Origin of the sequence: Pseudomonas oligotrophica, assembly GCF_021726475.1 — a bacterium.
Classification (GTDB): Bacteria; Pseudomonadota; Gammaproteobacteria; order Pseudomonadales; family Pseudomonadaceae; genus Stutzerimonas; species Stutzerimonas oligotrophica.
On the sequence record NZ_JAKJRU010000002.1, the window covers coordinates 110,246 to 556,083 of the forward strand.

416 protein-coding genes, 6 tRNA genes and 3 pseudogenes (2 of these 425 running past the window's edge) are annotated in these 445,838 nt (G+C 68.2%); 242 read left to right on the plus strand and 183 right to left on the minus strand.

Annotated features, from left to right (window positions below; genetic code table 11):
* Window positions 1–380 carry the 3' portion of a dienelactone hydrolase family protein gene (locus tag L3N39_RS04410; protein WP_237256077.1) on the plus strand. It extends 274 nt beyond the left edge of the window, so only the last 380 of its 654 coding nucleotides appear in the window; its start codon lies off the left edge, out of view; it ends in the stop codon at window positions 378–380.
* Window positions 381–416: 36 nt separating this feature from the next.
* Here the strand turns inward: L3N39_RS04410 and gloA are convergent, their stop codons facing one another.
* Together gloA and L3N39_RS04420 are read right to left on the minus strand one after the other, a co-directional pair.
* Complete coding sequence (gene gloA / locus L3N39_RS04415) at window positions 417–947, minus strand: lactoylglutathione lyase (RefSeq protein ID WP_237256078.1); 531 nt, start codon at window positions 945–947, stop codon at window positions 417–419.
* Between the two features lie 96 nt (window positions 948–1,043).
* Entirely contained in the window at window positions 1,044–1,373 is a 330-nt protein-coding gene (locus L3N39_RS04420; protein WP_237256079.1) for a ribbon-helix-helix domain-containing protein, read from the minus strand.
* Window positions 1,374–1,599: 226 nt separating this feature from the next.
* Between L3N39_RS04420 and L3N39_RS04425 the strand changes: the two genes are divergently transcribed.
* From L3N39_RS04425 to L3N39_RS04475, 11 genes are all read left to right on the plus strand, one after another.
* Window positions 1,600–2,160 carry a tat (twin-arginine translocation) pathway signal sequence gene (locus tag L3N39_RS04425; RefSeq protein WP_237256080.1) on the plus strand — a complete coding sequence of 187 codons (561 nt, stop codon included), beginning with the start codon at window positions 1,600–1,602 and terminating at the stop codon, window positions 2,158–2,160.
* An 11-nt stretch (window positions 2,161–2,171) separates the two neighbouring features.
* A complete protein-coding gene (locus L3N39_RS04430; protein ID WP_237256081.1) occupies window positions 2,172–3,740 on the plus strand; it encodes a GMC family oxidoreductase in 1,569 nt (522 codons plus the stop codon).
* A gap of 169 nt (window positions 3,741–3,909) precedes the next feature.
* On the plus strand, window positions 3,910–4,398 hold the full coding sequence (locus L3N39_RS04435; protein ID WP_237256082.1) for a Na+/H+ antiporter subunit E: 489 nt from the start codon (window positions 3,910–3,912) through the stop codon (window positions 4,396–4,398).
* Complete coding sequence (locus L3N39_RS04440) at window positions 4,395–4,646, plus strand: MrpF/PhaF family protein (protein WP_237256083.1); 252 nt, start codon at window positions 4,395–4,397, stop codon at window positions 4,644–4,646. The genes L3N39_RS04435 and L3N39_RS04440 overlap by 4 nt, the downstream gene beginning before the upstream one ends.
* On the plus strand, window positions 4,639–4,929 hold the full coding sequence (locus tag L3N39_RS04445) for a cation:proton antiporter (protein WP_237256084.1): 291 nt from the start codon (window positions 4,639–4,641) through the stop codon (window positions 4,927–4,929). The genes L3N39_RS04440 and L3N39_RS04445 overlap by 8 nt, the downstream gene beginning before the upstream one ends.
* Complete coding sequence (locus L3N39_RS04450; protein WP_237256085.1) at window positions 4,922–5,830, plus strand: hydrogenase subunit MbhD domain-containing protein; 909 nt, start codon at window positions 4,922–4,924, stop codon at window positions 5,828–5,830. The genes L3N39_RS04445 and L3N39_RS04450 overlap by 8 nt, the downstream gene beginning before the upstream one ends.
* On the plus strand, window positions 5,827–6,105 hold the full coding sequence (locus L3N39_RS04455; protein WP_237256086.1) for an NADH-quinone oxidoreductase subunit K: 279 nt from the start codon (window positions 5,827–5,829) through the stop codon (window positions 6,103–6,105). Before L3N39_RS04450 ends, L3N39_RS04455 begins: the two co-directional genes overlap by 4 nt.
* A complete protein-coding gene (locus L3N39_RS04460; RefSeq protein WP_237256087.1) occupies window positions 6,102–7,526 on the plus strand; it encodes a proton-conducting transporter transmembrane domain-containing protein in 1,425 nt (474 codons plus the stop codon). The genes L3N39_RS04455 and L3N39_RS04460 overlap by 4 nt, the downstream gene beginning before the upstream one ends.
* Window positions 7,523–9,019 (plus strand): complex I subunit 5 family protein, encoded by a 1,497-nt coding sequence (locus tag L3N39_RS04465; RefSeq protein ID WP_237256088.1) that lies wholly within the window; start codon window positions 7,523–7,525, stop codon window positions 9,017–9,019. The genes L3N39_RS04460 and L3N39_RS04465 overlap by 4 nt, the downstream gene beginning before the upstream one ends.
* The gene (locus tag L3N39_RS04470; protein ID WP_237256089.1) at window positions 9,016–10,668 is read left to right on the plus strand and encodes a proton-conducting transporter transmembrane domain-containing protein; all 1,653 of its coding nucleotides are present in this window, start codon (window positions 9,016–9,018) and stop codon (window positions 10,666–10,668) included. The genes L3N39_RS04465 and L3N39_RS04470 overlap by 4 nt, the downstream gene beginning before the upstream one ends.
* Window positions 10,669–10,818: 150 nt before the next feature.
* On the plus strand, window positions 10,819–11,970 hold the full coding sequence (locus tag L3N39_RS04475; protein ID WP_237256090.1) for an acyltransferase family protein: 1,152 nt from the start codon (window positions 10,819–10,821) through the stop codon (window positions 11,968–11,970).
* A gap of 41 nt (window positions 11,971–12,011) precedes the next feature.
* On the opposite strand, the gene L3N39_RS04480 is transcribed toward L3N39_RS04475, so the two are convergent.
* Both L3N39_RS04480 and L3N39_RS04485 read right to left on the minus strand, forming a co-directional pair.
* Window positions 12,012–12,479: a curlin gene (locus L3N39_RS04480; protein ID WP_237256091.1), complete on the minus strand. Its 468-nt coding sequence runs from the start codon at window positions 12,477–12,479 to the stop codon at window positions 12,012–12,014.
* 116 nt (window positions 12,480–12,595) lie between these two features.
* Window positions 12,596–13,261 carry a helix-turn-helix transcriptional regulator gene (locus tag L3N39_RS04485; RefSeq protein ID WP_237256092.1) on the minus strand — a complete coding sequence of 222 codons (666 nt, stop codon included), beginning with the start codon at window positions 13,259–13,261 and terminating at the stop codon, window positions 12,596–12,598.
* A 158-nt stretch (window positions 13,262–13,419) separates the two neighbouring features.
* Here L3N39_RS04485 and L3N39_RS04490 point away from each other — a divergent pair, with 158 nt between their 5' ends.
* Complete coding sequence (locus tag L3N39_RS04490; RefSeq protein WP_237256093.1) at window positions 13,420–15,114, plus strand: OPT/YSL family transporter; 1,695 nt, start codon at window positions 13,420–13,422, stop codon at window positions 15,112–15,114.
* Between the two features lie 64 nt (window positions 15,115–15,178).
* On the plus strand, window positions 15,179–15,499 hold the full coding sequence (locus tag L3N39_RS04495; protein ID WP_237256094.1) for a hypothetical protein: 321 nt from the start codon (window positions 15,179–15,181) through the stop codon (window positions 15,497–15,499).
* 58 nt (window positions 15,500–15,557) lie between these two features.
* Here the strand turns inward: L3N39_RS04495 and serA are convergent, their stop codons facing one another.
* The gene (gene serA, locus L3N39_RS04500; RefSeq protein WP_237256095.1) at window positions 15,558–16,787 is read right to left on the minus strand and encodes a phosphoglycerate dehydrogenase; all 1,230 of its coding nucleotides are present in this window, start codon (window positions 16,785–16,787) and stop codon (window positions 15,558–15,560) included.
* 198 nt (window positions 16,788–16,985) lie between these two features.
* Between serA and L3N39_RS04505 the strand changes: the two genes are divergently transcribed.
* The 3 genes from L3N39_RS04505 (at window position 16,986) to L3N39_RS04515 (ending at window position 20,160) form a co-directional block, all read left to right on the plus strand.
* A complete protein-coding gene (locus L3N39_RS04505; RefSeq protein ID WP_237256096.1) occupies window positions 16,986–18,380 on the plus strand; it encodes an FAD-binding oxidoreductase in 1,395 nt (464 codons plus the stop codon).
* 89 nt (window positions 18,381–18,469) lie between these two features.
* Entirely contained in the window at window positions 18,470–19,135 is a 666-nt protein-coding gene (locus L3N39_RS04510) for a fumarylacetoacetate hydrolase family protein (RefSeq protein ID WP_237256097.1), read from the plus strand.
* A gap of 101 nt (window positions 19,136–19,236) precedes the next feature.
* Window positions 19,237–20,160, plus strand: a complete 924-nt coding sequence (locus L3N39_RS04515) for an SdiA-regulated domain-containing protein (RefSeq protein WP_237256098.1) — start codon at window positions 19,237–19,239, stop codon at window positions 20,158–20,160.
* A gap of 13 nt (window positions 20,161–20,173) precedes the next feature.
* Here the strand turns inward: L3N39_RS04515 and L3N39_RS04520 are convergent, their stop codons facing one another.
* Together L3N39_RS04520 and rpiA are read right to left on the minus strand one after the other, a co-directional pair.
* Window positions 20,174–20,521 carry a YegP family protein gene (locus L3N39_RS04520; protein ID WP_237256099.1) on the minus strand — a complete coding sequence of 116 codons (348 nt, stop codon included), beginning with the start codon at window positions 20,519–20,521 and terminating at the stop codon, window positions 20,174–20,176.
* 65 nt (window positions 20,522–20,586) lie between these two features.
* Window positions 20,587–21,258, minus strand: coding sequence for a ribose-5-phosphate isomerase RpiA (gene rpiA, locus L3N39_RS04525; RefSeq protein WP_237256100.1), 672 nt, complete (start codon window positions 21,256–21,258; stop codon window positions 20,587–20,589).
* Between the two features lie 160 nt (window positions 21,259–21,418).
* Between rpiA and ilvA the strand changes: the two genes are divergently transcribed.
* Window positions 21,419–22,933: a threonine ammonia-lyase, biosynthetic gene (gene ilvA / locus L3N39_RS04530; RefSeq protein WP_237256101.1), complete on the plus strand. Its 1,515-nt coding sequence runs from the start codon at window positions 21,419–21,421 to the stop codon at window positions 22,931–22,933.
* Window positions 22,934–22,952: 19 nt separating this feature from the next.
* Entirely contained in the window at window positions 22,953–23,393 is a 441-nt protein-coding gene (locus tag L3N39_RS04535) for a DUF2269 family protein (protein ID WP_237256102.1), read from the plus strand.
* A gap of 6 nt (window positions 23,394–23,399) precedes the next feature.
* Here L3N39_RS04535 and L3N39_RS04540 read toward each other — a convergent pair whose 3' ends face one another.
* Window positions 23,400–24,053, minus strand: a complete 654-nt coding sequence (locus L3N39_RS04540) for a histidinol-phosphatase (protein ID WP_237256103.1) — start codon at window positions 24,051–24,053, stop codon at window positions 23,400–23,402.
* Window positions 24,054–24,243: 190 nt separating this feature from the next.
* Here L3N39_RS04540 and L3N39_RS04545 point away from each other — a divergent pair, with 190 nt between their 5' ends.
* Both L3N39_RS04545 and ptsP (L3N39_RS04550) read left to right on the plus strand, forming a co-directional pair.
* Entirely contained in the window at window positions 24,244–24,723 is a 480-nt protein-coding gene (locus L3N39_RS04545; protein WP_237256104.1) for an RNA pyrophosphohydrolase, read from the plus strand.
* Between the two features lie 22 nt (window positions 24,724–24,745).
* Window positions 24,746–27,019, plus strand: coding sequence for a phosphoenolpyruvate--protein phosphotransferase (ptsP, locus tag L3N39_RS04550; protein ID WP_237256565.1), 2,274 nt, complete (start codon window positions 24,746–24,748; stop codon window positions 27,017–27,019).
* Here the strand turns inward: ptsP (L3N39_RS04550) and L3N39_RS04555 are convergent.
* Window positions 27,016–27,777 carry an NRDE family protein gene (locus L3N39_RS04555; protein WP_237256105.1) on the minus strand — a complete coding sequence of 254 codons (762 nt, stop codon included), beginning with the start codon at window positions 27,775–27,777 and terminating at the stop codon, window positions 27,016–27,018. The genes ptsP (L3N39_RS04550) and L3N39_RS04555 overlap by 4 nt on opposite strands.
* A gap of 134 nt (window positions 27,778–27,911) precedes the next feature.
* On the opposite strand from L3N39_RS04555, the gene L3N39_RS04560 reads away from it, so the two are divergent.
* From L3N39_RS04560 to L3N39_RS04570, 3 genes are all read left to right on the plus strand, one after another.
* Complete coding sequence (locus L3N39_RS04560; protein WP_237256106.1) at window positions 27,912–28,694, plus strand: sulfite exporter TauE/SafE family protein; 783 nt, start codon at window positions 27,912–27,914, stop codon at window positions 28,692–28,694.
* A gap of 12 nt (window positions 28,695–28,706) precedes the next feature.
* Window positions 28,707–29,507 (plus strand): prolipoprotein diacylglyceryl transferase, encoded by an 801-nt coding sequence (gene lgt, locus L3N39_RS04565; RefSeq protein ID WP_237256107.1) that lies wholly within the window; start codon window positions 28,707–28,709, stop codon window positions 29,505–29,507.
* A 147-nt stretch (window positions 29,508–29,654) separates the two neighbouring features.
* The gene (locus L3N39_RS04570) at window positions 29,655–30,449 is read left to right on the plus strand and encodes a thymidylate synthase (protein ID WP_237256108.1); all 795 of its coding nucleotides are present in this window, start codon (window positions 29,655–29,657) and stop codon (window positions 30,447–30,449) included.
* 39 nt (window positions 30,450–30,488) lie between these two features.
* On the opposite strand, the gene L3N39_RS04575 is transcribed toward L3N39_RS04570, so the two are convergent.
* Genes L3N39_RS04575 through L3N39_RS04595 form a run of 5 tightly spaced genes read right to left on the minus strand, consistent with a single transcriptional unit; the run spans window position 30,489 to window position 35,088 of the window.
* Window positions 30,489–31,478, minus strand: coding sequence for a branched-chain amino acid ABC transporter permease (locus L3N39_RS04575; RefSeq protein ID WP_237256109.1), 990 nt, complete (start codon window positions 31,476–31,478; stop codon window positions 30,489–30,491).
* Window positions 31,478–32,365, minus strand: coding sequence for a branched-chain amino acid ABC transporter permease (locus tag L3N39_RS04580; RefSeq protein WP_237256110.1), 888 nt, complete (start codon window positions 32,363–32,365; stop codon window positions 31,478–31,480). The genes L3N39_RS04575 and L3N39_RS04580 overlap by 1 nt, the downstream gene beginning before the upstream one ends.
* Window positions 32,365–33,069, minus strand: coding sequence for an ABC transporter ATP-binding protein (locus tag L3N39_RS04585; RefSeq protein ID WP_237256111.1), 705 nt, complete (start codon window positions 33,067–33,069; stop codon window positions 32,365–32,367). The genes L3N39_RS04580 and L3N39_RS04585 overlap by 1 nt, the downstream gene beginning before the upstream one ends.
* The gene (locus L3N39_RS04590; RefSeq protein ID WP_237256112.1) at window positions 33,062–33,883 is read right to left on the minus strand and encodes an ABC transporter ATP-binding protein; all 822 of its coding nucleotides are present in this window, start codon (window positions 33,881–33,883) and stop codon (window positions 33,062–33,064) included. The genes L3N39_RS04585 and L3N39_RS04590 overlap by 8 nt, the downstream gene beginning before the upstream one ends.
* Complete coding sequence (locus tag L3N39_RS04595; RefSeq protein ID WP_237256113.1) at window positions 33,880–35,088, minus strand: ABC transporter substrate-binding protein; 1,209 nt, start codon at window positions 35,086–35,088, stop codon at window positions 33,880–33,882. The genes L3N39_RS04590 and L3N39_RS04595 overlap by 4 nt, the downstream gene beginning before the upstream one ends.
* Before the next feature lie 444 nt (window positions 35,089–35,532).
* Here L3N39_RS04595 and L3N39_RS04600 point away from each other — a divergent pair, with 444 nt between their 5' ends.
* On the plus strand, window positions 35,533–36,303 hold the full coding sequence (locus L3N39_RS04600) for a ParA family protein (protein WP_237256114.1): 771 nt from the start codon (window positions 35,533–35,535) through the stop codon (window positions 36,301–36,303).
* Between the two features lie 15 nt (window positions 36,304–36,318).
* On the opposite strand, the gene L3N39_RS04605 is transcribed toward L3N39_RS04600, so the two are convergent.
* Window positions 36,319–37,107: a universal stress protein gene (locus tag L3N39_RS04605; protein WP_237256115.1), complete on the minus strand. Its 789-nt coding sequence runs from the start codon at window positions 37,105–37,107 to the stop codon at window positions 36,319–36,321.
* Between the two features lie 142 nt (window positions 37,108–37,249).
* Here L3N39_RS04605 and L3N39_RS04610 point away from each other — a divergent pair, with 142 nt between their 5' ends.
* The gene (locus L3N39_RS04610; RefSeq protein WP_237256116.1) at window positions 37,250–38,152 is read left to right on the plus strand and encodes a response regulator; all 903 of its coding nucleotides are present in this window, start codon (window positions 37,250–37,252) and stop codon (window positions 38,150–38,152) included.
* 179 nt (window positions 38,153–38,331) lie between these two features.
* Window positions 38,332–39,228 carry a peptidoglycan DD-metalloendopeptidase family protein gene (locus L3N39_RS04615; protein WP_237256117.1) on the plus strand — a complete coding sequence of 299 codons (897 nt, stop codon included), beginning with the start codon at window positions 38,332–38,334 and terminating at the stop codon, window positions 39,226–39,228.
* A gap of 42 nt (window positions 39,229–39,270) precedes the next feature.
* On the opposite strand, the gene L3N39_RS04620 is transcribed toward L3N39_RS04615, so the two are convergent.
* From L3N39_RS04620 to L3N39_RS04640, 5 genes are all read right to left on the minus strand, one after another.
* Window positions 39,271–40,611 (minus strand): hemolysin family protein, encoded by a 1,341-nt coding sequence (locus tag L3N39_RS04620; RefSeq protein WP_237256118.1) that lies wholly within the window; start codon window positions 40,609–40,611, stop codon window positions 39,271–39,273.
* 97 nt (window positions 40,612–40,708) lie between these two features.
* Window positions 40,709–42,010, minus strand: coding sequence for a phosphate regulon sensor histidine kinase PhoR (gene phoR / locus L3N39_RS04625; protein ID WP_237256119.1), 1,302 nt, complete (start codon window positions 42,008–42,010; stop codon window positions 40,709–40,711).
* Window positions 42,011–42,091: 81 nt separating this feature from the next.
* Window positions 42,092–42,781 (minus strand): phosphate regulon transcriptional regulator PhoB, encoded by a 690-nt coding sequence (phoB, locus tag L3N39_RS04630; protein WP_237256120.1) that lies wholly within the window; start codon window positions 42,779–42,781, stop codon window positions 42,092–42,094.
* Window positions 42,782–42,914: 133 nt separating this feature from the next.
* Complete coding sequence (gene ubiA, locus L3N39_RS04635; protein ID WP_237256121.1) at window positions 42,915–43,805, minus strand: 4-hydroxybenzoate octaprenyltransferase; 891 nt, start codon at window positions 43,803–43,805, stop codon at window positions 42,915–42,917.
* A 46-nt stretch (window positions 43,806–43,851) separates the two neighbouring features.
* Window positions 43,852–44,391 carry a chorismate--pyruvate lyase family protein gene (locus L3N39_RS04640; RefSeq protein WP_431977998.1) on the minus strand — a complete coding sequence of 180 codons (540 nt, stop codon included), beginning with the start codon at window positions 44,389–44,391 and terminating at the stop codon, window positions 43,852–43,854.
* Between the two features lie 154 nt (window positions 44,392–44,545).
* Between L3N39_RS04640 and L3N39_RS04645 the strand changes: the two genes are divergently transcribed.
* Window positions 44,546–45,475 (plus strand): sensor domain-containing diguanylate cyclase, encoded by a 930-nt coding sequence (locus L3N39_RS04645; RefSeq protein WP_237256570.1) that lies wholly within the window; start codon window positions 44,546–44,548, stop codon window positions 45,473–45,475.
* A gap of 80 nt (window positions 45,476–45,555) precedes the next feature.
* Here the strand turns inward: L3N39_RS04645 and glcC are convergent, their stop codons facing one another.
* On the minus strand, window positions 45,556–46,329 hold the full coding sequence (gene glcC, locus L3N39_RS04650; protein WP_237256122.1) for a transcriptional regulator GlcC: 774 nt from the start codon (window positions 46,327–46,329) through the stop codon (window positions 45,556–45,558).
* A 235-nt stretch (window positions 46,330–46,564) separates the two neighbouring features.
* Between glcC and glcD the strand changes: the two genes are divergently transcribed.
* The 10 genes from glcD (at window position 46,565) to L3N39_RS04700 (ending at window position 57,456) form a co-directional block, all read left to right on the plus strand.
* Window positions 46,565–48,064 carry a glycolate oxidase subunit GlcD gene (gene glcD, locus L3N39_RS04655; RefSeq protein WP_237256123.1) on the plus strand — a complete coding sequence of 500 codons (1,500 nt, stop codon included), beginning with the start codon at window positions 46,565–46,567 and terminating at the stop codon, window positions 48,062–48,064.
* Window positions 48,064–49,122 (plus strand): glycolate oxidase subunit GlcE, encoded by a 1,059-nt coding sequence (gene glcE, locus L3N39_RS04660; RefSeq protein WP_237256124.1) that lies wholly within the window; start codon window positions 48,064–48,066, stop codon window positions 49,120–49,122. The genes glcD and glcE overlap by 1 nt, the downstream gene beginning before the upstream one ends.
* 6 nt (window positions 49,123–49,128) lie before the next feature.
* The gene (glcF, locus tag L3N39_RS04665) at window positions 49,129–50,346 is read left to right on the plus strand and encodes a glycolate oxidase subunit GlcF (protein ID WP_237256125.1); all 1,218 of its coding nucleotides are present in this window, start codon (window positions 49,129–49,131) and stop codon (window positions 50,344–50,346) included.
* 142 nt (window positions 50,347–50,488) lie between these two features.
* The gene (locus L3N39_RS04670) at window positions 50,489–50,893 is read left to right on the plus strand and encodes a heme-binding protein (RefSeq protein ID WP_061340262.1); all 405 of its coding nucleotides are present in this window, start codon (window positions 50,489–50,491) and stop codon (window positions 50,891–50,893) included.
* Window positions 50,894–50,913: 20 nt separating this feature from the next.
* The gene (locus L3N39_RS04675; protein WP_237256126.1) at window positions 50,914–53,097 is read left to right on the plus strand and encodes a malate synthase G; all 2,184 of its coding nucleotides are present in this window, start codon (window positions 50,914–50,916) and stop codon (window positions 53,095–53,097) included.
* 233 nt (window positions 53,098–53,330) lie between these two features.
* Window positions 53,331–55,034: an L-lactate permease gene (locus L3N39_RS04680; protein ID WP_237256127.1), complete on the plus strand. Its 1,704-nt coding sequence runs from the start codon at window positions 53,331–53,333 to the stop codon at window positions 55,032–55,034.
* A 114-nt stretch (window positions 55,035–55,148) separates the two neighbouring features.
* Window positions 55,149–55,316 (plus strand): rubredoxin, encoded by a 168-nt coding sequence (locus L3N39_RS04685; RefSeq protein WP_043218103.1) that lies wholly within the window; start codon window positions 55,149–55,151, stop codon window positions 55,314–55,316.
* 28 nt (window positions 55,317–55,344) lie between these two features.
* Window positions 55,345–56,529: an NAD(P)/FAD-dependent oxidoreductase gene (locus L3N39_RS04690; protein ID WP_237256128.1), complete on the plus strand. Its 1,185-nt coding sequence runs from the start codon at window positions 55,345–55,347 to the stop codon at window positions 56,527–56,529.
* A 145-nt stretch (window positions 56,530–56,674) separates the two neighbouring features.
* Window positions 56,675–56,947: an HU family DNA-binding protein gene (locus tag L3N39_RS04695; protein ID WP_237256129.1), complete on the plus strand. Its 273-nt coding sequence runs from the start codon at window positions 56,675–56,677 to the stop codon at window positions 56,945–56,947.
* A 134-nt stretch (window positions 56,948–57,081) separates the two neighbouring features.
* Entirely contained in the window at window positions 57,082–57,456 is a 375-nt protein-coding gene (locus L3N39_RS04700) for an SCP2 sterol-binding domain-containing protein (RefSeq protein ID WP_237256130.1), read from the plus strand.
* 147 nt (window positions 57,457–57,603) lie between these two features.
* Here L3N39_RS04700 and L3N39_RS04705 read toward each other — a convergent pair whose 3' ends face one another.
* Entirely contained in the window at window positions 57,604–58,506 is a 903-nt protein-coding gene (locus tag L3N39_RS04705; protein ID WP_237256131.1) for a LysR family transcriptional regulator, read from the minus strand.
* A gap of 172 nt (window positions 58,507–58,678) precedes the next feature.
* On the opposite strand from L3N39_RS04705, the gene L3N39_RS04710 reads away from it, so the two are divergent.
* Together L3N39_RS04710 and L3N39_RS04715 are read left to right on the plus strand one after the other, a co-directional pair.
* A complete protein-coding gene (locus L3N39_RS04710; protein WP_237256132.1) occupies window positions 58,679–59,860 on the plus strand; it encodes an acyl-CoA dehydrogenase in 1,182 nt (393 codons plus the stop codon).
* A gap of 116 nt (window positions 59,861–59,976) precedes the next feature.
* A complete protein-coding gene (locus tag L3N39_RS04715; protein WP_237256133.1) occupies window positions 59,977–61,200 on the plus strand; it encodes a CaiB/BaiF CoA transferase family protein in 1,224 nt (407 codons plus the stop codon).
* A gap of 1 nt (window position 61,201) precedes the next feature.
* Here L3N39_RS04715 and L3N39_RS04720 read toward each other — a convergent pair whose 3' ends face one another.
* Window positions 61,202–62,215 (minus strand): zinc-binding alcohol dehydrogenase family protein, encoded by a 1,014-nt coding sequence (locus L3N39_RS04720; RefSeq protein ID WP_237256134.1) that lies wholly within the window; start codon window positions 62,213–62,215, stop codon window positions 61,202–61,204.
* Between the two features lie 102 nt (window positions 62,216–62,317).
* Between L3N39_RS04720 and L3N39_RS04725 the strand changes: the two genes are divergently transcribed.
* The 4 genes from L3N39_RS04725 to L3N39_RS04740 are packed head-to-tail and all read left to right on the plus strand — an operon-like array spanning window position 62,318 to window position 65,324.
* Window positions 62,318–63,262 carry a LysR family transcriptional regulator gene (locus tag L3N39_RS04725; protein ID WP_237256135.1) on the plus strand — a complete coding sequence of 315 codons (945 nt, stop codon included), beginning with the start codon at window positions 62,318–62,320 and terminating at the stop codon, window positions 63,260–63,262.
* Between the two features lie 59 nt (window positions 63,263–63,321).
* Window positions 63,322–63,930 carry a LemA family protein gene (locus L3N39_RS04730; protein WP_431977999.1) on the plus strand — a complete coding sequence of 203 codons (609 nt, stop codon included), beginning with the start codon at window positions 63,322–63,324 and terminating at the stop codon, window positions 63,928–63,930.
* Entirely contained in the window at window positions 63,927–64,697 is a 771-nt protein-coding gene (locus L3N39_RS04735; RefSeq protein ID WP_237256137.1) for a TPM domain-containing protein, read from the plus strand. The genes L3N39_RS04730 and L3N39_RS04735 overlap by 4 nt, the downstream gene beginning before the upstream one ends.
* A gap of 9 nt (window positions 64,698–64,706) precedes the next feature.
* Complete coding sequence (locus tag L3N39_RS04740) at window positions 64,707–65,324, plus strand: TPM domain-containing protein (protein WP_237256138.1); 618 nt, start codon at window positions 64,707–64,709, stop codon at window positions 65,322–65,324.
* Window positions 65,325–65,771: 447 nt separating this feature from the next.
* On the opposite strand, the gene L3N39_RS04745 is transcribed toward L3N39_RS04740, so the two are convergent.
* Window positions 65,772–67,739, minus strand: a complete 1,968-nt coding sequence (locus L3N39_RS04745) for an AAA family ATPase (RefSeq protein WP_237256139.1) — start codon at window positions 67,737–67,739, stop codon at window positions 65,772–65,774.
* Between the two features lie 471 nt (window positions 67,740–68,210).
* On the opposite strand from L3N39_RS04745, the gene L3N39_RS04750 reads away from it, so the two are divergent.
* Window positions 68,211–68,663 carry a FecR family protein gene (locus tag L3N39_RS04750; protein ID WP_237256140.1) on the plus strand — a complete coding sequence of 151 codons (453 nt, stop codon included), beginning with the start codon at window positions 68,211–68,213 and terminating at the stop codon, window positions 68,661–68,663.
* On the plus strand, window positions 68,660–69,223 hold the full coding sequence (locus tag L3N39_RS04755; RefSeq protein WP_237256141.1) for an OmpA family protein: 564 nt from the start codon (window positions 68,660–68,662) through the stop codon (window positions 69,221–69,223). Before L3N39_RS04750 ends, L3N39_RS04755 begins: the two co-directional genes overlap by 4 nt.
* A gap of 69 nt (window positions 69,224–69,292) precedes the next feature.
* On the opposite strand, the gene L3N39_RS04760 is transcribed toward L3N39_RS04755, so the two are convergent.
* From L3N39_RS04760 to L3N39_RS04800, 9 genes are all read right to left on the minus strand, one after another.
* Window positions 69,293–69,673, minus strand: coding sequence for a RidA family protein (locus L3N39_RS04760; protein ID WP_237256142.1), 381 nt, complete (start codon window positions 69,671–69,673; stop codon window positions 69,293–69,295).
* A gap of 124 nt (window positions 69,674–69,797) precedes the next feature.
* Window positions 69,798–70,433 carry a DUF2931 family protein gene (locus L3N39_RS04765; RefSeq protein WP_237256143.1) on the minus strand — a complete coding sequence of 212 codons (636 nt, stop codon included), beginning with the start codon at window positions 70,431–70,433 and terminating at the stop codon, window positions 69,798–69,800.
* A 14-nt stretch (window positions 70,434–70,447) separates the two neighbouring features.
* Window positions 70,448–71,086, minus strand: coding sequence for a DUF2931 family protein (locus L3N39_RS04770; protein ID WP_237256144.1), 639 nt, complete (start codon window positions 71,084–71,086; stop codon window positions 70,448–70,450).
* 14 nt (window positions 71,087–71,100) lie between these two features.
* Window positions 71,101–71,733: a DUF2931 family protein gene (locus L3N39_RS04775; protein ID WP_237256145.1), complete on the minus strand. Its 633-nt coding sequence runs from the start codon at window positions 71,731–71,733 to the stop codon at window positions 71,101–71,103.
* The gene (locus tag L3N39_RS04780) at window positions 71,730–73,649 is read right to left on the minus strand and encodes a PAAR domain-containing protein (protein WP_237256146.1); all 1,920 of its coding nucleotides are present in this window, start codon (window positions 73,647–73,649) and stop codon (window positions 71,730–71,732) included. Before L3N39_RS04780 ends, L3N39_RS04775 begins: the two co-directional genes overlap by 4 nt.
* A gap of 254 nt (window positions 73,650–73,903) precedes the next feature.
* A complete protein-coding gene (gene spoT / locus L3N39_RS04785) occupies window positions 73,904–76,012 on the minus strand; it encodes a bifunctional GTP diphosphokinase/guanosine-3',5'-bis pyrophosphate 3'-pyrophosphohydrolase (RefSeq protein WP_237256147.1) in 2,109 nt (702 codons plus the stop codon).
* A 59-nt stretch (window positions 76,013–76,071) separates the two neighbouring features.
* The gene (rpoZ, locus tag L3N39_RS04790) at window positions 76,072–76,335 is read right to left on the minus strand and encodes a DNA-directed RNA polymerase subunit omega (RefSeq protein WP_237256148.1); all 264 of its coding nucleotides are present in this window, start codon (window positions 76,333–76,335) and stop codon (window positions 76,072–76,074) included.
* A 126-nt stretch (window positions 76,336–76,461) separates the two neighbouring features.
* Complete coding sequence (gmk, locus tag L3N39_RS04795) at window positions 76,462–77,082, minus strand: guanylate kinase (protein ID WP_237256149.1); 621 nt, start codon at window positions 77,080–77,082, stop codon at window positions 76,462–76,464.
* Window positions 77,083–77,144: 62 nt separating this feature from the next.
* Window positions 77,145–78,008, minus strand: a complete 864-nt coding sequence (locus L3N39_RS04800) for a YicC/YloC family endoribonuclease (RefSeq protein ID WP_237256150.1) — start codon at window positions 78,006–78,008, stop codon at window positions 77,145–77,147.
* 145 nt (window positions 78,009–78,153) lie between these two features.
* Between L3N39_RS04800 and rph the strand changes: the two genes are divergently transcribed.
* Together rph and L3N39_RS04810 are read left to right on the plus strand one after the other, a co-directional pair.
* Window positions 78,154–78,879 (plus strand): ribonuclease PH, encoded by a 726-nt coding sequence (gene rph / locus L3N39_RS04805; RefSeq protein WP_237256151.1) that lies wholly within the window; start codon window positions 78,154–78,156, stop codon window positions 78,877–78,879.
* Window positions 78,880–78,889: 10 nt separating this feature from the next.
* Window positions 78,890–79,258, plus strand: coding sequence for a DUF4870 domain-containing protein (locus L3N39_RS04810; protein ID WP_237256152.1), 369 nt, complete (start codon window positions 78,890–78,892; stop codon window positions 79,256–79,258).
* 37 nt (window positions 79,259–79,295) lie between these two features.
* On the opposite strand, the gene L3N39_RS04815 is transcribed toward L3N39_RS04810, so the two are convergent.
* Window positions 79,296–80,075 carry a catabolite repression control protein Crc gene (locus tag L3N39_RS04815; RefSeq protein WP_237256153.1) on the minus strand — a complete coding sequence of 260 codons (780 nt, stop codon included), beginning with the start codon at window positions 80,073–80,075 and terminating at the stop codon, window positions 79,296–79,298.
* Window positions 80,076–80,159: 84 nt separating this feature from the next.
* Here L3N39_RS04815 and pyrE point away from each other — a divergent pair, with 84 nt between their 5' ends.
* From pyrE to L3N39_RS04830, 3 genes are all read left to right on the plus strand, one after another.
* On the plus strand, window positions 80,160–80,804 hold the full coding sequence (pyrE, locus tag L3N39_RS04820; protein ID WP_237256154.1) for an orotate phosphoribosyltransferase: 645 nt from the start codon (window positions 80,160–80,162) through the stop codon (window positions 80,802–80,804).
* A 23-nt stretch (window positions 80,805–80,827) separates the two neighbouring features.
* A complete protein-coding gene (locus L3N39_RS04825; RefSeq protein ID WP_237256572.1) occupies window positions 80,828–81,415 on the plus strand; it encodes a DUF4124 domain-containing protein in 588 nt (195 codons plus the stop codon).
* A gap of 162 nt (window positions 81,416–81,577) precedes the next feature.
* Window positions 81,578–83,053: a DUF3360 family protein gene (locus L3N39_RS04830; RefSeq protein WP_237256155.1), complete on the plus strand. Its 1,476-nt coding sequence runs from the start codon at window positions 81,578–81,580 to the stop codon at window positions 83,051–83,053.
* 56 nt (window positions 83,054–83,109) lie between these two features.
* Here L3N39_RS04830 and argB read toward each other — a convergent pair whose 3' ends face one another.
* The 4 genes from argB to coaBC are packed head-to-tail and all read right to left on the minus strand — an operon-like array spanning window position 83,110 to window position 88,359.
* Complete coding sequence (gene argB, locus L3N39_RS04835; protein WP_237256156.1) at window positions 83,110–84,012, minus strand: acetylglutamate kinase; 903 nt, start codon at window positions 84,010–84,012, stop codon at window positions 83,110–83,112.
* A 15-nt stretch (window positions 84,013–84,027) separates the two neighbouring features.
* Window positions 84,028–86,595 (minus strand): phosphomannomutase/phosphoglucomutase, encoded by a 2,568-nt coding sequence (locus tag L3N39_RS18970; RefSeq protein ID WP_431978000.1) that lies wholly within the window; start codon window positions 86,593–86,595, stop codon window positions 84,028–84,030.
* Window positions 86,596–86,645: 50 nt separating this feature from the next.
* Complete coding sequence (gene dut, locus L3N39_RS04845) at window positions 86,646–87,101, minus strand: dUTP diphosphatase (protein ID WP_237256157.1); 456 nt, start codon at window positions 87,099–87,101, stop codon at window positions 86,646–86,648.
* Between the two features lie 49 nt (window positions 87,102–87,150).
* On the minus strand, window positions 87,151–88,359 hold the full coding sequence (gene coaBC / locus L3N39_RS04850; protein ID WP_237256158.1) for a bifunctional phosphopantothenoylcysteine decarboxylase/phosphopantothenate--cysteine ligase CoaBC: 1,209 nt from the start codon (window positions 88,357–88,359) through the stop codon (window positions 87,151–87,153).
* A 138-nt stretch (window positions 88,360–88,497) separates the two neighbouring features.
* Between coaBC and radC the strand changes: the two genes are divergently transcribed.
* A complete protein-coding gene (radC, locus tag L3N39_RS04855; RefSeq protein ID WP_237256159.1) occupies window positions 88,498–89,172 on the plus strand; it encodes a RadC family protein in 675 nt (224 codons plus the stop codon).
* 5 nt (window positions 89,173–89,177) lie between these two features.
* Here radC and L3N39_RS04860 read toward each other — a convergent pair whose 3' ends face one another.
* Window positions 89,178–90,518, minus strand: coding sequence for a hypothetical protein (locus L3N39_RS04860; RefSeq protein ID WP_237256160.1), 1,341 nt, complete (start codon window positions 90,516–90,518; stop codon window positions 89,178–89,180).
* Between the two features lie 883 nt (window positions 90,519–91,401).
* Between L3N39_RS04860 and L3N39_RS04865 the strand changes: the two genes are divergently transcribed.
* Together L3N39_RS04865 and L3N39_RS04870 are read left to right on the plus strand one after the other, a co-directional pair.
* A complete protein-coding gene (locus L3N39_RS04865) occupies window positions 91,402–92,502 on the plus strand; it encodes a methyl-accepting chemotaxis protein (RefSeq protein ID WP_431978007.1) in 1,101 nt (366 codons plus the stop codon).
* A gap of 105 nt (window positions 92,503–92,607) precedes the next feature.
* Entirely contained in the window at window positions 92,608–93,132 is a 525-nt protein-coding gene (locus L3N39_RS04870; RefSeq protein ID WP_237256162.1) for an Mpo1 family 2-hydroxy fatty acid dioxygenase, read from the plus strand.
* A gap of 3 nt (window positions 93,133–93,135) precedes the next feature.
* Here L3N39_RS04870 and L3N39_RS04875 read toward each other — a convergent pair whose 3' ends face one another.
* From L3N39_RS04875 to L3N39_RS04890, 4 genes are all read right to left on the minus strand, one after another.
* Window positions 93,136–93,870 carry a hypothetical protein gene (locus L3N39_RS04875; RefSeq protein ID WP_237256163.1) on the minus strand — a complete coding sequence of 245 codons (735 nt, stop codon included), beginning with the start codon at window positions 93,868–93,870 and terminating at the stop codon, window positions 93,136–93,138.
* A 127-nt stretch (window positions 93,871–93,997) separates the two neighbouring features.
* Window positions 93,998–95,545, minus strand: coding sequence for a phospholipase D family protein (locus L3N39_RS04880; protein WP_237256164.1), 1,548 nt, complete (start codon window positions 95,543–95,545; stop codon window positions 93,998–94,000).
* Between the two features lie 54 nt (window positions 95,546–95,599).
* Window positions 95,600–96,934: an NAD(P)/FAD-dependent oxidoreductase gene (locus L3N39_RS04885; RefSeq protein WP_237256165.1), complete on the minus strand. Its 1,335-nt coding sequence runs from the start codon at window positions 96,932–96,934 to the stop codon at window positions 95,600–95,602.
* A 77-nt stretch (window positions 96,935–97,011) separates the two neighbouring features.
* Window positions 97,012–97,500 (minus strand): Lrp/AsnC ligand binding domain-containing protein, encoded by a 489-nt coding sequence (locus tag L3N39_RS04890; protein WP_237256166.1) that lies wholly within the window; start codon window positions 97,498–97,500, stop codon window positions 97,012–97,014.
* A gap of 151 nt (window positions 97,501–97,651) precedes the next feature.
* Here L3N39_RS04890 and dadA point away from each other — a divergent pair, with 151 nt between their 5' ends.
* From dadA to L3N39_RS04915, 5 genes are all read left to right on the plus strand, one after another.
* Entirely contained in the window at window positions 97,652–98,950 is a 1,299-nt protein-coding gene (gene dadA / locus L3N39_RS04895; protein WP_237256167.1) for a D-amino acid dehydrogenase, read from the plus strand.
* Window positions 98,925–99,296, plus strand: coding sequence for a RidA family protein (locus L3N39_RS04900; RefSeq protein ID WP_237256168.1), 372 nt, complete (start codon window positions 98,925–98,927; stop codon window positions 99,294–99,296). Before dadA ends, L3N39_RS04900 begins: the two co-directional genes overlap by 26 nt.
* A gap of 114 nt (window positions 99,297–99,410) precedes the next feature.
* Entirely contained in the window at window positions 99,411–99,959 is a 549-nt protein-coding gene (locus L3N39_RS04905; RefSeq protein ID WP_237256169.1) for a cupin domain-containing protein, read from the plus strand.
* A 131-nt stretch (window positions 99,960–100,090) separates the two neighbouring features.
* Window positions 100,091–100,516, plus strand: coding sequence for a c-type cytochrome (locus L3N39_RS04910; protein ID WP_237256170.1), 426 nt, complete (start codon window positions 100,091–100,093; stop codon window positions 100,514–100,516).
* Window positions 100,517–100,665: 149 nt separating this feature from the next.
* Window positions 100,666–101,196 carry a cupin domain-containing protein gene (locus L3N39_RS04915; RefSeq protein ID WP_237256171.1) on the plus strand — a complete coding sequence of 177 codons (531 nt, stop codon included), beginning with the start codon at window positions 100,666–100,668 and terminating at the stop codon, window positions 101,194–101,196.
* A gap of 7 nt (window positions 101,197–101,203) precedes the next feature.
* Here L3N39_RS04915 and L3N39_RS04920 read toward each other — a convergent pair whose 3' ends face one another.
* Window positions 101,204–101,776 carry a xanthine phosphoribosyltransferase gene (locus tag L3N39_RS04920; RefSeq protein WP_237256172.1) on the minus strand — a complete coding sequence of 191 codons (573 nt, stop codon included), beginning with the start codon at window positions 101,774–101,776 and terminating at the stop codon, window positions 101,204–101,206.
* Window positions 101,777–102,235: 459 nt separating this feature from the next.
* Here L3N39_RS04920 and gap point away from each other — a divergent pair, with 459 nt between their 5' ends.
* The 5 genes from gap (at window position 102,236) to L3N39_RS04945 (ending at window position 107,517) form a co-directional block, all read left to right on the plus strand.
* Entirely contained in the window at window positions 102,236–103,243 is a 1,008-nt protein-coding gene (gene gap / locus L3N39_RS04925; protein WP_237256173.1) for a type I glyceraldehyde-3-phosphate dehydrogenase, read from the plus strand.
* Window positions 103,243–103,827, plus strand: a complete 585-nt coding sequence (locus L3N39_RS04930; RefSeq protein WP_237256174.1) for a cyclodeaminase/cyclohydrolase family protein — start codon at window positions 103,243–103,245, stop codon at window positions 103,825–103,827. The genes gap and L3N39_RS04930 overlap by 1 nt, the downstream gene beginning before the upstream one ends.
* A gap of 130 nt (window positions 103,828–103,957) precedes the next feature.
* Window positions 103,958–105,124, plus strand: a complete 1,167-nt coding sequence (locus L3N39_RS04935; RefSeq protein WP_237256175.1) for an iron-containing alcohol dehydrogenase — start codon at window positions 103,958–103,960, stop codon at window positions 105,122–105,124.
* Window positions 105,125–105,128: 4 nt separating this feature from the next.
* Window positions 105,129–106,631, plus strand: coding sequence for a CoA-acylating methylmalonate-semialdehyde dehydrogenase (locus L3N39_RS04940; protein WP_237256176.1), 1,503 nt, complete (start codon window positions 105,129–105,131; stop codon window positions 106,629–106,631).
* A gap of 91 nt (window positions 106,632–106,722) precedes the next feature.
* Window positions 106,723–107,517, plus strand: a complete 795-nt coding sequence (locus L3N39_RS04945; RefSeq protein ID WP_237256177.1) for an IclR family transcriptional regulator — start codon at window positions 106,723–106,725, stop codon at window positions 107,515–107,517.
* Here L3N39_RS04945 and trhA read toward each other — a convergent pair.
* Window positions 107,505–108,122, minus strand: a complete 618-nt coding sequence (gene trhA, locus L3N39_RS04950; RefSeq protein ID WP_237256178.1) for a PAQR family membrane homeostasis protein TrhA — start codon at window positions 108,120–108,122, stop codon at window positions 107,505–107,507. The two genes, L3N39_RS04945 and trhA, sit on opposite strands and share 13 nt — an antisense overlap.
* A 91-nt stretch (window positions 108,123–108,213) precedes the next feature.
* On the minus strand, window positions 108,214–110,223 hold the full coding sequence (gene rep / locus L3N39_RS04955) for a DNA helicase Rep (RefSeq protein ID WP_237256179.1): 2,010 nt from the start codon (window positions 110,221–110,223) through the stop codon (window positions 108,214–108,216).
* Between the two features lie 317 nt (window positions 110,224–110,540).
* Between rep and L3N39_RS04960 the strand changes: the two genes are divergently transcribed.
* Window positions 110,541–112,178 (plus strand): putative bifunctional diguanylate cyclase/phosphodiesterase, encoded by a 1,638-nt coding sequence (locus L3N39_RS04960; protein ID WP_237256180.1) that lies wholly within the window; start codon window positions 110,541–110,543, stop codon window positions 112,176–112,178.
* A gap of 15 nt (window positions 112,179–112,193) precedes the next feature.
* Here L3N39_RS04960 and L3N39_RS04965 read toward each other — a convergent pair whose 3' ends face one another.
* The 3 genes from L3N39_RS04965 to L3N39_RS04975 form a co-directional block, all read right to left on the minus strand.
* On the minus strand, window positions 112,194–114,161 hold the full coding sequence (locus L3N39_RS04965; protein WP_237256181.1) for a BCCT family transporter: 1,968 nt from the start codon (window positions 114,159–114,161) through the stop codon (window positions 112,194–112,196).
* A 120-nt stretch (window positions 114,162–114,281) separates the two neighbouring features.
* Entirely contained in the window at window positions 114,282–115,778 is a 1,497-nt protein-coding gene (locus tag L3N39_RS04970) for a YifB family Mg chelatase-like AAA ATPase (RefSeq protein WP_237256182.1), read from the minus strand.
* A 33-nt stretch (window positions 115,779–115,811) separates the two neighbouring features.
* Window positions 115,812–116,072 (minus strand): accessory factor UbiK family protein, encoded by a 261-nt coding sequence (locus L3N39_RS04975; protein WP_237256183.1) that lies wholly within the window; start codon window positions 116,070–116,072, stop codon window positions 115,812–115,814.
* Window positions 116,073–116,461: 389 nt separating this feature from the next.
* Between L3N39_RS04975 and glnK the strand changes: the two genes are divergently transcribed.
* The 5 genes from glnK to sutA all read left to right on the plus strand — a co-directional run bounded on the left by glnK (window position 116,462) and on the right by sutA (window position 120,440).
* Entirely contained in the window at window positions 116,462–116,800 is a 339-nt protein-coding gene (glnK, locus tag L3N39_RS04980; protein ID WP_003096476.1) for a P-II family nitrogen regulator, read from the plus strand.
* Between the two features lie 38 nt (window positions 116,801–116,838).
* Complete coding sequence (locus tag L3N39_RS04985; protein WP_237256184.1) at window positions 116,839–118,155, plus strand: ammonium transporter; 1,317 nt, start codon at window positions 116,839–116,841, stop codon at window positions 118,153–118,155.
* Between the two features lie 106 nt (window positions 118,156–118,261).
* Entirely contained in the window at window positions 118,262–119,512 is a 1,251-nt protein-coding gene (locus L3N39_RS04990) for an ammonium transporter (protein WP_237256185.1), read from the plus strand.
* Window positions 119,513–119,609: 97 nt separating this feature from the next.
* Window positions 119,610–120,035: a secondary thiamine-phosphate synthase enzyme YjbQ gene (locus L3N39_RS04995; RefSeq protein ID WP_237256186.1), complete on the plus strand. Its 426-nt coding sequence runs from the start codon at window positions 119,610–119,612 to the stop codon at window positions 120,033–120,035.
* A gap of 75 nt (window positions 120,036–120,110) precedes the next feature.
* The gene (sutA, locus tag L3N39_RS05000) at window positions 120,111–120,440 is read left to right on the plus strand and encodes a transcriptional regulator SutA (protein WP_237256187.1); all 330 of its coding nucleotides are present in this window, start codon (window positions 120,111–120,113) and stop codon (window positions 120,438–120,440) included.
* Between the two features lie 57 nt (window positions 120,441–120,497).
* Here sutA and L3N39_RS05005 read toward each other — a convergent pair whose 3' ends face one another.
* The 6 genes from L3N39_RS05005 to lptM all read right to left on the minus strand — a co-directional run bounded on the left by L3N39_RS05005 (window position 120,498) and on the right by lptM (window position 125,129).
* Window positions 120,498–121,202 carry an HAD family hydrolase gene (locus tag L3N39_RS05005; protein ID WP_237256188.1) on the minus strand — a complete coding sequence of 235 codons (705 nt, stop codon included), beginning with the start codon at window positions 121,200–121,202 and terminating at the stop codon, window positions 120,498–120,500.
* Window positions 121,199–122,104, minus strand: a complete 906-nt coding sequence (xerC, locus tag L3N39_RS05010) for a tyrosine recombinase XerC (RefSeq protein WP_237256189.1) — start codon at window positions 122,102–122,104, stop codon at window positions 121,199–121,201. Before xerC ends, L3N39_RS05005 begins: the two co-directional genes overlap by 4 nt.
* A gap of 88 nt (window positions 122,105–122,192) precedes the next feature.
* Window positions 122,193–122,891 carry a DUF484 family protein gene (locus L3N39_RS05015; protein WP_237256190.1) on the minus strand — a complete coding sequence of 233 codons (699 nt, stop codon included), beginning with the start codon at window positions 122,889–122,891 and terminating at the stop codon, window positions 122,193–122,195.
* Window positions 122,888–123,718 (minus strand): diaminopimelate epimerase, encoded by an 831-nt coding sequence (gene dapF, locus L3N39_RS05020; protein WP_237256191.1) that lies wholly within the window; start codon window positions 123,716–123,718, stop codon window positions 122,888–122,890. Before dapF ends, L3N39_RS05015 begins: the two co-directional genes overlap by 4 nt.
* Window positions 123,719–123,728: 10 nt before the next feature.
* Window positions 123,729–124,976, minus strand: a complete 1,248-nt coding sequence (gene lysA / locus L3N39_RS05025; protein ID WP_237256192.1) for a diaminopimelate decarboxylase — start codon at window positions 124,974–124,976, stop codon at window positions 123,729–123,731.
* Between the two features lie 12 nt (window positions 124,977–124,988).
* Window positions 124,989–125,129, minus strand: a complete 141-nt coding sequence (gene lptM, locus L3N39_RS05030; protein WP_237256193.1) for an LPS translocon maturation chaperone LptM — start codon at window positions 125,127–125,129, stop codon at window positions 124,989–124,991.
* Window positions 125,130–125,296: 167 nt separating this feature from the next.
* Here lptM and cyaY point away from each other — a divergent pair, with 167 nt between their 5' ends.
* Together cyaY and rnk are read left to right on the plus strand one after the other, a co-directional pair.
* A complete protein-coding gene (gene cyaY / locus L3N39_RS05035; protein WP_237256194.1) occupies window positions 125,297–125,629 on the plus strand; it encodes an iron donor protein CyaY in 333 nt (110 codons plus the stop codon).
* Window positions 125,630–125,756: 127 nt separating this feature from the next.
* A complete protein-coding gene (rnk, locus tag L3N39_RS05040; protein ID WP_237256195.1) occupies window positions 125,757–126,161 on the plus strand; it encodes a nucleoside diphosphate kinase regulator in 405 nt (134 codons plus the stop codon).
* A gap of 44 nt (window positions 126,162–126,205) precedes the next feature.
* Here the strand turns inward: rnk and L3N39_RS05045 are convergent, their stop codons facing one another.
* The 9 genes from L3N39_RS05045 to argH all read right to left on the minus strand — a co-directional run bounded on the left by L3N39_RS05045 (window position 126,206) and on the right by argH (window position 137,344).
* Window positions 126,206–129,034 carry a class I adenylate cyclase gene (locus L3N39_RS05045; RefSeq protein WP_237256196.1) on the minus strand — a complete coding sequence of 943 codons (2,829 nt, stop codon included), beginning with the start codon at window positions 129,032–129,034 and terminating at the stop codon, window positions 126,206–126,208.
* Window positions 129,035–129,124: 90 nt separating this feature from the next.
* Window positions 129,125–129,370: a TIGR02647 family protein gene (locus L3N39_RS05050; RefSeq protein WP_237256197.1), complete on the minus strand. Its 246-nt coding sequence runs from the start codon at window positions 129,368–129,370 to the stop codon at window positions 129,125–129,127.
* A 76-nt stretch (window positions 129,371–129,446) separates the two neighbouring features.
* Complete coding sequence (locus tag L3N39_RS05055; RefSeq protein ID WP_237256198.1) at window positions 129,447–129,881, minus strand: hypothetical protein; 435 nt, start codon at window positions 129,879–129,881, stop codon at window positions 129,447–129,449.
* Between the two features lie 96 nt (window positions 129,882–129,977).
* The gene (locus L3N39_RS05060) at window positions 129,978–130,319 is read right to left on the minus strand and encodes a hypothetical protein (RefSeq protein ID WP_237256199.1); all 342 of its coding nucleotides are present in this window, start codon (window positions 130,317–130,319) and stop codon (window positions 129,978–129,980) included.
* Between the two features lie 20 nt (window positions 130,320–130,339).
* Entirely contained in the window at window positions 130,340–130,705 is a 366-nt protein-coding gene (locus tag L3N39_RS05065) for a hypothetical protein (protein ID WP_237256200.1), read from the minus strand.
* Window positions 130,706–130,730: 25 nt separating this feature from the next.
* On the minus strand, window positions 130,731–131,891 hold the full coding sequence (locus L3N39_RS05070; RefSeq protein ID WP_237256201.1) for a hypothetical protein: 1,161 nt from the start codon (window positions 131,889–131,891) through the stop codon (window positions 130,731–130,733).
* Between the two features lie 109 nt (window positions 131,892–132,000).
* A complete protein-coding gene (locus tag L3N39_RS05075; protein ID WP_237256202.1) occupies window positions 132,001–134,586 on the minus strand; it encodes an outer membrane beta-barrel protein in 2,586 nt (861 codons plus the stop codon).
* Between the two features lie 143 nt (window positions 134,587–134,729).
* Window positions 134,730–135,896 carry an NnrS family protein gene (locus L3N39_RS05080; protein WP_237256203.1) on the minus strand — a complete coding sequence of 389 codons (1,167 nt, stop codon included), beginning with the start codon at window positions 135,894–135,896 and terminating at the stop codon, window positions 134,730–134,732.
* A gap of 47 nt (window positions 135,897–135,943) precedes the next feature.
* Window positions 135,944–137,344, minus strand: a complete 1,401-nt coding sequence (gene argH / locus L3N39_RS05085) for an argininosuccinate lyase (RefSeq protein ID WP_237256204.1) — start codon at window positions 137,342–137,344, stop codon at window positions 135,944–135,946.
* A gap of 193 nt (window positions 137,345–137,537) precedes the next feature.
* Between argH and L3N39_RS05090 the strand changes: the two genes are divergently transcribed.
* The 9 genes from L3N39_RS05090 (at window position 137,538) to L3N39_RS05130 (ending at window position 145,869) form a co-directional block, all read left to right on the plus strand.
* Window positions 137,538–138,596 (plus strand): sensor histidine kinase, encoded by a 1,059-nt coding sequence (locus L3N39_RS05090; protein WP_237256205.1) that lies wholly within the window; start codon window positions 137,538–137,540, stop codon window positions 138,594–138,596.
* Window positions 138,593–139,339, plus strand: a complete 747-nt coding sequence (locus L3N39_RS05095) for a LytR/AlgR family response regulator transcription factor (protein ID WP_237256206.1) — start codon at window positions 138,593–138,595, stop codon at window positions 139,337–139,339. Before L3N39_RS05090 ends, L3N39_RS05095 begins: the two co-directional genes overlap by 4 nt.
* Window positions 139,340–139,498: 159 nt before the next feature.
* Window positions 139,499–140,437 (plus strand): hydroxymethylbilane synthase, encoded by a 939-nt coding sequence (hemC, locus tag L3N39_RS05100; RefSeq protein WP_237256207.1) that lies wholly within the window; start codon window positions 139,499–139,501, stop codon window positions 140,435–140,437.
* The gene (locus tag L3N39_RS05105; RefSeq protein ID WP_237256208.1) at window positions 140,434–141,204 is read left to right on the plus strand and encodes a uroporphyrinogen-III synthase; all 771 of its coding nucleotides are present in this window, start codon (window positions 140,434–140,436) and stop codon (window positions 141,202–141,204) included. The genes hemC and L3N39_RS05105 overlap by 4 nt, the downstream gene beginning before the upstream one ends.
* 15 nt (window positions 141,205–141,219) lie before the next feature.
* Entirely contained in the window at window positions 141,220–142,401 is a 1,182-nt protein-coding gene (locus tag L3N39_RS05110; protein WP_237256209.1) for a uroporphyrinogen-III C-methyltransferase, read from the plus strand.
* The gene (locus L3N39_RS05115) at window positions 142,398–143,618 is read left to right on the plus strand and encodes a heme biosynthesis HemY N-terminal domain-containing protein (protein WP_237256210.1); all 1,221 of its coding nucleotides are present in this window, start codon (window positions 142,398–142,400) and stop codon (window positions 143,616–143,618) included. Before L3N39_RS05110 ends, L3N39_RS05115 begins: the two co-directional genes overlap by 4 nt.
* 107 nt (window positions 143,619–143,725) lie before the next feature.
* Window positions 143,726–144,217: a disulfide bond formation protein B gene (locus L3N39_RS05120; protein ID WP_237256211.1), complete on the plus strand. Its 492-nt coding sequence runs from the start codon at window positions 143,726–143,728 to the stop codon at window positions 144,215–144,217.
* Window positions 144,218–144,469: 252 nt separating this feature from the next.
* Window positions 144,470–144,937 (plus strand): sigma D regulator, encoded by a 468-nt coding sequence (rsd, locus tag L3N39_RS05125; protein ID WP_237256212.1) that lies wholly within the window; start codon window positions 144,470–144,472, stop codon window positions 144,935–144,937.
* A 101-nt stretch (window positions 144,938–145,038) separates the two neighbouring features.
* Window positions 145,039–145,869: an AlgP family protein gene (locus tag L3N39_RS05130; RefSeq protein ID WP_237256213.1), complete on the plus strand. Its 831-nt coding sequence runs from the start codon at window positions 145,039–145,041 to the stop codon at window positions 145,867–145,869.
* Here the strand turns inward: L3N39_RS05130 and L3N39_RS05135 are convergent.
* Window positions 145,845–146,342 carry a TIGR02444 family protein gene (locus L3N39_RS05135; RefSeq protein ID WP_237256214.1) on the minus strand — a complete coding sequence of 166 codons (498 nt, stop codon included), beginning with the start codon at window positions 146,340–146,342 and terminating at the stop codon, window positions 145,845–145,847. The genes L3N39_RS05130 and L3N39_RS05135 overlap by 25 nt on opposite strands.
* A gap of 47 nt (window positions 146,343–146,389) precedes the next feature.
* Here L3N39_RS05135 and L3N39_RS05140 point away from each other — a divergent pair, with 47 nt between their 5' ends.
* The 5 genes and pseudogenes from L3N39_RS05140 to L3N39_RS05160 all read left to right on the plus strand — a co-directional run bounded on the left by L3N39_RS05140 (window position 146,390) and on the right by L3N39_RS05160 (window position 150,808).
* A complete protein-coding gene (locus L3N39_RS05140; RefSeq protein ID WP_237256215.1) occupies window positions 146,390–148,297 on the plus strand; it encodes an ATP-binding cassette domain-containing protein in 1,908 nt (635 codons plus the stop codon).
* Window positions 148,294–148,878, plus strand: coding sequence for a mechanosensitive ion channel family protein (locus L3N39_RS05145; protein ID WP_237256216.1), 585 nt, complete (start codon window positions 148,294–148,296; stop codon window positions 148,876–148,878). The genes L3N39_RS05140 and L3N39_RS05145 overlap by 4 nt, the downstream gene beginning before the upstream one ends.
* Window positions 148,879–148,880: 2 nt before the next feature.
* Window positions 148,881–149,639: a TerC family protein gene (locus L3N39_RS05150; RefSeq protein ID WP_237256217.1), complete on the plus strand. Its 759-nt coding sequence runs from the start codon at window positions 148,881–148,883 to the stop codon at window positions 149,637–149,639.
* 38 nt (window positions 149,640–149,677) lie between these two features.
* Window positions 149,678–150,310, plus strand: a complete 633-nt coding sequence (locus L3N39_RS05155; protein ID WP_237256218.1) for a LysE family transporter — start codon at window positions 149,678–149,680, stop codon at window positions 150,308–150,310.
* Window positions 150,311–150,327: 17 nt separating this feature from the next.
* Window positions 150,328–150,808 (plus strand): annotated as a pseudogene (locus tag L3N39_RS05160) (YaiI/YqxD family protein).
* Here the strand turns inward: L3N39_RS05160 and L3N39_RS05165 are convergent.
* On the minus strand, window positions 150,793–151,260 hold the full coding sequence (locus L3N39_RS05165) for a thioesterase family protein (protein ID WP_237256219.1): 468 nt from the start codon (window positions 151,258–151,260) through the stop codon (window positions 150,793–150,795). The pseudogene L3N39_RS05160 and the gene L3N39_RS05165 overlap by 16 nt on opposite strands.
* Window positions 151,261–151,407: 147 nt before the next feature.
* Entirely contained in the window at window positions 151,408–152,073 is a 666-nt protein-coding gene (elbB, locus tag L3N39_RS05170) for an isoprenoid biosynthesis glyoxalase ElbB (protein ID WP_237256220.1), read from the minus strand.
* Window positions 152,074–152,354: 281 nt separating this feature from the next.
* Here elbB and hemB point away from each other — a divergent pair, with 281 nt between their 5' ends.
* A complete protein-coding gene (gene hemB / locus L3N39_RS05175) occupies window positions 152,355–153,368 on the plus strand; it encodes a porphobilinogen synthase (protein ID WP_237256221.1) in 1,014 nt (337 codons plus the stop codon).
* A gap of 13 nt (window positions 153,369–153,381) precedes the next feature.
* On the plus strand, window positions 153,382–155,586 hold the full coding sequence (gene ppk1, locus L3N39_RS05180) for a polyphosphate kinase 1 (RefSeq protein ID WP_237256222.1): 2,205 nt from the start codon (window positions 153,382–153,384) through the stop codon (window positions 155,584–155,586).
* Between the two features lie 51 nt (window positions 155,587–155,637).
* Here ppk1 and ppx read toward each other — a convergent pair whose 3' ends face one another.
* A complete protein-coding gene (gene ppx, locus L3N39_RS05185; RefSeq protein ID WP_237256223.1) occupies window positions 155,638–157,140 on the minus strand; it encodes an exopolyphosphatase in 1,503 nt (500 codons plus the stop codon).
* A gap of 171 nt (window positions 157,141–157,311) precedes the next feature.
* Here ppx and trxA point away from each other — a divergent pair, with 171 nt between their 5' ends.
* The 4 genes from trxA to L3N39_RS05205 all read left to right on the plus strand — a co-directional run bounded on the left by trxA (window position 157,312) and on the right by L3N39_RS05205 (window position 161,747).
* On the plus strand, window positions 157,312–157,638 hold the full coding sequence (trxA, locus tag L3N39_RS05190; protein ID WP_043218273.1) for a thioredoxin TrxA: 327 nt from the start codon (window positions 157,312–157,314) through the stop codon (window positions 157,636–157,638).
* A gap of 227 nt (window positions 157,639–157,865) precedes the next feature.
* Complete coding sequence (gene rho / locus L3N39_RS05195; protein ID WP_237256224.1) at window positions 157,866–159,125, plus strand: transcription termination factor Rho; 1,260 nt, start codon at window positions 157,866–157,868, stop codon at window positions 159,123–159,125.
* A gap of 121 nt (window positions 159,126–159,246) precedes the next feature.
* Complete coding sequence (gene ubiD, locus L3N39_RS05200) at window positions 159,247–160,713, plus strand: 4-hydroxy-3-polyprenylbenzoate decarboxylase (protein ID WP_237256225.1); 1,467 nt, start codon at window positions 159,247–159,249, stop codon at window positions 160,711–160,713.
* Window positions 160,714–160,775: 62 nt separating this feature from the next.
* Complete coding sequence (locus L3N39_RS05205) at window positions 160,776–161,747, plus strand: CDP-6-deoxy-delta-3,4-glucoseen reductase (protein ID WP_237256226.1); 972 nt, start codon at window positions 160,776–160,778, stop codon at window positions 161,745–161,747.
* 45 nt (window positions 161,748–161,792) lie between these two features.
* Here L3N39_RS05205 and L3N39_RS05210 read toward each other — a convergent pair whose 3' ends face one another.
* The 3 genes from L3N39_RS05210 to L3N39_RS05220 all read right to left on the minus strand — a co-directional run bounded on the left by L3N39_RS05210 (window position 161,793) and on the right by L3N39_RS05220 (window position 166,544).
* Window positions 161,793–162,455, minus strand: a complete 663-nt coding sequence (locus tag L3N39_RS05210; protein WP_237256227.1) for an SPOR domain-containing protein — start codon at window positions 162,453–162,455, stop codon at window positions 161,793–161,795.
* Complete coding sequence (gene argS / locus L3N39_RS05215) at window positions 162,456–164,195, minus strand: arginine--tRNA ligase (RefSeq protein WP_237256228.1); 1,740 nt, start codon at window positions 164,193–164,195, stop codon at window positions 162,456–162,458.
* Window positions 164,196–164,321: 126 nt separating this feature from the next.
* Window positions 164,322–166,544, minus strand: coding sequence for a primosomal protein N' (locus L3N39_RS05220; protein WP_237256229.1), 2,223 nt, complete (start codon window positions 166,542–166,544; stop codon window positions 164,322–164,324).
* Between the two features lie 173 nt (window positions 166,545–166,717).
* Between L3N39_RS05220 and rpmE the strand changes: the two genes are divergently transcribed.
* The 3 genes from rpmE (at window position 166,718) to L3N39_RS05235 (ending at window position 169,163) form a co-directional block, all read left to right on the plus strand.
* Window positions 166,718–166,930: a 50S ribosomal protein L31 gene (rpmE, locus tag L3N39_RS05225; protein ID WP_237256230.1), complete on the plus strand. Its 213-nt coding sequence runs from the start codon at window positions 166,718–166,720 to the stop codon at window positions 166,928–166,930.
* Window positions 166,931–166,950: 20 nt separating this feature from the next.
* On the plus strand, window positions 166,951–167,742 hold the full coding sequence (locus L3N39_RS05230) for a thermonuclease family protein (RefSeq protein ID WP_237256231.1): 792 nt from the start codon (window positions 166,951–166,953) through the stop codon (window positions 167,740–167,742).
* Window positions 167,743–167,897: 155 nt separating this feature from the next.
* A complete protein-coding gene (locus L3N39_RS05235) occupies window positions 167,898–169,163 on the plus strand; it encodes a malic enzyme-like NAD(P)-binding protein (RefSeq protein WP_237256232.1) in 1,266 nt (421 codons plus the stop codon).
* Between the two features lie 80 nt (window positions 169,164–169,243).
* On the opposite strand, the gene L3N39_RS05240 is transcribed toward L3N39_RS05235, so the two are convergent.
* On the minus strand, window positions 169,244–171,670 hold the full coding sequence (locus L3N39_RS05240) for a penicillin-binding protein 1A (RefSeq protein WP_237256233.1): 2,427 nt from the start codon (window positions 171,668–171,670) through the stop codon (window positions 169,244–169,246).
* A gap of 180 nt (window positions 171,671–171,850) precedes the next feature.
* Between L3N39_RS05240 and L3N39_RS05245 the strand changes: the two genes are divergently transcribed.
* The 11 genes from L3N39_RS05245 to hemE all read left to right on the plus strand — a co-directional run bounded on the left by L3N39_RS05245 (window position 171,851) and on the right by hemE (window position 187,312).
* Window positions 171,851–172,915, plus strand: a complete 1,065-nt coding sequence (locus L3N39_RS05245; protein WP_237256234.1) for a type IV pilus assembly protein PilM — start codon at window positions 171,851–171,853, stop codon at window positions 172,913–172,915.
* On the plus strand, window positions 172,915–173,487 hold the full coding sequence (locus tag L3N39_RS05250) for a PilN domain-containing protein (RefSeq protein WP_237256235.1): 573 nt from the start codon (window positions 172,915–172,917) through the stop codon (window positions 173,485–173,487). The genes L3N39_RS05245 and L3N39_RS05250 overlap by 1 nt, the downstream gene beginning before the upstream one ends.
* On the plus strand, window positions 173,484–174,107 hold the full coding sequence (gene pilO / locus L3N39_RS05255; RefSeq protein WP_237256236.1) for a type 4a pilus biogenesis protein PilO: 624 nt from the start codon (window positions 173,484–173,486) through the stop codon (window positions 174,105–174,107). The genes L3N39_RS05250 and pilO overlap by 4 nt, the downstream gene beginning before the upstream one ends.
* The gene (pilP, locus tag L3N39_RS05260; RefSeq protein ID WP_237256237.1) at window positions 174,104–174,631 is read left to right on the plus strand and encodes a type 4a pilus biogenesis lipoprotein PilP; all 528 of its coding nucleotides are present in this window, start codon (window positions 174,104–174,106) and stop codon (window positions 174,629–174,631) included. The genes pilO and pilP overlap by 4 nt, the downstream gene beginning before the upstream one ends.
* Window positions 174,632–174,684: 53 nt before the next feature.
* The gene (gene pilQ / locus L3N39_RS05265; RefSeq protein ID WP_237256238.1) at window positions 174,685–176,766 is read left to right on the plus strand and encodes a type IV pilus secretin PilQ; all 2,082 of its coding nucleotides are present in this window, start codon (window positions 174,685–174,687) and stop codon (window positions 176,764–176,766) included.
* Between the two features lie 4 nt (window positions 176,767–176,770).
* Window positions 176,771–177,316, plus strand: coding sequence for a shikimate kinase AroK (aroK, locus tag L3N39_RS05270; protein ID WP_237256239.1), 546 nt, complete (start codon window positions 176,771–176,773; stop codon window positions 177,314–177,316).
* A 24-nt stretch (window positions 177,317–177,340) separates the two neighbouring features.
* Complete coding sequence (gene aroB / locus L3N39_RS05275) at window positions 177,341–178,444, plus strand: 3-dehydroquinate synthase (protein WP_237256240.1); 1,104 nt, start codon at window positions 177,341–177,343, stop codon at window positions 178,442–178,444.
* 4 nt (window positions 178,445–178,448) lie between these two features.
* On the plus strand, window positions 178,449–179,978 hold the full coding sequence (locus L3N39_RS05280) for an AAA family ATPase (protein ID WP_237256241.1): 1,530 nt from the start codon (window positions 178,449–178,451) through the stop codon (window positions 179,976–179,978).
* A 175-nt stretch (window positions 179,979–180,153) separates the two neighbouring features.
* Window positions 180,154–184,599, plus strand: a complete 4,446-nt coding sequence (gene gltB, locus L3N39_RS05285; protein WP_237256242.1) for a glutamate synthase large subunit — start codon at window positions 180,154–180,156, stop codon at window positions 184,597–184,599.
* A 111-nt stretch (window positions 184,600–184,710) separates the two neighbouring features.
* Window positions 184,711–186,129 (plus strand): FAD-dependent oxidoreductase, encoded by a 1,419-nt coding sequence (locus L3N39_RS05290; protein ID WP_237256243.1) that lies wholly within the window; start codon window positions 184,711–184,713, stop codon window positions 186,127–186,129.
* A 115-nt stretch (window positions 186,130–186,244) separates the two neighbouring features.
* On the plus strand, window positions 186,245–187,312 hold the full coding sequence (hemE, locus tag L3N39_RS05295; protein WP_237256244.1) for a uroporphyrinogen decarboxylase: 1,068 nt from the start codon (window positions 186,245–186,247) through the stop codon (window positions 187,310–187,312).
* Between the two features lie 120 nt (window positions 187,313–187,432).
* Here hemE and L3N39_RS05300 read toward each other — a convergent pair whose 3' ends face one another.
* The 8 genes from L3N39_RS05300 to rpsU form a co-directional block, all read right to left on the minus strand.
* Window positions 187,433–187,726 carry an HAD family hydrolase gene (locus L3N39_RS05300; RefSeq protein WP_237256245.1) on the minus strand — a complete coding sequence of 98 codons (294 nt, stop codon included), beginning with the start codon at window positions 187,724–187,726 and terminating at the stop codon, window positions 187,433–187,435.
* Window positions 187,727–187,828: 102 nt separating this feature from the next.
* Complete coding sequence (locus L3N39_RS05305; RefSeq protein WP_237256578.1) at window positions 187,829–188,239, minus strand: hypothetical protein; 411 nt, start codon at window positions 188,237–188,239, stop codon at window positions 187,829–187,831.
* A gap of 105 nt (window positions 188,240–188,344) precedes the next feature.
* Window positions 188,345–188,782 (minus strand): thioredoxin TrxC, encoded by a 438-nt coding sequence (gene trxC / locus L3N39_RS05310; RefSeq protein ID WP_237256246.1) that lies wholly within the window; start codon window positions 188,780–188,782, stop codon window positions 188,345–188,347.
* Window positions 188,783–188,845: 63 nt separating this feature from the next.
* Window positions 188,846–190,123, minus strand: a complete 1,278-nt coding sequence (locus tag L3N39_RS05315; RefSeq protein ID WP_237256247.1) for a bifunctional O-acetylhomoserine aminocarboxypropyltransferase/cysteine synthase — start codon at window positions 190,121–190,123, stop codon at window positions 188,846–188,848.
* A 155-nt stretch (window positions 190,124–190,278) separates the two neighbouring features.
* Window positions 190,279–190,355: transfer RNA gene (locus L3N39_RS05320), tRNA-Ile, on the minus strand.
* Between the two features lie 104 nt (window positions 190,356–190,459).
* A complete protein-coding gene (gene rpoD, locus L3N39_RS05325; RefSeq protein WP_237256248.1) occupies window positions 190,460–192,319 on the minus strand; it encodes an RNA polymerase sigma factor RpoD in 1,860 nt (619 codons plus the stop codon).
* A gap of 67 nt (window positions 192,320–192,386) precedes the next feature.
* The gene (dnaG, locus tag L3N39_RS05330; protein WP_237256249.1) at window positions 192,387–194,318 is read right to left on the minus strand and encodes a DNA primase; all 1,932 of its coding nucleotides are present in this window, start codon (window positions 194,316–194,318) and stop codon (window positions 192,387–192,389) included.
* Window positions 194,319–194,454: 136 nt separating this feature from the next.
* On the minus strand, window positions 194,455–194,670 hold the full coding sequence (gene rpsU / locus L3N39_RS05335; protein ID WP_003290642.1) for a 30S ribosomal protein S21: 216 nt from the start codon (window positions 194,668–194,670) through the stop codon (window positions 194,455–194,457).
* A 198-nt stretch (window positions 194,671–194,868) separates the two neighbouring features.
* Here rpsU and tsaD point away from each other — a divergent pair, with 198 nt between their 5' ends.
* Window positions 194,869–195,894 carry a tRNA (adenosine(37)-N6)-threonylcarbamoyltransferase complex transferase subunit TsaD gene (tsaD, locus tag L3N39_RS05340; protein WP_237256250.1) on the plus strand — a complete coding sequence of 342 codons (1,026 nt, stop codon included), beginning with the start codon at window positions 194,869–194,871 and terminating at the stop codon, window positions 195,892–195,894.
* A gap of 12 nt (window positions 195,895–195,906) precedes the next feature.
* On the opposite strand, the gene plsY is transcribed toward tsaD, so the two are convergent.
* Window positions 195,907–196,476, minus strand: a complete 570-nt coding sequence (plsY, locus tag L3N39_RS05345) for a glycerol-3-phosphate 1-O-acyltransferase PlsY (RefSeq protein WP_237256251.1) — start codon at window positions 196,474–196,476, stop codon at window positions 195,907–195,909.
* A 74-nt stretch (window positions 196,477–196,550) separates the two neighbouring features.
* Here plsY and folB point away from each other — a divergent pair, with 74 nt between their 5' ends.
* Both folB and folK read left to right on the plus strand, forming a co-directional pair.
* Complete coding sequence (gene folB, locus L3N39_RS05350) at window positions 196,551–196,904, plus strand: dihydroneopterin aldolase (protein ID WP_237256252.1); 354 nt, start codon at window positions 196,551–196,553, stop codon at window positions 196,902–196,904.
* On the plus strand, window positions 196,895–197,437 hold the full coding sequence (gene folK / locus L3N39_RS05355) for a 2-amino-4-hydroxy-6-hydroxymethyldihydropteridine diphosphokinase (RefSeq protein ID WP_237256253.1): 543 nt from the start codon (window positions 196,895–196,897) through the stop codon (window positions 197,435–197,437). Before folB ends, folK begins: the two co-directional genes overlap by 10 nt.
* A 7-nt stretch (window positions 197,438–197,444) precedes the next feature.
* On the opposite strand, the gene L3N39_RS05360 is transcribed toward folK, so the two are convergent.
* From L3N39_RS05360 to L3N39_RS05410, 11 genes are all read right to left on the minus strand, one after another.
* Window positions 197,445–198,602 carry a multifunctional CCA addition/repair protein gene (locus tag L3N39_RS05360; protein WP_237256254.1) on the minus strand — a complete coding sequence of 386 codons (1,158 nt, stop codon included), beginning with the start codon at window positions 198,600–198,602 and terminating at the stop codon, window positions 197,445–197,447.
* Between the two features lie 112 nt (window positions 198,603–198,714).
* Window positions 198,715–200,259: a SpoVR family protein gene (locus tag L3N39_RS05365; protein WP_237256255.1), complete on the minus strand. Its 1,545-nt coding sequence runs from the start codon at window positions 200,257–200,259 to the stop codon at window positions 198,715–198,717.
* Window positions 200,256–201,545, minus strand: coding sequence for a YeaH/YhbH family protein (locus L3N39_RS05370; RefSeq protein ID WP_237256256.1), 1,290 nt, complete (start codon window positions 201,543–201,545; stop codon window positions 200,256–200,258). The genes L3N39_RS05365 and L3N39_RS05370 overlap by 4 nt, the downstream gene beginning before the upstream one ends.
* A 106-nt stretch (window positions 201,546–201,651) precedes the next feature.
* The gene (locus L3N39_RS05375; RefSeq protein WP_237256257.1) at window positions 201,652–203,574 is read right to left on the minus strand and encodes a PrkA family serine protein kinase; all 1,923 of its coding nucleotides are present in this window, start codon (window positions 203,572–203,574) and stop codon (window positions 201,652–201,654) included.
* Between the two features lie 271 nt (window positions 203,575–203,845).
* Window positions 203,846–204,175 (minus strand): thiosulfate sulfurtransferase GlpE, encoded by a 330-nt coding sequence (glpE, locus tag L3N39_RS05380; RefSeq protein ID WP_237256258.1) that lies wholly within the window; start codon window positions 204,173–204,175, stop codon window positions 203,846–203,848.
* Complete coding sequence (locus L3N39_RS05385) at window positions 204,172–204,999, minus strand: symmetrical bis(5'-nucleosyl)-tetraphosphatase (RefSeq protein WP_237256259.1); 828 nt, start codon at window positions 204,997–204,999, stop codon at window positions 204,172–204,174. Before L3N39_RS05385 ends, glpE begins: the two co-directional genes overlap by 4 nt.
* Complete coding sequence (gene apaG / locus L3N39_RS05390) at window positions 204,996–205,379, minus strand: Co2+/Mg2+ efflux protein ApaG (RefSeq protein WP_237256260.1); 384 nt, start codon at window positions 205,377–205,379, stop codon at window positions 204,996–204,998. The genes L3N39_RS05385 and apaG overlap by 4 nt, the downstream gene beginning before the upstream one ends.
* A gap of 24 nt (window positions 205,380–205,403) precedes the next feature.
* The gene (gene rsmA / locus L3N39_RS05395; protein WP_237256261.1) at window positions 205,404–206,198 is read right to left on the minus strand and encodes a 16S rRNA (adenine(1518)-N(6)/adenine(1519)-N(6))-dimethyltransferase RsmA; all 795 of its coding nucleotides are present in this window, start codon (window positions 206,196–206,198) and stop codon (window positions 205,404–205,406) included.
* A gap of 115 nt (window positions 206,199–206,313) precedes the next feature.
* A complete protein-coding gene (gene pdxA, locus L3N39_RS05400; RefSeq protein WP_237256262.1) occupies window positions 206,314–207,312 on the minus strand; it encodes a 4-hydroxythreonine-4-phosphate dehydrogenase PdxA in 999 nt (332 codons plus the stop codon).
* A gap of 102 nt (window positions 207,313–207,414) precedes the next feature.
* Window positions 207,415–208,722 carry a peptidylprolyl isomerase gene (locus L3N39_RS05405; protein WP_237256263.1) on the minus strand — a complete coding sequence of 436 codons (1,308 nt, stop codon included), beginning with the start codon at window positions 208,720–208,722 and terminating at the stop codon, window positions 207,415–207,417.
* The gene (locus L3N39_RS05410) at window positions 208,703–211,444 is read right to left on the minus strand and encodes an LPS-assembly protein LptD (protein WP_237256264.1); all 2,742 of its coding nucleotides are present in this window, start codon (window positions 211,442–211,444) and stop codon (window positions 208,703–208,705) included. The genes L3N39_RS05405 and L3N39_RS05410 overlap by 20 nt, the downstream gene beginning before the upstream one ends.
* A 127-nt stretch (window positions 211,445–211,571) precedes the next feature.
* Here L3N39_RS05410 and L3N39_RS05415 point away from each other — a divergent pair, with 127 nt between their 5' ends.
* Genes L3N39_RS05415 through L3N39_RS05425 form a run of 3 tightly spaced genes read left to right on the plus strand, consistent with a single transcriptional unit; the run spans window position 211,572 to window position 214,020 of the window.
* Entirely contained in the window at window positions 211,572–212,588 is a 1,017-nt protein-coding gene (locus L3N39_RS05415; protein WP_237256265.1) for an aminoglycoside phosphotransferase family protein, read from the plus strand.
* On the plus strand, window positions 212,585–213,253 hold the full coding sequence (gene murU, locus L3N39_RS05420; RefSeq protein WP_237256266.1) for an N-acetylmuramate alpha-1-phosphate uridylyltransferase MurU: 669 nt from the start codon (window positions 212,585–212,587) through the stop codon (window positions 213,251–213,253). Before L3N39_RS05415 ends, murU begins: the two co-directional genes overlap by 4 nt.
* Window positions 213,250–214,020, plus strand: coding sequence for a DnaJ domain-containing protein (locus L3N39_RS05425; RefSeq protein ID WP_237256267.1), 771 nt, complete (start codon window positions 213,250–213,252; stop codon window positions 214,018–214,020). The genes murU and L3N39_RS05425 overlap by 4 nt, the downstream gene beginning before the upstream one ends.
* A gap of 4 nt (window positions 214,021–214,024) precedes the next feature.
* Here the strand turns inward: L3N39_RS05425 and L3N39_RS05430 are convergent, their stop codons facing one another.
* Entirely contained in the window at window positions 214,025–215,041 is a 1,017-nt protein-coding gene (locus tag L3N39_RS05430; RefSeq protein ID WP_237256268.1) for a DUF3530 family protein, read from the minus strand.
* A gap of 98 nt (window positions 215,042–215,139) precedes the next feature.
* Here L3N39_RS05430 and L3N39_RS05435 point away from each other — a divergent pair, with 98 nt between their 5' ends.
* From L3N39_RS05435 to trpC, 14 genes are all read left to right on the plus strand, one after another.
* Window positions 215,140–217,557: a PAS domain-containing sensor histidine kinase gene (locus L3N39_RS05435; RefSeq protein ID WP_237256269.1), complete on the plus strand. Its 2,418-nt coding sequence runs from the start codon at window positions 215,140–215,142 to the stop codon at window positions 217,555–217,557.
* Window positions 217,554–218,183 (plus strand): response regulator, encoded by a 630-nt coding sequence (locus L3N39_RS05440; protein WP_008568256.1) that lies wholly within the window; start codon window positions 217,554–217,556, stop codon window positions 218,181–218,183. Before L3N39_RS05435 ends, L3N39_RS05440 begins: the two co-directional genes overlap by 4 nt.
* 148 nt (window positions 218,184–218,331) lie before the next feature.
* The gene (locus L3N39_RS05445; protein ID WP_156245567.1) at window positions 218,332–219,441 is read left to right on the plus strand and encodes an ABC transporter ATP-binding protein; all 1,110 of its coding nucleotides are present in this window, start codon (window positions 218,332–218,334) and stop codon (window positions 219,439–219,441) included.
* Between the two features lie 48 nt (window positions 219,442–219,489).
* Window positions 219,490–220,521, plus strand: coding sequence for an ABC transporter substrate-binding protein (locus L3N39_RS05450; RefSeq protein ID WP_237256270.1), 1,032 nt, complete (start codon window positions 219,490–219,492; stop codon window positions 220,519–220,521).
* Window positions 220,522–220,584: 63 nt separating this feature from the next.
* A complete protein-coding gene (locus tag L3N39_RS05455) occupies window positions 220,585–221,838 on the plus strand; it encodes an ABC transporter permease (protein ID WP_237256271.1) in 1,254 nt (417 codons plus the stop codon).
* Window positions 221,839–221,901: 63 nt separating this feature from the next.
* Complete coding sequence (locus L3N39_RS05460; RefSeq protein WP_011911951.1) at window positions 221,902–222,729, plus strand: ABC transporter permease; 828 nt, start codon at window positions 221,902–221,904, stop codon at window positions 222,727–222,729.
* Window positions 222,730–222,741: 12 nt separating this feature from the next.
* The gene (gabD, locus tag L3N39_RS05465) at window positions 222,742–224,208 is read left to right on the plus strand and encodes an NADP-dependent succinate-semialdehyde dehydrogenase (RefSeq protein ID WP_431978001.1); all 1,467 of its coding nucleotides are present in this window, start codon (window positions 222,742–222,744) and stop codon (window positions 224,206–224,208) included.
* Window positions 224,209–224,367: 159 nt separating this feature from the next.
* Complete coding sequence (gene gabT, locus L3N39_RS05470; protein ID WP_237256272.1) at window positions 224,368–225,648, plus strand: 4-aminobutyrate--2-oxoglutarate transaminase; 1,281 nt, start codon at window positions 224,368–224,370, stop codon at window positions 225,646–225,648.
* A gap of 104 nt (window positions 225,649–225,752) precedes the next feature.
* The gene (rpe, locus tag L3N39_RS05475) at window positions 225,753–226,427 is read left to right on the plus strand and encodes a ribulose-phosphate 3-epimerase (RefSeq protein ID WP_237256273.1); all 675 of its coding nucleotides are present in this window, start codon (window positions 225,753–225,755) and stop codon (window positions 226,425–226,427) included.
* Window positions 226,424–227,125 (plus strand): phosphoglycolate phosphatase, encoded by a 702-nt coding sequence (locus L3N39_RS05480; RefSeq protein WP_348983388.1) that lies wholly within the window; start codon window positions 226,424–226,426, stop codon window positions 227,123–227,125. The genes rpe and L3N39_RS05480 overlap by 4 nt, the downstream gene beginning before the upstream one ends.
* Window positions 227,126–227,306: 181 nt before the next feature.
* Window positions 227,307–228,800: an anthranilate synthase component I gene (gene trpE, locus L3N39_RS05485; protein WP_237256274.1), complete on the plus strand. Its 1,494-nt coding sequence runs from the start codon at window positions 227,307–227,309 to the stop codon at window positions 228,798–228,800.
* A 12-nt stretch (window positions 228,801–228,812) separates the two neighbouring features.
* Window positions 228,813–229,406, plus strand: a complete 594-nt coding sequence (locus L3N39_RS05490; RefSeq protein ID WP_237256275.1) for an aminodeoxychorismate/anthranilate synthase component II — start codon at window positions 228,813–228,815, stop codon at window positions 229,404–229,406.
* Window positions 229,406–230,452: an anthranilate phosphoribosyltransferase gene (trpD, locus tag L3N39_RS05495; protein ID WP_237256276.1), complete on the plus strand. Its 1,047-nt coding sequence runs from the start codon at window positions 229,406–229,408 to the stop codon at window positions 230,450–230,452. Before L3N39_RS05490 ends, trpD begins: the two co-directional genes overlap by 1 nt.
* Window positions 230,449–231,282, plus strand: a complete 834-nt coding sequence (trpC, locus tag L3N39_RS05500; RefSeq protein WP_237256277.1) for an indole-3-glycerol phosphate synthase TrpC — start codon at window positions 230,449–230,451, stop codon at window positions 231,280–231,282. Before trpD ends, trpC begins: the two co-directional genes overlap by 4 nt.
* Window positions 231,283–231,353: 71 nt before the next feature.
* Here the strand turns inward: trpC and crp are convergent, their stop codons facing one another.
* A complete protein-coding gene (gene crp, locus L3N39_RS05505; protein WP_237256278.1) occupies window positions 231,354–231,998 on the minus strand; it encodes a cAMP-activated global transcriptional regulator CRP in 645 nt (214 codons plus the stop codon).
* A gap of 217 nt (window positions 231,999–232,215) precedes the next feature.
* Here crp and L3N39_RS05510 point away from each other — a divergent pair, with 217 nt between their 5' ends.
* Window positions 232,216–232,638, plus strand: coding sequence for an OsmC family protein (locus L3N39_RS05510; protein WP_237256279.1), 423 nt, complete (start codon window positions 232,216–232,218; stop codon window positions 232,636–232,638).
* 124 nt (window positions 232,639–232,762) lie between these two features.
* Here the strand turns inward: L3N39_RS05510 and L3N39_RS05515 are convergent, their stop codons facing one another.
* A complete protein-coding gene (locus tag L3N39_RS05515; protein WP_237256582.1) occupies window positions 232,763–233,650 on the minus strand; it encodes a cation diffusion facilitator family transporter in 888 nt (295 codons plus the stop codon).
* Between the two features lie 19 nt (window positions 233,651–233,669).
* On the minus strand, window positions 233,670–234,086 hold the full coding sequence (locus L3N39_RS05520; protein ID WP_237256280.1) for a polyribonucleotide nucleotidyltransferase: 417 nt from the start codon (window positions 234,084–234,086) through the stop codon (window positions 233,670–233,672).
* Between the two features lie 459 nt (window positions 234,087–234,545).
* On the opposite strand from L3N39_RS05520, the gene hrpB reads away from it, so the two are divergent.
* Complete coding sequence (gene hrpB / locus L3N39_RS05525) at window positions 234,546–237,056, plus strand: ATP-dependent helicase HrpB (RefSeq protein ID WP_237256281.1); 2,511 nt, start codon at window positions 234,546–234,548, stop codon at window positions 237,054–237,056.
* A gap of 3 nt (window positions 237,057–237,059) precedes the next feature.
* Here the strand turns inward: hrpB and L3N39_RS05530 are convergent, their stop codons facing one another.
* Window positions 237,060–237,869 carry a substrate-binding periplasmic protein gene (locus L3N39_RS05530; protein WP_431978008.1) on the minus strand — a complete coding sequence of 270 codons (810 nt, stop codon included), beginning with the start codon at window positions 237,867–237,869 and terminating at the stop codon, window positions 237,060–237,062.
* A gap of 60 nt (window positions 237,870–237,929) precedes the next feature.
* Between L3N39_RS05530 and L3N39_RS05535 the strand changes: the two genes are divergently transcribed.
* Window positions 237,930–238,769 (plus strand): SDR family oxidoreductase, encoded by an 840-nt coding sequence (locus tag L3N39_RS05535; RefSeq protein WP_237256283.1) that lies wholly within the window; start codon window positions 237,930–237,932, stop codon window positions 238,767–238,769.
* 3 nt (window positions 238,770–238,772) lie between these two features.
* On the opposite strand, the gene L3N39_RS05540 is transcribed toward L3N39_RS05535, so the two are convergent.
* Window positions 238,773–239,171, minus strand: coding sequence for a VOC family protein (locus L3N39_RS05540; protein WP_237256284.1), 399 nt, complete (start codon window positions 239,169–239,171; stop codon window positions 238,773–238,775).
* 64 nt (window positions 239,172–239,235) lie between these two features.
* Window positions 239,236–239,892, minus strand: coding sequence for a YciC family protein (locus tag L3N39_RS05545; protein WP_237256285.1), 657 nt, complete (start codon window positions 239,890–239,892; stop codon window positions 239,236–239,238).
* Between the two features lie 61 nt (window positions 239,893–239,953).
* Here L3N39_RS05545 and L3N39_RS05550 point away from each other — a divergent pair, with 61 nt between their 5' ends.
* Window positions 239,954–240,469 carry a LabA-like NYN domain-containing protein gene (locus L3N39_RS05550; RefSeq protein WP_237256286.1) on the plus strand — a complete coding sequence of 172 codons (516 nt, stop codon included), beginning with the start codon at window positions 239,954–239,956 and terminating at the stop codon, window positions 240,467–240,469.
* Between the two features lie 665 nt (window positions 240,470–241,134).
* Here L3N39_RS05550 and dxs read toward each other — a convergent pair.
* From dxs to sigJ, 9 genes are all read right to left on the minus strand, one after another.
* Window positions 241,135–243,033 carry a 1-deoxy-D-xylulose-5-phosphate synthase gene (gene dxs, locus L3N39_RS05555; RefSeq protein ID WP_237256287.1) on the minus strand — a complete coding sequence of 633 codons (1,899 nt, stop codon included), beginning with the start codon at window positions 243,031–243,033 and terminating at the stop codon, window positions 241,135–241,137.
* A gap of 119 nt (window positions 243,034–243,152) precedes the next feature.
* Window positions 243,153–244,040, minus strand: coding sequence for a (2E,6E)-farnesyl diphosphate synthase (gene ispA, locus L3N39_RS05560; protein ID WP_237256288.1), 888 nt, complete (start codon window positions 244,038–244,040; stop codon window positions 243,153–243,155).
* Window positions 244,037–244,279, minus strand: a complete 243-nt coding sequence (locus L3N39_RS05565; protein WP_237256289.1) for an exodeoxyribonuclease VII small subunit — start codon at window positions 244,277–244,279, stop codon at window positions 244,037–244,039. The genes ispA and L3N39_RS05565 overlap by 4 nt, the downstream gene beginning before the upstream one ends.
* 74 nt (window positions 244,280–244,353) lie before the next feature.
* On the minus strand, window positions 244,354–245,124 hold the full coding sequence (locus tag L3N39_RS05570; protein ID WP_237256290.1) for a sulfite exporter TauE/SafE family protein: 771 nt from the start codon (window positions 245,122–245,124) through the stop codon (window positions 244,354–244,356).
* Window positions 245,125–245,202: 78 nt separating this feature from the next.
* The gene (locus L3N39_RS05575) at window positions 245,203–247,599 is read right to left on the minus strand and encodes a putative bifunctional diguanylate cyclase/phosphodiesterase (protein WP_237256291.1); all 2,397 of its coding nucleotides are present in this window, start codon (window positions 247,597–247,599) and stop codon (window positions 245,203–245,205) included.
* The gene (locus tag L3N39_RS05580; RefSeq protein WP_237256292.1) at window positions 247,593–248,540 is read right to left on the minus strand and encodes an ABC transporter substrate-binding protein; all 948 of its coding nucleotides are present in this window, start codon (window positions 248,538–248,540) and stop codon (window positions 247,593–247,595) included. The genes L3N39_RS05575 and L3N39_RS05580 overlap by 7 nt, the downstream gene beginning before the upstream one ends.
* A gap of 240 nt (window positions 248,541–248,780) precedes the next feature.
* Window positions 248,781–249,308, minus strand: coding sequence for an inorganic diphosphatase (gene ppa, locus L3N39_RS05585; protein WP_063541497.1), 528 nt, complete (start codon window positions 249,306–249,308; stop codon window positions 248,781–248,783).
* Between the two features lie 108 nt (window positions 249,309–249,416).
* Window positions 249,417–250,229 (minus strand): M90 family metallopeptidase, encoded by an 813-nt coding sequence (locus L3N39_RS05590; protein WP_237256293.1) that lies wholly within the window; start codon window positions 250,227–250,229, stop codon window positions 249,417–249,419.
* Window positions 250,230–250,294: 65 nt separating this feature from the next.
* Window positions 250,295–251,173, minus strand: coding sequence for an RNA polymerase sigma factor SigJ (gene sigJ, locus L3N39_RS05595; RefSeq protein ID WP_237256294.1), 879 nt, complete (start codon window positions 251,171–251,173; stop codon window positions 250,295–250,297).
* Window positions 251,174–251,309: 136 nt separating this feature from the next.
* On the opposite strand from sigJ, the gene L3N39_RS05600 reads away from it, so the two are divergent.
* From L3N39_RS05600 to L3N39_RS05610, 3 genes are all read left to right on the plus strand, one after another.
* The gene (locus tag L3N39_RS05600; protein WP_237256295.1) at window positions 251,310–251,840 is read left to right on the plus strand and encodes a carboxymuconolactone decarboxylase family protein; all 531 of its coding nucleotides are present in this window, start codon (window positions 251,310–251,312) and stop codon (window positions 251,838–251,840) included.
* The gene (locus tag L3N39_RS05605; RefSeq protein ID WP_237256296.1) at window positions 251,837–252,265 is read left to right on the plus strand and encodes a RidA family protein; all 429 of its coding nucleotides are present in this window, start codon (window positions 251,837–251,839) and stop codon (window positions 252,263–252,265) included. Before L3N39_RS05600 ends, L3N39_RS05605 begins: the two co-directional genes overlap by 4 nt.
* An 81-nt stretch (window positions 252,266–252,346) precedes the next feature.
* Window positions 252,347–253,924: an alkaline phosphatase D family protein gene (locus L3N39_RS05610; RefSeq protein ID WP_237256297.1), complete on the plus strand. Its 1,578-nt coding sequence runs from the start codon at window positions 252,347–252,349 to the stop codon at window positions 253,922–253,924.
* Here L3N39_RS05610 and eutC read toward each other — a convergent pair.
* The 4 genes from eutC to exaC form a co-directional block, all read right to left on the minus strand.
* Entirely contained in the window at window positions 253,921–254,715 is a 795-nt protein-coding gene (eutC, locus tag L3N39_RS05615) for an ethanolamine ammonia-lyase subunit EutC (RefSeq protein ID WP_237256298.1), read from the minus strand. The genes L3N39_RS05610 and eutC overlap by 4 nt on opposite strands.
* A gap of 172 nt (window positions 254,716–254,887) precedes the next feature.
* Window positions 254,888–256,279 (minus strand): ethanolamine ammonia-lyase subunit EutB, encoded by a 1,392-nt coding sequence (locus L3N39_RS05620; RefSeq protein WP_237256299.1) that lies wholly within the window; start codon window positions 256,277–256,279, stop codon window positions 254,888–254,890.
* Window positions 256,280–256,290: 11 nt separating this feature from the next.
* A complete protein-coding gene (gene eat / locus L3N39_RS05625; protein WP_043218489.1) occupies window positions 256,291–257,739 on the minus strand; it encodes an ethanolamine permease in 1,449 nt (482 codons plus the stop codon).
* Window positions 257,740–257,931: 192 nt separating this feature from the next.
* Complete coding sequence (exaC, locus tag L3N39_RS05630) at window positions 257,932–259,452, minus strand: acetaldehyde dehydrogenase ExaC (RefSeq protein WP_237256300.1); 1,521 nt, start codon at window positions 259,450–259,452, stop codon at window positions 257,932–257,934.
* A gap of 212 nt (window positions 259,453–259,664) precedes the next feature.
* Here exaC and mpl point away from each other — a divergent pair, with 212 nt between their 5' ends.
* The 4 genes from mpl to ftsH all read left to right on the plus strand — a co-directional run bounded on the left by mpl (window position 259,665) and on the right by ftsH (window position 263,932).
* Complete coding sequence (mpl, locus tag L3N39_RS05635; RefSeq protein ID WP_237256301.1) at window positions 259,665–261,014, plus strand: UDP-N-acetylmuramate:L-alanyl-gamma-D-glutamyl-meso-diaminopimelate ligase; 1,350 nt, start codon at window positions 259,665–259,667, stop codon at window positions 261,012–261,014.
* Between the two features lie 52 nt (window positions 261,015–261,066).
* Entirely contained in the window at window positions 261,067–261,696 is a 630-nt protein-coding gene (ubiX, locus tag L3N39_RS05640) for a flavin prenyltransferase UbiX (RefSeq protein ID WP_003290511.1), read from the plus strand.
* A gap of 1 nt (window position 261,697) precedes the next feature.
* Window positions 261,698–261,988, plus strand: a complete 291-nt coding sequence (locus tag L3N39_RS05645; protein WP_237256302.1) for a YceK/YidQ family lipoprotein — start codon at window positions 261,698–261,700, stop codon at window positions 261,986–261,988.
* A gap of 108 nt (window positions 261,989–262,096) precedes the next feature.
* Window positions 262,097–263,932, plus strand: a complete 1,836-nt coding sequence (ftsH, locus tag L3N39_RS05650; RefSeq protein WP_237256303.1) for an ATP-dependent zinc metalloprotease FtsH — start codon at window positions 262,097–262,099, stop codon at window positions 263,930–263,932.
* On the opposite strand, the gene queG is transcribed toward ftsH, so the two are convergent.
* Window positions 263,929–264,999, minus strand: coding sequence for a tRNA epoxyqueuosine(34) reductase QueG (gene queG / locus L3N39_RS05655; RefSeq protein WP_237256304.1), 1,071 nt, complete (start codon window positions 264,997–264,999; stop codon window positions 263,929–263,931). The genes ftsH and queG overlap by 4 nt on opposite strands.
* A 72-nt stretch (window positions 265,000–265,071) precedes the next feature.
* Between queG and L3N39_RS05660 the strand changes: the two genes are divergently transcribed.
* From L3N39_RS05660 to L3N39_RS05710, 11 genes are all read left to right on the plus strand, one after another.
* Entirely contained in the window at window positions 265,072–266,562 is a 1,491-nt protein-coding gene (locus tag L3N39_RS05660; protein ID WP_237256305.1) for an NAD(P)H-hydrate dehydratase, read from the plus strand.
* Window positions 266,550–267,020 carry a tRNA (adenosine(37)-N6)-threonylcarbamoyltransferase complex ATPase subunit type 1 TsaE gene (gene tsaE / locus L3N39_RS05665; RefSeq protein ID WP_237256306.1) on the plus strand — a complete coding sequence of 157 codons (471 nt, stop codon included), beginning with the start codon at window positions 266,550–266,552 and terminating at the stop codon, window positions 267,018–267,020. The genes L3N39_RS05660 and tsaE overlap by 13 nt, the downstream gene beginning before the upstream one ends.
* Window positions 267,021–267,037: 17 nt before the next feature.
* Window positions 267,038–268,459 (plus strand): N-acetylmuramoyl-L-alanine amidase, encoded by a 1,422-nt coding sequence (locus L3N39_RS05670; RefSeq protein ID WP_237256307.1) that lies wholly within the window; start codon window positions 267,038–267,040, stop codon window positions 268,457–268,459.
* Entirely contained in the window at window positions 268,456–270,336 is a 1,881-nt protein-coding gene (mutL, locus tag L3N39_RS05675; RefSeq protein WP_237256308.1) for a DNA mismatch repair endonuclease MutL, read from the plus strand. The genes L3N39_RS05670 and mutL overlap by 4 nt, the downstream gene beginning before the upstream one ends.
* An 81-nt stretch (window positions 270,337–270,417) precedes the next feature.
* Window positions 270,418–271,389: a tRNA (adenosine(37)-N6)-dimethylallyltransferase MiaA gene (gene miaA, locus L3N39_RS05680; RefSeq protein ID WP_237256309.1), complete on the plus strand. Its 972-nt coding sequence runs from the start codon at window positions 270,418–270,420 to the stop codon at window positions 271,387–271,389.
* A gap of 91 nt (window positions 271,390–271,480) precedes the next feature.
* Window positions 271,481–271,735 (plus strand): RNA chaperone Hfq, encoded by a 255-nt coding sequence (gene hfq, locus L3N39_RS05685; RefSeq protein ID WP_237256310.1) that lies wholly within the window; start codon window positions 271,481–271,483, stop codon window positions 271,733–271,735.
* 11 nt (window positions 271,736–271,746) lie between these two features.
* Window positions 271,747–273,048 carry a ribosome rescue GTPase HflX gene (hflX, locus tag L3N39_RS05690; protein WP_237256311.1) on the plus strand — a complete coding sequence of 434 codons (1,302 nt, stop codon included), beginning with the start codon at window positions 271,747–271,749 and terminating at the stop codon, window positions 273,046–273,048.
* A 98-nt stretch (window positions 273,049–273,146) separates the two neighbouring features.
* Window positions 273,147–274,325: an FtsH protease activity modulator HflK gene (gene hflK, locus L3N39_RS05695; protein ID WP_237256312.1), complete on the plus strand. Its 1,179-nt coding sequence runs from the start codon at window positions 273,147–273,149 to the stop codon at window positions 274,323–274,325.
* The gene (gene hflC, locus L3N39_RS05700) at window positions 274,325–275,191 is read left to right on the plus strand and encodes a protease modulator HflC (RefSeq protein ID WP_237256313.1); all 867 of its coding nucleotides are present in this window, start codon (window positions 274,325–274,327) and stop codon (window positions 275,189–275,191) included. Before hflK ends, hflC begins: the two co-directional genes overlap by 1 nt.
* A gap of 274 nt (window positions 275,192–275,465) precedes the next feature.
* Window positions 275,466–276,653 carry an ATP phosphoribosyltransferase regulatory subunit gene (locus tag L3N39_RS05705; RefSeq protein ID WP_237256314.1) on the plus strand — a complete coding sequence of 396 codons (1,188 nt, stop codon included), beginning with the start codon at window positions 275,466–275,468 and terminating at the stop codon, window positions 276,651–276,653.
* Window positions 276,654–276,736: 83 nt separating this feature from the next.
* Window positions 276,737–278,032, plus strand: coding sequence for an adenylosuccinate synthase (locus tag L3N39_RS05710; protein WP_237256315.1), 1,296 nt, complete (start codon window positions 276,737–276,739; stop codon window positions 278,030–278,032).
* 133 nt (window positions 278,033–278,165) lie between these two features.
* Here the strand turns inward: L3N39_RS05710 and L3N39_RS05715 are convergent.
* Together L3N39_RS05715 and L3N39_RS05720 are read right to left on the minus strand one after the other, a co-directional pair.
* Window positions 278,166–278,252 (minus strand) — tRNA-Leu (locus L3N39_RS05715).
* 109 nt (window positions 278,253–278,361) lie between these two features.
* Window positions 278,362–278,448, minus strand: a tRNA-Leu gene (locus L3N39_RS05720).
* 205 nt (window positions 278,449–278,653) lie between these two features.
* On the opposite strand from L3N39_RS05720, the gene rnr reads away from it, so the two are divergent.
* The 10 genes from rnr (at window position 278,654) to L3N39_RS05770 (ending at window position 291,530) form a co-directional block, all read left to right on the plus strand.
* On the plus strand, window positions 278,654–281,143 hold the full coding sequence (rnr, locus tag L3N39_RS05725; protein WP_237256316.1) for a ribonuclease R: 2,490 nt from the start codon (window positions 278,654–278,656) through the stop codon (window positions 281,141–281,143).
* The gene (rlmB, locus tag L3N39_RS05730; protein WP_237256317.1) at window positions 281,140–281,892 is read left to right on the plus strand and encodes a 23S rRNA (guanosine(2251)-2'-O)-methyltransferase RlmB; all 753 of its coding nucleotides are present in this window, start codon (window positions 281,140–281,142) and stop codon (window positions 281,890–281,892) included. The genes rnr and rlmB overlap by 4 nt, the downstream gene beginning before the upstream one ends.
* A gap of 162 nt (window positions 281,893–282,054) precedes the next feature.
* Window positions 282,055–284,172 carry a PAS domain-containing protein gene (locus tag L3N39_RS05735; RefSeq protein WP_237256318.1) on the plus strand — a complete coding sequence of 706 codons (2,118 nt, stop codon included), beginning with the start codon at window positions 282,055–282,057 and terminating at the stop codon, window positions 284,170–284,172.
* Window positions 284,173–284,355: 183 nt separating this feature from the next.
* Window positions 284,356–284,769, plus strand: a complete 414-nt coding sequence (gene rpsF / locus L3N39_RS05740) for a 30S ribosomal protein S6 (RefSeq protein ID WP_237256319.1) — start codon at window positions 284,356–284,358, stop codon at window positions 284,767–284,769.
* 28 nt (window positions 284,770–284,797) lie between these two features.
* Complete coding sequence (gene rpsR, locus L3N39_RS05745; protein ID WP_003283112.1) at window positions 284,798–285,028, plus strand: 30S ribosomal protein S18; 231 nt, start codon at window positions 284,798–284,800, stop codon at window positions 285,026–285,028.
* A 33-nt stretch (window positions 285,029–285,061) separates the two neighbouring features.
* Window positions 285,062–285,955 carry a YybS family protein gene (locus L3N39_RS05750; RefSeq protein ID WP_237256320.1) on the plus strand — a complete coding sequence of 298 codons (894 nt, stop codon included), beginning with the start codon at window positions 285,062–285,064 and terminating at the stop codon, window positions 285,953–285,955.
* Between the two features lie 21 nt (window positions 285,956–285,976).
* Window positions 285,977–286,423 carry a 50S ribosomal protein L9 gene (gene rplI, locus L3N39_RS05755; RefSeq protein ID WP_237256321.1) on the plus strand — a complete coding sequence of 149 codons (447 nt, stop codon included), beginning with the start codon at window positions 285,977–285,979 and terminating at the stop codon, window positions 286,421–286,423.
* A 105-nt stretch (window positions 286,424–286,528) separates the two neighbouring features.
* A complete protein-coding gene (gene dnaB, locus L3N39_RS05760; protein WP_237256322.1) occupies window positions 286,529–287,923 on the plus strand; it encodes a replicative DNA helicase in 1,395 nt (464 codons plus the stop codon).
* Between the two features lie 88 nt (window positions 287,924–288,011).
* The gene (gene alr, locus L3N39_RS05765) at window positions 288,012–289,088 is read left to right on the plus strand and encodes an alanine racemase (protein WP_237256323.1); all 1,077 of its coding nucleotides are present in this window, start codon (window positions 288,012–288,014) and stop codon (window positions 289,086–289,088) included.
* A gap of 162 nt (window positions 289,089–289,250) precedes the next feature.
* Window positions 289,251–291,530 carry a YgiQ family radical SAM protein gene (locus tag L3N39_RS05770; RefSeq protein ID WP_237256324.1) on the plus strand — a complete coding sequence of 760 codons (2,280 nt, stop codon included), beginning with the start codon at window positions 289,251–289,253 and terminating at the stop codon, window positions 291,528–291,530.
* A 10-nt stretch (window positions 291,531–291,540) separates the two neighbouring features.
* On the opposite strand, the gene L3N39_RS05775 is transcribed toward L3N39_RS05770, so the two are convergent.
* Together L3N39_RS05775 and L3N39_RS05780 are read right to left on the minus strand one after the other, a co-directional pair.
* Complete coding sequence (locus L3N39_RS05775) at window positions 291,541–293,505, minus strand: methyl-accepting chemotaxis protein (RefSeq protein ID WP_237256325.1); 1,965 nt, start codon at window positions 293,503–293,505, stop codon at window positions 291,541–291,543.
* A 37-nt stretch (window positions 293,506–293,542) separates the two neighbouring features.
* A complete protein-coding gene (locus tag L3N39_RS05780; RefSeq protein ID WP_237256326.1) occupies window positions 293,543–295,171 on the minus strand; it encodes a response regulator in 1,629 nt (542 codons plus the stop codon).
* 206 nt (window positions 295,172–295,377) lie between these two features.
* On the opposite strand from L3N39_RS05780, the gene L3N39_RS05785 reads away from it, so the two are divergent.
* On the plus strand, window positions 295,378–296,430 hold the full coding sequence (locus tag L3N39_RS05785) for a DUF2333 family protein (protein WP_431978003.1): 1,053 nt from the start codon (window positions 295,378–295,380) through the stop codon (window positions 296,428–296,430).
* Between the two features lie 108 nt (window positions 296,431–296,538).
* On the opposite strand, the gene L3N39_RS05790 is transcribed toward L3N39_RS05785, so the two are convergent.
* From L3N39_RS05790 to L3N39_RS05805, 4 genes are all read right to left on the minus strand, one after another.
* Window positions 296,539–297,876, minus strand: a complete 1,338-nt coding sequence (locus L3N39_RS05790; protein WP_237256327.1) for a sigma-54-dependent transcriptional regulator — start codon at window positions 297,874–297,876, stop codon at window positions 296,539–296,541.
* Window positions 297,877–297,981: 105 nt separating this feature from the next.
* Entirely contained in the window at window positions 297,982–299,574 is a 1,593-nt protein-coding gene (locus L3N39_RS05795) for a sensor histidine kinase (RefSeq protein ID WP_237256328.1), read from the minus strand.
* Window positions 299,564–299,794: a PP0621 family protein gene (locus L3N39_RS05800; RefSeq protein ID WP_237256329.1), complete on the minus strand. Its 231-nt coding sequence runs from the start codon at window positions 299,792–299,794 to the stop codon at window positions 299,564–299,566. Before L3N39_RS05800 ends, L3N39_RS05795 begins: the two co-directional genes overlap by 11 nt.
* Window positions 299,795–299,873: 79 nt before the next feature.
* A complete protein-coding gene (locus L3N39_RS05805; RefSeq protein WP_237256330.1) occupies window positions 299,874–300,866 on the minus strand; it encodes an outer membrane protein assembly factor BamD in 993 nt (330 codons plus the stop codon).
* A 146-nt stretch (window positions 300,867–301,012) separates the two neighbouring features.
* Between L3N39_RS05805 and rluD the strand changes: the two genes are divergently transcribed.
* The 6 genes from rluD (at window position 301,013) to L3N39_RS05835 (ending at window position 305,841) form a co-directional block, all read left to right on the plus strand.
* Window positions 301,013–301,987 (plus strand): 23S rRNA pseudouridine(1911/1915/1917) synthase RluD, encoded by a 975-nt coding sequence (gene rluD, locus L3N39_RS05810; protein WP_237256331.1) that lies wholly within the window; start codon window positions 301,013–301,015, stop codon window positions 301,985–301,987.
* Complete coding sequence (pgeF, locus tag L3N39_RS05815) at window positions 301,984–302,718, plus strand: peptidoglycan editing factor PgeF (RefSeq protein WP_237256332.1); 735 nt, start codon at window positions 301,984–301,986, stop codon at window positions 302,716–302,718. The genes rluD and pgeF overlap by 4 nt, the downstream gene beginning before the upstream one ends.
* A 155-nt stretch (window positions 302,719–302,873) precedes the next feature.
* Window positions 302,874–305,438 carry an ATP-dependent chaperone ClpB gene (gene clpB / locus L3N39_RS05820; RefSeq protein WP_237256333.1) on the plus strand — a complete coding sequence of 855 codons (2,565 nt, stop codon included), beginning with the start codon at window positions 302,874–302,876 and terminating at the stop codon, window positions 305,436–305,438.
* 160 nt (window positions 305,439–305,598) lie between these two features.
* Window positions 305,599–305,674: transfer RNA gene (locus L3N39_RS05825), tRNA-Asn, on the plus strand.
* Window positions 305,675–305,683: 9 nt separating this feature from the next.
* Window positions 305,684–305,760 (plus strand) — tRNA-Pro (locus tag L3N39_RS05830).
* A gap of 5 nt (window positions 305,761–305,765) precedes the next feature.
* A tRNA-Lys gene (locus tag L3N39_RS05835) sits at window positions 305,766–305,841 on the plus strand.
* A 117-nt stretch (window positions 305,842–305,958) separates the two neighbouring features.
* On the opposite strand, the gene L3N39_RS05840 is transcribed toward L3N39_RS05835, so the two are convergent.
* The 3 genes from L3N39_RS05840 to L3N39_RS05850 all read right to left on the minus strand — a co-directional run bounded on the left by L3N39_RS05840 (window position 305,959) and on the right by L3N39_RS05850 (window position 309,792).
* Window positions 305,959–307,254, minus strand: coding sequence for an NAD(P)/FAD-dependent oxidoreductase (locus tag L3N39_RS05840; protein WP_237256334.1), 1,296 nt, complete (start codon window positions 307,252–307,254; stop codon window positions 305,959–305,961).
* A 49-nt stretch (window positions 307,255–307,303) separates the two neighbouring features.
* Window positions 307,304–307,477, minus strand: a complete 174-nt coding sequence (locus L3N39_RS05845) for a DUF3094 family protein (protein ID WP_237256335.1) — start codon at window positions 307,475–307,477, stop codon at window positions 307,304–307,306.
* An 80-nt stretch (window positions 307,478–307,557) separates the two neighbouring features.
* The gene (locus L3N39_RS05850) at window positions 307,558–309,792 is read right to left on the minus strand and encodes a DUF1631 domain-containing protein (protein ID WP_237256336.1); all 2,235 of its coding nucleotides are present in this window, start codon (window positions 309,790–309,792) and stop codon (window positions 307,558–307,560) included.
* Window positions 309,793–310,163: 371 nt separating this feature from the next.
* Here L3N39_RS05850 and nadC point away from each other — a divergent pair, with 371 nt between their 5' ends.
* On the plus strand, window positions 310,164–311,012 hold the full coding sequence (gene nadC, locus L3N39_RS05855; protein WP_237256337.1) for a carboxylating nicotinate-nucleotide diphosphorylase: 849 nt from the start codon (window positions 310,164–310,166) through the stop codon (window positions 311,010–311,012).
* 57 nt (window positions 311,013–311,069) lie between these two features.
* Here the strand turns inward: nadC and L3N39_RS05860 are convergent, their stop codons facing one another.
* Window positions 311,070–311,501 (minus strand): Z-ring associated ZapG family protein, encoded by a 432-nt coding sequence (locus L3N39_RS05860; protein WP_237256338.1) that lies wholly within the window; start codon window positions 311,499–311,501, stop codon window positions 311,070–311,072.
* 130 nt (window positions 311,502–311,631) lie between these two features.
* On the opposite strand from L3N39_RS05860, the gene L3N39_RS05865 reads away from it, so the two are divergent.
* The 3 genes from L3N39_RS05865 (at window position 311,632) to zapE (ending at window position 314,963) form a co-directional block, all read left to right on the plus strand.
* Window positions 311,632–312,264: an alpha/beta hydrolase gene (locus L3N39_RS05865; RefSeq protein ID WP_237256339.1), complete on the plus strand. Its 633-nt coding sequence runs from the start codon at window positions 311,632–311,634 to the stop codon at window positions 312,262–312,264.
* A gap of 57 nt (window positions 312,265–312,321) precedes the next feature.
* Window positions 312,322–313,683 carry a tryptophan--tRNA ligase gene (locus L3N39_RS05870; protein ID WP_237256340.1) on the plus strand — a complete coding sequence of 454 codons (1,362 nt, stop codon included), beginning with the start codon at window positions 312,322–312,324 and terminating at the stop codon, window positions 313,681–313,683.
* 185 nt (window positions 313,684–313,868) lie between these two features.
* Window positions 313,869–314,963, plus strand: a complete 1,095-nt coding sequence (gene zapE, locus L3N39_RS05875; protein ID WP_237256341.1) for a cell division protein ZapE — start codon at window positions 313,869–313,871, stop codon at window positions 314,961–314,963.
* 66 nt (window positions 314,964–315,029) lie between these two features.
* On the opposite strand, the gene L3N39_RS05880 is transcribed toward zapE, so the two are convergent.
* A complete protein-coding gene (locus L3N39_RS05880) occupies window positions 315,030–315,929 on the minus strand; it encodes a GlxA family transcriptional regulator (RefSeq protein ID WP_237256585.1) in 900 nt (299 codons plus the stop codon).
* 227 nt (window positions 315,930–316,156) lie between these two features.
* On the opposite strand from L3N39_RS05880, the gene nfi reads away from it, so the two are divergent.
* From nfi to L3N39_RS18980, 5 genes and pseudogenes are all read left to right on the plus strand, one after another.
* The gene (gene nfi / locus L3N39_RS05885) at window positions 316,157–316,876 is read left to right on the plus strand and encodes a deoxyribonuclease V (RefSeq protein WP_237256342.1); all 720 of its coding nucleotides are present in this window, start codon (window positions 316,157–316,159) and stop codon (window positions 316,874–316,876) included.
* Between the two features lie 72 nt (window positions 316,877–316,948).
* Complete coding sequence (gene ampD, locus L3N39_RS05890; RefSeq protein ID WP_237256343.1) at window positions 316,949–317,500, plus strand: 1,6-anhydro-N-acetylmuramyl-L-alanine amidase AmpD; 552 nt, start codon at window positions 316,949–316,951, stop codon at window positions 317,498–317,500.
* Between the two features lie 24 nt (window positions 317,501–317,524).
* Window positions 317,525–318,370, plus strand: a complete 846-nt coding sequence (gene ampE, locus L3N39_RS05895; protein ID WP_237256344.1) for a regulatory signaling modulator protein AmpE — start codon at window positions 317,525–317,527, stop codon at window positions 318,368–318,370.
* Window positions 318,371–319,545: 1,175 nt separating this feature from the next.
* Window positions 319,546–319,752 (plus strand): annotated as a pseudogene (locus tag L3N39_RS18975) (HAMP domain-containing protein); the annotation flags it as partial.
* A gap of 150 nt (window positions 319,753–319,902) precedes the next feature.
* Window positions 319,903–320,607, plus strand: a complete 705-nt coding sequence (locus L3N39_RS18980; RefSeq protein ID WP_431978009.1) for a methyl-accepting chemotaxis protein — start codon at window positions 319,903–319,905, stop codon at window positions 320,605–320,607.
* A gap of 9 nt (window positions 320,608–320,616) precedes the next feature.
* On the opposite strand, the gene L3N39_RS05905 is transcribed toward L3N39_RS18980, so the two are convergent.
* The 3 genes from L3N39_RS05905 to ada are packed head-to-tail and all read right to left on the minus strand — an operon-like array spanning window position 320,617 to window position 322,744.
* Window positions 320,617–321,396: a TatD family hydrolase gene (locus tag L3N39_RS05905; protein WP_237256346.1), complete on the minus strand. Its 780-nt coding sequence runs from the start codon at window positions 321,394–321,396 to the stop codon at window positions 320,617–320,619.
* A gap of 17 nt (window positions 321,397–321,413) precedes the next feature.
* On the minus strand, window positions 321,414–321,656 hold the full coding sequence (locus tag L3N39_RS05910; RefSeq protein ID WP_237256347.1) for a hypothetical protein: 243 nt from the start codon (window positions 321,654–321,656) through the stop codon (window positions 321,414–321,416).
* A complete protein-coding gene (gene ada, locus L3N39_RS05915) occupies window positions 321,653–322,744 on the minus strand; it encodes a bifunctional DNA-binding transcriptional regulator/O6-methylguanine-DNA methyltransferase Ada (RefSeq protein ID WP_237256348.1) in 1,092 nt (363 codons plus the stop codon). Before ada ends, L3N39_RS05910 begins: the two co-directional genes overlap by 4 nt.
* Window positions 322,745–322,904: 160 nt before the next feature.
* Here ada and L3N39_RS05920 point away from each other — a divergent pair, with 160 nt between their 5' ends.
* Window positions 322,905–323,783: a PA4780 family RIO1-like protein kinase gene (locus L3N39_RS05920; protein WP_237256349.1), complete on the plus strand. Its 879-nt coding sequence runs from the start codon at window positions 322,905–322,907 to the stop codon at window positions 323,781–323,783.
* A gap of 6 nt (window positions 323,784–323,789) precedes the next feature.
* Here L3N39_RS05920 and L3N39_RS05925 read toward each other — a convergent pair whose 3' ends face one another.
* A complete protein-coding gene (locus tag L3N39_RS05925; protein WP_237256350.1) occupies window positions 323,790–324,710 on the minus strand; it encodes a histone deacetylase family protein in 921 nt (306 codons plus the stop codon).
* Between the two features lie 157 nt (window positions 324,711–324,867).
* Here L3N39_RS05925 and tesB point away from each other — a divergent pair, with 157 nt between their 5' ends.
* Complete coding sequence (gene tesB, locus L3N39_RS05930) at window positions 324,868–325,737, plus strand: acyl-CoA thioesterase II (RefSeq protein WP_237256351.1); 870 nt, start codon at window positions 324,868–324,870, stop codon at window positions 325,735–325,737.
* A gap of 32 nt (window positions 325,738–325,769) precedes the next feature.
* Complete coding sequence (locus L3N39_RS05935) at window positions 325,770–326,324, plus strand: HAD family hydrolase (RefSeq protein WP_250646478.1); 555 nt, start codon at window positions 325,770–325,772, stop codon at window positions 326,322–326,324.
* A gap of 75 nt (window positions 326,325–326,399) precedes the next feature.
* Here the strand turns inward: L3N39_RS05935 and ypfJ are convergent, their stop codons facing one another.
* Both ypfJ and L3N39_RS05945 read right to left on the minus strand, forming a co-directional pair.
* The gene (gene ypfJ, locus L3N39_RS05940; RefSeq protein ID WP_237256353.1) at window positions 326,400–327,257 is read right to left on the minus strand and encodes a KPN_02809 family neutral zinc metallopeptidase; all 858 of its coding nucleotides are present in this window, start codon (window positions 327,255–327,257) and stop codon (window positions 326,400–326,402) included.
* 69 nt (window positions 327,258–327,326) lie between these two features.
* Window positions 327,327–327,761, minus strand: coding sequence for a DUF411 domain-containing protein (locus tag L3N39_RS05945; protein ID WP_237256354.1), 435 nt, complete (start codon window positions 327,759–327,761; stop codon window positions 327,327–327,329).
* Between the two features lie 162 nt (window positions 327,762–327,923).
* Here L3N39_RS05945 and L3N39_RS05950 point away from each other — a divergent pair, with 162 nt between their 5' ends.
* Window positions 327,924–328,472, plus strand: a complete 549-nt coding sequence (locus L3N39_RS05950) for a DUF4345 family protein (protein ID WP_237256355.1) — start codon at window positions 327,924–327,926, stop codon at window positions 328,470–328,472.
* A 32-nt stretch (window positions 328,473–328,504) separates the two neighbouring features.
* Here L3N39_RS05950 and L3N39_RS05955 read toward each other — a convergent pair.
* The 3 genes and pseudogenes from L3N39_RS05955 to L3N39_RS05965 all read right to left on the minus strand — a co-directional run.
* Window positions 328,505–329,290 (minus strand): annotated as a pseudogene (locus tag L3N39_RS05955) (Crp/Fnr family transcriptional regulator); the annotation flags it as partial.
* Complete coding sequence (gene narL, locus L3N39_RS05960; protein ID WP_237256356.1) at window positions 329,257–329,904, minus strand: two-component system response regulator NarL; 648 nt, start codon at window positions 329,902–329,904, stop codon at window positions 329,257–329,259. The gene narL and the pseudogene L3N39_RS05955, both read right to left, overlap by 34 nt.
* Window positions 329,901–331,703 (minus strand): HAMP domain-containing protein, encoded by a 1,803-nt coding sequence (locus L3N39_RS05965; protein ID WP_237256587.1) that lies wholly within the window; start codon window positions 331,701–331,703, stop codon window positions 329,901–329,903. Before L3N39_RS05965 ends, narL begins: the two co-directional genes overlap by 4 nt.
* Before the next feature lie 236 nt (window positions 331,704–331,939).
* Here L3N39_RS05965 and L3N39_RS05970 point away from each other — a divergent pair, with 236 nt between their 5' ends.
* The 10 genes from L3N39_RS05970 (at window position 331,940) to L3N39_RS06015 (ending at window position 345,659) form a co-directional block, all read left to right on the plus strand.
* Window positions 331,940–333,202: an MFS transporter gene (locus tag L3N39_RS05970; RefSeq protein ID WP_237256357.1), complete on the plus strand. Its 1,263-nt coding sequence runs from the start codon at window positions 331,940–331,942 to the stop codon at window positions 333,200–333,202.
* Window positions 333,203–333,220: 18 nt separating this feature from the next.
* Entirely contained in the window at window positions 333,221–334,633 is a 1,413-nt protein-coding gene (locus L3N39_RS05975) for a NarK family nitrate/nitrite MFS transporter (RefSeq protein ID WP_237256358.1), read from the plus strand.
* Window positions 334,634–334,699: 66 nt separating this feature from the next.
* Window positions 334,700–338,449 (plus strand): nitrate reductase subunit alpha, encoded by a 3,750-nt coding sequence (locus tag L3N39_RS05980; protein ID WP_237256359.1) that lies wholly within the window; start codon window positions 334,700–334,702, stop codon window positions 338,447–338,449.
* A 12-nt stretch (window positions 338,450–338,461) separates the two neighbouring features.
* Window positions 338,462–340,000 carry a nitrate reductase subunit beta gene (gene narH, locus L3N39_RS05985; RefSeq protein ID WP_237256360.1) on the plus strand — a complete coding sequence of 513 codons (1,539 nt, stop codon included), beginning with the start codon at window positions 338,462–338,464 and terminating at the stop codon, window positions 339,998–340,000.
* A 2-nt stretch (window positions 340,001–340,002) separates the two neighbouring features.
* Window positions 340,003–340,755 (plus strand): nitrate reductase molybdenum cofactor assembly chaperone, encoded by a 753-nt coding sequence (gene narJ, locus L3N39_RS05990; RefSeq protein ID WP_237256361.1) that lies wholly within the window; start codon window positions 340,003–340,005, stop codon window positions 340,753–340,755.
* Window positions 340,748–341,542, plus strand: coding sequence for a respiratory nitrate reductase subunit gamma (gene narI, locus L3N39_RS05995; RefSeq protein WP_237256362.1), 795 nt, complete (start codon window positions 340,748–340,750; stop codon window positions 341,540–341,542). Before narJ ends, narI begins: the two co-directional genes overlap by 8 nt.
* Before the next feature lie 69 nt (window positions 341,543–341,611).
* Window positions 341,612–342,577 carry a peptidylprolyl isomerase gene (locus L3N39_RS06000; protein WP_237256363.1) on the plus strand — a complete coding sequence of 322 codons (966 nt, stop codon included), beginning with the start codon at window positions 341,612–341,614 and terminating at the stop codon, window positions 342,575–342,577.
* 103 nt (window positions 342,578–342,680) lie between these two features.
* On the plus strand, window positions 342,681–343,670 hold the full coding sequence (gene moaA / locus L3N39_RS06005) for a GTP 3',8-cyclase MoaA (protein ID WP_237256364.1): 990 nt from the start codon (window positions 342,681–342,683) through the stop codon (window positions 343,668–343,670).
* Between the two features lie 214 nt (window positions 343,671–343,884).
* The gene (moaB, locus tag L3N39_RS06010; protein WP_237256365.1) at window positions 343,885–344,430 is read left to right on the plus strand and encodes a molybdenum cofactor biosynthesis protein B; all 546 of its coding nucleotides are present in this window, start codon (window positions 343,885–343,887) and stop codon (window positions 344,428–344,430) included.
* On the plus strand, window positions 344,427–345,659 hold the full coding sequence (locus L3N39_RS06015) for a molybdopterin molybdotransferase MoeA (RefSeq protein ID WP_237256366.1): 1,233 nt from the start codon (window positions 344,427–344,429) through the stop codon (window positions 345,657–345,659). Before moaB ends, L3N39_RS06015 begins: the two co-directional genes overlap by 4 nt.
* 54 nt (window positions 345,660–345,713) lie before the next feature.
* On the opposite strand, the gene L3N39_RS06020 is transcribed toward L3N39_RS06015, so the two are convergent.
* The 9 genes from L3N39_RS06020 to L3N39_RS06060 form a co-directional block, all read right to left on the minus strand.
* Window positions 345,714–346,259 carry a cytochrome b gene (locus L3N39_RS06020; RefSeq protein ID WP_237256367.1) on the minus strand — a complete coding sequence of 182 codons (546 nt, stop codon included), beginning with the start codon at window positions 346,257–346,259 and terminating at the stop codon, window positions 345,714–345,716.
* An 817-nt stretch (window positions 346,260–347,076) separates the two neighbouring features.
* The gene (locus tag L3N39_RS06025) at window positions 347,077–348,507 is read right to left on the minus strand and encodes an ATP-binding protein (protein WP_237256368.1); all 1,431 of its coding nucleotides are present in this window, start codon (window positions 348,505–348,507) and stop codon (window positions 347,077–347,079) included.
* Window positions 348,501–349,163 carry a response regulator gene (locus tag L3N39_RS06030; protein WP_237256369.1) on the minus strand — a complete coding sequence of 221 codons (663 nt, stop codon included), beginning with the start codon at window positions 349,161–349,163 and terminating at the stop codon, window positions 348,501–348,503. Before L3N39_RS06030 ends, L3N39_RS06025 begins: the two co-directional genes overlap by 7 nt.
* A gap of 57 nt (window positions 349,164–349,220) precedes the next feature.
* Complete coding sequence (locus L3N39_RS06035; protein ID WP_237256370.1) at window positions 349,221–349,871, minus strand: tetratricopeptide repeat protein; 651 nt, start codon at window positions 349,869–349,871, stop codon at window positions 349,221–349,223.
* On the minus strand, window positions 349,868–350,707 hold the full coding sequence (locus L3N39_RS06040) for an SDR family oxidoreductase (protein ID WP_237256371.1): 840 nt from the start codon (window positions 350,705–350,707) through the stop codon (window positions 349,868–349,870). The genes L3N39_RS06035 and L3N39_RS06040 overlap by 4 nt, the downstream gene beginning before the upstream one ends.
* Window positions 350,694–351,365, minus strand: a complete 672-nt coding sequence (locus tag L3N39_RS06045; protein WP_237256372.1) for an iron-containing redox enzyme family protein — start codon at window positions 351,363–351,365, stop codon at window positions 350,694–350,696. Before L3N39_RS06045 ends, L3N39_RS06040 begins: the two co-directional genes overlap by 14 nt.
* Before the next feature lie 15 nt (window positions 351,366–351,380).
* Window positions 351,381–352,826, minus strand: coding sequence for an AMP-binding protein (locus L3N39_RS06050; protein WP_237256373.1), 1,446 nt, complete (start codon window positions 352,824–352,826; stop codon window positions 351,381–351,383).
* Entirely contained in the window at window positions 352,810–353,496 is a 687-nt protein-coding gene (locus L3N39_RS06055; protein WP_237256374.1) for a thermostable hemolysin, read from the minus strand. The genes L3N39_RS06050 and L3N39_RS06055 overlap by 17 nt, the downstream gene beginning before the upstream one ends.
* 113 nt (window positions 353,497–353,609) lie before the next feature.
* Entirely contained in the window at window positions 353,610–353,954 is a 345-nt protein-coding gene (locus tag L3N39_RS06060; RefSeq protein ID WP_431978010.1) for a YkvA family protein, read from the minus strand.
* Between the two features lie 127 nt (window positions 353,955–354,081).
* On the opposite strand from L3N39_RS06060, the gene L3N39_RS06065 reads away from it, so the two are divergent.
* Both L3N39_RS06065 and L3N39_RS06070 read left to right on the plus strand, forming a co-directional pair.
* Entirely contained in the window at window positions 354,082–355,032 is a 951-nt protein-coding gene (locus tag L3N39_RS06065) for an SdiA-regulated domain-containing protein (RefSeq protein WP_348983392.1), read from the plus strand.
* 195 nt (window positions 355,033–355,227) lie between these two features.
* Window positions 355,228–355,647, plus strand: coding sequence for a hypothetical protein (locus L3N39_RS06070; RefSeq protein ID WP_237256377.1), 420 nt, complete (start codon window positions 355,228–355,230; stop codon window positions 355,645–355,647).
* A 151-nt stretch (window positions 355,648–355,798) separates the two neighbouring features.
* On the opposite strand, the gene L3N39_RS06075 is transcribed toward L3N39_RS06070, so the two are convergent.
* Window positions 355,799–356,530 (minus strand): phosphatase PAP2 family protein, encoded by a 732-nt coding sequence (locus tag L3N39_RS06075; protein WP_237256378.1) that lies wholly within the window; start codon window positions 356,528–356,530, stop codon window positions 355,799–355,801.
* Between the two features lie 37 nt (window positions 356,531–356,567).
* The gene (locus L3N39_RS06080) at window positions 356,568–358,526 is read right to left on the minus strand and encodes an LTA synthase family protein (RefSeq protein ID WP_237256379.1); all 1,959 of its coding nucleotides are present in this window, start codon (window positions 358,524–358,526) and stop codon (window positions 356,568–356,570) included.
* Window positions 358,527–358,628: 102 nt separating this feature from the next.
* Here L3N39_RS06080 and L3N39_RS06085 point away from each other — a divergent pair, with 102 nt between their 5' ends.
* The 6 genes from L3N39_RS06085 (at window position 358,629) to L3N39_RS06110 (ending at window position 364,616) form a co-directional block, all read left to right on the plus strand.
* A complete protein-coding gene (locus L3N39_RS06085; RefSeq protein WP_237256380.1) occupies window positions 358,629–359,312 on the plus strand; it encodes a response regulator transcription factor in 684 nt (227 codons plus the stop codon).
* A 1-nt stretch (window position 359,313) separates the two neighbouring features.
* Window positions 359,314–360,582 (plus strand): sensor histidine kinase, encoded by a 1,269-nt coding sequence (locus L3N39_RS06090; protein WP_237256588.1) that lies wholly within the window; start codon window positions 359,314–359,316, stop codon window positions 360,580–360,582.
* 81 nt (window positions 360,583–360,663) lie between these two features.
* A complete protein-coding gene (locus L3N39_RS06095; protein WP_237256381.1) occupies window positions 360,664–361,341 on the plus strand; it encodes a class I SAM-dependent methyltransferase in 678 nt (225 codons plus the stop codon).
* 2 nt (window positions 361,342–361,343) lie between these two features.
* A complete protein-coding gene (locus L3N39_RS06100; protein ID WP_237256382.1) occupies window positions 361,344–362,072 on the plus strand; it encodes a lipopolysaccharide kinase InaA family protein in 729 nt (242 codons plus the stop codon).
* Window positions 362,062–362,457 carry a diacylglycerol kinase gene (locus L3N39_RS06105; RefSeq protein ID WP_237256383.1) on the plus strand — a complete coding sequence of 132 codons (396 nt, stop codon included), beginning with the start codon at window positions 362,062–362,064 and terminating at the stop codon, window positions 362,455–362,457. The genes L3N39_RS06100 and L3N39_RS06105 overlap by 11 nt, the downstream gene beginning before the upstream one ends.
* A gap of 29 nt (window positions 362,458–362,486) precedes the next feature.
* Entirely contained in the window at window positions 362,487–364,616 is a 2,130-nt protein-coding gene (locus L3N39_RS06110; RefSeq protein ID WP_237256384.1) for an LTA synthase family protein, read from the plus strand.
* A 13-nt stretch (window positions 364,617–364,629) separates the two neighbouring features.
* Here L3N39_RS06110 and L3N39_RS06115 read toward each other — a convergent pair whose 3' ends face one another.
* The 6 genes from L3N39_RS06115 to L3N39_RS06140 all read right to left on the minus strand — a co-directional run bounded on the left by L3N39_RS06115 (window position 364,630) and on the right by L3N39_RS06140 (window position 367,684).
* The gene (locus L3N39_RS06115) at window positions 364,630–365,208 is read right to left on the minus strand and encodes a hypothetical protein (protein ID WP_237256385.1); all 579 of its coding nucleotides are present in this window, start codon (window positions 365,206–365,208) and stop codon (window positions 364,630–364,632) included.
* Window positions 365,205–365,669, minus strand: a complete 465-nt coding sequence (locus L3N39_RS06120) for a periplasmic heavy metal sensor (protein WP_237256386.1) — start codon at window positions 365,667–365,669, stop codon at window positions 365,205–365,207. Before L3N39_RS06120 ends, L3N39_RS06115 begins: the two co-directional genes overlap by 4 nt.
* Window positions 365,666–366,094 carry an anti-sigma factor family protein gene (locus L3N39_RS06125; RefSeq protein WP_237256387.1) on the minus strand — a complete coding sequence of 143 codons (429 nt, stop codon included), beginning with the start codon at window positions 366,092–366,094 and terminating at the stop codon, window positions 365,666–365,668. The genes L3N39_RS06120 and L3N39_RS06125 overlap by 4 nt, the downstream gene beginning before the upstream one ends.
* Window positions 366,087–366,647, minus strand: a complete 561-nt coding sequence (locus L3N39_RS06130) for an RNA polymerase sigma factor (RefSeq protein WP_237256388.1) — start codon at window positions 366,645–366,647, stop codon at window positions 366,087–366,089. Before L3N39_RS06130 ends, L3N39_RS06125 begins: the two co-directional genes overlap by 8 nt.
* 94 nt (window positions 366,648–366,741) lie before the next feature.
* Complete coding sequence (locus L3N39_RS06135) at window positions 366,742–367,269, minus strand: diheme cytochrome c (protein WP_237256389.1); 528 nt, start codon at window positions 367,267–367,269, stop codon at window positions 366,742–366,744.
* A 10-nt stretch (window positions 367,270–367,279) separates the two neighbouring features.
* Window positions 367,280–367,684: a DUF1924 domain-containing protein gene (locus L3N39_RS06140; protein WP_237256390.1), complete on the minus strand. Its 405-nt coding sequence runs from the start codon at window positions 367,682–367,684 to the stop codon at window positions 367,280–367,282.
* A 138-nt stretch (window positions 367,685–367,822) separates the two neighbouring features.
* Here L3N39_RS06140 and L3N39_RS06145 point away from each other — a divergent pair, with 138 nt between their 5' ends.
* Window positions 367,823–369,358, plus strand: coding sequence for a 2Fe-2S iron-sulfur cluster-binding protein (locus L3N39_RS06145; RefSeq protein WP_237256391.1), 1,536 nt, complete (start codon window positions 367,823–367,825; stop codon window positions 369,356–369,358).
* Between the two features lie 167 nt (window positions 369,359–369,525).
* On the opposite strand, the gene L3N39_RS06150 is transcribed toward L3N39_RS06145, so the two are convergent.
* The 6 genes from L3N39_RS06150 to L3N39_RS06175 form a co-directional block, all read right to left on the minus strand.
* Window positions 369,526–370,920, minus strand: a complete 1,395-nt coding sequence (locus L3N39_RS06150; protein ID WP_237256392.1) for an MBL fold metallo-hydrolase — start codon at window positions 370,918–370,920, stop codon at window positions 369,526–369,528.
* A 91-nt stretch (window positions 370,921–371,011) separates the two neighbouring features.
* Complete coding sequence (locus L3N39_RS06155; protein ID WP_237256393.1) at window positions 371,012–372,271, minus strand: OprD family porin; 1,260 nt, start codon at window positions 372,269–372,271, stop codon at window positions 371,012–371,014.
* 211 nt (window positions 372,272–372,482) lie between these two features.
* Window positions 372,483–374,186 (minus strand): tannase/feruloyl esterase family alpha/beta hydrolase, encoded by a 1,704-nt coding sequence (locus L3N39_RS06160; protein WP_237256394.1) that lies wholly within the window; start codon window positions 374,184–374,186, stop codon window positions 372,483–372,485.
* Between the two features lie 251 nt (window positions 374,187–374,437).
* On the minus strand, window positions 374,438–375,925 hold the full coding sequence (locus L3N39_RS06165) for a sigma-54 interaction domain-containing protein (protein WP_237256395.1): 1,488 nt from the start codon (window positions 375,923–375,925) through the stop codon (window positions 374,438–374,440).
* A gap of 89 nt (window positions 375,926–376,014) precedes the next feature.
* Window positions 376,015–377,103 (minus strand): tRNA (uridine(54)-C5)-methyltransferase TrmA, encoded by a 1,089-nt coding sequence (trmA, locus tag L3N39_RS06170; protein WP_237256396.1) that lies wholly within the window; start codon window positions 377,101–377,103, stop codon window positions 376,015–376,017.
* Between the two features lie 119 nt (window positions 377,104–377,222).
* Window positions 377,223–378,518: an NCS2 family permease gene (locus L3N39_RS06175; protein WP_237256397.1), complete on the minus strand. Its 1,296-nt coding sequence runs from the start codon at window positions 378,516–378,518 to the stop codon at window positions 377,223–377,225.
* A gap of 323 nt (window positions 378,519–378,841) precedes the next feature.
* Here L3N39_RS06175 and L3N39_RS06180 point away from each other — a divergent pair, with 323 nt between their 5' ends.
* The 3 genes from L3N39_RS06180 to L3N39_RS06190 are packed head-to-tail and all read left to right on the plus strand — an operon-like array spanning window position 378,842 to window position 382,544.
* A complete protein-coding gene (locus L3N39_RS06180; RefSeq protein WP_237256398.1) occupies window positions 378,842–379,360 on the plus strand; it encodes a (2Fe-2S)-binding protein in 519 nt (172 codons plus the stop codon).
* Window positions 379,357–380,343: an FAD binding domain-containing protein gene (locus L3N39_RS06185; protein ID WP_237256399.1), complete on the plus strand. Its 987-nt coding sequence runs from the start codon at window positions 379,357–379,359 to the stop codon at window positions 380,341–380,343. Before L3N39_RS06180 ends, L3N39_RS06185 begins: the two co-directional genes overlap by 4 nt.
* A complete protein-coding gene (locus L3N39_RS06190) occupies window positions 380,340–382,544 on the plus strand; it encodes a xanthine dehydrogenase family protein molybdopterin-binding subunit (protein WP_237256400.1) in 2,205 nt (734 codons plus the stop codon). Before L3N39_RS06185 ends, L3N39_RS06190 begins: the two co-directional genes overlap by 4 nt.
* A 9-nt stretch (window positions 382,545–382,553) precedes the next feature.
* On the opposite strand, the gene L3N39_RS06195 is transcribed toward L3N39_RS06190, so the two are convergent.
* Complete coding sequence (locus tag L3N39_RS06195; RefSeq protein WP_237256401.1) at window positions 382,554–383,681, minus strand: methyltransferase; 1,128 nt, start codon at window positions 383,679–383,681, stop codon at window positions 382,554–382,556.
* A gap of 86 nt (window positions 383,682–383,767) precedes the next feature.
* Here L3N39_RS06195 and L3N39_RS06200 point away from each other — a divergent pair, with 86 nt between their 5' ends.
* Window positions 383,768–384,544, plus strand: a complete 777-nt coding sequence (locus L3N39_RS06200; protein ID WP_237256402.1) for a ferredoxin--NADP reductase — start codon at window positions 383,768–383,770, stop codon at window positions 384,542–384,544.
* A 217-nt stretch (window positions 384,545–384,761) separates the two neighbouring features.
* Here the strand turns inward: L3N39_RS06200 and gdhA are convergent, their stop codons facing one another.
* Window positions 384,762–386,099, minus strand: coding sequence for an NADP-specific glutamate dehydrogenase (gdhA, locus tag L3N39_RS06205; protein ID WP_237256403.1), 1,338 nt, complete (start codon window positions 386,097–386,099; stop codon window positions 384,762–384,764).
* A gap of 382 nt (window positions 386,100–386,481) precedes the next feature.
* Window positions 386,482–388,149 carry an energy-dependent translational throttle protein EttA gene (ettA, locus tag L3N39_RS06210; RefSeq protein ID WP_237256404.1) on the minus strand — a complete coding sequence of 556 codons (1,668 nt, stop codon included), beginning with the start codon at window positions 388,147–388,149 and terminating at the stop codon, window positions 386,482–386,484.
* Between the two features lie 253 nt (window positions 388,150–388,402).
* Between ettA and glyA the strand changes: the two genes are divergently transcribed.
* The 3 genes from glyA to L3N39_RS06225 all read left to right on the plus strand — a co-directional run bounded on the left by glyA (window position 388,403) and on the right by L3N39_RS06225 (window position 390,615).
* Window positions 388,403–389,656, plus strand: a complete 1,254-nt coding sequence (gene glyA, locus L3N39_RS06215) for a serine hydroxymethyltransferase (RefSeq protein ID WP_237256405.1) — start codon at window positions 388,403–388,405, stop codon at window positions 389,654–389,656.
* A gap of 110 nt (window positions 389,657–389,766) precedes the next feature.
* Window positions 389,767–390,228: a methyltransferase family protein gene (locus L3N39_RS06220; protein WP_237256406.1), complete on the plus strand. Its 462-nt coding sequence runs from the start codon at window positions 389,767–389,769 to the stop codon at window positions 390,226–390,228.
* Between the two features lie 24 nt (window positions 390,229–390,252).
* Window positions 390,253–390,615 (plus strand): PilZ domain-containing protein, encoded by a 363-nt coding sequence (locus L3N39_RS06225; RefSeq protein ID WP_237256407.1) that lies wholly within the window; start codon window positions 390,253–390,255, stop codon window positions 390,613–390,615.
* Between the two features lie 9 nt (window positions 390,616–390,624).
* Here L3N39_RS06225 and radA read toward each other — a convergent pair whose 3' ends face one another.
* The gene (gene radA / locus L3N39_RS06230; protein ID WP_237256408.1) at window positions 390,625–391,986 is read right to left on the minus strand and encodes a DNA repair protein RadA; all 1,362 of its coding nucleotides are present in this window, start codon (window positions 391,984–391,986) and stop codon (window positions 390,625–390,627) included.
* Between the two features lie 116 nt (window positions 391,987–392,102).
* On the opposite strand from radA, the gene L3N39_RS06235 reads away from it, so the two are divergent.
* Complete coding sequence (locus L3N39_RS06235) at window positions 392,103–392,537, plus strand: CopD family protein (protein ID WP_237256409.1); 435 nt, start codon at window positions 392,103–392,105, stop codon at window positions 392,535–392,537.
* Between the two features lie 51 nt (window positions 392,538–392,588).
* Here the strand turns inward: L3N39_RS06235 and L3N39_RS06240 are convergent, their stop codons facing one another.
* Entirely contained in the window at window positions 392,589–392,858 is a 270-nt protein-coding gene (locus L3N39_RS06240) for an HP1242/YdcH family protein (RefSeq protein ID WP_237256410.1), read from the minus strand.
* Window positions 392,859–393,079: 221 nt separating this feature from the next.
* On the opposite strand from L3N39_RS06240, the gene mscL reads away from it, so the two are divergent.
* From mscL to L3N39_RS06270, 6 genes are all read left to right on the plus strand, one after another.
* On the plus strand, window positions 393,080–393,496 hold the full coding sequence (mscL, locus tag L3N39_RS06245; RefSeq protein ID WP_237256411.1) for a large-conductance mechanosensitive channel protein MscL: 417 nt from the start codon (window positions 393,080–393,082) through the stop codon (window positions 393,494–393,496).
* Between the two features lie 178 nt (window positions 393,497–393,674).
* Entirely contained in the window at window positions 393,675–396,107 is a 2,433-nt protein-coding gene (locus tag L3N39_RS06250; RefSeq protein WP_237256412.1) for a Lon protease family protein, read from the plus strand.
* Window positions 396,108–396,270: 163 nt separating this feature from the next.
* Window positions 396,271–396,606, plus strand: coding sequence for a PA4575 family protein (locus L3N39_RS06255; RefSeq protein ID WP_237256413.1), 336 nt, complete (start codon window positions 396,271–396,273; stop codon window positions 396,604–396,606).
* A 104-nt stretch (window positions 396,607–396,710) separates the two neighbouring features.
* Window positions 396,711–397,199 carry a TIGR00645 family protein gene (locus L3N39_RS06260; protein ID WP_237256414.1) on the plus strand — a complete coding sequence of 163 codons (489 nt, stop codon included), beginning with the start codon at window positions 396,711–396,713 and terminating at the stop codon, window positions 397,197–397,199.
* Window positions 397,200–397,259: 60 nt separating this feature from the next.
* Window positions 397,260–397,568 (plus strand): DUF6482 family protein, encoded by a 309-nt coding sequence (locus tag L3N39_RS06265; protein ID WP_237256415.1) that lies wholly within the window; start codon window positions 397,260–397,262, stop codon window positions 397,566–397,568.
* Window positions 397,569–397,632: 64 nt separating this feature from the next.
* A complete protein-coding gene (locus tag L3N39_RS06270) occupies window positions 397,633–398,250 on the plus strand; it encodes a BamJ family beta-barrel-assembly machinery protein (RefSeq protein ID WP_237256416.1) in 618 nt (205 codons plus the stop codon).
* 18 nt (window positions 398,251–398,268) lie between these two features.
* Here L3N39_RS06270 and L3N39_RS06275 read toward each other — a convergent pair whose 3' ends face one another.
* Both L3N39_RS06275 and L3N39_RS06280 read right to left on the minus strand, forming a co-directional pair.
* Window positions 398,269–398,496, minus strand: a complete 228-nt coding sequence (locus L3N39_RS06275; protein WP_237256417.1) for a PA4570 family protein — start codon at window positions 398,494–398,496, stop codon at window positions 398,269–398,271.
* A gap of 119 nt (window positions 398,497–398,615) precedes the next feature.
* On the minus strand, window positions 398,616–399,584 hold the full coding sequence (locus L3N39_RS06280) for a polyprenyl synthetase family protein (protein ID WP_237256418.1): 969 nt from the start codon (window positions 399,582–399,584) through the stop codon (window positions 398,616–398,618).
* Between the two features lie 244 nt (window positions 399,585–399,828).
* Between L3N39_RS06280 and rplU the strand changes: the two genes are divergently transcribed.
* The 5 genes from rplU to L3N39_RS06305 all read left to right on the plus strand — a co-directional run bounded on the left by rplU (window position 399,829) and on the right by L3N39_RS06305 (window position 403,456).
* Complete coding sequence (gene rplU / locus L3N39_RS06285) at window positions 399,829–400,140, plus strand: 50S ribosomal protein L21 (RefSeq protein ID WP_237256419.1); 312 nt, start codon at window positions 399,829–399,831, stop codon at window positions 400,138–400,140.
* 35 nt (window positions 400,141–400,175) lie between these two features.
* Window positions 400,176–400,433: a 50S ribosomal protein L27 gene (gene rpmA, locus L3N39_RS06290; protein WP_237256420.1), complete on the plus strand. Its 258-nt coding sequence runs from the start codon at window positions 400,176–400,178 to the stop codon at window positions 400,431–400,433.
* 143 nt (window positions 400,434–400,576) lie between these two features.
* Window positions 400,577–401,794 (plus strand): Obg family GTPase CgtA, encoded by a 1,218-nt coding sequence (cgtA, locus tag L3N39_RS06295; RefSeq protein WP_237256421.1) that lies wholly within the window; start codon window positions 400,577–400,579, stop codon window positions 401,792–401,794.
* A gap of 74 nt (window positions 401,795–401,868) precedes the next feature.
* Entirely contained in the window at window positions 401,869–402,987 is a 1,119-nt protein-coding gene (gene proB / locus L3N39_RS06300) for a glutamate 5-kinase (RefSeq protein ID WP_237256422.1), read from the plus strand.
* Between the two features lie 7 nt (window positions 402,988–402,994).
* Window positions 402,995–403,456 carry a CreA family protein gene (locus L3N39_RS06305; RefSeq protein WP_237256590.1) on the plus strand — a complete coding sequence of 154 codons (462 nt, stop codon included), beginning with the start codon at window positions 402,995–402,997 and terminating at the stop codon, window positions 403,454–403,456.
* Window positions 403,457–403,535: 79 nt separating this feature from the next.
* Here L3N39_RS06305 and rpsT read toward each other — a convergent pair whose 3' ends face one another.
* Window positions 403,536–403,811: a 30S ribosomal protein S20 gene (gene rpsT / locus L3N39_RS06310; RefSeq protein ID WP_237256591.1), complete on the minus strand. Its 276-nt coding sequence runs from the start codon at window positions 403,809–403,811 to the stop codon at window positions 403,536–403,538.
* 212 nt (window positions 403,812–404,023) lie between these two features.
* Between rpsT and murJ the strand changes: the two genes are divergently transcribed.
* From murJ to ispH, 6 genes are all read left to right on the plus strand, one after another.
* Entirely contained in the window at window positions 404,024–405,571 is a 1,548-nt protein-coding gene (gene murJ, locus L3N39_RS06315; protein WP_237256423.1) for a murein biosynthesis integral membrane protein MurJ, read from the plus strand.
* A gap of 80 nt (window positions 405,572–405,651) precedes the next feature.
* Window positions 405,652–406,602, plus strand: a complete 951-nt coding sequence (gene ribF, locus L3N39_RS06320) for a bifunctional riboflavin kinase/FAD synthetase (RefSeq protein WP_237256424.1) — start codon at window positions 405,652–405,654, stop codon at window positions 406,600–406,602.
* A 1-nt stretch (window position 406,603) separates the two neighbouring features.
* Window positions 406,604–409,435, plus strand: a complete 2,832-nt coding sequence (gene ileS / locus L3N39_RS06325; protein ID WP_237256425.1) for an isoleucine--tRNA ligase — start codon at window positions 406,604–406,606, stop codon at window positions 409,433–409,435.
* A gap of 111 nt (window positions 409,436–409,546) precedes the next feature.
* On the plus strand, window positions 409,547–410,047 hold the full coding sequence (lspA, locus tag L3N39_RS06330) for a signal peptidase II (protein ID WP_237256426.1): 501 nt from the start codon (window positions 409,547–409,549) through the stop codon (window positions 410,045–410,047).
* Window positions 410,044–410,481, plus strand: coding sequence for an FKBP-type peptidyl-prolyl cis-trans isomerase (fkpB, locus tag L3N39_RS06335; protein WP_237256427.1), 438 nt, complete (start codon window positions 410,044–410,046; stop codon window positions 410,479–410,481). Before lspA ends, fkpB begins: the two co-directional genes overlap by 4 nt.
* Window positions 410,482–410,536: 55 nt before the next feature.
* The gene (gene ispH, locus L3N39_RS06340; protein ID WP_237256428.1) at window positions 410,537–411,481 is read left to right on the plus strand and encodes a 4-hydroxy-3-methylbut-2-enyl diphosphate reductase; all 945 of its coding nucleotides are present in this window, start codon (window positions 410,537–410,539) and stop codon (window positions 411,479–411,481) included.
* On the opposite strand, the gene L3N39_RS06345 is transcribed toward ispH, so the two are convergent.
* Window positions 411,478–411,990 carry a GspH/FimT family pseudopilin gene (locus L3N39_RS06345; protein ID WP_348983389.1) on the minus strand — a complete coding sequence of 171 codons (513 nt, stop codon included), beginning with the start codon at window positions 411,988–411,990 and terminating at the stop codon, window positions 411,478–411,480. The two genes, ispH and L3N39_RS06345, sit on opposite strands and share 4 nt — an antisense overlap.
* A 132-nt stretch (window positions 411,991–412,122) precedes the next feature.
* Between L3N39_RS06345 and L3N39_RS06350 the strand changes: the two genes are divergently transcribed.
* The 9 genes from L3N39_RS06350 (at window position 412,123) to speA (ending at window position 421,892) form a co-directional block, all read left to right on the plus strand.
* Window positions 412,123–412,620 (plus strand): GspH/FimT family pseudopilin, encoded by a 498-nt coding sequence (locus L3N39_RS06350; protein WP_284691923.1) that lies wholly within the window; start codon window positions 412,123–412,125, stop codon window positions 412,618–412,620.
* The gene (gene pilV, locus L3N39_RS06355) at window positions 412,621–413,058 is read left to right on the plus strand and encodes a type IV pilus modification protein PilV (protein ID WP_237256431.1); all 438 of its coding nucleotides are present in this window, start codon (window positions 412,621–412,623) and stop codon (window positions 413,056–413,058) included.
* Window positions 413,055–414,077: a PilW family protein gene (locus L3N39_RS06360; RefSeq protein WP_237256432.1), complete on the plus strand. Its 1,023-nt coding sequence runs from the start codon at window positions 413,055–413,057 to the stop codon at window positions 414,075–414,077. Before pilV ends, L3N39_RS06360 begins: the two co-directional genes overlap by 4 nt.
* A 5-nt stretch (window positions 414,078–414,082) precedes the next feature.
* Window positions 414,083–414,571 (plus strand): pilus assembly PilX family protein, encoded by a 489-nt coding sequence (locus L3N39_RS06365; RefSeq protein ID WP_237256433.1) that lies wholly within the window; start codon window positions 414,083–414,085, stop codon window positions 414,569–414,571.
* An 8-nt stretch (window positions 414,572–414,579) separates the two neighbouring features.
* Window positions 414,580–417,816 carry a pilus assembly protein gene (locus L3N39_RS06370; protein ID WP_237256434.1) on the plus strand — a complete coding sequence of 1,079 codons (3,237 nt, stop codon included), beginning with the start codon at window positions 414,580–414,582 and terminating at the stop codon, window positions 417,814–417,816.
* Window positions 417,813–418,229 (plus strand): type IV pilin protein, encoded by a 417-nt coding sequence (locus L3N39_RS06375; RefSeq protein ID WP_237256435.1) that lies wholly within the window; start codon window positions 417,813–417,815, stop codon window positions 418,227–418,229. Before L3N39_RS06370 ends, L3N39_RS06375 begins: the two co-directional genes overlap by 4 nt.
* A gap of 59 nt (window positions 418,230–418,288) precedes the next feature.
* Entirely contained in the window at window positions 418,289–419,380 is a 1,092-nt protein-coding gene (gene thiO, locus L3N39_RS06380; RefSeq protein ID WP_237256436.1) for a glycine oxidase ThiO, read from the plus strand.
* A 115-nt stretch (window positions 419,381–419,495) separates the two neighbouring features.
* A complete protein-coding gene (locus L3N39_RS06385) occupies window positions 419,496–419,867 on the plus strand; it encodes a translation initiation factor Sui1 (RefSeq protein ID WP_237256437.1) in 372 nt (123 codons plus the stop codon).
* A gap of 111 nt (window positions 419,868–419,978) precedes the next feature.
* Window positions 419,979–421,892 carry an arginine decarboxylase gene (gene speA / locus L3N39_RS06390; protein WP_237256438.1) on the plus strand — a complete coding sequence of 638 codons (1,914 nt, stop codon included), beginning with the start codon at window positions 419,979–419,981 and terminating at the stop codon, window positions 421,890–421,892.
* A gap of 14 nt (window positions 421,893–421,906) precedes the next feature.
* Here speA and L3N39_RS06395 read toward each other — a convergent pair whose 3' ends face one another.
* From L3N39_RS06395 to L3N39_RS06405, 3 genes are all read right to left on the minus strand, one after another.
* Window positions 421,907–422,365, minus strand: coding sequence for a DUF2214 family protein (locus tag L3N39_RS06395; protein WP_237256439.1), 459 nt, complete (start codon window positions 422,363–422,365; stop codon window positions 421,907–421,909).
* A gap of 1 nt (window position 422,366) precedes the next feature.
* Window positions 422,367–423,746, minus strand: coding sequence for an MATE family efflux transporter (locus L3N39_RS06400; protein ID WP_237256440.1), 1,380 nt, complete (start codon window positions 423,744–423,746; stop codon window positions 422,367–422,369).
* A gap of 61 nt (window positions 423,747–423,807) precedes the next feature.
* On the minus strand, window positions 423,808–424,101 hold the full coding sequence (locus L3N39_RS06405) for a hypothetical protein (protein WP_237256441.1): 294 nt from the start codon (window positions 424,099–424,101) through the stop codon (window positions 423,808–423,810).
* A 232-nt stretch (window positions 424,102–424,333) separates the two neighbouring features.
* On the opposite strand from L3N39_RS06405, the gene L3N39_RS06410 reads away from it, so the two are divergent.
* Window positions 424,334–425,245, plus strand: coding sequence for an SdiA-regulated domain-containing protein (locus L3N39_RS06410; RefSeq protein WP_237256594.1), 912 nt, complete (start codon window positions 424,334–424,336; stop codon window positions 425,243–425,245).
* A 7-nt stretch (window positions 425,246–425,252) separates the two neighbouring features.
* On the opposite strand, the gene L3N39_RS06415 is transcribed toward L3N39_RS06410, so the two are convergent.
* The 6 genes from L3N39_RS06415 to cra form a co-directional block, all read right to left on the minus strand.
* Window positions 425,253–425,702, minus strand: coding sequence for a DMT family transporter (locus L3N39_RS06415; RefSeq protein WP_237256442.1), 450 nt, complete (start codon window positions 425,700–425,702; stop codon window positions 425,253–425,255).
* A gap of 77 nt (window positions 425,703–425,779) precedes the next feature.
* Window positions 425,780–426,337, minus strand: a complete 558-nt coding sequence (locus L3N39_RS06420; protein WP_237256443.1) for a DUF4136 domain-containing protein — start codon at window positions 426,335–426,337, stop codon at window positions 425,780–425,782.
* Window positions 426,338–426,361: 24 nt separating this feature from the next.
* Window positions 426,362–426,979, minus strand: a complete 618-nt coding sequence (locus L3N39_RS06425) for a DUF4136 domain-containing protein (RefSeq protein ID WP_237256444.1) — start codon at window positions 426,977–426,979, stop codon at window positions 426,362–426,364.
* Between the two features lie 16 nt (window positions 426,980–426,995).
* On the minus strand, window positions 426,996–427,745 hold the full coding sequence (locus L3N39_RS06430; protein ID WP_237256445.1) for a methyltransferase domain-containing protein: 750 nt from the start codon (window positions 427,743–427,745) through the stop codon (window positions 426,996–426,998).
* Entirely contained in the window at window positions 427,742–428,047 is a 306-nt protein-coding gene (locus L3N39_RS06435) for a nucleotide pyrophosphohydrolase (protein ID WP_237256446.1), read from the minus strand. The genes L3N39_RS06430 and L3N39_RS06435 overlap by 4 nt, the downstream gene beginning before the upstream one ends.
* Before the next feature lie 24 nt (window positions 428,048–428,071).
* Complete coding sequence (gene cra / locus L3N39_RS06440) at window positions 428,072–429,094, minus strand: catabolite repressor/activator (RefSeq protein WP_237256447.1); 1,023 nt, start codon at window positions 429,092–429,094, stop codon at window positions 428,072–428,074.
* A gap of 179 nt (window positions 429,095–429,273) precedes the next feature.
* Here cra and ptsP (L3N39_RS06445) point away from each other — a divergent pair, with 179 nt between their 5' ends.
* The 4 genes from ptsP (L3N39_RS06445) to L3N39_RS06460 all read left to right on the plus strand — a co-directional run bounded on the left by ptsP (L3N39_RS06445) (window position 429,274) and on the right by L3N39_RS06460 (window position 435,259).
* Window positions 429,274–432,156: a phosphoenolpyruvate--protein phosphotransferase gene (gene ptsP / locus L3N39_RS06445; protein WP_237256448.1), complete on the plus strand. Its 2,883-nt coding sequence runs from the start codon at window positions 429,274–429,276 to the stop codon at window positions 432,154–432,156.
* On the plus strand, window positions 432,156–433,091 hold the full coding sequence (gene pfkB / locus L3N39_RS06450; RefSeq protein WP_237256449.1) for a 1-phosphofructokinase: 936 nt from the start codon (window positions 432,156–432,158) through the stop codon (window positions 433,089–433,091). The genes ptsP (L3N39_RS06445) and pfkB overlap by 1 nt, the downstream gene beginning before the upstream one ends.
* 17 nt (window positions 433,092–433,108) lie before the next feature.
* Window positions 433,109–434,848, plus strand: coding sequence for a PTS fructose-like transporter subunit IIB (locus tag L3N39_RS06455; protein ID WP_237256450.1), 1,740 nt, complete (start codon window positions 433,109–433,111; stop codon window positions 434,846–434,848).
* A 90-nt stretch (window positions 434,849–434,938) separates the two neighbouring features.
* A complete protein-coding gene (locus L3N39_RS06460; RefSeq protein ID WP_237256451.1) occupies window positions 434,939–435,259 on the plus strand; it encodes a TraR/DksA family transcriptional regulator in 321 nt (106 codons plus the stop codon).
* A 48-nt stretch (window positions 435,260–435,307) separates the two neighbouring features.
* Here the strand turns inward: L3N39_RS06460 and L3N39_RS06465 are convergent, their stop codons facing one another.
* The gene (locus L3N39_RS06465; protein ID WP_237256452.1) at window positions 435,308–436,891 is read right to left on the minus strand and encodes a peptide chain release factor 3; all 1,584 of its coding nucleotides are present in this window, start codon (window positions 436,889–436,891) and stop codon (window positions 435,308–435,310) included.
* A gap of 406 nt (window positions 436,892–437,297) precedes the next feature.
* On the opposite strand from L3N39_RS06465, the gene L3N39_RS06470 reads away from it, so the two are divergent.
* On the plus strand, window positions 437,298–438,458 hold the full coding sequence (locus tag L3N39_RS06470; protein WP_041103879.1) for a type III PLP-dependent enzyme: 1,161 nt from the start codon (window positions 437,298–437,300) through the stop codon (window positions 438,456–438,458).
* A gap of 60 nt (window positions 438,459–438,518) precedes the next feature.
* Here L3N39_RS06470 and L3N39_RS06475 read toward each other — a convergent pair whose 3' ends face one another.
* The 4 genes from L3N39_RS06475 to ytfE all read right to left on the minus strand — a co-directional run bounded on the left by L3N39_RS06475 (window position 438,519) and on the right by ytfE (window position 440,760).
* A complete protein-coding gene (locus L3N39_RS06475) occupies window positions 438,519–438,710 on the minus strand; it encodes a DnrP protein (protein ID WP_237256453.1) in 192 nt (63 codons plus the stop codon).
* Window positions 438,711–438,767: 57 nt separating this feature from the next.
* Window positions 438,768–439,445, minus strand: a complete 678-nt coding sequence (locus L3N39_RS06480) for a Crp/Fnr family transcriptional regulator (protein ID WP_237256454.1) — start codon at window positions 439,443–439,445, stop codon at window positions 438,768–438,770.
* Between the two features lie 153 nt (window positions 439,446–439,598).
* On the minus strand, window positions 439,599–440,072 hold the full coding sequence (locus L3N39_RS06485; RefSeq protein ID WP_237256455.1) for a DnrO protein: 474 nt from the start codon (window positions 440,070–440,072) through the stop codon (window positions 439,599–439,601).
* Between the two features lie 28 nt (window positions 440,073–440,100).
* Window positions 440,101–440,760, minus strand: coding sequence for an iron-sulfur cluster repair protein YtfE (ytfE, locus tag L3N39_RS06490; RefSeq protein WP_237256456.1), 660 nt, complete (start codon window positions 440,758–440,760; stop codon window positions 440,101–440,103).
* Window positions 440,761–440,905: 145 nt separating this feature from the next.
* Here ytfE and norR point away from each other — a divergent pair, with 145 nt between their 5' ends.
* From norR to ubiT, 5 genes are all read left to right on the plus strand, one after another.
* Window positions 440,906–442,435, plus strand: coding sequence for a nitric oxide reductase transcriptional regulator NorR (gene norR, locus L3N39_RS06495; RefSeq protein ID WP_237256457.1), 1,530 nt, complete (start codon window positions 440,906–440,908; stop codon window positions 442,433–442,435).
* An 89-nt stretch (window positions 442,436–442,524) separates the two neighbouring features.
* Window positions 442,525–442,734 (plus strand): hypothetical protein, encoded by a 210-nt coding sequence (locus L3N39_RS06500; RefSeq protein WP_237256458.1) that lies wholly within the window; start codon window positions 442,525–442,527, stop codon window positions 442,732–442,734.
* 166 nt (window positions 442,735–442,900) lie between these two features.
* Window positions 442,901–443,896 carry a ubiquinone anaerobic biosynthesis protein UbiU gene (gene ubiU / locus L3N39_RS06505; protein WP_237256459.1) on the plus strand — a complete coding sequence of 332 codons (996 nt, stop codon included), beginning with the start codon at window positions 442,901–442,903 and terminating at the stop codon, window positions 443,894–443,896.
* A 14-nt stretch (window positions 443,897–443,910) separates the two neighbouring features.
* Window positions 443,911–444,801: a U32 family peptidase gene (locus tag L3N39_RS06510; RefSeq protein ID WP_237256460.1), complete on the plus strand. Its 891-nt coding sequence runs from the start codon at window positions 443,911–443,913 to the stop codon at window positions 444,799–444,801.
* On the plus strand, window positions 444,795–445,289 hold the full coding sequence (gene ubiT / locus L3N39_RS06515) for a ubiquinone anaerobic biosynthesis accessory factor UbiT (protein ID WP_237256461.1): 495 nt from the start codon (window positions 444,795–444,797) through the stop codon (window positions 445,287–445,289). The genes L3N39_RS06510 and ubiT overlap by 7 nt, the downstream gene beginning before the upstream one ends.
* 39 nt (window positions 445,290–445,328) lie before the next feature.
* On the opposite strand, the gene L3N39_RS06520 is transcribed toward ubiT, so the two are convergent.
* Both L3N39_RS06520 and L3N39_RS06525 read right to left on the minus strand, forming a co-directional pair.
* A complete protein-coding gene (locus tag L3N39_RS06520; protein WP_237256462.1) occupies window positions 445,329–445,721 on the minus strand; it encodes a putative zinc-binding protein in 393 nt (130 codons plus the stop codon).
* Window positions 445,722–445,807: 86 nt separating this feature from the next.
* Window positions 445,808–445,838: the final stretch of a Crp/Fnr family transcriptional regulator gene (locus L3N39_RS06525; protein ID WP_237256463.1), read on the minus strand. 647 nt of this gene lie beyond the right edge of the window; 31 of the gene's 678 nt are visible here — the last part of the coding sequence; its start codon lies beyond the right edge, outside the window; it ends in the stop codon at window positions 445,808–445,810.

Below are 445,838 nucleotides of genomic sequence, written 5' to 3' on the forward strand. Positions count from 1 at the left end.
CCGGCGTGCTCGACCGGCTGCAGGAGGACGCCAGCCTGCGCGCGCTGCGCATCGGCCTGTTCGGCGCCAGCACCGGTGCCGCCGCGGCGCTGATCGCCGCCGCTGCGCGGCCGGCGGCGGTCGCTGCGGTGGTGTCGCGCGGCGGGCGGGTGGACCTGGCGGCCGATGCACTGGAGCAGGTCGGTGCGCCGACGCTGTTCATCGTCGGCGGGCGCGACTACGAGGTGCTGCGGCTCAACCGCGAGGCCGCCGAGCGGCTGCGTTGCCCGTACCGGCTGGCGGAGGTGGCGGGCGCCACCCACCTGTTCGACGAGCCGGGCACCCTGGAGGAGGTGGCGCGGCTCGCCGGCGACTGGTTCGTCGCGCACCTGGCGCGCTGAGTGCGGACGTGCCGCGCCTGGCGCCCGGGCGTGGGCTCAGGCGCGACCGAGGTCGCCGAGCAGGTCGGCCTGGACGATCTCGATCCAGTAGCCGTCCGGGTCGCGGATGAAGGCGACGTGCTTCATGCCCTTGTCCAGCGTCTTGACGAAGGACACGTCCAGCTGCGCGAAACGCGCACAGGCGCGCTCGATGTCCGGCACCGAGAAGCAGATATGGCCGAAGCCGCGCGGCTCGGCGTTGCCGTTGTGGTACTGGCTGTCGTCGGACTCGGTGCCCCAGTTGTGAGTCAGCTCCAGCACCGACTGGCGGCCGAAGGCGTAGCGCTGGCGCTCGGCGACGTCCTCGGGTACCGCTTCGCCACGGGTCATGGCCAGGAAGTACAGCGAGAAGCGCGCCTGCTCGAAGTCCAGCCGGCGCAGCAGGCGCATGCCCAGCACGCGGCTGTAGAAGTCCAGCGAGCGCTCCGGGTCCTTGACCCGCAGCATGGTGTGGTTGAGGACGTAATCCTGGGTCTCGGCGTCCGGCTGTTGGCAGACGCCTGGCTGGTATTCGGTATTGAACGGCATGCCGCTTTCTCCGTCGGGCTGTGCAAGGCAGGCCATTCTAGGAGGGCGCGGCAGGCCGGCTGGTAGCACCCGGGTACTACGCCGGACCGGCGGCGTTCAGGCCTGCACGGCGCTGCGCCGCGTGCGGCCGGGGATGGCCAGCAGCTCGAGGGTGCGTGCCGACTGGCGGCCGTGGGTCAGGTACACGGTGCAGACCACGCGCAGCATCGAGGCCAGGTTGCCGACCTCGCCACGCCGGCGGATCACCTCGCCGTACAGTTGGTTGATGAACTGCGGCACGCCGTAGCCCTCGCCGGCGGCAATTTCCTCGAGGATCGACCAGAACTCGCGCTCCAGGCGCACGCTGGTCACCGCGCCCTGCAGGCGGATCGAGCGCGTCTGGTGCTCGTAGAGGGACGGGTCGGTGGAGGAGTAGAGGTTGCACATAGCGGCTCCGAGGCTCGGTTGCGCCGTCCTGGCGGGATCGCGGATCGCCCGGTGCGCTCGGCGGCCGGGGCTGTGGGGGTTATGACCATATCGGGTATCGCAACGCTCCGCCAACCGCCGAACGTAGTAGACCAGTGTTACCCGCCGCCGCCGGGCGCTGCCTAGGATGGCTGCCAAGGCAGACTCGTCCCGTCCTGCCCACAAGAACAACAAGAGGAGACATGCCATGAGCGAGATGACGCTCAATCGCCGGCGCTTCCTGCAGGGCGCCGGCAGCGTGCTGCTGGGTACCCTGCTGTTTGTCAACGGCCCGGTGGCGCTGGCCGCACCGACGCACAGCTGGTCGCTGCCGCTGACCCGCCTGAGCGGCGACCAGGCCGAGCGGCTGCTGGTCATGGTCCGCCGGCTCTACCCCCACGACAGCATGGAAGATGCCGTCTACGCCCTGGTGGTCAAGGAGCTGGACAGCCGCGCCGCCGCCGACCCGGGCGTCGCCGAGCTGCTGGCCAGCGGCGTCGCCACGCTCGATCGCGAGGCGGGCGGCGATTGGCGCACGGCCGAGGTGAAGCGCCAGCTGGCGATCCTCGGGGCGATGGAGGGGCAGCCCTTCTTCACCCAGGTGCGCAGCGTCGCGGTGGTGGCGCTGTACAGCAACGAGCTGGCCTACCTGCACTTCGGCTACGAAGGTGCGTCCTACCCCAAGGGCGGTTACCTGCATCGCGGCTTCAACGACCTGTCCTGGCTTCCCGATCCGCCGGTGAAAGCCAGCCCGAAGCCCTTTGCCTGAGGTGACCCCAGATGACGACCTATCAGTATGACGACGATTCGGTAGTGGTAATCATCGGCTCCGGTGCCGGTGGCGGCACCCTGGCCAACGAGCTGTGCCAGAAGGGCGTGCCGGTGGTGCTGCTCGAGGCCGGCAAGCGCGAGTCCCCGGCGACCTTCATCAACGACGAGTGGCCCTCGTTCAGCCAGCTGAGCTGGAGCGACCCGCGCACCACCTCCGGTTCCTGGCGCATCGCCCGTGACTTCCCCAACCTGCCGGCCTGGATCTGCAAGACCGTCGGCGGCACCACCACGCACTGGGCCGGTGCCAGCCTGCGCCTGCAGGAGCACGAGTTCCGTGCCCGCGACACCTACGGCGCGATCGACGGCGCCGACCTGCTCGACTGGCCGCTGACCCTCGAAGACCTCGCGCCGTACTACGCGCGCGCCGAGGACAAGATGGGCGTGACCCGCACCAACGACATCCCCGGGCTGCCGGGCAATAACAACTTCAAGGTGATGTACAACGGCGCCACCAAGCTCGGCTACCAGCACTGCTCCACCGGACGCATGGCGATCAACAGCCAGCCGCGCCACGGGCGTCCCGGTTGCCAGCAGCTGGGCTTCTGCTTCCAGGGCTGCAAGATGGGCGCGAAGTGGTCGACGCTGTACACCGAGATCCCTGCCGCCGAGGCTACCGGCAAGCTGGAGCTACGTACCCAGGCGCAGGTGCTGCGCATCGAGCACGACGCCCGCGGTCGTGCCAGCGCGGTGGTCTACGCCGACGCCAACGGCCAGCTGCAGCGGCAGAAGGCGCGGGTGGTGGCGGTGGCCGGCAACGCCATCGAGACGCCGCGCATGCTGCTCAACTCGCAGTCGAGCCTGTTCCCCCAAGGCCTGGCCAACGGCTCGGGCACGGTCGGGCGCTACTACATGCGCCACACCACCGGCTCGGTGTTCGCCGAGTTCGACGAGCCGGTGCACTTCTACCGCGGCACCATCATGGCCGGGATCATCAGCGACGAGGTGGTGCATCGCCCCGAGCGCGGCTTCGCCGGCGGCTACGAGATGGAGACGCTGTCGCTGGGCCTGCCGTTCATGGCGGCGTTCTTCGACCCGGGCGCCTGGGGCCGCGACTTCGCCAGCGTGATGGACCGCTACACGCACCTGGCCGGCATGTGGATCGTCGGCGAGGACATGCCGCGGCCGACCAACCGCATCACCCTCAACGACGAGGTGCGCGACGCCTGGGGCCTGCCGGTGGCCAACGTGCACTACGACGACCACCCCAACGACCAGGCCATGCGCGAGCACGCCTATCGCCAGGGCGAGGCGGTCTACCAGGCGGTCGGCGCGACCAGGACGCACCGCCTGCCGCCGTTCCCCTCGACGCACAACCTGGGCAGCTGCCGAATGAGCGCGAAGGAGAGCGACGGGGTCTGCAACGGCTACGGGCAGAGCCACGAGGTGGCCAACCTGTTCATCTCCGATGGCAGCCAGTTCACCACCAGTGCGGCGGAAAACCCCACGTTGACCATCGTCAGCCTGGCCATCCGCCAGGCCGACTACATCGCCGAGCAGTTGCGCACTCGCGCGGTGTGACAGCCCCTGGCGCCGCCGCCCGGCGGCGCCGGTCTGTGCCGGGTGCGGCGGCTTTCCCCGCGCCGCCGCCAGGCGCAGCGGCAAACTGCTGCAACGCTCGCGAGTGGACAGCACCGAACTCTTGACCTCGACTGTTAAACAAAAGAGGTCAATGAATCGGGAAATCCACATGGCGCATTCCTCCTCACCGTCCGGCCTGCACGCGCTCGGCTGGCTGCTGGCCGGCGCCGCGCTGTGGGCGCTGTTCAGCGGCGGCGATGGCTGGCTGCTGGGCCTGCCCACGGTGTTGCTCGCCACGCTGCTCGCCCTGCGGCTGGGGCGGCGGCCGCTGCGTTTGCGCTGGCGCGCGCTGCCGGGCTTTCTCGCCTTCTTCCTGCGGCACATGCTGCTGGGCGGCTGGGATGTGGCCTGCCGCGCCCTCGGCCCGCGCGGGCGGGTCGCCCCGCAATGGCACGACTACCGGCTGGGCGAGGGCTCGCCGCGCGTGCGCCTGCTGCTTTCGGCGCTGGTCGGCCTGCTGCCGGGCACCCTGGCCTCGCGGGTCGATGGCGACACCTTGCGCGTGCACGTGCTCGACAGCCACCAGCCCTGGCAGCCGACCGTGAAGGCGCTGGAGCGGCGCCTGGCCGCGCTGGTGCAGCCGGAGCCCGGCACATGATCCTGTTCGCCGGCCTGCTGCTGCTGACCCTGCTGATCGGCCTGGTGCGCGTGCTGCGCGGGCCGGGGCGGGTCGACCGGCTGCTGGTGATCCAGTTGTTCGGCACCACCGGCACCGCCGTGCTGCTGGTGCTGGCCCAGCAACAGGGCCAGCCGGCGCTGCGCGACGTGGCGCTGCTGCTGGCCCTGCTCGCGGCCATGGCCAGCGCCGCGCTGGTGCAGCTGCTGCGCCGGAGTCGTCATGGCTGAGCTGCTGCAGGCGCTGAGCTGGCTGCCGCTGGGCGCCGGGCTGCTGTTCTTTGCCGCCGGCAGCCTCGGCCTGCTGCGCTTTCCCGATGCGGTCAGCCGCCTGCATGCGCTGACCAAGGCCGACACCCTCGGCCTGGGGCTGGTGGTCTGCGGGCTGGCGCTGCGTGCCGAGGGCCTGCTGGAGGTCGTCCAGATGCTGCTGATCTGGCTGCTGGTGCTGGCCTCGGGCGCGGTCGCCTGCCAGTTGCTGGCGCGCCAGACCGAGGAGGATGGCGATGGCTGACTGGCTGCTCGACGGCACCCTCGGCCTGCTGCTGCTCGGCCTCGCCGGCGGGGCGCTGCATGCGCGCCAGCTGTACGCCGCGGTGCTGCTGTTCATCGCCTTCGGCCTGGTGCTGGCGCTGGTCTGGGCGCGCCTCGGCGCGGCGGACCTGGCCCTGGCCGAGGCTGCCATCGGCGCCGGGCTGACCGGCGTGCTGCTGTTCACCGCGCTGGCCGGGCAGCCGCTGGAAGGCAGCGAGCCGCGCCTGCCGCGCCGCCAGCGCCTGGCGGTGGCGGGCGTCCTGCTGCCGCTGTTCTGGCTGCTGGGCGATGCCGTGGCGCCGCTGGCCGACGGGCATTCGGCGCTGCCGGTGCTGATCGCCGCGGCCGTGCCGGACAGCGGCGTGAGCCATCCGGTGACCGCGGTGCTGCTCAACTTCCGCGCCTGGGACACCCTGCTCGAGCTCGCCGTGCTGCTGCTGGCGCTGATCGGCGCTCGGCAGCTGGGCCCGGCGCGGCTGGAACTGAGCCGGCCCTGGCCGCTGCTGCAGGCCTGGGGGCCGGCGCTGGCGCCCCTGCTGGTGCTGGCCGGCGGCTATGTGCTCTGGCGCGGCGCGGCCTCGCCCGGCGGTGCGTTCCAAGCCGGTGCGGTACTGGCCGCCGGCATCGTCCTGCTGCGCCTGGCCGAGGCCTTGCCGGCGCTGGGCTGGCGGCACTGGCCGCTGCGCCTGGCGGTGCTCGGCGGGCTGCTGCTGTTCGTCGCGGTCGCCGCGCTGTGCGCCTGGTTCGGCCGCGGCTGGCTGAGCTACCCGGTGGGCTGGGCCAAGCCGCTGATCCTTGCCATCGAGGCCGCCGCGACCCTGGCCATCGCCTGCAGCCTGGCGCTGCTGGTGATCGGCGATGCGCCGGAGCCGCCGCGATGAACGCCAGTCTCTGGTGGATGCTCACCGGCCTCGCGCTCTGGCTGCTCGGCCTGCACGGTTTGCTTACCCTGCGCCAGGCGCTGCGGCGCATCATCGCGGTGAACCTGATGGGCAGCGGCGTGTTCCTGCTGCTGATCGCCCTGGCGCTGCGCAGCCGGCCGCTCGACCCGCTGCCGGTGGCGCTGGTGGTGACCGGCCTGGTGGTGGCGGTCAGCGCCACGGCGCTGGCCCTGCGCCTGGTCAACGGCCTGGCCCAGGGCGGGGACCAGCCATGAATGCCGCGCTGGCGGGCCTGCTGCTGCCGCTGGCTGCCGGCCTCGGCTTGTTGCTGCTGCGCCCGCGACGGCCCGGGCGCTGGGTGGTGGCGGTCGCCGCGCTGGGCGTGCTGGCGGCGGCGCTGGCGCTGCAGCAGGCCATGGCCCAGGGCGACCAGCAGCTGCTCGTCGGCGGCTGGGCTGAGGGCCTGGCGATCCGCCTGCGGCTGACCCCGCTGGCGGCGCTGCTGCTGCTGTTCAGCGCCACCCTGCAGCTGCTGGTGGCGCTCTATGCCTCGCGCATCGCGCATGCCGCCGGCAATCCGGACTACTGGCCGCTGTCCTGCCTGCTGCAGGCGGCGCTGGCCGCGCTGTGGCTGTCGGCGGACCTGTTCAACCTCTACGTCACCCTCGAGCTGCTGGCGCTGTGCGCGGTGGCGCTGGTCGCCCTGGCCGGGCGCAGGGCCTGGCGCCCGGCGCTGAACTACCTGCTGCTGTCGCTGGCCGGCTCGCTGGCCTACCTGCTCGGCGTGGCGCTGCTCTACGGGCGCTACGGCACGCTGGATATCCCGCTGCTGGCCGCCGCCGCCGAGCCCGACCGGGCCACCGCCATGGCCCTGCTGCTGGCCAGCCTGGGGCTGATGCTCAAGGCGGCGCTGTGGCCGCTGCACCTGTGGCTGCCGCCGGCCCACGCGGCGGCGCCGACGGCGGTCAGCGCGCTGCTCTCGGCGCTGGTGGTCAAGGGGCCGCTGTACATCCTCTGGCTGCTGTGGAGCGAGATCGCCCCGCCGGCGCTGGGCCAGGCGGCGGGCCCGCCGTTCGCCCTGGCCGGCGTGCTGGCGCTGGCCGCCGGTGGCTGGTCGGCGTTGCGCGCGCCGCTGCTCAAGTCGCTGGTGGCCTTTTCGACGGTGGCGCAGCTGGGCTACGCGCTGCTCGCCCTGGGCCTGTTGCTGCACCTGCAGGAGCCGCGCCTGCATGCCGCGCTGTGGCTGTTCGTGCTGGCCCACGGGCTGGCCAAGGTGTCGATGTTCCTCGCTGCCGGCGAGCTGAAGAGCATCCTCGGCAGCCGGCGGGTCAAGGGCATCAAGGGTGCCAGCCAGAACCTGCCGGTGGCGCTGACCGCGTTCGCGGTGGCCGGCGGCAGTCTGATCGGCCTGCCGCCCAGCGGCGGCTTCCTGGCCAAGTGGCTGCTGCTGCAGCCGCTGCTGGCCGAGCCGCGCCACTGGCCATGGGCGCTGGGCATCCTGCTCGGCACGCTGCTGTCGGCGGCCTATGTGTTCCGCGTGGTGGCCCACGGCTTCGACCGCGCGCGGCCGAACCCGCCGAGCATCCGCCCCGATCGTCTGGCGCAATGGCTGGCGCTGCTGCCGGCGCTGCTGGTCTGGGGGCTGGCGCTGATCAGCGAGCCGCTGCTGCTCTGGCTGGGAGGGCTCGGCCGATGAACTGGCAGGGCCTGTTGCCGCTGGGCATCGTGCTCAGCTCGCTGCTGCCGGGGCTGGTGATCTTCACCCTGCGCGAGGACCAGCAGCGCCTGCGGGTGACGCTCAACCTGCTCGGCGTGACGCTCAAGCTGATGCTGGTGGGGCTGATGCTCTACGGCGTCAGCCAGGGCGCCGAGTACCGCTTCGAGCTGCCGCTGCTGCCGGGCGCGCCGCTGGTGCTGCAGGGCGATGCGCTGTCGCTGCTGTTCGTCGCGCTGTCCTCGCTGCTGTGGGCGGCGACGACCGTCTATGCCATCGGCTACCTGGAACGCTCGCCGCTGCGTTCGCGCTTCTTCGGCTATTTCAGCCTGTGCGTCAGCGCCACCGTGGGCATCGCCCTGGCCGGCAACCTGGTCAGCTTCCTGCTGTTCTACGAGCTGCTGACCCTGGCCACCTTCCCGCTGGTGGTGCACCGCGGCACGCCGGAGGCGCTGGCCGCCGGGCGCGTCTACCTGGCCTACACCGTGGGCGGCGGCAGCCTGGTGCTGATGGGCGTGGCGCTGCTGCACAGCCTGGCCGGCACGCCGGACTTCCAGGCCGCCGGCTACCTGCTCGACGAGGTCGGTGAGCACGAGGTGGCGCTGCGCGTGGCCTTCGTCCTGCTGATCCTCGGGCTTGGGGTGAAGGCCGCGCTGATCCCGCTGCACGGCTGGCTGCCGCAGGCGATGGTCGCGCCGGCGCCGGTCAGCGCGCTGCTGCATGCGGTGGCGGTGGTGAAGGCGGGGGCGTTCGGTATCGTGCGGGTGGTCTATGACGTCTTTGGTGCCGAAGCGCTGACCCGGCTGGATCTCACCAGGCCGCTGCTCTGGCTGGCCGCGGCCACCATCCTCTACGGCTCGCTGCGCGCCTTGCAGCAGCAGGAGCTGAAGAAGCGCCTGGCCTACTCGACCATCAGCCAGGTCTCCTACGTGACCCTGGGCGTGGCGCTGCTCGGGCCGATCGCCGCGGTGGGCGGGTTGGTGCACCTGGTGCACCAGGGGCTGATGAAGGTCACGCTGTTCTATTGCGCGGGCAACTTCGCCGAAACCCTGGGTATCCACCGCATCCGCGAGATGGATGGCGTCGGTCGGCGCATGCCCTGGACCATGGCGGCCTTCACCGTCGGCGCGCTGGGCATGATCGGCATCCCGCCGATCGCCGGCTTCATCAGCAAGTGGACGCTGGGCCTCGGCGCCCTCGAGGTCGGGCAGGACTGGGTGGTGCTTGTGCTGCTCGGCTCGGCGCTGCTGAATGCCGGCTACTTCCTGCCGCTGCTCTGGCGCGGCTGGTTCGCCGAGCCGGCCGACTGGCACGAGAACCGCTGGGCCGGGCGACGCCTGGAGACCCACTGGATGCTCCTGCTGCCGGCGCTGCTCACCGCGCTGCTGTCGCTGCTGGTCGGCCTGCTGGCGGCCACCGGGCTGAGCCCGCTGGGCTGGAGCCAGTTGATCGTCGAGCGGGAGTTCGCCCTGTGAGCGCCTGGCTCTGGTTGCTGGCGCCGTTCGCCCCGCTGCTGGCCGCGGCCCTGCTGCCGGTGCTGGGCCAGCGGCTGCTGCCCTGGTTGTGGCTGGCCTGCCTGCCGGCGCTGCTGGCGGCGTTGCAGCCACCGCCGGCGCTGGAACTGCCCTGGTTGTGGGAGGGTATCCGCTGGGGCGCGGGCGACCCGCTGACCCGCGCCTGGCTGGCCTTTGCCGCCGTGCTCTGGGGCTCTGCGACGGCGTTCGGCAGCCGCAGCCTGGCCGGCACGGCCCATGGCTTGCGCTTCTGGATGTGCTGGCAGCTGGCGCTGGCCGGCAACCTGCTGCTAATCGTCGCCACCGACGCGCTGAGCTTCTATCTCGGCTTCAGCGCCATGAGCCTGGCGGCCTACGGGCTGATCGTGCACCACGGCGGGCCGGCCCCGCGGCGCGCCGGGCGGCTCTACCTGCAACTGGCGATCTTCGGCGAGATGCTGTTGCTCGCCGGCCTGCTGCTGCGCAGCCATGCCAGCGGCCTCGCCTTCGACTTCGCCAGCTGGCAGACGCAGCCGGTCGACCACCTGACCCTGGCCCTGCTGCTCGCCGGCCTCGGCCTGAAGGCCGGCTTCTGGCCGCTGCACGTGTGGCTGCCGCTGGCGCATCCGGCGGCGCCGGCGCCGGCCAGTGCGGTGCTCTCCGGGGCGATGCTCAAGGCCGGGGTGCTCGGCCTCTGGCGCTGCCTGCCGCCGGCCGATCCGACGCTGCTGCAATGGAGCGCGCCGCTGCTCGCCGTGGGCCTGTTCGGCGCGCTGTATGCCGCGCTGCTGGGGCTGTGCGCCGGCAAGACCAAGGCGGTGCTGGCCTGGTCATCGGTCAGCCAGATGGGCTGGCTGCTGATGATCCTGGCGCTGGCCTGGGCCGGCGAGGGCGGTTCGGCGGCGCTCGGCACGCTGCTGCCGCTGTTCGGTGTGCACCACGGGCTGGCCAAGGGCGCGCTGTTCCTCGGCGCCGGCCTGGCCCACGAGCATCGCCTGCCACGCCTGGCCTGGCCGCTGCTGTGGCTGCCGGCGCTGGCGCTGATGGGGGCGCCGCTGAGCAGCGGCGCGGCGGTGAAATACCTGCTCAAGGAGGCCTGGCACGCCAGCGCCTTCGCCGCCTGGGCGCCGTGGCTGGCGCTGGCCAGCTGCGCCACGGCCGTCCTGCTGCTGCGTGCGCTCTGGCTGCTGCGCGCCGACCAGCGCGAGGCGCCAGCGCAGAGGCCGCCGCTGGCCTGCTGGTGGCCCTGGGCGCTGCTGTCGCTGGCGCCGCTGCTGTGGCCCTGGGCCTGGGCGCCGCTGCGCGAGCCGCTGTTGGCAGGCCTCGCTGGGCACGGGCTGTGGGCGGCGCTCTGGCCGCTGTTGCTGGCCGCCGTGCTCGCCGGGCTGGCCGTGCGCCGGCGCTGGCGTGTGCCGGCACGGCTGGCACGCCTGCCGAACCCGGCGCTGCGGGCCTCGCTGGCGGTGACCCGGCTGCTGCGCCGGCCGCCGCTGCCCGAGCCCGCCTGGCGCCCGGACCGGCCGCGCTGGCGCGCGCGGGAACGGCGCTGGAACCGCCTCTGGCGGCTGGACCCGCTGCCGCTGAGCGCCTGGCTGCTGGCCGCGCTGCTCTGGCTCGGCTGGTTCTGGTAGGCGGCTGGCTGGTCGGGCGAGCCGGTCGTCTGCCCGCGATCTTGTTACAGAACTTTTCTGACCCGGACCCGCTCCTATTTTTCGTGATGGCCAGGCGCCTGCCTTGCGCACAGGTCCACCCGGGATGCCAGGCAACAGGGAGGTGAAAGGATGCAACGCTTCGATGTGCTGGACAGCTTTCGTGGGCTTTGCGCGATGGCGGTGGTGCTGTTCCACACGCAGATCCTGCAGAGCTTTTCCGAGCTGGCGTTCTTCCGCCATGCGGACCTGTTCGTCGAGTTCTTCTTCGTCCTCAGCGGTTTCGTGCTCTGCCATGCCTACGGCAACCGGCCGTTCACCCTCGAACTGCTGCGCCGCTTCGTCATCACCCGCACGTTCCGGTTGATGCCGCTGCACCTGGTGATGCTGGCGGTGTTCATCCTCCTCGAGTGCGGCAAGCTGCTGGCCCAGCACCATGGCTTCACCTTCAACGACCCGGCCTTCAGCGGCAAGACCGCGCCGCACGAGATCCTGCCCAATGCGCTGCTGCTGCAGTCCTGGCTGCCGTGGACCGAAAGCCTGTCGTTCAACACGCCGGCCTGGAGCATCAGCATCGAGTACTACCTGTACCTGGCGTTCGGCCTGGTGCTGCTGCTGGTGCCGCGGCACAGCGTGCGCATCTTCGCGGCCCTGGCGCTGGCCAGCGCGGCGGTGCTGGCGGTCGAGCCGCAGCCGATGCTGGCCTTCATCTGGCGCGGCGGGGCCTGCTTCTTCGCCGGCGTGCTGGTCTACCGGGTCTACCAGCGCATCCGCGCAGTGGTCGAGGCGCTGCGCGACGAGCGCTTCTTCGACCTGCTGGAGATCCTCTGCCTGCTGCTGGTCTACCGGGTGATCACCGCCGAGCTGCCGCACAAGGGGCTGCTGGCCAGCCTGCTGTTCTGCGGCGTGATCCTGGTCTTCGCCTTCGAGCGCGGCATGGTCTCCGGACTGCTGCGCCTGCGCCCGTTCAAGCGCCTGGGTGAGCTGTCGTTCTCCATCTACCTGACCCACGCGGCGGTGCTGTTCGTCTTCACCAGCGTGGCCATCGTGCTCTCGCGCCTGCTCGGCGGCGAGTTCACGCTGATCCTCGAGGACCCCCGCAGCCACCAGATCATGCGCTACATCAGCACCGGCGAGCCGCTCAGCGACGGGCTGCTGACCTTGACGCTGCTGGCCGCGGTGCTGGCGGTGTCGACGCTGACCTACCAAGTGGTCGAGCTGCGCGGCATCGCCCTCGGCCGGCGCCTGAGCCAGGGCCGGTCGCCACGGCTGTCGCGGGCCTGAGCGTCCGCAACGCGCGACGCGGGTGAGCCTGGCGGTCGGGTTCAGCGCCGCTGGATGAGCTGGATGTCCAGCCCCGAGCCGCGCTGGATGATCGCGCCGTCGAGGCCGTCGCCGTGCTGCTCGAGGCGTGCCTGGTTGTGGTTGCCCCGCTGCTCGATGTGGGCGCTGCTGGCGTTGCCGAGCTGGACGATCTCGGCGCGGTTGCCGTAGCCGGCCTGGCTGATCAGCGCCTCCAGCCCGCTGCCCTGCTGCAGGATCAGCGCCTCCTGCGCGGCGCCGTGCTGCAGGATGCGCCCGCGCAGCCACTGGCCACGCTGGTCGAGCAGGGCGTGGTTGTCATTGCCACGCTGCAGGACCCAGGCGGCCTGGCCGGCCAGAGGGTCGCTGCCGGCGGCAAGGTCGGCGGGCGGGCCGGCGAGGTCGCCGTTGTCGAGCAGGTCGGCGGCCGGCAGGGCGGTTGAGGCCAGCAGCGCGGCCAGCGCCAGCGGGGCGAGGATACGGCGGTTCATGGCGCGCGCTCCGGACGGGATCGGCCGATTCTTCGCCAGCGCGGTGCGGCCTGCCATCCATCGAAGGATGGAAAGCCCCCGCGCCAGGCGCCGACGCAGGATTAATCAGGCGCGGCTCAGGCCTTGCAGGGCTCGGCCCAGTCCAGCCGGCTGCGCAGCAGGTAGGCGGCCTCGGCGCGGTTGGAAGCGCCGATCTTGCGCAGCAGGTTGTGGATGTGGCTCTTGATGGTGTGCGGGCTCAGGCACAGCCGCTCGGCAATCTCGGCGTTGGACAGGCCCTTGCTGGCCAGGCTGAGGATCTCCCGTTCGCGCAGGGTCAGGCTGGCCTTGCTCTCGGCCAGCTGGCGCATGCGTCGCAACTGGCCGAGCAGGCGCTCCATCAGCATGCGCGGCAGCCAGTCGCCGCCAGCCAGCAGGGTGCGGATGCCGCTGAGCAGGTGCTCGGGCGTGGCCTGGGGGTAGAACACCCCGCGAATCCACGGGTGGCGGTCGACGAGGGTCATGGCCTGTTCCGGCACGATGTTCACCAGGGCGATCGGCTGCTTGCCGTCGATGCGCTCGATCAGCGATGACAGCTGGCCGGTTTCGCTCTGGCCAGCATCGACCAGGATCAGGTCGCCGCCGACCGTCGCCGGCGTCTCGGCCAAGCTGGCCAGGGCGACCTTCAGCTGGGCCTGCTCGTCGAGAAAACGGCGGAAGAAGAGCCCCAGCAGCTCGTTGTGGGTCAATAGGGTGACTCTGCCGCCGGCAGAGGTTTCGCCCCGGGTCAGATCCGCATCCATGTCCGGTACCTAGAGTCGGGCTTAAAGAGAAAGTGACGAAGTCACTAACCGACCCGTAGCAGGCTACGAAGTTCAGGATGCCGACGAAAAAGCTGCGATTCGGCGGCAATCGGACGCGATAGCTTCGCAAAGCCGACGGATGGCGCTAGGGTTGGAGCATGCTTCCGTTCCAGGCCGACACCGTCAAGACCCGCGAGCTCAGCCTGCGCGCACTGCTCACCGGCCTGCTGCTGGGCGCGCTGCTGGTGCCGGCGAATATCTACTCGGGGCTGAAGATCGGCTGGTCGTTCAACATGTCGATCATCGCTCTGCTGGTCGGCTATGCCTTCTGGCAGGGCGTGGCCGCGGCGCTGGGCCGGCCGCGCTGGACACTGCACGAGAGCAACATCAGCCAGACGACGGCCTCGGCCTGCGCGTCGATCGCCTCGGCCGGGTTGGTCGCGCCGATTCCCGCCTACAGCTTGCTCAGCGGCCAGACGCTGCCCGACGCCGCGCTGATGGCCTGGGTCTTCTCGGTGTCCTTCCTCGGCGTCTGGGTGGCCTGGTACCTGCGGCCGGCATTGATCGTCGGCGCCGGGCTGCGCTTTCCCGAGGGCATGGCGACCCTGGCCACGCTGGAGCAGATCTACGCCCATGGCGCCGAGGCCGGGCGCCGGCTGGCGGTGCTCGGCGCCAGCGCGGTGCTGGCGGCGGCGGCCAAGCTGGCCGATGCGCTCTGGTGGACGCTGCCGCGCTGGGCGCCGAGCGCGCAACTGGAGCGGCTGACCTTCCAGCTCGAGCCGTCGTTCCTGCTGCTCGGCTTCGGCGGCATCGTCGGCCTGCGTGTCGGCCTGTCGCTGCTGCTTGGCGCGCTGCTGGCCTGGGGCGTGCTGGCGCCCTGGCTGCTGGCCAGCGGCCGGGTGGCGCTCGCCGCCGGTGCCAGCGGCCCGCAGTTCGCCGCGCTGGTGGAATGGCTGCTCTGGCCGGGGGTGAGCCTGATGGTCAGCGCGACCCTCACCGGCCTGGCCGTGCGTCTTCTGCGCGAGCGTCGCGTGACCGGCGCGCCGCGCCCGGCGTTCGCCCGCCTGCCGCTGCTCGGCCTGGCACTGGCGGTGCTGCTGGTGGTGCTGCTGCAGGTCGGCCTGCTCGGTATCCGCTGGTGGCTGGCGCTGCTGTCGATTCCGCTGGCGCTGCTGCTGGCGAGCGTCGCTGCGCGGGTGGTCGGCAGCACCGGCATTCCGCCGATCGGCGCCATGGGCCAGCTGTCGCAGCTCGGTTTCGGCGTGCTGGCGCCGGGGCAGATGACGGTCAACCTGATGAGCGCCAACACCGCCGGCCAATGCACGGACCTGCTCAACGACTTCAAGGTCGGCCATCTGATCGACGCCTCGCCCGGGCGCCAGGCTGTGGCGCAGTGCCTGGGCATCGCGCTCGGCAGCCTGGTCGGGGTGCTGGTCTACGGGCTGCTGATTCCCTCGCCGAGCGTGCTGGTCACGCCCGATTGGCCGGCACCGGCGGTGGCGACCTGGAAGGCCGTGGCCGAGGCGCTCGGCGGCGGGCTCGATGCGCTCGCCAACGAGACGCGCCTGGCGATGCTCGCCGGTGCGGCGGTCGGCCTGCTGCTGGGGCTGCTCGAGGCGCTACTGCCGGCCACCTGGCTGCGGCGGCTGCCGAGTTCGGCGGCGCTGGGCCTAGCCTTCGTCATCCCGGCCTCGGTGTCGCTGCTGATGAGCCTGGGCGCGCTGCTCGCCTGGCTGCTGGCACGGCGCGCGCCGGGGCTGGCCGAGCGCTTCGTGGTGGTGGCGGCAGCCGGGCTGGTGGCCGGCGAGAGCATGGCCGGGGTCGGTGCGGCGTTGCTGCAGCTGCTGCGCTGACGCGATGCAACCTTATGCCGCGCGCGGCGCTCTAATTTTCCGCACCCCTCGAAGGAGACGCGCAATGAACTGGAGCAAGATCGCGGCACTGAGCCTGTCCCTGTGCCTGCCGGCGGCCGTCTTCGCTGGCGAGCAGGAGCAGCGGAACGCCGAGCCGGCGGCGGCGCAGTCCGAGCAGCCCGAGGCCCGCGGCAACGACATGAGCGGCAAGGGCTTCGGCAGTGCGGCCCAGGGTTCGGCCCAGGGCGGCGGCTCGACCGACACCCGTGGCACCGGCGGCGACGGCTCGCAGCCGGAGGTCGAGCAGGGCGCCGACGGCAGCCCGCCGGCCGAGCCGGGCACCAGCGGCACCGGCGGTGAAGGCGGCGCCCGCGGCGCCTACTGAGCCGCACAAACGAAGAAGGGAGGCCGAGGCCTCCCTTCTTCGCAGCAGCGCGTGGCGGTCAGAACAGCACGCGGCTGCGGATGGTGCCGTTGACGTGCTGCAGCTTCTCCAGCGCGAGGTCGGAGTATTCCTTGTCCACGTCGATGACGACGTAGCCGACCTTGTCGTTGGTCTGCAGGAACTGGCCGCAGATGTTGATGCCGTTGTCGGCGAACACCTTGTTGATCTCGCTCATCACGCCGGGGATGTTGCGGTGGATGTGCAGCAGGCGGTGCTTGCCGGGGTGCGACGGCAGGGCGACTTCCGGGAAGTTGACCGAGGACACCGAGGTGCCGTTGTCGCTGTACTTGACCAGCTTCTCGGCGACTTCCAGGCCGATGTTGGCCTGCGCCTCGGCGGTGGAGCCGCCGATGTGCGGGGTCAGGATCACGCGGTCCAGGCCACGCAGCGGGCTGGCGAACTCCTCGTCGTTGGACTTCGGCTCGACGGGGAACACGTCGATGGCGGCGCCGATCAGGTGCTCGTCCTTGATCGCGTCGGCCAGGTGGTCCAGCTCGACCACGGTGCCACGCGCGGCGTTGATCAGGATGCCGCCCTTCTTCATCGCGCGGATTTCCTTCTCGCCGATCATCCACTGGGTGGACGGCAGCTCCGGCACGTGCAGCGAGACGATGTCGCACATGCCCAGCAGGTCGTACAGCGAGCCGACCTGGGTGGCGTTGCCCAGCGGCAGCTTGGTCACCACGTCGTAGAAGTAGACCTGCATGCCGAGCGCCTCGGCCAGCACCGAGAGCTGGGTGCCGATGGAGCCGTAGCCGATGATGCCGAGCTTCTTGCCGCGGATCTCGAAGGAGTTGGCCGCCGACTTGATCCAGCCGCCGCGGTGGCAGGAGGCGTTCTTCTCGGGGATGCCGCGCAAGAGCAGGATGGCTTCGGCCAGCACCAGCTCGGCCACCGAGCGGGTGTTGGAGTAGGGCGCGTTGAACACCGCGATGCCACGCTCGCGGGCGGCGTTGAGGTCGACCTGGTTGGTGCCGATGCAGAAGCAGCCGACGGCGATCAGCTTCTTGGCGCAGTCGAAGACTTCCTCGGTGAGCTGGGTGCGCGAGCGGATGCCGATGAAGTGGGCGTCGGCGATCTTTTCCTTCAGCTCGTCGCCGGACAGCGCGGTCTTGAGGTACTCGATGTTGGTGTAGCCGGCCGCCTTCAGGGTGTCGACAGCGTTCTGGTGCACGCCTTCGAGAAGAAGGAACTTGATCTTGCTCTTGTCGAGAGAGGTCTGGCTCATCTGCGTTTAAACCTTAGGGCCGAAAGAGAGGACGAAGTGTCCAGCGAAGGCTGACCGACCCGGGCTTGCCGGTGCCGGGAGTCTGCCGAGGCACGTTTGAAAAGGGTGCGTATGCTAGCATACGAGCCCCCCGAAACACCCCACCTCCTGAGCTGAAGCGTACTCAGGGTGACCATGAATCGTATGAGAGTTCCCGTGATGACCGATCTCGCCCTGATCGATGAGCTGAAGACCCTGGTCGAGCCTGGCAAAGTGCTGACCGATGCCGATTCGCTGACTACCTACGGCAAGGACTGGACCAAGCAATTCGCGCCGGCGCCGTCGGCCATCGTCTTTCCCAAGAGTATCGAGCAGGTCCAGGCCATCGTGCGCTGGGCCAACCAGCACAAGGTCGCGCTGGTGCCGTCGGGCGGTCGCACCGGGCTCTCCGCCGCCGCGGTGGCGGCCAATGGCGAGGTGGTGGTGGCCTTCGACTACATGAACCAGATCCTCGACTTCAACGCCACCGACCGCACCGTGGTCTGCCAGCCGGGCGTGGTCACCGCGCAGCTGCAGCAGTTCGCCGAGGACAAGGGCCTGTACTACCCGGTGGACTTCGCCTCGGCCGGCTCCAGCCAGCTCGGCGGCAACATCGGCACCAACGCCGGCGGCATCAAGGTGATCCGCTACGGCATGACGCGCAACTGGGTCGCCGGCCTGAAGGTCGTCACCGGCAAGGGCGACCTGCTCGAGCTGAACAAGGACCTGGTCAAGAACGCCACCGGCTACGACCTGCGCCAGCTGTTCATCGGCGCCGAGGGCACCCTGGGCTTCGTCGTCGAGGCGACCATGCGCCTGGAGCGCCAGCCGACCAAACTCACGGCGATGGTGCTGGGGACGCCGGACTTCGATTCGATCATGCCGGTGCTGCACGCCTTCCAGGACAAGATGGACCTGACCGCCTTCGAGTTCTTCTCCGACAAGTGCCTGGACAAGATCCTCGCCCGCGGCGACGTGCCGGCGCCGTTCGAGACCCGTGCGCCGTTCTACGCGCTGCTGGAGTTCGAGGCCACCACCGAGGAGCGCGCCGAGCAGGCGCTGGCGACCTTCGAGCACTGCGTCAACGAAGGCTGGGTGATCGACGGGGTGATGAGCCAGAGCGACCAGCAGTTGCAGAACCTGTGGAAGCTGCGCGAGTTCATCTCCGAGACCATCGCCCACTACACGCCATACAAGAACGACATCTCGGTCACCGTCAGCAAGGTGCCGGCCTTCCTCGCCGACATCGACGCCATCGTCAGCAGCAACTACCCCGACTTCGAGGTGCTCTGGTACGGGCACATCGGCGACGGCAACCTGCACCTGAACATCCTCAAGCCCGAGGCGCTGTCGAGGGAGGAGTTCTTCGGCAAGTGCGCCGCGGTGAACAAGTGGGTGTTCGAGACGGTGCAGAAGTACAACGGCTCGATCAGCGCCGAGCACGGCGTCGGCATGACCAAGCGCGACTACCTGGAATACAGCCGCTCGCCGGCCGAGATCGCCTACATGAAGGCGGTCAAGGCGGCGTTCGACCCGAACGGCATCATGAACCCCGGGAAGATCTTCTCTCTCTGATCCGTCGGCTGGGCGCGCCCTCGCGCGCCAGCCCCGACAGCTACCTGATGGCGGCGCCGGGCGCCTGCCACCCACGGCCGAGGACTGCCATGAACTACAAGCATCAGTACACCGACGGTACGCCGATTCACTACCCGCTGGGCAAGGTGGTCTGCATCGGGCGCAACTACGCCGAGCATGCCAAGGAGCTGAACAATCCGGTGCCCAGCGAGCCGCTGCTGTTCATCAAGCCGGGCAGCTGCGCCGTGCCGCTGGCCGGCGGCTTCGCCATCCCGCGCGAGCGCGGCGCGGTGCACTACGAGGCGGAGATTGCCGTGCTGATCGGCAAGCCGCTGTCGCGCCAGCCGGGCGAGGAGGAGATCCGCGATGCCATCTCCGGCTTCGCCCCGGCGCTAGACCTGACCCTGCGCGACGTGCAGGCCAGGCTCAAGGAAAAGGGCCACCCGTGGGAGATCGCCAAGAGCTTCGACGGCGCCTGCGTGCTGGCTCCCTTCGTACCCGGTGATGCGATCGAGGACCTGGGCGATATCGGCATCCGCCTGACGCTCAACGGCGAGCTGCGCCAGGACGGCAACAGCAGCCAGATGCTCAACGCCATCGTCCCGCTGATCCGGCATATCGCCGGCCACTTCAGCCTGCAGCCGGGTGACGTGGTGCTGACCGGCACGCCCGCCGGTGTCGGCCCGCTCAACCAGGGCGATGAGCTGCTGCTGGAACTGGTCGGCCTGTCGCGCTTCGAGAGCCGCGTGCTCTGACCCTGCCGCCTGCCGGCCCCTGGCCGGCAGGTGCGTCTGCCGAGTTCCGCCGGTCGGTCGGGCGTGCTGTAATCCCTCGCCCTGGCCCGACGGATCCTGACATGCCTTCCCTGTTCAAGCGTTCCTGGCGACAGTTCGCCTGGGTGACCCTCGTCGCCCTGCTCGCGGTGCTGCTGCTCTGCGCCCGGCTGCTGCACTGGGACGACCAGCTGCTGCTGCTCTGGCAGGAGCGCAGCGTGCCGGCCGAGGCGCGCGCGGCGAGCATCTGGCTGCCGGACTATGAGCTGGCGCTGGAGACCGAGCTGGCCGGGCTGGCCGATGACGAGACTTCCGGGCTGACCTGGAACCCGTTGACCGGCACGCTGTTCACCGTCACCGGGCAGCACCCCAAGCTGGTGGAATTCAGCCCCGCCGGCGTGGTGCTGCGCAGCATCGAGCTGGTCGGCTTCGCCGATCCGGAAGGTGTCGAGGCGCTCGGCGACGGACGCATGGCGGTGGTCGACGAGCGCCGTCGCCAGGTCACGGTGTTTCGCGTGACGCCGGACACCGAGCGCCTCGAGCTGGCCGATCTGCCGAGCTACGACCTGGGCTTCGCCGATGCCGGCAACAAGGGCTTCGAGGGGCTGGCCTGGAACCCGCTCAGCCAGCGCCTGCTGCTGGCCAAGGAGCGCGACCCGCAGGGACTGTTCGAACTGCCGTTCCCTGGCGAGGACGGTGCGGTCGGGGCGCTCGAGCCCCTGCCGCGCCAGCCGCTGCTGGTGCGCGATATTTCCTCGGTGACCATCGACCCGCGCAGTGGGCACACGCTGATGCTGTCCGACGAATCGCGGCTGCTGGTCGAGCTGGACCTGCAGGGCCGGCCGCGCAGCTTCATGAGCCTGTTCGGCGGTCTCAACGGTCTGGTGCAGGGCATCGACCAGGCCGAGGGCGTGGCGATGGACGCCGACGGCACCATCTACGTGGTCGGCGAGCCGAACCGCTTCTATGTGTTCCGGCGCCGGAGCGAGGCGCCGGAGCCCCGTTGATCCTGCCCGCGGCTCAGGAGGCGGCGGCCAGGCTCTCGTCGGCCAGTGCCGCGTCCGGCGCATGCCGGCGCACCGAGTCGCAGCCCTGTTCGGCGCTGGCCAGGCTGGCGTACATCTGGCTCTGGCCGACCACCTGGCCGTTGGTGGCCTTGAGCACGAAGTAGTGCTTGCCGTTGCTGGCCTGCTTGACCTCGAAGGCGCCCTCGCGCACGGCATTCTTGCGTACCGACTCGATGCCGTTCAGCGCCGAGGCATGGGCCTTGTACTGCTCGCTGGAAAGGATGACCTGGCCGTTGCCGGCCAGCAGGTTGAAGTGGAATTGCCCGTTGCTGGCTTTCTTCAGCTGGAACTTGCCGGACATGGCACACCTCCTGTGATGGTCCGCGCCCGGGCGGCGCGGCTCATCACAAGCGTAGCCGCTGCGCTTCAGCGCGCGAGCTTTTGCACGCCGCTGTCGGTGCCCAGCAGCAGGACGTCGGCCGGGCGCGCGGCGAACAGGCCATTGGTGACCACGCCGACGATGTTGTTGATCTTCGCCTCGACCTCCGGCGCGAAGCCGATCGCCACGTTGTGCACGTCGAGGATCACGTTGCCGTTGTCGGTGACCACGCCCTCGCGGTAGACCGGGTCGCCGCCGAGCTTGACCAGCTCGCGGGCGACATGGCTGCGCGCCATGGGGATCACCTCCACCGGCAACGGGAAGGCGCCGAGCTGTTCGACCAGCTTGCTGGCATCGGCGATGCAGATGAAGGTCTCGGCCACCGCGGCGACGATCTTCTCGCGGGTCAGTGCGGCGCCGCCGCCCTTGATCAGCTCCAGGTGCTTGTTGGCTTCGTCGGCACCGTCGACGTAGAACTCCAGCTCGGCGACGTTGTTCAGGTCGTAGACCGGGATGCCGTGCTTCTTCAGGCGTTCGGCGGTGGCCTCGGAGCTGGCTACGGCGCCATCGAAGAAGCCCTTGTGCTGGGCCAGCAGGTCGATGAAGAAATTGGCGGTCGAGCCGGTGCCGACGCCGACGATGCTGCGGTCGGTGAGCTGCGGAACGATAAGGTCGACGGCGGCCTGGGCGACGGCCTGCTTGAGCTGATCCTGGGTCATCGGGTAAATCCGGGGCAGGTGACGGGCCGGCAATTATAGCCGCGCGCCGGCGCCCCATGTTGCGCCGCGGGCCGGCGGGATTGCCGGTGGTCGTCGGGTCGGGCGCGGGGTAGACTCGGCGCTTGCCCGCAACACCCGCCCACCCGCCAAGACCGCCACGATGCTCGAACAGTACGTCAAGAAAATCCTCACCTCGCGCGTCTACGACGTCGCCGAGGAAACCCCGCTGCAACCGGCCCGCCAGCTGTCCGAGCGCCTCGGCAACCAGGTCCTGCTCAAGCGCGAAGACCTGCAGCCGGTGTTCTCCTTCAAGATTCGTGGCGCCTACAACAAGCTGGCCCAGCTGTCGCCCGAGGAACTGGCGCGCGGCGTGGTCACCGCCTCGGCCGGCAACCATGCCCAGGGCGTGGCGCTGGCGGCCAGGCAGTTGGGGATCAAGGCGACCATCGTCATGCCGCGCACCACGCCGGAGCTGAAGGTGCAGGGCGTGCGCGCCCGTGGCGGCAAGGTGGTGCTGCATGGCGATGCCTTCCCCGAGGCGCTGGCCTATTCGCTGAAGCTGGTGGACGAGAAGGGCTACGTCTATATCCATCCCTATGACGATCCCGACGTGATCGCCGGGCAGGGCACCGTGGCGATGGAAATCCTCCGTCAGCACCAGGGGCCGATCGATGCGATCTTCGTTCCCGTGGGAGGTGGCGGGCTGGTGGCGGGCATCGCCGCCTACGTGAAATACCTCTATCCGCAGACCCGGGTGATCGGCGTCGAGCCGGACGATTCGAACTGCCTGCAGGCGGCCATGGCGGCCGGCGAGCGGGTGGTGCTCGAGCAGGTCGGGCTGTTCGCCGACGGCGTGGCGGTGGCGCAGATCGGCCAGCATACCTTCGATGTCTGCAAGCGCTACGTCGACGAGGTGATCACCGTCAGCACCGACGAGATCTGCGCGGCGATCAAGGACATCTACGACGATACCCGCTCGATCACCGAGCCGGCCGGTGCCCTGGCGGTGGCGGGGATCAAGAAGTACGTCGAGCGCGACGGCGCCAGCGGCCAGGTGCTGGTGGGCATCGATTCGGGTGCCAACATCAACTTCGACCGCCTGCGCCACGTCGCCGAGCGCGCCGAACTGGGCGAGAAGCGCGAGGCGATCATCGCCGTCACCATCCCGGAGCAGCCGGGCAGCTTCAAGGCCTTCTGCGAGGCGATCGGCAAGCGCCAGATCACCGAGTTCAACTACCGCTACCACACCGATCGCGAGGCGCACATCTTCGTCGGCGTGCAGACCCACCCGGAGAACGACCCGCGCGCGGCGCTGGTCGAGGGCCTGCGCGACAAGGGCTTCCCGGTGCTCGACCTGACCGACAACGAGCTGGCCAAGCTGCACATCCGGCACATGGTCGGCGGGCATGCGGCCGGGGTCAGCGACGAGATGGTGCTGCGCTTCGAGTTTCCCGAACGCCCGGGCGCGCTGTTCAACTTCCTCAACAAGCTCGGCGGGCGCTGGAACATCTCGATGTTCCATTACCGCAACCACGGCGCGGCGGACGGGCGGGTGGTCGCCGGGCTGCAGGTGCCGGCCGAGGAGCGTCACCTGGTGCCGGCGGCGCTGGACAAGATCGGCTACCGCTACTGGGACGAGAGCGACAACCCGGCCTACCGGCTGTTCCTGGGCTGAGCGTCGACGAGGAAGACCGATGGAACCCTACCTGCTGATCCGCATTGCCCATGGCGCCGCCGCGGTGCTGCTGGTGCTCGGCCTGCTGGCGCACCTGTTCATGTTGTGGAAGGCCGGGCGCGGCGCCGACGCCGCCGCGCTGCAGCGCAAGCTTGGCCGTACCCGCCGGCTGTCGCTGCCGCTGCTGGCCCTGCTCGGCCTGTCGCTGCCGGTCAGCGGCTGGTGGCTGGTGCACCTGGCCGGCTGGCCGCTGGGCCAGCTCTGGCTGCTGGCCAGTTCCGTGCTGTTCCTGGCGCTGATTCCCCTCGGCCTGCTGCTGGCCGGTCGCCTGGCCGCCTGGCAGGCGCTGGGCGAGGCGCCGGCACCGGCCCGCCTGCTGCGGTTCGCCGGTGCCTATGCCTTGCTGGTGCTGCTCGTGCTGCTGGCGATCATGGCGCTGATGGGCGCCAAGCCGGCCTGATCCGCCTCAGCGCAGCGAGATGACCCGCCAGCCGCGCTCCTCGGCGATGCGCCGCAGGGTCGGGTCGGGGTCGACCGCCACCGGATGGCTGACGCGCTCGAGCAGCGGCAGGTCGTTGCGCGAGTCGCTGTAGAAGTAGCTGCCGTCGAGCGTCTGCTCGTTCTCCGCCAGCCAGCGTTCGATGCGTGCCACCTTGCCCTCCTGGAAGCACGGGATGTCGGTCAGCCGGCCGGTATAGCGGCCGTCGACCGTCTCGCACTCGGTCGCCAGCAGGGTGTCGACGCCCAGTCGCGCGGCGATCGGCCCGGTGATGAAGCGGTTGGTCGCGGTGATGATCACTACCCGGTCGCCGGCATCCAGGTGCTGGCGCACCAGCGCCTCGCCCTTGGCCAGCACGATGGGCTCGATGTGCTCGCGCATGAACTCGGCGTGCCAGCGCTCGAGCTGTGCCATCTCGCTGCGGCCCAGCAGTTCCTGGCAGAAGTTCTGGTAGGCGTGCACGTCGAGGCTGCCGTCGAGGTAGTCCTGATAGAAGGCGTCGTTGCGCGCCCGGTAGTGGTCGGCATCCACCAGGCCGCGCTGGCAGAGGAACTCGCCCCAGGCATGATCGCTGTCGCCGGCCAGCAGGGTGTTGTCCAGGTCGAAAAGAGCCAAGCGCACGGTGGGAAACCTCGGTCGTGGTGAAGGAAGGCGCCAAGCATAACGGAACTGTCCGGCGGCCAGGTGACACGCTGCCGGCGAGCCTCCGGCCGGCGTGCCAGGCGGGCCGGAACTGGCCGCTTGCCGCGCTTTCGGCTCGTGTCGGTTTTGTGGAACAATGCGGCGAATTGCGTTTTCGAGGTTGCTAGTCGTGATCGATTCCGATGGTTTCCGCCCGAATGTCGGTATCATCCTGACCAATGATGTCGGCCAGGTCCTCTGGGCCCGGCGGATCAATCAGGACGCCTGGCAGTTCCCCCAGGGCGGCATCAATGCCCAGGAGACGCCCGAGCAGGCGCTGTACCGCGAACTCAACGAAGAGGTCGGGCTCGAGGAGCAGGATGTCGACATCCTCGCCTGCACCCGCGGTTGGTTGCGCTATCGCCTGCCGCAGCGCCTGGTACGCACCCACAGCCAGCCGCTGTGCATCGGGCAGAAGCAGAAGTGGTTCCTGCTGCGCCTGGTCGGCGCCGAGGACCGGGTCCGCATGGACCTGACCGGCAAGCCGGAGTTCGATGGCTGGCGTTGGGTCAGCTACTGGTACCCGCTGGGACAGGTGGTCACCTTCAAGCGCGAGGTCTACCGTCGCGCACTCAAGGAACTGGCTCCGCGCCTGCCGGTGCGGGACTGAAGGGGAGAAAGCCTCTTTGAGCATGCTCGGCACGCTGCGCAAGATCGTCCAGGAAGTCAACGCCGCCAAGGACCTCAAGGCGGCCTTGGGGATCATCGTGCTGCGGGTCAAGGAGGCCATGGGCAGCCAGGTCTGCTCGGTCTACCTGCTCGACCCGGAGACCGAGCGCTTCGTGCTGATGGCCACCGAGGGCCTCAACAAGCGCGCCATCGGCAAGGTCAGCATGGCGCCCAGCGAGGGCCTGGTCGGCCTGGTCGGCACCCGCGAGGAGCCGCTCAACCTCGAGCATGCCTCCGAACACCCGCGCTACCGCTACTTCGCCGAGACCGGCGAGGAACGCTACGCCTCCTTCCTCGGTGCGCCGATCATCCACCATCGGCGGGTGATGGGCGTGCTGGTCATCCAGCAGAAGGAACGCCGCCAGTTCGACGAGGGCGAGGAAGCCTTCCTCGTCACCATGAGCGCGCAGCTGGCCGGGGTCATCGCCCATGCCGAGGCGACCGGCTCGATCCGCGGCCTCGGGCGCCAGGGCAAGGGCATCCAGGAGGCACGCTTCGGTGGCATTCCCGGTGCGCCGGGCGCGGCGGTGGGCACCGCCGTGGTGGTGCTGCCACCGGCCGACCTCGATGTCGTGCCGGACAAGCAGGTCGAGGACTTCGAGGCCGAGCTGGCGCTGTTCCACAACGCGCTGGAGGCGGTGCGCGCCGACATGCGCGCGCTGTCCGAGAAGCTCGCCAGCCAGATGCGCAAGGAAGAGCGCGCGCTGTTCGACGTCTACCTGATGATGCTCGACGATTCGGCCCTCGGCGGCGAGGTGACCAAGGTCATCCGCACCGGCCAGTGGGCCCAGGGTGCGCTGCGCCAGGTGGTCACCGAGCACGTGCGGCGCTTCGAGCTGATGGACGACGCCTACCTGCGCGAGCGCGCCTCGGACGTCAAGGACATCGGCCGGCGCCTGCTTTCCTATTTGCAGGAAGCCCACCAGCAAACCCTTACCTACCCGGACAAGACCATCCTGGTCAGCGAGGAACTGTCGCCGGCGATGCTCGGCGAGGTGCCCGAAGGCAAGCTCGCCGGCATGGTCTCGGTGCTTGGCTCGAGCAACTCGCACGTGGCGATCCTGGCCCGCGCCATGGGCATCCCGACGGTGATGGGTGCGGTCGACCTGCCCTATTCGAAGCTCGACGGCATCGAGCTGATCGTCGATGGCTACCGCGGCGAGATCATCACCAACCCCGGCAAGGTGCTGCGCGAGCAGTACGAGGTGCTCGCCGAGCAGGAACGCCAGCTCTCCGAGGGGCTCGACGTGCTGCGCGAGCTGCCCTGCGAGACCACCGACGGCCACCGCGTGCCGCTGTGGGTCAACACCGGCCTGCTGGCCGACGTGGTCCGCGCGCAGGAGCGCGGCGCCGAGGGCGTCGGCCTGTATCGCACCGAAGTGCCCTTCATGATCAAGGAGCGCTTCCCCAGCGAGAAGGAGCAGATGGCCATCTACCGCGAGCAGCTGGAGGCCTTCCACCCGCTGCCGGTGACGATGCGCAGCCTGGACATCGGTGGCGACAAGTGCCTGCCGTACTTCCCGATCAAGGAAGAGAACCCCTTCCTCGGCTGGCGCGGCATCCGCGTCACCCTCGACCATCCCGAGATCTTCCTGCTGCAGACCCGCGCCATGCTCAAGGCCAGCGCCGGGCTGAACAACCTGCGCATCCTGCTGCCGATGATCTCCGGCATCCGCGAGCTGGAGGAGGCGCTGCACCTGATCCACCGTGCCTGGGGCGAGGTGCGCGACGAGGGGCTGGACATCGAGATGCCGCCGGTGGGCGTGATGATCGAGGTGCCCGCGGCGGTCTACCTGACCCGCGAGATGGCGCGCATGGCCGACTTCATCTCGGTCGGCTCCAACGACCTGACCCAGTACCTGCTGGCGGTCGATCGCAACAACCCGCGGGTCGCCGACCTCTACGACTACCTGCACCCGGCCGTGCTCGAGGCGCTGCAGCGGGTGGTCAGGGAGGCCCACGAGGAAGGCAAGCCGGTGAGCATCTGCGGCGAGATGGCCGGCGACCCGGCGGCGGCGATCCTGCTCCTGGCGATGGGTTTCGACAGCCTGTCGATGAACGCCACCAACTTGCCGAAGGTGAAGTGGCTGCTGCGCCAGATCAGCATGCAGACCGCCAGGGACCTGCTGGCCCGGGTGATGGTGCTCGACAGCCCGCAGGTGATCAACGCCACCGTGCAGCTGACGCTGCGCAACCTCGGTCTCAACCGCCTGCTCAATCCCTCCGCCGCGGTCTAGCCCACCGCCTGCGCCGGCAGGCACAGCCGCACCTCCCGGTGCGCCCCCTCGGGCGTGAAACTGCGTTCGACCATCAGCAGCTGGCCGTCGGCCTGGCGCAGCAGGGCGGTGCTCGAACGGGTGCCATATTCGCGGCTGGCGATGAACACACTCGACAGCAGCCGCTCCCATTCCAGCGGTACGCCGGTGGCCGGCAGCCTGTCGTCACTGGCCTGCCGGCGGTCGCCCAGCAGCTCGAGCAGCGCCTCGGGCGTCGGCCGGGCGAGGCTGGCGCGGAAGGCCGCCAGGGCGCGCTCCAGCTTCGGCCAGGGGGTGTTCAGCCCGGCGTTCGAGAGACCGTAGACACCGCTCTCCAGGCGCTGCGGTGCGCCCTGTTGCGAGTTCAGGTACCAGAGTGCCTGCCCATCGCCGACCAGCAGGTTGAAGCCGGTGTAGTCCTGCAGCTGCCCGGCCAGCTCGCCGAGATAGCCCTCGGGCGAGTCGTCGCCGCGCAGGAAGTCCTCGACCAGCTTGCCGCGGCTGCGCCGGCCCAGCGGCTGGCCGTCGGCGCGGATGTTGGTCAGCGCGGCGAAGCGCCCGGCGGGGGTGATGCCCATCCAGGTGCCGCCGGCCAGCAGGTCGCGCCCGGCCAAGACCTGTGGCGCATCGGCCCAGCGTCCGAGCGGCTGGCTGGGGCGCTCGTGGAATTCGTCGCGATTGGCGGCCACCACTAGCGGCAGCGCGTGCCCGGGGCGCCAGGCAAGGACGATCAGGCACATGGGCTGCAGTCTCCGTCGATCGGTGGGCGAAGACGCAGAGTGCCGTCCGGCCGGCGCTTCGGCAACCGCGATTCGGCGGCGGGCGGGCTTTTCCGCTACCATTTCCGACCTTGTTCGCCTGACGGGATGCAGCGATGGAGTTTGTGCTTTACCTGGCGCTCGGTGCCCTGGCCGGCGTGCTGGCCGGGCTGTTCGGCGTCGGCGGCGGGCTGGTGATCGTCCCGGTGCTGGTGTTCAGCTTCAGCGCCCAGGGCGTGGCGCCGCAGATCCTGACCCACCTGGCGGTAGGCACCTCGCTGGCGACCATCGTCTTCACCTCGATCAACTCGGTGCTGGCGCATCACCAGCGCGGCGCCGTGCGCTGGCCGCTGGTGGGCTGGATGACCCTCGGCATCCTCGCCGGCGCCGCGCTGGGCAGCCTGACCGCCGCGGCGCTGCAGGGACCGGTGCTGCAGAAGGTGATCGGCGTGTTCGCCATCCTGATGGCGATCCAGATGGGCTTCGACCTGCGCCCGAAGGCGGCCGGTAGCGTCCCCGGCAAGCCGGGGCTGACGATCGCCGGCGCGGTGATCGGCTGGGCCTCGGCGATCTTCGGCATCGGCGGCGGCTCGCTGACGGTGCCCTTCCTCAGCTGGCGCAGCGTGCCGATGCAGCAGGCCGTGGCGACCTCCGCCGCCTGCGGCCTGCCGATCGCCATTGCCGGGGCGCTGAGCTTCATGGTCGTCGGCTGGGGCGAGCCCGGGCTGCCGGCGTGGAGCCTGGGCTTCGTCTACCTGCCGGCGATGCTCGGCATCGCCCTGACCAGCATGTTCTTCGCGCGCCTGGGCGCGCGGCTGGCGCATCGGCTGTCGGCCCGGGTGCTCCGGCGCCTGTTCGCCCTGCTACTGCTCAGCGTTGGCACCCAATTCTTGCTCTGAAGGAGATTTTCGATGCTGCCCTATCCGCAGATCGACCCCGTGGCGCTCGCCCTCGGCCCGCTGAAGATCCACTGGTACGGCCTGATGTACCTGATCGGCATCGGCGGTGCCTGGTGGCTGGCGTCCGGCCGGGTCAAGCGCTTCGCCCCGGAATGGCCGAAGGACAAGCTCTCCGACCTGGTGTTCTGGGTGGCGATGGGGGTGATCGTCGGCGGGCGCCTGGGCTACGTGCTGTTCTACGACCTGCCGGCCTACCTCGCCGATCCGAGCCTGATCCTGCAGATCTGGAAGGGCGGCATGTCCTTCCATGGCGGCCTGATCGGCGTGCTGCTGTGCAGCTGGATCTTCGCCCGGCGCAACGGCAAGGGCTTCTTCGAGCTGATGGACTTCATCGCGCCGCTGGTGCCGATCGGCCTGGGTGCCGGGCGCATCGGCAACTTCATCAACGCCGAGCTGTGGGGCAAGGCGACCGACGTGCCCTGGGCGATGGTCTTCCCCACCGATCCGCAGCAGCTGGCGCGGCATCCGTCGCAGCTCTACCAGTTCGCCCTGGAGGGCGTGGCGCTGTTCGTCATCCTCTGGTTCTACTCGCGCAAGCCGCGGCCGACCATGGCGGTGTCCGGGCTGTTCGCCATCTGCTACGGCATTTTCCGCTTCATCGTCGAGTTCGTCCGCGTGCCCGATCCGCAGCTCGGCTACCTGGCCTTCGGCTGGCTGACCATGGGCCAGGTGCTTTGCGTGCCGATGATCCTCGGCGGTGCCGGGCTGATGGCCTGGGCCTACCGGCATAACCCGCCGAGGGCGATCGCCTGAGCGTGGGATACGGGCCTGTGGCGCACCCGACGCTGTCGAGACGCCCGTAGGGTGCGCCGCGCGCACCATCAACCGCCTGGCGGCCAGCCTTGAGTGCCGCCGAGGCGACCCTTACCATTTCAGCCCCTTCCGAGCCGCGAACCCGCAATGAAACAGTACCTCGACCTGATGCGCCACGTGCGCGAGCACGGCACCTTCAAGAGCGACCGCACCGGCACCGGCACCTACAGCGTGTTCGGCTACCAGATGCGCTTCGACCTGGGCGAAGGCTTCCCGCTGGTGACTACCAAGAAGTGCCACCTGCGCTCGATCATCCACGAGCTGCTGTGGTTCCTGCAGGGCGATACCAACATCGGCTACCTCAAGGAAAACGGCGTGTCGATCTGGGACGAGTGGGCCGACGAGAACGGCGACCTCGGCCCGGTGTATGGCTACCAGTGGCGCAGCTGGCCGGCGCCCAATGGCGAGTCCATCGACCAGATCGCCAAGCTGCTCGAGATGATCCGCAAGAACCCCGACTCGCGCCGGCTGATCGTCTCGGCCTGGAATCCGGCACTGGTCGACCAGATGGCGCTGCCGCCGTGCCATGCGCTGTTCCAGTTCTATGTCGCCGACGGCAAGCTGAGCTGCCAGCTGTACCAGCGCTCGGCCGACATCTTCCTCGGCGTGCCGTTCAACATCGCCAGCTATGCGCTGCTGACCCTGATGATCGCCCAGGTCTGCGACCTTGAGCCCGGCGAGTTCATCTGGAGCGGCGGCGACTGCCATCTCTACGCCAACCACCTGGAGCAGGCCGACCTGCAGCTCACGCGCGAGCCGCTGCCGCTGCCGACGATGAAGCTCAACCCCGAGGTGCGCGACCTGTTCGCCTTCCGTTTCGAGGATTTCGAACTGCTCGGCTACCAGAGCCACCCGCACATCAAGGCACCGGTGGCCGTCTGACCGGCCCTGGCGCCCGCGCGAGGCGGGCGCCGGCCCGGTTCAGTCCTCGTCGTCGCGCCGGCTTAGCCGGCGCCCCAGGCGGGAGGCGTACAGCTCGCCGATCATGCCGCGGCGGAACACCAGCACGCAGATCATGAAGATGATCCCGGTTACCAGCGTCACCGGCAGTTCCGAGGTGGCGAAGTAGTTGCCCAGGCCGGTCACCAGGGCGGCGCCGAACACCGGGCCGACCAGCGTGCCGATGCCGCCGAGCAGGGTCATCAGCACCACCTCGCCGGACATCTGCCAGCTGACGTCGGTCAGCGTGGCGAACTGGAACACCAGTGCCTTCAAGCCGCCGGCCAGCCCCGCCAGCGCGGCGGACATGACGAAGGCGCCGAGCTTGTAGCGCGCCACCGAATAGCCCAGCGAGATCGCGCGGTTCTCGTTCTCGCGGATCGAGCGCAGGATCATGCCGTACGGCGAATGGATCACCCGCCAGATGACGAACATGCCGGCGAGGAACGCGGTGAGCACGAAGAAGTACATGTACAGCGGCTGTTCCAGGTCGATGAAGCCGAACAGGTGGCCGCGCGGGATGTTCTGGATGCCGTCCTCGCCGTGGGTGAACGGCGCCTGCAGGCAGAAGAAGAAGAACATCTGCGACAGCGCCAGGGTGATCATCGTCGAGTAGATGCCCTGCCGGCGGATCGCCAGGAAGCCGATCACCAGGCCGAGCAGGGACGCCCCGGCGACCCCGACGAGGATGCCCAGCTCCGGCGAAAAGCCCCATTCCTTCACCGCGTGGGCGGTGAAATAGGCGGAGCCGCCGAAGAACGCCGCATGCCCGAAGGACAGGATGCCGGTGTAGCCGAGCAGCAGGTTGAAGGCGCAGGCGAACAGCGCGAAGCACAGCACCTTCATCAGGAAGATCGGATAGAAGTAGAACGGCGCCAGCACCAGGGCGAGCACGCCGATGCCGAGCAGGATGGTTTCCAGGCGCAGCAGCGGGCGCCGGGTCGAGCTGGCGATACGGGCTTGGCTGTTCATCAGGCGTCCCTCCCCATCAGGCCTGCCGGGCGCACCAGCAGGATGATCGCCATGATCACGAAGATCACGATGTTCGAGGCCTCGGGATAGAACACCTTGGTCAGCCCCTCGAGTATGCCGAGCATGTAGCCGGTGATGATCGCGCCGAGGATCGAACCCATGCCGCCGACCACCACCACGGCGAACACCACGATGATCAGGTTCGAGCCCATCAGCGGGCTGACCTGGTAGATCGGCGCGGCGAGCATGCCGGCCAGCCCGGCCAGCGCGGCGCCCATGCCATAGGTGAAGGTCAGGAGCAGCGGCACGTTGATGCCGAAGGTGCGCACCAGCGTCGGATTCTCGGTGGAGGCGCGCAGGTAGGCGCCCAGCTTGGTCTTCTCGATCAGCAGCCAGCTGGCGATGCAGATCACCAGCGAGGCCAGCACCACCCAGGCGCGGTATTTGGGCAGGAACATGAAACCCAGGTTGTAGCCGCCGGCCAGCTCCTTGGGCACCGCGTAGGGTTGCCCGGAGGCGCCGAAGAAGTAGCGGAAGGCGCCTTCCAGGGTCAGCGCCAGGCCGAAGGTGAACAGCAGGCTGTAGAGGTGGTCGAGGTTGTACAGCCGCGACAGCGCGATGCGCTCGATCGCCGCGCTGGCCAGGCCGACCACCAGCGGGGCGAGGATCAGCGCCGGCCAGTAGCCGACGCCGATGCCCTTCAACAGCAGGTAGCCGGCGAAGGCGCCGACCATGAACTGCGCGCCGTGGGCGAAGTTGATGATCTTCAGCATGCCGAAGATGATCGCCAGGCCCAGGCTCAGCATGGCGTAGAACGAGCCGTTGATCAGGCCGATCAGCAATTGGCCGAGAAACGCCTGCACGGGTACATCGAAAATCGTCGTCATCAGACCCCCAGTGCCTCGTTGAGCATCGACATGCGACCGGGCAGTTCGTCGACGCGGAAGTTGTCGATGACCTTGCCGTGGTCGACCACATAGAACCGGTCGGCAACCTTGCTGGCGAAGCGGAAGTTCTGCTCCACCAGGAGGATGGTCATGCCGCGCTGCTTGAGCGTCTGCAGCACTTCGCCGATGCGCTGGACGATCACCGGCGCCAGGCCTTCGGTGGGTTCGTCGAGCAGCAGCAGGCGCGCGCCGGTACGCAGGATGCGCGCCATGGCCAGCATCTGCTGTTCACCGCCGGAAAGCTTGGTGCCCGGGCTCTTGCGCCGCTCCTCGAGGTTGGGGAACAGCTCGTAGATCTCGGCCAGGCTCATGCCATCCTTGGCGATCACCGGCGGCAGCGTGAGGTTTTCCTCGACGCTCAGGGTGGAGAAGATGCCGCGCTCCTCCGGCACGTAGCCGATGCCGTGGCGCGCAGTACGGTGCAGGGGCACGCGCATCATGTCCTTGCCGTTGAAGCGGATGTCGCCGCTGCGCTTGCGGATGATGCCGACGATCGAGCGCAGCGCGGTGGTCTTGCCCACGCCGTTGCGCCCGAGCAGCGTCACCGTCTCGCCTTGGTGCACGTCCAGGTCGATGCCGTGCAGGGCATGGCTCTCGCCGTACCAGGCGTTGAGATTGCGTACCGAGAGCAACGCTTCAGTCATGTTCGGTCCCCATGTAGGCCACCCGGACGCGCTCGTCCTGGCTGACCGTGCGGTAGTCGCCGGAGGTGAGGATTTCGCCGCGTTGCAGCACCGTGACCTGGTGGCAGAGGTCGGCCACCACCTTGAGGTTGTGCTCGACCATCAGCACGGCGCGCTGGGTGGCCACCTCGCGGATGATCTCGGCGACCGTGTGCACGTCCTCGTGGCCCATGCCGGCCAGGGGTTCGTCGAGCAGCAGCACCTTGGGCTCCAGCGCCAGCGTGGTCGCCAGCTCCAGCACCCGCTTGCGGCCGTAGGACAGGTCGGCGGCCGGCTCGTTGCGCTTGTCCGCCAGGCCCACCGTCTCGAGCAGTTGCATGGCGCGCTCGTTGAGCCGGTTGAGCGAGCGCATCGGCAGCCAGCACTGGGTGGCCAGGCCGTTGGGACGCTGCAGGGCGACGCGTACGTTGTCCAGCACCGAGAGGTGCGGGAACACCGCGGAGATCTGGAACGAGCGCACCAGGCCCATGCGCGCGACCTTCGCCGGGTCGGTGCGGGTGATGTCATGGTCGAGCAGGTGGATGGTGCCGGCGGTGGGCTGCAGGAACTTGGTCAGCAGGTTGAACACCGTGGTCTTGCCGGCACCGTTGGGACCGATCAGGGCGTGCACCTGCGCGTGGCGCACGTCCAGATCGACGTTGTTCACCGCGACGAAGCCGCCGAACTCCCGGCGCAGACCGCGCGCCGAGAGCACCACGGGCTTGCTCGCGTCGGGGCCGGCGCCGGGAGCGCTGGCGCTCCCGGACAGCCCGGGGCTGGCGGCGGCCATGCTCATTGCCCGACCAGCTCGCAGCCGCTTTCGGCCGGCTTGATGTAGGCCTCGTCGCCCGGCACGGTGGCCAGCACCTTGTAGTAGTCCCACTCGCGCTTGCTTTCCTCGGGCTTCTTCACCTCCATCAGGTAAACGTCGCTGATCAGGCGGCCGTTGGCGCCGACCTTGGCGTTGCGCGCGAAGACGTCGTCCACCGGCATCTCGTGCATGGCCTTGGCCACCGGCTCGGTGGCATCGCTGCCGACCTGTTCGATCGCCTTGAGGTACTGCATGACGCCGGAGTAGGTGCCGGCGTGGACCATGTTCGGCATCCGCCCGGTGCGCTTGAAGAAGCGCTCGGCGAACTCGCGCGACTGGTCGTCGCGATCCCAGTAGAAGCTCTCGGTCAGGGTCAGGCCCTGGGCGGCGTCGAGGCCCAGGCCGTGCACCTCGGAAAGCGTGAACAGCAACGCGGCCAGGCGCTGGCCTCCGGCGACGATGCCGAACTCGGCGGCCTGCTTGATGCTGTTGGCGGTGTCCAGGCCGGCGTTGGCCAGGCCGATCACCTTGGCCCCGGAGGACTGTGCCTGCAGCAGGAAGGACGAGTAGTCGGTGGTCGACAGCGGATGGCGGACCGAGCCCTTGACCTCGCCGCCCTTGGACTTGACGAACTTGGCGGTCTGCTCCTCCAGCGAATAGCCGAAGGCGTAGTCGGCGGTCAGGAAGTACCAGCTGTCGCCACCCTGGGACACCAGCGCACCGCCGGTGCCGACCGCCAGGGCGTGGGTGTCGTAGGCCCAGTGGAAGCCGTAGGGCGAGCACTGCTTGCCGGTCAGCTCGGTGGTCGCGGCGCCGGTGACCAGGTTGATCTTCTTCTTGCTCTTGGAGATGCCCTGCACCGCCAGCGCCACCGAGGAGGTGGTCAGCTCCATGATCGCGTCCACCTGTTCGCGGTCGTACCACTGGCGGGAAATGTTGGAGGCGATGTCCGGCTTGTTCTGGTGGTCGGCGGTGACGATCTCGATCGGCACGCCCCTGACCTTGCCGCCGAAGTCCTCGGCGGCCATCTTCGCCGCTTCGTACGACCACTTGCCGCCGAAGTCGGCATACACGCCGGACTGGTCGTTGAGGATGCCGATCTTGACCTTGCCGTCGGAAAACTCGGCGGCCGAGGCCGGCACGGCCATGGCGGCCGTCAGGACTGCCGCTGCGATTGCGGTGAGCTTCATGCGTGTCTCCTTGCGCGTGTTTACCGCTGACAGGGCGTCTCGAGCCGAGACGCCGCGCACCAGGCGGCTGGCTGGGAAGGCGGGGCGATCTGCCTACGGGCCGGGCGGCCACGGCATTGCCTGGATGAGGCCGCTGTGGCGTCGCTTGTGGGCAGGATCGGGAAAGAAGGAATGTGCGGACCCCGGGCGGCGGGATGGGCGCTGGGCGGGTTGCCGGCATGCTCGGCACGCAGCCGGGAAAAGCGATGTCGAGGCTGTCGGTGGGGCATTGGCTGTCCCTTTGTTATTTATTGTTATTAGTAGGACTAACCGTAGCAGGGCTTTGCCGGTGCGCAACCGACGGCGCATGAAACTTTCGCTACCTGCGCCGTGCTGTCCGATTTGGCGGCCTGCACGGCAGCGATGCCGTATAGACTCCAGCGACCGGTTCGAAGGAGATCAGCGATGCGCAGGGTGGTGTTCAATCAGAAGGGCGGCGTCGGCAAGTCCAGCATCGCCTGCAACCTGGCGGCGATCAGCGCGGCGCAGGGCTATCGCACGCTGGTGATCGACCTCGATGCCCAGGCCAATTCCAGCCATTACCTGAGCGGCCTGCTCGGCGACGACATTCCGCTGGGCATCGCCGACTATTTCCGCCAGGTGCTCGACGGCGGCACCAGTGCGCGCAAGGCGCGGCCGCCGATCAGCGCGACGCCGTTCGCCAACCTCGACCTGGTCACCGCCAGCCCCGAGCTGGCCGACCTGCAGCCCAAGCTGGAGGCCAAGCACAAGATCAACAAGCTGCGCAAATTGCTCGACGCGCTGGCCGAGGACTACGAGCGGATCTACCTGGACACGCCGCCGGCGCTGAACTTCTACACCGTCTCGGCGCTGATCGCCGCCGAGCGCTGCCTGATTCCCTTCGACTGCGACGCCTTCTCGCGCCAGGCGCTGTACGGCCTGATGGCCGAGATCGAGGAGGTGCGCGAGGATCACAACCCGGCGCTGAAGGTCGAGGGCATCGTGGTCAACCAGTTCCAGCCGCGCGCGGTGCTCCCGCAGCAGATGATCGAGCAGCTGCTCGCCGACGGCCTGCCGGTGCTGCCGGTGCACCTGATGAGTTCGGTGAAGATGCGCGAATCGCACCAGGCCTGCCTGCCGCTGGTGCACCTGGATGCGCGGCACAAGCTGAGCCGCCAGTTCGTCGAGCTGCACGACCTGCTGGAGGCGCGCTGACGGGCGCGCCGCGGCTCAGCGGGCGACCAGCACGTCGCAGGGCGGGTGGTCGAAGAAGTAGCGGGTCAGGCTGCCGAGCAACGCATGGCTCAATTCGCTGCGGCTGTGGCTGCCGAGCGCCAGCAGCTGCGGCTGCAGCTCGGCGATGGCCGCCTCCAGGCAATTCAGTCGCTCGCCCTGGCGCAGGCCCAGGTCCAGCCGGGCCTGGTCGCCCGGCAGCTCGGCGCGGAGGTCCGCAATCAACTGGCCGAACAGCTCGGCTTGCAGCGCTTGTGCGGCCGGGTCGGCGCCATGCACCTCGGCCATCTCCTCGACGTTCAGCGCCAGCAGCCGTCCATCGGTCGCCAGCAGCCGCCAGGCCGCCTGCAGCGCACGGCTGGCGCAAGGCGAGAAATCCAGCGCCGCCAGCGCCCGCCGGTAGGGCTCGACCGCCGGATGCACCACCAGCAGCAGCGGGATGCGCGCGGCCAGCAGCAGCTGCTCCAGCGTGGTGCCGGCGAACCCGGCGGGGGACTGGCGATGATGCCGGCCGAGCACCAGCAGGTCGGCCTCGAGGCCGTCGGCCAGGCCCAGCAGCGTCTCCACCGTCGGGCCCTGGCGCAGCCAGAGGCGCGAATCGGCCAGGCCCAGGGCTTCGAGGCGTGCCTGCAGCGGAGCGCCCGCGGCCTGCTCGTCGCCGGCCTGCTGCCGCACGTGCACCAGGCTCAGGCGGGCCTGGCACTGCTGCGCCAGCTGGGCGGCGCGGCGCAGCGCCAGGTCGGCTTCGGCGCTGAGATCGTGGGCGACGAGAATGTGCTGAACCATGCGGGCCTCGGCTGGCGCTCAAAGCGGCGAGTATGCCGCGCCAGGGCGCCGGCTGTCTGCGTCGCCATGCGCTGCCGGCCATGGCGCTACAGTCTGCGCGTCGCTGGCCGATATGCTGGCGGCTACCGGGAAGGGGGAATCGATGAGCAAAGTCAACGTGTTGGTGGTGGATGACGCGCCGTTCATCCGCGACCTGATCAAGAAGGGCCTGCGCGGCCAGTTCCCCGGCATCGCCGTCGAGGAGGCGGTGAATGGGCGCAAGGCGCAGCAGCTGCTGGGCCGCGAGCGCTTCGACCTGATCCTCTGCGACTGGGAAATGCCGGAGATGTCCGGGCTGGAGCTGCTGGCCTGGTGCCGTGCGCAGGAGGCGCTGAAGACCGTGCCCTTCATCATGGTCACCAGCCGCGGCGACAAGGAGAACGTCGTGCAGGCCATCCAGGCCGGCGTCTCGGACTACATCGGCAAGCCCTTTTCCAACGAGCAGCTGGCGACCAAGGTACGCAAGGCGCTCGGCCGGGCCGGCAAGCTCGATGCCCTGGCGGCGGGCGCGCCGACGCGAATGCTCGCCACCGGCGTGGCCAACGACTCGCTGGCGGCACTGACCGGCGGCAGGGCGGAGGTGGTTCGCCCGGCGGCTGCGCAAGCGCCGCAGCCCGCCCCAGCGGCCGCCCAGGCGCCGGCTGCGGCCAGGCCGTCAGCGGCCAGTGGCGGGCGCGGCCAGGGCCAGTTGCGCCTGGCCGCCGGCACGCTGCCCTGCGTGATCAAGGCGCTGAGCCTGAAGGAGGCGGCGCTGGTGGTGCGCCGCGGCGAGCTGCTGCCGCAGGTGCTGGAAAGCGCGGTGCTCGACCTCGAGCAGGGCGAGGGCGCGGAGACTGCCCGGCTCAACGGCTACCTGCATGCGGTCGCCGCGCTGGAGCCCAGGCCCGACAGCGAGTGGCTGCAGCTGTCGTTCCGCTTCGTCGACCGCGACCCGCAGAAGCTCGACTACCTGTCGCGGCTGATCGCCCGCGGCACCGCGCAGCGGCATTTCGTGCCGGGGGCCTGATGCGCGCCGGGCAGTCGGCCGGCCTCGCGTGGCCGGCGAGCGCCAAGCGGCCGCCGGTCGCCCGCTGCCGGCTGGTGCTTGATAGGCTTCACAGCGTCGCTGCCGGGCGCTCGCCGCTGCCGGTGGGCGCTGTTAGGCTCTGGCCGCCAACCTACCGATAACCATCAGAATCATCTGTCATGCTGGGGCGAATCCTTCTGCTGCTCGGGCTGTCGCTGGCGGTGATGCCGGCCACGGCCCTGACCATCTACAAGTACACCGATGCCAACGGCGTGGTGACCTACAGCGACCAGGCCGCACCGGGCGCGCGGGTGTTCGTGTTCCGCGACCGCATGGTCGAGAAGCTCGACAACCAGGTGAAGCTGGAAACCCGCCGGCATGCCGCCGGCGAGACCCTGGTGGTGCGCAACGACCTGTTCGCCCCGGTGGATATCGAGCTGAGCCTGAAGGACGTCAGCAACGCCGTGGGCGCGCCGGACAAGCCGATCCGCTGGGTGCTGCCGCCGCGCAGTCAGATCCGCCTGGCGACCCTGGCCCCGCGCGACCCCGGCCAGCCGCTGCGCTATACCCCGCGCCTGCGCCATGCGCTGGGCGACCCGCGCCTGCTGCCCAAGCCCTACAAGTATCCGCTGCCCTGGCGCGGTGGCCCGTTCCGCCAGACCCAGGGCGCCAACGGCCAGTACAGCCACTTCACCGCCAAGGGCCGCTACGCGGTGGATATCGCCATGCCCGAGGGCACGCCGATCATCGCGGCGCGCGGTGGCATGGTGGTGAAAATCGAGAACGAGCAGAGCGGGCGCGGCAACAATCCGGCCGGCAACTTCGTCCGTGTGCTGCACGACGACGGCACCATGGGCGTCTACCTGCACCTGATGAAGGGCTCGGTGACGGTGCGCGAAGGGCAGCGGGTGGCGACCGGCGAGGCGCTGGCGCGCTCGGGCAACACCGGCAACAGCACCGGCCCGCACCTGCACTTCGTGGTGCAGCGCAACGTCGGCCTGGCGGTGGAATCGATTCCCTTCGTCTTCGCCCAACCGGTCAACAGCCTGCCGAACTTCGCCGTCGGCGGCGAATAGCAGCGGCGAGCTGCACGCCCGGCGCGGCCCGGCCTGCCAGCCTCACGCCAGCTTGAGCACCTTGGCCAGCACGATCTTCGGCCCGCGCATCTTCTTGATGACGATCTGCAGGCCCTCGACGCGCAGTTCCTCGTTCTCCTCGGGGACGCGCTTGAGGCTCTCGTAGACCAGCCCGGCGAGGGTCTCGGCCTCGATGTGGTCCAGGTCGACGCCGAGCAGGCGCTCGACCTTGAACAGCGGCGTGTCGCCGCGCACCAGCAGCTTGCCGGGCTGGTAGGCGAGCACGCCGCGCTCGGCCTTGCGGTGCTCGTCCTGGATGTCGCCGACCAGCACTTCGAGCACGTCCTCCATGGTCAGGAAGCCGATCACCTTGTGGTCGCCTTCCTCGACCAGCACGAAGTGCGCGCCGCCCTGGCGGAACTGCTCGAGCAGCGCGTTGAGCGGCATGTGCTTGGAGACGCGCTCGAGCGGCCGCAGCAGGCCGTCGAGGACGAAGTGCTCGGCCAGGTGCTCGTCGCCGGCCAGCGCCAGCAGCAGATCCTTGATGTGCAGCAGGCCGACGTACTCGCCCGACTCGCGCTCGTACACCGGGTAGCGGCTGTATTTGTGCCGGCGCACCACGTCGAGGATTTCGGCCAGCGAGGCGTCGTGCTCCAGCTGCACCAGGTCCTCGCGCGAGTTGGCCCAGTCGACCACTTCCAGCTCGCTCATCTCCACCGCCGAGGCGAGCACCTGGATGTGCCGGTTGCTCGGGTCCATGGCGCGGTTGGAATGCAGGATCAGCTTGAGCTCGTCACGGGTGTAGTGGTGCTCGTGATGCGGCCCCGGCTCGCCCTGGCCGGCGATGCGCAGGATGGCGTTGGCGCTGGCGTTGAGCAGGTAGATCGCCGGGTACATCAGCCAGTAGAACAGGTACAGCGGCGCGGCCGTCCACAGCGACAGCAGCTCCGGCTTGCGGATCGCCCAGGACTTGGGCGCCAGCTCGCCGACCACGATGTGCAGGTAGGAAATGATGAAGAAGGCGGTGAAGAAGGCGATGCCGTGCACCAGCGCCGGGGTGTCGATGCCGATGGCCGCCAGCAGCGGTTCGAGCAGGTGCGCGAAGGCCGGTTCGCCGACCCAGCCCAGGCCCAGCGAGGCCAGGGTGATGCCCAGCTGGCAGGCCGACAGGTAGGCGTCGAGCTGGTTGTGCACCTTGCGCAGGATGCGCCCGCGCCAGCCGTGGGCATCGGCGATGGCCTCGACCTTGGTCGAGCGCAGCTTGACCATGGCGAACTCGGCGGCGACGAAGAAGCCGTTGAGCAGGACCAGGAACAGGGCGAAGAAAATCAGGCCGAGATCGGCGAAGTACGAGGGAGCGGTGTAGCCGGGGGAGGGGTCCATGGGTGCTTTGCGTGATGGGTGAGCGATCGAGAATGGAGGCTGGCCGGCGGCATTTCAAGCGCCCGGGGCAGCCGCCGGCCGGAATCCGGCCTTCGGCTCAGTCGCCGACCAGCTGCTCGGGCTGGAAATGGCAGGTGAACACGCTGCCTTTGCCCGGTGTGCTGCTGATATCCAGGCGGCCATGGTGGCGCAGCAGCACGTGCTTGACGATGGCCAGCCCCAGGCCCGTGCCGCCGGTGCTGCTGGCGCGGCTGGAGTCGACCCGGTAGAAGCGCTCGGTCAGGCGCGGCAGGTGCTTGGGCTCGATGCCGATGCCGTTGTCCTCGACGCTCAGGTGCGCGCCGTATTCGTTGCGCCACCAGCGGATGCGGATCTCGCCGCCGTCGGGGGTGTACTTCACCGCGTTGAACACCAGGTTGGAGAAGGCGCTGCGCAGCTCCGCATCGCTGCCCTTGAGCCGCAGCCCGGCCTCGGCGTCGAGGCTGATGCGGTGTCCACGCTCGCCGGACAGCGCCTGGGCGTCGTTGCGGATGCTCTGCAGCAGTGCGCCGACTTCCACCGGGTGGCTGCCGCTGGGCGGGTTGGTGGCCTCCAGCTTGGCCAGCAGCAGCAGGTCGTTGAGCAGGTGCTGCATGCGCCCGGCCTGCTGGTTCATCTGCTGCAGCGCGCGCAGCCAGCGCGGGTTGACCTGCTCGGTGTTCTCCAGCAGCGTCTCCAGGTAGCCGGAGATCACCGTCAGCGGCGTACGCAGCTCGTGGCTGACGTTGGCGACGAAGTCCTTGCGCATCTGCTCGAGCTGGTGCAGCCGGGTGACGTCGCGCACCAGCAGCAGATGCTCGCTGTTGCCGTAGCGGGTGATGTTGAACTGCAGGCGGATGCGGTCGTTGACCGGCGAGGGCAGCTCCAGCGGCTCCTCGTAGCGGCCCTTCGCGAAGTAGTCCTTGAATGCCGGATGGCGTACCAGGTTGCCGATGGGGTGGCCGCTGTCCTGGCGTTTCTTCAGGCCGAGCAGGTGGTCGGCGGCGGGGTTCCACCATTCCAGGTTGCCGTCGCTGTCGAGCATGATCACCGCGTCCTTGAGCGCAGCGGTCGAGCCCTGCACGCGGTCGATCACCGCCTGCAGCTGGCCGCGCAGGCGCAGGTCGCGGCGTTGCATCTGGTAGAGGCTGTCGAACACGTCACCCCACAGGCCGACCGCGTCGGGCGGCGGGCTGTCCGGCTCGCTGCTCTTGAGCCAGCGCTGCAGGCGCAGTACCTGGTAGAGCGTCCAGGCCAGGTAGCCGAGCGCGCCGAGCGCCAGCGCCCAGCCGTATTCGCCGGTCACCAGGCCCGCCAGCAGGCAGATACCCAAGAGAAGCAGCAGCTTGCGCACCAGCGCGCCTTGCCAGTCCTGATTCAATCAGCGAGCTCCCGATCAGTCGCAGATGCGCCGCAATGGTGGCGCCCGCAGGGCGTTACATCCTTGTGCTCCACCGGCGGGTCAGCTTTTCGTCGAGAAACGATAGCCTGTCCCGCGCACGGTCTGCACCAGGTTCTCGTAGGCTTCGCCGAGCGCCTTGCGCAGGCGGCGGATGTGCACGTCGACGGTGCGCTCCTCGACGTAGACGTTGCCGCCCCAGACCTGGTCGAGCAGCTGGCCGCGGGTGTAGGCGCGTTCCTGGTGGGTCATGAAGAACTGCAGCAGGCGGTATTCGGTGGGGCCCATCTCGGCCGGCTTGCCGTCGATGGTCACGCGATGGCTGACCGGGTCGAGCAGCAGGCCGCCGATCTCGATCGGCGTCTCGCTGTCGGCCGGCGCGGTGCGGCGCAGAACGGCCTTCAGGCGGGCCACCAGCTCGCGCGGCGAGAAGGGCTTGGTGATGTAGTCGTCGGCGCCGACTTCCAGGCCCTGGATCTTGTTGTCTTCCTCGTCCTTGGCGGTGAGCATGATGATCGGCGTGTCGGCGGTCAGCTCGTCGCGCTTGAGCCGGCGCGCCAGCTCGATGCCGGAGGTGCCCGGGAGCATCCAGTCGAGCAGGATCAGGTCGGGCTGGCGGTCGACGATCAGGGCATGGGCCTGCTGGGTGTTCTCCGCCTCCAGGCAGTCATAGCCGGCCATTTCCAGGGCGACGACGATCATCTCGCGGATCGGCGCTTCGTCGTCGACGATCAGTATGCTCTTGCCGTTCATGGTCAAGCCTCGGTCGTTCTTGTCGCCCGGCATTAGATAACGCAATTGTTGCAGCGATGTGACAGCTTGGCGAACCCCGTTAGAGCCCTGCGCCGCACCCGCCAGGCTGCCGCGCTGGGGCCCTGGCGGCGGCTCAGCGGACCGCGTAGTCGAGCATGCAGCCGAGCAGCACGGAGAGCCCGGCCCAGTGGTTGTGCAGGAAGGCGTGGAAGCAGGCCAGGCGCTCGCGCGTGCGGGTCTGGCGGAACTCCCAGAGGTACAGGCCGAGGGCGACCAGCAGCCCGGCGTGGAACCACAGGCCCAGCTCGAAGCGCGCGCCGGCCAGCAGCAGGCAGAACAGCGCCAGGCACTGCAGGGTGAGGATCACCACGCGGTCGGCATCGCCGAACAGGATCGCGGTGGACTTGATGCCGATCTTCAGGTCGTCCTCGCGGTCGGCCATGGCGTAGTAGGTGTCGTAGGCCACCGTCCACACCACGTTGGCGACGAACAGCAGCCAGGCCTCGGGCGGCAGGCTGCCGCGCTCGGCGGTGAAGCACATCAGGATGCCCCAGGAATAGGCCGCGCCGAGCACCACCTGCGGGTAGTAGGTGTAGCGCTTCATGAATGGGTAGAGCGAGGCGACCGCCAGCGCGCCGAACGACAGCCACACGGTGGTGGCGTTGGTCAGCAGTACCAGGCCGAAGCTCAGCGCCACCAGCACGGCGAACAGCAGCCAGCCCTCGCGCGGCTTGACGCGGCCGGTGGCCATCGGACGCTCGCGGGTGCGCTGCACGTGGCCGTCGAAGTTGCGGTCGGCAAAATCGTTGATCACGCAGCCGGCCGAACGCATGAGGAACACGCCGAGCGTGAAGATCACCAGGTTGGCGATGCCCGGCTGGCCTTCGCCGGCGATCCACAGCGCGGTCAGCGTCGGCCACAGCAGCAGGTAGATGCCGATCGGCCGGTCCCAGCGCATCAGCTGGATGAAGTCCCAGGCGCGCGGGTGAAGGCGATTGCACGATTGCAGGAGTTTCAGATACATCGGCGGCTCCGTGCGGAAGATGACGAATCAGACGCGGCAGCGCGGCTCACGGTGCGATGCCGGCGGCTTGCCAGAGTTCGGGCAGGAATACCTCGGCTACCAGCACGCCGAGGTGCTCGCGGCTGAAGCGCGAGCGGCGCGCCCACAGGTCGGGGTGGCGATGCTCCGGCGGCAGCCAGGCCGCCGGGTAGCGGCAGGCTTGCAGCGTGCCGCGGGTGAATGCCGGATCGCTGAACAGCAGTTCGCCGAGCGAGCGGCTGCCCAGGCCCTGTAGGTCCATGTCGGAACGCTCCAGCGCGGCGCGCGCGGCGACGCTGCGGGCGAACACCCAGGGCCGCCCGTGCCCGCACAGGTAGACTTCGCGCACCCAGCCCTGGCTGCCCCCGGCCACGCCCAGCGCACTGCATTCGTCGTCACGCAGCAGCTGCCAGCCCTCGGCGAGCGGCGTGACGCTGAACGCACCGCCTGCCAGCTCGGTGAGGCGTCGGGTGAGCGAGCCTTTGTCGACGTAGAGCCAGTCATGCTGCAGCGGGTCGAGCGGCGTCGGCAGTTGGTTGGCGGTCAGCCAGGTGTGGAGTTCAGGCACAGGCGATAGAGGGTGCGGTTCCGAGAAGGCGGGGAGTCTAACAAGAAAGCCGGCCAGCGCGATGGCTCCGGCGGTTGCGCAGCTTGTCGATGTTGGTTACAACCCTGCGCATTCCCCGCCCGGAATGTCCGCCATGCACCTGCACGACTCGATGATGAACGGCTCGATGATGAACGATAGTGCGGTGTACAAGACCTTACTGGAATCGACCAAGGCCATTCCCTGGAAGATCGACTGGGCCACCATGACGTTTGCCTATATCGGCCCGCAGATCGAAACCCTGCTGGGCTGGCCGCAGGGCAGTTGGCTGAGCGCCAATGACTGGGCAGAGCGCATGCACCCGGAAGACCGCGAGTGGGTGGTGAATTTCTGTGTGGCGCAGTCCCAGTCAGGCCTCGACCACGAGGCCGACTATCGCGCGCTGACCCGCGACGGTCGTTATGTGTGGATTCGCGATGTGGTGCATGTGCTGCGCAATGCCGCGGGCGAGGTCGAAGCGCTGGTTGGCTTCATGTTCGACATCAGCGAGCGCAAGCAGACCGAGCAAAAGCTGTTGCAGCTGCAGAAGCAGCTGGAAGAACTTTCCTATCAGGACGGCCTTACCGGCGTGGCCAACCGGCGCATGTTCGACAACCGCTTGCAGATGGAGTGGAGCAATGCCCAGCGCAACAGCCTGCCGCTTTCCCTGATCCTGCTGGATATCGACTATTTCAAGCAGTACAACGACCACTATGGCCATGTGCGCGGCGAGGATTGCCTGAAAAGCGTTGGCCAGGCCCTGAGCGGTGCCGCCGTGCGCCCGCGTGACCTGCTGGCCCGTTATGGCGGTGAAGAGTTCGTCCTGTTGCTTCCAGAGACCGATGCGCAGGCTGCGGCCCAGGTTGCCGAGCGCTGTCGCCAGCTGATTCGCGGACAAAATATCCAGCACGCCCACTCCCAGGTCGCACCGCTGCTGACGATCAGTCTGGGCGTCGGTACTCTCGTACCAGGCCCGTTCGACCAGCCCGAGGCCTTTCTCGAAAGGGTGGATAGCCTGCTCTACAAGGCCAAGCATCAGGGCCGCGACCAGGCGGTACTCGCTTAGCCCTGAGGGTGAGCTTTCGAGGGGGGCCGGTTTGGGTGTAAGAATCGACAGCCACCCTGCGTTCGTCCAGCCTCCGGTTTTTATGCCCAACCCTCCAGCCGCATGGTCGCCCGCACCAGGCGCTGCTCCTCCTGCTCGATCTCCTTGAGATTGTCGCGGATGCTGTGGATGTGGTCGCGCGCCGCGCGCTGGGCCTGCTCGGGCAGGCGCTCGGTCACCGCGTGGTAGAGCCGCGAGTGCTGGCGGTCGATCTGCCGCTTGGGCGCCGGGCGGTGGTAGAGGTTGTTCACCGAGGCGAACACGGTGCTGAGCATCAGGTCGGTCAGCGAGCGCAGGGTGTGCACCAGCACCGGGTTGTGCGAGGCCTCGCAGATGGCCAGGTGGAAGGCATGGTCGAGGCGGGCGTGCTCGCGCGGGTCGGCGCCCTCGCCCTCGGCATGCGCGGCGAGCATCTCCTCGTAGCGCCGGCGCAACAGGACGAAGTCCGCCTCGGTGCCGCGCAGCGCCGCCAGCCGCGCCGACTCGCCTTCCAGCAGGGCGCGCACCTCGAGCAGGTCGTAGAGCGTGCGCGGCTGCGAGTTGAACAGGTGCATCAGCGGGCTGGCGTCGTGGCTGTCCGACAGCTGCGCGACGAACGAGCCGCGACCCTGCGCCGTCTCGATGATGCCGCGCCCGCGCAGCACCCGCAGGCCCTCGCGCAGGGCCGAACGCGAGATGCCGAGCTTCTCGCACAGGCGCCGCTCCGAGGGCAGCGCCTGGCCGACCTTGAGCACGCCGTCGACGATCAGCCGCTCGATGCGCTCGGCCACCACATCGGCAACTTGACGACGGTCATTGTGTTTTTCGCTCAGCATGCAGGGTTCTCCCAAGCTGGTAGGACCAGTTGCCGGAAAGTTTAGCCCGAAGCCCGCCGGCTGTGCAGTGGCGCCGGTCCGAGCGGGTTTCCGCTAGTCCCGCACCGGGTATCGCTACAAAAACTGGTAGGACCAGTTATCGCGCCCATGGACGCCAGGTGGCGGGCCAGCTAAAGATGCGGCATCTCACCGCAGCGGCCGTGCTGGGGTGACCGTACGAGAGCGGCGAACCTGCATGAATATCCTCTACGACGAACGCGTCGACGGCGCGTTGCCCAAGGTCGACAAGGCCGCCCTGCTGGCCGAGCTGCAGCGCACGCTGCCGGACCTGGAAATCCTCCATCGCGGCGAAGACCTCAAGCCGTACGAATGCGACGGCCTGTCGGCCTACCGCACCACGCCGATGCTGGTGGTGCTGCCCGAGCGGGTCGAGCAGGTCGAGACGCTGCTCAAGCTCTGCCACCGGCGCGGCGTGCCGGTGGTCGCCCGCGGCGCCGGCACCGGCCTGTCCGGCGGCGCGCTGCCGCTGGAGCAGGGCATCCTGCTGGTGATGGCGCGCTTCAACAAGATTCTCGAGGTCGACCCTGCCGGCCGTTTCGCCCGCGTCCAGCCCGGCGTGCGCAACCTGGCGATCTCCCAGGCCGCCGCGCCCCATGAGCTGTACTACGCGCCGGATCCGTCGTCGCAGATCGCCTGCTCGATCGGCGGCAACGTCGCCGAGAATGCCGGCGGCGTGCACTGCCTGAAGTACGGGCTGACCGTGCACAACCTGCTCAAGGTGGAGATCCTCACCGTCGAGGGCGAGCGCATGACGCTCGGCTCCGACGCGCTGGATTCGCCGGGCTTCGACCTCCTGGCGCTGTTCACCGGCTCCGAGGGCATGCTCGGCATCGTCACCGAGGTGACGGTCAAGCTGCTGCCCAAGCCGCAGGTGGCCAAGGTGCTGCTCGCTGCGTTCGACTCGGTGGAGAAGGCCGGCCGCGCGGTGGGCGACATCATCGCCGCCGGCATCATCCCCGGCGGGCTGGAGATGATGGACAACCTGTCGATCCGCGCCGCCGAGGACTTCATCCACGCCGGCTACCCGGTGGACGCCGAGGCGATCCTGCTCTGCGAGCTGGATGGCGTCGAGGCCGACGTGCACGACGACTGCGCGCGCGTCAGCGAAGTGCTGAAGCTGGCCGGCGCCACCGAAGTACGCCTGGCCAGGGACGAAGCCGAGCGCGTGCGCTTCTGGGCCGGGCGCAAGAATGCCTTCCCGGCGGTCGGTCGTATCTCGCCGGATTACTACTGCATGGACGGCACCATCCCGCGGCGCGAGCTGCCGGGCGTGCTCAAGGGCATCGCCGATCTGTCCGAGCAGTTCGGCCTGCGCGTGGCCAACGTGTTCCACGCCGGCGACGGCAACATGCACCCGCTGATCCTCTTCGATGCCAACCAGCCCGGTGAGCTGGAGCGCGCCGAGGAACTGGGCGGCAAGATCCTCGAGCTCTGCGTCGAGGTCGGCGGCAGCATCACCGGCGAGCACGGTGTCGGCCGCGAGAAGATCAACCAGATGTGCGCGCAGTTCAACAGTGACGAGCTGACCCTGTTCCACGCGGTGAAGGCGGCCTTCGACCCGAGCGGCCTGCTCAACCCCGGCAAGAACATCCCGACCCTGCATCGCTGCGCCGAATTCGGCCGCATGCACATCCACAACGGCCAGCTGCCCTTCCCCGAACTGGAGCGTTTCTGATGTCCGTGATCGCCAACGACGCCAGCGCGCAACTGCTGGACCAGGTCAACCAGGCGCTGGCCGCCAACACCCCGCTGCGCATCCAGGGCAGCGGCAGCAAGGCCTTCCTCGGCCGCGCGGCCGAGGGCCAGCTGCTCGACGTGCGCGAGCATCGCGGCATCGTCAGCTACGACCCCACCGAGCTGGTGGTGAGCGTGCGTGCCGGCACCCCGCTGGCCGAGCTGGAAGCCGCGCTGGACGCCGCCGGGCAGATGCTGCCCTGCGAGCCGCCGCATTTCGGCGAAGGCGCCACCGTCGGCGGCATGATCGCCGCCGGGCTGTCCGGCCCGCGCCGGCCATGGAGCGGTTCGGTGCGCGATTTCGTGCTCGGCACGCGAATCATTACCGGCCAGGGCAAGCACCTGCGCTTCGGTGGCGAGGTGATGAAGAACGTCGCCGGCTACGACCTGTCGCGCCTGATGGCCGGCAGCTTCGGCTGCCTCGGCGTGCTCACCGAAGTCTCGCTCAAGGTGCTGCCCAAGCCGCGCCAGTGCAGCAGCCTGCGCCTGGAGATCGACCTCGAGCGTGCGCTGCTCAAGCTCGCCGAATGGGGCCAGCAGCCGATTCCGATCAGCGCTGCCAGCCATGACGGGCAATTCCTCAACCTGCGCCTGGAAGGCGGCGAAGGATCGGTCAATGCCGCGCGCGAACGCATCGGTGGCGAGGACCTCGACCCTGGCTACTGGAACGAGCTGCGCGAGCAGCGCCTGGCCTTCTTTGCCGACGCGCGCCCGCTGTGGCGCCTGTCGCTGCCGAACAACACGCCGGCCGTGGCGCTGCCGGGCGAGCAACTGGTCGACTGGGCCGGCGCGCAGCGCTGGCTGAAGTCCGACGCCGACGCCGCAGGCATCCGCGCCATCGCGGCCGAAGTCGGTGGCCATGCCACCTGTTTCACCGCCGGTGCCGCCGAGCCGTTCCAGCCGCTGTCCGCGCCGCTGCTGCGCTACCACCGCCAGCTCAAGGCCGCGCTCGACCCGCAGGGGATCTTCAACCCCGGCCGCATGTATCCCGAGGTCTGACGACGTATGCAAACGAATCTGAGCGAAGCCGCCAAGCAACTGCCGCGCGCCGAGGAAGCCGAGAGCATCCTGCGCTCCTGCGTGCACTGCGGCTTCTGCAACGCCACCTGCCCGACCTACCAGCTGCTCGGCGACGAGTTGGACGGCCCGCGTGGGCGCATCTACCTGATGAAGCAGATGCTCGAGGGCGGCGAGGTGACCGAGAGCACCCAGCTGCACCTGGACCGCTGCCTGACCTGCCGCAACTGCGAGACCACCTGCCCGTCCGGGGTGAAGTACCACAACCTGCTGGATATCGGTCGCGACTTCATCGAGCGCCAGGTGCCGCGTTCCACTGGCGAGCGCCTGGTGCGTGGCGGCCTGCGCACGGTGATCCCGCGTCCGGGCCTGTTCAAGGCGCTGCTGGGCGCCGGCAATGCGCTGAAGCCGCTGATGCCGGCCTCGCTGAAGGGCCACCTGCCGCGCGAGATCCGCCCGGCCAAGCCGCGCCCGCAGGTCATGCACCAGCGTCGCGTGCTGATGCTCGAGGGCTGCGTGCAGCCGAGCCTGTCGCCGAACACCAACGCCGCCGCCGCGCGCGTGCTCGACCGCCTGGGCATCAGCGTCAGCCCGGCGCGCGAAGCCGGCTGCTGCGGCGCGGTGGATTACCACCTCAACGCGCAGGACGCCGGCCTCGAGCGCGCGCGGCGCAATATCGATGCCTGGTGGCCGGCCATCGAGGCTGGTGCCGAAGCCATCGTGCAGACGGCCAGCGGCTGCGGCGCCTTCGTCAAGGAATACGGCCACCTGCTCAAGGACGACCCGGCCTACGCGGCCAAGGCCGCGCGGGTCAGCGAGCTGGCCAAGGACCTGGTCGAGGTGCTGCGCAGCGCCGAGCTGGAAAAGCTCGACGTGCGCGCCGACAAGCGCATGGCCTTCCACTGCCCGTGCACCTTGCAGCACGCGCAGAAGCTCGGCGGCGCGGTCGAAGACGTGCTCACCCGCCTGGGCTTCCAGCTCACCGCGGTGCCCGATGCGCACCTGTGCTGCGGCTCGGCGGGCAGCTATTCGATCACCCAGCCGGAGATTTCCCATCAGTTGCGCGACAACAAGCTCAACGCGCTGGAGAGCGGCAAGCCGGAAGTGATCGTCACCGCCAACATCGGCTGCCAGACGCACCTGGACGGCGCCGGCCGCACGCCGGTCAAGCACTGGATCGAAGTGGTCGAGGAATCGATGGGGTGACGGTGGAAAGGCTGCGCCGTTTTCCACCCTACGACGCCGTAGGGTGGAAATCTCGCAAAGCGAATTTCCACCGAATCGAACCCTCCGGCCCGCCCGCCGCGCGCCAACCGAACAACCGAAATACGCAGACAGGAGAATCGAGATGAAAAGCAAAGCCGTACTGAGCCAGACCGAAGTCGCCACCATCCTCGCCGCCGCCCGCGCCGAAGCGCAGACCAACGGCTGGGCCGTGACCATCGTCGTCGCCGACGACGGCGGCCACCCGCTGGCGCTGGAGCGTCTGGACGGCTGTGCGCCGATCGCCTCCTACATCGCCAGCGAGAAGGCCCGCAGCGCCGCGCTCGGTCGCCGCGAAACCAAGGGTTATGAAGACATGGTCAACGGTGGCCGCAGCGCCTTCCTCTCCGCGCCGGTGGTCTGCTCGCTGGAAGGCGGCGTGCCGGTGGTGGTCGACGGCCAGGTCATCGGCTCGGTCGGCGTGTCCGGCGTGACCGCCGCGCAGGACGCCCAGATCGCCAAGGCCGGCGTCGCCGCCCTGGCCAACTGAACAGACAAGGAGAACGACAGATGACCGAGCGTGTAACCCTGGGCCGCCTGCAAGTCGCAGCCAACCTCAAGCGCTTCATCGAAGACGAAGTGCTGCCGGGCACCGGCATCGAAGCCGGCGCCTTCTGGAGCGGCCTGGACCAGCTGGCCCATGACCTGGCACCGAAGAACCGTGCCCTGCTCGCCGAGCGCGACCGCCTGCAGCTCGAGCTGGACGCCTGGCACAAGGCCAACCCCGGCCCGGTCCAGGACATGGCTGCCTACCGCGCCTTCCTCGAGTCCATCGGCTACCTGCTGCCGGTGCCGGGCGAGGTGAAGATCGACACCGCCAACGTCGACAGCGAGATCGCCACCCAGGCCGGCCCGCAGCTGGTGGTGCCGATCATGAACGCGCGCTACGCGCTGAACGCCGCCAATGCCCGCTGGGGCTCGCTGTACGACGCGCTCTACGGCACCGACGCCATCTCCGAAGAGGGCGGTGCGCAGAAGGGCCCGGGCTACAACGAAGTGCGCGGCGCCAAGGTCATCGCCTATGCGCGCAACGTGCTCGACCAGGCCGCGCCGCTGGCCCAGGGCAGCCACGCCGACGCCACCGCCTACCGCGTGCAGGATGGCCAGCTGAAGGTGACCCTGGAGAACGGCACCGTCACCGCGCTGGCGCAGCCGGAGAAGTTCGTCGGCTTCCAGGGCGAGGCGGTCGAGCCGCGTGCCGTGCTGCTGAAGAACAACGGCCTGCACATCGAGATCCAGATCGACCCGAACAGCCCGATCGGCCAGACCGATGCCGCCGGCATCAAGGACCTGCTGATCGAAGCCGCGGTCTCCACCATCCTCGACTGCGAGGACTCGGTCGCCGCCGTGGATGCCGACGACAAGGTGCTGGCCTACCGCAACTGGCTGGGCATCGTCCAGGGTACCCTCAGCGAGGAAGTCGCCAAGGGCAGCTCGAGCTTCGTCCGTCGCCTGAACCCGGACCGCGAGTACAGCGCGCCGAACGGCGGCAGCCTGACCCTGCATGGCCGTTCGCTGCTGTTCATCCGTAACGTCGGTCACCTGATGACCAACCCGGCGATCCTGCTCGAAGACGGCCGCGAGATCCCCGAAGGCATCATGGACGGCGTATTCACCAGCCTGATCGCCAAGCATGACTTGAAGCGCAAGGGCAACTCGCGCACCGGCAGCTTCTACATCGTCAAGCCGAAGATGCACGGCCCGGCCGAAGTCGCCTTCGCCGACGAGCTGTTCGGCCGCATCGAGGACCTGATCGGCGTGCCGCGCTTCACCCTGAAGATGGGCATCATGGACGAGGAGCGCCGCACCAGCGCCAACCTCAAGGCCTGCATCGCCGCGGCCAAGAGCCGTGTGGCCTTCATCAACACCGGTTTCCTCGACCGCACCGGCGACGAGATGCACACCTGCATGGAAGCCGGCCCGGTGCTGCGCAAGGGCGACATGAAGAACACCCCGTGGATCAAGTCCTACGAGCGCAACAACGTGCTGGTCGGCCTGGCCTGCGGCCTCGCGGGCCGCGCGCAGATCGGCAAGGGCATGTGGGCCATGCCGGACCTGATGGCCGCCATGCTCGAGCAGAAGATCGGCCACCCGAAATCCGGCGCCAACACTGCCTGGGTGCCGTCGCCCACCGGCGCGACCTTGCACGCCCTGCACTACCATCAGGTAGACGTACAGGCGGTGCAGCGCGAGCTGGCGAAGATCGACCTGGCCGCCGAGCGCGAGCAGCTGCTCAATGACCTGCTGACCATCCCGGTGGTCGCCGAGGACAAGTGGAGCGCCGAGGAAAAGCAGCAGGAGCTGGACAACAACTGCCAGGGCATCCTCGGTTACGTGGTGCGCTGGGTCGAACAGGGCGTCGGCTGTTCCAAGGTGCCGGACATCCACGATGTCGGCCTGATGGAAGACCGCGCCACCCTGCGTATCTCCAGCCAGCACATCGCCAACTGGCTGCACCACGGCGTGGTCAGCCGCGCGCAGGTGCAGGAGACCCTGGAGCGCATGGCCAAGGTGGTCGACCAGCAGAACGCCGGCGACCCGCTGTACCGCCCGATGGCGCCGGACTACGCCAAGTCCATCGCCTTCCAGGCGGCCAGCGACCTGGTGTTCAAGGGGCGCGAGCAGCCGGCCGGCTACACCGAGCCGCTGCTGCACCAGTGGCGCCAGCGCTTCAAGGCGGCCAACCCGGCCTGAAGCAGGCCATGGATGGCGCGGCGCGAGCCTGCCTCCCGCCGGCACGAGACAGGAGCCCCGGACGCCGATTTTCGCGTTCGGGGCTTTCGAGCATGGGGACCTGCCAGGCAGTTCGGCAGGCACCCGGGGGTCCGCAACAGTCGGCCGCAAGGCCGTGACGGAGCGGGGTTCCATGCAAGGCACCGGGCTTGCCCGGACAAAAAAGCGGTTCACAACAAAAACAGGAACCAACAATGAGTCAAACACTACTGTCCATACTGGCCTTCGTGCCGCTGGTGCTGGCGGGTGTCCTGCTGATCGGCTTTCGTTGGCCGGCCAAGTACGCGATGCCGCTGGTTTTCGTCCTTACTGCGCTGATCGGCCTGTTCGCCTGGGACATGACGTTCAACCGCGTCCTGGCCTCGACCCTGCAGGGGCTGATCCTCACCGCGGCGATCCTCTGGATCATCTTCGGTGCGATCCTGCTGCTGAACACCCTCAAGCACTCCGGCGGGATCGCCGCGATTCGCCGTGGCTTCTCCAACATCAGCCCCGACCGCCGCGTCCAGGCGCTGATCGTGGCCTGGCTGTTCGGCTGCTTCATCGAGGGCGCCTCGGGCTTCGGCACGCCGGCCGCGGTCGCCGCGCCGCTGCTGGTGGCGCTGGGCTTCCCGGCGCTGGCGGCGGTGGTGCTGGGGATGATGGTGCAGTCGACCCCGGTGTCCTTCGGTGCCGTGGGTACGCCGATCCTGGTCGGTGTGGGTGGTGGTCTGGACAAGACCGGCATCGGTGAGCAACTGATCGCCCTGGGCAGCAACTGGGATGTGTTCTTCCACCTGATCTTCTCGCGGGTGGCGATCATCCACGCCCTGTGCGGCATCCTCATGCCGCTGATCATGCTCAGCATCATGACCCGCTACTTCGGCCGCAACAAATCCTGGGCTGAAGGCCTGGCGATGGCGCCGTTCGCGGTGTTCACCGGCCTGTGCTTCGTCATCCCCTACGCCGCTGCCGGCGTGTTCCTCGGCCCGGAATTCCCCTCGATGATCGGCGCGCTGGTCGGCCTGGCCATCGTCGTGCCGGCGGCCAAGGCGGGCTTCTTGCTGCCCAAGGAGAGCTGGGACTTCGCCCCGGCCAGCGAGTGGCCGGCCGAGTGGATGGGCAAGATCGAGATGAAGCTCGACGACGTCGCCGGCAAGACGCCGATCTCCGTGCCGATGGCCTGGGCGCCGTACCTGCTGCTGGCCGTGTTCCTGGTCATCTCGCGGGTGTTCCCGGACGTCAAGGCGGCGCTGATGTCGATCAGCTTCGGCTGGAAGGACATCCTCGGCGAGACCGGCATCGCCGGTACCCTCGAGCCGCTGTACCTGCCGGGTGGCATCCTCTGCATGGTGGTGATCGTCACCTTCTTCCTGCACCGCATGCGGGCGGGCGAGCTGGTCGCCGCGGTCCACGAGTCGAGCCGTACGCTGCTGGGTGCCGGCTTCGTGCTGATCTTCACCATCCCGATGGTGCGGATCCTGATCAACTCCGGCGTCAACGGTTCGGACCTGGTGTCCATGCCGGTGGCCATGGCGCAGCTGGTGGCCAACAGCGTGGGTAGCGTCTACCCGTTCTTCGCCCCGGCAGTCGGTGCGCTGGGTGCCTTCATCGCCGGCTCCAACACCGTGTCGAACCTGATGCTGTCGCAGTTCCAGTTCAACACCGCAGGCCTGCTGGGCATCTCCGGTGCGCTGATGGTGGCATTGCAGTCGGTCGGTGCGGCGGCGGGCAACATGATCGCCATCCACAACGTGGTGGCGGCCTCGGCCACCGTCGGCCTGCTCGGTCGCGAAGGGATCACCCTGCGCAAGACCATGCTGCCGACCCTGTACTACCTCATCCTGGCCGGCAGCATCGGCCTGATCGGGTTCTACGTGATGGGCATCAGCGATCCGCTGGTCGCCGCTCGCGGCTGAGCGCCGTAGCGCTGTGACGACGGGCGGCCCAGGCCGCCCGTTTTCTTTTGTCGCCTGGGCGACCAGCCTGTTCTGGTATAGCCTGCGGCGCAACGCAATGAAGCGAGGTGAAGCATGAAGAAATGGCAGTGCGTGGTCTGTGGTTTCATCTACGACGAGGCCGAGGGCTGGCCGGACGACGGCATCGCCCCCGGCACCCGCTGGGAAGACGTGCCCGAGGACTGGGTCTGCCCCGACTGCGGCGTCGGCAAGATGGACTTCGAGATGATCGCCATCTCCTGATCCGATTCACCTGAAGCGAGGAGCCTTCGTGAGCGCACCCATCGTCATCATCGGCACCGGCCTGGCCGGCTACAACCTGGCGCGCGAGCTGCGCAAGCTGGACGGCGAGGTCCCGCTGCTGCTGATCACCCGTGACGACGGGCGCTCCTACTCCAAGCCGATGCTCTCCACCGGCTTCGCCATGAACAAGGATGCCGAGGGCCTGGGCATGGCCAGCGCCGGCGCCATGGCCGAGCAGCTCAAGGCGGAGATCCGCACCCACACCGAGGTGACCCGGCTGGAGCCCGCGGCGCAGCGCATCTGGCTGGGCAACGAGCCGGTCGCCTACCGCGACCTGGTGATCGCCTGGGGTGCGCAGGCGCTGCGTGTGCCGCTGGCGGGGGATGCGGCCGAGGCGGTCCACCCGGTCAACGACCTGCTCGACTACGGGCGCTTCCGCGCCGCGGCGCATGGGCGCAAGCGCGTGCTGATCATGGGCGCCGGGTTGATCGGTTGCGAGTTCGCCAACGACCTGCGCCTGGGCGGCTACGAGGTCGACGTGGTGGCCCCGGCCGAGCAGCTGATGCCCGGCCTGTTGCCGCCGCAGCCGGCCGCCGCGGTGCGCCAGGGGCTGGAGACGCTGGGCGTGCGCTTTCACCTGGGCACCCTCGTCGAACACCTGGATCGCCACGACGAAAGCCTGCAGGCGCAGCTTGCCGACGGCCGCACGCTCGATTGCGACCTGGTGGTCAGCGCCGTCGGCCTGCGCCCGCGCACCGAACTGGCGGCCCAGGCCGGGCTGGCGGTGGCGCGCGGCATCGCCGTCGACCGCCAGCTGCGCACCAGCGCGCCGCACGTCTATGCGCTGGGCGACTGCGCCGAGGTCGATGGCCTCAACCTGCTCTATGTGATGCCGCTGATGAGCGGCGTGCGCGCCCTGGCGCGCACGCTGAGCGGTACGCCGACCGAGGTCAGCTACGGTCCCATGCCGGTCACGGTCAAGACCCCGGCCTGCCCCCTGGTAGTCTCCCCGCCGGCCGCCGATGCCGAGGGCCGGTGGGTCGTCGAAGGGCAGGGCACGGACATCAAGGCGCTGTACCTCGACCGTGACGACAGGTTGCTGGGCTACGCCCTGACCGGCGAGGCGGTGAAGGAGAAACTCGCGCTCAATCGCCAGCTGCCGCCGGTGCTGGCGGAACTGCCGCAAGCTCTGACGCTAAAGCCTTCGCCGTGACTAAGCCATGAGTCGTAGAGGACTGGCGCAGGTGCTAGCAGCGTGCCATTCTCCCTGAGTCTGCCCAGCCAGAGCTGTCGCAGCGCCTTCAGGGCTGTCCGCGGACAGCCAGGACACAACAACAACAAAGTCTCAGAGGCTACCAATGCGCAAACCGGAACTCGCCGCCGCCATCGCCGAGAAGGCCGATCTGTCCAAGGACCAGGCCAATCGCGTTCTCAACGCCCTACTGGACGAAATCACCAATGCGCTGAATCGCAAGGACAGCGTCACCCTGGTCGGTTTCGGCACCTTCGTCCAACGCCATCGCGGTGCCCGCGCCGGCAAGAACCCGCAGACCGGCGAGCCGGTCACCATCAAGGCCAGCAACACCGTAGCCTTCAAGCCCGGCAAGATGCTGCGCGACGCCATCAACTGATGCGCCCTCCCGGAGCCTTCGGGCTCCGGGCGATCTGACCGCCCGGTCCCGGGCGGACCCGCCGTTACCCGAACTTCTCCGCTGCCGACCAGCCGCTACAATGCGGCGAATTTCCCGCGTCGGATGCCAATACGATGAAATTCCGTTTCCTGCTGTGGATGCTCGGCCGCCTGATGGCCAAGGCCAGCCGCCGCAATCCCGAGTTCCAGCAGCAGCTGGGTGACAAGGACCTGACCTTCCAGCTGCATACCCTGGACGGCAAGGTCGCCCGGCACTTCGTGGTGAAGGACCAGCGCGTCACCAGCAAGTGCGGCCCGGCGAGCGAGCCGGCGTTCTCGCTGGGGTTCAAGGATGCCGCCTATGGCTTCGCCACCCTGACGGCGAAGAACAAGCAGCTGGCGTTCATGCAGGGCATTCAGGACAAGCACATCCAGATCCAGGGCAATCCGGCGCTGGTGATGTGGTTTCAGGGGCTGACGAAATACCTGAAGCCGAAAAAGAAGAAGTAGTTTCGCCCTGATCCCGCGATCTGGTGCCCTCATGTCGGGGAGCTGGGCTCCTGGCTCGTCAGACGCAGACCTGCAGGCTACCTGGGGTGGAAAACGCTGCGCGGCTTTCCACCCTACGGCCCTTCTGGTGCCAAATCCCTCACGGCCCTACACCTCCTCCCGCCAAACCCTCGCCTCGCCCTTCAACCACTCCCGAAACGCCACCAGCCCCGCCGATTCGACCTTGCGCTCCGGAATCATCAGGTAGTACGCCCGCGTCTCGCTGCGATAGGCCTGCGGATGCGCCAGCACCAGCCGCCCCTCGGCCAGTTCCCGCTGGATCAGGAACGGCGGGACCAGCGCTACCCCCATGCCATGCTCGGCCGCCTGCGCCAGCATGGAGAACAGCTCCAGCCGCGGACCGGTCATGTCGCGGGCGACCTTCAGCCCCAGCGAGTCGAACCACTGCCGCCAGGCATAGGGCCGGGTGGTCTGCTGCAGCAGCGGCATGTCCGCCAGCGCCTGGGCGGTGAAGGGCTGGCCGTCGCTCAGCAGGGAGGGGCTGCACACCGGCTGCAGGTCCTCGGGCATCAGGTAGTGCGCCTCGGTACCGGACCAGTCGGCGTCGCCGAAGTAGATGGCGGCATCGAACTCGGTGTCGGCGAACAGGAAGGGCCGGGTACGGTTGGTCAGGTTCACCGTGATCTCCGGGTGCAGCGCCTGGAAGTGCCTGAGCCGCGGCACCAGCCACTGGGTGCCGAAGGTCGGCACCACGGCCAGCTCGATGCTCATGGCGCCCTGCTGGCCCATCACCGAGAGCGTGTCGCGCTCCACCGCGTCCAGCTGCGCGGCGATGCGGCGGGCGTAGGACTGGCCGGCGGCGGTGAGCTTCACGCCGCGCCGTGAGCGGCGGAACAGCGCCAGGCCGAGGAATTCCTCCAGCCCGCCGATCTGCCGGCAGATCGCGCTCTGGGTCAGCGCCAGCTCGTCGGCCGCGCGGGTGAAGCTCTCGTGGCGGGCGGCTGCCTCGAAGGCGATCAGTGCGGCGGTACTGGGAATCTTGCGGCGCATTATGCGAAGACCTCACGGGATAAGCCTGCTGGTGGTCGCAAAGCTTATCTCGGAGTGAGCAGAACGCACAGCTGGATGCGAAATCCTCGTTTGCGACGCAGCGGCGCCGCGCCTAGGATCTGTCCATCCCGCCCGCACGACCGCGGTGTCGAAGACCACAAGAGGAGCCCCCATGGCCGGCAAAGCAAGCTTCAACTGGATCGACCCGCTGCTGCTCGATCAGCAGCTCACCGAAGAAGAGCGCATGGTGCGCGACAGCGCCGCGCAGTTCGCCGCCGACAAGCTGGCGCCGCGGGTGCTGGAAGCCTTCCGCCACGAGCACACCGACCCGGCGATCTTCCGCGAGATGGGCGAGACCGGCCTGCTTGGCGCGACCATCCCCGAAGCCTACGGCGGCAGCGGGCTGAACTACGTGTGCTACGGCCTGATCGCCCGTGAAGTGGAGCGCATCGACTCGGGCTACCGCTCGATGATGAGCGTGCAGTCCTCGCTGGTGATGGTGCCGATCAACGAATTCGGCAACGAGGCGACCAAGCAGAAGTACCTGCCCAAGCTGGCCAGCGGCGAATACATCGGCTGCTTTGGCCTCACCGAACCCAACCACGGCTCCGACCCGGGTTCGATGGTCACCCGGGCGAAGAAGGTCGACGGCGGCTACCGGCTGACCGGCAGCAAGATGTGGATCACCAACAGCCCGATCGCCGATGTCTTTGTGGTCTGGGCCAAGGATGACGCCGGCGAGATCCGCGGCTTCGTGCTGGAGAAGGGCTGGCAAGGGCTGTCCGCCCCGACGATCCACGGCAAGGTCGGCCTGCGCGCCTCGATCACCGGCGAGATCGTCATGGACAACGTGTTCTGCCCGGAAGAGAACGCCTTCCCCGACGTGCGCGGGCTGCGTGGCCCGTTCACCTGCCTGAACAGTGCCCGCTACGGTATCAGCTGGGGTGCGCTGGGCGCCGCCGAGTTCTGCTGGCACACCGCCCGCCAGTACGTGCTCGACCGCCAGCAGTTCGGCCGCCCGCTGGCGGCCAACCAGCTGATCCAGAAGAAGCTGGCCGACATGCAGACCGAGATCACCCTGGCCCTGCAGGGTTGCCTGCGCCTCGGCCGGATGAAGGACGAGGGCACCGCCGCGGTGGAAATCACCTCGATCATGAAGCGCAACAGCTGCGGCAAGGCGCTGGACGTGGCGCGCCTGGCTCGCGACATGCTCGGCGGCAACGGCATCAGCGACGAGTTCGGCGTGGCCCGGCACCTGGTCAACCTGGAGGTGGTGAACACCTACGAGGGCACCCACGACGTGCACGCGCTGATTCTTGGCCGCGCGCAGACCGGCATCCAGGCGTTCTTCTGACGACGCCGTAGGGTGGAAAACCGCGCCAGCGTTTTCCACCTTTGCTCACGGTCCCGTATTCACTGGTGGAAAAGACCTGTGGTCGTTTTCCACCCTACCCATGAAGGAAATCCGCGATGCCCGGCGCCCTGTCCCATATCCGCGTCCTCGACCTGTCGCGCGTGCTCGCCGGGCCCTGGTGCGGGCAGATCCTCGGTGATCTCGGCGCCGAGGTGATCAAGGTCGAGCGCCCCGGCACGGGCGACGATACCCGCCACTGGGGCCCGCCCTATCTCAAGGACCAGCACGGCGAGAACACCTCGGAGGCGGCCTATTACCTGACCGCCAACCGCAACAAGCAGTCGCTGACCGTCGACTTCACCCAGCCCGAGGGCCAGCGCATCATCCGCGAACTGGTGGCGCAGTGCGATGTGCTGCTGGAGAACTTCAAGGTCGGCGGGCTGGCCGCCTACGGGCTGGATTACGAAAGCCTGAAGGCGATCAATCCGCAGCTGATCTACTGCTCGATCACCGGTTTCGGCCAGGACGGGCCCTACGCCACACGCGCCGGCTACGACTTCATGATCCAGGGCCTCGGCGGGCTGATGAGCCTGACCGGGCGCAGCGATGCGGAGGAGGGTGCCGGGCCGGTGAAGGTCGGCGTGGCGCTGACCGATATTCTCACCGGCCTGTACGCCAGCGTTGGCGTGCTCGCTGCGCTGGCACATCGCGAACGCAGCGGCGAGGGCCAGCATATCGACACGGCACTGCTCGACGTGCAGGTCGCCTGCCTCGGCAACCAGGCGCTCAACTACCTCACCACCGGCGTGGCGCCCAGGCGCATGGGCAATGCCCATCCGAACATCGTGCCCTATCAGGATTTCCCCACTGCCGACGGCGACATCATCCTCACCGTCGGCAACGACGGTCAGTTCCGCAAGTTCTGCGAGGTGGCCGGGCGTCCCGAGTGGGCGGCCGATCCACGCTTCGCCACCAATCGCGCGCGGGTTGCCCATCGCGCCGAACTGATTCCGCTGATCCGCCAGGTCACGGTGTTCCGCACCACGGCCGAATGGGTCAGTGCGCTGGAGCAGGCCGGCGTGCCCTGCGGGCCGATCAACGACCTGGCGCAGGTGTTCGCCGACCCGCAGGTGCAGCATCGCGGGCTGAACGTCGAGATGCCGCACCCGCTGGCCGGCCGCGTGCCGCAGGTGGCCAGCCCGCTGCGGCTGTCCGCCTCGCCAGTGGAATACCGCGACCCGCCGCCGTTGCTCGGCGAGCACAGCGAGGCGCTGTTGCAGCGCCTGCTGGGCATGAACGACGAGCAGATCGCCGGCCTGCGCGCGGCCGGCGTCATTTAGCTCAGAAGCCTTCCAGCACGATCTTGCCGCGGGCCTTGCCGCTTTCCAGCAGGGCATGGGCGCGGCGCAGGTTGGCCGCGTTGATGGTGCCGAAGTGCTCGCCGAGGGTGGTGCGCAGCACGCCCTGATCGACCAGCTGGCTGACGCGCTGCAGCAGGTGGTGCTGCTCGATCATGTCCGGCGTCTCGAACAGTGAGCGGGTGAACATCAGCTCCCAGTGCAGCGACAGACTCTTGCGCTTGAGCTTCATCACGTCCAGCGGCCGGGCCGGATCGTCGATCAGCGCCAGGCGGCCCTGGGGCGTCAGTGCCTCGACCAGCTGGTCGAAATGCTGGTCGGTCTGGGTCAGGCTGGCGACATGGCTGACGCTGGCGAAACCGGCGCGCTGCAGCTCGGCGTGCAGCGGCTGGCTATGGTCGATAACATGATGGGCGCCGAGTTCGCGGGCCCAGGCCTGGGTTTCCGGGCGCGAGGCGGTGGCGATCACGCTGACCTCGGTGAGCTGGCGGGCCAGCTGCAGCATGATCGAACCGACCCCGCCGGCGGCGCCGACGATCAGCAGCTGCTGCCCGGCGCCCTGGCCCTCCACCAGTTGCAGGCGTTCGAACAGCAGCTCCCAGGCGGTGATGGCAGTCAGCGGCAGTGCGGCGGCCTCGGCGAAGCTCAGGCTCCGCGGCTTGCGCCCGACGATGCGCTCGTCCACCAGATGGCGTTCGCTGTTGCCGCCGGCGCGGGCGATGGAGCCGGCGTAGAACACCTCGTCGCCGACCTTGAACAGGCTGACTTCGCTGCCCACCCCGACCACCACGCCGGCGACGTCCCAGCCCAGCACCTTCGGCTGACCGGCCTCGGGCTGGGTGTTGCGGCGTACCTTGGTATCCACCGGGTTGACCGAAATGGCGCGCACCTCCACCAGCAGGTCACGCGGGCCGGGTACCGGCTCGGGCAGTTCCACGTCCTGCAGGGCGCGGGGATCGTCGATGGCGTGGGATTCGAAATAGGCGACCGCTTTCATGCTGTTGCTCCATTGGGTTCGGTTGAGTGCGGGCATGCTCGTTTATTTGACGCGGCGGAAAAACGGGGCGATAAGCGAGGCTCTTTCAACAGGATTTTGAAAATGCTGCGTATCGACGACCTCCAGCTGTTCGTCCGCACCGCCGACAGCGGTAGCCTTTCCGCGGCCGCGCGTGGGCTCGACGTGTCGCCGGCGGTGGCCAGTGCGGCCTTGAAGCGCCTGGAGGCGAGCCTGGGGGCGCGACTGTTCGCGCGCTCCACGCGCAGCCTGCGTCTGACCGCCGAGGGAGAGGCGTATCTGCTGCATGCCCGGGCAGCACTGGCCAGCCTGCACGAGGGCGCCCAGGCACTCGCTGGCGGCCGCGAGGCGATCAGCGGCGTGCTGCAGCTGTCGGCGCCATCGGACTTCGGTCGCAACGTCCTGCTGCCCTGGCTCGACGAATTCCAGGCGCGTCATCCGCAGTTGCAGCTGCGCCTGCTGCTCGGCGACGGGCTGACCGACCTGTTCCGCCAGCCGGTGGATATCGCCCTGCGCTATGGCGAGCCGCAGGACTCCAGCCTGGTGGCGCTGCCGGTGGCCGCGGGCAATCGCCGGGTGCTCTGTGCCTCGCCAGGCTACCTGCAGCGCCACGCCGCGCCGCGCACGGTGGCCGACCTGCAGGCCCACAACTGCCTGCGCTTCATGCTCGCCGGCCGCGTGCATGACCGCTGGTGCTTCGAGGACGGCCGCAGCTCGCTGGCCGTGCAGGTTTCCGGGGACCGGCTCAGCGATGACGCCGACGTGGTGCGCCGCTGGGCGCTGGCCGGCGCCGGGCTGGCCTACAAGTCCTGGCTGGATGTCGCCGACGACGTCGCCACGGGGCGCCTGCAAGTTCTTCTGCCGGAACTGGGCGGCGAGCCCGCGCCCTTGAACCTGCTCTGCGCCCATCGCGCGCAGCTGGGCCAGCCGGTGCGGCTGCTGCATGAGCATCTGCAGCAACGCTGTGCCGGGTTGCTGGCGCAGGCGCCCTGGCCGCTGCGGCATCCGGCCCCGGCGCGCCGGCCCTGAACTCTTGCGCCGGCTGGCTATCCTTAGAGGAACACTTCGGATCGATGGACGAACGGATCATGCGAACCCTGCGCTTCACCCACGCCTGGCACCTGGCGGTCGTGCTTTTCATCTCGTCGCTGCTGGCCGGCTGCGGCATCAACAACATCCCGCAGTACGACGAGCAGGTGAAATCCGCCTGGGCCCAGGTGGAAAACCAGTACCAGCGGCGCGCCGACCTGATCCCCAACCTAGTGGAGACGGTCAAGGGCTTCGCCCGCCAGGAACAGGAGACCCTGACCGCGGTGATCGAGGCGCGGGCCAAGGCCACTTCGATCCAGGTCGATGCCAGCACGCTGGACAATCCCGAGCAGCTGCAGCGCTTCCAGCAGGCGCAGAACCAGCTGTCCGGTGCGCTGAGCCGGTTGATGGTGGTCTCCGAGCGCTACCCGGAGCTCAAGTCCAACCAGAACTTCCTCGCCCTGCAGTCGCAGCTCGAAGGCACCGAGAACCGCATCGCGGTGGCCCGGCGCGATTTCATCGCCGCGGTCGAGCGCTACAACACCGAGATCCGCACCTTCCCCGGGCGTATCTGGCACACGCTGATGTACAGCGACATGCCGATCCGCGAGACCTTCGAGGCCACCGCGACCAACGCCGAGCAGGCGCCGCAAGTGAAGTTCGAATGATCCGCGCGCTGTGCCTGCTCGGCCTGCTCCTGCTGGCCGGCCCGCTCGCCGCGCAAGAGCGCGACCTGCCGGCGCTGAGCGGGCGGGTGGTCGATCGCGCCGGGTTGCTCGACGCCCAGACCGAAGCGCGCCTGACCAGCCTGCTGGCCGGTCATGAGCAGCGCAGCGGCGGCGAGCAGCTGGTGGTGGTCACCGTGCCCGACCTCGGCGGGCGCAGCATCGAGGACTTCGGCGTCGAGCTTGGGCGCGCCTGGGGCATCGGGCAGAAGGGCGAGGACAACGGCACACTGCTGATCGTCGCCCGCGACGAGCGGCGGATTCGCATCGAGGTCGGCTATGGCCTGGAAGGGCGCCTCACCGACGCGCAGTCCTCGGTGATCATCAATCGCATCATGGTGCCGGCGTTCCGAGACGGCGACTTCGCCCGCGGCATCCTCGATGGCGCGACGGCGATCATCCAGGTGCTCGGCGGCGAGCCGCTGCCGGCCGAACTGCGCCCGGTGGTGCCGCTGCAGGGCGAGCAGCCCGGCGGGCTCGGCTTGCTGATGTTCTTCGCCATGCTGGTGGTGATCTTCCTGCTCGGCGGCGGCCGTGGCGGGCGCGGCGGCGGGCGTGCCTTGCTGCTCGGCGCACTGCTCGGCAGCCTGGGCCGCGGCGGTGGCTTCGGCGGCGGTGGTGGCTTCGGCGGCGGTGGTGGCTTTGGTGGCGGCGGCTTCGGCGGGGGCGGCGGCGGTTTCGGTGGCGGCGGCGCTTCCGGCGGCTGGTAAGGAGAGAACATGACGCTACTGAGCGAAAGCGAGCTGCAACAGATCGCCGCGGCGATCGAGCGGGTCGAGGCGCACACCGATGCCGAGCTGGTGACGGTGCTCGCCGCGCGGGCCGACGACTATCGCTATATCCCACTGCTCTGGGCCAGCCTGATCGCCCTCTTGCTGCCCGGTGCGCTGCTGTTCTTCAGCGGCTGGCTGAGCGCCTGGCAACTGGTGCTGGTGCAATGGGCGACCTTCGTGGTGCTGGCGCTGCTGTTCCGCCTGCCGGGGCTGACCACCCGGCTGATTCCGCCGGCGGTGCGCCGCTGGCGGGCCTGCAACCTGGCGCGCCGGCAGTTCCTTGAGCTCAACCTGCACCATACCGACGGCGAGACCGGCATGCTGATCTTCGTCTCCGAGGCCGAGCGCTACGTGGAGATTCTCGTCGACCGTGGCATTTCCAGTCGCATCGACAACAGCGCCTGGCAGGCCGTGGTCGCCGCGTTCACCAGCAAGGTCCGCGAGGGGCAGGTGCTCGAGGGTTTTATCGCCTGTATCGAATCCTGCGGCGAGCTGCTGCGCGAGCAGGTACCCAAGACCCACCCGCGCAACGAGTTGCCCAACCGGCTGGTGGTGCTGGACTAGCAGCGGCCGGGTGGCGCCGTGTCTGCCTACGCGGGCAAGGCCGCGACCGGGGCTATCGGTGGATGCTTCGGCCATCCATCCTACGTGGCTTGCTGGAGCGTAGGGTGGAAAACGCGCGCAGCGCTTTTCCACGCAGTGGGCGAGGGGCGCGCAGGTTCGGGTGGCGGGTGGCGAGGGCTGCGGGCGGGGCTTCCGGTGGATGGCTTCGGCCATCCACCCTACGCAGTGCTCGTTGGAGCGTAGGGGGGGAAAACGCGCGCAGCGCTTTTCCACGCAGTGGGCGAAGGGCGCGCAGGTTCGAGTGGCGGGTGGTGGGTGGCGAGGGCTGCGGGCGGGGCTTCCGGTGGATGGCTTCGGCCATCCACCCTACGCAGTGCTCGTTGGAGCGTAGGGTGGAAAACGCGCGCAGCGCTTTTCCACCGAAGCCGTTACCGGGGCGCGCCGGCCTCAGGCCATTCCCGGCCCGTCGTCGCGCGGGTTGTCCTGCGGCGACAGCTCGAAATGCTCGGCATGTTCCAGCGCGCTGGCGGCGACGCGATCGATGGCATGCAGCACATGGCCGACGATATGGCTGACGCTGGCTTCCTGCGACACCTCCGGCAGCGTGGCGATGGCGGCGTAGACGGCCTCGCCCGGCACGGTTTCCTCGTCCAGCAGGCGCGTGGTGATCGCATCCAGCGCCGGGCGGATGCGCTGCAGCAGCGCCAGGCAGTCGCGTTCGAGCTGGCGCAGCAGGTCGTCGGCGGCGCGGATGGCTTCGCCGGAGTCGAACTCGATGTGCGCATCGCGCACCGCCTGCAGGCTGAGCAGCGAGCCGCTCGGGCTCATGCCCAGCGCGCCGACCATCGACAGGGCGATCTTCGAGGCTTCCTGCAGGTCCTGCCCGGCGCCGGACGACACCTCGTGGAAGTACAGCTGCTCGGCACCGCGGCCGGCGAGCAGCATCTGGATGCGCGCGCGCAGCTCCGAATGCAGGTGCAGGCGCTTGTCCTCCACCGGGGTGACCAGGGTGACGCCGAGCGCCTGGCCGCGCGGCAGGATGGTGACCTTCTCCACCCGGCCGACCTTCAGCGCCGCGGCGACCAGCGCGTGGCCGGCCTCGTGGACGGCGATGCGCTTGCGCTCGGTTTCCGACATCGGGCTGACACCGGCAGGCTTCTCGCCGATGCGGCAGGTCTCGATGGCGTCGACGAAATGCCCCATGGCGACGCTGCCGGCCCCGGCGCGGGCGGCCAGCAGCGCGGCATGGTTGACGATCTGGGCGATGGCTGCGGGCGTCAGGCCGACGGTATTGCGCGCCAGCTGGGCGAAGTCCAGGCCCTGCTCGGCACGCACGCGGCCGGCATACAGGCGGAACAGCGCTTCACGGTCATCGAGGCCGGGCAGGCCGACGGCGATGCTGCGGTCGAAGCGGCCCTCGCGCACCAGCGCCGGGTCCAGCGAGTTGGGGAAGTTGGTTGCGCCGAGCACCAGCACGCCGCTGCTGCCGTCGAAACCGTCCAGCTCGGCGAGGAACTGGTTGATGATGCGGTTGCTCTCGGCATCGCTGGAGCGCTGTTGTTCGGCGCGCTTGCCGATGCCGTCGATCTCGTCGATGAAGATGATGCACGGTGCCTGCTTGCGCGCGGTGCGGAACAGGGACTTGACCTTCTGGATGCCGACGCCGAAGTACATCGAAGAGAAGTCGCTGCCGGTCACCTGGATGAAGCTGGCATTCGCTTCCCCGGCCAGCGCCTTGGCCAGCTGGGTCTTGCCGGTACCGGGTTCGCCGGTCAGCAGCACGCCCTTGGGCGGGCGCGCGCCGAGCCGCGCGTAGGCCTGCGGGTCGCGCAGGTAGGCGGTGACGTCGCGCAGTGCCTGCTTCGCCTCGCTGGCGCCGATCACGTCGTCGAAGCTGACCTCGCTGCGCTTGCGCTGGATCTGGAAGCCGCTGCTGCGTACCGCCAGGTAGACCAGCGCCAACACCAGCACCAGGGCGAAGGGCAGGTAGGGCAGGAGCGTCTTGAACCAGCCGGCTTCGGCGTCGGTCTCGTAGAGCGCCAGCGGGAACAGCGGGGCCGTGGTGGCGGCATAGTGGTTCAGCAGCAGCTCGGCCGCGCGCCCGGAGATGTCCGGCACCCAGTAGCGGGCACCGTCCTGAGCGGTCACGTAGACCGCGTCCGGCGCCAGCGCGGCGCTGGCGATCCGCTGGCCGCGCAGGTCGCCGACCAGCTGCGAGAGGTCGCCACGGTTGGCTTGCCAGGGAGCGCGGGAATCCTTCAACTCGGCGAGCATGGCGGCGGCCGTGCCGGGTTCTGCGGGCGTCGTCGGGACGGCCGGGCGCAGCGCCCAGAAGGCCAGCGCGGCGCCGGCGAGCAGCAGCAGGGCGAGGAGCGCAAGGCCGCGTTGGCCCTGCAGGAGGCGTGGTTTCTTCATTTCACATCCAATCGGGACAGCCCGATGCATCGACAAACAACCGCCTAGGCGGACCACAGTTTTTTCGCGGGCCGACCCGCAAGCACGTCACATAGTGCTTTGCGGCCACAGGCTTATGGATGTGAGTTATGTGCTCGACCGCTGGTCGGATTCCCCCGCTCCGACTGCTGGCGAGGATACGGCAAGCGTCGCCCGGCTTGGCGCGGTGCGACGAACGGAGGGTCGCTTTGCGACGAATGACCGGTGAGGGCTGGAACTCGAATCGGGGTTTGGCAGCCATGGCGCGCTGCTCGGGCACGTACTCGTGGCCAATCGATCAGGGGCCATGGAGGATCTTTTCGGGCGTTCGAGGCTCGCCCTTGACTGGGAGCGGTTGTACAGCGGCGTGCACTTTTTGCCCGAGCCGACGGAATCTCCGGGCATTGTCGCTGCCAGAGAAAGGCAGCCGTAACAGGGGAGGTTTGGCTATCCATGTATCGAGCTTCGCGGTTCTGTGCCCTGCTGGTCGGGCTGAGCTTGGGCGTGGATGCCTTCGCGGCGGCCCTGCCCGAAGCCATCGGGCTGGTGCGGGCGGTCGATGGGCTGGCCGTTTTTAGCAGTCGCGGGCACGAGGCTCCGGCGCAGGTCGGCCAGGCGTTGGTGGTCGGTGCCACCCTGAGCACGGCGGCGGGCAGCCTGGGCCTGGCTTTGGTCGACGGTACGCGCCTGGTCCTGGGCCCGCACAGCCGCCTGCAGCTCGAGACCTTCCGCTTTGCGCCTGCCGCCGGCGAGCTGGCGTTCCGGGCGCGCCTGCAGCGCGGCAGCCTGTACGCCCATGGCGGCGAACTGGCGCGGCTGGGCAAGGGTGCCTGGCGCATCGAGACCGCCGGCGGCGAGGTCAGCCTGGACGGCGAAGCCGCGGTGCTGGTGAGGGCGGGCCGATGAGTGCCTGGCGCTGGGTGATCCTGCTTGCCGGATTGGCGCTGGCGGGCTGCGGCACCAGCCAGGTCGTGCTGCTCGAAGAGGGCGGGGCGGGTACGGCGACGCTGCAGACTGCCCGGGAGCGGGTGGTCCTCGAGCAGCCGGGCGATGCCGCCTCGGTCACTGCCGGCGCCGTGCAGCGGTGGCAGGCGAGCGCGGCCGCGCCGGACTGGGGCGCCGCGTCGCTACCGCCTGATCCGCTTCGCTTTCGCCTGTACCTGCGCGATGCCGGCGCACTGAGCCGTGAGTCGGAAGGGACATTCGCCGAGGTGCTGGGCGCCATGCGGCAACGGGCGCCGGCGATGGTCAGTGTGGTCGGTCATACCGATTCGCTGGGTGAGGCCCGCTACAACGAGCAGGTGGGAATGCAGCGGGCGCAGCAGCTGGCGAGGCGACTGCAGCGGAGCGGGGTCGAGGTGTTGCACTGGCGGGTCGCCTCGCATGGCGAGGCGGACCCGCTGGTAAAGACCCCGGACGAGACCTACGAGCCGCGCAACCGGCGGGTCGAGGTCTGGGTGCAGTAGCGGCCGCTCAGCGGGGCCCGGCTGGACGCCCCGCAGCGCGGCAGCGACTTGGCTTGCCGGGTGTCGGGCTCAGTCGAGCACCATGATCGCGTCCATTTCCACCTGCGCGGCCTTCGGCAGCGCGGCGACGCCGATCGCGGCGCGGGCCGGGTAGGGCTGCTGGAAGTAGCGGCTCATCACCTCGTTGACGGTGGCGAAATTGCCGAGATCGGTGAGGAAGATGTTCAGCTTGGCCACGTCCTTGAGCGAGCCGCCAGCCGCTTCAGCGACCGCCTTGAGGTTCTCGAACACCTGCACGGCCTGGGCTTCGAAGCCCTCGACCAGCTCCATGGTCTGCGGGTTCAGCGGGATCTGCCCGGACAGGTAGACGGTGTTGCCGGTCTTGATGGCCTGCGAGTAGGTGCCGATGGCGGCCGGGGCCTTGTCGGTGCTGATGACGGTGCGGGACATGGGATCTCCTTCGGGGGTGCGGCACACCTTGAGTGGCGAGCCTCAAGTGAAGAGTGAAAGCTGCGGAGAAGGATTCTAACCCGGTATTGCGCGCAAACAGTGGCCGCGGCATGCGCCTGCCTGCTCACCAGGATCCATAGGGGATGCCGTGTTTTTCGATATAGGCTCTGGATTCGGGCTCTAATGGCAGTGCGTACTGGCCGCCGGTCTTGCCTTGGGATGGCCCCTTGGGCTCGATTTCCGCCTGGGCGCGCAGGACTTCGATGGGCCCGCCGCAGGTGCTCATGACCCAGCCCCTGACCACGCCGCCAGGGGCGAGGCCCAAGGCGAGGGCTTCACGGTATTCACTGGCGGGACAGGGCGGGTCGAGGCGCTCGCTCATCAACTGTCGCGCACGTTCGGGGATATCGAGAATGACCCGGTAGGTCTGGGGCTCGGCCAGGGATTGCCAGCGCAGGTAGATGCGCTTGGGCAGATCGGCGCCATTGACGTAGCGTCCCTTGCCCCAAGTCTTCGGCCAGCCTCTGGCATTTCCTGTTCCGTCTGTGGGCAAGTGCACGGATACGGTACCGCTGCCTACATGGAAAAACCTATATCCGCGAATATCTTCCACATCGGCGGTTTCTACCCAGGTCTCCATATGGTCCGGGGCCAGGAAGCCCAGGCGCCAGTACTTATAGGGCAGGCTTCCGGGGTTTCTCTCGGCGCAGCCGCCGAGAAACAGTAAGGCCAAGATGAGCGGCAACTTGGAGGCGGTCATGATTGCTTGCCTGCTCACCAAGAGCCGTAGGGGATGCCGTGTTTTTCGATATAGGCTCTGGAGGTTTCCGAAAGGAAGTAATACTCGCCATCGGATTGCCCGCCATAAGGCCCCTTGGGCTCGATTTCCGCCTGGGCGCGCAGGACTTCGATGGGCCCGCCGCAGGTGCTCATGACCCAGCCCCTGACCACGCCGCCAGGGGCGAGACCCAACGTGAGGGCATAACGGTAATCACTGGCTGGGCAGGGTGGATCAAGCCGTTCGCTCATCAATTGCCGGGCGCGTTCGGGAATGTCCAGGATCACCCGATAGGTCTGGGGTTCCGCCAGGGACTGCCACCGCACGTAGATGCGCTCGGGCAGATCGGCGCCATTGACGTGGCGCCCCGCGCCCCTGCCGAAGCGTTCACCCCAGCCGGCAGCGTTCCCTTGGCCTTCTGGCGGGGTACGAACGGCAACTATGCCGCTACCTACGTGAGAAAAATTACGTCCACGAATATCTTTCACGCCGGCGGTCTCTACCCAGACCTCCATATAGTCCGGCGCCAGAAAACCCAGGTACCAGTATTTGTACGGCAGGCTTCCGGGGTTTCTCTCGGCGCAGCCGCCGAGAAACAGTAAGGCCAAGATGTGCGGCAACTTGGAGGCGGTCATGATCGCTTGCCTGCTCACCAAGAGCCGTAGGGGATGCCGTGTTTTTCTATATAGGCTCTGGATGTTTCCGAAAGCGGCCGATGGGCCCCTTGGGAGGTTCCTTCATAGGGGCCCTTTGGCTCGATTTCCGCCTGGGCGCGCAGGACTTCGATGGGCTCGCCGCAGGTGCTCATGACCCAGCCCCTGACCACGCCGCCCGGTGCGAGTCCCAAGGCGAAGGCTTCCCGGTATTCGCTGGCGGGGCAGGGCGGATCGAGCCGCTCGCTCATCAACTGTCGGGCGCGTTCGGGGATATCGAGAATGACCCGGTAGGTCTGGGGCTCGGCCAGGGATTGCCAGCGCACGTAGATGCGCCGGGGCAGGTCGGCGCCGTTGACGTAGCGTCCCTTGCCCCAAGTCTTCGGCCAGCCTCTGGCATTTCCTGTTCCGTCTGTGGGCAAGTGCACGGATACGGTACCGCTGCCTACATGAAAAAACCTATATCCGCGAATATCTTCCACATCGGCGGTTTCTACCCAGGCCTCCATATGGTCTGGAGCCAGGAAGCCCAGGCGCCAGTATTTGTAGGGCAGGCTTCCGGGGTTTCTCTCAGCGCTGGCACAGCCGCCGAGCATCATAAGTAACAGCACAAACAGCGGTGCTCTCATCGCTTTTTCTCCAGGGGTCGCTCGGTATGGCGTATCCGTCCGCGCTTGGCCGGGGCATTGACGAAGACCACATCGAGCACGCTGCCGCCCCGCCCCGCGGTGGCATTCCAGTTGGCTGATAGATGGATATAGCGCTGGCGCAGCAGGCGCTCCTCTTCCATATCCAGCGCGCCGTTGCCGCTTCTGGCCCAGGCCAGCAGCTTGCCGCTGATAGGTACAAGCTCTGCGGGTAGAGAGAGTTTGCTGTCTTGTTCGTCGATGAAATCGAGCGGAACGCCTGCTTCCACCGCAAGCGCATGCATGACCCGCAGATACACCCGCGAAAGGTGCCCGTAGACCCTGCGCTCCAGATAGGGCGCCGCCAGCACGTACTTCATCTGGTCGCCGCGCCCGTCGCTGGACGGCATGAAGTGTTCCCAGGCGTCCGTTCCCAGCTGTGCGGTGCGGTCTAGTGGGTCGAGAAGGTCGGCCTGGCGGGCGAGTTCGGTGTCTTGCTGCGCCTGTTGGTAGGCCAGCGTGTTGGATGGGGTGGTCGTTCGGCTGACCCAGTTGCTGCGTGGGCGTATGGGGTAGAGCCGCTCGCGGCACAGTGGCTGGTAGCCGCCGCCCAGGTCCGAATGGGCGCCGGGCAGCACGATCTCCCGGTGCGGCGGGGAGACCTGGTTGAGGGCGAAGTTGCGCCGGTATTCGTCGCGGGCGACCAGATGCACCACCTGGCGGGCCGCATCGGGCGCCAGATGGAGATCGATTCCGCCGTTGACGTCATCGCTGGGATCGCCCCAGTCGTCCCAGCCGCCGATAGCGGCCACGGTATCGAACAGACCTATGAAGTTGATGACGACGGCGTCTCGCCAATCGAAGCCGGTTGCCATGCCGAGCTTGCCCGTACGGTGCAACTTGCCCAGCGGCCCCTGTTCGCGCAGGACGATCCGATTGGCGAAATGCCGGGCCGCCGCCGCGCCACGGCTGAAGCCGAAGATGTCCAGCTCCAGCCGGGCCAGTGTGCTTTCGGAGTTTTTGTCGTTGAAGCTAACCAGCGCTTTTTCCAGCAAGGCCAGGCCTTCGTCGACCTTGGCCAGCACGCCCGTGGCGCCGCGACCAAAGGCCTGACCGGGAAATAGGGTGTCCGGCTTGCCGGAGGTCGTACCGATACCTGCGACATATATAGGAAAGTAGGCAGCGAGTGCATCTGAGGCTTCTTTCGCTTCAGAGTCTTCTTGGTAGAGGTTGTATAGCCGCCAGATATTGCTCACATCGTTGGCATAGCTGCTGTCCGGATCAAGGTGATGGGCTTCGCAGTGCTGGACCATGGCCAGCGCTTCCTGCTCGCCGAGGCCGAGCGCTGGTGCGCGGCACTGGGCGCCGATCGCGCTGTTGGCGGCATTGTTGCCGGTGCCGTCGAAGAATACGCCGATGCGCAGGGTGATGGCCTGGCGCACCTTCTGCTGCGGCTGCTCGTCCAGCTCTTCCTCTTCGTCCTCATCTTCCAGCCCCAGTGGGGCGAGGTCGCCGGGCTCTTCCTGCCAGGCGCGGGCGATGGGGGTGGTTGGCCGTTGGGGCAAGGCGGGGCTGGCCGGCATGGCACGCGCGGAGGTGGCGATATTCAGCGGCCCGGGTGGCACGAAGGGCGCCGGGGTGTGCGAGGTGCCGATGATCACGGTGCCCGAGCCGCCGATCACTACGCTGCCGTGGTCGCCGAGGCTGCCCAGGGTGGCGGCTGGTTTGCCATTGATCAGCACATTGGGAACGAGATTGCTCGACAGGGTGCTGCCGCAGCCGGTGCTGTCGCCAGCGCGGGCGGCGGGTAGACCGTCGAAGAAAACATCGGGCGAGCCGCTCGCGATGGGGTTGTTCCCATGCCCGGCCTTCGGGCAGCTGCTGGAATCGCCCAGGCGGGCGGCGGGTTTGCCGGACATGACCAATTTCCTTATCGGTATGCGAGGCGGCACCTTGCCTAAACAGGCGAGTGGTGCGCAAGCGGGCTGCCGGTTTTCAAGCGCTGGTTCGCAGTTGCCCGCGTGATCATGTGCGGCGGTTGTATCGTCGTGGCGCGACAAGGCCTCGCCCGGTTTGCGCAGGCGGAAACTGCGGTGCGCCTCAAGCGATAAGGCAAAGTGGAGTCAGGGGGATGTGAAAGCGACATCCACCCTGGGCTCGCCGGCCGATACGGTTAAGCCTTGACGCGGGTGATCCGCGTGACGCCCTTGATGGTGCGCAGTTTCTTGATCACGCGTGCCAGATGCACGCGGTCATGCACGCTGACCACCAGCTGGACGACGCTGATGCGGCCATCGCGCTCGTCCATGCCGATCTTCTCGATGTTGCCGTCGGCGGCGTTGACGCTGCCGGCGAGCAGGGCGATCAGGCCGCGCTGGTGCTCCAGTTCGATGCGCAGCTCGACGTTGAATTCGCCGGTGACATCCTTCGACCAGGACAGCTGGATGCACTTGTCCGGGTTGTGGCGGATCTCGCTGATGTTCCGGCAGCTTTCCTGGTGCACCACCATGCCCTTGCCGGCCGACAGGTGGCCGACGATCGGGTCGCCCGGGATCGGCGTGCAGCACTTGGCGTAGTTGAGCACCAGGCCCTCGGTGCCGCGGATCGCCAGCGGGCCTTCGGCGGCTGGCGCCTGCTCGCCCTCGCTGGCCACCAGCCGGCGGGCGATGACGTAGGCCATGCGGTTACCCAGGCCGATGTCCTCGAGCAGGTCGTCCATCGAGCCGACCTGGTATTCGGCGAGGGTCTGGCGGATGCGCTCGGCGCCGATCCGCTCCAGGCTGGTCTCGAAGCCGGCCAGAACCTTGTTCAGCAGGCGCTCGCCGAGGTTCACCGATTCGGAACGGCGCTGCAGCTTGAGCGCGTGACGAATGTGCGTGCGCGCCTTGCCGGTGGCCACGAAGTTCAGCCAGGCCGGGTTCGGCCGGGCGCCGGGCGCGGTGACGATTTCCACCGTCGAGCCGCTTTCCAGGGGCTGCGACAGCGGCGCCAGGCGACGATTGACGCGGCAGGCGATGCAGGTGTTGCCGACGTCGGTATGCACCGCGTAGGCGAAGTCGACGGCGGTCGAGCCCTTGGGCATCTCCATGATGCGGCCCTTGGGGGTGAAGACGTAGACCTCGTCGGGGAACAGGTCGATCTTCACGCTCTCGATGAATTCCAGCGAATTGCCGGCACGTTGTTGCAGTTCCAGCACGCCCTTGACCCACTGCCGGGCACGTGCGTGGGTGCCCTTGGGCACTTCCTCGTCGCTGGACTTGTACAGCCAGTGCGCGGCGATGCCGTTGTTGGCCATCTCCTCCATCTCGCGGGTGCGGATCTGGATCTCGATGGGGACGCCGTGCATGCCGAACAGGGTGGTGTGCAGCGACTGGTAGCCGTTGGCCTTGGGGATCGCGATGTAGTCCTTGAAGCGGCCGGGCAGCGGCTTGTACAGGTTGTGCACGGCGCCGAGCACGCGGTAGCAGGTGTCGACCTTGTCGACCACGATGCGGAAGGCATAGACGTCCATGATCTCGTTGAACGCCCGGCGCTTGCCGCGCATCTTCTTGTAGATGCTGTAGAGGTGCTTCTCGCGGCCCATCACCTCGCCTTCGAGCCCTTCGCGGGCGAGGCAGTGGATCAACGACTGCTCGATCTTCTCGACGATCTCGTTGCGGTTGCCGCGCGCACGGCGCACCGCGGCACGGATGCGCTCGGAGCGCATCGGGTGCATGGCCTTGAAGCCGAGGTCCTCGAACTCCACGCGCATGCTGTGCATGCCCAGGCGATTGGCGATCGGCGCGTAGATTTCCAGGGTTTCCTTGGCGATGCGCCGACGCTTCTCGCCGGCGAGCACTTCCAGGGTACGCATGTTGTGCAGGCGGTCGGCGAGCTTGACCAGGATGACGCGGATGTCGCGCGCCATGGCCATGGCCATCTTCTGGAAGTTCTCGGCCTGCGCCTCGGCCTTGGACTGGAAGTCCATCTGGGTCAGCTTGCTGACGCCGTCGACCAGTTCGGCGACGGTTTCGCCGAACTGCGCGACCAGGGCTTCCTTGGGGATGCCGGTGTCCTCGATGACGTCGTGCAGCATCGCGGCCATCAGGCTCTGATGGTCCATGTGCATGTCGGCGAGGATGTTGGCTACCGCGAGGGGGTGAGTGACGTAGGCTTCGCCACTGCGCCGGCGCTGGCCGTCATGGGCCTGCTCGGCATAGAAGTAGGCGCGGCGGACCAGGTTGACCTGGTCCGGGCCGAGGTAGGTCGACAGGCGATCGGCAAGTGCGTCTATGGCTGGCAAGGCAGTGCTCCTCGCCGGCAGGCATCACATGAGGCGGCTCGACGTCGACCGGGCATTGATCAGATGGACTCGTTCGGCTCTTCCTCGTATTGGACGAAGAGCGGTTCTTCATCGACGATTTCGTCCTGGGCGATGACGTCGTAGTCGACCAGGGCCGAAGCGATCTCGCGCAGGGCGACGACGGTCGGCTTGTCGTTTTCCCAGGCTACCTTCGGCTCCTTGCCGCCGGTGGCCAGCTGGCGCGCGCGCTTGGTGGCCAGCATGACCAGCTCGAAGCGGTTTTCGACGTTGTCCAGGCAATCTTCAACGGTAACGCGGGCCATGGTGTTCCTCGTGATCAGTAGCGATAAGCAGGCCCGTGCGGGCGAGCGGACGGAATAGTCTAAAAAATCACCAGCTATTAGGGAAGCGGCAAAAATCCAGCGGCCGCGCGTGCCCTGGCCGCTCGGTCAGGCTAGCAGCTGTTCGAGAAGCTGGCGATGGCGTTGCTGCTGCGCCTGCTGGCGTAGCTGGTTGGCGCGGAAGATCGCCTGCAGGTCGGTCAGCGCATGGCTGAAGTCGTCGTTGATGACCAGGTAGTCGTACTCGACATAGTGGCTCATCTCGCTGACCGCTTCGCGCATGCGCCGCTCGATGATCTCGTCGCTGTCCTGGCCGCGGTTGTTCAGGCGCTGGCGCAGGGCTTCCTGGGTCGGCGGCAGGATGAAGATGGAGCGGGCCTGGGGCATCAGCCGGCGGACCTGCTGTGCGCCCTGCCAGTCGATCTCCAGGATCAGGTCGAAACCCTCGGCGAGGGTCTGTTCCAGCCAGCGCTGCGAGGTGCCGTAGAGGTTGCCGAACACCTCGGCGTGCTCGAGGAATTCGTTGTGCTGCAGGCGCTCGAGGAAGTCCTCGCGGCTGACGAAGTGGTAGTTCACACCGTCCACCTCGCCCGGGCGCATCGCCCGGGTAGTGTGCGAGACCGAGACGCGCACCTGCGGCTGGGCATCGATCAGTGCCTTGACCAGGCTGGTCTTGCCGGCCCCGGAAGGCGCGGAAATGATGTAGAGCGTACCGGTGGTGGCGGCCATGGCGGGTTCCTGCAAAGAAGCTGTGGGTCTGTCGAGCCGGTGCGGTGGCGCCGGCGGCCTCGCTATTCGATGTTCTGCACCTGTTCGCGCATCTGCTCGATCAGCACCTTGAGGTTGACCGCCGCCTGGGTGCTGCGCGGGTCGAAGGCCTTCGAGCCGAGGGTGTTGGCTTCGCGATTGAGTTCCTGCATGAGGAAATCGAGGCGTCGCCCGGCGGCTCCGCCGGCGGCGAGTACGCGCCGGACTTCGCCGACATGGGTGGCCAGCCGGTCGAGCTCCTCGGCCACGTCGCTCTTCTGCGCCAACAGCACCATTTCCTGCTCGAGGCGCTGCGGATCCATCTCCAGCTGCATCTCGCTGCAGCGGTCGAGGATCTTCTGGCGCTGGGCGGCGAGCATCTGCGGCACCTGCTCGCGCAGCGTGGCGACCTGCTCGAGGATGCCTTCGAGGCGCTCGTCGATCAGCCGGGCCAGTTCCTCGCCTTCGCGCTGCCGACCCTGGCGCAGCTGCTCGAGAGCCTCGCCGAACAACTGCAGCGCGCTGCGGTTGAGTGCCTGCGGGTCGGCGGCATCGGCGGCCAGCACGCCGGGCCAGGCCAGCACTTCCAGCGGCGACAGCGGCGCAGGGTTGTCGATCAGCTCGGCGATCGACTGCGCCGCCTCGATCAGCTGGCGGGCGCGCTCGGCATCGACCTTCAGCGTGCTGCCGGCTTTCTCCTCGGCAAAGCGCAGGGTGCACTCGACCTTGCCGCGTGACAGGCCCTTGCGCAGCGCCTCGCGCAGCGGGCCCTCGAGATCGCGAAAGGCCTCCGGCAGGCGCAGGTGCGGCTCCAGGTAGCGATGGTTGACCGAGCGGATTTCCCAGCTGAGGGTGCCGTGCGGCCCGGCCTGCTCGCTGCGGGAGAATGCGGTCATGCTGTGGACCATCTGTGCCTCTCGATGCCGATCGTGAAAAGCGAAAGATTGTAAAGGAAAACCGCCTGCCGCGTGGCGCCTTCGCGGTGCGGCAGTCGTTTTTCCGCCGCGGACTTCTATAATGGCCGCCACACCAGAACGAGACAGGATCCTCCCCATGAAGCGTCCCAGTGGCCGTACCGCAGATCAGCTGCGCACGATCCGCATCACCCGCAACTACACCAAGCATGCCGAGGGTTCGGTGCTGGTCGAGTTCGGCGACACCCGCGTGATCTGCACCTGCAGCGTCGAGTCGGGTGTGCCGCGCTTTCTCAAGGGCCAGGGGCAGGGCTGGCTGACCGCCGAATACGGCATGCTGCCGCGTTCCACCGGCGAGCGGAACCAGCGCGAGGCCAGCCGCGGCAAGCAGGGCGGGCGCACCCTGGAAATCCAGCGGCTGATCGGCCGCTCGCTGCGTGCGGCGCTGGACATGAGCAAGCTGGGCGAGAACACCCTGTTCATCGATTGCGACGTGATCCAGGCCGACGGCGGTACCCGTACCGCGTCGATCACCGGGGCGATGGTGGCGCTGGTCGATGCGCTGGCGGTGATGAAGAAGCGCGGTGCGCTCAAGGGGGGCGACCCGGTCAGGCAGATGGTGGCCGCGGTTTCGGTGGGCATCTACCAGGGCCAGCCGGTGCTCGACCTGGATTACCTCGAGGACTCGGCGGCCGAGACCGATCTCAACGTGGTGATGACCGACGCCGGCGGCTTCATCGAGGTGCAGGGCACCGCCGAAGGGGCGGCGTTCCAGCCGCACGAGCTCAATGCCATGCTCGAGCTGGCGCAGAGCGGCATGCGCGAGCTGTTCGAGGTCCAGCGCATGGCGCTGCTGGCCGGTTGAGGCGCGCGCGATGATCGACCAGCCACCGGTACCACTGCCCAGCCGCGAGGCGCGGCAGTGGGCGATGCTCTGTCACTACGCGGCGTTCTTCTGGTTTCTGGCGCCGATGATCGGCAACGTCGTCGGGCCGCTGCTGGTCTGGCAGCTGAAGAAGGATCTCGATCCGTTCGTCGACCAGCAGGGCAAGGAGGCGCTGAATTTCCAGATCACCTTCAGCATCCTGATGATGGTCTGCGGGGTGTTGGCCTGGATCATCATCGGCTTTCCGCTGATGGTGCTGGTCAGCGTGGTGGCGCTGGTGCTGGTGGTCATCGCCGGTATCCGTGCCAACGAGGGCAAGCCCTATCGCTACCCGTTCTGCTGGCGGCTGGTGAAGTAGCCGCAGGCGCGCGCCGTGGCGACGGCGCGGGCAGCGATCAGAGGCTCAGGGTCCAGTCGTAGTCGACGATCAGCGGCGCGTGCTGGGAGAAGCGCGGCTGGCGCGGCAGGCGGGCGCCGCGTACGAAGCGACGCAGACCGGGCGTGAGGATCTGGTAGTCGAAGCGCCAGCCGAGGTTGAGCATCTCGGCCTGCTCGGTATCGGGCCACCAGCTGAACAGGTCGCCCTCGCGATTGACCTCGCGCAGGGCATCGACATAGCCCATGGTGCCAAATACCTCGTCCAGCCAGGCGCGCTCGGGGGCGAGGAAGCCGGGGCTCTGCTGGCAGTCGCGCCAGTTCTTCACGTCGAGCTTCTGGTGGGCGACGTACAGCGAACTGCAGTACAGGTACTCGCGGCGCTTGCGGCGCTGCTTGTCCAGGTAGTGGCCGAAGTCGTCCATGAACTTGAATTTCTGGTTCAGGTTGGCGTCGCCGCCCTGGCCCGAGGGCAGCAGCAGGCTGGCGATGCTGACCTTGTCGAAGTCGGCCTGCAGATAGCGTCCGTAGCGGTCGGCTGTCTCGAAGCCGAGGCCGGTGATCACGGCCTTCGGTTGCAGTCGCGAATAGAGCGCGACGCCGCCCTGCTCGGGAATCTCGGCATCGCAGCAATAGAGGAAGTAGCCGTCCAGCTGGTAGGCCGGGTCGTCGAGTTCCACAACGGAGGCGCGGGTATCCTGCAGACAGATGACATCGGCATTCTGCGCCTGCAACCAGCTGAGCAAGCCTCGCTGCGCTGCGGCTTGAATGCCATTCACGTTGACGCTGATGATCCGCATAAATGGCCCCTAAAAACACGTCCGTGTATGATAACCCAACCTTTTCGCAATTAGCTAAATCGCTGTTTCCGGGGCTTTTCCTACATGCAGGCGTACCAGCGCGAGTTCATCAGTTTCGCCATCGAGCGCGGGGTTCTGCGCTTTGGTCAGTTCACCCTGAAGTCCGGGCGCACCAGTCCGTATTTCTTCAATGCCGGCCTGTTCAATACCGGCAAGGCGCTGGCGCAGCTCGGCCGCTTCTACGCTGCCGCGGTCGCCGACAGCGGGATCGAGTTCGATGTCATCTTCGGCCCGGCCTATAAGGGCATTCCCCTGGCCTCGGCCACGGCGATCGCGCTGGCCGAGCAGCACCAGCGCGACCTGCCCTGGTGCTTCAATCGCAAGGAAGCCAAGGACCATGGCGAAGGCGGCACGCTGGTCGGCGCGCCGCTGGACGGTCGCGTGCTGATCGTCGATGACGTGATCACCGCCGGCACCGCGATCCGCGAGGTGATGCAGATCATCCAGGGCCAGGACAGCGCCCAGGCGGCGGGCGTGCTGATCGCCCTCGATCGCCAGGAGCGTGGCCAGGGCGAACTGTCGGCGATCCAGGAAGTGGAGCGCGACTACGCGATGCCGGTGGTCAGTATTGTGTCGCTGTCGCAGGTTCTCGAGTATCTGGCTGGCGATAATCAGCTCAAACAACATCTGCCGGCGGTGGAGGCCTACCGCGCGCAGTACGGGATCTGACCTTCAGGAACTGCTCCATGCCGATGCCGCGCGTCGCCTCTGCCGCACTCTGCACAGCGCTCCTCCTCCTCGCCGTCGGCGATGCCTGTGCCGAGCTGTATCGCTACACCGACGAGCGTGGGGTGATGGTGCTCGATCGCCAGGGCGTGCCGCCGCAGCACGTCGGCCGCGGCTACCAGGTGCTCAACGAGCAGGGGCGGGTGATCCAGGTGGTGCCGCCGGCGCCCACCGCGGCGCAGCGCCAGCGCCTGCTCGAGCAGCAGCAGCGTGCCGCGGCGGATGCGCGGCTGCTGCGGCTCTATGCCAGCGTCGAGGATGTCGAGCGCGCCAGCAAGCGCAAGCTGGCGGAGCTGGAAAGCCTGATCGGCATCGTGCGCGGCAACCTGCAGGCGCTGCGCAAGCAGCAGGCCGGCCTGCGCCAGCAGGCGGCGAGCCATGAGCGGGCCGGTCGGGGCGTGCCGGACAACCTGCTGACGCAGATCGCCAACCTGGAACAGGAAGAGGCCGGGCTGCAGCGCGACCTGCAGCGCCACGAGGCCAGCCGCCGAGAGGCGGAGGCGGCGTTCGGCGAGGAGCGCCGGCGCATTGCCGAGTTGCTCGGCGAGCGCTGAGCCGCCTGCGGCTTCGCCGCGGCCGAAATCTTGATCACACGCAGCTATACCCGGGGCGGTAACAAACAAGCCGCTCTGGATCAATGCTTTTAAGGTATGGGTGAGTATTCGACTCCGGGCCTGTACCTTTCGCCGCGAATTTTTCGACGGTGAGATGATCGCATGAAAGATAGCGACCTAAGCAGTTACCGGGAGCGCCACAGACCGCAGTCCGAGTTCACCTCGCGCAGTGACTATCTGGAGCATGAGCTGCAAATCATGGCGCCGCGACGCTGGCGTCCGAACCTCCCATTTCGCGATTACCGCTTCGAGATCGAGGACTGGGTGCCGGCCATGGCGGCCACCATCGGCAAGATCGTGATGGTCGCCGCGGTGGTGGCGGCCTTCGCCGGGCCGCTGGGGCTGTCCAACGACTTCGTCATCGAGAACGTGCGCTTCGAGATGCTGATCGCGGCGATCCTCTTCGTCGTGCTGTTCTCCGGTTTCCTCAATCCGACCGCCAACCTGGCCGGCACCCATGGCCCGCTGATCCCGCTGATCCCGCTGATCGTGGCCTCGGGCGGGCATCCCATGGCGCTCGGCCTGATGGTCGGCGTGCTGGGATTCGCGCTGGGAATGTCCAAGGGCGGCAGTCTGCTGGCAAAACTCACCAGTGATGGCGTGTGCGGCGGCCTGCTGCTCTACCTCGGCTTCATCGGCGTGTCGTCGCAGATCCAGAAGCTGTTCGCCTGGGCCAACGGCTTCGACATGGGCTACATCGCCTTCGTGGTGGTGCTGTCGACCATCGTCATGTACGCCTACCTCGAGCACATCCGCATGCGCTGGCTGGCGATTCCGCTGGGCTCGGTGCTGGCGGCGGTGATCGCCTTCGCGCTCGGTGCGCCGTTCGAGTTTTCCACCGAGCCGGGCATTCCCAACCTCAACCCGGCCTACTGGTGGGGCGAGAGCAGCGGCTGGCAGCTCGGCCTGCCGGAACTGCACCACTTCGTCGCCGTTGCGCCGTTCGCGGTGCTCGCCGTGGCGATGTGGTCGCCGGACTTCCTCGGTCATCGCGTGTTCCAGCAGTTGAACTACCCGCCGCGCACGGACAAGGTGCTGATGAACATCGACGACACCATGTGCGTCGCCGCGGCGCGCCAGGCCGTGGGCACGGCCCTGGGGGGCGGCAACCTGGCCTCGTCCTGGGGTACCTACATGGTGCCGGCGGCGATCGCCAAGCGGCCGATCCCGGCGGGCGCGGTGCTGACCGGCCTGCTCTGCGTGGTGGCGGCGATCCTCGGCTACCCGATGGACCTGGCGGTGTGGCCGCCGGTGCTCTCCGTGGCCTTGCTGGTAGGGGTGTACCTGCCGCTGCTCGAGGCCGGCATGCAGATGACCCGCGAAGGCAAGACCTCGCAGTCGGCGGCGATCGTGGTGTTCTCCTCGGCACTGGTCAACCCGGTGTTCGGCTGGTCGCTGACCGTGCTGCTCGACAACCTCGGGCTGATCGGCGACAAGGAGCGCGGCCAGAGCCTGAGCCACATGCACCGCTGGGTGATCCCGTCGATCGTGTTCATCCTGCTCTGCGCGGTGATGCTCGGCGTCGGCATGTTCCCGGGGATCCCGGCGATGTTCGAGTCGTTCCGCGTCGACCACTGACGCGACGGGACAAAAAAAGGGGAGCCGGTTGGCTCCCCTTTTCGTTTGCTTGGCGATCAGCGCGCGCTGTTGGTGATCAGCGTGCCGACGCCGACGTCGGTGAAGATCTCCAGCAGTACCGCGTTGGGCACGCGGCCGTCGATGATGTGGGCGCTGGTGACGCCGCCCTGCACCGCGTCGAGCGCGCAGCGGATCTTCGGCAGCATGCCGCCGTAGATGGTGCCGTCGGCGATCAGCGCGTCGACCTGCTCGGTGGACAGGCCGGTGAGCACCTGGCCCTGCTTGTCCATCAGGCCGGCGATGTTGGTCAGCAGCATCAGCTTCTCGGCCTTCAGCGCCTCGGCCACCTTGCCGGCCACCAGGTCGGCGTTGATGTTGTAGGACTCGCCGTTCTCGCCCACGCCGATCGGCGCGATGACCGGGATGAAGTTGCCCTTGACCAGCATCTCCAGCAGCTCGGAATTGACCCCGGTGACCTCGCCGACGTGGCCGATGTCGATGATCTCCGGCTTGGTCATCTCCGGCGTCTGCCGGGTCGCCTTGAGCTTCTTCGCGCGGATCAGCCCGGCATCCTTGCCGGTCAGGCCGATGGCGCTGCCGCCATGCTGGTTGATCAGGCTGACGATGCTCTTGTTGACCTGGCCGCCGAGGACCATCTCGACCACGTCCATGGTCTGGCTGTCGGTCACCCGCATGCCGTCGATGAAGTGGCTCTCGATGTTCAGACGCTTGAGCAGGTCGCCGATCTGCGGGCCGCCGCCGTGCACCACCACCGGGTTGATGCCCACCGCCTTCATCAGCACGATGTCGCGGGCGAAGCCGGTCTTCAGCTCCTCGCTCTCCATCGCGTTGCCGCCGTACTTGATGACCAGCGTCTTGCCGACGAAGCGGCGAATGTAGGGCAGCGCCTCGGACAGTACCTTGGCGAATTGGGTGGCAGCTTCACGGCTGAGGGTCATGCAGGGCTCCGCGGGTCAGAACGGCAGTTTCAGGTCGGGCGCAACGCGCTGCAGCTGTTCGTGGAAGACCGCCTGGATGCGGCTGAGCTCTTCCTCGCTGTCGGCCTCGAAGCGCAGCACCAGCACCGGGGTGGTGTTGGAGGCGCGAACCAGGCCCCAGCCCTTGGGATAGTCGACCCGCACCCCGTCGAGGGTGGTCAGGTTGGCCTCGCCCCACTGGGCGTCGCGTTGCAGGGCGTCAATGATGGTGAATTTGCTTTCCTCTGTCACCGTGATGTTGATCTCCGGGGTGGAGACATCGCAGGGGAAGGCGGCGAACACCTGTTCGGCGTCGCGCTTGTCCTGGCTGAGGATCTCCAGCAGGCGGGCGGCGCTGTAGATGCCGTCGTCGAAGCCGAACCAGCGCTCCTTGAAGAAGATGTGGCCGCTCATCTCGCCGGCCAGCAGCGCGCCGGATTCCTTCATCTTCTTCTTGATCAGCGAGTGGCCGGTCTTGTACATCACCGGGCGGCCGCCGTAGCCGCTGATCAGCGGGGTCAGGCGGCGGGTGCACTTGACGTCGAAGATGATGTCGGCGCCCGGGTTGCGCGCCACCACGTCCTTGGCGAAGAGCATCAGCAGGCGGTCGGGATAGATCAGCGTGCCGGCGTTGGTCACCACGCCGACGCGGTCGCCGTCGCCGTCGAAGGCCAGGCCCAGGTCGGCCTTCTCCGCCTTTACCCGGGCGATCAGGTCGACCAGGTTCTCCGGCTTGCCCGGGTCCGGGTGGTGGTTGGGGAAGTTGCCGTCGACCTCGCAGTACAGCGGGATCACCTCGCAGCCCAGGGCCTCGATCAGGCGCGGGGCGATTACGCCGGCGACGCCGTTGCCGCAGTCGACCACCACCTTCATCCGGCGGGCCATGGCGATGTCGCCACGGATCTGCTCGAAATAGCGGTCCAGCACGTCGACCGGCTCGACACGGCCGACGCCCTCGCTCAGCTCGCCGGTCTCGATACGCTCGCGCAGCCGCTGGATCTGCTCGTTGGCCAGGGTGTCGCCGGCGATGACGATCTTGAAGCCGTTGTAGTCCGGCGGATTGTGGCTGCCGGTGAGCATCACCCCGGACTTGCCGGCGAGGATGTTGGCCGCGTAGTAGAGCACCGGCGTCGGCACCATGCCGACATCGCTGACCGTGCAGCCGCTGTCGACCAGGCCGTGGATCAGGTGCTGGACCAGTTCCGGGCCGGACAAGCGACCGTCGCGGCCGACCGATACGTTGGGTTCGCCCTTGGCGAGGCTCTCCGCACCCACCGCACGGCCGACCCAGTAGGCGGTCTCGTTGGTCAGGCTGTCGCCGACCACGCCGCGGATGTCGTAGGCGCGGAAGATGCTCGCGGGCAGGGTCGGGGCTTTGGCGCTGTTCATTGCGTTCTCTCGCTCCTTGATGTCGAGGCCGAAGGGGTCCTGGTCCTCGTCGAGAATGTCGATGTCGAGAATGTCGGTGGCCGGCAGGCGCGGATCGACGAACTCGCTGGATGTGCTGCGCTTCGCGGCGGGAGCCGCGACTGCGACCTTGCTGGCGCCGGCCGAAGCGGCCTGGCGATTCGGCAGCCGGGCCATGTTCCGGGCCAGCGCATCGAGCGCCGGCAGGCTCAAGGTCGGTAGTTGGATGACCTTGCCATTGGAGAGTTCCTGCAGCAGCCGGCCGATTTGCAGCACGTCCTGACGCAGGCGCCGTTGCTGGCCGCCGAGCACCAGCTGCAGGCCGAGCAGCGCGCCGGCCAGCGCCAGCACGGCCGCGGCCGCCAGCAGCAGGGCCGGCACGCCGGCGGCGGGCGCAGGCTGGAAGCGCAGGCTCCAGTTCGGGTGGCTGCTGGCCAGGCTGAGCGCCGGGGCTGTGCCGCTGCCTTCGCCGGCCAGGACCTGCGCCGCGCTGCCGCCGAACTGCTGCACGATCTGCAGCTGCCCGGCGTCGGCCGGCAGCTGCGGCAGGGTGCCGAGCACGCGGTTCAGCTCGACCACGCGCAGCAGCGTGCCTTGCAGCGGCTGCTGCGGATCGGCTTGCACGGGTGCGACGCTGTACACCAACCAGCGCTCGCCGACCTTGTAGGCCTCCGGCGCCGGCGCCTTGCCGTTCTCGGCGCGCTGCAGCAGGTCGAGCGCGGCGAAGTTCATCGGCCCCGGGCGGCTGCTGTCCGGCCTGGCCTGGCCGCGCCGGTGCAGATGCACGTCGACCACCCCGGAAGGGGCGCGCAGGCTGCGCTCGGTGGCCTCGATATGCGCGGCATCGCCGCTGGCCAGCGCCGCGAGTACCGCCGGGCTGGCGGCGGCGCTCTGGGTGTCGGCGGCGAGCTGGCGCAGCGCCTGGTCGAGGGCGCTGACCTGGCTCTCGCCCCAGGCGCGGGCCAGGTTGCGTTGTTGCTCGGCGCTGTCGCGCTGCAGGCCGAGCCAGAGCACGGCGGCAGCGGCGACTACGCCGAGCAGGGCGACGGCCGCGCCCGGCAGCAGTGCGGCGAGGCTCGATTCGCGGCGGGGCGCGGTCTGTGGCTGGGCCGGATTCAGTACGCCTGAGTCCTTGGCATTGCGCTTGAAGAGTGGCATGGGGCTCCTCGGTTTCGTCCTGAAAGTTTGCGGCCTGCGGGTGTCGTTGCTCAGCGCGTGCCGGAGTGCCCGAAGCCGCCGGCGCCGCGGCTGCTGTCGTCGAACTGTTCGACCAGCTCGAACTGCGCCTGGATCACCGGCACCAGCACCAGCTGCGCGATGCGCTCGCCGACGGCGATTTCGAAGGCCTGCTGCCCGCGGTTCCAGCAGGACACCATCAGCTCGCCCTGGTAGTCGGAGTCGATCAGCCCGACCAGGTTGCCGAGCACGATGCCGTGCTTGTGGCCCAGGCCCGAGCGCGGAAGGATCAGCGCGGCCAGCGTCGGGTCGCCGATGTGGATCGACAGGCCGGTCGGAATCAGCAGCGTCTGCCCGGGCTCGAGGGTGGTGGACTGCTGCAGCATGGCGCGCAGGTCGAGGCCGGCCGAGCCGGGCGTCGCGTATTCGGGCAGCGGGAAGTCGCGGCCCAGGCGGGGGTCGAGGATCTTGGCTTGAAGCTTGTGCATGTCGGGGCCTGTGGGTTCGTGGGGCGCGGCGTGCCGCGCTGCAAGGGCGTTATGCCTGCCGGTAGCGGTCGGCGATGAAGGCCACCAGCGTGCGCGCGATGTGCCCCTTGCTGGCCTGGGCGAAGCGGGTCACCTGCTGCTGGCGATCGATCACGCTGACCGCGTTCTCCTCGCTGTTGAAGCCGATGCTCGGGTTGGCCACGTCGTTGGCGACGATCAGGTCGAGGTTCTTGTCGCGCAGCTTGCGGCTGGCGTACTCGAGCAGGTTCTCGGTCTCGGCGGCGAAGCCCACGCAGAACGGCCGGTCGGCGCGCGCGGCGAGGGTGGCGAGGATGTCCGGGTTGCGTACCATCTGCAGCAGCAGGCCGTCGCCGGAGTTGGGGTCCTTCTTCAACTTGTGCGGCGCGACCACTTCGGGGCGGTAGTCGGCCACCGCGGCGGCAGCGATCAGCAGGTCGCAGGGCATCGCCGCTTCGCAGGCGGCGAGCATGTCGCGGGCGCTGACCACGTCGACGCGCTGCACCCGGTCGGGGGTGGGCAGGAACACCGGGCCGGTGACCAGGGTGACCCGGGCGCCCGCCTCGGCAGCGGCCTCGGCCAGGGCGAAGCCCATCTTGCCGGAGCTGTGGTTGGTGATGTAGCGCACCGGGTCGATGTTTTCCTGGGTGGGACCGGCGGTGATCAAGAGGTGCAGGCCGGTCAGCAGGCCGCTTTCGAAGCAGTCGGCGGCGGCCTGCGCCAGCTGCTCGGCCTCGAGCATGCGGCCGAGGCCGACATCCCCGCAGGCCTGGCTGCCCGAGGCCGGGCCGAACAGGCGGATGCCGCGCTCGAGCAGCAGCTCGCGGTTGGCCTGGGTCGCCGGGTCGGCCCACATCGCCTGGTTCATCGCCGGGGCGAGGGCGACCGGCGCCTTGGTCGCCAGCACTAGGGTGGTCAGCAGGTCGTTGGCCACGCCCTGGGCCAGGCGCGCCATGAGGTCGGCGGTGGCCGGGGCGATCAGGACCAGATCGGCCCAGCGCGCCAGTTCGATGTGGCCCATGGCCGCTTCGGCGGCCGGGTCGAGCAGGTCCAGGTGCACCGGATGGCCGGACAGTGCCTGCAGGGTCAGCGGGGTGATGAACTCGCGCCCGCCGTGGGTCATCACCACGCGGACCTCGGCGCCGTGGTCGCGCAGACGGCGGACCAGCTCGGCGCTCTTGTAGGCGGCGATGCCGCCGCCGACGCCCAGGACGATGCGTTTACGATACAGCCGCTGCATAGGCCTGCCTTGTTTCTTGTAGGGGAGTGCCGGGGTGAGAACTGCGTCGAAACTGCGCGGGGCACCCCGGAAAAATGACGGGCTAAGATAGCACAGCGCCCATCACGGAATAGTGGGCCCGCTCGACAGGGAGGTGACATGAGCATACGGGACTGGCCGGCGGCGGAACGCCCGCGGGAGAAGCTGCTGCAACAGGGCGCGGCGGCGCTGTCGGATGCCGAATTGCTGGCGATCTTCCTGCGCACCGGCGTCGCCGGCAAGAGCGCGGTCGACCTGGCGCGCCAGCTGCTCGGCGAGTTCGGCGGCCTGCGTGCGCTGCTCGAGGCCGATCTTGCGCAATTCGGTGCGCACCTGGGCCTTGGCCCGGCCAAGTACGCGCAGTTGCAGGCGGTGCTGGAGATGGCCCGCCGGCACCTGGCCGAGCGGCTGCGCCGCGAATCGGCACTGGAATCGCCGCAGGCGGTGCGCGACTACCTCAAGGCGCGCCTGCGCCACGAGCCGCACGAGCTGTTCGGCTGCCTGTTCCTCGACGCCAGGCACCGCGTGCTGGCCTTCGAGGTGCTGTTCCATGGCACCATCGACGGCGCCAGCGTCTACCCGCGGCAGGTGGTCAAGCGCGCCCTGGCGCAGAATGCGGCGGCAGTGATCCTCACCCACAACCATCCCTCCGGCGTCGCCGAACCGAGCCAGGCCGACCGTCAGTTGACCCAGCGGCTGAAGGACGCGCTGGGGCTGGTCGACGTGCGCGTGCTCGACCACTTCATCGTCGGCGACGGCGAGCCGCTGTCGATGGCCGAGCTGGGCTGGATGTAGCGCAGCTAGGCCAGCAGCGGCAGCAGCAACAGCGGCCCGAGCACCAGCGCCACGAAGCGACCGTTCCAGCCGAAGGCGATGCGCCACGGCGAGAGCCCGGCGTGGCGCGCCAGCAGCAGCGCCGAGGGGCCGTAGGGCGAGAGCAGCATGGCCAGCGAGAAACCGATCAGCAGTGCTACCGCCGGTTGCATCAGCGGTACGCCATGGGTGGCCAGCTGGGCGAGCAGCGCGGTGAACAGGCTCAGCGACACGATCGGTGCGACGCCCAGCAGGGCCAGCAGGATGATCCCCAGCAGGCCGGCGCTGGCGAGGCCAAACAGCGCCGCCGGGGTCAGGCTGAGCTGGTCGGCGAGCGCCTGCACCGGCACCAGGCTGGCGGCGAGCCCGCCGAGCACGGCCGAGATGGCGAAGATAAAGGTCTCGTTGCGCATGCCGGCCAGGGTGTCGCGCACCTCGCGATAGACCGCCAGTGGCGCGTTCCCCTGGCCCAGCAGCGCGCCGAGCACCGCCAGCGGGACCAGCAGCATCGCCGCCTGGGTCGCCGACAGCCAGGTCAGCATGGCCAGCGCGGTGATCGCCAGGATCCCGGCGAGACTGGCCAGCAGCAGGCCGCCCAGGCGAGCGGGCGCGGCTTGGGCGGGCGGCGCGGCCAGCGGCCTGGCCTGCTTCAGGCCGCGCAGTCGACGGTTGTCCAGCGGCCAGCCCGCCAGCAGCAGCACCGCTGAGGCGAGCAGGCCGAACGGCAGCAGCTGGGGCCAGCTGAGGCCGGGCAGCTCGCGGGTGAGGATCGCCACCACCACGCTGGTCGGCGCCAGCAGCGGGACCAGGGCGAAGCCGCGCAGCGCCGTGACCATCACCCCGCGGCTCGCCTCGCGGCGCTGCGCCTCGTTGCAGTCGCGCCGCTGCAGGTGGCTATCCAGCGAGCCGCAGACCAGGTTGAGCATGCCGAAGCTGAGGATCGAGCCGAGCGCGAAGGTGCTCAGCAGGTAGCCCGGGTAGAGGCTGGCCGGCGGGCCGGCGAGCAGCAGGCGATGCAGTTCGCCGAGCTGCTGCAGGCGCTTGACCAGGCAGTGCATCAGGCCGAGTGCGCCAATGAAGGCGCCATAGTAGGCCGCCGAGGCGAGCATGCGCTGGCCCTGCGCCCAGTTGGCCTCGCCGTGCAGCAGCCAGAAGCCGAGGAGCGCGAGGGTGACCAGCCCGAGGCGCCGCGGATAAGGCATCAGCGAGCGCCAGTGGCAGGCGAAGAACAGCAGCAGCAGACAACCGCTGGCCACGCTCAGCGCGGGCAGGCGGGTCAGCAGCGCCAGTAGCTCGCAGGCCAGCGCCAGGGGCAGCAGGACGAGCATCAGGCGGACCGGACGCCGGGCAGGCGGGCGCACAGCGACGACGCGCGGGCGAGGATTCGGCGGGGGCTGGGCATGACGGGCATCACGACAGGCGGCTGGGTAGCGCCGCAGCCTGGCAGCCTTCGGGCCTTCGGTCAATATCACGGAATCTTGTTCCGCTTGGCGAAATTGGCCGCGCTGAGGGTGCCAACGGGGCACCTGGAGCCCGGTCCGCTCCGCGACCCGCAGGGTGCCAGCCCGGCCGCCCGCACGGATGCGACGCGACGCCGCGCGACCGGTGGCCTTCAGCTTTGCCGGCAGCGGCCGCTAGCCTGATAGGCCTTGCATACAGGCCAATTGCTACCAAGGGCCAGTGTCGCCAGACGCCGGGCCGGGGTAAAAGTGTCCGCTCGACGACGAGAACAACAAGAGGCCCTCGATGCGTCCCGCCAATCGCCGTTATCTGTCGGCCGGCCTGGTTCACGGGCTGGGTGTCTGCGCTGTGTTGCTGCTGCATGTCTGGCTGGCGCCGCCGGTGCCGGTCACGCTCGCCCTGCTGCTGGGCGCGGCGCTGTGGCCCTGGTTCGTCGGCTGGCGCGCGCACGCCGAGGCCGGGCCTGCGCCGGCCGAGCAGACCGACTTCACCGAACTGAGCAAGAACCTCTCGCGTACCACCTGCCACAACGCGCTGGCCTCGGCGCAGGTGGCCTTCAGTGCCGAGCAGCTGGCCAGCCGGCTGCAATCGCAGCTGCAGGCGATCAGCGAGATCGCCAACGGTGCCGAGGCCGTGACCCAGACCGAGCAGCACGGCGCCGAGCAGGCGCGCCAGGCACTGCAGGCGGCCGGCAGCGTGCGCCTGAGCAGCGACACCGGCCAGGCCGGGCTGTCCCAGGCGATCGCCCGGATGCAGCAGCTCAGCGAGCAGACGCGCACCAGCCGCGCGCTGATCGACGGGCTGTCGGCACGCACCGAGGACATCCGCCAGATCACCGACGTGATCCAGTCCATCGCCAGCCAGACCAACCTGCTGGCGCTCAACGCGGCCATCGAGGCGGCGCGCGCCGGCGAGGCGGGGCGCGGCTTCGCGGTGGTCGCCGACGAGGTACGAAACCTGGCGGCGCGCACCAGCAGCGCCACCGAGGAGGTCGGCCGGATGGTCGCCGACATCCGCCAGCAGAGCGAGGCGGTGGTCAGCTACATCCAGCAGCAGGCGCAGGAGCTCGACCAGGCGGCGGCCCAGGTCGCCGGGGCCGGCGAGCAGTTGACCGGCATTGCCGAGCTGGCCAGCGGCGTCGAGGCGCAGGTGGCGCAGATCACCGATGGCACCGCCAGCAACCACGAGCGTCTCAGCGCGCTGTTCGTCGCCCTCGACCAGCTGCGCGGCGATGCCCTGGACAGCGGCGAGCAGACGCGCCAGCTCGAGCGCGCCGCGGAGAAACTGGTCGGCCAGGCCGAAAGCGCCAGCGAGCAGCTCGCCGAGGTGCAGCTGGACGACTACCACCAGCGCATGTACGACCTGGCCCGGCGCGGCGCCGCCGACATCGGGGCGCGTTTCGAGGCGGATGTCGATGCCGGGCGCATTCGCCTGGAGGACCTGTTCGACCGCAACTACCAGGCCCAGGCCGGTACCGATCCGCTGAAGTACCACACCCGCTTCGACCGCTATGCCGACGAAGTGCTGCCGGCGATCCAGGAGCCGTTGCTGGCCGACAGCGAGGTCATTGTCTACGCCATCGCGACCACTGCCGAAGGCTACGTGCCGACGCACAACCGGGCGTTCAACCACCCGCCGGTCGGCGACCCCGAGGTCGACCGCGCGCGCAGCCGCGGCAAGCGCCTGTTCAACGATCGCACCGGTGCACGCTGCGGCAGCCACCGCCGGCGCCTGCTGTTGCAGACCTACAGCCGCGACACCGGCGAGCTGATGCACGACCTCTCGGTGCCGATCCTGGTCAAGGGTCGCCACTGGGGCGGCCTGCGCCTGGGCTATCGCCCGGAAGACTGATTCTGTTGCGACTGTGCGGCAATCGGTCGCAGGCGGCGCTAGGATGGGCCGATTCTCGGTGGGCCCGCGATTCCCGCGGGCTCGCTGAAAACCGGAGACCTGGCCGTGAAGACGCTGACCGATCACCTCTGCCAATACGCTGCCTATCACCGCGACCCGCGCAACCTGCTGACGCACTTCGTCGGCATCCCGCTGATCGTGCTGGCGGTGGCGATCCTGCTGTCGCGCCCGGGCCTGGACGTGGCCGGGTTCTGGCTCAGCCCGCTGTGGCCGGTGGCGTTCGCCGCCGGTGCCTTCTACCTGCGCCTGGACCTGCGCTACGGCCTGGTGATGGTCGCGTTCCTGGCACAGTGCCTGTGGCTCGGTGCCTGGCTGGCGCGCGGGCCGACGGCGGTCTGGCTGGCGCTGGGCCTGGGGCTGTTCGTCGGCGGCTGGATCGTCCAGTTCGTCGGGCACTACTTCGAAGGGCGCAAGCCGGCATTCGTCGATGATCTCAGCGGGCTGCTGGTCGGCCCGCTGTTCGTCGCCGCCGAGCTGGGCTTTCTGCTCGGCCTGCGCCAGCCGCTGCGCCAGGCGATCGAGGCGCGGGTCGGCCCGGTGCGGCTGCGCGAGGCGCGTGCCAGGGCCTGAGGATCAGCGCGCCCGCGCCATCCACTGGTCGCTCAGGCTGCGCGTGTGGCGGTCGACGGTGATCGGCGCGAAGGGCCGGCCCGAAGCGGTGGAGAAGTTGTTGCTGGCGCTGTTCATGTCCTGCAGGGCGACCTTGAGGAAGTCCCAGCGGGTCTTGAGCGGGGCCAGCTGCGGGCCCAGCGAGGCGAACTCGGCGTCGATCGCCGGGACCAGCTGGCGCTCGTCCTGGCCGAGATAGGTGTCGGGCTGCTCGCGGGCCGTCTCGAACGAGCCGATGTAGGCACGGCTCAGGTACTGCACGGCGAGGTACTCGACCTTGGCCGGCAGCTCGGCCCGGGTATTCCCGCCCTGCTGGCTGCGCGCCGCGGTGAGGAAGTCGCGCAGGGCCTTGCTCAGCTCCAGCGGCCAGCCCCAGGGCATGTCGTCCTCGGCGAAGCCGAAGGCTGCGCCCTCGCGCAGCTTGGCTTCCAGCGCCTGGTGCCGTTCGCGCAATTCCGCATTCGGCGAAGGGGTGGCCTGCAGCGCCGCGGCGAGCGCGCGGATGTCTTCCTCCATGCGGGCCAGGTGGGCTTTCTGGAAGCCTTCGCCGCGGTAGAGCAGCAGGCTGCTGGTGGCGCGGCTGGCGTGGATCTGCAGGCTCTGCAGGGGCGAGACGCCCGGCTCGGGGCTGCTTTCGGCGAGCGCCGGCAGCCAGCCGATGAACAGGGCGATGAGCCATATCCTCATGCGATGGCGCATGTTGTGCTCCTTTGTTGTTCTTATCGAAGCGTGGTGGGTGCGTATTGGCAACCGCCAGAGCCTAGTCCAGCGCTGGCAAAGTGGTATCACTCCAAGGTGTGATTTGCGCGACCGGCCGGCGGACCGCTCAGAGCATGTGCTCCAGGCCGATGATGTCGGTCAGCCAGGCATTGATGCGGCGCCACAGGCCGCCTGGCTCGCGCAGCAGCATGTGCCGGCGGCCGTTGTCCTCGGCGACCCAGGCGAGCACCTTGCGGCCGTCGAGACGCACCAGGCGGACCTCGTAGCTGACCGCCGGCGCCATGCCCTGGGCGGTCAGGCGCTGCACCTCGTCGGCCAGCGCCGGGCTCTGCACCAGCACGCCGACCTCGGTGTTCCACAGCACCGAGCGCGGGTCGAAGTTCAGCGAGCCGATGAACACCTGCTTGCGGTCGAAGATCGCCGCCTTGCTGTGCAGGCTGGACTCCGATTCGCCGAAGAAGCTGTAGCTCGGGCGTTCGTCGGGCTGGCGGCGCAGCTCGTAGAGGCGCACGCCGCGCTCGAGCAGCTCGCGGCGGTAGGGCGCATAGCCGCCATGCACGGCGGGAACGTCGGTGGCCTCCAGCGAGTTGGTCAGCACGCGCACGTCGACCCCGGCTTCGGCGCGGCCGGCGAGGAAGTCGACGCCGTTGTCGGTCGGCACGAAGTACGCCGAGACCAGCGTCAGCTCGCGCTTGACCGAGCGCAGGGCCGGCGCCAGGCGCGTGGTCAGCAGCAGCTCGCGGGCCGGCCGGCCGTCGGCGGTGACCTTGTCGGGGGCATCCCACAGCGCCTCGCCCGGCGCCCAGATTAGCTCGCGGAACCACTGCTGCAGGCGCGGCTGGCGCTGGTAGCTCATCAGCCGGCGATAGAGCGGGCCGTCCTCGCGCCGCGCCTTGGCAAGGTAATGCTCGAGCTGCTGGCGGACGCGCTCCAGGCGCGACGGGCGCGACGGCCGCCAGAGAAAATGCTGGATGGGTACGCTCAGCGAGTGGTTCCAGTACTGGTCGAAGCTCTGCGCCAGCTGCCCGGCCACCGGGCCGACGGCGAGCAGGTCGATATCGGTGAAGTTCAGGCGCTGGTCGGCATCGAAGTATTCGTCGCCCAGGTTGCGGCCGCCGACGATGGCCAGCTGGCTGTCGGCGAGCATCAGTTTGTTGTGCATGCGCCGGTGCTGCTGCGACAGGTGCAGCAGGCGGCCGACGGCGCGGGTGACGCCGGTGCTGCGGCCCAGGTGCAGCGGGTTGAACACGCGGATCTGGATGTTCGGGTGCGCGGCCAGGGTGGCGATGCGGTAGTCGCCGCCGTCACTGGCGGTGTCGTCGAGCAGCAGGCGCACGCGCACGCCGCGGTCGGCGGCATCGATGAGCTCGGCCACCAGCGCCCGGGTCGAGAGGCCGTCGTGCAGGATGTAGTACTGGATGTCGAGGCTGGTGTGCGCCGCGCGGATCATCTCGGCGCGGGCGCCGAAGGCATCGTTGCTGTGCGGCAGCAGGCGGAAGCCCGAATGCCCGGCAGGCTGCCCCGCGGCCAGGCGCTCGACCTGCCGGGTGAGGGGTGAACCCGCGGCCGGCAGCGCATGGCTGGGGAGCGGTGGCGGGTGGCTGGCGCAACCGGCAAGCGCCAGCACGATCAGAAGCAGCAGGTAAGCGCGCACGGTGGTTCCTGTCCGAGGGCTCGTTTCGCTTGGACGCCAGGCCGCCGCCGAAATTCAGAAACGGTCCTTCAGGCGGTGCCAGAGCATGCCCAGCGCCAGCAGCGGCGAGCGCAGCGCGGCACCGCCGGGGAAGGCGCGGTGCGGCACCTTGGCGAACAGCTCGAAACCCGTGCTCTCGCGCTCGGCGATGGCCTGGGCCAGCAGTCGTCCGGCGAGGTGTGTCGCGTTCAGTCCGTGACCCGAGTAGGCCTGTGCATAGTAGACGTTGGGCTGCTCGGCGAGCCGGCCGATCTGCGGCAGGCGGTTGGCGCCGATGCCGATCATGCCACCCCAGGCGTAGTCGATGCCGATGCCCTGCAGCTGCGGGAAGACCGCGAGCATCTTCGGCTGCATGTAGGTGCGGATGTCCTGCGGGTCGCGCCCGGAGTAGTGGCAGGCACCGCCAAACAGCAGGCGCCTGTCGGCCGACAGGCGGAAGTAGTCGAGCGCCACGCGTTGGTCGCAGACCGCCATGTTCTGCGGCAACAACTCGTGCGCCAGCGCCTCGGGCAGGCGCTCGGTGGCGATGATGTAGCTGCCGGCCGGCAGCACGCGGGCGGCCAGGCGCGGCTGCAGGCGGCCGATATAGGCATTGCAGGCCAGCACCAGCGAGTCGGCGTGGACGCTGCCGCTGGCCGTCTCGACCCGCACCGTCGGGCCATAGTGGATGCGCTCGACCGGCGACTGCTCGAACAGCTGCACGCCCAGCGCGCGCGCGGCCCGGGCCTCGCCCAGCGCCAGGTTGAGCGGATGCAGGTGGCCCGAGCCCATGTCCACCAGCCCGCCGATGTAGCGCTGCGAGCCGACGATGGTCGGCATGTTGGCCCGCGAGACGCGCTGCAGGCGGTGCGCATAGCCCAGGCGAAGCAGGTCGGCATACTCCTCCTCGAAGTGCTCGAGGTCGCGCGGCTTGGTCGCCAGGTCGCAGTAGCCCCAGGTCAGGTCGCAGTCGATGGCATGCTGCTCGATGCGCTCGCGCACGATCTGCACGGCCTCGATGCCCATGCGCTTGAGTTCGTTGACGCCGTCCTCGCCGAGCACGCCGGCGAAGCGCCCGACATCGTGGCCGACCCCGCGGATCAGTTGGCCGCCGTTGCGCCCGCTGGCGCCCCAGCCGATCCGGTGGGCCTCCAGCAGGACCACCGAGAGGCCGCGCTCGGCCAGTTCGATGGCGGTATTCAGCCCGCTGAAACCACCGCCGACGACGCAGACGTCGGCACGCTGCTCGCCTTCCAGGCTGGGCAGGTCGAGTTCGTGGTGGCGGCTCGCGGCGTAGTAGGAAGGCGCGTGTTCGCTGGCGGAACCGGCGCGGGTGATGGGGTGCGGAAGGGTGTCTTGACGTGCTTGCATGGGCCCAAGGGTAGACCGGATCTGACCCGGCGGGCAAAAAGCGCCGCCGGTCGGCACCGGGCAAGGGCCGCTGCCGGTCAGTCCGGAACCGGCAGCTCCAGCGACTCCTTGACCTCCTCCATGACGATGTAGCTCTTGGATTCGCGCACATGCGGCAGCTTGAGCAGGATGTCGCCGAGCAGCTTGCGATACGAGGCCATCTCCGAGATGCGCGCCTTGACCAGATAGTCGAAGTCGCCCGACACCAGGTGGCATTCGAGCACGTGCGGCAGCTTGAGCACCGCGCGGCGGAACTCCTCGAAGATGTCGCCGGACTTGTAGGCCAGGCTGATCTCGACGAACACCAGCAGCCCGGCCTTGAGATGCTGCGGATTCAGCCGCGCCGAGTAGCCCATGATGATGCCCTCGCGCTCCAGGCGCCGGACTCGCTCGGTGCAGGGTGTGGTGGACAGGCCGACGCGCTCGCCCAGCTCGGTGAACGGAATGCGCCCTTCGGCCTGCAGGATGCGCAGGATGTGGCGGTCGATCTTGTCCAGCTCGCGGCGGGTCTGATGGCGGGTTCGCATGGGGAAATGCACTCCAGAAAAACCAATGAAGGCGTTAATAACTGCCAAATTTAGCCTTTTATATAGGCAATAACACTGCGCGCGCCTTTCTATACTCCGCTCGAGAATGACTTTCAGCGACACCCGCGACGAATGGGTGAGGAGGCGTGCGATGCGTGTTCTGGTACTGGGCGGCGGCGTGGTCGGTACGGCCAGCGCCTACTATCTGGCCAGGGCCGGTTTCGAGGTGGTGGTGGTCGACCGCCAGCCGGCGGTGGCCATGGAGACCAGCTTCGCCAATGCCGGGCAGGTCTCGCCCGGCTACGCCTCGCCGTGGGCTGCTCCTGGCGTGCCGCTGAAGGCGATCAAGTGGCTGTTGCAGCGCCACGCGCCGCTGGCGATCAAGCTGACCGGCGACATCGACCAGTACCTGTGGATGGCGCAGATGCTGCGCAACTGCACCGCCGCGCGCTATGCGGTGAACAAGGAGCGCATGGTGCGGCTGTCCGAGTACAGCCGCGACTGCCTCGACGAGCTGCGCGCCGAGACCGGCATCGCCTACGAAGGCCGCCAGCTGGGTACTACCCAGCTGTTCCGCAGCCAGGCCCAGCTGGATGCCGCGGCCAAGGACATCGCCGTGCTGGAGCGCTCCGGGGTGCCCTACGAGCTGCTCGATCGCGCCGGCATCGCCCGCGCCGAGCCGGCCCTGGCCAAGGTCGCGCACAAGCTGTCCGGTGCCCTGCGCCTGCCCAACGACCAGACCGGCGACTGCCAGGCGTTCACCACCCGGCTCGCCGAGATGGCCCTGGGGCTCGGCGTCGAGTTCCGCTTCGGGCAGGACATCCAGCGCCTGGAATGCAGCGGCGATCGCCTCGCCGGCGTCTGGATCGACGGCAAGCTGGAGACGGCCGACCGCTACGTGCTGGCGCTGGGCAGCTACAGCCCGCAGATGCTCAAGCCGCTGGGCATCCGCGCGCCGGTCTACCCGCTCAAGGGCTATTCGCTGACGGTGCCGATCACCGATCCGGCGATGGCGCCGATGTCGACCGTGCTCGACGAGACCTACAAGGTGGCGATCACTCGCTTCGACCAGCGCATCCGCGTCGGCGGCATGGCGGAGATCGCCGGCTACGACCTGTCGCTCAACCCGCGCCGGCGCGAGACGCTGGAGATGGTGGTCAACGACCTCTATCCGCTGGGCGGCGACACGCGCGAGGCGCTATTCTGGACCGGACTGCGCCCGGCTACGCCGGACGGTACGCCGATCATCGGCGCCACGCCGTATCGCAACCTGTTCCTCAACACCGGTCACGGCACCCTGGGCTGGACCATGGCCTGTGGTTCCGGCCGGGTGTTGGCCGACCTGCTGGCCTCCAAGCGCCCGCAGATCAGCACCGAGGGGCTGGCCATCTCGCGCTACGGCAAGCACAAGGAGAAACGCAAGCATGCCCATCCGGCGCCTGCACACTGAGACCCGCTACAGCGAGGCGGTCCTGCATAGCGGTACGGTCTATCTGTCCGGCCAGCTGGCCGACAACCTGGACGGCGACATCCGCCAGCAGACCCGCGAGACCCTGGCCAGCATCGATCGCCTGCTGGCCGAGGTGAGAACCGACAAGACGCGGCTGCTCTCGGCGCTGATCCACCTGCGCGACCTCGATGACTACGCCGCGATGAACGAGGTCTGGGACGCCTGGGTCGCACCGGGCTGTGCGCCGGCGCGCACCACCGTGCAGGCGCTGATGTATGCCCCCGAGGTGCGGATCGAAATCACCGTGGTCGCCGCGCTGCCCGATCTTTCCGGGCCCGATCTCTGAGGCCCCGCAGCAAGTCGTCGCCTGTGCGATGACTCGCTTCGCCGTGTTGTAAATTCTGAACGCCGTTGCCATCATTAGCGCCAATCCGCATCGCTCTTTCAGAGGATCCCCGTATTGGACGTCGGCGTTCGACTGCAGACCATTCGCAAGCTCAAGGGGCTGTCCCAGCGTGAGCTGGCCAAGCGCGCAGGCGTGACCAACAGCACCATCTCGATGATCGAGAAGAACAGCGTCAGCCCCTCGATCAGCTCGCTGAAGAAGGTGCTCGGCGGCATTCCCATGTCGCTGGTGGAGTTCTTCTCCCCGGACTTCGATCAGGACAGTGATACCCAGGTGGTCTACAAGGCCGACGAACTGATCGATATCTCGGACGGCGCGGTGAACATGAAGCTGGTCGGCAAGGCCCACCCGGGGCGCGCCATCGCCTTTCTCGACGAGACCTACCCGCCGGGTACCGACACCGGCGAGGAGATGCTCACCCACCAGGGCGAGGAGGCCGGCATGTTGGTCGAGGGCCGCCTCGAACTCACCGTCAACGGGCAGATCTACGTGCTCGAGCGCGGCGACAGCTACTACTTCGAAAGCAGCAAGCCGCATCGCTTCCGCAACCCCTTCGGCGAGCCGGCGCGGCTGATCAGCGCCACCACGCCGGCGAATTTCTGAGGCCTGGCCATGCAATGCGACACAAGGTCGCTGGCGTTTCGTATTGTTTCGGCTGACCCGGCTTGCCGCTATACTACCGGCCGCTCGCGATACCGTGGCCGCGGGCGTAACCAGCCACATGAGGGTAAAAGGTGAACCTGATTAAGAAGATCCTGGTAGCGCAGGCTGCCGCAGTGGCCCTGTGGGCAGTGAGCGCTCAGGCTGCGACCAACGACGATATCGCTGCACGCCTGAAGCCGGTTGGCGAAGTCTGCGTGCAGGGTGAAGAGTGTGCAGCGGCCGGTGCCGGTGCTGCCGCAGCGGCCGGTGGTGCAGCGCGCAGCGGTGCCGATGTGGTCGCCAAGTTCTGCAACGCCTGCCATGGCTCCGGCCTGCTGAATTCGCCGAAGGTCGGCGACACCGCCGACTGGAAGGCCCGTGCCGATGCAGCCGGTGGCATGGACACGCTGCTGCAGCATGCCATCAACGGCATCCGCGCCATGCCGCCGAAGGGCACCTGCTCCGATTGCTCGGACGACGAGCTGAAGGCCGCCATCGAGCACATGTCCGGCCTGTGATCGCCCTGCGCTGAGCGCTGTGCACGAAGCCGCCCAACCGGGCGGCTTCGTCGTTCTCGCGGGGAGAAAAGTCCGACTGCACCGGTCCATAGGGCAATGTCCGGGTGCGCGCATCCTGCGCGGCGCCCGTGAATGACGGGAGGTCAGACATGCCCAGCAGCGCCCCGCAGCCCGAGCGGCTGTTCTTCGCCAGCGACGGCCGGACGCCCAACAGCGCGCATCCGGTCCTGCTCTATCGCCAGCTGCCGCTGGCCGGCGGCGACTACGCCAGCGCCTTCGAGAGCCTGTTCGCCAGCCACCTGTGGCCTGCGCAATGGCGGGCGTCGGTCTACGACTACCAGCATTACCACTCCACGGCGCACGAGGTGCTCGGTGTTGCGCGCGGCCATGCGCGACTGATGCTCGGTGGCGAGTCCGGGAAGGTGGTGGAGGTCCGCGCCGGCGATGCGCTGGTGCTGCCGGCGGGCACCGGGCATTGCCAGCTGCAGGCCAGCGACGATTTCGAGGTGGTCGGTGGCTATCCGCTGGACCAGCGTTACGATTCGCTGCGTCCCGACGCGGCCAGCCATGACCAGGCGGCAGCGCGCGCGGCACGGGTCGCGGTGCCGGTCAGCGACCCGGTGGCCGGCACCCAAGGGGCGCTGGTCGCGCTCTGGCGCCAGCAGCCGGGCGGGGAATGACGCGCGTTTACTCGATGAACTGGACCTGGCCGTTTTCCAGCGACTTGACCCGTGCCAGCGATTCCACCCGCAGGCCGGCTGCCTCCAGCTCCTGGCGCCCGGCCTGGAAGGACTTCTCGATCACGATGCCGAGGCCGGCGATGCTCGCACCGGCCTGCTGAATGATCGAGATCAGGCCCTTGGCGGCTTTGCCGTTGGCCAGGAAGTCGTCGATGATCAGGATGCGATCGCTGGCCGAGAGATGGTTCGAGGCGATGGCGATGGTGCTTTCCACCTGCTTGGTGAAGGAATACACCGAGGCGGTCAGCAGGTTGTCGGTCAGCGTCAGCGACTGGTGCTTGCGCGCGAAGATCACCGGCACGCCCAGTTCCAGGCCGGTCATCACCGCCGGCGCGATGCCCGAGGCTTCGATGGTGACGATCTTGGTCACGCCGGCATCGCGAAAGCGCCGGGCGAATTCCTGGCCGATCGCCTGCATCAGCTGCGGGTCGATCTGGTGATTCAGGAAGGCGTCGACCTTCAGGACTCGGTCGGACAATACGATGCCTTCACTGCGGATTTTCTGTTTCAGCTGTTCCACGAACGCGCAACCTCAAGCGAACCCTTGGGAAACAGGCCGGACAAGACATCGGTGACGGGCCCTGAAACGGCACGAGGCGACGCCTGGTTCGCGTCGCCTCGTCGTCACTGCAGCTTTCCGCAGCCTGGAAAGCCGCGCATTCTCGCGCAAATCGGGGCGCCAGTTCAAAGCGCGTCGCTCAGCCCGGCGGCTCGATCGACAGGCGGCGAAAGCGCGCGGCCTTGCTGTGATGCTGCAGCATCAGCTGCCGCGGCGGCACGGATGAAGGCGGGCGAAGGCGGTGAACGCGCCGTGCGTGAAATCGGCGCAGTGACGGCCGCGTCAGACCGGCTGTGCGGCAGGCCTGGTTCGCTCCGCAAGGCCCCGTCCTTGAGCCTGCCGTCGGCGAGTTCGGCGATTGCCGGGCAGCCTGGGCGCAGGCGCCTAAGCTTGGGGCAGCCCCTGTCACTGGAGACTGTCATGTTGCGAATCGCCATCAACGGTTATGGCCGTATCGGTCGCTGTGTCCTGCGTGCGCTGTTCGAGCGCGAACTGGAGACGCGCATCCATGTCGAGGTCATCAACGACCTCAGCGACGCCGCCACCCTGGGCCACCTGACCCGCTTCGACTCCACCTTCGGCCGCTTCCAGGGCCAGGTCGACGTGCGCGAGGACATGCTGCAGGTGCGCGGCCAGTCGATCCGCCTGCTGCGCGAGCGCGACCCGGCGCGGCTGCCATGGAAAGAGCTCGATGTTGACGTGGTGCTGGAGTGCTCGGGCGTGTTCAAGACGCGCGAGCAGGTCGACCAGCACCTGCAGGCCGGCGCCCGGCGCGTACTGGCCTCGCATCCGCTCGAGGGTGCCGACCTGACGGTGGTCTACGGCGTCAACCACCAGCGCCTCGGCGACCAGCGGGTGGTGTCCAACGCGTCCTGCACCACCAACTGCCTGGCGCCGCTGGCCAAGGTGCTGCACGAGGCGGTGGGCATCCGCCAGGGCCTGCTCAACACCGTGCATTCCTATACCAACGACCAGAACCTGCTGGACAAGCCGCATCGCGATCTCTACCGCGCACGCGCCGCGGCGCTGTCGATGATTCCCTCCACCACCGGCGCGGCCAAGGCCATCGGCCTGGTGCTGCCGGAACTGGCCGGGCGGCTCGATGGCCTGTCGGTGCGGGTGCCGACGCCGAACGTCTCGCTGGTCGACCTGACCTTCGTCGCCGAACGCGCGCCAGGCAGCGCCGAGGCGATCAACCAAGTGCTGATCGAGGGCGCCCGGCGCCTGCCGGCCGGGGTGATGGAGTGCAACGCGCTGCCGCTGGTGTCCAGCGACTTCAATGGCTACCCGCTGTCGTGCGTCGCCGATCTCAGCCACACGCGGGTGCAGGACGAGCTGGTCAAGGTGCTGGCCTGGTACGACAACGAGTGGGGCTTCTCCAACCGCATGCTCGACGTGTTGCTGGCCTGGCAGGAGGCGGCGGCTTGATGGACGACCCCTGGCAGGCGCGGTTGGCCGAATTCCGCGGTGCGCTGGCCAGCAGCGCGCCGACGCCGGGCTGCGGTGCCGCCGCCGCGGTGGTGGCGGATCTCGGCCTGGCGTTGGTCGCCAAGGCCCTGCGCATCAGCCAGGCGCATGGTGGGAATGGCGAGCGCAGCGCCCTGCTGGCCGAGGCCGATCGCCTGCTCGGGCGCCCCGGGCGTTTCGCCGAGGACGACATGCAGGCCTTCACCGCCTACCTGCGGGCGGCGCAGCAGGACGATGCCGCGCTGGCCGAGGCGGCCCGGCAGGCCTGCGCGGTGCCGCTGGCCACCGCGCACAGCTGCCTGCAGGGCCTGGAGGTCGCGGTGGCTGCGTGGCCGTTGGCCGCCGGCAGCCTGCAAAGCGATGTCGAGGCTGGTGCCAGACTGCTGCATGTGGCGCTGACGGCGGTGCTGTTGAATGTCGATGCCAACCTGGCGCCGATCCGCCCGGCCGCCGATGCACGCCGTGCGCGGGCGGCACGCCAGCGCTTGCAGGGCGATGCCGATGACTGCCTGGCGCGGCTGGTCAGTTCCCAGTCTGTCGAATAACGAGACGAAAGCTCTCATTTCTGTCTTGACGGGTGAGTCGAGCACTTCTAGTCTGCCAAAGCCATAACGGTACTTTAAGTCTCAGAATAAGAATGATGGGCGCGAAAAACTCGGGCCCGGAGGACCTCACATGAGCCACCGCATCGTCCTGCCGCGCCTGATGGAAGTCGGCGCTGGCGCCAGCGGGCAACTCGCCCGCGTGCTGCAGGAGCTGGGCTGCAGTCGCCCGCTGATCGTCACCGACCGCATGATGGTCGAGCTTGGCTATGTCGCGCGCATCGCCGGTCAGCTGGAAGAGGCCGGCATCGCCAGCCAGTGCTTCGCCGACACCCTGCCCGAACCCACCGCTGCCTCCATTCGCGCCGGCGTCGAGATGGTCCGCCAGGGCGATTTCGATTCCATCGTCGCCCTCGGCGGCGGCAGCCCGATCGACTCGGCCAAGGCCATCGGCATCCTCGGCAAGTTCGGCGGCGAGATGCGCGACTACCGCTTCCCGCGCGATGTCAGCGAAGCCGGCCTGCCGCTGATCGCCATCCCCACCACCGCCGGAACCGGCTCGGAGGCGACGCGTTTCACCATCATCACCGACGAGACCAGCGACGAGAAAATGCTCTGCGCGGGCCTCGGCTTCATGCCCATCGCCGCGCTGATCGACTACGAGCTGACCCTCTCGCTGCCGCCGCGGGTCACCGCCGACACCGGCATCGACGCGCTGACCCACGCCATCGAGGCCTATGTCAGCCGCAAGGCCAGCCTCTACAGCGATGCCCAGGCGCTGCAAGCCATGCGCCTCTTGGCGCCGAACCTGCGCGCAGCCTTCCACGAGCCGGACAACCGCGCCGCGCGTGAGGCGATGATGCTTGGCGCGACCCTGGCCGGCATCGCCTTCTCCAACGCCTCGGTGGCGCTGGTGCACGGCATGAGCCGGCCGATTGGTGCCTTCTTTCATGTGCCCCACGGGCTGTCCAACGCCATGCTGCTGCCGGCGATCACCGCCTTCTCGATTCCCGCGGCGCCGGAGCGCTATGCCGACTGCGCGCGGGCTATGGGCGTCGCCACGCAGACTGACAGCGTCGAGGTGGCGAACGACAAGCTGCTCGCCGAGCTGCGCGCAATCAACCAGGAACTGAAGGTGCCGAGCCCGGAACAGTTCGGCATCGCCCGCGAACGCTTCTTCGAGCTGCGCTCGACCATGGCGCGTCAGGCGCTGGCCTCCGGCTCGCCGGGCAACAACCCGCGCGTGCCCACGGAAGCGGAAATCATCGACCTCTACGAAACCGTCTGGAACCAGGAGTGAAGCCATGCAGACCCTCGGCAACCTGATCAACAACGAGGCCGTCGCCGGCCGCTCCGAGCGCCACGCCACCGTCTACAACCCGGCCACCGGCGAGCCGCGCCTGTATGTCTCGCTGTCCTCGGCGGACGAGACCCGTGAGGCCATTGCCGCTGCCCAGGCCGCCTTCGAAGGCTGGTCGAAGACGCCGCCGCTGGTGCGCGCGCGGGTCATGTTCCGTTTCAAGGAACTGCTCGAAAAACGTCGCGACGACGTTGCCCGGCTGATCACCAGCGAGCACGGCAAGGTGTTTTCCGACGCTCAGGGCGAAGTCACCCGCGGGCTGGAAGTGGTGGAGTTCGCCTGCGGCATCCCGCATCTGCTCAAGGGCGAGTTTTCTTCCAACGTCGGCCGCGACATCGATTCGAATTCGCTGATGCAGCCGCTCGGTGTCTGCGCCGGGATCACCCCGTTCAACTTCCCGGCCATGGTGCCGCTGTGGATGCTGCCGGTGGCCATCGCCTGCGGTAACACCTTCGTCTTGAAGCCCTCGGAGAAGGACCCCAGCGCGACGATGCTGATCGGCGAACTGCTGGCCGAGGCGGGGCTGCCGGCTGGTGTGCTGAACATCGTCAACGGCGACAAGGAGGCGGTGGACGTGCTGCTCACCGATGAGCGGGTGCAATCGGTCAGCTTCGTCGGCTCGACGCCCATCGCCGAATACATCTATGCCACCGCCTCGGCCCACGGCAAGCGCTGCCAGGCGCTGGGCGGGGCGAAGAACCACATGGTGGTGATGCCCGACGCCGATCCGCAGCAGGTGGTCAGCTCGCTGATGGGCGCGGCCTACGGCTCTGCCGGCGAGCGCTGCATGGCGATTTCCGTCGCGGTGTGTGTCGGCGACGAGGTGGCTGACAAACTGGTCGAAATGCTCAAAGGCGAAATCAGCCAGATGCGCACCGGCCCGGGCCTGGGCGTCGAGCCCGAGCCGCACATGGGCCCGCTGGTGACCCGCGAGCACCAGCAGAAGGTCAGCGGCTACATCGATCTGGGCGTGGAGGAAGGTGCAACGCTGGTCTGCGACGGCCGCGGCATCAAGGTCGAGGGCCATGAGAACGGCTTCTATGTCGGCCCGACGCTGTTTGACCGGGTCACGCCAGACATGCGCATCTACCGCGAGGAGATCTTCGGCCCGGTGCTGGCCGTGGTGCGGGTTGCGTCGTTCGACGAGGCGCTGCAACTGATCAACGACCACGAGTTCGGCAACGGCACTTCGATCTTCACCCGTGACGGCGACACCGCACGGCAGTTCGAGGAGAACGTCAGGGTCGGCATGGTTGGCGTCAACGTGCCGATCCCGGTGCCGATGGCCTTCCACTGCTTCGGCGGCTGGAAGCGCTCGGTGTTCGGCCCGCTGAACATGCACGGCCCGGATGGGGTGCGTTTCTTCACCCGGATGAAGACCGTGACCCGGCGCTGGCCCACCGGTATCCGTGCCGGCGCCGAGTTCGCCATGCCGACCATGAAGTAACCCGCGCGGCACCGTTGCACTGGCGGTGCCGGTCGCTACACTCCCGGGCGCCCTGTGGGGCGTCCATCTTCATCGAACGACAAGGCAGACGATGCGCAGCACTCCCCGCGAGAAAGGCTCTTCCATCACCCGCGTGCTGGAAATCATCGAGGCGGTGGCGGCGGCGCCCCAGCCGCTGACGCCGACGGCGCTGGCCGCGAAGCTGGACATTCCCAAGGCCAGCGCGCATCGATTGGTGCAGACCCTGGAGAAGGAGGGCTTCCTGCAGTTCGGCTTGCGTGGCGGGCTGTTGCCGGGCGATCGCCTGCACACCACCGCCATCGACGTGCTGCGCGGCGGCCGGCACAAGGCGCTGCGCCAGGCGGTGCTGCGCCAGCTGTCGGAGAGCATCGGCGAGACCTGCGGCTTGGCCATCCCGGATGGGCTGGACATGCTCTATTTCGACCGGGTGCAGACCAACTGGCCGCTGCAGATCAACCTGCCGATCGGCAGCCACACGCCGCTCTGGTGCACCGCCAGCGGCAAGCTCTACCTGGCCTCGCTGCCCGAGGTCCAGCTGGAGCGGGTGCTGCGCCAGCTGCCGATCCGGCGCCTGGCGCGCAATACCGTGACCGACCCCAGCGCGCTGCGCGACGACCTGGCGCGCATCCGCGAGGAGGACCTGGCGACCGATTCGGAAGAGTTCATCGACGGCATGGTCGCCTGCGCGGTGCCGGTGCGCGACGGCCGCGGCGAGCTGAGCGCCTGCCTGTTCACCCACGCGCCGGTGATCCGTTGCTCGATGGCGCAGTTGCTCGAGTTCGTGCCGCGCCTGCGCAGCGCCGCCGGCGAGCTGGAAGCCATCCTCGGCAGCCAGGCGACCCCGGACGGCGGTCAGAGCACGTAGAACAGGATGGCGATGAAGTGCAGCAGGCTGCCGACCATCACGAAGAGGTGCCAGATGCCGTGCCAGTGCCGGAAGCGGTCGTCGAAGACGAAGAACACGATGCCCACCGTGTAGCAGAGGCCGCCGGCCAGCAACCAGCTGAAACCGGCGCCGCCCAGGGCGGCGAACAGCGGCTTGACCGCCACCAGCACGATCCAGCCCATCACCGCGTAGATCACCAGTGACAGCACGCGAGCCTCGGAGCGCGGCTTGATCTCCTGCAGCATGCCGATCACCGCCAGGCCCCAGACGATGCCGAACAGCGTCCAGCCCCAGGCGCCGGCCAGGGTCACCAGGCAGAACGGCGTGTAGCTGCCGGCGATCAACAGGTAGATCGACAGGTGGTCGAGCTTGCGCATCACCCCTTTCGCCCGCCCGCGCAGGCTGTGGTAGAGCGTCGAGATGCTGTAGAGCAGGATCAGGCTGAGGCCGTAGATCGCCACGCTGACGATCTTTGCCGGCGAGCCGTCGAGCGCGGCGAGGACCAGCAGCCAGATGGCGCCGAAGCTGGCGAGCAGGGCGCCCACCAGGTGCGTCCAGGCATTGAAGCGTTCGCCGTGATACATCCCGACCCTCCCGTAACCGCGACGCCACCAGCATGCCGCGGCCGGGTTACGGGATTCAAACCGGCCGTCGCGGGAAAACCGGACCCGGCCGTCAGCGCTTGAGCATCGCCCGCATCGCCGCCAGGGCGTCATTGCCGCGCGCGGCCTTGACCTCCACCGGCGCGTCCTCCCCGCCTTCCCAGACCAGGTCCTCGGGCGGCAGTTCGTCGAGGAAGCGGCTCGGCGTGCAGTCGATGACCTCGCCGTACTGCTTGCGCTTGGCGGCGAAGGTCAGCGCCAGGTTGCGCTTGGCGCGGGTGATGCCGACGTAGGCCAGGCGCCGCTCTTCCTCGATGGTGTCGGCCTCGATGCTGGAGCGGTGCGGCAGGATCTCTTCCTCGAAGCCGATGATGTACACCGAGGGGAATTCCAGTCCCTTGGAGGCGTGCATGGTCATCATTTGCACGCCCTCGGCACCTTCTTCCTCTTCCTGCTGGCGCTCGAGCATGTCGCGCAGCACCAGCTTGCCGATGGCGTCCTCGATGGTCATGTCGCCGTCTTCGTCCTTGTCCAGGGTGTTCTTCAGCGCCTCGACGAGAAACCAGACGTTGCCCATGCGCGCGTCGGCGACCTTGTCGCTGGAGGCGTTCTGCCTGAGCCAGTTCTCGTAGTCGATGTCCATCACCATGCTGCGGATGGCGGCGATCGGGTCGTTCTGCGCGCACTGCTGGCGCACCTTGTCCATCCAGTGCTTGAAGCGCGCCAGGCGCTCGGTATAGCGGCTGTCCAGGTGCGCGCCGAGGCCGATTTCGTCGGCGGCGGCGTACATGCTGATCTTGCGCTCGCTGGCGTAGTTGCCGAGCTTTTCCAGGGTGGTGGAGCCGATCTCGCGGCGCGGCACGTTGATCACCCGCAGAAAGGCGTTGTCGTCGTCCGGGTTGACCAGGAGGCGAAAGTAGCTCATCAGGTCCTTCACCTCCTGGCGGGCGAAGAAGCTGGTGCCGCCGGACAGGCGATAGGGAATCTGGTGGTGCTGCAGCTTCAGCTCCATCAGCTTGGCCTGGTAGTTGCCGCGGTAGAGGATGGCGAAGTCGCTGTAGGGGCGCCCGGTGCGCAGGTGCTCGGTGAGGATTTCCAGCGCCACCCGCTCGCATTCGGCCTCCTCGTTGCGCGTGCGGATCACGCGGATCTCGTCGCCATGGCCCATCTCCGACCACAGCTGCTTCTCGAACACGTGCGGGTTGTTGGCGATGAGGATGTTGGCGCACTTGAGGATGCGGCTGGTGGAGCGGTAGTTCTGCTCCAGCATCACCACCTTCAGCGACGGGTAGTCCTCTTTGAGCAGGTTGAGGTTTTCCGGGCGCGCGCCGCGCCAGGCGTAGATCGACTGGTCGTCGTCGCCGACCACGGTGAACTGGTGGCGCATGCCCACCAGCATCTTCACCAAGAGGTACTGGCTGGCGTTGGTGTCCTGGTATTCGTCGACCAAGAGGTAGCGGATGCGGTTCTGCCACTTTTCCAGGATGTCCTTGTGCTCCTGGAACAGCTTGACCGGCAGCAGGATCAGGTCGTTGAAGTCCACCGCGTTGTACGCCTTGAGCGTGCGCTGGTAGTGCAGGTAGACGATCGCGGCGGTCTGCTCCTTCGGCCCGCGGGCGTTGGCCAGGGCTTCGTCCGGCAGGATCAGGTCGTTCTTCCAGCTGTCGATGAGGTTCTTGATCTCGTCGGCACCGTCGTCGCCGGCGTATTCCTTCTGCATGATGTCGGTGAGCAGCGCCTTGATGTCGCCGTCATCGAAGATCGAGAAGCCGGGCTTGTAGCCCAGGCGCGCGTATTCCTTGCGGATGATGTTCATGCCCAGGTTGTGGAAAGTGGACACGGTCAGGCCGCGCGCCTCGCTGCCCTTGAGCAGGGTGCCGACGCGCTCCTTCATCTCCCGCGCCGCCTTGTTGGTGAAGGTCATGGCGACGATGTGGCGGGCCTGGATGCCGCAGTTCTGCACCAGGTGGGCGATCTTGCGGGTGATCACGCTGGTCTTGCCGGAGCCGGCACCGGCGAGCACCAGCAGGGGGCCGCCGACGTAGTTCACGGCTTCCTGCTGCCGAGGGTTGAGTCGGGACATGTCTCGTTCAGGTCGTTTCGAGGGGGGCGAGAGTTTAGCAGGCCGGCGGGCCGAAGCCTCGCTCGCCACCCGTTGTCCGTCGCCCCGGATGGCCGTGACGCAGGTGGCGGTTTTGCGGTCGATTGCCCCTGCAAGGGCGCCGCAGACGCGTCTGGGCCTTGGCTAATGCGCAGATTGCTTTAGTCTTGTGGCGCGGTGCCGGAAGCAGGCCTGGCCTGGTGCACCCGCGCTACACAGGGAGGTGGCGTCAGCGGGGCGATCTGTTTGCCTCCATCCTTCGCCAATCGGGAGGTCGCGTGTCCGCGCCCAGCCAAACCATGCCCCTGGTCCTGCTTGCCGACCAGCCTGCCTGGGCCAGGCGCCTGCGCTCGTGCCTGGCGGCCGTCGAGAGCCGCCAGCCACTGATCGTCGCGCCGGGGGCCGACAGCGTGCGCGAGCGCCTCGAAGGCGACCAGCCCTGCGTGGTGCTTGCCGCGCCGGCCTGCCAGCCGGCCCCCGGCGCGTGCCGCTGGCCGGTGATCCTGCTGCTCGAAGAGGAGCCGGACGAGCCGCCGGAGGGCGTGGTGGACTGGCTGGTCCGCAGCCAGCTGAGCCCCGAGGTGCTGCGCCGCTGCCTGCGCTACGTGCGCGAGCGCTGCAACATGCAGGGCACCCTGCAGCGCCTGGCCGACCATGATCCGCTGACCGGCATCGTCAATCGGCAGGGCTTCCAGGCGCAACTGATGGAGGCGCTCGCCGACCACCATGGCCGCGGCCTGGCGTTGGGCTACCTGGACCTGGACAACTTCGGCCGGGTCAACGACACACTTGGGCATGCCGCCGGCGACCGCCTGATGCTGCAGGTGGTGGCCCGCCTGGAGACCGCGCTGGAGCCGGGCGATGCGCTGGCGCGCCTGGGCAGCGACGAGTTCGCCCTGCTGATCGACACCCGGCGCAGCCCGCAGCGCGCCGAGCAGCTGGCCGAACTACTGGTCGAGGCGCTCGGCGAGCCCTACTGGCTCGACGGCGAAAGCCTGATGCTCGGCTGCAGCCTGGGCCTGGCCCACGCCCATGCCGGCATTGGCGCCGACCCGCTGCTGCGCCATGCCCAGCTGGCCATGCGCCAGGCCAAGGTCAGCCAGGGTTGCACCTGGCATGCCTACGACGAATACAGCAGCCGCGCCGCACGCACCCTGGTGGATCTGGAAGGCGAGCTGCGCCGCGCCCTGCGCCGCGGCGAGCTGGAACTGCACTACCAGCCGCGACTGTGCCTGCACAGCGGGCGCATCCTCGGTGTCGAGGCACTGGTGCGCTGGGCGCATCCCGAGCGCGGCCTGCTGGCGCCGGATGCCTTCATCCCGCTGGCGGAGGAGAGCGGCCTGATCGTGCCGCTGGGCTACTGGGTCATCGCCCGCGCGCTGCATGACCTGCAGGCGCTCGTCGAGGCCGGGCAGGATCACCTGCAGATGGCGGTCAACCTGTCGTTCCGCCAGTTCCAGGACAGCCAGCTCTTGCCGACCCTGAGCCGGCTGATCGAGGAGTGCGGCGTCGATCCGCGCTGGCTGGAATTCGAACTCACCGAAACCGCGGTGATGCGCCGCAGCGAGCAGGTGCGGCGGACCATGGAGAGCCTCGGCCGCCTGGGCGTGCGCTTCTCGCTGGACGACTTCGGCACCGGCTTTTCCTCGTTCGTGCACCTGTCCAGCCTGCCGATCACCCTGTTGAAGATCGACAAGAGCTTCGTCGCCGGGATGGACGGCAACCGCCAGCTGGTCCAGGCGATGATCGGCCTGGCGCACAACCTCAAGCTGGAGATCGTCGCCGAGGGGGTGGAGACCGCCGAGCAGCTGCACTGGCTGCAGCGCTTCGGCGCGCACCAGGTGCAGGGCTACCTGGTGAGTCGGCCGCTGCCGCTGCCCGAGCTGCTCGGCTACCTCGGGCGCGAGCCGCTCGGCGAGGGCATGCGGCTGAACTGAGCCGCCGCCCTGGCTTCAGCGCACGATGTGCAGGAAGTGCAGGTGCTTCTCGTACTGGTCGATGATGTCGCCGATCACATCCTCGCGGTTCCAGCCCATCAGGTCGTAGTCCTGGCCGCCTTCCTTGAGGTGCACCTCGGCGCGGAAGTACTGGCGCTCGTCCTGCTCGTCGAGGCTGGGCACGAAGTTGGGCATCTCGTAGGCGCGCGGGCGCACCTCGTAGATGAAGTCCGGCTCGCCCTCGTGGCGGATCTCGATGCGCACGCGGCGATCCTCGCCCTCGCTGACCTCGGCCACGTAGCCCTCGCTGCGCATCTGCTCGGCGACCGCCTCGCAGGCCGGGCGGACCACGCCGGCAATGAAGCGCACCACATCGGGGCGCCGCGGGAACTGCATCAGGTTGTGCAGGCGCCGCTGCCAGCCGCCGGCCGCGCGCGGTGCGCTCGGCGAGGTGTTCAGCGACTGGTAGCGCAGGCCCTGCTTGGTGGCGTCCAGGCGCAGCGCCTTGAGCAGGCCCCACATCGAGCAGAGCAGGGCGATGGTGAACGGCAGCGCGCTGGCGATGGTCGCGGTCTGCAGCGCGGTGAGGCCGTCGGCCAGCAGCAGGGCGATGGCCACCGCACCCATCGAGCAGGCCCAGAACACCCGTTGCCAGGCCGGCGTGCCCGGGTGCCCGCCGGAGGCCAGCATGTCCACCACCAGTGCGCCGGAGTCGGCCGAGGTGACGAAGAACACCACCACCATGACGATCGCCACCAGCGAGATCAGCGACGCCAGCGGGAACTGCTCGAGGAAGGCAAACAGCGCCAGGGCGCTGTCGCTCTCGATGGCCTTGCCGAGGCTGTCGATGTGTTCCCAGAGGATCATGTGGATCGCGGTGTCACCGAACACCGTCATCCACAGCAGGGTGAAGGCGGTCGGCACCAGCAGCACGCCGGCGACGAACTCGCGGATGGTGCGCCCGCGCGAGATACGCGCGATGAACAGGCCGACGAAGGGCGACCAGGCCAGCCACCAGCCCCAGTAGAACAGCGTCCAGCCGCCGATCCAGTCGTTCGGCTCGTAGGCGTAGAGGTTGAAGGTCTTGTTGACGATATCCGACAGGTAGCTGCCGGTGTTCTGCACGAAGGTCTGCAGGATGAATACCGTCGGCCCGGCGATCAGCACCATCAGCATCAGCAGCAGGGCCAGCGACAGGTTCAGCTCCGAGAGCCGGCGCACGCCCTTGTCCAGGCCGGTGACCACCGAGATGGTGGCCAGCAGCGTGGTGCCGATGATCAGGCCGATCTGCACCGGAATGGTCACCGGCAGGCCGTAGAGGTGGTTCAGCCCGGTGTTGATCTGGGTGACGCCCAGGCCCAGCGAGGTGGCCACCCCGAGCACCGTGCCGATGATGGCGAAGATGTCCACCGCGTGGCCGATTGGGCCGTGGATGCGTTCGCCGATCAGCGGGTAGAGCGCCGAGCGCAGGGTCAGCGGCAGGCCGTGGCGAAAGGCGAAGTAGGCCAGGATCATCGCCACGATGGCGTAGATCGCCCAGGCATGCAGGCCCCAGTGGAAGAAGGTGATCTTCATCGCCTCGCGCGCGGCGATCGAGGTGCCGCCCTCGCCGACCGGTGGCGAGAGGAAGTGCATCACCGGCTCGGCGACGCCGAAGAACATCAGGCCGATGCCCATGCCGGCGGAGAACAGCATGGCGAACCAGGTCAGGTAGCTGTAGTCGGGCACGCTGTGGTCGGGGCCGAGCTTGATGTCGCCGTAGCGGCTCAGGGCGACCAGGGTCACCATCAGCAGGATGATCGCCACGGCGAGGATGTAGAGCCAGCTGACGTTGGCGATGATCCAGGCCTGGGTGTCGCTGAACACCGCCTGGGCGCTGTCCTGGAAGGCGATGCTGTAGACCAGCAGGGCGAGAAGGGTGATGGTCGAGCCGAAGAATACCGGCCGGTTGATGGTCGAGGGCGAAGACGTCTGGGCCTCCATGCTGCTCTCCTTTGATTGGTGTTCTGGGGAGTGGCCGCCTGTGGCGAAGCGCTGAACCTTAACACAGACCTTGGCTTCGGCCCGGATGCTGCGCCCGGGCGCGCCGCCGGCGACGGGTGCTCAGCCGGCTGCTGCGGGGCGATACTGCAGGGCCTCGGCCAGGTGCCCGCGGGTGATGCTCGGGGCCTGCTCGAGGTCGGCCAGGGTGCGTGCCACCTTAAGCAGGCGGTGCGCCGCGCGCAGCGACAGCGCCAGCCGCTCGCAGGCCGTTTCCAGCCAGCGCTGGTCCTCGCTGGCGAGCCGGCAGTGCTCGCGCAGGCCGGCGAGGTCGAGGAAGGCGTTGACGCAGCCCTGGCGCGCCTGCTGGATGGCCCGCGCCGCGGCGACCTGGCTGGCGACCACGGCGCTGCATGGGCCGGCCTGCCGTGGCGTGCCCAGCGAAGTGGCCTCGCGCGCCACGGTCAGGTGCAGGTCGATGCGGTCGAGCAGCGGCCCCGACAGCTTGCCGCGGTAGCGCTGGATCTGCTCCGGGGTGCAGCGGCAGCGGCCGCCGGGGTCGCCCAGGTAGCCGCAGGGGCAGGGGTTCATCGCCGCCACCAGCTGGAAGCGCGCCGGGAAACGCACCTTGTCGCGCGCCCGGGCGATGACGATATGCCCGGATTCCAGCGGTTCGCGCAGTACCTCGAGGACCTTGCGGTCGAACTCCGGCAGCTCGTCGAGAAACAGCACGCCCTGGTGCGCCAGGGTGATCTCGCCGGGCTGCGGGCGGCTGCCGCCGCCGACCAGGGCCGGGCCGGAGGCGCTGTGGTGCGGCTGGCGGAACGGCCGTTGCGGCCAGTGTTCGAGCGGGCCATGGCCGGCCACCGAGCCGATGGCGGCGACTTCCAGCGCCTCCTGCTCGTCCAGCGGCGGCAGCAGCCCCGGCAGGCGGCTGGCCAGCAGCGTCTTGCCGGTGCCGGGCGGGCCGCAGAACAGCAGGTTGTGCGCCCCGGCCGCGGCGATCAGCAGGCCACGCTTGGCCGCCAGCTGGCCCTGCACGTCGGCGAGATCGGGGTAGGGCAGTTCCTGGCGCAGCAGCCCCTCGGCCTGGTAGGGCGCCAGCGCGGTCTGGCCGCTGAAGTGGGCGGCGACTTCCAGCAGGTGGTCGGCGGTATACAGGGTCAGCCCGGAGGCCAGGCTGGCTTCCTCGGCGTTGGCCCGCGGCACCAGCAGGGCGCGGCCACTGGCCCGTGCCGCCAGCGCGGCCGGCAGCACGCCCCGCACCGGCCGCAGCGCACCGGAAAGCGCCAGTTCGCCGAGGCATTCGACGCCGGCCAGGGCCTCGGCGGGGAGCTGCCCGCTGGCGGCGAGGATGCCCAGCGCGATGGCCAGGTCGAAGCGCCCGCCGTCCTTGGGCAGGTCGGCCGGGGCCAGGCTGAGGGTGATGCGGCGGGCGGGGAAATCGAAGCCGGAGGTGAGGATGGCGCTGCGCACGCGATCCTTGCTCTCGCGCACCGCGGTTTCCGGCAGCCCGACCAGCGCCAGCGACGGCAGGCCGTTGGCCAGGTGGGCTTCGACGGTCACGGCAGGCGCCTCGACGCCCACCTGTGCCCGGCTGTTGACGATGGCTAGGGACATGATCACTCCTTTGATCCTGTCGCCGCCCGGCTCTTATTCGGCGGGCGGCGCGAGCTTCTCTTCCAGTTCGGCGACCTTCGCCTCGAGCGCCTCCAGGCGGGCGCGGGTCCGCGCGAGCACCAGCATCTGCGTGTCGAACTCTTCGCGGCTGACCACGTCGAGCTTGCTCAGCGCGCCCTGCAGCATGCCCTTGAGCTGCGCTTCGAATTCGGCACGGGGCAGGGGGCTTTCGCCGTTGAACAGGCGCGAGGCCTGGGCACCGATGGCATCGAGAAAGGCTTTGGGCGGAAACATGGGGACTTACCTGCAGGTGGACCGGCCGGGCAGTGTAGCACGCTGCCTCCAGGCCGCCGGCGGCGGCCCTGCACAGAATCCGGGCAGCTGCCGGTGCGTGGCTGCACCCTTGTGGTGCATGCACTAATGCCAATCTGCCCCAGGCTGCCGTGCGATCCGCCCGCAGCGCCTGTAGCCCGGGCTTTTCGCAAAGCTGGCACCGATTCTGCTTTGACCCCGGCAGCGGAGCGTTGCAGGTGCACGCCGATCCACCGGCCGCTGGGCCGGTCGGTGCTGTCGGGCACGCGCCGCGGCGCCAGCCGACGCGTTACAAGAGCCAGACACTGCGCTTAGACTTGGGCCCGGGTTCGTACTTCTGGGGCAAGTCCACCTAAACGGGAGAAGTTTTCATGAAACTAGTCACTGCCATCATCAAGCCGTTCAAGCTGGACGACGTGCGCGAGTCGCTGTCGGAAATCGGCGTCCAGGGCATCACCGTCACCGAGGTCAAGGGTTTCGGCCGGCAGAAGGGCCACACCGAGCTCTATCGCGGTGCCGAGTACGTGGTCGACTTCCTGCCGAAGGTGAAGATCGACGTGGCCATCGCCGATGACCAGCTCGATCGCGTGATCGAGGCCATCACCAAGGCGGCCAACACCGGCAAGATCGGCGACGGCAAGATCTTCGTCGTCAACCTGGAACAGGCCATCCGCATCCGTACCGGCGAAACCGATACCGACGCGATCTAAGCAGCGCCTCCGAACCCCCCGCCCCAGGAGTAAACACCATGACTCTGCGTAGATTCGCAGGGCTAGGAGCCCTTTTGCCTCTGCTCAGCCCGGGCCTGGCCCTGGCGCAGGAGGCCACGCTCGATTCAGGCGACACGGCCTGGATGCTCACGGCCACCGTGCTGGTGCTGTTCATGACCATTCCCGGCCTGGCGCTGTTCTACAGCGGCATGGTCCGTTCCAAGAACGTGCTGTCGGTAATGATGCAGTGCTTCGCCATCACCGGCCTGATGAGCATCCTGTGGATGGTCTACGGCTACAGCCTGGCGTTCGACACCACTGGCATGGAAGCGGGCGTGACCAACCTCAGCTCCTTCGTCGGTGGCCTGGAGCGCGCCTTCCTCAGCGGCCTGACCGTCGACAGCCTGGTCGGCGCCTTCCCCGAGAGCGTGTTCATTACCTTCCAGATGACCTTCGCCATCATCACCCCGGCGCTGATCGTCGGTGCCTTCGCCGAGCGCATGAAGTTCTCCGCGATGCTGGTGTTCATGACGGTGTGGTTCACCCTGGTCTACGCGCCGATCGCGCACATGGTCTGGGCCGGCGACGGCGGCCTGATGTGGGACTGGGGCGTGCTGGACTTCGCCGGCGGCACCGTGGTGCACATCAACGCGGGCATCGCCGGCCTGGTGGCCTGCCTGGTGCTGGGCAAGCGCAAGGGCTTTCCGAGCACGCCGATGGCACCGCACAACCTCGGCTACACGCTGACCGGCGCGGCCATGCTGTGGATCGGCTGGTTCGGCTTCAACGCCGGCTCCGCGGTCGCCGCCAACGGCACCGCCGGGATGGCCATGCTGGTGACTCAGATCGCCACCGCCGCCGCGGCGCTGGCCTGGATGTTCGCCGAGTGGATGACCCACGGCAAACCCAGCGCGCTGGGCATCGCCTCCGGCGTGGTCGCCGGCCTGGTGGCCATCACCCCGGCCGCCGGCACCGCCGGTCCGATGGGCGCGCTGGTGATCGGCCTGGCTTCCGGGGTGATCTGCTTCTTCTGCGCCACCACGCTCAAGCGCAAGCTCGGCTACGACGACTCGCTGGACGCCTTCGGCGTGCACGGCGTGGGCGGCATCGTCGGCGCCATCCTTACCGGCGCGTTCGCCGCACCGGCCCTCGGTGGCTTCGGCGAGGTCGAGAACATCGCCCTGCAGCTGTGGATCCAGTTCAAGGGCGTGCTCTTCACCGTGGTCTACACCGCCATCGTCACCTTCGTGATCCTCAAGGTCATCGACCTGGTCATGGGCCTGCGGGTGAACGAAGAACAGGAATCGGTCGGCCTGGACCTCAGCCTGCACAACGAGCGCGGCTACAACCTGTAATCCCGAGCCTTACACCCGGCCCCGGAGCCAACCCCGGGGTACGGGGTCGGCTTGCCGCGAAAAGGCCGGCCGGCGAACAAAACATACGCGACAGCAAGAGGTGAACATGGACAGCACGGCCCTGATACCCGTCCAGTACGGACTCGATACCTTCTACTTCGTCATCTGCGGCGCCCTGGTCATGTGGATGGCCGCCGGCTTCGCCATGCTGGAATCCGGCCTGGTGCGGGCGAAGAACACCGCCGAGATCCTGACCAAGAACATCGTGCTCTATGCGGTGGCCTCGATCATGTACATGCTGGTCGGCTACTACCTGATGTACTCGAGCCCCGAAGGCGGCATCCTGCCGAGCCTGGGCCTGCTGATCGGCGACGAGCACGCCGTCGAGCTGGTCGCCGCTGGCGGCGAGGACGCGCCCTACTACTCGGCGCGCGCCGACTTCTTCTTCCAGGTGGTGTTCGCCGCGACCTGCATGTCGGTGGTCTCCGGCGCGGTGGCCGAGCGCATGAAGCTGTGGGCCTTCATCGCCTTCGCGGTGGTGATGACCGGCTTCATCTACCCGATCCAGGGCTTCTGGAAGTGGGGCGGCGGCTTCCTCGACGCAGCCGGCTTCCTCGATTTCGCCGGCTCCGGCCTGGTGCACCTGGCCGGCGCCACCGCCGCCCTGGCCGGTGTCCTGCTGCTCGGTCCGCGCAAGGGCAAGTACGGCCCCAACGGCCAGATCAACGCCATCCCCGGCGCCAACCTGCCGCTGGCGACCCTCGGCGCCTTCATCCTGTGGATGGGCTGGTTCGGCTTCAACGGCGGCTCGCAGCTGAAGATGAGCACCATCGAGGACGCCAATGCGGTGGCCCAGGTGTTCAGCAACACCAACATGGCCGCGGCCGGCGGCCTGGTCGCCGCGCTGATCACCGCGCGCCTGCTGTTCGGCAAGTCCGACCTGACCATGGTGCTCAACGGTGCCCTGGCCGGCCTGGTGGCGATCACCGCCGAGCCGCTGACCCCCAGCGTGCTGCAGGCGACCCTGATCGGCGCGGTGGGCGGCGTGCTGGTGGTGTTCAGCATCCTCGCCCTGGACAAGCTGCGCATCGACGACCCGGTCGGCGCCATCTCGGTGCACGGCGTGGCCGGCATCTGGGGCCTGCTGGCGGTGCCGCTGACCAATGCCGACGGCAGCTTCGTGGCCCAGCTGCTGGGCGTGGCCTCGATCTTCGTCTGGGTGTTCGTCGCCAGCCTGGCGGTGTGGGGCATCCTCAAGGCGGTCATCGGTCTGCGTGTCAGCGAGGAAGAGGAGTACGAAGGGGTGGACGTGGTCGAATGCGGCCTGGAAGCCTACCCGGAGTTCACCAATCGCTGAGCCGTTCGAAGGCTCTGCCAAGGGCGCCTGCGGGCGCCCTTTGCTTTTTCTGCGGCCACGCTAGAATGCGCGCCATTGGACGGCGAGCATCACCATCATGTGGCACCAGACCCTGATCACGCTGCGTCCGCGGCCGCGCGGTTTCCACCTGGTCACCGACGAAGTGCTCGCGGCCCTGCCGGAACTGCAAAGTTGCCGTATCGGTCTGTTACACCTGTGGCTGCAGCACACCTCGGCCTCGCTGACGGTGAACGAGAATGCCGACCCGGCGGTGCGGCGCGACTTCGAGCGCTTCTTCAACCGGCTGGTGCCGCAGGGCGAGCCCGGTTACGAGCACGACTACGAAGGCCCTGACGACCTGCCGGCGCATTTCAAGGCCAGCCTGCTGGGTTGCCAGCTGAGCCTGCCGGTCAGCCAGGGTTGCCTGGCGCTCGGCAGCTGGCAGGGTATCTACCTGGGCGAGCACCGCGACCAGGGCGGGGCGCGCCGGCTGCTGGCGACGCTGCACGCAGCCGATAGTTGATTTTTGCTCCAGCCAGCGGACAAATTCCGCTGCTGGGCTATATATGTACCGCGTTGGCAAGCCATGAGGTTGAACATGAGCGACGAAGAACTCGAACAAGAAGACCTGGACGTAGGCGACGAGGAGGACGGGGAGGAGCTGGAGGCCGCCGACGAGGGCGACAACAGCCTCGACGAGGAAGGCACCGACAGCGAGCGGGCCAGCACCACCAAGAAGGCCAAGGCCAAGGCGGCCGAGCCCGAGGAGCTGCCCAGCATGGAGGCCAAGCAGCGCGAGCGCGAAGCCCTGGCGCGGGCCATGGAGGAATTCCTCGCGCGCGGCGGCCAGGTCCAGGAGGTCGAGCCCAATGTGGTTGCCGACCCGCCGAAGAAGCCGGACAGCAAGTACGGCAGCCGGCCCATCTGAGCCGGTGCGATACAACGGAGCCCGCCTGATGCGGGCTCTGTCGTTTCTAGCGGCGGCTCAGCCCTGGCGCTGCCAGCCCAGCAGCAGCCGCGGCAGCTCGCCGAGGTCGTGCACCTCGGCATCCGGCTGGCCGGCGTGCTGCCAGGTCAGGCGTGCGGGGTTGTACCAGATCGCCCGCAGCCCGGCCTGCTGGGCGCCGAAGATGTCGTCCTCGTGATGGTCGCCGACATGCACCGCCTGCCCGGCGGGCACCTCGGCCAGGCGCAGCGCTTCGCGGAAGGGCTGCGGGTCGGGCTTGCCGACGCCCAGGTCCTCGGCGCAGAGGGCGAAGCGGAAATAGTCGGCCAGGCCCAGGCGGCGCACGTCGGCGTTGCCGTTGGTGATCACCCCGAGGATGTAGTGGTTGGCCAGCCACTCGAGGGTCGGCAGCACCTGCGGCTCCAGCTCGATGGCATGGCGGGCATCGAGGAAGACGCGGAAGCCTTCCTCGGCCAGGGCGTGGGCCTCGGCGTCCGGATAGCCGGCATCGTTCAGTGCGTGGAAGAGGATGCGCCGGCGCAGCTCGCTGATCCGGTGGCGCAGCCCCGGCTCCTGCTCGACCAGCATGCGGCGGATCGCACCCAGCGCCTCGATGGGGAAATCGCCCAGCCGCGGCGCGTTGCCCGCCAGCCAGTCGCGTAGCGCCGTCTCCGCGCCCTGGATGATCGGCGCGGCCTGCCAGAGGGTGTCGTCGAGGTCGAAGGTGATCAGGCGGATGCTCATGTTTCGCTGTCCTGCTTGCGCTTGGCGCGCGGGTGGGCCTGGTCATAGACCTTGGCCAGGTGCTGGAAATCCAGGTGCGTGTAGATCTGTGTGGTACCGATGTCGGCATGGCCGAGCAGCTCCTGCACCGCGCGCAGGTCCTGGGACGATTCCAGCAGATGGCTGGCGAAGCTGTGTCGCAGCATGTGTGGATGCAGGTGCTGGCCGAGCTCGCGCACGCCCGCCTCGCGGACCCGCAGCTGCACCGCGCGCTGGCCGAGCCGGCGCCCCTGGCGGCCGACGAACACCGCGCCGTCCTGCGGCCCGGCCAGCGCCCGCAGCGGCAGCCAGGCCTGCAGCGCCTCGCGCGCCTTGCGCCCGACCGGCAGCTCGCGGGCCTTGTTGCCCTTGCCGGTGACGCGCACCAGCCCGGCGGCCAGGTCGAGCTGGTCGAGGTCGAGGCCGACCAGTTCGGAGAGGCGCAGGCCGGAGGAATAGAAGAGCTCGAGCAGGGCCTGGTCGCGGCGGGCGATGAAGTCGTCCTCGACGCCGCCGTCGAGCAGCTGCATGGCGCGGTCAGTGTCCAGCAGCCGCGGCAGGCGGCGCTCGCCCTTGGGCGCCGAGAGGCCGCTGGCCGGGTCGTGCTCGCAGAGCCCTTCGTCGTTGAGGAAGCGATAGAAGCCGCGTACCGAGGACAGCAGGCGGGCCAGGCTGCGACTGGCCTGGCCATGGCGATGCAGCTCGGCGATCAGCTGGCGCAGGTGACGGCCCTGCAGCGCGCCCCAGCCGTCGATCCCTTCGCGCTGGCAGAAGGCGAGCAGCTTGCCCAGGTCGCGGCGATAGGCGTCCAGCGAATGGGCCGACAGCTGGCGCACGCTGCGCAGCTGGTCGAGGTAGGCATCGAGGGTCGCTTCAAGCTGCATGCGGCACGCTCCGGGTAGAGGCTTCGATCGCGGCGCGCGGCGGTCGTCTGCAACTGGCCGGGCGGCCGTGGCGTTGCGCCTGGCGGCTTCAGCGCACCGAGCGCAGCGGCACGGCGAAGCGCGGCAGTACGCGCACCAGCACCTCGGCGACATAGCCGAGGAACAGCGTGCCCAGCGAGCTCTTGTAGTGCTGCGGGTCGGGGCTGCCGATGGCCAGCACGCCGAGCTGGTGGTTGAGCGAGACCATCGCTGCGGAACCGACCCCGCTGGCTTCCTGCTCGCCGAACAGGAAGGCCAGCTCATGCGGGCGCAGCACGCCGCAGACCGTCTTGCCGCCGGCCAGCAGGCCGCCGATGGCCTGGTGCGCCTCGGCGGCGGTGACGCAGCGGCCGACCGGCAGGGCGTTGTCGCTGAACAGGATCAGGGCCACGTGGGGCACCTGGAATTCGTGGCGCAGGCTGTCCTCGACCGCGCCGACCACCGTTTCCAGGCTGTCGGCATCCAGCAGGTCGAGCACCAGGCGGCGGGTCTTGTCGAACAGCCGATCATTGTCGCGGGCCACGTCCATCAGCTGCGACAGGCGATGGCGCATCTCGATGTTGCGCTCGCGCAGCAGCTTGACCTGGCGCTCGACCAGCGAGACCGCGGCGCCCGGCTGGTGCGGCAGGCGCAGTTCGGCGAGCAGTTCGTCGTGATCGACGAAGAATTCCGGATGGGCGCGCAGGTAGGCAGCCACCGCCTCGGCATCGGGCAGCGGCGCCGCGGGCGCGGTGGTCTGTTCGGTCATAGGCGGACCTGTCCTTCGTAAACGCGAACGGCGGGGCCGGTCATCATAACCGGCTGGCCGGGGCCGGCCCATTCAATGGACAGACGGCCGCCGGGCAGGTCGATCTGCACCGGCGAATCCATCCAGCCCTGGCCGATGGCGGCGACCGCCGCGGCGCAGGCGCCGGTGCCGCAGGCCTGGGTCTCGCCGGCGCCGCGTTCCCAGACGCGCAGCCGCGCGTGCTGGCGGTCGACGACCTGGAGGAAGCCCACGTTGACCCGCTGCGGGAAGCGCGGGTGATGCTCGATCCGCGGTCCCAGATCATGTACCGGGGCGCTGTCGACGTTGTCGACGCGCAGCACGGCATGCGGGTTGCCCATGGACACGGCGGCCAGCTCGACCTGGCGCCCGTCCACCTGCAGCGGGTAGCTCAGCGCCTGGGCCTCGGCCTGGAACGGGATGTCGACCGGCTCCAGCCGCGGCGGGCCCATGTCGACGCGAACCTGGCCGTCGGAGCGCACCTGCAGCTCGATGATGCCGCTCTTGGTCTCGACGCGAATCCGCCGCTTGAGGGTCAGGCGCTTGTCCAGCACGAAGCGCGCGAAGCAGCGCGCACCGTTGCCGCATTGCTCCACTTCCGAACCATCGGAATTGAAGATGCGGTAGCGGAAGTCCACGTCCGGGTTGCTCGGCGGCTCGACGATCAGCAGCTGGTCGAAGCCGATGCCGGTGTGGCGATCGCCCCACTGCCGGGCGTGCTTGGGCTGGATGTGGGCGTGCTGGCTGACCAGGTCGATGACCATGAAGTCGTTGCCCAGCCCGTGCATCTTGGTGAAGCGCAGCAGCATCAGTCGGGCCTCAGGCAGGCAGCAGGCTTTCGCCGGCGTAGAGATCCTGCAGGGTCTCGCGGCGGCGCACCTCGAAGGCCTGGTCGCCATCGACCAGTACCTCGGCGGCGCGGCCGCGGGTGTTGTAGTTCGAGCTCATGACGAAGCCGTAGGCGCCGGCCGAGCGCACCGCCAGCAGGTCGCCCTCGGCCAGGGCCAGCTCGCGGTCCTTGGCGAGGAAGTCGCCGGTCTCGCAGATCGGCCCGACGATGTCGTAGCGCCGGCTGTCGCCTTCGTGCGGCTGCACCGGCACGACGTTCATCCAGGCCTGGTACAGCGCCGGCCGGATCAGGTCGTTCATCGCCGCATCGACGATGGCGAAATCCTTGTGCGTGGTGTGCTTGAGGTATTCGACGCGGGTCAGCAGCACCCCGGCGTTGGCGACGATGGAGCGGCCCGGCTCGAACACCAGGGTCAGCGTGCGGCCCTGCATGCGCTCGCGCACCGCGGCGATGTAGTCGCCGGCCAGCGGCGGCTGCTCGTCGCGATAGCGCACGCCGAGGCCGCCGCCCAGGTCCAGGTGGCGGATGGCGATGCCCTGCCCGGCCAGGTGGTCGACCAGGGTCAGCAGGCGGTCCAGCGCATCGAGGAACGGTGGCAGGCTGGTCAGCTGCGAGCCGATGTGGCAGTCCACGCCGACCACTTCCAGGTTCGGCAGCGCGGCGGCGCGGGCGTACACGGCCGGCGCCTGCTCGATGTCGATGCCGAACTTGTTTTCCTTGAGCCCGGTGGAAATGTAGGGGTGGGTCTGGGCGTCGACGTCCGGATTCACCCGCAGCGAGATGGCGGCGGTCTTGCCCAGTTCGGCGGCGACCTGCTGCAGGCGCTCGAGCTCCTCGGTGGACTCGACGTTGAAGCAGTGCACGCCGACTTCCAGCGCGCGGCGCATGTCGTCGCGGCTCTTGCCGACGCCGGAGTAGACGATCTTCTGCGGTTCGCCGCCGGCGGCCAGCACGCGCTCCAGCTCGCCGCGCGAGACGATGTCGAAGCCGGCGCCCAGGCGCGCCAGCACGTTCAGCACGCCGAGGTTGGAGTTCGCCTTGACCGCGAAGCAGACCAGGTGCGGCATGTCGCCGAGGGCGTCGGCATAGGCGCGAAACTGCGCCTCGATGTGTGCGCGCGAGTAGACGTAGGTGGGGGTGCCGAAACGCTCGGCCAGCGCGGACAGTGCCACGCCCTCCGCGAACAGCTGACCGTCGCGGTACGAGAAGGCTTCCATGAGCTGCGTCCTTTAGAGTTCGAAACGGTCTTTGGAACGTTCTTTGACGGCCGCCTCGTCGTCCGGCAGGTACAACGGGCCCTTCTGGCCGCAGGCGCTGAGTGCCGAGGCCAGCACGGCCAGGGCGACGAGGGGAAGCAGCAAACGCTTCATGGGGCTGGAATCCTTGGAAAATCTAATCGCCGGAGTATACCCAGCGCCCGGCGCATTGCCTATGCAAGGCACGCGGCCGGCCGCGCCTCGCTAGGGCGCGCGTCGGCTGCTAAGCTCGCCGCCAGTCCAACGCGGCCAGGTGCCGCACCACAGGAGGAAGCCCCCGCATGAGCCTGAGCGAAGCCCGCTATCACGACCTGGTCGATGCCGCCCAGCAACGCATCGAGGATGCCTTCGATGACAGTGGCCTGGATGTCGATCTGGAGAATGCCGGCGGCGTGCTGACCGTGCGCTTTGCCAACGCCAGCCAGCTGATCGTCAGCCGCCAGCCGTCGATGCGCCAGCTCTGGGTCGCGGCACGCTCGGGCGGTTTTCATTTCGACTTCGACGAGGACGAGCAGGCCTGGCTGTGCGACAGCAGCGGCGAGCGCCTGGGCGAACTGCTGGAGCGGGCGACCCGCGAGCAGGGCGGCGAGGCGCTCGACTTCGACGAACTCTGAGGGCCCGAGGGCAGCCCCTTGCTTATTTGGGCGGCTGTGTTAGGGTCCGGTGCAGGTCACAAAACCCCGCCTTCGGGCGGGGTTTTGCTTTTTTACGACTTCGCCGAACAGGAGCAAACCGACGATCATGACCAGCGCACCGCCCATCATCCTCACCAAACTCGATCTCGAGCGGCTCGAGAAAATGCTCGATGGCCTGGACGACTACGGCCCGGCTGCCGAGGCGCTGGAGCAGGAACTGTCGCGGGCCCAGGTCGTGGAGCGCAGCGAGATGCCGGCCGGCGTGGTGACCATGAACTCGCGCGTGCATTGCCGCGAGGAAGGCAGCGGCAAGGACTACCACCTGACCCTGGTGTACCCGCACGATGCCGGCAAGGAAGGCACCGTGTCGGTCCTTGCGCCGGTCGGCACCGCGTTGCTGGGGATGAGCGTCGGCCAACACATCGACTGGCCGACCCCGGGAGGCAAGGTGCTGCAACTGACCCTGCTGGCGGTCGAGTACCAGCCCGAAGCCGCCGGCGATCCGTTCTGATCGCGGCCCGTCGCTCCCTCGGGCAGGGTCGCCACCGGCGCGCGTCAGGCGCGCAGCGCCTGGTTCAGCGCCACTTCCAGCCGCGCCTTGTAGCGCAGGTAGTGCACCGTCTGGCTGCGCCCCTTGCCCTGCAGGCCGGAGAGATCCAGGTCGGTGATGTAGCAGGGGTAGCGCTCGCCCGGGCGCCGCTGCGCGAGGATGTACTCGGCGACGGCGGCGAACAGCCGGCTGCCGTGCTCCAGCCCGGAAAATTCCTGGTGATTGCAGTACAGCGTGATGCTGCTGCGACCGTTCTCGCGGGATTCGACGATCGCCTGCACGTCGTAGAGCGGGTCGCCGGGCTCGTCCTGCGGGACTGCGCGGCGCTCGACCTGCGGCGCCTGGCCGGCCTCGGCGCGGATCCGGTAGAGCAGGATCTCGCTGTCGGCCGCCCGCGCCGGGCTGCTGAGCGAGCGCTGCGCGTTGCGTCGATCGATCATCGCGCGCAGGAAGCGCAGCAGCGGCATCAGCAGGCGCTGCTCGTCGCGGTAGGGCCAGCGCTGCATCCATAGTGCGTTGCGCTCGTCGAGCACGCTGAGCTCGGCGATGTCGCCGCGGACCCGATAGAACACCTGCAGGCAATCCGCGCGGCCGAGCGGCAGGATCAGCCCCAGGTCGTCGCCCTTTAGCGCATGCCGGTCGAGGTGGATCGGCTGGCTGTCGGGATGGGCCTCGCCCAGGTGTTCGAGCAGCGCCGCGCGGTCGGCCAGGCTGGTATGCAGCACGTCGTCGCCGCGGCGCTCGAAGAGGTGAAAGCGCTGGCGGATCTGTAGCAGGTAGCGGTGCGCGGTGGCCAGGCTGCGGCGCGCATCCAGGCACAGCTCGGCGACGCGCCGGGCGATGGCCTGGCCGCGGTTGCGCGAGAAACAGCGCACCTGCAAGCCGCAGTCGCCGCCGGCCGGCAGGCTGGCCAGGTGCGTGCGCAGGCACTCGGCCAGCGCCTGCGGCCCGGTATGGCGGCTGACCTCGAACTCGTTCCAGCTGTTGAGCACCAACTGGTCGATGCTCAGCACCAGGTTCTCGCGCCCGCTGGCGTAGCCCAGCGGGTCGCTCTGCTCGGCGCTGTCGGGCATATGCTGGGGTGCCAGCAGGCTGAACGGATCCAGGCCGATGTTGAGCAGCAGCAGCACCTGGCGCGGCTGCGGTGGATCGAGCAGCGCCTGTTCGCCGACCGGCGGCAGCGGCAGGGCGAAGGTCTGCCGCAGCTCGGCGAGGATGCCGAACAGCTCGGCCTCGCTGAGCCCGCTGTCGCCCGGATGCAGGGAGATGTGCGTGCCGCTGTCGACGATGCCGTTGCGATGCCCCCAGGCCAGCAGCGGCAGCAGCTCGGGCATGCGCCGCAGGGGGGCGAAGTGCGTGCAGTCGGCGGCGGTCAGGCTGCCTTCGTAGAGCGACCAGCTCGGTTCGCCGGCCGCGTCCAGGGCCTGCAGCAGCGTCAGGCTGTCCTCGGACATGTCCGGCGAGATGCCCAGGTTGACCGCCTCGACCTTGCCGGCCTTGCGGGCGATGGCCGCCTGCAGGCGCCGCTCGAGCACGCTGAGGTCGCGGCGGCTGATCGGGCTGGCGGCATCCAGCCGGCGGCTGAGGTCGCTGAGGAAGCGGTAGCCGTAGATCAGCTCGTTGACCAGTGCGCTGCGCTCCTGCAGTACCTGGCGCACCTTCCACTGGCTGCGGCGGTCGAGCAGGGCGAACTGGCGCTCGTCCCAGCCCCAGTCGCGGGTCAGGCGCTCGGCCAGCAGGCGCTGCCAGCTCTTGCTGCGGTTGCGCGGCGGCCGGCTCAGCGCGCGGTTGATCTTCAGGTACAGCGCCCGGCGTGCCAGTTCCAGGCGCCCGCGGTCGGCGTGCCCGGCAAGATAGCCCTCGATGGCGCGGTAGGCGGCGATGTAGGGGTCCAGCTCGTCCAGCTCGAGGCGGCCGTCGTAGACCGCCTGCTTGTAGTCCAGCGCGAGGCAGCGCACCCGCGGGTGCTGGCTGGCGTAGACCTCGGTCAGCAGCAGCTTGAACAGCGACTTGTAGGGCGACTCCAGCGCCTTGTAGAGCTGCCACAGCGCGGCGCCGGCGAACTCGCCGGGCGGGACCTGCGCCAAGTGGCCGAGGTCGAGCACGTCCTCGGCGCGGATGAAGCGCCGCTCCAGCAGGGTCGCGACATACTCGCCGTAGCGGTATTCCTCGTAGGCCGGCACCAGCCACCAGAGCGGGATGCGCCCGCCGAGCCAGAGCGCGGTGCGATAGAACTCGTCGAGCAGCAGGTAGTGCTGGGTGGTGCCGCAGTCGTCGGAGCTCAGTTGCGTCTGGCGCTCGCCGCTGGCGAAGCGCTGCGGGTCGATCAGGAAGAAGTGCGCCTCGCTGCCCTGCTGCTTCGCCCAGCCCTGCAGCAGCTCGCACTTGCGCGTCAGCTCGGCGAGCTGCGCCTGGTCCAGCGCCGGGTCATGGCAGACCCAGATGTCCAGGTCGCTGCCTTCTTCCTGGGCGACGGTGCCCAGGCTGCCCATGGCGAACAGCGCGAGGATCGGTTGCGGCGGGCGGTGGCGCAGCGGCTTGTAGGCGAACGAGCGGGCCAGGCGCTGGGCCTCGGCGAGCAGCTCGGCGTCGGGCTCGAAGCCGCTGAGGCCGGCGGGCGTCGCCGCCGAGACGTAGCCCGGCAGCAGCGGATGGTTGACGTGGAACAGCAGCGGCAGCAGGCGCAGGACCAGCTGCTGGCGGCTCGACTGGCCCTGCAGGGCGCGCGCCAGGCGTGCCTCGTTGAGCGAGAGAAAGCGCGCGCGCAGCGTCGCCAGCAGCTTGCGGTCGATACCCTCTTCCAGGATCGGCTCTATCTTCGGGCAGCAGGTCATTGCCGTTCGTTTCGGGTGCGGGTTCGGACCTTCATCGGCCGTGGCCGGTGCGACTTGAGCCCGAAGCGTCGCGCCGGGGCGTCCTGGCGCTCAGCGGTTGGCCGGGCCGTTGAGGATGGTGAGCAGCGCCTGGGCGTTTTCCGCGGCATCACGACCGAGGCTGGTGAGGTAGCCGCCGTCGGGCTGGGTGGTCAGGCCCTTGCGGTGGAGCCGGTTGGCGGCGGCGACCGCGGCCGGGGCTGCATCGTGGTGGACCTTCAGGCCTTCCAGGTGGTTGTCGAGGTTGAACAGGCCGAGGATTTCCAGCTCGGCGACCAGCTCGGGGGTGTAGGACATGTCGACTCCTCGAAGATGGGCCGCGGCCCGGTCCGCTGAGTGTAGATGCAGATCACCGGGCGCGGTTGACCTGGGTCTACTCGGGCAGCTCCGGCAGCGCCCGCAGCAGCCGTTCGTAGCGCACGGCATCGAAGCCGCGATCCTCGGCGAGCATCTGCTGGATCTCGTCGGCCAGCACCAGCGCCATCATCTCCAGGCTTTCCTCGCGCTCGTAGCCGACCAGGGTGAGCTTGTTCAGCGTGGCCTGCACGGCGGGCGGCTCGCCGCTCTCGAGCTGGTTCTCGATGGCCTGGATAAGGGTGGACTGGGCGAACGCCTCGTCTTCGTCGGGGCTGTGGTTGTCTTGGGACATGGAGGGCTTTCCGTCGAGCGGGGCCGGATTCTCTTCGTCGAGCTGGCATAGGGTGCAGCTGCCGTCATCCGGGCGGTTGGTTTCGACGTAGCGTACCCGGCGGTTCGGCGCCTGGCGATCGGCGTCGACGCGAAAGCGCGGGCGATCTGATTCGGTCATGGCGGTTTTTCCTCGGCTGCAGGGTCCGCCCTTGATAGCGCGCAACGGGGCGCCAGGCAAGCGAGCCCCGCGCCGGCGGGGCTCGCTGCAGGCTTCTCAGCGACCGCCGCCGCCGGCACCACCGCCCGCGCCGCCGCCAGGCCCCATGCCTTGCCCCATCCCCTGGCCCATGCCACGGCCAGCCTGCGGGGTTTCCGGCAACGTCACGCCGCGCTCGCGGGCCCGTTCACGCATGCGTTCGTGGTGCTCGTTGCGGATGCGCTCGCGTTCCTCCAGGGAGTTCGCCTCGCGCATGCGGTTGCGGTATTCCAGGCGTTCCTGCTGGGTCATCAGCTGGGAGCCATAGACCGGTTCGTTGTCGCCGCCGGCCTGCTGGGCCAGCGCGCTGCCGGCCAGCAGCAGCGTGCCAAGGGCGATGGCCGAAGTGAGTTTGTTCATGCGGGTTTCTCCTGTGTCGCTCAGTGGATGTGTTCGTCGCCGTCGTGGTGCGAGGACGCTTCGTCCCGCGGCTGGCCGCCCATGTACGTCGGGCCCTTGCCGCGGCCTTTGTCGAATACCTTGCTTTCCATCGACTTGCTGCCGCCCGGGCCGCCGGTATGTCCGGCGTGGCTGCCTTCGTCGTGGGCCTGGTCGCTGTGGCTGCTGCCCGGGTTGCGGCCACCCATGTGCTTGGGGCCCTTGCCTGCGCCTGCGGAACCGTGCCCGCTGTCGTGGCTGGCATGGTCGTCGGCGGCCTGGACGGCAAGCGGCCCGCCGAGCCACGCCGCGGCCAGTGCGGCGGCCAGTGCGGCGGCGGGCAGCAAGGCGCTCGGACGGATGTTCATGGCGTTCTCCTGGCTGCCCCGGCGGTCAGCGCACCTCGTTGTCGTGGACGAATTCGATGGCCTGCAGGTAGTCGTTGGCCGCCGCTGCGAAGTCGTCGGCCCCCCCGTCGGTGGTCGGGTCGCTCCAGTCGGTCGAGCCGAAGACCACCTCGTAGAGGTTCACCGTGGTCGGCACGTAGACGTTGTTCGCCTCGTCGAAGACCAGCACCTGCACGGTCTTGTCGCTCCAGGTCGCCTCGCGGTCATACTCGTAGGTGCTGAAGTCGTAGTAGGTCTCGCCCGAGTTGATGCCCAGGATCGAGTTCATGTAGATGACCGTGTCCACCGAGATCGAGCCGGTCTTGTCCGCCGCGGCCGCCAGCAGTGCGGCGGCGTCGAAGGCCTCCGGCAGGGTGATGTTCTGCGGCAGCGTGCCGCTGGTCATGTAGCTGACGTAGAGCGCGAGGTTTTCCAGCGGCGAGTCGATGGTCACTCCATCGGCGGTCAGTCGGCCGGTGGCATCCAGGGCGATGACCTCGGCGCTGGCCAGCTTGGCGATGGCTTCATCCAGCGAGTGGTCGAGCACCTTCGACGGCGAGCGACCGACGCTCAGCCGGCCCAGCTCGACCTCGGCAGGGTAGACGTCGTAGGTGGTGTCGCCGAGGGTGACCTGGGTCAGCAGGTCGCCTTCCTCGTTGCGCGGAATGGCGACCAGGCTGGTGCCGTCGAGCAGCGGCACCAGAGTGGTGCCTTCGTAGACGAAGGCCACCACCAGCTCGGCCCCGCTCTCGTCGAGCAGTGGCTCGCCGTTCTCGTCGCGCAGCAGCACGTACATGTCGCCGTACAGGTCGCCCTTCTTCACCCCGGCGCCGAACGGCTTGCCGCCGCCGCCGGCCTTGCCGCCCTTGACCCCGGCCCACTCCGGACGGTCGCTGTCCTCCTCCTCGCCCACCGCGGGGCGGAAGATCTTGTTGGTGATGCCGCCACCCTTGCCGCCGCCGGCGTGCTGGCCGCCCTTGGCCGATTCGCCGGGGCCGCCACGCCCGGCACCGCCCGCGCCGCTGCCGGCCTGGGCGCCGCCGTGCTCGGCGGCCGCGACGGGGGTGGCGGCGCTGAGCGCGAGCCCGGCCAGCGGCAGACTGAGCGCGACGCAGAGCGCGCTGCCGGCGAGGATGAAGCGATTCTTGTCGGGATGGTTGCTGCGCATGATGGTCACTCCACTCGGCTATCGGATGTCCGGCGACGTGCGCCGGGCGGCATGCTCGGTCGGCCGTGGGCCGACGGGCCAGGCGCGATGCCCTTCGCGCCCCTGTCACTCAGAACCGCCAGCCCAGCCCGAGGCGGAACAGGCTTTCGCGGTTTTCGAACTGCATCTCGTCCGGGCTGCCATGCCCGGTGGTGAAGCGGTAGCTGCCGTAGCGGGTGCGCGTGTAGTCCAGGCGCACGAAGGTCAGCGCGCCGAGCGGGATCTCCGCACCCACGCCGTAGCGGATGCCATCGGCCTTGTAGCTGCGATCGATGTTGGCGTCGGGGTTGTTGCCCTTCGCCCAGGTGGTGTTGAAGCGCCCGCGCACCGGCCCGGCGCGGCCGTACAGCAGGGTGCCGCTGGGCAGGCTGTAACCCAGGCGCAGGGCGATGCCGTAGTCGCTCTTCTTCTCCACCGAGAAGTCGCGGCCGCCGGCGCCGCGGGTGTCGCGCCGATGCATCCAGTCGATGTCGGCGGTGTCGATCTCCGCCTCCAGGCCGGCGTACCAGCGGCCGAAGTCGCGGCCGTAGCCGAGGAACACGCCGTAGACGCCGCCGAGCCCGGCGAAGTCGCCGGCGTAGGGTTGCGAGAAGAGCGCTTCGCCGGACTCCGAATGACGGCCTTCGAGGCGCGAGTCGACGCCGCCGTGGCCGATCTGCGCGCCGCTGTAGAAGCCGCGCACTGCCGGCCGCAGCGCCACGGCGGTCGGCGCCGCCCCGAGGCGCCAGCCCAGGCCCAGGCGCAGCTGGCCTTCCTCGACCGCAAAGCGCTCGGACGTTGCGCCGTCATCGTCGCGGTAGGCGACCCGATAGGCGTCGTAGTCGCTGTAGACGTATTCCATGCGCAGGAACAGCCGCTCGCCGGCGGGCATGTCGGCACCCAGCCCGAGGCGATTGCCGGACTGGCGATCGTCGCGGTTGCCGGCTGCGGCGACCAGGTCGTTGATCGTGTAGAAGCTGTCGAAGCGCGTCTTCACGCGGCCGGCGCGCAGGTAGAGCAGGCTGCCGTTGTCCACCACGTAGCCACCGCGCAGGCCAAGGCCGTAGCTGTCGCCCTTGTCCAGCGAACTGCTGCGCGCGTCGGGCTTGCTCTTGCTGAAGGCCCAGTCGGCCTGGCTGGTTTCGCCTTCGGCTTCGATGCCCAGGTACCAGCGGCCGAACTGGCGGCCATAGCCGAAGAACAGCACCTCGCCCAGGCCATCGGCGCCGTGCGGGCTGATATCCAGGCCGCCATCGCCACGGCTGCCGGACGTCTCGGTGAACAGCGTGCCGTGGGCCAGCCCGGCGCCGCCGTAGAAGCCGTCGAACAGGCCATCCGGGGGCAGCGGCGTGAAGGCCGGCAGGTGGCCCTGCTGTAGCGCCGCCGGCAGGCGGTAGCTGGCCGAGCGGCCGGGGGTATAGCCGAGGCTGAGGCTCAGCTGGCTGCGCCGGTATTCGCCATCCTGCTCGTTGGAGTCGCGGTCGACCACGCGCAGGGAGCTGCCGACGAACAGCGTCGGCGAGAGGTAGTAGCGCAGCCCGGCGCCGGCGTCGGTGACCTTGTCCTGGCGCGGGTAGCTCAGGTAGTCGCTGTCGGTATAGGCGGCATGCGCGACCACCGAGAGACGGGGGCCGAGCTTGCGCTCGATCTCCACGCCGTAGGTGGTGTCGAGGGTCGCCGCGGCATAGCGGTCGTCGAGCGCGACGGTGGTTTCCTCCAGCGAGCGGTCGACGTAGAGGTCGACCCGTACCAGCGGGTCCGGTCGCCAGGCCAGCTGGGCGCCGAAGTAGGGTCTGCTCACGTCGCCGAAGCCTGCGTGGTCGAAGCGTTGGCGCAGGGTGCCGGCGAACAGCTCGCCGGCGATTCGCCGGGACGGCTGGTTGAAGCGCAGGCCGACGGCGGCGCGGTAGCCGTCCGAGTCGCGGTTGAAGTCGGTGCTGGTGATCGGCGCGTCGTAGCGGCGGCGGTCGGTGGCGTACTGCACGAAGGGCTCGTAGCGCTCGCCCAGCGCGTAGCCGGCGCGCAGGCCGAGGGAGACCAGCTCGTGACGGCGGTAGGCATTGTCGATGCGCGTGCCGGTGGTGGCCGTCGCGTCCTCGAAATCGTAGCGGTCGAAGGTCACGCCGCCGCGCAGGCGCAGCCGGCCAGGCTCGCTGGCCAGGCCCAGGTGCGCCTCCTGGTGGTCGTAGCGGGTCGGTTCCTTCTGCTGGTCCGGGCCGGGGGTTCCGGCGACGTAGCGGTCCTCGTGGTCGCGGGTATGCCGCACGCCGCCGAACAGCTGGGTCCGCTCGCCGAGGTCATAGTCGCCGTCGAGGCCGAGCCAGTAGTCGTCGACGTTCTCTGCGGTGCGGTCCTGGTAGCGGTCGAAATCGCCGCCGGCATCCAGGCTCAGGGCGTGGCGTTGCCAGTCCGAGCGCAGCAGCAGCGAGGGCGAGAGGGTGTAGACGTTGTCCTCGACCTCGCCGGTGCGCTGCGCATAGACGTTGTCGTCGCGGGTCGCCGAGAAGGTCAGTTCCGGGAATGCCAGCAACGGGCCCCACTGCAAGCCGGGGAATTCGCGCAGTTCGCGCGGGGCCGGGCGCTTGGCCGCGGCAGGGTCCGACTCCTGAGCGGCGACCTGCAGGCAGCTGCCGGACGCTGCGAGGGCCACCAGTGTGGCGATCAGTAGCCGACCCATGAGCCCATCCCCCTGATGGCTGATGACACCGGCAGCACTGCCGGGCGCGCCGCTGGGCGGCTACGTCTGTATTGGTCTTCAAGCTAGGGGAGCGGCATTCGCGGCGGGCTGACATTTATCAAAGCGCTGCGTTTTCAGGGGCGTCAGCTCGTCGCGGCGTGCTGCGAGGCGTGTCGCTCGCTGCGCCGGCTGCCGCCATGCCGGGTGCGCCAGAACAGCATGGCCAGCGCGACGAAGGCCAGCGACCAGGCGCCGGCGGCGAGCAGCAGCCAGCCGGGATGATCCAGCCCCAGCGCTGGCGCCAGGACTCGCACGGCGGCCGCCAGGCTGAGCAGCAGGGCGAAGGGGTGGATCCAGCGCCGGCCATTGGCGTCGCGCAGGCGCTGCAGCAGCCAGGTGCGCGCCATCACCGAGAAGCTCAGGGTGCCCAGCGCGCCGACGGTCAGGGCGTGCAGCAGCCCGGCCGGCGGCTCGTGGCCGGCGCTCAGCGGCGCGCCGAGCAGCACCAGGCCGATGGCGAGCCAGGCGTAGCCGAGCAGCAGCATCTGCAGGTCGCGGCGCGCACCGTAGCGCCAGGGCTGCCAGCGCAGCAGGCGGACGGCGGCGAGCAACGCCGCGGCGCAGAGCAGCCCGCCGGCGACCCGGCGCGGCAGCGGCCAGGGGCTGAAGGCCAGCAGCAGTGCCCCGCCAAACAACAGCAGGACGGCCCCTTCGAGCTGCGGCTGCACGCGCGCCTCCAGCCGCCAGCCGTGGTTCTGCGCATGCCCGGCCAGGGCCGGTGCGATGATGCGCCCGCCCATGAAGAACAGCAGCGCGGCGAACAGGGTCAGGCCGGCCAGGCGCAGGTCGCTGGGCAGCAGCGCGGCGCTCTGCCAGGGCAGCACGGCGCTGAGCAGGGCGAGCCCGGCCAGCGTCGGCGCGACCATCTGGTTGCGCCATTTCTTCGCGGCGCCGATGAAGCGCGGCAGTACCCGCCAGGCAAGGCCGGCGGCGAAGACCGCCGAGGCCAGCAGCGCCAGCGCGCCGCCCGGCCAGAGCAGGTTGCCCAGGCGTGCCAGGAGCCAGCAGCCGAGCAGCAGGAGGAGCAATCGGCGCGGTTGTGGGCCGAGCAGGTAGCCGGCGACGACGGCCAGGGCGTAGCCGAAGAGCATCTCGCGGGCATGGCCGGCCGGTGTGGCGAGGCCGGGGAGCGCCGGCAGCCAGCCGAACAGGACGAGGACCGAGGCCGGCAGGGCAAGCGCGGCGTACAGCGTGGCGGCGGGAAAGAACCAGTCGCTGGCAAAGGGCTGGCGTGGCGGGCGCGGCGACATGACGGGTGCAGGCGGCGGCGTCCGGCAGGCGGACGCCGCCGCCGTCCTCAGGCCGTGCGGCCGGCCAGCAGCGCCTTGCCGCGGGCCACGGCGGCGCGCACCTGGGCCGGCGCGGTGCCGCCGATGTGGTCGCGGGCATTGACCGAGCCTTCCAGGGTCAGCACGGCGAAGACGTCATCGCCGATCTCTGTGCTGAACTGGCGCAGCTCGTCCAGGCTCATCTCGGCCAGGTCCTTGCCGGTCTGCACGCCGTACTTCACCGCATGGCCGACGATCTCGTGGCAATCGCGGAACGGCAAGCCCTTGCGCACCAGGTAGTCGGCCAGGTCCGTGGCGGTGGAGAAGCCGCGCAGCGCCGCCTCGCGCATGATTTCGCGCCTGGGCTTGATCGCCGGGACCATGTCGGCGAAGGCGCGCAGCGAGTCGCGCAGGGTGTCGGCGGCGTCGAACAGGGGTTCCTTGTCCTCCTGGTTGTCCTTGTTGTACGCCAGCGGCTGGCCCTTCATCAGCGCCAGCAGGCCGGCCAGCGCGCCGAATACGCGGCCGGTCTTGCCGCGTACCAGCTCGGGCACGTCCGGGTTCTTCTTCTGCGGCATGATCGAGGAGCCGGTGCAGAAGCGATCCGGCAGGTCGATGAACTGGAACTGGGCGCTGGTCCAGAGCACCAGCTCTTCGGAGAAGCGCGACAGGTGCATCATCGCCAGCGAGGCGGCGGAACAGAATTCGATGGCGAAGTCGCGATCGGAGACGCCATCAAGCGAATTGCCGGAGATCGCTTCGAAACCCAGCAGCTCGCAGGTGATTTCCCGCTGGATCGGGTAGGTGGTGCCGGCCAGTGCGGCCGAGCCGAGCGGCATGCGGTTGGTGCGCTTGCGGCAGTCGACCAGGCGCTCGTAGTCGCGGCTGAGCATCTCGAACCAGGCCAGCAGATGATGGCCGAAGGTCACCGGCTGGGCGGTCTGCAGGTGGGTGAAACCGGGCATGATGGTGTCTGCTTCGGCTTCGGCGAGACCCAGCAGACCCTGCTGCAGGCGGGTGATTTCGCCGAGGATCACGTCGATTTCGTCACGCAGCCACAGGCGGATGTCGGTGGCGACCTGGTCGTTGCGCGAACGGCCGGTGTGCAGCTTCTTGCCGGTCACGCCGATGCGGTCGGTCAGACGCGCCTCGATGTTCATGTGCACGTCTTCCAGGTCGACGCGCCAGTCGAAGGTGCCGGCCTCGATCTCGCCTTGGATGTCCTTCAGGTTGGCGATGATCTGCTCGCGCTCGGCATCGGTCAGCACGCCGGCCTTGGCGAGCATGGTGGCGTGGGCGATGGAGCCCATGATGTCGTGGCGGTAGAGGCGCTTGTCGAACTCGACGGAGGCGGTGAATCGGGCGACGAAGGCGTCGACGGGCTCGCTGAAACGGCCGCCCCAGGACTGGTTGGTCTTGTCGGTGCTCATGGATGCGCTCGCTGAAATCCGAAGGCTGAGGAAAGGCGGCGATGATAGCAGGGATGGCGCGCCGGGCGGGCACGGCGGCCGGCGCCGGCGAAGGGTGAGCTGGCTGGCAAAACGGTGTTCCGGCGGAGGCTGCGCCTTGCCGTGCGCAGCGGGCGTGGGGAAACTCGCGGCCAGTCGAACCAGGGCCACCGCCGTGAAAAACAACGCTGCCACCGATGATTGCTTCGTCCCCGAACTGTGCCAGGCCGAGGCGTTGCTGGGCCTGGTGCTGCTGGCCGAGCTGCTGGTACTGGTGCTGGTGCTGGCCGAGCCGATGATGGCCGGTTTCGACTGGATGCGCCTGGCGCTGACCTCGCTGTTCGTGCAGTGGATCGTGCTGCTCGCCGCCGGCACCGTCTGCCTGTTGCGCCCGGCCCTGGCCCGGCTGCGCCCGGCGCTGGCCGGCATGGTCTGCTGCGCGGTGGTGGTGGGGCTGACGCTGGCCTGCACGGCGGTGGCCGATATCTACCAGCTGGCCGGCCCGCTCGGGCGGGTCGGCGAGGTCAACCTCTACCTGCGACATGCGCTGATCAGCCTGATCATGTCGGGGCTGCTGCTACGCTATTTCTACTTGCACAGCCAGTGGCGCCGGCAGGAGCAGGCCGAGCTGCGATCGCGCATCGAATCGCTGCAGGCGCGGATCCGCCCGCACTTCCTGTTCAACAGCCTGAACAGCATCGCCAGCCTGGTCGTCGTGGACCCGCCGCGGGCCGAACAGGCCGTGCTGGATCTGTCGGACCTGTTCCGCGCCAGCCTGGCGCGGCCCGGCACGCTGGTGCCCTGGCGCGAGGAACTTGAGCTGTCCAGGCGCTATCTGTCCATAGAACAGTACAGGTTTGGCGAGCGCCTGGCGGTGGACTGGCAGGTCGACGATGTCCCGGGCGACCTGCCGATTCCGCAGCTGACGCTGCAACCGTTGCTGGAAAACGCCGTGGTCTACGGCATCCAGCCGCGGATCGAGGGTGGATTGGTGTGTGTGGTGGCCCGCTACGTCGACGGCGTGTTCCAGCTCGAGGTGAGCAATCCGTTCGATGACAGCGCTCCAGGCCAGGTTTCGCGCGGTACACGCCAGGGATTGCAGAACATCGACGCACGACTAGCGGCACTTTTCGGACCGGCAGCGAGTCTCAGCGTGGAGCGCCGTGATGGCCGCCACTACACCTGTCTACGCTATCCATGTGCGAGACAAAAGCAGGAAGCCAGAACTCTATGAACGTCCTGATTGTCGATGACGAACCCCTGGCCCGCGAGCGCCTCAGCCGTCTGGTGGCTGACGTCGAGGGTTATCGTGTCCTCGAACCTGCCGCGAGCAATGGCGAGCAAGCCCTTGCGCTGATCGAAGAACTGCGCCCGGACGTGGTGCTGCTGGATATCCGCATGCCCGGCCTGGACGGGCTGCAGGTCGCGGCCCGGCTCTGCGAGATGGATGCACCGCCGGCGGTGATCTTCTGCACCGCCCATGACGAATTCGCGCTCGAGGCCTTCCAGGTCAGCGCCGTCGGCTACCTGGTCAAGCCGGTGCGCCCGGAGCACCTGGCCGAGGCGCTGAAGAAGGCCGAGCGTCCCAACCGCGTGCAGCTGGCCGCGCTGACCCGCCCCGCCGCGGTGTCCGGCACCGGGCCGCGCAGCCATATCAGCGCGCGTACCCGCAAGGGCATCGAGCTGGTGCCGCTGGACAAGGTGATCTACTTCATCGCCGACCACAAATACGTGACCCTGCGCCACGAAGGCGGCGAGGTGCTGCTCGATGAGCCGCTCAAGTCGCTGGAAGACGAGTTCGGCGAGCGCTTCGTGCGCATCCACCGCAACGCGCTGGTCTATCGCGATCGCATCGAGCGGCTGCAGCGCACGCCGCTGGGGCATTTCCAGCTGTTCCTGCGCGGCCTGGACAACGAGGCGCTGACGGTCAGCCGCCGGCATGTCGCCGGCGTAAGGAAACTGATGCAGGGCCTGTGAGCCCACGCGCGGGCGGCGGCAAGGCTGGGCGAGCAGGGCGCGAGCCGGCGCGGGGCGTCGGCTCGCAAGCCCGGGCCGCTTTCCTTGATTCCCGCCAACCCAGCGATGCGGCCGGCCCTGCTATCATCGCCGGCATTTCACTGGTTCTGGACTAGCCCCATGTCTCGCGAAATCCGCATTGCTACCCGCAAGAGCGCCCTGGCCCTGTGGCAGGCCGAATACGTCAAGGCGCGCCTGGAAAGCGCCCACCCGGGCCTGAAGGTCAGCCTGGTACCCATGGTCAGTCGCGGCGACAAGCTGCTCGACGCACCGCTGGCGAAAATTGGCGGCAAGGGCCTGTTCGTCAAGGAGCTGGAGACCGCGCTGCTGGACAACGAGGCGGATATCGCCGTGCACTCGATGAAGGACGTGCCGATGGAGTTCCCCGAAGGGCTCGGGCTGTACTGCATTTGCGAGCGCGAGGATCCGCGCGATGCCTTCGTCTCCAACACCTTCGAAAGCCTCGACGCGCTGCCCGCCGGCAGCGTGGTCGGCACCTCCAGCCTGCGCCGCCAGGCGCAGCTGCTGGCGCGCCGCCCGGACCTGAAGATCCAGTTCCTGCGCGGCAACGTGAACACCCGCCTGGCCAAGCTCGACGCCGGCGAGTACGACGCCATCATCCTCGCCGCCGCCGGCCTGATCCGCCTCGGCTTTGGCGAGCGCATACGTTCTTCCATCGGTGTCGATGAGAGCCTGCCGGCCGGCGGCCAGGGCGCGGTGGGCATCGAGTGCCGCACCGGCGACCACGAGCTGCACGCGCTGCTCGCCTGCCTCAACCACGACGCCACCGCCGTGCGGGTCAAGGCCGAGCGTGCCCTCAACCGCCGGCTCAACGGCGGCTGCCAGGTGCCGATCGCCTGCTACGCCGTGCTCGAGGGCGAGCAACTGTGGCTGCGCGGCCTGGTCGGCCAGCCCGACGGCACCCAGTTGCTGCGCGCCGAGGGCCGGGCACCGCTGGCCGAGGCCGAAGCGCTGGGCGTGCAGGTGGCCGAGGCGCTGCTGGCCCAGGGCGCCGAGCAGATCCTCAAGGCGGTGTATGGCGAGGCGGGCCACGCGTGAGTGAATGGCGCCTGCTGCTGACTCGGCCGGCCGAAGAGTGCCAGGCGCTGGCCGCCGCGCTGGCCGAGGTTGGCATCCACAGCGCCAGCCTGCCGCTGCTCCGTATCGAGCCGCTGGCCGAGACCGCCGTGCAGCGCGCCATCATTCTCGAGCTCGACCGTTACAGCGCGGTGGTGGTGGTCAGCAAGCCCGCTGCGCGCCTGGGCCTGCAACGGGTCGACCGCTACTGGCCGCAGCCGCCGTTCGGCCAGCCCTGGTTCAGCGTCGGCGCTGCCACCGGGGCGATCCTGCGCGACTACGGCCTGGACGTGACCTGGCCGGAGCAGGGCGACGACAGCGAGGCGCTGCTCGCCGTGCCGCGCCTGGCCGAGGCGCTGGCCGTGCCCGACCCGAAGGTGCTGATCCTGCGTGGCGAGGGTGGTCGCGAGCACCTCGCCAGCACCTTGCGTGCACGTGGCGCCCAGGTCGACATCCTCGAACTCTACCGGCGCTGCCTGCCAGAGCATCCGCCCGGCGCGCTGCGGCAGGTCGTCGAGGCGCAGCGTCTCAACGGCCTGGTGATCAGCAGCGGGCAGGGCCTGGAATCATTGCGCGAACTGGCTGCCGAAGCCTGGCCGCAGCTGCGTGAACTACCCTTGTTCGTACCCAGCCCCCGTGTCGCCCAGATGGCCCGCGAACTGGGCGCCGAGCACGTGGTGGACTGCCGCGGTGCCGGAACCGCGGCTTTGCTGGCGGCCCTGCGCACGACCCCTGTACCCGTCTCCTGATGCAAGGATCGAATTGTGAGCGAAGCAGACTCCAACAAAGAATCGCTACAAACGCCGACCGAGAAGGTAAAACCCTCGCCCGCCAGCACGCCGAAGCCGGCGAAGGCTGGCACTGCCGCCGGTGCCGGCAAGGGGCTCGCGGCGCTGGCCCTGGCCGTCGGCCTCGGTGGCGTGCTGCTCGGCGGCTACGCCTTCTGGCAGCTGCAACAGTTCGCCGGTCGTGAGGCGCGCCAGGCCGAGACTGCGCAGGCTGCGGTGACGCAGGCCGAGCGTTCCACCGAGCAGGGCCGCCAGCTGGCCGAACGGATCGGCCGCCTGGAGCAGTTGCCCACAGCCGACGAGCTGGAAGAGCGCCGGCGCCTGCTGGCCACGCTGCAGAGCGACCAGCAGCGCCTGTCCGGACGCGTCGAGCAGGTCCTCGGTGCCAGCCGCGAGGCCTGGCGCCTGGCCGAGGCCGAGCACCTGCTGCGCATGGCGATGCTGCAGCTGTCGGCGATGCAGGACGTCAAGAGCGCGGAAATGCTCGTCCATGAAGCGGACCTGATCCTGCAGAAACAGGACGATCCCGGCGCCTATGCCACGCGACAGAAGCTGCTCGAAGGCCTGGAGGCGCTGCGCAGCCTGCCGCAGCTCGATCGCACGGGGCTGTTCCTGCAACTCGGCGCGCTACGCGGGCAGACCGCGGCACTCAGCGCGCTGGCGCCGGAGTTCGCCACCGGCGAGGCGGCGGCCGCGGACGCCAGCCAGAGCCACTGGGAGCGCTGGACCAACGAGTTGAGCCGCTACGTGCGCGTCGACCTCGATTCCGAGACCGCGGTACGCCCGCTGCTGGCCGGGCAGAGCCTGGCGCAGGTGCGCCTGGCGCTGTCGCTGGCCATCGAACAGGCCCAGTGGGCGGTGCTCAACGGCAATACCGAGGTCTATCGCCAGTCGCTGGCCCAGGCCCAGGACATGCTGGCCGGCTATTTCAGCGAGGACAACGGCCAGGCCAGCGGGCTGCGGCGCCGTCTCGGCGAGCTGGCCGGACAGCAGGTGGAAGTGCCATTGCCAGACCTGGGCCCGGCGCTCAAGGCGCTGCAGGGCTACGTCGAGAAACAGCAGCTGCCGGCCGGAGCCGGCCCCGAGGCCGAGCCTGAGTCCGCGCCGGCAACGCCTGCGCCCGAGGCCGACCGCGGGGCGGAGGGCCAGCCAGCATGAAGCGCCTGGTCCTGTGGGTCGTGGTGTTGCTCGCGGTCGTCGGTTTTCTCGCCTGGGCGATCAGCCGGAGCGCCGGCTATGTGCTGATCACCTACGACCATTTCCGCTACGAGTCGACGTTCTGGGTCTTCATCGGGCTGATCGCCGCGGCCTGGCTGCTGACGTTGCTGGTGCGCTGGCTGCTCGGTGTGCTGCAGCTGTCCGGTGCGCTGGTCAACCCCTGGTCGCGCCGCCATCGCGAGCGTCGTGCGGCCAAGGCGTCGCGCCTCGGCCTGCGCGAACTGGCCGAGGGGCAGTGGGCCAAGGCACTGGCGCACCTGAAGGTCGCCGCCGCGCATGATCGCCAGCCGCTGGTGCACTACCTGGGGGCGGCACGCGCGGCCAACGAGCTCGGTGAGCACGCGCAGAGCGATGAGCTGCTGCGCCAGGCGCAGGAACGCGAGCCCGACGCGGCGCTGGCCATCGGCCTGACCCAGGCGCAGCTGCAGATCGCCCGTGGCCAGCTGGATGAAGCCCGCGCCTCGCTGAACCAGCTCTACGATGCGCACCCGCATCATCCGCAACTGCTGGCGCTGTTGCAGCAACTCTACGTCGAGCTGCAGGACTGGCCGGCGCTCTGCCGCCTGCTGCCGGAGCTGCGCAAGCAGCGCGTGCTGGTGCCGGCGCGCCTCGACGAGCTGGAGCGCCTGGCCTGGACCGCGGCACTCGAGCAGGCCGGGCAGGCCGGCGAGGCAACGCCCGAGCAGGCACGTGAAGCCCTGGAGACGCGTTGGCAGGCGCTGCCCTCGGCGCTGCGCAGCGAACCGCTGGTGGTGCGCGCCTACGCCGACGGCCTGGCCCGCCTGGGTGACGAGGCCAAGGCCGAGGAGGTGCTGCTGGCCGCGCTCAAGCGCAGCTTCGACGACCGGCTGGTGGAGCGCTACGGGCGGGTGCGCGGGCGCGAGCCGGCGCGCCAGCTGGCCAACGCCGAAGGCTGGCTCAAGAGCCATGCGCAGAGTGCCGATCTGCTGCTGGCGCTGGGCCGCATCAGCCTGCGCAACGAGCTGTGGGGCAAGGCGCGCGACTACTTCGAGGCGAGCCTGCGCCTGGAGCATCGCGTCGAGACCTGCGCCGAGCTGGCGCGCCTGCTGACCCAGCTGGGCGACGTGGAAGGCAGCAACCGCTGCTTCCAGCAGGGCCTCGGGTTGATCGACCATCGCCTGCCCGTGGTGCGCTGAGCCGCGGCGCAGGGCGCTGCGACGGCGTCGCGGCTTTGTGCGGGACGGCTTGTAAGCCGCTCCCGCTTTCCTCTACCGTAGCGGGCTTTCCCCGCTGCGGAGTCGCCATGAACCTGGCCAGCCCACGTTCGCCGTTTTTCCTCGCTTTTGTTGCCTGTGTCCTGATGATGGCGGCGGCGCTCTACCTGGAGCATGTCGTCGGGCTGGCACCGTGCCCGCTCTGCATCGTCCAGCGCATCTGCGTCATCGGCTTCGGCCTGGTCTGCCTGGTCGCCGCGCTGCACGGCCCGGCGGCCACCGGTCGGCGCGTCTACGCCGCGTTGGCGGGGCTGTTCGCCCTGTTCGGCGGGGTGACGGCGATCCGCCAGATCTGGCTGCAGAGCGTGCCGGCCGACGAGCTGCCGGCTTGCCTGCCGAGCCTGGAATACATGATGGAGGCGCTGCCGTTCCAGGAGATCGCGCGCCTGGTCCTGCATGGCACCGCCGAGTGCGCCGAGGTCAACTGGACCATGCTCGGGCTGAGCATCCCTGAGTGGAGCCTGCTGGGCTTCATCGCCATGCTCGCGTTCGCCGGCTGGCAGCTGCTGCGTCGCGGCTGAGCCACCGATTTCCGACGCCGCGGCAGGCCATCGAACTCTGCGCCTGCCGCGGTGGTCTCTTGTCGAGGTGCGCGTGCGTCGTGCGACCTCGTGGTATCGCCAATCCGATCAGCCTCGCTTGAAGGTTGCACCATTGGGGCATAGTCTGCCCCTGTGGTTACGGAAACAGCGCCGCCACATCGCCCGCTGTGCATGCGCGGACACCGCGTCCGCGAGGGCCAATAGCCATTCGATAAGGGAAGTGAGGTCAACATGCTCGAGAGCTGTCGGAACGCCCAGGAACGCTGGGGTGGTGTGCACCTGTTGATCGATCGCTGGCTGCAGGATCGTCACGAACTGATCAACGCCTTCGACCATCTGCGCCTGGAACAGGACGCCGACGCCCGCCAGGCACTCGTTGGATTCTGCGAGCGCCTGCTGGATTACGTGTCCGCCGGGCATTTCGAGATCTACGAGCAGCTGCTGCGCGAGGCCGAGGCCTTCGGCGACGAGCGCGGCATCGAGCTGGCCCGGCAGATCTACCCGCGCATCCAGGCCATCACCGAAGTGGCGCTGGCCTTCAACGATCGCTGCGACCGCGGCGACTGCCTGGGCAGCCCCGGCCTGGCCGACGAGCTGCAGCGCCTCGGCCAGCTGCTGCAGGAGCGTTTCGAGCTGGAGGACTGCCTCATCGAAGTGCTGCACAACGCGCACCAGCAGCAGGCGGTCGCCACCGCCTGACCGGCTTCGCGGGGCGCTGCGCAGCGCCCGTCCCGGCCGGCTGGCAGGGCTGCCGCAGGGCGTCTAGTATGGGGCGCACCATTCGGCAAGGAGGCACGCAGATGCCCGCGAAGAAGAAAGCCCCTACCACCCCCCTGCAGCTGCTGCAGCAACTGTCCAGCAGCCTGGTCGTACATTTCGACAAGGCCTGCCGGCAGGCTCTGGACGATGCCGAGCAGACCCTGGCCAAGCTGGAGAAGCAGCGCGGCAAGGCGCAGGACAAGCTGCTCAAGGCGCGCGGCCGGCTGGACGAAGCCGGCACCGCCGGCAAGGCCAAGGCGCAGGCCAAGGCGCGGGCCCGCATCGACGAGCTCGAGGCGTCCATGGCGCTGCTGCAGGGCCGCCAGGGCGAAATGCTCACCTATATCGCCGAACTCAAGCGCGACGTGGCCACCGCCATGGAACTGACCCGCGGCATCCGCGAGGTCGAGCAGGGCGCGGCGGCCGCCGCCAGCCAGCTCGCGGCGGGGCAAGCGAGCCCGCGCGTGGCGGCCGCCAAGCCGAGGGCGCCGCGCACGAGCAAGGCCGCCGCGGCAAGCACCGCCAAGCCAGCTGCCAGCGCCCGCGGCGCAGCCAAGCCGGCCGCCGGCAGGTCCAGCAGTGCCGGGGCGTCTACTGCCAAGCCCGCCACAGCCAGGCAGGCCGCAGCCAAGGCGGCACCTGCTCCGTCTGCTGCCCCGAAAGCGGCCGAGAAGGCCTCCACCAAGCCTGCTTCCGCCGCGGCCAAGCCCCGCGCGACGGCCTCACGCAAGCCAGTGGCCGCCAAGCCGGCTGCGGCGGCCGCGGCCAAGCCGGCCAACCCACGCAAGCCCAGCCGGGCCCGTGCGGCCGCCAAACCGGTAGCTCCGGCAGCCAGTGAAGGTGCCGCTCAGTCGGAGCCCGGCGCCAGCTGATCCTGGTGTGCCGCGTCGCGCAGGATCTGCAGCGTGGCGCGGTCGGCTGCCGGCGGGCTCAGCTCGGCCAGCCAATCCGCCGCCGCCGGCTGCTGGTCGTCCCAGGCGCGGCAGGCGTCCTCCAGCCGCGCGAGCAGCAGGCGCTCGGCGTCCAGTTCCAGCTGCTTGAGCCGGTCGCGCAGCGCGGCCAGCGCCGGGTCGCCAGTGCTGGCCGGTTTCCATTGCCGGCGCAACTGGCGCAGCGGCGCGACCACTGCCTGCTGCCAGGGCGCGGCCATAGCGCGTAGCGCTTCGATGCGCTCCGGCGTGCAGGCTGTCGCCCGGCTTTCCAGCCAGGCGCCGCACAGCAGCAGGCAGATATCCGCGCCCTGTTCCTGCAACGCCAGGCAGGCCGCTTCGACGCCCGGTCGGGCGTAGCAGGCGAGGGCGAAGCGCCAGAGGCCCGGGACTTGCCGTTCGGGGATTTTTTTCATGATGCCGGGTTGGCCCCGCAGGCGAGCTGATAGACTTCGCCGCCATTATGATCCGACTCCAGAACCTCTCTCTACAGCGGGGCCCCCAGCGTCTGCTGGACGGCGCCGACCTGACCCTGCACCCCGGCCAGAAGGTCGGCCTGGTCGGTGCCAACGGCGCCGGCAAGTCGAGCCTGTTCGCCCTGCTGCGCGGCCAACTGGGTGCCGACGGTGGCGACTGCCTGTTGCCGCCTGACTGGCGCATCGCGCACATGCGCCAGGAGGTCGATACCCTCGAGCGCCTGGCGGTCGACTACGTGCTCGACGGCGACACCGAGCTGCGGCGCATCCAGGCCGAGCTGGCCACGGCCGAGGCGGCCCATGACGGCAACGCCCTGGCGCGCCTGCACGGCGAGCTGGACAGCGCCGGCGGCTACAGCGCCGACGCCCGGGCGCGCAAGCTGCTGGCCGGCCTGGGCTTCGACAGCGCGCAGATGGAGCGGAGCGTGGGCAGCTTTTCCGGCGGCTGGCGGATGCGCCTGAACCTGGCGCAGGCGCTGATGTGCCCGTCCGACCTGCTGCTGCTCGACGAGCCGACCAACCACCTGGACCTCGACGCAATCCTCTGGCTGGAGGAGTGGCTCAAGGGCTACCCCGGCACGCTGCTGCTGATCTCCCACGACCGCGACTTCCTCGATGCGGTGGTCGACCATGTCGTGCACCTGGAGCAGCGCAAGCTGACGCTCTACCGCGGCGGCTACTCGGCGTTCGAGCGCACCCGCGTCGAGCGCCTGGCGCAGCAGCAGCAGGCCTACGAGAAACAGCAGGTGCAGCGGGCGCACATGGAGGACTTCATCCGCCGCTTCAAGGCCAAGGCGACCAAGGCACGCCAGGCGCAGAGCCGGATCAAGGCCCTCGAGCGCCTGGAGGAGCTGGCGCCGGCGCACGTGGATTCGCCGTTCGACTTCCGTTTCCGCGAGGCCGACCGCATTTCCAGCCCGCTGCTCGATCTGCAGGAAGTCCGCCTCGGCTATGGCGACAAGGTGGTGCTCGACAAGGTCAAGCTGCAGCTGGTGCCCGGCGTGCGCATCGGCCTGCTCGGGCCCAACGGCGCCGGCAAGTCGACCCTGATCAAGACCCTGGCCGGCGAGCTCGACCCGCTGGGCGGCCGGCTGCAGCGCGGCGAGAACCTGGTGATCGGCTATTTCGCCCAGCACCAGCTCGACGCCCTGGATGCCGCGGCCAGCCCGCTGCTGCACCTGCAACGGATCGCCCCCGGCGAGCGCGAGCAGACCCTGCGCGATTTCCTCGGCGGCTTCGATTTCCGCGGCGAGCGCTGCGACGAGCCGGTGCTCAACTTCTCCGGCGGCGAGAAAGCGCGCCTGGCCCTGGCCCTGATCGCCTGGGGCAAGCCGAACCTGCTGCTGCTCGACGAGCCGACCAACCACCTGGACCTGGAGATGCGCCTGGCGCTGACCCTGGCGTTGCAGGACTTCGAGGGCGCGGTGCTGGTGGTCTCCCACGACCGCCATCTGCTCAAGAGCACCACCGACGAGTTCCTGCTGGTCGCCGACGGCCGCGTGCAAGGCTTCGATGGCGACCTGGATGATTACGCCCGTTGGCTGCTGGAATTCCGCGCGCGGCAGGAACCGGTCGCCGCCGAACCGGTCGGCGAGCGCACCGATCGCAAGGCGCAGCGCCAACAGGCGGCGGCGCTGCGCCAGCAGCTGGCGCCGCATCGCAAGAAGGCGGAGAAGCTGGAAAGCGAGCTCGGCAGCGTGCAGCAGCGCCTGGCCGAGGTCGAGGCGCGACTGGGCGATAGTCAGCTGTACGAGGCCGCGCGCAAGGACGAGCTGCGCGAATTGCTGGCACGGCAGGCCGAACTGAAGGGGCGCGAGGCCGAGCTGGAAGAGGCCTGGCTGGAGGCGCTGGAACTGTTCGAGCAGCTGCAGGGCCAGCTGGAGGCGGGTGCATGAACGAACAACTGCTGGCCATCGTCCAGGAGTGGCGTGGCCCGTTGCTGCTGGCGGCGCAGGTACTGGCGATCCTGCTGGGCGCCTACCTGCTGCAACGCCTGGTGGTGCGCGCGCTGACCCGCCTGGGTGGCCGCTACCCGCTGCCGCCGGAGCTGCTGCTGCCGGTGCGCGGCGGCATCCGCTGGCTGATCCTCGGGGGCGCGCTGATCATGGTGCTGGAGCGCTTCGGCGTCTCTGCCGCGGTGCTGTGGACGGCCATTTCCGGCTTCGTCGCGGTGGCGGCGGTGGCCTTCTTCGCGATCTGGAGCGTGCTCTCCAACCTGCTCTGCGCGGTGCTGATCCTGATGCTCGGCCCGTTCCGCCTGGGCGACGTGGTCGAGCTGGTCGAGGCGGCCGACAAGCCCATCGTCAAGGGTCGGGTGATCGACATCAACCTGCTCTACACCACCCTGGAAGAAGTCGCCGAGCCCGGAACCGGGGCCCTGGTGCAGGTGCCCAACAGCCTGTTCTTCCAGAAAGCCGTACGCCGCTGGCGTGGCGGCGACCTGCATTTCCTCAACCAGAACCTGCAAGAGAAGTAACTATGGAATGGCTCAGCAACCCGGAAATCTGGGTCGCTTTTCTGACGTTGACCGCCCTGGAGATCGTCCTCGGCATCGACAACATCATCTTTATCTCGATCCTGGTCAGCCGCCTGCCGAAGGCCCAGCAGCCGCGTGCACGCTTCTTCGGCCTGGGCCTGGCGATGGGCACGCGCATCCTGCTGCTGCTGTCGATCGCCTGGGTCATGCGCCTGACCAACGACCTGTTCAGCGTGCTCGGGCAGGGCGTGTCCGGGCGTGACCTGATCCTGTTCTTCGGCGGCCTGTTCCTGCTGTTCAAGAGCACCATGGAAATCTGGCACAGCGTCGAGGGCGAGGAGCAGGAGCAGTCGGCGGCGGGCGCGGCCAAGGCCGGCTTCATCGGCATCATCCTGCAGATCGCGGTGATCGACATCGTCTTCTCGCTCGACTCGGTGATCACCGCGGTCGGCCTGGTGGACAACGTGCCGGTGATGGTTGCCGCGATCGTCATCGCCGTGCTGGTGATGATGGCCGCCGCCGGCACCATCAGCGACTTCATCGAGCACCATCCGACGCTGAAGATCCTCGCCCTGTCGTTCCTCATCGTAGTCGGCACGCTGCTGATCGCCGAGTCGTTCGACGTGCACGTGCCCAAGGGCTACGTCTACTTCGCCATGGCCTTCTCGCTGGGTGTCGAGGCGCTGAACATCCGCATGCGCAAGGCCATGCGGCGCAAGCTCAAGGAACCGGTCAAGCTCGGCAAGGACATGCCGGACTGATCGCACCGGCCGGCTGCCGGCTGCATGGGAGATAGCAGATGTCATTCGAAACCTGGCTCGCCTTCTTCGCCGCGTGCTGGATCATCAGCCTGTCGCCGGGCGCGGGGGCCATCGCCTCGATGTCCTGCGGGCTGCAGTACGGCTTCTGGCGCGGCTACTGGAATGCCATCGGCCTGCAGCTGGCGCTGGTGCTGCAGATTGCCGTGGTCGCCGCCGGTGTCGGTGCGGTGCTGGCGACCTCGGCGCTGGCCTTCAGCCTGATCAAGTGGTTCGGCGTCGCCTACCTGCTGTGGCTGGCGCTCAAGCAGTGGCAGGCGCTGCCCGAGGCCCTGCATGACCCGGCCATCGGGCGCCCCATCGGCCGGCCGCTGAGCCTGGTGCTGCGCGGCTTCCTGGTCAATGCCAGCAACCCCAAGGCGATCGTGTTCATCCTCGCGGTGCTGCCGCAGTTCCTCGACCCGCGGGCGCCGCTGCTGATGCAGTACGTGCAGATGGCGGCGACCATGGTGCTGGTCGACCTGGTGGTCATGGCCGGCTACACCGGGCTCGCCGCGAAGGTCTTGCGCCTGCTGCGCACGCCGCGCCAGCAGCGCCTGGTCAACCGCAGCTTCGCCGCCATGTTCGCCGGCGCCGCGGCGCTGCTGGCCACCGTGCGGCGGGCCGCGGTGTGAGCGAGCCGGCCCTGCCGCTGCGCGTCTGGATCGACGCCGACGCCTGTCCGCGCGCGGCCCGCGACCAGGTGGTGAAGTTCGCCCTCAAGCGCGGCCTGGAGGTGGTGCTGGTGGCCGGGCAGAGCCAGGTCAAGCCGGCGTTCGCCTGCGTGCGGCTGATCGTGGTGCCCAGCGGGCCGGATGCCGCCGATGACTATCTGGTCGAGCATGCACAGCCCGGCGAGCTGGTGATCTGCAGCGACGTGCCGCTGGCCGACCGGCTGGTGAAGAAGGGCGTGGCGGCGCTTGACCCGCGCGGCCGCGAGTTCGACCCGCGCAACATGGGCGAGCGCCTGGCGGTGCGCAACCTGTTCACCGACCTGCGCGAACAGGGCCAGATGTACGGCGGCCAGGCCGCCTACGGCGAGCGCGATCGACAGGCCTTCGCCAACGCCCTGGATCGCCTGCTCACCCGGCTGATGCGCGAGCGCTGAGCCACGCGTTCAGCCGCACAGGTAGGTGCCGGTGCCGACGGCGATCAGCAGGCCGTCTTCGTTGTGCAGTTCCGAACGCACCACTGCGACCTTGTTGCCCGAGCGCAGCAGCATGGCGGTGGCGCTGAAGCGCTGGCCGCGTCCGGGGCGCAGGTAGTCGATGCGCAGGTCGATGGTGCCGAGCCGGGCCAGCTTGGCCGCGCGCTCGGCCTCGTCCAGGTGACGGTGGCGGTCGAAGGCACCGACCATCGCCATGGCACCGCCGGCGACGTCCAGCAGCGAGGCGATCACCCCGCCATGCAGGATGCCGTGGACGAAGTTGCCGATCAGCTGCGGCTTCATCGGCAGGTGCATGACCACCCGCTCGGGGCCGATCTCGTCCAGCTCCATGCCCAGTTCGCGGTTGAAGGGGATGTGCTCGAACAGCTGGCGCACGGCTTCGTGCTCGGCCAGGGTCAGGTCGCCGTGTCGGTTCATCGCAGCAGGCTCCGCGCAAGGGAAGCGACACGCTGCCTCAGGGCAGGGCGCGACGCCAGGGGCGGGGCGGGTGCGACGGTTCGATTGGCCGGATCGCCCTCGGCGTGGCGTCGCAGGCGGGCCGCAGCGGCGGCCCGCGGCGGGCGGTCAGGCCTCGTGGGTCATTTCCAGTACGCGGTCGACCAGCTTGTAGATGCCGCCGGCCGCCTGGCTGATGGACTCGGCCAGCATGTAGGCGGGGGTGGTGACCAGCTTGTGCTTCGGGTCTTCGACGATGTCGCTGACCTCGCAGGGCTGGTGCTCGGCGCCCATCTGCACCACCGCCTTGGCGGCATCGTCCTCGTCGCTGCCCAGGGTGCAGACCACGCCCTTGCCGAAGATCTGCGCGGCCATGGTCGGCGCGATGCACATCATGCCGACCGGCTTGCCGGCCCGGGCGAATTCCTGGGCCACGCGCAGCACCTCGGGCAGCACCTGGCTGGCGGCACCCTGGCTGGCGAAGGAGCTGAGGTTCTTCGCCGCGCCGAAGCCGCCCGGCATGATCAGCGCGTCGAAGTCCTCGGCACGCGCCTCGCGAAGGTCCTTGATGTTGCCGCGGGCCAGGCGCGCCGCCTCGGTCAGCACGTTGCGGCTCTCGGGCATCTCCTCGCCGGTCATGTGGTTGACGACATGGGCCTGCGGGATGTCCGGCGCGAAGCACTGCACGCTGGCACCCCGCTGGTCCAGGCGCAGCAGGGTGATGACGCTCTCATAGATCTCCGAGCCGTCGTAGACACCACAGCCGGACAGGATCACGGCGACTTTCTTGTTCATGGCGATACTCCTGGATGGGTTCGATGCCCCGGGCGGGGCGGGTGCAAGGCCGATGCTAAAGCCTGGGCGGTCGCCAGGTAAGCCCCTGCATGGCCGATTGGATGGCGCCTGCGCGTGGGCGTTCCGCTGGCCACCGGCGCGGGCGACAAAGCACTGGCATGGGGCGCGCCGGCTGGCCACAATGACGGATTCGCGGTGGCGGAACCGGCTGTAACCGTTCTGTCATGCTGCCGCCCTATATCTATGTCACATTCGCCCGCCCTGCGGGCCAGGAGTCCGTTGTGAGCTTCGTTCCTGCCGATCGGCTGTTTCCCGCCACCCGCCTGCGCCGCAACCGCCGCGACGATTTTTCCCGTCGCCTGGTGCGCGAGAACAGGCTGAGCGTCGATGACCTGATCCTGCCGGTGTTCGTCCTCGACGGCGAGAATCGTCGCGAGAGCGTGCCCTCGATGCCGGGCGTCGAGCGGCTGTCGATCGACCTGCTGCTGGAGGAGGCCGAGGAGCTGGTCGCGCTGGGCATCCCGGCATTCGCACTGTTCCCGGTGACGCCGCTGGAGAAGAAGTCGCTGGACGCCGCCGAGGCCTGGAACCCCGAGGGCATTGCCCAGCGCGCCACCCGCGCCCTGCGCGAGCGCTTCCCCGAGCTCGGCATCATCACCGACGTGGCGCTCGACCCCTTCACCACCCATGGCCAGGACGGCATCCTCGACGAGGATGGCTACGTGCAGAACGATGTGACCGTCGATGCGCTGGTGCGCCAGGCGCTGTCGCACGCCGAAGCCGGTGCCCAGGTGGTCGCGCCGTCGGACATGATGGACGGCCGCATCCAGGCGATCCGCGAGGCGCTGGAAGTCGCCGGCCATCACAACGTGCGCATCATGGCCTACTCGGCCAAGTACGCCAGCGCCTACTACGGCCCGTTCCGCGACGCGGTCGGCTCGGCCGGCAACCTCGGCAAGGGCAGCAAGAACACCTACCAGATGGACCCGGCCAACGGCGACGAGGCGCTGCACGAGGTCGCCGCGGACCTCGCCGAAGGTGCCGACATGGTGATGGTCAAGCCGGGGCAGCCGTACCTGGACATCGTCTGGCGCGTGAAGGAGGCGTTCAAGGCGCCGACCTTCGTCTACCAGGTCAGCGGCGAGTACGCCATGCACATGGCGGCCATCCAGAACGGCTGGCTTTCCGAGGCGGTGATCCTCGAGTCTTTGGTCGGCTTCAAGCGCGCCGGGGCCGATGGCATCCTCACCTACTTCGCCAAGCACGCCGCACAACAACTGAAACGGGGCCAGTGAGCCCGGGGCACACATGAATCAGGGACTCAGCGAAACGCAGTTGCAGATCGATGATGCGCAGGAGGTGGCGGCCCGGCCGGCCGCCGAGCCGGTGGTGCCGGAGCCGCCGGCAGTCGAACCGGAACCGGCGCCGCCCGCCCCGGTTGCGAACCTGGATGACACCAGCCTGTACATCCATCGAGAACTGTCGCAACTGCAATTCAACATCCGCGTGCTGGAGCAGGCGCTGGACGAGTCCTACCCACTGCTCGAGCGGCTGAAGTTCCTGCTGATCTTCTCCAGCAACCTCGACGAGTTCTTCGAGATCCGGGTCGCCGGGCTGAAGAAGCGCGTCACCTTCGCCCGCGAGCAGGCCGGCGCCGACGGCCTGCAGCCGCACCAGGCGCTGGCGCGCATCTGCGAGGTGGTCCACGAGCAGGTCGAGCGGCAGTACGCGATCCTCAACGAGGTGCTGCTGCCGGAGCTGGCCAAGCACCAGATCCGCTTCATCCGCCGCCGCCACTGGACCACCAAGCTCAAGGCCTGGGTGCGGCGCTATTTCCGCGACGAGATCGCGCCGATCATCACGCCGATCGGCCTGGACCCGACGCACCCCTTCCCGCTGCTGGTCAACAAGAGCCTGAACTTCATCGTCGAGCTCGAAGGTATCGACGCCTTCGGCCGCGACTCGGGCCTGGCGATCATCCCGGCGCCGCGCTCGCTGCCACGGGTGATCCGCGTGCCGGAGGAGGTCAGCGGCGCGGGCGACCACTTCGTCTTCCTCTCCTCGATGATCCACGCGCATGCCGACGACCTGTTCCATGGCATGCGCGTCAAGGGCTGCTACCAGTTCCGCCTGACCCGCAACGCCGACCTCTCGGTCGATACCGAGGACGTCGAGGACCTGGCCCGTGCCCTGCGCGGGGAGCTGATCTCGCGGCGCTATGGCGACGCGGTGCGCCTGGAGGTGGTCGACACCTGCCCGAAGCACCTGGCCGACTTCCTGCTCAAGCAGTTCGGCCTGGCCGAGAGCGAGATGTACCGGGTCAACGGGCCGGTCAACCTGACCCGGCTGTTCAGCGTCACCGGCCTGGACAGCCACCCGGAGCTGCAGTACGCGCCGTTCACGCCGTCGATTCCCAAGTTGCTGCATAACAGCGAGAACATCTTCAGCGTGGTCGGCAAGCAGGACATCCTGCTGATGCACCCGTTCGAGTCGTTCACTCCCGTGGTCGACCTGCTGCGCGAGGCGGCCAAGGACCCGAACGTGCTGGCGGTCAAGCAGACCCTGTACCGCTCCGGGGCGAACTCCGAGATCGTCGACGCGCTGGTCGAGGCGGCGCGTAACGGCAAGGAGGTCACCGCGGTGATCGAGCTGCGCGCGCGCTTCGACGAGGAATCCAACCTGCAGCTGGCCAGCCGCCTGCAACAGGCCGGCGCGGTGGTGATCTACGGCGTGGTCGGCTACAAGACCCACGCCAAGATGATGCTGATCCTGCGCCGCGAGAACGGCGAGCTGTGTCGCTACGCGCACCTGGGCACCGGCAATTACCACGCCGGCAACGCGCGCCTGTACACCGACTACAGCCTGCTGACCTCCGATGACGCGCTGTGCGAGGATGTCTCCAAGCTGTTCAGCCAGCTGATCGGCATGGGCAAGGTGATGCGCATGAAGAAGCTGCTGCATTCGCCGTTCACCCTGAAGAAGGCGCTGCTCGACCTGATCGCCCAGGAGACCCAGCACGCCGCCGAAGGCAAGCCGGCGCACATCATCCTCAAGATCAACTCGCTGACCGATGCGAAGATGATCAAGGCGCTGTACAAGGCCAGCCAGACCGGCGTGCGCATCGACCTGATCGTGCGCGGCATGTGCTGCCTGCGCCCGGGCATCGCCGGCGTCTCGCACAACATCCAGGTGCGCTCGATCATCGGTCGCTTCCTCGAGCACAGCCGGGTGTTCTACTTCCACAACGACGGCGACGAGAAGCTCTATTTGTCCAGCGCCGACTGGATGGAACGCAACCTCGACCGCCGCGTGGAAACCTGCTTCCCGGTCGAGGGCAAGAAGTTGGTGACGCGGGTGAAGAAGGAGCTCGAGGCATTCCTCACCGACAACACGCAGAGCTGGATCCTGCAGCCCGACGGCAGCTACGTGCGCAACAGTCCGACCGGCAACCAGCTCGCGCGCAGCGTGCAGAACACCCTGCTCGAGCGGCTGAGCAACACCGCCGGGCGTTGAGCCCGGCGCGCGGCAGGAGGGGCAAGGCCCGGCATGTGCCGGGCCTTTTCGTCAGCGCACGTTGAGCGTGAAGTCGATGCGCTTGAGCCACTCGGCTTCCTGGGCGAAGTCGGCAGCGGTCAGCGGATTGCTCTGCAGCCAGTCACCGGGGAACAGCACTTCCATGCTGTCGCCGCTGACCTTGAGCTGGTATTCCGGCGCCTGCTGCGGGCCGCGGATGTGGTGAAAGAGGATGGCGAAGCGCAGCAGCACGCAGAGGCGGGTCAGCTTGATGCCGTCCTCGCTGAGCTCCTCGAATCGGGCCTTGGGGATGTTGCGCCGGTGGCCTCGCACCAGCAGCGCGAGCATCTGCTGGTCCTGGCGGGAGAAGCCCGGCAGGTCGGAGTGCTCGATCAGGTAGGCGCCGTGCTTGTGGTAGTGGTAGTGGGCGATGTCCAGGCCCACCTCGTGGATGCGTGCGGCCCAGCCGAGCAGCTCGCGCAGGCGCTCGTCGTCCAGGCCCCAGTCGGCCGCCACCTGGTCGAAGGCCTCCAGCGCCTTGGCCTCGACCCGTGCCGCCTGCGCGGTATCGACGTGGTAGCGCTCCATGAGGAAGCTCAGGGTGCGGTCGCGCACGTCCTCGCGGTGATGCCGGCCGAGCAGGTCGTAGAGCACGCCCTCGCGCAGGGCACCCTCCGAATGACTCATGCTCTGCAGTTCGAGGGCGTCGAAGATCGCCTCGAGGATGGCCAGGCCGGCGGGAAACACGCCGCGGCGGTCCGGCTTGATGCCGTCCAGCTCGATGCGCTCGACGTCGCCGAGCTTGAACAGCCGACTCTTGAGCCAGGCGATGCCGCCCGGGTTGACCTCGCCGTTGCCCTGGCCGGCGGCCTGGATCGCCTGCGCCACGGCGCGAATCGTTCCCGAGGCGCCGATGCTCTGTTCCCAGCCCTGCCGGCGCAGGCTCTGCTCGATGCCCATCAGCTCCAGGCGAGCCGCGGTGTAGGCCTGGGCATAGCGCGCCGGGGTGATCTTGCCGTCGCGGAAGAAGCGCTGGGTATAGCTGACGCAGCCCATCTGCAGGCTCTCGCGCAGCTGCGAGTCGAAATGCTCGCCGATGATGAACTCGGTGCTGCCGCCGCCGATGTCGGCGACCAGGCGCTTGCCGGGCGCGCCGGGGTAGGTGTGGGCGACGCCGAGGTAGATCAGGCGGGCCTCCTCGCGGCCGGAGATCACCTCCACCTGGTGGTTGATGATCGATTCGGCGCGGCGGATGAACTCGGCACGGTTGCGCGCTTCGCGCAGGGCGTTGGTGCCGACCACGCGCACCGCGCCTTCGGGCAGGTGGTTGACCAGCTGGGCGAAGCGCCGCAGGCAGTCCAGGCCGCGCTGCATGGCGGCTTCGTCGAGCAGCCGCTGCTCGGTGATGCCGGCGGCCAGCTGCACCTTTTCGCCGAGCCGTTCGAGGATCCGCAGCTCGCCGTTGCTGGTGCGGGCCAGCACCATGTGGAAACTGTTGGAGCCCAGGTCCAGGGCGGCGATCAGGGGAAAGGCATCGGAGGAAGTCGTGCGCATGGGCGGGTCTCGGAGCGGAACCGCGTCATCGTGACATGATCGACAGCTCATCGCCAACGCGGGGCGACGTCATGCCGCCGGGCGCGCGCCGGGCGATGGGCTGCGGCTTTCGATCCGCCGGCAACGGGGCTATGATGACGCCCACTTTCTGTTCGAAACCTGGAGACATCCATGAGCGAGTACATCCACAACGTAACCGACACCAGCTTCGAGCAGGACGTGCTCCAGGCCGACGGTCCGGTGCTGGTCGACTACTGGGCCGAGTGGTGCGGCCCCTGCAAGATGATCGCTCCGGTGCTCGACGAGATTGCCAAGGACTACGAAGGCAAGCTCAAGGTGTGCAAGCTGAACATCGATGAAAACCAGGAAACCCCGCCCAAGTACGGCGTGCGTGGCATTCCGACGCTGATGCTGTTCAAGAACGGCAACGTCGAGGCGACCAAGGTCGGCGCCCTGTCCAAGTCGCAGCTGGCGGCCTTCCTGGACAGCAATATCTGAGCCTTCCGGCTCGGCCAAGGCCCTCGCAGATGCGGGGGCTTTTTTATGGGCGCAGGGTGGACGCTCGCGACATGCGGTGATAAATTCGGCCCCGCGACGCATTCTTCGTCGCCCTCTTGCATGTCGTCGCCGACGCACTTCAGCCTCTTGAAGCACAACGAACCCTCGTTCGTCTCCTGCAGCTCGGCCGCCCAAGCCCACGCTTCCGACCCCTCCTTGATCTTTCTATGAATCTGACCGAACTCAAGCAAAAGCCCATCACCGAACTGCTGGACATGGCCGAACAGATGGGCATCGAAAACATGGCCCGTTCGCGCAAGCAGGACGTGATCTTCTCGCTGCTCAAGAAGCATGCGAAGAGTGGCGAGGAGATTTCCGGTGATGGTGTGCTGGAGATCCTGCAGGACGGTTTCGGCTTCCTGCGCAGCGCGGATTCCTCCTACCTGGCCGGCCCCGATGACATCTATGTCTCGCCGAGCCAGATCCGCCGCTTCAACCTGCGTACCGGTGACACCATCGTCGGCAAGATCCGCCCGCCGAAGGAAGGCGAGCGCTACTTCGCCCTGCTCAAGGTCGACTCGATCAACTACGATCGCCCGGAAAACGCCAAGAGCAAGATCCTGTTCGAGAACCTCACCCCGCTGTTCCCCAACGAGCGGCTGAAGATGGAGGCCGGCAACGGCTCCACCGAGGACCTCACCGGCCGCGTCATCGACCTGACCGCGCCGATCGGCAAGGGCCAGCGCGGCCTGATCGTCGCCCCGCCGAAAGCGGGCAAGACCATCATGCTGCAGAACATCGCGGCCAACATCACCCGCAACAACCCCGAGTGCCACCTGATCGTCCTCTTGATCGACGAGCGCCCGGAGGAAGTGACCGAGATGCAGCGCACCGTGCGCGGCGAAGTGGTCGCCTCCACCTTCGACGAACCGCCGACCCGCCATGTGCAGGTCGCCGAGATGGTGATCGAGAAGGCCAAGCGCCTGGTCGAGCACAAGAAGGACGTGGTCATCCTGCTCGACTCCATCACCCGCCTGGCGCGTGCCTACAACACCGTGATCCCGAGCTCCGGCAAGGTGCTGACCGGTGGTGTCGACGCCCACGCCCTGGAGAAGCCCAAGCGCTTCTTCGGCGCGGCGCGCAACATCGAGGAAGGCGGCAGCCTGACCATCCTCGCCACCGCGCTGGTGGAAACCGGCTCGAAGATGGACGAGGTGATCTACGAGGAATTCAAGGGCACCGGCAACCTCGAGCTGCAGCTGGATCGTCGCATCGCCGAGAAGCGCGTGTTCCCGGCGATCAACATCAACCGCTCCGGCACCCGCCGCGAGGAGTTGCTGACCGCCGAGGACGAACTGCAGCGCATGTGGATCCTGCGCAAGCTGCTGCATCCGATGGACGAGATCGCGGCCATCGAGTTCCTGCTCGACAAGCTCAAGGACACCAAGACCAACGACGAATTCTTCATGTCGATGAAGCGCAAGTAAGCGTCGGGTCGTTTCACCGAGGCCGGGGAAACCCGGCCTTCGTCTGTCTGCCGGTTTGGATTTGCCCGGCCCGCGGCTACACTCTGCGGCCGAACCCTGCCGGACCCTGCGAGGCTCATGCATGCAGTACCGTGATCTGCGCGAATTCATCAGCGGCCTGGAACGGCGCGGCCAGCTCAGGCGCATCGCCACACCCGTGTCGCCTGTGCTGGAAATGACCGAGATCTGCGACCGCACCTTGCGCAAGCAGGGGCCGGCGCTGCTGTTCGAGAAGCCGACCGGCTTCGACATGCCGGTGCTCGGCAACCTGTTCGGCACGCCCGGGCGGGTGGCGCTGGGCATGGGCGCCGAGGACGTCGGCGAGCTGCGCGAGATCGGCAAGCTGCTGGCCTTTCTCAAGGAGCCGGAGCCGCCGAAGGGGCTGAAGGATGCCTGGAGCAAGCTGCCGATCTACAAGAAGGTCATCAGCATGGCGCCCAAGGTACTCAAGGATGCGCCCTGCCAGGAAGTGATCCTCGAGGGCGACGACGTCGACCTGGCGAAGATCCCGGTGCAGCACTGCTGGCCGGGGGACGCCGCGCCGCTGATCACCTGGGGCCTGACCATCACCCGCGGGCCGAACAAGGAACGGCAGAACCTCGGCATCTACCGCCAGCAGGTGATCGGCCGCAACAAGGTGATCATGCGCTGGCTGAGCCACCGCGGCGGCGCGCTCGACTACCGCGAGTGGTGCCAGAAGTATCCGGACCGGCCCTATCCGGTGGCCGTGGCGCTGGGTGCCGATCCGGCAACCATCCTCGGTGCGGTCACGCCGGTGCCCGATACCCTCTCCGAATATGCCTTCGCCGGCCTGCTGCGCGGCTCGCGCACCGAGCTGGTCAAGGCCATCGGCTCGGACCTGCAGGTGCCGGCCTACGCCGAGATCGTCCTCGAGGGGCATATCTACCCGGGCGAGACCGCACCGGAAGGCCCCTACGGCGACCACACCGGTTACTACAACGAGGTCGACACCTTTCCGGTGTTCACCGTCGAGCGCATCACCCATCGCCAGAATCCGGTCTACCACAGCACCTATACCGGCCGGCCGCCGGACGAGCCGGCGATCCTCGGCGTGGCGCTGAACGAAGTGTTCGTGCCGATCCTGCAGAAGCAGTTCCCGGAAATCGTCGACTTCTACCTGCCGCCCGAAGGCTGTTCCTATCGCATGGCGGTGGTGACCATGAAGAAGCAGTACCCCGGGCATGCCAAGCGGGTGATGCTCGGCGTCTGGTCGTTCCTGCGCCAGTTCATGTACACCAAGTTCGTCATCGTCACCGACGACGACATCAACGCCCGCGACTGGAATGACGTGATCTGGGCCATCACCACGCGCATGGACCCCAAGCGCGACACCGTGCTGATCGACAACACCCCGATCGACTACCTCGACTTCGCTTCGCCAGTCTCCGGGCTGGGCTCGAAGATGGGTCTGGACGCGACCCACAAGTGGCCGGGCGAGACCAGCCGCGAGTGGGGCCGTGCCATCGTCCAGGACGAGGCGGTGAAGCGGCGGGTCGATGAACTCTGGGACCAGCTGGGTATCGACTGACAACAGGGCGCGCAGACGCCCGGCAGCCTTGGCGGAACATCCGCTCAACGATCGACGTGCAGATGAAAGTGACCTTGCAACCATCCGGCGCCGTACTCGAAATACGGTCCGGCGAACGTATCCTCGATGCCGCCAGGCGGCTGGGCTTCGAGTGCCCGCAGAGCTGCCGCAACGGCAATTGCCATATCTGTGCGTCCCTTCTGGTGGAGGGGCGCGTGCGCCAGGGTGGCGAGGTGCGCGATCACGGCGAGCTGCTGGCCTGCCTGGCCGAGCCGCTGGAGGATTGCGTGCTGCACTGGGACGGCGTGCTGGCCCCCGGCGAGCTGCCGGTGCGCGAGCTGAGTTGCCAGCTGGCCGGCTACGAGGAGGTCGGCGGCGACGTGGTGCGCCTGTCGCTGCGCCTGCCGGCGGGCCGCCTGCCGCGCTACCACGCCGGCCAATACCTGCTGATGCAGCGCGAGAACGGCGAGTGGTCGGCGTTCTCGCTGGCGTCGGCGCCGGGCAGCGGCCGTGAGCTGGAGCTGCACGTGCTGGCGCGGGACGAGTCGGCCAGCGCGCTGCTGGCCTTCATCCGCCGGCAGGGCTTCGCCCGCGTGCAGCTGCCGTTCGGCGATACCCACCTGGCCGAGCTGCCCGACGGGCCGCTGGTGCTGGTCGCTGCCGGTACCGGCATGGCGCAGATGCACAGCCTGATCGAGTACTGCCGCGCCGCTGGCTTTGCCCATCCGGTGCACCTGTACTGGGGCGTGCGCCGGCCCGAGGACTTCTACCGCCTGCAGCACTGGGACGACTGGCAGCGCATGCCGAACCTGCACCTGCACCAGGTGGTCAGCGATGTCTGCGGCTGGAGCGGTCGCTGCGGGCTGTTGCACGAGGCGATCCGCGAGGATTTCGCCGACCTCAAGCCGCTGCACGTCTACGCCAGCGGCTCGCCGGCGATGGTCTACGGCACCCTGGATGCGCTGGTCGAGGCCGGCATGAACCCGCACCAGATGCGCGCCGACGTCTTCGCCTACGCGCCACGCGAGGACTGATATCCACTAAAAAGCAGAACGCCGGGCGAGCCCGGCGTTTTCTCTTCAGCGGACCTGCCGCTGTTGCAGCAGCAGGTTCTTGTAGCCGCTGGCGGCCAGCGTCTTCTGTGCGGCGTTGAGCTGCTCGCGCGTGGTGTAGGGCCCGACCAGCACGCGGAACCAGGGTTCGTCGCGCACGCTGACCCGCTCCACCCGCACGTCCTGGCCGAGCAGGATGATCTGCGCGCGCACCTTGTCGGCCTCGGCCTGCTTGCGGAACGAACCGGCCTGCAGGAAGAACTGGGTGACCGGCGCCTTGGCCACGGTCGGCGGTGGCGGCGGCACCTGCCCGCTGAGGGCCGCCAGTGCGCGCTCCTCGTCGATCTTCGCCGCCTGCTCGGGCGTCACCGGCTTGGCCGGCGCCTCCGGCTGCTTGACCTCGGGCGGCACGATGACCTCCGACTCAGGCAGCAGCGTATAGAAGTCGTACTTCGGCTTGGCCGGCTGCTCGCTTGGCTGCGGTTTCGGCTTGACCGGTTGCCGGGCCTGCGCGGGCTCCTTGTTGCGCTTGACCTCCTCGCCGCCCGGTTCGAGGGTGGCAAGGAAGGCCAGGAAACCGCCGATGGCCAGGCCGCAGACCAGCCAGACCCAGCCGGGTACGCTCTTCTTCGCCGGGGCCTGGTAGCGACTGGCGCCGCGCTTGGGTGGCGCTTTCTTGCGTGCTGCCACTTACATCCGCTCCAGAGGTTCCAGGCCCAGCAGCTCCAGGCCCTGGCGCAGGGTGCGGCCGGTCAGGGCGGCCAGGCGCAGGCGGCTGTCGCGCACGGCCGGGTCGTCGGCGGCCAGCACCGGGCAGTTCTCGTAGAAGCTGGAGAACAGCCCGGCCAGGTCGTACAGGTAGCTGCACAGCAGGTGCGGCTCGCCCTTGTCGCCGACGCCATTGAGCACTTCGCCGAACTGCGCCAGCTTCGCGGCAAGCGCCTGCTCCTGCTCGGCGTGCAGGCGGATCTGCCCGCCGATCTCGTCCATGCCCTTGCCGAGCTTGCGGAACAGGCTGGCCACGCGGGTGTAGGCGTAGAGCAGGTAGGGCGCGGTGTTGCCCTCGAAGCTCAGCATCAGCTCGAAGTTGAAGCGGTAGTCGCTGGTACGGTGCTTGGACAGGTCGGCATATTTCACCGCGCCGACGCCCACCGCGCGGGCGATCTGGCGCAGCTCGGCCTCGTCGAGCTCGGGGTTCTTCTCGCTGACCAGCGCATAGGCGCGCTGCTCGGCTTCGTCGAGCAGGTCGATCAGCTTCACCGTGCCGCCGTCGCGGGTCTTGAACGGGCGGCCATCGGCGCCGTTCATGGTGCCGAAGCCCATGTGCTCGAGCTGCATGTCGTCGCGCACGAAGCCGGCGCGGCGGGCCACGGCGAAGGCCATCTGGAAATGCAGTGCCTGGCGCTGGTCGACGAAGTACAGCACGCGGTCGGCCTGCAGCACCGTGCTGCGGTAGCGCATGGCGGCCAGGTCGGTGGTGGCGTAGAGATAGCCGCCGCCGGCCTTCTGCACGATCACCGGCAGCGGCTTGTCCTCGGCATTCTTGAACTCGTCGAGGAATACGCACTGCGCGCCTTCGTCTTCGGTCAGCAGGCCCTTCTCGCGCAGCGCTTCGATGATGCCCGGCAGCTCGGCGTTGTAGGCGCTTTCGCCGCGCACGTCGGCCGGGCTCAGCCTGACGTTGAGGCGGTCGTAGATTTCCTGGCAGTGCGACAGCGAGATCTCGTTGAAGCGCGTCCACAGGCGCAGGCACTCGGCGTCGCCGGCCTGCAGCCGGACCACCAGTTCACGGGCGCGCTCGGCGAAGGCGGCGCTCTCGTCGAAGCGCTGCTTGGCGGCGCGATAGAACTGCTCGAGGTCGGCCAGTTCGCTCTCGGCGCCGGCCGGCTTCTCTTCCAGGTAGGCCAGCAGCATGCCGAACTGGGTGCCCCAGTCGCCGACGTGGTTCTGCCGGATCACCTGGTCGCCGAGGAACTCCAGCACCCGGCCGACGGCGTCGCCGATGATGGTCGAGCGCAGGTGGCCGACGTGCATCTCCTTGGCCAGGTTGGGCGAGGACAGGTCGATCACCACGCGCTGCACCGCGCCGGCCTTGCGCACCGCCAGCCGTGCATCGGCGAGCGCCGCGTCGAGCCGTGCGGCCAGGGCGTCGCTGTTCTGGAAGAAGTTGAGAAAGCCCGGGCCGGCGATCTCCACCTTGCTCACCGAGGCGTCGGCCGGCAGCGCGTCGATGAGCTTCTGTGCCAGGTCGCGCGGCTTCATCCCGGCCGGCTTGGCCAGCATCATCGCGATGTTGCTGGCGAAGTCGCCGTGGCTCTTGTCGCGGGTGTTTTCCACCTGGATCGCCGGGTTCAGGCCGGCGGGCAGCACGCCTTCGTCGGTGAGGCGGGCGAGGGCTTGCTGGATCAGGTGGCGGATGCTGTCTTTCATGGGCGGCTCTGTCGGCGTACGTGCGCGAAAACCCGGCATTATAGAAGCAGCCGCGGGCTTCAAGCCACCAGCGCCAGCCCCGGCAGGTGCCCCGCCGCCCGCACCCGGTCGGCCTTGCGGCTGCCGTCAGAACAGGTCGATCGGATCGACGTCCAGCGACCAGCGCACCGCGCGGCCGGCCGGCAGGGCCTCCAGGCGCGGCAGCAGGGCGCCCATCAGGCGATGCAGGGGCGGGCGGGCGCTGCCCTGCAGCAACAGTTGCGCGCGATAGCGTCCGGCGCGGCGCTCCATCGGCGCGGGGATCGGGCCGAGCAGTTCGATGCCCTCGAGCCGCAGTTCGTCCAGCAGCTGTTCGGCCTCGCTGCAGGCCTGGTCGAGAAAGCCCTCGGCCTGGCCGGGTTTGTGCGCCTCGGCGCGCAGCAGGGCGAGATGGCTGAAGGGCGGCAGGCCGGCGGCGCGGCGTTCGCTCAGCGCCTGCTCGGCGAAGGCGAAGTAGCCCTGCTCGGTAAGCTGCACCAGCAGCGGGTGGTCGGCCAGGTGGGTCTGGATGATCACCTTGCCCGGTTCCTCGGCACGCCCGGCGCGCCCGGCGACCTGCACGATGAGCTGGGCCATGCGCTCGCTGGCGCGGAAGTCGGCCGAGAACAGCCCGCCATCGGCGTCGAGGATCACCACCAGGGTGACGCGGGGGAAATGGTGGCCCTTGGCGAGCATCTGCGTGCCGACCAGCAGGCAGGGCTCGCCGCGGTTGATCGTCGCGTAGAGCTGCTCCATGGCACCCTTGCGCGCGGTGCTGTCGCGATCGATGCGCAGCACCGGGTACTGCGGAAACAGGATGCCCAGGCGCTCCTCGGCGCGCTCGGTGCCGGCGCCCACCGGGCGCAGGTCGACATGCGCGCAGCTCGGACAGGCGGCTGGCGGGCGCTGCACATGGCCGCAGTGGTGGCAGCGCAGTTCGTTGTGGCGCTGGTGCAGCGTCATGCGCGCGTCGCAGCGCGGGCACTGGCTGATCCAGCCGCAGTCGTGGCACAGCAGGGTCGGGGCGAAGCCGCGGCGGTTGAGGAACACCAGCACCTGCTGGCCGGCGGCGAGGGTCTGGCCGATGGCCTGTTCCAGCGGCGGCGAGAGGCCGGCTTCCAGCGGCCGGCTCTTCACGTCCAGGCGCAGGAAGCGCGGCGGCTTCGCTCCGCCGGCGCGTTCGCTCAGGCGCAGCAGGGCGTAGCGGCCGCTGTGGGCGTTGTGCAGGCTTTCCAGCGAGGGCGTCGCCGAGCCGAGCAGGATCGGGATGTTCTCCTGGCGCGCACGTACCAGCGCCAGGTCGCGGGCGTGGTAGCGCAGGCCCTCCTGCTGCTTGTAGGAGGCGTCGTGCTCCTCGTCGATGATGATCAGCCCCGGGCGCTTCATCGGCGTGAACAGCGCCGAGCGCGTACCGATGATGATGTCCGCCTCGCCATCGCGCGCCGCCAGCCAGGCATCCAGGCGCTCGCGGTCGTTGACGTTCGAATGCAGCAGGGCGATGCGTGCGTTGAAGCGCTGCTCGAAGCGCGCCAGCGTTTGCGGGCCGAGGTTGATCTCCGGGATCAGCACCAGTGTTTGCCGGCCGGCCTCGAGCATGCGATGGATCAGCTGCAGGTAGACCTCGGTCTTGCCGCTGCCGGTCACTCCCGCCAGCAGGAAGGCCTGGAACCCGCCGAAGCCGGCCTGTACCGCGGTGAAGGCGGCGCGTTGCTGCGCGTTGAGCGGCAGCTCCGGTTGCAGCAGCCAGCCGCCGCGGTGGGCGCGTGGCGGCTGGCTGCGGCGGGTTTCCAGGCGCACCAGGCCCTTGTCCTGCAGCAGCGCGAGGCTGTCCCGGTTGATCTGCAGCTTGCCGAGCAGGCTGTGGGCGACGCCGTGCGGGTGCTGCGCGATGATCTTCAGCGCGTCGCGCTGGCGCGGCGCACGGGCCAGTCGCGGATCGTCGGCGGCGGCCTGCTCGCCGAGCATCCAGAAGCGCTCCAGCCGCGCCTCGGCCGGCTCGCCCTGGCGCAGCAGCACCGGCAGGGCCCAGCTGAAGGTGTCGCCGAGGCTGTGCTGGTAATACTGCGCAGTCCACAGACAGAGGCGGAACATAGCCGGCGGTAGCGGGGACGCCTGGTCGAGCAGCTCCAGCGCCGGGCGCAGCTTGTCGGCCGGCACCTCGCTGTGCTCGACCAGCTCGACCAGGATGCCGATCACCTCGCGCCGGCCGAACGGCACGCGCAGGCGGCTGCCGGGCTGCAGGCGGGCTGTGCGAATGCCGGCCGGTGGCAGGTAGTCGAACAGCCGCCGCAGTGGCGAAGGCAGGGCGAGGCGAAGGATGGTCTGGGGCACGGCGCGTTCCTGTGGGCTGGGCGCGATGGTAGCCGATCACCGGCGCCCAGGCAGCCGTCGCCGGCGACCACCTGTGCTTGCAACGCCAGGGTGCTCTGGTATCATGCGCGCCCTAATTCGTGCGGTGCTCGGCATAGGGTCGGGTGGCGGCACACAATCCCAGAGGATTCATCATGAAAGCCGATATCCATCCGAAGTACGTCGAGGTCAAGGCGACCTGCAGCTGTGGCAACGTCATCCAGACCCGTTCCACCCTGGGCAAGGACCTGAGCATCGACGTGTGCTCCGAGTGCCACCCGTTCTACACCGGCAAGCAGAAGGTGCTGGACACCGGCGGCCGTATCGATCGCTTCAAGCAGCGCTTCGGTGTGTTCGGCTCCAAGTAAGCCGAGACGACGGAAATCCCATGGGATTTTCCAGAGGCATGAGAAAGGCGTCCCTTGTGGGCGCCTTTTTCGTTTCTGCGCTGCTGGCGCTGCCGGCGCAGGCGTTGTGCCCGGCGCCGGTGCAGCTGGTCGAGCAGCGCGTCGCCCAGGTCATCGACGGCGACACCCTGCGCCTGGCCGATGGCCGCAGCGTGCGCATGATCGGCCTGAACACCCCCGAGCGTGGCCGCGAGGGCCGCGCCGCCGAACCGTTCGCGGAGAAGGCCACGCGGCACCTGCGCCAGCTGGTCGAGGCCAGCGACTGGCATGTGCGCCTGTGGCCGGGGCGCGAGGCGCATGATCGCTACGGCCGGCTGCTCGCCCACGTCTACGACCGTCGCGGCAGTAACCTCGAGGCCGAGCAGCTGGCGGCCGGGCTGGGCTATTTCGTCGCGGTGCATCCCAATACTTCGCTGGTGGAGTGCCAGCGCGCCGCCGAGCAGCAGGCGCGCCAGGCGCAGCTGGGGCTGTGGCGCCAGGCGCCGGTTGTACGGCCGCAGGCGCTCAGGCAGGGCGGCTTCGCAATCGTCCGCGCACGGGTCGAGCGCCTCGAGCGCAATCGTGGCGGCATCTGGCTGGAGCTGGACGGGCCGCTGGTGCTGCAGGTGCCGGCCAGGCAGGTCGAGGCCTTCGATGTCGCAGCCTTGCAGCGCCTGGTGGGGCGCGAGGTCGAGGCGCGCGGCTGGGTCGTCGACCGCGGCCGGCGCAAGGGGGCGAGCCAGGCACGCTGGCTGCTGCGCCTGAGCCATCCGGCGATGCTCGAACGGCCCTGAGGCGGCGAGATCCGCGCGTCCTTTTGGCGGCTATGCCCTGAAAGTCTTAATTGGCGAGGCTTGACAGCCCCGTACCGGTCTCGCTTGAGGCGCCGCTCGGTCTTGGCGTATGCTCCGACGGCTGTCTGTCCCAATAAAATAAGCGGAAATGCCACATGACTGACCTGAAAACCGCCGCTCTTGACTACCATTCCCAGCCGCGTCCGGGAAAGCTGAGCGTTGAGCTGACCAAGCCTACAGCTACCGCTCGCGACCTGTCGCTGGCCTACAGTCCAGGCGTTGCCGCACCCGTCCGTGAAATCGCTCGCGATGCCGAGTTGGCCTACCGCTACACCGGCAAGGGCAACCTGGTTGCGGTGATCTCCGATGGCACCGCGATTCTGGGGCTGGGCAACCTGGGCCCGCTGGCCTCCAAGCCGGTGATGGAAGGCAAGGGCGTTCTGTTCAAGCGCTTCGCCGGCGTGGACGTGTTCGACATCGAGGTCGATGCCGAGAGCCCGCAGGCCTTCATTGACACCGTCAAGCGCATCTCCATCACCTTCGGCGGCATCAACCTGGAAGACATCAAGGCGCCGGAGTGCTTCGAGATCGAGCGCGCGCTGATCGAACAGTGCGATATCCCGGTATTCCATGACGACCAGCACGGCACCGCCATTGTCACCGCGGCGGGCATGCTCAACGCGCTGGAAATCGCCGGCAAGACCCTCGAGCAGGCGAAGATCGTCTGCCTGGGTGCCGGCGCCGCCGCCACCTCCTGCATGAAGCTGCTGATCAGCATGGGTGCCAAGGTCGAGAACATCTACATGATCGACCGCAAGGGCGTGATCCATGCCGGTCGCGACGACCTGAACCAGTACAAGGCGATGTTCGCCCACGAGACCGACAAGCGCACTCTCGACGACGCGCTCGACGGTGCCGATGTGTTCGTCGGCCTTTCCGGTGCCAACCTGCTGAGCCCCGAGGGCCTCAAGCGCATGGCGGCGAACCCGATCGTCTTTGCCTGCTCCAACCCGGACCCGGAAATCAGCCCCGAGCTGGCGCATGCCACCCGTTCCGACGTGATCATGGCCACCGGCCGTTCGGACTACCCGAACCAGGTCAACAACGTGCTGGGCTTCCCCTTCATCTTCCGTGGCGCGCTGGACGTACGGGCCAAGCGCATCAACGAGGAAATGAAGATCGCGGCTGCGCTGGCGCTGCGTGACCTGGCCAAGCTGCCGGTTCCGGAAGAGGTGTGCGTGGCCTATGGCGGGCAGAGCCTGGAATTCGGTCGCGAGTACATCATTCCCAAGCCGATGGATCCGCGCCTGATCACCCTGGTGTCCGATGCGGTGGCCAAGGCGGCGATCGAAAGCGGCGTGGCGACCCTGCCGTATCCGTCGAACTACCCGCTGAAGTCGGTGGACGACGTCTTCGTCTGATCTTGCCGATCTGCGAAACGCCCCGCTTGCGGGGCGTTTTCGTTTCTGCCGGTCGGTGAGGGCGCGCGGCCCTCGGCGACTCAGAACAGGTCGAGCGGCGCGGCCTCGTTCGCCGGAAGTGGGCTGCCGGGGACCTGCATGTCCGGGCCGAGCTCGTTCATCGGTGGCGGCGAATCCTCGTTCTTGAACAGCTCGAAGTAGGCATCCGGCGTGCCCGGCGATGCGGCGCGGCCGCTGACCGGGTCGACCCGCAGGGTGAGGATGCCTTCCGGCTCGGGCGGCAGGTGCTCGGGCTGGTCCTTGAGCACGACGCCCATGTATTTCATCCAGATCGGCAGGGCCACGGTGCCGCCGTACTCGTTGCGGCCTAGGCTTTGCGGCTGGTCGAAGCCGCTCCAGACGGTGGTGACCAGGTCGGCGTTGTAGCCGGAGAACCAGCTGTCGACCGAATCGTTGGTGGTTCCGGTCTTGCCTGCCAGGTCGCTGCGGCCGAGGGCCTTCGCCCGGCGACCGGTGCCGCGCTGGATCACGTCCTGCAGCATGCTGGTCATGATGTAGGCGGTGCGCTCGTCGATGATGCGCTCGGCGCTGCGCGGAGCTTCGTTGTCCGCGGTGCTGGAGTCGGCGTCCTGGGCGAAGGTGGTGGCGACGTCCTCGGTCGCGGTGCCTTGCGCAGCGCCAGCCGGCGGCACGCGCGGCGGGTTGGCGGTGAACAGTACTTCGCCCTGGCGGTCTTCGATACGCTCGATCAGGTAGGGCTCGATCAGGTGGCCGCCATTGGCAAAGGCAGTCCAGCCGGTGGCGATCTCCATGGGCGTCAGCGTCGCGGTGCCCAGCGCCAGTGACAGGTTGCGCGGCAGGTCCTCGCGCTTGAAGCCGAAGCGGGCAATGTAGTCGAGCGTGTAGTCGATGCCCATGGCCTGCAGCAGACGGATGGAAACCAGGTTGCGCGACTTGTACAGCGCCTCGCGCATGCGGATCGGGCCGAGGAAGGTGTTGTTGTCGTTCTTCGGCCGCCAGACCCGGTCCATACCTTGTTCTGCGAAGACGATCGGCGAGTCGTTGACCAGGGTTGCCGCGGTGTAGCCGGCATCCAGGGCCGCGCTGTAGATGAAGGGCTTGAAGCTGGAGCCCGGCTGGCGCTTGGCCTGGATCGCGCGGTTGTACTTGCTCTGGCCGAACGAGAAACCGCCGGTGAGCGCCTCGATCGAACCATCCTGCGGGTCGAGCGATACCAGCGCGGCCTGGGCCTGGGGGATCTGGCTGAACAGCGGCTGCTCGTCCTGCCAGCGAACCCGGATCACATCGCCACGCTTGACCACGTCGGCGGGTTTCGCCGGGCGCGGGCCGAGACTGTTGGTGGCCAGGTGCGGGCGGGCCCACTTCATGCTCTGCCAGTCAACGGAGTGCTCGCTGCCATCGCGGGTAAGGATGCGGATCGAATCGTCGGCGACCTGCATGACGACCGCCGCCTGCATGCCCGAGAGCGTCCTGCGGTTGGCGAGTTCGTCGAGCCACCGGGCCTGGTCGGCATCCGCGAGTCGGGCCTCCGGACCGCGATAGCCATGCCGTTGGTCGTATTCCACCAGGCCGTCGATCAGTGCGCTGTTGGCGGCTACCTGGCGATCGCTGCGCACGGTGGTGTAGACCCGGAAGCCGTCGGTGTAGGCGGCGCTGCCGTGGCGGCCGACCATCTCCGCGCGCGCCATCTCGGCCACGTAGGGCGCCTCGAGTTCGGGCGAGGCGCCGTGGTAGCGGGCGGTTTCCGGTTCGGCCACGGCCTGCTCGAAGCGCTGCTGGTCGATGTAGCCGAGCTTGTGCATGCGGCCGAGGATCCAGTCGCGCCGCTCCTTGCTGCGCGCAGGGTTGACCAGCGGATTGAACGCCGAGGGCGCCTTCGGCAGACCGGCTATCATCGCCAGCTGCGCCAGGCTCAAGTCCTTGATCGATTGGCCGTAATAGACCTGGGAGGCGGCTTCGATGCCGTAGGCGCGATGGCCCAGGTAGATCTTGTTCACGTACAGCTCGAGGATCTCGTTCTTGCTCAGCTCGCGCTCGATCTGCAGCGCCAGCAGGATCTCGCTGATCTTGCGCGAGAAGCTCCGTTCGCTGGTCAGGAAGTAGTTCTTTGCGACCTGCATGGTGATGGTGCTGCCGCCGGTCTGGATGTGCCCGGTCTTCAATAATTGCGCGGCAGCGCGCATCAGGCCGGTGACGTCGACGCCATAATGATTTGCGAAATTGTCGTCCTCGGCCGCCAGCAGCGCTCGAACGAAGTCCTCGGGGATGTCCTCGAAGCGGATCGGCGAGCGGCGCATCTCGCCGAATTCGGCGATCAGCTTGTCATCGGCGCTGTACACGCGCAGGGGGATCTGCAGCTGGACGTTGCGCAGCGACTCGACCGAGGGAAGGTTGGGGCTAAGGTAGAGAAAGGCCCCGCTGACGCTGAGCAGCATGGCGCAGAGCAGGGCGAGGCAGGACCACGAGAGAAACTTCAGAAGACGCATCGGGGACGAGAAATCCGGAAATCAGTAGGGGCAGCAGCAGACGATGCTGAAAGAGAAAAACGGGTCACAGTATATGCGTTTTTTTTGCCGCCTAGCCATTTGCGGTTCTGTCAAGCCTGTAATCTAATGCGCCAGAACATAATTAATCCGTAAGTCGCGGATATCGATAGGAAATCGGTTGTGCTAGGGCTCTTCACTAAGAAAGCGAATACGCTACTTGGGATCGACATTAGTTCGACCTCGGTCAAGCTCCTGGAATTAAGCCGCTCAGGTAATCGCTACCGGGTCGAGGCCTACGCCGTAGAGCCTTTGCCGCCGAATGCGGTGGTGGAAAAGAACATTGCCGAGCTGGACGGCGTCGGCCAGGCGCTGCAGCGCGTAGTGGCCAGGGCCAAGACCGGTGGCAAGCATGCGGCGGTCGCGGTGTCGGGTTCGGCGGTCATCACCAAGACCATCGAGATGGATGCCGGGCTCAGCGACGACGAGCTGGAGAACCAGCTCAAGATCGAGGCCGACCAGTACATCCCCTATCCCTTGGAAGAAGTCGCGATCGATTTCGAGGTGCAGGGCCCGTCGGCACGGGCGCCGGGGCGCGTCGACGTGCTGCTGGCCGCCTGCCGCAAGGAGAACGTGGAGATCCGCGAAGCCGCGTTGGCGCTGGCCGGGCTGACCGCCAAGGTGGTCGATGTCGAGGCCTATGCGCTGGAGCGCTCCTACGACCTGCTCGCACCCATGCTTGGCCATGGGCAGCGCGACCTGACCGTGGCGATCGTCGACATCGGTGCCACCATGACGACTCTCAGCGTGTTGCACAACGGGCGCACCATCTATACCCGCGAGCAACTGTTTGGCGGCCGCCAGCTCACCGAGGAGATCCAGCGGCGCTATGGGCTTTCGGTCGAGGAGGCTGGCCTGGCGAAGAAGCAGGGCGGCCTGCCGGACGACTACCTGTCCGAGGTGCTGCAGCCGTTCAAGGAAGCGGTGGTGCAGCAGGTGTCGCGCTCCCTGCAGTTCTTCTTCGCGGCCGGCCAGTACCACGATGTCGACTACATCCTGCTCGCCGGCGGTACCGCGTCCATTCCCGATCTCGATCGCCTGATCCAGCAGAAGGTCGGTACCCAGACGCTGGTGGCCAATCCCTTCGCCGACATGTCCCTGAGCAGCAGGGTCAATGCCGGGGCGCTGGCCAGCGACGCGCCGGCCCTGATGATTGCCTGCGGCCTGGCCCTGAGGAGTTTCGACTGATGGCACGGATCAACCTTCTCCCCTGGCGCGAACAGCTGCGCGAGGAACGCAAGCAGCGCTTCCTCGCCAGCCTGGCCGGCGTCGTCCTGGTTGCAGCCGGCCTGGTCATGCTGGGCGACCGCCTGCTGCAGGGCGCCATCGAGAACCAGAACGCGCGCAACGAGTTCGTTCGCCAGGAAATCGCCGTGCTGGATGCGCGGATCAAGGAAATCAAGGAGCTCAAGGAGCGCCGCCAGCAGCTGCTCGAGCGGATGAAGATCATCCAGGACCTGCAGGGCAACCGCCCGATCATCGCGCGGGTGTTCGACCAGCTGGTGCGCACCCTGCCTGAAGGCGTGCACTTCACCGGGCTGAAGATGACGGGCAAGAACATCGCCATCGCCGGTGCCGCCGAGTCGAACAACCGGGTCTCCAACCTGATGCGCAACCTCGACGGCTCCGAGTGGCTGGATGCGCCGAATCTCATCGAGGTCAAGGCGGTCACCGCCGGCGCGGTCGACCAGGAAAACGTCTTTCAGCTGACGGTGCAGCAGACGCAGCCTGCAGCCTCTACGGAAGGAGCCAAGCCATGAGTCTGGCTGACACCATGGAAAGCCTGAAGAAGGTCGACCTGTCCGAACTGGACATGAACAACCTCGGGTCCTGGCCGGCGCCGGTCAAGGTCATCGCCGCGATCCTGCTGCTGCTGGCATTGCTGGCGGCGGGCTACTACTTCCATCTGAGCGATCTCAAGCTCGAGCTGGAACGCCAGCAGGCCCAGGAGGAAACCCTCAAGCAGCAGTTCTCGACCAAGGCCTTCCAGGCCGCCAACCTCGAGGCCTACAAGGCGCAGATGGTGGAGATGGAAACCTCCTTCGGCGTGCTGCTGCGTCAGCTGCCGAGCGACACCGAGGTGCCCGGGCTGCTCGAGGACATCACCCGTACCGGCCTGGGTAGCGGCCTGGAATTCGAGGAAATCAAGCTGCAGCCGGAAGTTGTGCAGCAGTTCTATATCGAACTTCCGATTCAGATTTCCGTGGTGGGCGGCTATCACGACCTGGCAACTTTCGTCAGCGGTGTCGCCAGTTTGCCGCGTATCGTCACCCTGCACGATTTCGATATCAGTCCGGTAAAGGACGCGACCTCTTCCAAGTTGCGCATGAATATCCTCGCCAAGACTTATCGTTATAACGAGAAGGGGCTGCAGAAATGAAAAAGGCCCACTTCCTGGCATGCGGGCTCGCCCTGCTGACCCTTTCCGGTTGCGGCGGCAGCAACGATTTCGCCGACCTGCAACGCTACATGGACGAGGTCCGCTCGCGACCGAAGGGCAGCATCGAGCCGTTGCCGCCGTTCGTTCCCTACGAGGCCTTCACCTACAGTGCGTCGGCGCTACGGCATCCGTTCCAGCCGCCGGTCAAGGTCGACCTGGCCCAGCGGCAGAAGGGCAACAAGGACATCAAACCGGACGAATCGCGGGTCCGCCAGTTCCTCGAGGGCTTCAATATCGAGAACTTCGTCATGGTCGGCACGCTCAGCAACCGCGACGGTCGCTATGCGCTGGTGCTCGGCGGTGGCGGCGTGCACCGTGTGAAGATCGGCGACTACCTGGGGCGCAACCATGGGCGCATCGTCGACATCAGCGAGGCCAGCGTGGATGTGCTGGAGATCGTGCCGGACGGTGACGGCGGCTGGCTGGAGCGCCCGCGTAGCCTGAATCTCAAAGAGCGCACCTGACAAAGGCGCCGACAATGGAAAACCTCGATAGGTCTGCACAACGGAAGCATTTTATGACTAGCACCTTCTCTCGCGTAGGCGTCGCCATGCTGGCGTTGCTCGCCGCGCCCGCGCTGTTGGCGGCCAACCTGAACAAGCTCGACGTTGCATCGCTGCCGGGTGACCGTGTCGAGCTGAAGCTGGCGTTCGACGAGCCGGTGAGCAAGCCGCGCGGCTATACCCTCGAGCAGCCGGCGCGGATCGCCCTCGACCTGCCGGGCGTTTCCAACAAGCTCGGCGTGAAGAACCGCGAACTGGGGCTGGGCAATGCGCGCAGCGTCACGGTCGTCGAGGCCCAGGGGCGTACCCGGCTGATCGTCAACCTGACCTCGCTGGTGCCCTATGCCACCCGCGTCGAGGGCAACCAGCTGTTCGTCGTGCTCGGCGAGAGCGATACCGCCGCCGCGCCGGCCGCTGCACCGGCAACCGCGGTTGCGGTAGCCAAGCCGGCCCCGAGTGCGCCGAAGATCGTCGGCAAGGCGATCAGCAATATCGATTTCCGTCGGGGCGAGGACGGCGCCGGCAACGTGGTGATCACGCTGTCCGACGCCTCGGTGGGCTCGACCATCGAGGAGCAGGGCGGCAAGATCAAGGTGCTGTTCGACAAGGCGCAGCTGCCCGAGTCGCTGCGGGTGCGCCTGGATGTCCAGGACTTCGCCACGCCGGTGCGCTTCGTCGATGCCACCAGCCAGTCGGCTGGCGCCGCCATCGCCATCGAGCCGAGCGGGCGCTACGACTACCTGGCCTACCAGACCGACAACCAGCTGACCATCAGCGTCAAGCCGCTGAGTGAGGACGAGGCCGATAAGCGCAAGTCCGAGCGTTTCGCCTATACTGGCGAGAAGCTTTCGCTGAATTTCCAGGATATCGACGTGCGCTCGGTGCTGCAGCTGATCGCCGACTTCACCGACCTCAACCTGGTGGCCAGCGATACCGTGCAGGGCAACATCACCCTGCGCCTGCAGAACGTGCCGTGGGACCAGGCGCTCGACCTGGTGCTCAAGACCAAGGGCCTGGACAAGCGCCAGGTGGGCAACGTCCTGCTGGTCGCGCCGGCCGACGAGATCGCCGCCCGCGAGCGCCAGGAACTCGAGTCGCAGCGGCAGATCGCCGAGCTGGCGCCGCTACGTCGCGAACTCATTCAGGTCAACTATGCCAAGGCGGCGGATATCGCCCGGCTGTTCCAGTCGGTGACCGAGAGCGGCAATGGCGGTGCCGAGGAGCGCGGTTCGATCGCCGTCGATGACCGCACCAACAACATCATCGCCTACCAGACGCAGGAGCGTCTGGACGAGCTGCGCCGAATCGTCATGCAACTGGACATCCCGGTTCGCCAGGTGATGATCGAGGCGCGCATCGTCGAAGCGAACGTCGACTACGACAAGAGCCTGGGCGTGCGCTGGGGCGGCACCCAGATCTTCGCCAACGGCCGTGGCGCGGTATATGGCAATGATGACCTGGGTGATGAGGGCGGTGACTCGGGCGAGGATGCCAATGGCAACTTCCCGTTCGTCGACCTCGGCGTGGCGGACCGTACCGCCGGCATCGGCATCGGCTACATCACCAACAACCTGATTCTCGACCTCGAGCTGTCGGCGATGGAGAAGTCCGGCAACGGCGAGATCGTATCGCAGCCGAAGGTGGTCACCTCCGACAAGGAAACCGCGAAGATCCTCAAGGGCGCGGAAATCCCCTACCAGGAAGCCAGCTCCAGCGGCGCCACCAGCACCTCGTTCAAGGAGGCGGCGCTGTCGCTGGAAGTGACCCCGCAGATCACGCCGGACAATCGCATCATCATGGAAGTGAAGGTCACCAAGGATGCGCCCGACTTCCAGAATGCGCTCAACGGCGTGCCGCCGATCAGCAAGAACGAGGTCAACGCCAAGGTGCTGGTCAACGACGGCGAGACCATCGTCATCGGCGGCGTGTTCTCCAACACCCAGAGCAAGACCGTGGACAAGGTGCCGTTGCTGGGTGACCTGCCTTACCTCGGCCGGTTGTTCCGCCGCGATTCGGTCACCAACGAAAAATCGGAACTGCTGATCTTCCTGACTCCGCGTATCATGAGCAATCAAGCGATAGCTGTGAGCCATTGATGCGGTGATCAATACCATTCTTGTAGGCCCGATGGGTGCTGGCAAAAGCACCATCGGGCGTCTTCTTGCCAAGGAGCTGCACCTTCCCTTCAAGGACTCCGACAAGGAAATCGAGCAGAGAACCGGCGCCAGCATCCCGCTGATCTTCGATGTCGAGGGCGAGCAGGGTTTTCGCGATCGGGAGCAGGCTGCCATCGCGGATCTGTGCCGTCTCGAGGGCGTGGTGCTGGCCACCGGGGGGGGCGCCGTTCTGCGCGAGGAGAACCGCCGGGCGCTGCGTAGCGGTGGTCGGGTGGTCTATCTGTGCACTTCGGTGGAACAGCAGCTCGAGCGTACCGCTCGCGATCGTAACCGGCCGCTGCTGCAGGCGGCCGATCCGCGGCGCATCCTCTGCGAGCTCATGGCCGTGCGCGACCCGCTCTATCGTGCAGTGGCCGATATCATCATCGAGACCGACAACCGCCCGCCGCGTGCTGTGGTGAACGAGATCCTGCGCCTGCTCGACGGCCTGCCGGCCCGTGATGGGCAGGGTGAAACTGCGTTATCCTAGCGCCCTTTCTGTCACGGGGGCGTCATGCAGACTCTCAAGGTCGATCTAGGCGAGCGTAGCTATCCCATCTTCATCGGCGACCATCTGCTGGCACGGCAGGACCTCTTCGCTGGCCTCATCCGTGGCCGCCAGGTCGCGATCGTCACCAACGAAACCGTCGCGCCACTGTACCTTTCGCAGTTGCAGGGTGCGCTCGAGGGCTACGCGGTGACGTCCATCGTGCTACCCGATGGCGAGGCCTTCAAGAACTGGCAGACGCTGCAGACCATCTTCGACGGGTTGCTCGAATCCCGTCACGATCGCCGCACGACGCTCATCGCGCTCGGCGGCGGCGTCATCGGCGACATGGCGGGCTTCGCCGCAGCCTGCTACCAGCGTGGCGTGGACTTCATCCAGGTACCGACCACCCTGCTGTCCCAGGTCGATTCCTCGGTAGGGGGCAAGACCGGCATCAATCACCCGCTCGGCAAGAACATGATCGGCGCCTTCTACCAGCCGCGGGGCGTGATCATCGACACTGCCACCCTGGCGACCCTGCCGGCGCGTGAGCTGTCTGCCGGCCTTGCCGAGGTCATCAAGTACGGTCTCATCTGCGATGCGCCCTTCCTCGATTGGCTGGAGCAACGCATCGGCGACCTGCGGGCGCTGGACAGCGTGGCGCTGACCGAGGCCATCCATCGCTCCTGTGCAGCGAAGGCGCGGGTCGTCGGGGCCGACGAGACGGAGCAGGGCATTCGCGCAATCCTCAATCTCGGCCATACCTTCGGGCATGCGATCGAGACCCATCAGGGCTACGGCGCCTGGTTGCACGGCGAGGCCGTGGCTGCCGGGACCGTGATGGCGCTGGAAATGTCCCGGCGCCTGGGCTGGATCGAGACGGCCGAGCGTGATCGGGCGATCCGTCTGCTTGCGGCTGCAGGGCTGCCGGTGGTCCCGCCGCAGGACATGACTGCTGCGGACTTTCTCAGGCACATGGCGGTCGACAAGAAGGTCGAGAACGGGCAGTTGCGCCTGGTGCTGCTCAAGGAGCTGGGGCAGGCACTGGTGACCGCCGACTTCCCGCGCGAGGTGCTGGACGAGACCCTGACTGCCGACTACCAGGCAATCGTGAAAGAGCTGGGAGCATGAATCGATGACCGATCTGGCAGCTGACGACGCCTTCCTCGACCACTACGGCTTCGCCCACGATCCCTTCGCCGCGCGCGTGCCCGGCTTCAAGTTCTTTCCTGCCCAGCGCAAGCCGGTGCTGGGGCAGCTGCATCACCTGGCCCGCTACAGCCAGCTGGTGCTGGTGGTCACCGGGCCGCAGGGCAGTGGCAAGACGCTGTTGCGCCAGGCGCTGGTGGCCAGCAGCAACAAGCAGTCGGTGCAGAGCATCGTGATCACGCCGCAGGGCTCGCTGGATGCCAGCGCGCTGCTGCAGCAGATCGGCCAGGCGCTGGGCGTGACGCCGGCCGACTACGACTCGGTCATGGCGCAGATCATTCAGCTGGCGCTGACCGGCCAGGAAGTCTACCTGCTGGTCGATGACGCCGAGCGCCTGACCGGCGCGGCCATCGAAACGCTGATGCGCCTGGCCGAAGGCGCCGAGGCGCGGCCGCATGTCTTCCTCTTCGGCCTCGACAGCCTGGTGCCGCGCCTCGAGGCGCTGAGCGACGGGAGTGCCCAGGAGGCCTATCACGTCATTGCGCTGCAGCCCTACGAGCCCGAGGAGACCCAGGAGTACCTCGCCGCGCGCCTCGAAGGCGCCGGCGGTGATCCGGACTGCTTCAGCGCCGAGCAGGTCACCCGTATTCACGAGGCTTCCGGTGGTTGGCCGGGGATCATCAACGAGGTGGCGCGCGACGAGCTGATCGAGGGCATGCAGGTGGCGGCGAGCGCAGGCCGGCGCGGGCGCGGCTGGGCGCTGCCCTTGCCGAAGAAGCATGCGCTGGCCGTTCTCGCCGTGCTGCTGCTGGTGGTCGCTGCGCTGGTCCTGCGTGGCGGTGGCGAGCCCGATCCGACCGACCTGGCCGGGCAGGCGGGCGAGTCGTCGTCCGCCCCGGCTGGTGTAGCTGGGCCTGGCGCAGCCATCGAGTTCAATGGTGCAGAAAAACCGCTGCCGCTCCCGCTCGGTAGCGACGCCCAGCCGGTGATCCGCGAGCCGCTGGCGGCTGCCGCCGGCGAGCAGGAAGAAGGCCTGGGCGAGCCTGTGGAGGCCGAACCCACGCCGCCGGTTGTGGATCCGGTCGCGCCGCCGCCAGCATCCCCGGCCCCGGCCCCGGCCCCGGCCCCGGCCCCGGCCCCGGCCCCGCGCGCCATCGAGCCGCCGGCGCCGAAGGTCGAGGCACCACGGCCGGCGGCCGCGGCACCGGCCTGGAGCGATACGGCCTCTTCGCTCGGCTGGTACGGCCAGCAGCCGGCGACCAACTACCTGGTGCAGATCGTCGGTACGCGCAACGAGCAGAATGCCAAGACGATGGTCCAGCAGTACGGCAGCAGCTATCGCTACTTCACCAAGCTGCACGAGGGCAAGCCGTTGTATGTCGTGACCTACGGCAACTTCGCCTCGCGTACCCAGGCGGTTGCTGCGCTGAAGCAGCTGCCCCAGAAACTGCAGGCAGGCAAGCCCTGGGTCCGCTCGCTGGGCAGCGTGCAGAACGAGATCCGCGCTGCGCGTTAACAAAATGCCCCAAAAAAGTGCGCATATGCACCTTTTTGGGGCTTGCAAATTTTTGTTTGTGTCGCTCCACCGGCCTTTGTAAACTGCTCCCCCTTTTGCCCGCGTGAATGATGGGGCTCTTCAGCGCTCCGTCAGTAAGGGGTTGATTTACAACGTATTAGCTGGTGGAGCGCCTATGAGAGCAGGTCTGTTTCGTCCTGAGGAATTCAAGGATAACTGCGGCTTCGGTCTGATTGCCCATATGCAGGGCGAGGCAAGCCATCACCTGCTGAAGACCGCCATCGAGTCCTTGACCTGCATGACCCACCGCGGCGGGATCAACGCCGACGGCAAGACCGGCGACGGTTGCGGTCTGCTGATGCAGAAGCCCGACGCCTTCCTGCGCGCGGTCGCTCAAGAGCGTTTCAACACCGAGCTGCCGGAGCAGTATGCCGTCGGCATGGTCTTCCTCAGCCAGGACGCCGCCAAGGCGGAGGCTGCGCGCAGCCGGCTGAACGAGGAGGTGATCGCCCAGGGCCTGACGCTGGTGGGCTGGCGCGAGGTGCCGATCGATCCCAGCGTGCTGGGCCGCCTGGCCCTCGAGCGCCTGCCGCGCATCGAGCAGGTGTTCGTCGCGGCGCCCGGACTGTCGGAGCGCGAGTTCGCCATCAAGCTGTTCTTCGCCCGTCGCCGAGCCGAGGTCGCCCTGGCCGCGGACCGCGAGTTCTACATCTGCAGCCTGTCGGACAAGGACATCATCTACAAGGGCCTGATGATGCCGGCCGACCTCGCCAGCTTCTATCCGGACCTGGGCGACAAGCGTCTGGCGACCGCCATCTGTGTGTTCCATCAGCGCTTCTCCACCAACACCATGCCGCAGTGGCCGCTGGCCCAGCCGTTCCGCTACCTGGCGCACAACGGCGAGATCAACACCATCACCGGCAACCGCAACTGGGCCCAGGCGCGTCGCCTGAAGTTCGCCAACGAGCAACTGCCCGATCTCGAAAGCCTGGCACCGCTGGTCAACCGCACCGGTTCGGACTCCTCGAGCATGGACAACATGCTCGAACTCTTGGTCACCGGCGGCATGGATCTGTTCCGTGGCCTGCGCATGATCATTCCGCCGGCCTGGCAGAACGTCGAGACCATGGACGCGGACCTGCGCGCCTTCTATGAATACAACTCCATGCACATGGAGCCCTGGGACGGCCCGGCCGGCGTCGTGCTGACCGACGGCCGCTACGCGGTGTGCCTGCTGGACCGCAACGGCCTGCGCCCGGCGCGCTGGGTCACCACCAGGAACGGCTACATCACCCTGGCCTCGGAAGTCGGCGTGTGGGACTACCAGCCCGAGGACGTCCTCGCCAAGGGCCGCGTCGGCCCGGGCCAGATCCTCGCCGTCGACACCCAGACCGGCGAGGTGCTGCACACCGCCGACATCGACAACCGCCTGAAGTCGCGCAACCCCTACAAGAAGTGGCTGCGCGAGAACGCGCTGCGCATCCAGTCGACCCTCGACGACAACGACCACGGCTCGGCCTTCTACGACGCCGACCAGCTCAAGCAGTACATGAAGATGTTCCAGGTCACCTTCGAGGAGCGTGACCAGGTGCTGCGTCCGCTGGCCGAGCAGGGCCAGGAAGCGGTCGGCTCGATGGGTGACGACACGCCGATGGCGGTCCTGTCGCGCCGCGTGCGCTCGCCCTACGATTATTTCCGCCAGCAGTTCGCCCAGGTCACCAACCCGCCGATCGACCCGCTGCGCGAAGCCATCGTCATGTCCCTGGAGACCTGCCTGGGCGCCGAGCGCAACGTCTTCGAGGAAACCGCCGATCACGCCAACCGCGCGATCCTGACCACCCCGGTGATCTCGCCGGCGAAGTGGCGCAGCATCATGGAACTGGACCGTCCCGGCTTCGAGCGCCAGCTGATCGACCTCAACTACGAGGAGAGCCTCGGCCTCGAGGCGGCGGTGCGCAACATCGCCGACCAGGCCGAGGAAGCGGTGCGCGCCGGCAAGGTGCTGCTGGTGCTCAGCGACCGCCACATCATGCCCGGCAAGCTGCCGGTGCACGCCTCGCTCGCCGTCGGCGCGGTACATCACCGTCTGGTGGAGACCGGTCTGCGCTGCGACTGCAACATCCTGGTGGAGACCGCCTCGGCGCGCGATCCGCATCACTTCGCCGTGCTCATCGGCTTCGGCGCGACCGCGGTCTACCCGTTCCTTGCCTACGAGGTGCTCGGTGACCTGATCCGCACCGGCGAGGTGCTGGGCGATCTCTACGAGGTGTTCAAGCATTACCGCAAGGGCATCTCCAAGGGGCTGCTGAAGATCATCTCGAAGATGGGCATCTCGACCATCGCTTCCTACCGCGGCGCGCAGCTGTTCGAGGCCGTGGGCCTGGCCGACGAGGTCGTCGACCTGAGCTTCCGCGGCGTGGCCAGCCGGATCAAGGGCGCGCGCTTCGTCGACCTCGAGGCCGAGCAGCAGGCGCTGGCCGCCGAGGCGTGGAACAACCGCAAGCCGATCCAGCAGGGTGGCCTGCTCAAGTTCGTCTACGGCGGCGAGTACCATGCCTACAACCCGGACGTGGTCGGCGCGCTGCAGGCCGCGGTGCAGAGCGGTGATTACTCGCGCTTCAAGGAATACACCGCGCTGGTCGACCAGCGCCCGGTGTCGATGCTGCGCGACCTGCTCAAGGTCCGCGAAACCGAGCAGCCGCTCGCGCTGGAAGAGATCGAGCCGCTGGAATCGATCCTCAAGCGCTTCGACTCGGCGGGCATCTCCCTCGGCGCCCTGTCGCCGGAAGCCCACGAGGCCATCGCCGAGGCGATGAACCGCATCGGTGCGCGCTCCAACTCCGGTGAGGGTGGCGAAGACCCGGCGCGCTACGGCACCGCACGCAGCTCGAAGATCAAGCAGGTGGCCACCGGCCGCTTCGGCGTGACTCCCGAGTACCTGGTCAACGCCGAGGTGCTGCAGATCAAGGTGGCCCAGGGCGCCAAGCCCGGCGAGGGTGGCCAGCTGCCTGGCGGCAAGGTCAACGGCCTGATCGCGCGCCTGCGCTATGCGGTGCCGGGCGTGACCCTGATCTCGCCGCCGCCGCACCATGACATCTACTCCATCGAAGACCTGGCGCAGCTGATCTTCGACCTCAAGCAGGTCAACCCGCAGGCGCTGGTCTCGGTCAAGCTGGTCGCCGAGCCGGGCGTCGGCACCATCGCCGCCGGCGTTGCCAAGGCTTATGCCGACCTGATCACCATCTCCGGCTATGACGGCGGCACCGGCGCCTCGCCGCTGACCTCGATCCGCTATGCCGGCTCGCCGTGGGAGCTCGGCCTGGCCGAGACCCACCAGACGCTGCGCGGCAACGACCTGCGCGGCAAGGTGCGGGTGCAGACCGACGGTGGCCTGAAGACCGGCCTCGACGTGATCAAGGCCGCCATCCTCGGCGCGGAGAGCTTCGGCTTCGGGACCGCGCCGATGATCGCGCTGGGCTGCAAGTACCTGCGCATCTGCCACCTGAACAACTGCGCCACCGGCGTGGCCACGCAGAACGAGCAACTGCGCAAGGAACACTTCATCGGCACCGTCGACATGGTGGTCAACTTCTTCACCTTCGTCGCCGAGGAAACCCGCGAGTGGCTGGCGCGCCTGGGCGTGCGCAGCCTCGGCGAGCTGATCGGGCGGACCGACCTGCTCGAAGTGCTGCCGGGCGAGACCGCCAAGCAGCAGGCGCTCGACCTGTCGCCGCTGCTCGGTGGCAGCGAGCTGGTCGACAAGCCGCAGTTCTGCGAAGTCGACCGCAACCCGCCGTTCGACCAGGGCCTGCTGGCCGAGGAAATGGTCCGGTTGGCGCAGTCGGCCATCCAGGACAAGAGCGGCGGCCAGTTCGAGCTGACCATCTGCAACTGCGACCGCTCCATCGGCGCCCGGGTGTCCGGCGAGATCGCCCGCCTGCACGGCAACCAGGGCATGAAGGATGCGCCGGTCACCTTCCGCTTCAAGGGCACGGCTGGCCAGAGCTTCGGCGTGTGGAACGCCGGTGGCCTGAACCTGTACCTGGAAGGCGACGCCAACGACTACGTGGGCAAGGGCATGACCGGCGGCAAGCTGGTGGTTACCCCGCCGAGCGGCGCCAGCTACGCGTCGCAGGAGTCGGCCATCATCGGCAACACCTGCCTGTACGGCGCCACCGGCGGCAAGCTGTTCGCCGCCGGCACGGCCGGCGAGCGCTTCGCCGTGCGTAACTCCGGTGCCCATGCGGTGGTCGAAGGCACCGGTGACCATTGCTGCGAGTACATGACCGGCGGCTTCGTCTGCGTGCTGGGCAAGACCGGCTCCAACTTCGGTTCGGGCATGACCGGTGGCTTCGCCTACGTGCTGGACATGGACAACAGTTTCATCGATCGGGTGAACAACGAGTTGGTCAACCTGCATCGCATCACCGGCGAGACGATGGAGGCGCATCGCAGCCATCTGCAAGCGGTCCTGCGCGAGTACGTCGACGAGACGGGCAGCGCATGGGGTGCACAGGTTCTGGAGAATCTCGACGACTACCTGCGTCGCTTCTGGCTGGTCAAGCCCAAGGCGGCCAACCTGGCGTCGCTGCTCTCCAGCACCCGGGCCAACCCGCAATAACAATGCAGCTTCAAGCCGCCTGCCTCAAGCCCCGAGCGGTACGAGGCGCGGCTCCGTGATTGTCTTGCGGCTTGCAGCTTGAGGCTCGCCGCCGCTGTCAAGAGGTTTGAAATGACTGAACGTCTGAACAACGACTTCCAGTTCATCGAGGTCGGGCGCAAGGATCCGAAGAAGAAGCTGCTGCGCCAGCGCAAGAAGGAGTTCGTGGAAATCTACGAACCCTTCAAGCCGCAGCAGGCTTGCGAGCAGGCACACCGCTGCCTCGGCTGCGGCAATCCCTACTGCGAGTGGAAGTGCCCGGTCCACAACTACATCCCCAACTGGCTGAAGCTGGTCTCGGAGGGCAACATCCTCGCGGCAGCCGAGCTGTGCCACCAGACCAACACGCTGCCGGAAGTCTGCGGGCGGGTCTGCCCGCAGGACCGCCTGTGCGAAGGCGCCTGCACGCTGAACGACGGCTTCGGCGCGGTGACCATCGGCTCTGTCGAGAAGTACATCACCGACACGGCGTTTGCCATGGGCTGGCGGCCTGACCTGTCCAAGGTCAAGCCGACCGGCAAGCGCGTGGCGATCATCGGTGCCGGCCCGGCTGGCCTTGGCTGTGCCGACGTGCTGGTGCGCAACGGCGTGACGCCGGTGGTGTTCGACCGCAATCCGGAGATCGGCGGCCTGCTGACCTTCGGCATCCCCGAGTTCAAGCTGGAAAAGACCGTCCTCAGCCGGCGCCGCGAGATATTCAGCGGCATGGGGATCGAGTTCCGCCTCAACACCGAGGTCGGCAAGGACATCAGCATGGACCAGCTGCTGGCCGACTACGACGCCGTGTTCATGGGCATGGGCACCTACACCTACATGAAGGGCGGCTTCCCGGGCGAGGACCTGCCGGGTGTCTATGACGCGCTGGACTTCCTCGTCTCCAACGTCAACCGCAACCTCGGCTTCGAGAAGTCGGCCGAAGACTTCATCGACATGAAGGGCAAGAAGGTCGTGGTGCTCGGCGGTGGCGACACGGCCATGGACTGCAACCGCACCTCGATCCGTCAGGGTGCCAAGAGCGTCACCTGCGCCTATCGCCGCGACGCCAAGAACATGCCTGGCTCGCGCCGCGAGGTGAAGAACGCCAAGGAAGAGGGCGTGAAGTTCCTCTTCAACCGCCAGCCCATCGCCATCGTCGGCGAGGACCGCGTCGAGGGCGTCAAGGTCGTCGAGACGCGCCTGGGCGAGCCCGATGCCCGCGGGCGTCGCAGCCCCGAGCCGATTCCCGGCTCCGAGGAAGTGCTGCCGGCAGACGCCGTGGTGATCGCCTTCGGCTTCCGCCCGAGCCCGGCCCCCTGGTTCGAGCAGTTCGGTATCGAGATCGACAACCAGGGCCGCGTGGTCGCACCGGAAACCGGCGCGTTCCGGCACCAGACCAGCAACCCGAAGATCTTCGCCGGCGGCGACATGGTGCGCGGTTCCGACCTGGTGGTCACCGCGATCTTCGAGGGCCGCCAGGCCGCCGAGGGTATCCTCGACTATCTGGGCGTCTGATGCCCTGGCCGCGGCCTGATGAGAATCAAGCCAAGGTTGAAAGGCACGGCGCTCGCCGTGCCTTTTGCTATCTGCTTTGCGACAATGCACGGCAATTTTTTGCGGGAACCCCTACATGACTGCCCTGAAGAACGACCGCTTCCTTCGCGCCCTGCTCAAGCAGCCGGTTGACGTCACGCCGGTATGGATGATGCGCCAGGCGGGCCGCTACCTCCCCGAGTACCGCGCCTCGCGTGCCAAGGCCGGCGATTTCATGAGCCTGTGCATGAATCCGGAGCTGGCCTGCGAGGTGACGCTGCAGCCGCTGGATCGCTACCCGCTGGACGCCGCGATCCTGTTCTCCGACATCCTCACCGTGCCCGACGCCATGGGCCTGGGACTGTACTTCGAGACCGGCGAGGGCCCGCGCTTCAAGAAGGTGGTCAGCACGGCGGCCGATATCGAGGCGCTGCCGGTTCCCGATCCGGAGAAGGATCTTGGCTATGTGATGGATGCGGTGCGCACCATTCGCCGCGAACTCAACGGCCGCGTTCCGCTGATCGGTTTCTCCGGCAGCCCCTGGACCCTGGCGACCTACATGGTCGAGGGTGGCTCGAGCAAGGACTTCCGCAAGTCCAAGGCGATGCTCTACAGCGATCCGCAGGCGATGCACGCGCTGCTCGACAAGCTGGCTGCCTCGGTCACCTGCTACCTCAACGGGCAGATACGTGCCGGCGCCCAGGCCGTGCAGATCTTCGATTCCTGGGGCGGCAGCCTGTCGGCCGCGGCCTACCAGGAGTTCTCCCTGGCCTACATGCGCAAGATCGTCGACGGTCTGATCCGCGAGCACGACGGCCGTCGCGTGCCGGTCATCCTCTTCACCAAGGGCGGCGGCCTGTGGCTCGAATCGATGGCCGAAGCCGGTGCCGAGGCGCTGGGCCTGGACTGGACCTGCGACATCGGCAGTGCGCGCGCCCGCGTGGGCGACAAGGTGGCGCTGCAGGGCAACATGGACCCGAGCGTGCTCTACGCCCGTCCCGTGGCCATCCGCGCCGAGGTGGGCCGCATCCTTGCCGCCTACGGCCAGGGCACCGGCCACGTATTCAACCTCGGCCACGGCATCACCCCGGAAGTCGACCCAGCGCACGCGGGCGCCTTCATCGAGGCGGTGCACGAACTCTCGGCGCGCTACCACCAGGGCTGACGGTCGTCGGCTAGTTCAGCACAAACGCCCCGCACTTGCGGGGCGTTTGCATTCTGGTTGGCGCTGCGGGCGGGCGCGTGCCCATGCGTGCAGGCGAAGCTTGCGCTCCGCCGCGGTTGCTCAGGGCTGCTGGTAGTGGCCCGGCGTCGTGCCCGGCTCATGCTCGTGAACGAGGCGGGTGACGCGGATGTCGGTGATACCGAGCACCTCTGCCTGGCGAACGAGTTCCTCCTCGTCGGCACCGGCGTCGGGCATCACCAGGCTGTTCTCGGCGTCGGCATTATGCAGCCGCAGCAGACGCTCGGCGGCCTGGCCGCGGGAGAGGTCGTCCGCATCCGTCTCGATGATCTGCGCGTGGGGGTCGTTGCGGTAGATGTAGTTCACTTCGAACTTGTGTCGGGTCTTGCCGAACATGCCGAGCTCCTCGAGGAATTGTCGTCATGTCAGTGGACCTGCCGCCGAAACACGTTGTTCCGAGCCCGGTGCGAAGGCGGCCGGGCTACAGGTGGCGATGGCTCAGTTGTAGCGGTACTTGGCCTCGACCTTGCGCTTCTGCATGGTGTACTGGGTCAGGTCGATCTCGTTGCGTGCGAGCTGGCCTTCCAGATCGTCCATCTCCTGGTCTTCCAGCTTGCCGACATGATGCTTGGTCGCGTGGTAATTGATGGTCTCCGCGGCACTGTGCCCGCTGACCGGATCCCAGAGAATCGACAGCGGCCAGAACAGCAGGTTGACCACGCCCAGGCCGTATTCGCGACCGTAGAACGAGCCGCCGCCAGGCAGCAGGCCAAGCGCGGTGCCCAGTGCCGGGTCCTTTTCCTCGACGGCCAGCCCCGCTGCTTCATAGTGGCGCAGTTCGGATTTCTGGTAGGAATTGAGGCCGCTCGCGCAGCCGGTGGTCGCAATGATCGCTCCCGATGAACAGATGGGACAGCTTCACAACAGCTCCTTATTGTCTGCAGATCCAGCGCGCCTTGATGGCGCGGGCGCAGCCTGGCATGTCGTGATAGCCAAGTGACATTATTGGCGCCGCTAGCCGATGCCCTGTTGTCGCAGCCAGCCAAGCAGCTGTGGCAGCGGTAGCGCGCCGCTCTGCCGGGCGACTTCGCGTCCGTTGCGGAACAGGATCAGGCTGGGAATCGAGCGAATGCCAAGCTGTGCGGCAAGCTGCGCGTTGGCTTCACTGTCCAGCTTGGCCAGGCGACAGCGCCCCTGCAACTGGCTGGCCGCCTGGGCGAAGGTCGGGGCGAAGCTGCGGCAGGGGCCGCACCAGCTCGCCCATACGTCCACCAGCAGCGGCAGGTCGCCCTTGATCTGGTTGGCAAACTGGCTTGCCTGCAGCTCGAACGGCTGGGGCGAGAGCAGATCGGCCTTGCAGCGCCCGCAATGTGGCGCGTCGCTGAGCCGGGCAGCGGGAATACGGTTGAGGCTGGCGCAATGTGCGCAGGGAACGATCAATGAATCGGTCATGGCAAGGCTCCACGGCGGTATCCCGATCAATGTGGAGCCTTGCCGGCGGATATCAAGCCACCTTTACCCCTTGGCGGCATCCAGTGCCTGCGCCAGGTCCGCCAGGATGTCATCGATGTGCTCGATGCCGATGGACAGGCGGATCAGATCCTCGGAGACGCCGGCACGGGCGAGCTCCTGGGCGTTGAGCTGGCGATGGGTGGTGCTCGCCGGGTGGCAGGCCAGCGACTTGGCGTCGCCGATGTTGACCAGGCGGACGATCAGCTTGAGCGCATCGATGAAGCGCGCTCCGGCCGCCAGGCCACCGGCGATGCCGAAGCAGAGGATCGACGCCGGCTTGCCGTTCATGTAGCGCTGCGCCAGGGCGTGCTCCGGATGGTCGCTGAGGCCGGCGTACTTGACCCAGGCGACCTGCGGATGGGCGTGGAGGAACTCGGCGACCTTGCGCGCGTTCTCGCAGTGGCGCTCCATGCGCAGCGCGAGCGTCTCCAGGCCCTGCAGGATCAGGAACGAGTTGAACGGCGAAATCGCCGCACCCATGTTGCGCAGCGGCACCACGCGGCAGCGGCCGATGAAGGCCGCCGGGCCGAACGCCTCGGTGTAGGTCACGCCGTGGTAGGAAACGTCCGGGGTGTTGAGCAGGGCGAAGCGCTCCTTGTGCTGCGTCCAGGGGAACTTGCCGGAATCGACGACGATGCCGCCGATGCTGGTGCCATGGCCGCCCATGTACTTGGTCAGCGAGTGCACGACGATGTCCGCGCCGTGTTCGAACGGGCGGCAGAGGATCGGCGTCGCCACGGTGTTGTCGACGATCAGCGGTACCCCGTGGCGATGCGCGGCATCGGCCAGCGCCTCGAGGTCGATGATGTTGCCGGCCGGGTTGCCGATGGACTCGCAGAAGACTGCCTTGGTCTTGCTGTCGATCAGCGCTTCCAGCGCGGCGATGTCGTCATGCGCGGCGAAGCGCACCTCGATGCCCTGGCGCGGCAGGGTGTGGGCGAACAGGTTGTAGGTGCCGCCATAGAGCTTGGCCACCGAGACAATGTTGTCGCCGGTTTCGGCGATCGTCTGGATCGCATAGGTGATCGCGGCCATGCCCGAGGCCACCGCCAGCGCGGCGATACCGCCTTCCAGCGCAGCGACACGCTGTTCGAGCACATCGGTGGTCGGGTTCATGATGCGCGTATAGATGTTGCCGGGCACCTTCAGGTCGAACAGGTCGGCGCCGTGCTGGGTGTCGTCGAACGCATAGGAGGTGGTCTGGTAGATCGGCACCGCCACCGCCTTCGTCGTCGGATCCGGGCTGTAGCCCGCATGAATCGCCAGGGTCTCCAGTTTCATCGCGGCATGTCCTTGTTATTGGCCGGAAAGCTCCGGAGGATGCGGGCAAGGCCAATGCCGGTCAATGATCCAGGGCAACGAAGCAGGCTGTCCGACGGGGCGGCGAAAGCCGGACGACGCACAAGAGAAAGCCGCGCAATGCGCGGCTTTGAAGGTGGTGGGCCCACACGGACTCGAACCGTGGACCAAAGGATTATGAGTCCTCTGCTCTAACCGACTGAGCTATAGGCCCTCAGAGGGAGCGGCGGATTATACCGGTGCGCTGCTGGGGGCGCCAACCGAGAAGGGCTGGGCCTGCGGGAAAAGAAAAACCCCGGCGGGCCGGGGTTTTGTCGATCACTCGTCGAGGAACGAGCGCAGGTGTTCGCTGCGCGTCGGGTGGCGCAGCTTGCGCAGCGCCTTTGCCTCGATCTGGCGGATCCGCTCGCGGGTGACATCGAACTGCTTGCCGACTTCCTCGAGGGTGTGGTCGGTGTTCATGTCGATGCCGAAGCGCATGCGCAGCACCTTGGCTTCGCGGGCGGTGAGGCCGGCGAGCACTTCGCGGGTGGCTTCCTTGAGGCTTTCCACGGTGGCCACGTCGATCGGCGACTGCATGGTGCTGTCCTCGATGAAGTCGCCCAGGTGCGAGTCCTCGTCGTCACCGATCGGCGTCTCCATGGAGATCGGCTCCTTGGCGATCTTCAGCACCTTGCGGATCTTGTCCTCGGGCATCTCCATGCGCTCGCCCAGCTCTTCCGGAGTGGGCTCGCGGCCCATTTCCTGGAGCATCTGGCGGGAGATGCGGTTGAGCTTGTTGATGGTCTCGATCATGTGCACCGGGATGCGGATGGTGCGCGCCTGGTCGGCGATCGAGCGGGTGATCGCCTGGCGGATCCACCAGGTGGCGTAGGTCGAGAACTTGTAGCCGCGGCGGTATTCGAACTTGTCCACCGCCTTCATCAGGCCGATGTTGCCTTCCTGGATCAGGTCGAGGAACTGCAGGCCGCGGTTGGTGTATTTCTTGGCGATGGAGATCACCAGGCGCAGGTTGGCCTCGACCATCTCCTTCTTGGCGCGGCGGGCCTTGGCCTCGCCGATGGACATGCGACGGTTGATGTCCTTGATGTCGGCGACGCTGAGGCCGGATTCCTGCTCCAGGTCCACCAGCTTCTGCTGGCAGGCGCGGATGTCGTCCTTGCGGGCTGCGATGGCCTCGGCGTACTTGCCCTTGCCGCTGGCGATGGCGTCGGCCCAGTCGAGATTGGTCTCGTTGCTCGGGAACTCGCGCAGGAAGTCGGCGCGTGGCATGCGGGCGTCACGCACGCACAGCTGCATGACCGCACGCTCCTGGGCGCGGATGCGGCTGAGGGCGTCGCGCACGCGCTCGACCAGGGCGTCGTACTGCTTGGGTACCAGCTTGATCGGCATGAACAGGGTGGCGAGGGCTTCGAGCTCCTCGATTGCCTGGCGGCTGGCGCGGCCGTGCTTCTTCAGGGCCTTCTGGGTCTTCTCCAGTTGCTCGGCGACGGCGCCGAAGCGCAGGCGGGCAACTTCGGGGTCCGGACCGCCGTCGCCTTCCTCTTCCTCGCTGTCGGAGGATTCGTCTTCTTCCTCGTCGTCATCCTTGTCGTCCGCGGCGGCCTTGCTGGCGACCTGCGGGGCGACCGGCTCGACTTCCTGGGGGGCGGCAGCGCCGTCATCATCCGGGTCGATGTAGCCGCTGAGGATGTCCGACAGGCGGCCGCCCTCGCTGACCACGCGATCGTAGTCGGCCAGGATGCCGTCGACGGTGCCGGGGAAGTGGGCGATCGCGCTCATCACTTCGCGGATGCCTTCCTCGATGCGCTTGGCGATCTCGATCTCGCCTTCGCGCGTCAGCAGCTCGACGGTGCCCATCTCGCGCATGTACATGCGCACCGGGTCGGTGGTGCGGCCGATGTCGGTCTCCACCGCGGCCAGGGCGGCGGCGGCTTCTTCCGCGGCGGCTTCATCGGTATCGGCTTCGGCCAACAACAGGGCATCGGCATCCGGGGCAACCTCGAATACGTTGATGCCCATGTCGTTGATCATGCGAATGATGTCTTCCACCTGTTCCGGATCGGAAATATCCTCCGGCAGGTGGTCGTTGACCTCGGCGTAAGTCAGGTAACCCTGCTCACGACCACGCTGGATCAACTCTTTGAGGCGAGACTGCTGTTGCGCTTTTCCGGACATATAACCCTATCCACTGAAGGTTCTGGCGGGCTGAAAACAAGCCAAGCATTATAGCCGAGCTAGGACCTCACGCGCCAGTTGAGGTCGGTTCCCTGGGTGCGGCCTTGCGATCCAACAGTGCGCGCAGGTGGTCCTTCTCCTCTGCGCTCAGGGCACCCTGGCGAGCCTTGCGCAGCAGTTGCTCGAGGCTGCGCTCGCGTTGTCTGGCGGCAAGGCTTGAAATGGTGTCGAAAAACTGTTGTTCAAGGTTATCGGCCGAGATCAGCCATTCTTTCTCCGCCAGGGCGCGTAAAAGTCGCCCTTGGTCGGTTCCATGCCAGCGCGCGATCAGCTGCAGGCTGCGCAGGCGCGGATTTTTCTGCAGGGCGCCGATAAGGGCGACCAGCAGCTGGATGTAGGTATCGTCTTCTTCGGCAAAGTGGCTGGCATCCTCGACCTTTAGTGCCAGTTCGGGATGGTGCAGCAGGGTGCGCAGGGTGGTCAGTGCCGGCGGTTCGACCGTCGCCGGCGTGCGCGGCCCCCGCGGCTTGAAGTCGCCGCGCTGGCCGGGCTTGCGGCCGTCCTTGTTCCACGAACGCTTGGCATCCTTGCGCGGGGCGGAGGGCGGCGGCTCGTAGCTGGAGGCGTCGTAGTCGGCCGGTAGCGCGTCGTAGTAGTGGTGGTCGTCGTGCGTGGCGGCCGCCGGCTGCGTCGGCGCAGCGCCGAGCTGGTGCAGGGCTTCGCCATTGAGGCCGGTAAGCTCGGCCAGGCGCTGGCGCATCAGCGTGCGCAGGTTGGTGCCCGGAATTTTCTCGATCAGCGGGGCGGCCAGGGTCGCCAGGTGGGCCTTGCCTTCCAGCGAGCGCGGGTCGGCCTCATCGCTCAGTTGCTGGAAGAAGTAGTCCGCCAGGGGCTGGGCGTGCTGGTTGATTCGGGCCTGGAACGCGTCGGTGCCCTCGGCACGCACCAGGCTGTCCGGGTCCTCGCCCTCGGGGAGAAACAGGAAGCGTGCCCGGCGACCGTCCTGCAGGTTCGGCAGGGTGGCTTCCAGCGCGCGCCAGGCAGCCTTGCGCCCGGCGCTGTCGCCGTCGAAGCAGAACAGCACGCTGGGCACGATGCGGAACAGTCGCTTGAGGTGCTCCTCGCTGGTGGCGGTGCCGAGCGTGGCCACCGCGTTGCGCAGGCCCTGCTGGGCGAGGGCGATGACATCCATGTAGCCCTCGACCACGATGATCTCATCGAGGTCGCGGTTGGCCTGGCGGGCTTCGTAGAGTCCGTAGAGTTCCTGGCCCTTGTGGAAGACCGGTGTCTCCGGCGAGTTCAGGTACTTGGGCTTGTCGTCGCCGAGCACGCGGCCGCCGAAGGCGATCACCCGGCCGCGGCTGTCGCGGATCGGGAACATCACGCGGTCGCGGAAGCGGTCGTAGCGCTTGCCGGTCTCGGCGTTCTCGATCAGCAGGCCGGCGTCGATCAGCGCCTTCTGCTGCAGGGTATCGCCGGCCAGGTGCTTCATCAGGTTGTCCCAGCCCGGCGGCGCGAAGCCGAGGCCGAAGTCGCGGGCGATCAGTCCGGACAGCCCGCGCCCCTTGAGGTAGTCGACCGCGGCCTTGCGCGCCGGGTGGCTCTTCAGCGCCTGGCGGTAGTAGTCGGCGGCGGCGGCGAGCAGCGGATACAGCGGCGAGTCGACAGGCTGGCGGGGCTTGTGCCCGCGACCGCTGTCCTCGCGGGGCACCTCCAGGCCGGCGCGTCGGGCCAGTTCCTCGACCGCCTGGGGGAAGTCCAGATGGTCGTGGTCCATGACGAAGCCGAGTGCATTGCCGCCGGCGCCGCAGCCGAAGCAGTAGTAGAACTGCTTGTCCGGGCTGACGCTGAAGGAGGGGGTCTTCTCGTTGTGGAAGGGGCAGCGGGCCGTATAGTTCTTGCCGGCCTTCTTCAGCTGGATGCGCGAGCCCACCACCTCGACGATGTCGGAGCGGTTGAGCAGGTCGTCGATGAAGGATTGCGGGATCAGTCCGGCCATAGAAGTATCAGGTTAGCTCGCAGTGCCGGCCGGAAACGAAAAAACTCCGGCCATTCGCCGGCTGGCGAAGCGGAGTCTGCATGCAAAAGCAAAGCCCGGCCTGAGCCGGGCTTGATGCGGCGTCAGCGGTACTGGATCAGTACAGGCGAACGCTGCGGCGCTGCTCGCGCTGCACTTTCTTGGCGTGACGCTTGACTGCGGCAGCAGCCTTGCGCTTGCGCTCGGCAGTCGGCTTCTCGTAGAACTCGCGGGAGCGGACTTCGGCCAGAACGCCGGCCTTTTCGCAGGAGCGCTTGAAGCGACGCAGTGCTACGTCGAAGGGTTCATTCTCTTTAACTTTGACAGCGGGCATCCAGGACTTACCTTCACTTGATTACCGGTGGCAACGCGCTTCGGCAAATGACTCGCAAGCACGCTGGTTTTAAGGGTTGCGGATGTTAACGCCTCGGCTGGAGGAATGCAAAGCCCCTGAGCGAAAAGCGCTGGCCGGTGGCCGACCGCGACGATTAATATGCACGGCTTCATTCGCTTCCCTCGGACGGTTCGACCCATGCTGGTGCTGGGCCTGGAAACTTCCTGCGACGAGACCGGCGTCGCGCTCTACGACAGCGCGCAGGGCCTGCTGGCCGATGCGCTGTTCAGCCAGATCGACCTGCATCGCGTCTATGGCGGCGTGGTCCCGGAACTGGCCTCGCGCGACCACGTCAAGCGCATGCTGCCGCTGATCCGCCAGGTGCTGGCCGATGCCGGGCGCGAGGCCGCGCAGATCGACGCCATCGCCTACACCGCCGGCCCCGGGCTGGTCGGCGCGTTGCTGGTCGGCGCCTCCTGTGCGCAGGCGCTGGCGTTCGCCTGGGGCATCCCGGCGGTGGGTGTGCACCATATGGAAGGCCACCTGCTGGCACCGATGCTCGAGGAGCAGCCGCCGACGTTCCCGTTCGTCGCCCTGCTAGTGTCCGGCGGCCATACCCAGCTGGTACGCGTCGACGGCATCGGGCGTTACGAGCTGCTCGGCGAGTCGGTCGACGATGCCGCTGGCGAGGCCTTCGACAAGACCGCCAAGCTGATGGGCCTGCGCTATCCCGGCGGCCCGGAAATCGCCCGGCGGGCCGAGCAGGGCACGCCCGGGCGCTTCGTCTTCCCGCGGCCGATGACCGATCGGCCGGGGCTGGACTTCAGCTTCAGCGGGCTCAAGACCTTCACCCTCAATACCTGGCAGCAGTGCCGCAGCGCGGGCGACGACGGCGAGCAGACCCGCTGCGACATCGCCCTGGCCTTCCAGCAGGCGGTGGTCGAGACGCTGACCATCAAGTGCCGCCGGGCGCTGAAGCAGACCGGCCTGAAGTCGCTGGTGATCGCTGGCGGCGTGAGCGCCAACCGGGCGCTGCGCGAGGCGCTGCAGGCCATGCTCGGCGAGATGAAGGGGCAGGTGTTCTATGCGCGGCCGCGTTTTTGCACCGATAACGGCGCGATGATCGCCTATGCCGGTTGCCAGCGCCTGCTGGCCGGGCAGCACGATGGACCGCAGATCGGTGTGCAGGCGCGCTGGCCGATGGAGACGCTGCCGGCGATCTAGATCGCCCGGCGCTCAGAAATGCCGTTCCCGACCCGCCAGGAGCGCCTGCAGGTTGCTGCGATGGCGCCAGACGATCAGCAGGGCGAGCAGGCTCATCGGCAACAGCGCGGCCGGTTGCTGCCAGGCCAGCAGTGGCAGGCAGACGGGCAGGGCGGTCAGCGCCGCCAGCGAGCTGGTGCGGCTCAGGCGGAACACGCTGAGCCAGGTGGCGGCGGCCAGTGCCGCGGCCGGCGGGTAGAGGCCGAGCAGCATGCCGGCCGCGGTGGCGACGCCCTTGCCGCCGCGGAAGCGGAAGTAGAGTGGGTAGAGATGGCCGAGCACGGCCGCCAGGCCTACCCAGGCCTGCTGCTGGGTGGCCAGGCCCAGCCAGGCAGCGAGGATCACCGGCAACAGGCCCTTGAGCAGATCGCCCAGCAGGGTAGCGATCGCCAGGCGGCGACCGGCCAGGCGCAGCATGTTGGTCGCGCCCGGATTGCCCGAACCGCCGGCACGCGGGTCTGGCATGCCCGACAGCCGGCTGAGCACAATGGCGAACGACAGTGAGCCGAGCAGGTAGGCGAACAGTGTCAGCAGCCAGAACATGGACATCATCCGGGGCAGGGAGCTCCTGAGTCTAACGGTGCGGCTTCGGCTTGTCGTGCCGCGGGAGAAAGGGTTTGGATACAGTTTTTATCGAGGGGCTCGAGGTGGACACCGTCATCGGTGCCTACGACTGGGAGCGGGGCATCCGCCAGTGCCTGCGCCTGGATCTGACCCTCGGCTGGGACATTCGTCCTGCCGCCGAACATGACGAACTGGACAAGGCCCTGGACTACGCCAAGGTCGGCCAGGCCATCGATCGTTTCGCCGGCGCGGCGCGCTTCGAGCTGGTGGAAACCTTCGCCGAGCGGCTGGCCGCGCAGCTGATGAGCGAGTTCGGCATCCGCTGGCTGCGCCTGCGTGTGACCAAGCCGGGCGTCAACCCGCGCGCGCGGGCGCTGGGCGTGGAGATCGAACGCGGATGCCGCTGACTCCGGTTCTGCTCGGGCTCGGCAGCAACGCCGGGCGCGAGCGCCATCTGCACGCCGGCCTCGATGCGCTGGCGGCGCTGCTGCGCGACATGCGCTGCTCGCCGGTGTTCGAGAGCCTTGCCGTCGGCTACAAGGGTGACAACTTCTACAACCTGGTGGTCGCCGGGCTGACCGACCTGCCGCTGACCGAGCTGGACCGGCGCCTGAAGTTCATCGAGGCCGAAAACGGCCGCTATGCGCCGGACCGCAAGGGGCTGCCGCTGGACATCGACGTGCTGCTCTACGACCAACAGGTCGGCGATTTCAACGGCCTCGAGCTGCCGCGCCCGGAAATCCTGCGCAACGCCTTCGTGCTCTGGCCACTTTCGCTGCTGGCACCCGATGGCGTGCATCCGGGCTGTGGCCGGACCTTCGCCGAGCTGTGGCGCGACAGTGCCATCGCCCAGCAACTGTGGCCGGTGGCGTTCCACTGGCGTGGCCTGTCGCTGACGCCCGAATCGCTGCTGCGGCAGTTCCCGGCGCCATCGGCCTGAGCGGCGGCTAAAGCCGCGCGTCGGCCAGCACCTTGGCGACGGCCGCGAATCGCTCGCGCTTCAGCGCCTCGCCGAGTTCGGCTGCGCGATGGCCGCGCGCGATCAGCGGCGCGGCCGATACCTCACGCGCCGCGCGTGCCGCGCTTCGCAACAGCTCCGTCGGGCACCGACCCGGCCCCCAGAGCGCGGCATCGGCGAGGATCTGGCAGGCGTCGAGGAAGTGCTCGAAACGTTCCGGGCGCCGGTAGATATCGAAGTGCTGCAGCAAATCGAACAGCGCCGCGGCGGACAGCTGCCCGGTGTGCTGCGCGATGGGGCCGAAGCGGGCCGTCAGCAGCGCCAGCTCCTGGCAGTCGCGTGGCGCCTTGCTGCGCTGGTTGACTGCTTCGGCCAGCGCCGTCGAATCACCGGCCGGGTCGGCCAGCGGGGCGAGCAGGCAGGCCCAGCGCACCGCCAGCGGCTGCTCGCGGCGGGCGCACTCGCGCAGGGCTTCCAGCAGGTGCGTGGTGCAGTCGCCTCCGGCGAGGCGGGCCTGCAGTTCGGCGAAGAGTTCGGCCAGCGCGCCGCAATCGAGCAGCACCTGCACGAAGACGTCCGGGCGCGGCTCCATCAGCGCGCGGGAGATTTCCTTCCAGCTGCGCTCGGGCGTCAGCGCCTGCAGCTCGCCCGAGCGCGACAGCTGGCGCATCAGCTCCAGCGTTGGCGGCGCGATGCGAAAGCCGAGCTCGGCATAGCGCGCCGCGAAGCGCGCCACGCGCAGCGCCCGCAGCGGATCTTCGGCGAAGGCCGGGGCGACGTGCCGCAGCCATTTCTGCGCCAGGTCGCGCTGGCCGTGGTAAGGATCGATCAAGCGGCCGTGCTCATCCTCGGCGATGGCGTTGATCGTCAGGTCGCGGCGCTGGAGGTCTTCCTCGAGGGTGACTTCGGGGCTGGCGTAGAACGTGAAGCCGCCGTAGCCGCGGCCGCTCTTGCGCTCGGTGCGCGCCAGCGCATATTCCTCGCCGGTCTCGGGGTGGAGGAACACCGGGAAATCCGCGCCCACCGGGCGAAAGCCCTGCGCCTGCATCTGCTCGGCCGTGGCGCCGACTACCACCCAGTCGGTCTCGCTCACCGGGCGCCCGAGCAGGCGATCGCGCACGGCGCCGCCAACTTTGTAGATCTGCATGATCACCTCCGTTGGCCGCGGAGGATAAGGCAAAGCGCCGGGCCGCGGGAATGCGGTGGCGGCGGGCCCGGCTTGCCGTTCGCCCTGATTACCGGACGAACGGGGCGCTGCCTCAGGCGAAGTTCATCCCCGGGAAGCGGGACTCGGCCTCGGCTTCGCTGGGGCGCGGCGGCATGTGGTGGGTGTTGACCACTTGCTCGCCCTGCATCGACTGCAGGTGCACGTCGAAGCCCCACAGGCGGTGCAGGTGCTTGAGTACCTCGCTGGTGGAGTCGCCCAGCGGCTTGCGGTCATGCTGCTGGTGACGCAGGGTCAGCGAGCGGTCGCCGCGGCGGTCGACGTTCCACACCTGCACGTTGGGCTCGCGGTTACCCAGGTTGTACTGCGCGGCGAGCAGTTCGCGAATGGTGTGGTAGCCGCTTTCGTCGTGGATGGCGGGAATCAGCAATTCGTCCTTGCGGTCGTCGTCGAGCACGCTGAACAGCTTGAGGTCGCGGATCACCTTCGGCGAGAGGAACTGCAGGATGAAGCTCTCGTCCTTGAAGTTCTGCATGGCGAACTTGATGGTGGTCAGCCAGTCGCTGCCGGCGATGTCCGGGAACCAGCGGCGATCCTCCTCGGTGGGTTTCTCGCAGATGCGGCGAATGTCCTGGTACATCGCGAAGCCCAGGGTGTAGGGGTTGATGCCGCTGTAGTAGGGACTGTCGAAGCCGGGCTGGTAGATCACGCTGGTGTGCGACTGGAGGAACTCCATCATGAAGCCGTCGGTGACCAGGCCCTCGTCGTAGAGGTCGTTCATCAGCGTGTAGTGCCAGAAGGTGGCCCAGCCTTCGTTCATCACCTGGGTCTGGCGTTGCGGATAGAAGTACTGCGCAATCTTGCGCACGATGCGCACCACTTCGCGCTGCCAGGGCTCGAGCAGCGGCGCGTGCTTCTCGATGAAGTAGAGGATGTTCTCCTGGGGTTCGGCCGGGAAGCGCTTGCCGTCATCGGCGTCCTCGCCCTTGCCGGCGCTCTTCGGGATGGTGCGCCAGAGGTCGTTGATCTGCCGTTGCAGGTGTTCCTCGCGCTCTTTCTGCCGGCGGCGTTCCTCCTCGGCGGAGATCGGGTAGGGGCGCTTGTAGCGGTCCACGCCGTAGTTCATCAGCGCGTGGCAGGAATCGAGCAGGTCCTCCACTGCATTGATGCCGTGGCGTTCCTCGCACTGGGTGATGTACTGCTTGGCGAACACCAGGTAGTCGATGATCGAGCTGGCGTCCGTCCAGGTGCGGAACAGGTAGTTGCCCTTGAAGAAGCTGTTGTGGCCATAGCAGGCGTGGGCGATCACCAGCGCCTGCATGCAAATGGTGTTTTCCTCCATCAGGTAGGCGATGCACGGGTCGGAATTGATCACGATCTCGTAGGCCAGGCCCATCTGCCCGCGCTTGTAGCCTTTCTCGGTGCTGAGGAAGTGTTTGCCGTAGGACCAGTGGTGGTAGCCGATGGGCATGCCCACCGAGGCGTAGGCATCCATCATCTGCTCGGCGGTGATCACCTCGATCTGGTTCGGGTAGGTGTCCAGCGCGTAGCGTTCGGCGAGGCGGCCGATCTCGCGGTCGTAGGTGCGGATCAGCTCGAAGGTCCATTCCGAGCCGGTGGAGATGGGTTGTCTCTTCATGCTGCACCTCGCCCGGCGCTGAGGCGCCGCTGGAACAGTTCACGAAACACCGGATAGATGTCCGACGCCGAGACCAGCTGCTGCTGGGCGAAGGCTTCGGGGAAGGCCTCGCTGACCTGGTTGTACTCGTACCACAGCGCCTGGTGTTCGCGCGGGGTGATCTCCACGTAGGTGAAGTACTGCACGAAGGGCATGATCTGGTTGATCAGGATGTCGCGGCACAGCGGCGAGTCGTCGTTCCAGTTGTCGCCGTCCGAGGCCTGGGCGCCGTAGATGTTCCATTCCGCGGCCGGGTAACGCTCGGCCATGATCTCCTGCATCATCTTCAGCGCGCTGGAGACGATGGTGCCGCCGGTCTCGCGCGAATAGAAGAACTCTTCCTCGTCGACTTCCTTGGCGCTGGTGTGGTGGCGGATGAACACCACGTCGATCTTGTCGTAGTTCCGCTTGAGGAACAGGTACAGGAGGATGAAGAAGCGCTTGGCGACGTCCTTGGTCGCCTGGGTCATCGAGCCGGAGACGTCCATCAGGCAGAACATCACCGCCTTGGAGCTGGGGTTGGGGTGCTTGACCAGCAGGTTGTACTTGAGGTCGAAGGTGTCGAGGAACGGCACGCGTTCGATGCGGGCGCGCAGGCGCAGGATCTCCTCCTCGCAGGCCTTGATGTCGCCGAGGTTGTCCGGCTCCTCGCGCTTGAGGCGCTCCAGCTCGGCCTTGGCCTCGCGCAGCTTGCCACGACTGGAGCCGGACAGGGCGATGCGCCGCGCATGCGCCGAGCGCAGGGTGCGCACGATGTTGATCCGCGACGGGTTGCCCTCGCTGCTGATGCCGGCACGCACGGTCTTGAAGGTGTCGGCGCCGGTCAGGTGGCGCTTGACCAGGTTCGGCAGCTCGAGGTCCTCGAACATGAAGTCGAGGAATTCCTCCTGGGTGATCTGGAACACGAAGTCATCGATGCCTTCGCCGCTGTTGCTGGCCTTGCCCTGGCCGCCGCCACTCCCACCGCCGCCCTGCGGGCGCGGGATGCGCTCGCCGGCGACGAACTCCTTGTTGCCGGGGTGAACCACCGTCTGCCGGCCGCCACGACCGTGGTGCAGCACCGGCTCGTCGATGTCCCGCCCGGGAATGCTGATCTGCTCGCCATGCTCCATGTCGGTGATGGAGCGCCGGCTGACGGCCTCTTCCACCGCCTTCTTGATGTGGCCGCGATAGCGCTGCAGGAAGCGCTGGCGGTTGACCATGCTCTTGTTCTTGCCGTTCAGACGACGGTCGATCACGTAGCTCATAGGCCCCTCCGGGGCAGCTTCATGGTGCGAGCGCACGCTGCAAGGGCAGGCGACGCCGTGGCTATCGCCCTCCCTTGCGGCATGCGGCTCGCCGCGTGCGGCTGCGTTACTGCGATTTACGTACCCGCAGGTACCACTCCGACAGCAGGCGCACCTGCTTCTCGGTATAGCCGCGCTCGACCATGCGCGAAACGAAGTCGTTGTGCTTCTTCTGGTCTTCCTTGCTGGCCTTGGCGTTGAAGCTGATGACCGGCAGCAGGTCCTCGGTGTTGGAGAACATCTTCTTCTCGATCACCACGCGCAGCTTCTCGTAGGACAGCCAGCTCGGGTTCTTGCCGTTGTTGTTGGCCCTGGCGCGCAGCACGAAGTTGACGATCTCGTTGCGGAAATCCTTCGGGTTGCTGATGCCGGCCGGCTTCTCGATCTTCTCCAGCTCCTCGTTGAGGGCGGCACGGTTGAGGATCTCGCCGGTCTCCGGGTCGCGGTATTCCTGGTCCTGGATCCAGAAGTCGGCGTACAGCACGTAGCGGTCGAAGATGTTCTGCCCGTACTCGCTGTAGCTCTCCAGGTAGGCGGTCTGGATCTCCTTGCCGATGAACTCGACATACCGCGGTGCCAGGTATTCCTTGATGAAGCGCAGGTAGCGCTCGCGCACCTCGGCCGGGAACTGCTCCTGCTCGATCTGCTGCTCCAGCACGTAGAGCAGGTGCACCGGGTTGGCCGCGACCTCGTGCGGGTCGAAGTTGAACACCTTGGAGAGGATCTTGAAGGCGAAGCGGGTCGACAGCCCGTTCATGCCCTCGTCGACGCCGGCGGCATCGCGGTATTCCTGGATCGACTTGGCCTTGGGATCGGTGTCCTTGAGGTTCTCGCCGTCGTAGACGCGCATCTTCGAGTAGATGTTGGAGTTCTCCGGCTCCTTCAGGCGGCTCAGTACCGAGAACTGGGCGAGCATCTTCAGGGTGTCAGGCGCGCAGTGTGCCTGGGCCAGCGAGCTGTTGGTCAGCAGCTTGTCGTAGATCTTCACCTCGTCCGAGACGCGCAGGCAGTAGGGGACCTTGACGATGTAGATGCGGTCGATGAACGCCTCGTTGTTCTTGTTGTTGCGGAAGCTGTGCCATTCCGACTCGTTGGAGTGCGCCAGGATGATGCCGCTGTAGGGAATCGCGCCCAGGCCCTCGGTGGAGTTGTAGTTGCCTTCCTGGGTGGCGGTCAGCAGCGGGTGCAGCACCTTGATCGGCGCCTTGAACATCTCGACGAATTCCATCAGGCCCTGGTTGGCACGGCACAGCGCGCCCGAGTAGCTGTAGGCGTCGGCGTCGTTCTGCGGGAATTCCTCGAGCTTGCGGATATCCACCTTGCCGACCAGCGCGGAGATGTCCTGGTTGTTCTCGTCGCCCGGCTCGGTCTTGGCCACGGCGATCTGGTTGAGGATCGAGGGGTAGAGCTTGACCACCTTGAACTGGCTGATGTCACCGCCGAATTCCTGCAGGCGCTTGGTTGCCCAGGGCGACATGATCGAGCTCAGGTAGCGCCGCGGGATGCCGTAGTCCTCCTCGAGGATCTGCGCATCCTCGGCCGGGTTGAACAGGCCGAGCGGCGACTCGAACACTGGCGAGCCCTTGATGGCGTAGAAGGGTACCCGCTCGATCAGCTGCTTGAGCTTCTCGGCCAGCGACGACTTGCCGCCGCCCACCGGACCCAGCAGGTAGAGGATCTGCTTCTTCTCCTCCAGGCCCTGGGCGGCGTGGCGGAAGTAGGCGACGATCTGGTCGATGCAGTCTTCCATGCCGTGGAAGTCTTCGAACGCCGGATAACGGCGGATCACCTTGTTGGAGAAGATCCGCGACAGCCGTGGGTCGGTGGAGGTGTCGACCAGTTCGGGTTCGCCGATGGCCATGAGCATGCGCTCGGCCGAGGTGGCGTAGGTGCTCGGGTCCTGCTTGCACAGATCGAGGTATTCCTGCAGGGAGTATTCCTCCTGCCGGGTCGCTTCGAATCGTTGCTGGAAGTGGCTGAAAATGCTCATGACTTCACCTCGGTCGCTGCACGGTGTAGGCGTTGTCATCAGGCATCCCGGAGCCCGGCCGCAACCGCGGCCAGCGGAGTTCCCCCGAACACCCAATGGTCGAAACCTTAATCCGAAGCCGTTTCCCGGCTTTCATCGTTTGGATGGCCTGAGCTAAAGGATAGTTCGGATTCAGCGGCGTAAAGGGCGGCGAGGGCTTTTTGCGTCGGTCGGCAGGAGGCAATGGCGGTGCAGGCCGCGGGGCGCTTGGCCTGCACGGGGACACAAAAACTTACGACTGCTCGTCGCGCTCGACATCCTGCGGGTAGGTCACGCGCCACAGCTCGAAGCCACCATCGAGACTATAGACGTCGGAGAAGCCCTGGCCTGCCAGGTAGGCTGCCGCGCCCTGGCTGGAATGGCCGTGATAGCAGGTGACGATCAGCGGGTGGTCGAGGTCGGCAGCGGCGATGAAGTCGGGCAGCGAGTAGTTGTCCAGGCGGGTCGAGCCGGCGATGTGGCCGTTGGCGAAGCTGTGCGGGTCGCGGATATCGACCACCACCGCGCCATCGCGGCGCATCTGCTGGGCCTGTTCGGGGGCTATGCGCTTGAATTCCATCAACTCGGTCTCCCATGGTCGCAGTCGCAGCGCAGCATCTCGCCGCTGTCCAGGTTCATCAGCGTCATCGCGTTGCCCCACACGCAGCCGGTGTCCAGGGCGAAGACGTTGGGTTCGTCGCAGCGCCCCTCCAGCGCGGCCCAGTGGCCGAAGACGATCTTCACGCTGCGGGTCTTGCGCTGGGGATGGCTGAACCAGGGCGCGTAGCCGTCCGGTGCTTTGTTCAGCCCTTCCTTGACCTCCAGCTCCAGGGTGCCGTCGGCCTTGCAGAAGCGCATGCGGGTGAAATAGTTGGTGATCAGGCGCAGCCGCGGCACGCCGTGCAGCTCCTTGTTCCACTTTGCCGGCTCGTTGCCGTACATGCCGTCGAGGAACGGCAGCAGCAATGCATCGTCCTGCAGCGCCGTCTCGACCTCGGCCGCGCGCCTGAGCGCCTTCTCCAGCGTCCACTGCGGCGGGATGCCGGCATGCACCAGCGCGGTGTGCCGGGCCTGGTCGTAGTGCAGCAGCTTCTGCCGGCGCAGCCAGTCGATCAGGTCGTCGCGGTCCGGCGCCTGGAGGATGTCCTGGAAGGTGTCGGCCTTGCGCAGGCGCTCGATGTCGTGTGCCACGGCCAGCAGGTGCAGGTCGTGGTTGCCCAGCACGGTGATCGCCGAAGCGCCGAGGGCCTGCACATAGCGCAGCGCCTCGAGTGACTGCGGGCCGCGGTTGACCAGGTCGCCGGCCAGCCACAGGCAGTCCCGCGAGGGGCTGAAATCGACCTGTTCGAGCAGGCACTTGAGCGGTTCGAGGCAACCCTGCAGGTCGCCGACGGCATAGGTGGTCAATGCAGTGCTCCGGGTACGGCGAGGCGGAACGGCGCGATGACGGCATCGAAGCGATGGCCATCCTCGGCGAGCATCTGGTAGCTGCCCTGCATGGTGCCGACGCGGGTCGCCAGCAGCGTGCCGCTGGTATAGACGTGGCGCTCGCCCGGTGCCAGCAGCGGCTGCTCGCCGACCACTCCGGCGCCGCGCACTTCCTGCACCTGGCCATCGCCATCGGTGATGATCCAGTGCCGGGAAAGCAGTTGCGCCGCGACCTGGCCTTGGTTCTCGATCGTTACCTTGTAGGCAAAGGCATAGCGGTTTTGTTCCGGCTCGGAATGGTCGGCGAGGTACTGGGGAACGACGCTGACGTCGATGCGGTAGCGCGGGTCGTCGGACATGGCGGGCTCGTCGTGGCGGGCGCCCTACTGGCGCAGGGCGAGTTGGTCGGAAAGGCGGACGAAGGCCGCCAGGTCCAGCTGCTCGGGGCGCAGGCCGCCGTCGACACCGGCGGCCGCGATGGCCTCGGCGTCCAGCAGGCCCTTGAGCGTGTTGCGCAGGGTCTTGCGCCGCTGGTTGAAGGCCTCGCGCACGACGCGCTCGAGCAGGCGCGGGTCCTTGGCCGGGTGCGGCAGCTCGGCATGCGGCACCAGGCGGACGATCGCCGAGTCCACCTTCGGCGCGGGGTTGAAGGCGCCGGGGCCGACATTGAACAGGTGTTCGACCCGGCAATGGTACTGCACCATGATCGACAGCCGGCCCCAGTCGCCGCCACCCGGCTCGGCGGCCAGGCGCTCGACGACTTCCTTCTGCAGCATGAAGTGCATGTCGCGGATCAGCCCGGCATGTTCGAGCAGGTGGAAGATCAGCGGCGTGGAGATGTTGTAGGGCAGGTTGCCGACGATGCGCAGGCTGCCGGGCTCGCCGCCGAGCTGGCTGAAGTCGAACTTCAGGGCGTCGCCCTGGTGCAGGTGAAAGTTGCTGCGCTCGGCGAAACGGCCCTGCAGGATCGGGATCAGGTCCAGGTCGAGCTCGACCACGTCCAGCTGGGCACCGCTGTCGAGCAGGCCCTCGGTCAGTGCGCCCTGGCCGGGGCCGATCTCCACCAGCCGCTCGCCGGCGCGCGGGTGGATGGCGCGCAGGATGCGGTGGATGACGCCGGCGTCATGCAGGAAGTTCTGGCCGAAGCGCTTGCGCGCACGGTGTTGGTACTCGGACATAGAGGGCAGCTCCAGGCTTCAAGCTGCAAGCATCAGGCAAGAGCGTAAAGCGAAAAAGGCAAGGGCGCGAAGCTTATCAGCTGCGCCCGCCCGCGACACGCCTTGCCGGGTGCCGCTAGGCCGCCTCGCCGCCGGCCGCCATCTGGTAGGCCGTCTCCAGCGCGACCCTGAGGCTGCCGGTGTCGATGCGGCCGGTGCCGGCCAGGTCCAGCGCGGTGCCGTGGTCGACCGAGGTGCGCACGATGGGCAGGCCGAGGGTGACGTTCACCGCGGCGCCGAAGCCCTTGTACTTGAGCACCGGCAGGCCCTGGTCGTGGTACATGGCCAGTACCGCGTCGCAGTGTTCGAGGTGCTTGGGGGTGAACAGCGTGTCGGCCGGCAGCGGGCCGTGCAGATCGATGCCCTCGGCACGCAGCCGCTCGAGGGCCGGCTCGATGATCTCGATTTCCTCGCGCCCCAGGTGGCCGCCTTCGCCGGCGTGGGGGTTGAGTCCGCAGACCAGGATGCGCGGGCGGGCGATGCCGAACTTGCCGACCAGATCGGCATGCAGGATGCGGGTCACCCGCTCCAGGCGCTCGGCGGTGATCGCATCGGCCACCTCGCGCAGTGGCAGGTGCGTGGTCACCAGCGCCACGCGCAGGCCGTCGGTGGCGAGCATCATCACCACTTGCGGGGTCGCGCTCAGCTCGGCGAGAAACTCGGTGTGCCCGGAGAACGCCACGCCGGCTTCGTTGATCACGCCCTTGTGCACCGGCGCGGTGATCATCCCGGCGAAGTCGCCGGCCAGGCAGCCGTTGGCCGCGCGGGTGAGCGTCTCGAGTACATAGGGCGCGTTGCCTGGGTCGAGCCGGCCAGGCTGGGACGGGGCGCGCAGCGGCGTGTCCCAGACATACAGGCTGCCGGCCGGCGCGGGCTCGCCGGGCCAGACGCCGGGGCCCGTCGCGAGCAGCTGGATGTCCAGGCCGAGGGCCTGGCTGCGCTCGCGCAGCAGCTCGAGGCTGGCGATGGCGACCAGCGGCCGGGCCTGCTGCTCGCGGGCCAGCAGCAGGCACAGGTCCGGGCCGATGCCGGCGGGCTCGCCAGGCGTGACAACGAAGGGGCGGGAAAGGGTCATCGAAGCGCTCTCGCAAGGGGGGTGGCCGGTTGCCGGAAATGAAAACGGGGTGGCGGCCTTCCGGCCATCACCCCGCGTCCTGTTGGGCTTGCAGCGTGCAATCTAGAGCTTGATCTCGACGTAGGCCTCGTCGCGGATCTGCCGCAGCCAGGCCTGCAGTTCCTCGTCGTAGCGACGGTTGCGCAGCAGGTTGCGCGCCTGCTGCTCGCGGAACTCCTCGCTGGTGTCGGTGGCGCGGCGGCCCAGCACTTCGAGGATATGCCAGCCGTAGGGCGACTGGAACGGCTGCGAGAGCTGGCCACTGGCGGTGTTGCTCATCACCTCGCGGAACTCGGGCACCAGCGAGGCCGGGTCGATCCAGTTGAGGTCGCCGTCATTGAGCGCCGAGCCCGGGTCTTCGGAGAAGTTGCGCGCCAGCTCGGCGAAGTCCTCGCCGGCCAGGATGCGTTCGCGCAGGCGCCGCACCAGCAGCTGGGCTTCCTCCTGGCTGCGGATGGCGCTGGGCTTGATGAGGATGTGGCGCACGTGCACTTCGTCGCGGACCTGGGTCTCGCCACCGCGCTTTTCCAGCATCTTGAGGATGATGTAGCCCGGCGGGGTGCGCACCGGCTCGGTGAAGTCGCCGGCGGCCAGTTCGCGGACCTGGCTGTCGAACGGCGGTGGCAGCTGGGCCGCCTTGCGCCAGCCCATGTCGCCGCCTTCCAGGGCATTCTCGCTGGCCGAGCGGGCCACGGCCAGGCGGGCGAAGTCGGCGCCCTGCTGCAGCTGCTCATAGGTATCGCGGGCGGTGCGCTCGGCGGCCTGGATGGTCGCCGGGTCGGCGCCCTCGGGGATCGGGATGAGGATGTTGGCCAGCCGGTACTCTTCGGAAAGCTGCAGCTTGCCCAGATCCGAGGCCAGGAAGTTGCGCACCTCCTGTTCGGAGACCTGGATGCGCTCGGCGACCCGGCGCTGGCGCACGCGGCTGATGACCATCTCGCGGCGGATCTGCTCGCGCGCGGTCTCCAGGCTCAGGCCGTCGCGTGCCAGCGCCTCGCGGAACTGCGCGGGACTCATGTTGTTGCGCTGGGCGATGGTCGCCATCGCCTGGTTCAGTTCCTCGTCGGAAATACGGATGCCCGAGCGCTCGCCGATCTGCAGCTGCAGGTTCTCGCTGATCAGGCGCTCGAGCACCTGCTGGCGCAGCACCTCGACCGGCGGCATCTCGGCGCCACGCTTGTCGATGGTCTGGCGCACTTCGCCGATGCGCTGCTCCAGCTGGCTCTGCATGATCACGTCGTTGTCGACGATGGCGACCACGCGGTCCAGCGGTTGCACCTGGGCGGTGGCCGGGGTCACGAGCGTCGCGCTGCCGAGCAGCAAGGCGCCCAGCATGAGCGGGCGCAGGAGGTCAGAAAGCTTGGTCTTCACGTTCACGGTAGCCTTGGATGCCTTGTTCGAGGAAGGTTTCGGTGGCGTTGCCGACAACGCCGCCGAGGCCCTTGAGGACGATCTGCAGGAAGATGCCGCTGTCCGGCTCGTCGTTGAAGTCCGGGTTGAGGCTGGTCTCGTCGTAGTCGACCCAGTAGCGATTGATCAGGCGCAGCTTCCAGCAGCAGCTGTCGTACTCGAAGCCGCCGAAGGCCTCCAGCGTGCGGCTGCGGCTGTAGTCATGTTGCCAGCGCCCGATGACGCTCCACTGCGGGACGATCGGCCAGATGAACGAGAAGTCATGCTGGTTGATCTTGTAGTAGTCCTCGATGTACTCGGCGCTGCCTGGCGTGCCGTAGTCGCCGCCGTACTTCCAGGTACCGGTGGCCTGGTCGAAGCGGATGGTGTCGTTGCGATAGCGGTAGCCGAGGTTGACGATCTTGTTCGGGTTGGCCTCCGGCTGGTAGTGCCACATGGCGCTGCCGGAGCGGGTGCGGCCCTGGTCCGGGTCCCAGTTGAAGGTGGAGGTGAAGCGCCAGTCGCGGTTGTAGCGATACTGGTATTCCAGCGCATAGGGCGATACCGAGCTCTGGGCGTCGGGGCGGTCGGCGGTGGTCATGCCCGGCAGCTGCACTTCGCGGTCGCGGAAGTAGTAGATCTGGCCGATGCTGAAGCGCTGGCGCTCGAAGCCGTTGGGTTCGATCCAGCGGTTGGTCACCCCCAGCGACAGCTGGTTGGCATCGCCGATGCGGTCGCGGCCGCTGAAGCGGTTCTCGCGCCACAGCGAGGAATAGCTGAAGCTGGCCTCGCCAGTATCGAACACCGGGATGTCGTCCTGCTCCTCCTCGGGAACGTAGAGGTAGAACAGGCGCGGCTCGAGGGTCTGCCGGTAGTCCTTGCCGAACCACTGGCTGTCGCGGTCGAAGTACAGGCCGCTGTCGACGCTGAAGATCGGCACGCTGCGGTCGGGCGAATCCTGGAAGTCGGCGACCTGGCTACGCCCGCGGCTGTCGAGGTCCAGGTCGTACTGGGTGTAGGCGTACTTGAGCGATGGCTTGAGGAAGCCCCAGGTCCACTCCAACGGCAGGCTGACGCCCGGCTCCAGGTGCAGGCGCTCGCCTTCGGCACGGGTCAGGCCACGCAGGCGATCGTCGTACCATTGCTCCGGATTGCCGTCCTCGTTGTAGAAGAAGCCGTCGCGCAGGCTGCGCTGGAAGCTGACGAACTCGGTCTTGTAGGCGAAGTTCAGGCCGCCCGGCTGGAACGGCAGGCGCCCGTCGAGGGTGAGCTGCGGCAGCCGCTCGTAGGGCGTGATGTCGGCCACGGTGGCGCGCTCGTAGGCCTGGGCGTTGAGCCGCGCGGTGTAGGAGTCGCCGCGGTAGGTGAGCGTGCCGCGCTGGTTCAGGTGGTCCGGCAGGCTGATGCCCAGGTTGGTGTCCAGGTCCTGGAAATAGTAGGGGTCGCTGATGTCGGTGTAGTCGACCTCGGCGAGCCAGCGCGAGTCCAGGCCGGTGCGATGCTGCCAGCTATACATCCAGCGCTGGTCCTCGTACTCGGACTGCAGCTTGCGATCGTCGTTGCTGTCGTCCAGGTAGGCGGCGCCGAACTGGCCTTCGCTGCTGCGGGTCAGGTAGCGGAACTCGCCTTCCATCAGCAGCCCGCGGTCGGACATGTAGTGCGGGTACAGCGTGGCGTCGAAGTTCGGCGCCAGGTTGAAGTAGTAGGGCGTCTGCAGCGAGAGCCCGGTGTCGCTGGACGAGCCGATGCTCGGCGTGAGGAAGCCGGACTGGCGGCGATCGTCGATCGGGAAGTAGATGTACGGCGTGTAGAACACCGGCACGTCCTTGACCCGCAGCGTCACGTTGGTCGCCGAGCCGAAGCCGGTGGCCGGGTTGAGGGTGACGTTGTTGCCCTGCAGGTGCCAGGTGTTCTCGCCCGGCTCGCAACGGGTGTAGGTACCGTCCTTGAGGCGGATGATCGCGGTTTCCTCGCGCTTGGCGTACAGCGCGCTGCCGCGCACCTTGCCCGAATGCACCACGTACTCGGCGTTCTCGACCTTGGCCTCGCCGTTGTCGAGGAGGATTTCCGCGCGGTCGCCGACCATCAGCGCGTCGCGGTCGCGCAGGCGCACGTTGCCGACCAGTTCGCCGCGGTTCTCCAGCTGATGCAGCCGCGCCTCGTCGGCCTCGGCCTGGATGCTGCCCTGGCGCAGGACCACGTCGCCGGCGAGGGTGGCGATCTCCTGCTCCTGCTCGTAGCGGGTGGCCTTGGCCGATACATAGGTCGGCGCCTCGCTCATCGGCGTGTCGTCGAACTTGCCCGGGCGATTCGGCTCGACATAGGTGCCGGCGCAGTAGGGGCCGGTCTCGGCGAGCTGCGCCGGGGTCAGCTGGTCGCGCGGGACCCAGTCCAGGTGGCTGTAGTCCTGGCTGCGCGAAGCCAGTGCGCGGCCCTTGCTCTCGGTGACCAGCCTGGCGCTGGTATCGGGGCGCTCGGCCTGCTGTTCGCCGGCGCCGGCGCCGGCGGTTGCCGCCGCCGGGCGTGGCGGCAGTACGCGGCTCGGTGCGCTGCTGGCGCAGCTCCAGCCGCCACCCGCGCCTGGCTGGCAATCGAACTGCTCGGCTGCACTGACGAAAGGAACGGCAACGGGTTGCAGGGCAAGCAGGCTACCGGTGACCAGGAGGGGAAACTTTCTACGAAACGCGGGATATCTGACTGCCATCTTGTTCTTTGGTCCGTGCTTGCGGCGAGCCATCGGCCGGCAGACCGCAGGCCTCTCGATGGGCTGAAAAAGATGCTGGATAATAAAGCATGACCTGCCCATCGGCTAGCGCCGCGGAGACCCCTGGATGCCCCATCAAGACCCACGCCTGTCGGGCTTGCACGCCTGGCTGGCGCTGCAGTTGCCCGTTGTTTTCCATGCTCGCGGCTGGGGCGAAGTGCCCGCCGGCCAGCTGAGTCCGGCCAGCAGCGACGCCAGTTTTCGCCGTTATTTCCGCTGGGAGGGCGGCGGCCGCAGCCTGATCGTGATGGACGCGCCGCCGCCCCAGGAAGACTGCCGGCCGTTCGTCAAGGTCGCGGCCATCCTGGCGGCCGCCGGCATCCACGTCCCCGAGGTGCTGGTCGCCGATCTCGAGCAGGGCTACCTGCTGCTGGACGACCTGGGCCGCAACACCTACCTGGACGTCATTGACGAGGCCAACGCCGACCGCCTGTTCGCCGACGCCGTCGCGGCGCTGATCGCTTTCCAGCGGCGCCCCGTCGAGCAGCCGCTGCCGCTGTACGACGAGGCCCTGCTGCGGCGCGAGCTCGAGCTGTTCCCCGAGTGGTACGTTCGCCGGCACCTCGGCCAGGCCTTCGACGCCGCGCAGCAGGCCCGCTGGGAGCGGATCTGCCGGCTGCTGATCGATTCGGCGCTGGCCCAGCCGCGGGTGCTGGTGCATCGCGACTACATGCCGCGCAACCTGATGCTGAGCGAGCCCAACCCCGGCGTGCTGGACTTCCAGGACGCGGTGCTCGGCCCGGTCAGCTACGACATCACCTCGCTGTTCAAGGACGCCTTCCTCAGCTGGCCGCAGGCACGGGTCGATGCCTGGCTGGAGGGCTACTGGCACCAGGCGCGCGCGGCTGGCATCGCGCTGCCCGGGACCTTCGCCGGATTCCAGCGCGACAGCGACCTGATGGGCGTGCAGCGCCACCTGAAGGTGATCGGCATCTTCGCGCGCATCTGCCATCGCGACGGCAAGCCGCGCTACCTGGCCGACGTGCCGCGCTTCTTCGCCTACCTCCGCGAGGTGCTGGCGCGCCGGCCGGAGCTGGCCGAACTGGGCGAACTGCTCGACAGCCTGCCCGAGGTCCGCGCATGAAGGCGATGATCCTCGCCGCCGGCAAGGGCGAGCGTCTGCGGCCACTGACCCTGCACACGCCCAAGCCGCTGGTGCGCGCTGGTGGCGTGCCGCTGATCGAGTACCACATCCGTGCCCTGGCCGCGGCCGGCTTCGACGAGCTGGTGATCAACCACGCCTGGCTCGGCGAGCAGATCGAGGCCTATCTGCAGGACGGTGCGCGCTTCGGTGTGCGGATCCGCTATTCGGCCGAGGGCGAGCCGCTGGAAACCGGCGGCGGCATCCTGCGCGCGCTGCCGCTGCTGGGCGAGGCGCCGTTCCTGGTGGTCAACGGCGACATTTGGACCGAGTACGACTTCGCGCGCCTGCGCCGGCCGCTGGCCGGGCTCGCGCACCTGGTGTTGGTGGACAACCCCGAGCACAACCCGGCGGGCGATTTCATCCTCTGCGGCGAGCGGGTCAGCGCGACCGGCGAGGGCCAGCCGCTGACCTACAGCGGCATGGCGGTGCTGCATCCGGCGCTGTTCGCCGGCCAGCGGCCCGGTGCCTTCCGCCTGGCGCCGCTGCTGCGCGAGGCCATGGCGCAGGGGCAGGTCAGCGGCGAGCGCTTCGCCGGGCCCTGGGTCGACGTCGGCACCCACGAGCGCCTGGCCCAGGTCGAGCGCCTGGTGGAGGCGCGGCGTTGAGGTTCTGGCCGCTGACGCTGGTCGGCATCCTGCTCGGCGGGTGGCTGGCCAGCATTCCCGGCGCCCTGCTCGGCGGGCTGCTCGGCCAGGTGGCGGACCGGCGGCTCGGCCTGGACGGCTGGCCCAGCGTGCTGGCGCTGCTGCGGGGCCGGCCGCTGCTGCGCGGGCATGACCTGCTGTTCTTCCTGCTCGGCCGCCTGGCCAAGAGCGGTGGCCGGGTCAGCGAGGCGCATATCCGCGTGGCCCGCGGCGAGATGCAGCGCCTGGCTCTTGGCAGCGATGCGCAGCGCGCGGCGATCGAGGCCTTCTATCGCGGCAAGCGCGACGGCATCGGCCTGCGCACGCCGCTCGGCCGCCTGCGCGGCCGGCGTGACGAGGCGCGCCGGTTGCTACAGGCCTGCTGGCGCATGGCGCGTGCCACGGGAAGCATCGGCCAGCGCCAGCACGAGCTGATCCTGCTCTGGGGCAAGTGGATGGGCTGGGCGCCGGGCGAAGTCGCGGCGCTGGACGTCGCGCCGCGCGCCGCCGGCGAGGCGCCGGCCAGCCGCGGTGGAGCCTACGAGCAGGCCCTGCGGCTGCTCGGTGTGCGCGCCGATGCCGAGCCCGAGGCGATCAAGCGCGCCTATCGGCGCCTGCTCAGCCGCCATCATCCGGACAAGCTCGCCGGCGCCGGCGCCAGCCCTTCGGCGGTACGCGAGGCGACCGAACGCACCCGCGAGCTGCATGCGGCCTACGCGCTGGTGCGCCAGCGCCGCGGTTTCCGCTGAGGGCTCAGCGCGGGGTCTCGCGCTCGAGCCAGCCGCGTACCCGGCGCACCAGCTGCTGCTGGTCGGCGTAGCGATCGCCCTGCAGGTTCGCCAGGGCCACCTGTCGATAGTCCTGGTGGCCGGCGCGACGCATGGCATCGCGGCGCTGCGCCGCCTGGCGCAGGGCTGCCGGGCGACTGCCGGTCTGAAAGTCGCCGATGCCGACCGCCAGCTGCGCCAGGTCGCGCTCGATGGGCTGTTCGGCATCGGCGGGCAGGCGCGGATCGACCAGGACCAGTTGGCCGACTTCCTTCGACGGGCTTTGCGCCAGGTAGCGGGCAGCCCAGTAGGCCCCCGTGCCATGGCCGAGCAGCACCAGCGCCGGCGCCTGCAGGCCGCGTGCGTGCTCGACCGCCGCCGCCAGCCGTGCCTGCATGCGCTCGGCCTGGCCCGGTTGCGTGGGTTGCTGATCGGCCTCCGGCACCGCTTCGGCAGGCTCGTCCTGTTCCGCCGCGGCGGTCTGCTCGGGCAGGTGGCCGGCCGCAACAGGGTCTGCCGAGGCTGGCTCGGCGGCGGTCGTGGTGTTTTCGCTTGGCGTGTCGGCGGTGGCCGGCGGCTGTTGCGGCGCAAGGCGCGGCCCGGGGCTCCAGACGGGATCGGCCGGCGTCAGGCTGAGGGTGTGCCAGCCCTGCTCGGCCAGGCCGTGGCGCAGCGGGGCGACCACCCGCGGCCAGTCGGCGGTCTCGCCCTCGCCCGGGACGATGATCACCACGCCGCGCGGACGGGCGCTGCTGGCTGGCTGCCAGAGCGCGAGGAAGCGCTCGTCGCCGCCCAGCTGCAACTGCGCCGCGGCGTCGAGCTGGCGTTGCAGGCCGGCCGCCAGGGCTTCTTCGCGGGACTGCGGCGCCACGCGCTCGGCCGGCGCCGGTTGCTCGGCAGGCGCCGGCTCGGCGGCCGGTTCCTCCTGCGCGAGGACGAGCGGCGGCAGGCCAGTGGCTAGCGCGGCATTGAGCAACAGCGCGAAGGCGGGCAGGCGGCGCATTGGGCGGTCTCCGGTAATCGGCGCCGGCCCCACGCTGGCACCGGCAAGGGTTATGCATTAAAACAGCGTGTCGGCACGCCCACCAATCGCGTGAATCTATGTTCGCTTTGCCCCTGCGCCTCTTCCTCCTGTTCAGCCTGGCCATGCCGTTCGCCGCCGGCGCCGTGTCGCTGGACGACGGCAGCCGTGCCTGGCTGGCGCAGCATCCCGAGTGGCGGGTGGGCGTGGTGATGGGTGCGCCCTATGCCGAGTACGACCAGCGCCAGCGGCGCCTGTCCGGCTTCCACGTGCAACTGCTGGAAGCGCTTGCCGCCGACCTCGGCGTACGCCTGCAGTGGCGGCGCTTCGACGACGAGGCGGCGCTGGAGGCGGCGGCGCGCAATGGCGAGATCGATCTCGCGCCGGGCCTGCGCCAGACCCCGGCCGGACTGCGCCTGTGGCGCTACAGCGACCCGTTCCTGCGCATCCCGCGGCTGATCGTCGGCGATCGCGGTGGGCCGCGCGCGGTCGACCTGGAGTACCTGCATCCCAGCGAGCTGCTCGCCGCCGCAGGGCCGGGGCCGGTCGGCGAGTTTCTCGCCAGCAACTATCCGAACATCACCGTGCTCACCGCGACGAGCCAGGCTGCGGCCCTGCGCCAGGTGCTCGAGGGCAAGGCCAGCTACGCGGTCGTCGACGAACCGCTGTTCGCGCGCCTGTCGCAGCAGGTGGAATACGACTCGCTGGCGGTGGTCGGTGACCTGGGCAACCCGCAGCTGCTGCGCATCGCCTCGCGGCGCGACAGCCCCGAACTCGCTGGCGTACTCGATACGGCGCTGCGGCAATTTCCGGCGCGCGAATTCGGCCAGCTGCAGGACCAATGGCTCAAGCCTCGCAGCACCGACCTCGGTCGCGAGGTGGGCTACTGGCGCAGCCTGGCGCTGTTGCTTGGCGTGCTGTTGCTGGCCTGCCTGCTGATGCTGGCCTGGCAGCGGCGCCAGTTGGGCCTGCTGGAGAGCCGGCTGAAGAGTGCGCGGCGCGACATCGAGCTGCGCGAGGCGGCCGAGGAGGCGCAGCGGCTCACCCAGTTCTGCCTCGACCACAGCACGGTGGGCATCCTCTGGCTCAACTGGGACAGCCGCGTGCGCTACGCCAACCAGGCCGCCGAGGCGCTGCTCGGGCATGCCTCCGGCGGCTTGCTCGACCAGCCTCTGGAAACCTTCGACCCGGCGCTCGGCATGGACGCCTGGCTGGCGCGCTGGCGTGCCGCGCGCGGCGGCGAGGACGACCGCCAGGTGCACGAATGCGAGTGGCAGCGCGCCGACGGCCAGCGCTTTCCGGCGGCGGTCACCTACAGTTTCCTGCGCTTCGGCAGCCGCGAATACCTGGTGGTGTTCCTCGCCGACATCACCGAGCGCCGCCGCGCCAGCGCGCAGCTGCAGGAGAGCGAGGCGCGGCTCAAGGCCATGGCCGGCAACGTGCCGGGGCTGGTGTTCCGCCTGGAGCGCGAGGCGCCGCAGGCGCCGGTACGGGTTGCCTATATCAGCGAAGCCAGCCAGCGCCTGGTGGGCTATTCCGCCGAGCGCCTGTTGCAGCCGGGGCAGGGCATCCGCAGCCTGGTGCATGCCGATGACGAGGCCGGCTACTGGGCCAGCCAGCAGCTGGCGCTGGAGAAAAGCCAGGACTGGCGCTGGCAGGGGCGCATTCTCAATCGCGACGGCGAGGTGCGCTGGGCCGATATCCGCGCCTCGGTGCGCGGCCAGCCGGATGGCCGCCAGGTGTGGGACGGCATCGTCTGGGACATCACCGACAACAAGCGCATCGAGCTGGAGCTGGATGCCTCGCGCGTGCAGCTGCGCGAACTGGCCGCGCACCTGGAGACGGTGCGCGAGGAGGAGAAGGCGCACATCGCCCGCGAGGTACACGACGAGCTGGGGCAGGTGCTGACCGTACTCAAGCTCGAGACCTCGATGTGCGAGCTGGGCTTCGCCGAGCTCGATCCGGCGCTGGCGCAACGCCTGGACAGCATGAAGCGGCTGATCGCCCAGCTGTTCCAGCGGGTGCGCGATGTCGCCACCGCGCTGCGCCCGCCGATCCTCGATGCCGGCATTGCCTCGGCCGTGGAATGGCAGGCGCGGCGCTTCGAGGAACGCAGCGGCGTGGCTTGCCTGGTCGAGGTGCCCGAGTGCCCGCCCGCGCTGGGCAACGCCAAGGCCATCGGCCTGTTCCGCATCCTCCAGGAGTCGTTGACCAACGTGATGCGCCATGCCCGCGCACAGACCGTCAGCGTGCAACTGCTGGTCGAGGGCGACCAGCTCTGCCTGCGCGTCAGCGACGACGGCTGCGGCTTCGCGGTGGCGGCGCGCGGCGCGGGCAGTTCGTTCGGCCTGGTCGGCATGCGCGAGCGGGTGCAGACGCTCGGCGGGCAACTGATAATCGACAGCCAGCCCGGCGAGGGCACCACCGTCACGGCTCGGGTTCCACTGGACCCGGTGCCGCTTCCATCAGCCGCAAGCACTGGAGCATTGCCGTCATGATCAGGGTCATGGTCGCCGAGGATCACACCATCGTCCGCGAGGGCATCAAGCAGCTGATCGGCATGGCGCGTGACATGCAGGTGGTCGGCGAGGCCGCCAATGGCCAGCAGCTGCTCGACCAGTTGCGCCAGATCAGTTGCGATGTGGTGCTGCTGGACATCTCCATGCCCGGCGTCAACGGGCTCGAGGCGATTCCACGGATTCGCGCGCTGAGCCAGCCGCCAGCGGTGCTGGTGCTGTCGATGCACGACGAAGCGCAAATGGCGGCGCGGGCATTGAAGATCGGCGCTGCCGGCTACGCGACCAAGGACAGCGAGCCGGCGCTGCTGCTCACCGCCCTGCGCAAGGTGGCCGGAGGCGGCCGCTACATCGACCCGGCGCTGGCCGACCGCATGGTCTTCGAGGTTGGCCTGACCGACTCGCGGCCGCCCCATGCGCTGCTCTCCGAACGCGAATACTCGGTGTTCGAACGGCTGGTGCAGGGCGATTCGGTGAACGACATCGCCGGCAAGCTGGCGCTGAGCAGCAAGACCATCAGTACCCACAAGGCCCGCCTGATGCAGAAGCTGGCAGCGCACTCGGTGGCCGATCTGGTGCGCTACGCCATGGAGCACAAGCTGGTCTGAGCGCCAGCCACCGACCCGACGTGTAGGGCGTTCCCTACACACGACTCTCCCTCACGCCTAGGCCAATCGCTCCGCTGTACCGATTTTTCCGCCGCCGTTGCGCTTCTACGCTGTGGCCACGGTTCAACGGTTACGCAGGTGCAGCAGCATGGTCGAGTCAACGGCGAACGATATCCTGGTGAGCTTTCGCGGCATTCAGAAGAGCTATGACGGTGAGTCGCTGATCGTCAGGGATCTGAATCTGGACATCCGCCGCGGCGAATTCCTCACCCTGCTCGGGCCGTCCGGCTCGGGCAAAACCACCAGCCTGATGATGCTGGCCGGCTTCGAAACGCCCACGGCCGGAGAAATCCTTCTCGATGGGAGGGCGATCAACAACGTGCCACCGCACAAGCGCGACATGGGCATGGTGTTCCAAAACTACGCGCTGTTCCCGCACATGACCGTGTCGGAAAACCTGGCGTTTCCGCTCAGCGTACGCGGCATGGCCAAGCCGGACATCAAGGAACGGGTCAGGCGCGCCCTGGCGATGGTGCAGCTGGAGGGTTTTCGCAACCGCTATCCGGCGCAGCTTTCCGGCGGTCAGCAGCAGCGCGTGGCGCTGGCCCGAGCGCTGGTGTTCGAGCCGCAGCTGGTGCTGATGGACGAGCCGCTGGGCGCACTGGACAAGCAGTTGCGCGAGCAGATGCAGATGGAGATCAAGCACCTGCACGAACGCCTCGGCGTCACCGTGGTGTACGTCACCCACGATCAGGGCGAGGCGCTGACCATGTCCGACCGGGTGGCGGTGTTCCATCAGGGCCAGATCCAGCAGATCGAAGACCCGCGCACCCTGTACGAAAAGCCGGTCAACACCTTCGTCGCCAACTTCCTAGGCGAGAACAACCGCCTGCCGGCGCATCTGCTCGACCGCCGTGGCGATAGTTGCACGGTCAAGCTCGGGCGCGGCGAAACCGTCGAGGCGCTGGCCGTCAATGTCGGTGCGACGGGGGAGCCGGTCAGCCTGTCGATCCGCCCGGAGCGGGTGCTGCTCAACGGCGCCAGTGCCAACTGCCCGAACCGCTTCACCGGGCGCGTTGCCGAGTTCATCTACCTCGGCGACCACATCCGCATCCGTCTCGAGGTATGCGGAGTCAGCGATTTCTTCGTCAAGCAGCCGATCGCCGAGTTCGACAGCGCCCTGCGGGTCGGCGACGTGGTCCCGATCGGCTGGCATGTCGAGCACGTTCGTGCGCTCGACCCGCTGCAGGCGGCCTGAGGCGATGCCTGGAAAAATCCACACAACTGCATCAAGGAGCGAACTGGTATGAGCAACTACCTGAAACTGTCCGCGCTGGCGCTCGGACTCGTCTGTGCCGGGCACGCCGCTGCCGAGAACCTCACCGCGGTGAGCTTTGGTGGCGCCAACAAGCAGGCCCAGGTCAAGGCCTTCTACGAGCCGTGGGAAGCCGCCGGTCACGGTCGCATCATCGCCGGCGAGTACAACGGCGAAATGGCCAAGGTCAAGGCAATGGTCGACACCAACAGCGTGTCGTGGAACTTGGTGGAGGTGGAATCGCCGGAACTGTCCCGTGGCTGCGACGAAGGGCTGTTCGAGGAACTCGATCCGGGCATCGTCGGCAATCCGGACGATTTCGTCGAAGGCGCGATCCAGCCCTGCGGCGTCGGTTTCTTCGTCTGGTCGACGGTGCTGGCTTACAACGCCGACAAGCTGAAAAGCGCGCCGGCCAGCTGGGCGGATTTCTGGGATACCGAGAAATTCCCCGGCAAGCGCGGCCTGCGCAAGGGTGCCAAATACACCCTCGAATTCGCGCTGATGGCCGACGGCGTGCCGGTCAAGGACGTCTACAAGGTGCTGGCCACCAAGGACGGCCAGAACCGCGCCTTCAGAAAGCTCGATCAGCTCAAGCCGCACATCCAGTGGTGGGAGGCCGGCGCGCAGCCGCCGCAGTTCCTCGCCTCCGGCGACGTGGTGATGAGCAGCGCCTACAACGGTCGCATCGCTGCCGTGCAGAACGAGAGCAACCTGCAGATCGTCTGGAACGGCGGCATCTATGACTTCGACTCTTGGGCCATCCCCAAGGGCGCGAAGAGCCAGGAGCAGGCGCGCAAGTTCATCGCCTTCAGCGTCGAGCCGCCGCAGCAGAAGGCCTATGCCGAGAACATCGCCTACGGCCCGGCGAACACCCAGGCGGTTTCGCTGCTGGATGAAAAGCGCCTGGCACAGATGCCCACCGCGCCGGAGAACATCGCCGACCAGGTGGCGATGGACGTGACCTTCTGGGCCGACTACGGCGAACAGCTCGAGCAGCGTTTCAACGCCTGGGCAGCACGCTGACCCTGGAGCCCCGCCGCAATGGCGGGGCCGGTCCCAGCTATCGCAACGAATCGCGGAGTCTTCATGGCCACAGCAATTTCCCTGCCGGCGAGCGAGATCGCCGAGCCCAATCTGAAGCAGCGCCTGGCGCGTGCCGAGCGGGTGAACAAGCTCAAGTCGCAGGCGCTGATCGTGCCGCTGCTGCTGTTCGTGCTGCTGACCTTCCTGGTGCCGATTGCCTCGCTGCTCTGGCGCAGCGTGGAGAACCCCGAGGTGGTCAACGCCCTGCCGCGCACCGTGGCGACGCTGGCCGAGTGGGACGGTCGCGGACTGCCGGCGGAACCCGCGTATCAGGCGTTGGCCGAGGATTTGTATCAGGCGCGCCGCGAGCAGAGCCTGGGCGACTTGTCCAAGCGGCTGAACATGGAGCTGGCCGGCTACCGCAGCCTGCTGACCAAGACCGCGCGGGCGCTGCCGTTCCGCGAGACGCCCGCGTCGTATCAGGAGGCGCTGGAGTCGCTCGACGAGCGCTGGGGCGATCCGGCGTTCTGGCAGATCATCCAGCGTAACGACAGCGCGGTGACCGGTTACTACCTGCTGGCGGCGCTGGATCATCGCATCGACGAGCTGGGCGAGCTGGCCAAGGTCTCGCCGGATCAGGCGGTGTACCTGGACATCTTCGCCCGCACGTTCTGGATGGGCCTGGTGATCACGGTGATCTGCCTGCTGCTGGCCTATCCGCTGGCCTATCTCTTGGCCAACCTACCGGCGCGGCAGAGCAACCTGCTGATGATCCTGGTGCTGCTGCCGTTCTGGACCTCGATCCTGGTGCGTGTGGCGGCGTGGATCGTGCTGCTGCAGTCCGGCGGGCTGATCAACGGCGCGCTGCTGAAGATGGGCCTGATCGACGAGCCGCTGCAGCTGGTGTTCAACCGCACCGGCGTGTACATCGCCATGGTGCACATCCTGCTGCCGTTCATGATCCTGCCGATCTACAGCGTGATGAAGAACATCTCGCCGAGCTACATGCGCGCGGCGGTCTCGCTGGGCTGTCACCCGTTCGCCAGCTTCTGGCGGGTGTACTTCCCGCAGACGCTGGCCGGGGTCGGTGCCGGCAGCCTGCTGGTGTTCATCATCGCCATCGGCTACTACATCACCCCGGCGCTGCTCGGCAGCCCGAACGACCAGATGGTCAGCTACTTCGTCGCCTTCTACACCAACACCACCATCAACTGGGGCATGGCCACGGCGCTGGGCGGCCTGCTGCTGCTCGCCACCATGCTGCTGTACGTCATCTACAGCTGGCTGGTCGGTGCCAGCCGCCTGCGGCTGGGCTGAGATGAGCCACGTCGCGGCGCGGCCGCCTTTTCAGAGTCTTCATGCCGGGCAGGAGAACCTTTCATGCTGAGCCCCTACATGTCGCCCGTCGAACGGGCCTGGTACTACGCGCTGCGCATCCTCTGCGCGCTGGTGCTGCTGTTTCTGATAGTGCCGGTGCTGGTCATCGTGCCGCTGTCGTTCAACTCCGGCTCGTTCCTGGTCTATCCGCTGCAGGGGTTCTCGCTGCGCTGGTACGAGGCGCTGTTCACCTCGGCGGACTGGATGCGCTCGCTGAAGAACAGCCTGCTCATCGCGCCAGCCGCGACCTTGCTCGCCGTGGTCCTTGGCACCCTGGCGGCGGTCGGCCTGACCCGCGCGGAGTTCCGCGGCAAGGCGCTGCTGATGACGGTGCTGATCTCGCCGATGGTGGTGCCGGTGGTGATCATCGGTGTCGCCAGCTACCTGTTCTTCGCCCCGCTGGGCATGGGCAACAGCTACCTGTCGCTGATCCTGGTGCACGCGGTGCTCGGCGTGCCCTTCGTGATCATCACGGTGTCGGCGACGCTGCAGGGCTTCAACTACAACCTGGTGCGCGCCGCGGCCAGCCTTGGCGCCTCGCCGCTGACCGCGTTCTTCCGGGTGACCCTGCCGCTGATCGCACCGGGGGTGATTTCCGGCGCGCTGTTCGCCTTCGCCACCTCGTTCGATGAAGTGGTGGTGACGCTGTTCCTCGCCGGCCCCGAGCAAATCACCCTGCCACGGCAGATGTTCAGCGGCATCCGCGAGAACCTCAGCCCGACCATCGCCGCCGCGGCGACGCTGCTGATCGGCTTCTCCATCGCTCTGCTGCTGACCCTGGAGTGGCTGCGCGGCCGCGCCGAGAAGCTGCGCACCCAACAACCTGCCTGACGGAATACGCACATGACTCTGCAACTTGGGCAACCCGAGCTGTTGCGCCAAACCGCCTATCTCAACGGTGAATGGTGCGAGGCCGATAGTGGCGCGCGCACCGAGATCTTCAACCCGGCCACCGGCGAGCTGATCGGCGCCGTGCCGAACATGGGCCGTGGCGAAACCCGTCGGGCCATCGAAGCCGCGCAGGCGGCCCAGCCGGCCTGGCGCGCGCTGACTGCGAAGGAGCGTGCCGCGCGCCTGCGGCGCTGGTACGAACTGATGCTGGAGAATCAGGAAGACCTGGCGCGGATCATGACCGCCGAACAGGGCAAGCCGCTGGCCGAGGCGCGGGGTGAGGTGGCCTACGCCGCGTCCTTCCTCGAATGGTTCGCCGAGGAAGGCAAGCGCCTGTACGGCGACGTGATCCCGGCCCATGCCGGCGACAAGCGCATCCTGGTGCAGAAGGAGCCAGTCGGTGTCACCGCGGCGATCACGCCGTGGAATTTCCCCAGTGCCATGATCACCCGCAAGGCCGGCCCGGCGTTGGCCGCCGGCTGTGCCATGGTGCTCAAGCCGGCACCGCAGACGCCGTTCTCGGCACTGGCGCTGGCCGCACTGGCCGAGCGTGCGGGCATCCCGGCGGGGCTGTTCAGCGTGATCACCGCCGATGCCGCCACGTCCCGCGAAGTGGGCGCCGAGCTCTGTGAAAACCCGGTGGTGCGCAAGCTCTCGTTCACCGGCTCGACGGCGGTGGGCATCAAGCTGATGCAGCAGTGCGCGCCGACGCTCAAGAAGCTCTCGCTGGAGCTGGGCGGCAACGCACCCTTTATCGTCTTCGACGACGCCGACCTGGACGCGGCGGTCGAGGGCGCGATGATCTCCAAGTACCGCAACGCCGGGCAGACCTGCGTCTGTGCCAACCGCATCTACGTGCAGGACGGCATCTACGACGCCTTCGTCGACAAGTTCTCCGCGGCGGTCGCGCGGCTGAAGGTCGGCAACGGAGCGGAGGAGGGCGTGACCACCGGCCCGCTGATCGACGCCGCGGCGGTGGCCAAGGTGCAGCGCCATCTGCAGGACGCCCTCGCCAAGGGCGCCACCTTGCTGGCCGGCGGCAAACCCCATGCCTTGGGTGGCAACTTCTTCGAGCCGACGCTGGTGGGCGGCGTCACTGCCGAGATGGCCGTGGCGCGCGAGGAAACCTTCGGCCCGCTGGCACCGCTGTTCCGTTTCAGTGACGAGGCCGAGGTGATCCGCCAGGCCAACGACACCGAGTTCGGCCTCGCCGCCTATTTCTACGCCCGCGACCTGGGCCGCGTGTTCCGCGTCGCCGAGGCGCTGGAGTACGGCATGGTCGGCATCAACACCGGGGTGATCTCCACCGAGGTGGCGCCGTTCGGTGGCATGAAGGCCTCCGGCCTCGGCCGTGAAGGCTCGAAGTACGGCCTGGAGGAATACGTGGAAATCAAATACCTGTGCCTGGGCGGCATTTGAGCCGGGACTGAAAAAAACCAGCGTGCAGAATAATGCACGGAGTTCTACTGTAATCCGAACGCTCCGGATGGCGTGGCAGTCGATCATCGTATGCTGCCGCGTTCGCTTCCCGGCGTTCTTCCCGACCCGTGCCGACGATGAGCGGCTACCGAGGAGCTTATGAGCAAGACCAACGAATCTCTGATGCAACGCCGTGTCGCCGCCGTTCCCCGTGGCGTCGGCCAGATCCACCCGATCTTTGCCGACCACGCGAAGAACAGCAGCGTGGTGGATGTGGAGGGCCGCGAGTTCATCGATTTCGCCGGCGGCATCGCCGTGCTGAATACCGGCCACCTGCACCCGAAGATCGTCAAGGCGGTGGAAGAGCAGCTGCACAAGCTCACCCACACCTGCTTCCAGGTGCTGGCCTACGAGCCGTACGTCGAGCTGTGCGAGAAGATCAACGCGCGGGTGCCGGGTGATTTCGCCAAGAAGACCCTGCTGGTCACCACCGGCTCCGAGGCCGTGGAGAACGCGGTGAAGATCGCCCGTGCCGCCACCGGCCGTGCCGGTGTGATTGCCTTCACCGGCGCCTATCACGGCCGCACCATGATGACCCTCGGCCTGACCGGCAAGGTCGTGCCGTACTCCGCTGGCATGGGCCTGATGCCGGGCGGGATCTTCCGCGCGCAGTATCCCTGTGCGATCCATGGCGTCAGCGTCGACGAGTCGATCGCCAGCATCGAGCGCATCTTCAAGAACGACGCCGAGCCGCGCGACATCGCCGCGATCATCGTCGAACCGGTGCAGGGCGAGGGCGGCTTCAACGTCGCGCCGAAGGATTTCATGGCCCGCCTGCGCGTGCTGTGCGACGAGCACGGCATCCTGCTGATCGCCGACGAGGTGCAGACCGGCGCCGGGCGCACCGGCACCTTCTTCGCCATGGAGCAGATGGGCGTGGTCGCCGACCTGACCACCTTCGCCAAGTCGATCGCCGGCGGCTTCCCGCTGGCCGGGGTGTGCGGCAAGGCCGAGATCATGGATGCCATCGCGCCCGGCGGGCTGGGCGGCACCTATGCCGGCAACCCGCTGTCCTGCGCGGCTGCCTTGGCGGTGCTGGAAATATTCGAAGAAGAGCGCCTGCTCGACCGCTGCAAGGCGGTCGCGGAGAAGCTCACCACCGGCCTCAAGGCGATCCAGGCCAAACACAAGGAGATCGGCGAGGTGCGCGGCCTCGGCGCGATGATCGCCATCGAGCTGTTCGAGGAGGGCGACCTGGCGCGCCCGGCGGCGGCGCTGACCTCGCAGATCGTCGCCCGGGCGCGGGAGAAGGGCTTGATCCTGCTGTCCTGCGGTACCTACTACAACGTGCTGCGCGTGCTGGTGCCGCTGACTGCCGAGGACGAGCTGCTCGACCGTGGCCTGGCGATCCTCGGCGAGTGCTTCGACGAACTGACCTGACCGTGCGGCGGCGCGCGGGCATTCGTGGAGGATGTCAGGCGCGCCGCAATCCTGACCCCTCGGGTACAATGCGCGGCATTCCGCCCGTGCCATCCGAGGTCGTCATGCAGCCGTTCGCCATCGCCCCTTCGATTCTTTCCGCCAATTTCGCCCGCCTGGGCGAAGAAGTGGACAACGTGCTGGCCGCCGGCGCCGACATCGTCCATTTCGACGTGATGGACAACCACTACGTGCCCAACCTGACCATCGGCCCGATGGTCTGCTCGGCGCTGCGCAAGCATGGCGTCACCGCGCCGATCGACGTGCACCTGATGGTCAAGCCGGTGGACCGCATGATCGGCGACTTCCTCGAGGCCGGCGCGACCTACATCACCTTCCACCCGGAAGCCTCGGAGCACATCGATCGCTCGCTGCAGCTGATCAAGGACGGCGGCGCCAAGGCTGGCCTGGTGTTCAACCCAGCGACGCCGCTGGACGTGCTCAAGTACGTCATGGACAAGGTCGACATGGTCCTGCTGATGAGCGTCAACCCTGGCTTCGGCGGGCAGAAGTTCATTCCCGGCACGCTGGACAAGCTGCGCGAGGCGCGCGCCCTGATCGACGCCAGCGGCCGCGAGATTCGCCTGGAGATCGATGGCGGCGTCAATCCGAAGAACATCCGCGAGATCGCCGCGGCAGGCGCCGACACCTTCGTCGCCGGCTCGGCCATCTTCAACCAGCCGGACTACAAGGCGGTGATCGAGCAGATGCGCGCCGAGCTGGCGCTGGCCCGCCCATGACGCGCCTGGAACAGCTGTTCGACGGCACGCTGCCACGGCTGGTGATGTTCGATCTGGACGGCACCCTGATGGACTCGGTACCGGACCTGGCCGCCGCGGTGGACAAGATGCTGATGCTGCTCGGTCGCGAGTCCGCCGGCATCGAGCGGGTGCGCGACTGGGTCGGCAATGGCTCGCGGGTGCTGGTGCGCCGCGCCTTGGCCGGCAGCTACGAGCATGCCGGTGTCGATGAAGACGAGACCGATGCCGCGTTGGCGCTGTTCATGCAGGCCTATGCCGGCAGCCATGCCTTGACCACCGTCTACCCTGGCGTGCGTGAGTGCCTGGATTGGCTGGCCACGCACGAGGTAGCACTGGCGGTCATCACCAACAAGCCGGCACAGTTCGTCGCGCCGCTGCTGGACGAGAAGGGCCTGGGCGGCTACTTCGGCTGGCTGGTCGGCGGCGATACGCTGCCGCAGCAGAAACCCGATCCGGCGGCGCTGTTCTGGGTGATGGACCAGGTCGGCGCAACGCCGGCCGAGTCGCTGTTCATCGGCGATTCGCGCAACGACGTGCTGGCCGCCCGCGCCGCCGGCGTGCCCTGCGTGGCCGTGAGCTATGGCTACAACCACGGCCGGCCGATCGACGAAGAGGAGCCGCAGCTGGTGCTCGACGACCTGCGCCAGCTGGTTGCTTCGCCCGGGGGGCTGCGCTAGTGTGGCCGAGTTTTCCCACGCCCCGCCGAAGAGATCAGATCGTGGTGGTTACCCGCAAGCAGTGGATGAAGGTCATCAAGGCCCTGGCGCGCTGGCGCTGGCGCGCCTGATCATTCCCGACCGGCCCTGCGCCGGTGCGTTTGCGAACCTCTCTGTGTGACCCTCAAGCCACGAGGCTGATATGACCCGCGAAGAATTCCTGCGCCTGGCCGCCGAAGGCCACAACCGCATTCCGCTGTCCTTCGAAACCCTGGCCGATTTCGACACCCCGCTGTCGCTCTATCTCAAGCTGGCCGATGCGCCCAATTCCTACCTGCTCGAATCGGTGCAGGGCGGCGAGAAGTGGGGGCGCTACTCGATCATCGGCCTGCCCTGCCGCACCGTGCTGCGTGTGCACGGACAGCAGATCAGCGTGAGCACCGACGGCGTCGAGCAGGAGCGCGCCGAGGTCGAGGATCCACTGGCCTTCGTCGAAGCCTTCCAGCAGCGCTACCGCGTGGCGCCGGTCGACGGCCTGCCGCGCTTCAACGGCGGGCTGGTCGGCTACTTCGGTTACGACAGTGTGCGTTACGTCGAGCGCAAGCTGGCACAGTGTCCGCATCCCGACCCGCTGGGCACGCCAGACATCCTGCTGATGGTCTCCGACGCCGTGGTGGTGTTCGACAACCTGGCTGGCAAGCTGCACTGCATCGTGCTGGTCGATCCGGCCGCGGCGGACGCCTACGAGCAGGGCCTGGCGCAGCTGCGCGCGCTGCGTGAACGCCTGCGCCAGCCGATCGCACCGCGCCTGGGGCTGGACTTCGAGGCCGGGCAGGGCCGTGAGCCGGCGTTCCGCTCGAGCTTTTCGCGCGAGGACTTCGAGGCGGCGGTCGCGCGCATCAAGGACTACATCCTCGCCGGCGACTGCATGCAGGTGGTGATCTCCCAGCGCATGTCGATCCCCTTCGCCGCCGCGCCGATCGACCTCTATCGCGCGCTGCGCTGCTTCAACCCGACGCCCTATATGTATTTCTTCAACTTCGGCGACTTCCACGTGGTCGGCTCGTCGCCCGAGGTGCTGGTGCGCGTCGAGGACGGCCTGGTCACCGTGCGGCCGATCGCCGGGACCCGCCCGCGCGGTGCCACCGACGAGGCCGACCGTGCGCTCGAGGCCGACCTGTTGTCCGATACCAAGGAGCTGGCCGAACACCTGATGCTGATCGACCTGGGGCGCAACGATGTCGGCCGGGTGGCCGAGACCGGCTCGGTGAAGCTCACCGAGAAGATGGTCATCGAGCGCTATTCCAACGTGATGCACATCGTGTCCAACGTCACCGGGCAGCTCAAGCGGGGCCTCTCGGCGATGGACGCGCTGCGCGCCATCCTCCCGGCGGGCACGCTGTCCGGTGCGCCGAAGATCCGCGCCATGGAGATCATCGACGAGCTGGAGCCGGTCAAGCGCGGCGTCTACGGCGGCGCGGTCGGCTACCTGGCGTGGAACGGCAACATGGACACCGCGATCGCCATCCGTACCGCGGTGATCAAGGACGGCGAGCTGCACGTGCAGGCCGGTGCCGGCATCGTCGCCGACTCGCAGCCGGCGCTGGAATGGGAAGAGACCCTGAACAAGCGCCGCGCGATGTTCCGCGCCGTCGCCCTGGCCGAACAGACCACCCCCGAACAGACCGAGCGCTGAAGGAGCCGGGCCATGCTGCTGATGATCGACAACTACGACTCCTTCACCTACAACGTGGTGCAGTACCTTGGCGAGCTGGGCGCCGACGTGCACGTGGTGCGCAATGACGAGCTCGGCGTGGCCGCCATCGAGGCGCTGAATCCCGAGCGCATCGTCATTTCCCCCGGGCCCTGCACGCCGAACGAGGCCGGCGTGTCGCTCGAGGTGATCCGCCATTTCGCCGGCAAGCTGCCGATCCTCGGCGTCTGCCTCGGCCACCAGAGCATCGGCCAGGCCTTCGGCGGCGAGGTGGTGCGCGCGCGCCAGGCCATGCACGGCAAGACCAGCCCGGTGTTCCATCGCGACCAGGGCGTGTTCGCCGGGCTCAACAACCCGTTGACCGTGACCCGCTACCACTCGCTGGTGGTCAGGCGCGAGAGCCTGCCGGACTGCCTGGAAATCACCGCCTGGACGCAGTTCGCCGATGGTTCGATCGACGAGATCATGGGCCTGCGGCACCGGACGCTGAATGTCGAGGGCGTGCAGTTCCACCCCGAATCCATCCTCACCGAGCAGGGCCATGACCTGTTCGCCAACTTTCTGAAGCAGACCGGAGGCGTGCGCTGATGGACATCAAGGAAGCGCTCAACCGGGTCGTGGCGCAACTGGACCTGACCACCGACGAAATGCAGGACGTGATGCGCCAGATCATGACCGGGCAGTGCACCGATGCGCAGATCGGCGCCTTCCTCATGGGCATGCGCATGAAGAGCGAGACCATCGACGAGATCGTCGGCGCGGTGCAGGTGATGCGCGAGCTGGCCGCGCCGGTACATTTCGCCAGCGAACGGCTGGTCGATACCTGCGGCACCGGCGGCGACGGCATGAACATCTTCAACGTCTCCACCGCGGCCGCCTTCGTCGTCGCCGCGGCCGGCGGCAAGGTGGCCAAGCACGGCAACCGCGCGGTCTCCGGCAAGAGCGGCAGCGCCGACCTGCTGGAGGCGGCCGGCGTCTACCTCGACCTCACCCCCGAGCAGGTGGCGCGCAGTGTCGATGCGGTGGGCGTGGGCTTCATGTTCGCCCCGGCCCATCACGGCGCCATGCGCTTCGCCGCCGGTCCGCGGCGCGAACTGGGGCTGCGCACGCTGTTCAATATCCTTGGGCCGATGTCCAACCCGGCCGGCGTCAAGCACCAGGTGCTCGGCGTGTTCAGCAAGGCGTTGTGCCGGCCGATGGCCGAGGTGCTGCAGCGCCTGGGCAGCAAGCACGTGCTGGTGGTGCATGCGCAGGACGGCCTGGACGAGATCAGCCTGGCCGCGCCGACCCACGTGGCCGAGCTCAGGGATGGCAGCATCCGCGAATACAGCGTGCAGCCGGAGGACTTCGGCATCCGCAGCCAGAGCCTGATCGGCCTGAACGTCGAGGACGCCCAGGGCTCGCTGGCCCTGATCAAGGATGCGCTTGGCCGCCGGCAGACCGATAACGGCCAGAAGGCCGCGGACATGATCGTGCTGAACGCCGGCGCCGCGCTCTACGCCGCCGACCAGGCCGCGACGCTGAAGGAGGGCGTGGCCCTGGCCCACGATGCGCTGAGCACCGGCCTGGCGCGTGACAAGCTGGAGGAACTGGTGTCCTTTACCGCCGTGTTCAAGCAGGAGAATGCCCGATGAGCGTGCCAACCGTGCTGGAGAAGATCGTCGCCCGCAAGGCCGTGGAAGTGGCCGAGCGCCGCGCCCGGGTCTCGCTGAATGAGCTGGCGCGCCAGGCCGCGGCGGCCGACCCGGTGCGCGGCTTCGCCGATGCGCTGGTCCGCCGCGTGCGGGCCAAGGAGGCGGCGGTGATCGCCGAGGTGAAGAAGGCCTCGCCGAGCAAGGGCGTGTTGCGCGAGAACTTCGACCCGGCCGAGATCGCCCACAGCTACGAGGCCGGTGGCGCGGCCTGCCTGTCGGTGCTCACCGACATCGATTTCTTCCAGGGCGCCGACGCCTACCTGCAGCAGGCGCGCGCGGCCTGCAGCCTGCCGGTGATCCGCAAGGACTTCATGATCGACCCCTACCAGGTGGTCGAGGCGCGGGCGCTGGGCGCCGACTGCATCCTGCTGATCGCCGCGGTGCTGGACGACGGCCAGCTGGCCGAGCTGGCCGCCGAAGCGCGCCGCCTGGGCATGGACGTGCTGGTCGAGGTGCACGACGGCGACGAGCTGGAGCGCGCGCTGAAGCTGGAAACGCCGCTGGTGGGCATCAACAACCGCAACCTGCACACCTTCGAGGTGAATCTGGAAACCACCCTCGACCTGCTGCCACGCATTCCGCAGGATCGCATCGTGGTGACCGAGAGCGGCATCCTCAATCGGGCCGATGTCGAGCTGATGGAGATCAACCAGGTCTACGCCTTCCTCGTCGGCGAGGCGTTCATGCGCGCCGAGCAGCCGGGCGCCGAGCTGCAGCGGCTGTTCTTTCCCGAGCGGCGCCAGCGCACGGTAGCCGCCGATCCGCAGTAGTTTCGGCCGCGCTGTGGAACGAAAAGGCCGGAGCCGCTCGCGCAACTCCGGCCTTTTCGTTTCGGCGGCGTTCAGCGGGTGCCGAACACCACCATGGTCTTGCCCTTGACGTAGACCAGGCCCTGGGACTCCAGGCTCTTGAGTACGCGGCCGACCATCTCCCGCGAGCAGCCGACGATGCGGCCGATTTCCTGGCGGGTGATCTTGATCTGCATGCCGTCCGGGTGGGTCATGGCATCGGGCTGCTTGCACAGGTCCAGCAACGTGCGCGCGACGCGGCCGGTGACGTCGAGGAAGGCCAGGTCTCCGACCTTGCGCGTGGTGTTGCGCAGGCGATCGGCCATCTGGCTGCCCAGCGCGTAGAGGATCTCCGGGTCCTGCTGGGTCAGCTCGCGGAACTTGGCGTAGCTCAGTTCGGCGACTTCGCATTCGGTCTTGGCGCGAACCCAGGCGCTGCGTTCCTTTTCGCTGCCTTCCTTCTCGAACAAGCCCATCTCGCCGAAGAAGTCGCCGGCATTGAGGTAGGCGATGATCATCTCGCGTCCGTCATCGTCTTCGATAAGGATGGTGACCGAGCCCTTGACGATATAGAACAGCGACTCGCAACGATCCCCCTGGTAAATGATCGTGCTCTTGGCGGTGTAGCGCCGTCTGTGGCAGTGCGCCAGCAGCTTGTCGATATTCTTCATCTTGGGCGTAAGTGTGATAGCTACCATGCTGTGGGTCCCGGAAATACTTTGGAAAGGGCTGGTTCTTATTATTCGTAACCGTTTTTTTATCGTGGCCAGGCCAACCCACCAAGGGTAAGTGACCGGGCCCAAGTTGCGACAGTATGAATTAACGGGTCAGCGTACCTTTGGTCGGGTCCGCTGCCCGCAGCGGCAGAAGTCCACATGTTAAGCTATTGCTCCTTTCAATTTGTGGAGCCAGTTGATGAAAGCGCGCATTCAATGGGTCGATGGCGCCATGTTTTTGGGCGAATCGGGCAGTGGCCATGTCGTGGTGATGGACGGCCCGCCCGAAGCCGGCGGGCGCAACCTCGGCGTGCGGCCCATGGAAATGCTGCTGCTGGGCCTCGGCGGCTGCAGCAACTTCGACGTGGTGAGCATCCTGAAGAAGTCGCGCCAGGCGGTGGACAGCTGCGAGGCCTTCGTCGAGGCCGAGCGCGCCAGCGAGGACCCCAAGGTCTTCACCAGGATCCACCTGCGCTTCGTGGTCAAGGGCCGCGGGCTGAAGGAGCCGCAGGTCAAGCGCGCGGTGGAACTGTCGGCGGAGAAGTACTGCTCGGCCTCGATCATGCTCGGCCGCGCCGGCGTCGAGATCAGCCATTCCTACGAGATCGTCGAACTCGAGTGACGCAGCGCCGCGACGGGGTGCTCCTGCTCCTGTCTGCGGCGATTCGCTGCCGAACGCCCGGTCAGCCGGGCGTTTCTGCGTCTGGCGCGGCAAAGGCGCGCCACCTGCCGCGCCGGATTCGGCGTCAGCTCTTTCTCACCACTTCCTGCGGATCGGCGTGTACCAGCACCTCGGCGCGCGGGTACTGGGCCTTGATCGCCGCCTCCACCTCGTCGCACAGCGCATGGGCGCGCGACAGCGACAGCTCGCCGGGCAGCTCCAGGTGCAGCTGGACGAACCAGCGCGTGCCCGAGATCCGCGTGCGCAGGTCATGGCAGCCGAGCACGCCCGGCACCCCGCAGGCCAGGCGCTGCATGTCCTCGCCGATCTCCGGCGCGAGTTCGGTATCCATCAGCACGGCGGAGGCCTCGCGCAGGATGCTCGCCGCGCTCCACAGGATGTAGAAGGCGATGGCGATGCCGAACACCGCATCCAGCCGCGACCAGCCGTAGCTGGCCAGCACCAGCGCCAGCAGGATGCTGAGATTGAGCAAGAGGTCGGAACGATAGTGCAGCGAGTCGGCGCGGATCGCCGTCGAGCCGGTGAGGTGCACCACATGCCGCTGGTAGGCCAGCAGCGCGGCGGTCAGGACCAGCGAGACGACGATCACCGCGATGCCCAGCGTCGGCGCGCCCAGCGGCTGCGGATGCAGCAGGCGGTCGATGCCCTGCACGCCGACCAGCAGCGCACTGACGCCGATGAACGCCGCCTGGCCGAGGCCGGCCAGCGCCTCGGCCTTGCCGTGGCCGTAGCGGTGGTCGTCGTCGGCCGGGCGCAGCGAGTAGTGCACGGCGAGCAGGTTGATCAGCGAGGCGGCGCCATCGAGCAGCGAGTCGGTGAGGCCGGCCAGCAGGCTGACCGAGCCGCTCAGCCACCAGGCCACCGCCTTGCTCAGGGCGAGGAACAGCGCCACGGCCAGCGCGGCACCCGAGGCGCGGCGCAGCAGGCGGGCGTGTTCGGCGCTGACGCTCATCATCCGGCCTCGCGCGGGCTCAGGCGGCCGGCTGCAGGCCGAGCGCGGCGAGCTGCTCGCTGCCGCCGTGCTGGCGGATCAGGCGCGGGTCGTCCAGCGGCAGGCTGCGGCCGGTTTCCGCCTCGATGATGGCTTTCAGGCGGGCCTGGTCGATCTGGCCGTCGGCGCCGATGGCGTCCTGCAGCTTCTCGGGGGCGACCGAATACTGGCCGTTGGGCAGGTAGATGGCGCCGGTGGCGAAGTCGATGGCGAAGGCGATCAGGCCGGGGATCACATAGAACAGCAGGCCCACCGCGTTGAGCACGGCGACCGCGGGATCGATGCGGCCGTCGATCTGCCCGCGACGGTCAGGGTAGAAGAGCGTGCCGCAGGCCGACAGCTGGGTGACGAGGGATGCGGCCAACACGCCGCCGATGATGCGGTTGCACTTGCCCATTGGGGACCTCCTGGAAATGTGGCGCAACTATACAGGCTCGCACGACGAAAGCATTGCGCGATGGCTCTCAAGCCAACAGACCGCGGCAGGGATGGCGACGTTCGCGGCAGGCCAGGACGAGCATTGCGGTGTTGCCCGGCGCCCTTGCAGTACGTCTTGGGCCTGCTTTGGTTGCGTCGCAACTGCTTCGGGGCGCGCCATGGCCGCGGCCTGCCGGTCGGCGGGGCGTCAGGCTATGATGTCGGCCCTGCGTGGCGCGCCGCTCCGCAGCAGGGCCGCGATCGTGACGCCTGCGGCCGGCCTGTGCGGCGTCGCTCTGGCCGGTGTGCGGTCCGCTGCGCTAGCAGGCCGGGCGGGCGGGCCTGCAGCCTGGCCGCCGGCTGGCTGTAGCGTCACCCGAGGGCCCGGCGCTGCGGCCCATGATCGTCCTCTTCTTTTCCATGGTCGAAGCGAGATTCCATGATTCCACTGCCCATCGACGACGCGCTGCCAGCGCTGCGCCAGGCCCTGCTTTCGCGTGACGAGGCCGTGCTCGAGGCGCCGCCCGGCGCCGGCAAGACCACCCGCGTGCCGCTGGCGCTGCTCGACGAGCCCTGGCTGGCCGGGCAGGGCATCCTCATGCTCGAGCCGCGCCGCCTGGCTGCGCGTGCCGCGGCCGAGCGGCTGGCCGCCGAGTTGGGCGAGAAGGTCGGCCAGACGGTGGGCTACCGCATTCGCCTGGACAGCAAGGTCGGCCCGCAGACCCGTATCGAGGTGGTCACCGAGGGCATCCTCGCCCGTCGCCTGCAGGACGACCCGGGCCTGGAGGGTGTCGGTCTGGTGATCTTCGACGAATTCCACGAACGCAGCCTGGATGCCGACCTGGCCCTGGCGCTGACCCTCAACGCCCGCGCCCTGCTGCGCGACGAGCCGCTCAAGGTGCTGCTGATGTCCGCCACGCTGGAGGGCGAGCGGCTGGCGGCGATGCTCGACCAGGCGCCGGTGGTGCGCAGCGAGGGGCGCATGCACCCGGTGGCGTTGCGCTGGGGGCGGCCCTGGCGCCCGGCCGAGCGTATCGAGGCGACGGTGGTGCAGACGGTGCTGCAGGCGCTGGACGAGGAATCCGGCAGCCTGCTGGTGTTCCTGCCCGGCCAGGGTGAGATCCGCCGCGTGCACCAGGCGCTCGGCGAGGCGTTGGCCGAACGTCCGGGCCTGCAGCTTTGCCCGTTGCACGGCGAACTCGAGCTGGCCGCCCAGCGCGCGGCGATCGAGCCCGCCCCGGCGGGGCAGCGCAAGGTGGTGCTGGCGACCAACATCGCCGAGACCAGCCTGACCATCGAGGGCGTGCGGGTGGTGATCGATGCCGGCCTGGCCCGGGTGCCGAGCTTCGACCCCGGCAGCGGCATGACGCGGCTGGAGACGCGCCGCATCTCGCGCGCCTCGGCCACCCAGCGCGCCGGCCGCGCCGGGCGCCTGGAGCCCGGCGTGTGCTACCGCCTGTGGTCCGAGGAGCAGCATGCCCAGCTGGCCGCCCATGGCGAGCCGGAAATCCTCCAGGCCGACCTCGCCCCGCTGGCCTTGCAGCTGGCGCGCTGGGGTGCCGAGCCGGCCGAGCTGGCCTGGCTGGACCTGCCGCCGGCGGCGGCCTTCGCCCAGGCCCAGGACCTGCTCGCGCGCCTCGGCGCGCTGCAACACAACGAGCGTGGCGCCTGGCAGATCACCGCCCACGGCCAGCGCATGGCCCTCTTGCCGGCGCATCCGCGCCTGGCGCACATGCTGCTGCGTGGCCAGGCGCTCGGCCAGTCGCGGCTGGCCGCCGACGTCGCGGCGCTGCTCGGCGAGCGCGACATCCTGCGCGGGGCAGGCGCCGACCTTGCGTTGCGCCTGCCGGCCTTGCGCGAAGGCCGCGGTGGTGATGTGCAGCGCATCCGCCAGCTGGCACGCCAGTTCGGCGCCCTGCTGCCGGCTGCAGCGGGGCAGCCGGCGCAGCTGGATGAGGCGCACGCACTGGCGGCGCTGCTGGCGTTCGCCTACCCCGACCGCGTCGCCTGCCAGCGCCGCGAGGGCGGCGGCCACTATCGGCTGGCCAACGGACGCGCCGCGCACTTCGTCGAGGCGGATGCCCTGATGAAGCAGCCCTGGCTGGTGGTCGCCGAACTGGGCAGCCAGCAGGGCCAGCGTGACGAGCGCATCTACCGCGCGGTGGCGCTGGACCCGGCGCTGTTCGACGAGGTGCTGGCCGAGCAGGTCGCGCAGCATGACGAGCTGGACTGGGACGAGCGCGAGGGCGTGCTGCGCGCCGAGCGCCAGCGCCGGGTCGGCCAGCTGGTACTGGCGCGCGAGCCGCTGCCCGGGCTGGACGAGCAGGCCCGCGGCCGCGCGCTGCTGGCACTGGTCCGGCGCAAGGGGCTGGAGTTGCTGCCCTGGACGCCGGAGCTGCGCCAGTGGCAGGCGCGCATCGCCCTGCTGCGCCGGCTGGACCTGGACAGCCAGGGGCAGAGCGCCTGGCCGGACCTGGGCGATGCCGCGCTGCTGCAGCAGCTGGAGGAGTGGCTGCTGCCCTATCTCGGCAAGGTGTCGCGGCTGGCGCACTTCGCCCAGCTCGACTTGCCGGCGATGCTCGCCGGCCTGCTGCCCTGGCCGCTGCCGCGCCAGCTCGACGAGCAGGCGCCGGTGGCCATCGAGGTGCCGTCCGGGTCGCGTATCCGCCTGGACTACAGCGAGTCGCCGCCGGTGCTGGCGGTGCGCCTGCAGGAGCTGTTCGGCCTGGCCGAGACGCCGCGGGTCGCCGGCGGCCGGCAGCCGGTCAAGCTGCACCTGCTGTCGCCGGCGCGGCGCCCGGTGCAGGTCACCCAGGACCTGGCGAGCTTCTGGGCCAACACCTACCTGGAGGTGAAGAAGGACCTCAAGGGCCGCTATCCCAAGCACTACTGGCCGGACGACCCGCTGGTCGCCGAGCCCACCGCGCGGGCCAAGCCGCGCGGCCGCTGAGGCTCAGCCTTCGGGCAGCGCCGCGAGGCGGCCGGCCGCGCGCAGTTCGACGAAGGCGCGGTCCAGGTTGTCGAGCACGGCTTCGCTGTCGGCGATGTGCCGCGAGACGATGAAGTGCACCGGCACCCGCTGCAGCACCACGTGCGGCAGCGCCGCCAGGCCCTGCTCGCGGCGGACCTGTTCGGCCGGCAGCTGGTAGTCGAGCAGGTAGTCGGCGCGCCGGTGCAGCAGCATCGCCAGGGCCGAGTGGTGGCTGGCGGTGCGCAGCAGGCGGATGTCCAGCGCCGGGTCCTGCAGCAGGCGGTTGATCCGCGGCCAGTAGCTGTAGCCGTTGAGGATGATCAGGCCCTGGCCGGCGAGGCTGTCGGGAATGCGCGGCGGCGGGGTGTCGGCGCGGTGGTAGAGGTTGAGCTGGGTATGGCCGACGTTGTGACGCGACTCCAGGGTGTGGCTGCGCAGTTCGATCTTGCCCGGGGCGCCGAGCCAGACGTCGACCGTGCCATCCACCAGCGCCGCGTAGAGGCGCGCGCTGGGCAGCTGCCGGAAGCGCGGCTGGTAGCCGGCCTGGCGCAGTACCTGGCGGGTCAGGTCGGCCATCTCGCCGCGGGTCACGCCGTGCTCGTCGCGGTACATCACCGGCGGGAAGTCGTAGTAGCCGACCGTCAGCAGACGCTCGGCGGCCTGCGCCTGGAGAGCGCTCAGGCCGACCAGCAGCAGGGCGAGGAGGGACAGCGGGCGACGCACGGTTCGGTCTTCCTTGACGATGGGGGCCGCAGAGGATGCGCAGTCGTGCCGCGGTTGTCCATCGTCGATCAGTCGCAGGCGACCCCCGGCGCGCCTGGCTATGCTCAAGGCAAGACCGGGAGGTGCCGCATGCGTCGCAAGGTGTTCGTCAGCAAGGTTTTCGATCGCAAGGTGGTGCTGATCACCGGCGGTTGCGCCGGGATCGGCCGTGCGCTGGCGCTACGCATGGCCCAGGCCGGGGCGCGCCTGGCGATCCTCGACCTGGACCAGGCGGCGCTCGACAGCCTGGTCCAGCACCTGCACAGCCACCACAACGCCGATGCCCTGGGGCTGCGCTGCGACGTCGCCGATGCGCAGGCGGTACAGCGCGCGGTGGCGCTGGTCATCGAGCGTTTCGGCGGCATCGACATCCTGGTCAACAACGCCGGCATCACCCATCGCAGCCGCATCGTCGACACCGAGCTCGCAGTGTTCGAGCGGATCATGGCGGTGAATTTCTATGGCGCGCTGCACTGCACCCAGGCGGCGCTGCCCTCGCTGATCGAGCGCCAGGGCCAGATCATCGTGCTCAGCTCGCTGTCGCAATATGCGCCGGTGCCCAACCGGGGCGCCTACAACGCCAGCAAGCACGCGCTGCACGGGCTGTTCGACACGCTGCGTGGCGAGCTGGTCGGCACGGCGGTGAACGTCATGCTGGTATGCCCCGGCTATACCGCGACCGACCTGCGCAAGAACGTGCTGGTCGGCGACGGCTCCACCGCGCCGCACCCGGCGCTGGCCCTCGGCCGGCTGGCCTCGCCGCAGGATGTCGCCGAGGCCATCTACCAGGGTGCGCTGAGGCGACGACAACTGCTGGTGCTGTCCAACCTCGACTGGAAGGCGCGCCTGCTGGCGCGCTGCTGCCCGCGCATGTACGAGCGCTTCCTGCTGCCGCGCCTGCTTGCCAGCCGCCAGGCGGTACAGACCTAGCCGTCAGCCCATGTCCCAGTAGGCCGCCTCGATCTTGTGGCCGTCCAGGTCGCGGACGAAGCAGCCGTAGTAGGCCTCGCCGTAGTCGGCGCGCGGGCCCGGCGCGCCCTCGTCGGTAGCACCGGCGGCCAGGGCAGCACGGTGGAAGGCATCCACCGCGGCGCGGTCGCTGGCGAAGAAGCCGACGTGGGTGCCGTTGCCGACCGTTGCCGGGGCGCCGTCGATCGGCGTCTGCAGCCAGAACTCCGGGTACTCGCGGCCCCAGGCGATCGCCCCTGGGTGCGTCATGATCCGCTGGCAGCCGAGGCTGGCGAGGGCCTGGTCGTAGAAGGCGGCCGCCTCGTCGAAGCGGTTGGTGCCAAGCGAGATGTGCGACAGGATGCTGGGATTGATCGTGCTCATGTGGCGGCTCCTCGGGCGGAAGCACAAGCCTAGCAAGGAGCCGGCCGATTGCCTGCCGAGCCGATCAGTCGCGGGCTGGCTCGCGTTCGGTGCAGAGCATGAAGCAGCGGAACAGCATCACCGTCGGCAGCAGTTGCAGCAGGCCGACGGCGCCGTCGAGCAGCAGCCGCACGGCGGCATCCGCCTGCAGCCCGCTGACCCAGGCTTCCAGCAGCCACAGTGGCAGCAGCAGGCTGAGCACGCAGCCGAGCACCAGCAGGAAGTGCCCGCGCGTCAGCAGGAAGCTCTGCTTCAATGCCGCCAGCGGGGCCAGGCCGCGCAGTACCAGCAGGTACTCGGCGAAGGCGATCCGCACCATGACCCAGATTCCCGGCAGGACGAACAGCGAGGCACCGAGCATGATCAGCAGCGTGCCCAGGCCGGTGAGCACGGCCAGCGCGGGCCACAGCGGCAGCGCGCGAGCGAGGACGTCGCGCAGGGCGGGGGCGTGGCCGCGACTGCGGGCGTCGATGTAGAGGATCAGCGCGCCGACGTAGAGCGGATAGAACACCAGCCCGACCAGCAACTCCTGGGCCGGCAGGGCGTCCTTGCCGAACAGCTGGTCCACCGCCAGGCGCGCGAGGCTCTCCAGCAGGATCAGCGGCAGGCACAGGCGGGCGATGGTGGCGAAATGACGCGAGTAGAAGAACCAGGCGTCGCGCAGGATGGCGAATACGGTCATGCGTGGGCGCAGCGGTTGGCCGAAGGGGACGCCACTCTAGCCGAAGCGGCCGGCGCCGAACATGCGTGGCTATACTGGCGCACCCTGCCGCGAGGTCCCCGTGAGAAAGATCGCCCTGTTCGCCGATGTGCAGAACCTCTACTACACCGTGCGCCAGGCCCATGGCTGCCATTTCGACTATGCCGCGCTGTGGGCCGAGGTCAGCCGCTGCGGGCAGATCGTCGAAGCCTTTGCCTATGCCATCGAGCGCGGCGATCCGCGCCAGCAGCAGTTCCAGCAGATCCTGCGCAACCTCGGCTTCACGGTGAAGCTCAAGCCCTACATCCAGCGCAGCGATGGCTCGGCCAAGGGCGACTGGGACGTGGGCATCACCATCGACGTGCTGGATGCCGCCAGGCACGTCGACGAGGTGGTGCTGGCCTCCGGCGACGGCGACTTCGACCTGCTGCTCGAGCGCGTCCGCGCCGGCGGCGTCGAGGCGAGCGTCTATGGCGTGCCGGGGCTGACGGCGCAGTCGCTGATCCGCGCGGCGACGCGCTACGTGCCGATCGAGGGTGATTTGCTGTTGCGTGGCTGAACGGGCCCGACGGCCGTGGGAGCGGTCTTGACCGCAAATGCCCTTGTGGGAGCGGTCTTGACCGCGAACGGGCCATGTACAGCTTCGCGGCCAAGGCCGCTCCCACAGTACCCTAGGGTGGGCTTTAACCCAGCAGCCCCCATGCCTTGCCGGTGCAGTCGGTGGCCGAAGCCCGCCCTGCATGGCTGAACGGGCCCGACGGCTGTGGGAGCGGTCTTGACCGCGAACGGCCATGTACAGCTTCGCGGCCAAGGCCGCTCCCACAGTACCCTAGGGTGGGCTTTAGCCCAGCAGCACCCATGCCTTGCCGGTGCAGTCGGTGGCCGAAGCCCGCCCTGCATGGCTGAACGGGTCCGACGGCCGTGGGAGCGGTCTTGACCACGAATGCCCTTGTGGGAGCGGTCTTGACCGCGAACGGGCCATGTACAGCTTCGCGGCGAAGGCCGCGCCCACAGTACCCTAGGGTGGGCTTTAGCCCAGCAGCCCCCATGCCTTGCCCGTGCAGTCGGTGGGCCGAAGCCCGCCCGCTACGCGGCTGATGTTGCGCTGAATGCGCGGAGGAGATGGTCGAGGCGGAGGCTGGTGGAAACTGCTTCGCAGTTTTCCACCCTACGGCCGCGTCAGACGTAGGGTGGATGACGCTTCACCCATCCACCAAAACGACGTCAGGCTTTGCCGAGTGCCGCCAGGCGCTTGCGCACCGCCGCTTCGATGCCGGCGGCATCCAGGCCGCATTCGGCGAGCATTTCGCTGGGCTTGGCGTGTTCGACGTAGTAGTCCGGCAGGCCCAGGTGCAGGATCGGTCGCAGCACGCCTTCGCCGGCGAGAAACTCCGCTACCGCGCTGCCGGCACCGCCCATGATGCTGTTCTCCTCGACCGTCACCAGCAGCTCGTGGCTGGCGGCGACTTCGCGCAGCAGGGCTTCGTCCAGCGGCTTGACGAAGCGCATGTCGACCACCGTGGCGTCCAGCGCCTCGCCGACCTGCAGCGCCTCGGGCAGCTGCACGCCGAATACCAGCAGCGCCACCTTGCTGCCTTGGCGGCGCAGCACGGCCTTGCCGATCTCCAGCGGCTCGAGCCCCGGCTCGATGCTGGCGTTGGGCCCGCTGCCGCGCGGGTAGCGCACCGCCGCCGGGCCTTCGAAGTGGTAGCCGGTGGTGAGCATGCGGCGCATCTCGTTCTCGTCGCTCGGCGTCATCACCAGCATGCCGGGGATGCAGCGCAGGTAGGAGAGGTCGAAACTGCCGGCATGGGTCGGGCCGTCCTCGCCGACCAGGCCGGCGCGGTCGATGGCGAACAGCACGTCGAGATTCTGCACCGCGACGTCATGGATCAGCTGGTCGTAGGCGCGCTGCAGGAAGGTCGAGTAGATCGCCACCACCGGCTTCAGGCCATCGCAGGCCATGCCGGCGGCCAGGGTCACGGCGTGTTGCTCGGCGATGGCGACGTCGAAGTAGCGCTCCGGATAGCGTTCGCTGAAGGCGACCAGGTCCGAGCCTTCCTTCATCGCCGGGGTGATGCCGGCCAGCCGCGGGTCGGCGGCGGCCATGTCGCACAGCCACTGGCCGAACACGTTGGAGTACTTCGGCCCGCTGGGTTTCTTCGGCTTGGCCGGCGCACCGACCGGCTCCAGCTTGCTGATCGCGTGCCAGGTGATCGGATCGGCCTCGGCCGGGGCGAAGCCCTTGCCCTTCTTCGTTACCACATGGAGGAACTGCGGGCCGTCGAGGTCGCGCATGTTGCGCAGGGTGGCGATCAGCGTCGGCAGGTCGTGGCCGTCGATGGGGCCGATGTAGTTCCAGCCCAGTTCCTCGAACAGCGTGCCGGGCACCAGCATGCCCTTGGCGTACTCCTCGGTGCGACGGGCGATCTCCCAGGCGCCGGGCAGGCGCGAGAGGATCTTCTTGCTGCCTTCGCGCATGCTCGAATAGGTGCGGCTGGAGAGGATCTTGGCCAGGTAGTTGGACATGCCGCCGACGTTGCGCGAGATCGACATGTCGTTGTCGTTGAGCACCACCAGCATGTTGGCGCCGACTTCCGGGGCGTGGTTGAGCGCCTCGAAGGCCATGCCGGCGGTCAGCGCGCCGTCGCCGATCACCGCGATCGACTTGCGCTGCTCGCCCTTCAGGCGCGCGGCGATGGCCATGCCCAGCGCGGCGCTGATCGAAGTGCTCGAATGGCCGACGCCGAAGGTGTCGTACTCGCTCTCGCTGCGCCGCGGGAAGGCGGCCAGGCCGTCCTTCTGGCGCAGGCTGGCCATGCGCTGGCGGCGCCCGGTGAGGATCTTGTGTGGATAGGCCTGGTGGCCGACGTCCCAGACCAGGCGGTCGTCCGGGGTGTCGTAGACGTAGTGCAGGGCGATGGTCAGCTCGATGACGCCGAGCCCGGCACCGAAGTGCCCGCCGGTCTGGCCGACGCTGAAGAGCAGTTCCTGGCGCAGCTCGTTGGCCAGCTCCTCGAGTTCGGCCTCGCCCAGACGCCGGAGCTGCTCGGGGGTGGCGGCGCGGTCTAGCACGGGCGTCGCAGGGCGGACCCGAGGAATCTCATGGAACGTCTTGGGCATCGGGACGGTATCGTTCTGGCTGAAAAAAGAGCGGCAGTTTAACCGATGGTCCGCACGATAAGAACGGCCGCCATCGGCCGCCGCCGCGCGGGGTGCCGCGGCCGGCCGGCTGCGGCGGGCTAGCTGCGCCGCTCGACGATGTAGCGGGCCAGCTCGCGCAGCGGTTCGGCCGCCTCGTCGAACGGGCGCAGCGCGTGCAGGGCCAGGTCGCGCAGCTCCAGGGCATAGGCCTTGGCCGCGTCGAGGCCGAGCAGGGCGGGATAGGTGGGCTTGTCGCGGGCGATGTCGGCGCCCTGGGTCTTGCCGAGCGTCGCGGTGTCGCTCTCCACGTCGAGGATGTCGTCCTGCACCTGGAAGGCCAGGCCGATGGCCTGCGCGTAGCGCTCCAGGGCCGCCAGGCTGTCGCTGTCGGCGCGGCCGCTGGCCAGGGCGCCGAGGCGCACGCTGGCCTCGATCAGCGCGCCGGTCTTGTGCCGGTGCATCAGTTCCAGCGCGGAGCGGTCGAGCTTGCGGCCGACCGAGCCGAGGTCGATGGCCTGGCCGCCGACCATCCCGGCCGGTCCCGCGGCGCGCGCCAGCACGCTGAACATCTCCAGGCGCAGGGTGGCGTCGGCCGGGTTGTGCGAGGGGCTGGCCAGCACTTCGAACGCCAGGCTTTGCAGGCCGTCGCCGGCGAGGATCGCGCAGGCCTCGTCGAAGGCCTTGTGGGTGGTCGGCTGGCCGCGGCGCAGGTCGTCGTCGTCCATCGCCGGCAGGTCGTCGTGCACCAGCGAGTAGGCGTGGATCAGTTCGACCGCACAGGCGGCGCCATCGGCCTGGGCCTTCTCGCCGCCGAGCGCTTCGCAGGCGGCGTAGGCCAGCAGCGGGCGCACCCGCTTGCCGCCGTTCATCACGCTGTAGCGCATCGCCTGGTAGAGCCGCTCGAGCTGCGGCAGCGGGGCACTGAACAGCGCCAGGAGACAGTCGTCGACGCGCTGCTGGCAGGCCTGCTGGTACGCGCGGATCATGCGTCTTCGTCCGTCTGGAAGGGTGCCGACTGCAGCTGGCCGTCGCGCTCGAGCAGGATCTGCACCTTCTGCTCGGCCTGGCTGAGCGCAGCCTGGCAGTCGCGGGTCAGGCCGATGCCCTGTTCGAAGCAGGTCAGCGAGTCCTCCAGCGACAGCTCGCCGCTTTCCAGGCGCTCGACCAGCTGCTGCAGTTCGGCGAGGGATTGTTCGAAATCGAGGGCGGCTTTCTTGCGGGCCATGGCAGGACCTGTGCGGGCGACGGGCGGGAATCGGGCGCGACATTAACAAAGAAGCGCCCGGCGCAGCTACCGGTTCAGGCCAGGTAGGTCCTGGCGAAGTAGTACAGCGTCATGCCGCTGCCGACGACGATCACCAGCGCCCGCAGCCAGCGCGTCGGCAGGCGCTGGCTCAGCGCGCCGCCGGCATAGCCGCCGAGGGTGGCGCCGCACAGCACGATGGCCAGCTCGGCCCAGCTGACCCGCCCGGCGATGATGAAGGTCAGGCTGGCAACGCTGTAGATCACCGCCGAGATGAGGTTCTTCAGCGCATTGGCGCGCACCAGCGCATGCCCCTCGATGGAGAAGGCGGCCAGCTGCAGGATGCCCATGCCGGCGCCGAAATAGCCGCCGTAGACCGCCACCAGCCCATGCGCGCCGAGTGAGCCGGGCGAGTGCGGCGGCACCTCGCGCGGCTCCTTGCGCCGCGCGGCCAGCCACCGGCTGAGCCAGGGGCTGGCAGCGAACAGCGCGGTGGCGGCCAGCAGCAGCCAGGGAATCAGCAGGCTGAACACCGCGTCGCCGCCAGCGAGCAGCAGCAGGCCGCCGAGCAGGCCGCCGGCCAGTCCGGCGAGCAACAGCGGCAGCAGGTAGCGGCCCAGCGGGCGCAGGCTGGCGCGGGCCGCCCAGGCGGCGGCCAGGCTGGCCGGCCAGAGCGCCACGGCATTGGTGGCATTGGCGGTCACCGGTGCGAGGCCGGTGGCCAGCAGCGCGGGGAAGGAGAAGAAGGTGCCGCCGCCGGCCAGGGCATTCATGGCGCCGGCGGCGAAGCCGGCAGCGATCAGCAGCAGGATGTCGAGCAGGGGCATGGTCGGGCTCGGTGGCAAAAGGCCGCAGGTTAGCCAAGCCGCCCGCTTTGCACCAGCCGGGTGCCGCGGGCCGCGGCTTCAGCCATCGACCGGCTGCGGGCGGCTGGGCACGGCATGGCCGGCGGCCTCGAGCCGGCACTGGGCTGCCGGCAGCGGCGGCGCGTAGTAGTAGCCCTGCAGGCTGTGGCAGTTGTTCAGGCGCAGGAAGGCCGCCTGGCGCTCGTTCTCCACGCCCTCGGCGACCACCTGCAGGCCGAGGTGGCTGGCCATGGTGAGGATGCCGCGCACCAGCGCCACCGAGTGCTCGCTGTCCGGCAGGCCGGCGACGAAGCTGCGGTCGATCTTGATGCCGTCGAAGGGAAAGCGCTGCAGGTAGGTGAGCGAGGCGTAGCCGGTGCCGAAGTCGTCGAGCAGCAGCGGCAGGCCGGCGGCCTTGAGCCGTGCCAGGGTCTGCTGGACATGCTCGTCGGCCTCGAGCAGGGCGCTTTCGGTGATCTCCAGCTCCAGCAGGCACGGCTCGGTGCCTTCCTCGGCGAGGATGCCGAGCAGGCTGCCGGCGAGGTCGGCCTGGCGGAAGTCCAGGGGCGAGAGGTTCACCGCGATGCTCAGCTGCGCGCCGCGCTCGGCCCATTGCCGGGCCTGGCGGCAAGCCTGGCGGAACACCCAGCGGGTCGCCTCGATGATCAGGCCGCTGTCCTCCAGGAGCGGAATGAACTCGCCCGGCGGCACCAGGCCGCGTTCCGGCGAATTCCAGCGCAGCAGCGCCTCCATGACCCGCGGCTGGCCCTGGGCGTCGACCTGCGGCTGGTAGTGCAGGACGAACTCGTCGCGGTCCAGGGCGCGGCGCAGCGCCTGTTCCAGCTGGCGGCGGCGCTCGGCCGCGGCACTGAGTTCGGCGCTGTAGGTCGCGGTGCAGTTGCGCCCCGCGGCCTTGGCCGCATAGAGCGCCAGGTCGACCTGCTTGAGCAGGTCGCCGACGGCGGTGCGGCCATCGCTGCTGGTGATGCCGATGCTCGGGCTGACGTAGCACTCGTACTGGCCGACCTGGATCGGCGGGCGGAAGCCCTCGAGGATGCCTTCGGCGGTGGCCAGCGCCGCCTCGGCGTCGGCGCCCTCGAGCAGGACCATGAACTCGTCGCCGCCGGTGCGCGCCAGCAGCGCGTTGCCCGGCACCAGGCTGCGCAGGCGGTCGCCGGTGTAGGCCAGCAGGCGGTCGCCGGTCTCGTGGCCGAGGGCGTCGTTGATGCGCTTGAAGTGGTCCAGGTCGAGGAACAGCAGGCTCAGCGGCGTGCGCGCGGCGAGCAGCTGCTCCAGGGTCTGCACGACGTGGTGGCGGTTGGCCAGGTGCGTCAGCGGGTCGAAGTGGGCGAGGAAGCGCAGCCGCTGCTCGGCGCGCAGGCGGTCGCCGATGTCGCGCAGCAGCGCCAGGTACAGGCGCTGGCCGTGGCGCTCGAAGGGCGTGCAGGTGATTTCCAGCGGCACCTGCGCCTCGCCGCGGCGGCCGGTCATCTGCAGCGGCGTGTTGGGCGGCAGGCGCAGCAGGCGCTCGCTGGCGTCATGCTCCAACAGGCGCTCCTCGGGGCGCTGGCCGAGCAGCTCGTGCGGCGCGCAGCCGAACAGGGTGGCCGCTGCCGGATTGGCCTGCAGCACGCGCCATTGCTCGTCGACCACCAGCATGCCCACCGGGGCGTTGTCGATCAGCTCGCGCAACAGCTGTTCACTCTGGCGCAGCGCCAGCTGGCGGTTGTGCAGCTGCTGCATCATGCGGCTGAAGGTGTCGGCCAGGTGGCCGATCTCGTCGCTGCCGCTGACCGCCGGCGGCTGCGGCTGCTGGTCGAGGACGAAGGCCCGCGCGGCGCGATCGATGCGCGCCAGGCGGTTGGTGATCAGCCATTGGTAGAGCGCCTGCAGCAACAGGCCGAGCAACAGCAGCAGGGTCAGCGTCTGCGCCAGGTAGAGCCAGGCGTCGCGCTCGGTCTGCCAGAGCACCGGGCCGATGTCGAAGGCCACCAGCAGGGCCTCGCGCAGGGGGCGGCCGTCCTCGGTGACGTGCACCAGCGGATAGATCGCCAGCTGCTCGCTGCCGTCGCTGCCGATCCAGGCGGAACGCCCGCCGGCGACGTGCTCGGCCAGCTCGCCGGGGCCGATGGCGGTCAGCGCCTCGGGATTCAGCCCCAGCCGGGTGGCGGCGATGATGCCCAGCTGCTGGTCGATGACCATCGCCCAGCGCACGCCTTCCAGGCTGGCCAGGTCGGCCAGTTCGGTCTCCATCTCGGCGAGGCGGCCATAGCGGCGGTGGTCGCTCAGACTGCTCTGCAGCAAGGCCAGATGCTGCAGGGTATGGTCGCGCCAGTCCTGCAGGGTCTGTGCGGTGCGCCAGGGCAGGTGCCAGGCGCTGAGCAGCAGGGTGAAGGCCAGGCCGAACAGGCCGAGCAGCAGCGGCAGCGACCGGCGCAGCGATAGGTGGGTCAGCATGCGGCTTTCCAGGTGCACTGGGCGAGCAGCGCATCCGGGCGGCTGGCGCTGCCCAGCAGCTGGTGCTCGGCCAGGTAGCGCGCCAGCCGGCGGACGCCTTGCTGCAGGCGGCCTTCGCTGCGCCAGTGGTGGTTGAGCGAGGTATCGCCCATCACCAGCCCGCCGAGGGTCACCTGCAGCGCTTCGGTGCTGAGGCCCAGGCGCTTCTCCAGGCGCGGGTCGGTCTGCTCGCGGTTGTCCTGCCAGGTGCGCAGCGTGGTGTACCAGAGCGCGGCCAGGTGCTGGCGCTGCTCGAGGCCGACGCGGCGGCGATCGACTACCAGCACGTCGACGATCTCGTCCGGCAGCAGGCGGCTGTCGAAGATGCGCCGCGCGCCAAGCCGCTCCAGCGCCGGGCCTTCGGAGGCGAAGCTGACCAGTGCATCGACCTGGTCGCTGCGAAAGGCCTGCAGGTGTTCGTGGACCTGCAGGCTGACCACCTCGATGTCGTCGAAGCGCAGCCCGGCGTGGTCGAGGATGCGCGACAGCAGGAAGGCGCCCAGCGCGGTGTTCTCGACGCCGACCCGGTGGCCCCTGAGTTCGCTCAGCGTGGCGATCGGCTGGCGCGCGTAGAGCACGTCGGCGCCGGCCGAGACATTGGCGACCAGGAGGATTTCCAGGTCCAGCTCGGGGCTGTGGCTCTGCAGCACCAGCAGTTCGTCGAGGGTCAGCATGGCGCCGTCCAGCAGGCCGTTGCGAAAGCCGCGCAGCACCCCGGTGGAGTTGGGGTATTCGACCAGCCGCACGCGGCTTGGCGCGGTCCAGCCCAGGTCGTCGGCCAGGTACAGCGGCCCGTAGCCCAGCCAACGATTGCTGCCGATGCGCAGGTCGTCGGGGGCGGGTTCGCAGCCGGCCAGGCCGAGCAGCAGGCTCAGCAGGAGAAACGGAAACGCACGGGTCATCGCGTGACTCCATGGTGGTGTATTGCCACCATAGCTGGAGTCAGGCAGCGATGGAATCCTTTCAAGGTATGGGGGTATTCGATCTGTGCAAGGGGGGCTGGCGTAACGGCGAGCCGCGCAGCCGGGCCGGACTGGCGCTGCCGGCGGCCGCTCTGTCCTGCCTGCGGGGTGCCGGGGAAGTGAAAACCGCAGGCAATAAAAAAGCCGGCTTGTGGCCGGCTTTCAGGGGGTGGCGTTGGCTTACTTCTGGTAAGCCGCAACCGCCTTGGTGATTGCGGCGCGGGCGGCGTCGGCGCCTTCCCAGCCTTCGACCTTGACCCACTTGCCCTTCTCGAGATCCTTGTAGTTCTCGAAGAAGTGCTTGATCTGCTCGATCAGCAGCGGTGGCAGGTCGGTGTATTCCTTCACGTCCTTGTACAGCTGGGTCAGCTTGTCGTGCGGGACGGCGATCAGCTTGGCGTCACCGCCGGCTTCGTCGGTCATGTTCAGTACGCCGACCGGGCGGCAGCGGATGACCGAGCCCGGGGCGACCGGATAAGGGGTCACCACCAGCACGTCGAGGGGGTCGCCGTCATCGGCCAGGGTGTGCGGGATGAAACCGTAGTTGGCCGGGTAGAACATCGGGGTGGCCATGAAGCGGTCGACGAACAGGCAGTCGGTGTCGTGATCGATCTCGTACTTGATCGGCGCATGGTTGGCCGGGATCTCGATGGCGACGTAGATGTCGTTCGGCAGGTCTTTGCCGGCCGGGACTTTGCTGTAGCTCATGAAGGAAAGGCTCCGTGATCGGCCAGCGCGGCCTGGGGGGCGTAAAAAGTGGGCGCGATTATAGGCGCATCGCGCCGGGCAATGCACGCCGGCTTCGACGCGCCCGGCTCAGGCAGGTTCCCGGTAGGCGGGATGTTCGGCCTGCAGGCGCTGCAGCCGGCTGAGCGGGTCCTGCCGATAGAACGCCGCCAGTTGCGCGTAGACCTCGGGGAAGGCGGCGTGCAGCAGGTCTGGCGCGCTGAAGAAGTATTCGCTGGTGACGGCAAAGAATTCCGCAGGGTTTTCCGCGGCGTAGGGATCGATTGGCGTCTCGGCGTCCGGGTCTGCGTCGAGGGTGGCGTTGAGCTGGTCGTAGGCCTGCTGCATGGCCACCGCCCAGGCGTCGATGCGCATCTGCCGGTGCAGCGGCGGCAGGCCGTTGGCGTCGCCATTGAGCATGTCCAGCTTGTGCGCCAGCTCGTGGATCACCAGGTTGTAGGCCTCCCAGCCGCCGCTTTCCTGCACGCCGGGCCAGGCGAGGATCACCGGGCCCTGCAGCCAGGCCTCGCCGCTGTGCTCGGCGTCCCATTCGTGCTCGATGCCGGCGGCATCGCGGTGCTTCTGTGGGCTGAGAAAATCGTCGGGGTAGATGACGATCTCGTGGAAGCCGCGGTACCAGCCGAGCTCGGCCAGGTGCAGCAGCGGCAGCTGCGCCTGCAGCGCCAGGCGCAGGCGATCCTCGGCGTGCAGCTCGACACCCGGCAGGGCGGTCAGGCGCTTGTCGTGCAGGAACAGCACGGCGCGCTCGCGCAGGCGGGCGAGTTCGTCATCGCCGAGGCCGTCGAGGATCGGCAGGCTGTCGAGCACCCGCTGCCATTGCTCGGGCGTGATCGGATGACGGGCGAGGATGCGCTTGCGCTGCCAGGCGCGAATGGACCACATGGCTGAGGCTTCCAGCGGGGCGGGGCGCTCACCTTAAGCGGGCCGGCAGGGCGCGGCAAGGTGCGTCAGCGCGGCGCGCCGGGCGGGGCCTGGAGCAGCTTGTGCGGATTGACCACCGAGTAGATCCGGTGGATGCGCTGGCCGTCGCTGACCAGCGCCATCGCCGCGTGCAGGTGCTCGCCGTGCAGCACCAGCACGCCGGGTTCGCCGTTGATCCAGGCGACGCGGGTGTGCAGCTGGCCGTCGGCGCGGCGGGCGATGCCGGTTGCCAGCCGCGTGGCGGCGCGCGAGCCCTGCACGACCTTCGACGCCGCGGTGGCCTGGCCGCCGCCGTCGGCGGTCCAGCTCACGTCCTCGGCCAGCAGTTCGGCAAAGGCATCGCCGTCGGGGTCGAGCAATGTCGCGGCGAACCGCTCGACCAGCCGCCGGTGCGCCGCGTCATCGACGACGAAGCGTGGCCGCTCCTCGCGCACCCGCCGGCGCGCGCGGCTGATGATCTGCCGGCAGGCCACCGCGCTCTTGCCCAGGGTCGTGGCGATCTCGTCGTAGGAGCGTTCGAGCACGTCGCGCAAGAGCAGGGCGGCGCGTTCCTCGGCACCGAGGCGTTCGAGCGCCACCATGAAGGCCATGGAAATGTCCGCGCCGAGCTCGGCCAGGCGCTCGCCCTCGTGCTCGGCCAGGCCGAGCAGCGGCTCGGGCAGCCAGGGGCCGAGGTACTCCTCGCGGCGGGCGCGGCGCTGGCGCAGCTGGTCGATGCCCAGGCGCGTCACCACCGTCACCAGCCAGGCCTCGGCATCGCGGATCGCCGCGTGGTCGGCGCCGCTCCACTTGAACCAGGCGTCCTGCAGCAGGTCCTCGGCGTCGGCGCGGCTGCCGAGCAGCCGGTAGCCCAGGCCGAACAGCCTGGGGTGCAGCGCCTGGAAGAAATCGGTCTTGTCCTGCACGTCGGTTCCTCATGATGGTCCGTCCAGTATGGACGGAGCGGCGCGTGTCGCTGTGACAGGCGCAGGCCGCTGTCACAAGTCGATCTCCAATGGCGTCCTGGCTGGGTCAATTCCGACAACCCGACCGGAGCCCGCCATGCCCCTTCGCCTCGACTACTACCAGCACGCCGACGCCCTGCCGCTGCAGGCGCTGACCGCCATCAGCGGCTACCTGCACGCGTCCGACCTCGATCCACAGCTGCTCTCGCTGATCGAGCTGCGCGCCTCGCAGCTCAACGGCTGCGCCTACTGCATCGACATGCACAGCAAGGACCTGCTGGCGCTGGAAACGCCGCTGCCGCGCGTGCTGCTGCTGCCGGCCTGGCGCGAAACCAGTGTCTACAGCCCGGCCGAACGCGCGGCGCTGGCCTGGACCGAGGCGCTCACCCGGCTGGCCGACGGCGAAACCCTGGACCGCTGCTACGGTGAGCTGGCCGCGCATTACTCGCCCCGGGCGATCACCCGGCTGACCTTCGCCATCATCACCATCAACAGCTGGAACCGCCTGAGCGTGGCCTTCGGCCGCGAGCCGGGCGACTACCGGCCGGGCGACCTCGCCGGCGCGATGAAGCGCGCACTGGAGCGCTTCGCCGATCTACGTCCCGCCAGCGAAAGGAACGCGGTATGAGCGAAGCAACCGAGCGCAGCGCGCTGCGCCTGATCAACCCGCCGGGGCTGTACGACCCGGCGCCCAACGGCTACTCGCACGTGGCGATCGTGCCGGCCGGCACGCGGCTGGCCTTTATCGCCGGGCAGGGTGGCGAGACCGCCGATGGCAGCCTGCCTGGCGATTTCCGTGAGCAGGTGCGCCAGGCGCTGGGCAACCTGTGTATCGCCATCGAGGCGGCGGGCGGCACGCCGCAGCAGATCGCCAGGCTCGGCGTGCTGGTCGTCGAGCACAGCGAGGCGCGCCTGCAGGTGTTCGGCGAGGAGCTGGCGCGCGCGCTGGGGCCGGGGCCGAAACCGGCCTGCACGCTGATCCCGGTGCCGCGCCTGGCGCTCGACGGCATGCTGTTCGAGATCGAGGCCGTGCTGGTGCTGACCGCCGAATAGGCGTGCCGCCGGTCGGCGCGTCACGGGACTGTCAAGCGCGGTGGGTAGACCGGAACACACCCACCCGCATGGAGACCCGTCATGACCGCACCGGACCACACCCGCCGCCTGCTGCTGCAGGGCATCGGCGCCGGCCTCGCCCTGCCGGCCCTGGGCGTCGCGCCCGCCATCATCGCCGCGCCGCGGGCGCGCCCGCAGATGCCTGACGGCGTGCAGTCCGGCGACGTGACGGACGATCGCGCGCTGGTCTGGAGCCGCTGCGACCGCCCCGGCCGGCTGATCGTCGAGTGGGATACGCGCAGCCGCTTCGGCAACCCGCGGCGCATGCTGTCCTCCGTAACCGATGCCGGCCAGGACTTCACCGCCCGCGTGGACCTGCGCGGGCTGCCGGCGGATCAGTCGATCTTCTACCGCGCGCGTTTCGAGGATGCCCAGAGCGGCGTGCTCAGCGAGCCCTGGTTCGGCCACCTGCGCAGCGCACCGACGCGTCCGCGCAATATCCGTTTCGTCTGGGGTGGCGATACCTGCGGCCAGGGCTACGGCATCAACCCGGACTTCGGCGGCATGCGCATCTACGAAAGCATGCGCATGCGCCGGCCGGACTTCTTCCTGCACAGCGGCGACGTGATCTATGCCGACGGGCCGATTCCCGCCGAAGTGACCGCCGAGGACGGCAGCATCTGGCGCAACCTGGTCACCGAAGAGAAGAGCAAGGTTGCCGAGACGCTCGACGAGTTTCGCGGCAACTACCGCTACAACCTGCTGGACGAGAACCTGCGGGCGTTCAATGCCGAGGTGCCGCAGATCTGGCAGTGGGACGATCACGAGGTGACCAACAACTGGTCGCCGAGCAAGGAGCTGGACGACCGCTACCGGCAGGTTCGCGACATCGACACCCTGGTCCGCCGTGCGCGCCAGGCCTACCTGGAATACGCGCCGATGCGCGTGGCCCGCGGCGACAAGCTCGGGCGCATCTATCGCAAGGTCAGCTACGGGCCGTTGCTGGACGTATTCGTGCTGGACATGCGCAGCTACCGCGGGCCGAACACCGATAACCTGCAGAGCGAGCAGGGCGCGCAGACGGCGTTTCTCGGCCGTGATCAGTTGCGCTGGCTCAAGCGCGAGCTGCGCGCCTCGCGGGCGACCTGGAAAGTGATCGCCGCCGACATGCCCATCGGCCTGCATGTGCCGGACGGCGTGGATGCCCAGGGCATGCGTCGCTGGGAGGCGATCGCCAACGGTGACGACGGTCAGGCGCTCGGTCGCGAGCTGGAAATCGCCGAGCTTCTCGCCTTCATCCAGCGTGCGCGGGTGCGCAACACCGTCTGGCTGACCGCCGATGTGCACTATTGCGCCGCGCACCACTACCACCCCAACCGCGCCGCTTTCCAGCAGTTCGAGCCGTTCTGGGAGTTCGTCGCCGGTCCCTTGAACGCCGGCAGCTTCGGGCCGAATCCGCTGGACGGCACCTTCGGCCCGGAAGTGGTGTTCCAGAAGGCTGCGCCGGTGGCGAACAGCTCGCCGCGGGCGGGCTTCCAGTTTTTCGGCGAGGTGGAGATCGACGCGCAGAGCGGTGTGCTGGGCGTGAGCCTGCGCGACATCGACGGAACGGTGGTCTACAGCCAGACGCTGGAGCCCTGGCAGCCTGATGCCGGCTAGCCGAGCAGGAAGTTGCCGGCGCGGGGCTGACCGTCCAGCGCCGGCACGTCGGCTTCATCCTTGAGCTGTACGCCGGAGAGCTGCCGGCGGCTGGCTTCGCGCATCAGGTAGAGCAGGCGGTGCGCGGCCAGGTTGTAGCTCAGCCCCTCGGGGCGAATGTTGGAAATGCAGTTGCGCTGCGCATCGTGCCGGCCGACCTGCGGCGCCCAGGTGAAGTAAAGGCCCAGGCTGTCCGGCGAGCTGAGGCCCGGTCGCTCCCCGAGCAGGATCACCACCATGCGCGCCTTGAGGCGCTGGCCGATCTCGTCGGCCACCGCCACGCGGCCCTGTTCCACCAGCGCGACGGGGCCGAGGGACCAGCCTTCGGCCTGGCATTGTTCGGCGATCTTCAAGGCCATCGGTGCCGCATGACGCTGCACGGCCAGGGCCGAGAGGCCGTCGGCGATCACCAGCGCCAGGTCGCAGCCGTCACCGGCCTGATCGTCGAGCGTGGCGGCGCTGGCTTCGTCGAGACGCCGACCGAGGTCGGGACGCTGCAGGTAGATCTGTCGGTCGCTGGCGGCGCTGCGCAGGTGCAGATGGCTGAGGTCATGCTTTTCCAGTTCGGCAGCCAGCGCGGCGCAGTCCAGCGGCAGGTGCACGGCATCACGGGCCTGCGCGTGGGCGAACTGGAAATCCAGTTGCGCCACCGTCGGCAGGCTGGTGCCGGCACGGCCAAGGGCGATGCGCGCTGGGGTCAGCTGGCGCAGGTGCTGCCAGGGGTTGTCGATGGTGGGTGAGCGGTCGGGCATGGCTACCTCGGCGCGTGGCGGTCAGGCGCGTGGACAAGCGCGCGGGAGAACGCGTGGAAAAACGCGTGGAAAAGACCTGCGGTCGTTTTCCACCCTACGGTGCGGCTGCTGGGTAGGGTGGAAAACCGCGCAGCGTTTTCCACCGGATGCCGGTGGAGATCCGGGGAGCGCCTCATGCCTGCTGCTCCAGCGCGCGGCGGAAGGCTTCGGGCAGCTCGCGGCCGAGCTGCAGGCGATTGCCGTCCTGCCGGAGGATCTGCATCTTCGCCAGCCATTCCTCGAACTCCGGTGCGGGCTTGAGGCCAAGCACCTGGCGCACGTAGAGGGCGTCGTGAAAGGAGGTGGTCTGGTAGTTGAGCATCACGTCGTCCGAGCCCGGGATGCCCATGATGAAGTTGATGCCCGCCGTGCCGAGCAGGGTCAGCAGCATGTCCATGTCGTCCTGGTCGGCTTCGGCGTGGTTGGTGTAGCAGATGTCGCAACCCATGGGCACACCGAGCAGCTTGCCGCAGAAGTGGTCCTCCAGCCCGGCGCGGATGATCTGCTTGCCGTTGTAGAGGTATTCCGGGCCGATGAAGCCGACCACGGTGTTCACCAGCAGCGGCTTGTAGCGGCGCGCGACGGCGTAGGCGCGGGCCTCGCAGGTCTGCTGATCGACGCCGTGATGGGCGTTGGCCGAGAGCGCGCTGCCCTGGCCGGTCTCGAAATACATGAGGTTGTCGCCGAGGGTGCCGCGCTTCTGCGACAGGCCGGCCTCGTAGCCTTCCTGCAGCGTTGCCAGGTTGATGCCGAAGCTGGCGTTGGCCGCCTCGGTGCCGGCGATGGACTGGAACACCAGGTCCAGCGGCGCGCCGCGGTTGATCGCCTCGATGGAGGTGGTGACATGGGTGAGGATGCAACCCTGGGTCGGGATCTCGTAGCGGCTGATCACCGCGTCGAGCATCTTCAGCAGCTCGCAGATGCCGGCGGTGCTGTCGGTGGCCGGGTTGATGCCGATCACCGCGTCGCCGTTGCCGTAGAGCAGGCCGTCGAGAATGCTCGCGGCGATGCCGGCGCCGTCGTCGGTGGGATGGTTCGGCTGCAGCCGGGTGGACATGCGTCCGGCCAGGCCGATGCTGTTGCGAAAGCGGGTGACGACGCGGACCTTCTGCGCGACCAGGATCAGGTCCTGCACGCGCATGATCTTCGACACCGCGGCGACCATCTCCGGCGTCAGCCCCGGTGCGAGGGCTTTCAGCGACGACTCGTCCGCCTCCTCGCCGAGCAGCCAGTTGCGGAAATCGCCCACGGTTAGGTGGCTGATCGGAGCGAAGGCGGCGGCGTCATGACTGTCGATGATCAGCCGGGTGACTTCATCGCTTTCGTAGGGGATCAGTGCCTCTTCGAGAAAACGCCTGAGCGGCACATCGGCCAGGCACATCTGCGCCGCCACTCGCTCGGCGTCGCTGCCCGCCGCGACCCCGGCGAGCAGGTCGCCGGAGCGCGCCGGGCTGGCCTTGGCCATCACCTCGCGCAGATCGTCGAAGCGCCAGGTGGTGCTGCCCACGCTGTGCGAGTACGTCATGGCTGCTCTCCCTACTTGAGTGTCGCCTCGGCCTGCTCGATCGCCGCGAACTCTTCCTCCGGCGTGCCGGCCACCAGATGGTGTCGACTGTAGATCGCGAAATAGGCGATGAAGATCCCGTAGATGATCGCGGCGCCGATCACCACCCGCGGATCGACCAGGAAGCCCGCGATGACCGCGATGCAGGCCAGTACCAGCGCCACGCCCGAGGTGACGATGCCGCCGGGTGTCCTGTACGGGCGATGCAGGTCCGGCCGGCGCAGGCGCAGCACGATGTGCGAGGCCATCATCAACACGTAGGAGATGGTCGCGCCGAACACCGCGACGAGGATCAGCAGGTCGCCCTGGCCGGTCAGCGAGAGCAGGAAGCCGATCACACCGGGGATCACCAGGGCCAGCACCGGCGCCTTGTTCTTGTTGGTCAGCGAGAGGTTGCGCGGCAGGTAGCCGGCCCGCGACAGGGCAAAGATCTGCCGCGAGTAGGCGAAGATGATCGAGAAGAAGCTGGCGATCAGCCCGGCCAGGCCGACCAGGTTGACGAAGCCGCTCATCCAGGTGGACGAGCCGTAGGCCGTGGTCAGCGCTTCCACCAGCGGGTTGCCGGATGCCACCAGGGTGCTGGAGCCGGCGCCGCCTGGGCCGACCAGGAGGATCAGGCCGGCGAAGGCGACCAGGATCAGCATGGCGCCGATCAGCCCGCGGGGCATGTCGCGCTGCGGGTTCTTGGTTTCCTCGGCGGCCAGCGGCACGCCTTCCACGGCTAGGAAGAACCAGATCGCGTAGGGGATCGCCGCCCAGATGCCGACATAGCCGTAGGGCAGGAAGTTGCTGGCACCGGCAGCGGTGGTCGGGGCGATGTCCAGCAGCTTGTCCACCGAGAAGTGCGGCACCATGGCGACGATGAACACCGCCAGGGCCAGGGCGGCGACGGCGGTGATGATGAACATCAGCTTCAGCGCCTCGCCGACGCCGAAGATATGGATGCCGATGAAGACGATGTAGAAGGCCAGATAGATCATCCAGCCGCCGATGCCGAACAGCGACTCGCAATAGGCGCCGATGAACACGGCGATCGCCGCCGGCGCGATGGCGTACTCGATGAGGATCGCCGTGCCGGTGAGAAAGCCGCCCAATGGGCCGAAGGCGGTGCGGGCAAAACCATAGCCGCCGCCCGCGGTCGGGACCATCGAGGACAGCTCGGCCAGCGAGAAGCACATGCACAGGTACATGGTCGCCATCAGCAGCGTGGCGATGAACAGCCCGCCCCAACCGCCCTGGGCGAGGCCGAAGTTCCAGCCGGCGTAGTCGCCGGAAATCACATAGGCGACGCCAAGGCCGACCAGCAGCACCCAGCCGGCGGCGCCTTTCTTCAGTTCGCGTTCCTGGAAATAGCTACTGCCAACGGTTTCGAAATCGATCGCGTGCTGCGGTGGCGCGGAACGGCTGTGTTCGAGAGCCATGGGGAATCCTCTTGGATAGGTTGCGATCTCCCTAGCAAGCGTCATGCCCCGGCACCGGAACGCGGGGTTCCCGGTGTTTAGTCGGCCAAATGCGGCAGGAACGCACCTTTTGCGGGCTCCGCAGCACCACGGCGGCGCCCGGCAGGTGTCTTGTTCAAGGCGCGGGCGACGTGTGCCGCCCGCGCCGGCCCATCAGAAGAAGCCCAGCGGATTGATGTCGTAGCTGACCAGCAGGTTCTTGGTCTGCTGGTAGTGGTCGAGGATCATCTTGTGCGTCTCGCGCCCGACGCCGGACTTCTTGTAACCACCGAACGCCGCGTGGGCCGGGTAGAGGTGGTAGCAGTTGGTCCACACGCGGCCGGCCTTGATCGCCCGGCCCATGCGATAGGCGCGGTTGATGTCGCGGGTCCAGACGCCGGCGCCGAGGCCGTACTCGGTGTCGTTGGCAATGGCCAGCGCCTCGGCCTCGTCCTTGAAGGTGGTGACTCCGATCACCGGGCCGAAGATCTCCTCCTGGAACACGCGCATCTTGTTGGTGCCCTTGAGCAGGGTCGGCTGGATGTAATAGCCGGTGGCGAGCGAGCCTTCGAGCTTCTCTGCTGCACCGCCGGTGAGCACCTCGGCGCCTTCCTCGCGGGCGATGTCGAGGTACGACATGATCTTGTCGAACTGCTGCTGGCTGGCCTGGGCGCCGACCATGGTGTCGGTGTCCAGCGGGTCGCCGCGCTTGATCTGCGCGACCTTCTTCATCACCGCTTCCATGAACGGCGCGTAGATCGACTCCTGCACCAGCGCGCGCGATGGGCAGGTGCACACCTCACCCTGGTTGAAGAAGCCCAGCACCAGCCCTTCGGCGGCCTTCTCGATGAAGGCCGGCTCGGCCTGCATGATGTCCTCGAAATAGATGTTCGGGCTCTTGCCGCCCAGCTCCACGGTGCTCGGGATGATGCTCTCGGCGGCGCGCTTCATGATGTGCGAGCCCACCGGGGTGGAGCCGGTGAAGGCGATCTTGGCGATGCGCTTGCTCGAGGCCAGTGCTTCGCCGGCTTCCCGGCCGTAGCCGTGCACCACGTTGAGCACCCCCGGCGGTAGCAGGTCGCCGATGCATTCGAGCAGCACGTTGATGCCCAGCGGGGTCTGCTCGGCGGGCTTCAAGACCACGCAGTTGCCGGCGGCCAGCGCCGGGGCGAGCTTCCAGGCGGCCATCAGGATCGGGAAGTTCCACGGGATGATCTGTCCCACCACGCCCAGCGGCTCGTGAAAATGGTAGGCCGCGGTGTGCTCGTCGATCTCGGCGCTGGTGCCTTCCTGCGCACGGATGCAGCCGGCGAAGTAGCGGAAGTGGTCGGCGGCCAGCGGGATATCGGCGTTCAGCGTCTCGCGCACCGCCTTGCCGTTGTCCCATGTCTCGGTGATGGCCAGCAGTTCGAGGTTCTGCTCGATGCGGTCGGCGATCTGCAACAGGATCAGCGAACGCGCCTGCACGCTGGTCTTGCCCCAGGCATCGGCGGCGGCATGGGCGGCGTCCAGGGCCTTCTCGATGTCGGCGGCATCCGAGCGCGGAAACTCGGCGATCGGCTGGCCGTTGACCGGCGACAGGTTGGTGAAGTACTGGCCGCCAAGCGGTTCGACGAACTGGCCGTTGATGAAGTTGCCGTAGCGAGCCTTGAAGTTGACCTTGGCACCCTCGGTGCCGGGATGGGCGTAACGCATGATGTGTCTCCGGTTCTTGTAATGGTCGTGGAAACGGCGGTCGTTTCAGCGTAGATCAGCTTGCGGCAGCCAGCGACCGGGGCGACATGCGGACGCCGCGCCGGCGCTGGCGGGGGCCGATTGCGCGGCGGCGCTGTGCTAATCTGCCGCGCATTTCCCGGCTCCCGCGGGGCGCTCCGCTGGCGCTGCGCAGGGCATTGCAGAGGTCATCCATGCATATCCACATTCTCGGCATCTGCGGCACCTTCATGGGTTCGCTCGCGGTGCTGGCCAAGGAACTCGGCCATCGCGTCACCGGCTCCGACGCCAACGTCTATCCGCCGATGAGCACCCAGCTCGAGGCCCAGGGCATCGAGCTGATGCAGGGCTACGAGCCGGCGCATCTGCAACCGGCACCCGATCTGGTGGTGGTGGGCAACGCCCTGTCGCGTGGCAACCCGGCAGTGGAATACGTGCTGAACAAGGGGCTGCCCTATGTCTCCGGCCCGCAATGGCTGGCCGATCACGTGCTGCAGGGGCGCTGGGTGCTGGCTGCCGCCGGTACCCATGGCAAGACCACCACCAGCAGCATGCTGGCCTGGGTGCTGGAACATGCCGGCATGAGCCCGGGCTTTCTCATCGGTGGCGTGCCGCAGAACTTCGGCATCTCCGCACGGCTCGGCGGTACGCCGTTCTTCGTGGTGGAGGCCGACGAGTACGACAGCGCCTTCTTCGACAAGCGCAGCAAGTTCGTCCACTACCGCCCGCGTACCGCGATCCTGAACAACCTGGAGTTCGACCACGCGGATATCTTCCCGGATCTAGCCGCCATCGAACGCCAGTTCCATCACCTGGTGCGTACCGTGCCGGGCGTGGGGCTGATCATCCATCCCGAGTCGGAAACGGCGCTCAAGCGCGTCATCGGCATGGGCTGCTGGACGCCGGTGCAGACCACCGGCGAGGGTGGCCAGTGGCAGGCCAGGTTGCTCAGCGAGGACGGTTCGCGCTTCGAGGTGATCTTCGATGGCGAGGTGCAGGGCGTGGTGGACTGGCAGCTGACCGGCCGGCACAACGTCAACAATGCGCTGGCGACGCTGGCGGCGGCGCGGCATGTCGGCGTGCTGCCGAAGCAGGGCGCCGAGGCGCTGAGCGAATTCCGTAGCGTCAAGCGACGCATGGAGAAGGTCGCCGAGGTAAATGGCGTGACCATCTATGACGACTTCGCCCATCACCCGACTGCCATCGCCACCACCCTCGACGGCCTACGCAAGCGCGTCGGCGATACGCCGATCATCGCCGTGGTCGAGCCGCGTTCTAACTCGATGAAGCTCGGCGCGCACCGCGAGGGGCTGGCGGAATCCGTGGCGCTGGCCGACCAGGCGATCTGGTACGCACCGGCCAACCTCGGCTGGGACCTGGCCGCAACCGTGGCCGGCTCGCCGGTGCCGACCACGGTCTGCGATTCGCTGGAGGCGATCATCGCCAAGGTCAAGGCCGATGCCACGCCGGGCACCCAGGTGGTGGTGATGAGCAATGGCGGTTTCGGTGGGCTGCACGGCCAATTGGCCGCCGCACTGGCGTAGGGTGGAAAACGCCGAAGGCATTTCCACGCGGATCGCATTAGGAGCAGATTGAATGAATGGACCGGAACGCATCACCTTGGCCATGACCGGCGCCTCCGGCGCGCAATACGGCCTGCGCCTGCTCGATTGCCTGGTGCAGGAAGACCGCGAGGTGCACTTCCTGATCTCCAAGGCCGCGCAACTGGTGATGGCCACCGAGACCGACGTGGTGCTGCCGGCCAAGCCGCAGGCCATGCAGGCCTTCCTCTCCGAATACACCGGCGCGGCGGCCGGGCAGATCCGCGTGTTCGCCAAGGAAGACTGGATGGCCCCACCGGCGTCCGGCTCCGGCGCACCGACGGCGATGGTGGTGGTGCCCTGTTCCACCGGCACGCTGTCGGCGATCGCCACCGGGGCCTGTAACAACCTGATCGAGCGCGCCGCCGACGTCACCTTGAAGGAGCGCCGCCAGTTGATCCTGGTGCCGCGTGAGGCGCCGTACTCCAGCATTCACCTGGAAAACATGCTCAAGCTGTCGAACCTGGGCGCGGTGATCCTGCCGGCCTCGCCCGGCTTCTACCACCAGCCGCAGACCATCGACGACCTGGTGGATTTCGTCGTCGCGCGCATCCTCAACCTGCTCAACATTCCCCAGGACATGCTGCCGCGCTGGGGCGAGCACCATATCGTCAGCGACGACTGAGATGCTCGGCCGGGCGCTGCTGCTACTGACGACGCTGAGCCTGCTCGGCGGCTGCGCCACGGTGCGCACGCTGGATGCGGCCAAGCCCGGTGCGCCAATCATCTATTCCGGCACGCGACTGGACTGGTACAGCCTCAACGGTGGCTGCTGCCCGGTCGAGCGCTTCGGTGCCGAAGCACCCCGCCATGCCGCGCTCGATCTGCCAGCCAGTGCCCTGCTCGACACGCTGCTGCTACCGTTCTCCTTGGCCGCTGCGCTGGGGCTTGGCCTCGGCGTCAGTGGCGGATTCTGAACGCAGCAGCCGCGATTTAGCTGATTTGCGTCCAGGCGCCGGGGTGCGCGAGCGGGCAGAATCCTGCCATCCGCGCGTAGCGTCCCGCTGGCAGCCAAGGAGAGACCGGTGAAAGACCAGGCCCAGTTCCACATGCGTTACTGGATGATCGCGATCCTCGTGTTCATGGGGTTGCAATACCTGCTGTCGCAGCAGGAAGGCGTCGCCGTCATTCCCTACAGCGAGTTCGAAACCCACCTCAAGGAAGGGCGGATCGGCGAGCTGGCGATCACCGAACGGCGGATCGAGGGCACCTTCAAGGAGCCGCTGTCCAGTGGCCAGCGCCGCTTCGTCACCAACCGCGTCGAGCCGGAACTGGCGCAGTTCCTCGAGCAGTATCCGGTGCGCTACAGCGGCAAGGTGGAAAGCACGCTGGTGCGCGACCTGCTGTCGTGGATCGTCCCGGCGGCGATGTTCTTCGGCATCTGGCTGTTCCTGCTCAAGCGCATCGGCAGCGGCATGGGCGGTACCGGCATGATGCAGATCGGCAAGAGCAAGGCGCGCGTCTACGTCGAGACCGACATGAAGGTGACCTTCGCCGACGTCGCCGGGGTGGACGAGGCCAAGGACGAGCTGAAGGAAATCATCGAGTTCCTGCGCGACCCGCAGACCTACGGCCGCCTCGGCGGGCGGATGCCCAAGGGCGTGCTGCTGGTCGGCCCGCCCGGCACCGGCAAGACGCTGCTGGCGCGTGCGGTGGCCGGCGAGGCGAAGGTGCCGTTCTTCTCCATCTCCGGCTCGGAGTTCGTCGAGCTGTTCGTCGGCGTCGGCGCGGCGCGGGTGCGTGACCTGTTCGAACAGGCCCGCGCCCAGGCGCCGGCGATCATCTTCATCGACGAGCTGGATGCCCTCGGCCGCGCCCGCGGTGCCGGGCCGCTGTCCGGCGGGCATGACGAGAAGGAGCAGACACTCAACCAGCTGCTGGTGGAGATGGACGGCTTCGACACCTCCAGCGGCCTGGTCCTGCTGGCGGCCACCAACCGCCCGGAGATCCTCGACCCGGCGCTGCTGCGCGCCGGGCGCTTCGACCGCCAGGTGCTGGTCGACCGCCCGGACAAGATCGGCCGGGTGCAGATCCTCAACGTGCACCTGAAAAAGGCGCGCCTGGCCGACGACGTCGACCCGCAGGCGATCGCCGCGCTGACCCCGGGCTTCACCGGCGCCGACCTGGCCAACCTGGTCAACGAGGCGACGCTGCTGGCGACCCGGCGCAGTGCCGACGCGGTCTGCATGGAGGATTTCACCGCGGCGATCGAGCGCATCGTCGCCGGCCTGGAGAAGCGCAACCGCCTGCTCAACCCGCGCGAGCGCGAGATCGTCGCCTACCACGAGATGGGCCATGCGCTGGTGGCCATGGCGCTGCCGGGGGTCGATCCGGTGCACAAGGTCTCGATCATCCCGCGCGGCATGGGCGCGCTGGGCTACACCATCCAGCGGCCGATCGAGGACCGTTTCCTGATGACCCGCGAGGAGCTGGAGAACAAGATGGCGGTGCTGCTCGGCGGGCGCGCGGCGGAGTGGCTGATGTTTGCCCATCTGTCCACCGGTGCGGCGGACGACCTGGCCAAGGTCACCGACATCGCCCGCGCCATGGTCACCCGCTACGGCATGTCCGGCCGCCTCGGCCACATGGCATTGGAGCGCGAGCCCAACTCCTTCCTCGGCAACGAGGCGATGCTCGGCCTGAAGCCGCAGCACGACTACGCCGAGAGCACCGCCACGGCGATCGACGAGGAGGTGCAGCAGCTGGTGCAGGCGGCGTTCCAGCGCAGCGTCGACCTGCTGCAGGCGCGCCGCGAGCTGCTCGAGCGCTGTGCCCGCGAGCTGCTGGCGCAGGAAACCCTGGACGCCAGCGAACTGCGCGCGCTCAGCGGGTCCGGTAGCGCGCCGTCAGCGCCGGCCTAGGTGCAACGCGTGGCGTGCTGCGCGAGTGCCCAGTCGACGTGCTCGCGCACCAGCTCCGACGGATCGTCACGCCGCGCCTCGAGCGCCTCCAGCACCGGGATGCTCGAGGGCGCATTGCCCAGCCCCACCGCCAGGTTGCGCAGCCAGCGCTCGTAGCCGGCGCGGCGCAGCGGCGAGCCTTCGGTGCGGCTGAGGAATTGCTCTTCGCTCCAGCGGAACAGTTCGGCCAGCTCGGCGTTGTCCAGGCTGTGGCGCGGCTGGAAGTCGCCCTGCTCGGTGGGGCGGGCGAAGCGGTTCCACGGGCAGACGATCTGGCAGTCGTCGCAGCCGAACACGCGGTTGCCCATCCTTGCCCGCAGCTCCTCGGGGATGGGGCCTTTCAGCTCGATGGTGAGGTAGGAAATGCAGCGCCGCGCATCCAGCAGGCGTTCGCCGACGAAGGCGTCGGTGGGGCAGATGTCCAGGCAGGCGTGGCAACTGCCGCAGTGGTCGCGGGTGACCGGCTCGTCAACCGGCAGGGCGATGTCGACGAACAGCTCGCCGAGGAAGAACCAGCTGCCGGCCTTGCGGTTGAGCAGCAGGCTGTTCTTGCCGATCCAGCCGAGCCCGGCCTGCTGTCCGGCGGCCTTCTCCAGCACCGGTGCGCTGTCGACGAAGGCGCGAAAGCCGAACGGGCCGACCGCCTGCTGTATGCGCTCGGCCAGTTGCTGCAGGCGCTTGCGGATCAGCTTGTGGTAGTCGCGGCCCAGCGCATAGCGCGACACGTAGGCCTTCTCCGGTTCGGCGAGCAGCTGGCTCATGCGCGTGTCGCCGGGCAGGTAGTCCATGCGCAGCGAGATCACCCGCAGCGTGCCGGGCACCAGCTCGTCCGGCCGCGAGCGCTTGCTGCCGTGGGCCGCCATGTAGTCCATCTCGCCCTGGTAGCCAGCGGCCAGCCAGGCCTCCAGATGCGCTTCGTGCTCGCCGAGGTCGACATCGGTAATGCCGACCTGCTGGAAGCCCAGCTCGCGACCCCATTGCTTGATGGATTCGGCGAGGGCGGCGGGATCGAGGGCGGGGCTGGACATCGGAGACTGCAGCGCGATTCGGGCGGGTGCGTATAATTCTGCCAGACATTCCGCCGCGATGATGCCCAGCCGATGACCGACCTGCTGCCCACCGCCCTGTACACCGCCGCCCAGGTGCGCGAACTCGACGCCCGCCTGATCGCCGCCGGTACGCCCGGTTTCGAGCTGATGCAGCGCGCCGCGCATGCCTGCTGGCGGGCCCTGCGCCGCCAGTGGCCGGAGGCCGGGGTGGTCACCGTGCTGGCCGGGCGCGGCAACAATGCCGGCGACGGCTATCTGCTCGCCGCCCTCGCGCAGCGGGCCGGCTGGCGGGTGCGGGTGCTCGCGGTGGGCGATCCGCAGGCGCTGCAGGGCGATGCGGCGACGGCCTGCGCCGAGGCGCGCGCCTGTGGCGTGGCGATCGAACCCTGGCAGGCCGATGCCGAGCTGGAGGGCGTGCTGGTCGATGCGCTGCTCGGCACCGGCCTGGCCGGTGCGGTGCGCGAGCCCTATGCAACGGCCATCGAGGCGATCAATGCCAGCGGCCTGCCGGTGCTGGCGGTGGATATTCCGTCCGGCCTCAGTGCCGACAGCGGTTCCCGGCTCGGCCAGGCGGTGCGTGCCGAGGTGACGGTGACCTTCATCGGCCTGAAGCTCGGCCTGCTGACCGGCGACGGCCCCGACCAGATCGGCCGCCTGGTGTTCGACGACCTGCAGGCCGATCCTGCGCTGCTGGCCGCGGCAGCGGCCGAGGTGCTGCGGCTCGCGCCCGGCAACCTGCCGAAGCTGGCGCCGCGCCGGCCGACCGCGCACAAGGGCAGTTTCGGCCAGGTGCTGGTCATCGGCGGCGACCTGGGCACCGGCGGCGCCGCGCTGTTGGCCAGCGAGGCGGCGCTGCGCGGCGGTGCCGGCATGGTGACCCTGGCGACGCGGCCCGAGCATGTCGTCGCGTCGCTGACCCGGCGCCCGGAAATCATGTGCAGCGGCGTCGAGTCCACCTATGCGCTGACCGCCCTGGCCGAGCGCGCCGACGTGCTGGTGGTCGGCCCGGGCCTGGGGCAGGGGCCGTGGGGGCGCAGCCTGCTGTCGCTGGCGGCGCAGGCCGAGGTGCCGCAGGTGTGGGATGCCGATGCGCTGAACCTGCTGGCCCATGCAGCCGTCGAGCTGCCGCGCGGCTGCCTGATCACGCCGCATCCGGGCGAGGCTGCGCGCCTGCTCGGCTGCAGCAGCGCCGAGGTACAGGCCGATCGGCCGGCGGCGGTGCGCGAACTGGCCCGACGCTTTCGCTGCAGCGCGTTGCTCAAGGGCGCGGGTACGCTGGTTGCCGATGCCGACGGGCGGTTGGCACTCTGTGATCGCGGCCATCCGGCCATGGCCAGCGCCGGCCTCGGCGATGTGCTGGCCGGGCTTGCCGGCGCGCTGCTGGCGCAGGGGCTCGAGCCCTTCGCAGCAGGCTGCCTGGCGGCCTGGCTGCACGCCGCCGCCGGTGAACGCTGTGGCGAAGGCGGGCGCGGGCTGGCCGCCGGCGACCTGATCGCCGAGATCCGCCGACAGCTGGAGGAGCACTCGCCATGCCGGACGTAAGCTTCTACGCCGCCGACGAGGCGCAAATGCTGGCGCTCGGCGCACGCATCGCGCAGGCCACCGGCGGGCGCGGCGTCATCTACCTGCACGGCGACCTGGGCGCCGGCAAGACCACGCTGTCACGCGGGTTGATTCGCGGCTTCGGGCACACGGGCAAGGTGAAGAGCCCGACCTTCACCCTCGTCGAGCCGTACGAGATCGGTGCTGTGCGGGTGTTCCACTTCGACCTGTACCGGCTGGTCGACCCGGAGGAGCTGGAATTTCTCGGCATTCGCGACTATTTCGAAGGCGACGCCCTGTGCCTGGTGGAGTGGCCGGAGCGCGGTGGCGGCGTTTTGCCAAAGGCGGACCTGGACATTACCATTGCGCCGCATGAGGCCGGGCGCAGGCTGCGCCTTTCGCCGCGGGGCGAGCGAGGCCAGGCCTGGTGCGCCGCCCTGACCAATGACGAACGATGACAGGCAAGAGGATGGGTATGCGCATACGCGCGCTGGTTAGCGGTCTGCTGGTCCTGTTCGTCGCGCTGCAGGCGGTCGCCGCCGCCGATGTGCAGAGCGTGCGGCTGTGGCGAGCACCGGATAACACGCGCCTGGTGTTCGACCTGTCCGGCCCGGTCAAGCACAACGTCTTCACCCTCGAGGCGCCGGATCGCATCGTCATCGATGTCAGCGGGGCCAATCTCAAGGCGCAGCTCGACGGCCTGCCGCTGGACAACACGCCGGTGGCCGCGTTGCGTGCCGGCCAGCCGGATGCCGACACCCTGCGCGTGGTCGTCGATCTGAAGGCGCCGGTGTCACCGAAGAGCTTCGCCCTGGCGCCGAACCAGCAATATGGCCACCGCCTGGTGGTCGATCTCTACGACCAGCAGGGCAGTAGTCCGGCGGCAAGCGCCAGCCGGCTGCCGGCCAATACCGCGCCGGCATCCCCGGTGGCGCCGGTCTCGCCCAACCTGCCGGCGGTCAAGCTGCCGGCCACGCCGAGCAGCAAGCGCGACATCGTGATCGCCATCGACGCCGGTCACGGCGGCGAAGACCCGGGCGCCATCGGCCCGGGCAAGGTCTACGAGAAGAGCGTGGTGCTGCAGATCGCCAAGGAGCTGCAACGGCAGATCAATGCCGAGAAGGGTTTCCGTGCCGAGTTGGTGCGCACCGGCGACTACTTCATTCCGCTGCGCAAGCGCACCGAGATCGCCCGCAAGAAGGGCGCCGACCTGTTCGTCTCCGTGCATGCCGATGCCGCGCCGCGTTCCTCGGCGTACGGGGCCTCGGTGTTCGCCCTGTCCGACCGTGGCGCCACCTCGGAGACCGCGCGCTGGCTGGCCGATAGCGAGAACCGCTCGGACCTGATCGGCGGCGCCGGCAACGTCAGCCTCGACGACAAGGACCGCATGCTCGCCGGCGTCCTGCTGGACCTGTCGATGACCGCCTCGCTGTCGTCGAGCCTCAACGTCGGGCAGAAGGTGCTGAGCAACATGGGGCGTATCACGCCGCTGCACAAGCGCCGCGTGGAGCAGGCCGGCTTCATGGTGCTCAAGAGCCCGGACATTCCCTCGATCCTGGTCGAGACCGGCTTCATCTCCAATCCGTCCGAGGCGAAGAAGCTGCAGACGGCCGGCCACCAGCAGGCGCTGGCGCGCTCGATCCACAGCGGGGTCAAGCAGTTCTTCCACGAGAACCCGCCGCCCGGCACCTATATCGCCTGGCTGCGCGACGCCGGCCAGATCGCGGCCGGCCCGCGTGAGCACGTGGTGCGTTCCGGCGAGAGCCTGGCGTTGCTCGCCCAGCGCTACCAGGTCAGCCTGGCCTCGCTGCGCAGCGCCAATCAGCTGAAGAGCGACACCATCAAGGTCGGCCAGACGCTCGCCATCCCGGCTACCACGCTGGCGTCGCAACCATGAGCGAGCTGCGTCGCATCCAGCTGCTCAGCCCGCGGCTGGCGAACCAGATCGCCGCCGGCGAGGTGGTCGAGCGCCCGGCCTCGGTGATCAAGGAGCTGCTGGAGAACAGCCTGGATTCCGGCGCCGCGCGCATCGACGTGGATGTCGAGCAGGGTGGGGTCAAGCTGCTGCGGGTGCGCGACGATGGCTGCGGCATCCCGGCGGACGACCTGCCCTTGGCCCTGGCGCGCCATGCGACCAGCAAGATCCGCGACCTGGAAGACCTCGAACGGGTCATGAGCCTCGGTTTTCGCGGCGAGGCACTGGCCTCGATCAGTTCCGTCTCGCGCCTGACCCTGACCTCGCGTACCGCCGATGCCGGCGAGGCCTGGCAGGTGGAGACCGAAGGCCGCGAGATGGAGGCGCGGGTGCAGCCGGCGGCGCACCCGGTCGGTACCTCGGTGGAGGTGCGCGACCTGTTCTTCAACACCCCGGCGCGACGCAAGTTCCTGCGCACCGAGAAGACCGAGTTCGACCATCTGCAGGAAGTGATCAAGCGCCTGGCGCTGGCGCGTTTCGACGTGGCCTTCCATCTGCGCCACAACGGCAAGAGCGTGCTGGCGCTACACCAGGCGGCCGACGACGCGGCACGCGCGCGCCGCGTGGGCGCGGTCTGCGGCCCGGCGTTTCTCGAGCAGGCGTTGCCGATCGAGGTCGAGCGCAGTGGCCTGCGCCTGTGGGGCTGGGTCGGCCTGCCGACCTTCTCGCGCAGCCAGGCCGACCTGCAGTACTTCTACGTCAACGGCCGCATGGTGCGCGACAAGCTGGTCGCCCATGCGGTCCGCCAGGCCTATCGCGATGTGCTGTTCAACGGTCGCCACCCGACCTTCGTGCTGTTCCTCGACGTCGACCCGGCGGTGGTCGATGTCAACGTGCACCCGACCAAGCACGAGGTGCGTTTCCGCGACAGCCGCATGGTCCACGACTTCCTCTACGGCACGCTGCACCGCGCGCTGGGCGATGTCCGTCCCGAGGACCAGTTGGCTGCCCCGGCCAGCGTGGCGCCGATTGCGCCGGCCGCCAGCGGGCTGGCGGTGGGTGAGTTCGCCGGGCAGAACGAGATGAGCCTGTCGGCCAGCGTGCTGGAGATGCCGCCGGCCGAGCCGGCGCCAGCCTGGCGTGGCAGTGGCGCCGGCTACCAGGCCCCGCGCCCGTCGTCGGGGTTCACCGCCGAGGCCCGCGGTGCCTATCGCGAGCTGGTCGCACCGCTGCCGGTGGGCGCGCCGGCGCCGTTGCCCGAGGCGCAGGCGGACGTACCGCCGCTGGGCTATGCCCTGGCCCAGCTCAAGGGGGTCTACATCCTCGCCGAGAACGCCCAGGGCATGGTGCTGGTGGACATGCATGCCGCCCACGAGCGGATCACCTATGAACGACTGAAGGGCGCGATGGCCAGCGAAGGACTGCGCGGCCAGCCGCTGCTGGTGCCCGAGTCGATCGCCGCCAGCCAGCGCGAGGCCGATTGCGCCGAGGAACACGGCCAGTGGTTCGCGCGGCTGGGCTTCGAATTGCAGCGACTGGGGCCCGAGACCCTCGCGATCCGCCAGATTCCAGCCCTGCTGAAGCAAGCCGAGGCGACCCAGCTGGTGCGCGACGTGCTCGCCGACCTGCTCGAGTATGGCACCAGCGACCGTATCCAGGCGCACCTCAACGAGCTGCTGGCGACCATGGCCTGTCACGGGGCGGTGCGCGCCAATCGTCGCCTCACGCTGCCGGAGATGAACGCCCTGCTGCGCGACATGGAGCAGACCGAGCGCAGCGGGCAGTGCAACCACGGCCGCCCGACCTGGACGCAGTTGGGGATGGACGACCTGGACCGGCTGTTCCTGCGCGGTCGCTGATCGCCAGCGCGGGGCGGCGAGCCGCTTGCAGCCTGCCGCCTGGCAGCCGAAACTAGCCGGCCGACCGTTGCGAGCTCCACGATGTCCGCCTTGCCTCCCGCCATCTTCCTCATGGGTCCCACCGCTTCGGGCAAGACCGACCTGGCGCTCGAGCTGGCCGAGGCACTGCCCTGCGAGATCATCAGCGTCGACTCGGCACTGGTCTATCGCGGCATGGATATCGGCACGGCGAAGCCCTCCGCCGAGGTGCTGGCAGAGTTCCCGCACCGCCTGGTAGACATCCTCGATCCGGCGCAGAGCTATTCGGCTGCGCAGTTCGCCGGCGATGCGCTGCAGGCCATGGCCGAGGTCACCGCGGCCGGCCGGATTCCCCTGCTGGTCGGCGGCACCATGCTCTATTTCAAGGCCTTGCTGGACGGGCTGGCGGACATGCCGGCGGCCGATCCGGCGATCCGTGCAGCACTCGAGGCCCAGGCCGCCGAGGAGGGGTTGGCCACGCTGCACCGCCTGCTCGCCGAGGTCGACCCGGAGTCGGCCGCGCGCATCCACCCCAACGATCCGCAGCGGCTGGTCCGCGCGCTGGAGGTCTACCGCGTCAGTGGAATGACCATGAGCGAGCATCGCGCCAGACAAAGATCGCAAAAGGCGGAGCGGCTTGCGCCGGACGCCGGTGTCTTGCCTTATACTGTTGCGCAGCTATCCATCGCGCCGGCACAGCGGGCCATGCTGCACGAGCGTATCGAGCGGCGTTTCACCCATATGGTTGAACAGGGGTTTGTCGACGAGGTCGAAAACCTGCGCCGGCGTGGTGATCTGCATCTGGGTTTGCCCTCGATGCGGGCGGTGGGCTATCGGCAGGTCTGGGAATATCTGGACGGTGCGATGACGCGCGATGCGATGATCGAACGCGGCGTGATCGCCACTCGCCAACTGGCCAAGCGGCAGTTCACCTGGTTGCGTGGTTGGGAGGGGGTAGCCTGGCTCGATAGCCTGGCCTGCGACAATCTGCCGCGAGCATTGAAATACCTGCAGGGGCTCCACATATTGGGCTGACACTGCTAACTGACCGTCTATTCTCACACTCGTGGATCGTCGGTTGACCGAATAAATCACGAATAAACAGATCCTCTAAGGAGTGCGGCACATGTCAAAAGGGCATTCGCTACAAGACCCTTACCTCAATACACTGCGTAAGGAACGCGTCCCGGTTTCCATCTACCTGGTCAACGGCATCAAGCTGCAGGGGCAGATCGAATCCTTCGACCAGTTCGTCATCCTGCTGAAGAACACCGTCAGCCAGATGGTGTACAAGCACGCCATTTCCACCGTCGTTCCGGGCCGCCCGGTGCGTCTGCCGACCGTAGGAGATGCCGAGCAATCCGAGTCGGGCAACGACTAAGGTAGGCATCTTTGTTCTTCGAACGTCCCGGCGGGGGAGAGCGGGCCATCCTGGTTCATCTGGAGGGCCAGGACCCCGCGGTACGCGAGGACCCTGAGGAATTCCAGGAGCTCGCCCGCTCGGCAGGGGCCGAGTCGGTGGGCTTCGTCAACGTCGCCCGTCACCAGCCCTCGGCCAAGTTCCTGATCGGCAGCGGCAAGGTCGAGGAGTTGCACGACCTCGTCAAGGACGCCGAGGCCGAGCTGGTCATCTTCAATCACACCCTGACACCGAGCCAGGAGCGCAACCTCGAGCGTGCGCTCGAATGCCGCGTGCTCGACCGGACGGGCCTGATCCTCGACATCTTCGCCCAGCGCGCGCGCACCCACGAAGGCAAGCTGCAGGTAGAGTTGGCACAGCTCGAGCACATGAGCACGCGCCTGGTGCGTGGCTGGACCCACCTCGAGCGGCAGAAGGGCGGTATCGGCCTGCGCGGCCCCGGTGAAACCCAGCTGGAAACCGACCGGCGCCTGCTGCGGGTGCGTATCCGCCAGATCAAGCAGCGCCTGGAGAAGGTCCGCGGCCAGCGCGAGCAGGCCCGGCGTGGGCGCCGGCGTGCCGACATCCCCTCCGTCTCCCTGGTGGGCTACACCAACGCCGGCAAGTCGACGCTGTTCAACGCGCTGACCGAGGCCGACGTCTATGCGGCCAACCAGCTGTTCGCCACGCTCGACCCCACGCTGCGGCGCATCGAGCTCGGCGACGTCGGTCCGGTGGTGCTGGCCGATACCGTGGGTTTCATTCGCCACCTGCCGCACAAGCTGGTCGAGTCCTTTCGCGCGACACTCGAGGAATCGAGCAATGCGGACCTGTTGCTGCACGTGATCGATGCGCATGAGCCCGAGCGCGATCAGCAGATCGAGCAGGTGCTGGCGGTGCTTGGCGAGATCGGCGCCCATGAGCTGCCGATGCTGGAGGTCTACAACAAGGTCGACCTGCTCGAGGGTATCGAGCCGCAGATCCAGCGTGATGCCGATGGCCGGCCGCAGCGGGTCTGGGTCTCGGCGCGCGACGGGCTGGGGCTCGACCTGCTGCGCCAGGCCATCGCCGAATTGCTGGGCAACGACCTGTTCGTCGGCACGCTGCGCTTGCCGCAGCAGCTCGGGCGGTTGCGTGCGCAGCTGTTCCAGGTCGGCGCCGTGCAGCAGGAAAGCCATGACGAGCAGGGCGGCAGCTTGCTTCAGGTGCGGGTGCCGCGCGTTGAATTGCATCGGTTGGTGAGTCGGGCCGGTTTCCAGCCGAACGAGTTCCTGGAACAACATACTTTGCAATAAAGCCCGGAATGGCGGCTTTGCCGCGTGTTTGAGGCTTTCGGTAGCATTGGCGGGCACGCCGTCGGCGTGTCTTTGGCTTCAACAGAATGGAGAGCGCTATGGCTTGGAATGAGCCGGGTGGCAACTCGAACAATCAGGATCCCTGGGGCGGCGGCGGCCGTCGCGGCGGTGGGGATCAGAAGGGGCCGCCGGATCTCGATGAGGCCTTTCGCAAGCTTCAGGACAGCCTCAACGGCATGTTCGGCAGCAAGAAGCGCGGCTCCGGTGGCGGCGTCGGCGGTGGCGGGCGCCGGGGCGGTTTCGGCCTGGTCTGGATTTCGCTGGTCGTGCTGCTGGCGGTCTGGCTGTTCAACGCCATCTATATCGTCGACGAGCAGGAGCAGGCCGTGGTGCTGCGCTTCGGCAAGTACCACGAGACGGTCGGGCCGGGCCTGAACATCTACTTCCCGCCGATCGATCGCAAGTTCCAGGAGAACGTCACCCGCGAGCGCTCCTACAGCAAGCAGGGACAGATGCTCACCGAGGACGAGAACATCATCGAGGTGCCGCTGACCGTCCAGTATCGGATCAGCGACCTGCAGTCGTTCGTGCTCAACGTCGACCAGCCCGAAGTGAGCCTGCAGCATGCCACCGACAGCGCGGTGCGCCATGTGGTCGGCTCGACAGCGATGGACCAGGTGCTCACCGAGGGCCGCGAGGCCATGGCCGGCGAGGTCAAGGAGCGCCTGCAGCGCTTCCTCGACAACTATGGCACCGGCATCACCGTCACCCAGGTCAACCTGCAGAGCGCCGCGGCGCCGCGCGAGGTGCAGGAGGCCTTCGATGACGTGATCCGTGCGCGCGAGGATGAGCAGCGCGAGAAGAACCAGGCCGAGTCCTATGCCAATGGCGTGATTCCCGAGGCGCGCGGCCAGGCCCAGCGCATGCTCGAGGAGGCCAGCGGTTACCGCGACGCGGTGATCTCACGGGCCCAGGGTGAGGCGGATCGCTTCAGCAAGCTGCTCACCGAGTACCGCAAGGCGCCCGACGTGACCCGCGAGCGCCTGTACCTGGAGACCATGCAGGAAGTCATGAGCAATACCAGCAAGATCATGGTCACCGGCGAAAGCGGGCAGAACAACCTGCTCTACCTGCCGCTCGACAAGATGATCAATCGCTCGGGCGCTGCCAGCCCTTCGGCTTCCGGCAGTGCCGCTTCGGCCGCCGGGGCGGGGCAGGCCACGCGCCTGCCGGCGGAGCTCGATCCGCGTGAAGCACGTACCAGGGAGAGCCGCTAATGAGCAACAAGTCGCTTACGGCCCTGATCGTCGGTGTGGTGCTGGCGCTGGTGCTGTGGAACAGCTTCTACATCGTCTCGCAGACCGAGCGGGCGGTCCTGCTGCGCTTCGGTCGCATCGTCGAGCCGGACGTCAAGCCCGGCCTGCACATGAAGATTCCCTACGTCAACAGCGTGCGTAAGTTCGATGCCCGCCTGATGACGCTGGATTCCACTACCTCGCGCTTCCTCACCCTGGAGAAGAAGGCGCTGATGGTCGACGCCTACGCCAAGTGGCGTGTGGCCGACGCCGAGCGCTTCTACACGGCGACCTCGGGCATGAAGCAGATCGCCGACGAGCGCCTGTCGCGGCGCCTGGAAGCGGCGCTGCGCGACCAGTTCGGCAAGCGCACCCTGCACGAGGCCGTGTCGGGGCAGCGTGACGAGCTGATGGCGCAGGTCAGCGGCTCGCTCAATCGCGCCGCGCAGCAGGAGCTTGGCATCGAAGTGGTCGACGTCCGGGTCAAGGGCATCGACCTGCCGCGGGAGGTCAACCGCAGCGTGTTCGAGCGCATGAGCACCGAGCGTGAGCGCGAGGCCCGCGAGCATCGCGCCAAGGGCCGCGAGCTGGCCGAGGGTATCCGTGCCGACGCCGATCGCCAGCGCCGCGTGCTGCTGGCCGAGGCCTTCCGCGAAGCCGAGGAGCTGCGTGGTGATGGCGATGCGCGCTCGGCGGCGATCTACGCGGCAGCCTACGGCCAGGATCCGGAGTTCTACTCCTTCTACCGCAGCCTGCAGGCCTATCGCGAGAGCTTCGCCAACAAGGAGGACGTGCTGGTGCTCGACCCCAACAGCGAGTTCTTCCGCTACCTGGAGAAGTCGCGCTGAGGCAGCCTGGGTCGTTCGGCGGGGTGGAATGCCCCGCCGGGTGACCGTCAGGCAAAAGGTTGCTATGATCCGCCAGCCGGGAAAATCCCGGCTTTTTTGCGTCTGCACCCCTGCGGTGCAGACGATCCCGGGCATGGCGCGCCATGCCGATCTTCGTTCGTGCCGGCGGCCGCTTTGCCGCGCGGTTCGATTGCGTGCGGCGACGGCCGGCCAGACGGCCGCAGCGTCGCGGCTCGTTTGACTAGGCTTGCCGGATCGAGAGGTGATTGGCGAAATGGCAACGGTAGACCGCTGGCTGCTGCCAGATGGCATCGAAGAGGTGCTTCCGCCGGAGGCGGCGCGTATCGAAACCGCGCGGCGCCGCGTGCTGGACCTGTTTCACCGCTGGGGCTACGAGCTCGTCATCACCCCGCACGTCGAATTCCTCGAGTCGCTGCTGACTGGCTCCGGGCAGGATCTGGACCTGCGCACCTTCAAGGTTTCCGATCCGCTGTCCGGGCGCCAGATGGGCTTTCGTGCGGACATCACCCCGCAGGTCGCGCGCATCGACGCCCACGCCCTGCGCCGCTCGGGGCCGAGCCGGCTGTGCTATGCCGGCAGCGTGCTGCACGCCAAGCCGCAGGCGCTGGCCACCTCGCGCAGCCCGATCCAGCTCGGTGCCGAGCTCTACGGCGATGCCAGCGCGGCGAGCGACCTGGAGATCATCAGCCTGATGGTCGAGACGCTGGCGCTGGCCGACGTGCCGGACCTGCACATGGACCTCGGTCATGTCGGCATCTACCGCAGCCTGGCACAGGCGTCCGGGGTGGCGGGTGATCTCGAGCAGCAGCTGTTCGATGCCCTGCAGCGCAAGGCCATGGATGAACTGGCCGAGCTGACGGCGACCCTCGAGCCGAAGCTGGCGGTGATGATTCGCGCGCTGGCGCGCCTGTGTGGCGGCCGCGAGGTGCTGGCCGAGGCGCAGGCGGTGCTGGCCGAGGCGCCTGGCGCGGTCCGCGACGCGCTGGCGACGCTGGTGGGGATCGCCGAGCAGCTCGAGCTGCGCTATCCCCGGCTGCCGCTGTATTTCGACCTGGGCGAGCTGCGTGGCTATCACTACCACACCGGCGTGGTGTTCGCCGCCTTCGTTCCAGGTGTCGGCCAGTCGATCGCCCAGGGTGGGCGCTACGACGCCATCGGTGCCGACTTCGGGCGTGCGCGTCCCGCCACAGGCTTTTCCACCGATCTGAAGACCCTGGTCGGGCTCGGCAATGCGCAGTTGTCCGCGCCGGCGCGCGGCATCTGGGCGCCAGTCGGCACGCAGCCGCAATTGTGGGTCGAGATCGGCCGCCTGCGGGATGCCGGCGAGCGCGTGGTCCAGGCCCTGGCGGGGCAGGACAGCGGGGCGGCAGCCGAGGCGGGCTGCGATCGCATGTTGCAGCAGGGCCGGGACGGCTGGCGCGTGGTGCCGCTGGCGCCCTGAGGGCGCGGCCCGTCGCATCGCTACAGGTTTCATCTTTCTCGCCGGCCAAGGCCGGCACGCTTCGCCGAAGAGGACAAAGGGTTATGGGTAAGAATGTCGTGGTCCTGGGCACCCAGTGGGGTGATGAGGGCAAGGGCAAGATCGTCGATCTGCTGACCGATCAGGCTGCTGCGGTAGTGCGCTACCAGGGCGGCCACAACGCCGGTCACACCCTGGTGATCGATGGCGAAAAGACCGTGCTGCACCTGATTCCGTCCGGCATCCTGCGCGACAACGTGCAGTGCCTGATCGGCAATGGCGTGGTGGTCGCGCCCGATGCGTTGCTGCGGGAGATCACCAAGCTCGAGGAGAAGGGCGTGCCGGTGCGTGAGCGCCTGCGCATCAGTCCGGCCTGTACGCTGATCCTGCCCTACCACGTGGCGCTGGACCAGGCGCGCGAGGCGGCGCGTTCGGAAGGCAAGATCGGTACCACCGGTCGCGGCATCGGGCCCGCCTACGAAGACAAGGTGGCGCGCCGGGGCCTGCGCATCGGCGACCTGTTCAACGCCGAGCGTTTCGCCAAGAAGCTGCGTGAGCTGCTGGACTACCACAACTTCGTCCTGCAGAACTACTACAAGGTCGAGCCGGTGGACTTCCAGAAGACCCTGGACGAGGCGCTCGGCTATGCGGAAATCCTCAAGCCGATGATGACCGACGTCGCTGCGCGCCTGCACGAGCTGCGCAAGAAGGGCGCCTACATCATGTTCGAGGGTGCCCAGGGTTCGTTGCTGGACATCGACCACGGTACCTATCCGTACGTCACCAGCTCCAGCACCACCGCCGGCGGCACCGCCACCGGTTCCGGCTTTGGCCCGCTGTACCTGGACTACATCCTCGGCATCACCAAGGCCTATACTACGCGGGTGGGTTCCGGTCCGTTCCCGACCGAGCTGTTCGACGAGGTCGGGGCTCGCCTGGCCGAGCGTGGTCACGAGTTCGGCTCCACCACCGGGCGTGCGCGTCGTTGCGGCTGGTTCGATGCGGTCATCCTGCGTCGCGCCATCGAGATCAACAGCATCTCCGGCATCTGCCTGACCAAGCTCGACGTCCTCGACGGCCTGGAGACCATCCGTATCTGCACCGGCTACAAGGATGCCGCGGGCGAGGTGCTGGTCGATGCGCCGACCGATGCCGATAGCTATGTCGGCCTGCAGCCGGTCTACGAGGAAATGCCGGGATGGAGCGAGTCGACCGTCGGTGCCAAGAGCCTCGACGAGCTGCCGGCCAATGCGCGTGCCTACATCCAGCGCATCGAGGCGCTGATCGGTGCTCCGGTGGACATCATCTCCACCGGGCCGGATCGCAACGAGACCATCGTGTTGCGCCATCCGTACGCCTGAGTGTTGTAGCGAAAGGGCCGCCCGCGAGGCGGCCCTTTCAGTTCTGCTCAAGCCTGCGGGATCGGCGCTGCCGGTTAAACGCCTGGAGTAGAAACGAAAAAACCGAGCCAATGGCTCGGTTTTTTCTGAAGAGTGGTGCCCAGGAGAAGACTCGAACTTCCACGGTGTTGCCACCGCTAGGACCTGAACCTAGTGCGTCTACCAATTCCGCCACCTGGGCACATTGCGATGTTTGAAGCCATCGCCGGCTTTGTCGTTTTACCCGCGAGGGGTCGAAGTCGACTTCTTCGTGTTCGAGGATTCGATCAATGATCGTTCCCTCGGAATAGTGGTGCCCAGGAGAAGACTCGAACTTCCACGGTGTTGCCACCGCTAGGACCTGAACCTAGTGCGTCTACCAATTCCGCCACCTGGGCACGGGAAACGATGTTGCTTGTCCGTTTCCGTGATACAACGTCTGTCCGACGCTGTGGGCGCGAACTATAAGGCCGAGGTAGGGGCTTGTAAACCCCTGACGGTGAAAAATAATTCGCTTCGAGGCTGCCTCGTCGGGGCATTTCGCGCTTCAATAGAAGACAGTGCTTCAGAATCCCGTACATGAATGAAAGGTGACATCTCTTGATGGCCGATTGGCAATCGCTCGATCCCGAAGCCGCCCGCGAGGCGGAGAAATACGACAACCCCATCCCCAGCCGCGAGCTGATCCTGCAGCACCTGGGGGAGCGTGGTTCGCCTGCGGCCAGGGAAGAACTGGTCGACGAGTTCGGCCTGGTGTCCGACGAGCAGATCGAGGCCCTGCGCCGGCGGTTGCGTGCCATGGAGCGCGACGGCCAGCTGATCTACACCCGCCGCGGCACCTACGCGCCGGTGGACAAGCTCGATCTGGTCTGCGGCCGGATCAGCGGCCATCGCGACGGCTTCGGCTTCCTGATTCCCGATGACGGCAGCGACGACCTGTTCCTCAGCCCGGCGCAGATGCGCCTGGTATTCGACGGCGACCGCTGCCTGGCGCGGGTCTCCGGCCTGGACCGCCGTGGTCGGCGCGAAGGCGCCATCGTCGAGGTCATCAGTCGTGCCCACGAGACCATCGTCGGCCGCTACCACATCGAGAGCGACGTCGGCTTCGTGGTGGCCGACAACCCGAAGATCCAGCAGGAGGTGCTGGTCACGCCCGGGCGAGCGCTGGATGCCAAGCCCGGGCAGTTCGTCGAGGTGAAGATCACCCACTGGCCGACTCCGCGCTTCCAGCCGCAGGGCGACATCGTCGAGGTGATCGGCAACTACATGGCGCCGGGCATGGAGATCGACGTCGCCCTGCGCAGCTTCGATATTCCGCACGTCTGGCCCGAGGCGGTGTTGCGTGAGGCGGCCAGGCTCAAGCCGGAGGTGGAGGAAAAGGACAAGCACAAGCGCGTCGACCTGCGCCACCTGCCGTTCGTCACCATCGACGGCGAGGATGCCCGCGACTTCGACGATGCCGTCTATTGCGAGAAGCCGGGTGGCTGGAAGCTGTTTTCCGGTGGCTTCCGCCTGTTCGTCGCGATCGCCGACGTCTCGCACTACGTGAAGATCGGCGCGGCGCTCGACCAGGAAGCGCAGAACCGCGGTAACTCGGTGTACTTCCCCGAGCGTGTGGTGCCGATGCTGCCCGAGGAGCTGTCCAACGGCCTCTGCTCGCTGAATCCCCACGTCGATCGCCTGGCGATGGTCTGCGAGATCACCCTGAACAAGTCGGGCAAGATGACCGACTACCAGTTCTACGAGGCGGTGATCCATTCCCACGCGCGGCTGACCTACAACAAGGTCAGCACCATGCTCGAGCAGCCCAAGTCGCCCGAGGCCAAGGCACTGGCCGGCGAGTACGCCGAGGTGCTGCCGCACCTCAAGACTCTCTACTCGCTCTACAAGGTGCTGGCCAAGGCGCGGCACGTCCGCGGCGCCATCGATTTCGAGACCCAGGAGACGCGCATCGTCTTCGGTGCCGACCGCAAGATCGACGAGATCAAGCCGACCGAGCGCAACGACGCGCACAAGCTGATCGAGGAGTGCATGCTCTGCGCCAACGTGGCGACCGCGGACTTCCTGCAGAAGCATGAGATCCCGGCGCTCTACCGGGTGCATGACGGCCCGCCGCTGGAGCGCCAGGAAAAGCTCACGGCGTTTCTCGGCGAGCTCGGCCTTGCGCTGCACAAGGGCAAGGAGGGGCCGACGCCGAAGGATTACCAGGCGCTGCTGGAAAAGGTGCAGGACCGCCCGGATTTCCACGTGATCCAGACGGTGATGCTGCGCTCGCTGAGCCAGGCGGTGTACAGCGCCGAAAACCATGGGCATTTCGGCCTCAACTACGAGGCCTACACCCACTTCACTTCGCCGATCCGGCGCTACCCGGACCTGCTCGTGCACCGGGCGATTCGCAGCGTGATCCGCTCGCGGCGGGAAACCTCGCACGTGCGCCGCGCCGGCGCCGCGAGCATGCCCAAGGCACGCATCTATCCGTACGACGAGGCGACGCTGGAGCAGCTTGGCGAGCAGTGCTCGCTGACCGAGCGGCGTGCCGACGAAGCGACCCGCGACGTGGTGAACTGGCTCAAGTGCGAGTTCATGAAGGATCGCGTCGGCGAGACCTTCCCGGGCGTGATCACCGCGGTGACCGGCTTCGGCCTGTTCGTCGAGCTCACCGATATCTATGTAGAGGGGTTGGTGCACGTCACGGCGATGCCGGGCGACTACTACCATTTCGATCCGCTGCACCACCGCCTCTCCGGCGAGCGCAGCGGGCGCAGCTTCCGTCTCGGCGACAGCGTCGAGGTCCGCGTCATGCGCGTCGACCTGGACGAGCGCAAGATCGACTTCGAGCTGACCGCAGGCGGCAGCAAGCCGACGGCGCGGCGCGATGATGGCGGGCGCGAGCCAGGCAACGCCGACGTGCGCAAGAGTCGCGAGCTGAAGAAGGCGCTGTTGGCCGAGGCCAAGGGCGGTCGCAAGGGCAAGGCCGACAAGCCTGCCGGCGGCAAGTCCCGCTCGGGTTCGTCCAAGCCGAAAGCCGCCCGCTCGGGCGACAAGCCCGCCGCTTCCAGCAGTGGCCCGAGAAAGCGCAAGGCCAAGTCATGAGCGAACTGGAACGAGTCTACGGCGTACACGCCGTGGAGGCGCTGCTGCGTCATCATCCGCGACGGGTCAAGCGCATCTGGCTGGCCGAACGGCGTTCCGAGCCCAGGCTGCAGCCGCTGCTGGAGTTGGCTGGCCAGGCACGGGTGAGCGTCGCGCATTGCGAGCGCCGCGAGATGGACGAGTGGGTCGAGGGCGTGCACCAGGGCGTGGTAGCCGAGGTCAGCCCCAGCCAGGTCTGGGGCGAGCCGATGCTCGATGAACTGCTCGACCGCGCCGAGTCGCCGCCCCTGCTGCTGGTGCTCGATGGCGTCACCGACCCGCACAATCTCGGCGCCTGCCTGCGCACCGCCGATGCCGCGGGCGTGCTGGCGGTGATCATCCCCAAGGACAAGTCGGCGACCCTCAACGCCACGGTGCGCAAGGTCGCCTGCGGTGCCGCGGAAGTGATGCCGCTGGTGGCGGTGACCAACCTGTCGCGTACCCTGGAGAAGCTCCAGCAGCGGGGCGTGTGGATCGTCGGCACGGCAGGCGAGGCGCAGCAGGAACTCTATGCCCAGGACCTGACCGGCCCCATCGCGCTGGTGATGGGGGCCGAAGGCAAGGGCATGCGTCGCCTGACCCGCGAGCATTGCGACTACCTGGTCCGCCTGCCCATGGCCGGCAGCGTCAGCAGCCTGAATGTCTCCGTCGCCACGGGCGTCTGCCTGTTCGAGGCGCAGCGCCAGCGCCGGGCCGCCTCGGGCGGCTGATCTCTCGGCGGCGCGTGCGCCGCCTTTTCATCGTCTGCAACGGATCGCCGGTTTTGCGGTCAATGGGCTGATCTATGCCCGTATCGTCGGGCCATTCTGCCGGTTGCCTTGCCATGCTGGCAGTGCGCCCGCTCGAGCCGGGTCCGCACCATGGAGGAAGCTATGCAGCAACGCCCGAGTTTCGAGAGCCTGTTCCGGCTGTCACCCAACGCCTACGTGCTGCTTGACCCGGAGCTGGTGATTCTCGATGCCAACGCGGCCTACCTGGCGCTGACCGGGCGTCGCCGTGAGGAGTTGCTCGGCCAGCGCCTGCACGATGCCTTCGCCGTCGACCCGCAGCATCCCGACTCGGTCAACCTTATCGAGCTACTGGAGTCGTTCGAGCGCGTGCTTACACGCAAGATACGGGACACCATTCCGGTGATCCGCTATTCGATTGCGCGGCAGGGGCCGAACGGCCTGGTGTACGAGGACCGCTACTGGAGCGCCACCCATACGCCGATCCTGGACGAGCAACAGCGCGTGCTGGCGATCCTCCAGCACACCTCGGATATCACCGAGCTGCAGGGCCTGCAGCCGGCCGCCAAGCCGGTCGAGGCGCAGTCCCAGCCGCTGCAGCAGCTCAGCCAGGCGATTCTCGCGCGGGCGCGCAAGGTGCAGGACGAAGGCAATCTGCTGCGTCGGCTGTTCGCCCAGGCGCCCGGTTTCGTCTGCTTCCTCCGCGGTCCCGGGCATGTCTTCGAGCTGGTCAACGATGCCTACCAGCAGCTGGTCGGTCGCCGCGAGCTGATCGGCCGCGGGCTGCGCGATGCGCTGCCCGAGCTCGAGGGGCAGGGCCTGTTCGAACTGCTCGACGAGGTTTTCGCCAGCGGCGAGCCGGTCGTGCGCCGGCAGGCGCGTGTACTGCTGCAGCGCACCTCGCAAGTAACGCTGGACGAGGTGTTCGTCGATTTCGTCTGTCAGCCGATCACCGATCGGGACGGGCACGTCAGCGGCATCTTCGTGCTTGGTCATGACGTCACTGACCAGCGCCGTGCCGAGGATGAGGTGCGCGAGCACCGCGAGCATCTCGAAGAGCTGGTGCGCCAGCGAACCGAGGCCTTGCTGCGCAGCGAGGCCGAGCGCCAGGCGGCCGAGGCCGCGCTGCTGCAGGCGCAGAAGCTCGAGGCGGTCGGCAAGCTGACCGGCGGTATCGCCCATGACTTCAACAACATGCTGCAGATCATCGGCGGCAACCTGCAGTTGCTGCGGCGCAGCCTGGGCAGCGACGAGACCGCCCTGCGCCGGCTGGATTCGGCAGTCAGCGGCGTGGAAAAGGGCGCGCGACTGGCGTCGCAGCTGCTGGCCTTCGCCAGCCGCCAGCCGCTGCGGCCGCAGCTGGTGCGCCTGGAGCAGCTGATCGGCGAGATGCACGAGCTGCTCGACGGCGCGCTCGGTTCGTCGATCCGGGTCGAGCTCGAGGCGCCTGACGGGCTCTGGCCGGTCTTTGCCGATGTCGGCAACCTGCAGAGCGTGATCCTCAACCTGGCGGTCAATGCGCGCGAGGCGATGGGCGAGTCCGGTCGCCTGCAGTTCCGCTTGCGCAATTGCGCGCTGGGCGAGCACGGCGGCGAGGCGCTGGCCGGCGATTTCGTGGTGCTCAGCGTGATCGACGAAGGGGTTGGCATGAGCCCGGCGGTCAGGAGCCAGGCCTTCGAGCCCTTCTTCACCACCAAGCGCGAGAGCAACGCTTCCGGGCTCGGCCTGAGCATGGTCTACGGCTTCGTCAAGCAGAGCGGAGGGTTCGTCCGGCTCGATAGCGAGGAGCAGGGCGGTACGGCCGTGCACGTCTACCTGCCGCGCGCCGACCGGTTGCCGGATGCTGCTGCTGCTGCTGCTGCTGCTGCTGCGCCTGCGCCTGCGCCGCCCGCAGCCACGCCGGCTGCGGGCCTGCGCGTGCTGTTCGTCGAGGACGACCCGACCCTGCGCATGCTCACCGGTGAGGTGATGCTCGAGCTCGGCCACGAGGTGGTCCTCAGCGAGTCGGCCGAAGAGGCGCTGGCGCAGCTCGAGCGGGAGCGTTTCGATGTGCTGCTGACCGACGTCGGCCTGCACGGCATGAGCGGCATCGAGCTGGCGCGGCGCGCGCGCGAGCAGCATCCCGGGGTAAGTGTGGTGATTGCCTCGGGCTATGCGGTGGACGCGCGCGAGGAAAACCTGCCTGGCGTGCGCACCATGCTCAAGCCGTACGACATCCAGCAGGTCCGCGCCCTGCTCGACGACATCGCCGTCGAGCGCTGAACCCGGCAAGGGGGCTGGTCAAAACTTCGCCAGTTCACCTTGCGCGGCTTCGGGCCCTTCTCTAGAATGGCGCCCCTTGCCCGGACGGCAGGCCTCTGTTCGTCCCGGCAATGGCAAGAAAACAAGTCATTCACTCCTTGCCTGACCGCATCGTCGGCAGGCTGCAACCCGTAAGGAGCAGTTATGCGTCATTACGAAATCATCTTCCTGGTTCACCCGGATCAGAGCGAGCAGGTCGGCGGCATGGTGGAGCGTTACACCAAGCTGATCGAAGAAGACGGCGGCAAGATCCACCGCCTGGAAGATTGGGGCCGTCGTCAGCTGGCTTACGCCATCAACAACGTGCACAAGGCTCACTACGTGATGCTGAACGTCGAGTGCAGCGGCAAGGCCCTGGCCGAGCTGGAAGACAACTTCCGCTACAACGACGCCGTCATCCGTAACCTCGTCATCCGTCGCGACGAAGCCGTCACCGAGCAATCCGAGATGCTCAAGGCTGAGGAAAACCGCAGCGAGCGTCGCGAGCGTCGTGAGCGCCCGGAGAACGCTGAAGGCTCCAACGAGAGCGACAGCAGCGAAAACTCCGCTGACGAGTAATCACCGGATCTATTGAGGAGCCTTTTTCATGGCACGTTTTTTCCGTCGTCGTAAGTTCTGCCGTTTCACCGCCGAAGGCGTGAAAGAGATCGATTACAAGGATCTCAACACCCTGAAGGCCTACATCTCCGAGACCGGCAAGATCGTTCCGAGCCGTATCACCGGTACCAAGGCCCGTTATCAGCGTCAGCTGGCTACCGCTATCAAGCGCGCCCGCTACCTGGCCCTGCTGCCCTACACCGACAGCCACGGCCGTTGATCCGGCTGGTCGATCGAAGTAGGGATTGATCGCGTGCGCGCTCTGGCGGACTACATCATGCGCGGTCGCTTGCAGGCCATCCTGGTGATGGCGGGTGCGGCGGCGGTGCCGATGTTCTTCTGGCTGAGTGCTGCTGCAGGCAGCCTGGTGCTGCTGCGCCGCGGGTTGAACGATGCGTTGAGCGTCCTCGTCTGGGGTGCGCTGCCGGCGCTGGCGTGGTGGTACTTCGGTGACCCCCGCACGCTGCTGGTCATGCTCGGTACGCTGGGTCTGGCGATGCTGCTGCGCAATCAGGTGCCCTGGCCGCGCGTGCTGGTCGCCAGCGTGGGTGTCGGTCTGCTGTATGCCGTGGCCTTGGGCGCGGTGTTCGGGGAGCCGATCCGCGCGCTGGCCGGCGAGTTGCAGCAGGTGCTGCCGCAGACGCTGTCGGATGCCTACCAGCAGTTGTCGGTGGATGAGCGGGCGCGGCTGGAGTCGTTGCTGGCACCGGTCCTGACCGGGCTGCTGGCGGCGCTCCTGCAGATCGCCACGCTGCTCAGCCTGATGCTGGCGCGGTACTGGCAGGCGGCGCTGTACAACCCGGGCGGCTTCGGCAAGGAGTTCCGTGCCGTGCGCTTTCGCCCGCTGGTGGCGATTGCGCTGCTGCTGGGCATGCTGCTGGGGCCGAATCTCGGCGCCGAGCTGGCAATGCTGACGCCGCTGTGCAGCGTGCCGCTGGTGTTTGCCGGCCTCGCGCTGGTGCACGGGCTGGTTGCACAGGGGCGCCTGCAGCGCTTCTGGCTGGTGGGGCTGTACGTCACGCTGGTGCTGTTCATGCAGTTGATTTATCCGCTACTGGCCGTCATGGCCATGGTCGACAGTCTGTTTGATTTTCGCGGTCGTGCTGCCGGACCAAACGGCGCGGGGCCTGCGAACGGTGAAGGTTAAAAGTTAAGAGGTAAGACTCAAATGGAAGTCATCCTGCTGGAAAAGATCGCCAACCTGGGCAACCTGGGCGACAAGGTAAACGTCAAGGCCGGTTACGGCCGTAACTACCTGCTGCCGCAAGGCAAGGCTACCGCTGCGACCCCGGCCAACGTGGCCGCGTTCGAAGCGCGCCGCGCCGAGCTGGAAAAAGCTGCTGCCGACAAGAAGGCTTCGGCCGAATCGCGTGCTGCACAGCTGGCCGAACTGGAAGTCACCATCACCGCGACCGCCGGTGACGAGGGCAAGCTGTTCGGTTCCATCGGCACCGCCGACATCGCCGACGCCCTGACCGCCTCTGGCGTCGAAGTGGCCAAGAGCGAAGTTCGCCTGCCGAACGGCACCATCCGCCTGACCGGCGAATACGACGTGGCCGTGCACCTGCACACCGACGTCGAGGCGACCGTCAAGGTCATCGTCGTCGCGGCCTAAGCCGTCGTCTGGCACCCCCGGTGCCTGGCGAGTAACATCGGGCACGCTTCCACTCCGTGGGGCGTGCCCTTTGTTTTTCCGCAGTTTCGAATTTCCGCGAGAGCCATGAACGACATCAGTGTGCCCCAGCAGTACGACCTGGAAACCGCCGCGCTCAAGGTGCCGCCGCATTCCATCGAGGCCGAGCAGGCGGTGCTTGGCGGCCTCATGCTGGACAACAATGCCTGGGAGCGCGTGCTCGACCAGGTCTCCGATGGCGACTTCTATCGCCACGATCATCGCCTCATCTTCCGCGCCATCTTCGCCCTGGCCGAGCGCAACTCCCCATTCGACGTGGTCACCCTGTCCGAGCAGCTGGACAAGGAAGGCCACCTGGCCCAGGTCGGCGGCCTGGCCTATCTCGGCGAGCTGGCGAAGAACACGCCGTCGGTGGCCAACATCAAGGCCTACGCGCAGATCATTCGCGAGCGGGCCACGCTGCGCCAGCTGATCGGCATCAGCAACGAGATCGCCGACAGCGCCTACGCGCCACAGGGGCGCACCGGCGAGGAGATCCTCGACGAGGCCGAGCGGCTGATCTTCCAGATCGCCGAAGCGCGGCCGAAGACCGGCGGCCCGGTGGGCATCAACGACATCCTGGTCAAGGCCATCGACCGCATCGACACCCTGTTCAATGCCGGCGAGGCGATCACCGGCCTGTCCACCGGCTTCACCGACCTGGACGAGGCCACCAACGGCCTGCAGCCGGCGGACCTGATCATCGTCGCGGGGCGTCCGTCGATGGGCAAGACCACCTTTGCCATGAATCTGGTGGAGAACGCCGTGCTGCGCACCGACAAGGCGGTGCTGGTGTATTCGCTGGAGATGCCCTCCGAATCCATCGTGATCCGTATGCTCGCCTCGCTCGGGCGCATCGACCAGACCAAGGTGCGTGCGGGCAAGCTGGACGATGACGACTGGCCGCGGCTGACCAGTGCGGTCAACCTGCTCAACGACCGCAAGCTGTTCATCGACGATACCGCCGGCATCAGCCCGTCGGAGATGCGTGCACGCACCCGGCGCCTGGCCCGCGAGCACGGCGAGATCGCCATGATCATGGTCGACTACCTGCAGCTGATGCAGATTCCCGGCTCCAGTGGTGACAACCGGACCAACGAGATTTCCGAGATCTCGCGCTCGCTCAAGGGCCTGGCCAAGGAGTTCAACTGCCCGGTGATCGCCCTGTCGCAGCTGAACCGCTCGCTCGAGCAGCGCCCCAACAAGCGCCCGGTGAACTCCGACCTGCGTGAATCCGGGGCCATCGAGCAGGACGCCGACATCATCATGTTTGTCTACCGGGACGAGGTGTATCACCCGGAGACCGAATACAAGGGCGTCGCCGAGATCATCATCGGCAAGCAGCGGAACGGCCCGATCGGCACCACCCGCCTGGCGTTCCTCGGCCGCTATTCGCGCTTCGAGAACCTGGCGCCGGGCAGCTACCAGTTCGACGACGAGTGAGGCGGCCGGTTGCCGCCTGCGGGCGTGCTTGCGGCCTGGCGCGCGAAGGTCGAAGCTAGGCAGCTTCTTGGTCATCCGGAATCCTGCCATGCGTCCCCTGGTTGCCACGGTCGATCTGGCCGCGCTTCGACACAACTATCTCCATGCCAGGCAGTGCGCCCCCGGGCGCCGTGCCTTCGCCGTGGTCAAGGCCGATGCCTACGGCCACGGCGCGCGCCGCGTGGTGCAGGCGCTGCTGGAGATCGCCGATGGCTTCGCGGTGGCCTGCATCGAGGAGGCCGAAGTGGTGCGCGAGGTGGCGCCCGCGGCCCGGCTGCTGCTGCTCGAGGGCTGCTTCGAGCCGGCCGAGCTGCCGCGCGCCGCCGAGCTCGGTCTGGATATCGCGGTACAGGGCGAGGCGCAGGCCGAGGCGCTGCTGGCGGCCGAGCTGGCGCGTCCATTGAACGTCTGGCTCAAGCTTGACTCGGGCATGCACCGGCTGGGCTTCGATGCCGACGGCCTGCGCGCCTGCCATGCCCGGCTCAAGGGCGCAGCGCAGGTCGCCGAGCTGAACCTGATCAGCCACTTCGCCTGCGCCGACGAGCGCGGCCATGCGCTGACCGAGGCGCAGCTGGAACGCTATGCCGAGGTGATGCAGCTCGGCTTCGACAACTGCACCCTGGCCAATTCGGCCGCCGTGCTGACGCTGCCGCAGGCGCACATGGAATGGATCCGCCCGGGCATCATGCTCTACGGCGCCACGCCGTTCGCCGAGCTGTCGGCCGCGGCGCTGGGCCTGCGCCCGGTGATGAGCCTGACCGGCGCGCTGATCGCCATCCGCCAGGTCGAGGCCGGCGAGAGCGTCGGCTACGGCGCCGGCTGGGTGGCGCAGCGTCCGTCGCGCATCGGCACGGTCAGTTGCGGCTACGCCGACGGTTATCCGCGTAGCGCGCCGGCCGGCCGCGAGGTGGTGATCCATGGCCGGCGCGTGCCGCTGGCCGGACGGGTTTCGATGGACATGCTCGCGGTGGACCTCACCGACCTGCCGCAGGCGCAGCTCGGCGATGCGGTGGAACTCTGGGGCGCGCAGCTGCCGATCGACGAGCTCGCCCAGGCCTGCGGCACCATTGGCTACGAGCTGCTGACCAAGGTCACGGCGCGGGTGCCGCGGCGCTACATCGACTGAGGCGCTCGTCCGGCAGCCCCGTCCGCGTCTCGCCGGGGAGAACGGCGGCGAGCTCTCGACCGTCCGCCTGCAAAGCGAAAAGCCGAGCTGCATGCTCGGCTTTGCTGGTCATTTTTTGTGCTATATTCCGCGCCCGTTTTCGCTGCCCCGGTTCTCCCCGCCATGCACGCCGCCAAGCCGCTGTTCGACTATCCAAAATACTGGGCTGAATGCTTCGGCCCCGCGCCCTTCCTGCCGATGAGCAGGGCGGAGATGGATCAGCTCGGCTGGGACAGCTGCGACATCATCATCGTCACCGGCGATGCCTACGTCGACCATCCGTCGTTCGGCATGGCGATCATCGGCCGCCTGCTCGAGTCGCAGGGCTTTCGCGTCGGCATCATCAGCCAGCCGGACTGGCAGAGCAAAGACGACTTCATGCAGCTCGGCGAGCCGAACCTGTTCTTCGGCGTCGCCGCCGGCAACATGGACTCGATGATCAATCGCTACACCGCCGATCGCAAGGTGCGCTCCGACGACGCCTACACCGCCGGCGCCCTGGCCGGCAAGCGCCCGGACCGCGCCAGCCTGGTCTACAGCCAGCGCTGCAAGGAGGCCTACCGGCACGTGCCGGTGGTGCTCGGCGGCATCGAGGCGTCGCTGCGGCGCATCGCCCATTACGACTACTGGTCGGACAAGGTGCGCCGTTCGATCCTGATGGACGCCACCGCCGACCTGCTGCTCTACGGCAACGCCGAGCGGGCCATCGTCGAGGTCGCCCATCGCCTGGCCGGCGGCGAGCCGATCGAGTCCATCACCGACGTGCGCGGCACCGCCTTCGTGCGCAAGGACACCCCCGAGGGCTGGTTCGAGATCGACTCCACCCGCATCGATCGTCCGGGCAAGGTCGACAAGATCATCAACCCCTACGTCAACACCCAGGACGTATCGGCCTGTGCCATCGAGCAGGACAAGGGCGCGCAGGACGACCCGAACGAGGCCCGGCCGGTCGAGCTGCTGCCGCACCCGAAACTCGAGCGTGACCGCACGGTGATCCGCCTGCCGTCCTTCGAGAAGGTGCGCAACGACCCGGCGCTGTATGCCCACGCCAACCGGGTGCTGCACCTGGAGACCAACCCCGGCAACGCCCGCGCACTGGTGCAGCGCCACGACGAGCGCGAGCTGTGGCTCAACCCGCCGCCAATCCCGCTGACCACCGAGGAGATGGACTACGTGTTCGCCGCGCCCTTCGCGCGGGTGCCGCATCCGGTCTACGAAGGCGCGAAAATCCCGGCCTACGAGATGATCCGCTTCTCGGTGAACATCATGCGCGGCTGCTTTGGCGGTTGTACCTTCTGCTCGATCACCGAGCACGAGGGGCGCATCATCCAGAGCCGCTCGCACGAGTCGATCCTCCACGAGATCGAGGAGATGAAGAAGGTGCGTGGCTTCACCGGCGTGGTCTCCGACCTCGGCGGGCCGACCGCCAACATGTACCGCCTGGCCTGCAAGAGCTACGACATCGAGAAGCACTGCCGCAAGCCGTCCTGCGTGTTCCCGGGCATCTGCGAGAACCTCAACACCGACCACAGCTCGCTGATCGAGCTGTACCGCAAGGCGCGTGCGCTGCCGGGCGTTAAGAAGATCCTGATCGCCTCGGGGCTGCGCTACGACCTCGCCGTGGAGTCGCCGGAGTACGTCAAGGAGCTGGTCACCCACCATGTCGGCGGCTACCTGAAGATCGCCCCGGAGCACACCGAGCGCGGCCCGCTGGACAAGATGATGAAGCCGGGCATCGGCACCTACGACCGCTTCAAGCGCATGTTCGAGAAGTTCTCGAAGGAGGCGGGCAAGGAGCAGTACCTGATCCCCTACTTCATCGCCGCGCACCCGGGCACCACCGACGAGGACATGCTCAACCTGGCGCTGTGGCTCAAGGCCAACGGCTTTCGCGCCGACCAGGTGCAGGCCTTCTATCCTTCGCCGATGGCCACCGCCACCGCGATGTACCACAGCGGCAAGAACCCGCTGCGCAAGGTGACCTACAAGAGCGAGGGCGTGACCATCGTCAAGAGCGAGGAGCAACGCCGCCTGCACAAGGCCTTCCTGCGCTACCACGATCCCAAGGGCTGGCCGCTCTTGCGCGAGGCGCTGCTGCGCATGGGCCGCGCCGACCTGATCGGCAGCGGCAAGCACCAGCTGATTCCGGCGCACCAGCCGGCGGTGGACGGCTACCAGAGCGCGCGACGCAAGAACTCCACCCCGGCCGGCAGCAAGAAGGCCGGGCAGGGCGGCAAGATCCTCACCCAGCACACCGGCCTGCCGCCGCGCAGCCACGACGGCAATGCCTGGGACAAGCGCGAGCAGGCCAAGGCCGCCGCCGAGGCCCGGCGCAAGGCGGCCAATGGCGGCAAGCCGGCGGGCAAGGGGCGCAAGCCGCAGCGGCCGGTGGCGCCGCGCTGAGGCCGGGCCGCTAGAAACGGAAGGCGCGGGTGGCCTGCTCCAGCTGCCCGCCCAGGCGCAGCATCTGCGCGCTCTGCTCGCGGCCCTGGGCGATATGCGCCAGGTTGGTGTCGCCGATCTGGTGGATATGTTCGCTGTGGCTGCGGATCTCGCTGACCGCCGCGCTCTGCTGGGCGGTGGCCTCGGCGATCTGCTCGGCCATGCGACCGATGTCGGTGATGGTGCGCACGATGCCTTCCAGCGCGCCGTCGGCCGTCTGCGCCAGCTGGGCGGTACGCTCGGCATGCTCGACCTGGGTGCGCATGGCTTCCAGCGACTGCGTGGCAGCGCCCTGCAGGTGCGCGATCAGTTGCTGGATCTCCTCGGTTGCCCCGGTGGTGCGCTGCGCCAGCGAACGCACCTCGTCGGCGACCACCGCGAAGCCGCGCCCGTGGCTGCCCGCGCGCGCCGCCTCGATCGCCGCGTTGAGCGCCAGCAGGTTGGTCTGCTCGGCGATCGAGCGGATCACCGTCAGCACCTTGCCGATGGCCGAGGTCTCCTCGCTCAGGCGTTCGATCGCCTGGGCATTGTCCTGGACCTCGCCGACCAGCGCGCGCAGGCCGCCCAGGCTCTGGGCGATCACCTGCTGGCCCTCGCTCACTGCGCGGGCCGCGCCACGCCCGGCCGCAGCAGTCTCGCCGGCGCCCTCGGCGACCTGCTGAATGGTGGCTTCCAGCTCGCCCAGCGAATCGCGGATCTGCGCCGTGTTGTCGGCCTGGCTGCGGGCGCTGCGGTGCAGCTCGTCGCTCATGCTGTCCAGGCTGCGGCTGCTGCCGGCGACATCCTCGGCCTGCTGGCGCAGGGTGCCGACCAGTTGCAACAGGTAGCCACGCAGCTGATTGAGCGAGCTTTCCATCTCGCGCAGGTCGTCGATGCGCGAGGCGATGCGGGCCGGCTCGGCGAAATCGCCGCGGGCCCAGGCCGACAGTGACGGCACCAACGCGCCGAGGGTCCGGGTGAGCTGGCGCTGCAGGCGGTCGATGCCCAGGGCGATGAACAGGATCAGCGCGATGATCGCGCCCTGCACCAGGCGTACTTCCTGCTGGATCCGGCCATGTTCGGCGCGCACCGCCGGGTCGAGGGCGGCGAGGGCCTGCTGTACGGCGGCCAGACGCTCCTCGGTGGCGCTCGCCAGCGCATGGCGGGTGGCGATCAGCTCGCGGGTGCGCGCCAGCTCCTGTGGGTAACGCTTGACCAGGCCGCGCAGTTCGCGGCGCAGCTGCTCGCCCTGGTCGACCGCCTGCTGCTGCGTCTGCGCGGTGTCCAGCTCGAGCAGGGCGGCAAAGTCGCTCGCCGCCGAGTGCTGCGCCTCGAGGACGCCGAGCAGGGGCAGCTGTTCGAGGCGCTCGACCTGCTGCTGCAATGCTTGCTGCGCCTGCAGCACTGGCTCGGCGAGTTCCTCGCGGCCGCTGTCGACCAGCTTGCCGCGGGCATGGCTCAGACGCAGCAACTGCTGGCTGGCCTCGAACAGTGGTGCGCGGTAGGCATCGGCCTCTGGGCGCTCGCTCTGCGCGACGTAGGCGGCAAGCTGGTCGAGGTTGGCGGCAGTCTCGCGTTCGGCTTGCAGCAGTAGGCCCTGGGGGTCGCCGGCCAGCTTGCCGGCGGCGAGCAGGTCGCCGGCGACGAATTCGCCCAGCGAGACGATGCTCGGCCGCAGCGCGGCGGCGAAGGTATCCGGCAGTTCCTTGAGTTCCGCGTCGAGGGCGGCCAGCGAGGCCGCTGCCTGGCTGTGGCGCAGGGCATCGCCGCCATGCAGGTAGGTGCGGATGTTGGCGGCGCTCTGCTGTTCGAAGTGCTGCGACAGGCTGAGGTAGCGAGCCATCAGCAGGTAGGGCCGTTGCAGGGCCTGCTCGGACCACCAGAGCGTGGCGCCCAGGGCCAGGCAGACGCCGACCAGCAGCAGGGTATTGAGGGTGGTGAGCGACTTCAGACGCATCCTGGCCTCGCGCGGCAGCAGCTACGGAGGCGGCAGGTTATGGCACTTTGATGTCATCCTGATGACAGTGCTGGAAGCGCTCGACCCGGTTGCGTCCGGCGCGCTTGGCCCGGTACAGCGCGCTGTCGGCCTGCTGGGTGAGCGCACGCACGTCGGCGTCGGCGCAGAGCTCGGTGACGCCGCAGCTGAAGGTGCAGCTCAGGTCGCCGGGCTGCGCCGGATAGCGGATCTCGGCGAAGCGCTGGCGGATCTCGTCAAGGACCCGGGCGGCGGCCTCGGCGCCGGTGTCCGGCATCACCACGGCGAATTCCTCACCACCGTAGCGGCCGATGTGGTCGGTCTTGCGCAGGCGCTGCTTGAGGAACAGCGCCAGGCTCTTGATCACCCGGTCGCCCATCGGGTGGCCGAAGGTGTCGTTGACCTGCTTGAAGTGGTCGATGTCGAGCATGGCGAAAGCCAGCGGGCGGTTGTCGCGGCGGGCACGAAAACGGGCATCGTCCAGCAGTTGCAGGCAGTGGGTGTGGTTGTACAGGCCGGTCAGGCTGTCGCGCACGATGCGGGCCTTGAGGCTGCGCGCGCGGGCGGCGCGGGTGCGTACCGTGGCGATCAGGTGGCTGGGCTTGATCGGCTTGGTGAGGAAGTCGTCGCCGCCTTCGCCCATGGCGTCGAGCTGCTTGTCCAGGTCGTCCTCGGCCGAGAGATAGATGATCGGCACGCTGACGTAGCGCTCGTGTTGGCGGATCACCTTGGCCAGCTCGGTACCCAGGCAGTCGGGCATGTACATGTCGAGGATGATCAGGTCCGGCTGGAACTCGGCCAGCGCGGCGATCGCCTGGATCGGCTCGGTCAGGGTCTGGGTGACGATGCCGGCGTTGTTCAGCACGCGCTCGGTATGGGTCGCCTGGGCCCGGGAGTCGTCGATGATCAGCACCCGGATCGGCTCGTAGTGCGCGGTGCGGGTGAATATCTCGATCTTCTCCAGCAGGCTGGAGGCGTCCAGGGTGCCGGTGAAGAACTCCAGGCCGCCGGCGCGGACCGCGGCCAGGCGGGTCGGGGTGTCGGTTTCCTGGTGGCTGAAGAAGAGGATCGGCAGCTTGTCCTCGAGTCCCTGTTGCAACTGCTCGGCCAGCTGCAGGCCGCCGCCGGCGCCGTCGAAGTCAATCTCCATGACGATCGCCGCCGGGTGCCGCTCGTGCATTGCCGCGCGGAACTCGGCGACGCTGGCGAAGGCCCGCGCGCTCATGCCGAAGAAGTCCAGCTGGCGCACCAGGTGCTCGGCTCGCTCGAGGTCCTGCAGGGCGATGTACACCGGCTTGCTCAGTGGCGGCAGGAACGACTGGTTGTGCGGGTCGCCGTGGCGCAGGCCGGTGCGCGCCAGCCGGTAGACCAACTGGCTGAGCGTGGAGATGGTCTCGCTGGACAGTCGCCCGCGGTTGTCGCGGATGTCGCCGAGGCAGTCCTCGATGCTGATCGCCAGCAGGCTGTGCTCGGTCTGCTCGAAGCGCTCGGCGAAGCGGCGCAGGCGCAACGTGGCATCGGTCAGCGTGGCGTGATAGCGGTCGCTCCATTCGCCGCGCTGCAACTGTTGCCACAGCTCCAGGACTTCCCGTGCCTGGTGGATGACGCGCTGGGCGAAATGCTGCTTGAGTCCTTCCTGATCCGACATGGTTCCGGCGTCCTGCGGTGTCGTGGGGGGAAATAGCTCGATGGTGGCGCCATGCTATCACTAACCTCGGGTGGTCATGCCAGTGACCCGTGGCGCGCTTCACAATTTCGCGCGGAGTCGCCCGGCAGCTGCGTTATAGTGGTGCGGCTGCCGCGCCGGCCGCCGTGCCGGCGCCTTTCGCCCATCGAAAGAAGGACACCCCGCCCATGCTCGACCTGAAGAATCGCTTCGCCCGCCTTGGCCGCTCCAACGGCCGCTCAGCGGGAGCCGCAGTGGGCAAGCCGATCTGGCAGATGCTGGCGGTGGTGCTGGCGATCCTGCTGCTGGTGGCGCTGCTGGTGGGCTGGTACTGGAGCCGCGAGCCGGACTTGTTCCCGGTGCAGCAGCACGCCCGCGAGGCGTCCGAGGCCTCCGGGCGCCAACTGGTCAATGGCTACACCACGGTGGAAACCCTCAAGCGCGTCGCGAGCACCCTGCTCGACAAGCCGGGCGGCTACCTGAGCAACGACATCGCCCCGCCTGGCCTCTGGCTGGACAACATGCCGTCCTGGGAATACGGCGTGCTGGTCCAGGTACGGGACCTGACCCGCGCCCTGCGCAAGGACTTCACCCGCTCGCAGTCGCAGTCCACGGAAGATCCTGATCTGTCCAAGGGTGAGCCGTTCTTCCACTTCGACAACCGCAGCTGGGCGCTGCCGGCGTCGGAGGGCGAGTATCGCAACGGCATCCGTTCGCTGGACCGCTACCTGGTGCGGCTCAGCGACCCGGCGCCCCAGGCGCTGTTCTACACCCGTGCCGACAACCTCAATAGCTGGCTGGGCGATGTCGCCACCCGTCTCGGCTCGCTGTCGCAACGGCTCTCGGCCAGCGTCGGCCGGGTCAAGCTGGACACCAACCTGGCCAACGAGCAGGCGAATGCCGGTGTCGTGCCACAGTTGAAAGAAGAAGTGGTCGAGACCCCCTGGCTGCAGATCGACAATGTCTTCTACGAGGCGCGCGGCCAGGCCTGGGCGCTGTCGCACCTGCTGCGGGCCATCGAGGTGGATTTCGCCGACGTGCTGGCGAAGAAGAACGCCACCGTCAGCGTGCGGCAGATCATCCGCGAACTCGAGGCGGCGCAGGAGCCGCTGTGGAGCCCGATGGTGCTCAATGGCAGCGGCTACGGCGTGCTGGCCAACCATTCGCTGGTGATGGCCAACTACATCTCCCGCGCCAACGCGGCGATCATCGATTTGCGCAACCTGCTGTCGCAGGGCTGATGGGCGGGAACGGCGCAGGCTGGGCTGCGTCCCTCCTGCGTTCCGGCTCGTGATGACTAGTGGGGCAGGCTTGGCGGGCAGCGCTGGCCTGGTGTTTCGAGCGGGGGCTCAGTCGAGTCCCAGCTTCTTCAAGCGATAACGCATGGAGCGGAATGTCAGGCCCAGGCGCTGCGCGGCCGCGGTGCGGTTCCAGCGGGTCTCCTCGAGGGCCTGCATGATCAGCTTGCGCTCGATCTCCTCGAGGTGGTCTTCCAGGTTGTCGATCTGCGCCAGGCTGCTGTCGCCGCCTTCGCCTGCCGGCGCGGCGTCGGCCAGGCGCAGGTCGCCGGCGCGGATCTCGTCGTCCTCGCACAGCGTGTAGGCGCGCTCGAGCATGTTCTCCAGCTCGCGCACGTTGCCGGGGAAGCGGTAGTTCTCCAGCTTGGCCAGGGCATCGGCAGTCAGCCGGGCCGGTTGCTGGTCGCAGTCGGTGGCCAGGCGCTTGAGCATCACCTCGGCCAGCAGGCCGATGTCTTCGCGTCGTTCGCGCAGCGGCGGCACGCGCAGCTCGATGACGTTCAGCCGGTAGTAGAGATCCTGGCGGAAGCGGCCGGCCGCGACTTCGCTGGCCAGGTCCTTGTGCGTGGCGCAGAGGATGCGCACGTCGACCATCACCTCCTGGGCGCCGCCGACCACGCGCACGGCCTTTTCCTGGATCGCGCGCAGCAGCTTGACCTGCATCGGCAAGGGCAGGTCGGCCACCTCGTCGAGGAACAGTGTGCCGCCGTTGGCGGCCTGGAACAGCCCGGGCTTGTCCTCGATGGCACCGCTGAAGCTGCCCTTCTTGTGACCGAAGAACTCGCTTTCCATCAGCTCGGAGGGGATCGCGCCGCAGTTGACCGGCACGAAGGGGCGCTCGGCGCGTGCGCCCTGCTCGTGGATCAGGCGCGCCACCAGTTCCTTGCCGCTGCCCGACTCGCCGCTGATGTAGACCGGCGCCTGGCTGCGGGCGAGCTTGGCGATCTGCTTGCGCAGGGTACGCATCGGCGGCGAATTGCCGAGCAGGCGGTTGTCCACCGGCGCCTCCGGCGCCGCGCTGCGCAGGCGCAGGGCGGTGCTGACCAGCTCGCGCAGGCGGTTGAGGTCCACCGGCTTGGTGAGGAAATCGAACGCGCCGGCCTTCAGCGCGCTGATCGCGGTGTCCAGGCTGCCGTAGGCGGTGATCATCGCCACCGGCAGGTGCGGGTGCTGCTGCTGGATGTGCTGCAGCAGCTCGAGTCCGGAGCCGTCCGGCAGGCGCATGTCGGTCAGGCACAGATCGTAGTGCTCGCGGCTCAGGCACTCGCGCGCCTCCTTGACGCTGCGGGCACTGCGCGTATCGAGTTTCATCCGCCCGAGGGTGATCTCCAGCAGTTCGCGGATGTCGGGCTCGTCGTCGATGATCAGGGCTTTCTGGCGGGCGCTCATGGTTCTTTCTGTCGGCTGATGGGCGTGCTGCAGCGCCCATGTTAACCGCACGGGGCTCGGCCCGGCGCTTGCTTTGGTCGATGTGTGACGAGTAGCCGCTTCGCTTCAGCCGAGCTTGCGCGGGTGGGCGAAGACGATCCGGAAGCAGCTGCCACCCTCGGCGCGCGGCTGGTAGTCCAGGCGTGCCTGGTTGCTTTCGCAGAGCTCGCGGGAGATGTATAGCCCAAGGCCGGTGCCCTTGCTCTCGGTGGTGTAGAAGGGCTCGAAGATGTTCTGCAGCTGCTCGGGAGCGACGCCGGGGCCGTCGTCGAGCACCTCGGCCATGGGCAGGTCGCTGGCCTCGTCGCGGTAAAGGCGCAGCCAGACCTGCGCCTGGTCGTGCAGCTGGCCGCTGTAGCGCAGGCCGTTCTGCACCAGGTTGGTGAGCACCTGGGTCAGCTGGTTGGGGTCCATGCGGGTCTGCAACGAGCTGCCGACCGTCTCCAGGTGCAGCTGCTGGCCGGGCGCCAGGCCGCTGCGGAATTCGCTGACGAAGCGATGCAGCCAGTACTTGAGGTCCAGTAGCTGGGGGTCGGCCTGGCGCCGGCGCGACAGCTGCAGGACGTTTTCGATCACCAGGTTCATGCGCCGCGAATGGTCCTGGATGATCTGCGCCAGGCGCCGGTCCGGCCCGTCCAGTTGGTCGGACTCCTGCAGCAACTGCGCGGCGTGGCTGATCGCGCCGAGCGGATTGCGGATCTCGTGGGCGATGCTCGCGGTCAGCCGGCCCAGCGAGGCCAGCTTGAGTTGCTGGGCTTGCTGGGCGATCTGCGAGATGTCTTCGAGGAACACCAGGGTGTTGCACTTCTCGCCGTGCTGCAGCGAGGCGAAGCTGGGTTGCAGCATCGGCCCGCCGAGCGAGACCTGCAGGCTGCGCGCGCGCAGCGTCGGGTTGTCCTGCCACTGGCCCAGGCGGGCGATCAGTTCGGGGCAATGCTCGGCCAGTGGCTCGCCGGTCAGGCTGTCCTGCTCAAGCATCTGCAGCGCGCCCTGGTTGGCGAGCAGCACGCGCTGCTGCGGATCGAGTACCAGGATGCCGGTGCGCATGCGTTGCAGGATCAGGGTGTTCAGCGCTTCCAGGTTGGCCACGTCCTCGGCGCGCTGGCGGGCCAGGGTCTCGCTGGCCTGCAGGCGGTGCGTGAGGCCCTGCACCAGCAGCGCGGCGGCAAAGCACAGCGTGCCGAGGGCGCCGGCCTGGACGAACTGGCTGCTGGCGGTCGGGTAGTCGAGGCTGAGGTAGAAGGTCAGGTAGATCAGCCCGGTGGCGGCGACCGCGGCGATCAGGAAGCCCACCTTGCCGCGCACGAGGATATTGGCAATCGCGACGGCGATGATGATCAGGTTGCCGATGCCGCTGGGCGTGCCGCCGGCGAAGTAGAACAGCGCGGCGAGCAGCATCACGTCCAGCAGCGCCAGCGCCGTGACCTGCAGCGTCTGCTGCGGGTTCTGCAACAGCACGGCGATGACGATGTTGAGGATCAGGTAGAGCCAGGTCCCGTAGCCGAACAGCTGCGGGTTGCTCATTTGCAGGAGATCGCTGTGCAGGTCGCTGCTGATCAGCAGCACCAGCGCCAGGCCGATGGCCAGCCGGTAGAGGTGGTACAGGCGCAGGATGCGCTGGCTCTGGCTGGCGCTGCCCGCCCGGGCGTCAGTGTCCACCAGGCTGGCGGCCTCGCTCCAGGTGCGCCTGGCTGCAATACCACTGCCCCGAGGCCTGCAGGGCCTTGTTCTGCGGCACATGCACGCCGCAGTGGGCGCAACGCACCATCGGCACTTCCGTGGCGCGTGGCTTGCCGGGATTCTTGCGGAACAGCCGTCGCCACAGCCAGAAGGCGGCGGCGATCAGGGCGATCCAGAACAGAAGACGAACCAGGCCCATCGAGACTTCCTGGAGCGAGGCTGCGCGGCCAGCCGAGCTTGATCCTGCGGTCGGGCGCCTGCCAGCGAGGCGCGCGGTTTCAGTCGAACAGGCCGAAGGTCAGGCGGTTCCACCAGGAGCGCTTCGGCGCCTCGGCTTCGCGCGCTTCGTCGAGCACCGGGACCAGTTCCTCGGGCAGCTCGCGCTCGGCGGCCTCGTACTGGCGGATGACGTCGCGGTTCGCCCGCGAGGTGTCCGGCGGCGGCACGTCGCTCTCGATCAGGCCGAGGGTGGCGCGGCTCAGCCAGCCGCGGGTGTCCTGCTCGGTTTCGCGCGGGGTGAATTCGCCGTCCTCCAGCGAGACGTGGTCCGGGTAGTTCTGGCGCAGCGTGTCCAGGCTGCTGGCGGCGAGTTCGTCCAGGCCCAGGCGCTGGTAGGCCTCGGTCATCACCGCCAGGCCATCGGCCACCGACGGAGTGCCCTGGAAGTTCTCCACCACGTAGCGGCCCCGGTTGGCGGCGGCGACGTAGGCCTGGCGCTTGAGGTAGTAGTGGGCGACGTGGATCTCGTTGGCGGCCAGCAGGTTGCGCAGGTAGATCATCCGCGCCTTGGCATCCGGCGAATAACGGCTGTTCGGATAGCGGCTGGTGAGCTGGGCGAATTCATTGAACGAGTCGCGCGCCGCGCCCGGGTCGCGCTTGGTCATGTCCAGCGGCAGGAAGCGGGCGAGCAGGCCACGGTCCTGGTCGAACGAGGCCAGGCCCTTGAGGTAGTAGGCGTAGTCGGCGTTCGGATGCTGCGGATGCAGGCGAATGAAGCGCTCGGCGGCGGAGCGGGCCGCTTCCGGCTCCAGGTTGCGGTAGTAGGCGTAGATCAGTTCCAGCTGCGCCTGCTCGGCGAAGCGGCCGAAGGGGTAGCGCGACTCCAGCGCCTTGAGCTTGCTGATGGCGCTGGTGTAGGCCTTGTTGTCCAGGTCGGCCTGCGCCTGCTGGTACAGCTCGACCTCGCCCAGGTTCTCGTCGACGGTTTCGTTGGACGAACAGGCGGCGGTAAGGGCGAAAATGGCGATCAGCAGCAGGTGTTTCACTTGCATGGCGGCTTGCGTCCCTGTGACGGCTGGCTGTCTCGCCCGGAGCCGTCCTGTTATGATGAGCGCCCCGGTTTGCCGGGGCAAAGACGCCGTATTTAAACACAAGCGCGTAGCCGAAACCAAAGGCTCGCCCCCGCCGCAGTGCCCTTATGTCCACGACCAGCAAACAGGCCATCCACCTCCGCGCCGAGGTCCCCTTCGACCTCGGCGGCCAGCGTCTCGACCAGATCGCCGCGCAGCTTTTCAGCGAGCATTCGCGCTCGCGCCTGGCTGCATGGATCAAGGATGGCGTGCTCACCGTCGATGGCGCCGTGCTGCGCCCGCGCGACACCGTCCATGCCGGCGCCGTGCTGGAGCTGACTGCCGAGCAGCAGGCGCAGGGCGAGTGGGAGGCTCAGGCCATCCCGTTGAACATCGTCTACGAGGACGAGCACATCCTGGTGCTCGACAAGCCCGCCGGACTGGTGGTGCATCCGGCCGCCGGGCATGCCGACGGCACGTTGCTCAACGCGCTGCTGCACCATGTACCGGAGCTGATCAACGTGCCGCGTGCCGGCATCGTGCATCGCCTGGACAAGGACACCACCGGGCTGATGGTGGTCGCCAAGACGCTCCAGGCGCAGACCCGCCTGGTCGAGCAGCTGCAGGCACGCAGCGTCAGCCGCATCTACGAGGCCATCGTCATCGGCGTGGTGATCACCGGCGGCACCGTCGATGCACCCATCGGCCGGCACGGCCAGCAGCGCCAGCGCATGGCGGTGGTCGAGGGCGGCAAGCCGGCGGTCAGCCATTACCGCGTGCTCGAGCGCTTCCGCTCGCATACCCATGTGCGGGTCAAGCTGGAGACCGGCCGCACCCACCAGATCCGCGTGCACATGGCGCACATCGGCCATCCGCTGGTGGGCGATCCGCTCTACGCCGGGCGCTTCCGCATCCCGCCGGCGGCCAATCCGACGCTCGTGCAGGAGCTGCGCGAGTTTCCGCGTCAGGCGCTGCACGCACGCTTTCTCGAGTTGGAACACCCGGCCACCGGCAAGCGGATGAAGTGGGAGTCGCCGCTGCCCGACGACTTCGTCTGGCTACTGACCCTGCTGCAGCAGGATCGCGAGGCGTTCGTCGGATGAGCCCCTGGCCGAACGACTGGCTGCTGCCGGACTGGCCGGCGCCGGCCAATGTTCGGGCCTGCGTCACCACGCGCGCCGGCGGCGTCAGCCTGGCGCCGTTCGAAACCTTCAACCTTGGCGACCATGTTGGTGACGCGCCCGCGGCGGTCGCCGAGAACCGCCAGCGCCTGCAGCAGCTGCTGGGTTGCGAGGTCAGCTGGCTGGCGCAGGTGCATTCCTGCGACGTGGTGCCTGCGGCGGTGGCTGCGGGGGTGGTGGCCGACGCCAGCTGGAGCACCGAGCGCGGGCGAGCCTGCGCGGTGCTGACGGCCGATTGCCTGCCTGTGCTCTTTTGCGACCGCGCCGGCACCCGCGTGGCGGCGGCGCATGCCGGCTGGCGCGGGCTGGCCGGCGGTGTGCTGGAGAACACCCTGGCGGCGCTGGACGTTGCACCGCAGGAACTGCTGGTCTGGCTCGGCCCGGCGATCGGTCCGCAGGCCTTCGAGGTCGGCGCCGAGGTGCGCCAGGCCTTCGTCGAAGCGCATCCGCAGGCGAGCGTGGCGTTCGTGCCCAGCGTGAACGCCGGGCGCTTCATGGCCGATCTCTATGCCCTGGCCCGCATCCGCCTGGCCGCGCAGGGCGTCGCGGCGGTCCATGGCGGCGGACTGTGCACCTTCAGTGATCCGCGCTTCTATTCCTATCGCCGCACCCCGCAGACCGGGCGCTTCGCCAGCCTGGTCTGGCTCGACTAGGACCATCCCGGCGGGCCGCGCGCGACGCCCGGCATGACCTCGGTCAACGCCGCCCGGGTTGAATCGACAACAATCATCCTCATCTATGCTGCATCTCGCGGGTCTTGTCTTTTGGCGAGTCAATGCCGGCCCGCTCCACTCGAGGATGACTCTTCATGCGTATCGACCGTTTGACCAGCAAGCTGCAGCTTGCCCTTTCCGATGCCCAGTCCATCGCCGTCGGCCTGGACCATTCGGCCATCGAGCCGCTGCACCTGATGCAGGCCCTGCTGGACCAGCAGGGTGGCTCGATCAAGCCGCTGCTGATGCAGGTCGGCTTCGACGTCAATGCGCTGCGCCAGGCCCTGACCAGGGAGCTGGACGGGCTGCCCAAGCTGCAGAGCCCCACCGGCGACATGAACATGTCCCAGGACCTGGCGCGGCTGCTCAACCAGGCCGACCGCCTGGCCCAGCAGAAAGGCGACCAGTACATCTCCAGTGAGCTGGTGCTGCTCGCGGCGCTGGATCCCAACACCCGCCTGGGCAAGCTGCTGCTCGGCCAGGGCGTATCGAAGAAGGCGCTGGAGAACGCCATCGCCAACCTGCGCGGCGGCCAGGCGGTGAACGACCCCAATGCCGAGGAATCGCGCCAGGCGCTGGACAAGTACACCGTCGACATGACCCGCCGCGCGGAGGAGGGCAAGCTCGACCCGGTGATCGGCCGCGACGACGAGATCCGCCGCACCATCCAGGTCCTGCAGCGCCGCACCAAGAACAACCCGGTGCTGATCGGCGAGCCGGGAGTGGGTAAGACCGCCATCGTCGAGGGGCTGGCCCAGCGCATCGTCAACGGCGAGGTGCCGGATGGCCTGAAGGACAAGCGCCTGCTGTCGCTGGACATGGGCGCGCTGATCGCCGGCGCCAAGTTCCGCGGCGAGTTCGAGGAGCGCCTCAAGGCGGTGCTCAACGAGCTGGCCAAGCAGGAAGGTCGAGTGATCCTGTTCATCGACGAGCTGCACACCATGGTCGGTGCCGGCAAGGCCGAGGGCTCGATGGACGCCGGCAACATGCTCAAGCCGGCGCTGGCGCGCGGCGAACTGCACTGCGTCGGGGCCACCACGCTGGACGAATACCGCCAGTACATCGAAAAGGATGCGGCGCTGGAGCGCCGCTTCCAGAAGGTGCTGGTGGACGAGCCGAGCGAGGAGGACACCATCGCTATCCTGCGCGGCCTCAAGGAGCGCTACGAGGTGCACCACGGCGTGACCATCACCGATGGCGCGATCATCGCCGCGGCCAAGCTCAGTCATCGCTACATCACCGACCGCCAGTTGCCGGACAAGGCCATCGACCTGATCGACGAGGCGGCCAGCCGCATCCGCATGGAAATCGACTCCAAGCCCGAGGAACTCGATCGCCTGGATCGCCGGTTGATCCAGTTGAAGATCGAGCGCGAGGCGTTGAAGAAGGAGGACGACGAGGCCACCAGAAAGCGCCTGGCCAAACTGGAAGACGACATCGCCAAGCTGGAGAAGGAATACGCCGACCTCGAGGAAATCTGGAAGTCGGAGAAGGCCGAGGTCCAGGGCTCGGCGCAGATCCAGCAGAAGATCGAGCAGGCCAAGGCCGATCTCGAGGCGGCTCGGCGCAAGGGCGACCTGGCACGCATGGCCGAACTGCAGTATGGCGTGATCCCGGACCTGGAGCGCAGCCTGCAGATGGTCGACCAGCATGGCAAGACCGAGAACCAACTGCTGCGCAACAAGGTGACCGACGAGGAAATCGCCGAGGTGGTCTCCAAGTGGACCGGCATCCCGGTGTCGAAGATGCTCGAGGGCGAGCGCGAGAAGCTGCTGCGCATGGAGGACATGCTGCACACCCGCGTGATCGGCCAGCACGAGGCGGTGGTGGCGGTGGCCAATGCGGTGCGCCGCTCGCGCGCCGGCCTGGCCGATCCGAACCGGCCGAGTGGCTCGTTCCTCTTCCTCGGTCCCACCGGGGTGGGCAAGACCGAGCTGTGCAAGGCGCTCGCCGAGTTTCTCTTCGATACCGAGGAGGCGATGATCCGCATCGACATGTCCGAGTTCATGGAGAAGCACAGCGTCGCCCGGCTGATCGGCGCGCCGCCCGGCTATGTCGGCTACGAGGAGGGTGGCTACCTGACCGAGGCGGTGCGCCGCAAGCCTTACTCGGTGGTGCTGATGGACGAGGTGGAGAAGGCCCACCCGGACGTCTTCAACGTGCTGCTGCAGGTGCTCGAGGATGGCCGGCTGACCGATAGCCATGGGCGCACGGTGGACTTCAAGAACACCGTGATCGTGATGACCTCCAACCTCGGCTCGGCGCAGATCCAGGAGCTGGTCGGCGACACCGAGGCGCAGCGCGCGGCGGTGATGGACGCGGTCAGCCATCACTTCCGCCCCGAGTTCATCAACCGTATCGACGAGGTGGTGGTGTTCGATCCGCTGGCCCGCGAGCAGATCGCCGGCATCGCCGAGATCCAGCTGGGCCGCCTGCGCAAGCGCCTGGCCGAGCGCGAGCTGAACCTGGATCTGTCGCAGCAGGCGATGGACAAGCTGGTGGCCGTCGGCTACGACCCGGTGTACGGCGCGCGGCCGCTGAAGCGGGCGATCCAGCGCTGGATCGAGAACCCGCTGGCGCAGCAGATCCTCGCCGGCCGCTTCGTGCCGGGAGCGACCATCACGGCGAAGGTGGAGGGTGACGATATCGTCTTTGCCTAATGCCGGCGCGGCTGCCTCGCAGGGCGGGGCGGCCGGTTCGCCCGGGATGAGGTAAATGGCTGAACTGAATCGAAGTTCAGGCTTGACAGGGCATCCGGGAACCGTAAAATGGCGCGCCTCTGAAGCGCGAACGTCGCGTCGATGAGTGGAATAGAGTCGTTCCGCGATAGCTCAGTCGGTAGAGCAAATGACTGTTAATCATTGGGTCCCTGGTTCGAGTCCAGGTCGCGGAGCCAAATTCCAGCCGGGGTATAGCGCAGTCCGGTAGCGCGCCTGCTTTGGGAGCAGGATGTCGGGAGTTCGAATCCCCCTACCCCGACCAATCATGGGTCGTTAGCTCAGTCGGTAGAGCAGTTGGCTTTTAACCAATTGGTCGTAGGTTCGAATCCTACACGACCCACCATACAAGCTTCCTCGGAAGCAAAGGAAACTGGAAGTGCCGCAAGGCCTTCCAGTTTTTTTATGCCTGCGATTTCATCCTGCCGCTGCCGGGCAGCCACCGGCAGCGGCGAAGGTGGTCTCAGTGCAGCTTCAGGCGCGGCTCGGTGCTGCGGCTGAGCTTGTCGCCGAGCATCATCAGGGCCGTGCGGGCCACGCCGTAGAGCGCGATCTGGTGCATGCGATACAGCGAGATGTAGAACATCCGCGCCAGCCAGCCCTCGAGCATCACGTTGCCGGTCAGGTTGCCCATCAGGTTGCCCACCGCGGAGAAGCGCGACAGCGAGATCAGCGAGCCGTAGTCGCGGTAGCGGTACTCCGGCAGCGGTTTGCCGGCCAGGCGCAGGGCTAGCGAGCGAGCCAGCAGCGAAGCCTGCTGGTGGGCCGCCTGGGCGCGCGGCGGCACGTTGCGGTCGCTGCCCGGCTGCGGACAGGCGGCGCAGTCGCCGAAGGCGAAGATGTCCGGGTCGCGGGTCGTCTGCAGGCTGGGCAATACCACCAGCTGGTTGATGCGGTTGCTCTCCAGGCCATCCAGCTCGCGCAGGAATGCCGGGGCCTGGATGCCGGCGGCCCAGACCTTGAGGCTGCATGGCACGAATTCGCCGCTGCGCGTATGCAGGCCGTGTGCCTCGACCTCGCTGACCGCGGCATTGGTCATCACCCTGACGCCCAGCTTGAGCAGCGTCTGGTGCACTGGCTGGCTGATGCGCTCGGGCAGTGCCGGCAGCACGCGCGGGCCGGCCTCGATCAGCGTGATCCGGACGTTCTCCGGGCTGATGCTGTCCAGGCCGTAGGCGGCCAGCTCGCGGGCCGCATGCAGCAGCTCCGCGGCCAGCTCCACGCCGGTCGCGCCGGCGCCGACGATGGCCATGTCGATCGCGCCTGGCGAGCGGTCGCCGGCATGGGCGCGCATGTAGTGGCCGAGCAACTGACGGTGAAAGCGCTCGGCCTGCTTGCGTGTATCGAGGAACAGGCAGTGCTTGGCGGCTCCGGGCGTGCCGAAGTCGTTGGTGGTGCTGCCGACGGCGATCACCAGGGTGTCGTACGGCAGGGTGCGGCTAGGAACCAGCTCCAGCCCGTGCTCGTCGGTGGTCGCCTCCAGGCGGATGGACTTGCCTGCGCGGTCCAGCGCGATCATGCGGCCCATCTGGAACTCGAAGTGGTTCCACTTCGCCTGGGCGACATAGTTGAGCTCGTCCGCCGAGGAGTTGAGCGAACCGGCGGCGACCTCGTGCAGCAGCGGTTTCCAGATGTGCGTGAGGTTGGCGTCAACCAGCGTGATGCGCGCCTGACCGCGTTTGCCCAGCGTGCGGCCCAGGCGGGTAGCCAGTTCGAGGCCGCCGGCGCCGCCGCCGACGATTACGATGCGATGTGTCATGGATTGGACTCATAGGCTTTGCAAGGATCCTGTTGGCCGTCTGGCGCGGCTAGTGAACGAGGCTGGCGAGCAGGCGGCTCAGCAGGCCCAGGCCGATGACCACGACAAGTACCAGGGCGAGCAGCAGGAGCGGGCGGAACGGCCGGCGCTGGACCTGGTGCTGGGGAGCGCGGAGATAATCGTCGACGCGCTGCTGGTCTTCGGGATTCAGGCGGCTCGGCATGAAGCACCTCGAACGGGAGTTCGGGGCATTCTAGCGACACATGGTCGCAGGGGGTAGGCCGGGCTCGACCGCACCGCCGGTCAGCTGTCCTTGAGGCGGCGCAGGTTGCCGATGACCGACTCCAGTGCCCGGTCGAACAGCAGGGTGTCGTTGAGCAGGCGGATCGCGCCGCGGCGGAATTCGAGGGCCAGGCCGGTACGGGTCTTCTCGAGGACCTTCATGCCGGTCCTGTTGACGAAGATGAACTTGCCGGTCGGCTTGATGATGGCCGCCAGTTTGCAGCGCAGCTTGTGTTCCTCGTCCTCCTGGAATTCCACCCAGCTGCCGACGCGCAGGTTGTCGACGCGCGCCAGGGCCTCGTCGTCGGCATCCAGGTTCGCCTGCTGCTCGGGTTCGCGGCTCTCGCCCGGCGCGAGCAGGACGATCTGCTCGACCACCTCGACCATGGCCGGGGTGGCGGGCGCGGCGGCCGCGGCCGGCAGTTCGGCCTGCGGGGGGCTGCCCGGCTGCTCGGCCTGCTGCATGGTGCGCAGGTGCAGCGCTTCGAGCTCGGTGAAGAAATGCCCCGTGGAGAAGGGATCGAATGCCGCACTGGTCAGGCCGTCGCGCAGTGCCTTGAGCAGGCCGGGCATCAGCTCGAGCATGCGCGCGCGGGACGTGGCATCCTCGTGCGGCGTGACGCTCCAGATCAGCTCGTCCATGGTGTCCAGCGCTGCCTGCCACTGCTCGGACTGGGTGCCGTGCTTCAGGCAGGTCAGCAGCAGTACCTTGCTCCAGGCCTCCTGCAGCAGGCGCACCACCACTTCGGGCAGCGTCTTGCCGAGCAGGCGCTCGTTGAGTGCGAATTCCACTTCCTGGCGGGCCAACTCGGCCTTGGCGCGACCCTCCTCGGCATCGCGGGTGCGCTGCTCGAGCAGTTCGCTGCGCCGGCGCTCGTCGCCGACGAAGGCGAGGAAGTCGGCGAGCAGTTCGGCGAAGATCAGCGGATCGTCGCTGAAGTCGCTCTGCAGGCGCGCCACCACCTGTTCGATCTTGTGGTACAGGCTGTCGCGCTGGGTTTCGTCCTGGTCGCCCCAGCCCATCGCGGCCGAGGCGATCTCGTTGAGCAGGCGCCGTGCCGGGTGGCTGCCGCGACTGAAGAAGGTCTTGTCGAGCACGGCCACCTTCAGCAGGGGGATCTGCAGGCGGCCGATCAGCGCCTTCAGCGAATCAGGCAGGTTGCGGTCGTCGAGGATGAAGTCGAACAGCATCGACACCAGGTTGATGACGTCCTCGTCCACCTGGCCGACGATGCGCGACTTGCCGGTCTTGGCGCTGACCCGCTCGAGCAGCTGGCCGAGCTGTTGCTGCATGTCGTAGTCGTCGAGCGACGCCGGGGCGCGGACCTGCAGGTGCGAGAGCAGGCGCAGCAGGTCGCCGGTGCTGATCGGCACGGCGTCGCGTGGCGTATTGCGTGCGGGCAGCGCGCTGCTGTCGCGCAGTTCGGCGAGCAGGTTCTGCAGGGCGGAAAAGGCCGCCTCCTGCAGGTCGTCATGGAGCGGGGCGTTGGCCTGGCTCGTGCTGCCGGTCGCTGCCGAGGTCGTTGCGGCCGGGCGCGACGGTTGTGTCCGGCGCGGCGCTGCGGATTGCAGTTCGGGCAGGATGCCGGCGGCGGACAGGGTCAGGTTGGCCTCGGCATAGAGGTTGTCGAGTTCGCTGAGCAGGTGTTTTTCGAACAGCTTGTAGATGATCAGCTTGACCCGGATGTTCACCCCAAGGTCGCTGCAGGCCTTGACGAAGCAGTCGCAGATGGCAAGCGGGCCGAGCGGATTGCTCTTGTCGTCGAGCTTGCTGCTGACCAGGGTATTCATGCGCGTGGTCAGGTGGCTGAGCGGCGTGGCGGCGCGCCCGATCACCTTGGCGACCATGGCGTCGATCGCGACGGTTTCCTCCAGCTCGTCGTTCTGCACCAGGCTGAGGCTGTCCCGCGAGACGTCCTCGAGTTGCGGCGGCTTGCCGATCTGGTACTGGTTCAGCGCAACGAAGGATTCGAACAGGTTCTGCAGGAAGGCGCGCTCGATGGTGCGGCGCTTCATGCGCAGGTCGCGCATGGCCTCGAAGAAAGCGTTCTGTTCGGCATTGCTGGCGGCGCGGTCGGCGATTTCGAAGAGCGAGTCGTCAGCGCTGTCGAAGAGGGCCTGCAGGCCCTGGCGCAGCTGCTGCGCTGCCTTGTCGCGCACGCTGATGATCGCCACCGGCAGCCGGGCGGCGGGCGAGGCCTGCCGGTGCTCGGGCGCGGCTTTGTTCAGGTGCACCACTTTGGCATCAGTTCGCATCGATTCTCCTGCGGCGCCGACCAGTTGGCGCAATGCTCTAGGTGTTCTGTTCGCAAAGGCAGCGGCAGGCCAGCGCTTTGCTAGCAATGCGCCACTATATTGGCGCTCAGCCGGTAAACCAGCGCAGCATACTCTCGCGGTGGCGTTTTACAACGGCGCCGACGGGGTAGATGTCGTTTTCATGGCGCCATGCTTTTGAATGCTGCGCAAGTATATGGCCGCGCCTCCCAATCGCTGGCGTCACGCCTGCACTGGACATGATGGACCTCACAAATGGCCGGTCGTTTTCCGCTGGACGGTAAAAAAGGCCGGCGCTGCACGGGGCAAGGCCAGCCCTTATACTTCGGCGCAACCCCTCTGGAGCGCTTTCCATGCCGAATCTGACCCTTGCCGACCTGACCGCAGAAATCGAGGCCAACGTGCGCCGCGCCCTGGCCGAGGACGTGGGCAGCGGCGACATCACCGCGCAGCTGATCCCGGCCGAGCGCCTGGCGCATGCAGCGGTCATCACCCGCGAGGCCGCAGTCATCGCCGGCACGGCCTGGGTCGACGCGGTGTTCCGCCGCCTGGATCCGCGGGTTGCGGTGCATTGGCAGGTGGCCGACGGCGAGCGGGTCCCGGCCGATCGCCTGCTCTTCACCCTCGAAGGGCCGGCCCGTTCGCTGCTGACCGGCGAGCGCACGGCGCTCAATTTCCTGCAGACGCTGTCCGGCGTCGCCACCCGTTGCCGGCACTACGCCGACCTGGTCGAGGGCACTGGCGTGCGCCTGCTCGATACCCGCAAGACGCTGCCGGGGCTGCGTCTGGCGCAGAAGTACGCGGTGACCTGCGGCGGCTGCGACAACCACCGGATCGGCCTCTACGACGCCTTCCTGATCAAGGAGAACCACATCGCCGCCTGCGGTGGTATCGCCGCCGCGGTCGAGGCGGCACGCCATATCGCGCCGGGCAAGCCGGTGGAGGTGGAGGTGGAAAGCCTGGACGAGCTGGAGCAGGCACTGGCCGCCGCTGCGGACATCGTCATGCTCGACGAGCTGAGCCTGGACGACATGCGCAGTGCCGTCGCCATGACGGCCGGGCGGGCGAAGCTGGAGGCGTCGGGCGGGATCAGTGACGACACCCTGCGGCGGGTGGCCGAGACCGGAGTGGACTACATCTCCATCGGCGCACTGACCAAGCATGTGCAGGCGGTGGATCTGTCGATGCGCTTGCAGCAGTAGGGCGGCGTTCGTCGCGAGGGTGGGCTGGACGGGGCAGGGTGCCCCGTCCGGGCGGGGTCAGTGGCGGCTCTTCAGGCCGAAGTTCTCGTTCAGCGTCCCGGGGGTGTCGTCGCCCTTGGGCGCGTAGTCCTTCGGCGGTTCGGTGAAGGCCGGGGAGCTCAGGCGTTCGCGGCTGCCGTGTTGCTCTTCGCTGTGCAGGGCGGCGAGCAGGCGCTGGCGGGTCTGTTCGTCGAGGGCCAGTCGATTGGCGCCGTCGGACAGGTGGTCCTGGATATCCTGGTAGCTGTTGGTCAGCTTGCGCAGCAGGCTGGCGGTGGTGTTGAAGTGCGTGACGACTTCGCTCTGGTAGGTGTCGAAGCGTTCCTGCAGGTCGTCGACCTGGCGCTGCGTGCGATTGGGCGCGGTGTTGCGCGCCACCAGAAAACCGATGGCGATGCCGACGATCAAGCCGACGATCGGGAGCAACCAGGTCGCGAGGGTCTGTTCCACGAGTCCTTCCTTCTATAAAAACGGCTGTGCTTACGTTAACGTCTCGTCCCTGCTCTGTATACCGCGAGGCATTCGGGGCAGCTGCTAAGCAAGACGAGTCGACTCGTCGCAAGGTCACGGAGTTCACCTTTTGTTGAAACGCGAAACCCCCATTGCCATCGACGGGCCCTGCGGCGTGCTCGAGGGGCTCTACCAGGACGAAGGCCAGGCCCAGGGGCTGGCGCTGATCTGCCATCCCAACCCGGTCAAGGGCGGCACCATGCTGAACAAGGTGGTCTCGACCCTGCAGCGCACCGCGCGCGATGCCGGATACAGCACGCTGCGCTTCAACTACCGCGGCGTCGGCGGCAGCGCCGGCAGCCACGACATGCAGCAGGGCGAGGTCGATGACGCCGAGGCGGCGCTGGACTGGCTGCTGGCGCAGCGCCCCGGGCTGCCGCTGGTGCTGCTCGGTTTCTCCTTTGGCGGCTTCGTCGCGGCCAGCCTGTTCGCCCGACTGCAGGCGCGCGGCATCGAGGTGCACAAGGTGTTCCTGGTGGCGCCGGCGGTATCGCGGCTGGAGGTTGCCGGCCTGCCCGCCGCTGGCCAGCTCGCCATCATCCAGCCCGAAGACGACGAGGTGATCGACCCGCAGACGGTCTATGCCTACTCGGCCGCGCTGGAGCGGCCCCACGAGCTGCTGAAAGTGGCAGAATGCGGCCACTTTTTCCACGGCAGGCTGGTCGAGCTGAAGGCGCTGGTCGCTCCGCGGCTGCAGGCCTGACGCGACGCCCGCCCGGGCCGCCTCGCGGCCGGGCTGCCCCGATCGAGATCGAACGCGATGAATACCCGAATCCTCACCGGCATCACCACCACCGGTACGCCCCACCTGGGCAACTACGCTGGCGCCATCCGCCCGGCCATCGTCGCCAGCCGCGACGCGGCGGCCGATTCCTTCTACTTCCTCGCCGACTACCATGCGCTGATCAAGTGCGATGACCCGCTGCGCATCCAGCGCTCGCGCCTGGAGATCGCCGCCACCTGGCTGGCCTGCGGGCTCGACGCCGAGCGGGTGACCTTCTACCGGCAGTCGGACATTCCCGAAATCCCCGAGCTGACCTGGCTGCTGACCTGCGTCACTGCCAAGGGCCTGCTCAATCGCGCGCATGCCTACAAGGCGTCGGTGGACAGGAACCTCGAGAGCGGCGAAGACCCGGATGCCGGCGTGACCATGGGCCTGTACAGCTACCCGGTGCTGATGGCGGCGGACATCCTGATGTTCAACGCGCACAAGGTGCCGGTGGGGCGCGACCAGATCCAGCACGTGGAAATGGCCCGTGACATCGCCCAGCGCTTCAACCACCTGTTCGGCCAGGGGCGCGAGCTGTTCACCTTGCCCGAGGCGGTGATCGAGGAAAGCGTCGCCACCCTGCCCGGGCTCGATGGACGCAAGATGTCCAAGAGCTACGACAACACCATCCCGCTGTTCGGCTCGGCCAGGCAGCTCAAGGATGCGGTGGCGCGCATCGTCACCGACTCGAAGCTGCCGGGCGAGGCCAAGGACCCGGACAGTTCTCACCTCTACACGCTCTATCAGGCCTTCGCCAGCGGAGAGCAGCTGGCTGCGTTCCGCGCCGAGCTGCTCGACGGCCTGGCCTGGGGGGAGGCCAAGCAGCGGCTGTTCCAGCTGCTCGACGCCGAGCTGGGCGAGGCGCGCGAGCGCTATGCGCAGCTGATCGCCAAGCCGGCGGAGCTGGAGGACATCCTCCAGGCCGGCGCCGCCAAGGCGCGCCGCATCGCCACGCCGTTCCTTGGCGAACTGCGCGAGGCGGTGGGCCTGCGCAGCTTCCGCAGCCAGGCCCAGGTGGTCGCACCGGCGAAGAAGAAGGCCAGCAAGGCCGCCCGTTTCGCCAGCTTCCGCGAGGCCGACGGCAGCTTCCGCTTCCGCTTCTTTGGCGCCGACGGCGAGGAGCTGCTGCTCTCGCGCCCGCTGAGCAACCCGCAGGCCATCGGCGTGCTGACCCAGCGGCTGATCGCCGGCGGCCCCGATGCGCTGGAGCTGCGCGAGGACGAAGGCACGCAGTTCACCCTCTGGCTGGACGACGAGTGCGTCGCCGACAGCCCGAGCTTCGCCGATCCGGACGCCCTGGATGCCGCCATGCTGCGTGTGCGCGAAGCCATCGCCACGCTCGTCCAGGACTGATCGCCGGGCGGGCGGCATCCGGCCGGCCCGCCCGCATCCCGCCGCCTGTCGCACCTGTGCCGCCGCGCGCGGTCGAAGCCAGCGTCAGGCCCAAGGAGGACAGAGGTTTGAACGATCTGAGTAAATTGCCAACCGCCGAGGGCGCGGCTAAAGTGTCGGCCCCGTTTTCCAACCCCGGCTCCGCCATGACTCCTCTTGAGCGCTATCAGGCTGACCTGAAACGTCCCGATTTCTTCCACGATGCCGCACAGGAAAATGCCGTGCGCCATCTGCAGCGGCTGTACGACGACCTGCTGGCCAGCGAGCGCAACAACAGCGGGCTGTTCGGCAAGCTGTTCGGCAAGAAATCCCAGGAGCCGGTCAAGGGGCTGTATTTCTGGGGCGGCGTGGGGCGCGGCAAGACCTACCTGGTCGACACTTTCTACGACGCGCTGCCGTTCAAGCAGAAGATGCGCACGCACTTCCACCGCTTCATGAAGCGCGTGCACGAGGAGATGAAGACCCTCAAGGGCGAGAAGAACCCGCTGACCATCATCGGCAAGCGCTTCGCCGACGAGGCACGGGTGATCTGCTTCGACGAGTTCTTCGTCTCCGACATCACCGACGCGATGATCCTCGCCACCCTGCTCGAAGAGCTGTTCAAGAACGGCGTGAGCCTGGTGGCGACCTCCAATATCGTCCCCGACGGCCTGTACAAGGACGGCCTGCAGCGGGCGCGCTTCCTGCCGGCCATCGAACTGCTGAAGAAGCACACCGAGGTGGTCAACGTCGACAGCGGCATCGACTACCGCCTGCGTGCCCTGGAGCAGGCCGAGCTCTACCACTTCCCGCTCGATGCCGAGGCCGAGCTGAGCCTGGAAAAGAGCTTCAAGAGCCTGCTCACCGAGAACTGCAAGGTGCTCGAGGACGAGGCGCTGATGATCGAGAACCGCGAGATCCGCGCGCGCAAGGTCGCCAACGATGTCGCCTGGTTCGAGTTCCGCTCCCTCTGCGACGGGCCGCGCAGCCAGAACGACTACATCGAGCTGGGCAAGATCTTCGAGGCGGTGCTGGTCTCCAACATCGAGCAGATGAACGTCGCCAAGGACGACATGGCGCGGCGCTTCATCAACCTGGTCGACGAGTTCTACGACCGCAACGTCAAGCTGATCCTCTCCGCCGAGGTCGAGCTGAAGGACCTCTACGCCGGCGGCCGCCTGGAGTTCGAATTCCAGCGCACCCTGAGCCGCCTGCTGGAAATGCAGTCGCACGAATACCTCTCGCGCCCGCACAAGCCCTAGGGAAACCCCGCAAGCGGCAAGCCCTGGCCGAGATGCCGAGGCTTGCCGGTCCCCTGCCTGACGCGGCTAGCCGCTCTTGTGCCGGTACTGCTGCCGATACTGGTTGGGTGACAGCTCGGTGTGCTGGCGGAACAACCGGGCGAAGAAGCTCGCGTCGTCGTAGCCCACCTCGTAGCTGATCGTCTTGATGCTCTTGCGCGTGGTCGAGAGCAGGTTCTTGGCCGTCTCGATGCGCAGGCGCTGCAGGTAGTGCAGCGGCTTGTCGCCGGTGGCGGCCTGGAAGCGGCGCATGAAGTTGCGGATGCTCATGCCATGGTCGCGGGCGACGTCCTCGAAGCGGAATTTCTCGGCGAAATGCTCTTCCAGCCATTCCTGGATCTGCAGCACGCGGGTATCCAGGTGCAGCTTCTGCCCGCCGAAGCCGAGCCGCCCGGGGCTGTAGCTGCGCTGGACCTCGAACAGCACGTCGCGGGCCATGCCCTGGGCGACGTTGGCGCCGCAGAAGCGCTCGATCAGGTGCATGTACAGGTCGCAGGAGGAGGTCGTGCCGCCGGCGCAGTAGAGGTTGTCGCTGTCGGTCAGGTGCTTGCCGCTGGCCAGCTGAACGCGCGGGAAGCGCTCGCTGAATTCGCGGGCGAAGCGCCAGTGCGTGGTCGCCTCGCGGTTGTCCAGCAGGCCGGCATGGGCCATCCAGAAGGCGCCGGTGGCTTCGCCGCAGATGGCGCTGCCGGCGGCATGCTGCTGGCGCAGCCAGGGCACCACCTGCCGATAGCGCGTCGACAGGGCGTCGAAATTCGCCCAGAACGCCGGCAGGATCACCGCATCGGTCGGCTGCAGCGCCCCGTCGACGGCGATGCTGGTGCCGCTGAAGCTGCTGACCGGCTCGCCGTCGGGGCTCACCAGGCGGGTTTCGAAGGCCGGTTGCAGGGGCTGGCCCAGTTGCCTGGCCAGGCGCAGGCTGGCCATGTGGAAGAAATCCTTGGCCTGCATGAGGGTCGAAGCGAAGACCCCCTCGGTAGCCAGGATGCTGACGCTACGCAGCGAATGAGCGTTGGACATGGTCGTTATTCTGATTGTTGTGTTGGCCATGGCAGGGTGAAACTGCCGAGTTGCGGCGGGAGCGTCCTATTTTTCCGTCGCGCTGTCCAGAGGCCAGCGCCACCGATTGCCCTCGAACCCGGGAGACGATGCACATGACCGCCAAGCCTTCGCCCTATCCGGCCAGCCCCTTCGGCGACTGGGACGGCAGCCCGGCCGCCGCCCGCGAACTGCAGAAGCAGCTCGCCGCCCAGGTGCGACTGGTCGACGATTTTCCCCGGCCGCTGCGGCTGGTCGCCGGCGTCGACGTCGGCTTCGAGGAGGGCGGCGCCATCACCCGGGCGGCGGTGGTGCTGCTCGCCGCGGACAGCCTGGAGGTCGTTGCCCAGAGCCTGGCGCGCATCCCGACCTCGATGCCCTACGTGCCCGGGCTGCTGTCGTTCCGCGAGCTGCCGGCGCTGCTGCAGGCCCTCGCCGCGCTGCCCGAGGTGCCCGACCTGATCTTTTCCGATGGCCATGGCATCGCCCACCCGCGCCGGCTGGGCATCGCCGCGCACCTGGGCGTGGTCACCGGGCTGCCGACCATCGGCGTGGCGAAGAAGATCCTCTGTGGCGAGCACGAGCCGCTGGGCGAGCAGCGCGGCGACCGCGTGCCGCTGCGCGACCGTGCGGGCGAGGTCATCGGCAGCGTGCTGCGCAGCAAGGAGCGGGTGCGCCCGCTGATCATCTCGCCGGGCAACCGTGTCAGCCTGGACAGCGCGCCGGAGCTGGTGATGCGCTACGTCACCCGCTACCGCCTGCCGGAGCCGACGCGCCTGGCCGACCGCCTGGCCTCGCGGCGCGAGGAGAAGGCCGCCGCGCGCAGGTCCGGCTGAGGCGGCCGCGGGCTTGCAGGCGCAGCGGCGCTGGGGCTAGCCTGCGCGCTGAGCAACCCGAGGACCGCCCCCATGCAGTTGGACCGCGCGACCGGCTGGTGCCGGGGCATCCGCCATTGCCCGTCGCCGAACTTCAACCCGCGCCCCGACGGCGAGATATCCCTGCTGGTGATCCACAACATCAGCCTGCCGCCGGGCTGCTTCGGCACCGGCAAGGTGCAGGAATTCTTCGCCAACCGGCTGGACTGCAGCGAGCATCCGTTCTTCGGCGAGATCGCCGGGCTCACGGTCTCGGCGCATTTCCTCATCGAGCGCGACGGCGCCATCACCCAGTTCGTCTCCTGCCTGGACCGCGCCTGGCATGCCGGTGTCTCGTGCTTCGCGGGGCGCGAGGGCTGCAACGATTTCTCCATCGGCATCGAGCTGGAGGGCACCGACGAGCAACCCTACAGCGAAGCGCAGTACGCTGCGCTGATCGAGCTGTGCCGCCTGCTGCAGCAGGCCTATCCGGCGATCACCCCCGAGCGTGTCTGCGGGCACAGCGACATCGCCCCCGGGCGCAAGACCGATCCGGGGCCGGCGTTCGACTGGCTGCGCCTGCGCGCGGCGGCGATCACCTGCTGACCCACACCTGAAAAGGACCTGCCGATGAGTTTCCTGGTCATGCTGCTGGCGCTGCTGGTGGAAAAGTTCTCCGACTGGCGGGTGCGCATCCAGCAGGACGGCCCCTGGCTGGCCCAGCTGCGCCGCGCCGAGGGCAACCCGCGCCTGACGGGTGCGCCCTGGCTGGTGCTGCTGGCGCTGGTGGTGCTGCCGGCCTTGCTGCTCGGGCTGCTGCTGATGGCCTTGCAGCCGCTGGCCTACGGCTGGCTGGTGTTGCCGCTGCATCTGCTGGTGTTGCTCTATGCGCTGGGGCGCGGCCATGCCAAGCGCGAGCTGGGCCCGCTGCGCGATGCCTGGCGGCGCAACGACCTGGAGGCCGCCGCGCTGGTGGCCGAGCGCGACCTAGGGCTGACGGCCGACGAGCCGGCGGCGCTGGCCCGGGCGATCGAGGCGCAGCTGCTGTGGCGCGGCTACCAGGACTTCTTCGCGGTGATCTTCTGGTACCTGCTGCTCGGCCCCGTGCTGGCCCTGGCCTACCGCCTGCTCGCCCTGGTCGAACAGCACGCCGGTGATGCCGCGCTACGCGAGCGTGCCAGCCAGTTGCGCCATGGCCTCGACTGGCTGCCGGTGCGCCTGCTGGCGGCCAGCTTCGCCCTGGTGGGCAACTTCACCGCGGTGAGCCGCGTGCTGCTGCACGAGCTGCTGAACTGGGATATCCCCGCGCGCCGGCTGCTGGCCGAGGTCGGTCCGCAGGCCGCCGACCTGCGTGGCGAGATCGAGCCGCGCGAGGTGGTCGCCCGACTGGATACGCTGGCCGAGCTGCTGATCCGCGCGCGGGTGCTCTGGTACGCCGCCGCCGCGCTCTGGGTGCTCCTGCCCTGGGCTGAATAGGCTGCATCGCCGCCGTCGATGGGCGCTCTGGCGCGGGCCTGCGGCGGCGAGCGGGCAGATCGGCCAAGCAGTAGCCATCATCTGGCCATTACCTTAAGTTACAAAGCCCCTTCCCGATATCCCGTATAAGTCGGCTCGTTCCCCTGACGAACCCTGCTGCGGCCGCGCGCTGCAAGCACATACCAATAAGATTTGGGAGACGTCGCGTGAAAGGCCTCTTGTATCCCGCCGTGGCATTCATGAACCGCCTGAGCTTCGGCATGAAGTTCAGCCTCGTCAGCCTGCTGTTCTTCATCCCCATGGCGCTGACCAACTTCTACCTGGTCCGCGACTCCTACCGCGAATTCGTCGGCACCCGCACCGAACTGCACGGCCTCGAGCCGCTCGGTGCGGCGCTGCGCCTGCGCCGCGACCTCGAGGACTGGCACGACCTGGTGCAGATCGAGGCGATCATCGGCCAGGCCGGCAACCAGCCGGCCCTGAGCCAGCGCCTGAAGGCGGTCGAGGGCCGGCTGCTCGATGCCTTGCAGCAGTTGCAGCCGGTCAGCGGCGATGCGCAGCAGGTGGCCGAGTTCGACAGCCGGCGCGACCAGCTCCGCCAGGCGCTTGCCGAGGCCGAAGCCGAGCCGTCGCTGCAGTCGAAGGCAGCCATGGCCGGCAGCGTGCTGGGCAATTCCCAGGTGCTGATCAAGCTGATCGCCAGCCAGTCGGGGCTCAGCCAGGATGCCGAGCGCGAGGTCCGGCTACTCGCCGAGCTGCTGACCGGCGTCACCCCGGCGATCACCTCGGCGCTCGGCAAGGGGCGCGCAGTCGGTGCCTACACCTTCGGCCAGGGCTACCTGGATTCGGCCGCCAGCAACCTGCTCGACGGCCTGGTGCTGGAGCTGGAGAAGCTCCAAGCGCAGTACCGCACCCAGCTGCAGGATGCCGTCGACGGCAGCGCCATGGCGCGCAGCCGCCTCGGCGAGCTGGCCGCACAGAGCAACGAATCGCTGGACATCGCCAGCCAGGTCATCCAGGACGAGGTGATCATGGCCGACACGCTGGACCGGCCGTGGGATGCCTTCTACGAACGCATCAGCGCGGAAATGGCGAAGACCTACCAGCTCAACGACGGCGTGCTCGCCGTGCTCGACCAGCGCCTGCAGGAACGCCTGGCCGACAAGCGCCTGCTGATGGGCCTGCTGCTGGCGGCGCTGCTGGTGGTGTTCGTGCTCGTCGCCTACCTCTACGGCGCCTTCTACGTCTCCACCCGTGCCTCGCTCAACGCCCTCGGGCAGATCATGGACCAGGTCGCCGACGGCGACATGACCGTGCGCTACCAGGTGGTCAGCCGCGACGAGCTGGGCGAGCTGGGCCAGGTCTTCAATGCGACCGTGGCACGGATCCGCGAGCTGATCGAGCGCGTCGGCCACACCGTGCGCGAGGTCGAGCGCCAGGCCGGTGCGGTCGAGCAGGTCTCGGGGCAGAGCAACCTGACCGTCGGCGAGCAGCGCGCGCAGATCGAGCAGGTCGCCACCGCGATGAACGAGATGGCCGCCACCGCCCAGGCCGTGGCGACCAGCGCCGAGGCCGCGGTGGGCAGTGCGCAAGGCGTCAACGAGGAAACCGTCAGCGGGCGCGCGCTGGTGGTCGCCCAGGTCGGCGGCATCCAGCGGCTGGCTGCGGAAATCGACGAGTCGGTGAAGGTCATCAACCGCCTGGCCGACGACAGCGGCGCGATCAGCAAGGTGCTCGACGTGATCAAGGGCATCGCCGAGCAGACCAACCTGCTGGCGCTCAATGCGGCGATCGAGGCGGCCCGCGCCGGCGAGCAGGGCCGCGGTTTCGCGGTGGTCGCCGACGAGGTGCGCAGCCTGGCGCGGCGTACCCAGCAGTCCACCGAGGAAATCGAGCAGATGATCGCCCGCCTGCAATCGGGCGTCGGCGCGGCGGTCAGGACCATGCATGCCAGCCACGCCCTGGCCGACGACACGGTCAGCCAGTCGGCGCAAGTCGAGCAGGCGCTGGAGAACATCCTCGGCGCGGTCGGCCTGATCGTCGACCAGAACCAGCAGATTGCCGCCGCCGCCGAGCAGCAGACGGCGGTGACCCACGACATCGACCGCAACATCGTGTCGATCAACGAGGCCGGCCAGCGCACCGCCGAAGGCGCCGGCCAGACCGAACAGGCCAGCCGCGAGATGAGCCTGCTGGTCGGCCAGCTGCGCGAACTGATCGCGGCGTTCCGGGTGTAGCCGGCGGCGTCAGCTCCAGCCGAACAGCTCGCAGCTGTTGCGATAGCTGGCCTCGGCCAGGTCCTCGGCACGGATGCCGCGCAGCTCGGCCAGGCGGTGGCAGATGTCGGGAAGGTATTCCGGGCTGTTGCGCGCGCCCGGGTGCATGGCCGGGGCGATGTCCGGGGCGTCGGTTTCCAGCACGATGCCGTCGAGCGGCAGCTGCTGCAGCACACGGTGCATGCGGCGTGCCTGCGGCCAGGTGCCGGCGCCGCCGAGGCCGAGCCTGAAGCCGAGCCTGAGGTACTCGCGGGCCTCTTCCCAGCTGCCGCTGAAGGCATGCACGACGCCACCACGGCGCAGCCGGTGGCGCTTGAGCGTGGCGATCATCGCCGCGTGGGCGCGACGCACGTGCAGCAGCACCGGCAGCTCGAAGTCGGCGGCCAGCTGCAGCTGGCGCTCGAGGATGAGCTGCTGGCGTGCGTGGTCCGGCTGGTCGATGTAGTAGTCCAGGCCGATCTCGCCGACAGCGCAGAGCTTCGCCTCGCCGCGCAGGCGTTGCAGCCAGTCGCCCAGCGCCGCCAGGTGCTCGTCGCGGTGCTGGCGCAGGAACACCGGGTGCAAGCCGAGCGCGGCGTAGACGGCGGGCTGCTCGCTGGCCAGCTGCCAGACACGCTGCCAGTTCTGCGCATGCACGCCGAGCACGACGATGCGCTCGACGCCAGCCGCCTGGCTGCGCGCCAGCACCTGCTGGCGATCGGCATCGAAATCCTCGAAGTCGAGGTGGGTATGGGTGTCGATCAGTCGCACGGCATCTCCGATGGCGCTCAGCGGCCTTGCTCTTCGATCTGGATATCGCTCACCCCGAGCTCCTGCAGGCGGCTGTGCTCGCTGGGCACCTCGGGGTTCTCCCAGGGCGCGTCCACCGCCGCGCGGGGTTCGCGGACATGGTGCAGGAGGATCTCCAGCTCGACCTGGGCCAGGCTCGGTTCCTCGAAGGCGCTCATCAGCAGCGACGCCGGTTCGCCGTTGATGCGGTAGTGGATGCGATAGCGCTTGAGTTCGGTCACGGGGCCTCCGGCGTCGTGGTGGGGTTTCCCATGGGACCACGCCCGGCGGCCGAGTCTCCCGAGGCGGCGGATTCGCCGGCCAGCAGCGCGGCCTTGCGTTCCAGCCCCCAGCGATAGCCGGTCAGCGCCTGGCCGGCGCCGACCACCCGGTGGCAGGGCACCAGCAGGCCGACCGGGTTGCTGGCGCAGGCGCGGGCCACGGCGCGGGCGTGGCTGCCGAGTTCGCCGGCCAGCTCGGCATAGCGCCGTGTCTGCCCCGGCGGGATCGCCTGCAGCGCCTGCCAGACGCGGCGCTGGAAGGCGCTGCCGCGCAGGTCCAGCGGCAACTGCGCGGCGCGGGCCGGTTCCTCCAGCTGGCCGACCACCGCCTGCAGCCAGTCGCCCAGGCCGGCCTGGTCACGTTCGAGCAGGGCGCCGGCGAAGCGTTGCTCGAGCTCGGCCTGCAGCCCGCTTTCGCTGTCGCCGAACAGCAGGGCGCAGATGCCCTGTTCGCTCGCGGCGATCAGCAGCAGTCCCAGCGGGCAGGCGGTGATCGCGTAGCGCAGCCGTTCGCCGCTGGCGCGCCGCCGGCGCTGCGCCGGGCTCAGCGGCTGTTTCGCCTGGTACAGCGCGCGGGTGCCGCCGTAGCCGGCGCTCAGTGCGGCGTCGAGCACGCTGCTGGCCTCGGGCAGGGCGGCCTGCAGGCGCTCGCGGCGCCGGGCTTCGGCCCAGGTGCGCGGGGTCAGCCCGGTGCGGGCCTTGAAGGCGCGGGCCAGGTGCGAGGGCGACAGGCCGATGCGCGCCGCCAGCTGCGCCAGGGTCGGCGCCCGTTCGGCCGTCTCCAGCAGCCGGCAGGCGGCGGTGACCAGTTCGTCCAGCTGGCGTGCCGGGCTGGGCCCGCCCGGGTTGCAGCGGCGGCAGGCGCGAAAGCCGGCGGCCTCGGCCTGCTCGGCACTGGCGAAGAAGCGCACGCGGTCGCGCCGTGGACGACGGGCCGGGCAATCCGGCCGGCAATAGATGCCGGTCGACTGCACGGCGAAGACGAATTGCCCGTCCTGCGTCGCGTCGCGGTCGCAGACGGCCTGCCAGCAGCGGTCGGCATCGAGCATGGCGGCGCACTCCAAGATGAGGTGGGGGCGATTGTCGATCCGTGCGCCAGTGCTTGCCAATCCGCATCGGACTTTCAAAGCGGGCGCCGGGCATGGTAGCCGTCCGGCGATTGCCGTAACCTGCGGCCGCCCATGTCTGCCAGAGGAGCCCGCCCTCGCGATGAAAACCCCCAAGCGACTCGAACCGCTGATCGAGGACGGCCTGATCGACGAGGTCGTGCGGCCGCTGATGAGCGGCAAGGAGGCCTCGGTCTACGTGGTGCGCTGCGGCGAGGCGCTGCGCTGTGCCAAGGTCTACAAGGAGGCCGACAAGCGCGGCTTCCGCCAGGCCGCCAAGTACCAGGAGGGCCGCAAGGTGCGCAACAGCCGCGATGCCCGGGCCATGGCCAAGGGCTCGAAGTACGGCAAGCGCGAGCGCGAGGAGACCTGGCAGAACGCCGAGGTCGCCGCCCTCTACCGCCTGGCCGCGGCCGGCGTGCGGGTGCCGCAGCCCTACGACTTCCTCGACGGCGTGCTGCTGATGGAGATGATCGTCGGTGACGACGGCGATGCCGCCCCGCGGCTGAACGACGTCGACCTGCACCCGGACGACGCCCGCGAGTTCCATGCCTTCATGATCGGCGAGATCGTCAAGATGCTCTGCGCCGGGCTGGTGCACGGCGACCTGTCGGCGTTCAACGTGCTGCTCGACGGCCAGGGCCCGGTGATCATCGACCTGCCGCAGGCGGTGGATGCCGCGGGCAACAACCATGCGTTCGAGATGCTCGAGCGCGACGTCGGCAACATGGCCGCCTACTTCGGCCAGTTCGCCCCGGAGTTGCGCTTCACCCGCTACGCCAAGGAGATGTGGGCGCTCTACGAGGAGGGCCGGCTGACGCCGCAGACCTCGCTCACCGGCGAGTTCGCCGAGCCCGAGGATGCCGCCGACCTGGACGCGGTGATGCGCGAGATCAAGGCCGCGCTCGCCGAGCAGGCGCGTCGCGAAGCCCTGCGCGAGGAGCGCGACGACGAGCCGCCGCCACCGCCCTGGCTGAGCTGAGCGGGTTCAACGCAGCCCGTAGCGCTGCCAGGCACGGGCTGCGGCGAAGTGCAGCTGGGCGTGGCGGCGGGCGAGCAGGGCGCGGTCCTTGTCGTAGCCGCCGCCGATCAGCCCGACCACCGGGATGTCGCGCCCCAGGCAGTGCTCGATGACCCGTGCGTCCCGCGCCGCCAGGCCGGCGTCGCTGAGCGCGAGCAGGCCGAGGGCGTCGTCGCGGTGCACGTCGACGCCGGCGTCGTAGAGCACCAGGTCCGGCTGGTAGAGCGGCAGCAGGTAGCCGAGGGTGTCGTCGACCACCTTCAGGTAGTCCGCGTCGCCGAGGCCGGGCGCCAGCGGGATGTCCCAGTCGCTCTCGGCCTTGCGCGCCGGGAAGTTCTTCTCGCAGTGCAGCGAGACGGTCACCGCGTCGGGCACCCCGGCGAGGATGCGTGCGGTGCCGTCGCCCTGGTGCACGTCGCAGTCGAAGATCAGCACGCGCCCGACCCGGCCGCTTTCCAGCAAGGAGAGGGCGATCACCGCCAGGTCGTTGAAGATGCAGAAGCCCGAGGCATGGTCGCGATGGGCATGATGGGTGCCGCCGGCCAGGTGGCAGGCCAGGCCGTGCTGCAGCGCCTGCTCGGCGGCCAGCAATGAACCGCCGACCGCGCGCACCGTGCGCCGGGCCAGCGCCGGGCTCCACGGCAGGCCGAGGCGGCGCAGCTCGGCGTGGCCCATCTCGCCGTTGCAGTAGCGGTCGACATAGGCGCGCTCGTGGGCGAGGGCGAGCACCTCGCGCGGGCACAGCCCGGGCCGCAGCAGCGCATCGTCGCGGGTCAGGCCGCTGTCGACCAGGTGGTCGCGCAGCAGGCGGAACTTCTCCATGGGAAAGCGGTGCCCCGGCGGCAGCGGCGGGCTGTAGTCGTCGTGGTAGATCAGCGGCAGGGGCATGGCGGGGTCCGGCGGATTTGGCGCGAGTATGCCGGCCGCGCGGTGGCACGCTCAAGCGGCGCGCAGGCGGCACGATCGCCGGCGTTCGCCGCCGTGCTGGAGCCCCGGGCTGCGAATCCGTACCATGGCGGCCTGCCTCGTGCCCAAGGAAAACACCATGACCCAGACCCTCGACACCCTGGTCAACCTGCTCTCGCTGGAGCGCATCGAAGAGAACCTGTTTCGCGGCGCCAGCCAGGATCTGGGCTTTCCGCAGCTGTTCGGCGGCCAGGTGCTCGGCCAGGTGATCTCGGCGGCGAGCCAGACGGTGGAGACCACCCGTCACGTGCACTCGCTGCACGGCTACTTCCTGCGCCCGGGCGACTCCCACGAGCCGGTGGTCTACGACGTCGATCGCGTGCGCGACGGGCGCAGCTTCACCACCCGCCGGGTCAGCGCGATCCAGAAGGGCCACATCATCTTCACCGGGATCGCCTCGTTCCAGGCCGAGGAGAACGGCTACGAGCACCAGTTGCCAATGCCGGAGGTGGCCGGCCCCGAGGACCTGGCCAGCGAATGGGAACTGCTGCACAAGCTCGCGCCGCTGGTGCCCGAGCGGGTCATGGAGAAGCTGCGCCGGCCCAAGCCGATCGAGATCCGCCCGGTGACCCTGCAGGACCCGACCAACCCGCAGCCACTCGAGCCGGTCCGCCACCTGTGGTTCCGCGCCGACGGCACGCTGCCGAGCAGCCCGGCGCTGCACAAGTACCTGCTGGCCTATGCGTCGGACTTCAGCTTCATCGGCACCGCGCTGCAGCCCCACGGCGTGAGTTCCTGGAGCAAGTTCATCCAGCTGGCCAGCCTGGACCACGCCATCTGGTTCCACCGCGAGGTGAAGATGGACGACTGGCTGCTGTACTCGATCGACAGCCCCTGGGCCGGCAACGCCCGCGGCTTCGTGCGCGGCAGCATCTTCAACCGCGCCGGCGAGCTGGTCGCCTCGGTGGCCCAGGAAGGGCTGATCCGCGCCCGCGAGGACTGGATGTGACGCTCGCCGCGCTGCGCCACTGGGTGTTCGACATGGACGGCACCCTGACCATCGCCGTGCATGACTTCGCCGCGATCCGCCGCGCGCTGGACATCCCGCCGGACGACGACATCCTCCATCACCTGGCCGCGCTGCCGGCCGAGCAGGCGGCGCCCAAGCGCGCCTGGCTGCTCGAGCACGAACGCGAGCTGGCCTACGCCGCACGGCCGGCCGAAGGCGCCCGCGAACTGCTGCATGCGCTGCGTGCGCGCGGCTGCCGGCTCGGCGTGCTCACGCGCAATGCCCACGAGCTGGCGCTGGTGACGTTGCAGGCGGTCGGCCTCGGCGACTGCTTCCGGCCGCAGGACATCCTCGGTCGCGACGAGGCGCCGCCCAAGCCGCATCCGGGCGGGTTGCTCAAGCTGGCCGAATGCTGGGGCGTGGCGCCGGCCGAGATGGTGATGGTCGGCGACTACCGCTTCGACCTCGAGTGCGCCCGGGCCGCCGGCGCCCGCGGCGTGCTGGTCAACCTGCCGGACAATCCCTGGCCGGAGCTGACCGAACTGCATGCGCGCGATTGCGCCGAGCTGCTGGCCCGGCTGGGTTGAGCCGGGCGCGCCGCCAGGATGATCGCCGGGGCTGGCTGCGCTCGGGCACCCATGGGCTGTCGCCTGCCTGGCGCGTCATAGCCGCGCGGCCTTGAAGGTGTCGCAGCGCCCCGGCTCGCCGCTGTCGAAGCCGATGCGGAACCAGCGCACCCGCTGCGCCGAGCTGCCGTGGGTGAAGGCGTCGGGCACCACGCGGCCCTGGCTCTGCTGCTGCAGGCGGTCGTCGCCGATGGCGCTGGCGGCGTTCAGCGCCTCTTCCAGGTCGCCTTCCTCCAGCCAGTCGTGGCGTTGCTGGGCATGGTGCGCCCAGACCCCGGCCAGGCAATCGGCCTGCAGCTCCTGGCGCACCAGTAGGCCGTTGTCGCCCTCCAGCCGTGCGCCGCGCTGGCGGGCCTGCTGGATCTGCTGGGAGACGCCGAGCAGGGTCTGCACGTGGTGGCCGACCTCGTGGGCGATCACGTAGGCCTGGGCGAAGTCGCCGGCGGCGGAGAAGCGCCGCGCCATCTCGTCGAAGAACTGCAGGTCCAGGTAGACCTGCTGGTCGCCCGGGCAGTAGAAGGGGCCGACCGCCGAGCTGGCGAAGCCGCAGGCCGAGTTCACCCCGCCGCGGAACAGCACCAGCGTCGGGTCGCGGTACTGCGCGCCGCCCTGCTGGAACAGCGCGCGCCAGGTGTCCTCGGTGTCGCCGAGGATGGCGCGGACGAAATCCACCTGCGGGTCGGCGCTGTCGGCCGGTGTCGTGCGCTCGCTGACCGTCGGGCCTGCCTGGCCGCCCAGCTGGTCGAGCAGTTGCAGCGGGTCCTGCCCGGTGAGCAGGCCGAGCACCACGACGATGACGATGCCGCCCAGGCCCAGTCCGCCGCCCAGGCGCATGCCGCTGCGCCCGCGGGCATCCACCACGTTGTCGCTGCGACGCGCACGATTCCAGCGCATGGGCTCGGTCCTCCGCTGTGCCTGTCAGCCATCAGACCGGCGCGACAGCGGATCGGTGCCGCCAGCCGGTCAGTTGCCAGGATAGTCGGCCAGCACCCGGTCGGCGCCGTCCTTGGCCACGCCGATCACCTGATAGGCGTCCTGGCGCGAACCCATCTCCATGCCCGGCGAGCCGACCGGCATGCCGGGGACTGCGGCGCCGAGCAGGTCCGTTTGGGCGCGCAGCTTGAGGATGTCCGCGGCCGGCACGTGGCCCTCGACGAACTTGCCGTCGATCACCGCGGTATGGCACGAGGCCAGGCGCGCCGGCACGCCGTTGGCGATCTTCACCGCGGTCATGTCCGGCTCGACGTGGTCCCTGACCTGGAAGCCGTTGTCCTCCAGGTGCTCGATCCAGGCCTTGCAGCAGCCGCAGTTGGCGTCGCGGTGGACATCGATGGCGATCGGCTCGGCGGCCTGGGCGAGGCTGGCGAAGAGGGTGGTGGCGAGCAGCAGACGACGCATGGGGACCTCCTTTGAGTGGGCGCAGGATAGCGCTGCAGGGCGCGCGGGCCACAGCGCCAATATGTTGAGGGAAATGACAGCGCACGCCGCACGGATCGAACCAAGCGACCGACGGGCGGTCCGATGCCGACCGGGAATCAGGTCTCTGCAGGAGCGTTTTCGATGCGTTTTGCCCGTTTCGTGCTGGTGGCCCAGGCACTGTTCATGCTGGCGTTCAGCCTGGCGTACTGGCTGCGTCCCTACGAGATGGCCAACCTGAACGGCATGCTGCTGATGGAGTCGGCCTCCATCAGCCACATGCGCGTCTACTACGGTGGGCTGCAGCTGGGCCTGGCGCTGTTCCTGCTGTGGGCGCTGCGCGCACCGGAGCGCATGCGCGGCGCGCTGGTGATGCTGGTGTGCATGATGTCCGCGCTGGTGCTTGGCCGGCTGCTGTCGCTGCTGCTCGATGGCGGCGAGCTGGGCGGCTTCGACCTCGCTGCGCTGGTCTACCGCCTGCTCGCCGTGTTGCTCGCTGCGCTGGCCTACTGGCTGCTGCGCGAGCCCGAGGAGCCCGAGCCGGTGCCGATTCCGCCGCCCACCCGGCGGCTGGAGGACACCCCGCCGCAGCCGTTCCGCCTCGGCGAGGGGCCACGGCCCTTCGAGGCGGACGGTGACTCCGCAGATCCGGCACGCGACGCCGCCGAGCGGCGTGGCGACGTGCAGCCCTGATTCGCCGCGTCGTGGACGAAGGCGGCGAGGGCGGCGGTATCGAGGATCTCGATCTGCTGCTTCTCGACGCGGATCAGCCCGGCCTCCGACAGCCGGTGCAGGATGCGTGACAGGGTTTCCGGCTGGATGCCCAGCTTCGAGGCGATCAGCCGCTTGGGCACATCCAGCTCGACCACGCCGCCGGCGCCCAGCTGGCGCCGCATGAGATAGCGCGCCACGCGGTGATGCGCGTTGGACGAGGCCAGGTTGTCGATATCCTCCAGGCGCTGGTTGAGACGCTGGCTGAGCCGTGCCAGCAGCGCTGGATACAGCTGCGGATGGCTGGCGAGCAGGGCGCGGTAGCTGGCGTTGTGGACCCGGATCACCAGCGAGTCGCGCAGCGCGCTGGCGCTGAGCAGGTGCTGCGGGTGCTCGTGGTAGAGCAGCGTCTCGCCGACCACGCCGCCGGGGCGGACGATACCCTGCACGTGCTCCTGGCCGTCGGCGCCGTGGCGATGCAGCTTGAGCTGGCCGCTGACGAGGATGAAGAAGTGGCCGGCCGGATCGCCCTGGTGGTAGAGCGGGGTGCCGGCGGCCAGGCGCCGGCTGCAGGATGCCTGCCCCAGCGCGCCGGTGGCCGACTCCGGAAGGCCCCGGAACAACGGATGGCGACGGAGCGCCAAGAGATGGGCTGATTGGCGGAACATGGCGACCTCCTTGCGAAGATCGTAGGAAAATCGCCTGTGATCGGTCACTTTGCCCGAAGCGATAGCCGGGCTACCCCCTTGGAGGCAGCCCGAAGGGCTCAGCCGCGCATGCGCTCGTGCTCCAGCGCCCATACCGCGGCCTCGACGCGCGAGCGCAGGCCGAGCTTGTGCAGCAGGTTCTTCACGTGGACCTTCACCGTGCCCTCGGTGATGCCCAGCTTGCGGCCGATCATCTTGTTGCTGTTGCCGCCGGCGATCATCTTCAGCACCTGGCGCTCGCGCTCGGTCAGCTCGACGTCGGCGGCCGCCGGCTGGCCGACGCGCAGGGCCTGGGCCATGACCCGCGCCAGCGCCGGGCTGACCACCAGGTCGCCGTGCATCACCTCGCGGATCTGGTCGATCAGCTTCTCCGGCTCCATGTCCTTGAGCAGGTAGCCGTCGGCGCCGTGGCGCAGGGCGTCGCGCACGTCCTCCTCGGCGTCGGACACGGTGAACAGCAGCACCTTGCCCTCGTAGCCCTGCTGGCGCAGGCGCTTGAGCGTCTCGATGCCGTTGAGCGCCGGCATGTTGTTGTCCAGCAGGATCAGATCAGGCGCCAGGTCGGGCACGCAGCGCAGCGCCTCCTCGCCGTTGCTCGCCTCGCCGACGATCAGCAGGTCGTCCTCGAGTTCGAGCAGCTGGCGCATGCCGCGGCGCATCATCGGATGGTCGTCGACCAGCAGGATGCTGTGACGTGTGTCGTTCATGCGATCTGTCCCTTGGGTTGATTGCCGAGAAAGCCCGGCTTGAATTTCAGGTGGACGCGGGTGCCGCGCGGTTCGCGCGAGGTGACGCTGAGCTGGCCCTGCAACTGGCGCGCACGCTCCTGCATGATGGTGGTGCCGTGGTGCTGGCGCTGGTCGTAGTCGCCAGACAGCCCGCAGCCATCGTCCTCGATCAACAGCTCCAGGGCGTCGCCGGCCTGGCGCAGGGTGACCCAGACCTGGTCGGCCCCGGAGTGGCGGGCGCAGTTGGACAGCGCCTCGCGGGCGATCTGCAGCAGGTGGATCTGCTCGTTGGCCATCAGGTCGAAGGCCAGCGGTTGCAGGCTCAGTTGCACCGGGAACTGGCCGCGCTCGGAGAACTCGCGCACGGTGTCCTGCAGCGCCTTGTCCAGGCCGCCCTCCTGGATCTTCAGGCGGAAGGTGGTGAGCAGCTCGCGCAGCTGGCGGTAGGCGTTGTTCAGCCCGTCGCGGATCTCTTCGGCGACCTTCTCCAGGGTCTGCGGCGACTCGCCGCGGTTGATCAGTGTCTGCAGGCGGGTCACCTGCAGCTTCATGTAGGACAGCGCCTGGGCCAGCGAGTCGTGCAGCTCGCGGGCGATGATGGCGCGCTCCTCGAACAGCAGCAGGCGGTGGTCCTGCTCGCGCCGGCGCTCCAGCGACAGCGCGGTGCCGATCAGGTTGGCCAGTGCCTCGATCAGCTCGATCTCCCACTGCTCCGGCGCGCGGCCGTTGACGAAGCCGGCGCGCAGCTCGCCGAGCTCGCTGCCCTGGTTGACCACCGGGCAGGCGATCAGCCGGTTGCTGCCGTGCATGGTGCAGGTCTGGCAGTCGCTGGGCGAGCAGATCTGTCGCAGGTCGCTGCCCTGCAGGGCGATCAGCTGGGCGGCCGGTTCCTGCGGGTCACCGTGCAGGCAGAGCGTCAGGCGCAGGCCCGGCAGGCGGTTCTGGAAGCTGTCGATCAGCTTGTCCAGCGAGTCGGCGGTGGCCGGGTCGGTGGCGATGCGCCGGCTGCTCTGGTAGAGCAGCTGCAGCGCGGCGTTGGCCTGCGCCAGATGCGCGGTCTTGCGCGCGACGTGGGCCTCGAGGCTGTGGTGCGACTCCTGCAGTGCATCGGCCATGGCGTTGAAGCTCTGCGCCATGTGGCCGAACTCGTCGTCGGCGCGGTAGCGCACCCGCGCGCTGAGGTCGCCGGCACGAAAGCGCTCGGTGGCGCTGACCAGCTCCTGCAGCGGATTGAGCACGCTGCTCTGCAGGCTGTACATGCCGATCATCAGCACGATCACGGTGACGAACAGCGCGGTGCCCTGGATCGCCTGCTGCCAGCTCTGCTTGCGCTCGCTCTGGCGCTGCAGCAGCAGCACGAAGTGGTCGAGCTGGTTGACGAAGTCGTCGGCGTTCTGCTGGAAGCTGCGCGCGTCGCCATCCTCCAGCGCCGGCAGCAGCTGGTTGCGCCAGCGCTCGCGCAGCTCCTCGTAGACGCGATTCAGCGGTGCCGAGGGATCGCTGCGCAGGATGCGCGTGAGGTTCACGCTCTCCAGGCGGTGCTGGAAGTTGCTGCCCAGGGTCTGGATGTCCTCGGCCGAGGCCTGCGCCTCGAGCTTCCAGGCCAGGCGGTAGGTCGCCATGCGCAGCGAGCCGGCGGTGTTGATCGCCGCGGCGTCGTCCTCGCTGAGCCAGGCGATCATGCCGGCGCTGACCGCGCTGCCGAGCGCCAGGGCGGCGATGAGCATGACGGCCAGGCCGGCGCGAACCGGCAGCGAGCCCCTTATCCATTGAACCAGCCGCACGCTACCTCCAAAGAGTTCCGAGATGCCCGGGTGCCGGTCCCTGCTGGGCGATCATTCCTTAAGCCACTGATATTAAGGGCGTTTTGCGTGGAAATTCTGGCTACCTCCAAGGTGGTAGCTGGGCAAATCTTACCTTTTCACTCGGAAATCCGGTCTTGATCCAAATCAACGGATTCCGGTCGTTGCGTCTCTAGCTTGGCGTCAGGTCGATACTTCGGGGAGGGTTCGACATGGCGAAAATGAATGTTCAACAAGGGCTGATACTCGGCATGAGCACGGTGGCATTCACCATCTGCTTCATGGTCTGGATGATGTTTGCTGTGCTCGGCGTACCGATCAAGGAGATCTTCCAGCTCAACGAGACCCAGTTCGGCCTGCTGGCCGCAACACCCGTTCTAACCGGTTCCCTGGTGCGCCTGCCGCTGGGCATGCTCACCGACAAGTTCGGCGGCCGCATCGTCTTCTTCGTGCTGATGCTGGTCTGCGTGCTGCCGATCTACCTGATCAGCGAGGCCACCGCCTACTGGCACTTCCTGGTGCTGGGATTGTTCGTCGGCCTGGCCGGCGGTTCCTTCTCGGTGGGCATCGCCTATGTCGCCAAGTGGTTCGACAAGAGCACCCAGGGCCTGGCCATGGGCATCTTCGGCGCCGGCAACGCCGGTTCGGCGCTGACCAAGTTCATCGCCCCGGCGATCATCGCCGCGGCCAGCTGGCAGATGGTGCCCAAGGTCTACTCGGCGATCATGTTCATCACCGCGGTGCTGTTCTGGTTCCTCACCAGCGAGAACAAGGCGCACCGCGTGTCCACCAGCGTGACCTTCAAGAGCCAGCTGCAGGCGCTGAAGGACCCGGCCGTGTGGCGCTACTGCCAGTACTACTCGATCGTCTTCGGCGGCTACGTCGCGCTCGCCCTGTGGATGACCAAGTACTACGTGCAGGAATACGGCTTCAACCTGCAGACCGCCGCGCTGCTGGCCGCCTGCTTCTCGCTGCCCGGCGGCGTGCTGCGCGCGGTGGGCGGCTGGATGTCCGACCGCTGGGGCGCGCAGAGCGTGACCTGGTGGGTGATGTGGGTGAGCTGGGTGTGCCTGTTCCTGCTGTCCTACCCGCAGACCAACTTCACCATCCAGACCGTCAACGGCCCGGCCAGCTTCCACATCGGCCTCAACGCCTGGGTGTTCACCGCGCTGCTGTTCATCGTCGGCATCGCCTTCGCCTTCGGAAAGGCCTCGGTCTTCAAGTACATCTCCGACGACTACCCGCAAAACATGGGCGTGATCTCCGGGATCGTCGGCCTGGCCGGCGGCCTCGGCGGCTTCGTCCTGCCGATCATGTTCGGTGCCCTGGTGGACCTCACCGGCGTGCGTTCCTCGGCCTTCATGCTGCTCTACGGCGTCGTCTGGGTCTCCCTGATCTGGATGTACTTCAGCGAAATCCGCAAAACCCCCGTGATGGGCAAGGCCGGCCAGGGCCGGTTGTCGTCCGCGCCCTGAACCTTCTGGAGAATGACCATGACCGCACTCGTCAAACCCGCGGCCGGCAAGCCGCCCAAGCAGGGGCCGGTGATTCAGGACTGGCGTCCCGAGGACCCGCAGTTCTGGGCCGCCACCGGCAAGGCGATCGCCACCCGCAACCTGTGGATCTCGATCCCCGCGCTGCTGCTGGCCTTCGCCGTATGGATGGTCTGGAGCACGGTGATCGTGCGCCTGAACGCCATCGGCTTCACCTTCAGCACCGACCAGCTGTTCTGGCTCGCCGCGCTGCCGGGCCTGTCCGGCGCCACGCTGCGCATCTTCTACTCGTTCATGGTGCCGATCTTCGGTGGCCGCCGCTGGACCGCCATCAGCACCGCCTCGCTGGCCATCCCGGCCTTGTGGATGGGCTTTGCGGTGCAGAATCCGGAGACGCCCTACAGCGTGTTCGTGATCATCGCGCTGCTGTGCGGCTTCGGTGGCGGCAACTTCGCCTCCTCGATGTCCAACATCAGCTTCTTCTACCCCAAGGCGCAGCAGGGCACCGCGCTCGGCCTGAACGCCGGCCTGGGCAACCTCGGCGTCTCGGTGATGCAGTTCAGCGTGCCGCTGCTGATCGGCGTCGGCCTGTTCGGCGCCGCCGGCGGCCAGCCGCAGGACCTGGCCGATGGCAGCCAGCTGTGGCTGCAGAACGCCGGCTTCGTCTGGGTGCCGTTCATCCTCGCGGTGACCGTCGCCGCCTGGTTCGGCATGAACGACCTGAGCTCGGCCAAGGCCTCGTTCAGCGAGCAGGCGGTGATCTTCAAGCGCAAGCACAACTGGCTGATGTGCTGGCTGTACCTGGCCACCTTCGGCTCGTTCATCGGCTTCGCCGCGGCCTTCCCGATGCTGATCAAGACCTCCTTCCCGGACGTCAACCCGCTGAGCTTCGCCTTCCTCGGCCCGCTGGTCGGTGCGCTGGTGCGCCCGGTGGGTGGCTGGGTCGCCGACAAGCTGGGCGGCGCGCGCGTCACCCTGTGGAACTTCGTGGTGATGATCGGCGCGGTGTTCGGCGTGCTGAGCTTCCTGCCGGTGGCTGGGCAGAGCGGCAACTTCTACGGCTTCCTCGCCATGTTCATGCTGCTGTTCGTCACCACCGGCATCGGCAACGGTTCGACCTTCCGCATGATCCCGGTGATCTTCCGCACCCTGCACGAGCGTCGCGCCGGCAAGAACGCCGCCGCCCGCGAGGAAGCGCTGCGCGCCGCCGGCAAGGAGTCGGCCGCGGTGCTGGGCTTCAGCTCGGCGATCGGGGCCTTCGGTGCCTTCTTCATTCCCAAGTCGTTCGGCTCGTCCATCGCGCTGACCGGCGGCCCGGAAATGGCCCTTTACGGGTTCGTTGCCTACTACGTGACCTGCATCCTGGTGACCTGGTGGTGGTATTCGCGCAAGGGCGCCGAGACCCCCTGCTAGGCCGGACGACCGCATTAAAAAAAGAGCGCGGGCCCGGCCTGCGCTCAGCCTGAGAGGAAAGAAACGATGAGCCACCTACTCGACCAGCTGCGTTTTTTCAATCGCAAGCAAGGAGAGTTCGCTGACGGGCATGGCGAGACCCGCATCGAATCCCGCGACTGGGAAAACGTCTATCGCTCGCGCTGGCAGTACGACAAGATCGTGCGCTCCACCCACGGGGTGAACTGCACCGGTTCGTGTTCCTGGAAGATCTACGTGAAGAACGGCCTGATCACCTGGGAAACCCAGCAGACCGACTACCCGCGCACCCGCAACGACCTGCCCAACCACGAGCCGCGGGGTTGCCCGCGTGGCGCCAGCTACAGCTGGTACATCTACAGTGCCAACCGCCTGAAGTACCCCAAGGTGCGCAAGCCGCTGCTCAAGCTGTGGCGCGAGGCGCGGCGCAACATGGCGCCGGTCGAGGCCTGGGCCAGCATCGTCGAGGACAAGACCAAGGCCGAGTCGTACAAGAGCAAGCGCGGCATGGGCGGCTTCATCCGCTCCAGCTGGGACGAGGTCAACGAGATCATCGCCGCGGCCAACGTCTACACCGTCAAGCAGTACGGCCCGGACCGCGTGGTCGGCTTCTCGCCGATCCCGGCGATGTCGATGGTGTCCTACGCCGCCGGTAGCCGCTACCTGTCGCTGATCGGTGGCGTCTGCCTGTCGTTCTACGACTGGTACTGCGACCTGCCGCCGTCCTCGCCGCAGGTGTGGGGCGAGCAGACCGACGTGCCGGAATCGGCCGACTGGTACAACTCCAACTACATCATCGCCTGGGGCTCCAACGTCCCGCAGACGCGTACCCCGGACGCGCACTTCTTCACCGAGGTCCGCTACAAGGGCACCAAGACCGTGTCCATCACCCCGGACTACTCCGAGGTGGCCAAGCTCACCGACCTCTGGCTCAACCCCAAGCAGGGCACCGACGCCGCGCTGGCCCAGGCCTTCGCCCACGTCATCTTCAAAGAGTTCCACCTGCAGAACCCGAGCGCCTACTTCACCGACTACGCCAAGCGCTACACCGACCTGCCGATGCTGGTGCTGCTCGACGAGAAGAACGGCAGCTACGTCGCCGACCGCTTCCTGCGCGCCTCGGACCTCGCCGACAACCTCGGCCAGGACAACAACCCCGAATGGAAGACCATCGGCGTCGACGCCGACGGCGGGCTGGTCTCGCCGCAGGGCTCGATCGGCTACCGCTGGGGCGAGAAGGGCAAGTGGAACATCGAGGCCCGCGAGGGCGGCGAGGGGCGCGAGGTCGACCTGAAGCTGAGCCAGATCGGCGGCGAGAGCGCCGAGGTGGCCTTCCCCTATTTCGGCGGCCAGACCCACGAGTACTTCACTGCCGTCGAAGGTGACGATGTCCAGCTGCGCCGCGTGCCGGTGAGCAGCGTCACCCTGGCCGACGGGCGCAGCGCCAAGGTCGCCACCGTGTTCGACCTGATGGCCGCCAACCTCGGCATCGACCGTGGCCTGGGTGGCGCCAACGTCGCCTCCAGCTACGACGACGCCAGCGTCCCCGGCACCCCGGCCTGGCAGGAAAAGATCACCGGTGTCGCGCGCGAGAAGGCCATCCAGATCGCCCGTGAATTCGCCGACAACGCCGACAAGACCCATGGCCGTTCCATGATCATCGTCGGTGCGGCGATGAACCACTGGTACCACATGGACATGAACTACCGCGGGCTGATCAACATGCTCATGCTCTGCGGTTGCGTCGGCCAGACTGGCGGTGGCTGGGCCCACTACGTTGGCCAGGAGAAGCTGCGCCCGCAGTGCGGCTGGCTGCCGCTGGCCTTTGGCCTGGACTGGAGCCGTCCGCCGCGCCAGATGAACGGCACCAGCTTCTTCTACAACCACAGCTCGCAGTGGCGCCACGAGAAGATGAGCATCCACGAAGTGCTCTCGCCGCTGGCCGACAAGTCGCAGTTCCCCGAGCACATGCTCGACTACAACATCCGCGCCGAGCGCGCCGGCTGGCTGCCGAGCGCCCCGCAGCTCAACCGCAACCCGCTGCAGATCTGCCGCGACGCCGAAGCGGCCGGGCTGTCGCCGGTCGACTACGTGGTCAAGTCGCTGAAGGACGGCTCGCTGCGCTTCTCCTGCGAGCAGCCGGACAGCCCGGAAAACTTCCCGCGCAACATGTTCGTCTGGCGTTCCAACCTGCTGGGCTCCTCCGGCAAGGGCCACGAGTACATGCTCAAGTACCTCTTGGGCACCAAGAACGGCGTGATGAACGAGGACATCGGCAAGCGCGGCGGCTTCAAGCCGACCGAGGCCGAGTGGCAGGACGAGGGCGCCATCGGCAAGCTCGACCTGGTCACCACCCTCGACTTCCGCATGTCCTCGACCTGCGTGTACTCCGACATCGTCCTGCCGACCGCGACCTGGTACGAGAAGGACGACATGAACACCTCGGACATGCACCCCTTCATCCACCCGCTGTCGGCGGCGATCGACCCGGCCTGGGAAGCCAAGTCCGACTGGGAGATCTACAAGGGCATCGCCAAGGCGTTCTCCGATATGGCCGTCGGCCACCTCGGCGTCGAGAAGGACCTGGTCACCGTGCCGCTGCTGCACGATACCCCCAGCGAGCTGGCCCAGCCGTTCGGCGGCAGCGACTGGAAGACCGAAGGCAAGGACCCGGTGCCGGGCAAGAACTGCCCGAACATGGCGGTGGTCGAGCGCGACTACCCGAACACCTACAAGAAGTTCACCTCCCTCGGCCCGCTGCTCGACAAGCTGGGCAACGGCGGCAAGGGCATCAACTGGAACACCGAGCACGAGGTCGAGTTCCTCGGCGAGCTGAACTACAAGGTGCGCGAGGAAGGTGTCAGCAAGGGCCGGCCGAAGATCGAATCGGCCATCGACGCCGCCGAGGTGATCCTCAGCCTGGCGCCGGAAACCAACGGCCACGTCGCCGTGAAGGCCTGGGCCGCGCTGTCGGAATTCACCGGTCGCGACCACAGCCACCTGGCGCTGCCCAAGGAGCACGAGGCGATTCGCTTCCGTGACATCCAGGCGCAGCCGCGCAAGATCATCTCCAGCCCGACCTGGTCCGGCCTGGAAGACGAGCACGTGTCGTACAACGCCGGCTACACCAATGTCCACGAGCTGATCCCGTGGCGCACCATCACCGGTCGCCAGCAGTTCTACCAGGATCACCCCTGGATGCTGGCCTTCGGTGAAGGGCTGCAGAGCTACCGGCCGCCGATCAACACCCGCTCGACCGGCTACGTGAAGGGCAAGATGTCCAACGGCAACCCGGAGATCTGCCTGAACTGGATCACCCCGCACCAGAAGTGGGGCATCCACTCCACCTACACCGACAACCTGATCATGCTGACCCTGAGCCGTGGCGGCCCGATCGTCTGGATGAGCGAGATCGACGCGAAGAAGGTCGGCATCGAGGACAACGACTGGATCGAGTGCTTCAACGCCAACGGTGCGCTGACCGCCCGTGCGGTGGTCAGCCAGCGGGTCAAGGAAGGCATGGTGATGATGTACCACGCCCAGGAACGCATCGTGAACGTGCCCGGCGCCGAGAGCACCAAGACCCGCGGCGGCCACCACAACTCGGTGACCCGCGTGGTGCTCAAGCCCACCCACATGATCGGCGGCTACGCCCAGCTGGCGTACGGCTTCAACTACTACGGCACCGTGGGTTGCAACCGCGACGAGTTCGTCGTGGTGCGCAAGATGAACAAGGTCGACTGGCTCGATGGCCCCAATGGCAACGAGCTGCCGCAACCCCTGCCGCAAGATATCTGAGGATTTGATGCCATGAAGATTCGTTCACAAGTTGGCATGGTGTTGAACCTGGACAAGTGCATCGGGTGCCACACCTGTTCGATCACCTGCAAGAACGTCTGGACCAGCCGCGAAGGCATGGAATACGCCTGGTTCAACAACGTCGAGACCAAGCCCGGGATCGGCTACCCGAAGGAATGGGAAAACCAGGACAAGTGGAAGGGTGGCTGGGTGCGCAACGGCGACGGCACCATCAACCCGAAGATCGGCGGCAAGTTCCGCGTGCTGGCGAACATCTTCGCCAACCCGGACCTGCCCTCGATCGACGACTACTACGAGCCGTTCGACTTCGACTACCAGAACCTGCACACCGCACCGATCTCCGACCACCAGCCGGTGGCCCGCCCGCGCTCGCTGATTTCCGGCCAGCGCATGCAGAAGATCGAGTGGGGCCCGAACTGGGAGGAAATCCTCGGCACCGAGTTCGCCAAGCGCCGCAAGGACAAGAACTTCGACAAGGTGCAAGCCGACATCTACGGCGAGTACGAGAACACCTTCATGATGTACCTGCCGCGCCTGTGCGAGCACTGCCTCAACCCGGCGTGCGCGGCCTCCTGCCCGAGCGGCGCGATCTACAAGCGCGAAGAGGACGGCATCGTCCTCATCGACCAGGAGAAGTGCCGCGGCTGGCGGATGTGCATCAGCGGCTGCCCGTACAAGAAGATCTACTTCAACTGGAAGAGCGGCAAATCCGAGAAGTGCATCTTCTGCTTCCCGCGCATCGAGGCCGGCATGCCGACCGTCTGCGCCGAGACCTGCGTGGGCCGCATCCGCTACCTGGGCGTGCTGCTGTACGACGCCGACCGCATCCATGAAGTGGCCAGCACCGTCAACGAGCAGGACCTGTACCAGAAGCAGCTGGAGATCTTCCTCGACCCGTTCGATCCGAAGGTCATCGAGCAGGCGCTCGACGACGGCGTGCCGATGTCGGTGATCGAGGCCGCGCAGAAGTCGCCGGTCTACAAGATGGCGGTGGACTGGAAGCTGGCCCTGCCGCTGCACCCCGAATACCGCACCCTGCCGATGGTCTGGTACGTGCCGCCGCTGTCGCCGATCCAGAACGCCGCCAGCGCCGGCCACGTCAGCATGGACGGCGTGCTGCCGGACGTCGACAGCCTGCGCATCCCGCTGCGCTACCTGGCCAACCTGCTCACCGCCGGTGACGAGAAGCCGGTCAAGCTGGCGCTCAAGCGGATGCTCGCCATGCGTGCCTACAAGCGTGCCGAGCAGGTCGATGGCGTGCAGGACCTCAAGGTGCTGGAGAGCGTCGGGCTGAGCGTCGACCAGGTCGAGGACATGTACCGCTACCTGGCCATCGCCAACTACGAGGACCGCTACGTGATCCCCTCGGCGCACCGCGAAGAAGCCGCCAGCGACGCCTTCGCCGAGCGCTCGGGCTGCGGCTTCAGCTTCGGCAGCGGCTGCTCGGGCAGCTCGGACACCAACATGTTCGGCGCGAAGAAGGCCAACCGCCGCGACATCATCAAGACCGTCCAGCTGTGGGAGGACTGAGCATGAAGATCCTCAAGGTGATCTCCCTGCTGCTCGACTACCCCGACGAGCATCTGCTCGACGGGCGTCAGGAGCTGGCGCAGGTGATCGCCTCGGCCCGCGAGATCAGCCCGGAGCAGCGCATCGCGCTGCGCCGGCTGCTCGACGCGCTGACCGAGGACGATCTGATGGACGTGCAGGAGCGCTACACCGAGCTGTTCGACCGCGGCCGCACGCTCTCGCTGCTGCTGTTCGAACACGTGCATGGCGAGTCGCGTGACCGCGGCCAGGCCATGGTCGACCTGATGGCACAGTACGAAGCCGCCGGGTTCGCCATCGGCGTGCGCGAGCTGCCGGACTACATCCCGCTGTACCTCGAGTACCTCGCCACCCGCGAGGACCTCGAGGCCCGCGAGGGGCTGGCCGACGTCGCGCACCTGCTGGCGCTGCTGGCTGCACGCCTGGAGGAGCGCGAAAGCCCGCATGCCGCGTGCTTCCACGCGCTGCTGCAGATCGCCGGGCAGGTGGTCGAGCAGGCCGTTGGCGAGCTGCGCGAGCAGGTCGCCAGCGAGGTGCGCGACGACTCGCTCGAGGCACTGGACAAGGTCTGGGAGGAAGAACAGGTGAACTTCCTCCAGGCCGAGCAGCAGGATCGCTGCCCGTCCATGCCGGGCGGCCCGGGCAAGGCCCGCGAAGAAACCCCGGTGCCGCTGCACTGGACCGATTTCAAGCAAGACGGGCAAGCCGCGCTGGCCCAGGAGGTGCGCAATGTCTAACTTCAATTTCCTGCTGTTCGGGGTCTACCCCTACATCGCCCTGGCGGTCTGCCTGATCGGCAGCTGGGCGCGCTTCGACCTGTCGCAGTACAGCTGGAAGGCTGGCTCCAGCCAGATGCTCCAGCCCAAGGGCATGCGCCTGGCGAGCAACCTGTTCCACGTCGGGGTGATCTTCATCCTCGCCGGCCACTTCGTCGGCCTGCTGACGCCCGAGGCGGTCTACCACTCGTTCATCAGCAGCGGTGCCAAGCAGGTGGTGGCGATGGTCTCCGGCGGCTTCTTCGGCGTGCTCTGCCTGATCGGCCTGGTCATGCTGATCCAGCGCCGGCTGAACGATCCGCGCGTGCGGGCCAGCTCGAACAAGAGCGACATCATGATCCTCTTCGTGCTGCTGGCTCAGCTGGTGCTCGGCCTGCTGACCATCTTCGCCTCGCTCGGCCATCTCGATGGCTCGGTGATGGTGCTGCTGGGCACCTGGGCGCAGAGCGTGGTGACGCTGCAGCCGGTCAAGGCCGCGGGCGCCATCGAGACCGTCAGCATCGTCTACAAGCTGCACGTGTTCCTCGGCCTGACCCTGTTCGTGCTGTTCCCCTTCACCCGCCTGGTGCACATCGTCAGCGCACCGGTGTGGTACCTGGGCCGGCGCTACCAGATCGTCCGCCAGAAAGGCGTCAAGCCGATGGCCAAGCGGGCCAAGCGCCCGGTGGGCTACCAGGCACCGGCACGCGCCGCGGCAACGCCGGCGCCGGGCCTGGCCACCGCCAAGTCCAAGGACAGCGTGCACTGAGCAGGCGCGGCCGGCGTGCGCGCCGGCCGCAGCCGATACGAGATTCCAGTTTCAGAGAGGTAGGCCGTCATGGGTTGTGGATGCGGTGGTAGTGGAGGTGGAGGCGGTTGCGGTGGCGGTGTGCGCCCCGAGCTGGAACAGCCGGTCGAGGCGCCGCTGTTCGAGGAGCTGCCCCACGAGGTGGTCGAGCAGGACGCCCCGGCCGAAAGCGAAGCGGTAGAGGCCGCGCCGCTGCTGATCGCCAGCAGCGAGCAGGAATGGCCACGGGTGCGGGTCAATGGCGTGGAGATCGCGCCGCAGGCCATCGCCCAGGAACTGCAGTACCACCCGGCCGACAGCCGTGACGAGGCGGTCTACCTCGCCACCCAGGCGCTGGTGATCCGCGAGCTGCTGCAGCAGCGTATCGCCGAGCTGGGCCTGGTGGTGCGCGCCGGTGCCGGCGAGAGCGAGGAAGAGGCCGCCACCCGCGCGCTGATCGAGCAGGAAATCCAGCTGCCGCTGGCCGACGAGACCGCCTGCCGGCAGTTCTACGAAGGCAACCGCCAGCGCTTCTTCAGCGCGCCGCTGCTCGCCGCCCGGCACATCCTGCTGGCCTGCCCGCCGGACGATGCCGAGGAGCGCAGCCTGGTACGCGAGCGTGCCGAGGCGCTGCTGGTCCAGCTCAAGGCCGACCCGGCGCGCTTCGCCGACTTCGCCCTGCGCCATTCCGACTGCCCGTCCAAGGAGCAGGGCGGCGCGCTGGGCCAGGTCAGCAAGGGCCAGACCGTGCCCGAGTTCGAGCGCCAGCTGTTCCGCCAGGGCGAAGGGCTCTGCGCGCATCCGCTGGAGAGCCGTTACGGCTACCACCTGGTGTTCGTCGACCAGCGCATCGAAGGCCAGCAACTGCCCTACGAGATCGTCGCCGGGGCCATCCGCGCCGAACTCAACGGGCGGGTCTGGCAGATCGGCGTCGGCCAGTACATCAAGAGCCTGCTCGGCGCGGCCAACATCGAAGGGATTCGCATCGAGGGGGCGGATACGCCGTTGATGCAGTAACGGCAGCCGCCCGCGGCAAGCCCCGGTATTCAAGCGGCCAGGCGCCGGTCGGCGCCGGCTTCTTGCGGTGGCTTGCCGCCCCACCACACAGGCGAGACATCCCATGGCCTCACTCATCGATTCCCACAACCGCCAGATCGAATACCTGCGCATGTCGGTGACCGACCGCTGCGACTTCCGCTGCGTCTACTGCATGGCCGAGGACATGACCTTCCTGCCGCGCCAGCAGGTGCTCGGCCTGGAGGAGCTGGAGCGCATCGCGCGCATCTTCGTCGGTCTGGGGGTGAAGAAAATCCGCCTCACCGGCGGCGAGCCACTGGTGCGCCAGGGCATCGTCGGGCTCTGCGAGCGCATCGCCGCGCTGCCCGGGCTGCGCGAGCTGGTGATGACCACCAACGGCTCGCAACTGGTCAGGCTTGCCGCGCCGCTGGCGCGCGCCGGGGTGAAGCGGCTGAACATCAGCCTCGATAGCCTGGACGCCGAGAAATTCCACGCCATCACCCGCACCGGCCACTTGCAGCAGGTGCTCGACGGCATCGACGCGGCGCGTGCCGCCGGCTTCGAGCGGATCAAGCTCAACGCCGTGGTGATGAAGGGCCGCAATGCCGAGGAAGTCGCCGACCTGGTGGACTTCGCCATCCGCGGCGGGCTGGACATCAGCTTCATCGAGGAGATGCCGCTGGGCGACGTCGGCCGCTCGCGCGGCGAGAGCTTCTGCTCCAGCGACGAGGTGCGTGCGCTGATCGCCGAGCGCCACGCGCTGATCGACTCGGCCGAGCAGAGCGGCGGGCCGGCGCGCTACGTGCGCCTGCAGAACCACCCGCAGACGCGCGTCGGCTTCATCTCGCCGCATTCGCACAACTTCTGCGCCACCTGCAACCGCGTGCGCCTGACCGTCGAAGGGCGCCTGCTGCTGTGCCTCGGCCACGAGAATTCCATCGACCTGCGCGGCCTGCTGCGCCGGCATCCCACCTGCGACCAGCCGGTGATCGATGCCATCCACGCCGCCCTGCAACGCAAGCCGCTGCGTCACGAGTTCGCCAGCAGCGGCGAGGTGCAGGTGCTGCGCTTCATGAACGCCAGCGGCGGCTGAGCGCCCGGCGGGCTTCGAGCCGCCGGGCGAATTCGCTACCATCGGGCGGTTTCGCCCGGTACCGACCCGCGGTCGCTGCGCCTGGTGCGCAACCGCCCGCCGCGTTGTCAGACCCGATTGCACCCATGCCGCGCGGTCATACCTCCAACGGGGAATGGGTTCACGCGCAGTGCCGGTGCAGCCTGCGCACACATCTTCTAGGGAGTTACGAGCCATGGCTCACCTGTCCAACACCGAATTCCAGCCGCTGAGCATCGCCGTGCTCACCGTCAGCGACACCCGCAACCTGGACACCGACACCTCCGGCCAGGCGCTGATCGACGGCCTGTCGAGCGCCGGTCATACGCTGGCCGAGCGCGCCATCGTCAAGGACGACATCTGGCAGATCCGCGCCCACGTCTGCCGCTGGATCGCCAGCGAGGACGTGCAGGTGGTGCTGATCACCGGCGGCACCGGCTTCACCGCCCGCGACAACACCCCGCAGGCGGTGCAACCCTTGATGGACAAGGCCGTCGACGGCTTCGGCGAGCTGTTCCGCCACGTCTCGCTGGGCGAGATCGGCACCTCCACGGTGCAGTCGCGCGCGCTGGCCGGGATGAGCAACGGCACCCTGGTCTGCTGCCTGCCGGGCTCGACCAACGCCTGCCGTACCGCCTGGAACAAGATCCTCGTCGAGCAGCTGGACAGCCGCACCAAGCCATGCAACTTCGTGCCGCACCTCAAGGCCTCCGCGGTCGGTTACTGCGGGCCCCGCTCATGAGCGGCTGTGGCTGCGACGTCGGCGGGCTGAAGCCGGTCGACGAGGCCATCGACGCCCTGCTGGCACGGGTGCCGGCGCCGCCGGCGGTGGAGGAGGTCGAGCTGCGCGATGCCCTCGGCCGCGTGCTCGCCGCACCGCTGGATGCGAGCTTTCCGGTGCCGGCCTGGGACAACAGCGCGATGGACGGCTACGCGCTTTGCGCCGCCGACCTGCCGGCCGAAGGCGGTGCCCTGCCGTTGGCCGGGCGCATCGCCGCCGGTGACGCCGCCGAGCAGCGGCTACCGGCCGGGCACGCGGTACGCATCTTCACTGGCGCGCCCCTGCCACCGGGCGCCGATGCCGTGGTCGCCCAGGAAAACTGCCGCGTCGAGGGCGAGCGCATCTGGCTGCCGGCGGTGAAGGCCGGTGACAACGTGCGCCGCCAAGGCGAGGAAACCGCCGCCGGCGAGCGCGTGCTCGAGGCCGGCAAGCGCCTGCGCCCGCAGGAACTCGGCCTGCTGGCCAGCTTCGGCGTGGCGCGGGTGAAGGTCCATCGGCGCCTGCGCGTGGCGCTGCTGTCCAGCGGCAACGAGCTGCGCGAGCCGGGCGAGCCGCTCCAGGCCGGGCAGATCTACAACTCCAACCGCTACAGCCTGCTCGGCGTGCTGCAGAGCCTGGGCTGCGAGGTGCATGACTTCCCGATCCTGGTCGACGACCTGGGTGCCAGCCGTGAGGCGCTGGCCGATGCGGCCAGCTGCTTCGACCTGATCATCACCTCCGGCGGCGTCTCGGTCGGCGAGGAAGACCACCTCAAGCAGGCAATCCGCGAGCTGGGCGAGCTGCACCTGTGGCGTCTGGCGATCCAGCCGGGCAAGCCGCTGGCCTTCGGCGAGGTCAACGGCACCCCGTGGATCGGCCTGCCGGGCAACCCGGCGGCGGCGCTGATCACCTCGCTGGTGGTGGCGCGGCCGTTCATCCTGCGCGCCCAGGGCTGCGCCGAGGTGCTGCCCAAGCCCTTGCAACTGCCGGCCGGCTTCGCCTGGCGCAAGGCCAACGTGCGTCGGCAATACCTGCGCGCACGGCTGGAGCCGGTCGACGGCCAGCTGCAGGTGCGCCTGCACCCGCGCCAGGGTTCGGCCATGCTCACCTCGGCCAGCTGGGCCGAAGGGCTGGCGATCGTCGAATGCCAGCGCACCCTCGGGGAGGGCGAGGTCGTCGAGTACCTGCCGTTCAGCGAACTGCTCGGCTGAACACGCGAACGCCCGGCCGATTGCGTATCGGCCGGGCGTTTTCGTGTCTGCGTCTCAGGCGTGGCGACGTGCCGGCAGCATGCGCCTGAGCACGTCGTCATGGCGCACATAGTGGTGCAGCAGGGCGGCCACGGCATGCAGGCCGATCAGCCAGTAGCCGGCCACCGCCAGGGGCTCGTGCACTTCCTTGAACTGGCCGGCCAGTGCCTGGTCCGGGCCGATCAGCGCCGGCAGCTCGAGGCCGAAGAAGGGAACCGGCTTGCCCGCCGCGCTGAGCGTCAGCCAGCCGAGCAGCGGCAGGCCGATCATCAGGCCGTAGAGCCCCAGGTGCATCAGCCTGGCCAGCGCGGTTTCCCAGCCGGCGGGCGCCGTCGGCGCCGGGCTCAGCAGGCGGGCGACCAGGCGCAGCCAGACCAGGGCGAAGATGCCCAGCCCGAGCATGAAGTGCCAGTGCTTGAGCAGCTCGCGCGGCTCGCTGCCCTTGGGAAAGTTGCCCTTCAGTTCGATGGTGGCGTAGACGCTGGCGATCAGCAGCACCATCAGCCAGTGCAGGGCGATGCTCAGGCGGCTGTAGCGCACCGGGGAGGGGATGGCGGTCATTTCACGCACTCCTTGTGTGGAAATGCGCCCAGTCTAGGCCGCCCAGCTTAAGCGAAGCTTAGCGAGCGGCCGGCGCGGCTGCGGCGGGCTGTCGCGGCGGGCGCGTGACGGCGGCGTACCGCTTTTTCGATCCGATCCGAGGAGGAGCATGGCAGTGGTTGCGAGCCGGCTTTGCGGTGGATGGCTTCGGCCATCCACCCTACGTGATGCCCGCCTGGCGTAGGGTGGAAAACGCGCGCAGCGCTTTTCCACGAATGGTTGCGAACTGGCTATGCGGTGGATGGCTGCGGCCATCCACCCTGCGCGGTGCCCGCCTGGCGTAGGGTGGAAACGCGCGCAGCGCTTTTCCACGAATGGTTGCGAGCTGGCTATGCGGTGGATGGCTTCGGCCATCCACCCTACGCGGTGCCTGCCTGGCGTAGGGTGGAAAACGCGCGCAGCGCTTTTCCACGAATGGTTGCGAGCTGGCTTTGCGGTGGATGGCTTCGGCCATCCACCCTGCGCGGTGCCTGCGTGGCGTAGGGTGGAAAACGCGCGCAGCGCTTTCCCACGAATGGTTGCGAGCTGGCTTTGCGGTGGATGGCTTCGGCCATCCACCCTGCGCGGTGCCCGCCTGGCGCAGGGTGGAAAACGCGCGCAGCGCTTTCCACGAATGGTTGCGAGCTGGCTTTGCGGTGGATGGCTGCGGCCATCCACCCTACGCGGTGCCCGCGTGGCGTAGGGTGGGAAACGCGCGCAGCGCTTTTCCACGCGGTGGGCGAGGGGGTACGGGCTTGGGCGCATGGCGCTTTTTCCACGCCGGCGGACGCGGGCTGCCCTACGGCTGCAGCCGGCGTGGCAGGCGCAGCCTGGCTTGCAGGCCACCGAGTGGCGAGTCGGCCAGTTCGACGGCGGCGCCGTGCAGCTCGGCGATGCGCGCGACGATGGCCAGGCCGAGCCCCGCGCCCTGGCCTTCGCCCTGGCGATAGAAGCGTTCGAACAGTTGCTCGCGCTGCGCCGCCGGCACGCCCGGGCCGCTGTCGTCGACCTGCAGCAACAGCGCCTCGGTATCGCCCTGCAGGCTGACCTGCACCTGGCCGCCATCCGGCGTGTACTGCAGGGCGTTGCTCACCAGGTTCTGCAGCAGCGTACCGAGTGCCGCGGCGTCGCCGGTGATCCGGTGGTCGGCCGTCTCGTCCGCCTCCAGGGTCAGCTCCTGGCCGCGGGCCAGGGCCAGCGGCGTGAGTTCGGCCAGGGTTTCGCGACACAGCGGCAGCAGGTCCAGCGTCGCCAGGCTCAGCCGCTGGGCGCTCGGCTCCAGGCGGGCGAGGGTCAGCAACTGCGCGACCACCCGCGTGGTGCGGTCGACGCCGGCCAGCAGCTGGCGCAGGGCGGCGTCGCGGTCCCCGGCCAGCTCGGCCTGCTGGGCGTTCTGCGCATGGATGCGCAGCACCGCCAGCGGCGTACGCAGCTCGTGGGCGGCGTCGGCGATGAAGCGTTTCTCCCGCTCGAGCAACTGGTTGACCTGCTGCAGCAGGCGGTTCAGCGAGGCGGCGACCGGCTCCAGTTCGCGCGGCAACGGCGCTAGCAGCAGCGGCGCGAGGTTGTCCGGGGCGCGGCTTTTCAGCAGCTGGGCCATGCGTGCCAGCGGCCGCAGGCTCCAGCCCACCGCGACCCACAGCAGCAGCGCCAGCAGCGGCAGGCCGAGCAGGTCGGGCATCAGGCTGCGCAGGGCGATCTTGCCGACCAGTTCGCCGCGCACGTCGCCGCGCTCGCCGACCAGCACCCACAGTTCGTCCTGGGTGTCGTGCAGCAGGAACAGCCGCCACAGGTGCGGGCCGAGCTGGACCTCGTGGTAGCCGGCCGCCAACTGGCCGAGGGGCGGCGCCGGTGTTTCGCCGAGCCCGGCCAGCAGCTGCTGCAGCGCGCCGTCCGGCGCACCGGCCGATTGCAGCAGCGTGCTGCCGTCGGCGGCGAACACCTGGAAGCCCAGCTTGGTCTCGTAGTCATGCCCCGGCACGCCCTGGTCGCGGCGCGCATGCACCGCCGCGTTCAGCGCCGTCTGCAGGGCGTGGCGGGCCTCCGGGTCCATCTGCCGGCCGACCAGCCCCTGCACCAGCCGCGCGCTCTGCGCCAGCTGGGCGTCGAACAGCTCCTCGATCTCGTGGCGGGCATCGCGGTAGCTGCGCCAGGAGATCAGCGTCAGCGTCACGACCAGGGTGCCGACCACCAGCGCCAGCGTGCGTCCTCGGATCGACCGGCTCAGCATTCCTTGTCCACCAGGTAGCCGACACCGCGCACGGTGCGGATCAGCTCGGGGAAGAACTTCTTGCGCAGGTGGTGGATGTGCACCTCCAGGGCGTTGCTCTCGACGTCCTCGTCCCAGCCGTAGAGCACCTGCTGCAAGCGATCACGGGTCAGCACGCGACCGGGCTGGGCGAGCAGTTCGTGGAGCAGGACGAATTCCTTGCGCGGCAGGTTCACCGCGCGACCCTGGTAGCTGACCTGCTGGTTGAGCGGGTCGAGGCGGATCTCGCGATAGGCCAGCACCGGTTCGGCGCGGTTGAAGCTGCGCCTGAGCAGCGCACGCAGGCGCGCCTTGAGCTCGGCCACGTCGAACGGCTTGACCAGGTAGTCGTCGGCGCCGGCATCCAGCCCGGCGATGCGGTCGCCGGTGGCATCGCGCGCGGTGAGCACCAGCACCGGCAGCGGGTTGCCGGCGGCGCGCAGGCGCTTGAGCACCTCCAGCCCGTCCAGCCGCGGCAGGCCGAGGTCGAGCACGGCCAGGTCGAAGCTCTCGTGGGTCAGGGCATGCAGCGCGCTGGCGCCATCCTGCAGCCAGTCGACCGTGTAGCCCTCGGGCTTGAGTGCGGTACGGATGCCCTCGCCCAGGGCCGGGTCGTCTTCCACCAGCAGGATGCGCATGTCGTCCCCGTATCTCGGCGCGCGGCGTTGTCGTGCATTCAACGCCGCCGCACGCGGTTATTCCAGTTTTTCCTCGACTTCGGCCAGCCGCGCGCGGGCTTCCTCGCGGCGCCCGGCGTCGGCCACCTCGCGGCCCGGGCGGTCCGGCGCGGCGAGCGCCTTGCGCAGCGCGGCGCGGGCTTCGCCGTAGCGCCTCTGGCGCAGCAGGAAGTCGCCGTGGAAGTAGTTCGGGTCGATGCCGTCCGGGTTCAGCGCCAGGGCCTGCTTGAACAGTGTCTCGGCCTTGTCGTCGTCGCCGAAGCCGATCGGCCAGCCGGGTACCTGGTAGTAGAGGCTGGCCAGGCTGGTGTAGGCCGAGCCGTCCAGCGCCTTGGGATCGAGCTCGATGGCCTGCTCGAATTCGGCCTTGGCCTGCTTGACCAGGCCCAGCGCGCCGAGCCCGCCCTTGGCGCCGGCCCAGGTGCTGAGCACGATGCCGTGCCAGATGTGCAGTTCGGCGGCGCCCGGTTCGGCGGCCACGGCCTTTTGCGCTTCGCCGGCGAGCTGCTCGAAGGCGGCCTCGCGCTGCGCCTCGGGCGCCTGGTAGTTGATTTCGGCCCAGCGCTGCTGGACCTGGCGCAGCGCCTGGGCGCCGGCCGGTTCGAGGGCGAAGGCGGGCTGGCCGAGGGCCAGCAGCAGGGCGGCGAGCAGTACGGGTTTGCGGGTCATCGGTGTTCTCCAGGCTGGGATTTGCACACAGGGGTGGCGGCCGCATGGCGGTCGGCATCGGCGAAGCGCTTGACCACCGGCAACTGCTTGCGCAGCGCCTGGTCGACCAGCCGCGGCAAGAGGCCGTTGAGGCGCACGAAGAGTTTTTCCGGCCAGCCGAGGTAGAGCTCCTCGCGCTCGCGGACGATGGCGCGCAGGATCTCGTCGGCGACCTCGCGCGGGTCGTCCATCTCCACCTTCAGTTCGTCGTTCATCGCCACCACCTGGGCGCTGTTCATCGCCGTGCGGGTGGCGCGCGGGGCGATGTAGAGCACCTTGACCCGGCTGTCGGCCAGCTCCCGGCGCAGCGCCTCGGAGAAGCCGCGCAGGGCGAACTTGCTGGCGCAGTAGGCGGCGAAACCGGGGAAACCAATGGAGCCGAAGGTCGAGCCGAGGTTGACCAGCAGCGCCTGCGGCTGCTGGCGCAGCAGCGGCAGCAGCAGGTGGGTCAGCTGCAGGGTGGCGGTGACGTTGAGCTCGATCAGCCGGGCGATGGCGTCCTCGCTCTGCTGCTCGAGCAGGCTGAACTGGTTGATCCCGGCGGCGTTGATCACACAGTCGACGCCGCCCTGGCTGCGCACCGCATCGACCACGCGCAGGCGGTCGGCGGCGCGGGTCAGGTCGGCGCCGACCAGGCTGATCTGCCCGGGAAAGCGCTGCGCCATGCTCTGCAGGGCGATGCCGTCGCGGCCGACCAGCAGCAGCCGCGCGCCCTGGGCGCAGAGCCGCTCCACCAGCACCTGGCCGATCCCACCGCTGGCGCCGGTGAGCAGGATGCGCGCGTCACGCACTTGCATGGTCGCGCTCCGCTGCGGTCAGGCTGCGGAAGATGTCGCCGTAGAGGCGGTAGACCACCCGCGCGGTATGCACCACGGCGGCCTTGTCGGCATCGTCGTCGAGGCGGTTCATCAGCCGCTTGAAGAACTCGATGTGCTCCATGTCCAGGCTGCCGTGGGAGGTCAGGTAGCTGAACGCCTTGGCCGGCAGGCCGAGCTTGGCCTGCAGCACGCCGGCGGCCTGGGTGGCGAGGGCGATGCTGGTGCCTTCCAGCACGTTGACCATGCCGAAGAAGCTCGCCGGGTTGTGCCGGGCGATGCGGTCGTAGACGTAGGCAACCATCAGCTCGGTGGGCAGTGCCGGCTGGCCGTGGCGCACCGCCTCGGCGTCGCCGCCGCAGGCGCGGATGTCGTTGAGGATCCACTCCTGGTGGCCGATCTCCTCCTCGATGTACTCGGCGATCGCCTCGCGCAGCCATTCCAGGCGTTCCGGCAGGCGCGCGCCGCAGGCCATCAACAGCGGCACGGTGTGCTTGACGTGGTGGTAGGCCTGGGTGAGGAAGGCGATGTACTGCTCCAGGGTGGCGGTGCCGGCGAGCGCCGAATGGATGATCGGCGCGGCCAGCAGGTATTCGCGCTCGCTGCTGGTCTGGTGTTGCAACTGGTCGAAGAAATCCATGCTGAACCTCGAATGTCAGGACTGAAGGGCGTCGATTGCCGATTGGTAATGCTGCAAGAGGGCGTTGCGGCGCAGGCGGCCATTGGCGGTGGCCAGGCCGTTGCCGGCGCCGAAGGGCGCCTCGGCGCGCAGCCAGCGGTGCACCCGGGCGTAGTCCGGCAGGCCGGCGTTGACCCGCTCGACCGCGGCCTGCAAGTGGGTGTCATCGAGGTCGGCGCGGCGCGGCACCAGCACGGCGACGTTCTGCGCCAGCGCCTCGCCGTGCAGCCAGGCCTGGGCGATCGGCGCCTGCTGGACCAGTTCGGCCTCGACCCATTCCGGGTTGACGTTGCGCCCGTAGGCGGTGACGAACTGGTGCTTCTTGCGTCCGTGGAGGACCAGCAAGCCGTTCTCGAAATGGCCGAGGTCGCCGGTGGCCAGCCAGTCGCCCGTCAGCGGCGGCTCGCCGAGATAACCGAGCATGTGCGGACCCCTGACCAGCACCTCGCCGTCGTCGGCCAGGCGCAGCTCGACGTGCGCTAGCGGCCGGCCGACCGTGCCGATGCGCCGCGCTTCGGGCGTGTTCAGGCAGACCACCGAGGCGCATTCGGACAGCCCGTAGCCCTCGAACACCGGCAACCCGAGGCGCTCGGCGCGCGCCAGTAGCTGCGGCACCACGCGGCCACCACCGACTGCGACGAAGCGCAGCGAATCGGGCAGCGGCGCGCCCTGTTCGGCGGCGCTGACCATAGCCAGCAAGAGCTGCGGCAAGAGGATCAGGCTGTGCGGCCGGCTCGCGTTCAACGTGGCGAGAAAGCGCGGCAGGTCGAAGCCCGCCGCGCCGCTGAAGCCGATCTCGCCCAGCGGCCGCAGTTCGACCCGCGCGCCGGCCAGCAGCGGTGCGTAGAGCCCGGCGATGTTCTCCAGCAGGGTCGCCAGCGGCAGCACGCACAGGTGCTGCTGCACGGCGCAGGGCAGGCTGGCTTGCCACAGGCTCTCGGCGACCGCCAGCTGCGCCTCGGCATCCAGGCACACGCCCTTGGGCTGGCCGGTGGTGCCGGAGGTGTAGGTGATCTTCCGCGTGCCGGGCGGCAGCGGTGTGACGCCCTGCGGCTGGCGCAGCAGCACGCCGGGCTCGTGCGGGCGGAAGCCGCAGCGCTCGGCAAGCGCGCTCGGCGCGCCGATCAGGCAGTCGATGCCGGCGTGGTTCAGCACATGCTCCTGCTGCGCCGGGGAGAAGAACCCCGGCAGCGGCACGCAGACCCGTCCGGCGCGCAGCAGGGCCAGGTCCCAGAGGGCCCAGTCCAGGCCGTTGTCCAGCGCCAGGGCGACGCGCTGCACACCGAGCTGCTGCAGCTGGCTGGCGCGCGCGGCCAGCTCGTGGCGCAGCTCGGCGTAGCTCAGCTGGCGCGCACCGTCGACCAGGGCGATGCCGGCGTGCCGTTCCAGCGTCGCCCAGAAGCGTTCAGCTGCAGGCTGCATGGGGCACCTCGCCGGTGAACAGCGGCTGGTAGCCGAGCCGGGCGTAGACGCCCAGCTGCAGCAGGCGCTGGTGGCCGGGCAGGATCTCGCCGACCATCAGCTGCGGGCGGCTGGCGTAGTAGCTGCCCCAGTCGGCCAGCTCCTCGCCCATCCGCGCCGGGTCGGCCGGGCCCAGCGCCTGCGGCTCCAGGGCCAGGCGCTGGAAGCTGTTGAGCAGCGCCGGCGTGCCGGTGAACACCACCCAGCGAAAGCCCTGGGCGACCAAGAGGTCGGTCAGCGCGACGATCAAGAGCCGTGCCGAGGCGTTGCCGAAGGCGGCCAGGTTGCCGACCTCGACGATCTCCTCGCGCGGCACGTCGCGACCGCAGCGCTGCGCGACGGCCTGCTCGATCGGCTGGTCCAGGTAGCGTTCGAGGAACAGCGGGCGACGCTGCGCGCTGCGCAGGCCGACCGCACCCTGCACCTGGCCGTGCTCGCCATGCAGGCCGAGCAGGCAGGGCATGAAGTGGTGCACCCGCGCGCCGTAGTGCTCGGCGAAGCGCTGGCGGATGAAGTCTTCCAGGGCGACGCGGCGCGGGTCGGCGCCGGCCTGCGCCAGTTGCAGGGTCAGCGCCGGCTCGCGGCCGATGCGTGCCAGTACGTCGGTGTGATCAACCCAGGGCAGTTCCATCGGGGAACCTCGGTTAGAAGCCTGGGCCGATTGTTGGGCGGCAAACTTAAGGCAGTCTTAAGTCCCGGCGCCGTTCGTGCGCTGACAATTTCTTCACATTCGCTGGGCTATGGTCAGCCGCGCTCCGGGCCGAGCAGCCAGTAGCCGGCGGCCAGTGCGAGCAGGATCCAGAGCAGCAGCACCACCGCGGCGCCGGCCCGGCTGACCGGGCGCGCCTCGTTGCGTTGCGCCCAGTCCGCCGCCTGCTGGCGGCACTCGGCGAGCACCGCCGCGGGCATCAGGCGTACCACCAGCCAGATGCCCAGTGGCAGCAGGAGCAGGTCGTCGAGGTAGCCGAGCACGGGGATGAAATCGGGGATCAGGTCGATCGGGCTCAGCGCGTAGGCCACCAGGGCAACGACCAGAAGGCGCAGCCACCAGGGCGTGCCGGGATGGCGCGCGCAGAACCAGAGGGTCATGACGTCGCGCTTGAGCGTACGTGCCCAGCCTTGCAGGCGGGCCTTGAAGCGGGACAGGCCGGACAACGGAAAGCTCCTTGTTTGCAGATACGACGCTGGCCGCGCCAGCCATGAGGAACGCCAGATGATGCAGATCCACCCGTCCATCGCGCAACGCATCGGCATCCGTCCGGGCCCGCGCTACTGCCTGTTCGGCCTGCTCGCCGTGCTGCTCGTCGGCCTGGGCGTCAGTGTCGCGCTGCATTGGAACGAGCGCCTGTACTTCCACCTGACCCACCAGCTGAGCGTCGCCCGGCATGACCCGGCGCTGCGCTGGTTGCCGGGCTACCGGGTGGAGATCGACGCCAGGCCGGTCGAGGGCATCCGCCGCAACCTCTCGGCCATCACCTATGACCGCGACCTCGATCGGCTGCTCGGCGTGGTCAACGGCGGGCCGACCGAACTCGTCGCGCTGAGCAAGGCCGGCGAGCTGCTCGAACGCTACCCGCTGCATGGCTTCGGCGACATCGAGGGGTTGACCTACATGGGCGGCGGCCGGGTCGCGGTGTCCGACGAACGGGCCCAGCAGGTGAGCATCTTCCAGCTGCCGGCGCTGCCCAGGGCGATCGACAGCTCCGAGGCCAGGTTCTTCTCCCTGGGCCTCAACCTCAACGGCAACAAGGGCTTCGAGGGCGTCACCTACGATGCCGCCGGCGACCGCCTGTTCATCGTCAAGGAGCGCGACCCGCGCCAGCTCTACGAGGTCGACGGCGTCGCCGCCAGCCTCGACGGCCGGTTGCAGCTGGCCGTCCACGACCGCAGCGACTGGATCGCCAGCCAGGTATTCGCCACCGACCTGTCGGACATCCATTTCGATGCCCAGACCGGTCACCTGATCCTGCTCAGCGACGAGTCGCGGCTGGTGATGGAGCTTGGTGCCGACGGCCGCATGCTCAGCTACCGCAGCCTCAACGGCCTGTTCAGCGACCTCAAGCGTTCGGCGCCGCAGCCCGAGGGCGTGACCCTCGACGACGACGGCACGCTGTACGTGGTCAGCGAGCCGAACCTGTTCTACAGCTTCCGCCGCGAGGAGGGCTAGGGCGCCGGCCCGGAGCGGACGGGGCCGCACGTGCCGCCATGGCCTGCGACGAACGGCGGCGGTACCGGGCGTGGCTTCACGTTTCATTCACGCCGGCTTGACGAAACCCTGACGATGCGCCGCACAGACTGCCACGGTCCGTGTGGCCTCGCGCTGCCGCGCGGGCGACCCTCTCCCCCGCAGGCAGGTGCCCCGATGTCCTCTTGTTCCTTGTCTTCGCAGCCATCCGCCGGCCGGCGCCGCAGCGCCCCGCGCAATCGCCGTGCCTTGCTCGCCGTGCTGTTCGCGGCCTTTTCCCTGGGCGGCTGCCAGAGCACGCCGGGGCCACTGACCGGCGAGGACTATCCGCCCGAATACGCCGAGGGCTTTCGCGCCGGCTGCGCCAGTGGGCGCCAGGCGGCCGGGGCGCTGGCGCAGTTTCGCAAGGACGTGCCGCGCTACATGAGCCAGCCGCTGTATGCCGAAGGCTGGGACGACGGCTACCGGCAATGCCAGGCGCTGCAGGCCAACAGGGCTGGGATGGACAGTTGGCGCAGTACCGCGCTGGAGCGTGAGCGCGACCGCGAGTGGCGCCGCCATATCGACCAGGCCAGGGCCCAGGCCTTGCGCCACTGAGCCGCGCGACCGTGGCCCGTTCGCGGTCGAGACCGCTCCCACAGGGGATGCCCCGGGCGCCACTCGCCTTTGTGGGAGCGGCCTTGGCCGCGAAGAAGGCAGCGTTTGGGGCGGCGAGTTGGACCTTGCACGTGTTGCGTGGGCCTGCCGGCTAGCGCGCCGGTTCGGCCAAGGCGAGCGGTGCAGGCGTCGGGCGATAGAGCAGCAGCCGGTAGCAGGCCAGGCAGAGCGTCCAGTCGAACAACAGTGTCCACAGGTTGTGCGAGAGAAAGTGCGCGCCCTGCATCACCCGCCCCAGCGACATCACCGCGCCCAGCCCGAGTGCGATTGCCAGCGCATAGCGCGCCAGCCGTGGGCGGCGGTCGCGCAGGACGAAGAACAGCGCCAGCAGCGAGAACCCCGCCGAGGCATGGCCGCCGGGCCAGCAGCGCCCGGGCTTGAGCGTCGGCGCGCGCTCGGCCAGCAGCGGGGTGAAGGTCTCGCTGCCGCCGAATTCGCTCAGGCTCCAGGGGCAGTGCACGCCGGTGAGGGTCTTGAGCGGGGAGACGATGCTGGTCGAGACGCCCAGCGCCAGCACCAGGTAGCCCAGCTGTCGGCGCCAGCAGGCCAGGCGGGTCGGCAGCAGGCTGAGCAGGAAGCCGGCGATGGCCAGCGCGCCGATGACGATCACCAGCTGCTTGACGCGGTCGTGGAGGAAATCCTCGAGCAGCCAGCTGTGCCGGCCGACGAAGCCCAGGCCCGGCGCGTAGAACAGCCGCGACAGGGCGAAGTCCAGCTCGCTCGGATCGCCGAGCAGCAGCGCGACCATCGCGGCGAGGGGGACGCCGAAGCCCAGGGTGAAGTTGAAGGGCCGGCTCGGGGAAGCCGTGGGCAGCTTGCTCATCGAAGGCTCCAGAGGCGCCGCGGGCGGCGCCGCAGATTCAGCGCTGGCTGAGGTGGTCGGCGTGGGGCGGGCTGGCCTGCCAGCCGAGCAGCGCATGGTGGTAGTCGTAGCTAGCGCCCTGGTAGTAGGCGATGTCGCGCTGCACCAGCGGGTCGCTCAGCGGCGCCTCGGACTCGCGGCTCGAACGCAGCGCCTCGTCGTGGCGGCGCACCTGCAGGCGCGGACTGAGGATCGCCAGGTCGCGACCATCGAACAGGCCCAGGTGCTGGTAGTTGCCGATCAGCGCGCGGCCCGGGGCGGCATCCGCGCGCAACAGGTTGCGGCCGAAGAAGGTCGAGACGTAGTCCAGGTTCAGCAGGCCGAGCAGGGTCGGTGCCAGGTCGATCTGGCTGGCCACCCCGGAAAACTCGCGTGGTTCGACCAGGCCCGGTGCATAGACGAACGCCGGGATGTGGTAGTTGGCCACCGGCAGGTCCTGCGAGCCGGCGCTGCCGGCGGTGTGGTCGGCGACGAAGACGAACAGAGTGTCCTTGAACCAGGGCTTGCGCCGGGCCTTGTCGAGGAACTGGCCGATGGCGAAGTCGGTGTACTTCACCGCGCCTTCGCGGCCGTCGCCCGAGGGGATGTCGATGCGTCCGTCCGGGTAGGTGTAGGGGCGGTGGTTGGAGGTGGTCATCAGCTGCAGCAGGAAGGGCGTGCCGGCGGCGTGGTCGGCATCGGCCTCGCGCAGGGCCAGCGTGTACAGGTCCTCGTCGGCCATGCCCCAGGCGTTCTTGAAGTGGATGTCCGCCTCGTCGGCGCTGCTCTGGTCGACCACGCGGTAGCCGTTGCCGCCGAAGAAGGCGCCCATGTTGTCGAAATAGCCGCGTCCGCCGTAGAGGAACACGCTGTCGTAGCCCTGCGCGCCGAGCTGCTGGCCGAGGCTGGCGAAGCCCGTCTCGCGGCCGATGCGCTTGACGATCGAGCGCCCCGGGGTCGGCGGCACCGACAGGGTGATCGCCTCCAGGCCACGGTCGGTGCGGGTGCCGGTGGCGTAGAAGTGGGTGAAGGTCAGGCTCTGCTGGCGCAGCGCGTCGAGGTTGGGGGTCAGCCCACGGGTGTCGCCGAAGCTGCCCAGGTACCTGGCGCTGAGGCTCTCGATGGTCACCAGCACGATGTTCAGCCGGCGCGGCTGGCCGGGGTTGTCGATCGCCCGGCGGATGTCCAGCGGGTCGCGCCCGAGGAAGCGCGCATTCGACTCGGCGACCTCCCGGCGCAGGCGGCTGCCGATCTCGGCGTCGGGCAGGGTGGCGTAGAACTGCGGGTAGTCCAGCTCGTTGTTGCGAAAGGCGGCGAAGAACTGGAACGGACCGTTGCTCGCCAGTTCACGCTGGTAGGCGTTGCCGCCGCTGCCGCGCGGGAAGTCCTGGCCGACGACCAAGGCACTGGCCAGCGCCAGGCCCGCGATACCGCCAAGGGCCGTGGCACTGCCGCGCCAGGACAGGCTCGGCGCGTCCAGCGCACGGCTCACCGAGTGCTGCAGGGCCAGGTCGATCAGCAGGGCCAGCACGGCGATCAGGCCGAGCAGCGTGTAGATCGGGTAGGACTCCATGATGTTGTGGAGCACTTCGTCCGAATACACCAGGTAGTCCACCGCGATGAAGTTGAAGCGCACGCCGAACTCGTCCCAGAACAGCCATTCGGCCACCGCGGTGAACAGCATCGCGTACAGGCTCAGGCCCACCAGCAGGCGCAGGCCGAGGCGATTGGCGCGGCTCGCCCAGGCGCGCCGCGGGCAGAGCAGCACGTAGAGCGCCAGCGGTACGACGGCGAAGGCGAGGAAGGCGAGGTCGTAGACCGCCCCCTCGAGATAGATCCGCAGCAGGGCCAGCGGCCCGGCGGCCGCTTCCTGCCAGTGCGCGGCGAGCAGCGCCGAGCGGGTCAGCAGGAACACCCCGAGCCAGAGGCCCAGGAGCAGGATGAGGTAACGAAGCTGAGCATGGCGGGGAAGAGGCATCGTATGATCCACGGCTGAGGTCGAACGCGGCGCAGTCTGGGTTCGTCCCCGTGAGCCCTTCGTCAAGAAGCCGTGAAAAAATCGTCATTCCCGCGAGCCGATATGCGCATCCTCGTCATCGAAGACAACCGCGACATCCTGGCCAACGTGCTCGACTACCTGGAGCTCAAGGGCTACCTGGTCGATTGCGCGCAGGACGGCCTGAGCGGCCTGCACCTGGCCGCCACCCAGGACTACGACCTCATCGTGCTGGACATCATGCTGCCCGGCATCGACGGCTACCAGGTGTGCCAGCGCCTGCGCGAGGATGCCCGGCGCGACACGCCGATCATCATGCTCACCGCGCGCGATGCCCTGCCGGACCGCCTCAAGGGCCTGGAGGCCGGCGCCGACGACTACCTGGTCAAGCCCTTCGCGCTGTCCGAACTGGTCGCCCGCATCGAGGCGGTGCTGCGTCGCAGCCAGGGCTCGCGGCGCCGCCAGCTGCAGGTCGGCGACCTCCGCTACGACCTCGATACGCTGGCGGTCAGCCGTGGCGGGGTGGCGATCCGGCTCAACCCGATCGGCCACAAGCTGCTCGCCATCCTCATGCAGCGCAGCCCTGCGGTGGTTCGTCGCGAGGCGCTGGAAGAGGCCCTGTGGGGCGACGACGTGCCCGACAGCGACAGCCTGCGCAGCCACATCCACCAGCTGCGCCAGGCGCTGGACAAACCCTTCGAGCGGCCGCTGCTGCACACCGTGCACGGCGTCGGCTTCCGCCTCGCGGAGCAGGACGATGCTCGCTAGCCTGCTCGCCCGCCAGCCGTTCGCGCGGCGCATCGTCATCGCCTTCACGCTGATGACCCTGGTGGTCAGCGGCGTGTTCTCGCTGGGCATCGTCGCGGTGGTCTATTCCATCGAGTCGCAGCTGGTGACCGAGGAGCTGGGCCGCGAGATGGACACCGTGCTGCACGAGGACCTGCCCAGCGGCCAGCGCCCGCGCTTGGACGCGCGCACGCGCTTTTTCAGCACGGCGCTGCCCGAGTCGCCGCTGCCCGAGGGCTTCGCCGCGCTGCCCGAAGGTTTCAACGAGCTGGTGCGCGACAAGGAGGCCTACTACGTCTACGTGCGCGACCTGGACGGCCAGCGCTACGTGCTGATGGAGGACCAGAACGAATTCGAGGAGCGCGAGAACGCGCTGTTCAACACCGTGCTCGCCGGCTTCGTGCTCAGCGTGCTCGGCGCCTGGCTGCTCGGCCGGCTGATGGCGCACAAGGTGATGGCGCCGGTCAGCCGGCTGGCGCTGCAGGTGCGCCATCGCGACCAGCTGCACCCGCTGGCGCCGCCGCTGGCCCTGCAGTACGCCGACGACGAGGTCGGCCATCTGGCCGCGGCCTTCGACAGCACCCTTGGCCAGCTGCGCCAGACGCTCGAGCGCGAGCGGCTGTTCACCGCCGATGTCAGCCACGAGCTGCGCACGCCGCTGATGGTGGTGCTCGGCGCCTGCGAGCTGCTCAGCGCCAGCGACCTGCCCGAGCGCTCCCGGCGCCAGGCCGAGCGTATCCAGCGCGCCGCCGCGGAGATGCAGGCGCTGGTCGATACCTTCCTGCTGCTGGCGCGCTCGCGCCCCGAGCAGCAGGTGGCCTTCGGCGGCAGCGCCAGCCTGGCCGAGGTGGCCGGGGAGCAGTGCGAGCGCTGGGCGCCACCGATGCGGGACAAGGGGCTGGCCTTCGAGGTGCTGCACGAGGGCGAGGACGAGCAGACCTACAACCACACGCTGCTCGGTACGGTGATGTCGAACCTGCTGCGCAACGCGCTGCACTACACCGAGCAGGGCCAGGTGCGGCTGGTGCTCGAGCGCGGCGGCTTTCGCGTCGAGGACAGCGGCGTCGGCATCCCGGCGGACCAGCAGGAACGCATGTTCGAATCCTTCGTGCGCGGTGCCGAGGGGCGCGGCGAGGGGCTCGGCCTGGGGCTCTCGCTGGTGCGGCGGATCTGTGCGCACCAGGGCTGGACGGTCGAGGTGCAGGGGCGCGAACCCTGCGGCAGCTGTTTCACCGTGCGCCTGGTGCCTTGACGTTTTTTTCACAGTCTCTTGACGAGGCCTTGATCACCGGCTGGTTAGCGTGGGGCGTGCTTTCTACAGGACGCCCCTGCCATGCCCCGCTCAAGCCCCATCGAACTCGATTTTTCCCGCAAGTACGATCGGTCGCACGCCACCCAATACCTGCACAAGCATCAGGCTGGCCTGGCGCGGCGCCTGTCCCACTGGCGTGACCAGCAGCTGGCGCGCTGGGCGCTCAAGCGTGCCGGCGAGCCCGACCTGGTGCTCGACCTGCCCTGCGGTGCCGGGCGCTTCTGGCCGCTGCTGGCCGAGCACCCGAGCCGCATGATCCTCGCCGCCGACAACTCGGCGGACATGCTCGCCGTCGCCCGCGCGGCCCAGCCGCCGGAGGTGGTGCGGCGGGTCGAGAGCTTCCAGACCTCGGCCTTCGCCATCGACCTGAAGGACAGCGCGGTCGACGCCATCTTCTGCATGCGCCTGCTGCACCATATCGCCGATCCGGCGCATCGCCTGGCGATGCTGCGCGAGTTCCACCGCGTCAGCCGCGACACGCTGATCGTCTCGCTGTGGGTCGACGGCAACTACAAGGCCTTCAAGCGCAAACGCCTGGAGCGCCGGCGCCCGGCCAAGGACAACCAGAACCGTTTCGTGGTGCCGCGCGCGACGGTGGAGGCCGAGTTCGCCCAGGCCGGCTTCGACATCCTCGGCCACCGCGACTTCCTGCCCGGCTACGCCATGTGGCGGGTCTACGTGCTGCGCAAGCGGGGGTGAGCATGGGCGCCCAACTGGTATTGCCGGGCCTGCCGGCACGCAGCAGCACCTTCGACCGCTGGTGGGACGCGGCGGGCGAATGGGTCGAGGAACCCAACCAGCGCCGCGACGGCGAGAGCGGCGTGCTACGCCTGCGCCGCGCCGATGCCGGGCAGCCGCTGCTCTACTGCAAGCGCCAGCGCGGCCACCTGTACCGCTCGCTGCGCCACCCGTTCGGCCGGCCCACGGCGCTGCGCGAATACGCCGCGCTCAGGGCGTTCGAGCGGCTCGGCATCCGCGTGCCGCGGATGGTCTACTGCGCCGCGCGCAAGCAGGACGGTCGCTGGCAGGCGCTGCTGGTCACCGAGGCGCTGGAGGGCTTCGTCAGCCTCGAGGACTGGTACCGCGGCGAGGCCCGTGCCGTGCATGGCGAGGCACTGCAGCGCGGCATGCTGCGCAGCCTGGCGCAGACCCTGGCGCGCCTGCATCGCGCCGGCTGGCAGCACGGTTGCCTGTACCCCAAGCACCTGTTCGTGCGCGTGCGCGGCCAGGGCCGCGAGGCGCGGGTGGAAATCGCCCTGCTCGACCTGGAGAAGAGCCGCCGGCGCCTGCTGCGCCAGCGCGCCTCGCGCCGCGATCTCTCGCAGTTGCGCCGGCACACCCCGGCCATGCCGGCCAGCGACTGGGCCCTGTTCGAAGCCGAATACCTGCATGCGCTGCGCGCCGCAGCGGAGGTGGCCGATGGATTCTGAGCCGCTGGCCGCCGCCCTCGATGCCCAGGGCCTCAAGGGCCGCCAGGGCCTGCGCCGCATTCTGCAGGCCGGCGGCTATTCGCTGGCCGGGCTGCGCGCGGCCTATGCCGGCGAGGCCGCCTTCCGCCAGGTGGTGCTGCTCAACCTGCTGCTGATCCCGCTGGCCTTCCTGCTCGAGGTCAGCCGCGTCGAGCGCGCCGTGCTGATCGCCGTGGTGCTCCTGGCGCCGATCGTCGAGCTGCTCAACTCGGCGATCGAGGCCACCGTCGACCGCATCTCGCTGGAGCTGCACCCGCTGTCCAAGCGCGCCAAGGACATGGGCAGCGCCGCCCAGCTGCTGACCATGGCGCTGATCGCCCTGGTCTGGGCGGTGATCCTGCTCTGACTCCCTTCCCGTTTGCCCAGGAATTACCCATGACCGATGGAACCGGCCGCGTGCAGGCCCGCCAGCCCGGCCTGCGCCACCACCTGCTGTTCATGGCCGGCAGCGCGCTTGCGCTGCTCGTGCTGTTCACCCTGCTGCGCCTGGCGCTGCTGCTGTACAACCGCGAGCTGCTCGGCGATGCCGCGCCGGCCAGCCTGCTGGAAGGCTTCGGCAACGGCCTGCGCTTCGACCTGCGCCTGCTGGTCTACATCCTCGTGCCGCTGTCGCTGGCGGTGCTCAGCCGCCGGGCGATGGCCGCGCGCAGGCTGCAGCGCGCCTGGCTGGGCGTTTGCGCCAGCCTGGTGATCCTGCTCGGCATGATCGAGCTGAATTTCTACCAGGAATTCCACCAGCGCCTGAACAGCCTGGTCTTCCAGTACCTGTCCGAAGATCCGGCAACCGTCCTCAGCATGCTCTGGCACGGCTTCCCGGTGCTGGAGCTGCTCGGCGTCTGGGGCGGGCTGACGCTGCTCTGGACGCTGCTGTTCGGCTGGCTCGACCGCCGCTGCCGACCCCACGCCGGCACGCTGGCGAGCGGGCCGCGCAGGCCGGCGCCGCTGGGCTGGCACTGGCGCGGTGCGACGCTGGTCGCGCTGGTGCTGGTCAGCGTGGTTGCCGCCCGCGGCACCCTGCGCCAGGGCCCGCCGCTGCGCTGGGGCGATGCCTTCACCACCGACTCGGTGTTTATCAACCAGCTCGGCCTGAACCCGGCGCTGTCGCTCTACGAGGCGGCGAAGAACCGCTATTCCGATCACCGCGACAACGTCTGGAAGGCCACGCTGCCCGAGGACGAGGCCCTGGCGCTTACCCGCGGGCTGCTGCTGACCGGCCACGACCAGCTGGCCGACCCGCAGCTGGCCGCCGTGCGCCGCGACTACCGCGCGCCCGAGGCCGGCCGGTTGCCGGTGCGCAATGTGGTGGTGATCCTCATGGAGAGCTTCGCCGGCCGCTATGTCGGTGTGCTGGGCAGTGGCGACGGCATCACCCCGAACTTCGATCGCCTGGCCGGCGAAGGCCTGTTGTTCGAGCGCTTCTTCGCCAACGGCACCCACACCCACCAGGGCATGTTCGCCAGCATGGCCTGCTTTCCCAACCTGCCGGGCTTCGAATACCTGATGCAGTCGCCGGAGGGCAGCCATCGCTTCTCCGGCCTGCCGCAGCTGCTCGGCGCGCGGGCGTTCAACGACGTCTACGTCTACAACGGCGATTTCGCCTGGGACAACCAGCTGGGCTTCTTCGGCAACCAGGGCATGACCCGCTTCGTCGGGCGCAACGACTACGTCGACCCGGTGGTGGCCGACCCGACCTGGGGCGTCTCCGACCAGGACATGTTCGACCGCGCCGTGCAGGAGCTCGATGGCCTGGCTGTGGGCGAGCCGTTCTATGCGCTGCTGCAGACGCTGTCCAACCACACGCCCTATGCGCTGCCCGATCCGTTGCCGGTGGAGCCGGTCAGCGGGCACGGCTCGCTGGATGCGCACCTGACCGCCATGCGCTATTCCGACTGGGCGCTGGGCCGCTTCTTCGAGCAGGCCAAGCGCCAGCCCTGGTACCAGGACACGCTGTTCGTGGTGGTCGGCGACCATGGCTTCGGCGCGCCGGAGCAGCTCACCGAGATGGACCTGTTCCGCTTCCACGTGCCGCTGCTGCTGATCGCTCCGGGCATCAGCGAACGGTTCGGCCACCGGCGCGAAGTGGTCGGTACCCAGGTCGACGTGGTGCCGACCATCATGGGCCGCCTCGGTGGCGAGGTGCGCCACCAGTGCTGGGGGCGCGACCTGCTGGCACTGGACGAACGCGATCCCGGCTTCGGCATCATCAAGCCCTCGGGCAGCGACCAGACCGTGGCGATGCTGCGCGGCGACCAGGTGCTGGTGCAGCCCAAGGACCTCGAGCCGCGGCTGTACCGCTATACGCTCGGTGCCGACGCCGCGGCCGAGCGCATCGAGGATGCCGACAGCACTGCGCCGCTGCTGCGCCAGCTGCAGGCCTATCTGCAGGTGGCCACCGCCAGCCTGCTGGCCGACAGCGTCGGTGATCGCGAACGGGAGGAGGCGCCGGCCGCGGAGACGTTGGCGCGCACCGCCAACGGGCAGCAGGCGCGGCCGGAAAAGGGCTGAGCGTGGCGGCCGATCAGTGCTTCAGCGGCTTGAAGCTGTCGTCGGCGAAGTAGGTGGCATAGTCGCCCAGCGCGCCGACCACGGTCACCGCGCCGTCGCGCTGGCCGGCCGGGGCGCCGCTCATGGCGTCGGCGCCGGCGAGCAGCTGGGCGATGATCAGGTGCAGCTGCGCGTCGGCCTCGGCGCTCAGCTTGCAGTTCTCCACCATGTAGGCGACCTGGCCACGCACCGTCTCGGCCAGTTCGCCATAGCGGGTGGCGGGCAGACGGTCCTCGTGGATCGCCGGCAGCGCCTGGCGCATGTCGTGGTTGATGGTGCCCATCGCCTGGCGCAGCGGCGCATCGGTGGCCCAGCGCTTGCCGGCATCGAGTTGCAGCGCCGGCGCGCCTTCGCCGTGGCCGTGGTCATGGCTGGTGGCGGCGAGGCTGGTGCCGGCGTGGCCGAGGGTGCCGGCGAGGATGATGGCGAGGGCGAGCGCCTGGGGTTTGCGGATTATCGATAGAACTCCGTTGAGCGAGCCGGCGAAGTGCGGCTCCTGGTGTTCTAACGCCGGCGCGACGGATTTGTTCCATCGCGCCGTGCAAGCGGTCACTTGCGGTGCAGTTGCTCGATGCTGTCGGCGCCGAACGACTGCTGCGTGAGCACCTGGGCGAGCCGCGCGCGCTGCTGCGGTTCGAGGATCTCGCGCTCCTGCAGCAGCTGGTCGATGAGCAGGCGCTGCTGTTCGTTCTGCAGTTCGGCGATCTTCGCCTGCTCGGCGTCGATCACCGCGCGGTCCACCTGTTCGGCGAAGATCGCCTCGACCAGCCGGTTGCGGTGTTCGCCGAGGCTGGCGTTGGAGGCGCGCAGGTAGGCCAGGAACGGCGCCTCGGCGTCGTGCCAGCGCTGCAGCTGGCTGGCGCTCAGTTGCAGCTCGCGCGACAGCCCGGTGGGCGCGCCGGAGGGCATCGGCAGGCCGTCTTGACTGAGCTTCTGCCAGCCGAGGCCGGCGAGTACGCCGACGTTGACCAGCAGGGACAGGACCAGGGCGTTGCGCAGGATGGTGTTGCTCATTTCAGGTTTACCTTCAGGTAGCAGAATTCGGGGCGCGCGCAGAGCGCGCCGGGTGGGGCGCTGCCGAGGACAGCCAGCATGTCGTGGTTGGCTGAGCTGCCCGGCGGCTGGCCATGCAGCGCATGGCCGAGCAGCAGACCGAGCAGAACCGACGCCGCGGCGCCGACCCCTTGCGCCCAGAGCCGGGCCCACCCGCGGCGCGCGGGCGGCGGCGCGAAGGGGCGCTGCAGACGTTCCTGCAACTCGGCCGGCAACTCCGGGCAGGCCAGCGCGCGCAAGCCCTGGCCGAGCCCGTCGAGCTCGGCCAGCGTGGCGCGGCACTGCGGACAAACCGCCAGGTGGCCGTCGGCGTGGCGCTGTTCGGCGGCGTCGAGTCCGTTGTCGAGGTAGGCGGACAGGGTCGCCATGTCCAGATGCTCAGTCATCGAGGGTGCCTCCGTTGGCCTGGCGATAGCCGTGCAGCAGCGCCTCGCGGGCGCGTGCCAGGCGCGATTTGACGGTGCCAGCGTTGAGCTCAAGCGTGGCGGCCAGTTCGTCGTAGGCCAGCCCTTCCACCTCGCGCAGCAGCAGAATCTCGCGCTGTTCGTGGGGCAGGCGGGCCAGTAGTCGTTCCAGCAATGCCAAGTCCCGCCCGGTCTGCAGCCGATGCAGCGGCGACGGAGCGGGATCGATCACCTCGGCGATTTCCTCCGGCGCCACGTCGACGTAGCGCTGCCGCTGGCGCAGCGTATCCAGCGCGGCATTGCGCGCGATCTGCAATAACCAGGTCTGCAAGCGCGCCTCCGGGCGCCATCTGGGCAGCGCCTGGAAGGCACGGATGAATGTCTCCTGGGTCAGGTCTGCGGCCTCGTCGGCACTGCCGAGCAGACGGCGGAGGAAGTGGAAGACCCGCGCCTGGTGGGCGCGCACCAGCATGCCGAAGGCCTGACGATTACCGCGCGCGGCCTGCTGGATGAGGTCCTGTTCGCTGTCGTTCATCAAGTGCTCGTCTGGGCTGGCCGCATACGCGGCCGGCCGGGTTGCCGCAGGGATATAACGCAGCGATTGGCGAAATGTTCCGGCTATTTTTGCCTCAGCGCGGAATCTTCACCCGGTCCTCGTCGAAGTCGCCTTTTTCCGCGTCGCGGTGGCAGGCCACGCAGTTGAAGCGGCCGCCGACCGCCTCGCGGGCGAACTTGGCCTCGCTGACCTCGTCGTGCTTGCGCTCGAACCAGCGCGTCTGGCTGATCCGCGGCGGCTCGCCGGCGGTCGGCGAGGGCTCCATCGGCAGGCGGTTGGCGGCCGAGGCGCGGACCAGGAAATCGAGGATTACCCGCTCCTGCGCCGGGTCCAGCGAGGCGTTGCTGCCGTAGTGGTCGCCGAGGGTGCGCATCTGCTCGCGCCAGGCGTCGGCCGGCAGCAGGCCCGGGGTGTAGAGCATGTGGCAGGCGGCGCATTCCTCCTTCCACACCAGCGGTGCGCCGCTGGGCACGGCCAGGCGCTTGGGCCGCTTGTAGCCGTTGCGTCCGTGGTGTTCGTCGTCATCGGCCAGGCTGAAGCCGGCCAGGGTCATTGCCAGGGCCAGCCCGGCGAGGGTGGCAAGCGCAGCGATGGGTTTCATGGGGATGCTCCTACTTCAGGCCAGTGATCCAGCTGATGAAGTCGCCCTTTTCCTGCGCCGTGCATTCGCGGGCGAAGACGTCGTCGCAGTTGCGGCGGAACCACTTCTCGACCTGCTTCAGGTCGGTGAAGCGCTCGGGGTTGGCCACCGGCGCCAGCGGCTCGACCTTGCGGCGCGCCGGCGTCTTGCCGGCCTGGCGCGGGTCGGTGGTGTGGCAGGTGGTGCAGCTCATGGGCTTGCCGTCGCGCTGCGCCTCGGCGAAGTACAGCGCCTTGCCGCGTTCGGCGGAGAAGCCGGCGAAGGCCGGGTCCGCCTGGCGTGCCTGGGCGGCATAGCCGGGCAAGAGCGGGTGTTCGGTCTCGGCCAGCGCGGGCAGGCTCAGGCAGCAGGCCAGGGCGATCCAGTGGGCTTTCATAGGGCGCTCTCCAGGTGGGTGAGCGCAGCCTAGGCCGGCTGCCTTACGCGAAACTGAACATGGCCAATGGATGGCATTCAGCTTCGTTTCAGCTCGGCAGCCTACAAGTGGCGCATCCGTTCAGAGAGGATCGCCGTCGTGGCCGTTTTCAACCGTTTTCGTCTGTTCCACTGGCTGCTGGCCGGTTTCTTCGTCGCGGTCTACCTGACCGGCGACGACGCCGAGCTGCTGCACGTCTGGCTGGGCTACGGCCTGGCCGGGCTGCTGCTGGCGCGGTTGCTGATCGCGCTGCTGCGCCCGCGCGGCTTCCCGCGGCTGCTGCCGGCGCAGCCGCGCAAGCCGAGTCTCGGCGCGTTCGGCAGCTGGCTGACCTTGGCCACCCTGGCCAGCCTGGCGCTGGCCAGCCTGATTGGCCTCGGCATGGTCGATAACGGCGACGTGCTGGCCGACCTGCCGGGCATCGGTCCCGAGGTGTTCGGCGCCGCCAGCGACATCGACTTCGTCGGCTGGCTGGGCGATGCCGAGGAGGTGCACGAGTTCTTCGCCAACCTGGCGCTGACCCTGGTGGGCCTGCATATCGGCTACGTGCTGCTGTTTCGCCGCAAGCTGGCCTGGTCGATGCTGCGCGGCCCGCGCCAGCCGGCGCCGGCGAGCGGCCCGGCGCCTGCCGCGGCGCCGGCTTTTGTCGCCCTCGAAATCAGCGCGCGCCAGGTCGAGACGGCCGACAGCGCCTCGTTCAGCCTGCGCGTGCCGCCGGCGTTGCGTGAGCGCTTTGCCGCGCAGCCGGGGCAGTTCGTCACCCTGCGCGTGCCTTGCGCCGAGCCGCCGCTGCTGCGCTGCTATTCACTGTCGCAGCCGGTCGCCGCGGACGGCACGCTGCGCATCACGGTCAAGCGCGTGCCCGGCGGGCGTGCCTCGAACTGGCTGCTCGACCAGCTGCAGCCGGGCGCGCGCGTCGAGCTGCTGCCGCCGGCGGGCGTCTTCGTCTCCAGGGATCTGGATGGCGATCACCTCCTGCTCGGCGCCGGCAGCGGTATCACGCCGCTGCGCGCGATCCTCGAGGCGGTGCTCGAGCAGGGTCGCGGGCGGGTCTTCCTGTTCTATGCCAGCCGCGATGCCCAGTCGCTGATCTTCGCCGAGGAGCTGGCCGCGCTCGCCGCGCGCCATCCCGAGCGGCTGCGGCTGTGCATCTGGCTGGATGCCGAGCAGGGCCTGCCGGACAGCCGGGCGATCGCCACGAAGATCGCCGGCTGGCCGCGCGCCGAGGCCTTCGTCTGCGGCCCGCAGGCGTTCATGGACGGGGCCGCGCGGGCGCTGGCCGAGCATGGCCTGGAGTCGCCGCGCATCCACCTTGAGCGCTTCGCCAGCGCTGCGCCAACCGTTGCACGACGTATAGGGCCGCGCGCCAGCCGCCTGCAGGTGACCCTCGACGGCCGCCGCCGCGAACTCGACGTGCAGCCGGGCGAGGCGCTGCTCGAGGCCATGGAGGCGGTCGGCCTGCAGCCGCCGCAGGCCTGCCGCTCCGGCGTCTGCGGCGCCTGCCGCTGCCGGGTGGTGGAGGGCGAGGCGCGCATGCGCAGCAACTTGGTGCTGGATGCCGCGCAGCTGCGCCAGGGCTGGGTGCTGGCCTGCCAGGCCGAGCCGGTCAGCGCGCGGCTGGCGGTGGAGTACTAGTGGCCTGTGCGGCTAGTTGGTTAGCTCAAGTTCGGATGCACGAGGTTCCGAGACAAGGCGCCGCGACGAGTCATAGCAGGGCTATGGCGAGGAGTGGCAACGCAGTAGCGGGGCCTCGGGCGCCGAAATTGACTAACTGAACTAGCCAAACAGGCCACTAGAGTGGCTCAGCCGGCCTGCTGCACCGGCAGGTCGTGCTTCTGCCAGGCGGTCCAGGAGCCGGGCACGTTGACCACGTCGCGGAAGCCGTGGCGCTTGAGGATGCTCGCCGCGATCGAGGCGCGGTAGCCGCTGCCGCAATAGGCCGCCACCGTCTTGTTGCGGTCGAGGCCGTCGAGCTGCTCGGGCAGGTGGGCGACGAAGGCGTGCTGCGCGCCAGGCACCCGGCCCTGGCGCACCTCGTTGTGGCTGCGCACGTCGAGCACCTGCACCTGGGGGTCGCCGCGGCGGCTGTCGAGTTCCTCAACCGTCCATTCGCGCACCCGCTCGAGCGGCAGGCCGGCGTTCTGCCAGTCGGTCATGCCGTTGCGCAGGTAGCCTTCGACGCGGTCCAGGCCGATGCGGTAGAGCTGCAGCGTGGCCTGCTGCACCTCGGCGCTGTCCTCGCCGACCAGGTAGATCGGCCGCTGCTCGTCGAGCATCCAGCCGGCCCAGTTCACGAACTCGTTGCGCAGGGCGATGTTCAGCGCGCCGGGCACGTGGCCGCCGCCGAAGGCGAGGATCGAGCGCACGTCGACCAGTTGCACGGCCTCGTGGTCGAGGGTGCGCTGGCGGAACTCCTCCGGCGACAGCGGTGCCGGCAGCGCCGGGCCGGCGCTGGGGTTCGCCGGGCGCGCGTTGAATTTCTTCAAGCGTGCGTAATGGCGCGGCGGCTCGGGCATGTCGGCCAGCAGCCAGTCGACGAACTCGGCCTCGCTGCGCGGCTTGAGCGCCGGGTTGAACAGCAGCTCGTTGCCCAGGGTCGAGTGGCGGCGATCACCGATCGACTTGCCGCAGGCCGAGCCGGCGCCGTGGCAGGGATAGACCTCCATGCGCTCGCCCAGCGGCAGGTAGCGCTCGAACAGGGTGTGGTGCAGCTGGGCGGCGAGCGCGCGCTCGCTGCCGGCGCCGAGCAGGTCGGGGCGGCCGACGTCGAGGTTGAACAGGGTGTCGCCGGTGAACAGGGCGAACGGCTGCTCGCCCTGCTGGCTGTCGCGCAGCAGCAGCGAGATGTGCTCGGGGGTGTGCCCCGGTGAATGCAGCACCTGCAGGCTGACCTGGCCGAGCGCGAAGGTCTCGCCGTCCTCGGCCTGGTGCAGGGCGAAGCCGTAGTCGGCGCTGCGCCCGCCCACCAGCCGGGCGCCGCAGCGCGCCGCCAGGGCCTGGCCGCCGGAGGCGAAGTCGGCGTGGATGTGGGTCTCGAACACGTAGGCGATGCGCAGGCCGCGCTCGCGCACCATGTCGAGGTAGACGTCGATGTCGCGGCGCGGGTCGATCACCGCGGCGATGGCGGCCTTGCTGTCGCCGACCAGGTAGGACAGCTGGGCAAGGCCCGGAGTGTAGAGGGGTTCGAAGACAAGCATGCAGTCCTCCTTGCCGGGGCTCGAGTGGGAGTACCGATGTGGAAACCGATACCCCCACCCGTGTTCCCGCCAGGGGACGGCCGGTTGCGCCCTACCAGAGTGCCAGGCTGTAGCTGAGGATCAGCCGGTTCTCGTCGAGGTCGCTGCCGAAATTGCTGCGCGTGGTGGCGTTGCGCAGCTTGATGCCGAAGTTCTTCAGCGGCCCGTTCTGGATCACGTAGGCGATGTCCGTGTTGCGCTCCCAGGTCTTGCCTTCGCCGAGCCCGGCGCCGCGGTCGACGTTGTCGCCGGACAGGTAGCGGGTCATCAGGCTCAGCCCGGGGATGCCGAAGCCGGCGAAATCCAGGTCGTAGCGCAGCTGCCAAGAGCGCTCGTCCTGGTTGCCGAAGTCGTTGATCTGCGACAGGTGCACCAGCGAGTTGTCGGCGCCGGACAGGTAGGCGAAACCGGTGTCGCCGTCGAGCCGCTGGTAGCTGGCGCTGAAGGTGTGCTGCGCGTGCTTGTAGCTGAACAGCAGGCCGAAGGCGTCGACATCGACGTTGCTGCCGCCGTCGTCGCCCTGGTGCACGTAGCGCAGGTCGGTCTTGAAGCTGCGTCCCTCGCCGAGCGGCAGCACGTGGACCAGGCCCAGGTTGTGCTCCTTGTAGATGTCCTCGAGGCCGCCGTAGTAGTAGCTGGTGCTCAGCTCGGGCGACCAGGCGTAGCGGCCGCCGGCGAAGAGGAACTGGTCGCTGCTCGACGCGCTGCCGAACACGATGTTGCGCTTGCCGCCGTTGAAGACGGTCATCTCCTCGTTGTCCGAGGAGTTGCGCTGGTTGACCCGGTCGAGCTTGCCGGCGTCCAGCGTGAGGCCGTCGATCTCCTTGCTCTGCAGCCAGGCGCCGCGGAAGGTCTGCGGCAGCAGGCGACTGTCGTTGCGCAGCACCACCGGCAGCAGCGGTTGCAGGGTGCCGACGTGCAGGGTGGTGGCCGAGAGCCTGGCCTTGGCGGTCAGGCCGGCCGAGCCGTAGTCGTCCTGGGCGCGCCCCGTTTCGCGGTCGACCTGGAGAATCTGCGTGCCGGTACGATCGGGACTGGAGTCGAGCTTCACCCCGAGCAGGCCGATGGCATCGAGGCCCAGGCCGAGCGGGCCCTCGGTATAGCCCGATTCCATTTTCAGCATGAAGCCCTGGGCCCATTCCTCGGCCTTGGCCTGGCCGGTGCCGGAGCGGAAGTCGCGGTTCATGTAGAAGTTGCGCAGATCGATGCCGGCCTTGCTGTCCTCGACGAAGGCGGCGCTGGCCGGGGTGGCGATGGCCAGGGCCAGGGCGCTGCCGAGCAGCGGGCAGGCGTAGCGATGGTGCAGTCGCATGGTGTTTCCTCTTGTTGTTGTGTTCCGGCCGAGGCCGGGGCCGTCCTCGTGCGGCCGGGGCAGGCGTAGCGAAAGCCGTGCCAGCCGCGGGCCGGCGCGGCGGCGGCAGGCCAGGCGCAGCGCTGCAGCACTTGCAGTGTCCAGGTGGCTGGACATGTGCGTGCGGCCAGGCACTCTGGCCGCGTCGCTGTCTGCGCTGCTGGACACCGGCTCAGTGGCTGCCGGCGCGGGCGGCGCTGCAGACGAAGCTCTCGGCGCGATCGACGTCGCCCTTGCCGACGTAGCGCGGCCAGCTCGGGTACTCGCATAGCGGCCGCGTGCGGCCGGGCACGCCAACGCTGTCGGCGACCGTCTGCCGGCGTGGCGCGCGGCCGTGCTCGACCCAGTCCTCCAGCGCGCTCAGCGAGTCCCAGGCGGCGTTGAACAGCGTGCTGGCCGCATGGCCGTAGCCGGGGATCTCGTAGTAGCGCAAGAACTGGCGCGTCTTGCCCGGGCCCATGTCGCGGCGGATGCGCAGGTAGTACTCGGCGCTGGCGCGGCTGCTGACCAGCTGGTCGGCGTTGCCGTGGGCGATGAGCAGCTTGCCGCCGGCCTCGGCGAAGGCCGAGAGGTCGGTACGGTTGACATCCTGGCGCAGCGACAGCTGGTCGATGCGCGCCTGCCAGGGGCCGGGGGCCTGCGGGTCGAAGGCGAGCGAGTCGAAGCTCGGGTTGCGCGTCACGAAGTGGCGGATCCACTCATCCCAGAAGCCGGCATGGTAGGGCGCGCCGTCGGCGAAGCCGGTGCCGTGCGGCGGCATCGGGTAGGTCGGTTGCAGGGTGTTCAGGCCCAGCCGGTTGACCAGCAGTTGCACGCCGCTGCCGGGGCGGCCGAAGTCGGTGCCCCAGGCGTTGAAGCCCGGGTAGCCGCGCTCGCCGCTGGCCAGCGGTGCGGCGAAGCGGATCGGCGTGTCGATCACCCGGAAGGCGGCGATCTGCGCATCGCTCAGGCAGCGCTCGCCGCCCGCGACCCCGCCGGGGCAGCGCAGCGGGCGGCCGTCGAGGGTCGCGCGGGCCGGGTCGAAGCGCGCATTGCAGGCCGCCTGGTGGCTGATCAGCCTGTCGCGCACGCCATCCAGCGAGTCGCAGGCCTGCAGCGCCGCCTCGAGCAAGGCGGCGCGCTGTTGCAGGCTGGGAAAGGCACCGGGCGCGGCCAGCGCGCGGCTGATGCGGCCGAACTGCAGGTTCAGCGCCGCGGCGTTGTAGGCCGGGTAGAGCGCGATCGCGCCCTGGAAGTCGGTCGGCCACTGCTGCACCACCGCCAGCGCCTCGCGCCCGCCGGTGGAGCCGCCGGCGAAGTAGCTGCGCTCGGGGGCGGCGCCGTAGCGCAGGCGGATCAACGCGATGGCGGTGTCGCGGGTCTTCTTCAGGGCATCGTGGGCGTAGTTGGCCAGCGCTTCCTCGTTCCAGGCGAAGGCGCCGGGGCTCAGCGGGTCGGCGACGTGTCCCGAGTCGCTGCCGAACACCGCGTAGCCGCGGCCGAGCGGCGTGGGCTGGTCCAGCGGGCCCGCCGGAACGTTGCCGGCGACGTTCGGCACGCTGCCGTTGTAGCCGCCGCCACCGAACATCATGGCCTTGCGGTTCCATTGTTCGGGCAGCACCAGGCGCATGCGGATGGCCGGCGCGGCAGGGTCGAGCGGGCGGATCTCGGCGTTCAGGTCGCAGTAGCCAGCGGCGCCGCCGGCGGCTGGCACCGGCGTTGCCGAGACGACCTGGGCGCCGCGGGTCGGCAGGCCGATGGCCTCGGCCGGCACCGCGGCGGCGGCCAGTTCGGCGCAGCTGGCGGCCAGGCTCGCCTCGCTGGCAAGCAGGCCGGCGAGCAGGGCGCCGAGCGGCAGGGCGGAGCGGGGCAGGCGTGAAACGGGAGTCGCGGTCATGGGGGCTTCCTTCTTCTTCTTGTCGGGCCGCGCCTTGGGGCGCAGCAGCGCTCAAGCCAGGGCCATGCCAGGCCGGCAGGCTGCGCGGTGGCAGGCGACGGACGGCCTGCGCACGAGCCACCAGGGGGCTGTCGCCCCGCTGGGAAGAAGAGCGGACCGGGATGACGGCGCTCGGGCGTCGGGAGGTTGTCCAGCGGCGTGGCGCGCGCTGTCTGCCCCGGCGGACAGCCTGTCCAGCGCGGCGGACGCGCTCAGCGCTCGCCGAGGCCGTGCAGCTGCAGCTTGCTGTAGAGGCTGGCGCGGGAGATGCCGAGTTCCTGGGCGGTGCGCCGGCGGTTGCCGTTGCAGGCGTGCAGGGCCTGCTGCAGCGCCTCGCGCTCGGCGGCGGCGAGGGTGGTGGCCAGCGGCTGCAGCGGGCCGGCCGCGAGCGGCGGCTCGGCAGGCGGTAGGCGACTGCCTGGCGCGGCCGCGGGCTCGCCGGCGCCAACCGGCTCGGCAAGTAGCGGCAGCAGCTGCGCGGCGCTCAGCTGCGGGCCCTCGGCGCACAGCTGGGCGCGCTCGAGCAGGTTGCCCAGTTCGCGCACGTTGCCGCGCCAGGGCTGGGCGCAGAGCAGTGCCAGCGCATCCTGGTCCAGCTCCATCGGCGCCTGGCCGGAGCGGTTGGCGATGTCGTCGAGCAGGTGCTCGACCAGCGCCGGGATGTCCGCCGGGCGCTCGCGCAGTGGTGGCACGCGCAGCGCCAGCACGTTGAGCCGGTAGTAGAGGTCGTCGCGGAACTGGCCGGCGGCCACCTTGGCCTCGAGGTCGATATGCGTGGCGGCGATCACCCGCACGTTCAGCGGCTTGACCTGGTTGGAGCCCAGCGGCTCGACCTCCTGCTCCTGCAGCACGCGCAGCAGCTTGGCCTGCAGCGCCAGCGGCAGGTCGCCGATCTCGTCGAGGAACAGGGTGCCACCATTGGCCACCTCGAACTTGCCGATGCGCGCCTTGCGGTCGGCCCCGGTAAAGGCGCCGGGCGCGGTGCCGAACAGCTCGGCCTCCACCAGGCTTTCCGGGATCGCCGCGACGTTGACCGCGACGAAGGGGCCGCGCGCCCGTGGCGAGAGGTTGTGGATGCCCTGGGCCAGCAGTTCCTTGCCGGTGCCGGTCTCGCCGCGCAGCAGCACCGTGGCGTCGAGCTGCGCGGCCCGCCGGGCCTGGCGCTTGATCTCGCCGGCCGCGGCACTGGTGCCGATGAAGCCGGCGATGGTGTAGCGCGCGCGGCGGGCCTTGGCCAGTTCGTTCTGGGTGGCCAGCAGCTGGGTCTGCAGGTGGCTGTACTTGGCCATCAGCGGCTTGAGGTGGCGGGCGCGGTCGAACAGCACGAAGCCCAGCGCGCCGACCAGGGTGCCGTCCTCGTCGCGCAGCGGGATGCGGGTGACCACGAAGTGCTCGCTGCCGAAGGCCATGAGGTCGAGCATGCTCGGCTGGCCGCTCTGTACCACCTCGCGCAGGCGGCTGGCCGGCAGTACCTGCTCGACTTCCTTGCCCAGCGCACTGGCCGGCTCGCGGATGCCGATCTTCTCGGCGTACTTGTCGTTCATCCAGACGATGCGCGCCTCGCGGTTGACCGCGATGGTGCCTTCGCACTGCGCATCGAGGTGGTCGAACAGCAGCGGCATGGCCATGGCGCGAAAGCGCTCCGGCGAGACGCCGATGATCAGGCCGTGTTGGTCCAGGTATTCGCGCGCGATGGCCATGGCAGGTTCGTCCCGTTCTTCTTCTGCGGCCGATTATGGAAGTGCGCCGCCGCCAGGGGCAAGGCGGCGCCGCGCGGCCGCGAACGGCCTCAGCGGCGGACCAGCAGCACCCCGGCTTCCATGTGGTGGGTGTAGGGGAATTGGTCGAACAGCGCGCAGCGCTCGATGCGGTGGGTGTCGTGCAGCTGGGCGATGTTGGCGGCCAGGGTCTCGGGGTTGCACGAGATGTAGAGGATGCGCTCGAAGCGGCGGGTCAGTTCGCAGGTGTCCGGGTCCATGCCGGCGCGTGGCGGGTCGACGAAGACGCTGCCGAAGGCGTAGCTCTTCAGGTCGATGCCGGCCAGGCGGCGGAACGGGCGCACCTCGTTCAGCGCCTGGGTCAGCTCCTCGGCGGACAGGCGCACCAGCTCGATATTGCCTGCGCCGTTGTCAGCGATATTGGCCAGCGCGGCGTTCACCGAGGTCTTGCTGATCTCGGTGGCCAGCACGCGGCGCACGCGGGTGGCCAGCGGCAGGGTGAAGTTGCCGTTGCCGCAGTAGAGCTCGAGCAGGTCGTCGTCGCGCTGGCCGATCGCCTCGAAGGCCCAGCCCAGCATCTTCTGGCAGACCGCGCCGTTGGGCTGGGTGAAGGCGCCTTCCGGCTGGCGGTAGCGGAAGGTCCGCCCGGCGACCGTCAGTTCTTCCTCGACATAGTCGCGGCCGATGACGATGCGCTTGCCCTTGGAACGGCCGACGATGCTCACGCCGAGGCTGGCGGCGAGCTGCTCGGCTGCGGCCTGCCAGGCCGCGTCCAGCGGACGGTGGTAGGCGAGGGTGATCAGCGCGTCGCCGGCCAGGGTGGTGAGGAATTCCACCTGGAACAGCTTGAAGCTGAGCACGTCCGACGCCTGCCAGGCGGCTTTCAGTTGCGGCATCAGCTCGTTGATGCGGCGGCTGGCGATGGGGAAGTCATCGATCAGGATCGCCTTGTGCTTGTCGCCCTGCTCGAACATCGCGTAGTGGCGCTGGCCGTCCTCGCGCCACAGGCGGAACTCGGCACGCAGGCGGTAATGCTCGCGCGGCGAGTCGAAGACCTCCGCAGCCGGTGCATCGAACGGTGCCAGCAGCTCCGCCAGCCGGGCGGCTTTCTCGGCGAGTTGGGCGGCGTAGGTGGCGGGATCGAATTGCGGAGCGCTCATGAAGACTCTTGGAAAGTAGGTAAATCGTAGGGTGGATCGGGGCGCGCAACTGACGCTTCATCCATCCACCGTCTGCGTATGAAGGGTGGATGAAAAAGCGTCATCCACCCTGTGGAGCATCAGCCGGTAAACCAGCCCAGCTTGACCACGAACAGCGCCGAGAGGATCCACATCGCCGGGCTCAGCTCGCGCCAGCGGCCGGCCAGCAGCTTGATCGCAGTCCAGGCGATGAAGCCGAAGGCGATGCCGTTGGCAATGGAGAAGGTCAGCGGCATGGCCAGCGCGGCGATCGCCACCGGCGCGGCGACGGTGAGGTCGTCCCAGTCGATGCCGGCCAGGCTGCTCATCATCAGCACGGCGACGAACAGCAGCGCCGGCGCGGTGGCATAGGCCGGCACGGCGCCGGCCAGCGGGGCGAAGAACAGGCTCAGCAGGAACAGCAGGGCGACCACGCAGGCGGTCAGGCCGGTGCGCCCGCCGGCGCTGATGCCGGCCGCCGATTCGATGTAGCTGGTGGTGGTCGAGGTGCCGAGCGCGGCACCGGCCATGGTCGCGGTGCTGTCGGCCAGCAGCGCGCGGCCCAGGCGCGGCATCTTGCCGTCCTTGTCCAGCAGGTCGGCCTTCTGCGCCACGCCGATCAGCGTGCCGGAGGTGTCGAACAGGTCGACGAAGAGGAAGGCGAAGATCACGGAGAGCAGGCCGATGTCCAGCGCGCCGGCGATGTCCAGCTCGAGGAAGGTCGGCGCCAGCGACGGCGGCATCGAGACCACCGAACCCAGTTCGGAGAGGCCGAGCACGATCGACAGTCCGGTGACCAGCAGGATGCCGATCATCACCGCGCCGGTGACCTTGCGATAGGCCAGCGCGGCGATCACGAAGAAGCCCAGGCAGGCCAGCAGCGGGCCGCCGCTGGTGAGGTCGCCGAGGCCGACCAGGGTGGCCGGATTGTCGACCACGATGCCGGCGTTCTTCAGCGCGATGATCGCCAGGAACAGGCCGATGCCTGCGGCGATACCCGCGCGCAGGGCCAGCGGGATGCTGTGGATGATCCACTCGCGGATCTTGAAGATCGACAGCGCGAAGAAGATCGCACCGGAGAGGAACACCGCACCCAGCGCGGTCTGCCAGGCGTAACCCATGGTCAGCACCACGGTGTAGGTGAAGAAGGCGTTCAGGCCCATGCCCGGCGCCAGGGCGATCGGGTAGTTGGCGACCAGGCCCATCACCGCCGAGCCGATGGCCGCGGCCAGGCAGGTGGCGACGAACACCGCGCCGTGGTCCATGCCGGCCTCGGCGAGGATGCTCGGGTTGACGAACAGGATGTAGGCCATCGTCAGGAAGGTGGTGAGACCGGCGAGGATCTCGGTGCGCACCGTGGTGTGGTGCGCCTTGAGTTGGAACAGCTTTTCCAGCATGCGGATTTCCCCTTGTGTGCCGGTCGTTCAGGCCGGTGCTCTTGCGCCCTACAGCAAAGCCCAAGCGCGCGCCGGTGGCAAAAGCCGCGCAGTTTACACCGCCGGCCGGCAGCGGTGGATGGCCGCCGGCGTCGCAGCGGTCGTCCGGCGTCGCAGCGGGCGGCGCGGCGCCGGGCAGTCCCGGCATTGGCCGAAATACCCTGGCCCGGCGGCGGGACGGACGGCTCCCCGGGCGACGAACACCCTGAACGATGTGCGCGCCCGGCCGGTCGTAAACCCCATACGCACGGACGCTCCTTGAGTATCCAACCGCCGAGGCTGCCATGAGCCAGAACCTCCCCGCGGCAGGTGCGCCCGCTGCCTGTCGGATCCTTCTCGAGCTGAACGGCGAGCGCCGCGAGCTGGAGGTCCAGCCCTGGACCACGCTGCTCGACCTGCTCCGCGACCAGCTGGGCCTGAGCGGCACCAAGAAGGGCTGCGATCACGGCCAGTGCGGCGCCTGCACGGTGCTGGTCGACGGCCGCCGCATCAACAGCTGCCTGAGCCTGGCGGTGATGCAGGACGGCGCAAAGGTGACCACCGTCGAAGGCCTGGCCGGCGCGGACGGGCTGCACCCGATGCAGGCCGCCTTCGTCCGCCACGATGCCTTCCAGTGCGGCTATTGCACGCCGGGGCAGATCTGCTCGGCGGTGGGCCTGGCCAACGAGAATCGCGCCCATACGCGCGACGAGCTGCGCGAGCAGATGAGCGGCAACCTGTGCCGCTGCGGCGCCTACCCGAACATCCTCGCCGCCATCGAGGACGCACTGCCGACCCTGCGCGGCCAGGGAGGCGACGCATGACGCCGTTCAGCTACCACCGCCCCGAGGCCATCGACGAGGCGCTCGCGCTGGCCGGCCCGGACAGCCGCTTCATCGCCGGTGGCACCAACCTGCTCGACCTGATGAAGGAAAACCTGCTGCACCCGCGCCGGTTGATCGACATCAACCGCCTGCCGCTGCGCGAGATCACGCCGACGCCCGAAGGTGGGCTGCTGATCGGCGCGCTGGTCGGCAATGCCGAGCTGGCCTGGGACCCGCGCATCGAGGCGCGCTACCCGCTGGTGGCCAAGGCGATCCTCGCCGGCGCCTCGCCGCAGCTGCGCAACATGGCCAGCACCGGCGGCAACCTGCTGCAGCGCACACGCTGCTACTACTTCTACGACGCGCAGACGCCGTGCAACAAGCGCGAACCGGGCAGCGGCTGCCCGGCGCGCGACGGCCTCAACCGCATGCACGCGATCCTCGGTGCCAGCGATGCCTGCGTGGCGGTGCACCCGTCCGACCTCTGCGTGGCGCTGGCGGCGCTGGGCGCGCAGGTTCATACCCAGGGCCCGCAGGGCAAGCGGCGCATCGATTTCGCCGATTTCCACCGCCTGCCGGACGATGAACCCTGGCGCGACAACAACCTCGATGAGCGCGAGCTGGTCACCGCCGTCGAGCTGCCGCCACAGGGCTACGCCGGGCATTGTGCCTACCTCAAGCTGCGCGACCGTGCGTCCTATGCGTTCGCGCTGGTCTCGGTGGCCGCCGCGCTGGATCTCGACGGCGAGCGGATCCGCGGCGCGCGCATCGCCCTAGGCGGGGTGGCGCACAAGCCTTGGCGCCTGGTCGAGGCCGAGCAGCTGCTCTGCGGCCGGCGCGCCGAGCCGGCGGCCTTCGCCGAGGCGGCCGAGCGCCTGCTGCAGAGCGCACAGCCCCTGGCCGGCAACGCCTTCAAGATCGAACTGGCCCGGCGCGCGATCGTCCGCGCGCTCGGCGAAGCCGCAGGAGGAACCCCGCGATGAATACCCTCGCCGCACCGGTCGGCCAGCCCCTGGCCCGGGTCGACGGGCCGCTGAAGGTCACCGGCCAGGCGCGCTACGCCGCCGAGTTCGGCGCGCCCGGCCTGCTCCACGGCGTGGTCGTCTGCAGCCGCATCGCCCGTGGCCAGGTGCTGCGCATCGACGCCCGCGAGGCCGAGGCGCTCGACGGCGTGGTGCTGGTGCTGACCCACGAGAACCGCCCGCCGGTCGCCAGCTACGACAAGCCCTATCAGGACGACGATGCCGCCGATGGCTCGCCGTTCCGCCCGCTGTTCAACGACCGCGTGCTCTACAGCGGCCAGCCGCTGGCGCTGGTGGTCGCCGAAACGCGGGAACTGGCGCGCCATGCCGCGTCGCTGGTGCGCATCGAGTACCGCCAGGAGCCGCACCAGACCGACCTGCTGGCGGTGCGCGAGCAGGCCCACGAGGCGCCCGAGCCGCCACCCGCGCCGCGCGGTGATTTCGCCGGTGCCTTTGCCGCGGCGCCGGTGCGCGTCGAGTGCGAGTACCAGACTCCGGTCGAGCATCACAACCCGATGGAAACCCACGCCTCCACGGTGTTCTACCAGGCCGACGGCGGGCTGCTGGTGCACGACAAGACCCAGGGCGTGCAGAACTGCCAGCGCTACCTGGAGCAGGTGTTCGGCCTGCAGGGGCGCATCCGCGTGCTGGCGCCCTTCGTCGGCGGTGCCTTCGGCTCCGGCCTGCGCCCGCAGTACCAGCTGCCGCTGGCGGTGATGGCCGCGCTCAAGCTGCAGCGCTCGGTGCGCGTGGAGCTGAGCCGCCAGCAGATGTTCACCTTCGGCTACCGGCCGCGCAGCCTGCAGCGGCTGCGTCTTGGCGCCGACCGCGACGGCCGGCTGCAGGCGCTGGCGCACCAGGCGCTCGGCCAGACCTCGCGTTTCGAGGACTTCACCGAGCACGAGGTGGACTGGTCGGGGATGCTCTACGCCTGCGACAACGTGCAGCTGGGCTACCGGCTCGCCGCATTGGACGTCTACACGCCGCTGGACATGCGTGCGCCGGGCGCGGCGATCGGCGTGTTCGCCCTCGAATGCGCGATGGACGAGCTGGCCTATGCCGCGAGCGTCGACCCGCTGGAGCTGCGCCTGCGCAACTACAGCGAGGTCAACGGCAACCAGGGCAAGCGCTATTCGAGCAAGGAACTGCGGGCCTGCTACGTCCAGGGTGCCGAGCGCTTCGGCTGGGCGCAGCGGCCGCAGGCCCCGCGCAGCCTGCGCGAGGGCAACCAACTGATCGGCATGGGCATGGCCACCGGCGTCTGGGAGGCGCTGCAGATGCCGGCCAGCGCGCGTGCCTGCATCGATGCCGACGGCCGGCTGCAGGTCAGCAGCGCCACTGCCGATATCGGCACCGGCACCTACACGGCGATGACCCAGATCGCCGCCGCCGCGCTGGGCCTGCCGATGGAGGCGGTGGAATTCCGTCTGGGCGATTCGAACCTGCCGCAGGCGCCGCTCGAAGGTGGCTCGGCGACGGTGTCCTCGGTGGGCAGCGCGGTGCACCAGGCGTGCCTGGCGCTGCGGCAGAAGCTGCTGGACGCCGCGCAGCAGTCGCCGGCCTCGCCATTCACCGGCGCCAGCCTCGACGATGTCGCCTTCGCCAATGGCAGCATGCGCCTCAAGCGTCCGCCCTATACGGCGCTGGCCCTGGAGCGCATCGTCGGCGTCAGCGGCGCGCTGGAGGCCGAGGTGCGGGTCGAGCCGGGCGAGCAGCGCAAGAACTGGGCGACCGCGACCCACTCGGCGGTGTTCGTCGAGGTGCGGGTGGACGAGGAACTGGGCACGGTGAAGGTCAGCCGGGTGGTCAGCGCGGTGGCCGCCGGGCGCGTGGTCAACCCGCAGACCGCCGGCAACCAGATCGTCGGCGGGGTGGTCTGGGGCATCGGCCAGGCGCTGCACGAGGAAACCCTGATCGACCACCGCCTGGGGCGCTACATGAACCACAACCTGGCCGAGTACCACCTGCCGGTGCAGGCGGACATCCCCTCGATCGAGGCGATCTTCGTCGAGGAACACGACAGCGTGGTCAACGCGCTGGGCTCCAAGGGCGTTGGCGAGATCGGCATCGTCGGTGTTGCCGCGGCGGTGGCCAATGCGGTCTACCACGCCACCGGCAAGCGCGTGCGCGAGCTGCCGATCACCCTCGACAAACTGTTGTGACGGGCCCGGCTAGCCCTTGATTGCCCGCAGGATGACGAACTTGGGCGTCGCGGCGACCTGCTCGACCTTGCCGAACAGGCGCTTGAGCTTGTGGTGGTAGCCCAGGTGGCGGTTGCCGACGATCCACAGCTCGCCGCCCTTGGCCAGCGCCGCGCGGGCCTGGGTGAACATGCGCCAGGCGAGGAAGTCGCCGACCACCTGCTGCTGGTGGAACGGCGGATTGCACAGGATCAGGTCCAGCGTGGCCGGCGGCTGTTCGGCCAGGCCGTCGCCGGCGCGGATCTCGGCCGGGCGTTCGCCGTGGACTGCCTGCCAGTTCTCGCGCGCCGACTGCACCGCCATGTAGCTCTCGTCGACCAGGGTCAGCTCGGCCTGCGGATTGCCCAGCGCGTAGACGATGCCGAGCACACCGTTGCCGCAGCCGAGGTCGGCCACGCGCAGGTTGCCCAGCGCCTTGGGCAGGTGCGGCAGGAAGGCGCGGGTGCCGATGTCCAGGCCTTCGCGGCAGAACAGGTTGGCCTCGTTGGACAGCTCGATGGTCGGGCGCTCGAGGCGGTAGCGCGTCGGGTAGGGCGAGACCGGTGCCGGTCGGTCGACTGGCGTGGCGCTCAGCAGACGGGCCTTCTTCACCGCGAGCGAGGCCTGTACCGGGCCGATGTAGCGCTCGAGCAGGTCGCCGGCCGCGCGCGGCAGGTGCTTGAGCATGGCGCCGGCGATCACCTGGGCACCGGGGGCGAGCTGGCCGTGCAGGCGGATCAGCTGCTCCTCGAGCAGCGCCAGGGTCTTCGGCACGCGGATCAGCACGCAATCGAACGGCCCCTGCGGCGTCTCGCTGGCCGGTACGAAGCGCACCGCGTCGGCCGCCAGGGCATTGCGCGCGAGGTTCTTCTGCAGTGCCAGCCAGCCCAGATGCGAGTCGCCGCTGCTGGTCACCTGCGCATGCCCGGCGAGCGAGCAGGCCAGCGCGCCGAAGGCATCGTTGAGCACCAACACCCGCGTATCCGCCGCCAGCGGCTGTTCGGCCAGCTGCGTGAGCAGGTATTCGTCGGCCGCGTCGAAGGCCTGCAGCGGCTCGTTGGGCTGCTCCGGCTGGCGGATCAGGTCGAGGCTGGCGAGGGGCGTTTGCAGAATAGGCATGAGAACTGGCGGTGTTTGTCGACGTCGGAAAGAGGTATCAAGACGCTATACGGGCAGGGCCCGAAGACGCTCGGAGGGAGCGAAGTATGACCGCCAGCGAAGAGAAGTTCACCCGCCAGCGGCTGCTCGAGGTGCAGACGCTGACGCCCAACCTGTTCACCCTGCGCACCACGCGCGACCCCGGCTTTCGCTTCACCGCCGGGCAGTTCGCCCGGCTCGGTGTGCGCAAGCCCAGTGGCTGCATCGTCTGGCGCGCCTATTCGATGGTCTCGGCGCCGCATGACGAGTTTCTCGATTTCTTTTCCATCGTGGTGCCGGATGGCGAGTTCACCAGCGAGCTGAGCCGGCTCTCGGTCGGCGACGAGCTGCTGGTCGAGAAGCAGGCCTTCGGCTTCCTCACCCTGGATCGCTTCCCGGACGGGCGCGACCTCTGGCTGCTGGCCACCGGCACCGGCATCGCGCCGTTCCTGTCGATCCTGCAGGACTTCGAGGCCTGGCAGCGCTTCGAGCGTATCGTGCTGGTCTACAGCGTGCGCCAGGCGCGCGAGCTGGCCTACCAGCCGCTGATCGCCGACCTGCCGCAGCGCGAGTACCTGGAGGGGCTCGGCGACAAGTTGCTGTACCTGCCGGTGGTGACCCGCGAGCAGGTGCCCGGGGCGCTGCACGGGCGCATCACTCAGCTGATCGAGAGCGGCGAACTGGAGCGCGCCGCGGGGCTGGCGCTGACCCCCGAGCATTCGCGAATCATGCTCTGCGGCAATCCGCAGATGATCGAGGACACGCGCGCTGTGCTGAAGACACGGGATCTGCAACTGGCGCTGACGCGACGGCCGGGGCAGGTGGCGGTGGAGAACTACTGGTAGGGCGGCTTCGTCATGTGCGAAGCGTGGAAATCGCTGCGCGCGTTTTCCACCCTGCGCCTGCGGGCTGCGAGTTAGGGTGGATGGCCGCAGCCATCCACGCGGGCGGTGGTTGGGGTTCGAGGCCCAGTCGTTGCCCGCATGGCGCGCGCCAAACGACAGAGCCCCGCCGGGTGACCGGCGGGGCTCTGGCTTTATCGCTAGCGGCTCGCCGCTGCGGTCAGACCACGCCCTGTGCCAGCATGGCGTCGGCGACCTTGACGAAGCCGGCGATGTTGGCGCCCTTGACGTAGTTGATCCGGCCGTTCTCCTCGCCGTGGGCGACGCAGGCGTGGTGGATCGACTGCATGATGCCGTGCAGCTTGGTGTCCACCTCGCCGGCGGTCCAGTGCAGGCGCATGGCGTTCTGGCTCATCTCCAGACCCGAACAGGCCACGCCGCCGGCGTTGGAGGCCTTGCCCGGTGCGTAGAGGATGCCGGCCTCGAGGAACAGGTCCACCGCTTCGAGGGTCGACGGCATGTTGGCGCCTTCGGCCACGCAGATGCAGCCGTTGTTCAGCAGCGCGCGGGCATCCTCGCCGTCCAGCTCGTTCTGCGTGGCGCAGGGCAGGGCGATGTCGCACGGCAGGTTCCACGGCCGCTGGCCGGCCAGGTAGGTGGCGCCGAAGTGGGCGCCCATCTCCTCCAGGCGGCCGCGACGGACGTTCTTCAGGTCCATCAGGTAGGCCCACTGTTCGCCGGTCAGGCCGTCGGGGAAGTGCAGGGTGCCACCCGAGTCGGACAGCGAGACCACCCGGCCGCCCAGTTCCATGACCTTCTGCGCGGCGTACTGCGCGACGTTGCCCGAGCCGGAGATCGCCACGCGCTTGCCGTCGAAGCTGCTGTGGCTGCTCTTGAGCATTTCCTCGGCGAAATAGACGCAGCCGTAGCCGGTGGCTTCCGGGCGGATCAGGCTGCCGCCGTAGGGCAGGCCCTTGCCGGTCAGCACCGAGGTGAACTGGTTGGCCAGGCGCTTGTACTGGCCGAAGAGGAAGCCGATTTCGCGGCCACCGACGCCGATGTCGCCGGCCGGCACGTCGAGGTCGGCGCCGACATGGCGGTACAGCTCGCTCATGAACGACTGGCAGAAGCGCATGACTTCGTTGTCGCTCTTGCCCTTGGGGTTGAAGTCCGAGCCGCCCTTGCCGCCGCCCATGGGCAGCGAGGTCAGCGAGTTCTTGAACACCTGCTCGAAGGCGAGGAACTTGAGCACGCCGAGGTTGACCGAGGGGTGGAAGCGCAGGCCGCCCTTGTACGGGCCGATGGCGCTGTTCATCTGGATGCGGAAACCGCGGTTGACCTGCACGCGACCCTGATCGTCGACCCACGGCACGCGGAAGATGATGGTGCGTTCCGGCTCGACCATGCGCTCGATGATGCCGGCCTGCTGGTAGTGCGGGTTGGCTTCGAGGAAGGGCCAGAGGCTGCGCAGCACTTCCTCGACCGCCTGGTGGAACTCGGGCTGGTGCGGGTCGCGCTGCTTCAGGCGGGTGAGAAAGGCATCAACGGTTTCGGTCATGGCAAGCCCTCGGTGACCGCGCGGCGGCGGTCCGTGGAAAAAATCGGCGGGCGACTGTAGCAAACCGGATTTGCACCGCGAAAGTGCGCCTTTTGGCGGGGTGTTCGTCCTTGGTGCGTCGTTTTGCCCTGTATCGGTGCGCTGTGGGTAGCCTCGCTTTTTCCCCGTTCAGGCATGAAGGCCGTGTGCTGGCTGGTCTTGCGGCTCGGTGTTGGCTGGCTGCGGGCGGCCTGAGGTGAATGCGCGGTCGTGAAGTGGGCGATGCTGGTGCGTTTTTTTGCCAGGATGTTTCCAGGGCGCTCGGCTGGCGAGGACCTGGAATCGGCAGGACGCCATCGGCCGATGGCGTCGCCGAACGGGAGCCCGGGCGGGCTCCGCGGGGTTACTGGGCCAGCTTGCGGTACTTGACCCGGTGCGGCTGCGCCGCGGCGTCGCCGAGGCGCTTCTTGCGGTCGGCCTCGAACTCGGTGTAGTTGCCTTCGAAGAAGTACACCTTGCCGTCGTCCTCGTAGGAGAGGATGTGGGTGGCGATGCGGTCGAGGAACCAGCGATCGTGGGAGATCACGATGGCCGAGCCGGGGAAGTCCAGCAGCGCCTCTTCCAGCGCGCGCAGGGTTTCCACGTCGAGGTCGTTGGACGGTTCGTCGAGCAACAGCACGTTGCCGCCCTGCTTGAGGGTCAGCGCCAGGTGCAGGCGACCGCGCTCACCGCCGGAGAGGTCCTTGACGAACTTCTGCTGGTCGGCGCCCTTGAAGTTGAAGCGGCCGACGTAGCCGCGCGACGGCACTTCGTAGCCGCCGACGCGGATCATGTCCAGCCCGTCGGAAACCTGCTCCCAGACGGTCTTGCTGCCATCCAGGTTCTCGCGGCTCTGCTCGACGCTGGCGATCTGCACGGTGTCGCCCAGCTCGATGCTGCCCGAGTCCGGCTGCTCCTTGCCGGTGATCATGCGCAGCAGGGTCGACTTGCCCGCGCCGTTGCCGCCGATGACGCCGACGATGGCGCCCTTGGGAATGCTGAACGACAGGTCGTCGATCAGTACGCGGTCGCCGTAGCTCTTGGTCAGGTGGTTGACCTCGATGACCTTGTCGCCCAGGCGCGGGCCGGCCGGGATGTAGATCTCGTTGGTCTCGCTGCGCTTCTGGAATTCCTGCGACTGCATTTCCTCGAAGCGCTGCAGGCGGGCCTTGGACTTGGCCTGGCGCGCCTTGGCGCCCTGGCGCACCCATTCCAGCTCGGCCTTCATCGCCTTGCTGTGAGCGGCCTCCTGCTTGGCCTCCTGCTCCAGGCGCGCGGCCTTGGATTCGAGCCACTGCGAGTAGTTGCCCTCGAAGGGGATGCCCATGCCGCGGTCGAGCTCGAGGATCCAGCCGGCGACGTTGTCGAGGAAGTAGCGGTCGTGGGTGATCGCCACCACGGTGCCGGGGAAGTCGTGGAGGAAACGCTCCAGCCAGGCCACCGAGTCGGCGTCCAGGTGGTTGGTCGGTTCGTCCAGCAGCAGCATGTCCGGCGCCGAGAGCAGCAGGCGGCACAGCGCCACGCGGCGCTTCTCGCCGCCGGAGAGGTGTTCGATCCTGGCGTCCCAGGCCGGCAGGCGCAGCGCATCGGCGGCGACTTCCAGCTGGCGCTCGAGGTTGTGGCCGTCGGCGGCCTGCAGGATGGCCTCGAGCTTGGCCTGCTCGGCGGCCAGGGCGTCGAAGTCGGCATCCGGCTCGGCGTAGGCGGCGTAGACCTCGTCGAGGCGGGCCTGGGCCTGCTTGATCTCGCCCACGGCCTCTTCGACGATCTCGCGCACGGTCTTGGCCGGGTCGAGCTGCGGCTCCTGCGGCAGGTAGCCGACCTTGATGCCCGGCATGGCCCGCGCCTCGCCGTCGAACTCGGTGTCGACGCCGGCCATGATGCGCAGCAGCGTGGACTTGCCCGCGCCGTTCAGGCCGAGCACGCCGATCTTGGCGCCGGGGAAGAACGACAGGGAGATGTTCTTGAGGATCTCACGCTTCGGGGGCACGACCTTGCTGACCCGATGCATGGTGTAGACGTATTGAGCCATGGAAACAGATGCCCGTGACAGTGGTGAAAAAGCATGGAAACCCGGCGCGGCGGGGCCGCTCGGGTCAAACGCGCAAAGCTACTCCATTGCTCCGGACAGGGCAAACCGCCGCCGGTTCCCTGCGCGGCGCCGCGCGGCTGCCGCGCATGAGCACCGCTCGCTGCCGCTTGACTGGCTTTCATACCGCAGCCTGCGCGGATGCGGTAGAATCCGCGCCTTCTTCCCAACTGCCAGCTGATCCCAGAGGACGCCCATGTTCAGCCGTGACTTGACCATCGAACGCTTCGACGCCGAACTCTTCGCTGCCATGCAGCAGGAAGCCCAGCGTCAGGAAGACCACATCGAGCTGATCGCCTCGGAGAACTACACCAGCCCGGCGGTGATGGAAGCCCAGGGCAGCGTGCTGACCAACAAGTACGCCGAAGGCTACCCGGGCAAGCGCTACTACGGCGGTTGCGAGTACGTCGACGTGGTCGAGCAGCTGGCCATCGATCGCGCCAAGCAGTTGTTCGGTGCCGACTACGCCAACGTCCAGCCGCACGCCGGTTCCCAGGCCAACGCCGCCGTCTACCTGGCCCTGCTCAGCGCCGGCGACACCATCCTCGGCATGAGCCTGGCCCACGGCGGCCACCTGACCCATGGTGCCTCGGTTTCCTCATCCGGCAAGCTGTACAACGCCGTGCAGTACGGCATCAACGACCAGGGCCTGATCGACTACGACGAAGTCGAGCGCCTGGCCGTCGAGCACAAGCCGAAGATGATCGTCGCCGGCTTCTCCGCCTATTCGCAGAAGCTGGACTTCCCGCGCTTCCGCGAAATCGCCGACAAGGTCGGTGCCTACCTGTTCGTCGACATGGCCCACGTGGCCGGCCTGGTCGCCGCGGGCGTCTACCCGAACCCGGTGCCGTTCGCCGACGTGGTCACCACCACCACCCACAAGACCCTGCGCGGCCCGCGCGGCGGTCTGATCCTGGCGAAGAAGAACGAGGAGATCGAGAAGAAGCTCAACTCCGCGGTCTTCCCGGGCGCCCAGGGCGGCCCGCTGGAGCACGTCATCGCGGCCAAGGCGATCTGCTTCAAGGAAGCCCTGCAACCCGAGTTCAAGGAATACCAGCAGCAAGTAGTGAAAAACGCCCAGGCGATGGCCGAAGTGTTCATCGGGCGCGGTTTCGACGTGGTGTCCGGTGGCACGCAGAACCATCTGTTCCTGCTCTCGCTGATCAAGCAGGACATCACCGGCAAGGACGCGGACGCCGCACTCGGCCGTGCCCATATCACGGTGAACAAGAACAGCGTGCCGAACGACCCGCGTTCGCCGTTCGTCACCTCCGGCCTGCGCATCGGCACCCCGGCGGTCACCACTCGCGGCTTCAAGGAAGCCGAGTGCCGCGAGCTGGCCGGCTGGATCTGCGACATCCTCGACAAGATGGGTGACGAGTCGGTGGTCGACGCAGTGCGCGCCAAGGTCGCGGCGGTCTGCGCCAAGTTCCCGGTGTACGGCAACTAAGCCCCGGCCTTGCCAGGGAAAGCCCGCTTCGGCGGGCTTTCTGCGTTTCGGGCCATGCCCTTTCGCGGGCGGGCTAGACTGCCAACAGTGATGCAGGGAAGAACTACCCCATGATCAAGCGCAGTTCACGGGTGATCCTGCCGCCGCCGGTCATCTATCTGCTGTTCCTGGCGCTGGCCTGGGCGCTGCAGGCGCTGTTGCCCGTCGTCCTGCCACGCAACCCCTGGACCGCCTACCTCGGCTGGGGGCTGATCGATGCCGGCCTGCTGCTGATGCTCTGGGCCGGGCTGTTCATGCTCCGGCGCCGGACCACGGTGAACCCCTACGGCACGCCGCAGCGGCTGCTGGACGACGGACCTTTCCGCTTTTCGCGCAATCCCATCTATCTCGCCGATACGCTGGTCTACGCCGGCATCGCCCTGCTCTGGGGCAGCCTGTGGCCCTGGCTGCTGCTGCCCGCGCTGATCTACACCATGCAGCGCGGCGTGATCGTCCACGAGGAGCGCCTGCTCGACGAGCTGTTCGGCGACCACTACCGCGACTACCGCCGGCGCGTCAGGCGCTGGCTATGACCGGCCCGGCCGGGGAGAACAACGATGACAGAAGGTTCCGAGCGTCGCCGCTTCCAGCGCATCGGCTTCGATGCCGACACCGAACTGCAGCAGGGCGAGCAGCGCTGGCCGGCCGTGCTGCATGACGTCTCGCTCAAGGGGCTGCTGGTCGAGCGCCCGGCGGGCTGGAACGCGAGGCCCGATCAGCCGTTGCAGGCACGCATCCGCCTCGCCGAGGACGTGGAGCTGTCGATGGAGGTGACGCTGGCCCATGAGCACGACGGGCTGCTTGGCTTCGTCTGCGAGCACATCGACCTCGACTCGATGATCCACCTGCGCCGCCTGGTGGAGCTGAACCTGGGCGACGAGGCGCTGCTCGAGCGCGAACTGGCGGCGCTCGGCCGCTAGTCGCGGTCGCTATTCGAACAGTGCGTCGAGCGCCTGTTCCAGGCGCGTCACGGCGATGATCTGCAAGCCCGGCGGTGCCTCCTTCGGCGCGTTGCCCTTGGGCACGATGGCGCGCTTGAAGCCATGCTTGGCGGCCTCCTTCAGGCGCTCCTGACCGCTCGGTACCGGGCGGATCTCCCCGGACAGTCCCACTTCGCCGAACACGAGGAGGTCGGTATCCAGCGGGCGGTTGCGCAGGCTGGAGATCACCGCGGCCATCAGCGCCAGGTCCGCTGCGGTTTCCAGCACCTTCACCCCGCCGACCACGTTGATGAACACGTCCTGGTCGTAGGTGGGAATGCTGCCGTGGCGGTGCAGCACGGCCAGCAGCATGGCCAGGCGGTTCTGGTCCAGGCCCAGGGTGACGCGGCGCGGGTTGGCCAGGTGGCTGGTGTCGACCAGCGCCTGCACCTCCACCAGCATCGGCCGGGTGCCTTCCCAGGTCGCCATCACCACGCTGCCGGGCACCGCTTCCTGGGCGCGGGTGAGGAAGATCGCCGAGGGGTTGGTGACCTCCTTCAGGCCCTTGTCGGTCATGCCGAACACGCCGAGTTCGTTGACCGCGCCGAAGCGGTTCTTCACCGCGCGCAGCAGGCGCAGGCGGCCATCGGACTCGCCTTCGAAATAGAGCACTGTATCGACCATGTGCTCGAGCACGCGCGGGCCGGCCAGCGCGCCTTCCTTGGTCACGTGGCCCACGAGGAAGATCGCCGTGCCGCTCTGCTTGGCGAAACGCACCAAGAGCGCCGCGCTCTCGCGCACCTGGGCCACGCCGCCAGGCGCCGATTGCAGCTGTTCGGTGAAGATGGTCTGGATCGAGTCGATGACCATCACCTTGGGCTTTTCCAGCCGTGCGGTGGCGATGATGGCTTCGATGCAGGTCTCGGTCATCACCTTGAGCCTGTCCTGCGGCAGGTCCAGACGGCGCGCGCGCATCGCCACCTGCTGCTGGGATTCCTCGCCGGTGACGTACAGCGCCGGATAGCGCTGGGCGATGGCGCACAGGGTTTGCAGCAGGATGGTCGACTTGCCGATGCCCGGGTCGCCGCCGATCAGCACCACCGAGCCGTCCACCAGGCCGCCGCCGAGCACGCGGTCCAGTTCGCCGGAGGCGGTGGAGAAACGCGGCACTTCCTCGACGCTGACTTCGGCCAGGGTCTTGATGTTGGCCTGGTCGCCGGCCCAGCCAGCGCGGCCCGATGCGGCCGGGGCGGCTTCGACAAGGGTTTCCACCAGGGTGTTCCAGGCGCCGCAGTCGCCGCACTGGCCGGCCCACTTGGGGAAGGTCGAGCCGCATTCGGTGCAGCCATACATGCGCTTGGCCTTGGCCATGGGAGACTCCGCGTCGGCAAATGGAGCCGCATGATAACGGCTGGCTTGATCGCCATCAGCTACAGGCGCCAGGCTGGCGCGCGAGACTGTCAACAAAACGCACAGGAGCCGTTGCCATGCGCTATCTGCTGTTTCTTCACCTGCTCGGGGCCAGTGTCTGGGTCGGCGGCCATCTGGTCCTGCTGTTCGGCGTATTGCCCAAGGCGCTGCGCGGGCGCGATCCGCAACCGGTGCGGCAGTTCGAGCAGCTCTACGAGCGCATCGGCATCCCGGCGCTGATCGTCCAGGTCGTCACCGGCCTGTGGATGGCAAGCCTCTGGCTGCCACACGCGCAATGGCTCGGCGACTCGCCGGTCGCGCGGCTGGTGCAGGGCAAGCTGCTGTTGCTGGGGCTGACCGCGCTGCTCGGCCTGCACGCGCGGCTGGCGCTGATCCCGCGGCTGGACGGCGAGCGGCTGCCGCAGCTGGGCCTGCATATCCTGTTGATCACCCTGACCGCGGTGGCTTTCGTCTGGGTCGGTGCCGGGTTCAGGTTCGGCGGGCTTTTCTAGCGCCCAATGAAAAGCCCGCCGGTCAGCGGGCTTGGTCGAGGTGCGGGTCGATCAGCCGCAGCAACCGCCACAGCAGCTGCCCGAGGCACGCTTGAGGTCGCGGGCGATGTCGTCCTTGAGGTTCACGCGCTGCAGCTTGAGCGCGTTCAGCGCCGCTTCGTCGAGGTTCTCGACGCCGTCCTCGACGCGGCAGATGCGCTTGTCCAGCGCTTCGTACTCATCGGTCTTGCGGGCGAAGTCCGCATCCTGCTGGCGCAGCCGCTGCAGCTGCTCGCGCTTTTCCGGGAAATCCTTGACCAGGGGGTGATGTTCAACGTGCATGAAAGGCGCTCCGGAGGGTTGGAAGGCGCTACCTTAACGCCGCCGGTGGGGCGCGGCTGTTGACCGCGATCAAGCGATCGCGAGGGTGTACGCGGGCGGCGGCGCGGGTCGCTCTGGCTCGGGCCTTGCTCGGCGTCTATGCTTGCCGGCGACGGGAACCGCGCAGGCGGCCTTCCGGTCAACGCAGCGGTCAGTCACCTTTTCGGAGCAAGGATTCCCAGATGAGCATTCTCAGCGAGTTCAAGGCCTTTGCCGTGCGCGGCAACGTGGTCGACATGGCGGTTGGCATCATCATCGGCGCGGCGTTCGGCAAGATCGTTTCCTCGTTCGTCGGCGATGTGATCACGCCGCCGCTGGGGCTGTTGATCGGCGGCGTCGATTTCTCCGAGCTGGCGGTCGTGCTGCGCGAGCCGGTCGGCGACGCACCGGCGGTGACGCTGAGCTACGGCAAGTTCATCCAGACCATCATCGACTTCACCATCGTCGCCTTCGCCATCTTCCTCGGCGTCAAGGCGATCAACCATCTCAAGCGCAAGGAGGCCGAGGCGCCTTCGGCCCCGCCCGCGCCGTCGAAGGAAGAGCTGCTGCTGACCGAGATCCGCGATCTGCTCAAGGAGCAGAACGGCCGCCAGGGCTGAGCCGGCCGCAGGCGGGCAAGCCCGTCGACAGCCAGGTGGCGGGGGCTGGCGGCGAACGCATTCGGCGCCGGGCCCGTCTGGTCGACGCTGACCGGCTTCTTGTCTTGCGGCGTGCCAGTGGCAGCGCCAGAATGGCGGCATCACCTGTGGCCCTCGCGCCATCCTGCAAGGAATTCCGATGTCCCAACCTGTCGCTGCCGGGCTGCGCCTGGCACCCGATGCGCTGACCCGTCCCTTCGATCCGAGCCAGTTCAATTTCACCACCACCGATGAGCTCGAGCCGTTCTTCGGCGTGCTCGGCCAGGAGCGCGCGGTCGAGGCGCTGCAGTTCGGCGTGGCGATGCCGCGCCCCGGCTACAACGTCTATGTCATGGGCGAGCCGGGCACTGGTCGCTTCTCCTTCGTGCGCCGCTACCTGAAGGCCGAGGGCAAGCGCCTGGATACGCCGGACGACTGGCTGTACATCAACCACTTCGACGAGCCGCGCGAGCCCAAGGCACTCCGGCTGGCACCGGGTACGGCCAACGGCTTCATCGCCGACATCCATCAGCTGATCGACAACCTGCTGGCGACCTTCCCGGCGGTGTTCGAGCACCCCAGCTTCCAGCAGAAGAAGAGCGCCATCGACCGCGCCTTTAACCAGCGCTACGACAAGGCGCTGGACGTGATCGAGAAACTGGCGCTGGAAAAGGACATCGCTCTCTATCGCGACAGCGCCAACATCGCATTCACGCCGATGAAGGACGGCAAGGCGATGGACGAGGCGGATTTCGCCCAGCTGCCCGAGGCCGAGCGCGAGCGCTACCACGAGGACATCTCGGCGCTGGAAGTGCGGCTGAACGAGGAGCTGGCCAGCCTGCCGCAGTGGAAGCGCGAGTCCAGCAACCAGTTGCGCCAGCTGAACGAGGAAACCATCAGCCAGGCGCTGCAGCCGCTGCTCGAGCCGCTCGCCGAGAAATACCGCGGCAACCCGGGCATCGAGGCCTACCTGCAGGCGGTGCAGGCCAACCTGCTGCGCACCGTGATCGAGCAACTGGTCGATGAGAACCGGCCCGAAGCGCAGAATCGCCAGCTGCTCGAGGAGCAGTACTCGCCGAGCCTGATCGTCGGCCACGGTGCCAACGGCGGCGCGCCGGTGGTGTTCGAGCCGCACCCGACCTTCGACAACCTGTTCGGCCGTATCGAATACAACACCGACCAGGGCGCGCTCTACACCAGCTATCGGCAGCTGCGCCCCGGGGCGTTGCACCGGGCCAATGGCGGCTTCCTCATGCTCGAGGCGGAGAAGCTGCTCAGCGAGCCCTTCGTCTGGGATGCGCTCAAGCGGGCGCTGCAGTCGCGCAAGCTGAAGATGGAGTCGCCGCTGGCCGAGCTGGGGCGCCTGGCGACCGTGACGCTGACGCCGGAGGTGATCCCGCTCAACGTCAAGGTCATCATCATTGGTTCGCGCCAGCTCTACTACACGCTGCAGGACCTGGATCCGGACTTCCAGGAGATGTTCCGCGTACTGGTGGATTTCGACGAGGACATCCCGCTGGCCGAGGACAGCCTCGAGCAGTTCGCCCAGTTGCTCAAGACGCGCACCTCCGAGGAGGACATGGCCCCGCTGACCGCGGCGGCGGTGGCACGCCTGGCGACCTACAGCGCGCGCCTGGCCGAGCACCAAGGCCGGCTCTCGGCGCGCATCGGCGACCTGTTCCAGCTGGTCAGCGAGGCCGATTTCGTCCGCCAGCTGGCCAAGGACGCAGTCACCGACGTCGGCCACATCGAGCGCGCGCTCAAGGCCAAGGAAACGCGAACCGGCCGGGTGTCGGCGCGCATTCTCGAGGATATCCTCGCCGGGGTGATCCTCATCGATACCGAGGGGGCGGCGACCGGCAAGTGCAACGGCCTGACCGTGCTCGAGGTCGGCGACTCGGCGTTCGGCATGCCGGCGCGTATCTCCGCCACCGTTTATCCCGGCGGCTCGGGTATCGTCGACATCGAGCGCGAGGTCAACCTCGGCCAGCCGATCCACTCCAAGGGCGTGATGATCCTGACCGGCTACCTGGGCAGCCGCTATGCCCAGGAATTCCCCCTGGAGATCTCGGCGAGCATCGCGCTGGAGCAGTCCTACGGCTACGTCGATGGCGACAGCGCCTCGCTCGGCGAGTGCTGCGCGCTGATCTCGGCGCTGTCGCGCACGCCGCTCAAGCAGTGCTTCGCCATCACCGGTTCGATCAACCAGTTCGGCGAAGTGCAGGCGGTCGGCGGCGTCAACGAGAAGATCGAAGGCTTCTTCCGCCTGTGCGAGGCGCGCGGCCTATCCGGCGAGCAGGGCGTGATCATTCCGTTCGCCAACATCAGCACGCTGATGCTCGACGAGCGGGTGCTCGAGGCGGTGCGCGGCAACCGCTTCCACGTCTATGCGGTGCGCCACGTGGACGAGGCACTCTCGCTGCTGGTTGGCGAGGCCGTGGGCACCGCCGACGACCAGGGACGTTTCCCGCGCGGCAGCGTCAACGCCCGCGTCGTCGAGCGCCTGCGCGAGATCGCTGAGATCGAACTGGAAGAGGAGGAGCGCAGCGAGGCGGCAGGCAAGGCCGCGGCGCCCGGCGACACGGGCGCCTAGCGCCGGCGAAACAAGCGGAGCGGAACGATCGGCGTCGCGGCTTGTCTGCGCTTCAGGAGTATCCGCTACTCTTGTTGGTAAGCACTATCCGGTGCTGCCAGGCTTGAGCCGGGCCCCCGTTCTGTCGTCGCGGGGCAACCGGCTGGTCGCGAGGACCGCCGCCATGTCGCATGCGCTTTGTCTGAACCGTCAATGTCTGGGTCTGGTGACCCGTATCGAATGCATCATCCGGCCGGTGGCCGGGGGCAACGGCCTCTGGACGCTTTTGTGCGCCGCCGGGTTGGCCGGCTCGCAGCCGACGGCAATCCGGGTGCAGGGGCCGTTCCGCGGGCACCGGATGGCCGAGTCGGTGCTGGAGGCCATCGTCAGCAACCTGCGTGGCCAGGGCTACGAGGAAGCGAGCGACCCGGCGATCTGGCAGCTGCACATGCAGGCCGAGTTGCGCAAGGTCAACGCCGACCAGGCGCGCTTCCTCAGTGGCTGGGAAACCCGCTCCTGAGCGCTGGCTGTCTGGCACGCCGTTTTGCGGCCGGCTCGGGTGCTTGTCTGCGACGGGTCGCTGCGTATACTCGCCGGCATTCGAACCGCCTGTAGTGGGAAGTCATGGAACGCATTCTGGAAAACGCGATGTACGCGGCGCGCTGGTTGCTGGCGCCGATCTATTTCGGCCTCGCCTTTGCGCTGCTGGCGCTGGCGATCAAGTTCTTCCAAGAGATCTGGCACATCCTGCCGGGCATCCTGGCCCTGAGCGAGGCCGACCTGATTCTCAAGCTGCTCTCGCTGATCGACATGGCGCTGGTTGGCGGCCTGCTGGTGATGGTGATGATCTCCGGCTACGAGAACTTCGTTTCGCAACTCGATATCGAGGAAGGCAAGGAGAAGCTCGACTGGCTGGGCAAGATGGATTCCGGCTCGCTGAAGATGAAGGTGGCCGCGTCCATCGTCGCGATCTCCTCCATTCACCTGCTGCGCATGTTCATGGATGCCCAGCAGCTCGATAGCGAGAAGCTTATGTGGTACGTCATCATCCACCTGACCTTCGTGGTGTCCGCCTTCGCCATGGGCTACCTGGACAAGCTGACCAAGCACTGACGGCGCGCCGATGCCAGCCTGGTGTGGCGCGGTTGTTTCGTTACGAGCGAGGATGACGACATGACGCTTCAAGAGCTGGTCGGGCAGGCGGGCCAGGGGCGCATCGACGCCCTGCAACTCACCTCTGTCGAGGGCGGCTTCTACCTGCTGGATATCTTCGAGCGCGGTGGCGTGCGTCATCGCCTCTGCGACGCGCAAGGGCGGACCTGCCACCTGCGCTCGGTCGAGCATGCCCGCGACCTGCTCAAGGAGCTGCCGGAAATGCCCTTCCACCTGTTGCACGCCTCGACCCAGGACGAGATGTGCGGCCTCCCCGTCGATGAAGCGGACGTGCTGCGCGTACCGATCGGCCTGCGCTCGGGCTGGTGAACCTGCTTGCCGCGACTGTGCTAGTCTGCCGACCCCTTTTTTACGAACTGCTAGCGGAGCCGGCATGAGCGATCTTGACCTGAATACCGACGAAACCCGTGTGAGCTATGGTATAGGCCGCCAGCTGGGCGACCAGCTACGCGACAATCCGCCTCCGGGAATCAGCATCGACGCGGTGATCGCCGGCATCCGCGATGCGTTCGCCAGCCTGGAAAGCCGCGTCGGCGCGGCCGAGCTGAGCGCCAGCTTCGCGGTGATCCGCGAGCGCATGCAGGCCGAGGCGCAGCAGAAGGCGGATGCCGCGGCCGCGCAGGGGCGTGCATTCCTTGCCGAGAATGCCAAGCGTGAAGGTATCGTCGTGCTCGAATCCGGGCTGCAGTACGAAGTGTTGAGCGCGGGCGAGGGTGCTCGGCCGAGCCGCGAAGACAGCGTGCGCACGCATTACCATGGCACCCTGGTCGACGGCACCGTGTTCGACAGCTCGTACAACCGCGGCCAGCCGGCCGAATTCCCGGTCAGCGGCGTGATCGCCGGCTGGACCGAGGCGCTGCAGCTGATGAACGCCGGCAGCAAGTGGCGCCTGTACGTGCCGAGTGAACTGGCCTACGGTGGCCAGGCGGTGGGTAGCATCCCGCCGCACAGCGTGCTGGTGTTCGACGTCGAGCTGCTCGAAGTTCTCTGAACTGCGCAGGCGGCCGGTTCACGGCCGCAGCGCGCGGGCGTAGCAGAACAGGAACAGGTTGCGCACCTGTTCCTTCAGCGCACAGGGCTCGCTGGTGCTCAGTTCCTGAATGGTCAGGTCGCCCTGGGCGCAGAGTTCTTCCAGTGCTTCGCCCTCGAGCTGTGCGCAGACTTTCCCGGTGGCGCGCTCGAGGATTCGCACATAGGGCTGGGGGCGGTCCAGCCAGGCATCGATCAGGTAGGTCATGTTTCGGCTCCGCAATTAGTTTTCGATAATGAGAATAATTATCGTTTCCTAAATTGCAAGCACGAAATACCCTGCGATCCGATGGTCGGCCATCGATGGGCGAAACGGCTATCGGTGGATCAGTGCGTGCGGGCTACCGCAAAGCGCGACAGTTCGACGAGCGCGTCGCGATACTCGTTGGCCGGGATCGATTCGAGCGCGGCGATCGCGCTGTCGGCATGCTGGCGCGCCAGTTGCGCGGTGTAGGCCAGCGCCCCCGAGGCCTCGACTGCCTCGCGGATACTTTCCAGATCCTCGATGCCGCCTTTCTGGATCGCGCGGCGCACCAGGCTGGCCTGGGCTGCGCTGCCTTCGCGCATGGTGTAGATCAACGGCAGGGTGGGCTTGCCCTCGGCGAGGTCGTCGCCGACGTTCTTGCCCAGGGCCTGGGTGTCGCCCTGGTAGTCGAGCAGGTCGTCGACCAGTTGGAAGGCAATACCCAGGTGGTCGCCGAAGACACGCAGCGCCTCGCGCTGTTCGTCGCTGGCGCCGACCAGGGTCGCGGCGCTGTGGGTCGAGGCTTCGAAGAGCATCGCGGTCTTGCCGCGGATGACCTCCATGTAGATTTCCTCGGTGGTGCTGGCATCGCGCACCTTGGACAGCTGCAGCACCTCGCCCTCGGCGATCACCCGGGTGGCCTGGGAAATGATCTGCATGACCGGCATCGAGCCGAGCTCGACCATCATCTCGAACGAGCGTGCATAGAGGAAGTCGCCGACCAGCACGCTGGGCGCGTTGCCCCACAGCGCGTTGGCGGTCGAGCGGCCGCGACGCATGCCGGACATGTCGACCACGTCGTCATGCAGCAGGGTAGAGGTGTGCAGGAATTCGATGATGGCAGCCAGCAGGCGCAGCTGGTCGCCCTGGTGGCCGAGGGCGCTGCCACTGAGCAGCACCAGCAAGGGGCGCAGGCGCTTGCCACCGGCGGAGGTGATATAGTCCCCGATCTTTTCTACCAGGGGCACGCGAGACGACAGCTGCTTGCGGATGATCGCGTCGACGGCTGTGAAATCGTCCGCCACAACTTGGTAGAAGGCCTGGGGCTGCATCGGGGGCTCCTCGGAGATTGCGCGGCATGCTATGAGCCGGGTCCGGGACTGTCAAGGCAGCTACAGTCGGGCCTTGCGCGGGCCAGTGTGCCTGCGTACAATCGCGGACCCTGAACTTCCCCCTGGGCATTTTCCCTGCCTTACGCAATTGCACGGGCGTCCCTTCCGGCCCCATGCAGCCATGCCAGTCAATACCTTCCTTCCTATAAAGCGCTGGGTGAGCAGGATCAACGGAGAAACACAGATGTACGCAGTTATCGTTACCGGCGGCAAGCAGTACAAGGTTGCCGAAGGTGAATACCTCAAGATCGAGAAGCTCGAGATCCCGACCGGCGAAGCAGTCACCTTCGACCGCGTTCTGCTGATCGGCAATGGCGAAGACGTGAAGATCGGTGCTCCGGTCGTCGACGGTGCCAAGGTTACCGCCGAGGTGGTTGCCCAGGGTCGTCACGACAAGGTCAGCATCATCAAGTTCCGTCGCCGCAAGCACCACATGAAGCGTCAGGGCCACCGTCAGTGGTTCACTGAGGTCAAAATCACCGGTATCCAGGGCTAACAGGGCCTGGATCCCTACATAGGAGTATTGAACTCATGGCACACAAAAAAGCTGGCGGTTCTACCCGCAACGGTCGCGATTCCGAAAGTAAACGCCTTGGCGTGAAGATGTATGGCGGCCAGGTCATCAAGGCCGGCAACATCATCGTTCGCCAGCGTGGCACCCAGTTCCACCCGGGCGTCGGCGTCGGCATCGGCAAGGATCACACGCTCTTCGCCAAGGTCGAAGGTGTGGTCAAGTTCGAAGTGAAGGGCGCTTTCGGCCGTCGCTACGTGAGCGTCGTCGCAGCCTAACTGCGGCGTTGCTGGAAAAGCCCTGTCATGCGACGGGGCTTTTTTGTTTGTATCCTCGCCACTTGCGCGGCGTTTGTCGCCGGCTGGCTGGCGTCTGTTTTCTGGTTTTTTTCGGCCCGTCCGGTGGCGGGAGGCGTTCCTCAATGAAATTCGTCGATGAAGTATCGATCCACGTAAAGGCCGGTGACGGCGGCAACGGCATGATGAGCTTTCGTCGCGAAAAGTTTATCGAGAAGGGCGGCCCCAACGGCGGCGACGGCGGTGATGGCGGCTCGGTGTTCCTCGAGGCCGACGAGAACCTCAATACCCTCGTCGACTACCGCTACACCCGCCGCTTCGCGGCGCCGAACGGGCAGAAGGGCGGCAGTACCGACTGCACCGGGGCGAAGGGCGACGACTTGATCCTGCCGGTGCCGGTCGGCACCACGGTGATCGATGCGGCGACCCAGGAAATCATCGGCGACCTGACCCGTGCCGGGCAGCGCCTGATGGTCGCCCAGGGGGGGTGGCACGGTCTCGGCAACACGCGCTTCAAGTCCAGTACCAACCGGGCGCCGCGCCAGACTACGCCGGGCAAGCCGGGTGAGGCGCGCGACCTGAAGCTTGAGCTCAAGGTGCTGGCCGACGTCGGCCTGCTCGGCCTGCCGAATGCCGGCAAGAGTACCTTCATCCGCTCGGTGTCGGCAGCCAAGCCGAAGGTGGCGGATTACCCGTTCACCACGCTGGTGCCGAACCTGGGCGTGGTCAGTGTGGGGCGTTACAAGAGCTTCGTGATCGCCGACATCCCGGGCCTGATCGAGGGAGCCTCCGAAGGTGCCGGGCTGGGCATCCGTTTCCTCAAGCACTTGGCGCGGACCCGGCTGCTGCTGCATCTGGTGGACATGGCGCCGGTGGATGGCAGTGATCCGGCGGACGCCGCCGAGGTCATCCTTGGCGAGCTGGAGAAGTTCAGTCCGGCCCTGGCCCAGCGCGATCGCTGGCTGGTGCTGAACAAGGCCGACCAGTTGCTCGAGGACGAGCGCGAGGTGCGGGTACGCAGCGTCGTCGAGCGTCTCGGCTGGCAGGGGCCGGTGTATGTCATCTCGGCGCTGGAGCGCGAGGGTACCGAGGAGCTCAGCCAGGCCATCATGCGTTATCTCGATGAGCGCAGCCTGCGTATCGTCGAGGATCCCGCCTATGCCGAGCAGTTGGCCGAACTGGACCAGCAGATCGAGGACGAGGCGCGGGCCCGCCTGCAGGAGCTCGACGATCAGCGCGCGCTGCGGCGTGCCGGGGTCAAGGCTGCCGACGAGCCCGAGGATGACGATTTCGACGACGATGATGATGACGAGGGCGGCGCCGAGATCTTCTACGTGCGCTGAGCCGGGGCGATGCTGTGGGCGGCCGGTGGCGCGGAGTCCGGCCGGATGTTTGCCGTTATGGGAAGACATGAGCGATGCGGGACAAGGTGAGCGGCGCGCGGCGCTGGGTAGTGAAGATCGGTAGCGCCTTGCTGACGGCCGACGGCCGTGGGCTCGACCAGGCGGCGATGGCGGTATGGGTGGACCAGATGGTCGCCCTGCGCCAGGCCGGTGTCGAGCTGGTGCTGGTTTCCTCCGGGGCGGTCGCGGCCGGCATGAGTCGCCTGGGTTGGGCGGCGCGGCCGAAGGCGGTGCACGAGCTGCAGGCCGCGGCGGCGGTGGGGCAGATGGGCCTCATCCGCGCCTGGGAGTCGAGCTTTGCGCGCTGCGAGCAGCAGACCGCGCAGATCCTCGTCACCCATGACGACCTATCCGATCGCAAGCGCTACCTCAATGCGCGCAGTACCCTGCGCACGCTCATCGATCTGGGTGTGGTGCCGGTCATCAACGAGAACGACACCGTGGTCACCGATGAGATCCGCTTCGGCGACAACGACACCCTGGCCGCGCTGGTGGCCAATCTGGTGGAGGCCGATCTCCTGGTGATCCTCACCGACCGCGATGGCATGTTCGATGCCGATCCGCGGACCAATCCGGACGCCAACCTGATCAGCGAGGCGCGTGCCGACGATCCGTCGCTGGATGCCGTCGCCGGGGGTACCGGTGGCGCGCTGGGGCGTGGCGGCATGCAGACCAAGCTGCGTGCGGCGCGCCTGGCGGCGCGTTCCGGCGCGCATACGGTGATCGTTGGCGGGCGCATCGAGCAGGTGCTGTCGCGGCTCAAGTCCGGCGAGCGGCTGGGTACGCTGCTGGCGCCGGAGTGCAGTCGTCATGCGGCGCGCAAGCAGTGGCTGGCCGGGCACCTGCAGACCCGCGGCACGCTGACGCTGGATGCCGGCGCCGTGCGGGCGCTGCGCCAGGGTCGGGGCAGCCTGCTGCCGGTGGGGGTGCGCGCGGTCGAAGGTGGGTTTCGCCGTGGCGAGATGGTGGTCTGTGTCGGCCCGGAGGGCAGCGAGGTGGCGCGAGGGTTGGTCAACTACAGTGCGGCCGAGGCGCAGCGGATCATCGGGCGGCCGTCGGACGAGATCGAGAAGTTGCTCGGCTATGTCGATGAGCCCGAGCTGGTCCATCGCGACAACATGATCCTGGTGTGAGGTGAGTATGCGTCGGCTTGCGCTGGCCTGGCTGGGCATGTCGCTGGCGACATCGCTGGCGGCTGAGGAAATCGGCTCGGTGGACACGGTGTTCAAGTGGCTGGGTCCGAACCACAAGATCGTCGTCGAAGCCTTCGACGATCCGAAGGTGCGTGGCGTGACCTGCTACCTGTCGCGAGCCAAGACGGGCGGCATCAAGGGTGGGCTGGGGCTCGCCGAGGATCGCGCCGAGGCTTCGATCGCCTGCCGCCAGGTCGGGCCGATCAGTTTCGCGGGCAAGCTGGAGGATGGCGAGGTGGTGTTCAGGGAGCGCACCTCGCTGGTGTTCAAGACCATGCAGGTGGTGCGTTTCTTCGACGAGTCGCGCAATGCGCTGGTCTATCTCGTGTACAGCGACCGGGTGATCGAGGGCAGTCCGCAGAATGCCGTGACGGCGATTCCGATCCTGCCCTGGCCGGTGGCGCAGTAGCCTTTGCAGGCAGGGCGCTGGGTAAATCGCAGGCATGAAAAAACCGGCTCGAGGCCGGTTTCTTCAGAACGACGCCAGATCAGGCTGCGGCTTGGCCGAGTGCCTTGATATGGCCGTTCAGGCGGCTCTTGTGACGAGCGGCCTTGTTCTTGTGGATGATGCCCTTGTCGGCCATGCGGTCGATGACCGGTACGGCTGCGGTGTAGGCGGCCTGGGCTTTCTCCAGGTCCTTGGCATCGATGGCCTTGACCACATTCTTGATGTATGTGCGAACCATGGAGCGCAAGCTGGCGTTGTGGCTGCGACGCTTCTCAGCCTGAATTGCGCGTTTTTTGGCGGAAGGGCTGTTGGCCACCGTCGAACTCCTCGAAAACGTGGGGGTTGCAAAGCAAATAAGGCCGCGAATCATGCCGATCCTCCTGGCCCTTGTCAAGCCTCCGGCGTGGTGGTCACGACTCTGGCTGGACGGGCGGCGCAGGGCTAAACTCGCGCCCGCTTCGTATGTCCTATGGCGCTGCGCGGGCCGGACCCTGCGCTGTCTTCTTCCTATTCTTTCGGGTCGAGCGAATGACCGATAAAGCCGGTAAGGGTGGCCTGTTGCGCTCCAGCGCCGTGGTCAGCGTGATGACGCTGCTCTCGCGGGTGCTGGGCATGGTGCGCGACATGGTGGTGGCCAGCTATTTTGGCTCCGGGGCGGCGGCGGACGCCTTCTTCATCGCCTTCAAGATCCCCAACTTCCTGCGTCGCCTGTTCGCCGAGGGCGCCTTCGCCCAGGCCTTCGTGCCGGTGCTTTCCGAATACCGCACCAAGCGCTCGCTGGCCGAGGTCAAGCAGCTGGTCGATCGCACGGCTGGCATGCTGGCCCTGGTGCTGGCGTCGTTGACCGTGGTCGGGGTGCTGGCGGCGCCCTACGTGGTGATGGTCTTCGCGCCCGGCTTCCATGACGAGCCGGCGAAGATGGCGCTCGCCGGCGAGCTGCTGCGTATCACCTTTCCCTATCTGCTGCTGATCTCGCTGACCGCCTTCACCTCGGGCGTGCTCAACAGCTATGGCTATTTCGCCGTGCCGGGATTCACGCCGGTGCTGCTCAATGTCTGCATGATCGGCTCGGCGGTATTCCTCTCGCCGTATTTCGACGAGCCGGTGATGGCGCTGGCCTGGGGCGTGTTCATCGCCGGTTTCGCCCAGTTCGGCTTCCAGTTGCCCTATGTCGCCCGCCTGGGGTTGCTGCCGCGGCCGCGGGTGCGCTTCGGCGACGAGGGTGTGCGGCGAATCATGCTGCTCATGGTGCCGGCGTTGTTCGGCGTCTCGGTGAGCCAGATCAACCTGTTGCTCGATACGGTGCTGGCCTCGTTCCTCGAGACGGGCAGCGTGTCCTGGCTGTACTACGCCGACCGCCTGTCGGAGCTGCCGCTGGGTGCCTTCGGCATCGCGATCGGTACGGTGATCCTGCCGAGCCTGTCGCGCCAGCATGCCGGCGACGATCCCAAGGCGTTCTCCGCGACACTGGACTGGGCGCTGCGCATGGTCCTCCTGGTCGGGGTTCCGGCAGCCCTGGCGCTGGGAATTCTCGCCGAGCCGCTGATCGCCGGCCTGTTCTTCTACGGGGCGATGACCGAGCAGGCGGTGGTGCAGTCGGCCAATGCGCTGGAAGCCTATTCCCTCGGCGTGCTCGCCTTCATGTTGATCAAGGTGCTGGCTCCGGGCTTCTTCGCGCGGCAGGACCTGAAGACGCCGGTGCGGGTGGCGATCATCTGCATGGTGGCGAACATGGTGTTCAACCTGCTGCTGATCTGGCCGCTCAAGCACGTGGGGCTGGCGCTGGCCACCTCGATGTCCTCGCTGCTCAACGCCGGACTGCTGTTCTGGGGCTTGTACCGCATCGGCGTCTACCGGCCCGAACGCGGCTGGCTGATGTTCTGGCTGCGCCTGGCCGGCGGTTGTGCGGCAATGGTCGGGTTCGTCTACTGGCTCAATCCGGCGTCGAGCGACTGGTTCGCCTGGGGCTGGCAGCAGCGGGCCTGGCAGCTGGCGTTGCTGGTGTGCGGCGGCATGCTCGCCTATCTCGCCGGCCTGGTCGTCCTGGGGCTGCGGCCGCGGCATCTGCGCCACTGATCCGCACCGGCTGCGGTGAAGCCTGTCCGCGATGCCGGGCTCTGCGTATAATCGGCCACTTTTCAAGCAAGAAGTGCGGTATGCAGCTGGTTCGTGGTCTTCACAACCTGCGCCCCCGGCATCGGGGCTGCGTAGCTACCATCGGCAATTTCGACGGCGTGCACCGGGGCCACCAGGCGATCCTGGCGCGCCTGCGCGAGCGTGCGGCCGAGCTGCAACTGCCCAGTTGCGTGGTGATCTTCGAGCCGCAGCCGCGCGAGTTCTTCTCGCCGGACAAGGCGCCGCCCCGCCTGACCCGGCTGCGCGAAAAGCTGTGCCTGCTCGAGGAGCAGGGTGTCGACCTGGTGCTGTGCCTGGCCTTCAATCGACGCCTGCGCGAGCTCAGCGCCGCCGAGTTCGTCCACGCCGTGCTGGTCGAAGGGCTGGGTGTGCGGCACCTCGAGGTCGGTGACGATTTCCGCTTCGGCTGCGACCGTGCCGGCGACTTCGATTTTCTGCTCCGCGCCGGTGCCGCCGAAGGCTTCACGGTGGAGGCCGCGACCACCATCGAGGTGGACGGCGAGCGGGTCAGCAGCACGCGGCTGCGCGAGGTGCTGGCACGTGGCGACCTTGACGCGGCGCAGGCGCTGCTCGGCCGCGCGTTCAGCCTCGGCGGTCGGGTGGTGCATGGGCAGAAGCTCGGCCGCCAGCTCGGTGCGCCGACGGCCAACGTGCAGCTCAAGCGCCGCACCACGCCGCTGAGCGGGGTGTACCTGGTCAGTGTCGAACTGGATGGCGTATCGCGGCCGGGCGTGGCCAACATCGGCATGCGTCCGACGGTCGAGAGCGATGGTCGGCCGCACCTGGAGGTGCACCTGCTGGACTTCCAAGGCGACCTCTACGGCCGCCGGGTCGAGGTCGTCTTCCGGCGCAAGTTGCGCGACGAGTTGCGTTTCGCCTCCCTGGAGGCGCTCAAGACGGCGATCGATGCGGACATCGCCGCGGCCCGAGATTACTGGCGGGCTTCATCCCTCATGACGAGTCAGGACTGAAATGACCGATTACAAAGCGACCCTCAATCTGCCGTCCACGGCATTTCCGATGAAGGCCGGTCTGCCACAGCGCGAGCCGGAGATTCTGCAGCGCTGGAACAGCATCGACCTGTACCGGAAGCTGCGGCAGATCGGCGAGGGACGCCCGAAGTTCATCCTGCACGATGGTCCGCCGTACGCGAACGGCAACATCCACATCGGCCATGCGGTGAACAAGGTCATCAAGGACATGATCGTGCGTTCGCGTACCCTCGCCGGGTTCGACGCACCTTACGTACCGGGTTGGGACTGCCATGGCTTGCCCATCGAGCACAAGGTCGAGACCACCTTCGGCAAGAACCAGCCGGCGGACCTGACCCGCGAGCGCTGCCGCGCCTACGCCGCCGAGCAGATCGAGGGGCAGAAGGCCGACTTCATTCGCCTCGGCGTGCTGGGCGACTGGGACAACCCGTACAAGACCATGGACTTCGCCAACGAGGCCGGTGAGATCCGCGCCCTGGCCAAGCTGGTCGAGGGTGGTTTCGTCTTCAAGGGCCTGAAGCCGGTGAACTGGTGCTTCGACTGCGGTTCGGCGCTGGCAGAGGCCGAGGTGGAGTATCAGGACAAGAAGTCCGATGCCATCGACGTCGCCTTCGAAGTCGAGGACGCCGACAAGCTGGCCGCCGCGTTCGGCCTGGCCAGCCTGGCCAAGCCTGCCAGCATCGTCATCTGGACCACCACGCCCTGGACCATTCCGGCCAACCAGGCGCTGAACGTGCATCCCGAGTTCGTCTATGCGCTGGTGGACACCGGCGAGCGCCTGCTGGTGCTGGCCGAAGAGCTGGTCGAGTCCAGCCTGCAGCGCTATGGCCTGGCCGGTGAAATCATCGCCCGTTGCGAAGGCAAGGCGCTGGAGCTGATCCGCTTCCGTCATCCGTTCTACGAGCGCTTCGCTCCGGTCTACCTGGCCGACTACGTGGAAACCGGTGCCGGTACCGGTATCGTCCATTCGGCGCCCGCATACGGCGAGGACGACTTCCGCTCCTGCAAGCACTACGGCATGGAGAATGACGACATTCTCGGCCCGGTGCAGAGCAATGGCGTCTATGTCTCGGACCTGCCGTTCTTCGGCGGCCAGTTCATCTGGAAGGCCAACCCGGCCATCGTCGAGAAGCTCGCCGAGGTTGGCGCGCTGCTCAAGCATGAGTCGATCCAGCACAGCTACATGCACTGCTGGCGGCACAAGACGCCGCTGATCTACCGCGCCACGGCGCAGTGGTTCGTCGGCATGGACAAGGTCGCCCACGACGGCAGTTCGCTGCGCCGCCGTGCGCTGGACGCCATCGAACAGACCGAATTCGTCCCGGGCTGGGGGCAGGCGCGCCTGCACGGCATGATTGCCGGACGTCCGGACTGGTGTATCTCGCGCCAGCGGACCTGGGGTGTGCCGATTCCGTTCTTCCTGCACAAGGAAAGCGGCGAGCTGCACCCGCGTACTGTCGAGCTGATGGAGCAGGTGGCCCTGCGTGTGGAACAGGGCGGTATCGAGGCCTGGTCGAAGCTGGACGCGGCCGAGCTGCTCGGCGACGAAGCGGCGCAGTACGAGAAGATCACCGATACCTTGGACGTCTGGTTCGATTCCGGCACCACCCACTGGCACGTGATGCGCGGCTCGCACCCCATGGGCCACGAGCAGGGCCCGCGTGCCGATCTGTATCTGGAAGGCTCCGACCAGCATCGCGGCTGGTTCCATTCCTCGCTCTTGACCGGCGCCGCCATCGACGGTCATGCGCCGTACCGCGGCTTGCTCACCCATGGCTTCACCGTGGACGAGAACGGTCGCAAGATGTCCAAATCCCTCGGCAACGTCATCGCGCCGCAGGAAATCACCGACAGCATGGGCGCCGACATCCTGCGCCTGTGGGTCTCGGCGACCGACTATTCCGGCGAGATGGCGGTTTCCAAGCAGATCCTGCAGCGCAGCGCCGATGCCTACCGGCGTATCCGCAACACCGCGCGCTTCCTGCTCTCGAACCTCGACGGTTTCGACCCGGCGCAGCACATGGTGCCGAACGATCAGCTGATCGCGCTGGATCGCTGGGCCATCGACCGTGCGCTGCTGCTGCAGCGCGAGATCGAGGAGGCCTACACCACCTACAAGTTCTGGAATGTCTACCAGAAGGTGCACAACTTCTGTGTGCAGGAGCTGGGCGGCTTCTATCTGGACATCATCAAGGACCGCCAGTACACCACGGGCGCCGACAGTCTGCCGCGACGTTCCTGCCAGACTGCGCTGTACCACATCGCCGAGGCGCTGGTGCGCTGGATCGCACCGATCCTGGCATTCACCGCCGAAGAGATCTGGCAGTACCTGCCGGGCGAGCGTAACGAGTCGGTGATGCTCAATACCTGGTACGAAGGGCTTGCCGAGCTGCCAGACGGCTTCGAGCTGGGTCGCCCGTTCTGGGACAAGGTCATGGCGGTCAAGGCCGCGGTGAACAAGGAACTGGAGAACCAGCGCAACGCCAAGGCCATTGGCGGCAACCTGCAGGCCGAGGTCACCCTGTATGCCGAGGAATCGCTGGCGGCCGATCTGGCCCGTCTGGGCAACGAGTTGCGCTTCGTGCTGATCACCTCGGCGGTGCAGATCGCGCCGCTGGCCCAGGCGCCTGCCGAGGCAGTCGACAGCGAGCTGGCCGGGCTCAAGCTGCTGGTGCGCAAGACCGAGCACAGCAAGTGCGGTCGTTGCTGGCACCACCTGCCGGACGTGGGCAGCCATGCCGAACACCCGGAAATCTGCGGCCGCTGCGTGGAGAACATCGAAGGCGCCGGCGAGGTCCGTCACTATGCGTGACCCCTTGCGGACGGTCGTAGGGTGGGCTTCGGCCCACCATCCCGATGCCGGGTTCGCGTTTGCCGAGCGAGCACCCGCGCTGCCGCGCGGTGTTCCAGCGGAGGCCTCGGCATGACCGCGCGTTTCGGCAAGCTCGCCTGGCTCTGGCTCAGCGTGCTGGTGATTGCCCTCGACCAGGCGACCAAGCACTGGTTCGAGGCCAATTTCAGCCTGTACCAGAAGGTCGATGTCATTCCCGACTACTTCGCCTGGACCCTGGCCTACAACACCGGTGCGGCGTTCAGCTTCCTGGCCGACCACGGCGGCTGGCAGCGCTGGCTGTTCGCGGCGATCGCCATCGGCGTCAGTGGCGTGCTGGTGGTCTGGCTCAAGCGGCTCAAGCCCGGCGAGACCTGGCTGGCCATCGCCCTGGCGCTGGTGCTGGGCGGCGCGCTGGGCAATCTCTACGACCGCGTCGTGCTGGGGCACGTGGTGGACTTCATCCTGGTCCACTGGCAGAACCGCTGGTACTTCCCGGCATTCAACATCGCCGACAGCGCGATTACCGTCGGCGCCATCATGCTGGCGCTGGACATGTTCAAGGGCAACAAGACCGGAGAATCCGCAACATGACTGAACAGCGCATCGGGCCCGACTCCGAAGTCACCCTGCATTTCGCGCTCAGCCTGGAAAACGGCGAGGTGGTCGACAGCACGTTCGACAAGAAGCCGGCCACCTTCAAGGTCGGTGACGGCAACCTCCTGCCGGGCTTCGAGCAGCAGCTTTACGGCCTCAAGGCCGGCGACCGGCGCCAGTTCCGCATCGAGCCCGAGCAGGGCTTCGGCCAGCACAACCCGCAGAACATCCAGGTGATGCCGCGTGGCCAGTTCGAGGGCATGGAGCTCTCCGAAGGCCTGCTGGTCATCTTCAACGATGCGGCGAACACCGAGCTGCCCGGCGTGGTCAAGGCATTCGACGAACGCCAGGTGACCGTGGATTTCAACCATCCGCTGGCAGGCAAGGCACTGTCTTTCGAAGTCGAGATCTTCGAGGTCAAGCCGGCCTGATGCCATCGACGGCAGAACCGCCCCTCTAACTACGCCTGTGCGCGCCGAGACGACCATGCAAATCAAACTCGCCAATCCCCGCGGCTTCTGCGCCGGCGTCGATCGCGCCATCGAAATCGTCAACCGCGCCCTGGAAGTATTCGACCCGCCGATCTACGTGCGTCACGAGGTGGTGCACAACAAGTTCGTGGTCGAGGACCTGCGTGCCCGTGGCGCGATCTTCGTCGAGGAGCTGGACCAGGTGCCGGACGATGCGATCGTCATCTTCAGTGCCCACGGCGTGTCGCAGGCGGTGCGCCAGGAGGCGGATCGACGCGGGTTGAAGGTCTTCGACGCGACCTGTCCACTGGTCACCAAGGTGCATCTGGAGGTGGCCAAGTACAGCCGTGAAGGACGTGAGTGCATCCTGATCGGCCACCAGGGACACCCCGAGGTCGAGGGCACCATGGGCCAGTACGACGCGCGCAACGGCGGTGCGATCTACCTGGTCGAGGACGAGGCGGACGTCGAGCGGCTGCAGGTGCGCAATCCCGAGGCGCTGGCGTTCGTTACCCAGACCACGCTGTCGATGGACGATACCAGCCGGGTCATCGACGCGCTGCGCAGCAAGTTCCCGAGCATCGGCGGGCCGCGCAAGGACGATATCTGCTACGCCACGCAGAACCGCCAGGACGCGGTCAAGCAGCTGGCCGTCGAGTGCGACGTGGTGCTGGTGGTCGGCAGCCCCAACAGCTCCAACTCCAACCGCCTGCGCGAACTGGCCGAGCGCATGGGTACGCCGGCCTACCTGATCGACGGCGCCGAGGATCTCCAGCAGCAGTGGTTCGCGAAGGTCGAGCGCATCGGCATCACCGCCGGTGCCTCGGCTCCGGAGGTGCTGGTGCGCGGCGTGATCGAGCGGCTCAACCAGTGGGGGGCGACCGGCATCGCCGAACTGGACGGCCGCTCGGAGAACGTTACCTTCTCGATGCCGAAGGAGTTGCGGGTCAAGGCGGTCTAGAAGGCCTCGCAACCGCTGACGGCAACCGCGGAGATCCGCCCCGCATTGTTCAGGCGCAGCTTGTAGCCCTTGCCGCCATCGTTCTGGCAGAGCGCCAGCGTGCCCATCTGGTAGGCGCCGTTGACCAGGGTGGCCCTGCCGCTAGGGGTATAGCGGATGTAGCTCTGCACAGGGGTGTTGCCGGTAAGGGACAATCCGTTTCCCACCGGTGCCGCATCCCTCAGCACTCGCTCCTGCGCTTGCAGGATGCCGTCGTGGTTGCTGTCGAGGAAGACCCGCCATCCATTTTGCCAGCGACTCTGCTTCGGTGCGATCGACACGCTGCCACCGGTGCGGATCGCTTCCTGCCTTGCATAGGCCAGGGCTCCACGTAGCGTGGAAAGGGAGTTGGAAAGTTGCTGGTCCTGCCTCAGCCTGCCCATGCCGGGGACAGCAATCATGGAAAGAATGCTAATTATCGAAAGTGTGACAAGTAACTCTACGAGACTAAGTCCCTTTGATGTAAGCATGGCTTCCTGCCTGTCTGTTGGTCTGGCGGACGAGTGCCAGTCGTCTGGCTTTCGCCTCCGACCATCTGCCTCGGAATGAATATCCAAACGGACCAGAGAATACTGTCAGCGCATCTCAAGGGGAAGGTTTGCATGCGGCGAAGTCTTGGATTCACGTTGACCGAATTAATGGTGACGGTTGCCATTCTGGCAATCGTATTGAGTATTGCTGTGCCGGGGTTCGGCAACCTGGTTCGCCAGAATCGTGCGCAGACCCAGGCGGGACTCTTGCTCAACGCACTCAATCTGGCCCGGAGCGAGTCGGTCAAGCGGGGCGGCCAGGTCAGGGTCACGTCCTCGAATAATGGGAACTGGCACGCCGGCTGGCGCATCTGGGCGGATGCCAATGCCAATGCCACGCTTGATGATGGTGAGTTGATAAGGGTCTTTCCGGGACTCGACGGAAATGCAAGCCTGACGTCGGCCGCGAGTGAAGTTGTATTCAATGGCCAAGGGCGGCTGGACAACATTGCTGCAGGCACGGTCGTGAACTTCGCCTATACGATCCCGAATCTAGAATGTCGCTACGAGCGAATAGTCAGTGTCAATGCAACGGGAAGAGCAGCGATTTCGCGAAAGGAGTGCCAATAAATGAAAAGGAGAATGGGAGGCTTCGGACTTATCGAAGTTCTCGTTTCGATGCTGATATTGGGAGTCGGGATTCTCGGCATGATAGGACTTCAGCTGAACGCTCTTCAGTTCAACCAGACAGCAGCCTTTCGCTCGCACGCGACTTTTCTGGCTTACGACATTGCCGATCGTATGCGCGCCAATGCACCAGCTGCGCTGGCAGGCAGTTATACGATCGGCCTGACCGACAGTGCACCGACCGGTAGTGGTATCGCTGATACGGACCTGCGGGAATGGAAAACCGCGATGGCGACCCAGTTGCCGGCCGGTAATGGAAGCGTGAGCAAGAACGGTGATGTTTATTCGATAACCGTGCAATGGGACGAGACCAAGTCGGGGGGCGAGGCGGCGCAGCAGTTCGTCTTTACAACCCGGCTCTGCGAGAGGGACTGCCTGTGAATTTCAAGCGGAGCAAGGGCCTGAGTCTGGTCGAGCTCATGGTGGCACTCGTCCTGAGTCTGGTGATCGGGGCTGCGGTCATGCAAATGTTCCTGTCGAGCAAGACCACCTACCGGGTTCAGGATGCAATGTCGCGGCTGCAGGAGAATGGGCGATTTGCCGTCGGCCTGCTGGCTGCCGAAAGCCGGATGGCAGGCTACATGGGGTGCGGCAACATTGAAGAGATCGACATTAATGTCATCGCCTCGCCTCCTCCGCTGGATGCCACGAATCCGCTGGGGGCGATCATGGGCGGGGCAAACAACGTAGCGTCCGGCAATGCCTGGAACGCAAGTGTCGGGACGGATGTGCTGACCATCCGCAAGGCCTCGAACCTCGGCCTGCAGTTGACCGGCAACATGGCCGTCGACAACGCCAATATTCAGGTCGTGGACAATCGGCTGGGGCTCGAGGCAGGCGATACCTTGTTCATCGCGGATTGCGTATCGGCCGACATCTTTCGTGCGACCAGCGTTTCCGCGCCAGGCGGGAAAACTACCGTGGCCCATGCCAACAACATGAACACCAGCAATCGCTTGAGCAAGGCGTACGGTACGGATGCCGAGGTCATGGCCTTCGAAGAGATCGCGTTCTTCGTGAGGGATACAGCACGACTTTCGAACGACGGAACACCGGTCAGGGCGCTGTGGATGCAGCGGCGCTTCGCCAATCGATCCGATACCAGCGCCAATCCTGCCGAGTTGGTGGATGGCGTCGAGGACTTCCAGGTGGAATACGGCATCAAGACGGGCAATAACCCGATCGCCAACGAATACCGCACGGCCAATAACGTGGCGGACTGGTCGAGGGTGGTGAGCGTGCGCTTCCGCCTTCTGTTGAACAGTACGGACGACAACGTCGTGGCAAAGAGTGGTGGTGCGGTGCAATCGATCAACTTCAATGGCGCCGCAGTCGCCGCCGATGGCCGTCTCCGGCAGACGTTCGGCAGCGTCGTGGCTATCCGTAATCGAGTTCGGTGAGAGTCATGCGAAAAAACGTGCAGAACGGCTCGGCGTTGATCATCAGCCTGGTGTTCCTGCTGATACTGACGATGATCGGAGTTGCCTCGATTCAGGATTCCACGCTTCAGGAGCGGATGGCAGGCAACGAGCGAGACAGGAACCTCGCATTCCAGGCTGCCGAAGCGGCCCTGCGGGTCGGTGAGGACCACCTGCGCCAGGCCGGGGTGTTGTTCTCCGCTGCTGGCACCAGTGGATTGATCAGTCCCGATTACACGGGGGTTCGGCCTATCGACAATAACTACCCGTGGACCGAACGTTCCCAGCAGGTTTCCGACAGTTATGCCGGGGTACAAGCTGCGCCCAGATATACCATCGAATGGCTCACGACCCAGACCTTCACGCCGAGCGATGAAGGTGAAGTTCCGGTCGTCAATTCCTACCGGGTGACGGCGCGTGCAGGGGGCGGTTCGGGTGATGCTGTGGTGGTATTGCAGTCGACAGTGAGTCGTTAAGGATGCATATGGACAAATATAGAGCTTCGGCTTTAGGGGCAGCGTTTACTCTTTACCTGGCCTCGCCGGTATATGCGCTCGGGCCTTTTCCAAACGAGCCGCTTTCCATTTCCGGAAGCGTCCCACCCAATGTCATGTTGTTGGTGGACAACTCGGGCAGTATGTACAACGCCATTCCGCCCCTAGGGGTGGAGGCAAGCAACTTTGCCCCGCCTTATTATATTTACTCGCGGGGCGGCCAATTTTACTGGGGGGGCGGGATAGAGGATGGCAATATCTCACTCTCCACGATGGTCAACTGGAACTGTGATGCCGGCTATAAGGCGCTGTATGCGTCCACTGATGGTACTGGCCGCCGATGTTATGCCCTGCCAGACCCGGCAGGTAATGGCGATACGCGCTATACATCGAAGTATCTGGCATATATCTACAATACCTACACGGCCGATGGTAATAGCGGCAACGACCTGCGTAGCGTATTGCCCAGCGAATACCGAATGGCGGTTGCCCGTGATGCGGCCAAGGCGATCGTGTCGGCGAATCGGGGCATGCGCATCGGCTTGTCCGCCTACAATGCCGCGACGCCGTCCAACGCCGGCCCGGGTGGAAGCATTCTGAACCCGGTGCTGGCGCTGTCCTCTGCCCAGGGCGTCACCCAGGCACAGGCGGACCAGAACTACACCAGCCTGATCGCCGGTATCGATCAACTGCAGCCGAGTGCAAACACACCGCTGGCCGAAAGCTACTACGAAGTGACCCGTTACTTCCGCGGTCTCAGCCGTTACCAGGGAGCTGGTACCGACGCTTACACCAGCCCCGTACAGTACCGGTGCCAGAAGAACTTCGGCGTGATTCTCACCGACGGCTTGCCGACGCATGACGCGTCGTTCCCCAGTGACGACCCGGATCGAGACAATCCCGATGTGGATGGGGCAAACAACCTCCCGGACTGGGATGGCAGGAACGAGCCTAGCGGCCAGCCGTATTCCGACGGAACCTTGTCTGGTACGGGAGAGGGAAGCACCTTCTATCTGGACGATATCGCCAAGTTTGCCTATGACGTCGACCTGATCAAGAGCGGCACCGATCTGTCGGGCAAGAGCTTCAATGACAGTTCGTATACAAAGCAGAACCTGAATACCTACACGGTTGGCTTTGCCGTCGACAACCAGATGCTCGAGGACGCTGCCGAGTACGGTCATGGTGCCTACTACACCGCGAACGACTCGAATCAGTTGACCAATGCGCTGAACAGCGCCTTGCAGTCCATCCGCCAGCAGATCAGTTCCGCTTCCGCGGTATCGGCCAATACCAAGCGTATCCAGGAAGGTGCGCTCATCTACCAGGCACGCTACAACAGCACCGAGTGGACCGGCGAAGTGCTTGCCTATCGGGTCAACATGGACGGGACGATCGGCAGCGTTGCCTGGCGCACTTCGAACAGCGGCACCTTTCCGGCCCCTGCCGAGCGGCGCATCTTCACCTATAACGACGATGCCGGCTTCACCGGCAGTCGTGGGCAGTCGCTGACCTGGAGCAATCTCAATGCTGCGCAACAGGCCAGCCTGACCAAGACCGGAGAGGCGGACAACACCAACGCGCTGAAGCGGCTCAGCTGGTTGAGAGGCGGCAGCGATGGCGTCGCGCTTGTAGCGCCTTATGCCGACCAGCGTCTTCGCAACCGCAGCTCGTTGCTTGGCGATATCGTCAACTCGGACCCGGTGTTCGTCGGCCAGCAGAACAACGGCTACAACGTGCCTAACGATGCCACCAACAGCAACGAGCCGGCCGACAGCTATCTGGCTTACGTCGAGGGCAAGGCCGATCGGGACGCCTTCCTCGTGGTGGGGGCCAACGACGGCATGCTGCACGGCTTCGATGCCGCGACGGGGGTGGAATCCTTCGCCTATGTTCCGGCCAGCGTGTTCCGTAAGCGCACCATCAGCCCCGGCGCTACCCCCGGCCTTATGGCGCTCACCGAGTCGGACTACAGCCACCAGTTCTACGTCGATGGCTCCTTCGGTCTGGGCGATCTATACGACAACGGCTGGAAAACCTATTTGGTCGGTGCGCTGGGCTATGGTGGCCGCGGTATCTTCGCCCTCGACATGACGGACCGGGAGTTCGATGCGACCGACATCAAGTGGGAGCGCACCGCCCCGGACACGAACCTGTCGACCAATCAGTGGAATGACCTCGGCTATCAGTTCGGCGAGCCCACCGTGGCCCGCGTGCTGATCGGCCAGGGCGATCGCTATGTCACCATCTTCGGCAACGGCTACGACAGCAATGCCGGCCGGGCAGTGCTCTATGTGGTCGATTCGATCACCGGCGAAGTGATCAAGACGTTCGCTGTCACCGATCCCGACGGCAGCGTTGCCGCCAATGGGCTTTCCACCGCCACGGCGTTCTATGATGCCAACCGGCGTGTCACACATGTCTACGCGGGCGATCTGCTCGGCAACCTCTGGAAGTTCGACCTGAGCTCCAGCAACACCAACCAATGGTCGAGCAGCCTACTGTTCAAGGCGCGCAACTCCACTGCCCGTCAGCCGATAACAGCCAAGGTGCGGGTCCGGCAGCATCCCGAAGGCGGGCGGCTGGTGGTGTTCGGGACCGGGCAGTACCTGGTGTCTGGTGACAAGCTGAACACCGAACTGCAGACCATCTACGGCATCTGGGATCGTGACCTTTCCGGGAACAACGAGGTGTCCAAGCTGCGGCTGCTGGAGCAGACGCTTGTCAACGAGGCGACCTCCAGCGGTCAGGACTACAGGGTACTGAGTCAGAATGCGATCGATTGGTCGACCCATCTTGGCTGGTATATCAACCTGCGGCTCGGCAGCACGGCGCTGGATGGCGAGCGAGTGGTGGCAACGCCTTCGCTGTCCAAGGACCGTGTCCTGTTCACCACTTTCATCCCGAGTAGCGACCCCTGTCTTTCGGGGGGTGAAAGCTGGTTGCTGGGTGTCGATGTGCTTAGCGGAGGACGGCTGGCCGAAAGCTTGTTCGATGTGAACAACGACCGCTACTTCGACTCGACCGACGTGGTCAGCTGTGGCGGTGCGCAGTGCACGCCAAGCGGGTTCAAGCTTTCGGACGGTACGCTGGACGCCCCGGGTAACCTGTTCGGCGACGGCGTCGACTACGGTTACAGCTCCGGCCTGTCCGGTGACATCGATCAGTTCGATCTTTCAAGCAGTGGCGGCAGGCCAGGCCGTATGTCGTGGAGACAAATCAAATGAAGCGCCAGCAGGGATTTACCTTGATCGAGTTGATGGTGGTGGTCGCAATCGTCGGCATCCTGGCCGCCATCGCCTACCCCAGTTACACCGAGTCCGTCCGCAAGGGCAAGCGCGCCGAAGCCAAGGCTGCGTTGCTGAGCGGCGCGCAGGCACTGGAGCGCTTCTACTCGGCGAACAACAGCTATGTCGATGCCGATGGCGATGCTCCGGCGGTGTTCCAGGTCGATGTGCCCGCCAGCGGTGCGGTCAACTACCAGGTCGGGGTGGTGGAGGCGACGGCCACCAGCTTCACCCTGCGCGCCACTCGTGCCGGGTCCATGGCGTCCGATCCATGCGGTAACTTCGAAATTACCCATGCAGGTGAGCGCGCACTGGATGGTAATGACGGCAAGGATGTCGCCGATTGTTGGTGAGGGCTTGATGCTGTTGTATAACGGGCCACTTTTTGTGGCCCGTTTTCATTGGGGGAAGAATGCAGAGCGTAATTGTCGGCGCGGGTGTGATCGGAATGCTGTCTGCCTATCGCCTGGCCCAGGCCGGCAGCGATGTCGTGCTGCTGGAGTCTGGCAGCACCGGCCGCGAAGCCTCCTGGGCCGGTGGTGGCATCGTTTCGCCGCTGTACCCCTGGCGCTACAGCGAGGCGGTGACGGCGCTGGCGCATTGGTCGCAAGACTTCTATCCGCAGCTCGGCGAACAGTTGCGGGAGCAGACCGGGGTGGACCCGGAGGTCCATCGCACCGGGCTCTACTGGCTGGACCTGGACGACCAGGACCAGGCGCTTGCCTGGGCCAGGCAGCATGGGCGGGAGTTGCTGGCCGTGCCGATGGACGAGGTCCATCGAGCGGTGCCGGCGCTCGGGGCCGGGTTCTCCCGCGCGGTATACATGCCGGACGTCGCCAACGTGCGCAATCCGCGCCTGCTGCAGGCATTGCACGCCGCGCTGCTGGCGTTGCCCAACGTACGCCTGCTGGAGAACTGCCAGGCGACCGGCTTCCTGCTCGAGGGTTCGCGGGTGGTCGGGGTGCGCACCAGCCAGGGCGAGCAGCGTGCCGATCAGGTCGTGGTCGCGGCCGGTGCCTGGAGCGCCGAGCTGCTGGCAACGCTGGATCTCGCGCTGCCGGTCAAGCCGATGAAGGGGCAGATGATCCTCTACAAGTGCGCCGAAGACTTCCTGCCGAGCATGGTGCTGGCCAAGCGGCGCTATGCCATCCCGCGCAAGGATGGGCACATCCTGGTGGGTAGCACGCTGGAAGATGTCGGCTTCGACAAGCAGCCTACCGCCGATGCGCTGGCGAGCTTGAAGAAGACCGCCGAGCAACTGCTGCCGGCGCTGGCCGACGCCCAGGTGGTCAAGCACTGGGCGGGGCTGCGTCCGGGCTCCCCCGACGGCATTCCCTACATTGGCGCGGCCCCCGGCGTCGAGGGGCTCTGGCTCAACTGCGGCCACTTCCGCAACGGGCTGGTACTGGCGCCGGCCTCCTGCCGACTGCTGGTCGACCTGATGCTGGGCCAGGCGCCGACGATCGATCCGGCTCCCTACGCGCCGGCCACGCGACTGGCTTGAGGCGCGCTGCGGCCGCAGCCCGGCGGCCGTGCGCTTCGAGGCTGGAGCGGATACTGGTAGATTTGCCGACACGGCCCGCGCATGCGGGCCGCCGTCTTTCGATGAGGTCATTTGCGTGGCGAAGAAAACCACCTCCCTGGCCGGCCTTGGCGGCCTGGTCTATTCCACCGACGCCGGTCGCCATTGCCCCGACTGCGGCCAGCCGGTCGGCGCCTGCAGCTGCAACCAGGCGCGCATCCCGGAAGGCGACGGCATCGCCCGGGTGCGCCGCGAGAGCAAGGGGCGCGGCGGCAAGACGGTCACCACCATCAGCGGTGTGCCGCTGGCCGAGGCCGAGCTCAAGGAGCTGGCCAGCGCGCTGAAGCGTCGCTGCGGTACCGGTGGCGCGCTCAAGGAAGGCGTGATCGAGATCCAGGGTGACCATGTCCAGTTGCTGCTCGACGAACTCGCCAGGCGCGGGTTCAAGGCGAAGAAGTCCGGCGGCTGATAGGCTTTTCGGCAGGCATTTTTACCGTCGCCGCGCATTCGGCGCCGCCGGCGGTCAAACCGATGAATCGCGTCGCACGCGACGCTCCCCGGAGTTTTCATGGAGGCCCAGATGCCTGTACGACGCACGCGCAAAGATGACGGCAGCCAGTGGACCGCGGCGGACAGCCGCAGCGTCTACGGCATTCGCCACTGGGGCGCCGGCTATTTCGCGATCAACGATCAGGGCCAGGTCGAGGTGCGGCCGCAGGGCCCCGATGGCGCGCCGATCGAGTTCAGCGGGCTGATCGAGCAGTTGCGTGAGGCAGGGCTGTCGCTGCCGCTGCTGGTGCGCTTCCCGGACATCCTGCAGAACCGCGTGCGGCGGCTGACCGGCGCCTTCGACGCGAACATCGAGCGGCTCGAATACGCCGGCCGCTATACCGCGCTGTATCCGATCAAGGTCAACCAGCAGGAGGCGGTGGTGGAGAACATCATCGCCACGCAGAACGTCTCGATCGGCCTGGAGGCGGGCTCCAAGCCCGAGCTGATGGCCGTGCTGGCGCTGGCGCCCAAGGGCGGCACCATCGTCTGCAACGGCTACAAGGACCGCGAGTTCATCCGCCTCGCGCTGATGGGGCAGAAACTCGGCCACAGCGTGTTCATCGTCATCGAGAAGGAGTCGGAGGTCGATCTGGTGATCGAGGAGGCCGCCGAACTCAAGCTCATGCCGCAGGTGGGGCTGCGCGTGCGGTTGTCGTCGCTGGCTTCCTCCAAGTGGGCCGATACCGGCGGCGAGCGCTCCAAGTTCGGTCTCTCGGCCGCGCAGCTGCTGTCGGTGATCGAGCGCTTCCGTGTCGCCGGCATCGACCAGGGCATCCGTCTGCTGCACTTCCACATGGGCTCGCAGATCGCCAACCTGGCCGACTACCGGCAGGGCTTCCGCGAGGCGATTCGCTACTACGCCGAGCTGCGCGCGCTGGGCCTGCCGGTCGATTTCATCGACGTCGGCGGCGGCCTGGGCGTGGACTACGACGGTACTCACTCGCGCAACGCCAGCTCGATCAACTACGACATCGACGAATACGCCGGCACGGTGGTCGGCATGCTCAAGGAGTTCTGCGACCGCCAGGGGCTGCCGCATCCGAACATCTTCTCCGAGAGCGGTCGCGCCATGACTGCGCACCACGCGGTGCTGGTGATGCAGGTGACCGACATCGAGCGGCACAACGACGAGGTGCCGCAGGTCGACAACTACGACGAGCTACCGGATATCGTCCAGTCGCTGGCCGACCTGCTCGGCCCGAGCGATCCGGAGATGGTCACCGAGACCTACTGGCGCGCCACCCACTACATGAGCGAGGCCGGTGCGCAGTACGCCTCCGGCAAGCTGACCCTGGCGCAGAAGGCGCTCGCCGAGCAGAGCTACTTCGCCATCTGCCGCCGCCTGTACAACCAGCTCAAGGCGCGCCAGCGCTCGCATCGCGCGGTGCTCGACGAGCTCAACGACAAGCTGGCCGACAAGTACATCTGCAACTTCTCGGTGTTCCAGAGCCTGCCGGATACCTGGGCCATCGACCAGATCCTGCCGATCGTGCCGCTGCAGCGCCTGGACGAGGAGCCGGTGCGGCGCGCCGTGCTGCAGGACCTGACCTGCGACTCGGACGGCAAGATCAAGCACTACGTCGACGAGCAGAGCATCGAGAGCAGCATGCCGGTGCACGAGGTCAGGCCCGGCGAGGAGTATTTCCTCGGCGTGTTCCTGGTCGGTGCCTACCAGGAGATCCTCGGCGACATGCACAACCTGTTCGGCGACACCGACTCGGTGAACGTCTACCAGCGCGAGGATGGCAGCTACTACCACGCCGGCATCGAGACCCACGACACCATCGAGGACATGCTGCGCTACGTGCACCTGTCGCCCGAGGAGCTGATGACCTACTACCGCGACAAGGTCGCCAGCGCCCGGCTCAGCGCCCGGGAGCGCACCCAGTATGTCGATGCGCTGCGCCTGGGCCTGACGCGCTCGTCCTACCTCACCCCCTGAGGTCGGGCCCGCGGTCAGCCGGGCATCACGCCGAAACCGCGCGCCATCAGCACCGCCAGCAGCGGAATGGCCAGCAGTGCCAGCAGCTCCAGGCGGATGACCAGGCGCACCCAGCGCGCGCGCGCGGCGCTGACCTGCGGCGCGCGGCCCTCGGCCAGGGCGGCGCGCCAGCGCAGGAAGGTCAGCGTCGGGTAGATCGACAACAGCGCCACGGCGACGAACAGGCCGACCTTGGCGTGGAACAGGCTGTTGCGCAGGTAGTAGTCCAGGCCCTTGCCGTAGAGGATCGCCCGTGCCGCGCCGCTGGCCAGCACCAGCCCGGCGGCCAGGCCGAAGAGAATGTCGGTGCGGAACAGGCTGCGGGCGCGTTCGAAGGTCAGCGGCAGGCGAAACAGCTGGTGCTCGAGCAGCAGCAGGCCGAACAGCAGGAAGATCGCCAGGAAGTGCAGGTAGGCAGCGATGGCGTAGGCCATGTCAGTGTCCCGTGAGCGTTTTGCCGAGGGCCGCGGTCGGTTCGGCGGGAAACCAGGCGGCCGATTGTTGCAGACGCAGCGCCTGGGCGCCGAGAAAGACCCCGCGCAACAGCATGAAGGCGAGAAACGCCAGCCACAGCCCGTGGTTGCCCAGCCCCTGCAGCAACCAGCCGAGCGGCAGCGCCGCGGCGACCGCCAGCAGCATGCTGTCGCGCATCTCCCGCGCGCGGGTGGCGCCGATGAACAGGCCGTCGAGCAGGTAGCTCCACACGGCCACCAGCGGCAGCGCCGCCAGGTAGGGCAGGAACGCCACCGCCAGGCTGCGCACTGCCTCGATATCGGTTTGCAGGGCGACGAACCAGTGGCCGCCGAGCAGGAAGAACAGGCCGAAACCGAGGCTGGCCAGCAGCGACCAGCCCGTCGCCACCACCATCACCCGCTCGAGCTGGCGCGCGTCGCGTTCGCCGATCGCATGCCCGCTCAGCGCCTCCACGGCATGGGCCAGGCCATCGAGCGCGTGCGCGGTGAGCAGCAGGCCGTTGAGCAGCAGCGCATTGGCCGCCACCGTCGCATCGCCGAGGCGGGTGCCTTGCACCGTCACCAGCAGGAACACCAGTTGCAGCGCCAGCGAGCGCAGGAAGATGTCACGGTTGACCGCCAGCAGCGGGCGCCAGTTCTGCCACAGGCGCAGCGCCTGCCGGTCGATGCGCCCCGGCCAGGCGGCCAACTGCCGGCGGGCCAGGTACAGGCCGAGCAGGGCACCGCTCCATTCGGCGATCACCGAGGCGCGCGCGGCGCCGGCCACGCCCCAGTCGAGGCCGAGCACGAACCACAGGTCGAGCGCGACGTTGAGCAGGTTGGTGGTCAGCAGGATCACCAGCGGCGCGCGGGCGTTCTGCGCGCCGATCAGCCAGCCGATCAGCACGTAGCTGGCCAGCGCTGCCGGCAGGCCCAGCAGGCGGGTATGGAAATAGTCGCGGGTCAGCCCGTCGAGGGCGGCCGACGGCTGCATCAACTGCAGCGCCAGGCCCTTGAAGGGAATGGCCACGAGCGCCAGCAGCAGCCCGGCGAGCAACGCCAGCAGCAGGCCCTGCAGCAGCACCTGGCGCAGCGCGCCGCCATCGCGGCGGCCGCTGGCCTGGGCGGCGAAGCCGGTGGTGCCCATGCGCAGGAAGCCCATCACCCAGACCAGCAGCGTGTACAGGCTGCTGCCGACCGCGACGGCGCCCAGCTGGTGGGCGTGGGGCAGGTGGCCGATCACTGCGCTGTCGACCAGCGCCACCAGCGGCACGGAGAGGTTGGAAAGGATCATCGGCGCGGCCAGCGCCCACACCCGGCGATGGGTCGGCGCGTGCTGCCAGGCGGCGGTGAGGCGGGTCATCGACGGCTCCAGTGTGACCGGCTGCGCGAGGGCCGGGCCTGCGGCGATTCTGCCCGGGCGATCAGTGGATCAGCCAGCTCAGCAGCCAGAGGCCGAGGAACAGCCAGACCAGGCCGGCGATGATCGAGCGGCGCATGAAGGCGCGCACCGCCGCACCCAGCAGCAACAGCCCGATCACCAGCGCGACCAGGCTGAGCAGCGAGCGGTCCATGCCCAGGGTGCGCGACAGCCCCTGGAGAAAATCCTGCCCGGCATTGGCGAAGAAGGCGAAGAAGCCGCTCAGCGCCTCGACGACGAAGCGGATCAGCGTGCCGATCGCCTGTCCCAGCCACTCGAATACGCCCTCTGCCTGCATTTCGTTCTCCGTCAGTGTGGGGATGGCCTTGCCAGCGCAACGCCTTGCCCTTTGGCTGCGGCGCCGCGGTCGAGTTCCGCTTCGTCGCGGCGGCGGAACCGGGGCGCAGTATGGCGGTCGGTAGTCGCCCTGGCCAGGCGTGTCGCTCATCGAGGCGTTGTGCCGCGTCATCCCGCTGCAACGACCGGCCGGCATGCTGCAGCGACCTAACGGAGAACGAACGATGAAAGTGATGGCGCGCCTGCGCGAGGTTTCCCGAACGCAGCTGTGGCTGGCTGCCCTGCTGCTCTGCCTGTTGTATGCCGGCAGCCAGGTCCACCTGGACGAGCGCCTGCTGTATTCGCTGAGCACCGCCTATCACGAGTCCAGTCGCGAGCAGCGCAGCCTGTGGTTGCCCGAGTACCGCGTGCGCATCGATGCCAAGCCGGTGGCCACGGTGCCCGGCAATCTCTCGGGGCTGACCTGGGACGAGCGCCGCGGGCAGCTCTGGGCGGTGGTCAACTCGCCGGCCGAGCTGCTGGCGCTGGATCGCCAGGGGCGCTTCCTCGCGCGCTACCCGCTGCAGGGCTTCGAGGATGTCGAGGCGGTCACCTACCTGGGCGATGACCTGCTGCTGGTCGCCGAGGAGCGCCGCCAGGCGCTGGTGGTGATCCCGGTGCCGACTCGGGACGGGCCGCTGCAACGCGCCGGGCAGCGCTCGCTGACCCTGGGCCTGCACGGCGACGACAACAGCGGCTTCGAGGGCGTGGCCTACGATCGGGCCGGCGACCGGCTGTTCGTGGTCAAGGAGCATTCGCCGCGCAAGCTCTACGAAATCCGCGGCCTGCGGGCCTCGCTCGACGGCGACATGCGGCTCGAGGTCATCGACCGCGAGGCCTGGATCGAGGACAAGGACATGGCCAGCGACCTGTCCTCGGTGCACTACGACGCGCATACCGGCCACCTGGTCTTGCTCAGCGACGAGGCGAGGATGGTGCTCGAGCTCGATGGCACGGGCGAGATGGTCAGCTTTCGCTCGCTGTGGAGCGGCTTCGCCGGCCTGCGAGACAGCGTGCCGCAGGGCGAGGGTCTGACCCTCGATGACCACGGCGACCTCTACCTGGTCAGCGAGCCGAACCTGTTCTACGCCTTCGAGCGACGCTGAGGCGCGCTCAGCCGCGCTGGATCAGCCAGACGCCGCCGACGATCAGCACCAGGCCGAGCAGCTTGCCGGTGCTGACCGGGGCCTCGCGGTAGCCAGCCCAACCGAAGTGGTCGAGCAGCAGGGCCATGGCCAACTGGCCGGCCAGCACCAGGGCCATGAACAGCAGCGCGCCGGTGCGCGGCGCGGCGAAGGCGGCGGTGGCGATGAAGAAGGCGCCCAGCAGGCCGCCGCACAGGTGCCACCAGCTCAGGTTGCGCAGCGCCTCGCCGCTCGGCAGGTCGCGCTGGGCCAGGACGATGCACAGCAGGGCCAGGGTGCCCACGGCGAAGGAGATCAGCGCCGCGCTCATCACGCTGCTGATCTGCCGGGCCATCTGGCCGTTGATGCCGGCCTGCAGCGGCAGGAAGGCGCCGGCGACGAAGGGTAGCGTGAGCAGCCACCAGGCCACGCTGGGCATGCGTTTCTCCAGGGAGTCGTGAAGGGGCGCGGATTATCCCCGGCGGCGCCGGCAGGCGCCACCTCGGGCCGGGATGGTCAGTGCGGCGGATACTGCGCGAGCACCCGCGCCACGGCCTGGCGGATGCGCTGGGCGCGTGCGGCCGGGTCGCCCTCGCGGCGCAGGATGTCCTCGGTGCTGCCGCGCCACACCAGCTTGCCGTCGCGCCCGTCGAACAGGTCGATCTGCAGCGTGGCGACCTGGTAGTCCAGGGTGCGGCTGTCGGCATAGGCCGGCCCGCCCCAGAAGCCCGGCCAGTAGCCCATCCAGGCACCGCCGGAGTAGGTGGTCACGGTCTGGCTGCGCTGGTCGACGATGTACCAGGCCTGCACCTGCAATTGGGCGGCGGCGGGCTCGCGTGCCGGGCGCAGGCCGCGCTGCTCGAGCTGCTCGGCGATCGCTTCGCGCACGCGCTGCTCGGTGAGGTCGCTCTTCAGCCGCGGGTCGTCCGGGCGATACTGCAGGGCCGGTTCGCGCCAGGCCCAGTCACGATAGGCGGCGAAGTCGCGGCTGGCATCGAAGTCGCGTTGCAGCGGCGGGGCCTGGCAAGCGGCCAGGGCCAGCAGCAGCGCAACCAGCAGGGAACGGCGGAACATGGTCGACCTCCGATCGGGTTGGGTTCAGCGCGGCGGGTAATCCTGCAGCGCGCGGCGGATGGCTTGGCGAAGGGCTTCGCCATGGGCGTGGCGATCGTCGCCCTGGCGCGCCTCGGCGTGGTTGCGCCAGAGGCTCTGCTCGCGCGCCGGGTCGAACAGCTCGATGCGCACCACCAGTACCTCTTCCTCGTAGCTGCGCACCAGCGGCGCCGCGCCCCAGGCGCCATAGGCATGGTCATAGGGGCCGCGGCCGTAGTAGCCACCATAGTCATCGTAGACCTGGCGGATGCGCCGTTCGCTGCGCACATCCAGGCTGACCTCCAGATCCGCGGCCTGCCCCGCGCGGGCCGGACGCAGGCCGCGCTGGTCGAGTTCGCCGGCCAGCAGCGCCTGGACCTCCTCGGGGCCGAGCGCGCCGCTGCCGGGCGGCACGTTGCGCCAGCGCCAGCTGCGAAACCGGGAGAAATCCAGCGGGGCGGCGGGGTAGGCGCTGCGGTCGGGGTCTTGCGCGGCGGCTGCCGGCGCCGGCGGCAGCGGCATGGACTCGGCGCGGTAGGGGTTGCGTGGCGCGCACGCAGCCAGCAGCAGGCACAGCACCAGGCTGCAGGCCCCGGCCAGGCGGGCGATCGACCCTTGCGCCATGAGAACCTCCTCGCCGTCAGCGCGGCCGGCAGAGCCAGTGCAGGTAGCGACCCAGGCCCTGGAAGGTCGGGTGGCGGCGGTACGCCAGTTCCATTTCCAGCAGCTCGGAAGGCTCGGTGCGGGCCTGGAAATCGCTCGGCATGTAGTCGTGGAAGACGCGCACGCCGCTTGTCCGTTCGACCGTGAAATACCCGGCCAGTTGTGTCGCCAGCGCGCGCGGGTCCAGCGGCTGCTGCGGCGTCAGGCTCTGCCGCTCGCCGGCGTACGACTGGCTGCGCAGCTTCTTGAAGTGGCCCTTGAGCAGGTTGCGGTAGATCAGCGCATCGCGGTTGTAGAAGGCCAGCGACAGCCAGCCATTCTCGGCCAGCTGGCCGCGCAGCACCGGCAGGATCGCCGCCGGATCGGCCAGCCATTCCAGCACTGCGTGGCAGATGACCAGATCATAGGTCTGCCCAGGGGTGGTCGCCAGTTGCTGCCAGCTGGCCTGGACGAAGCGCGCTTCGAGCCCGGCGGCGGCGAAGCGCTCGCGGGCGCCGTCGAGCATCGGGGCGGCGGGTTCGGCGAGCGTGACCTCGTGGCCCTGCTGCGCCAGCCAGAGGCTCATGTGACCAAGGCCGGCGCCGACATCGAGCACCCGCAGCGGGCGCTCGGGGAGGATTTCGGCGAGGTCGGCCTGCAGCACGGCGAGGCGGATCGCGCCCTTGGCGCCGCCATAGATCTTCTCGGCGAAGCGCGTGGCCAGCTCGTCGAAGTGGCGGTCGCTCATCGGGCGAAGCGCCGTTCGTTGTCGGCCAGCTTGGCGAGCAGCGCCTGCTCCATGTCGATGCCCAGCTCGCTGCACATCAGCAGCAGGTACATGAGGATGTCGCCGACCTCCTGGCCGGCGTGCTCGCGCTTGTCGGCCGATAGCTGGCGCGACTCGTCCTCGGTCTGCCACTGGAAGATTTCCACCAGCTCGGCCATTTCCACGCTGGCGGCCATGGCGAGGTTCTTCGGACTGTGGAAGCGCTGCCAGTCGTTCTGGTCGCGGATCGCATGCAGGCGTTGGGTGATCTGTTCGATGTTCATGGGAGGTGGCCGGTTGAAAGGCCGCTAGCTTCCGTCAGCGCGGGCGCGCGGGCAAGCCGCAGCTTGTCGCTGCCGCAGTCGGCGAGCGATGGCCTGCACGCCGGGGCGGTAGTCGCCGTCCTCGATGGCGCGGATCGCCAGCTCCAGCGCCTGCTCGGCGATCTGCGCGTGCTGCTGGGAAATCGCGTTGACTCCGATCGGCAGGAAATCCAGCAGCTGCGCATCACCGAAGGTGCCCAGCCGCAGCTGTTCGGGCCACAGCAGGTCGCGCTCGCGCAGCGCGTCGAACACGCCTTCGAGCAGCACGTAGGCGGTAGTGACCAGCGCATCGGGCAACGCGCTGCGCTCGAGCAGGGCGAGCATCTGCTCGCGGCCGCAGGCGCGGCTGAACTGCTCGGCACGCAGGATGCTGACCGGCCCGCGGTGCTGCGCCAGTGCCTGCCGGAAACCTTCCTCGCGCTGCTGGCTGATGGGCAGGCCCGGGCGTGCGCTGATCAGGGCGACATGCGCCTCGGGCGGCACGTCCAGCGAGCGGGTCAGTTGCGCGCCGGCCTCGCGGTCATCGCTGACCACCGAGCAGAACTGCTCGGCATCCAGCGCGCGGTCCAGCGCGATCACCGGCGTGCCGCCGGCCAGCAGCCGGCGATACACGACGTCGTCGGCCGGCAGGCAGCTGGCGACCAGCAGGGCATCGCAGCGCCGCGAGCGCAGCACCCCGATGACCTGGCGCTCGGTATCCGGCTCGTCGTCGGAACTGGCGATCAGCAGCTGGTAGCCGCGCCGGCGGGCACCCTGCTCGAGCAGCTTGGCCAGCCGCGCGTAGCTGGGGTTCTCCAGGTCCGGGACGATCAGCCCGAGGGTGCGCGACTGGCCGCGGCGCAGCCCGGCGGCCTGCTGGTCGAGCTGGAAACCCTGCTGTTCGGCCACCGCCAGCACGCGCTCCACGGTTGCCGGGCTGATGCGCCGCTGCGCGGCCTTGCCGTTGAGCACGTAGCTGGCGGTGGTTACCGAGACGTTGGCCAGGCGGGCGATGTCGGTCAGTTTCAAGCGCAGGTTCCAGGACGGATGGCGGGAAAGAGGGCTTCTAGAGTTACCCAATATTGCGTAATGTGCCAGCCTTAGGTGAAACGTTTCAGCAGTCACTCGGTCATAAGCGCCACCCCGCGGCGGCATGCCGCCGGCCCGGTGGAATAACAACAATCGCGAGCCCGCAAGGAGGCTTCCCCATGCTTGAGTTGAATGCCCGGCACATCCACATGCAGCAGCAGGCCACCGACAAGGCCGCCGCCCTGGCCCTGCTCGGCGAGGTGCTGGTTGCCGACGGGCTGGTGGCGCCCGGCTACCTGGACGGCTTGCGCGCACGCGAAGCCCAGGGCTCGACCTTTCTCGGCCAGGGTATCGCGATCCCCCACGGCACCCCGGAGACCCGCGATCAGGTGTTCACCACGGGCGTGCGGCTGCTGCATTTTCCGGAGGGCGTCGACTGGGGTAACGGCCAGCAGGTCCACCTTGCCATCGGCATCGCCGCGCGTTCCGACGAGCATCTGCGTCTGCTGCAGCTGCTGACCCGCGCCCTCGGTGAGGGCGACCTCAGTGAGGCGCTGCAGAAGGCCGAGAGCCCCGAGGCGATTATCGACCTGCTGCAGGGCGCGCCGCAGGAGCTGGCGCTCGATGGCGAGCTGGTCGGGCTGGGCGTTGCCGCCGAGGACTTCGATGAGCTGGCCTGGCAGGGCGTCAAGCTGCTCAAGCGCGCCGAGTGCGTGGTCTCCGGCTTCAATGCCGGGCTCGCGCTCGACCAGGCCTTGCCGCTGGGCGAGGGCCTCTGGTGGCTGAGCAGCGAGCAGTCGGTGCAGCGACCGGGGCTGGCGTTCGTCACACCCGCCGCGTCGCTCGATCACCATGGCCAGCCGCTCAACGGCCTGTTCGTGCTGGCCAGCCTCGGCGAAGCGCACCGGGCGATGCTCGAGCGCCTGTGCAACCTACTGATCGAGGGGCGGGGCGCGGAGCTGAGCCAGGCGACCTCCAGTCGCACAGTGCTCGAAGCCCTGGGCGGCGACGTGCCGGCGGACTGGCCGAGCTCGCGGGTGCCGCTGGCCAATGCCCACGGCCTGCACGCTCGCCCGGCCAAGGTGCTGACCGAGGTCGCACAGGCCTTCGCCGGCGAGATCCGCGTGCGCCTGGCCGGCAGCCAGAGCGCGGGGGTGTCGGCCAAGAGCCTGAGCAAGCTGCTGGCGATGGGCTCGCATCGTGGGCAGGTGCTGGAGTTCATCGCCGAGCCCTCGATCGCCGACGATGCCTTGCCGGCGTTGGTGCGCGCGGTGGAGGAAGGGCTGGGCGAGGAAATCGAGCCGCTGCCAGTCGGCGGGGAGCCGGCGCAGCCGCCAGCCGCCACCGTGCAACTGAATGAAGCCGCCCAGGACGTGCCCGCCCTGCGGGCCGGCGAGCAGGTGATCGGCATCGCCGCCTCGCCCGGCATTGCCATCGGCCCGGTGCTGGTGCGCAAGCCGCAGCCGATCGACTATCCGCGGCGTGGCGAATCCCCTGCTGTCGAGCTGCAGCGGCTCGACGCGGCGCTGGACAAGGTGTTCGCCGAAATCGGCACGCTGATCGCGCAGAGCCAGGTCGCCAGCATCCGCGACATCTTCACCACCCACCAGGCCATGCTCAGGGATCCCGCCCTGCGCGAAGAGGTGCAGGTGCGCCTGCAGAAAGGCCTCAGCGCCGAGGCGGCCTGGATGGAGGAAATCGAAAGCGCGGCGCAGCAGCAGGAGGCGCTGCATGACCAGCTGCTCGCCGAGCGTGCGGCCGACCTGCGCGACGTGGGCCGCCGCGTGCTGGCCTGCCTGGCCGGTGTCGAAGCCGAGCAGGCCCCGGATGAGCCCTACATTCTGGTGATGGACGAGGTGGCGCCGTCGGACGTCGCCACCCTCAATGCCCAGCGCGTCGCCGGCATTCTCACCGCCGGCGGCGGCGCCACCTCGCACAGCGCCATCATTGCCCGGGCGCTGGGTATTCCGGCCATCGTCGGCGCCGGGCCCGGTGTGCTCGGCCTGGCGCCCAACACCCTGCTGCTGCTCGATGGCGAGCGTGGCGAGCTGCTGGTGGCGCCGAGCGATACGCAGCTCGAACAGGCCCGGGGCGAGCGCGCCGCGCGGGAGGAACGCAAGCGCCTGGCCCATGAGCGGCGTCTGGAGCCGGCGATCACCCGTGACGGCCATCCGGTGGAGATCGCTGCGAACATCGGCGCCGCTGGCGAGACGCCCGAGGCGCTGGCGCTCGGTGCCGAGGGCATCGGCCTGTTGCGCACCGAGCTGGTGTTCATGAACCACGCTCAGGCGCCGGATCAGGCGACCCAGGAAGCCGAATACCGCCGTGTACTGGAAGCCCTCGAAGGCCGGCCCCTGGTGGTGCGCACGCTCGATGTCGGCGGCGACAAGCCGCTGCCGTACTGGCCGATGCCGGCCGAGGAGAACCCCTTCCTCGGTGTGCGCGGCATTCGCCTGAGCCTGGAGCGCCCGGACATCCTCGAAACCCAGCTGCGTGCCTTGCTAGCGTCCGCCGACGGCCGGCCGCTGCGGGTCATGTTTCCCATGGTCGGCAATATCGAGGAATGGCGCACCGCCAAGGCGCTGGTCGATCGCCTGCGCGTCGAATTGCCGGTGGCCGACCTGCAGGTGGGCATCATGATCGAGATCCCGTCCGCCGCGCTGATCGCGCCGGTGCTGGCGCAGGAAGTCGATTTTTTCAGCATCGGTACCAACGATCTGACCCAGTACACGCTGGCAATCGACCGCGGCCACCCGACGCTGTCCGGCCAGGCCGATGGGCTGCACCCGGCCGTGTTGCGCCTGATCGGCATGACGGTGGAAGCCGCCCATGCGCAGGGCAAATGGGTGGGCGTCTGCGGCGAGCTGGCCGCCGATGGGCTGGCGATACCGATGCTGGTGGGGCTGGGCGTTGATGAGTTGAGCGTGTCGGCGCGCAGCATTGCGCTGGTCAAGGCGCGGGTGCGCGAGCTGGACTTCGCCGCCTGCCAGAGGCTGGCTCAGCAGGCCCTAATGTTGCCCGGCGCCCATGAAGTGCGCGCCTTCGTCGGGGAGCACTGCTGATGGCGCGTGTACTGACCGTCACCCTCAATCCCGCGCTGGATCTCACCGTGCAGCTGCCCGCGCTGCGCCTGGGCGAAGTCAATCGCAGCGATAACCTGCAGGTGCATGCCGCGGGCAAGGGACTCAACGTCGCCCAGGTCCTGGCCGATCTTGGCCATCAGCTGACCGTGACCGGCTTTCTCGGCGAAGCCAATGCGCAGCCTTTCGAGCAGTTGTTCAGCGCGCGGGGCTTTGCCGACGAATTCGTCCGCGTGGCGGGTGAGACCCGCAGCAACATCAAGCTGGCCGAGGCGGATGGGCGGATCACCGACATCAATGGCCCGGGGCTGGAGGTCGGCGCCGCCCAGCGCGAGGAGCTGCTCGCCCGCCTCGAACGCCTGGTGCCGAGCCATGAGCTGGTCGTGGTGGCCGGCAGCCTGCCGCGCGGCGTCGAGGTGCCGTGGTTCGTCGAGCTGCTGCAGCGGCTCGCGCGGCTCGGTGCGCGTGTTGCGCTGGACACCAGTGGCGCGGCGCTGCGCGAAGGGCTGGCCCTGTCACCCTGGCTGATCAAGCCCAACGAAGAGGAGCTGGCCCAGGCCCGCGACCTCGATCCGGCCGACGCGCAGGCCCTGGCCGACGAGGCGCGCCGCCTGAATGCCCGCATCGAACATGTCGTGATGTCCCAGGGCGCCGCGGGGGTCAGCTGGTTTTCGCCGGCAGCCGCCTGGCATGCCCAGCCGCCCAAGGTGCGGGTGGTCAGCACCGTGGGCGCCGGGGATTCGCTGCTGGCCGGCATGCTCCACGGCTTGCTGGCGGGTTGGCCGGCCGAGCGCACCCTGGCGCATGCCACGGCGATTGCCGCTCAGGCCGTCGGCCAAATCGGCTTCGGCATCACTGATCGGGCGCAACTGGCCGAGCTTGAAGCGGCCGTGCGGCTGCAGCCGCTCAGCCAATAATTACAAGAGGTGAAGGAATGAATCTGCTCATCATCACGGCCTGCCCCAACGGAATGGTCACCAGCGTGCTGACCTCGCGCCTGCTCGAAGCCGCGGCCCAGCGCCTGGGCTGGTCGACCGCCGTGGAAGTCCACGATCCCAAGGCCATCGGTTCGCCGCTGACGCCCGCGCAGATCGCCAATGCCGATCTGGTGGTGGTGGTGAAAACCGGGCCGTTGTCGCTGCAACGCTTCGTCGGCAAGCGTGTCGTGCAGTCGACCCCGTCCGAGGCCCTGCTCGACCCGGAAGGCTTCCTGCGCAGCGCCGCCGATACCGCGGCCGAATTGCAGCCGGTCGACGAAGCCGACGCCGCGCCTTCCGCCGGCAAACCAAAGCTGGTGGCCATCACCGCATGCCCGACCGGCGTGGCGCACACCTTCATGGCCGCCGAGGCCCTGCAGCAGGCGGCGGTGCGCAAAGGCTACGACCTGCAGGTGGAGACGCGCGGCTCGGTGGGCGCGCGCAACGTGCTCGACCCCCAGGCCATCGAAGAAGCCGACGCGGTGCTGCTGGCGACCGATATCGAGGTGGACGTCGCCCGTTTCGCCGGCAAGCGCGTGTTCCGCTGCGGCACCGGTGTCGCACTGAAGCAACCCGAGGCGACGCTGGATCGCGCGCTGCAGGAAGCGGCCGTGCTCGGCGGTGGCGTCACGGCAAGTGCCGCTATGGGAGAGCAGAAAGCGGAGAAGACCGGTGTCTACAAGCACCTGCTGACCGGGGTGTCCTACATGCTGCCGATGGTGGTGGCGGGCGGACTGCTGATTGCCCTGTCGTTCGTCTTCGGCATCGAGGCGTTCAAGGAGGAGGGCACGCTAGCCGCTGCCTTGATGAAGATCGGCGGCGAAACCGCCTTCCAGCTGATGGTGCCGCTACTGGCCGGCTACATCGCCTATTCCATCGCCGACCGCCCGGGCCTGGCGCCCGGCATGATCGGCGGCTTGCTGGCCGGCACGCTCGGCGCGGGCTTCATTGGCGGCATCATCGCCGGTTTCGTCGCCGGCTACGCGGCCAAGGCGGTCAGCCGCTGGATTCCGCTGCCGGCCAGCATCGAGTCGCTCAAGCCGATCCTGATCATCCCGCTGCTGGCCAGCCTGGCGACGGGCCTGGTGATGATCTACATCGTTGGCACGCCGGTGGCGAAGCTGCTCGCCGGGCTCACCGAATTCCTCGACACCATGGGCACCTCCAACGCCATCCTGCTCGGGCTGCTCTTGGGCACCATGATGTGCGTCGACCTCGGCGGGCCGGTGAACAAGGCGGCCTATGCCTTCTCCGTCGGGCTGCTCGCCTCGCAAAGCTACGCGCCGATGGCCGCGACCATGGCCGCCGGCATGGTGCCGCCGATCGGCATGGGCATCGCCACGCTGATCGCCCGGCGCAAGTTCGCCCAGACCGAGCGCGAAGCCGGCAAGGCCGCGCTGGTGCTGGGTTGCTGCTTCATCTCCGAGGGCGCGATTCCCTTCGCCGCGAAGGACCCGCTGCGGGTGATCCCGGCCAGCATCGCCGGTGGTGCACTGACCGGCGCGCTGTCCATGGCGTTCGGTGCCAAGCTGCTGGCGCCCCATGGCGGGCTGTTCGTGCTGCTGATCCCCAACGCGATCAACCACGCACTGCTGTATCTCGTCGCGATCCTGGCGGGCAGCCTGCTGACCGGGGTGGTCTACGCGCTGATCAGGCAGCCCGAAGCGCAGCCGCTGCTGGTCGAGGCCGCCAGCTGACCAGCGCTGGCGATGCGCCGGGGTTGATCGCCGTCAGTGCCGCCGGCGCCGATGGGGCCACACTGAAAACATTACCAGTGGAGGTGCGATATGAGCCGATTCGACCCGAGCGAGGCGCTGGCACGCCTGTCCGAGGAATACCTGCAGCGCGCCGCCGCGCTGCGCCGCGACCTGGCCCGCGAGCACGAGCACGATTCGGTGGAGCAGGCGCAGGAGCGGCAGAACGACGACGTGCTGCGCGGCCTGCTGATCGAGGCCGAGGCTGAGTTGCGTCGGGTTGGCCTGGCCCGCCAGCGCCTGGCCCAGGGCCGTTATGGTGAGTGCCAGCGTTGTGGTGAGCCTATCGAGGAAGCGCGCCTGCGGGCGATGCCGGCGGCCGAGTATTGCCTGGGTTGCGCCGACCAAGAATGAACCGGCAGGCCGCAGGCCCGGAATCGGGCCCGCGGCGCCGGGCGGCGGTCAGTGGTGCTCGCGGGTGGCGCGGAATTTCACCTCCGGCCAGCGCTCTTCCATCAGGCTCAGGTTGACCCGGGTCGGCGCCAGGTAGGTCAGGTGGCCGCCGCCGTCGACGGCGAGGTTCTCGTAGGCCTTGTCCTTGAATTCCTTGAGCTTCTTCTCGTCGCTGCACTCGATCCAGCGCGCCGACCAGACGTTGATTGCCTCGTAGGCACACTCGACCTTGTATTCCTCCTTCAGGCGGCTGGCGACCACGTCGAACTGCAGCACGCCGACCGCGCCGAGGATGATGTCGTTGTTGCGTTCGGGGAAGAACACCTGGGTCGCGCCTTCCTCGGCCAGCTCCTGCAGGCCCTGGCGCAGTTGCTTGGATTTGAGCGGGTCCTTCAGGCGCACGCGGCGGAACAACTCCGGGGCGAAGTGCGGGATGCCGGTGAAGCCCAGCACCTCGCCTTCGCTGAAGGTGTCGCCGATCTGGATGGTGCCGTGGTTGTGCAGGCCGATGATGTCGCCGGCATAGGCCTCCTCCAGCTGCTCGCGCTCGCTGGAGAAGAAGGTCAGCGCATCGGCGATCTTCAGGTCCTTCTTGATCCGTACGTGGCGCATCTTCATGCCTTTCTCGTACTTGCCCGAGCAGATGCGCATGAAGGCGATGCGGTCGCGGTGCTTGGGGTCCATGTTCGCCTGGATCTTGAACACGAAGCCTGTGAACTTTTCCTCGACCGGCTCGACCACCCGCTCGTGGGCCGCACGCGACAGCGGCATCGGTGCCCAATCGACGATGGCGTCGAGCACCTGGTCGACGCCGAAGTTGCCCAGCGCGGTGCCGAAGAACACCGGGGTCATCTCGCCCTTGAGGAAGGCGTCCTGGTCGAATTCGTGGCAGGCGCCCTGGACCAGTTCCAGCTCCTCGATGAAGCGCTCGTACATGTCGCCCAGGTGCGCGCGGGCCTCGTCGGAGTCCAGCTTGTCGATCACCCGCTGCTCGGTGCGCTCATGGCCGTGGCCCGGCACGTAGACGATGATCTTGTCTTCACGCAGGTGGTAGACGCCCTTGAAGTCGCGGTAGCAGCCGATCGGCCAGGTGATCGGCGCGGCCTTGATCTTCAGCACCGCCTCGATCTCGTCGAGCAGCTCGATGGGGTCGCGGATGTCACGGTCGAGCTTGTTGATAAAGCTGACGATCGGCGTATCGCGCAGGCGGCAGACTTCCATCAGGGCGATGGTGCGCGGCTCGACACCCTTACCGCCGTCGAGGACCATCAGCGCGCTGTCCACCGCGGTCAGGGTGCGGTAGGTGTCTTCCGAGAAGTCCTCGTGGCCGGGGGTGTCGAGCAGGTTGACCATGTGCTCTCGGTAGGGGAACTGCATCACCGAGGTGGTGATGGAGATGCCGCGCTGCTTCTCCATCTCCATCCAGTCGGAGGTGGCATGGCGGTCGGACTTGCGCGACTTCACCGTGCCGGCGACCTCGATCGCCTTGCCCATCAGCAGCAGCTTCTCGGTGATGGTGGTCTTGCCCGCGTCGGGGTGGGAAATGATGGCGAAGGTGCGGCGCTTCGCGACTTCGGCGGCCTGAGTGGTCATCTGGATAAGGAACCCGTCGACGGAGTAGTCGGTCTGTCAAAAAAGGCGGGGATTATAGCGGCAAACGACTCTGGCTGTGGTCCGCCGGCGCCTTCGCAGAACCAGGATTTGTGCAGTTTCCAGGACGCTTTGTTGAGTATCGAGAACAACCGCCGATGGATGGGCCGGGCGGGCGTTTTTTTGGTTGATCTGGACCCCCCTTGGTCCTAAAGTTCGCGCCCGAACGTCCATGCTGGCAACGATCCATCCGGCTCAAGTACTGACGACGAGAGATCATCCGTGATACTCGGCGACATGCCTTGGGAAGTAGGCGAACCAAAGTGGGGAAACTGATCAGGCGTTCGTGGCGGGCCGTGCGCGCCCACTCCCTAATTTCGATTCCGTTTCCCGATTTCGGAGCCCTGGCATGATCAAGATCGAAGACTACTACCCTCGCGCCACCTTCCAGAAGATGAAGGCCTTCGCCGACCAGCACGAAACCCCCTTCGTGGTGATCGACACCGAGACCATCAGCAAGGCCTATGACGATCTGCGCGGCAGCTTCGAGTTCGCCAAGATCTACTACGCGGTCAAGGCCAATCCGGCGGTCGAGATCATCGACCTGCTCAAGGACAAGGGCTCGAGCTTCGACATCGCTTCGATCTACGAACTGGACAAGGTGATGTCCCGCGGCGTCGGCCCGGAGCGCATCAGCTACGGCAACACCATCAAGAAGTCCAAGGACATCCGCTACTTCTTCGAGAAGGGCGTGCGCCTGTTCGCCACCGACTCCGAAGCCGACCTGCGCAACATCGCCAAGGCCGCGCCGGGCTCGAAGGTCTACGTGCGCATCCTCACCGAAGGCTCGACCACGGCCGACTGGCCGCTGTCGCGCAAGTTCGGCTGCCAGACCGACATGGCCATGGACCTGCTGATCCTCGCCCGCCAGCTGGGCCTGGAGCCCTACGGCATCTCCTTCCACGTCGGCAGCCAGCAGCGCGACATCTCGGTGTGGGACGCGGCGATCGCCAAGGTCAAGGTGATCTTCGAGCGCCTGAAGGAAGAGGACGGCATCGTCCTGAAGATGATCAACATGGGCGGCGGCTTCCCGGCCAACTACATCGCCAAGACCAACGACCTGGAAACCTACGCCGCCGAGATCATCCGCTTCCTCAAGGAAGACTTCGGCGACGAGCTGCCGGAGATCATCCTCGAGCCGGGCCGCTCGCTGATCGCCAACGCCGGCATCCTGGTCAGCGAAGTGGTGCTGGTCTCGCGCAAGTCGCGTACCGCGGTTGAGCGCTGGGTCTATGCCGACGTCGGCAAGTTCAGCGGCCTGATCGAAACCATGGACGAGGCCATCAAGTTCCCGATCTGGACCGAGAAGAAGGGCGAGATGGAGGAGGTGGTGATCGCCGGCCCGACCTGCGACAGCGCCGACATCATGTACGAGAACTACCGCTACGGCCTGCCGCTGAACCTGGCCGCCGGCGACCGCCTGTACTGGCTGTCCACCGGTGCCTACACCACCAGCTACAGCGCGGTGGAATTCAACGGCTTCCCGCCGCTGAAGGCCTACTACATCTGAGCCTGCCGGCTCGTTGACGAACGCCCCGCCTGCCGGGGCGTTCTCGTTTCTGCGGGCCGCTCAGAACAGGTTGCGCGGCAGCCAGACGATCATCACCGCACAGAACACCGCCAGGGCGATGCAGAACCACAGGAAGCGCCGCTGGCGCCGCTCGCGGGCGCCATCGGCGTGGGCTGGCAGCGGCATGCCGCAGTTGCGGCACTCGCTCTCGCCCTTGGGGTTGTCCTGCTGGCAGTAAAGGCATGCAGCCATGCTTCGCTCCTTCTGTCGCCGCAACCGCTGCGGCGGGTACCCCGCACGGGGCTCGGCTTATTCGAACTGTTCCAGGCGCTGCCGGTCGAGCACGGTGATCAGGCGGCCCTCCTGGGTGATGATGCCCTCGTCGATCAGCCGGCGGATGATCCGCGAGAAGGTCTCCGGCTGGATCGACAGGTGCCCGGCCACCAGCTGCTTGGCCATCGGCAACTCGAAGGCGTTGCCGCCGGCGCGCGCCAGCTGGGTCAGCAGGTAGCGCACCACGCGGTGGGTGGCGTTCTTCAGCGACAGCGTCTCGATCTCGTTGAGGCGCTGGTGCAGGCGCACGCAGAGCTTGCCGAGCAGGGCAAAGGCCAGGCGCTGGTTGGTCTCGAGCAGGCGCATGTAGGCCGCGTTGGAGAAGCGGTAGACCTGCGTCGGGCAGACCGCCTGGGCCGAGGCCACGTAGTTGGGCGTGTCCATCAGCATCATCGCTTCGGCGAAGGTCTGGCGGTTGCCGATGACCTCGAAGACCTTTTCCTGCCCGTCCGGGGTCAGGCGGTAGATCTTCACCGCGCCGGAGATGACGAAGTAGAACGAATGGGCCGGCTCGCCCTGGTGGAACAGGTTGTCGCCCTTGTCCAGGTTGAGCAGCTGGCTGGCGGCCATCAGCTCGTCGAGCTGCTCTTCGTTGAGCGGCTCGAACAGGTGGTGGCTGCGGAGGATCTGGTGATGTACGCGATGAAGCACCATGCAAGGGCATCCTTTGTGCGAGGGGCTGTCGGCTTCGGTGCGGCCGAACGCCGGCAAGACCTGGGGTACGGGGCGCGAGTGGCGGCCTCGCGACGATCTGGGCGCGACGATAGCATCGCGCGCCCCGGTCTTTCGAGGCCTGGAGCCTGCCGCTCAGCGCCAGTGCGGCGCGTTGAACAGTTGCTGGTAGCGCGCCAGGCCCGAGTGCACGCGGGCGAGGGCCGGCGCCGGGTCGGCGGCGTCGAGCTGTTCGGCGCCCGCCAGCAGGTCACCGAGCACGCCGTGCAGCGCGGCGTCGGCATCGGCCGGCAGGTGGCAGTTGGCAACCAGGTAGGCGCTGGCCGCCTCGATCCGGTCGCCCAGCTCGGCGGCCTGGCGGCGATCCGCCGGCGTGTCGCCAAGCGCCTCGACGGCGTCGCGTACCCGCGACATGCCTTCGCGCAGCGCCGCATCGGTGGCGAAGCTGGCCTGCGCCGGCAGGGTCGGCGCCGGGCCGTGGGCGTGATGCTCGTGCACCGCGGTGGCGGCGGCGGCCGGGGTGACCAGGCTCAGCGCCAGGCTGCTCGCGGTGGCCAGCACCGAGGCCAGTGCCAGGCCCCAGGCCAGCGGTTGGATCAGCTGTTTCATCGGTGCCTCCTCGACGCCGCGCGGGCGTTCACTGCTGGGCGTTGGCGAACAGGATGTTGTTCTCCAGGTGGATGTGCTGCATGAGGTCGTCACGCAACTCCTCCAGGCCGCGGTAGAGGGCGCGCCAGGTGTTGCAGGCGTGCGGCGGCGGGGTGATGTCGTCGGTGAGGTAGGCGAGCTGGGCCAGGGCATTGCCGTGCTGGTCGTGCTCGTAGCGCATCACCGAGATCGGGCCGTCGGTCTGCGGCGTGCGGATGCCGCGCTGCAGCATGGGGAACAGCACCTGCTCTTCCTTGAGCATGTGGCTTTCGAGCTCCTGCTGCATGTTCCACAGGTGCTCGGCCAGGCCGTTGGGGCAGCCGGGCTTGCTGCCGTGGACCTGCTCGACGCGGCTGGCGAGGCGGATCAGCTCCGGCAGCTGGTCGCGGTGGCGCTCGTGGAAGCGCTCGAGGAGGTACTCGATCAGCTCGCCGGCGCTCGCCTGGCGCCAGTCCGGCCCGGCCTGCGCGCTGTGCAGCGCGGCCAGTTCGCCGGCGATGGCCTCGCCATCCAGGCCGCGCTGGGCGGCGGCCTCGCGCAGCGGCAGGTTGCCGCCGCAGCAGAAGTCGAGGTGGTACTGGCGGAAGATGCGGGTGGCACCGGGAATCGAGCAGGCGAGGGTGCCGAGGGTTTCGTCGAGAAGTTGCATGGCGGTTTCCTGTGGAGGTTTGCCTGTTGCAACGCAACCGACGTGCCATCTGCAACTTATTGATTTTTAGTGGCTTGTACATTTGTATGGTTTTTTTCACCGCTGGGGTTTAGGGTTTCTGCAACCTTGTTAGGTAGTTATCACCATGCTTGAAGAAGCCCTGCTGGCCGACCTGATCACCGAATTGCCCAACGCCGTGCGCCTGCAGCGCCTGGTGCATACCCTGCAGCAGCGCTTTCGCTGCGGCGCCGTGGTGCTGCTGCGGCTGGATGACGACAGCCTGCGCCCGGTGGCGGCCATCGGCCTGGTGCAGGAGGCGCTCGGCCGGCGTTTCGTGGTCGCCCAGCATCCGCGGCTGGCGGCGATCCTCTCGCAGCGCGAACCGACCTGGTTCGAGCCCGACAGCCGTCTGCCGGACCCCTACGACGGCCTGCTCGACGAGCACGTCGGCGAGCCCTTGCCGGTGCACGACTGCATGGGCGTCAGCCTCTACGTCGAGGGCAAGCTGTGGGGTGCACTGACCCTCGATGCGTTGCACGCCGGCACCTTCGACGACGCCGCGCGCCTGGACCTGCAGCGCTTCACGCTGATGATCGAGGCGGCGGTACGGGTGACCCGGCTGGAGAACGAGAACCGCAGCCTGCGCCTGGCGCGCAGCGACGTCTCGGACGACAGCTTCGATCCCGGCGAGAACGAGATCCTCGGCCAGAGCGAAGCCATTCGCGGGCTGTTGCGCGAGCTGCAGGTGGTCGCCGATTCCGAGCTGCCGGTGCTGCTGCTCGGCGAGACCGGTGTCGGCAAGGAGATGTTCGCCCGCTGGCTGCACCGTCATTCGCGCCGGCACAGTAAGCCGCTGGTGCACGTCAACTGTGCCGCGCTGCCCGAGTCGCTGGCCGAGAGCGAGCTGTTCGGCCATGTGAAGGGCGCCTTCTCCGGCGCCACCACCGACCGCCCCGGGCGCTTCGATGCGGCCAACGGCGGCACGCTGCTGCTAGACGAGGTTGGCGAACTGCCGCTGACCGTGCAGGCCAAGCTGCTGCGCACCCTGCAGAACGGCGAGATCCAGCGCCTGGGGGCCGACAAGCCGCGCCAGGTCGACGTGCGGATCATCGCCGCGACCAATCGCAACCTGCGCGACAGCGTGCGCGACGGGCTGTTTCGCGCCGACCTCTACCACCGGCTGTCGGTCTACCCGGCGCCGATCCCGCCGCTGCGCGAGCGCGGCAACGACGTGCTGATCCTCGCCGGGCACTTCCTCGAACTGAACCGGGCGCGCCTGGGGCTGCGCAGCGTGCGCCTGTCGCCGGCGGCCGAACGCGCGCTGCTCGGCTATGCCTGGCCGGGCAACGTACGCGAACTGGAGCACGTGATCAGTCGCGCCGCGCTGCGCCTGCTCAGCCGCGGCGCCTCGCGCAGCGAGATCCTCACCCTGGAGGCGGACATGCTCGACCTCGACAGCCAGGCCGACCTGCGCATGCCTGTGCCGGCGGAACTGGTCGAGCCGGTTGCGGGCGAGCCGCTGCTGCCGTTGCGCCAGATCGTCGACGACAGCCAGCGCCGGGCCATCGTCCGGGCCCTGGAGGCGAGCGGCGAGAACTGGGCGCAGGCCGCGCGCCTGCTGGACCTGGATCCGAGCAACCTGCACAAGCTGGCACGGCGGCTGAAGCTCAAGTAGGCGCTTCGTCGCTCACGCCGGCCGCGCGGGCGATCCCGCAGGCGCCCCGGTGGTCTATCTTCAAAGCCAACCGCTGCGAGGAAACCACCATGGCGCTGGACCTGAAACAGTTCGACGCGTTGCTCGACGAGGCGCGCGCGCACGCCAACCTGGCCGCCAGCCAGAACGAGCCGCTGCACTACCGCGATGCCTTCGAGGCCAGCCTCAAGGCCATGCGCCTGCTGGCCGAGGAGTCCGGCGCCTGGCGGCAGATGGTCGCCCGCGCCACCGAGGAGTTCGAGGGCGACGAGGGCATCTGAAGCCCGCTTCGTCGGCTACCGGCAGCCCGTTCGGGCCGCCGGCCAATCTTGACCCCTATCAATGCTGGCCTCCGGCCGGCTCCCTAGACTGCCGGCTGTTTTCCCTCCGCCGCATGGGCGCTCGCGTCCCGTGCGCGCCCGTTTCTCCAAACGTCTAGGAGTTGCCATGCACCTGGTCTGCCCGGCAGGAAGCCTGCCCGCGCTCAAGGCCGCCGTCCAGCAGGGCGCCGATGCCATCTATGTAGGCTTTCGCGATGACACCAACGCGCGTCACTTCGCCGGCCTCAATCTCGACGACAAGCAGCTCGACAAGGGAATGCAGCTGATCCGCGAAAAGGGCCGCCAGCTCTATGTGGCGGTCAATACCTATGCCCAGCCCGAAGGCTGGTCGCGCTGGCAGCGCGCGGTGGACCAGGCCGCCGACCTGGGCGTCGACGCGCTGATCGCCGCCGACCCGGGCGTGCTCGGCTACGCCAGCAAGCGCCATCCGCAGCTCAAGCTGCACCTCTCGGTGCAGGGCTCGGCGACCAACGCCGCCGCGCTGGGCTTCTACCAGCAACGCTACGGGATCAGCCGCGCGGTGCTGCCGCGCGTGCTGTCGCTCAAGCAGGTCAAGCAGGTCGCCGCCAGCAGCCCGGTGCCGATCGAGGTGTTCGCCTTCGGCAGCCTGTGCATCATGGCCGAGGGCCGCTGCCACCTGTCGTCCTACCTCACCGGCGAGTCGCCGAACCTCTGCGGCGTCTGCTCGCCGGCCAAGGCGGTGCGCTGGAGCGACGAGCCCGAGGGGCTGACCTCACGGCTGAACAACGTGCTCATCGATCGCTACGCCGAAGGCGAGTCGGCCGGCTACCCGACCCTGTGCAAGGGCCGCTTCATGGTCAACGGCAAGCGCTTCCATGCGCTGGAGGAGCCGACCAGCCTGAACACCCTCGACCTGATTCCGGAGCTGGCCGCCATCGGCGTGACGGCGATGAAGATCGAGGGACGCCAGCGCAGCCCGGCCTATGTCGAGCAGGTCACCCGTGTCTGGCGCGCCGCGCTGGACAGCTATCTCAAGGCGCCGCAGCGCTATGCGGTGCAGCCGGCCTGGCGCCAGGTGCTGGACGGCCTCTCCGAAGGCTCGCAGACCACCCTGGGCGCCTACCACCGGGCCTGGCAATGAACGAGGACGCCAACATGAAACTCAGTCTCGGCCCGGTGCTGTTCTACTGGGATCGCAACAAGACCCACGACTTCTACGCCAGCATGGCCGAGCAGCCGCTGGACGTGATCTACCTCGGCGAGACGGTCTGCTCCAAGCGCCGCGACATGATGCTCGACGACTGGCTGGGCCTGGCCCGCGACATCGCCCGGGTCTCCTCGGCGCAGCTGGTGCTCTCCGGTCTCACCCTGGTCGAGGCCGCCTCGGAATTGTCCAGCCTGCGCCGCCTGTGCGACAACGGCGAGCTGCTGGTCGAGGCCAACGACATGGGCGCCGTGCAGCTGATGTCCGAGCGCAAGCTGCCCTTCGTCGGCGGGCCGGCGCTCAACCTGTACAACGGCCATGCGCTGGCCGAGCTGGTGGCCAGCGGCATGCAGCGCTGGGTGCCGCCGGTGGAAGCCTCCGGCCAGCTGATCGGCCACACCCTGCGCCAGCTCGACAGCCTCGAGGTGGCACGGCCGGAGGTGGAAATCTTCGCCTACGGGCACCTGCCGCTGGCCTACTCGGCGCGCTGCTTCACCGCCCGCGCCGAAAACCGGCCCAAGGACGACTGTCAGTTCTGCTGCCAGAACTACCCCGAGGGCATCCCGCTGCTCAGCCAGGAGAACGCGCCGCTGTTCACCATCAACGGCATCCAGACCATGTCCGCCTCGGTCAGCAACCTGCTGGCCGACTACCCGGAGCTGGTCAACGCCGGCGCCGACCTGCTGCGCCTGAGCCCACGTGCCGAAGGCATGGAACAGGTGATCGCCGCGTTCGACGCGGTGCGCAAGGGTGGACTGCCGCCGCTGGCGGTCGACGGCTGCAATGGCTACTGGCACGGCCAGGCCGGCATGCTGCGTGCAGAGGAGGCCGGCCTGTGCTGAATCCCCGTGCGCACCTGGTCAACCTAGGCAGCCGGCTGCTGCCGCTGGCCGCCCGTACCCCCTTCCTGCTCCAGCGCCTGGCACTGGAGCGCAGCCTCAACCAGGTCTTCGCCGAGTCGCTGGCCGATGGCGCCTTCGACATGCTCGACGGCCGCTGGATGAAACTCGAGGTCAGCGATCTCGGCCTGGCCTGGTGCCTGACCTGCCAGGGCGGGCGCCTGCGCATCGCCGAGCAGGCCGCGGTAGAGGTCGCCATACGGGGCAACTGGCGCGAATTCCTGCTGCTGGCCAGCCGCCAGGAAGACCCGGACACCCTGTTCTTCCGCCGTCGGCTGATCATCGAAGGTGATACCGAACTGGGCCTGGCGATCAAGAACCTGATCGATAGCCTGGACCCGGACACCCTGCCGGCCTGGCTGTGGAAGCTGCTGCAGGGAGCCGGCGAGGAAGTCGCCGCGGCCGGCCGGGCGCAGGCGGCCGGCGCGTGATCCGATGCGCGGCGGTGCTGGCCCGCCGCGCGCTTTCCTTCAGCAGGCCCGCGGGCGCGGGCGCATGCGGTCGCTGGCGATGATCGCCTTCATGTCCTCGAACAGGGCGGCAACTTCCTCTTCGCTGCAGTCCTGCCGGTAGCGCTTGCGCAGGCCGTAGCTGCTGAGCGTCACGTGCACGTCGGGGGTGACCCCGTGCTGTGCCAGGCAGGCACGCGCGCAGTGCAACGGGCAGCCGTCGATGGCGAGGATACGACGGCCGGAGTGGGCTTTCTTCACCAGTGCCTCGACCCGCCCGCCGACGCCGGCGATGCAGGACATTTCGGCCAGGCCGGCACGATCCAGGCGCACGGCCAGGGTGTTGGCCATCTGTGCGACATTCGAGCAGCCCGAGCAGGAATACACCAGCGGCCCGTGGGTTGGCGTGGTCATGAGTGCTCCCGGTGGCTGTGGCAATGCGCGTCAGTATCCGCGCCGGGTGCCGGCGCGTGCATGACTGCGATCAAGAACGGCGGCGCCTACTCGTCGTGCGCGGCCAGTTCCTGGGGA

Bases quoted from the DNA above. Each gene is read 5' to 3' on its own strand.
- lysA (WP_237256192.1), bottom strand. From the start codon at position 124,976: ATGGAAGCCTTCTCGTACCGCGACGGTCAGCTGTTCGCGGAGGGCGTG.
- L3N39_RS05055 (WP_237256198.1), bottom strand. From the start codon at position 129,881: ATGACCGAATCAGATCGCCCGCGCTTTCGCGTCGACGCCGATCGCCAG.
- L3N39_RS05050 (WP_237256197.1), bottom strand. From the start codon at position 129,370: ATGTCCTACACCCCCGAGCTGGTCGCCGAGCTGGAAATCCTCGGCCTG.
- L3N39_RS06200 (WP_237256402.1), top strand. From the start codon at position 383,768: ATGACCGCCAGCGAAGAGAAGTTCACCCGCCAGCGGCTGCTCGAGGTG.
- L3N39_RS05800 (WP_237256329.1), bottom strand. From the start codon at position 299,794: ATGGGCCTGGTTCGTCTTCTGTTCTGGATCGCCCTGATCGCCGCCGCC.
- L3N39_RS06255 (WP_237256413.1), top strand. From the start codon at position 396,271: ATGTCGCATGCGCTTTGTCTGAACCGTCAATGTCTGGGTCTGGTGACC.
- L3N39_RS05490 (WP_237256275.1), top strand. From the start codon at position 228,813: ATGCTGCTGATGATCGACAACTACGACTCCTTCACCTACAACGTGGTG.
- hemC (WP_237256207.1), top strand. From the start codon at position 139,499: ATGTCTCGCGAAATCCGCATTGCTACCCGCAAGAGCGCCCTGGCCCTG.
- L3N39_RS05445 (WP_156245567.1), top strand. From the start codon at position 218,332: ATGGTCGAGTCAACGGCGAACGATATCCTGGTGAGCTTTCGCGGCATT.
- L3N39_RS05935 (WP_250646478.1), top strand. From the start codon at position 325,770: ATGGACGGCACCCTGACCATCGCCGTGCATGACTTCGCCGCGATCCGC.
- pyrE (WP_237256154.1), top strand. From the start codon at position 80,160: ATGCAGGCGTACCAGCGCGAGTTCATCAGTTTCGCCATCGAGCGCGGG.
- L3N39_RS06070 (WP_237256377.1), top strand. From the start codon at position 355,228: ATGTCCTCTTGTTCCTTGTCTTCGCAGCCATCCGCCGGCCGGCGCCGC.
- L3N39_RS06280 (WP_237256418.1), bottom strand. From the start codon at position 399,584: ATGCAGCCCCAGGCCTTCTACCAAGTTGTGGCGGACGATTTCACAGCC.
- trmA (WP_237256396.1), bottom strand. From the start codon at position 377,103: ATGAGCGCTCCGCAATTCGATCCCGCCACCTACGCCGCCCAACTCGCC.
- L3N39_RS06105 (WP_237256383.1), top strand. From the start codon at position 362,062: ATGGATTCTGAGCCGCTGGCCGCCGCCCTCGATGCCCAGGGCCTCAAG.
- L3N39_RS05570 (WP_237256290.1), bottom strand. From the start codon at position 245,124: ATGCCCCTGCTCGACATCCTGCTGCTGATCGCTGCCGGCTTCGCCGCC.
- glcE (WP_237256124.1), top strand. From the start codon at position 48,064: ATGTCCGTGATCGCCAACGACGCCAGCGCGCAACTGCTGGACCAGGTC.
- L3N39_RS04705 (WP_237256131.1), bottom strand. From the start codon at position 58,506: ATGCGCCGCAAGATTCCCAGTACCGCCGCACTGATCGCCTTCGAGGCA.
- tsaD (WP_237256250.1), top strand. From the start codon at position 194,869: ATGCTGGTGCTGGGCCTGGAAACTTCCTGCGACGAGACCGGCGTCGCG.
- L3N39_RS06055 (WP_237256374.1), bottom strand. From the start codon at position 353,496: ATGGAACTGCCCTGGGTTGATCACACCGACGTACTGGCACGCATCGGC.
- L3N39_RS04595 (WP_237256113.1), bottom strand. From the start codon at position 35,088: ATGAAGCTCACCGCAATCGCAGCGGCAGTCCTGACGGCCGCCATGGCC.
- L3N39_RS04465 (WP_237256088.1), top strand. From the start codon at position 7,523: ATGAACTGGCAGGGCCTGTTGCCGCTGGGCATCGTGCTCAGCTCGCTG.
- L3N39_RS04800 (WP_237256150.1), bottom strand. From the start codon at position 78,008: ATGGTCCACAGCATGACCGCATTCTCCCGCAGCGAGCAGGCCGGGCCG.
- L3N39_RS05845 (WP_237256335.1), bottom strand. From the start codon at position 307,477: ATGCCGAGCCGCCTGAATCCCGAAGACCAGCAGCGCGTCGACGATTAT.
- L3N39_RS06345 (WP_348983389.1), bottom strand. From the start codon at position 411,990: ATGCTTACATCAAAGGGACTTAGTCTCGTAGAGTTACTTGTCACACTT.
- radC (WP_237256159.1), top strand. From the start codon at position 88,498: ATGAGCATACGGGACTGGCCGGCGGCGGAACGCCCGCGGGAGAAGCTG.
- L3N39_RS04745 (WP_237256139.1), bottom strand. From the start codon at position 67,739: ATGAAGAAACCACGCCTCCTGCAGGGCCAACGCGGCCTTGCGCTCCTC.
- L3N39_RS04960 (WP_237256180.1), top strand. From the start codon at position 110,541: ATGCCCCTGGTCCTGCTTGCCGACCAGCCTGCCTGGGCCAGGCGCCTG.
- ppk1 (WP_237256222.1), top strand. From the start codon at position 153,382: ATGAATCAGGGACTCAGCGAAACGCAGTTGCAGATCGATGATGCGCAG.
- L3N39_RS04605 (WP_237256115.1), bottom strand. From the start codon at position 37,107: ATGGTTCAGCACATTCTCGTCGCCCACGATCTCAGCGCCGAAGCCGAC.
- rluD (WP_237256331.1), top strand. From the start codon at position 301,013: ATGTCCACGACCAGCAAACAGGCCATCCACCTCCGCGCCGAGGTCCCC.
- L3N39_RS06415 (WP_237256442.1), bottom strand. From the start codon at position 425,702: ATGCCCAGCGTGGCCTGGTGGCTGCTCACGCTACCCTTCGTCGCCGGC.
- pilQ (WP_237256238.1), top strand. From the start codon at position 174,685: ATGACTAGCACCTTCTCTCGCGTAGGCGTCGCCATGCTGGCGTTGCTC.
- L3N39_RS06260 (WP_237256414.1), top strand. From the start codon at position 396,711: ATGGAACGCATTCTGGAAAACGCGATGTACGCGGCGCGCTGGTTGCTG.
- phoB (WP_237256120.1), bottom strand. From the start codon at position 42,781: ATGAACGGCAAGAGCATACTGATCGTCGACGACGAAGCGCCGATCCGC.
- clpB (WP_237256333.1), top strand. From the start codon at position 302,874: ATGCGTATCGACCGTTTGACCAGCAAGCTGCAGCTTGCCCTTTCCGAT.
- ispA (WP_237256288.1), bottom strand. From the start codon at position 244,040: ATGATCCGCGCGTACCAGCAGGCCTGCCAGCAGCGCGTCGACGACTGT.
- L3N39_RS04590 (WP_237256112.1), bottom strand. From the start codon at position 33,883: ATGAGCATGGCCGCCGCCAGCCCCGGGCTGTCCGGGAGCGCCAGCGCT.
- L3N39_RS05710 (WP_237256315.1), top strand. From the start codon at position 276,737: ATGGGTAAGAATGTCGTGGTCCTGGGCACCCAGTGGGGTGATGAGGGC.
- ribF (WP_237256424.1), top strand. From the start codon at position 405,652: ATGCAGCTGGTTCGTGGTCTTCACAACCTGCGCCCCCGGCATCGGGGC.
- L3N39_RS04575 (WP_237256109.1), bottom strand. From the start codon at position 31,478: ATGAACAGCCAAGCCCGTATCGCCAGCTCGACCCGGCGCCCGCTGCTG.
- L3N39_RS05545 (WP_237256285.1), bottom strand. From the start codon at position 239,892: ATGACCGTATTCGCCATCCTGCGCGACGCCTGGTTCTTCTACTCGCGT.
- L3N39_RS05120 (WP_237256211.1), top strand. From the start codon at position 143,726: ATGAACCTGGCCAGCCCACGTTCGCCGTTTTTCCTCGCTTTTGTTGCC.
- gdhA (WP_237256403.1), bottom strand. From the start codon at position 386,099: ATGACCGAAACCGTTGATGCCTTTCTCACCCGCCTGAAGCAGCGCGAC.
- L3N39_RS04555 (WP_237256105.1), bottom strand. From the start codon at position 27,777: ATGTGCCTGATCGTCCTTGCCTGGCGCCCCGGGCACGCGCTGCCGCTA.
- L3N39_RS05945 (WP_237256354.1), bottom strand. From the start codon at position 327,761: ATGCGTCGTCTGCTGCTCGCCACCACCCTCTTCGCCAGCCTCGCCCAG.
- L3N39_RS04440 (WP_237256083.1), top strand. From the start codon at position 4,395: ATGATCCTGTTCGCCGGCCTGCTGCTGCTGACCCTGCTGATCGGCCTG.
- L3N39_RS04815 (WP_237256153.1), bottom strand. From the start codon at position 80,075: ATGCGGATCATCAGCGTCAACGTGAATGGCATTCAAGCCGCAGCGCAG.
- L3N39_RS05925 (WP_237256350.1), bottom strand. From the start codon at position 324,710: ATGCCCCTGCCGCTGATCTACCACGACGACTACAGCCCGCCGCTGCCG.
- L3N39_RS05360 (WP_237256254.1), bottom strand. From the start codon at position 198,602: ATGCAGATCTACAAAGTTGGCGGCGCCGTGCGCGATCGCCTGCTCGGG.
- ileS (WP_237256425.1), top strand. From the start codon at position 406,604: ATGACCGATTACAAAGCGACCCTCAATCTGCCGTCCACGGCATTTCCG.
- L3N39_RS05590 (WP_237256293.1), bottom strand. From the start codon at position 250,229: ATGTGGTCCATTCGCGCCTGGCAGCGCAAGCGCATCCTCGCCCGTCAT.
- L3N39_RS05850 (WP_237256336.1), bottom strand. From the start codon at position 309,792: ATGCGAACTGATGCCAAAGTGGTGCACCTGAACAAAGCCGCGCCCGAG.
- L3N39_RS06460 (WP_237256451.1), top strand. From the start codon at position 434,939: ATGAGCCGATTCGACCCGAGCGAGGCGCTGGCACGCCTGTCCGAGGAA.
- ettA (WP_237256404.1), bottom strand. From the start codon at position 388,149: ATGGCTCAATACGTCTACACCATGCATCGGGTCAGCAAGGTCGTGCCC.
- L3N39_RS05980 (WP_237256359.1), top strand. From the start codon at position 334,700: ATGAGCCACCTACTCGACCAGCTGCGTTTTTTCAATCGCAAGCAAGGA.
- L3N39_RS04775 (WP_237256145.1), bottom strand. From the start codon at position 71,733: ATGAGAGCACCGCTGTTTGTGCTGTTACTTATGATGCTCGGCGGCTGT.
- moaA (WP_237256364.1), top strand. From the start codon at position 342,681: ATGGCCTCACTCATCGATTCCCACAACCGCCAGATCGAATACCTGCGC.
- L3N39_RS04425 (WP_237256080.1), top strand. From the start codon at position 1,600: ATGAGCGAGATGACGCTCAATCGCCGGCGCTTCCTGCAGGGCGCCGGC.
- L3N39_RS05135 (WP_237256214.1), bottom strand. From the start codon at position 146,342: ATGAAAAAAATCCCCGAACGGCAAGTCCCGGGCCTCTGGCGCTTCGCC.
- alr (WP_237256323.1), top strand. From the start codon at position 288,012: ATGCGTCCCCTGGTTGCCACGGTCGATCTGGCCGCGCTTCGACACAAC.
- L3N39_RS05455 (WP_237256271.1), top strand. From the start codon at position 220,585: ATGGCCACAGCAATTTCCCTGCCGGCGAGCGAGATCGCCGAGCCCAAT.
- trpC (WP_237256277.1), top strand. From the start codon at position 230,449: ATGAGCGTGCCAACCGTGCTGGAGAAGATCGTCGCCCGCAAGGCCGTG.
- L3N39_RS05785 (WP_431978003.1), top strand. From the start codon at position 295,378: ATGCTCGACCTGAAGAATCGCTTCGCCCGCCTTGGCCGCTCCAACGGC.
- L3N39_RS06430 (WP_237256445.1), bottom strand. From the start codon at position 427,745: ATGAGCGACCGCCACTTCGACGAGCTGGCCACGCGCTTCGCCGAGAAG.
- L3N39_RS04580 (WP_237256110.1), bottom strand. From the start codon at position 32,365: ATGACGACGATTTTCGATGTACCCGTGCAGGCGTTTCTCGGCCAATTG.
- L3N39_RS05775 (WP_237256325.1), bottom strand. From the start codon at position 293,505: ATGCGTCTGAAGTCGCTCACCACCCTCAATACCCTGCTGCTGGTCGGC.
- L3N39_RS06250 (WP_237256412.1), top strand. From the start codon at position 393,675: ATGTCCCAACCTGTCGCTGCCGGGCTGCGCCTGGCACCCGATGCGCTG.
- dxs (WP_237256287.1), bottom strand. From the start codon at position 243,033: ATGCCCAAGACGTTCCATGAGATTCCTCGGGTCCGCCCTGCGACGCCC.
- L3N39_RS06065 (WP_348983392.1), top strand. From the start codon at position 354,082: ATGCAGATCCACCCGTCCATCGCGCAACGCATCGGCATCCGTCCGGGC.
- L3N39_RS04930 (WP_237256174.1), top strand. From the start codon at position 103,243: ATGGACGACCCCTGGCAGGCGCGGTTGGCCGAATTCCGCGGTGCGCTG.
- L3N39_RS06480 (WP_237256454.1), bottom strand. From the start codon at position 439,445: ATGGTGCTTCATCGCGTACATCACCAGATCCTCCGCAGCCACCACCTG.
- moaB (WP_237256365.1), top strand. From the start codon at position 343,885: ATGGCTCACCTGTCCAACACCGAATTCCAGCCGCTGAGCATCGCCGTG.
- L3N39_RS06265 (WP_237256415.1), top strand. From the start codon at position 397,260: ATGACGCTTCAAGAGCTGGTCGGGCAGGCGGGCCAGGGGCGCATCGAC.
- L3N39_RS04445 (WP_237256084.1), top strand. From the start codon at position 4,639: ATGGCTGAGCTGCTGCAGGCGCTGAGCTGGCTGCCGCTGGGCGCCGGG.
- L3N39_RS05540 (WP_237256284.1), bottom strand. From the start codon at position 239,171: ATGAGCACGATCAATCCCAGCATCCTGTCGCACATCTCGCTTGGCACC.
- L3N39_RS04430 (WP_237256081.1), top strand. From the start codon at position 2,172: ATGACGACCTATCAGTATGACGACGATTCGGTAGTGGTAATCATCGGC.
- L3N39_RS06125 (WP_237256387.1), bottom strand. From the start codon at position 366,094: ATGACTGAGCATCTGGACATGGCGACCCTGTCCGCCTACCTCGACAAC.
- eutC (WP_237256298.1), bottom strand. From the start codon at position 254,715: ATGCCCGACCGCTCACCCACCATCGACAACCCCTGGCAGCACCTGCGC.
- L3N39_RS04675 (WP_237256126.1), top strand. From the start codon at position 50,914: ATGACCGAGCGTGTAACCCTGGGCCGCCTGCAAGTCGCAGCCAACCTC.
- dadA (WP_237256167.1), top strand. From the start codon at position 97,652: ATGCGTGTTCTGGTACTGGGCGGCGGCGTGGTCGGTACGGCCAGCGCC.
- L3N39_RS06155 (WP_237256393.1), bottom strand. From the start codon at position 372,271: ATGCGACTGCACCATCGCTACGCCTGCCCGCTGCTCGGCAGCGCCCTG.
- L3N39_RS06400 (WP_237256440.1), bottom strand. From the start codon at position 423,746: ATGACCCGCCTCACCGCCGCCTGGCAGCACGCGCCGACCCATCGCCGG.
- eat (WP_043218489.1), bottom strand. From the start codon at position 257,739: ATGGCTCTCGAACACAGCCGTTCCGCGCCACCGCAGCACGCGATCGAT.
- L3N39_RS05610 (WP_237256297.1), top strand. From the start codon at position 252,347: ATGACCGCACCGGACCACACCCGCCGCCTGCTGCTGCAGGGCATCGGC.
- trxC (WP_237256246.1), bottom strand. From the start codon at position 188,782: ATGACCGATTCATTGATCGTTCCCTGCGCACATTGCGCCAGCCTCAAC.
- trpD (WP_237256276.1), top strand. From the start codon at position 229,406: ATGGACATCAAGGAAGCGCTCAACCGGGTCGTGGCGCAACTGGACCTG.
- L3N39_RS04610 (WP_237256116.1), top strand. From the start codon at position 37,250: ATGAGCAAAGTCAACGTGTTGGTGGTGGATGACGCGCCGTTCATCCGC.
- L3N39_RS04975 (WP_237256183.1), bottom strand. From the start codon at position 116,072: ATGTTTCCGCCCAAAGCCTTTCTCGATGCCATCGGTGCCCAGGCCTCG.
- ubiX (WP_003290511.1), top strand. From the start codon at position 261,067: ATGAATGGACCGGAACGCATCACCTTGGCCATGACCGGCGCCTCCGGC.
- rep (WP_237256179.1), bottom strand. From the start codon at position 110,223: ATGTCCCGACTCAACCCTCGGCAGCAGGAAGCCGTGAACTACGTCGGC.
- L3N39_RS04940 (WP_237256176.1), top strand. From the start codon at position 105,129: ATGCAGACCCTCGGCAACCTGATCAACAACGAGGCCGTCGCCGGCCGC.
- L3N39_RS06015 (WP_237256366.1), top strand. From the start codon at position 344,427: ATGAGCGGCTGTGGCTGCGACGTCGGCGGGCTGAAGCCGGTCGACGAG.
- L3N39_RS04990 (WP_237256185.1), top strand. From the start codon at position 118,262: ATGGACAGCACGGCCCTGATACCCGTCCAGTACGGACTCGATACCTTC.
- gloA (WP_237256078.1), bottom strand. From the start codon at position 947: ATGCCGTTCAATACCGAATACCAGCCAGGCGTCTGCCAACAGCCGGAC.
- L3N39_RS04700 (WP_237256130.1), top strand. From the start codon at position 57,082: ATGAAATTCCGTTTCCTGCTGTGGATGCTCGGCCGCCTGATGGCCAAG.
- L3N39_RS04435 (WP_237256082.1), top strand. From the start codon at position 3,910: ATGGCGCATTCCTCCTCACCGTCCGGCCTGCACGCGCTCGGCTGGCTG.
- L3N39_RS05770 (WP_237256324.1), top strand. From the start codon at position 289,251: ATGCACGCCGCCAAGCCGCTGTTCGACTATCCAAAATACTGGGCTGAA.
- L3N39_RS04680 (WP_237256127.1), top strand. From the start codon at position 53,331: ATGAGTCAAACACTACTGTCCATACTGGCCTTCGTGCCGCTGGTGCTG.
- L3N39_RS06190 (WP_237256400.1), top strand. From the start codon at position 380,340: ATGAATACCCTCGCCGCACCGGTCGGCCAGCCCCTGGCCCGGGTCGAC.
- L3N39_RS05165 (WP_237256219.1), bottom strand. From the start codon at position 151,260: ATGAACCGACACGGCGACCTGACCCTGGCCGAGCACGAAGCCGTGCGC.
- L3N39_RS06465 (WP_237256452.1), bottom strand. From the start codon at position 436,891: ATGACCACTCAGGCCGCCGAAGTCGCGAAGCGCCGCACCTTCGCCATC.
- L3N39_RS04865 (WP_431978007.1), top strand. From the start codon at position 91,402: ATGCAGCAGCTCAGCGAGCAGACGCGCACCAGCCGCGCGCTGATCGAC.
- rpoZ (WP_237256148.1), bottom strand. From the start codon at position 76,335: ATGGCCCGCGTTACCGTTGAAGATTGCCTGGACAACGTCGAAAACCGC.
- L3N39_RS04720 (WP_237256134.1), bottom strand. From the start codon at position 62,215: ATGAAAGCGGTCGCCTATTTCGAATCCCACGCCATCGACGATCCCCGC.
- L3N39_RS04515 (WP_237256098.1), top strand. From the start codon at position 19,237: ATGCCTTCCCTGTTCAAGCGTTCCTGGCGACAGTTCGCCTGGGTGACC.
- L3N39_RS04615 (WP_237256117.1), top strand. From the start codon at position 38,332: ATGCTGGGGCGAATCCTTCTGCTGCTCGGGCTGTCGCTGGCGGTGATG.
- L3N39_RS04670 (WP_061340262.1), top strand. From the start codon at position 50,489: ATGAAAAGCAAAGCCGTACTGAGCCAGACCGAAGTCGCCACCATCCTC.
- cyaY (WP_237256194.1), top strand. From the start codon at position 125,297: ATGAGCCTGAGCGAAGCCCGCTATCACGACCTGGTCGATGCCGCCCAG.
- ubiU (WP_237256459.1), top strand. From the start codon at position 442,901: ATGCACCTGGTCTGCCCGGCAGGAAGCCTGCCCGCGCTCAAGGCCGCC.
- pfkB (WP_237256449.1), top strand. From the start codon at position 432,156: ATGGCGCGTGTACTGACCGTCACCCTCAATCCCGCGCTGGATCTCACC.
- L3N39_RS04970 (WP_237256182.1), bottom strand. From the start codon at position 115,778: ATGTCCCTAGCCATCGTCAACAGCCGGGCACAGGTGGGCGTCGAGGCG.
- norR (WP_237256457.1), top strand. From the start codon at position 440,906: ATGCTTGAAGAAGCCCTGCTGGCCGACCTGATCACCGAATTGCCCAAC.
- L3N39_RS04695 (WP_237256129.1), top strand. From the start codon at position 56,675: ATGCGCAAACCGGAACTCGCCGCCGCCATCGCCGAGAAGGCCGATCTG.
- L3N39_RS04755 (WP_237256141.1), top strand. From the start codon at position 68,660: ATGAGTGCCTGGCGCTGGGTGATCCTGCTTGCCGGATTGGCGCTGGCG.
- L3N39_RS04740 (WP_237256138.1), top strand. From the start codon at position 64,707: ATGACGCTACTGAGCGAAAGCGAGCTGCAACAGATCGCCGCGGCGATC.
- L3N39_RS05480 (WP_348983388.1), top strand. From the start codon at position 226,424: ATGACGCGCCTGGAACAGCTGTTCGACGGCACGCTGCCACGGCTGGTG.
- L3N39_RS06180 (WP_237256398.1), top strand. From the start codon at position 378,842: ATGAGCCAGAACCTCCCCGCGGCAGGTGCGCCCGCTGCCTGTCGGATC.
- L3N39_RS06235 (WP_237256409.1), top strand. From the start codon at position 392,103: ATGCGCTATCTGCTGTTTCTTCACCTGCTCGGGGCCAGTGTCTGGGTC.
- L3N39_RS06370 (WP_237256434.1), top strand. From the start codon at position 414,580: ATGGACAAATATAGAGCTTCGGCTTTAGGGGCAGCGTTTACTCTTTAC.
- L3N39_RS04875 (WP_237256163.1), bottom strand. From the start codon at position 93,870: ATGCGCCATCGCATGAGGATATGGCTCATCGCCCTGTTCATCGGCTGG.
- L3N39_RS05435 (WP_237256269.1), top strand. From the start codon at position 215,140: ATGTTCGCTTTGCCCCTGCGCCTCTTCCTCCTGTTCAGCCTGGCCATG.
- rho (WP_237256224.1), top strand. From the start codon at position 157,866: ATGAATCTGACCGAACTCAAGCAAAAGCCCATCACCGAACTGCTGGAC.
- L3N39_RS06095 (WP_237256381.1), top strand. From the start codon at position 360,664: ATGCCCCGCTCAAGCCCCATCGAACTCGATTTTTCCCGCAAGTACGAT.
- rpsR (WP_003283112.1), top strand. From the start codon at position 284,798: ATGGCACGTTTTTTCCGTCGTCGTAAGTTCTGCCGTTTCACCGCCGAA.
- pgeF (WP_237256332.1), top strand. From the start codon at position 301,984: ATGAGCCCCTGGCCGAACGACTGGCTGCTGCCGGACTGGCCGGCGCCG.
- ypfJ (WP_237256353.1), bottom strand. From the start codon at position 327,257: ATGCGCTGGAATCGTGCGCGTCGCAGCGACAACGTGGTGGATGCCCGC.
- L3N39_RS05705 (WP_237256314.1), top strand. From the start codon at position 275,466: ATGGCAACGGTAGACCGCTGGCTGCTGCCAGATGGCATCGAAGAGGTG.
- L3N39_RS05645 (WP_237256302.1), top strand. From the start codon at position 261,698: ATGCTCGGCCGGGCGCTGCTGCTACTGACGACGCTGAGCCTGCTCGGC.
- L3N39_RS06080 (WP_237256379.1), bottom strand. From the start codon at position 358,526: ATGCCTCTTCCCCGCCATGCTCAGCTTCGTTACCTCATCCTGCTCCTG.
- L3N39_RS05005 (WP_237256188.1), bottom strand. From the start codon at position 121,202: ATGAGCATCCGCCTGATCACCTTCGACCTCGACGACACCCTCTGGCAG.
- apaG (WP_237256260.1), bottom strand. From the start codon at position 205,379: ATGTCCGACGACCCGCGCTACCGCATCGACGTCAGCGTCGTTCCCCAG.
- L3N39_RS05315 (WP_237256247.1), bottom strand. From the start codon at position 190,123: ATGAAACTGGAGACCCTGGCGATTCATGCGGGCTACAGCCCGGATCCG.
- mpl (WP_237256301.1), top strand. From the start codon at position 259,665: ATGCATATCCACATTCTCGGCATCTGCGGCACCTTCATGGGTTCGCTC.
- mscL (WP_237256411.1), top strand. From the start codon at position 393,080: ATGAGCATTCTCAGCGAGTTCAAGGCCTTTGCCGTGCGCGGCAACGTG.
- ubiD (WP_237256225.1), top strand. From the start codon at position 159,247: ATGCAGTACCGTGATCTGCGCGAATTCATCAGCGGCCTGGAACGGCGC.
- pilO (WP_237256236.1), top strand. From the start codon at position 173,484: ATGAGTCTGGCTGACACCATGGAAAGCCTGAAGAAGGTCGACCTGTCC.
- L3N39_RS05510 (WP_237256279.1), top strand. From the start codon at position 232,216: ATGAAAGCGCGCATTCAATGGGTCGATGGCGCCATGTTTTTGGGCGAA.
- L3N39_RS06045 (WP_237256372.1), bottom strand. From the start codon at position 351,365: ATGGATTTCTTCGACCAGTTGCAACACCAGACCAGCAGCGAGCGCGAA.
- ppa (WP_063541497.1), bottom strand. From the start codon at position 249,308: ATGAGCTACAGCAAAGTCCCGGCCGGCAAAGACCTGCCGAACGACATC.
- mutL (WP_237256308.1), top strand. From the start codon at position 268,456: ATGAGCGAGCTGCGTCGCATCCAGCTGCTCAGCCCGCGGCTGGCGAAC.
- ilvA (WP_237256101.1), top strand. From the start codon at position 21,419: ATGCTCGAACAGTACGTCAAGAAAATCCTCACCTCGCGCGTCTACGAC.
- L3N39_RS06040 (WP_237256371.1), bottom strand. From the start codon at position 350,707: ATGCAAGTGCGTGACGCGCGCATCCTGCTCACCGGCGCCAGCGGTGGG.
- ptsP (WP_237256448.1), top strand. From the start codon at position 429,274: ATGCTTGAGTTGAATGCCCGGCACATCCACATGCAGCAGCAGGCCACC.
- L3N39_RS06455 (WP_237256450.1), top strand. From the start codon at position 433,109: ATGAATCTGCTCATCATCACGGCCTGCCCCAACGGAATGGTCACCAGC.
- L3N39_RS05240 (WP_237256233.1), bottom strand. From the start codon at position 171,670: ATGCGTCTTCTGAAGTTTCTCTCGTGGTCCTGCCTCGCCCTGCTCTGC.
- L3N39_RS06350 (WP_284691923.1), top strand. From the start codon at position 412,123: ATGCGGCGAAGTCTTGGATTCACGTTGACCGAATTAATGGTGACGGTT.
- L3N39_RS05370 (WP_237256256.1), bottom strand. From the start codon at position 201,545: ATGAGCTACGTGATCGACCGTCGTCTGAACGGCAAGAACAAGAGCATG.
- L3N39_RS04490 (WP_237256093.1), top strand. From the start codon at position 13,420: ATGCTTCCGTTCCAGGCCGACACCGTCAAGACCCGCGAGCTCAGCCTG.
- L3N39_RS05805 (WP_237256330.1), bottom strand. From the start codon at position 300,866: ATGCAAGTGAAACACCTGCTGCTGATCGCCATTTTCGCCCTTACCGCC.
- L3N39_RS06470 (WP_041103879.1), top strand. From the start codon at position 437,298: ATGATCAAGATCGAAGACTACTACCCTCGCGCCACCTTCCAGAAGATG.
- L3N39_RS06000 (WP_237256363.1), top strand. From the start codon at position 341,612: ATGGGTTGTGGATGCGGTGGTAGTGGAGGTGGAGGCGGTTGCGGTGGC.
- L3N39_RS04645 (WP_237256570.1), top strand. From the start codon at position 44,546: ATGAACGGCTCGATGATGAACGATAGTGCGGTGTACAAGACCTTACTG.
- L3N39_RS06395 (WP_237256439.1), bottom strand. From the start codon at position 422,365: ATGGCCTACGCCATCGCTGCCTACCTGCACTTCCTGGCGATCTTCCTG.
- L3N39_RS04765 (WP_237256143.1), bottom strand. From the start codon at position 70,433: ATGACCGCCTCCAAGTTGCCGCTCATCTTGGCCTTACTGTTTCTCGGC.
- L3N39_RS05880 (WP_237256585.1), bottom strand. From the start codon at position 315,929: ATGGCCAGCCTGCGCCTGGCCAGGCAACTGGGCCAGCCCCTGCAACCG.
- L3N39_RS04760 (WP_237256142.1), bottom strand. From the start codon at position 69,673: ATGTCCCGCACCGTCATCAGCACCGACAAGGCCCCGGCCGCCATCGGC.
- L3N39_RS05600 (WP_237256295.1), top strand. From the start codon at position 251,310: ATGCCCCTTCGCCTCGACTACTACCAGCACGCCGACGCCCTGCCGCTG.
- dnaB (WP_237256322.1), top strand. From the start codon at position 286,529: ATGAACGACATCAGTGTGCCCCAGCAGTACGACCTGGAAACCGCCGCG.
- elbB (WP_237256220.1), bottom strand. From the start codon at position 152,073: ATGAACAAGAAAGTCGCCGTGATCCTGTCCGGCTGTGGTGTCTACGAC.
- narI (WP_237256362.1), top strand. From the start codon at position 340,748: ATGTCTAACTTCAATTTCCTGCTGTTCGGGGTCTACCCCTACATCGCC.
- L3N39_RS18970 (WP_431978000.1), bottom strand. From the start codon at position 86,595: ATGCCACTCTTCAAGCGCAATGCCAAGGACTCAGGCGTACTGAATCCG.
- L3N39_RS05145 (WP_237256216.1), top strand. From the start codon at position 148,294: ATGAACGAACAACTGCTGGCCATCGTCCAGGAGTGGCGTGGCCCGTTG.
- L3N39_RS04460 (WP_237256087.1), top strand. From the start codon at position 6,102: ATGAATGCCGCGCTGGCGGGCCTGCTGCTGCCGCTGGCTGCCGGCCTC.
- L3N39_RS05250 (WP_237256235.1), top strand. From the start codon at position 172,915: ATGGCACGGATCAACCTTCTCCCCTGGCGCGAACAGCTGCGCGAGGAA.
- L3N39_RS04735 (WP_237256137.1), top strand. From the start codon at position 63,927: ATGATCCGCGCGCTGTGCCTGCTCGGCCTGCTCCTGCTGGCCGGCCCG.
- L3N39_RS04570 (WP_237256108.1), top strand. From the start codon at position 29,655: ATGAAACAGTACCTCGACCTGATGCGCCACGTGCGCGAGCACGGCACC.
- L3N39_RS04810 (WP_237256152.1), top strand. From the start codon at position 78,890: ATGATCGACCAGCCACCGGTACCACTGCCCAGCCGCGAGGCGCGGCAG.
- L3N39_RS04750 (WP_237256140.1), top strand. From the start codon at position 68,211: ATGTATCGAGCTTCGCGGTTCTGTGCCCTGCTGGTCGGGCTGAGCTTG.
- L3N39_RS06475 (WP_237256453.1), bottom strand. From the start codon at position 438,710: ATGGCTGCATGCCTTTACTGCCAGCAGGACAACCCCAAGGGCGAGAGC.
- ampD (WP_237256343.1), top strand. From the start codon at position 316,949: ATGCAGTTGGACCGCGCGACCGGCTGGTGCCGGGGCATCCGCCATTGC.
- hflK (WP_237256312.1), top strand. From the start codon at position 273,147: ATGGCTTGGAATGAGCCGGGTGGCAACTCGAACAATCAGGATCCCTGG.
- L3N39_RS04935 (WP_237256175.1), top strand. From the start codon at position 103,958: ATGAGCCACCGCATCGTCCTGCCGCGCCTGATGGAAGTCGGCGCTGGC.
- L3N39_RS04710 (WP_237256132.1), top strand. From the start codon at position 58,679: ATGGCCGGCAAAGCAAGCTTCAACTGGATCGACCCGCTGCTGCTCGAT.
- gmk (WP_237256149.1), bottom strand. From the start codon at position 77,082: ATGGCCGCCACCACCGGTACGCTCTACATCATTTCCGCGCCTTCCGGG.
- L3N39_RS05575 (WP_237256291.1), bottom strand. From the start codon at position 247,599: ATGCTGACCCACCTATCGCTGCGCCGGTCGCTGCCGCTGCTGCTCGGC.
- glcD (WP_237256123.1), top strand. From the start codon at position 46,565: ATGAATATCCTCTACGACGAACGCGTCGACGGCGCGTTGCCCAAGGTC.
- L3N39_RS06220 (WP_237256406.1), top strand. From the start codon at position 389,767: ATGATCAAGCGCAGTTCACGGGTGATCCTGCCGCCGCCGGTCATCTAT.
- L3N39_RS05870 (WP_237256340.1), top strand. From the start codon at position 312,322: ATGAATACCCGAATCCTCACCGGCATCACCACCACCGGTACGCCCCAC.
- L3N39_RS05155 (WP_237256218.1), top strand. From the start codon at position 149,678: ATGTCATTCGAAACCTGGCTCGCCTTCTTCGCCGCGTGCTGGATCATC.
- L3N39_RS18980 (WP_431978009.1), top strand. From the start codon at position 319,903: ATGGCCGCCACCGCCCAGGCCGTGGCGACCAGCGCCGAGGCCGCGGTG.
- L3N39_RS05415 (WP_237256265.1), top strand. From the start codon at position 211,572: ATGCCCCATCAAGACCCACGCCTGTCGGGCTTGCACGCCTGGCTGGCG.
- glyA (WP_237256405.1), top strand. From the start codon at position 388,403: ATGTTCAGCCGTGACTTGACCATCGAACGCTTCGACGCCGAACTCTTC.
- L3N39_RS05205 (WP_237256226.1), top strand. From the start codon at position 160,776: ATGAAAGTGACCTTGCAACCATCCGGCGCCGTACTCGAAATACGGTCC.
- L3N39_RS04965 (WP_237256181.1), bottom strand. From the start codon at position 114,161: ATGGAGGCCCAGACGTCTTCGCCCTCGACCATCAACCGGCCGGTATTC.
- L3N39_RS04830 (WP_237256155.1), top strand. From the start codon at position 81,578: ATGAAAGATAGCGACCTAAGCAGTTACCGGGAGCGCCACAGACCGCAG.
- dnaG (WP_237256249.1), bottom strand. From the start codon at position 194,318: ATGGCCGGACTGATCCCGCAATCCTTCATCGACGACCTGCTCAACCGC.
- argS (WP_237256228.1), bottom strand. From the start codon at position 164,195: ATGAAAGACAGCATCCGCCACCTGATCCAGCAAGCCCTCGCCCGCCTC.
- L3N39_RS05060 (WP_237256199.1), bottom strand. From the start codon at position 130,319: ATGAACAAACTCACTTCGGCCATCGCCCTTGGCACGCTGCTGCTGGCC.
- ispH (WP_237256428.1), top strand. From the start codon at position 410,537: ATGCAAATCAAACTCGCCAATCCCCGCGGCTTCTGCGCCGGCGTCGAT.
- trxA (WP_043218273.1), top strand. From the start codon at position 157,312: ATGAGCGAGTACATCCACAACGTAACCGACACCAGCTTCGAGCAGGAC.
- L3N39_RS05115 (WP_237256210.1), top strand. From the start codon at position 142,398: ATGAAGCGCCTGGTCCTGTGGGTCGTGGTGTTGCTCGCGGTCGTCGGT.
- L3N39_RS04450 (WP_237256085.1), top strand. From the start codon at position 4,922: ATGGCTGACTGGCTGCTCGACGGCACCCTCGGCCTGCTGCTGCTCGGC.
- thiO (WP_237256436.1), top strand. From the start codon at position 418,289: ATGCAGAGCGTAATTGTCGGCGCGGGTGTGATCGGAATGCTGTCTGCC.
- L3N39_RS06135 (WP_237256389.1), bottom strand. From the start codon at position 367,269: ATGAAACCCATCGCTGCGCTTGCCACCCTCGCCGGGCTGGCCCTGGCA.
- rpmE (WP_237256230.1), top strand. From the start codon at position 166,718: ATGAAAGCCGATATCCATCCGAAGTACGTCGAGGTCAAGGCGACCTGC.
- L3N39_RS05070 (WP_237256201.1), bottom strand. From the start codon at position 131,891: ATGCGCAGCAACCATCCCGACAAGAATCGCTTCATCCTCGCCGGCAGC.
- L3N39_RS05430 (WP_237256268.1), bottom strand. From the start codon at position 215,041: ATGCGCCGCCTGCCCGCCTTCGCGCTGTTGCTCAATGCCGCGCTAGCC.
- L3N39_RS05735 (WP_237256318.1), top strand. From the start codon at position 282,055: ATGCAGCAACGCCCGAGTTTCGAGAGCCTGTTCCGGCTGTCACCCAAC.
- L3N39_RS05970 (WP_237256357.1), top strand. From the start codon at position 331,940: ATGGCGAAAATGAATGTTCAACAAGGGCTGATACTCGGCATGAGCACG.
- proB (WP_237256422.1), top strand. From the start codon at position 401,869: ATGCGGGACAAGGTGAGCGGCGCGCGGCGCTGGGTAGTGAAGATCGGT.
- L3N39_RS04600 (WP_237256114.1), top strand. From the start codon at position 35,533: ATGCGCAGGGTGGTGTTCAATCAGAAGGGCGGCGTCGGCAAGTCCAGC.
- L3N39_RS06100 (WP_237256382.1), top strand. From the start codon at position 361,344: ATGGGCGCCCAACTGGTATTGCCGGGCCTGCCGGCACGCAGCAGCACC.
- rsd (WP_237256212.1), top strand. From the start codon at position 144,470: ATGCTCGAGAGCTGTCGGAACGCCCAGGAACGCTGGGGTGGTGTGCAC.
- rpiA (WP_237256100.1), bottom strand. From the start codon at position 21,258: ATGACCCAGGATCAGCTCAAGCAGGCCGTCGCCCAGGCCGCCGTCGAC.
- L3N39_RS06025 (WP_237256368.1), bottom strand. From the start codon at position 348,507: ATGCTGAGCCGGTCGATCCGAGGACGCACGCTGGCGCTGGTGGTCGGC.
- L3N39_RS05290 (WP_237256243.1), top strand. From the start codon at position 184,711: ATGACTGAACGTCTGAACAACGACTTCCAGTTCATCGAGGTCGGGCGC.
- tsaE (WP_237256306.1), top strand. From the start codon at position 266,550: ATGCCGGACGTAAGCTTCTACGCCGCCGACGAGGCGCAAATGCTGGCG.
- L3N39_RS06520 (WP_237256462.1), bottom strand. From the start codon at position 445,721: ATGACCACGCCAACCCACGGGCCGCTGGTGTATTCCTGCTCGGGCTGC.
- L3N39_RS04475 (WP_237256090.1), top strand. From the start codon at position 10,819: ATGCAACGCTTCGATGTGCTGGACAGCTTTCGTGGGCTTTGCGCGATG.
- L3N39_RS05605 (WP_237256296.1), top strand. From the start codon at position 251,837: ATGAGCGAAGCAACCGAGCGCAGCGCGCTGCGCCTGATCAACCCGCCG.
- rph (WP_237256151.1), top strand. From the start codon at position 78,154: ATGAAGCGTCCCAGTGGCCGTACCGCAGATCAGCTGCGCACGATCCGC.
- gabT (WP_237256272.1), top strand. From the start codon at position 224,368: ATGAGCAAGACCAACGAATCTCTGATGCAACGCCGTGTCGCCGCCGTT.
- glcC (WP_237256122.1), bottom strand. From the start codon at position 46,329: ATGCTGAGCGAAAAACACAATGACCGTCGTCAAGTTGCCGATGTGGTG.
- L3N39_RS05300 (WP_237256245.1), bottom strand. From the start codon at position 187,726: ATGTTCGGCAAGACCCGACACAAGTTCGAAGTGAACTACATCTACCGC.
- narH (WP_237256360.1), top strand. From the start codon at position 338,462: ATGAAGATTCGTTCACAAGTTGGCATGGTGTTGAACCTGGACAAGTGC.
- L3N39_RS05075 (WP_237256202.1), bottom strand. From the start codon at position 134,586: ATGGGTCGGCTACTGATCGCCACACTGGTGGCCCTCGCAGCGTCCGGC.
- rplU (WP_237256419.1), top strand. From the start codon at position 399,829: ATGTACGCAGTTATCGTTACCGGCGGCAAGCAGTACAAGGTTGCCGAA.
- L3N39_RS05150 (WP_237256217.1), top strand. From the start codon at position 148,881: ATGGAATGGCTCAGCAACCCGGAAATCTGGGTCGCTTTTCTGACGTTG.
- rsmA (WP_237256261.1), bottom strand. From the start codon at position 206,198: ATGTCCGAGTACCAACACCGTGCGCGCAAGCGCTTCGGCCAGAACTTC.
- glcF (WP_237256125.1), top strand. From the start codon at position 49,129: ATGCAAACGAATCTGAGCGAAGCCGCCAAGCAACTGCCGCGCGCCGAG.
- L3N39_RS06085 (WP_237256380.1), top strand. From the start codon at position 358,629: ATGCGCATCCTCGTCATCGAAGACAACCGCGACATCCTGGCCAACGTG.
- L3N39_RS06130 (WP_237256388.1), bottom strand. From the start codon at position 366,647: ATGAACGACAGCGAACAGGACCTCATCCAGCAGGCCGCGCGCGGTAAT.
- L3N39_RS05140 (WP_237256215.1), top strand. From the start codon at position 146,390: ATGATCCGACTCCAGAACCTCTCTCTACAGCGGGGCCCCCAGCGTCTG.
- L3N39_RS05080 (WP_237256203.1), bottom strand. From the start codon at position 135,896: ATGTCGCCGCGCCCGCCACGCCAGCCCTTTGCCAGCGACTGGTTCTTT.
- serA (WP_237256095.1), bottom strand. From the start codon at position 16,787: ATGAGCCAGACCTCTCTCGACAAGAGCAAGATCAAGTTCCTTCTTCTC.
- L3N39_RS05130 (WP_237256213.1), top strand. From the start codon at position 145,039: ATGCCCGCGAAGAAGAAAGCCCCTACCACCCCCCTGCAGCTGCTGCAG.
- rpoD (WP_237256248.1), bottom strand. From the start codon at position 192,319: ATGTCCGGAAAAGCGCAACAGCAGTCTCGCCTCAAAGAGTTGATCCAG.
- nfi (WP_237256342.1), top strand. From the start codon at position 316,157: ATGACCGCCAAGCCTTCGCCCTATCCGGCCAGCCCCTTCGGCGACTGG.
- L3N39_RS04505 (WP_237256096.1), top strand. From the start codon at position 16,986: ATGACCGATCTCGCCCTGATCGATGAGCTGAAGACCCTGGTCGAGCCT.
- L3N39_RS04945 (WP_237256177.1), top strand. From the start codon at position 106,723: ATGCGCAGCACTCCCCGCGAGAAAGGCTCTTCCATCACCCGCGTGCTG.
- dut (WP_237256157.1), bottom strand. From the start codon at position 87,101: ATGCACAAGCTTCAAGCCAAGATCCTCGACCCCCGCCTGGGCCGCGAC.
- L3N39_RS06405 (WP_237256441.1), bottom strand. From the start codon at position 424,101: ATGCAGGCAGAGGGCGTATTCGAGTGGCTGGGACAGGCGATCGGCACG.
- lspA (WP_237256426.1), top strand. From the start codon at position 409,547: ATGACCGCGCGTTTCGGCAAGCTCGCCTGGCTCTGGCTCAGCGTGCTG.
- murJ (WP_237256423.1), top strand. From the start codon at position 404,024: ATGACCGATAAAGCCGGTAAGGGTGGCCTGTTGCGCTCCAGCGCCGTG.
- L3N39_RS04495 (WP_237256094.1), top strand. From the start codon at position 15,179: ATGAACTGGAGCAAGATCGCGGCACTGAGCCTGTCCCTGTGCCTGCCG.
- L3N39_RS04770 (WP_237256144.1), bottom strand. From the start codon at position 71,086: ATGACCGCCTCCAAGTTGCCGCACATCTTGGCCTTACTGTTTCTCGGC.
- fkpB (WP_237256427.1), top strand. From the start codon at position 410,044: ATGACTGAACAGCGCATCGGGCCCGACTCCGAAGTCACCCTGCATTTC.
- lgt (WP_237256107.1), top strand. From the start codon at position 28,707: ATGCTGCCCTATCCGCAGATCGACCCCGTGGCGCTCGCCCTCGGCCCG.
- L3N39_RS06365 (WP_237256433.1), top strand. From the start codon at position 414,083: ATGCGAAAAAACGTGCAGAACGGCTCGGCGTTGATCATCAGCCTGGTG.
- rpsF (WP_237256319.1), top strand. From the start codon at position 284,356: ATGCGTCATTACGAAATCATCTTCCTGGTTCACCCGGATCAGAGCGAG.
- L3N39_RS06165 (WP_237256395.1), bottom strand. From the start codon at position 375,925: ATGGCCATCGCGCGCGAATACCTGGACCAACACGGCCTGATCATCGGC.
- rpmA (WP_237256420.1), top strand. From the start codon at position 400,176: ATGGCACACAAAAAAGCTGGCGGTTCTACCCGCAACGGTCGCGATTCC.
- hfq (WP_237256310.1), top strand. From the start codon at position 271,481: ATGTCAAAAGGGCATTCGCTACAAGACCCTTACCTCAATACACTGCGT.
- L3N39_RS06240 (WP_237256410.1), bottom strand. From the start codon at position 392,858: ATGCACGTTGAACATCACCCCCTGGTCAAGGATTTCCCGGAAAAGCGC.
- L3N39_RS05670 (WP_237256307.1), top strand. From the start codon at position 267,038: ATGCGCATACGCGCGCTGGTTAGCGGTCTGCTGGTCCTGTTCGTCGCG.
- L3N39_RS06110 (WP_237256384.1), top strand. From the start codon at position 362,487: ATGACCGATGGAACCGGCCGCGTGCAGGCCCGCCAGCCCGGCCTGCGC.
- pilV (WP_237256431.1), top strand. From the start codon at position 412,621: ATGAAAAGGAGAATGGGAGGCTTCGGACTTATCGAAGTTCTCGTTTCG.
- L3N39_RS04995 (WP_237256186.1), top strand. From the start codon at position 119,610: ATGTGGCACCAGACCCTGATCACGCTGCGTCCGCGGCCGCGCGGTTTC.
- L3N39_RS06485 (WP_237256455.1), bottom strand. From the start codon at position 440,072: ATGAAACAGCTGATCCAACCGCTGGCCTGGGGCCTGGCACTGGCCTCG.
- L3N39_RS05780 (WP_237256326.1), bottom strand. From the start codon at position 295,171: ATGTCGGATCAGGAAGGACTCAAGCAGCATTTCGCCCAGCGCGTCATC.
- L3N39_RS05440 (WP_008568256.1), top strand. From the start codon at position 217,554: ATGATCAGGGTCATGGTCGCCGAGGATCACACCATCGTCCGCGAGGGC.
- L3N39_RS06050 (WP_237256373.1), bottom strand. From the start codon at position 352,826: ATGCAGCCTGCAGCTGAACGCTTCTGGGCGACGCTGGAACGGCACGCC.
- speA (WP_237256438.1), top strand. From the start codon at position 419,979: ATGCCTGTACGACGCACGCGCAAAGATGACGGCAGCCAGTGGACCGCG.
- L3N39_RS04890 (WP_237256166.1), bottom strand. From the start codon at position 97,500: ATGCGAACCCGCCATCAGACCCGCCGCGAGCTGGACAAGATCGACCGC.
- rplI (WP_237256321.1), top strand. From the start codon at position 285,977: ATGGAAGTCATCCTGCTGGAAAAGATCGCCAACCTGGGCAACCTGGGC.
- narJ (WP_237256361.1), top strand. From the start codon at position 340,003: ATGAAGATCCTCAAGGTGATCTCCCTGCTGCTCGACTACCCCGACGAG.
- L3N39_RS06510 (WP_237256460.1), top strand. From the start codon at position 443,911: ATGAAACTCAGTCTCGGCCCGGTGCTGTTCTACTGGGATCGCAACAAG.
- gabD (WP_431978001.1), top strand. From the start codon at position 222,742: ATGACTCTGCAACTTGGGCAACCCGAGCTGTTGCGCCAAACCGCCTAT.
- tesB (WP_237256351.1), top strand. From the start codon at position 324,868: ATGACCCAGACCCTCGACACCCTGGTCAACCTGCTCTCGCTGGAGCGC.
- rnr (WP_237256316.1), top strand. From the start codon at position 278,654: ATGGCCGATTGGCAATCGCTCGATCCCGAAGCCGCCCGCGAGGCGGAG.
- L3N39_RS05065 (WP_237256200.1), bottom strand. From the start codon at position 130,705: ATGAACATCCGTCCGAGCGCCTTGCTGCCCGCCGCCGCACTGGCCGCC.
- L3N39_RS06175 (WP_237256397.1), bottom strand. From the start codon at position 378,518: ATGCTGGAAAAGCTGTTCCAACTCAAGGCGCACCACACCACGGTGCGC.
- ytfE (WP_237256456.1), bottom strand. From the start codon at position 440,760: ATGCAACTTCTCGACGAAACCCTCGGCACCCTCGCCTGCTCGATTCCC.
- L3N39_RS05045 (WP_237256196.1), bottom strand. From the start codon at position 129,034: ATGACCTGCTGCCCGAAGATAGAGCCGATCCTGGAAGAGGGTATCGAC.
- L3N39_RS05410 (WP_237256264.1), bottom strand. From the start codon at position 211,444: ATGGCAGTCAGATATCCCGCGTTTCGTAGAAAGTTTCCCCTCCTGGTC.
- rpe (WP_237256273.1), top strand. From the start codon at position 225,753: ATGCAGCCGTTCGCCATCGCCCCTTCGATTCTTTCCGCCAATTTCGCC.
- trpE (WP_237256274.1), top strand. From the start codon at position 227,307: ATGACCCGCGAAGAATTCCTGCGCCTGGCCGCCGAAGGCCACAACCGC.
- radA (WP_237256408.1), bottom strand. From the start codon at position 391,986: ATGGCCAAGGCCAAGCGCATGTATGGCTGCACCGAATGCGGCTCGACC.
- L3N39_RS04620 (WP_237256118.1), bottom strand. From the start codon at position 40,611: ATGGACCCCTCCCCCGGCTACACCGCTCCCTCGTACTTCGCCGATCTC.
- L3N39_RS06150 (WP_237256392.1), bottom strand. From the start codon at position 370,920: ATGCTTGTCTTCGAACCCCTCTACACTCCGGGCCTTGCCCAGCTGTCC.
- L3N39_RS04985 (WP_237256184.1), top strand. From the start codon at position 116,839: ATGACTCTGCGTAGATTCGCAGGGCTAGGAGCCCTTTTGCCTCTGCTC.
- crp (WP_237256278.1), bottom strand. From the start codon at position 231,998: ATGGTAGCTATCACACTTACGCCCAAGATGAAGAATATCGACAAGCTG.
- L3N39_RS04725 (WP_237256135.1), top strand. From the start codon at position 62,318: ATGCTGCGTATCGACGACCTCCAGCTGTTCGTCCGCACCGCCGACAGC.
- L3N39_RS06435 (WP_237256446.1), bottom strand. From the start codon at position 428,047: ATGAACATCGAACAGATCACCCAACGCCTGCATGCGATCCGCGACCAG.
- L3N39_RS04685 (WP_043218103.1), top strand. From the start codon at position 55,149: ATGAAGAAATGGCAGTGCGTGGTCTGTGGTTTCATCTACGACGAGGCC.
- L3N39_RS06270 (WP_237256416.1), top strand. From the start codon at position 397,633: ATGAGCGATCTTGACCTGAATACCGACGAAACCCGTGTGAGCTATGGT.
- L3N39_RS06030 (WP_237256369.1), bottom strand. From the start codon at position 349,163: ATGCGCATCCTGCTGGTGGAAGACGACCCGGCCCTGGGCGAGGGCATC.
- L3N39_RS05365 (WP_237256255.1), bottom strand. From the start codon at position 200,259: ATGAAGAGACAACCCATCTCCACCGGCTCGGAATGGACCTTCGAGCTG.
- L3N39_RS06140 (WP_237256390.1), bottom strand. From the start codon at position 367,684: ATGAAAGCCCACTGGATCGCCCTGGCCTGCTGCCTGAGCCTGCCCGCG.
- murU (WP_237256266.1), top strand. From the start codon at position 212,585: ATGAAGGCGATGATCCTCGCCGCCGGCAAGGGCGAGCGTCTGCGGCCA.
- L3N39_RS04915 (WP_237256171.1), top strand. From the start codon at position 100,666: ATGCCCAGCAGCGCCCCGCAGCCCGAGCGGCTGTTCTTCGCCAGCGAC.
- ppx (WP_237256223.1), bottom strand. From the start codon at position 157,140: ATGCGCACGACTTCCTCCGATGCCTTTCCCCTGATCGCCGCCCTGGAC.
- L3N39_RS04510 (WP_237256097.1), top strand. From the start codon at position 18,470: ATGAACTACAAGCATCAGTACACCGACGGTACGCCGATTCACTACCCG.
- L3N39_RS06020 (WP_237256367.1), bottom strand. From the start codon at position 346,259: ATGACCGCCATCCCCTCCCCGGTGCGCTACAGCCGCCTGAGCATCGCC.
- L3N39_RS06060 (WP_431978010.1), bottom strand. From the start codon at position 353,954: ATGACCCTCTGGTTCTGCGCGCGCCATCCCGGCACGCCCTGGTGGCTG.
- plsY (WP_237256251.1), bottom strand. From the start codon at position 196,476: ATGTTCTGGCTGCTGACACTGTTCGCCTACCTGCTCGGCTCACTGTCG.
- hrpB (WP_237256281.1), top strand. From the start codon at position 234,546: ATGATTCCACTGCCCATCGACGACGCGCTGCCAGCGCTGCGCCAGGCC.
- gap (WP_237256173.1), top strand. From the start codon at position 102,236: ATGTTGCGAATCGCCATCAACGGTTATGGCCGTATCGGTCGCTGTGTC.
- L3N39_RS05535 (WP_237256283.1), top strand. From the start codon at position 237,930: ATGCGTCGCAAGGTGTTCGTCAGCAAGGTTTTCGATCGCAAGGTGGTG.
- ptsP (WP_237256565.1), top strand. From the start codon at position 24,746: ATGCTCGGCACGCTGCGCAAGATCGTCCAGGAAGTCAACGCCGCCAAG.
- L3N39_RS05230 (WP_237256231.1), top strand. From the start codon at position 166,951: ATGGGATTTTCCAGAGGCATGAGAAAGGCGTCCCTTGTGGGCGCCTTT.
- L3N39_RS05975 (WP_237256358.1), top strand. From the start codon at position 333,221: ATGACCGCACTCGTCAAACCCGCGGCCGGCAAGCCGCCCAAGCAGGGG.
- L3N39_RS04480 (WP_237256091.1), bottom strand. From the start codon at position 12,479: ATGAACCGCCGTATCCTCGCCCCGCTGGCGCTGGCCGCGCTGCTGGCC.
- L3N39_RS06500 (WP_237256458.1), top strand. From the start codon at position 442,525: ATGGCGCTGGACCTGAAACAGTTCGACGCGTTGCTCGACGAGGCGCGC.
- hflC (WP_237256313.1), top strand. From the start codon at position 274,325: ATGAGCAACAAGTCGCTTACGGCCCTGATCGTCGGTGTGGTGCTGGCG.
- L3N39_RS05375 (WP_237256257.1), bottom strand. From the start codon at position 203,574: ATGAGCATTTTCAGCCACTTCCAGCAACGATTCGAAGCGACCCGGCAG.
- nadC (WP_237256337.1), top strand. From the start codon at position 310,164: ATGCCGAATCTGACCCTTGCCGACCTGACCGCAGAAATCGAGGCCAAC.
- L3N39_RS05235 (WP_237256232.1), top strand. From the start codon at position 167,898: ATGACTGACCTGAAAACCGCCGCTCTTGACTACCATTCCCAGCCGCGT.
- L3N39_RS05950 (WP_237256355.1), top strand. From the start codon at position 327,924: ATGCGTTTTGCCCGTTTCGTGCTGGTGGCCCAGGCACTGTTCATGCTG.
- L3N39_RS06120 (WP_237256386.1), bottom strand. From the start codon at position 365,669: ATGAGCAACACCATCCTGCGCAACGCCCTGGTCCTGTCCCTGCTGGTC.
- rlmB (WP_237256317.1), top strand. From the start codon at position 281,140: ATGAGCGAACTGGAACGAGTCTACGGCGTACACGCCGTGGAGGCGCTG.
- L3N39_RS04730 (WP_431977999.1), top strand. From the start codon at position 63,322: ATGCGAACCCTGCGCTTCACCCACGCCTGGCACCTGGCGGTCGTGCTT.
- L3N39_RS06035 (WP_237256370.1), bottom strand. From the start codon at position 349,871: ATGACCCGCAAACCCGTACTGCTCGCCGCCCTGCTGCTGGCCCTCGGC.
- L3N39_RS05460 (WP_011911951.1), top strand. From the start codon at position 221,902: ATGCTGAGCCCCTACATGTCGCCCGTCGAACGGGCCTGGTACTACGCG.
- L3N39_RS04585 (WP_237256111.1), bottom strand. From the start codon at position 33,069: ATGACTGAAGCGTTGCTCTCGGTACGCAATCTCAACGCCTGGTACGGC.
- L3N39_RS06195 (WP_237256401.1), bottom strand. From the start codon at position 383,681: ATGCCTATTCTGCAAACGCCCCTCGCCAGCCTCGACCTGATCCGCCAG.
- queG (WP_237256304.1), bottom strand. From the start codon at position 264,999: ATGTCCAGCCCCGCCCTCGATCCCGCCGCCCTCGCCGAATCCATCAAG.
- L3N39_RS05790 (WP_237256327.1), bottom strand. From the start codon at position 297,876: ATGAGCGCCCGCCAGAAAGCCCTGATCATCGACGACGAGCCCGACATC.
- gltB (WP_237256242.1), top strand. From the start codon at position 180,154: ATGAGAGCAGGTCTGTTTCGTCCTGAGGAATTCAAGGATAACTGCGGC.
- trhA (WP_237256178.1), bottom strand. From the start codon at position 108,122: ATGTATCACGGCGAACGCTTCAATGCCTGGACGCACCTGGTGGGCGCC.
- exaC (WP_237256300.1), bottom strand. From the start codon at position 259,452: ATGCGTTACGCCCATCCCGGCACCGAGGGTGCCAAGGTCAACTTCAAG.
- rnk (WP_237256195.1), top strand. From the start codon at position 125,757: ATGACCAGCGCACCGCCCATCATCCTCACCAAACTCGATCTCGAGCGG.
- L3N39_RS06410 (WP_237256594.1), top strand. From the start codon at position 424,334: ATGGCGCGCCTGCGCGAGGTTTCCCGAACGCAGCTGTGGCTGGCTGCC.
- dapF (WP_237256191.1), bottom strand. From the start codon at position 123,718: ATGCTGCTGCGCTTCACCAAGATGCACGGGCTGGGCAACGACTTCATG.
- L3N39_RS05565 (WP_237256289.1), bottom strand. From the start codon at position 244,279: ATGGCCCGCAAGAAAGCCGCCCTCGATTTCGAACAATCCCTCGCCGAA.
- L3N39_RS04485 (WP_237256092.1), bottom strand. From the start codon at position 13,261: ATGGATGCGGATCTGACCCGGGGCGAAACCTCTGCCGGCGGCAGAGTC.
- L3N39_RS04885 (WP_237256165.1), bottom strand. From the start codon at position 96,934: ATGCAAGCACGTCAAGACACCCTTCCGCACCCCATCACCCGCGCCGGT.
- L3N39_RS06305 (WP_237256590.1), top strand. From the start codon at position 402,995: ATGCGTCGGCTTGCGCTGGCCTGGCTGGGCATGTCGCTGGCGACATCG.
- coaBC (WP_237256158.1), bottom strand. From the start codon at position 88,359: ATGCAGCGGCTGTATCGTAAACGCATCGTCCTGGGCGTCGGCGGCGGC.
- L3N39_RS05015 (WP_237256190.1), bottom strand. From the start codon at position 122,891: ATGACCGAACAGACCACCGCGCCCGCGGCGCCGCTGCCCGATGCCGAG.
- glnK (WP_003096476.1), top strand. From the start codon at position 116,462: ATGAAACTAGTCACTGCCATCATCAAGCCGTTCAAGCTGGACGACGTG.
- L3N39_RS05580 (WP_237256292.1), bottom strand. From the start codon at position 248,540: ATGACCCGTGCGTTTCCGTTTCTCCTGCTGAGCCTGCTGCTCGGCCTG.
- L3N39_RS04715 (WP_237256133.1), top strand. From the start codon at position 59,977: ATGCCCGGCGCCCTGTCCCATATCCGCGTCCTCGACCTGTCGCGCGTG.
- L3N39_RS05550 (WP_237256286.1), top strand. From the start codon at position 239,954: ATGCGTGGCTATACTGGCGCACCCTGCCGCGAGGTCCCCGTGAGAAAG.
- L3N39_RS06185 (WP_237256399.1), top strand. From the start codon at position 379,357: ATGACGCCGTTCAGCTACCACCGCCCCGAGGCCATCGACGAGGCGCTC.
- argH (WP_237256204.1), bottom strand. From the start codon at position 137,344: ATGAGCACCGACAAGACCAACCAGTCCTGGGGCGGCCGTTTCAGCGAG.
- L3N39_RS06420 (WP_237256443.1), bottom strand. From the start codon at position 426,337: ATGTTCCGCCGTTCCCTGCTGGTTGCGCTGCTGCTGGCCCTGGCCGCT.
- L3N39_RS05520 (WP_237256280.1), bottom strand. From the start codon at position 234,086: ATGGGCAAGTGCAACCGCATCATCGGCGGCGTGTTGGCCGCATCCCTC.
- L3N39_RS04420 (WP_237256079.1), bottom strand. From the start codon at position 1,373: ATGTGCAACCTCTACTCCTCCACCGACCCGTCCCTCTACGAGCACCAG.
- L3N39_RS06275 (WP_237256417.1), bottom strand. From the start codon at position 398,496: ATGACCTACCTGATCGATGCCTGGCTGGACCGCCCCCAGCCCTATGTG.
- lptM (WP_237256193.1), bottom strand. From the start codon at position 125,129: ATGAAGCGTTTGCTGCTTCCCCTCGTCGCCCTGGCCGTGCTGGCCTCG.
- L3N39_RS04825 (WP_237256572.1), top strand. From the start codon at position 80,828: ATGCCGCGCGTCGCCTCTGCCGCACTCTGCACAGCGCTCCTCCTCCTC.
- L3N39_RS04520 (WP_237256099.1), bottom strand. From the start codon at position 20,521: ATGTCCGGCAAGTTCCAGCTGAAGAAAGCCAGCAACGGGCAATTCCAC.
- zapE (WP_237256341.1), top strand. From the start codon at position 313,869: ATGACTCCTCTTGAGCGCTATCAGGCTGACCTGAAACGTCCCGATTTC.
- hemE (WP_237256244.1), top strand. From the start codon at position 186,245: ATGACTGCCCTGAAGAACGACCGCTTCCTTCGCGCCCTGCTCAAGCAG.
- pilP (WP_237256237.1), top strand. From the start codon at position 174,104: ATGAAAAAGGCCCACTTCCTGGCATGCGGGCTCGCCCTGCTGACCCTT.
- xerC (WP_237256189.1), bottom strand. From the start codon at position 122,104: ATGCAGCTTGAAGCGACCCTCGATGCCTACCTCGACCAGCTGCGCAGC.
- cgtA (WP_237256421.1), top strand. From the start codon at position 400,577: ATGAAATTCGTCGATGAAGTATCGATCCACGTAAAGGCCGGTGACGGC.
- L3N39_RS06225 (WP_237256407.1), top strand. From the start codon at position 390,253: ATGACAGAAGGTTCCGAGCGTCGCCGCTTCCAGCGCATCGGCTTCGAT.
- L3N39_RS05660 (WP_237256305.1), top strand. From the start codon at position 265,072: ATGACCGACCTGCTGCCCACCGCCCTGTACACCGCCGCCCAGGTGCGC.
- sutA (WP_237256187.1), top strand. From the start codon at position 120,111: ATGAGCGACGAAGAACTCGAACAAGAAGACCTGGACGTAGGCGACGAG.
- L3N39_RS05095 (WP_237256206.1), top strand. From the start codon at position 138,593: ATGAACGTCCTGATTGTCGATGACGAACCCCTGGCCCGCGAGCGCCTC.
- L3N39_RS04900 (WP_237256168.1), top strand. From the start codon at position 98,925: ATGCCCATCCGGCGCCTGCACACTGAGACCCGCTACAGCGAGGCGGTC.
- L3N39_RS04780 (WP_237256146.1), bottom strand. From the start codon at position 73,649: ATGTCCGGCAAACCCGCCGCCCGCCTGGGCGATTCCAGCAGCTGCCCG.
- L3N39_RS05620 (WP_237256299.1), bottom strand. From the start codon at position 256,279: ATGACGTACTCGCACAGCGTGGGCAGCACCACCTGGCGCTTCGACGAT.
- aroB (WP_237256240.1), top strand. From the start codon at position 177,341: ATGCAGACTCTCAAGGTCGATCTAGGCGAGCGTAGCTATCCCATCTTC.
- L3N39_RS05450 (WP_237256270.1), top strand. From the start codon at position 219,490: ATGAGCAACTACCTGAAACTGTCCGCGCTGGCGCTCGGACTCGTCTGT.
- L3N39_RS04455 (WP_237256086.1), top strand. From the start codon at position 5,827: ATGAACGCCAGTCTCTGGTGGATGCTCACCGGCCTCGCGCTCTGGCTG.
- L3N39_RS06375 (WP_237256435.1), top strand. From the start codon at position 417,813: ATGAAGCGCCAGCAGGGATTTACCTTGATCGAGTTGATGGTGGTGGTC.
- ampE (WP_237256344.1), top strand. From the start codon at position 317,525: ATGAGTTTCCTGGTCATGCTGCTGGCGCTGCTGGTGGAAAAGTTCTCC.
- narL (WP_237256356.1), bottom strand. From the start codon at position 329,904: ATGAACGACACACGTCACAGCATCCTGCTGGTCGACGACCATCCGATG.
- L3N39_RS04560 (WP_237256106.1), top strand. From the start codon at position 27,912: ATGGAGTTTGTGCTTTACCTGGCGCTCGGTGCCCTGGCCGGCGTGCTG.
- L3N39_RS06425 (WP_237256444.1), bottom strand. From the start codon at position 426,979: ATGGCGCAAGGGTCGATCGCCCGCCTGGCCGGGGCCTGCAGCCTGGTG.
- rpsU (WP_003290642.1), bottom strand. From the start codon at position 194,670: ATGCCCGCTGTCAAAGTTAAAGAGAATGAACCCTTCGACGTAGCACTG.
- L3N39_RS04860 (WP_237256160.1), bottom strand. From the start codon at position 90,518: ATGCTCGTCCTGCTGCCCCTGGCGCTGGCCTGCGAGCTACTGGCGCTG.
- argB (WP_237256156.1), bottom strand. From the start codon at position 84,012: ATGACCCTCAGCCGTGAAGCTGCCACCCAATTCGCCAAGGTACTGTCC.
- L3N39_RS05840 (WP_237256334.1), bottom strand. From the start codon at position 307,254: ATGACACATCGCATCGTAATCGTCGGCGGCGGCGCCGGCGGCCTCGAA.
- ubiA (WP_237256121.1), bottom strand. From the start codon at position 43,805: ATGTATCTGAAACTCCTGCAATCGTGCAATCGCCTTCACCCGCGCGCC.
- L3N39_RS06075 (WP_237256378.1), bottom strand. From the start codon at position 356,530: ATGAGCAAGCTGCCCACGGCTTCCCCGAGCCGGCCCTTCAACTTCACC.
- L3N39_RS06160 (WP_237256394.1), bottom strand. From the start codon at position 374,186: ATGACCGCGACTCCCGTTTCACGCCTGCCCCGCTCCGCCCTGCCGCTC.
- folK (WP_237256253.1), top strand. From the start codon at position 196,895: ATGCCGCTGACTCCGGTTCTGCTCGGGCTCGGCAGCAACGCCGGGCGC.
- ada (WP_237256348.1), bottom strand. From the start codon at position 322,744: ATGCTCGATGCCGACCGCTGCTGGCAGGCCGTCTGCGACCGCGACGCG.
- L3N39_RS05515 (WP_237256582.1), bottom strand. From the start codon at position 233,650: ATGAGCGTCAGCGCCGAACACGCCCGCCTGCTGCGCCGCGCCTCGGGT.
- L3N39_RS04535 (WP_237256102.1), top strand. From the start codon at position 22,953: ATGGAACCCTACCTGCTGATCCGCATTGCCCATGGCGCCGCCGCGGTG.
- miaA (WP_237256309.1), top strand. From the start codon at position 270,418: ATGTCCGCCTTGCCTCCCGCCATCTTCCTCATGGGTCCCACCGCTTCG.
- L3N39_RS05920 (WP_237256349.1), top strand. From the start codon at position 322,905: ATGAAAACCCCCAAGCGACTCGAACCGCTGATCGAGGACGGCCTGATC.
- L3N39_RS05280 (WP_237256241.1), top strand. From the start codon at position 178,449: ATGACCGATCTGGCAGCTGACGACGCCTTCCTCGACCACTACGGCTTC.
- pdxA (WP_237256262.1), bottom strand. From the start codon at position 207,312: ATGACCCTTTCCCGCCCCTTCGTTGTCACGCCTGGCGAGCCCGCCGGC.